At 61.6% G+C, this 461,373-nt stretch carries 394 protein-coding genes, 1 tRNA gene, 1 other RNA gene, 1 pseudogene and 1 riboswitch (2 of these 398 cut by a window edge); of the genes and pseudogenes, 182 read left to right on the top strand and 215 right to left on the bottom strand.

The window, feature by feature from the left end; translation table 11 throughout:
* Positions 1-155 carry the start of a nuclear transport factor 2 family protein gene (locus AB8A27_RS06925; RefSeq protein WP_441241277.1) on the bottom strand. 217 nt of this gene lie to the left of the window's left edge, so only the first 155 of its 372 coding nucleotides appear in the window; it begins with the start codon at positions 153-155; its stop codon lies off the left edge, out of view.
* Between the two features lie 40 nt (positions 156-195).
* On the bottom strand, positions 196-912 hold the full coding sequence (locus AB8A27_RS06920; RefSeq protein WP_441241276.1) for a DJ-1/PfpI family protein: 717 nt from the start codon (positions 910-912) through the stop codon (positions 196-198).
* A gap of 61 nt (positions 913-973) precedes the next feature.
* Between AB8A27_RS06920 and AB8A27_RS06915 the strand changes: the two genes are divergently transcribed.
* Together AB8A27_RS06915 and AB8A27_RS06910 are read left to right on the top strand one after the other, a co-directional pair.
* Complete coding sequence (locus tag AB8A27_RS06915; protein ID WP_441244847.1) at positions 974-1,978, top strand: GlxA family transcriptional regulator; 1,005 nt, start codon at positions 974-976, stop codon at positions 1,976-1,978.
* A 129-nt stretch (positions 1,979-2,107) separates the two neighbouring features.
* On the top strand, positions 2,108-2,890 hold the full coding sequence (locus tag AB8A27_RS06910) for a class II aldolase/adducin family protein (RefSeq protein ID WP_315841557.1): 783 nt from the start codon (positions 2,108-2,110) through the stop codon (positions 2,888-2,890).
* A 260-nt stretch (positions 2,891-3,150) separates the two neighbouring features.
* Here the strand turns inward: AB8A27_RS06910 and AB8A27_RS06905 are convergent, their stop codons facing one another.
* The 4 genes from AB8A27_RS06905 to AB8A27_RS06890 all read right to left on the bottom strand — a co-directional run bounded on the left by AB8A27_RS06905 (position 3,151) and on the right by AB8A27_RS06890 (position 8,212).
* Complete coding sequence (locus tag AB8A27_RS06905) at positions 3,151-3,366, bottom strand: hypothetical protein (protein ID WP_441241275.1); 216 nt, start codon at positions 3,364-3,366, stop codon at positions 3,151-3,153.
* 214 nt (positions 3,367-3,580) lie between these two features.
* A complete protein-coding gene (locus tag AB8A27_RS06900; protein ID WP_441241274.1) occupies positions 3,581-4,984 on the bottom strand; it encodes a M20/M25/M40 family metallo-hydrolase in 1,404 nt (467 codons plus the stop codon).
* Between the two features lie 12 nt (positions 4,985-4,996).
* Complete coding sequence (locus AB8A27_RS06895) at positions 4,997-6,289, bottom strand: glycosyltransferase family 87 protein (RefSeq protein ID WP_441244846.1); 1,293 nt, start codon at positions 6,287-6,289, stop codon at positions 4,997-4,999.
* Positions 6,290-6,592: 303 nt separating this feature from the next.
* Positions 6,593-8,212 carry a helicase HerA-like domain-containing protein gene (locus tag AB8A27_RS06890; RefSeq protein ID WP_441241273.1) on the bottom strand — a complete coding sequence of 540 codons (1,620 nt, stop codon included), beginning with the start codon at positions 8,210-8,212 and terminating at the stop codon, positions 6,593-6,595.
* A gap of 368 nt (positions 8,213-8,580) precedes the next feature.
* Here AB8A27_RS06890 and AB8A27_RS06885 point away from each other — a divergent pair, with 368 nt between their 5' ends.
* The 17 genes from AB8A27_RS06885 (at position 8,581) to AB8A27_RS06805 (ending at position 23,698) form a co-directional block, all read left to right on the top strand.
* Entirely contained in the window at positions 8,581-8,946 is a 366-nt protein-coding gene (locus AB8A27_RS06885) for a hypothetical protein (protein WP_092147808.1), read from the top strand.
* A gap of 73 nt (positions 8,947-9,019) precedes the next feature.
* On the top strand, positions 9,020-9,427 hold the full coding sequence (locus AB8A27_RS06880; protein WP_092147805.1) for a DUF4332 domain-containing protein: 408 nt from the start codon (positions 9,020-9,022) through the stop codon (positions 9,425-9,427).
* A gap of 214 nt (positions 9,428-9,641) precedes the next feature.
* Entirely contained in the window at positions 9,642-10,487 is an 846-nt protein-coding gene (gene folP / locus AB8A27_RS06875; RefSeq protein WP_441241272.1) for a dihydropteroate synthase, read from the top strand.
* Entirely contained in the window at positions 10,484-10,849 is a 366-nt protein-coding gene (folB, locus tag AB8A27_RS06870; RefSeq protein ID WP_441241271.1) for a dihydroneopterin aldolase, read from the top strand. Before folP ends, folB begins: the two co-directional genes overlap by 4 nt.
* 3 nt (positions 10,850-10,852) lie before the next feature.
* Positions 10,853-11,344: a 2-amino-4-hydroxy-6-hydroxymethyldihydropteridine diphosphokinase gene (gene folK / locus AB8A27_RS06865; RefSeq protein WP_441241270.1), complete on the top strand. Its 492-nt coding sequence runs from the start codon at positions 10,853-10,855 to the stop codon at positions 11,342-11,344.
* A 329-nt stretch (positions 11,345-11,673) separates the two neighbouring features.
* Entirely contained in the window at positions 11,674-13,545 is a 1,872-nt protein-coding gene (locus AB8A27_RS06860; RefSeq protein ID WP_441241269.1) for a methylmalonyl-CoA mutase family protein, read from the top strand.
* Between the two features lie 25 nt (positions 13,546-13,570).
* Entirely contained in the window at positions 13,571-14,038 is a 468-nt protein-coding gene (locus tag AB8A27_RS06855) for a GFA family protein (protein WP_092147790.1), read from the top strand.
* Positions 14,039-14,059: 21 nt separating this feature from the next.
* Positions 14,060-14,233: a hypothetical protein gene (locus tag AB8A27_RS06850; RefSeq protein WP_175500472.1), complete on the top strand. Its 174-nt coding sequence runs from the start codon at positions 14,060-14,062 to the stop codon at positions 14,231-14,233.
* Positions 14,230-16,383: a methylmalonyl-CoA mutase gene (gene scpA, locus AB8A27_RS06845; RefSeq protein ID WP_441241268.1), complete on the top strand. Its 2,154-nt coding sequence runs from the start codon at positions 14,230-14,232 to the stop codon at positions 16,381-16,383. The genes AB8A27_RS06850 and scpA overlap by 4 nt, the downstream gene beginning before the upstream one ends.
* Positions 16,384-16,418: 35 nt before the next feature.
* The gene (locus tag AB8A27_RS06840) at positions 16,419-16,736 is read left to right on the top strand and encodes a nucleotidyltransferase family protein (RefSeq protein ID WP_441241267.1); all 318 of its coding nucleotides are present in this window, start codon (positions 16,419-16,421) and stop codon (positions 16,734-16,736) included.
* Entirely contained in the window at positions 16,737-17,072 is a 336-nt protein-coding gene (locus AB8A27_RS06835) for a HepT-like ribonuclease domain-containing protein (protein ID WP_441241266.1), read from the top strand. It begins immediately after the preceding gene.
* An 8-nt stretch (positions 17,073-17,080) separates the two neighbouring features.
* On the top strand, positions 17,081-17,854 hold the full coding sequence (locus AB8A27_RS06830) for a DUF3298 domain-containing protein (protein ID WP_441241265.1): 774 nt from the start codon (positions 17,081-17,083) through the stop codon (positions 17,852-17,854).
* On the top strand, positions 17,851-18,837 hold the full coding sequence (gene meaB, locus AB8A27_RS06825) for a methylmalonyl Co-A mutase-associated GTPase MeaB (protein ID WP_441241264.1): 987 nt from the start codon (positions 17,851-17,853) through the stop codon (positions 18,835-18,837). The genes AB8A27_RS06830 and meaB overlap by 4 nt, the downstream gene beginning before the upstream one ends.
* Positions 18,838-18,964: 127 nt before the next feature.
* Positions 18,965-19,621, top strand: coding sequence for a pyroglutamyl-peptidase I family protein (locus AB8A27_RS06820; RefSeq protein WP_441241263.1), 657 nt, complete (start codon positions 18,965-18,967; stop codon positions 19,619-19,621).
* A 150-nt stretch (positions 19,622-19,771) separates the two neighbouring features.
* Complete coding sequence (locus AB8A27_RS06815; protein WP_441241262.1) at positions 19,772-21,025, top strand: multidrug effflux MFS transporter; 1,254 nt, start codon at positions 19,772-19,774, stop codon at positions 21,023-21,025.
* Between the two features lie 113 nt (positions 21,026-21,138).
* Complete coding sequence (locus AB8A27_RS06810) at positions 21,139-21,396, top strand: hypothetical protein (protein ID WP_093759161.1); 258 nt, start codon at positions 21,139-21,141, stop codon at positions 21,394-21,396.
* A gap of 931 nt (positions 21,397-22,327) precedes the next feature.
* Positions 22,328-23,698, top strand: coding sequence for a TIGR03808 family TAT-translocated repetitive protein (locus AB8A27_RS06805; protein WP_441241261.1), 1,371 nt, complete (start codon positions 22,328-22,330; stop codon positions 23,696-23,698).
* On the opposite strand, the gene AB8A27_RS06800 is transcribed toward AB8A27_RS06805, so the two are convergent.
* From AB8A27_RS06800 to AB8A27_RS06785, 4 genes are all read right to left on the bottom strand, one after another.
* Complete coding sequence (locus AB8A27_RS06800; protein WP_441241260.1) at positions 23,695-24,243, bottom strand: TIGR03809 family protein; 549 nt, start codon at positions 24,241-24,243, stop codon at positions 23,695-23,697. The two genes, AB8A27_RS06805 and AB8A27_RS06800, sit on opposite strands and share 4 nt — an antisense overlap.
* A 408-nt stretch (positions 24,244-24,651) precedes the next feature.
* On the bottom strand, positions 24,652-26,436 hold the full coding sequence (locus AB8A27_RS06795) for a S8 family serine peptidase (RefSeq protein ID WP_441241259.1): 1,785 nt from the start codon (positions 26,434-26,436) through the stop codon (positions 24,652-24,654).
* A 47-nt stretch (positions 26,437-26,483) separates the two neighbouring features.
* Positions 26,484-27,224, bottom strand: coding sequence for a hypothetical protein (locus AB8A27_RS06790; protein ID WP_441241258.1), 741 nt, complete (start codon positions 27,222-27,224; stop codon positions 26,484-26,486).
* Positions 27,221-27,790, bottom strand: coding sequence for a sigma-70 family RNA polymerase sigma factor (locus AB8A27_RS06785; protein ID WP_441241257.1), 570 nt, complete (start codon positions 27,788-27,790; stop codon positions 27,221-27,223). Before AB8A27_RS06785 ends, AB8A27_RS06790 begins: the two co-directional genes overlap by 4 nt.
* Before the next feature lie 551 nt (positions 27,791-28,341).
* Here AB8A27_RS06785 and AB8A27_RS06780 point away from each other — a divergent pair.
* From AB8A27_RS06780 to AB8A27_RS06770, 3 genes are all read left to right on the top strand, one after another.
* Positions 28,342-29,490, top strand: coding sequence for a GGDEF domain-containing protein (locus AB8A27_RS06780; RefSeq protein ID WP_441241256.1), 1,149 nt, complete (start codon positions 28,342-28,344; stop codon positions 29,488-29,490).
* Between the two features lie 69 nt (positions 29,491-29,559).
* Positions 29,560-30,672, top strand: coding sequence for a DUF2336 domain-containing protein (locus AB8A27_RS06775; protein WP_441241255.1), 1,113 nt, complete (start codon positions 29,560-29,562; stop codon positions 30,670-30,672).
* 190 nt (positions 30,673-30,862) lie between these two features.
* Entirely contained in the window at positions 30,863-31,837 is a 975-nt protein-coding gene (locus AB8A27_RS06770; RefSeq protein WP_441241254.1) for an NAD-dependent epimerase/dehydratase family protein, read from the top strand.
* Positions 31,838-31,931: 94 nt separating this feature from the next.
* Here the strand turns inward: AB8A27_RS06770 and AB8A27_RS06765 are convergent, their stop codons facing one another.
* Positions 31,932-32,570, bottom strand: a complete 639-nt coding sequence (locus tag AB8A27_RS06765; protein WP_441241253.1) for an NrsF family protein — start codon at positions 32,568-32,570, stop codon at positions 31,932-31,934.
* A 2-nt stretch (positions 32,571-32,572) separates the two neighbouring features.
* Positions 32,573-33,118, bottom strand: a complete 546-nt coding sequence (locus AB8A27_RS06760; protein WP_441241252.1) for a sigma-70 family RNA polymerase sigma factor — start codon at positions 33,116-33,118, stop codon at positions 32,573-32,575.
* 330 nt (positions 33,119-33,448) lie between these two features.
* Here AB8A27_RS06760 and AB8A27_RS06755 point away from each other — a divergent pair, with 330 nt between their 5' ends.
* Positions 33,449-34,132 (top strand): hypothetical protein, encoded by a 684-nt coding sequence (locus tag AB8A27_RS06755; protein WP_441241251.1) that lies wholly within the window; start codon positions 33,449-33,451, stop codon positions 34,130-34,132.
* A 76-nt stretch (positions 34,133-34,208) separates the two neighbouring features.
* Entirely contained in the window at positions 34,209-34,988 is a 780-nt protein-coding gene (locus AB8A27_RS06750; protein WP_441241250.1) for an enoyl-CoA hydratase, read from the top strand.
* Here the strand turns inward: AB8A27_RS06750 and AB8A27_RS06745 are convergent.
* Positions 34,985-36,835: an acetyl-CoA hydrolase/transferase C-terminal domain-containing protein gene (locus AB8A27_RS06745; protein ID WP_441241249.1), complete on the bottom strand. Its 1,851-nt coding sequence runs from the start codon at positions 36,833-36,835 to the stop codon at positions 34,985-34,987. The two genes, AB8A27_RS06750 and AB8A27_RS06745, sit on opposite strands and share 4 nt — an antisense overlap.
* 384 nt (positions 36,836-37,219) lie before the next feature.
* Here AB8A27_RS06745 and AB8A27_RS06740 point away from each other — a divergent pair, with 384 nt between their 5' ends.
* The gene (locus AB8A27_RS06740) at positions 37,220-38,581 is read left to right on the top strand and encodes a TolC family outer membrane protein (RefSeq protein WP_441241248.1); all 1,362 of its coding nucleotides are present in this window, start codon (positions 37,220-37,222) and stop codon (positions 38,579-38,581) included.
* Position 38,582: 1 nt separating this feature from the next.
* Here AB8A27_RS06740 and AB8A27_RS06735 read toward each other — a convergent pair whose 3' ends face one another.
* The 4 genes from AB8A27_RS06735 to AB8A27_RS06720 all read right to left on the bottom strand — a co-directional run bounded on the left by AB8A27_RS06735 (position 38,583) and on the right by AB8A27_RS06720 (position 47,345).
* A complete protein-coding gene (locus tag AB8A27_RS06735) occupies positions 38,583-41,147 on the bottom strand; it encodes an HWE histidine kinase domain-containing protein (RefSeq protein ID WP_441241247.1) in 2,565 nt (854 codons plus the stop codon).
* Between the two features lie 250 nt (positions 41,148-41,397).
* A complete protein-coding gene (locus AB8A27_RS06730; protein WP_441241246.1) occupies positions 41,398-44,520 on the bottom strand; it encodes an efflux RND transporter permease subunit in 3,123 nt (1,040 codons plus the stop codon).
* A 36-nt stretch (positions 44,521-44,556) separates the two neighbouring features.
* The gene (locus tag AB8A27_RS06725) at positions 44,557-45,726 is read right to left on the bottom strand and encodes an efflux RND transporter periplasmic adaptor subunit (protein WP_441241245.1); all 1,170 of its coding nucleotides are present in this window, start codon (positions 45,724-45,726) and stop codon (positions 44,557-44,559) included.
* Positions 45,727-45,947: 221 nt separating this feature from the next.
* Positions 45,948-47,345: a CoA transferase gene (locus AB8A27_RS06720; RefSeq protein ID WP_441241244.1), complete on the bottom strand. Its 1,398-nt coding sequence runs from the start codon at positions 47,343-47,345 to the stop codon at positions 45,948-45,950.
* 95 nt (positions 47,346-47,440) lie between these two features.
* Here AB8A27_RS06720 and AB8A27_RS06715 point away from each other — a divergent pair, with 95 nt between their 5' ends.
* Complete coding sequence (locus AB8A27_RS06715) at positions 47,441-47,728, top strand: hypothetical protein (RefSeq protein ID WP_441241243.1); 288 nt, start codon at positions 47,441-47,443, stop codon at positions 47,726-47,728.
* Between the two features lie 32 nt (positions 47,729-47,760).
* On the opposite strand, the gene AB8A27_RS06710 is transcribed toward AB8A27_RS06715, so the two are convergent.
* Genes AB8A27_RS06710 through AB8A27_RS06700 form a run of 3 tightly spaced genes read right to left on the bottom strand, consistent with a single transcriptional unit; the run spans position 47,761 to position 53,442 of the window.
* Entirely contained in the window at positions 47,761-51,126 is a 3,366-nt protein-coding gene (locus AB8A27_RS06710; RefSeq protein ID WP_441241242.1) for an error-prone DNA polymerase, read from the bottom strand.
* Positions 51,123-52,706 carry a Y-family DNA polymerase gene (locus AB8A27_RS06705; protein ID WP_441244845.1) on the bottom strand — a complete coding sequence of 528 codons (1,584 nt, stop codon included), beginning with the start codon at positions 52,704-52,706 and terminating at the stop codon, positions 51,123-51,125. The genes AB8A27_RS06710 and AB8A27_RS06705 overlap by 4 nt, the downstream gene beginning before the upstream one ends.
* Complete coding sequence (locus AB8A27_RS06700; RefSeq protein WP_441241241.1) at positions 52,606-53,442, bottom strand: ImuA family protein; 837 nt, start codon at positions 53,440-53,442, stop codon at positions 52,606-52,608. Before AB8A27_RS06700 ends, AB8A27_RS06705 begins: the two co-directional genes overlap by 101 nt.
* Here AB8A27_RS06700 and AB8A27_RS06695 point away from each other — a divergent pair.
* A complete protein-coding gene (locus AB8A27_RS06695; protein WP_441241240.1) occupies positions 53,420-53,677 on the top strand; it encodes a hypothetical protein in 258 nt (85 codons plus the stop codon). The genes AB8A27_RS06700 and AB8A27_RS06695 overlap by 23 nt on opposite strands.
* A gap of 3 nt (positions 53,678-53,680) precedes the next feature.
* On the opposite strand, the gene cnbZ is transcribed toward AB8A27_RS06695, so the two are convergent.
* The 12 genes from cnbZ to AB8A27_RS06635 form a co-directional block, all read right to left on the bottom strand.
* A complete protein-coding gene (cnbZ, locus tag AB8A27_RS06690) occupies positions 53,681-54,424 on the bottom strand; it encodes a 2-amino-5-chloromuconate deaminase CnbZ (RefSeq protein ID WP_441241239.1) in 744 nt (247 codons plus the stop codon).
* 142 nt (positions 54,425-54,566) lie between these two features.
* On the bottom strand, positions 54,567-57,656 hold the full coding sequence (locus AB8A27_RS06685; protein ID WP_441241238.1) for a MexW/MexI family multidrug efflux RND transporter permease subunit: 3,090 nt from the start codon (positions 57,654-57,656) through the stop codon (positions 54,567-54,569).
* Between the two features lie 117 nt (positions 57,657-57,773).
* The gene (locus AB8A27_RS06680; protein WP_441241237.1) at positions 57,774-58,970 is read right to left on the bottom strand and encodes an efflux RND transporter periplasmic adaptor subunit; all 1,197 of its coding nucleotides are present in this window, start codon (positions 58,968-58,970) and stop codon (positions 57,774-57,776) included.
* Between the two features lies 1 nt (position 58,971).
* On the bottom strand, positions 58,972-59,679 hold the full coding sequence (locus AB8A27_RS06675; protein WP_441241236.1) for a TetR/AcrR family transcriptional regulator: 708 nt from the start codon (positions 59,677-59,679) through the stop codon (positions 58,972-58,974).
* Between the two features lie 411 nt (positions 59,680-60,090).
* Positions 60,091-60,954: a sugar phosphate isomerase/epimerase family protein gene (locus AB8A27_RS06670; protein WP_441241235.1), complete on the bottom strand. Its 864-nt coding sequence runs from the start codon at positions 60,952-60,954 to the stop codon at positions 60,091-60,093.
* Position 60,955: 1 nt separating this feature from the next.
* On the bottom strand, positions 60,956-62,155 hold the full coding sequence (locus AB8A27_RS06665; protein WP_441241234.1) for a dihydrodipicolinate synthase family protein: 1,200 nt from the start codon (positions 62,153-62,155) through the stop codon (positions 60,956-60,958).
* Positions 62,156-62,163: 8 nt separating this feature from the next.
* A complete protein-coding gene (locus AB8A27_RS06660) occupies positions 62,164-63,315 on the bottom strand; it encodes a Gfo/Idh/MocA family protein (RefSeq protein WP_441241233.1) in 1,152 nt (383 codons plus the stop codon).
* Between the two features lie 2 nt (positions 63,316-63,317).
* Complete coding sequence (locus AB8A27_RS06655; RefSeq protein WP_441241232.1) at positions 63,318-64,715, bottom strand: hypothetical protein; 1,398 nt, start codon at positions 64,713-64,715, stop codon at positions 63,318-63,320.
* Between the two features lie 11 nt (positions 64,716-64,726).
* Positions 64,727-65,557: an ABC transporter ATP-binding protein gene (locus AB8A27_RS06650; RefSeq protein ID WP_441241231.1), complete on the bottom strand. Its 831-nt coding sequence runs from the start codon at positions 65,555-65,557 to the stop codon at positions 64,727-64,729.
* A 71-nt stretch (positions 65,558-65,628) separates the two neighbouring features.
* The gene (locus AB8A27_RS06645; protein WP_441241230.1) at positions 65,629-66,621 is read right to left on the bottom strand and encodes an ABC transporter substrate-binding protein; all 993 of its coding nucleotides are present in this window, start codon (positions 66,619-66,621) and stop codon (positions 65,629-65,631) included.
* 70 nt (positions 66,622-66,691) lie between these two features.
* Positions 66,692-67,423, bottom strand: a complete 732-nt coding sequence (locus AB8A27_RS06640; protein ID WP_441244844.1) for an ABC transporter permease — start codon at positions 67,421-67,423, stop codon at positions 66,692-66,694.
* Between the two features lie 194 nt (positions 67,424-67,617).
* The gene (locus tag AB8A27_RS06635; RefSeq protein ID WP_286144413.1) at positions 67,618-68,277 is read right to left on the bottom strand and encodes a TetR/AcrR family transcriptional regulator; all 660 of its coding nucleotides are present in this window, start codon (positions 68,275-68,277) and stop codon (positions 67,618-67,620) included.
* 231 nt (positions 68,278-68,508) lie between these two features.
* On the opposite strand from AB8A27_RS06635, the gene AB8A27_RS06630 reads away from it, so the two are divergent.
* Positions 68,509-69,270, top strand: coding sequence for a sulfite exporter TauE/SafE family protein (locus AB8A27_RS06630; protein ID WP_441241229.1), 762 nt, complete (start codon positions 68,509-68,511; stop codon positions 69,268-69,270).
* An 18-nt stretch (positions 69,271-69,288) separates the two neighbouring features.
* Here the strand turns inward: AB8A27_RS06630 and AB8A27_RS06625 are convergent, their stop codons facing one another.
* Complete coding sequence (locus AB8A27_RS06625; RefSeq protein WP_441241228.1) at positions 69,289-70,134, bottom strand: VOC family protein; 846 nt, start codon at positions 70,132-70,134, stop codon at positions 69,289-69,291.
* Positions 70,135-70,396: 262 nt separating this feature from the next.
* On the opposite strand from AB8A27_RS06625, the gene AB8A27_RS06620 reads away from it, so the two are divergent.
* Complete coding sequence (locus AB8A27_RS06620) at positions 70,397-71,290, top strand: sugar kinase (RefSeq protein WP_441244843.1); 894 nt, start codon at positions 70,397-70,399, stop codon at positions 71,288-71,290.
* 5 nt (positions 71,291-71,295) lie between these two features.
* The gene (locus AB8A27_RS06615; protein ID WP_441241227.1) at positions 71,296-72,207 is read left to right on the top strand and encodes a ribokinase; all 912 of its coding nucleotides are present in this window, start codon (positions 71,296-71,298) and stop codon (positions 72,205-72,207) included.
* 2 nt (positions 72,208-72,209) lie between these two features.
* Here AB8A27_RS06615 and AB8A27_RS06610 read toward each other — a convergent pair whose 3' ends face one another.
* Positions 72,210-73,916 carry an IlvD/Edd family dehydratase gene (locus AB8A27_RS06610; protein ID WP_441241226.1) on the bottom strand — a complete coding sequence of 569 codons (1,707 nt, stop codon included), beginning with the start codon at positions 73,914-73,916 and terminating at the stop codon, positions 72,210-72,212.
* An 87-nt stretch (positions 73,917-74,003) separates the two neighbouring features.
* Positions 74,004-74,822, bottom strand: a complete 819-nt coding sequence (locus tag AB8A27_RS06605) for an NAD-dependent epimerase/dehydratase family protein (protein WP_441241225.1) — start codon at positions 74,820-74,822, stop codon at positions 74,004-74,006.
* Between the two features lie 146 nt (positions 74,823-74,968).
* Here AB8A27_RS06605 and AB8A27_RS06600 point away from each other — a divergent pair, with 146 nt between their 5' ends.
* The gene (locus AB8A27_RS06600) at positions 74,969-75,931 is read left to right on the top strand and encodes an SMP-30/gluconolactonase/LRE family protein (protein WP_441241224.1); all 963 of its coding nucleotides are present in this window, start codon (positions 74,969-74,971) and stop codon (positions 75,929-75,931) included.
* Between the two features lie 4 nt (positions 75,932-75,935).
* Here AB8A27_RS06600 and AB8A27_RS06595 read toward each other — a convergent pair whose 3' ends face one another.
* The 4 genes from AB8A27_RS06595 to AB8A27_RS06580 form a co-directional block, all read right to left on the bottom strand.
* On the bottom strand, positions 75,936-77,174 hold the full coding sequence (locus AB8A27_RS06595; RefSeq protein ID WP_441241223.1) for a GGDEF domain-containing protein: 1,239 nt from the start codon (positions 77,172-77,174) through the stop codon (positions 75,936-75,938).
* Positions 77,175-77,441: 267 nt separating this feature from the next.
* Positions 77,442-78,872, bottom strand: a complete 1,431-nt coding sequence (locus AB8A27_RS06590; RefSeq protein ID WP_441241222.1) for an aldehyde dehydrogenase family protein — start codon at positions 78,870-78,872, stop codon at positions 77,442-77,444.
* A 280-nt stretch (positions 78,873-79,152) separates the two neighbouring features.
* The gene (locus tag AB8A27_RS06585; protein WP_441241221.1) at positions 79,153-80,121 is read right to left on the bottom strand and encodes a DMT family transporter; all 969 of its coding nucleotides are present in this window, start codon (positions 80,119-80,121) and stop codon (positions 79,153-79,155) included.
* 175 nt (positions 80,122-80,296) lie between these two features.
* A complete protein-coding gene (locus tag AB8A27_RS06580) occupies positions 80,297-81,217 on the bottom strand; it encodes a c-type cytochrome (RefSeq protein WP_441244842.1) in 921 nt (306 codons plus the stop codon).
* A 163-nt stretch (positions 81,218-81,380) separates the two neighbouring features.
* On the opposite strand from AB8A27_RS06580, the gene AB8A27_RS06575 reads away from it, so the two are divergent.
* Entirely contained in the window at positions 81,381-81,803 is a 423-nt protein-coding gene (locus tag AB8A27_RS06575) for a CHRD domain-containing protein (RefSeq protein ID WP_441241220.1), read from the top strand.
* 79 nt (positions 81,804-81,882) lie between these two features.
* Here the strand turns inward: AB8A27_RS06575 and AB8A27_RS06570 are convergent, their stop codons facing one another.
* The 5 genes from AB8A27_RS06570 to AB8A27_RS06550 all read right to left on the bottom strand — a co-directional run bounded on the left by AB8A27_RS06570 (position 81,883) and on the right by AB8A27_RS06550 (position 88,637).
* Positions 81,883-82,329 carry a c-type cytochrome gene (locus AB8A27_RS06570; RefSeq protein ID WP_441241219.1) on the bottom strand — a complete coding sequence of 149 codons (447 nt, stop codon included), beginning with the start codon at positions 82,327-82,329 and terminating at the stop codon, positions 81,883-81,885.
* A 92-nt stretch (positions 82,330-82,421) separates the two neighbouring features.
* Positions 82,422-84,719: a xanthine dehydrogenase family protein molybdopterin-binding subunit gene (locus AB8A27_RS06565; RefSeq protein ID WP_441241218.1), complete on the bottom strand. Its 2,298-nt coding sequence runs from the start codon at positions 84,717-84,719 to the stop codon at positions 82,422-82,424.
* Between the two features lie 101 nt (positions 84,720-84,820).
* The gene (gene murJ, locus AB8A27_RS06560) at positions 84,821-86,353 is read right to left on the bottom strand and encodes a murein biosynthesis integral membrane protein MurJ (protein ID WP_441241217.1); all 1,533 of its coding nucleotides are present in this window, start codon (positions 86,351-86,353) and stop codon (positions 84,821-84,823) included.
* 43 nt (positions 86,354-86,396) lie between these two features.
* On the bottom strand, positions 86,397-87,548 hold the full coding sequence (locus AB8A27_RS06555) for a DegT/DnrJ/EryC1/StrS family aminotransferase (RefSeq protein ID WP_441241216.1): 1,152 nt from the start codon (positions 87,546-87,548) through the stop codon (positions 86,397-86,399).
* Positions 87,549-87,626: 78 nt separating this feature from the next.
* Positions 87,627-88,637, bottom strand: a complete 1,011-nt coding sequence (locus tag AB8A27_RS06550) for a Gfo/Idh/MocA family protein (protein ID WP_441241215.1) — start codon at positions 88,635-88,637, stop codon at positions 87,627-87,629.
* A gap of 273 nt (positions 88,638-88,910) precedes the next feature.
* On the opposite strand from AB8A27_RS06550, the gene AB8A27_RS06545 reads away from it, so the two are divergent.
* Positions 88,911-89,429 carry a hypothetical protein gene (locus tag AB8A27_RS06545; protein WP_441241214.1) on the top strand — a complete coding sequence of 173 codons (519 nt, stop codon included), beginning with the start codon at positions 88,911-88,913 and terminating at the stop codon, positions 89,427-89,429.
* A gap of 119 nt (positions 89,430-89,548) precedes the next feature.
* Here the strand turns inward: AB8A27_RS06545 and AB8A27_RS06540 are convergent, their stop codons facing one another.
* From AB8A27_RS06540 to AB8A27_RS06505, 8 genes are all read right to left on the bottom strand, one after another.
* The gene (locus AB8A27_RS06540) at positions 89,549-107,938 is read right to left on the bottom strand and encodes a T1SS-143 repeat domain-containing protein (RefSeq protein WP_441241213.1); all 18,390 of its coding nucleotides are present in this window, start codon (positions 107,936-107,938) and stop codon (positions 89,549-89,551) included.
* Positions 107,939-108,558: 620 nt separating this feature from the next.
* Positions 108,559-108,903: a hypothetical protein gene (locus AB8A27_RS06535; protein ID WP_441241212.1), complete on the bottom strand. Its 345-nt coding sequence runs from the start codon at positions 108,901-108,903 to the stop codon at positions 108,559-108,561.
* A gap of 124 nt (positions 108,904-109,027) precedes the next feature.
* Positions 109,028-110,065 carry a transglutaminase-like cysteine peptidase gene (locus AB8A27_RS06530; RefSeq protein ID WP_441241211.1) on the bottom strand — a complete coding sequence of 346 codons (1,038 nt, stop codon included), beginning with the start codon at positions 110,063-110,065 and terminating at the stop codon, positions 109,028-109,030.
* A gap of 224 nt (positions 110,066-110,289) precedes the next feature.
* Positions 110,290-111,624, bottom strand: a complete 1,335-nt coding sequence (locus AB8A27_RS06525) for an HlyD family type I secretion periplasmic adaptor subunit (RefSeq protein ID WP_441241210.1) — start codon at positions 111,622-111,624, stop codon at positions 110,290-110,292.
* Entirely contained in the window at positions 111,611-113,797 is a 2,187-nt protein-coding gene (locus AB8A27_RS06520; protein WP_441241209.1) for a type I secretion system permease/ATPase, read from the bottom strand. Before AB8A27_RS06520 ends, AB8A27_RS06525 begins: the two co-directional genes overlap by 14 nt.
* A 215-nt stretch (positions 113,798-114,012) precedes the next feature.
* Entirely contained in the window at positions 114,013-115,596 is a 1,584-nt protein-coding gene (locus AB8A27_RS06515; protein WP_441241208.1) for a TolC family outer membrane protein, read from the bottom strand.
* Positions 115,597-115,987: 391 nt separating this feature from the next.
* Positions 115,988-117,400, bottom strand: a complete 1,413-nt coding sequence (locus AB8A27_RS06510) for a mannose-1-phosphate guanylyltransferase/mannose-6-phosphate isomerase (protein ID WP_441241207.1) — start codon at positions 117,398-117,400, stop codon at positions 115,988-115,990.
* 9 nt (positions 117,401-117,409) lie between these two features.
* Positions 117,410-118,408 (bottom strand): NAD-dependent epimerase, encoded by a 999-nt coding sequence (locus tag AB8A27_RS06505; RefSeq protein WP_441241206.1) that lies wholly within the window; start codon positions 118,406-118,408, stop codon positions 117,410-117,412.
* A 256-nt stretch (positions 118,409-118,664) separates the two neighbouring features.
* Between AB8A27_RS06505 and AB8A27_RS06500 the strand changes: the two genes are divergently transcribed.
* Positions 118,665-119,678: an MraY family glycosyltransferase gene (locus tag AB8A27_RS06500; protein ID WP_441241205.1), complete on the top strand. Its 1,014-nt coding sequence runs from the start codon at positions 118,665-118,667 to the stop codon at positions 119,676-119,678.
* Between the two features lie 9 nt (positions 119,679-119,687).
* Here AB8A27_RS06500 and AB8A27_RS06495 read toward each other — a convergent pair whose 3' ends face one another.
* From AB8A27_RS06495 to rfaD, 3 genes are read right to left on the bottom strand one after another with little or no spacing between them, the layout of a single operon-like run.
* A complete protein-coding gene (locus AB8A27_RS06495; RefSeq protein ID WP_441241204.1) occupies positions 119,688-121,598 on the bottom strand; it encodes an SDR family NAD(P)-dependent oxidoreductase in 1,911 nt (636 codons plus the stop codon).
* Positions 121,595-123,064: a D-glycero-beta-D-manno-heptose-7-phosphate kinase gene (gene rfaE1 / locus AB8A27_RS06490; protein ID WP_441241203.1), complete on the bottom strand. Its 1,470-nt coding sequence runs from the start codon at positions 123,062-123,064 to the stop codon at positions 121,595-121,597. Before rfaE1 ends, AB8A27_RS06495 begins: the two co-directional genes overlap by 4 nt.
* A 22-nt stretch (positions 123,065-123,086) precedes the next feature.
* A complete protein-coding gene (gene rfaD, locus AB8A27_RS06485) occupies positions 123,087-124,067 on the bottom strand; it encodes an ADP-glyceromanno-heptose 6-epimerase (protein WP_441241202.1) in 981 nt (326 codons plus the stop codon).
* A 191-nt stretch (positions 124,068-124,258) separates the two neighbouring features.
* Between rfaD and waaF the strand changes: the two genes are divergently transcribed.
* Both waaF and AB8A27_RS06475 read left to right on the top strand, forming a co-directional pair.
* Positions 124,259-125,332 carry a lipopolysaccharide heptosyltransferase II gene (gene waaF / locus AB8A27_RS06480; protein WP_441241201.1) on the top strand — a complete coding sequence of 358 codons (1,074 nt, stop codon included), beginning with the start codon at positions 124,259-124,261 and terminating at the stop codon, positions 125,330-125,332.
* Positions 125,329-125,859 carry an HAD family hydrolase gene (locus tag AB8A27_RS06475; RefSeq protein WP_441241200.1) on the top strand — a complete coding sequence of 177 codons (531 nt, stop codon included), beginning with the start codon at positions 125,329-125,331 and terminating at the stop codon, positions 125,857-125,859. Before waaF ends, AB8A27_RS06475 begins: the two co-directional genes overlap by 4 nt.
* Here the strand turns inward: AB8A27_RS06475 and AB8A27_RS06470 are convergent.
* Positions 125,841-126,899, bottom strand: coding sequence for a glycosyltransferase (locus tag AB8A27_RS06470; protein WP_441241199.1), 1,059 nt, complete (start codon positions 126,897-126,899; stop codon positions 125,841-125,843). The two genes, AB8A27_RS06475 and AB8A27_RS06470, sit on opposite strands and share 19 nt — an antisense overlap.
* A 115-nt stretch (positions 126,900-127,014) precedes the next feature.
* On the opposite strand from AB8A27_RS06470, the gene galE reads away from it, so the two are divergent.
* On the top strand, positions 127,015-128,028 hold the full coding sequence (gene galE / locus AB8A27_RS06465) for a UDP-glucose 4-epimerase GalE (protein WP_092147598.1): 1,014 nt from the start codon (positions 127,015-127,017) through the stop codon (positions 128,026-128,028).
* Between the two features lie 9 nt (positions 128,029-128,037).
* Here the strand turns inward: galE and AB8A27_RS06460 are convergent, their stop codons facing one another.
* Positions 128,038-129,003 (bottom strand): AraC family transcriptional regulator, encoded by a 966-nt coding sequence (locus AB8A27_RS06460; protein WP_441241198.1) that lies wholly within the window; start codon positions 129,001-129,003, stop codon positions 128,038-128,040.
* 347 nt (positions 129,004-129,350) lie between these two features.
* Here AB8A27_RS06460 and AB8A27_RS06455 point away from each other — a divergent pair, with 347 nt between their 5' ends.
* From AB8A27_RS06455 to AB8A27_RS06435, 5 genes are all read left to right on the top strand, one after another.
* A complete protein-coding gene (locus tag AB8A27_RS06455; protein WP_441241197.1) occupies positions 129,351-130,160 on the top strand; it encodes an outer membrane protein in 810 nt (269 codons plus the stop codon).
* A gap of 245 nt (positions 130,161-130,405) precedes the next feature.
* Positions 130,406-132,208: an ABC transporter ATP-binding protein gene (locus AB8A27_RS06450; RefSeq protein WP_441241196.1), complete on the top strand. Its 1,803-nt coding sequence runs from the start codon at positions 130,406-130,408 to the stop codon at positions 132,206-132,208.
* Positions 132,209-132,286: 78 nt separating this feature from the next.
* Positions 132,287-132,985, top strand: a complete 699-nt coding sequence (locus tag AB8A27_RS06445; protein ID WP_441241195.1) for a fumarylacetoacetate hydrolase family protein — start codon at positions 132,287-132,289, stop codon at positions 132,983-132,985.
* A 78-nt stretch (positions 132,986-133,063) separates the two neighbouring features.
* A complete protein-coding gene (locus AB8A27_RS06440; protein ID WP_441241194.1) occupies positions 133,064-134,089 on the top strand; it encodes an LLM class flavin-dependent oxidoreductase in 1,026 nt (341 codons plus the stop codon).
* Positions 134,090-134,275: 186 nt separating this feature from the next.
* Positions 134,276-135,172, top strand: a complete 897-nt coding sequence (locus AB8A27_RS06435) for a hypothetical protein (RefSeq protein ID WP_441241193.1) — start codon at positions 134,276-134,278, stop codon at positions 135,170-135,172.
* 66 nt (positions 135,173-135,238) lie between these two features.
* On the opposite strand, the gene ahcY is transcribed toward AB8A27_RS06435, so the two are convergent.
* The 3 genes from ahcY to AB8A27_RS06420 form a co-directional block, all read right to left on the bottom strand.
* Entirely contained in the window at positions 135,239-136,660 is a 1,422-nt protein-coding gene (gene ahcY, locus AB8A27_RS06430) for an adenosylhomocysteinase (protein WP_441241192.1), read from the bottom strand.
* Positions 136,661-136,802: 142 nt separating this feature from the next.
* Positions 136,803-137,996: a methionine adenosyltransferase gene (metK, locus tag AB8A27_RS06425; protein ID WP_092148219.1), complete on the bottom strand. Its 1,194-nt coding sequence runs from the start codon at positions 137,994-137,996 to the stop codon at positions 136,803-136,805.
* Positions 137,997-138,056: 60 nt separating this feature from the next.
* Positions 138,057-139,412, bottom strand: a complete 1,356-nt coding sequence (locus AB8A27_RS06420) for a hypothetical protein (protein WP_068738171.1) — start codon at positions 139,410-139,412, stop codon at positions 138,057-138,059.
* Positions 139,413-139,588: 176 nt separating this feature from the next.
* Between AB8A27_RS06420 and AB8A27_RS06415 the strand changes: the two genes are divergently transcribed.
* Positions 139,589-140,899 carry a UDP-glucose dehydrogenase family protein gene (locus AB8A27_RS06415; protein ID WP_441241191.1) on the top strand — a complete coding sequence of 437 codons (1,311 nt, stop codon included), beginning with the start codon at positions 139,589-139,591 and terminating at the stop codon, positions 140,897-140,899.
* Between the two features lie 86 nt (positions 140,900-140,985).
* On the opposite strand, the gene AB8A27_RS06410 is transcribed toward AB8A27_RS06415, so the two are convergent.
* The 6 genes from AB8A27_RS06410 to AB8A27_RS06385 form a co-directional block, all read right to left on the bottom strand.
* Complete coding sequence (locus AB8A27_RS06410; protein ID WP_441241190.1) at positions 140,986-142,104, bottom strand: cobalamin-independent methionine synthase II family protein; 1,119 nt, start codon at positions 142,102-142,104, stop codon at positions 140,986-140,988.
* A gap of 50 nt (positions 142,105-142,154) precedes the next feature.
* Complete coding sequence (locus AB8A27_RS06405; protein WP_441241189.1) at positions 142,155-142,883, bottom strand: ABC transporter ATP-binding protein; 729 nt, start codon at positions 142,881-142,883, stop codon at positions 142,155-142,157.
* Positions 142,876-143,628, bottom strand: a complete 753-nt coding sequence (locus tag AB8A27_RS06400; RefSeq protein WP_068738181.1) for an ABC transporter ATP-binding protein — start codon at positions 143,626-143,628, stop codon at positions 142,876-142,878. The genes AB8A27_RS06405 and AB8A27_RS06400 overlap by 8 nt, the downstream gene beginning before the upstream one ends.
* Positions 143,625-144,623 carry a branched-chain amino acid ABC transporter permease gene (locus AB8A27_RS06395; protein WP_441244841.1) on the bottom strand — a complete coding sequence of 333 codons (999 nt, stop codon included), beginning with the start codon at positions 144,621-144,623 and terminating at the stop codon, positions 143,625-143,627. Before AB8A27_RS06395 ends, AB8A27_RS06400 begins: the two co-directional genes overlap by 4 nt.
* 52 nt (positions 144,624-144,675) lie before the next feature.
* Positions 144,676-145,542, bottom strand: a complete 867-nt coding sequence (locus AB8A27_RS06390; RefSeq protein ID WP_441241188.1) for a branched-chain amino acid ABC transporter permease — start codon at positions 145,540-145,542, stop codon at positions 144,676-144,678.
* A gap of 191 nt (positions 145,543-145,733) precedes the next feature.
* Positions 145,734-146,903: an ABC transporter substrate-binding protein gene (locus AB8A27_RS06385; protein ID WP_441241187.1), complete on the bottom strand. Its 1,170-nt coding sequence runs from the start codon at positions 146,901-146,903 to the stop codon at positions 145,734-145,736.
* A gap of 232 nt (positions 146,904-147,135) precedes the next feature.
* On the opposite strand from AB8A27_RS06385, the gene AB8A27_RS06380 reads away from it, so the two are divergent.
* Positions 147,136-147,627 carry a MarR family winged helix-turn-helix transcriptional regulator gene (locus AB8A27_RS06380; RefSeq protein ID WP_441241186.1) on the top strand — a complete coding sequence of 164 codons (492 nt, stop codon included), beginning with the start codon at positions 147,136-147,138 and terminating at the stop codon, positions 147,625-147,627.
* A gap of 539 nt (positions 147,628-148,166) precedes the next feature.
* Here AB8A27_RS06380 and AB8A27_RS06375 read toward each other — a convergent pair.
* The 3 genes from AB8A27_RS06375 to AB8A27_RS06365 form a co-directional block, all read right to left on the bottom strand.
* A complete protein-coding gene (locus AB8A27_RS06375) occupies positions 148,167-149,603 on the bottom strand; it encodes an autotransporter outer membrane beta-barrel domain-containing protein (protein ID WP_441241185.1) in 1,437 nt (478 codons plus the stop codon).
* Positions 149,600-151,267: an autotransporter-associated beta strand repeat-containing protein gene (locus AB8A27_RS06370; protein WP_441241184.1), complete on the bottom strand. Its 1,668-nt coding sequence runs from the start codon at positions 151,265-151,267 to the stop codon at positions 149,600-149,602. Before AB8A27_RS06370 ends, AB8A27_RS06375 begins: the two co-directional genes overlap by 4 nt.
* Positions 151,268-151,438: 171 nt before the next feature.
* Positions 151,439-154,567: an autotransporter outer membrane beta-barrel domain-containing protein gene (locus tag AB8A27_RS06365; RefSeq protein WP_441241183.1), complete on the bottom strand. Its 3,129-nt coding sequence runs from the start codon at positions 154,565-154,567 to the stop codon at positions 151,439-151,441.
* Between the two features lie 295 nt (positions 154,568-154,862).
* Between AB8A27_RS06365 and AB8A27_RS06360 the strand changes: the two genes are divergently transcribed.
* Positions 154,863-155,129, top strand: coding sequence for a hypothetical protein (locus AB8A27_RS06360; RefSeq protein ID WP_441241182.1), 267 nt, complete (start codon positions 154,863-154,865; stop codon positions 155,127-155,129).
* A gap of 33 nt (positions 155,130-155,162) precedes the next feature.
* Here AB8A27_RS06360 and purU read toward each other — a convergent pair whose 3' ends face one another.
* Positions 155,163-156,023, bottom strand: a complete 861-nt coding sequence (purU, locus tag AB8A27_RS06355; RefSeq protein WP_439068159.1) for a formyltetrahydrofolate deformylase — start codon at positions 156,021-156,023, stop codon at positions 155,163-155,165.
* Positions 156,024-156,182: 159 nt separating this feature from the next.
* Here purU and AB8A27_RS06350 point away from each other — a divergent pair, with 159 nt between their 5' ends.
* The 7 genes from AB8A27_RS06350 (at position 156,183) to AB8A27_RS06320 (ending at position 164,781) form a co-directional block, all read left to right on the top strand.
* Complete coding sequence (locus tag AB8A27_RS06350; RefSeq protein ID WP_441241181.1) at positions 156,183-157,019, top strand: uroporphyrinogen-III synthase; 837 nt, start codon at positions 156,183-156,185, stop codon at positions 157,017-157,019.
* Between the two features lie 59 nt (positions 157,020-157,078).
* Complete coding sequence (locus AB8A27_RS06345) at positions 157,079-159,523, top strand: CoA transferase (RefSeq protein WP_441241180.1); 2,445 nt, start codon at positions 157,079-157,081, stop codon at positions 159,521-159,523.
* 128 nt (positions 159,524-159,651) lie between these two features.
* A complete protein-coding gene (locus tag AB8A27_RS06340; protein WP_441241179.1) occupies positions 159,652-160,884 on the top strand; it encodes a branched-chain amino acid ABC transporter substrate-binding protein in 1,233 nt (410 codons plus the stop codon).
* 198 nt (positions 160,885-161,082) lie between these two features.
* On the top strand, positions 161,083-162,030 hold the full coding sequence (locus tag AB8A27_RS06335; RefSeq protein WP_441241178.1) for a branched-chain amino acid ABC transporter permease: 948 nt from the start codon (positions 161,083-161,085) through the stop codon (positions 162,028-162,030).
* Entirely contained in the window at positions 162,027-163,340 is a 1,314-nt protein-coding gene (locus AB8A27_RS06330) for a branched-chain amino acid ABC transporter permease (protein ID WP_441241177.1), read from the top strand. Before AB8A27_RS06335 ends, AB8A27_RS06330 begins: the two co-directional genes overlap by 4 nt.
* Complete coding sequence (locus tag AB8A27_RS06325; protein WP_441241176.1) at positions 163,337-164,086, top strand: ABC transporter ATP-binding protein; 750 nt, start codon at positions 163,337-163,339, stop codon at positions 164,084-164,086. The genes AB8A27_RS06330 and AB8A27_RS06325 overlap by 4 nt, the downstream gene beginning before the upstream one ends.
* Positions 164,086-164,781 carry an ABC transporter ATP-binding protein gene (locus tag AB8A27_RS06320; protein WP_092147547.1) on the top strand — a complete coding sequence of 232 codons (696 nt, stop codon included), beginning with the start codon at positions 164,086-164,088 and terminating at the stop codon, positions 164,779-164,781. The genes AB8A27_RS06325 and AB8A27_RS06320 overlap by 1 nt, the downstream gene beginning before the upstream one ends.
* A 7-nt stretch (positions 164,782-164,788) precedes the next feature.
* Here AB8A27_RS06320 and AB8A27_RS06315 read toward each other — a convergent pair whose 3' ends face one another.
* Positions 164,789-165,463 carry a Crp/Fnr family transcriptional regulator gene (locus AB8A27_RS06315; protein ID WP_092147544.1) on the bottom strand — a complete coding sequence of 225 codons (675 nt, stop codon included), beginning with the start codon at positions 165,461-165,463 and terminating at the stop codon, positions 164,789-164,791.
* A gap of 228 nt (positions 165,464-165,691) precedes the next feature.
* Between AB8A27_RS06315 and AB8A27_RS06310 the strand changes: the two genes are divergently transcribed.
* From AB8A27_RS06310 to AB8A27_RS06285, 6 genes are all read left to right on the top strand, one after another.
* Positions 165,692-166,513: an ABC transporter ATP-binding protein gene (locus AB8A27_RS06310; protein WP_441241175.1), complete on the top strand. Its 822-nt coding sequence runs from the start codon at positions 165,692-165,694 to the stop codon at positions 166,511-166,513.
* The gene (locus tag AB8A27_RS06305) at positions 166,510-168,441 is read left to right on the top strand and encodes a long-chain fatty acid--CoA ligase (RefSeq protein WP_441241174.1); all 1,932 of its coding nucleotides are present in this window, start codon (positions 166,510-166,512) and stop codon (positions 168,439-168,441) included. Before AB8A27_RS06310 ends, AB8A27_RS06305 begins: the two co-directional genes overlap by 4 nt.
* A gap of 10 nt (positions 168,442-168,451) precedes the next feature.
* Entirely contained in the window at positions 168,452-169,345 is an 894-nt protein-coding gene (locus tag AB8A27_RS06300) for a branched-chain amino acid ABC transporter permease (protein WP_441241173.1), read from the top strand.
* A 5-nt stretch (positions 169,346-169,350) separates the two neighbouring features.
* On the top strand, positions 169,351-170,424 hold the full coding sequence (locus AB8A27_RS06295) for a branched-chain amino acid ABC transporter permease (protein ID WP_441241172.1): 1,074 nt from the start codon (positions 169,351-169,353) through the stop codon (positions 170,422-170,424).
* Between the two features lie 55 nt (positions 170,425-170,479).
* The gene (locus tag AB8A27_RS06290; protein WP_441241171.1) at positions 170,480-171,760 is read left to right on the top strand and encodes an ABC transporter substrate-binding protein; all 1,281 of its coding nucleotides are present in this window, start codon (positions 170,480-170,482) and stop codon (positions 171,758-171,760) included.
* A gap of 191 nt (positions 171,761-171,951) precedes the next feature.
* The gene (locus AB8A27_RS06285; protein WP_441241170.1) at positions 171,952-172,791 is read left to right on the top strand and encodes an ABC transporter ATP-binding protein; all 840 of its coding nucleotides are present in this window, start codon (positions 171,952-171,954) and stop codon (positions 172,789-172,791) included.
* Here AB8A27_RS06285 and AB8A27_RS06280 read toward each other — a convergent pair.
* Positions 172,788-173,414 (bottom strand): TVP38/TMEM64 family protein, encoded by a 627-nt coding sequence (locus tag AB8A27_RS06280; RefSeq protein WP_441241169.1) that lies wholly within the window; start codon positions 173,412-173,414, stop codon positions 172,788-172,790. The two genes, AB8A27_RS06285 and AB8A27_RS06280, sit on opposite strands and share 4 nt — an antisense overlap.
* Before the next feature lie 73 nt (positions 173,415-173,487).
* Between AB8A27_RS06280 and AB8A27_RS06275 the strand changes: the two genes are divergently transcribed.
* Together AB8A27_RS06275 and AB8A27_RS06270 are read left to right on the top strand one after the other, a co-directional pair.
* Positions 173,488-174,717 (top strand): phenylacetate--CoA ligase family protein, encoded by a 1,230-nt coding sequence (locus tag AB8A27_RS06275; RefSeq protein ID WP_441241168.1) that lies wholly within the window; start codon positions 173,488-173,490, stop codon positions 174,715-174,717.
* A gap of 91 nt (positions 174,718-174,808) precedes the next feature.
* On the top strand, positions 174,809-175,261 hold the full coding sequence (locus AB8A27_RS06270) for a GtrA family protein (RefSeq protein ID WP_441241167.1): 453 nt from the start codon (positions 174,809-174,811) through the stop codon (positions 175,259-175,261).
* A 13-nt stretch (positions 175,262-175,274) separates the two neighbouring features.
* Here the strand turns inward: AB8A27_RS06270 and AB8A27_RS06265 are convergent, their stop codons facing one another.
* Entirely contained in the window at positions 175,275-176,435 is a 1,161-nt protein-coding gene (locus tag AB8A27_RS06265) for an AGE family epimerase/isomerase (protein ID WP_441241166.1), read from the bottom strand.
* 182 nt (positions 176,436-176,617) lie between these two features.
* Here AB8A27_RS06265 and AB8A27_RS06260 point away from each other — a divergent pair, with 182 nt between their 5' ends.
* Positions 176,618-177,871 carry a methyltransferase domain-containing protein gene (locus tag AB8A27_RS06260; protein ID WP_441241165.1) on the top strand — a complete coding sequence of 418 codons (1,254 nt, stop codon included), beginning with the start codon at positions 176,618-176,620 and terminating at the stop codon, positions 177,869-177,871.
* 54 nt (positions 177,872-177,925) lie between these two features.
* Here AB8A27_RS06260 and AB8A27_RS06255 read toward each other — a convergent pair whose 3' ends face one another.
* Positions 177,926-179,575 carry a hypothetical protein gene (locus tag AB8A27_RS06255; protein WP_441241164.1) on the bottom strand — a complete coding sequence of 550 codons (1,650 nt, stop codon included), beginning with the start codon at positions 179,573-179,575 and terminating at the stop codon, positions 177,926-177,928.
* A gap of 94 nt (positions 179,576-179,669) precedes the next feature.
* Positions 179,670-180,659, bottom strand: coding sequence for an FkbM family methyltransferase (locus AB8A27_RS06250; RefSeq protein WP_441241163.1), 990 nt, complete (start codon positions 180,657-180,659; stop codon positions 179,670-179,672).
* Between the two features lie 293 nt (positions 180,660-180,952).
* Between AB8A27_RS06250 and AB8A27_RS06245 the strand changes: the two genes are divergently transcribed.
* The 9 genes from AB8A27_RS06245 to AB8A27_RS06205 all read left to right on the top strand — a co-directional run bounded on the left by AB8A27_RS06245 (position 180,953) and on the right by AB8A27_RS06205 (position 194,079).
* Complete coding sequence (locus AB8A27_RS06245) at positions 180,953-181,849, top strand: FkbM family methyltransferase (protein ID WP_441241162.1); 897 nt, start codon at positions 180,953-180,955, stop codon at positions 181,847-181,849.
* Between the two features lie 562 nt (positions 181,850-182,411).
* Positions 182,412-183,653, top strand: coding sequence for a class I SAM-dependent methyltransferase (locus tag AB8A27_RS06240; protein WP_441241161.1), 1,242 nt, complete (start codon positions 182,412-182,414; stop codon positions 183,651-183,653).
* 65 nt (positions 183,654-183,718) lie between these two features.
* Positions 183,719-184,702, top strand: coding sequence for a GDP-mannose 4,6-dehydratase (gene gmd, locus AB8A27_RS06235; RefSeq protein WP_441241160.1), 984 nt, complete (start codon positions 183,719-183,721; stop codon positions 184,700-184,702).
* Between the two features lie 43 nt (positions 184,703-184,745).
* On the top strand, positions 184,746-185,714 hold the full coding sequence (locus AB8A27_RS06230; RefSeq protein ID WP_441241159.1) for a GDP-mannose 4,6-dehydratase: 969 nt from the start codon (positions 184,746-184,748) through the stop codon (positions 185,712-185,714).
* Between the two features lie 411 nt (positions 185,715-186,125).
* A complete protein-coding gene (locus AB8A27_RS06225) occupies positions 186,126-189,896 on the top strand; it encodes a glycosyltransferase (RefSeq protein WP_441241158.1) in 3,771 nt (1,256 codons plus the stop codon).
* Complete coding sequence (locus tag AB8A27_RS06220) at positions 189,878-191,113, top strand: glycosyltransferase family 4 protein (RefSeq protein ID WP_441241157.1); 1,236 nt, start codon at positions 189,878-189,880, stop codon at positions 191,111-191,113. Before AB8A27_RS06225 ends, AB8A27_RS06220 begins: the two co-directional genes overlap by 19 nt.
* A gap of 135 nt (positions 191,114-191,248) precedes the next feature.
* Entirely contained in the window at positions 191,249-192,463 is a 1,215-nt protein-coding gene (locus AB8A27_RS06215) for a glycosyltransferase (protein ID WP_441241156.1), read from the top strand.
* Positions 192,464-192,486: 23 nt separating this feature from the next.
* Positions 192,487-193,305: an ABC transporter permease gene (locus AB8A27_RS06210; protein WP_441244840.1), complete on the top strand. Its 819-nt coding sequence runs from the start codon at positions 192,487-192,489 to the stop codon at positions 193,303-193,305.
* Between the two features lie 3 nt (positions 193,306-193,308).
* Positions 193,309-194,079 (top strand): ABC transporter ATP-binding protein, encoded by a 771-nt coding sequence (locus AB8A27_RS06205; RefSeq protein ID WP_441241155.1) that lies wholly within the window; start codon positions 193,309-193,311, stop codon positions 194,077-194,079.
* Position 194,080: 1 nt separating this feature from the next.
* Here AB8A27_RS06205 and AB8A27_RS06200 read toward each other — a convergent pair whose 3' ends face one another.
* From AB8A27_RS06200 to rfbF, 4 genes are read right to left on the bottom strand one after another with little or no spacing between them, the layout of a single operon-like run.
* Positions 194,081-195,013 carry a hypothetical protein gene (locus AB8A27_RS06200; RefSeq protein ID WP_441241154.1) on the bottom strand — a complete coding sequence of 311 codons (933 nt, stop codon included), beginning with the start codon at positions 195,011-195,013 and terminating at the stop codon, positions 194,081-194,083.
* The gene (locus AB8A27_RS06195; protein ID WP_441241153.1) at positions 195,010-196,254 is read right to left on the bottom strand and encodes a class I SAM-dependent methyltransferase; all 1,245 of its coding nucleotides are present in this window, start codon (positions 196,252-196,254) and stop codon (positions 195,010-195,012) included. Before AB8A27_RS06195 ends, AB8A27_RS06200 begins: the two co-directional genes overlap by 4 nt.
* Positions 196,255-196,297: 43 nt before the next feature.
* Positions 196,298-197,359, bottom strand: a complete 1,062-nt coding sequence (gene rfbG / locus AB8A27_RS06190) for a CDP-glucose 4,6-dehydratase (RefSeq protein ID WP_441241152.1) — start codon at positions 197,357-197,359, stop codon at positions 196,298-196,300.
* Positions 197,356-198,126 (bottom strand): glucose-1-phosphate cytidylyltransferase, encoded by a 771-nt coding sequence (gene rfbF / locus AB8A27_RS06185; protein WP_441241151.1) that lies wholly within the window; start codon positions 198,124-198,126, stop codon positions 197,356-197,358. The genes rfbG and rfbF overlap by 4 nt, the downstream gene beginning before the upstream one ends.
* Before the next feature lie 227 nt (positions 198,127-198,353).
* On the opposite strand from rfbF, the gene AB8A27_RS06180 reads away from it, so the two are divergent.
* From AB8A27_RS06180 to AB8A27_RS06170, 3 genes are all read left to right on the top strand, one after another.
* Positions 198,354-198,752 (top strand): GtrA family protein, encoded by a 399-nt coding sequence (locus AB8A27_RS06180; RefSeq protein WP_092147482.1) that lies wholly within the window; start codon positions 198,354-198,356, stop codon positions 198,750-198,752.
* A complete protein-coding gene (locus AB8A27_RS06175; protein WP_441241150.1) occupies positions 198,745-199,686 on the top strand; it encodes a glycosyltransferase family 2 protein in 942 nt (313 codons plus the stop codon). Before AB8A27_RS06180 ends, AB8A27_RS06175 begins: the two co-directional genes overlap by 8 nt.
* A 75-nt stretch (positions 199,687-199,761) precedes the next feature.
* Positions 199,762-201,651 carry a hypothetical protein gene (locus tag AB8A27_RS06170; protein ID WP_441241149.1) on the top strand — a complete coding sequence of 630 codons (1,890 nt, stop codon included), beginning with the start codon at positions 199,762-199,764 and terminating at the stop codon, positions 201,649-201,651.
* A gap of 14 nt (positions 201,652-201,665) precedes the next feature.
* On the opposite strand, the gene AB8A27_RS06165 is transcribed toward AB8A27_RS06170, so the two are convergent.
* On the bottom strand, positions 201,666-202,526 hold the full coding sequence (locus AB8A27_RS06165) for an NAD-dependent epimerase/dehydratase family protein (RefSeq protein ID WP_441241148.1): 861 nt from the start codon (positions 202,524-202,526) through the stop codon (positions 201,666-201,668).
* Between the two features lie 293 nt (positions 202,527-202,819).
* On the opposite strand from AB8A27_RS06165, the gene AB8A27_RS06160 reads away from it, so the two are divergent.
* From AB8A27_RS06160 to AB8A27_RS06150, 3 genes are all read left to right on the top strand, one after another.
* Positions 202,820-203,386 carry an NUDIX domain-containing protein gene (locus AB8A27_RS06160; protein ID WP_441241147.1) on the top strand — a complete coding sequence of 189 codons (567 nt, stop codon included), beginning with the start codon at positions 202,820-202,822 and terminating at the stop codon, positions 203,384-203,386.
* Positions 203,387-203,633: 247 nt separating this feature from the next.
* Complete coding sequence (locus AB8A27_RS06155) at positions 203,634-204,827, top strand: CaiB/BaiF CoA transferase family protein (protein WP_441241146.1); 1,194 nt, start codon at positions 203,634-203,636, stop codon at positions 204,825-204,827.
* A 122-nt stretch (positions 204,828-204,949) separates the two neighbouring features.
* Complete coding sequence (locus AB8A27_RS06150) at positions 204,950-205,879, top strand: glycosyltransferase family 2 protein (protein WP_441241145.1); 930 nt, start codon at positions 204,950-204,952, stop codon at positions 205,877-205,879.
* 54 nt (positions 205,880-205,933) lie between these two features.
* Here the strand turns inward: AB8A27_RS06150 and AB8A27_RS06145 are convergent, their stop codons facing one another.
* The 5 genes from AB8A27_RS06145 to AB8A27_RS06125 all read right to left on the bottom strand — a co-directional run bounded on the left by AB8A27_RS06145 (position 205,934) and on the right by AB8A27_RS06125 (position 211,861).
* Complete coding sequence (locus AB8A27_RS06145; RefSeq protein WP_441241144.1) at positions 205,934-208,396, bottom strand: beta-mannosidase; 2,463 nt, start codon at positions 208,394-208,396, stop codon at positions 205,934-205,936.
* A 75-nt stretch (positions 208,397-208,471) separates the two neighbouring features.
* A complete protein-coding gene (locus tag AB8A27_RS06140) occupies positions 208,472-209,464 on the bottom strand; it encodes a DUF1839 family protein (protein WP_441241143.1) in 993 nt (330 codons plus the stop codon).
* Between the two features lie 3 nt (positions 209,465-209,467).
* On the bottom strand, positions 209,468-210,376 hold the full coding sequence (locus tag AB8A27_RS06135) for an amino acid--[acyl-carrier-protein] ligase (protein WP_441244839.1): 909 nt from the start codon (positions 210,374-210,376) through the stop codon (positions 209,468-209,470).
* Between the two features lie 26 nt (positions 210,377-210,402).
* Complete coding sequence (locus tag AB8A27_RS06130) at positions 210,403-211,611, bottom strand: acyl-CoA dehydrogenase family protein (RefSeq protein ID WP_441241142.1); 1,209 nt, start codon at positions 211,609-211,611, stop codon at positions 210,403-210,405.
* Positions 211,612-211,615: 4 nt separating this feature from the next.
* Positions 211,616-211,861, bottom strand: coding sequence for an acyl carrier protein (locus AB8A27_RS06125; protein WP_441241141.1), 246 nt, complete (start codon positions 211,859-211,861; stop codon positions 211,616-211,618).
* A gap of 516 nt (positions 211,862-212,377) precedes the next feature.
* On the opposite strand from AB8A27_RS06125, the gene AB8A27_RS06120 reads away from it, so the two are divergent.
* Positions 212,378-214,243, top strand: a complete 1,866-nt coding sequence (locus AB8A27_RS06120; protein ID WP_441241140.1) for an alpha/beta hydrolase — start codon at positions 212,378-212,380, stop codon at positions 214,241-214,243.
* A gap of 62 nt (positions 214,244-214,305) precedes the next feature.
* Here AB8A27_RS06120 and AB8A27_RS06115 read toward each other — a convergent pair whose 3' ends face one another.
* The 5 genes from AB8A27_RS06115 to AB8A27_RS06095 all read right to left on the bottom strand — a co-directional run bounded on the left by AB8A27_RS06115 (position 214,306) and on the right by AB8A27_RS06095 (position 219,855).
* On the bottom strand, positions 214,306-215,823 hold the full coding sequence (locus tag AB8A27_RS06115; RefSeq protein WP_441241139.1) for a tripartite tricarboxylate transporter permease: 1,518 nt from the start codon (positions 215,821-215,823) through the stop codon (positions 214,306-214,308).
* 10 nt (positions 215,824-215,833) lie between these two features.
* The gene (locus AB8A27_RS06110) at positions 215,834-216,376 is read right to left on the bottom strand and encodes a tripartite tricarboxylate transporter TctB family protein (RefSeq protein ID WP_441241138.1); all 543 of its coding nucleotides are present in this window, start codon (positions 216,374-216,376) and stop codon (positions 215,834-215,836) included.
* 164 nt (positions 216,377-216,540) lie between these two features.
* Positions 216,541-217,536 (bottom strand): tripartite tricarboxylate transporter substrate binding protein, encoded by a 996-nt coding sequence (locus AB8A27_RS06105; protein ID WP_441241137.1) that lies wholly within the window; start codon positions 217,534-217,536, stop codon positions 216,541-216,543.
* A gap of 209 nt (positions 217,537-217,745) precedes the next feature.
* Positions 217,746-218,543, bottom strand: a complete 798-nt coding sequence (locus AB8A27_RS06100) for an enoyl-CoA hydratase/isomerase family protein (RefSeq protein ID WP_441241136.1) — start codon at positions 218,541-218,543, stop codon at positions 217,746-217,748.
* Positions 218,544-218,655: 112 nt separating this feature from the next.
* Positions 218,656-219,855: a pyridoxal-phosphate-dependent aminotransferase family protein gene (locus tag AB8A27_RS06095; protein WP_441241135.1), complete on the bottom strand. Its 1,200-nt coding sequence runs from the start codon at positions 219,853-219,855 to the stop codon at positions 218,656-218,658.
* A 239-nt stretch (positions 219,856-220,094) separates the two neighbouring features.
* Here AB8A27_RS06095 and AB8A27_RS06090 point away from each other — a divergent pair, with 239 nt between their 5' ends.
* From AB8A27_RS06090 to AB8A27_RS06080, 3 genes are read left to right on the top strand one after another with little or no spacing between them, the layout of a single operon-like run.
* A complete protein-coding gene (locus AB8A27_RS06090; protein WP_441241134.1) occupies positions 220,095-223,064 on the top strand; it encodes an FAD-binding and (Fe-S)-binding domain-containing protein in 2,970 nt (989 codons plus the stop codon).
* Positions 223,065-223,076: 12 nt separating this feature from the next.
* Positions 223,077-223,508 (top strand): GlcG/HbpS family heme-binding protein, encoded by a 432-nt coding sequence (locus AB8A27_RS06085; protein WP_441241133.1) that lies wholly within the window; start codon positions 223,077-223,079, stop codon positions 223,506-223,508.
* Positions 223,509-223,515: 7 nt separating this feature from the next.
* Positions 223,516-224,481 (top strand): metallophosphoesterase, encoded by a 966-nt coding sequence (locus AB8A27_RS06080; protein ID WP_441241132.1) that lies wholly within the window; start codon positions 223,516-223,518, stop codon positions 224,479-224,481.
* Between the two features lie 6 nt (positions 224,482-224,487).
* On the opposite strand, the gene AB8A27_RS06075 is transcribed toward AB8A27_RS06080, so the two are convergent.
* From AB8A27_RS06075 to AB8A27_RS06045, 7 genes are all read right to left on the bottom strand, one after another.
* Positions 224,488-225,267, bottom strand: coding sequence for an enoyl-CoA hydratase/isomerase family protein (locus AB8A27_RS06075; RefSeq protein WP_441241131.1), 780 nt, complete (start codon positions 225,265-225,267; stop codon positions 224,488-224,490).
* A 45-nt stretch (positions 225,268-225,312) separates the two neighbouring features.
* Positions 225,313-225,963 (bottom strand): glutathione S-transferase family protein, encoded by a 651-nt coding sequence (locus tag AB8A27_RS06070; RefSeq protein ID WP_441241130.1) that lies wholly within the window; start codon positions 225,961-225,963, stop codon positions 225,313-225,315.
* Between the two features lie 92 nt (positions 225,964-226,055).
* The gene (locus tag AB8A27_RS06065; RefSeq protein WP_441241129.1) at positions 226,056-227,345 is read right to left on the bottom strand and encodes an acyltransferase family protein; all 1,290 of its coding nucleotides are present in this window, start codon (positions 227,343-227,345) and stop codon (positions 226,056-226,058) included.
* A gap of 487 nt (positions 227,346-227,832) precedes the next feature.
* Positions 227,833-228,588 (bottom strand): IclR family transcriptional regulator, encoded by a 756-nt coding sequence (locus tag AB8A27_RS06060; protein ID WP_441241128.1) that lies wholly within the window; start codon positions 228,586-228,588, stop codon positions 227,833-227,835.
* Between the two features lie 83 nt (positions 228,589-228,671).
* On the bottom strand, positions 228,672-229,760 hold the full coding sequence (locus AB8A27_RS06055; protein WP_441241127.1) for an extracellular solute-binding protein: 1,089 nt from the start codon (positions 229,758-229,760) through the stop codon (positions 228,672-228,674).
* 31 nt (positions 229,761-229,791) lie between these two features.
* Positions 229,792-231,585 carry an ABC transporter permease subunit gene (locus tag AB8A27_RS06050; RefSeq protein WP_441241126.1) on the bottom strand — a complete coding sequence of 598 codons (1,794 nt, stop codon included), beginning with the start codon at positions 231,583-231,585 and terminating at the stop codon, positions 229,792-229,794.
* Positions 231,582-232,733 (bottom strand): ABC transporter ATP-binding protein, encoded by a 1,152-nt coding sequence (locus AB8A27_RS06045; protein ID WP_441241125.1) that lies wholly within the window; start codon positions 232,731-232,733, stop codon positions 231,582-231,584. The genes AB8A27_RS06050 and AB8A27_RS06045 overlap by 4 nt, the downstream gene beginning before the upstream one ends.
* A 251-nt stretch (positions 232,734-232,984) precedes the next feature.
* Between AB8A27_RS06045 and AB8A27_RS06040 the strand changes: the two genes are divergently transcribed.
* The 7 genes from AB8A27_RS06040 (at position 232,985) to AB8A27_RS06010 (ending at position 240,044) form a co-directional block, all read left to right on the top strand.
* Positions 232,985-233,791, top strand: coding sequence for a CoA transferase subunit A (locus AB8A27_RS06040; protein WP_441241124.1), 807 nt, complete (start codon positions 232,985-232,987; stop codon positions 233,789-233,791).
* The gene (locus AB8A27_RS06035; RefSeq protein WP_441241123.1) at positions 233,791-234,558 is read left to right on the top strand and encodes a CoA-transferase; all 768 of its coding nucleotides are present in this window, start codon (positions 233,791-233,793) and stop codon (positions 234,556-234,558) included. Before AB8A27_RS06040 ends, AB8A27_RS06035 begins: the two co-directional genes overlap by 1 nt.
* Before the next feature lie 33 nt (positions 234,559-234,591).
* A complete protein-coding gene (locus AB8A27_RS06030; protein ID WP_441241122.1) occupies positions 234,592-236,904 on the top strand; it encodes a molybdopterin-dependent oxidoreductase in 2,313 nt (770 codons plus the stop codon).
* Between the two features lie 15 nt (positions 236,905-236,919).
* The gene (locus AB8A27_RS06025; RefSeq protein ID WP_441241121.1) at positions 236,920-237,489 is read left to right on the top strand and encodes a peroxidase-related enzyme; all 570 of its coding nucleotides are present in this window, start codon (positions 236,920-236,922) and stop codon (positions 237,487-237,489) included.
* A gap of 77 nt (positions 237,490-237,566) precedes the next feature.
* On the top strand, positions 237,567-238,253 hold the full coding sequence (locus AB8A27_RS06020) for an L-fuculose-phosphate aldolase (RefSeq protein ID WP_441241120.1): 687 nt from the start codon (positions 237,567-237,569) through the stop codon (positions 238,251-238,253).
* Between the two features lie 33 nt (positions 238,254-238,286).
* On the top strand, positions 238,287-239,246 hold the full coding sequence (locus tag AB8A27_RS06015; protein WP_441241119.1) for a sugar kinase: 960 nt from the start codon (positions 238,287-238,289) through the stop codon (positions 239,244-239,246).
* Positions 239,247-239,297: 51 nt separating this feature from the next.
* A complete protein-coding gene (locus AB8A27_RS06010) occupies positions 239,298-240,044 on the top strand; it encodes an SDR family NAD(P)-dependent oxidoreductase (protein ID WP_441241118.1) in 747 nt (248 codons plus the stop codon).
* Between the two features lie 96 nt (positions 240,045-240,140).
* On the opposite strand, the gene AB8A27_RS06005 is transcribed toward AB8A27_RS06010, so the two are convergent.
* The 3 genes from AB8A27_RS06005 to AB8A27_RS05995 all read right to left on the bottom strand — a co-directional run bounded on the left by AB8A27_RS06005 (position 240,141) and on the right by AB8A27_RS05995 (position 244,201).
* Positions 240,141-242,333, bottom strand: coding sequence for a molybdopterin cofactor-binding domain-containing protein (locus AB8A27_RS06005; RefSeq protein ID WP_441241117.1), 2,193 nt, complete (start codon positions 242,331-242,333; stop codon positions 240,141-240,143).
* Between the two features lie 13 nt (positions 242,334-242,346).
* Complete coding sequence (locus AB8A27_RS06000) at positions 242,347-242,814, bottom strand: (2Fe-2S)-binding protein (protein ID WP_441241116.1); 468 nt, start codon at positions 242,812-242,814, stop codon at positions 242,347-242,349.
* A gap of 157 nt (positions 242,815-242,971) precedes the next feature.
* Positions 242,972-244,201, bottom strand: a complete 1,230-nt coding sequence (locus tag AB8A27_RS05995) for a (R)-mandelonitrile lyase (RefSeq protein ID WP_441241115.1) — start codon at positions 244,199-244,201, stop codon at positions 242,972-242,974.
* A 258-nt stretch (positions 244,202-244,459) separates the two neighbouring features.
* On the opposite strand from AB8A27_RS05995, the gene AB8A27_RS05990 reads away from it, so the two are divergent.
* Positions 244,460-244,876, top strand: coding sequence for a hypothetical protein (locus AB8A27_RS05990; protein WP_441241114.1), 417 nt, complete (start codon positions 244,460-244,462; stop codon positions 244,874-244,876).
* A 355-nt stretch (positions 244,877-245,231) separates the two neighbouring features.
* Positions 245,232-245,468, top strand: coding sequence for a hypothetical protein (locus AB8A27_RS05985; RefSeq protein ID WP_441241113.1), 237 nt, complete (start codon positions 245,232-245,234; stop codon positions 245,466-245,468).
* 36 nt (positions 245,469-245,504) lie between these two features.
* On the opposite strand, the gene AB8A27_RS05980 is transcribed toward AB8A27_RS05985, so the two are convergent.
* The 7 genes from AB8A27_RS05980 to AB8A27_RS05950 all read right to left on the bottom strand — a co-directional run bounded on the left by AB8A27_RS05980 (position 245,505) and on the right by AB8A27_RS05950 (position 251,993).
* Entirely contained in the window at positions 245,505-245,780 is a 276-nt protein-coding gene (locus AB8A27_RS05980) for a hypothetical protein (protein WP_441241112.1), read from the bottom strand.
* A 337-nt stretch (positions 245,781-246,117) separates the two neighbouring features.
* A tRNA-Lys gene (locus AB8A27_RS05975) sits at positions 246,118-246,193 on the bottom strand.
* A gap of 173 nt (positions 246,194-246,366) precedes the next feature.
* Positions 246,367-247,020, bottom strand: coding sequence for a Spy/CpxP family protein refolding chaperone (locus AB8A27_RS05970; RefSeq protein ID WP_441241111.1), 654 nt, complete (start codon positions 247,018-247,020; stop codon positions 246,367-246,369).
* Positions 247,021-247,138: 118 nt separating this feature from the next.
* The gene (locus tag AB8A27_RS05965; protein WP_441241110.1) at positions 247,139-248,464 is read right to left on the bottom strand and encodes a TRAP transporter large permease; all 1,326 of its coding nucleotides are present in this window, start codon (positions 248,462-248,464) and stop codon (positions 247,139-247,141) included.
* Positions 248,461-249,072 carry a TRAP transporter small permease gene (locus tag AB8A27_RS05960; RefSeq protein WP_441241109.1) on the bottom strand — a complete coding sequence of 204 codons (612 nt, stop codon included), beginning with the start codon at positions 249,070-249,072 and terminating at the stop codon, positions 248,461-248,463. Before AB8A27_RS05960 ends, AB8A27_RS05965 begins: the two co-directional genes overlap by 4 nt.
* Before the next feature lie 157 nt (positions 249,073-249,229).
* The gene (locus tag AB8A27_RS05955; RefSeq protein WP_441241108.1) at positions 249,230-250,231 is read right to left on the bottom strand and encodes a TRAP transporter substrate-binding protein; all 1,002 of its coding nucleotides are present in this window, start codon (positions 250,229-250,231) and stop codon (positions 249,230-249,232) included.
* Between the two features lie 196 nt (positions 250,232-250,427).
* Entirely contained in the window at positions 250,428-251,993 is a 1,566-nt protein-coding gene (locus AB8A27_RS05950) for a 2-isopropylmalate synthase (RefSeq protein ID WP_092147344.1), read from the bottom strand.
* Between the two features lie 500 nt (positions 251,994-252,493).
* Here AB8A27_RS05950 and AB8A27_RS05945 point away from each other — a divergent pair, with 500 nt between their 5' ends.
* Positions 252,494-253,387: a dihydrodipicolinate synthase family protein gene (locus AB8A27_RS05945; protein WP_441241107.1), complete on the top strand. Its 894-nt coding sequence runs from the start codon at positions 252,494-252,496 to the stop codon at positions 253,385-253,387.
* Between the two features lie 119 nt (positions 253,388-253,506).
* Here the strand turns inward: AB8A27_RS05945 and AB8A27_RS05940 are convergent, their stop codons facing one another.
* From AB8A27_RS05940 to AB8A27_RS05930, 3 genes are all read right to left on the bottom strand, one after another.
* Positions 253,507-254,556 (bottom strand): polyphosphate kinase 2 family protein, encoded by a 1,050-nt coding sequence (locus tag AB8A27_RS05940; protein WP_441241106.1) that lies wholly within the window; start codon positions 254,554-254,556, stop codon positions 253,507-253,509.
* 66 nt (positions 254,557-254,622) lie between these two features.
* The gene (locus AB8A27_RS05935; protein WP_441241105.1) at positions 254,623-255,330 is read right to left on the bottom strand and encodes an NUDIX hydrolase; all 708 of its coding nucleotides are present in this window, start codon (positions 255,328-255,330) and stop codon (positions 254,623-254,625) included.
* Positions 255,331-255,339: 9 nt separating this feature from the next.
* A complete protein-coding gene (locus tag AB8A27_RS05930; protein WP_441244838.1) occupies positions 255,340-256,362 on the bottom strand; it encodes an ABC transporter substrate-binding protein in 1,023 nt (340 codons plus the stop codon).
* Positions 256,363-256,540: 178 nt separating this feature from the next.
* Between AB8A27_RS05930 and AB8A27_RS05925 the strand changes: the two genes are divergently transcribed.
* Entirely contained in the window at positions 256,541-257,002 is a 462-nt protein-coding gene (locus AB8A27_RS05925) for a cupin domain-containing protein (protein ID WP_441241104.1), read from the top strand.
* Between the two features lie 177 nt (positions 257,003-257,179).
* Here the strand turns inward: AB8A27_RS05925 and AB8A27_RS05920 are convergent, their stop codons facing one another.
* Positions 257,180-257,968, bottom strand: coding sequence for an ABC transporter permease (locus AB8A27_RS05920; RefSeq protein WP_441241103.1), 789 nt, complete (start codon positions 257,966-257,968; stop codon positions 257,180-257,182).
* Positions 257,965-258,771 (bottom strand): ABC transporter ATP-binding protein, encoded by an 807-nt coding sequence (locus AB8A27_RS05915; protein WP_441244837.1) that lies wholly within the window; start codon positions 258,769-258,771, stop codon positions 257,965-257,967. Before AB8A27_RS05915 ends, AB8A27_RS05920 begins: the two co-directional genes overlap by 4 nt.
* 297 nt (positions 258,772-259,068) lie before the next feature.
* Here AB8A27_RS05915 and AB8A27_RS05910 point away from each other — a divergent pair, with 297 nt between their 5' ends.
* Together AB8A27_RS05910 and AB8A27_RS05905 are read left to right on the top strand one after the other, a co-directional pair.
* Entirely contained in the window at positions 259,069-259,875 is an 807-nt protein-coding gene (locus AB8A27_RS05910) for an ATP-binding cassette domain-containing protein (protein WP_441241102.1), read from the top strand.
* Positions 259,872-261,428 (top strand): ABC transporter permease/substrate-binding protein, encoded by a 1,557-nt coding sequence (locus tag AB8A27_RS05905; RefSeq protein ID WP_441241101.1) that lies wholly within the window; start codon positions 259,872-259,874, stop codon positions 261,426-261,428. The genes AB8A27_RS05910 and AB8A27_RS05905 overlap by 4 nt, the downstream gene beginning before the upstream one ends.
* A 4-nt stretch (positions 261,429-261,432) precedes the next feature.
* Here AB8A27_RS05905 and AB8A27_RS05900 read toward each other — a convergent pair whose 3' ends face one another.
* The 9 genes from AB8A27_RS05900 to AB8A27_RS05860 all read right to left on the bottom strand — a co-directional run bounded on the left by AB8A27_RS05900 (position 261,433) and on the right by AB8A27_RS05860 (position 271,959).
* Positions 261,433-263,178 carry a sulfatase-like hydrolase/transferase gene (locus AB8A27_RS05900; protein ID WP_441241100.1) on the bottom strand — a complete coding sequence of 582 codons (1,746 nt, stop codon included), beginning with the start codon at positions 263,176-263,178 and terminating at the stop codon, positions 261,433-261,435.
* A 300-nt stretch (positions 263,179-263,478) separates the two neighbouring features.
* Positions 263,479-264,708, bottom strand: coding sequence for an ABC transporter substrate-binding protein (locus AB8A27_RS05895; protein WP_441241099.1), 1,230 nt, complete (start codon positions 264,706-264,708; stop codon positions 263,479-263,481).
* Positions 264,709-264,879: 171 nt separating this feature from the next.
* Complete coding sequence (locus AB8A27_RS05890) at positions 264,880-265,623, bottom strand: FadR/GntR family transcriptional regulator (protein ID WP_441241098.1); 744 nt, start codon at positions 265,621-265,623, stop codon at positions 264,880-264,882.
* Between the two features lie 62 nt (positions 265,624-265,685).
* The gene (locus AB8A27_RS05885) at positions 265,686-266,543 is read right to left on the bottom strand and encodes an SDR family NAD(P)-dependent oxidoreductase (protein ID WP_441241097.1); all 858 of its coding nucleotides are present in this window, start codon (positions 266,541-266,543) and stop codon (positions 265,686-265,688) included.
* Between the two features lie 401 nt (positions 266,544-266,944).
* Positions 266,945-267,964 carry a ketol-acid reductoisomerase gene (ilvC, locus tag AB8A27_RS05880; protein WP_092147298.1) on the bottom strand — a complete coding sequence of 340 codons (1,020 nt, stop codon included), beginning with the start codon at positions 267,962-267,964 and terminating at the stop codon, positions 266,945-266,947.
* A gap of 151 nt (positions 267,965-268,115) precedes the next feature.
* Positions 268,116-268,724, bottom strand: coding sequence for a LysE family translocator (locus AB8A27_RS05875; RefSeq protein ID WP_441241096.1), 609 nt, complete (start codon positions 268,722-268,724; stop codon positions 268,116-268,118).
* The gene (locus AB8A27_RS05870) at positions 268,724-269,596 is read right to left on the bottom strand and encodes an EamA family transporter (protein WP_441241095.1); all 873 of its coding nucleotides are present in this window, start codon (positions 269,594-269,596) and stop codon (positions 268,724-268,726) included. The genes AB8A27_RS05875 and AB8A27_RS05870 overlap by 1 nt, the downstream gene beginning before the upstream one ends.
* 18 nt (positions 269,597-269,614) lie before the next feature.
* A complete protein-coding gene (gene ilvN / locus AB8A27_RS05865; protein WP_092147288.1) occupies positions 269,615-270,157 on the bottom strand; it encodes an acetolactate synthase small subunit in 543 nt (180 codons plus the stop codon).
* A gap of 23 nt (positions 270,158-270,180) precedes the next feature.
* Complete coding sequence (locus AB8A27_RS05860) at positions 270,181-271,959, bottom strand: acetolactate synthase 3 large subunit (RefSeq protein WP_441241094.1); 1,779 nt, start codon at positions 271,957-271,959, stop codon at positions 270,181-270,183.
* A 498-nt stretch (positions 271,960-272,457) separates the two neighbouring features.
* On the opposite strand from AB8A27_RS05860, the gene AB8A27_RS05855 reads away from it, so the two are divergent.
* A complete protein-coding gene (locus AB8A27_RS05855; RefSeq protein WP_441241093.1) occupies positions 272,458-272,685 on the top strand; it encodes a hypothetical protein in 228 nt (75 codons plus the stop codon).
* 55 nt (positions 272,686-272,740) lie between these two features.
* On the opposite strand, the gene miaA is transcribed toward AB8A27_RS05855, so the two are convergent.
* Positions 272,741-273,652 (bottom strand): tRNA (adenosine(37)-N6)-dimethylallyltransferase MiaA, encoded by a 912-nt coding sequence (gene miaA / locus AB8A27_RS05850; protein WP_441241092.1) that lies wholly within the window; start codon positions 273,650-273,652, stop codon positions 272,741-272,743.
* 3 nt (positions 273,653-273,655) lie between these two features.
* On the opposite strand from miaA, the gene serB reads away from it, so the two are divergent.
* Complete coding sequence (serB, locus tag AB8A27_RS05845; protein WP_441241091.1) at positions 273,656-274,546, top strand: phosphoserine phosphatase SerB; 891 nt, start codon at positions 273,656-273,658, stop codon at positions 274,544-274,546.
* Between the two features lie 1,153 nt (positions 274,547-275,699).
* On the opposite strand, the gene AB8A27_RS05840 is transcribed toward serB, so the two are convergent.
* The 11 genes from AB8A27_RS05840 to AB8A27_RS05790 form a co-directional block, all read right to left on the bottom strand.
* Positions 275,700-277,238 (bottom strand): Do family serine endopeptidase, encoded by a 1,539-nt coding sequence (locus AB8A27_RS05840; protein ID WP_441241090.1) that lies wholly within the window; start codon positions 277,236-277,238, stop codon positions 275,700-275,702.
* 198 nt (positions 277,239-277,436) lie between these two features.
* Positions 277,437-277,637: a DUF2065 domain-containing protein gene (locus AB8A27_RS05835; RefSeq protein WP_068734021.1), complete on the bottom strand. Its 201-nt coding sequence runs from the start codon at positions 277,635-277,637 to the stop codon at positions 277,437-277,439.
* Positions 277,638-277,805: 168 nt separating this feature from the next.
* The gene (gene hflC, locus AB8A27_RS05830) at positions 277,806-278,699 is read right to left on the bottom strand and encodes a protease modulator HflC (protein ID WP_441241089.1); all 894 of its coding nucleotides are present in this window, start codon (positions 278,697-278,699) and stop codon (positions 277,806-277,808) included.
* Positions 278,696-279,850: an FtsH protease activity modulator HflK gene (gene hflK, locus AB8A27_RS05825; protein ID WP_441241088.1), complete on the bottom strand. Its 1,155-nt coding sequence runs from the start codon at positions 279,848-279,850 to the stop codon at positions 278,696-278,698. The genes hflC and hflK overlap by 4 nt, the downstream gene beginning before the upstream one ends.
* 153 nt (positions 279,851-280,003) lie before the next feature.
* The gene (locus AB8A27_RS05820) at positions 280,004-280,537 is read right to left on the bottom strand and encodes a dihydrofolate reductase (RefSeq protein ID WP_441241087.1); all 534 of its coding nucleotides are present in this window, start codon (positions 280,535-280,537) and stop codon (positions 280,004-280,006) included.
* Positions 280,534-281,328 carry a thymidylate synthase gene (locus AB8A27_RS05815; RefSeq protein ID WP_441241086.1) on the bottom strand — a complete coding sequence of 265 codons (795 nt, stop codon included), beginning with the start codon at positions 281,326-281,328 and terminating at the stop codon, positions 280,534-280,536. The genes AB8A27_RS05820 and AB8A27_RS05815 overlap by 4 nt, the downstream gene beginning before the upstream one ends.
* A 167-nt stretch (positions 281,329-281,495) precedes the next feature.
* Positions 281,496-282,479, bottom strand: coding sequence for a tripartite tricarboxylate transporter substrate-binding protein (locus tag AB8A27_RS05810; protein WP_441241085.1), 984 nt, complete (start codon positions 282,477-282,479; stop codon positions 281,496-281,498).
* A gap of 139 nt (positions 282,480-282,618) precedes the next feature.
* On the bottom strand, positions 282,619-284,184 hold the full coding sequence (locus tag AB8A27_RS05805; protein WP_441241084.1) for a tripartite tricarboxylate transporter permease: 1,566 nt from the start codon (positions 284,182-284,184) through the stop codon (positions 282,619-282,621).
* Positions 284,185-284,197: 13 nt separating this feature from the next.
* Positions 284,198-284,698: a tripartite tricarboxylate transporter TctB family protein gene (locus AB8A27_RS05800; protein ID WP_089268259.1), complete on the bottom strand. Its 501-nt coding sequence runs from the start codon at positions 284,696-284,698 to the stop codon at positions 284,198-284,200.
* Between the two features lie 92 nt (positions 284,699-284,790).
* Entirely contained in the window at positions 284,791-285,327 is a 537-nt protein-coding gene (locus AB8A27_RS05795) for a chromate transporter (RefSeq protein WP_441241083.1), read from the bottom strand.
* Complete coding sequence (locus AB8A27_RS05790; protein WP_115033406.1) at positions 285,324-285,926, bottom strand: chromate transporter; 603 nt, start codon at positions 285,924-285,926, stop codon at positions 285,324-285,326. Before AB8A27_RS05790 ends, AB8A27_RS05795 begins: the two co-directional genes overlap by 4 nt.
* A 247-nt stretch (positions 285,927-286,173) precedes the next feature.
* Between AB8A27_RS05790 and AB8A27_RS05785 the strand changes: the two genes are divergently transcribed.
* The 4 genes from AB8A27_RS05785 to AB8A27_RS05770 all read left to right on the top strand — a co-directional run bounded on the left by AB8A27_RS05785 (position 286,174) and on the right by AB8A27_RS05770 (position 288,947).
* Positions 286,174-286,689, top strand: a complete 516-nt coding sequence (locus AB8A27_RS05785; RefSeq protein ID WP_092151137.1) for an SspB family protein — start codon at positions 286,174-286,176, stop codon at positions 286,687-286,689.
* A gap of 108 nt (positions 286,690-286,797) precedes the next feature.
* Entirely contained in the window at positions 286,798-288,207 is a 1,410-nt protein-coding gene (gene fumC / locus AB8A27_RS05780) for a class II fumarate hydratase (protein WP_441241082.1), read from the top strand.
* Positions 288,208-288,501: 294 nt separating this feature from the next.
* Entirely contained in the window at positions 288,502-288,690 is a 189-nt protein-coding gene (locus tag AB8A27_RS05775) for a DUF4169 family protein (protein ID WP_092151131.1), read from the top strand.
* Positions 288,687-288,947, top strand: a complete 261-nt coding sequence (locus AB8A27_RS05770; protein ID WP_092151128.1) for a ribbon-helix-helix domain-containing protein — start codon at positions 288,687-288,689, stop codon at positions 288,945-288,947. The genes AB8A27_RS05775 and AB8A27_RS05770 overlap by 4 nt, the downstream gene beginning before the upstream one ends.
* 61 nt (positions 288,948-289,008) lie before the next feature.
* Here the strand turns inward: AB8A27_RS05770 and AB8A27_RS05765 are convergent, their stop codons facing one another.
* From AB8A27_RS05765 to AB8A27_RS05755, 3 genes are all read right to left on the bottom strand, one after another.
* Positions 289,009-292,680, bottom strand: coding sequence for an AsmA family protein (locus tag AB8A27_RS05765; RefSeq protein ID WP_441241081.1), 3,672 nt, complete (start codon positions 292,678-292,680; stop codon positions 289,009-289,011).
* Between the two features lie 225 nt (positions 292,681-292,905).
* Positions 292,906-294,222: an MFS transporter gene (locus tag AB8A27_RS05760; RefSeq protein ID WP_441241080.1), complete on the bottom strand. Its 1,317-nt coding sequence runs from the start codon at positions 294,220-294,222 to the stop codon at positions 292,906-292,908.
* Between the two features lie 188 nt (positions 294,223-294,410).
* Entirely contained in the window at positions 294,411-295,826 is a 1,416-nt protein-coding gene (locus AB8A27_RS05755; protein ID WP_441241079.1) for an FAD-binding oxidoreductase, read from the bottom strand.
* An 81-nt stretch (positions 295,827-295,907) separates the two neighbouring features.
* Between AB8A27_RS05755 and AB8A27_RS05750 the strand changes: the two genes are divergently transcribed.
* Complete coding sequence (locus tag AB8A27_RS05750) at positions 295,908-296,417, top strand: thioesterase family protein (protein WP_441241078.1); 510 nt, start codon at positions 295,908-295,910, stop codon at positions 296,415-296,417.
* A gap of 3 nt (positions 296,418-296,420) precedes the next feature.
* Here AB8A27_RS05750 and AB8A27_RS05745 read toward each other — a convergent pair whose 3' ends face one another.
* Positions 296,421-296,594, bottom strand: a complete 174-nt coding sequence (locus AB8A27_RS05745; RefSeq protein ID WP_441241077.1) for a DUF1328 domain-containing protein — start codon at positions 296,592-296,594, stop codon at positions 296,421-296,423.
* A 272-nt stretch (positions 296,595-296,866) separates the two neighbouring features.
* Between AB8A27_RS05745 and AB8A27_RS05740 the strand changes: the two genes are divergently transcribed.
* The 4 genes from AB8A27_RS05740 (at position 296,867) to AB8A27_RS05725 (ending at position 301,469) form a co-directional block, all read left to right on the top strand.
* Positions 296,867-299,347 carry an ATP-dependent helicase gene (locus AB8A27_RS05740; protein WP_441241076.1) on the top strand — a complete coding sequence of 827 codons (2,481 nt, stop codon included), beginning with the start codon at positions 296,867-296,869 and terminating at the stop codon, positions 299,345-299,347.
* A 2-nt stretch (positions 299,348-299,349) separates the two neighbouring features.
* Positions 299,350-299,631 (top strand): type II toxin-antitoxin system HicB family antitoxin, encoded by a 282-nt coding sequence (locus AB8A27_RS05735; RefSeq protein WP_441241075.1) that lies wholly within the window; start codon positions 299,350-299,352, stop codon positions 299,629-299,631.
* Positions 299,632-299,785: 154 nt separating this feature from the next.
* Positions 299,786-300,706, top strand: a complete 921-nt coding sequence (locus AB8A27_RS05730) for an ABC transporter ATP-binding protein (RefSeq protein WP_115033415.1) — start codon at positions 299,786-299,788, stop codon at positions 300,704-300,706.
* A gap of 1 nt (position 300,707) precedes the next feature.
* Entirely contained in the window at positions 300,708-301,469 is a 762-nt protein-coding gene (locus tag AB8A27_RS05725; protein ID WP_441241074.1) for an ABC transporter permease, read from the top strand.
* 62 nt (positions 301,470-301,531) lie between these two features.
* Here the strand turns inward: AB8A27_RS05725 and AB8A27_RS05720 are convergent, their stop codons facing one another.
* Positions 301,532-301,858, bottom strand: a complete 327-nt coding sequence (locus AB8A27_RS05720; RefSeq protein ID WP_441241073.1) for a hypothetical protein — start codon at positions 301,856-301,858, stop codon at positions 301,532-301,534.
* A 277-nt stretch (positions 301,859-302,135) separates the two neighbouring features.
* Between AB8A27_RS05720 and AB8A27_RS05715 the strand changes: the two genes are divergently transcribed.
* Positions 302,136-302,924: a L,D-transpeptidase gene (locus tag AB8A27_RS05715; RefSeq protein WP_441241072.1), complete on the top strand. Its 789-nt coding sequence runs from the start codon at positions 302,136-302,138 to the stop codon at positions 302,922-302,924.
* Between the two features lie 4 nt (positions 302,925-302,928).
* On the opposite strand, the gene AB8A27_RS05710 is transcribed toward AB8A27_RS05715, so the two are convergent.
* Positions 302,929-305,205, bottom strand: coding sequence for a spermidine synthase (locus AB8A27_RS05710; RefSeq protein WP_441241071.1), 2,277 nt, complete (start codon positions 305,203-305,205; stop codon positions 302,929-302,931).
* A 248-nt stretch (positions 305,206-305,453) separates the two neighbouring features.
* Between AB8A27_RS05710 and AB8A27_RS05705 the strand changes: the two genes are divergently transcribed.
* Both AB8A27_RS05705 and AB8A27_RS05700 read left to right on the top strand, forming a co-directional pair.
* On the top strand, positions 305,454-307,055 hold the full coding sequence (locus tag AB8A27_RS05705; protein ID WP_441241070.1) for a phytoene desaturase family protein: 1,602 nt from the start codon (positions 305,454-305,456) through the stop codon (positions 307,053-307,055).
* 202 nt (positions 307,056-307,257) lie between these two features.
* Positions 307,258-308,148, top strand: a complete 891-nt coding sequence (locus AB8A27_RS05700) for a 50S ribosomal protein L11 methyltransferase (RefSeq protein ID WP_441241069.1) — start codon at positions 307,258-307,260, stop codon at positions 308,146-308,148.
* A 78-nt stretch (positions 308,149-308,226) separates the two neighbouring features.
* On the opposite strand, the gene AB8A27_RS05695 is transcribed toward AB8A27_RS05700, so the two are convergent.
* Entirely contained in the window at positions 308,227-308,541 is a 315-nt protein-coding gene (locus AB8A27_RS05695; protein WP_441241068.1) for a hypothetical protein, read from the bottom strand.
* Positions 308,542-308,628: 87 nt separating this feature from the next.
* Between AB8A27_RS05695 and AB8A27_RS05690 the strand changes: the two genes are divergently transcribed.
* A complete protein-coding gene (locus tag AB8A27_RS05690; protein WP_441241067.1) occupies positions 308,629-310,467 on the top strand; it encodes an aminopeptidase P family protein in 1,839 nt (612 codons plus the stop codon).
* Between the two features lie 78 nt (positions 310,468-310,545).
* Positions 310,546-311,769 (top strand): multidrug effflux MFS transporter, encoded by a 1,224-nt coding sequence (locus AB8A27_RS05685; RefSeq protein WP_441244836.1) that lies wholly within the window; start codon positions 310,546-310,548, stop codon positions 311,767-311,769.
* Between the two features lie 998 nt (positions 311,770-312,767).
* On the opposite strand, the gene ligA is transcribed toward AB8A27_RS05685, so the two are convergent.
* The 3 genes from ligA to AB8A27_RS05670 all read right to left on the bottom strand — a co-directional run bounded on the left by ligA (position 312,768) and on the right by AB8A27_RS05670 (position 317,686).
* Positions 312,768-314,918 (bottom strand): NAD-dependent DNA ligase LigA, encoded by a 2,151-nt coding sequence (gene ligA, locus AB8A27_RS05680; protein ID WP_441241066.1) that lies wholly within the window; start codon positions 314,916-314,918, stop codon positions 312,768-312,770.
* 184 nt (positions 314,919-315,102) lie between these two features.
* Positions 315,103-316,776, bottom strand: a complete 1,674-nt coding sequence (recN, locus tag AB8A27_RS05675; protein WP_441241065.1) for a DNA repair protein RecN — start codon at positions 316,774-316,776, stop codon at positions 315,103-315,105.
* A 13-nt stretch (positions 316,777-316,789) separates the two neighbouring features.
* Positions 316,790-317,686, bottom strand: coding sequence for an outer membrane protein assembly factor BamD (locus tag AB8A27_RS05670; protein ID WP_441244835.1), 897 nt, complete (start codon positions 317,684-317,686; stop codon positions 316,790-316,792).
* A gap of 319 nt (positions 317,687-318,005) precedes the next feature.
* Here AB8A27_RS05670 and AB8A27_RS05665 point away from each other — a divergent pair, with 319 nt between their 5' ends.
* On the top strand, positions 318,006-318,236 hold the full coding sequence (locus AB8A27_RS05665) for a hypothetical protein (RefSeq protein ID WP_441241064.1): 231 nt from the start codon (positions 318,006-318,008) through the stop codon (positions 318,234-318,236).
* Complete coding sequence (locus tag AB8A27_RS05660; RefSeq protein ID WP_441241063.1) at positions 318,229-318,393, top strand: hypothetical protein; 165 nt, start codon at positions 318,229-318,231, stop codon at positions 318,391-318,393. The genes AB8A27_RS05665 and AB8A27_RS05660 overlap by 8 nt, the downstream gene beginning before the upstream one ends.
* A 76-nt stretch (positions 318,394-318,469) precedes the next feature.
* On the opposite strand, the gene lpxC is transcribed toward AB8A27_RS05660, so the two are convergent.
* The 6 genes and pseudogenes from lpxC to AB8A27_RS05630 all read right to left on the bottom strand — a co-directional run bounded on the left by lpxC (position 318,470) and on the right by AB8A27_RS05630 (position 325,433).
* Positions 318,470-319,435, bottom strand: coding sequence for a UDP-3-O-acyl-N-acetylglucosamine deacetylase (gene lpxC, locus AB8A27_RS05655; RefSeq protein ID WP_441241062.1), 966 nt, complete (start codon positions 319,433-319,435; stop codon positions 318,470-318,472).
* Positions 319,436-319,779: 344 nt separating this feature from the next.
* Entirely contained in the window at positions 319,780-321,558 is a 1,779-nt protein-coding gene (gene ftsZ, locus AB8A27_RS05650; RefSeq protein ID WP_441241061.1) for a cell division protein FtsZ, read from the bottom strand.
* A 98-nt stretch (positions 321,559-321,656) separates the two neighbouring features.
* Complete coding sequence (ftsA, locus tag AB8A27_RS05645; protein WP_441241060.1) at positions 321,657-322,982, bottom strand: cell division protein FtsA; 1,326 nt, start codon at positions 322,980-322,982, stop codon at positions 321,657-321,659.
* The gene (locus tag AB8A27_RS05640; RefSeq protein ID WP_441241059.1) at positions 322,979-323,983 is read right to left on the bottom strand and encodes a cell division protein FtsQ/DivIB; all 1,005 of its coding nucleotides are present in this window, start codon (positions 323,981-323,983) and stop codon (positions 322,979-322,981) included. Before AB8A27_RS05640 ends, ftsA begins: the two co-directional genes overlap by 4 nt.
* A 118-nt stretch (positions 323,984-324,101) precedes the next feature.
* A pseudogene (locus AB8A27_RS05635) lies at positions 324,102-324,208 on the bottom strand (D-alanine--D-alanine ligase); the annotation flags it as partial.
* Positions 324,209-324,425: 217 nt separating this feature from the next.
* Positions 324,426-325,433, bottom strand: coding sequence for a D-alanine--D-alanine ligase family protein (locus tag AB8A27_RS05630; RefSeq protein WP_441241058.1), 1,008 nt, complete (start codon positions 325,431-325,433; stop codon positions 324,426-324,428).
* Between the two features lie 135 nt (positions 325,434-325,568).
* Here AB8A27_RS05630 and AB8A27_RS05625 point away from each other — a divergent pair, with 135 nt between their 5' ends.
* Positions 325,569-326,390, top strand: coding sequence for a DUF4239 domain-containing protein (locus AB8A27_RS05625; protein ID WP_441241057.1), 822 nt, complete (start codon positions 325,569-325,571; stop codon positions 326,388-326,390).
* Positions 326,391-326,459: 69 nt separating this feature from the next.
* Here the strand turns inward: AB8A27_RS05625 and murB are convergent, their stop codons facing one another.
* Entirely contained in the window at positions 326,460-327,377 is a 918-nt protein-coding gene (gene murB / locus AB8A27_RS05620) for a UDP-N-acetylmuramate dehydrogenase (protein WP_441241056.1), read from the bottom strand.
* 128 nt (positions 327,378-327,505) lie between these two features.
* Here murB and AB8A27_RS05615 point away from each other — a divergent pair, with 128 nt between their 5' ends.
* Positions 327,506-327,841, top strand: a complete 336-nt coding sequence (locus AB8A27_RS05615) for a GIY-YIG nuclease family protein (protein ID WP_441241055.1) — start codon at positions 327,506-327,508, stop codon at positions 327,839-327,841.
* Positions 327,842-327,910: 69 nt separating this feature from the next.
* On the opposite strand, the gene murC is transcribed toward AB8A27_RS05615, so the two are convergent.
* Positions 327,911-329,314: a UDP-N-acetylmuramate--L-alanine ligase gene (gene murC, locus AB8A27_RS05610; RefSeq protein ID WP_441241054.1), complete on the bottom strand. Its 1,404-nt coding sequence runs from the start codon at positions 329,312-329,314 to the stop codon at positions 327,911-327,913.
* 142 nt (positions 329,315-329,456) lie between these two features.
* Positions 329,457-330,629 carry an MFS transporter gene (locus AB8A27_RS05605; RefSeq protein ID WP_441241053.1) on the bottom strand — a complete coding sequence of 391 codons (1,173 nt, stop codon included), beginning with the start codon at positions 330,627-330,629 and terminating at the stop codon, positions 329,457-329,459.
* Between the two features lie 130 nt (positions 330,630-330,759).
* On the opposite strand from AB8A27_RS05605, the gene AB8A27_RS05600 reads away from it, so the two are divergent.
* The gene (locus AB8A27_RS05600) at positions 330,760-331,665 is read left to right on the top strand and encodes a LysR family transcriptional regulator (RefSeq protein ID WP_441241052.1); all 906 of its coding nucleotides are present in this window, start codon (positions 330,760-330,762) and stop codon (positions 331,663-331,665) included.
* A gap of 18 nt (positions 331,666-331,683) precedes the next feature.
* On the opposite strand, the gene AB8A27_RS05595 is transcribed toward AB8A27_RS05600, so the two are convergent.
* The 10 genes from AB8A27_RS05595 to rsmH all read right to left on the bottom strand — a co-directional run bounded on the left by AB8A27_RS05595 (position 331,684) and on the right by rsmH (position 344,139).
* The gene (locus AB8A27_RS05595) at positions 331,684-332,637 is read right to left on the bottom strand and encodes a phosphotransferase (protein WP_441241051.1); all 954 of its coding nucleotides are present in this window, start codon (positions 332,635-332,637) and stop codon (positions 331,684-331,686) included.
* A 389-nt stretch (positions 332,638-333,026) separates the two neighbouring features.
* Positions 333,027-334,127: an undecaprenyldiphospho-muramoylpentapeptide beta-N-acetylglucosaminyltransferase gene (murG, locus tag AB8A27_RS05590; protein WP_441241050.1), complete on the bottom strand. Its 1,101-nt coding sequence runs from the start codon at positions 334,125-334,127 to the stop codon at positions 333,027-333,029.
* Complete coding sequence (ftsW, locus tag AB8A27_RS05585; protein WP_441241049.1) at positions 334,127-335,275, bottom strand: putative lipid II flippase FtsW; 1,149 nt, start codon at positions 335,273-335,275, stop codon at positions 334,127-334,129. Before ftsW ends, murG begins: the two co-directional genes overlap by 1 nt.
* A gap of 246 nt (positions 335,276-335,521) precedes the next feature.
* Positions 335,522-336,919, bottom strand: coding sequence for a UDP-N-acetylmuramoyl-L-alanine--D-glutamate ligase (murD, locus tag AB8A27_RS05580; RefSeq protein WP_441241048.1), 1,398 nt, complete (start codon positions 336,917-336,919; stop codon positions 335,522-335,524).
* Positions 336,920-336,923: 4 nt separating this feature from the next.
* Positions 336,924-338,006, bottom strand: coding sequence for a phospho-N-acetylmuramoyl-pentapeptide-transferase (gene mraY, locus AB8A27_RS05575; RefSeq protein WP_092151048.1), 1,083 nt, complete (start codon positions 338,004-338,006; stop codon positions 336,924-336,926).
* Positions 338,007-338,016: 10 nt separating this feature from the next.
* On the bottom strand, positions 338,017-339,453 hold the full coding sequence (locus tag AB8A27_RS05570) for a UDP-N-acetylmuramoylalanyl-D-glutamyl-2,6-diaminopimelate--D-alanyl-D-alanine ligase (RefSeq protein WP_441241047.1): 1,437 nt from the start codon (positions 339,451-339,453) through the stop codon (positions 338,017-338,019).
* Entirely contained in the window at positions 339,450-340,907 is a 1,458-nt protein-coding gene (locus AB8A27_RS05565) for a UDP-N-acetylmuramoyl-L-alanyl-D-glutamate--2,6-diaminopimelate ligase (protein WP_441241046.1), read from the bottom strand. Before AB8A27_RS05565 ends, AB8A27_RS05570 begins: the two co-directional genes overlap by 4 nt.
* Before the next feature lie 93 nt (positions 340,908-341,000).
* Positions 341,001-342,764: a peptidoglycan D,D-transpeptidase FtsI family protein gene (locus AB8A27_RS05560; protein WP_441241045.1), complete on the bottom strand. Its 1,764-nt coding sequence runs from the start codon at positions 342,762-342,764 to the stop codon at positions 341,001-341,003.
* Positions 342,761-343,141 carry a cell division protein FtsL gene (gene ftsL / locus AB8A27_RS05555; RefSeq protein WP_092151039.1) on the bottom strand — a complete coding sequence of 127 codons (381 nt, stop codon included), beginning with the start codon at positions 343,139-343,141 and terminating at the stop codon, positions 342,761-342,763. Before ftsL ends, AB8A27_RS05560 begins: the two co-directional genes overlap by 4 nt.
* Before the next feature lie 2 nt (positions 343,142-343,143).
* Positions 343,144-344,139, bottom strand: coding sequence for a 16S rRNA (cytosine(1402)-N(4))-methyltransferase RsmH (rsmH, locus tag AB8A27_RS05550; RefSeq protein WP_441241044.1), 996 nt, complete (start codon positions 344,137-344,139; stop codon positions 343,144-343,146).
* 515 nt (positions 344,140-344,654) lie between these two features.
* On the opposite strand from rsmH, the gene AB8A27_RS05545 reads away from it, so the two are divergent.
* Complete coding sequence (locus AB8A27_RS05545) at positions 344,655-345,515, top strand: N-acetylmuramoyl-L-alanine amidase (RefSeq protein ID WP_441241043.1); 861 nt, start codon at positions 344,655-344,657, stop codon at positions 345,513-345,515.
* Positions 345,516-345,575: 60 nt separating this feature from the next.
* Here the strand turns inward: AB8A27_RS05545 and AB8A27_RS05540 are convergent, their stop codons facing one another.
* Positions 345,576-346,826, bottom strand: a complete 1,251-nt coding sequence (locus tag AB8A27_RS05540) for an RNA polymerase sigma factor (protein ID WP_441241042.1) — start codon at positions 346,824-346,826, stop codon at positions 345,576-345,578.
* A 5-nt stretch (positions 346,827-346,831) separates the two neighbouring features.
* Positions 346,832-347,182, bottom strand: a complete 351-nt coding sequence (locus AB8A27_RS05535) for a YciI family protein (RefSeq protein WP_441241041.1) — start codon at positions 347,180-347,182, stop codon at positions 346,832-346,834.
* 200 nt (positions 347,183-347,382) lie between these two features.
* Here AB8A27_RS05535 and rnpB point away from each other — a divergent pair.
* Positions 347,383-347,825: RNase P RNA component class A (rnpB, locus tag AB8A27_RS05530), an RNA gene on the top strand.
* Positions 347,826-347,889: 64 nt separating this feature from the next.
* Here rnpB and AB8A27_RS05525 read toward each other — a convergent pair.
* The 5 genes from AB8A27_RS05525 to AB8A27_RS05505 all read right to left on the bottom strand — a co-directional run bounded on the left by AB8A27_RS05525 (position 347,890) and on the right by AB8A27_RS05505 (position 355,398).
* Positions 347,890-349,692: an ABC transporter ATP-binding protein gene (locus AB8A27_RS05525; RefSeq protein WP_441241040.1), complete on the bottom strand. Its 1,803-nt coding sequence runs from the start codon at positions 349,690-349,692 to the stop codon at positions 347,890-347,892.
* Between the two features lie 325 nt (positions 349,693-350,017).
* Positions 350,018-351,514: an MBOAT family O-acyltransferase gene (locus tag AB8A27_RS05520; protein WP_441241039.1), complete on the bottom strand. Its 1,497-nt coding sequence runs from the start codon at positions 351,512-351,514 to the stop codon at positions 350,018-350,020.
* A gap of 6 nt (positions 351,515-351,520) precedes the next feature.
* Positions 351,521-352,420, bottom strand: coding sequence for a hypothetical protein (locus tag AB8A27_RS05515; RefSeq protein WP_441241038.1), 900 nt, complete (start codon positions 352,418-352,420; stop codon positions 351,521-351,523).
* Positions 352,421-352,560: 140 nt separating this feature from the next.
* Entirely contained in the window at positions 352,561-354,153 is a 1,593-nt protein-coding gene (locus AB8A27_RS05510; RefSeq protein WP_441241037.1) for a DHA2 family efflux MFS transporter permease subunit, read from the bottom strand.
* A 12-nt stretch (positions 354,154-354,165) separates the two neighbouring features.
* Positions 354,166-355,398 (bottom strand): HlyD family secretion protein, encoded by a 1,233-nt coding sequence (locus AB8A27_RS05505; RefSeq protein WP_441241036.1) that lies wholly within the window; start codon positions 355,396-355,398, stop codon positions 354,166-354,168.
* Positions 355,399-355,584: 186 nt separating this feature from the next.
* On the opposite strand from AB8A27_RS05505, the gene AB8A27_RS05500 reads away from it, so the two are divergent.
* Positions 355,585-356,217 carry a TetR/AcrR family transcriptional regulator gene (locus tag AB8A27_RS05500; RefSeq protein ID WP_441241035.1) on the top strand — a complete coding sequence of 211 codons (633 nt, stop codon included), beginning with the start codon at positions 355,585-355,587 and terminating at the stop codon, positions 356,215-356,217.
* 9 nt (positions 356,218-356,226) lie between these two features.
* Here the strand turns inward: AB8A27_RS05500 and AB8A27_RS05495 are convergent, their stop codons facing one another.
* A complete protein-coding gene (locus AB8A27_RS05495) occupies positions 356,227-357,468 on the bottom strand; it encodes an extensin family protein (RefSeq protein WP_441241034.1) in 1,242 nt (413 codons plus the stop codon).
* A gap of 462 nt (positions 357,469-357,930) precedes the next feature.
* Here AB8A27_RS05495 and AB8A27_RS05490 point away from each other — a divergent pair, with 462 nt between their 5' ends.
* The 5 genes from AB8A27_RS05490 to AB8A27_RS05470 all read left to right on the top strand — a co-directional run bounded on the left by AB8A27_RS05490 (position 357,931) and on the right by AB8A27_RS05470 (position 363,142).
* Positions 357,931-358,941: an ABC transporter substrate-binding protein gene (locus tag AB8A27_RS05490; protein ID WP_441241033.1), complete on the top strand. Its 1,011-nt coding sequence runs from the start codon at positions 357,931-357,933 to the stop codon at positions 358,939-358,941.
* A 2-nt stretch (positions 358,942-358,943) separates the two neighbouring features.
* Positions 358,944-359,747, top strand: a complete 804-nt coding sequence (locus AB8A27_RS05485) for an ABC transporter ATP-binding protein (RefSeq protein WP_441241032.1) — start codon at positions 358,944-358,946, stop codon at positions 359,745-359,747.
* A gap of 67 nt (positions 359,748-359,814) precedes the next feature.
* Positions 359,815-360,603 (top strand): ABC transporter permease, encoded by a 789-nt coding sequence (locus AB8A27_RS05480; RefSeq protein WP_441244834.1) that lies wholly within the window; start codon positions 359,815-359,817, stop codon positions 360,601-360,603.
* Positions 360,604-360,822: 219 nt separating this feature from the next.
* Positions 360,823-361,518, top strand: coding sequence for a L,D-transpeptidase (locus tag AB8A27_RS05475; protein ID WP_441241031.1), 696 nt, complete (start codon positions 360,823-360,825; stop codon positions 361,516-361,518).
* Between the two features lie 73 nt (positions 361,519-361,591).
* Positions 361,592-363,142 (top strand): DUF4403 family protein, encoded by a 1,551-nt coding sequence (locus AB8A27_RS05470; RefSeq protein WP_441241030.1) that lies wholly within the window; start codon positions 361,592-361,594, stop codon positions 363,140-363,142.
* Between the two features lie 104 nt (positions 363,143-363,246).
* Here AB8A27_RS05470 and AB8A27_RS05465 read toward each other — a convergent pair whose 3' ends face one another.
* The 3 genes from AB8A27_RS05465 to AB8A27_RS05455 all read right to left on the bottom strand — a co-directional run bounded on the left by AB8A27_RS05465 (position 363,247) and on the right by AB8A27_RS05455 (position 365,006).
* Positions 363,247-363,798, bottom strand: coding sequence for a PRC-barrel domain-containing protein (locus AB8A27_RS05465; protein ID WP_441241029.1), 552 nt, complete (start codon positions 363,796-363,798; stop codon positions 363,247-363,249).
* A 79-nt stretch (positions 363,799-363,877) separates the two neighbouring features.
* Positions 363,878-364,255 carry a PRC-barrel domain-containing protein gene (locus AB8A27_RS05460; protein ID WP_441241028.1) on the bottom strand — a complete coding sequence of 126 codons (378 nt, stop codon included), beginning with the start codon at positions 364,253-364,255 and terminating at the stop codon, positions 363,878-363,880.
* 157 nt (positions 364,256-364,412) lie between these two features.
* Entirely contained in the window at positions 364,413-365,006 is a 594-nt protein-coding gene (locus tag AB8A27_RS05455; RefSeq protein WP_441241027.1) for a hypothetical protein, read from the bottom strand.
* A gap of 158 nt (positions 365,007-365,164) precedes the next feature.
* Between AB8A27_RS05455 and AB8A27_RS05450 the strand changes: the two genes are divergently transcribed.
* Together AB8A27_RS05450 and AB8A27_RS05445 are read left to right on the top strand one after the other, a co-directional pair.
* Positions 365,165-365,902 carry a response regulator gene (locus tag AB8A27_RS05450; RefSeq protein ID WP_441241026.1) on the top strand — a complete coding sequence of 246 codons (738 nt, stop codon included), beginning with the start codon at positions 365,165-365,167 and terminating at the stop codon, positions 365,900-365,902.
* A gap of 4 nt (positions 365,903-365,906) precedes the next feature.
* Positions 365,907-367,235 carry an ATP-binding protein gene (locus AB8A27_RS05445; protein ID WP_441244833.1) on the top strand — a complete coding sequence of 443 codons (1,329 nt, stop codon included), beginning with the start codon at positions 365,907-365,909 and terminating at the stop codon, positions 367,233-367,235.
* A 3-nt stretch (positions 367,236-367,238) separates the two neighbouring features.
* On the opposite strand, the gene AB8A27_RS05440 is transcribed toward AB8A27_RS05445, so the two are convergent.
* A complete protein-coding gene (locus AB8A27_RS05440; protein ID WP_441241025.1) occupies positions 367,239-368,726 on the bottom strand; it encodes a hypothetical protein in 1,488 nt (495 codons plus the stop codon).
* Positions 368,727-368,944: 218 nt separating this feature from the next.
* Here AB8A27_RS05440 and AB8A27_RS05435 point away from each other — a divergent pair, with 218 nt between their 5' ends.
* The 6 genes from AB8A27_RS05435 (at position 368,945) to thiC (ending at position 374,209) form a co-directional block, all read left to right on the top strand.
* Entirely contained in the window at positions 368,945-369,451 is a 507-nt protein-coding gene (locus AB8A27_RS05435) for a transglycosylase SLT domain-containing protein (protein ID WP_441241024.1), read from the top strand.
* Between the two features lie 61 nt (positions 369,452-369,512).
* Positions 369,513-369,654, top strand: a riboswitch (TPP riboswitch).
* Positions 369,642-370,679, top strand: coding sequence for an FAD-dependent oxidoreductase (locus tag AB8A27_RS05430; protein ID WP_441241023.1), 1,038 nt, complete (start codon positions 369,642-369,644; stop codon positions 370,677-370,679). Its footprint overlaps the riboswitch before it by 13 nt.
* Positions 370,670-370,867, top strand: coding sequence for a sulfur carrier protein ThiS (gene thiS, locus AB8A27_RS05425; RefSeq protein WP_441241022.1), 198 nt, complete (start codon positions 370,670-370,672; stop codon positions 370,865-370,867). Before AB8A27_RS05430 ends, thiS begins: the two co-directional genes overlap by 10 nt.
* Before the next feature lie 6 nt (positions 370,868-370,873).
* Positions 370,874-371,656 carry a thiazole synthase gene (locus tag AB8A27_RS05420; protein WP_441241021.1) on the top strand — a complete coding sequence of 261 codons (783 nt, stop codon included), beginning with the start codon at positions 370,874-370,876 and terminating at the stop codon, positions 371,654-371,656.
* Positions 371,643-372,257, top strand: a complete 615-nt coding sequence (locus AB8A27_RS05415; RefSeq protein ID WP_441241020.1) for a thiamine phosphate synthase — start codon at positions 371,643-371,645, stop codon at positions 372,255-372,257. Before AB8A27_RS05420 ends, AB8A27_RS05415 begins: the two co-directional genes overlap by 14 nt.
* 23 nt (positions 372,258-372,280) lie before the next feature.
* Positions 372,281-374,209, top strand: coding sequence for a phosphomethylpyrimidine synthase ThiC (thiC, locus tag AB8A27_RS05410; RefSeq protein ID WP_441241019.1), 1,929 nt, complete (start codon positions 372,281-372,283; stop codon positions 374,207-374,209).
* A gap of 130 nt (positions 374,210-374,339) precedes the next feature.
* Here the strand turns inward: thiC and AB8A27_RS05405 are convergent, their stop codons facing one another.
* The gene (locus tag AB8A27_RS05405) at positions 374,340-375,605 is read right to left on the bottom strand and encodes a toll/interleukin-1 receptor domain-containing protein (RefSeq protein ID WP_441241018.1); all 1,266 of its coding nucleotides are present in this window, start codon (positions 375,603-375,605) and stop codon (positions 374,340-374,342) included.
* Between the two features lie 341 nt (positions 375,606-375,946).
* On the opposite strand from AB8A27_RS05405, the gene AB8A27_RS05400 reads away from it, so the two are divergent.
* From AB8A27_RS05400 to AB8A27_RS05380, 5 genes are all read left to right on the top strand, one after another.
* Entirely contained in the window at positions 375,947-376,159 is a 213-nt protein-coding gene (locus AB8A27_RS05400; RefSeq protein WP_441241017.1) for a hypothetical protein, read from the top strand.
* Between the two features lie 45 nt (positions 376,160-376,204).
* Positions 376,205-376,630 (top strand): YeeE/YedE family protein, encoded by a 426-nt coding sequence (locus AB8A27_RS05395; RefSeq protein WP_441241016.1) that lies wholly within the window; start codon positions 376,205-376,207, stop codon positions 376,628-376,630.
* A gap of 4 nt (positions 376,631-376,634) precedes the next feature.
* Positions 376,635-377,075, top strand: coding sequence for a DUF6691 family protein (locus tag AB8A27_RS05390; protein WP_441241015.1), 441 nt, complete (start codon positions 376,635-376,637; stop codon positions 377,073-377,075).
* A gap of 159 nt (positions 377,076-377,234) precedes the next feature.
* Positions 377,235-378,167 carry a YiiG family protein gene (locus tag AB8A27_RS05385; RefSeq protein ID WP_441241014.1) on the top strand — a complete coding sequence of 311 codons (933 nt, stop codon included), beginning with the start codon at positions 377,235-377,237 and terminating at the stop codon, positions 378,165-378,167.
* Between the two features lie 218 nt (positions 378,168-378,385).
* Positions 378,386-378,667 (top strand): helix-turn-helix domain-containing protein, encoded by a 282-nt coding sequence (locus tag AB8A27_RS05380; RefSeq protein ID WP_441241013.1) that lies wholly within the window; start codon positions 378,386-378,388, stop codon positions 378,665-378,667.
* A 7-nt stretch (positions 378,668-378,674) separates the two neighbouring features.
* On the opposite strand, the gene AB8A27_RS05375 is transcribed toward AB8A27_RS05380, so the two are convergent.
* The gene (locus AB8A27_RS05375) at positions 378,675-379,025 is read right to left on the bottom strand and encodes a hypothetical protein (protein ID WP_441241012.1); all 351 of its coding nucleotides are present in this window, start codon (positions 379,023-379,025) and stop codon (positions 378,675-378,677) included.
* 138 nt (positions 379,026-379,163) lie between these two features.
* Between AB8A27_RS05375 and AB8A27_RS05370 the strand changes: the two genes are divergently transcribed.
* Positions 379,164-379,544, top strand: coding sequence for a RidA family protein (locus AB8A27_RS05370; protein ID WP_441241011.1), 381 nt, complete (start codon positions 379,164-379,166; stop codon positions 379,542-379,544).
* A 6-nt stretch (positions 379,545-379,550) separates the two neighbouring features.
* On the opposite strand, the gene AB8A27_RS05365 is transcribed toward AB8A27_RS05370, so the two are convergent.
* A complete protein-coding gene (locus AB8A27_RS05365; protein ID WP_441241010.1) occupies positions 379,551-380,054 on the bottom strand; it encodes a DUF2380 domain-containing protein in 504 nt (167 codons plus the stop codon).
* Between the two features lie 199 nt (positions 380,055-380,253).
* Here AB8A27_RS05365 and AB8A27_RS05360 point away from each other — a divergent pair, with 199 nt between their 5' ends.
* The gene (locus tag AB8A27_RS05360) at positions 380,254-380,859 is read left to right on the top strand and encodes a collagen-like protein (protein WP_441241009.1); all 606 of its coding nucleotides are present in this window, start codon (positions 380,254-380,256) and stop codon (positions 380,857-380,859) included.
* Positions 380,860-380,910: 51 nt separating this feature from the next.
* Here AB8A27_RS05360 and AB8A27_RS05355 read toward each other — a convergent pair whose 3' ends face one another.
* The gene (locus tag AB8A27_RS05355) at positions 380,911-381,975 is read right to left on the bottom strand and encodes an alpha/beta fold hydrolase (protein WP_441244832.1); all 1,065 of its coding nucleotides are present in this window, start codon (positions 381,973-381,975) and stop codon (positions 380,911-380,913) included.
* 255 nt (positions 381,976-382,230) lie between these two features.
* On the opposite strand from AB8A27_RS05355, the gene AB8A27_RS05350 reads away from it, so the two are divergent.
* The 4 genes from AB8A27_RS05350 to AB8A27_RS05335 all read left to right on the top strand — a co-directional run bounded on the left by AB8A27_RS05350 (position 382,231) and on the right by AB8A27_RS05335 (position 384,629).
* Complete coding sequence (locus AB8A27_RS05350; protein ID WP_441241008.1) at positions 382,231-382,584, top strand: hypothetical protein; 354 nt, start codon at positions 382,231-382,233, stop codon at positions 382,582-382,584.
* Between the two features lie 146 nt (positions 382,585-382,730).
* The gene (locus AB8A27_RS05345; RefSeq protein WP_092150944.1) at positions 382,731-382,976 is read left to right on the top strand and encodes a DUF2188 domain-containing protein; all 246 of its coding nucleotides are present in this window, start codon (positions 382,731-382,733) and stop codon (positions 382,974-382,976) included.
* 337 nt (positions 382,977-383,313) lie between these two features.
* Complete coding sequence (locus AB8A27_RS05340) at positions 383,314-383,919, top strand: MSMEG_1061 family FMN-dependent PPOX-type flavoprotein (protein ID WP_092150938.1); 606 nt, start codon at positions 383,314-383,316, stop codon at positions 383,917-383,919.
* A gap of 119 nt (positions 383,920-384,038) precedes the next feature.
* A complete protein-coding gene (locus AB8A27_RS05335) occupies positions 384,039-384,629 on the top strand; it encodes a hypothetical protein (RefSeq protein ID WP_441241007.1) in 591 nt (196 codons plus the stop codon).
* 21 nt (positions 384,630-384,650) lie between these two features.
* Here AB8A27_RS05335 and bfr read toward each other — a convergent pair whose 3' ends face one another.
* Both bfr and AB8A27_RS05325 read right to left on the bottom strand, forming a co-directional pair.
* Positions 384,651-385,136 (bottom strand): bacterioferritin, encoded by a 486-nt coding sequence (gene bfr / locus AB8A27_RS05330; protein ID WP_092150935.1) that lies wholly within the window; start codon positions 385,134-385,136, stop codon positions 384,651-384,653.
* A 148-nt stretch (positions 385,137-385,284) separates the two neighbouring features.
* Positions 385,285-385,572 carry a (2Fe-2S)-binding protein gene (locus tag AB8A27_RS05325; protein WP_092150932.1) on the bottom strand — a complete coding sequence of 96 codons (288 nt, stop codon included), beginning with the start codon at positions 385,570-385,572 and terminating at the stop codon, positions 385,285-385,287.
* Between the two features lie 377 nt (positions 385,573-385,949).
* On the opposite strand from AB8A27_RS05325, the gene AB8A27_RS05320 reads away from it, so the two are divergent.
* Together AB8A27_RS05320 and AB8A27_RS05315 are read left to right on the top strand one after the other, a co-directional pair.
* Positions 385,950-386,276 carry a hypothetical protein gene (locus AB8A27_RS05320; RefSeq protein WP_441241006.1) on the top strand — a complete coding sequence of 109 codons (327 nt, stop codon included), beginning with the start codon at positions 385,950-385,952 and terminating at the stop codon, positions 386,274-386,276.
* A 257-nt stretch (positions 386,277-386,533) separates the two neighbouring features.
* Positions 386,534-386,830 (top strand): hypothetical protein, encoded by a 297-nt coding sequence (locus AB8A27_RS05315; RefSeq protein ID WP_092150925.1) that lies wholly within the window; start codon positions 386,534-386,536, stop codon positions 386,828-386,830.
* Positions 386,831-386,911: 81 nt separating this feature from the next.
* On the opposite strand, the gene AB8A27_RS05310 is transcribed toward AB8A27_RS05315, so the two are convergent.
* The 4 genes from AB8A27_RS05310 to ettA all read right to left on the bottom strand — a co-directional run bounded on the left by AB8A27_RS05310 (position 386,912) and on the right by ettA (position 391,331).
* Positions 386,912-388,147, bottom strand: a complete 1,236-nt coding sequence (locus tag AB8A27_RS05310) for a lytic murein transglycosylase (RefSeq protein ID WP_441241005.1) — start codon at positions 388,145-388,147, stop codon at positions 386,912-386,914.
* Between the two features lie 14 nt (positions 388,148-388,161).
* A complete protein-coding gene (locus tag AB8A27_RS05305; RefSeq protein ID WP_441241004.1) occupies positions 388,162-388,788 on the bottom strand; it encodes a TIGR00645 family protein in 627 nt (208 codons plus the stop codon).
* A gap of 109 nt (positions 388,789-388,897) precedes the next feature.
* Positions 388,898-389,668, bottom strand: a complete 771-nt coding sequence (gene tam / locus AB8A27_RS05300; protein WP_441241003.1) for a trans-aconitate 2-methyltransferase — start codon at positions 389,666-389,668, stop codon at positions 388,898-388,900.
* A 13-nt stretch (positions 389,669-389,681) separates the two neighbouring features.
* On the bottom strand, positions 389,682-391,331 hold the full coding sequence (ettA, locus tag AB8A27_RS05295) for an energy-dependent translational throttle protein EttA (RefSeq protein ID WP_441241002.1): 1,650 nt from the start codon (positions 391,329-391,331) through the stop codon (positions 389,682-389,684).
* Between the two features lie 231 nt (positions 391,332-391,562).
* Between ettA and AB8A27_RS05290 the strand changes: the two genes are divergently transcribed.
* Complete coding sequence (locus AB8A27_RS05290; RefSeq protein WP_441241001.1) at positions 391,563-391,769, top strand: hypothetical protein; 207 nt, start codon at positions 391,563-391,565, stop codon at positions 391,767-391,769.
* Between the two features lie 115 nt (positions 391,770-391,884).
* Entirely contained in the window at positions 391,885-392,844 is a 960-nt protein-coding gene (locus AB8A27_RS05285; protein WP_441241000.1) for a D-2-hydroxyacid dehydrogenase family protein, read from the top strand.
* A gap of 80 nt (positions 392,845-392,924) precedes the next feature.
* On the opposite strand, the gene AB8A27_RS05280 is transcribed toward AB8A27_RS05285, so the two are convergent.
* Complete coding sequence (locus AB8A27_RS05280) at positions 392,925-394,106, bottom strand: L,D-transpeptidase family protein (protein ID WP_441240999.1); 1,182 nt, start codon at positions 394,104-394,106, stop codon at positions 392,925-392,927.
* Positions 394,107-394,464: 358 nt separating this feature from the next.
* On the opposite strand from AB8A27_RS05280, the gene AB8A27_RS05275 reads away from it, so the two are divergent.
* Positions 394,465-395,253, top strand: coding sequence for a hypothetical protein (locus AB8A27_RS05275; protein ID WP_441240998.1), 789 nt, complete (start codon positions 394,465-394,467; stop codon positions 395,251-395,253).
* A gap of 12 nt (positions 395,254-395,265) precedes the next feature.
* Here AB8A27_RS05275 and sseA read toward each other — a convergent pair whose 3' ends face one another.
* The 3 genes from sseA to AB8A27_RS05260 form a co-directional block, all read right to left on the bottom strand.
* A complete protein-coding gene (gene sseA / locus AB8A27_RS05270) occupies positions 395,266-396,120 on the bottom strand; it encodes a 3-mercaptopyruvate sulfurtransferase (RefSeq protein WP_441240997.1) in 855 nt (284 codons plus the stop codon).
* Between the two features lie 141 nt (positions 396,121-396,261).
* Entirely contained in the window at positions 396,262-396,678 is a 417-nt protein-coding gene (locus tag AB8A27_RS05265) for a rhodanese-like domain-containing protein (protein WP_441240996.1), read from the bottom strand.
* On the bottom strand, positions 396,675-397,856 hold the full coding sequence (locus tag AB8A27_RS05260) for a vWA domain-containing protein (protein ID WP_441240995.1): 1,182 nt from the start codon (positions 397,854-397,856) through the stop codon (positions 396,675-396,677). The genes AB8A27_RS05265 and AB8A27_RS05260 overlap by 4 nt, the downstream gene beginning before the upstream one ends.
* Positions 397,857-398,159: 303 nt before the next feature.
* On the opposite strand from AB8A27_RS05260, the gene AB8A27_RS05255 reads away from it, so the two are divergent.
* The 6 genes from AB8A27_RS05255 to AB8A27_RS05230 all read left to right on the top strand — a co-directional run bounded on the left by AB8A27_RS05255 (position 398,160) and on the right by AB8A27_RS05230 (position 404,463).
* Positions 398,160-400,076, top strand: coding sequence for a diguanylate cyclase (locus AB8A27_RS05255; RefSeq protein WP_441240994.1), 1,917 nt, complete (start codon positions 398,160-398,162; stop codon positions 400,074-400,076).
* Positions 400,077-400,294: 218 nt separating this feature from the next.
* Complete coding sequence (locus tag AB8A27_RS05250; RefSeq protein ID WP_092150889.1) at positions 400,295-400,537, top strand: GlsB/YeaQ/YmgE family stress response membrane protein; 243 nt, start codon at positions 400,295-400,297, stop codon at positions 400,535-400,537.
* 91 nt (positions 400,538-400,628) lie between these two features.
* On the top strand, positions 400,629-401,471 hold the full coding sequence (locus AB8A27_RS05245; protein ID WP_441240993.1) for an AAA family ATPase: 843 nt from the start codon (positions 400,629-400,631) through the stop codon (positions 401,469-401,471).
* 191 nt (positions 401,472-401,662) lie between these two features.
* Complete coding sequence (locus tag AB8A27_RS05240; protein ID WP_439093984.1) at positions 401,663-402,712, top strand: aromatic ring-hydroxylating dioxygenase subunit alpha; 1,050 nt, start codon at positions 401,663-401,665, stop codon at positions 402,710-402,712.
* A 4-nt stretch (positions 402,713-402,716) separates the two neighbouring features.
* The gene (locus AB8A27_RS05235; protein ID WP_441240992.1) at positions 402,717-403,472 is read left to right on the top strand and encodes a GntR family transcriptional regulator; all 756 of its coding nucleotides are present in this window, start codon (positions 402,717-402,719) and stop codon (positions 403,470-403,472) included.
* 13 nt (positions 403,473-403,485) lie between these two features.
* Complete coding sequence (locus AB8A27_RS05230) at positions 403,486-404,463, top strand: PDR/VanB family oxidoreductase (RefSeq protein WP_441240991.1); 978 nt, start codon at positions 403,486-403,488, stop codon at positions 404,461-404,463.
* A 3-nt stretch (positions 404,464-404,466) separates the two neighbouring features.
* Here the strand turns inward: AB8A27_RS05230 and AB8A27_RS05225 are convergent, their stop codons facing one another.
* Positions 404,467-405,606, bottom strand: a complete 1,140-nt coding sequence (locus AB8A27_RS05225; protein ID WP_441240990.1) for an MFS transporter — start codon at positions 405,604-405,606, stop codon at positions 404,467-404,469.
* 202 nt (positions 405,607-405,808) lie between these two features.
* On the opposite strand from AB8A27_RS05225, the gene AB8A27_RS05220 reads away from it, so the two are divergent.
* Entirely contained in the window at positions 405,809-406,372 is a 564-nt protein-coding gene (locus AB8A27_RS05220; RefSeq protein ID WP_441244831.1) for a TetR/AcrR family transcriptional regulator, read from the top strand.
* Positions 406,373-406,501: 129 nt separating this feature from the next.
* On the opposite strand, the gene AB8A27_RS05215 is transcribed toward AB8A27_RS05220, so the two are convergent.
* Together AB8A27_RS05215 and AB8A27_RS05210 are read right to left on the bottom strand one after the other, a co-directional pair.
* Complete coding sequence (locus AB8A27_RS05215; protein ID WP_092150870.1) at positions 406,502-407,095, bottom strand: GNAT family N-acetyltransferase; 594 nt, start codon at positions 407,093-407,095, stop codon at positions 406,502-406,504.
* 15 nt (positions 407,096-407,110) lie between these two features.
* A complete protein-coding gene (locus AB8A27_RS05210) occupies positions 407,111-408,046 on the bottom strand; it encodes an SMP-30/gluconolactonase/LRE family protein (RefSeq protein WP_441240989.1) in 936 nt (311 codons plus the stop codon).
* Between the two features lie 179 nt (positions 408,047-408,225).
* On the opposite strand from AB8A27_RS05210, the gene AB8A27_RS05205 reads away from it, so the two are divergent.
* From AB8A27_RS05205 to AB8A27_RS05195, 3 genes are all read left to right on the top strand, one after another.
* Positions 408,226-409,053, top strand: a complete 828-nt coding sequence (locus AB8A27_RS05205) for an enoyl-CoA hydratase/isomerase family protein (protein WP_441240988.1) — start codon at positions 408,226-408,228, stop codon at positions 409,051-409,053.
* A gap of 170 nt (positions 409,054-409,223) precedes the next feature.
* Positions 409,224-410,450 (top strand): ABC transporter substrate-binding protein, encoded by a 1,227-nt coding sequence (locus AB8A27_RS05200; protein ID WP_092150864.1) that lies wholly within the window; start codon positions 409,224-409,226, stop codon positions 410,448-410,450.
* 198 nt (positions 410,451-410,648) lie between these two features.
* Complete coding sequence (locus AB8A27_RS05195; protein WP_441240987.1) at positions 410,649-411,842, top strand: ABC transporter substrate-binding protein; 1,194 nt, start codon at positions 410,649-410,651, stop codon at positions 411,840-411,842.
* A gap of 12 nt (positions 411,843-411,854) precedes the next feature.
* Here AB8A27_RS05195 and AB8A27_RS05190 read toward each other — a convergent pair whose 3' ends face one another.
* Positions 411,855-412,235 carry a hypothetical protein gene (locus AB8A27_RS05190; RefSeq protein WP_441240986.1) on the bottom strand — a complete coding sequence of 127 codons (381 nt, stop codon included), beginning with the start codon at positions 412,233-412,235 and terminating at the stop codon, positions 411,855-411,857.
* Between the two features lie 118 nt (positions 412,236-412,353).
* Between AB8A27_RS05190 and AB8A27_RS05185 the strand changes: the two genes are divergently transcribed.
* A complete protein-coding gene (locus AB8A27_RS05185; protein ID WP_068732192.1) occupies positions 412,354-412,563 on the top strand; it encodes a hypothetical protein in 210 nt (69 codons plus the stop codon).
* A gap of 38 nt (positions 412,564-412,601) precedes the next feature.
* Here AB8A27_RS05185 and AB8A27_RS05180 read toward each other — a convergent pair whose 3' ends face one another.
* Both AB8A27_RS05180 and AB8A27_RS05175 read right to left on the bottom strand, forming a co-directional pair.
* Complete coding sequence (locus tag AB8A27_RS05180; protein WP_441244830.1) at positions 412,602-413,741, bottom strand: hypothetical protein; 1,140 nt, start codon at positions 413,739-413,741, stop codon at positions 412,602-412,604.
* A 273-nt stretch (positions 413,742-414,014) separates the two neighbouring features.
* On the bottom strand, positions 414,015-414,668 hold the full coding sequence (locus AB8A27_RS05175) for a glutathione S-transferase family protein (protein ID WP_115033821.1): 654 nt from the start codon (positions 414,666-414,668) through the stop codon (positions 414,015-414,017).
* A 180-nt stretch (positions 414,669-414,848) separates the two neighbouring features.
* On the opposite strand from AB8A27_RS05175, the gene AB8A27_RS05170 reads away from it, so the two are divergent.
* On the top strand, positions 414,849-416,072 hold the full coding sequence (locus AB8A27_RS05170; RefSeq protein ID WP_092150851.1) for a polyhydroxyalkanoate depolymerase: 1,224 nt from the start codon (positions 414,849-414,851) through the stop codon (positions 416,070-416,072).
* A gap of 229 nt (positions 416,073-416,301) precedes the next feature.
* Here the strand turns inward: AB8A27_RS05170 and AB8A27_RS05165 are convergent, their stop codons facing one another.
* Positions 416,302-417,399 (bottom strand): helix-turn-helix transcriptional regulator, encoded by a 1,098-nt coding sequence (locus AB8A27_RS05165; RefSeq protein WP_441240985.1) that lies wholly within the window; start codon positions 417,397-417,399, stop codon positions 416,302-416,304.
* Between the two features lie 242 nt (positions 417,400-417,641).
* Positions 417,642-418,820 carry an MFS transporter gene (locus AB8A27_RS05160; protein ID WP_441240984.1) on the bottom strand — a complete coding sequence of 393 codons (1,179 nt, stop codon included), beginning with the start codon at positions 418,818-418,820 and terminating at the stop codon, positions 417,642-417,644.
* A 63-nt stretch (positions 418,821-418,883) separates the two neighbouring features.
* Here AB8A27_RS05160 and AB8A27_RS05155 point away from each other — a divergent pair, with 63 nt between their 5' ends.
* Complete coding sequence (locus tag AB8A27_RS05155; protein ID WP_441240983.1) at positions 418,884-419,684, top strand: AraC family transcriptional regulator; 801 nt, start codon at positions 418,884-418,886, stop codon at positions 419,682-419,684.
* Between the two features lie 6 nt (positions 419,685-419,690).
* Here the strand turns inward: AB8A27_RS05155 and AB8A27_RS05150 are convergent, their stop codons facing one another.
* From AB8A27_RS05150 to AB8A27_RS05135, 4 genes are all read right to left on the bottom strand, one after another.
* Positions 419,691-420,149, bottom strand: coding sequence for a RidA family protein (locus AB8A27_RS05150; protein WP_441240982.1), 459 nt, complete (start codon positions 420,147-420,149; stop codon positions 419,691-419,693).
* A gap of 32 nt (positions 420,150-420,181) precedes the next feature.
* Positions 420,182-421,849: a benzoate-CoA ligase family protein gene (locus tag AB8A27_RS05145; protein WP_441244829.1), complete on the bottom strand. Its 1,668-nt coding sequence runs from the start codon at positions 421,847-421,849 to the stop codon at positions 420,182-420,184.
* 144 nt (positions 421,850-421,993) lie between these two features.
* Positions 421,994-422,812, bottom strand: a complete 819-nt coding sequence (locus AB8A27_RS05140; RefSeq protein ID WP_441240981.1) for an alpha/beta hydrolase — start codon at positions 422,810-422,812, stop codon at positions 421,994-421,996.
* Between the two features lie 10 nt (positions 422,813-422,822).
* Positions 422,823-423,329: a MarR family winged helix-turn-helix transcriptional regulator gene (locus AB8A27_RS05135; protein WP_441240980.1), complete on the bottom strand. Its 507-nt coding sequence runs from the start codon at positions 423,327-423,329 to the stop codon at positions 422,823-422,825.
* 339 nt (positions 423,330-423,668) lie between these two features.
* Between AB8A27_RS05135 and AB8A27_RS05130 the strand changes: the two genes are divergently transcribed.
* From AB8A27_RS05130 to AB8A27_RS05105, 6 genes are all read left to right on the top strand, one after another.
* Positions 423,669-424,844 carry an ABC transporter substrate-binding protein gene (locus AB8A27_RS05130; RefSeq protein ID WP_441240979.1) on the top strand — a complete coding sequence of 392 codons (1,176 nt, stop codon included), beginning with the start codon at positions 423,669-423,671 and terminating at the stop codon, positions 424,842-424,844.
* 103 nt (positions 424,845-424,947) lie between these two features.
* Positions 424,948-425,868: a branched-chain amino acid ABC transporter permease gene (locus tag AB8A27_RS05125; protein WP_441240978.1), complete on the top strand. Its 921-nt coding sequence runs from the start codon at positions 424,948-424,950 to the stop codon at positions 425,866-425,868.
* A gap of 12 nt (positions 425,869-425,880) precedes the next feature.
* Positions 425,881-426,864 (top strand): branched-chain amino acid ABC transporter permease, encoded by a 984-nt coding sequence (locus tag AB8A27_RS05120; RefSeq protein ID WP_441240977.1) that lies wholly within the window; start codon positions 425,881-425,883, stop codon positions 426,862-426,864.
* The gene (locus AB8A27_RS05115; protein ID WP_441240976.1) at positions 426,861-427,613 is read left to right on the top strand and encodes an ABC transporter ATP-binding protein; all 753 of its coding nucleotides are present in this window, start codon (positions 426,861-426,863) and stop codon (positions 427,611-427,613) included. Before AB8A27_RS05120 ends, AB8A27_RS05115 begins: the two co-directional genes overlap by 4 nt.
* Entirely contained in the window at positions 427,613-428,311 is a 699-nt protein-coding gene (locus tag AB8A27_RS05110) for an ABC transporter ATP-binding protein (RefSeq protein WP_441240975.1), read from the top strand. Before AB8A27_RS05115 ends, AB8A27_RS05110 begins: the two co-directional genes overlap by 1 nt.
* A 60-nt stretch (positions 428,312-428,371) precedes the next feature.
* Positions 428,372-428,827, top strand: a complete 456-nt coding sequence (locus tag AB8A27_RS05105) for a cupin domain-containing protein (RefSeq protein WP_089267419.1) — start codon at positions 428,372-428,374, stop codon at positions 428,825-428,827.
* 152 nt (positions 428,828-428,979) lie between these two features.
* On the opposite strand, the gene AB8A27_RS05100 is transcribed toward AB8A27_RS05105, so the two are convergent.
* The 5 genes from AB8A27_RS05100 to AB8A27_RS05080 form a co-directional block, all read right to left on the bottom strand.
* The gene (locus tag AB8A27_RS05100; protein ID WP_441240974.1) at positions 428,980-430,230 is read right to left on the bottom strand and encodes a flavin-dependent oxidoreductase; all 1,251 of its coding nucleotides are present in this window, start codon (positions 430,228-430,230) and stop codon (positions 428,980-428,982) included.
* Positions 430,231-430,288: 58 nt separating this feature from the next.
* Positions 430,289-432,640, bottom strand: coding sequence for a bifunctional salicylyl-CoA 5-hydroxylase/oxidoreductase (locus tag AB8A27_RS05095; RefSeq protein WP_441240973.1), 2,352 nt, complete (start codon positions 432,638-432,640; stop codon positions 430,289-430,291).
* Between the two features lie 252 nt (positions 432,641-432,892).
* Entirely contained in the window at positions 432,893-433,735 is an 843-nt protein-coding gene (locus tag AB8A27_RS05090) for an enoyl-CoA hydratase family protein (RefSeq protein WP_441244828.1), read from the bottom strand.
* A 53-nt stretch (positions 433,736-433,788) separates the two neighbouring features.
* A complete protein-coding gene (locus AB8A27_RS05085) occupies positions 433,789-434,550 on the bottom strand; it encodes an SDR family NAD(P)-dependent oxidoreductase (RefSeq protein WP_441240972.1) in 762 nt (253 codons plus the stop codon).
* An 86-nt stretch (positions 434,551-434,636) separates the two neighbouring features.
* On the bottom strand, positions 434,637-435,665 hold the full coding sequence (locus tag AB8A27_RS05080) for an AraC family transcriptional regulator (RefSeq protein ID WP_441240971.1): 1,029 nt from the start codon (positions 435,663-435,665) through the stop codon (positions 434,637-434,639).
* 269 nt (positions 435,666-435,934) lie between these two features.
* On the opposite strand from AB8A27_RS05080, the gene AB8A27_RS05075 reads away from it, so the two are divergent.
* Together AB8A27_RS05075 and AB8A27_RS05070 are read left to right on the top strand one after the other, a co-directional pair.
* Complete coding sequence (locus tag AB8A27_RS05075; RefSeq protein WP_315841244.1) at positions 435,935-436,384, top strand: cupin domain-containing protein; 450 nt, start codon at positions 435,935-435,937, stop codon at positions 436,382-436,384.
* Between the two features lie 115 nt (positions 436,385-436,499).
* Complete coding sequence (locus AB8A27_RS05070; RefSeq protein ID WP_441240970.1) at positions 436,500-438,002, top strand: flavin-containing monooxygenase; 1,503 nt, start codon at positions 436,500-436,502, stop codon at positions 438,000-438,002.
* 36 nt (positions 438,003-438,038) lie between these two features.
* On the opposite strand, the gene AB8A27_RS05065 is transcribed toward AB8A27_RS05070, so the two are convergent.
* The gene (locus AB8A27_RS05065) at positions 438,039-439,211 is read right to left on the bottom strand and encodes an acyl-CoA dehydrogenase family protein (protein WP_441240969.1); all 1,173 of its coding nucleotides are present in this window, start codon (positions 439,209-439,211) and stop codon (positions 438,039-438,041) included.
* A 252-nt stretch (positions 439,212-439,463) separates the two neighbouring features.
* On the opposite strand from AB8A27_RS05065, the gene AB8A27_RS05060 reads away from it, so the two are divergent.
* Genes AB8A27_RS05060 through AB8A27_RS05040 form a run of 5 tightly spaced genes read left to right on the top strand, consistent with a single transcriptional unit; the run spans position 439,464 to position 445,183 of the window.
* The gene (locus AB8A27_RS05060) at positions 439,464-440,291 is read left to right on the top strand and encodes an alpha/beta fold hydrolase (protein WP_441240968.1); all 828 of its coding nucleotides are present in this window, start codon (positions 439,464-439,466) and stop codon (positions 440,289-440,291) included.
* The gene (locus AB8A27_RS05055) at positions 440,288-441,571 is read left to right on the top strand and encodes an acyl-CoA dehydrogenase family protein (protein WP_441240967.1); all 1,284 of its coding nucleotides are present in this window, start codon (positions 440,288-440,290) and stop codon (positions 441,569-441,571) included. The genes AB8A27_RS05060 and AB8A27_RS05055 overlap by 4 nt, the downstream gene beginning before the upstream one ends.
* 2 nt (positions 441,572-441,573) lie before the next feature.
* Positions 441,574-443,112, top strand: coding sequence for a class I adenylate-forming enzyme family protein (locus AB8A27_RS05050; protein ID WP_441240966.1), 1,539 nt, complete (start codon positions 441,574-441,576; stop codon positions 443,110-443,112).
* Entirely contained in the window at positions 443,109-444,203 is a 1,095-nt protein-coding gene (locus tag AB8A27_RS05045; protein WP_441240965.1) for an NAD/NADP octopine/nopaline dehydrogenase family protein, read from the top strand. Before AB8A27_RS05050 ends, AB8A27_RS05045 begins: the two co-directional genes overlap by 4 nt.
* Complete coding sequence (locus tag AB8A27_RS05040) at positions 444,200-445,183, top strand: 3-hydroxybutyryl-CoA dehydrogenase (protein WP_441240964.1); 984 nt, start codon at positions 444,200-444,202, stop codon at positions 445,181-445,183. Before AB8A27_RS05045 ends, AB8A27_RS05040 begins: the two co-directional genes overlap by 4 nt.
* Before the next feature lie 134 nt (positions 445,184-445,317).
* Here AB8A27_RS05040 and AB8A27_RS05035 read toward each other — a convergent pair whose 3' ends face one another.
* The 9 genes from AB8A27_RS05035 to AB8A27_RS04995 form a co-directional block, all read right to left on the bottom strand.
* Entirely contained in the window at positions 445,318-446,082 is a 765-nt protein-coding gene (locus AB8A27_RS05035; protein ID WP_441240963.1) for an ABC transporter permease, read from the bottom strand.
* 7 nt (positions 446,083-446,089) lie between these two features.
* Positions 446,090-446,887 (bottom strand): ABC transporter permease, encoded by a 798-nt coding sequence (locus AB8A27_RS05030; protein ID WP_441240962.1) that lies wholly within the window; start codon positions 446,885-446,887, stop codon positions 446,090-446,092.
* Positions 446,887-447,729: an ABC transporter ATP-binding protein gene (locus AB8A27_RS05025; protein WP_244558543.1), complete on the bottom strand. Its 843-nt coding sequence runs from the start codon at positions 447,727-447,729 to the stop codon at positions 446,887-446,889. The genes AB8A27_RS05030 and AB8A27_RS05025 overlap by 1 nt, the downstream gene beginning before the upstream one ends.
* A 198-nt stretch (positions 447,730-447,927) precedes the next feature.
* Entirely contained in the window at positions 447,928-448,185 is a 258-nt protein-coding gene (locus tag AB8A27_RS05020) for a DUF3297 family protein (protein WP_441240961.1), read from the bottom strand.
* Entirely contained in the window at positions 448,182-448,658 is a 477-nt protein-coding gene (locus AB8A27_RS05015; protein WP_441240960.1) for a glutathione peroxidase, read from the bottom strand. The genes AB8A27_RS05020 and AB8A27_RS05015 overlap by 4 nt, the downstream gene beginning before the upstream one ends.
* Before the next feature lie 12 nt (positions 448,659-448,670).
* Positions 448,671-450,074, bottom strand: coding sequence for an amidase family protein (locus tag AB8A27_RS05010; protein ID WP_441240959.1), 1,404 nt, complete (start codon positions 450,072-450,074; stop codon positions 448,671-448,673).
* Between the two features lie 782 nt (positions 450,075-450,856).
* Positions 450,857-451,309 carry a c-type cytochrome gene (locus tag AB8A27_RS05005; protein WP_441240958.1) on the bottom strand — a complete coding sequence of 151 codons (453 nt, stop codon included), beginning with the start codon at positions 451,307-451,309 and terminating at the stop codon, positions 450,857-450,859.
* A 398-nt stretch (positions 451,310-451,707) separates the two neighbouring features.
* The gene (locus AB8A27_RS05000) at positions 451,708-453,084 is read right to left on the bottom strand and encodes a PQQ-dependent sugar dehydrogenase (RefSeq protein WP_441240957.1); all 1,377 of its coding nucleotides are present in this window, start codon (positions 453,082-453,084) and stop codon (positions 451,708-451,710) included.
* A 268-nt stretch (positions 453,085-453,352) separates the two neighbouring features.
* The gene (locus tag AB8A27_RS04995) at positions 453,353-453,610 is read right to left on the bottom strand and encodes a DUF6894 family protein (RefSeq protein ID WP_441240956.1); all 258 of its coding nucleotides are present in this window, start codon (positions 453,608-453,610) and stop codon (positions 453,353-453,355) included.
* A gap of 290 nt (positions 453,611-453,900) precedes the next feature.
* Here AB8A27_RS04995 and pqqA point away from each other — a divergent pair, with 290 nt between their 5' ends.
* From pqqA to AB8A27_RS04945, 10 genes are all read left to right on the top strand, one after another.
* A complete protein-coding gene (gene pqqA, locus AB8A27_RS04990) occupies positions 453,901-453,981 on the top strand; it encodes a pyrroloquinoline quinone precursor peptide PqqA (protein ID WP_089267584.1) in 81 nt (26 codons plus the stop codon).
* 99 nt (positions 453,982-454,080) lie between these two features.
* On the top strand, positions 454,081-455,010 hold the full coding sequence (pqqB, locus tag AB8A27_RS04985; RefSeq protein ID WP_441240955.1) for a pyrroloquinoline quinone biosynthesis protein PqqB: 930 nt from the start codon (positions 454,081-454,083) through the stop codon (positions 455,008-455,010).
* Between the two features lie 35 nt (positions 455,011-455,045).
* On the top strand, positions 455,046-455,798 hold the full coding sequence (gene pqqC / locus AB8A27_RS04980; RefSeq protein WP_441244827.1) for a pyrroloquinoline-quinone synthase PqqC: 753 nt from the start codon (positions 455,046-455,048) through the stop codon (positions 455,796-455,798).
* Positions 455,799-455,807: 9 nt separating this feature from the next.
* Positions 455,808-456,128: a pyrroloquinoline quinone biosynthesis peptide chaperone PqqD gene (pqqD, locus tag AB8A27_RS04975; protein WP_441240954.1), complete on the top strand. Its 321-nt coding sequence runs from the start codon at positions 455,808-455,810 to the stop codon at positions 456,126-456,128.
* Positions 456,125-457,354, top strand: coding sequence for a pyrroloquinoline quinone biosynthesis protein PqqE (gene pqqE / locus AB8A27_RS04970; RefSeq protein ID WP_441240953.1), 1,230 nt, complete (start codon positions 456,125-456,127; stop codon positions 457,352-457,354). Before pqqD ends, pqqE begins: the two co-directional genes overlap by 4 nt.
* Positions 457,344-458,321: a prolyl aminopeptidase gene (gene pip, locus AB8A27_RS04965; RefSeq protein WP_441240952.1), complete on the top strand. Its 978-nt coding sequence runs from the start codon at positions 457,344-457,346 to the stop codon at positions 458,319-458,321. The genes pqqE and pip overlap by 11 nt, the downstream gene beginning before the upstream one ends.
* A gap of 10 nt (positions 458,322-458,331) precedes the next feature.
* Positions 458,332-459,000 carry a hypothetical protein gene (locus AB8A27_RS04960; RefSeq protein ID WP_441240951.1) on the top strand — a complete coding sequence of 223 codons (669 nt, stop codon included), beginning with the start codon at positions 458,332-458,334 and terminating at the stop codon, positions 458,998-459,000.
* A gap of 272 nt (positions 459,001-459,272) precedes the next feature.
* On the top strand, positions 459,273-459,926 hold the full coding sequence (locus tag AB8A27_RS04955) for a hypothetical protein (RefSeq protein WP_441240950.1): 654 nt from the start codon (positions 459,273-459,275) through the stop codon (positions 459,924-459,926).
* 30 nt (positions 459,927-459,956) lie between these two features.
* On the top strand, positions 459,957-460,409 hold the full coding sequence (locus tag AB8A27_RS04950) for a DsrE family protein (RefSeq protein WP_441240949.1): 453 nt from the start codon (positions 459,957-459,959) through the stop codon (positions 460,407-460,409).
* Between the two features lie 366 nt (positions 460,410-460,775).
* Positions 460,776-461,373, top strand: partial view of a bifunctional transaldolase/phosoglucose isomerase gene (locus AB8A27_RS04945; protein WP_441240948.1) — the 5' portion only. The gene runs 2,255 nt beyond the window's last position; only the first 598 of its 2,853 coding nucleotides appear in the window; its start codon is at positions 460,776-460,778; the stop codon falls past the right edge of the window.

The following is a 461,373-nucleotide window of genomic DNA, read 5'->3' as shown; positions in this document are numbered from 1 at the left end:
GCTGTCACCACCGGCCGGATCGCGGCCTTGCCCCTGAACGGCTCGGCGGCGAGCGGCGTCTTCAACACGATGTCGTCGGCCATGTGGCTGAGCATGGCCTCGAGGTCCTTGCGCTGCATCGCTTTGGTGAATGCATGGATATGCGTGAGATTCATGATCGTCTCCTGTCGATGAAGTATCAGCGGAGCGCGCCGCTTACTCCGCCGGTGTCGGCACGATGATGCCGAGCTTGGTCGCGACGCGTTGTGCGGTGGCCTCGCGCTGTGCCGTCATCGGCGCAACCGCGATCCGCGCCTGCGCCATGATCTCTGCCGGCGCCGTCTCCGGCGTACCGCTGTTGAAAGGAGGCTCCGGCGCATATTGCATGTAGAGCTGGATGCCCCTGGCGACGTCGTCGCCGCGCAGATTGGCCGCGAGACGCAGTGCGCCGTCGATACCAGCGGTGACGCCGGCTGCGAACACCCAGTCGCCATCGACCACAACGCGCTCATTGACCGGCGTCGCACCGAAATAGCGCAAGAGATGAAATGACGCCCAATGCGTGGTCGCGCGGCGTCCCATCAGCAAGCCTGCGGCGCCGCAGATCAGCGCGCCGGTGCAGACCGAGAAAATGCGCGCATGGCCGGCCTGTGCGCGGATCCAGTCGAGGACTTCCGTATCCTCCATCAGCGCCTCCTGACCGAAACCGCCGGGGACATGCAGCACATCGAGCTGCGGCGCATCCGCGATGGCGGCATCCGGCGTGATGCGGAGTCCTCTGAGGTCGCGCACGGGATCGGCGGTCTTGCCATAGATGCGATAGGTCGCGTTCGGAATCCGGGACAGGACTTCGAACGGACCGGTGAGATCGATCTGGTCGAGGCCCTCGAACAGCAGCGAGCCGATCTGGAGATGCTGGTCTGGCGGGATCATCGGTTCCTCCGGAGTTTTGTGAATGGACAAGCCGACCCTAGCCCGGCACACTCTGGCGGAAATGCCAAAGAACCCTCGTTCTCCGCCAAACACCGTTTCGACGATCCCGCGCGCCATCGACGTGCTGGCGTTCCCGATGGTACAATTGCTTGACGTCTCCGGCCCGCTGCAGGTCTTCGCCTCGGTCAACGAGATCATGCAGCGCCAGGGCAAGCCCGCGCCCTACAGACTGCGCGTGGTCGCGCGTGGCGGCCATGGCGTCACTGCCTCTGCCGGCCTCGGACTGGCGGCAAGCGATCTGCCACGGCACGCCGAGCCGATCGATACGCTGCTCATTGCCGGCGGTCCCGGCGTGCACGCTGCGGCGTCCGATCCCACTGTCGTCGCCTGGGTGCGCAAGCGCGCGGCCAAGGCGCGTCGCACTGCATCGGTCTGCACCGGCGCCTTCCTGCTCGCCGCGACCGGCGTGCTGGACGGCCGCCGTGCCGCGACCCACTGGTCCTGGTGTTCCGAACTCGCACAGCGCTTTCCCGACGTCCATGTCGAGGCCGACCCGATCTTCGTCCGCGACGGCGCGTTCTGGACGTCAGCCGGCGTGACTGCTGGGATCGATCTCGCGCTGGCGCTGGTGGAGGAAGACCTCGGCCGCAGCGTCGCGCTGATGGTGGCGCGCCATCTCGTGGTGTTTCTCAAACGCCCCGGCGGCCAATCGCAATTCAGCGCGGCATTGTCGCTGCAGACCGCGGACGACAAATTCGGCGCGCTGCATGAGTGGATCGGCAAGCATCTCGCCGACGATATTTCGCTACCCATGCTCGCCGAACAGGCCGGCATGAGCGAACGCAGTTTCAGCCGGCACTATGCCGACGCCACCGGCATCACGCCCGCCCGCGCGGTCGAGCAATTGCGCGTCGAAGCCGCGCGGCGACTGCTGTCGGAAACGAAATTGCCGGTGAAACGCATTTCGCAGCGCTGCGGCTTCGGGTCCGAGGAGACCATGCGGCGCAGCTTCCTGCGATTGCTTTCTGCTACGCCGCAGGACTATCGCGCGCGTTTCAGTTCCTGAATGTCGCGATCGGGCCTTCTGCCGCCCGGAAAGCATGACTGGCCCGCAAAGGGTCCGGCTTGCTGCTCCGCCGGCACCGGACTAGACTCGCGCTACGGAACAACCAAACATCCATCCGGGAGTTGACCTATGTCACCAGCCGAAGCCGCTCACCTGAAAGAAGTGCCGAAGCATATGAGCGAAGGCGAATGGGCGCAGCGCGTCAATCTCGCCGCGGCCTATCGCCTCGTCGCGCTCTATGGCTGGGACGATCTCATCGACACCCACATTTCCGCGCGCGTGCCCGGCCCCGAGCATCACTTCCTGATCAACCCCTACGGCCTGATCTTCGAGGAGATCACCGCATCGTCGCTGGTCAAGGTCGACCTCGACGGCAACCAGCTCTCCGAAAGCGAATACAGCATCAACCCGGCCGGTTTCACCATCCATTCGGCGATCCATGAAGTGCGCGAGGACGCCGGCTGCGTGATGCATCTCCACACGCCGGACGGCACCGCGGTTGCGTCCTGCATGGAAGGCCTGCAGCCGCTGAACCAGACCGCCCAGCTCGTGATCCCGGAACTCGCCTATCACGACTATGAAGGCGTCGCGCTCGATCACGACGAACGCCCGCGCCTGCAGAAGGATCTCGGCACCAAGAACGCGATGCTGCTGCGCAACCATGGCACGCTGACCGTCGGCCGCTCGGTCGCATCGGCCTTCGAGCGCATGTACTACCTGGAACGCGCCTGCACCATGCAGGTCCGCACCCGCATGCTCGGCCCGACCGCCTATCCGGTCGACCAGATCGTCATCGACAAAAATGCCGCACTGGTGGGCAACCCGGACAAGGCCGAGCTGCGCTCGACCAAGCTCGTCTGGCCGCCGATGCTGCGCAAGCTCGACCGCCGCGATCCGTCTTACAAGACCTGAGATTTGGTGCTATAGAGGGGTTACATACCTCTACACAGTGATTCAAAACGCCGTCCAATTCCGGGCGGCGTTTTTTCTTGGCCACAATCGTCATTCCGGGGCGTGTGCGGCGGCAGCCGCACGCGAACCCGGAATCTCAACATAGGAGTCTCCGACAGCGCCAGGTCACATCGGGATTCCGGGTTCGGTCCAGTCGCCTTCGGCGCCCGTCCCGCCCCCAGGCACACCAATTGGTGTGCCTGGGAATGACGAGCCTGGGATCACGGCCGCATGAACGCAAAATCCGTATCGGGATCGCAATTATCGGCGACGAAACGCAGCTCCGACTGCACATCCGCAGCGCTTCGTGTCTCCAGATATTTCGAGACCACCAGATTCACGAGGGAGCGGCAAACGCTATCCTGATCGACCCCGGCCGCTTGTGCTGCGGCCATGGCCGCAGAGAAATGAGACTTCGCAATTTCGGATGCGGACACAGCGTTCTCTCCCTTTTCTATCGTTCGACCACGCGAGCGCAGTGCTGCCCTTGATCTGGGTCAACGTGGCAGACTCTCTCATCGTCATTCCGGGGCAGAACCGGCGCCGCAGGCGACGGGGCTGAACCCGGAATCCCATAGTGAGTCACATAACCAGATTCCGGGTTCGCGATCGCCAAGTGGCGCTCGCGCCCCGGAATGACGAACGCGCGGCTTACTTCTTCACATCCGCCAGCGCCGCGATGATCCGCGCCCACGACCGGATGCCCTTGTGGAAGCTCTTGAGGTCGTACTTCTCGTTCGGCGAATGGATGTTGTCGTCATCGAGGCCGAAGCCGATCAGCAGCGAGTCGAGGCCAAGCGTGCGCTTGAAGTCGGCGACGATCGGAATCGATGCGCCGGAGCCGATCAACAGCGCCTGCTTGCCCCATTCGTCGGTCAGTGCATCTCGGGCAGCCGCCAGCGGCTTCATGTTCCAGTCGAGCGCAATCGCCGGCGCGTTGGAGTGGTCGAGGAACTCCGCGGTGCAATCGCCCGGCAGTTGCGACGTGACGAAAGCCCGGAACGCATCGCGGATCTTGCCGGGGTCCTGGCCCTCGACGATGCGGAACGACACTTTCGCCGAGGCATGCGAGGCGATCACCGTCTTGGAGCCCTCGCCCGTATAGCCGCCGACGATGCCGTTGATATCGCAGGTCGGGCGCGACGTGATCTGCTCGATCAGTTCGCGGCCCTTCTCGCCGGCCGGAATGGAGAGACCGATCGGCTTGAGGAAGCTCTCCGCGGTGAGACCGAGGCCCTTCCACTGCGCCAGGATGTCGGCGGGCAGATCCTTCACGCCATCATAGAAGCCGGGAATGGTGATGCGACCATTGTCGTCGTGAAGCTTGCCGAGAATATTGGTCAGCACGCGGATCGGATTGCGCGCACCGCCGCCATAGATGCCGGAATGCAGGTCGCGATTGGCCGCGGTGATCTTCACCTCTTCATAGACGAGCCCGCGCAGCGACGTCGTGATGGCCGGCGTCTCGGGGTCCCACATGCCGGTGTCGCACACCACGGCGAAATCGGCGGCGAGATCCTTCTTGTTGGCTTCGAGGAACGGCACGAAATTCTTCGAGCCGACCTCCTCCTCGCCTTCGATGCAGATGGTGAGATCGATGGGCAGCGAGCCCGTCACATTCACCCAGGCGCGGCAGGCTTCCACGAAGGTCGAGAGCTGGCCCTTGTCGTCCTGCGCGCCGCGCGCAACGATGATGTCGCGGCCATCGGCATGTTTGGTGACCACCGGCTCAAACGGCGGACGATGCCACAGGTTCAGCGGATCGACCGGCTGCACATCGTAGTGCCCGTAGAAGAGAACATGCGGCCGCTTGCCGGTGTTGCCCTTGGCGGTGGCGACGATGGCCGGATGGCCTGCGGTCGGCCGCACCTCGGCGTTGAAGCCGAGACCTTCGATCTCGCCGGCCAGATGCTTTGCCGCCGCCTTGCAGTCCTCGGCGAAAGCCGGATCGGCGGAAATCGACTGGATCCGCAACAGCGTAAACAGCCGCTCCAGAGCCTTGTCGAAATCGGCATCGACGCGATCGAGAACGGATGCAAGCTGCGTATTGGACATGAGCGAATTTCCTTAAGCGTGATGGTCCGGAACTTCGGTGGAATCTAGCAGCACCGGCGGGTGGTGCATATGCCAGATCAGGCCGCCTGCCAGCAGCGCAGTCGCCAGCAGATTGTTGCCCCAGGCTTGCAGCATGGCCGGGAAGACCGGGATCGACAGCGCCATCAGCACACCGATGATGCCGAGCAGCACCCATGTTCCGGTCCGCACATTCGGGCGGGGGTCATCGGCGGCGCGATGCATCAGCACCGTGAGCGGCAGGAACAGCCACATGAAGTAATATTGCCGCGCCAGCGGCGATGCCACCGTCATCAGGCAGAACAGCACGCCAAGTTCTTCGGCGCGTGCGCGCGGCGTGAGTTTCGATAGCGGCAGCAGCGACCAGATGAAGCCGAGGCCGATCAGGCCGGAGACGGCGAGCACGATCAGGTTCGCGGTCTTGTAGCTGACATCGATCACATTCATCGTGGCCGAGCCACGCTTGCGGTCGTCCTGGAAATAATCGATCGGCCGCACCAGGCGATGCGTCATCGCGATGATCGACTGGTTGACCCAGGACCAGTTCTGCTCGTCGCGCTGGCCGAAACCCTTCTCGGAGCTGGAGTCGACCATTTCGGTGTACCAGGTCTTCACCTCGGCAGCATTGCGCTCGAAGCCGCGAAACGGCGCCGGCACCACGTAAAGCAACAGCAGCGTGCAGATGATCATGCTGGCCGAGGCCGCCCAGTGCCGCCGCCACAATAGATAAGGTAGCACCGCCACCGGGAACACCTTGATGGCCGTCGCCAGCGCGAACATGCTGCCGCCGAGCCACGGCCGATCCTTCTGCATCCACCAGAAGCCGAGCAGCATCATCGCCAGCAGCACCAGATTGGGCTGGCCGAGATCGTACATGTCGAACACGAAGGTGATGGTTGCAAAGCCGGGCAGCGCCGCAAGCCATGCCGCCGGAATCTTCTTCGAACCGGTCATGGCATTGGACAGCTGGCTGGTGATCGCCCAGGCCGCCGAATTCAGGATCGAGAGCAAGAGATAAAGCGGGATCTTGCCGAACCAGCTCGGGAGCGCCAGCAAGACCGCCGACAGCGGCGGATAGATGAAATCCAGCGCGCCATTGGTCTTCGCTTCATAGAGCGGGGCACCATGCAGCACTTGCTGCCCGGCCCAGAACCACAGCGCATAATCCTTGGTCTTGCCCCTGCCGAAGATTTCCGGAACGAGCACATCCGCCGTCAGCAGGACGCAGGTCAGAAGAAACAGCACGTCCAGCGGCTGCCGCAAGGACGGCCACCGCAAAACCGGCATCTCGCCGTCACTTTTCGTCAAAATCTCGGTCTCGCCTGATTGGATCGGAAGTACACGCCGAGGGGGTTAGCAGATGCGCCCGGACGAGGAAACCGGGGCGAGACGTGAACACTTCGTCATCGAAAGTCAGGATGCGTGGTCGAGCCTCTCCGCGAGGTCGTCCCCGCGAAGGCGGGGACCCATACACGCTGGAGACTTGGTAAAAGCGCGGTCGTGGTGGCTATGCCGCTTTAACCACACTAACCGTGGCTATGGGTCCCCGCCTCCGCGGGGACGACGGCTGAGAGATTCACGCTTCTCGCCTTACCGCTTCAAAATCCCGCCCAGCGTGCCGCGCACGATCTCGCGGCCGATCGAACTTCCCAGCGAGCCGCCGATCTGCTTGCCGACATTGGCGACGATGCCGCCGACGACCTTGTTGGTCACGCTGCGGGTGACGCTCCGCGCAATGACCTGGCCGGTGGAGAGCCTGTTGCGGCCGGTATTGGTGCCGAAGATGGTACCGACGATCGCACCGAGCTGGCCCAGAAATCCGCCACCGCCGCCCGCCGCGTCGCCTGCATCAGCAGGCGTCGCCGCCGTGCCGGCGATGCGCTTCTGCAGCGTCTCATAGGCGGATTCGGAATCGATCGCGGTGTCGTATTTGCCCTTCACCGGGCTCGCTGCGAGGATCGCCTTGCGCTCCTCAGGCGTGATCGGCCCGATACGTGCGGTCGGCGGACGCACCATGATGCGCTCGACCATCGCAGGCGTGCCGTTGCCTTCCAGGAACGAGACGAGTGCCTCACCCTTGCCGAGTTCGGTGATGACCGTGGCCGTGTCGAGTTTCGGATTGGCACGGAAGGTCTGTGCAGCCGCCTGCACGGCCTTCTGATCGCGCGGCGTGAAAGCGCGCAAGGCATGCTGAACGCGGTTGCCGAGCTGGGCGAGTACGCGATCGGGCACATCGATCGGATTCTGGGTGACGAAATAGACGCCGACGCCCTTGGAGCGGATCAGGCGCACCACCTGTTCGATCTTGTCGAGCAGCGCCTTCGGGGCATCGTTGAATAAGAGATGCGCTTCGTCGAAGAAGAACACCAGTTTGGGCTTCGGCAGATCGCCGACCTCGGGCAATTCCTCGAACAATTCCGAAAGCAGCCACAACAGGAAGGTTGCATAGAGCCGCGGGCTCGACATCAGCTTGTCGGCAACGAGGATATTGACCATGCCGCGACCATCGCGGTCGGTTTTCAGAAAATCTTTCAGTTCCAGCGCCGGCTCGCCGAAGAATTTATCGGCGCCCTGGTTCTCCAGCACGAGCAATTGACGCTGGATGGTGCCGATTGTCGCCTTGGTGACGTTTCCGAAGCTCAAAGCCGACTTGCGGACATCGGCGAGCGGATCGACCTCGTCCTTCTTGGCGGTCATCGGCACGATGGCATCCAGCAGCGCGCGCAGATCCTTCATGTCGAGCAGCGTCAGACCGTTTTCGTCGGCGACACGGAAGGCGACATTGAGCACGCCTTCCTGCACATCGTTGAGATCGAGCAGCCGCGCCAGCAGCAGTGGCCCCATCTCCGAAATGGTCGCGCGCACCGGATGGCCCTGCTCGCCGAACACATCCCAGAACACGGTCGAGAACTGATCGGGCTGGAACGTCAGCCCCATCTCCTTGGCGCGCTGCAAGATGAAGTCCTTGCCCTCGCCGACTTCGGCTATTCCCGAGAGGTCGCCCTTGATATCGGCCGCGAAAACCGGCACGCCGGCGCGTGCAAAACCCTCCGCCATGACCTGCAGCGATACAGTTTTACCCGTTCCGGTCGCGCCCGTGACGAGACCATGGCGATTGCCGAGGGCCAGTGTCAGCCATGCCGGTTGGTCGCCCTTGCCGATGAAGATCTTGCCGTCGGTATCGCCTGACTTCAGTTCGGTGGTCGCCATCGGATCGCCTCTGTCGCGCGCATCAAGAAAAAGATTTCAAAAAAATTTGCGGCTCACCATGATCTTACCGCATCTCGGCGAGGGATTGAAACGCAAAGCGTTCCCGCCACACCTGAAACCCGTCCGTTGTTCAGAAGGACGAAACGCAAGCCATATCTTTTTGCTGTTTCCAAAGTGCGGCGCTGTCGCATCTGCGAACAATTGACCAAAATTTCACGTTTGCTCTTGCATTGGTGCAACACTCGAAGCGCGATCACACTTAATCGCACGTCGGGCGAGTTGCGTGCTTGAAATTCGAATCGCAGCGGCTCAAGATAACTTCTTCAACATAAGGGCATCGGCACTCAACCGGTGTGAGGCGGGGCATCATGGACGAATTGATCAAAGCGCTGACCGCCAAGGTCGGCATTGATGAAGCCGTGGCTGAAAAGGCTATCGGCATTATCTTGGGGTTCCTGCGCAAGGAAGCACCGGCCGCGCCGGTCAATGCACTCATCGAAAAGATTCCGGGTGCGGACGCAGCCATTGCATCGTCGGAAGGCGGTGGTGGATTGAGCAGCCTGATGGGCGGCGGCATCATGGCCCTGGGCAGCAAGCTGATGGGTCTCGGCCTCGGCATGGGCGAGATCCAGAGCGTCGCGCGCGAACTGTTCAAGTTCGGCCGCGAGAAGATCGGCGCCGATGCCATGGACGAAATCGTTGCCGGCACACCTGGCCTGAGCCAGTTCTCCTGACCGTCTGTTACGTCAGCAGCCGCGCGTAAGCGCCAGCATCTTCCTACGTCCGACCTTCATACGTCTGAGTACCATGACATATCCCATCTCCAAGATTGACGGTTTGACGGCTTTCGCCGCGACCAAACTGAAAAAGGCAGGCATCCGCACCATGGAGGGGCTGCTGGACGCCGCTCACTCTGCCAAATGCCGCAAGGAACTCGCCGCCAAGACCGGGTTCAGCGAACAGCAACTGCTCGAATGGGCGAACCTCGCCGACTATCTGCGCATCCCCGGCATGGGCAAGGCCAAGGCCGAACTGCTCCGCGCCTCCGGCGTCAACACCGTACGCGAATTGACCCACCGCAATCCCGCCCGCCTCGCTCAGGCGATGCGCGAGGCCAATGACAAGCGCAAGCTGGTCCGGGTGATGCCCTCGGAGAAGTCCGTCGGCGACCTGATCGAGAAAGCGCGCCAGCTGCCGCTGAAGATTTCGTATTGAGACCGGACGTTGACCTTTCCATTGTCGTCCCCGCGAAGGCGGGGACCCATAGCCTCCGAAGACGCGATAAGGTCACCGTCATAGCCTGCTCCGCCTCATCTTGAAGCCGGTGTGTATGGGTCCCCGCCTTCGCGGGGACGACACCTGAGATTTGGGCTTTGCCCTCATTGTCATCCACCTTGACTCCCTCCCCCCGACCGCGCAAAGCGACCGCATGATCGCGCGCCCCACCACGTCTGCTCCGACGGCCCACCCGGTGCTGGCCGCGCTGCTGGCATCGCCGGTGCCTGCGGTGATGGGCATCCTGAATGTCACCCCGGATTCCTTCTCCGATGGCGGCCAGTTCGATGCCCCCGAGCGCGCGCTGGCGCAGGCCAGGCGGATGATCGCCGAGGGCGCCGGAATCATCGACATCGGCGCCGAGTCCACGCGGCCCTATGGGTCCCGGCCGGTCACTGCCGATGAAGAATGGGCGCGGCTCGTGCCGGTGCTGGCCGACGTCGTCGCGCTCGGCACGCCGGTATCAATCGACAGCATGAAGGCGTCCGTCGTCGCGAAAGCGCTCGCTGCCGGTGTCGCCATCGCCAACGACATCTGGGGGCTGCAGCGCGATCCCGACATGGCGCGCGTCATCGCCGAGCACAGCGCGCCGGTGGTCGTCATGCATAACCGTGACGACGTCGACGGCAGCATCGATATCATTGACGACATCAAGAGCTTCTTCACGCGCTCGCTGGAGATCGCTGCCAGCGCCGGCATCCCCGCGGGCCACATCGTGCTCGACCCGGGCATCGGCTTCGGCAAGACACCCGAGCAGAGCATGATTGCGCTGGCGCGGTTCGACGAGCTGACCGGTTTCGGCCTGCCGGTGCTGATCGCCGCCTCGCGCAAGAAATTCATATCGACCGTCGTTCCGTCGGAGCCGCAGCAGCGCATCGGCGGATCGCTCGCCGCGCATCTGCTCGCGGTGCGGCACGGCGCCAGAATCGTCCGCGCCCATGACGTCGCGGAAACCGTTCAGGCCCTGCGCGTCACCGCAGCCATCGAGGAATTAAGATGACCGACATGATCTTCATCAAGGGCGTATCTGTGCATGCCCATCACGGCGTGCTCGATTACGAAGGCGTCGTCGGCCAGCGCTTCGTCATCGATCTCGAACTCGATGCCGATATCGACCTTGCCTCGCGCACCGACCGTCTCGCCGATACCGTGTCCTATGCCAATGTCGTCGCCACCGCGATCGCCGCCTTCAAGGACACCAATTACAAGCTGCTGGAGCGCGCCGCCGGTGCGGTGGCCGATGCGGTGCTCAAGGATTTTCCGCGCATCAGCTCCGTCAAGGTCACCGTGCACAAGCCGCACGCGCCGATTGCCGCGATCTTCGACGATGTCGGCGTGGTGCTGCGCAGATCGCGGGCGTAACCAATGGCCAGCGTCCTCATCGCGCTCGGCGGCAATGTCGGCGATGTCCGCATGACCTTCCGCAAGGCGATCGGCAATATCTGCGGCATGACGCAGGCCGCGCTGATCGCACGCTCGGCGGACTACAGCACGCCGCCGGTGGGCGATGTGCCGCAGGACCACTTCGTCAATGCGGCCATCGAAATCGACACCGAACTCGACCCGCACGCGCTGTTGTTCACGCTGCACAGGATCGAACACAAATTCGGTCGCAACCGCGCCGCCGAAGGCCACTGGGGGCCACGTCCGCTCGATCTCGACATGATCGCCTATGACGACGTCGTCATGGCCAAGCCGGAACTGCACCTCCCCCACCCGCGCGCGACCGAACGCGCCTTCGTGCTGGCGCCGCTGGCCGAAATCGCCCCGGACCGGGTGATATCAGGCAAGACGGTTGCCGAGCATCTGAAGGCCCTCTCAACCGATGGCATCGAGCGGCTGCCGGATCTGGATTGAGCGCAGGCCTTTCCTAACCTCTCCCCGCATTTTGCGCGGGGAGAGGTCGCCGCGCCTTCGCGGCGGGTGAGGGGCGGCGCGCCGCCCTATCGCCACGATGTCATTCGCGGATACCACCGTGCGATCCGCTCCGACCAGATTGGTTTAGCTCTGTGCCCCGCCCCTCACCCGTCGTCGCTGCGCGACGCCACCCTCTCCCCGCATTGCGGGGAGAGGGAAGAACGCGCCAATTCCGCGCATCCCATGCCCGAACAGGCATTGGCAACCCCTTCTCGGCATGGCATTTTCCGGCTCAATCACGAAGCAATGCCGGGAGTGAAGTTCTGACCATGTCGACTGCGACTGACGACCTGCGGCTGGCCGCCGATTTTGCGCCTGCGAGTTACGAGGACTGGCGCAAGCTCGTCGATGGCGTGCTGAAAGGCGCGCCGTTCGAGAAGCTGATCAGCAAGACCTATGACGGCGTCAAGATCCAGCCGATCTATCCACGCGCCCAGGATGCAGCGCCGATCGCCGGCCGCCCGGCCGCTGCGCCCTGGCAGATCATGCAGCGGATCGACCATCCGGATGCTGCGAAGTCCAACCGGCAGGCGCTGCACGATCTCGAAAACGGTGCCACCGGCCTGACGCTGGTGTTCGAAGGCGCCAATGGCGCACGCGGCTTCGGCATGGTCGCTTCGCCCGAAACCATCGAGACACTGTTCGACGGCATCTATCTCGACGCCGGCATCGGCATCGAGCTCCATGCCGGCCCGCAGTCGCGCATGGCCGTGACCTATCTGGCTGACTACATCAAGGCGAAGGGCATCGATCCCGCCACATGCGATATCCGCTTTGGCCTCGATCCCATCGGCGCCACCGCGGTGTGGGGCACGTCAGCCTATAACTGGTGGGAGATGGCGCCTGCCGTCACCGACACCATCAAGAAGCTCGCCGCGCAAGGCTTCAAGGGCCCGTTCGCCGTTGCCGACGGCCGCATCATCCACGATGCCGGCGGCTCGGAAGTGCAGGAACTGTCTTACGTCCTCGCAGTGATGGTGTCCTATCTGCGCGCGATGGAAGACCATAACATTCCGCTCGAGACAGCCCGCGGCATGATCTATGCGCGTCTCGCGGCTGACGCCGATCAGTTTCTCACCATGGCGAAATTCCGCGCGCTGCGCCTGCTGTGGGCGCGCGTCGAGGAAAGCTGCGACCTTGCGCCGAAGCCGCTGTTCATCGCTGCCGACACCGCATGGCGCATGCTCACGCAGCGCGATCCCTATGTGAACATGCTGCGCGCCACCATGGCGACCTTCGCCGCCGGTCTTGGCGGCGCCAATTCGATCTGCGTGCTGCCGCACACGCTGGTGCTCGGCCTGCCCGATGGCTTTGCGCGCCGTGTTGCGCGCAACACCCAACTGGTGCTGCTGGAAGAGTCCAATCTCGCCAAGGTCACCGATCCCGCCGCCGGCGCCGGCGGCATCGAGGCGCTGACGCGCGAACTATGCGACGCCGCATGGGCGCAGTTTCAGGACATCGAAAAAGCCGGCGGCGCCTTCCAGGCGCTTGGCAACAATGTGATCCAGCCGAAGGTCGCCGCGACACGCGCCGCGCGGCAGGCCAGCGTGGCCAAGCGCCGCGAAGTGCTCACCGGCGCCAGCGAGTTTCCCAACCTGCATGAAGCGCGCGCCAGCGTGCTGAAGGTCAAGCCGATCCCCGGCAAGCCCTATGGCAAGGACAAGATCAAGTTCAACCCGCTGGAACCGATCCGGCTGGCCTCCCCCTTCGAGGCGCTGCGCGACAAATCGGATCACCTGCTGGCGCGCAAGGGTGCCCGCCCGAAGGTGTTTCTGGCCAATCTCGGCACGCCGGCCGATTTCACGGCGCGCGCAACCTTCGCCAAGAGCTTCTTCGAGACCGGCGGCATCGAAGCCCTCGACAGCGACGGGTTCTCCGATCCGGCCGAGCTCGCAAAGGCCTGGAAGGCCTCCGGCGCCGCGCTGGTATGTATCTGCTCGTCCGACAAGCTCTATGCCGGCCAGGCAGCGCCCGCAGCAAAGGCGCTTCAAGCCGCCGGTGCGAAGCATATCTATCTGGCAGGCCGCCCCGGCGACCTCGAGACGCCCTTGCGCGACGCAGGCGTTAGGGATTTTATCATTGCCGGCGGCGATGCGCTGGCGATGCTGGTGCAGGCCCATGATTTAATAAATGCGACTTAATAAATTCGGCCTGATGGAGTAAGCCATGACGGCAACGGCGAGCAAACCCGCGCTGACCGGCGGTTGCCAATGCGGCAATATCCGCTTCGCGCTGTCGGCTGCGCCAACCCGGGTCAGCATCTGCCATTGCCGCATGTGCCAGAAGGCCACCGGCGCGCCATTCGCCTCCCTCGCCGATATCCCGCACGAGAACTTTGCGTGGACCCGCGGCAAGCCGGCGGCGTTCAAGTCATCATCGATTGCGGAACGAGACTTCTGCGCCAAATGCGGCACGCCGCTTAGCTACCGTCTCATCGGCGGCCCCAAGATCGAGATCATGACCGGCGCCTTCGACCGCCCGGACCGCGTAGTGCCGACACAGCAATTCGGCACGGAGTCACGCCTGGGCTGGGTCGGCAATGTGTCGAACCTGCCGAGCAAAACGACGATGCAGAATTACGGCCCGGAGAAATGCGCCGAAGTGTTCAGCTATCAGCATCCGGATCATGATTAGCGTGTTTCAAGGATCGCGCGCATGGCCAGTTTGCTATTCGACTTGCTGATGTGGCCGATCGAGAAGGTGCTTGAGAAAGTGTTTGACGTGGTACTCTGGCGGAAAACTGAAACGCCCCCGTCAGACGACCCGACCTACAAGAAGAACGTTCAGAGACTCATCGAACGCAATCGAGAATTCGAGAAACGACCATGACCAAGATTCCTGACTTCACCAACATCGCCTTCTCGCCCATCGCTGCCGGTGCGCCATCGCAGGGCGAGCCGTGGCTGACGCCGGAAGGCATTCTGGTGAAGCCCGGTTACGGCGAGGATGACGTCAAGGGCATCGACTTCCTCGACACCTATCCCGGCATCGCGCCTTTCCTGCGCGGCCCCTACCCGACCATGTATGTCAACCAGCCCTGGACGATCCGGCAATATGCAGGGTTCTCCACCGCGGAAGATTCCAACGCGTTCTATCGGCGCAATCTCGCCGCCGGCCAGAAGGGCCTCTCGGTCGCCTTCGATCTCGCCACCCATCGCGGCTATGACTCGGATCATCCGCGCGTATCGGGCGACGTCGGCATGGCCGGCGTGGCCATCGACTCCATCTACGACATGCGCACGCTGTTCGCCGGCATCCCGCTCGACCAGATGAGCGTGTCGATGACCATGAACGGCGCGGTGCTCCCGATCCTCGCACTCTATGTCGCCGCCGCCGAGGAACAGGGTGTGCCGCCGGAGAAGCTCACGGGCACCATTCAGAACGACATTCTGAAAGAGTTCATGGTGCGCAACACCTATATCTATCCGCCGGCGCCATCCATGCGGATCATCTCGGACATCTTCGCCTACACCTCAACGAGGATGCCCAAGTACAATTCGATTTCGATCTCCGGCTATCACATGCAGGAAGCCGGTGCGACGCAGGATCTCGAGCTGGCCTATACGCTCGCCGACGGCGTCGAATATCTCCGCGCAGGTCTTGCTGCAGGCATCGACGTCGATCGCTTCGCGCCGCGCCTGTCATTCTTCTGGGCGATTGGCATGAACTTCTTCATGGAAGTCGCCAAGATGCGCGCCGCGCGGCTGCTCTGGGCCAAGCTGCTGACGCAGTTCAATCCGAAGGACCCGAAATCGCTGTCGCTGCGCACCCATTGCCAGACTTCGGGCTGGTCGCTGACCGCGCAAGACGTCTATAACAACGTGATGCGCACCACCATCGAGGCGATGGCGGCGACGCAGGGCCACACCCAGTCGCTGCACACCAATGCGCTCGACGAGGCGCTGGCGCTGCCCACCGATTTCTCGGCCCGCATCGCCCGCAACACGCAGCTCTTTTTGCAGCAGGAAACCGGCACCAACCGGATCATCGATCCGTGGGGCGGCTCCTATTATGTCGAGCGCCTCACCCATGATCTCGCGACCAAGGCCTGGGCGCATATCCAGGAAGTGGAAGAGCTCGGCGGCATGGCCAAGGCCATCGAGGCCGGCGTGCCGAAGCTGCGCATCGAGGAAGCCTCGGCCAAGACGCAGGCGCGCATCGATGCCGGCCGGCAGGCGGTGATCGGCGTCAACAAGTACAGACCGGAGAATGAAGAAGCGCTCGACGTGCTGAAGGTGGAAAACTCCACCGTGCGCCGGCTGCAGATCGACAAATTGAAGAGGCTTCGCGGCGAGCGCAGCCAGGCCGATGTCGATGCCGCGCTGGCGGCGCTGACGCGCTCGGCAAAGGACGGCAATGGCAACCTGCTGGCGCTGGCCATCGACGCCGCGCGGGCCAAGGCTACCGTCGGCGAAATCTCGGACGCCATGGAAAAAGTGTTCGGCCGCCACCGCGCCGAGATCAAATCCATCACCGGCGTCTACAAGCGGGAAGCATCCAGCATGAACGACAATGTCGCGAAAGTTCAGGCGCTGATCGATGTCTTTGAGGATGCCGAAGGCCGCCGCCCGCGTATCCTCGTCGCGAAAATCGGTCAGGACGGCCACGACCGCGGCCAGAAGGTGATCGCGTCTGCTTTCGCAGACGTTGGTTTCGACGTCGATATCGGGCCGCTCTTCGCCACCGCCGATGAGGCCGCACGTCAGGCCGTCGAGAACGACGTGCACATTCTCGGCCTCTCCTCGCTGGCCGCCGCCCATCTCACCGCCGTGCCCGAGCTCAAGGCCGCGCTCAAGAAACAGGGCCGCGAAGACATCATGATCATCATCGGCGGCGTCGTCCCGCCGCAGGATTACGACGAGCTCTACAAGGCCGGCGCCGAGGCGATCTTCCCGCCCGGCACGGTGATCTCGGAGGCGGCCGAAGAGCTGATCCACAAGCTGAATGCACGGCTGGGGCACAGCGAGGCGGCCGAGTAGCTGCAGCGTCACGGCAAACGTGATAGGATCGCGGGATGACCGACGTGATCGACATCCCGCTAGAGACGATCCTCGCAAAGCTGCGAGCAATTGCGCCTGCCATCAAGGCGGAGGGCGTCACACGGCTGGCGGTGTTCGGCTCGCGGGCCCGCGGTGACGCACGGCCGGACAGCGATCTGGATATCGTCGTCGAGACGATCCCTCACCAGACTGGCGCGCGTGCGTTTGACGTGTTCAAGGTCATGCACATGATTGAGGATGCGACCGGTCTGACGACGCAGATATCCATGTACGATCTCCTCAAGCCTAGGATCAAGGAACGCATCGCCGACGATCTGATCGAGGTGATCTGAATGCCGCCCACCGCCGAAGACCGGCTGCAGGACATTCGCGAAGCAATCGAGGAGCTGGAGGCCTATCTGCAGGGTGTCGACTTCGATCAGTTTTCGGCAAACCGGGCCTTGCGCCTGATCACCGAGCGTTTGCTGGAGATTGTCTGCGAGGCCGCGCGGAATCTCCCCGAGCATATCAAGATGGAGGCGATCGACATCGACTGGCGCAAGATGGCAGATTTCGCCAATCGGCTACGCCACGCCTATCATTCAACTGAGACCAGAATCGTCTGGGATATCCTGCAAGATCATCTCCCTCCTCTCAAAGCCTTCGCCGAAAGCCGCATCCGCGAATGACTCTTTTTTTGTCTTACCGTCCCCTCGCCGCAGCCCTGCTGCTTGCGCTGTCCTGCGCCCAGTCCCTCGCCGCCGAGCCCACACCCGACATCCAGCTCAAGGGCAAATACACCGAGGTCGCGGTCTTCTTCGATACGGCGATCAAGTCCGATGCGCCGCTGCTGAAATATCTCACATCCGCCAGCAATGGCTGGGCTGCGAAGACGCTCAAGGAACTGGCCGAGCAGCGCAAGGACCTCCGCGATCTGCCTGCCGACATCCGCAACCGGCCATGGGAATCCGAGCGCTCCTATACGCAAAGCTCGCTGGTCGCAGGTCGCTATGTCAGCATCATTCGCGCGGACTACAACTACACCGGCGGCGCGCATCCCAATCGTGCCAACGACACGCTGCTGTGGGACAGGCAGGCCGGCAAGATGATCAGCATCCGCCCTTTCTTCGCCGAGCTCGCCGATAGTGGGCCGGCGATGACGGCGATCCGCGATGCGGTCGTCGCGGATCTGAAAGTCGAGAAGAAAAAACGCGACAACGACAATCCCGACATGAGCCTCGTCGATGCGCTGGAGCCGAAGCTGCTCAAGATCGGGCCGGTATCGCTGGCGCCATCGACATCGGCCGGCAAGAGCTCCGGCCTCAGCTTCCATTACGGCCCCTATGCGGTCGGCTCCTATGCCGAAGGCGATTACGACGCCTTCGTGCCATGGGAGAAATTGAAGCCATATCTGTCGGCCGAGGGCGGCGCGATCTTCGCCGGTGAGCGGCCGAAGGACGATGACAAGTGACGACAGCGTCCATTGACATCGATGCCCTTGCGCGCGACGTCCGCGCCGGCTCCCGTGCTGCGCTGGCGCGGGCGATCACGCTGGTGGAAAGCCGCCGTGCCGATCATCAGGCCGCCGCGCGCGAACTCGTGCAGGCGCTGCTGCCCGCCACAGGCAATGCGTTTCGCGTCGGCATCACCGGCTCGCCCGGCGTCGGCAAGTCGACCACCATCGATGTGCTCGGCATGTATCTGATCGACAAGGGCCACAAGGTCGCGGTGCTGGCGGTCGATCCGTCCTCGGCGCGCACCGGTGGATCGATCCTCGGCGACAAGACGCGGATGAACGATCTTTCCGCCCATCCAGACGCCTTCATCCGTCCCTCGCCGTCCTCGGGCACGCTCGGCGGCGTCGCGGCGAAAACGCGCGAGGCCATGTTACTGTGTGAAGCCGCCGGCTTCGACGTGGTGCTGGTGGAAACCGTCGGCATCGGCCAGTCGGAAACCGCGGTCTGCGACATGACCGACTTCTTTCTTGCGCTGATGCTGCCCGGCGGCGGCGACGAGTTGCAGGGGATCAAGAAGGGCCTGATCGAACTCGCCGACATGATCGCCATCAACAAGGCCGACGGCGACAATCTGAAGCGCGCCAATATCACCGCTGCGGATTATCGCGGCGCGCTGCATATCCTCGCGCCGCGTTCGGAGCACTGGCATCCGCCGGTGGTGACCTATTCGGCGCTGGCGAAGACGGGCATCGCCGAACTCTGGGACAAGGTCGTCGCGCATCGCACCGCCATGAACGCCTCCGGCGATTTCGCCTCCCGCCGCCGCGAGCAGCAGGTGAAATGGATGTGGACGATGCTGGAGGATCGTTTGAAGGCGCGGCTGCGCGGCGATCCCGCGATCCGCAGCAAGGTCAAGCAGACCGAACGCGACGTCGCCGATGGCCGAATGACGCCTGCCGTCGCGGCGGAAGCGATCGTCATGCTGTTGAAGGATTGAGGATGCGTAGGATGGGTAGAGCGCAGCGAAACCCATGCTGTCCGCCGCCTGCAGCTGGCTCGGCCGATGGGTTTCGCTCCGGCGCTTCGCGCCTATGCTCTACCCATCCTACAAACGGGGCGAACCGATGAGCGAAGCCCCCCGCATCCTCATCACCGGCTTCGGCCCCTTCCCCGGCGCGCCGTTCAATCCGACCCAGACGCTGGTGGCGCGGCTCGTGCGCCTGCGCCGTCCCGCTTTCGCCGACGTCACCCGCTTCGCACATATTTTCGACGTCACCTACGCGACCGTCGATCGCGAATTGCCCGAGCTGATCGCGCGCCATTGCCCGGATGCGCTGCTGATGTTCGGCCTCGCCGCGCGCACGCCCTATATCCGGATCGAGACGCGGGCGCGCAACGCGGTGTCGATGCTGTGGCCCGATGCCGGCCACACAACGGTGCGCCGCGCTTGTATCGCCCCGGGCGCCGACGCGCAGATGTTCGGCCCGCACACGGCGCGCCTGTTCCGGGCCGCCCTCGCCGGCGGCGCCGACGTGCGCCCCTCACGCGATGCCGGCCGCTATCTCTGCAATTACCTGTCCTGGCGCGGCATCGAGGCCACCCGCATGCTCGGCGGCCCTCGCCTTGCCGCCTTCGTCCATGTGCCGCTGCTGGCACAGGACACCGCCTCTCGTCGCGTGACCTCCGACGAACTCACGGATACCGGTGAAGCGATCCTGCTGGAGATGATCCGCCTGACCCGAGTCAAACTGCGTGATGCGGCCCGGAATTCCGGGGGTTGACGCCGTCGAAACGACGCTCCCGGCTATTCTCTGAACATTAATTCATAAATTGAGAATCCGCCGGTTTCCGCGACGCAGCCATGCCGAAAGTCAGCTTGTGCATCGCAGCATGAAGACCCTAATGGCGGGAGTGCTTTCAAGGACAGTTTTGTGACCGACATCAACGCCGACGCCCCCCTGGCGGTGTCATCGACCCATAGCCCAATGAAATTTGGCGAATTCGTCGTCGTGATCGCTTCGATCATGGCGCTGAATCCGCTGGCTATGGACATCATGCTGCCGGCGCTGCCGCATATCGGCGCGGCCTTCAAAGTCCCTGATGCCAACCACCTTCAGACCGTCCTCTCGGTCTTCCTGCTCGGCTTCGGCGTGGCCCAGTTCGCCATCGGCCCGCTGTCGGACCGCTACGGTCGTCGCCCAATCCTGCTCGGCGGCATGGCCGTCTATTGTGCCGCGAGCGTGCTCGCGCTGTTCGCACCGTCATTCGAAATCCTGCTGCTTGCCCGCCTGCTGCAGGGCGTCGGCACCGCGGCGACGCGCGTGATCGCGGTGTCGATCGTCCGGGACTGCTATGCCGGCGGCCGCATGGCCAGCGTCATGTCGCTGGCCATCATGGTGTTCATTTCCGTGCCGGTCATCGCCCCGTCTTTCGGCCAGGCGCTGATGATCCTCACGGAATGGCGCGGCATCTTTGTCGTGCTGATGCTGTACGGCCTGCTGACGCTGGCCTGGAGTGCCTGGCGAATGCCGGAGACGCTGCCGGTCGCCAAGCGCCGCTCGCTCGCCATTCGTGATGTGCTGTATGCCTATCGGCAAACCGTCAGCCATCGGCAGACGATCGGTTACGGCCTCGCTGCCGGCATCCTGCAGGGCGCGCTATTCGCTTTCGTGTTCACGTCGCAGCAGGTGTTCACCGAGATCTTCCATCTCGGGCCATATTTCCCGTTGGCCTTTGCGTCCATCGCTTTCGGCGTCGCTGCGGCCAGCTTCTTCAACTCGCGCGTCGTCCATCGCTTTGGCATGCGCGCACTCTCCCACGGCGCCCTGCTCGGATTTGTCACTGCTGGCGCAGCGATGCTGCTGGCGGTCGTGACGGGCTTCGTGCCGCTATGGCTGTTCATCGCGCTGTCGATGCTGATGATGTTTGCTTTCGGCCTGATGTTCTCGAATTTCACCGCACTGGCGATGGAGCCGCAGGGCCACATCGCCGGCACGGCCTCCTCGCTCTACGGGACGCTGACCACGCTGCTGGGTATCGCCATCGGCACGGTTATCGGCCAGCACTATGACGGCACTCTGCTGCCGTTCGCGACCGGGCTTTTTCTTTGCACCCTCACTGCATTCGCGGTGATCCTCGTGGTGGAAAAGGGCCGCCTGTTCAAGTCTCACAAGATGGTGAGCTGAACGCTCTCGCGACGCAGCCGGATGGCCGTCGCGCAATTTTGAAATGTCTGGGAATACGTCGGGGCGAACCCGGCGCCGCCATGAACGTTATCAATTTTTACCGGAGCAATCCGATGCCTTACGCACTGTTCTGTGACGACGCGAAGCTGAGCAAATCCTATCCGACCGAAGCCGACGTGTGGAAACTTGCCGCCGAGAGCGGCCTTGTCACCGATGTCGAAGCCAAGAATTCGAAGCCGACACCGCGCCGCGTGCTCGACAACGATTACGAGATCCGCCCCTGTCAGGCGGAGCCCGGCGAATGCCCGGAAAAGAACGAGCGCGACGCTCAGGCCGAGAAGGACTTCCAGCTCGCGCTGAAGGGACGATAACACGCGGAGTTACTTCATCCGCATGTCACTCCTCGACACACGCTCGTCATTCCGGGGCGCACGAAAGCGGCGCAGCCGCTGAAGTGCGAACCTCAGCCACTCCAATTGGAGTGGCGGGGAATCCCGGAGTGTTCTGCTCGATCGGAGACTCCCATGCTGAGATTCCGGGTTCGCGTCCGGCAAGTGCCGGCCGCGCCCCGGAATGACGAGTATGGGGCGGGTCCGCGCTGCGCCAGCACTGCCACTGGCAAGGAGACGGCTGGCCTTGGGATGGAAAGACCCCTGGACAGTGTGACGGACGACCAAATCGAAACGCGTCCGGCTCAAGTGCTTGAGGCTCCCTTCCCATCGCCTTGGGACTTTAATTCGGTGATCGGATCGTTCGCTGAGGCAAAGTGCAAGCAAGTCGAAAAAACACCGCAGGCGGAACGCTGGGCACTTGCCTGACGCTTCCGAAAGTCCTGATGCACATTACCCTTGCGGAAGACCGCATTCGCATCAGGCCCAAGGGTGCAACGGGCACCCGGCGTTCCGCACGCCCTCTCAAGGGAGGGCGGGAATGCGAAACACGACGGCGCCCCCGCGCCGCTAACAACAGGGGCGATGACGCGTGTCTGAAGAACAGTGGCTGTTTGACAGTTGAATCCGTGAATGACGTGACGCTCCGTCGTCACCCCACACTCCGCCGTCATGCCCGGCGAATGCCGGGTATCCACGCCTTGGCTACAAAGGAAGGCGTGGATGGCCGGAACAAGTCCGGCCATGACGACCGAGAGCGAAGTGACGACCGAAAACGTAGCGCAAAGCCGTCGGCAGATGAGCGCCTCATTAACCCTACCCTGCACATTCATCGCGGCCGCTCTCGCCTGGCAATGGAACACGCATCATCTTGCGTTACGCCATCAGCGGACATCCACCGGGACCTTGAACCATGGACCTGCATCGCCGCCATCTGCTGACTGCGTCCGGCGCGGGTCTCGCCGCCGGCGCATTTGCCGCATCGAGCGATGCGGCGCGCGCAGCGCCACTCACCTCGGCGCTCGGACGCGACGCCACGCAATATGGCGTGCGTGCCAATAGCCAGGACGACCAGACCCGCGCATTGCAACGCGCCATCGACGAGACCGCACGCGCGCAGGCGCCGCTCGCATTGCCGCCCGGCAACTATCGCACCGGTACACTGAAGCTCGCGCGTGGCTCGCAGATCATCGGCATGCGCGGCGCAACCACCCTCACCTTCAGCGGCGGCGCATCACTGCTCTCGGGCGAAGGCGCGGACTATGTCAGCCTCAGCGGCCTCACGCTGGACGGCAACTTCGCCAAACTGCCGCCGCGGCGCGGGCTGCTGCACATGGTGCAGGCGCGCGAGTTCCGCATCGGCGATTGCACCGTCACCAATAGCGGCGGCGCGGGCATCTGGCTGGACAACACGGCGGGCGCGATCACCGGCAATACGCTGACCAACATCGCCACCACCGCGATCGTCTCGTTCGATGCGCAGGGACTGATCGTCGCGCAGAACATCATTTCCGGCACCAGCAGCAACGGCATCGAGATATTGCGCACCGCCATCGGCGATGACGGCACGCAAGTGATCGACAATCGTATCGAGGGCATCAAGGCGGGTCCCGGCGGTTCCGGTCAGTATGGCAACGCCATCAATGCTTTTCGTGCAGGCAATGTCATCGTCTCCGGCAATCGCATCCGCAATTGCGATTACTCGGCCGTGCGCGGTAATTCGGCATCGAACATCCACATCACCGGCAACAGCGTCTCGCGCGTGCGCGAAGTCGCGCTCTATTCGGAATTCGCCTTCGAGGCCGCGGTGATCGCCAACAACACCGTCGATGGCGCGGCGCTCGGTGTCTCCGTCTGCAACTTCAACGAGGGCGGCCGCATCGCTGTCGTGCAGGGCAATATCATCCGCAACCTGCTCCCGAAACGGCCGATCGGCACAGCGCCCGACGACGATGCCGGCATCGGCATCTATATCGAGGCGGACGCCAGCGTGACGGGCAATGTCGTCGAGAACGCGCCGTCATTCGGCATGATCGCGGGCTGGGGCAAGTATCTGCGCGATGTCGCCATCACCGGCAATGTCGTGCGCAACAGCTTCATCGGCATCGGTGTATCGGTCGCGCCGGGCGCCGGCACCGCGCTTGTGAGTAACAACATGATTTCAGGCGCGCCACGCGGCGCCGTGGTCGGCCTCGATCATGCAAAACCGGTGACCCCGGACCTCACGGCGGATGGCGCACAGCGCTATCAGCAGGTTGCGGTGTCCGGCAACACGGTGCGCTAAAGCGCTGTCCGCAGCATCGGATAGCGCGCGCTGATCACCAGAGGATCGAGCGCCTTCTGCCAATCCAGATCTGCCGGCGTCACCGTCGCCTGCCGAGGCGGCGCCCGCTGCAACAGGGTTTCGATCGGGATCAGGACGGGCGCAGCCGCTTCAACCACCGGCTCGATGTCGGGCTGCAGTGGCGCAACCGCACGCGCTGCTATCGCAGGAGCTGCAATGGCGGGAAGCGTGACGGCAGGAGCTGCGACGGTAGCAGGCCGAGGCTCAGCAGCGCGCGGCGCCCGGTAGATCACCCCTTCCGAAGACAGCACGCGCCTCACGGCAGCTGTCTCGCCCTCAACCATCAACCGCCAGCGCTCAACCGCTTCCTTGGCTTCCTGAATGTTGTCGAGAAACTCGGCTTCGCTGTGAAAACGGCGCCAGCGCCCGCTCTCGAACAGTTCTGTCAGGTAGTCCAGCCGGCTCTCGGCAAGAGAGCACCAGCGCTGGGCCAGTGGCCGACCAATGCCCGCATGCGGGTAAGGAAAATTCAGGTGAGATGACATGGAAATGTCCGCAAGAGAAAAAACGGACGCAAAGCAACAAACGAATCACTCACCAATACTTGGAGAGTTTCTGTGGAAAAGTTTCCCCGGTCCAGCGCGATGTGGTCAAACCTGAATAATTGCGTTGGAAACACGTGAAAAAGCCCCGTCAAACCTTGGGTATCGCAGTCAAGCCTTGCTTGAGCCTTGCTCGACGCCAAGCCATGCACCGGCAATCTATGACCTGAAGGTTAAAATTTTTGGTTAACAAAAACGAAAGACCCGCCCGGGGGGACAACCGGGCGGGTCAAGCTATACCGGGCGCGAATGTTTGGGCGCATGCGCCGGATATGGCCTCGTTGGGGAGGGAATGCCGCTCCCACATCCATATGTCCGGTCCACCCGGCCAAACGTTCAACGATCAGGCGATTATTTTTGGGCGTCTGACGCCATCGATGGCGACGACGCCTCGATCGCACGCGTCGGCGGCGCCGGCGCGGTGACGACAACAGGCGTCACAGGCGCGGGCGCTGTGGCCACGGGTTGCTGGGCGCTCTGCACGGCCGATACCGCACTATAGGCATCCGCCGCTCCGGCGCCGAACAGATCGTCACGGCCGGGCGCACCGAGATCACGCGCGGTTGTCATCAGGATGCTGCGGATTTCGCTCGGCTGCAGTTTTGAATTGCGCTCGATCATCAATGCGGCAAGCCCGCTGATATAGGCCGCCGAGAACGAGGTACCGGACGTCATCTGGTACTTGTTATCCGGCGCGGGCAGGAAAATATCGACGCCCGGTGCAGCCACTGCGATGTGGCGGCCACGGTTCGACGCAGTGAACAGCCTGTCATACGCATCGGTGGCGCTGACGGCGATCACGCTCGGGCTTGCAGCGGGATAAAGCGGAGGCGATTTCGGCCCGGCATTGCCTGATGCTGCGACCATCACGATGCCCTTGCTGGCTGATGCCGCAATACCGCGCTCGATCAGCGGATCCTGCGGGCCGGCGAAGCTCATATTGATGACCTGGGCGCCATTCAATGCCGCATGGTTGATCCCCTTGAGGATCACGAAGGACGAACTCTCCGCACCGCCCTGCGACACAGCAAAGGCACGAATGGCAAGAATGCGCGCACGCGGCGCACTGCCCATCAGCCGCGCATGCGATACGATCGCCCCCGCAATGCCAGTGCCGTGCACATGCGCACCCTCTTTGCTGCCAAGCGCATCGAACGAACCCACGATGGCATCAGCGAGTTCAGGATGGGCGACGTCGATGCCGGAATCGATCACGGCAACTGTCACATTCGCGCCAGCCGACAGCTTGTGCGCTTCCGGCAGGCGAAGCTTCGCCACCGCATATTGCGCGGGATCGCCCTCGCCCGGCACCGGCGTTGTCACCTGATCCTGCAACACGTAGCGGAAATTGGGTTGCACAGCGCGCACGTCAGCCTCGGCGCGCATCTGGGACTCAACAGTTTCGACCGAACGATTATCGGTGATCCGGAACAGGTTGATCGTCGCGCCGATCAGCGGAAAATCCTGCGACGACAGACGCTCCAGACGCAGGCGGCGCGCCAGCGCATCGGTCTGGTCGGGCGTCAGCGCGCCATCGAGTTCGGCGATGATCTGCCGGGGGACGTAACGCGTGTTCAAGGCCGCCTGCGGACCATTGCTGCGCGATCCGCCACCGGCATTCTGACTGCGCGGCGTCGGGCCGCCGCCGCCGAGATCAGCAACGAATGGCTTCTCGTTGCATTCACCGGATGCCGCGCGATTGGCATAGGCGCAACTCGGATAGGTGTTCGGCGAATAACGCACATAGGAAATGGTCGGCAGCACGCCCACGATCTTCGGCGGCGGTGTACGCCCCGGCCGTGTGGATATGGGCGGTGTCCGGCTGGCTGTCGTCCCGATCACCGCCCCGCGCGGGCCGGTGCTGGCGATACCGACTCGACCAGCAATGGGTCCGCGGCTCGCGATACTTGGACCACGGCCGGCGATGCGGCCCGCCCCCGCAGCGATATTCGGATTGATACGCGGCGTGGTGTTCGGAGCGATCGTGGGAACGCGCGATCCGATATTGAGGCTCGGCGAGCGCATCATGCTCTGCGCGCCGGCGACCGAAAGGCCGAACGACCATGCAACGGCGAGCGAAAGCACAGCGGCCGTGCATTTCACTATCTGTCCGGAGGCGCCACGATCATGTCTCATGGAACAGGCCTCGCACGCACAATGCGGATCGGATCAACCGACGGCGCCTATTGCGCCTGAACCGCCATGCTGACGATCTTCTCGTTCTCCAGCCGGCGGATCAGCCCGGCGATCTGATCCTTGGTCATCACCCGATTGCCGAACTGCAGCCGGAACAGCCCGTCCTTGCCGCTGTCGACAATCGTACCCTGATAGCCGTCGAGCAGCGCGGTGATGTCCGACACCCGCGCAGTCGGCGCGAAACGGACGAACAGACGCGTCGGAGCTTCTACCGAGGCAGGTGCCGGTGCCGGCGCGAGCGACCGGGTGACAGTGGTCGGCGCACTCGCTGGCGACGGCGCGGCTTCATAGGACGCGGTCTGGAATGTGCGGGTGTCGCGCTGCATTAGCACGGTGCCGATCACACCGGCCTGCAGCATGATCGCGAGCGCGCCAACAGCGGCCGAAGCCGCGAGTGTCCGCGGCGAAAGCGATGCGAAAAATCCGGAGATCCGCGCCGACAGACCGACCGATGTCGATCCACTGCGCGCCGGCTCGGCGTCGATCGCAGCAAACAGCTTCTGCATCGCCCGTGACGACGGCGCACCGAGGCTCTCATTGAGGCCAATGGTCTCCGCGTATTCTTCCTGGATCACGGCATATTGCTTCGCCAATTCAGGATCACTGGCGAGCGCATCATCGACGCGGCGAGCATCACGCGCGTTGAGCGTGCCCGCGGCGTGCCAAGGCAGCAATGCCTCGATCTCGCCTGGCTCCTGGTTCGGCACCTTGTTGCTCATCGCCATCATGGCCAGCCTCGTTCAATGCCGGCTGCCTTGAGCAGATCGGCTAATTTCTTGCGCGCATAGAACAAGCGCGTCTTGACGGTGTTCTCGGGAATTCCAACAATCTCGGCCACCTCTTCCACGGACTTCTCGTGGTAGTAGACGAGATCGACGATTTCCCGATGCTCGGGCGAAAGAGATGTCAGGCACTTCCGCAACGCGTCACTGGTATCCTTTTTCTGAACCGACACTTCGGGATTATCGGACGTATCCTCGATCGCGTTGGCCGTCTCGTCGTCCAGTTCGGCGTCCTTGCGTTTGCGCAGCGCGGACAGCGCCTTGAACCTCGTAATCGCCAGCAGCCATGTGGAGACCGCGGAGCGACCCTCGAATTTGCCTGCCTGTCGCCACACGTCCAGAAACACCTCGCTGATAAGATCCTCAGCAATCTGTTCGTTCCGCACCAGCCGAAGGCCGAAGCGAAACACCCGAACATGGTGCCTGCCATAAAGCACCTGCATGGCAAGACGGTCGCCTTGCGCAATCCGGGCGATCAGAACCTCATCCGATGCCGCCTGTGTTGCACTCACTGCCCGTCTCGCAAGGTTGGTCTGAATGGGGTCGTAAGAGGTTCGATTGACAAGATAAAATCTTCTCGAATGGGCAGGAATATACCGGTCGCGGCTGCTTTAACCGCACCGAACGGGCTTTTGGGCGCCCTTTTCTTGGGCGGATCGGGTAACAGGTAGCATAGTGCTGGGGCATTTCCGACCCGAATGCCAGCGATTCACACGGCAACCTTACCAAGTCGTGGCTTCCGGAACAGCCTTGAGGCTGCGGAACCGACATTTTGCAGCCGTATCCCGAAACCTCGTAAATGGATACCGTCATTTGTCATGGCGGCCTCTCCGCCACGTCAAGTCAACTCGTCCGGGCTCCTGGTCCGCCGGGCATTTTTACTTAATTAAAAAAGCTATCGTTGCTATCTTCTGGCGTCCCCACTGCATGCGATCGCTCAACATTTTGTCGCTGAGAACAGCGCATGAGTAGCCGATTACCAGATTTGGCTCACGGCAATAGATACCAAACCTAAAGGCTTTGAGCACTAGAGTTCCGTCATCGAAACCCATCGACGGGCTCAATGACCGCAGCCGCCTCATCAGTCTTCAATCCGCTAAACGGCGACTTCGAAGCCGTCGATGGAGAGTTGCGGTCAGACATGCTGGCGCGTCGCCTGAGGCGGCGACGGCAAATGCTCGCATTGGCGGCCGCAAGTCATGCCGTCAACGTCGTGCTGCTCTTCGTCTTCCTTGCGGCAGGCACGATCGATGGCACGATCATCGCGGCCTATGCCGGCTGCGCTTCCGCCTCCGTCCTGATCTTCCTCGCGATCTCCGAGAGCGGCCTGACGGATGACTGGAGCGATCATTTCTTCGCAGCGCCATACACCGCCGTCACCTTCGCATTGCAGCTCGCCTTCATCTACCTGGCGCCCGATGTGGCCGTCGTGTTTCTCTGCGCGTTGTTTCTCGTCGCTAACGTCGTCGCTCTGCGCACCACGCCGCGCGAAGGTGTCGGCGCCTGGATGATCATGACCGGCGGCCTCGCGCTGCTGTATTTCCTCGTCGATCTGCCTCTGACGCTCCCCTCCGGCAATTCCATCGAGCGCTTTGGCACCTTGCTGACATTCTCGATGACCATCGCCCGCAGTATGTTCATTGGCATTTTCTCCAGCTCGCTACGCGACGCGCTGTTTCGGCGGCGGGTTGAACTCGAGGCCGCATACAAGCGCATCGAAGAGCTCGCAGAACTCGATGAACTGACGGGGTCGTTCAATCGCCGCTGCATCATGCGGCTGCTTGACGATGAAATCATTCGGGCACAGCGCAGCAATACGCCCTGTACCGCCGCGTTGATCGACCTCGACTGGTTCAAGCGCATTAATGACAATTTCGGGCATCCGACTGGCGATGAAGTGCTGCGGACCTTCGCCATCACGATTTTCGCCAATATCCGCAGCATCGACAAATTCGGCCGCTACGGCGGCGAGGAATTCCTTTTGGTGCTGCCGGACACGCCGCATGACAAGGCCGTGCAAATGCTCGACCGCCTGCGCGCAATCGTCGAAGCACTGGATTGGAGCGCATTTTCCGACGGTTTGACCGTAACGATTTCGGGTGGCGTTGCGACATTGGGTCCGAACGACACGCCAGACACCTTACTCGCACGCGCCGACAGCGCACTCTATGCCGCCAAGGAGCGCGGACGAAACCGAATTGCAAGCGCCTGAACGAATTTCACGAACCCTGCCCGCAACATATTCGCGGCAGGACACGATTAGAATTACGGGATTTGATTTATGTCTTCGAAGTCACCGTTATCGGCAAATTTACTCGACGAACTTGACGCCGCACTGGCCCACGGAACGGTCGCACGGCGCGTGGAAACCCTGCGCCGCGTCACGGATCTGTTCGTCAACAATGCCGTGGATTACTCCGACGCGCAGATCGCAGTGTTCGACGACGTTTTCGATTGCCTGCTGACGCATATGGAAGCGTCTGCAAGGGCCCTTCTGGCCGAGCGACTGGCACCCGTCTCTGTCGCACCGCCCCGGGTTGTCCGAACCCTTGCATTCGACGATTTGATCGAGGTCGCCGCACCCGTGCTCTCCCAGTCGGAGCAACTCGACGACCATGCGCTGATCGAGAATGCACGCACCAAAAGCCAGGACCATCTGCTGGCGATTTCGACGCGCAAGGTCCTGAGCGGCGCCCTGACGGATGTTCTCGTCGAGCGCGGCAACGACGCCGTCGTTAGCAGCACCGTTAACAATCGCGGGGCGGAGATTTCAGAGCGCGGCTACAATACCCTGCTCTCCCGTGCCGAGGGCAATGATGCGATTGCAACCTGCATTGGCCTGCGTCCCTCCATTCCGCGTCACCATTATCTAAAGCTCGTCGCCAAGGCGTCAGCATCGGTTCGGGCGAAGCTGGAAGCCGCGCGCGTTCACCACACAACCGACATATCTCTGGTGGTTCAGCAGGTCGCGCGGCGAGCCCGCACCGCGCCAGACTGCGTCAGTCAACAGACCATTATCGCCCACGGCCTCGTGCGCTCGCTGTTCGAAGACGGCAGGCTGAATGAAACCGAGGTGGCGAAATTCGCGGAAGCCGGCAAGTTTGACGAAGCTAATGCCGCGCTCGCCTGTCTGGCCAATGTACCGGTTTCGGTGGCAGAAACCATGATGGTTGAAGCCCGCAGCGAGGGCATTTTCATTCTGTGCAAGGTCGCTAATTTTTCATGGAACACCGTCAAGACCATCATCAACATGCGCGAGCAACTCGCTGGAGCGCACATGTCTGACAGCGCGACCGACCGCGAAACCTATGAGCGCCTCCGCATCTCAGCGGCGCAACAAGTCCTGCGCTTCCATCGCATGCAGCAGGCAACGTCCGACCTACCTGCCGCCTGACCTTTGTCAGTCAACATGTTTTCGCGCGGATGGCCGCAGTCTGGCCATTGCAACCGAGCGCCGCAACGCCAATTGCGCTGAGCAGCCATTCCGTCAGCAGGCATCGACTTGTCGGTGAAGGCGCTGATAGTGATGCCTCGATCACGGCGAACAACGCTGGAATGGGTTGGCATCAAGCAGGGCGGGATTCATGCGCGTCTTGATTACAGGCGCCGGTGGCTTCATCGGCAGAACGCTCACTTCTGCGCTGCTTCAAGCAGGCGCGCTCACCAATGCTGCAGGCACAAGCGAAACGATCGAGGAGCTTCTCCTTCTCGACACGCATTTACCGCCGATATCCGACCCACGTGTGAAACATCTGCCGGCCAGTATCGCGGCGCCCGATGCGCTGAGGCGGATCGCCGACTGGAAGCCGCATAGCGTGTTTCATCTCGCCGCTGTGCTGACCAGCGCCGCGGAACAGGATCCGGCGCGCGCACTGGCGGTGAATGTTTCGGCGCTGGCGGAATTGATCGACGCCATTGGCGCGAAGGATGCTCCGCCGCGCCTGATCTTTCCAAGTTCGATCGCGGTCTTCGGCGGGCTATTACCTGATCATGTCGATGACGACCACTTGCAACGTCCACAAACGTCCTATGGCACGCACAAGGCCATCGCCGAATTGATGCTGGCGGACGCCACACGTCACGGAATGGTCGATGCACGTGCGCTGCGCCTGCCGATCGTGTTGGTACATCCCGGCCCGCCAACACAGTCGGTATCCGACCGGATCGCGGGCATCGTTCGTGATGGCGTCGCCGGAAAGCCATCAATTTGCCCATTGCGTGCAGATACGAAAGTGCCGGTCGTCTCGGTCGAGACCGTTGCGCAGAATTTGATCACGCTTCACAATGCCGATCCGGCCAAGATGCGCGGCAAACGCGTGCTCAATCAGCCTGCCCTGACGATCAGCATGGACGACATCATTGAATCGATTGCACGTGTCACCAACACCACACCGAACGTGACCTATGCCCTCGATCCCGATCTCAAGAAGATCGTCGATAGCTGGCCGAAAGGTTTCATCTCCACCCGCGCGCCATCCCTCGGCGTCGTCGCTGACAAGAGTTTCGAGGATATCGTGAGCCAGTATCGCCGACGTCTTGCCGAAAAATCCGCTGCATGACCGAAACTGCAGTCGACGGCGAGCGGCCGTCCTGCGGCAGTGGCATCGGCCTGACCGGATTCATTTTTCCCGGAACGCGTGGCTCACGCTCCGCTCAATAGCGCAGTACTTTCGAACCGATAGCTGCACCCAGCGCCGCCACGACGAGGGCTGCGAGCGTGTACCAGGTGGCGACAAACAGCGGCGAGTCGTCCGCACAATGCGCGGCGTAAAACGTCGCCCCCAGCCCGGCTGACATCAATCCCGCGAGCGCACCGGCAATAGCGGGGCGTGACGGCGCGCCGTGGCGCAGCGCGATCATCGCGCCGCCAAGGATCGGCAGCGACAGCAACGTGATCGCCGCCGAACACAGCGACGAGTTTCGGCCGATAATGCGTACCATCATCGGCGCACGCTGCGGCATCGTCATTTCGACGATCAAGGCAATGATGAGAATGAACGGCGACAGCAGCAACAGCCAGATCCAGCGCCCCAACGACGCTTCGGGCCTCGATAGATGAACGCTGATCACGATCGCGGGAATAGCGAGCGCCAGGGTCACCAGAAACTTCGCATCGAAGAACGGATTGCGCATCGCCGACATGAAGTCCGGGCGAATGCCAAGCGTCACCAGCAACATCGCCGCCACGACCGGTAGCGTGACCAACAAGGCCATCGCGAGCTGTGTGCTCACGGGACGTGCCCTTTGGTCGTTGTCGGCAGCCAGCGTCTGAATCAGGCGATCGGTATCCATGGTCAATCCTTTCGCAGCTTGGCTGCGAGGCTCGCGAGCCCACGATGCAGCGCCACGCGCACGGCCCCTTCCGTCATCGACAATTTCGACGCCGTGGTCTTGATGGATGCGCTCTCCACCGCGATCAATCGCAACACGTCGCGCTGCCGCGGCGGAAGATCGGAGAGATGATTGGATATCTCGACGGTGGGCAATGTTTCAGCCGGCGGCTCGCTCGGAATCGTTTCCGCAAAATCGTCGATATTGACGAAGACGCGACGTCCGCGGCGGCGCAGCGCATCGATCAGCTTGTTGCGGGCGATCGCAAACAGCCACGGCGCGAACGGCGCGTTCGCGTCCCAAGTGTGCCGCTTCAAATGCACCGCCAGCAAAATGTCCTGCACAATGTCCTCCGCCTGATCGGGCGGCTGGCCAGCCCGTGACAGGCCCTGCCGCGCTCCGGCACGCAGCACGGGCGTAACCGACTTCAACAGGCGATGATAAGCAACGCTATCCCCTGCATTGGCCGACCGCATCAGATCGGTCCATTCGTCGTCACGTCCGCGCACGCGCGCTCCTAAAGCCAATTCGGCGGATAATTCAGTTTGTTACGCCAGCTGAGAGAAAAATCACGGAACCGTGAAGCCTCGCCTACGCCCCAACCCCAAGCCGAAGATTTCAAAGACATCCGGCTCATACCATCGAACCGTCAGAGTGACATCCGTCGCCTTGATTTCAAAGGCAGATTTTTGCTGATGCCTGTGGAGACGATGACCGCGGCTATGTTCATGCCCCGTTTTTGCCGGACTCGTCCGAAGATTCCCTTTTTTTGCCCCGGTGTGAACACCTGCGCAGTTTCCCTTGCGGCCATTGGGGGCCGGTATTTTGGGGAGATTTCCATGAACATCAGAGCCAGCGGGCGTGCGGCATTGGTCATCGCAGCCGGATTGTGGATCTGCACATCGGTACCGCTTCACGCGACCGAAAATGACACCCAGGCATCCGAGCCGGCCGCAGCGGTCGGCAGCGCCGCAGACACGTCCACCGAACCAGCAGCGAAGGCCACCAAGCACCGCAGCGCCAGGAAGAGCGAAACGAAATCGCGCAAGTCCGACCGGCAGGCAAACAAGGCGTCGAAAAAGTCGGCTGAGGAAGACACCGCCAAGACCGCAGACGCCAAGCCGGGAAGCAGCGATACCGCCATCCCATCATTGGTCGCCAATGCCAATGCGCAGTGGCCCTCTGAGACCGCGGCGACCAACACCTACAACATGTCATCGCAAGCCGGCAGCGCGCTTGGCCAAATCAGCGGCCAGCAGGAACAGCCCGCAACGACCACGCCGGATTCCGGTGCCAACAGCGCGCAGCTCGTTGCCGCCGACCAGCTCAACGACCTCGATCGTGCCATCAGCGACGACAAGCCACCGCTGACGCTCGCGAAGGCCACCATCGATACGCCGGCACCGGAAGTCGCCAGCGAGAACAGCACGACCTGGGACAAGACCTCCCTCGTCGGCAAGATCTTCATCGCTTTCGGCGGCTTGCTCACCATGGCCTCTGCCGCCCGTATGTTTATGGCTTGAACCCCATCCCCCGAGCGGGCAAATTGCGCGGGGCCGCCGATCCTGGCGGCTTCGGCAAAAATCCGCGGGATGGAACATGAGCAGCTACGAACACCTCATCGTTGAGCGCAAAGGCGCGGTCGGCATCATCACGCTGAATCGCCCGAAGATGCTCAATGCTCTCTCTTTCGGTGTGTTCGGCGAAATCAAGATCGCCATCGGCGAGCTGGAAGCCGACACCGCCGTGGGCTGCATCATCGTGACCGGCAGCGAGAAGGCATTTGCCGCCGGGGCAGATATCAAGGAGATGCAGCCAAAGAGCTTCATCGACATGTTCTCCAGCGATTTCACATCAATCGGCGGCGACCGTGTCGCCACCTGCACCAAACCCACCATTGCTGCAGTCAGCGGCTACGCGCTCGGCGGCGGCTGCGAACTCGCCATGATGTGCGACATCATGATCGCCGCAGACACCGCGAAGTTCGGCCAGCCGGAAATCACGCTTGGCACCATTCCCGGTATCGGCGGCACCCAGCGCCTCACTCGCGCCATCGGCAAATCGAAGGCGATGGACCTCTGCCTCACGGGCCGCATGATGGATGCGGCGGAAGCGGAGCGCTCCGGTCTCGTCAGTCGCGTTGTCCCGGCGGACAAGCTGATGGAAGAAGCCATCGCCATGGCGGAAAAGATCGCCGCCATGTCGCGCCCGGTGGCAACGATGGCAAAGAACGCCGTCAATCGCGCCTTCGAGACGCCGCTCACCGAAGGCCTCAAGGTCGAGCGCGATCTGTTTCACGCGACCTTCGCGCTGGAAGACCGTTCAGAAGGCATGGCCGCCTTCGTTGAGAAGCGGAAGCCGGTCAACAAGAACCGCTAGGTTAAGCCGCTGCGCGCGAGCGCGGCGGACACCAGCACACGATAGGCACGTTCGGCCCATGTGGCCGGACGATCGAGCCCGAGCCGCGCCAGCGCCGCTTCATCAGATGCGCTGGCTGTATGCGTCATGCCCTCCCAGAATAATCCAGCGAGCTTCTGAGGTGACGCCGATGCCGCGCTCAGAACCTGCAGCGCAGGGATCAGGCGCTGCTCCACGTCAGTGAAATCGCTGCCAAACGGGAACATGGGCAGCAGGCCAGCATCCCGTGCCGGCTTGAGTGCAGCGGAGATTCGCTCAGGCACGTTGTCGCGATACGCGGCGGGAATGTCATAGCTCTTGGGAAGCTTTCCAGCCGCCTTGGCTTGCCGCATCAGTTCCGGTTGAAACCGCGAGTCGGATACCTGAAGCATCGCCGCGATCACGTCGGCATCCGATTTCCCGCGCAGATCGGCGACGCCATACTCTGTCACGATAATATCGCGCAGGTGTCGCGGGATCGTGGTGTGACCATAATTCCAGCGAATGTTGGAAATCGGCTTCTTGCCCGCGCGTGTGGATTCGAGAGTCAGGATGGAGCGCGCGCCTTCCAGCGCGAAAGCCTGTGAGACGAAATTATACTGTCCACCGACGCCGCTCACGACCTGACCGCTATCGAGGCCGTCCGAGATCGCGGCGCCCATCAGCGTCGCCATCATCGTGTTGTTGACGAAGTGCGCATCAACGCGCGCGCGACGTTTGGCATCTTCGTCACCATAGAGCTCGTTGGTGAACGATACCGGCATCATCTGGATTTTCGCCAGACGCTCCGGCGTCATGTCGCGCAGCGCCTGATAGAATGCCTTCGGCCCGAGAAAGAATGCGCCATGCACGATGGTGTCATCCACCTCACGCTTCAGAATGCCGGCGTCGATCAAGCCGAGAAAGGCTTCGAACAGCATTTCGCTCACGCCATAGAGGCCACGTTCGAACGTCGCGACTTCCTTCGGAGGCGCATCAGGGGCAAGACGCTGCATCAGATGGCGAAACGCCGCATTGTCGCGGTGGCGAAAGATCAGGCCCTGCGCCAGTGCATCGCCCACTTGCCCAATGCCGATCTGCAACGTGCCACCGTCGCGCACCAGGCCCGCAGCGTGTAATCCAATCGCGTATTTGGTGTCGTTGATCGGTTCGGACGGCGGTGCAAACAGCGGAAATTCAGTCTCCGGGCTTTCGAGCACCGCGTGAAACTCATCTCCGGCGAGATCACCCTGCCCCGGCATGAATGGCAATTCCGAATTGACCTGACCGATCAACTTGAAGGAGACGCGCCCTTCGTTGCGCGCCCGCATCAGATCAAGCGTGGTGTCGGTATTGCAACTCAGACTATAGCGCGCCGCGCCGTCGACCACGCGCTTCGACACCAGTTGCGTAATGACATTGAGCCCGCGCCTGAGAAGATAGGACGACGCATGGGTATAGTTCGCTGAGATATAGTGCTGCTGCGCGTCGGCCACCCGCAACCATTTTCCGGCAAGGAAGAAGAACTCGTTGACCTGAATGTTTGGCGGGAGCTCGCCTTTGTGAAGCGCCGTTGCATAGGCCAGATCAGGATAGCCACCGAACAACCGCTCGATCACGGGATTGATGAAGCGCTTTTCCAGCTCGCTGGACGGCTTCGGCTTCTCCAGCGTCAGGGCAGAGAAGAACGTCAGCCTGATGCTGCGATCGGCCAGCGCGCGCTGATAGAGCGCGTTGATGATATGGTTGGCCTTGCCAAGCCCGAGCGGCAGCCCGACCACGAGCGTCGTCCCCACGTCGCGAATGATGTCTTCGGCGATGGCGTCGGGATCAGTGAAGATCTTGGGCATAAGCATTCCGGCAGGGCAGGATCGACAGCTCCGCAGCGCAATCGCGCAGCGAAGCCGGACAGAGTTACCACTGCGCACGGTTATTCAGAAATGTGCCCGACATGCAACACACGCGGCCATGTGAAGCGGGTTTATTCGTCGCATTCACGGAGCGCCTCCTCCACCCTAGGGTCCTGATCAATCAAGCAAATCGGGGCAGCCAAATGCCCTGTGGGGAAAGCGCAAAAGCCCGGAGGTTCTTCGCCGGATGGTTTGCCTGCAAAGGCAACGCCCTCTAAACATACCTAGACGTCAGCGGGGGCGGACGTCCGAAGATTGCTTTGGGATAATATGGTTCGTCACGGCATATTTGGCCTTGCCGCAAGGCGCGCGCTTCGGACAGGCATGGCCCTGAGCCTAACTGGCTATGGCATTTTTGCCGCGGTCGATGCCCGTGCCGAAACGGTGTCGGAAGCCCTTGCCAAAGCCTATCAGTCCAATCCGCAGCTGAACGGCGAACGGGCCCGCCAGCGCGCCACCGATGAGAACGTCCCGCAGGCGATGGCCGGCTACCGGCCGCAGGTGACAGCCACACTGAGCTATGGCCTTCAGGCCGTACGCAACCTGCTCGTAGACAACACCATCCAGGGTGCAACGCTGAAGCCATGGACCATCGGCGTCACGGTCACCCAGACGCTTTATAACGGAAACAAGACAGCCAACAGCGTCCGCGTCGCGGAATTGCAGGTCCAGTCCGGCCGGGAAGCGCTGCGCAATGTCGGTCAGGGCGTGCTGCTGGACGCGGTCGTTGCCTATACCAATGTTCTCGCCAACCAATCGTTGGTTGAAGCCCAGCGGGCCAACGTCGCCTCCCTGCGCGAAACCCTCGGCATCGCCCAGAAGCGGCTCAACGCCGGCGACGTCACGCCCACCGACACGTCGCAGGCCGAAGCACGACTGGCGCGTGGTCAGGCCGATCTCAACGCCGCTGAGGTCACTCTCGCCATCAGCCAGGCGACTTATACGCAGGTGATTGGTGCTGCACCCTCACGGCTCAGCCCGGCGGAACCAATGGATCGGCTGCTGCCGCGCAACCGCGACGATGCCGTCAATCAGGCCTTCAAGGCGCATCCCGCCGTGCTGGCAGCCGGTTACGATGTCGACGTGGCGACCACGACGATCAAGGTGGCCGAGAGCAGTCTGTTGCCTACTCTGACGCTGCAGGGCAGCGCCAGCAAATCCAGCCAGTCGGATCCGACGCTTGGCACCTTTGGCACCGACCAGGCTTCGATCGTCGGCCAGTTGAGTGCGCCGATCTATGACGGCGGCCTCGGTGCTGCGCAGACGCGCCAGGCCAAGGAACTGTCATCGGTCAGTCGCCTAGTGCTCGAACAGGTCCGCAATCAGGCCCGCACCGCAGTCGTCGGTGCATGGGTGTCAAATGAAGGCGCCAAGACCGCGGTGAGTGCCGCGGAAGCCGAAGTACGCGCTGCTGGCGTTGCCCTGCAGGGCGTACAGCGCGAGGCTCAGGGCGGTCAGCGCACCACTGTCGACGTCCTGAACTCCCAGCAGGATCTCGTGCAGGCAAAGGCACGCCTGATTGGCGCACAGCGCGACCGGGTGATCGCATCCTATTCGCTGCTCAGCGCAATCGGCAGGCTGGATGTGAAAACGCTTGGGCTGAACACGCCAGACTATCTGCCAGAAGTTCACTACCATCAGGTGCGCGACGCCTGGCACGGCCTCCGCACACCCTCGGGGCAGTAAATTATCCGGCTGAGCTCTTCTTCGCCATCGCCGTGGTTATCGCGGCGACCAGCGATGCGAGGTCATAGGGTTTGCGTACAATCGGCACGTCATCCATCAACGCCGGGATCAGGCTGGTTTCGCCATAGCCTGTGGCGAATACGAAGGGGATGCCCCTTTCGCGCAATGCCTGGGCCACCGGCACCGAACTGCCATTGCCGAGATTGACGTCGAGGATGGCCACATCGGGCCTCACGATCGTGAGCGCGTTTAGCGCCTCGTTGGCCGAAGACGCCGTCTCGACCGATGCCGCGCCCTCGTGGGTCAACATGGTCTCGACGTCCATGGCAATAAGAAGCTGGTCCTCGACCATCAACACCTTCAAGCCGCGCATCGACGCCATCGGCTTGTCGTCCTCGCGTCGGGCGCGCACGTTGCGCGCCGCTATCGGTGCAGGCCAGACAACGAAGCGCGCCGGGATGAGCAGACGTACGCGCGTGCCGGCCGGCTCATAATCGACGTCACTTTCGCCGCCGAGATCATAGGGAATGCTGCGGCTGATCAGCATCGATCCAAAGCCTGGCCGCGATGGTGGCGCAACAATCGGACCATCGCGCTCCAGCCAGTGAAGCTCGCAGTCACCGATATCCGTCCGTTTCCACCGGAGCGACAGCCGCCCCGTGCTTACGGAAAGCGCCCCATATTTGGCGGCATTGGTGGCCAGTTCGTGCAGCACGAGTGCGAGTACCGAATAGGCTCGGGCGTCGAGCAGAACATCGGGGCCGGTCATCTCGATCGCTTTCACCGTCTCGCGATACGGCGAAAATTCGGCATCGAGCAAGCCCTTCAACGCACCGCCGCCGGCCCCCCGGATGACCTGATCATGCGCAAGCGACAAGGCCTGAATACGCCCCTTCAGGGAAGCGGCATAATCCTCGATGCTGCGACCATCCTCGACCGGGTGCGAGACCAGCGATTTGATCAACGCAAGGATATTCTTGACGCGATGATTGAGCTCTTCATTCAGCATTTTCTGGCGCAGGTCAGCTTTATGCCGCTCATCCGCCAGTAATTCGTTGTGGCGAAGCACCACTTCCACCAAAGCCGAGCGCACAGCCTCGGCGGTGTCGCGCTCGTTTTGCAGCCATGGCTGGGACTGGCGCTGCACGGTCTCCTTCCAGATCGCAAAGCTCTTGCGCGGCGTCAGCCGATCACCCAATGGACCGATTTCATATGTCTTGTTGGGATCGCCTGCCCAATTCAGGGTTTGCGTAACTTCGCTGCGAAAGAACAGAAGATAGTCGCGTGGTAACTGCGACAAGGGCACGGCCAGCACGCCGGAGACGGCAGCGGCATAGTCTTCAGCAGCCGGTAATCGATCTGACAATGCGCTCGTCGCCCACACCTTGCCCTCGGCCACCGAATTGATGAAGCCCATCAGCACCGGCACTGCCGCAGCCGGCGGCGCATTACCATGAGACGTCCAGGTCTTGTTGAGGTAAAGGCCAACGCCGTCACACGGCATCAGCACGCTAAAATCGCGAATGCTTTCCTTGAGTAGGTCTCCGACATCGCCGTGATGCGAAACATTGTGCAACAGCTGGTCGAGATAGCGCCGCGCGCTTTCGCTAGCGGCCAGCTTGCGTTTTTGAAGAAGCCCGGCCAGTTGCATGGAAAAGAACTCGCCAAACATCTCTGCAGCAACACGCTTCTCCATGGATAGTGCGCGCGGTGCGTAGTGATGACAGGCAATCAGACCCCACAGCACGCCATCATGAATGATGGAAATCGACATGGACGCACCGACGCCCATATTGCGCAGATACTCGCAGTGGATCGGCGAAACACTGCGCAGATGTGCAAAGGACAGATCGAGCGGTTCACCGGATGTGTCGAATTCCGGCTCAATGGCCACGCGCTCGCCGCTCGCATCAGAGACGATACGCACCGTGTTCTGGACGTAAAGCACCCTCGCCTGCTGCGGGATATCGCCGGCCGGAAAGTGCTGTCCTAGAAAGCTCTCGAGATCGCCGCGGCGCGCCTCGCTGATCACGCGGCCGGAGCCGTCATGAGCGAATTGATAGACCATCACCCGGTCGTAGCCGAGTGCGCCGCGCAGCAGCCGCGCCGCATTGTCGAACAGCACGTCGAGATCGTTGCATTGGCCGATGCGGCCGATCAGCAAGCGCGACAACTCCAGAGGTGGCGTTGCATCGCTGGCGTCAGCCGGCTCGAATTCGATGATATTGACGCCCTTGTGCCGATGCACAGCGACGTTGAACGTGGTCTGCGAATGCGCGACCTTGAAATCGATCAGCAATCCCGGGCGCTGCTGGTTCCCCCATTTGGCGATGGCATTGCGAATGTCGTGGGCCGGACCCTCACCAATCAGAGCGTCCAGCTTGCGGCCGTTGATGTCTCCGGTACCGATCCCCAGCATCGGGCCCGCATTGACCGAATGGCGCCGGACCATCCCGACGGAGCCGTCGCAGGCGAGCAGACAGCCATAAGGCTGGATGCTGCCGGGAATGTGGATCGGCTCGCGGTCGCAATTGGTCAAGTCGACGGGGTCGGTCTTGGTGAGCATCAAAAGGTCTCTGAAAAGATACGGCGCTCGAAACCACGGCCACCAGCATGGCACGGCTGCACGTTTTGAAAAAGATCAGCAAATACAGCGTCCAAAAGCACCAACCGAAATACGCACGGGGCTGGAATAGCCCGGCGGGGAACCGGTCAACGGGCAAGTGCCAGTTTCGATCCATATCGAGCCGGGTTTTTCGGGTATGGACCATTGGGCTGCCTCAGGGGCAGCCCAAGCCGCTCCGGTTACAAACTGTTTAGCGCGCCCGGCGGGAGAAGAAGGAGATCAGCACCGGCAGGGTGATCAGGATCACCAGTGGCGCCAGCATCATGCCAGTGACCACCACGACCGCGAGCGGTTTCTGGACCTGAGACCCGATTCCCTCCGACAGCGCCGCCGGCAGCAGGCCGACGCCCGCTACGATGCAGGTCATGAGCACCGGCCGCAGTTGCAACTCACCGGTCCGGATCACAGCCTTGATGCGCTCATAGCCCTCGTCGATCAGCTGATTGTATTGCGACAGGATCAGGATGCCGTCCATGACCGCAATGCCGAACAGCGCGATGAAGCCGATTGCCGCCGATACGCTGAACGGAATACCCGTGATCAGCAGACCGAGCACGCCGCCAAAGATCGCCATCGGGATCACGCTCATGGCCAGCAGTGTATCGGCCATCGAGCCAAAGTTGAACCAAAGCAGCACGCCGATCAGAGCGAGGCTGATCGGCACCACAATGGAAAGCCGCGCGATAGCGTCCTGAAGATTGCCGAACTCACCGACCCATTCGGTCCGCGAGCCCGGCGGCAGCTGAACGAGCGCGGCGACCTTGTCCTGCGCTTCTTGAATGGCGCTGCCGAGATCGCGTTCGCGTACCGAGAACTTGATCGGCAGATAACGCTCCTGGTTCTCGCGATAGATATAGGCCGCACCCGAGACGAGATTGATCGACGCCACTTCACTTAGCGGGATCTGCGCGATCGTGCCGTTTGGACCCGGTGCGCCGATGCGCAAATTCTGGATCGCCTCAGCGCTACGGCGATATTCCGGCGCTAACCTCACCATGATCGGGAAATGCCGATCGCTACCGGGCTCATAGAGATCGCCTGCAGAGTCGCCGCCGATGGCCACCTTGATGGTGGCGTTGATATCGCCCGGCGACAATCCGTAGCGCGCGGCCTTGGCGCGGTCGACGTCGATCTGGATTGTTGGCTGCCCCAGCGATGTGAACACGGCGAGATCCGTCACGCCCTGCACCGTCGACAGCACGGTCTTGATCTCATTAGCCGTCTTGGTGAGTGCCTCCAGATCATTGCCATAGAGCTTGATCGAATTCTCACCCTTCACGCCGGACACCGCTTCGGAGACGTTGTCCTGCAGGTATTGCGAGAAGTTGAATTCAACGCCGGGGAATTTCGTCTGCAATTCCTTGAGCAAACGCGCCGTCAACGCATCCTTGTCCTGCGGCGCCGGCCATTCGGACGACGGCTTCAGGGGCGCGAAGAATTCCGCGTTGAACAGGCCAGCCGCATCGGTACCATCATCGGGACGGCCGTGCTGCGAGACGACGGATTCCACCTCGGGCTGCTGGCGGATGAGCCTGCGCATCTCGTTGACGTAAGTATTGCCTTCCTGCAGCGAGATCGTCGGCGGCAGCGTGGCGCGGATCCAGAGATTTCCCTCTTCCAGCTTCGGCAGGAATTCGAGGCCGAGGAAACGCGCCATGAAGAAAGTCACGACGACAAGACCGATCGCAATGCCCAGTACCAATTTCCGGCTGGCGACCGCCCAATTCAGCACCGGCATATAGAGGCGGTGAAGCTGGCGCATGATCCAGGTTTCAGTTTCCTCGACATGTGCGGGCAGAATGATCGCGCTCAGCGCGGGCGTGACGGTGAATGTCGCGATCAGGCCACCGGCCAGCGCATAAGCATAGGTCCGCGCCATCGGTCCAAAGATATTGCCTTCAACACCGGACAGCGTGAACAGCGGCAGGAACGCGGCGATGATGATCGCGGCGGCAAAGAAAATCGAGCGCGACACGTCAGCGGATGCGCTGAGGATGCCATGCTTCTTCATGCCCATGATGGTCTCGGGCGAGATGTGGCTACGCTCCGCTTCGGAAAGCACTGTGGTCTGGGTCAGCCGTCTGAAAATGGCCTCGACCATGATGACCGTACCATCGACGATCAGGCCGAAATCGATGGCGCCCACCGATAGCAGGTTGGCGGATTCGCCGCGTAGCACCAGAATGATGACAGCAAAAAACAAGGCGAACGGAATAGTGGCGCCGACGATCAGCGCACTGCGCAGGTTACCGAGGAACATCCACTGCAGCAGCACGATCAGCAGGATGCCGACGACCATGTTGTGCAGCACCGTATGCGTGGTGGTGTCGATCAGGTCCTTGCGGTCATAGATCCGTTCGATCCGCACGCCGGGCGGCAGAATGCCTCCGCGATTGATCTGCTGCACCAATTGTTCGACGCGCGCGATGGTCGGCGAACTCTTCTCGCCGCGGCGCATCAGCACAATGCCCTGGACGATGTCGTCGTCCTGATTCAGACCAGCAATGCCAAGACGCGGCTTCTCGCCAACCGACACAGTGGCGACGTCCTTAACCAGAACCGGATTGCCGTTGGTCTGGGAGATCATCGTATTGGAAAGGTCGTCGATCGACCGAATGAGGCCGACGCCGCGCACCACGGCCGATTGCGGGCCGATATTCACGGTGTTGCCGCCGACATTGATATTGGCATTCCCGACGGCGGTCAGCAGTTGTGGCAGCGTCAAGCCATAGGCGACGAGCTTGTTGAAGTCGACCTGGATCTCATAGGTTTTGGTCTTGCCGCCCCAACCAATGACGTCGATGACCCCTGGCACTGCACGGAAGCGGCGCTGCATGATCCAATCTTGCAGGGTCTTGAGATCAAGCACGCTGTAGTTCGGTGGTCCCACCAGACGATAACGGAAGATTTCACCCACCGCGGAGATCGGCGATATCGTCGGCTGGGCATTGCCCGGCAAGGTCCCGAGCTGCGACAACCGGTTCAGCACCTGCTGCAATGCTTCGTCATAGGTGTAGTCGAACGAAAACTGCAGTTTGACGTCCGAGAGACCGTAGAGCGAGATGGTACGGATCGTCTTGAGGTTCTTGATGCCGGCGACCTGCGCTTCGATCGGAATCGTGATGTAGCGCTCGATTTCCTCGGCAGAGAGACCGTTGCTCTGAGTCACGATATCGACCATCGGCGGGGTCGGATCGGGATAGGCTTCGATGTTCAGCTGATTGAAGGCAAACAAACCGCCGACGAATACGGCGACGAACATCGCTACCATCAGGTAGCGACGGTCGACGGCCAAGGCAACAAGACGATCCATCCAGATCGGACCTTTCAGAAGAGCCGAAGCTGGGGGTTAGCTGGCGGAGGCCGCGCGATCGATAAACAAGCTGCCCTTGGTGACGATACGTTCGCCGGCTTTCAGGTTGCCATGGACCTCGACGAGATTACCATTGGTCATGCCGGTCTTGATCGTGCGCAGCTCGATGGTCTTGTCGTCATGCGCGACCCAGACGCGGACCTGATCGCCTTCATAGATCAGCGCCGTTTTCGGCACGCCGATCGTCGGCTGGTCGCCGGGCGCATAGATGGTCACGGTGGCGAACATTTCCGGCTTCAGCAGACCATTGCTGTTGTCGAGCGTGGCGCGGACAAGCAAGCGGCGTGTTGCAGGATCGAGCGCGGTTGCGACATAGTTGATACGGCCTGTGAGCACGCGGCCAGGTAATGCCAGCACGGTAAAGCTCATCTCCTGGCCGATCTGCACGGCGGCGGCTTCCGTCTCGCGCACAAATGCAGTGAGCCAGACCGAGGACAGGTCGCCGATCACGAACACAGGGTCCGCCGCACCGGCGCTGATATACTGGCCGGGACCGATCTTGCGCTGAACCACTGTGCCCGCAAGCGGCGCATAGATGGTGGTCTCAGGATTGATGCGGCCCTTCTCCTGGAAGGCCGTGATCGCTTCTTCCGAGAGGCCGAGGATGCGCAGACGATTGCGCGCCGCTTCCAATGCCGTTTCGGCCGTGCGCTGATCGTTCAACGTCTGCAACAGCGTTGCCTGGCTCTGCTGATAGTCCTTAAGCGGTACGGCCTTGCCTTCGAACAGATCCTTGGCGCGCTTGTCCTGAATCTGCGCGAGGTCGAGCTGCGATTTCGCCTTATTGAGCGCCGTGACGGCGGCAACGAAGTCATTCTGCGCGCCAACAGTATCGGCCGCTTCAATGACGAACAGCGGCTGGCCCTTCTCGACGTGGTCGCCTGGTTTGGCGAGCAGCTTGGTGACGCGACCAGCATAAGGAGAGAATATTGGTGTCGAGCGATCTTCATCGACGGCGATCTTGCCCTCGGTGACATGCTCGGCGCGGAAGGCACGCACGGTGACCGGCTCGATGGTCAGGCTGGCCCATTCCGATGGGGAGGTCGTGTAGCGCTGCGGGTTCTTCCGGGACTGGCTAGAGACGTCGGAATGTCCCTTCGAGGGAGTCGACAGCCGCGTATAGCCGATGCCTGCGGCGATCAGCATAGCAGCAATGCAACCGCCCGCGATCAGACGCTTTCCGCTAAACAATTGAGATCGTTGATCTAAATTCGTCACTGCCAGGTCCTTGGTAGGAAACGCACTTATTCCGCGGCGATTTGTCCCATTCACGCGCTAATAGTGCGCATCTGGGCGTTCAGACAATCTAAAAACGCATGTGCGCTTACGAATCTTCGTTAAAACTTTGAAATCCTGCGAATGGGTTTTCAACTGCCGGACGGCCATACCGCTGGATGGCTGCCGAGGGGCATGGCCGGACGCGTCCACCCCGCCGGGGTTCGCGATAACACGCCTGCATGACGGACCGCCGACAACTGGCCGAATCCGGACGGCATATCCTCTGTAAAGACTTTGACCACCTCACCCTTCAGATCTTCGACCGCGAGACCTTCCGCGATCCTTCCCATATCCCACAGCCATTGGCCGGTGCGGGCAAGAGAGACCTGCACGTGCCAGCCCCCACCTTCACGCGCCTGACGTGCACGTGCGATCATGGCGCCGAACGCCATTAAGTAGCCGGTGGCGTGATCGAGCATCTGCGCCGGCAATTCCCTGGGTCCGTCGACGCCGGCCGCCTGCCCTTCGGCATGATTGAAGCCGGTCGCGCATTGGACGAGGGAGTCGAAGCCGCGGCGTCCGGCCCATGGCCCGGAACGGCCATAGGCAGAGAGCGAGACATAGACGATGCCGGGACTGACGCGGGCCGCCTCCTCCGGCGAGAAGCCGAGCCCTGCGAGCGATTGCGGACGATAGCCCTGCGAGAAGATGTCCGCCTGCGCAAGCAGCCCCCGTAACGTGTCACGCCCCTGCTCGCTCTGGAGATCCACGAAGCTCGAGAGCTTGCCGCGACCGGTATCGATGGTGAGCCACGGGATCGCCGGCAGATCGGGACTGGAGACCAGCATGACATCGGCACCATGGGCCGCGAGGGTGCGACCTGCGACAGGGCCGGCAATGACGCGCGACAGATCGAGCACGCGCAGACCGGCAAGCGGCCGGGCGCCGATCGGCCACTGCTTCGGTTCGGCATCGCCAATCCGGGTGATCTCGACGAGCGGCAGTTCAACAACGGCTTTGGCCTGCGGCAGCGCCATCCATTCGTCGCGGGATCGCATCAGCGCGACGACGCCGCCAGCCGCATAGGCTGCGGTCTCGAAGGCTTCGCCGTTCCACTGCATCAAAGCCGCCTGCACCGCTTCACGCTCCGGTGCGCATGACAGCACCTGGCAGGCAGCGTCGCGATGATGCGGGAAATTGGTATGGAGCCGGACGAATTTGTCATCGCCCGTCTTGTAGACGCCGGCGATCGCGTCCCAGGCGGGCGGCGGCGGATTACCGTCGCAGCGCAGATAACGCTCGCTGCGGCATTCGACGATCGCGTGGCGCATGTCGACAGAGACAGTCTGCGTCTGTCCGCTGCGTAGCCGCCAGATTTCGGCAGCCGCCATTCCGGCCGCAGCGATACTAACCTGAGCGGCCGCACCGACATGGAATGATGACGGTAATTGCGGCTCATTGCCGGTCAGCGTGACACGCTGGAGCGCCGCAATGTCACCGCCAGCCTGCCTCCAGAGGTCGGCGAGCACTTCACGAATACCGTACATTAACGCCCCCCTTTCCCACGCCACCAATTCAGCTCACGCTTCCAGGTGACCACATCCGTGATCGCACCGTCTTGTACAAGCATGGAGGAGAGACCATGGCCACCATCGATCCATTGACAGCCGGTGCCGTGGTGCTGGCCACGGCTGCCACCGACGCGGTCTATGTGATGTTCACCTCTGCGGTGGTGGCCCGTCGGCGCATACCTGCGGCCACCTGGAGCAGCGTCTGGTATGTACTCTCGTCCTATGCCGTCATCAGCTATACCGAAAACTGGATGTATGTGGGTTTTGCCGCCGTCGGTTCATGGATCGGCGCCTATGCCACTATTACTTTCCTGCACCGGCCACCCGGCGGACCGCCAGTCGGTGCAGCACCTGAATAGGTAATAGCGGCTGAATGGTTTCTGAACGACGCCTAGTGGAAATCCCGCGAGCGCGGCAGGATCCGGACATTGCGCGGATGGCGAATGCGCTGCGCCGGATTGTCGGGATACTCGCGGCGATCGTCATTGACCGGCTCGGGACCCGACAGCATTTGTCGCGGCGGCCCGAGCGCATCATTGGCAAGATGTTTCAGATCGTCCGAACGATCAACGAGCCGTTCGGCAACCAGATGCACGACCTTGTCCGGGCTGCTCTGGATCGTCCCCTCGACCAGAATGAGCCTGGAACCCATGACCTCCCTGCGAAACTGCTCCATCACCTTCGGCCAGACGACGATATTGGCGATACCGGTCTCGTCCTCCAGCGTCATGAAGACAACGCCCTTGGAGCTACCCGGCCTCTGCCGCACCAGTACGACGCCGGCACAGCGCACCCGCCGTTTGTCATTGGCATCTGAGACGCTCGCGCAGGTCACCACTTTCTCGCGCGTGAAATTCGCCCGCAGAAACTCCATCGGATGGCCTTTCAGCGACAGCCTGATGGTTTGATAATCGGCAACTACCTGTTCGGGCAACGGCATCTCAGGCAGAGGCTTCGCATTCTCGTCCGGCTGCTCGCGCGCGGTCGCAACTTCGAACAACGGCAACGGCACATCATCGGGCAGTCGCCTCACCGCCCATAATGCCGCACGGCGATCGAGCCCGATCGATCGAAACGCATCGGCATCGGCCAGCATGATCAGCGCGCGCTTCGGCAAAGCCGTATCGCGTGCGAAATCTTCCAGCGAGGTGAAGGGGCGTCGTTCTCGCGCAGCAACGATGCGTTCGCCCCAATCGTCCGGCCGCGGCCGCGGCTTCTCATGGCTCAGTCTCAGCCTGTCCTCATCGGCATCGACATATTTGAAACCGTCGATCTGGCGAAAACCAAGGCGAAGCGCGCAATATCTCCCGGATCGCTCTTCGAGCGTATTGTGTGCATGACTGAAGGATACGTCGATCTCACGCACCTCGACGCCATTTTCACGTGCATCGCGCACGATCTGCGACGGCGCGTAAAATCCCATAGGCTGCGAATTCAGTAGCCCGCAACAGAACACATCTGGATGATAATGTTTCAGCCATGACGAGACATAGACCAATTGCGCAAAACTCGCCGCATGGCTCTCGGGGAAACCGTAGCTGCCAAAGCCCTTGATCTGGTCGAAACAACTCACGGCGAAGGCCTTGTCGTAACCACGGTCGATCATCTTGCCGACCATCTTCTCTTCGAATGTATGCATGGTGCCGACATTACGAAACGTCGCCATGGCACGCCGCAACCCGTTAGCCTCCTCCGGAGTAAAGTGCGCCGCCTCAATGGCGATGCGCATGGCCTGCTCCTGGAACAGCGGAACGCCCAGAGTTTTGTGTAGGACTTTTTTGAGTTCGTTCTTGTTGCCGCCTTTCGGATACGGATACTCGATCTCGTCGGGGTTCATCGCCCGGCGTTTCAGATAGGGGTGCACCATGTTGCCCTGGATCGGCCCAGGTCGGACAATGGCGACTTCGATGACGAGGTCGTAGAACGTTTTCGGCTTCAGCCGCGGCAGCATATTCATCTGGGCGCGGCTTTCGACCTGGAACACGCCGAGGGATTCACCGCGCTGGAGCATCTCAAAAACTGGCTTGGCATCCTTGTCTTCAGCCTTGATGTCCTTAAGTTCGTAACGCCTCCCCTTATGGTGAAAGATCAATTCGAAGCACCGGCGGATGCAGGTCAGCATGCCCAAAGCGAGCACATCGACCTTCATCATCTTCATCGTGTCGACGTCGTCCTTGTCCCATTCGATGAAGGTACGGTCGTCCATCGCCGCATTGCCGATCGGCACATAGGTGTCGAGCCGGTCCTGCGTCAGTACATAGCCGCCGACATGCTGTGACAGATGGCGCGGAAATTCGATCAGCTCGGTGGCAAGCTCGACCGCGCGCATGATCATCGGATTGGATGGATCAAGCCCCGCCTGCCGCACCTGCATCTCGTTGAGGCCCTTGCCCCAACTGCCCCAGACGGTGTCGGCCAATGCCGAGGTGACGTCCTCGGTCAACCCCAGCACCTTGCCGACATCGCGGATCGCCGAACGCGGCCGGTAGTGAATGACGGTAGCGATGATCGCAGCGCGGTGGCGACCATAACGCCGATAGACATATTGCATCACCTCCTCGCGCCGGACGTGTTCGAAATCGACGTCGATATCCGGCGGCTCCAGGCGTTCCTTGGAGATGAAGCGCTCGAATAGAAGCTCGACCTCGGCGGGGTTCACCGAGGTGATATCGAGCATATAGCAAACCGCTGAATTGGCCGCCGAGCCCCTACCCTGACACAGAATGTTCTGACTGCGCGCGTAGCGGACGATATCGTGTACCGTCAGGAAGTAATGCGCGTAACCAAGCTCGGCGATGAGCGCGAGCTCCTTATTCAGAGTGGCAATCAACTTCGGATCTTCCGTCTTAGGAAAATGCCGTTTCATTCCTTCCCAAGTCATGTCTTCGAGATGCTGCTGCGCCGTTTTGCCGGGCGGCACAGGCTCATCTGGATATTGATATTGAAGCTGATCAAGAGAAAATGTGATGCGATCGGCGAAACGGATGGTTTCACGGATCGCACCGGGATAATCGCGAAACAGCCGGATCATATCTGCAGCCGGCTTCAAATGCCGTTCGGCATTCACCTCGAGCTTGCGGCCGATCTTGTCGATGGTCGTCTTCTCGCGGATGCAGGTCAGAACATCCTGCAACGGCCGTTGGCCGTCATGGTGATACAAGACATCATTAGTCGCCAGCAGCGGCACACGGACCGTTCCTGCAATACGTTCGAGTCGCGCAAGGCGCCGCTTGTCGTCGCCGCGATGCAGGAAACTAGCGGCGAGCCACACATTGCCAGGACATGCGTTGATCAAACGATCAAGCGTTTTGAGCGCCGTGACCTCATCGAAACGATGCGGCAGGGAAACAATGCAGAGTTGCCCCTCTACAAAAGTGATGAGATCGGCAAGCGTGAGATGGCAGTCGCCTTTATCCGCCTCGAGCTTTCCACGGCTGAGCAACTGACACAGCCGCCCATAGGCGTCGCGATCCCGGGGATAGATGATAATGTCGGGCGTGCCATCCATGAAGACGAGACGCGCACCAATCAGCAGACGCGGAGGATGTAAGACTTTTTTGTTTCCCAATTCACTATAGGCGCGCACCACGCCGGCCAGCGTGTTGTGATCAGAAATGCCGATAATGGGCAGGCCAATCTCGCTCGCCTGATGCACATAGCTTTGCGGATGCGAGCCGCCGTGCAGAAACGAAAAATTGGTGGTGATGCCGATCTCGGCATAGGCCGGCGCCGACGGTTTGACTGCGTGCCCGCTCATGCGAACAGCCCGTGCACGAACCATTTTGGCGGCACCGGCATTCCTTCGTCGTCGGTGAATTCGTTGTATAACCCATCGCGAAAGATCCAGAGCCGCTGCCCAATATCGTCCTCGACGCGGAAATAATCGCGCGTTGGTCTAGCCTCCTGCGAACACCACCATTCCATGGCGATGCGCTCCGGGCCTTCGGCCCGGCGCACGATGTGGTTTGTCCGTCGCCATATGAAGGAATGCGGCGGCTTGTCGGGAAATTCAGCGAGCGCCACCTCGATCGGCTCGGGCCGCTCGAACAGGCGTAGCGGTCGCAGCGGCGGTTCGTCGGCGATGCGTAGCGGCCACGGCGCCAGAGAGGCTTCGATCAGGTTCCGTTGTGCCGGCATCGGGTTCGCTTCGCGCTCCGGAATATGCGTATCGACAGGCAGATGCACGAGCACACGGCGCGGGCCGATCCGCGCCGAGAGACGATCCACCAGACCGATCACCTCGTCATTGTCCTGCGCATGCGCGTCCAGATCGCTCTGCTGCTGCACCACGATCTCGGTGTGGCTTGCCGACAGCCGGATCATGTCGAACCCGAAACCGGGATCTAGCGGATCGGCGATGGCATCCAGGCGCTCGCGGAACAAGCGATCGATGACCTCGCTCCGGTTCACCGCCTGCCCGGTCTGCGCGGCGATCACGCGCACGACGCCGTCGGTGCGGAAGAAGGATGCTTCCAGGTGGCGGGCACCTTTGCCTTGCTTGTCCATCGCCGCGATCAGCATGCGGGCCAGCACATTCAGCGTCGCGGCAATGACGGCATCGGTCGCCACCGGCTCGGGAAACCGTTTCTCGACAATGTAATCCGGCAGCGGCTTTCGCGGTGAGATCGGCGCATCGGCCTGTCCCAGCGCTTGCTCCAGCAATGCCGTGAAACCCGCGCCAAACCGCGCGGTGATTTCATGGCACGCACGGCCTGCGACATCGCCGATGATTTTCAGACCTGCACGCCGCAATCCGCGTATGATCGCATCATCCGCACCGAGCGCATAAAGCGGCAGCGGCATGACGGCCTTGGCTTCGTCGCCTGCCACGACGATGCGGCCATGCTTGTAGCGGCTCAATGTACGGGCACAGACCGACGTGCCGGCGATCGCCGCGCTGACGACAAAATCTTGCCGATCGAGCGTTGCGCAGAGCTGCTTCATCAATGCCGCCTCGCCGCCAAAGAGATGTGCGCAGCCGGTGATATCGAGAAACAAGCCATGCGGCGGATCGAGCGCAACCAGCGGCGTAAAGCGATCGCACCAGTCGGCGATGGCGTTCAGCAGTTCGGCATCGGCGACGGGATCGGCATCGCAGACATCGATATCGGGACAGACGGCGCGGGCATTGGCGAGCGGCAGGCCTATCTCGAGGCCGAGCTTCGCGGCAGCATCGTTCAGCGCCGTGATCTGCCAGGCATTGCTCTCCTTGGTGACGACGATGACAGGTTTGTCGTCATGCACTTCGTGCAACGCGCCGCTTCGGGCGCGCTGGCGCTTGATGCGGTCGGTCGGCAGGCGCGGCAGCCACAGGCTGAGAATACGCCTTGTCTGCAACAGACCTGTTGCCTGCACCAGATTTGGCTTCACGGAAAAGGCACTCATCACATTTCCATTCCATGATCCATCGGCCGGTCTGGCCGTGGCGGTTGCGAACTAGTTGCGTGTCGAGGATGGGCGCTCCCCAGGCCTCCCATGGTGCCGTTGGCGGCGAACGCGCGGCCTGCACCACCCAGCGCGTCTCGGCGGTGCTTACTGCCGGCAGCGCCGAGGTGCGCAGCATCACGCAGCTCACGCCGGAGGTTTGTGCGGCGAGCGTATATTTGCGGCTGGCGACAAGATCGAACTGGCGCACCTCGCCCCACAGATCGAGCACCACGGCGCCGAGCGCATCGCAGGCCAGGCCATCTGCGCCGACACGCAGCGCCATCTCGGCATCCGCCGCCTGCACCAGCACGATGCGGCGCGGATCGAGACCGAGTTCGGCCAGGCCCGTCATCGCCAGTGCGCCTGCTTCGCGTGCGACAAAATCCTGTCGCACCCAGAGCAGCGGCTTTCCCTTTGTCAGGCGCTGGGCAATGCCGGCAACGAAACCCGTTGCCGCGCCGACCTGCCGCGTCTCCAGGGCGAACACTTCGTGCAGCGTACCGCGCACGAGCCCACCTTGCAGCGTGGCGTCGGCCTCAGCATGACCAAGCGCCACGCGATCGAGGCAAGCGATATCCGCATGCGCCTCGATCCGTTCGATGCTGCCGCGCAGACGCGCAAGCATGTCCGTGCGTACGCCGGTCATGCGCCGCTCCTCAAAATCACTGCCGACAAAGGTTTTGAATGAACCTGCTGCCGGGCAGCTTGTTCATGTTATGTTCTATATAACGCCAAGAGGTGAGGATGAGTCAATCGGGATCGCGACCCCAATTTTCACGCCGGTATTGGATGAGGACGCCAAGGCCCGCGAATACATGCATGTCGTCGATGACCTGCGCATGGTCACCCAGTATCCGAGTGAGGCAGCGCGCGCTGCCTGACGGTCAGATCACGAATTCACGCATCACACGCCGCGTATCCATCTCGAATTCGAGATCGACAACCGGCGGCCGCGCGAAATGCCAGGTCATGCCTTGCCGTGAGGCACCGCGCCTGACCAGTTCATCGGCCACCACGGGATGGAAATCCTGCACCGTGTAGATCTGCGTCGCAGTCGTGTCCTTCCACGAGAATCCGAATTCGCCCAGACGCTCTTCCATATTGCTCATGGTCATCCGCGTTTTCTCCCGGAATGCATCCGGCGAGGTCTCGCGATAGCGCGTGATGCGCTCCGGATATGTTCCAGGTCCACCGCGCGCTTCAGCGCCACCCGCAATCACGAAAGTCGGCTTGGCACCGAGCGACGGCCGCGTGAACGAGAAGGCGTAAAATGACGGTTCGCTCGGCGGATCGATCTCGAGGCAGACATTGCTGCGTGCGACGGGATTGTTGGTGCCGTCGAAGATGCCCCACTCGGCGAGCGTCTTGACGTAATGCTCGTTGAACTTCCGGAAACCGGCTTCGTCAACCACTGCGGGCGAGCGCAGTTCGCAGGCGCAGAACGATGTCAGCGGGCGATCGGCCGCGAGAATGTAATCGGCAATGCGCGCAAACCCGTCGGCCAATGGCAGCCATCTATCGAAACGAACGCGCTCGATCTCGAAATCCGCATTGGCGGCAACGCCGCTGGAATACTGAAACACTGCGGGAATATAGCGATAATTGCCGGCCGGAAAATCACGCGTCATGGGGTGGGTCCTGTGGGCGCCAATCTTGTGGGGAGCAAGCGGGCCGCCAAAAGATAATGGCGGATCGCATGAAACGATCCGCCATCCAACCTCAAACCTTGTGGCCCCGCAAGCTCAGCTTCGCAAGGCCGCGTCCGTGCAATTAGGCCGTCCGCGTATGCTCCAGATCGAAATCCGCGATCTGCTTGGCACGTTCCGTTTCCTTGCCGGCGCGGTGATCGGTGGCGATGGCCACATAGACCGCGGGCAGCACGAACAGCGTGAACAGCGTGCCGATCATCATGCCCGAGACGACCACGAGGCCGATCGAGAAGCGGCTCGCAGCACCAGCACCCGCCGCGGTGAGCAACGGCAGCAAGCCGGTGACCATCGCCGCCGTGGTCATCAGGATCGGACGCAGACGCACGCGGGCGGCCATCTCGATGGCCGAGCGACGATCGAGACCTTCCTTGAGCTGCAGTTCGTTGGCGAACTCCACCATCAGGATGCCGTGCTTCGAAATCAGACCGACCAGTGTCAGCAAGCCGACCTGGGTGTAGATGTTGATCGTCGCCACGCCGAAGAACAGCGGGATCAACGCGCCCAGGATCGCCATCGGCACAGTAATCATGATCACAAGCGGATCGCGCAGACTTTCGAACTGTGCTGCCAGCACCAGGAAGATGATGATCAGCGCGAAGCCGAACGCCACTGCCAGCTGATTGCCTTCCTGCACATACTGCCGGGAATCCGCGAGATAATCGTGGTTAAATCCCGAGGGCAGTTGCTTGGCCGCGCCTTCGAGGAAGTCGACCGCCTGCCCCACCGTCACGCCGGGCATCGGCACCGCCTGGAAGGTCGCCGAATTCAGCTGGTTGTAGTGCGACAGCGCATTCGGGTTGGTGCCGGTTTCCACCTTCACCAACGTCGACAACGGCACCTGCTGGCCCGTCGTCGTCGGCACGTAGTAGTTCGCCAGCGAATCCTGCGAAATGCGCATGCCGCGCGGCACCTGCGGGATCACCTGATAGGAGCGCCCCTCTAGATTGAAGCGGTTGGTGTAGTTACCGCCGAGCAGCGTTGCCAGCGTGTTGCCGATGCTCGACATCGTAATGCCGAGGTCGTTGGCCTTGGAGCGATCGATGGAAACGCGCACCACCGGCTGATTGAAATCGAGATCGCTGTCGCTGACGATGAACAGGCCGCTCTTGCGCGCGGTGTCCTTCAACTTGACCATCTCCTCATAGACCGACTGGAAACCGTTGGTCGAGCTGATCACCATCTGGATCGGCAGACCGCCGGGACCGCCCGGCAGCGCCGGAAGGTTGAATGCGAAGGCGTTGACACCTTCGATCTTGCTGAGTTCGGCCTGCACCAGCGGCTTCAGCTGCGTGGACGAACGCTTGCGTTCGTCCCACGGCTTCAACAGCATGCCGGCGATACCGTTGCTCGGACCGTTGGTGCCGTTGATGATGAAGCGCAGATCGGTTTCCGGGAACTTCTTGAACACCTCGTCCATGCGATCGCCATAGAAATCCGCGTAGTCGATATTGGCGTATTTCGGCGCCTTGGTCACAGCGAACAGAATGCCCTGATCTTCCTCGGGCGCCAGTTCCTTCGACGTATTCACATACATGAAGCCGACGAGGCCCAGGATGACGACGGCAAACATGGCCGTGATGGGGCGATAGTCCAGCGAGCGGTCGAGCTGCCGGCCATACCAGCGCGTGGTGGCGCCGAACACTCTGTCCACCTTCTTGGCGAACCAGCCCGGCTCTTCCTGCTTCAACAGCACCGAGCACATCATCGGCGACAGTGTCAGCGCGATAACGCCGGACACGATCACCGAGCCCGCAAGCGTGAAGGCGAATTCGCGGAACAGCGCACCGGTCAGACCGCCGATGAAGCCGATCGGCGCATACACCGCCGCCAGCGTGATGGTCATGGAGATGACCGGGCCAACGATCTCGCGCGCGCCTTCCAGCGACGCCTGCACCGGCGATTTGCCCTCTTCCAGATGGCGGTGGATGTTCTCCACCACCACGATGGCGTCGTCGACCACGAGGCCGATGGCGAGCACCATTGCCAGCAGGGTCAGCAGGTTGATGCTGAAGCCCATGATGAGCATGAGACTGCAGACGCCAACCAGCGACAGCGGAATCGTCACCACCGGGATGATGACCGAGCGGAACGAGGCCAGGAACAGGAAGATCACCACGATCACGATGCCGACGGCTTCGATCAGCGTGTGCTCGACTTCCTCGATCGACGACGTGATGAACTTGGTGGAGTCGTAAGCGACCTTCATCTTCAGCGATGGCGGCAGGTTACGCTCGAGTTCGGGGAACAGCGCGCGCACGCCCTTGACGATGTTGAGCGGATTGCCGAGCGGCGTCGCCTGCACGCCGATGAAGATCGCGCGCTCACCACTAAACGCCACGCTCGCGTCGGTACTCTGCGCCGCAAGTTCGATGGTGGCGATATCCTCCATACGGACGAAGCCGCCGTCCTTGGCTTTCACCGTCATGCGCTTGAATTGCTCGACGTTCTGCAGGTCGGTATTCGCCGTCACATTGGAGACGATGTAATAGCCCTTGGTCTGACCGGCTGCGGCCTGGAAGTTGTTGGCGCGGATCGCCGCCGAGACATCGTCCGGAGATACACCGCGGCCCTGCATGCGGAGCGGATCGAGCCACAGGCGCATGGCGAAGGTCTGACCGCCGAGGATTTCGGCCGATGCCACGCCGTCCACCGTCGACAGGATCGGCTGCACCGCGCGCGTCAGGTAGTCGGAGATCGCCGAGCCGGACAGTTCCTCGCTGGAAAAGCCGAGATACATAACGGCCGTCGTCGAACCCGTGGACTTCAGAATGACCGGGTCATTCGCTTCGCGCGGGATCAGATATTTGACCGAATTGACCTTCGACAGCACTTCGGTGAGCGCGGCATTGGGATCGACGTTGAGCTTGATATAGACCGAGATCAGGCTCTGGCCCTGCGTCGACGCCGACGTCATGTAGTCGATGCCTTCAGCAGCTGCGACGGCCTGCTCGATCGGCGTGGTGATAAAGCCCTGCATCAGATCCGGCGACGCGCCGGGATATACCGTGGTGACGGTGATCACGGTGTTCGACAGTTTCGGATACTGACGGATCGGCAGACTGGTTGCGGCCTTGAAGCCGATCAGCAGGATCAGCAGGCTGACGACCAGCGCCAGTACCGGGCGCTTGATGAAGATATCCGTGAAGACCATTGCGGTCGCTCCGTCATCGGCATCATCCGCCGGCCATCACAGGCCGCACGACGATGCGAGAAAATTCATTCAGATGAACCGGGACGGACCGCATGTCGCGGCCCGTCCATCGGGGTCTCAGTTCAGCGGCGCCTTCGCCGGAATCTGCGGCAATGGATCGGTCGAGATCGACACCAGCGCGCCGGACTGCAACTTGAGCTGCCCAACCGCCACGACGCGGTCGCCGGCCTTCAGGCCCTGCGTGATCACCGCACGGCCATCGATGCGGTCGCCAGTACGCACGAAGGTGCGCACCGCCGAGAGCTCGGTCTTGCCATCGTCGGTCTTCTTCTCGGTGATCAGGTAAACCGAGTCACCATAGAGCGTGTAGTCGACTGCGGTTTCCGGCACGGTGATGACAGCCGGCTTGTTCGGCAGCACGACTGTCGTGGTCGCGAACATGCCCGGCTTCAGAATGCCTTCCGGATTCTGCAGCGTCGCCTGGACGCGAATGTTACGCGTATCCGCGCTGATCTGCGGCTCGATCGTGGTGATCTTGCCCTCGAACTTGCGGCCCGGATAGGCGTCCACCGAAATGCGCACAACCTGACCGACCTGCAGCTTGCCGGAGTCTTTTTCCGTGACCGTGAAGTTGTTGTAGACGGCGGACAGATCGGTGAGCGACACGATCTGCGTGCCGGCCGTCAGGTACTGGCCGACTTCGACCCGACGCGTGCCAAGCACACCGTCGAACGGCGCGCGCACCTGCTTCTGCGAAATCACCGCTTCAGTCTTGGCGATGCTGGCCTGTGCCTGATCATACACCGCCTGCGTGGTGTCGACGGTGGCCTGCGGGCCAACCTGACGCTCGGCGAGCTGCTTGGCGCGGTCGAGATTGATGCGTGCCACGGTGGCAGCCGCCTTGAAGTTGGCGAGGTCGCCCTGATCCGGTCCGTCGAACAGTTGCACCAGCGGCTGGCCGGCCTTGACGGTCGCGCCCGCGGTGAACTGGATGTCGGTAATGCGGCCGTTGACGTCAGAGGTGACGTTGACCTGATGCACGGCGGCGAGATCGCCAACGGCGCTGATCAGGTTGGGCACAACTTCGGACTTCGCATCCGCAACACTCACCACACTCGGCGGCGGCTTCATGGTGGCGAAGAACTGCTTGATCATGTGGGCGCGGAACGCGTTGAAGCCCACCAGGCCGCCCACCAGGATCGCCAGCAGGATGCCGACGATGATGAACCAACGCACCATCCGCGGACGCGGACGGGGCTTCTCGACAGTCGTGCGCGGCGCCGTGCTGCTGCTGGGTTCGGTCGTGAGTGTCATGTCATGCGCTTTCTGTCGTAGTCGCTGGCATCAGGTACGCCGGAAGCTCGCGATCGATATACGTCGCGATCGCCGTGTCTTTCAGTCCGATACCGCGGAGAATAAACTCACAAAGTTGCCGCTCGTTGTCGGCGGTGCTGGCATAAGGCAAACAGGGAACCGAGGGAAGGCGCGATAATGCCGCCATCATCGCGGTATGATGCGCGAACCAGAAAAGACCCATCGGCTCTTTTCCGATCCGGACCGCGTCGCCCGTCCGGACAGCGTGTTCAAGTGACGCCGTAAAGGTCGGGCCGATCAGTTCACCGATCTTGTCAAACAGCAGCCGGGCGAATTCGCCGTCCTGCAACTGGCTGATGACCATCAGCCGCAGGCGCTGCGCCTCTTCATGATCGGGATCTGGATCGCGCGGAATGTCGAGGAAGTGCCCGACCATGCCGCGAATCAAAATCACCAGCGTCTCGGTCGACGGCGGCAGACCGAGCAGCTTGTTCAGTCCGGGATCGGCTTCGCATTCTTCAGCCAGGATCTCGGCATAGAGCGCCGACTTGGTCGGGAAGTGCTTGAACAGCAGGCCTTCCGAAATCGACGCGGCTGCCGCCACGCTCTTGGTCGTGGTGCCTGCAAATCCATTGCGCGCAAAGCATCGCTTTGCCGCGCTCAGGATCAGCTCGCGCCTGAGATCATGGGTCATTCGAAGTGTGCTCATAGCGTCGTGAGTAAGCACTCACCTCTATTCGTGTCAAGAAAATGGTGCGTTGCATCCGGAGAATGACTGCAGGTGGTATCTGGCCGCCACAGTGTTGCATTCTCGCGACGCCAATGCGCCCGAGCGATGGGTTCCCACAAGATGAGGGGTGGCAGCGCGCCGTGAACCGCAAAGGGTGGTTTCTGTCGCGATCCGCTCACCCGAGCGCCGGTAAGCTGCAACCGCGCAACGCCTCAGGGCGCCACACCGCAGACAAGTTTACGCAGTCTGCCACTGCTATGGGCAATTTCTGTCCCAGGGGCCGCGCTTCCTGGGACGTGGCGCCAGCAGGTTTCCCCGCTTTTGCCTGTCCCAGTCCAGCCGTTTCCGGCGGAGCCACGCGTGGGCCCGGAATGACGCGCGTGGGTTTGTCTACACCACCGTCTTGTGGCGCTCGATGCAGGTCGTCAGCACCTCATCCATCGACTTGCTCCACCAGTTCTCCGAAAATATCTCGATCTCGGAGTAACCGGCGAAGCCTTGCGCTTCAACGGAGGCGCGCGCCGCTTTGATGTCGATGACGCCGTCGCCCATCATGCCGCGGTCGTTGAGGATGTCCTTGGTGGGCACCAGCCAGTCGCAGACATGAAACGCGAGCAGACGGTCCTTCCCTGCCCGCGCGATCTGCGCATGCATCTCCGGATCCCACCAGATGTGATAGACGTCGAGGGCGACACCGAGCATGCCAGTGCGGTTAGGATCAAGACGATCGCAGATGTCGAGCGCCTGTTCGGTGGTGTTTACGCAGGCGCGGTCGGCCGCGTAAGCGGGATGCAACGGCTCGATGGCCAGCGGCATCTTCGCCTGCCTGGCGTATTCCATCATCTCGGCGATGCCATCATCGACCTGCGCGCGCGCATTGATGATGTTCTTCGAGGGCGCGGAGCCCGGCCGCGAATATTGCGGCAACCCGCCGACCACGAGCACGATGCACGGCGACCCCAATGCCACCGCTTCATCGACGCAGCGGCGATTGTCGTCGCGCTCCTGCTGGCGGTGCGCGTTGTCGGCAACGAACATGCCGCCGCGGCAATAGCCGGACAGTTCGAGATCGTGATCCCTGACCGCCTTCACGGCCTTGTCGAGGCCGACATGGGCGACCTGATCGCGCCATGGCGAGACGCCGCGGATCTTGTGACGCGCGCAGGCCTCCGTGATGGCGACGAAGTCGCCCTGCTTGCGGACTGTTGCCGTATTCAGCGACAGCCAGCGATGATCATTCGAGAAGTCACGCATGTCAGGCTTCGATCCCGCGTGTGGCCATGATCGCCTTCATGCGCTGCGTCGCCAGTTCGGGATTGGCGAGCAGGCCCGCCTTGTCGGCGAGACGGAACAGTTCGGCGAGGTGCTGGGTCGAGCGCGTGCTTTCCTGGCCGCCGATCATAGTGAAGTGGTCCTGATGGCCGTTGAGATAGGCCATGAACACGATCCCGGTTTTGTAGAACCGCGTCGGCGCCTTGAAGATGTGACGCGACAGCGGCACCGTGGGACCGAGCACATCGTGGAAGCCGGCCTCGTCGCCCGCCGCGAGACGCGACAATGCATAGGACGCGGCAGGTGCGATGGCATCGAAGATGCCGAGCAGCGCATGCGAGAAGCCCTTGTCGTCGCCGGCAATCAGTTCGGCATAGTTGAAGTCGTCGCCGGTATACATCTTGACTTTGGGATCAAGACGACGACGCATGTCGATCTCGCGCTGCGCGTCGAGCAGCGACACCTTGACGCCGTCGACCTTGGCAGCATTGCGGTTGATGACGTCGACCGCGATGTCCATGGCCGTATCGAGGCTCGACGTGCCCCAGTAGTTCGCTAATGCCGGATCGAACATGTCGCCGAGCCAGTGGATGATCACCGGCTGCTTCGACTGCGACAGGATACGGTCATAGACGCGGCCATAGTCGTCGGCGCTCTTGCCGAGTTTGGCCAAAGCGCGCGACGCCATCATGATGATACGGCCGCCAACCTTCTCGATGGCTTCGAACTGCTGTTCGTAGGCCTTGATCACGTCGTCGATGGACTTCGCATCTTCCACCGCGAGGTGATCGGTGCCCGCACCCGAGAACACCAGCGCGCCGCGCGGCTTGGCCGCCGCGACGGAGCGCGTGATGAGTTCGAGCGAGGTCGGCCAGTCCATGCCCATGCCGCGCTGCGCGGTGTCCATCGCTTCCGCGACGCCGAGACCGAGGTCCCAGACATGTTCACGGAACGCGATGGTGCGGTCCCAATCGATGGTCTGATTGAGCCACGGGTCGCATTCCGCCAGCGGATCGGCAACGATATGCGCCGCCGAGAAGGCAATACGGTTCAGCGTGCCGTCCAGCTTGACCGGGAACGTACGCGACGCCGCGAGACGATAGGTCTCGATCGAACGATCGGCCTTCGGCAGCTTCAGCGACAGCGTTGAGCCGGCAGACGTGGGCATGACTGGCTTGTTCATGACGAACCTCAGACCTTGAGTGTGGGAACGTCGATCCAGCGACGCTCCTTCCAGCTTTCCAGCGCGCATTCGACGAGCTGCACGCCCTTGGCGCCTTCGAGCAGCGTGTACTTGTAGGGTGCATCCTCGCAGACGTGACGGATGAACATTTCCCACTGCTCCTTGAAGCCGTTGTCATAGACGGCGTTGTCCGGAACCTTCTGCCAGTCGGCATAGAAGTCGTGGGTGCGCTTCTCGTCGGGGTTCCAGATCGGGCGCGGCGTCGCCTGACGGGCCTGGATCATGCATTCGGTGAGACCGGCAACGGCCGAACCGTGGGTACCGTCGACCTGGAAGGTCACGAGATCATCGCGATAAACGCGCGTGGCCCAGGACATGTTCATGTGGGCGATGACGCCGCCCTTCAGCTTGAAGGTCGCATAGGCGGAGTCGTCGGCAGTTGCCGTGTACTTCTTGCCCTGCTCGTCCCAGCGCGCCGGAATGTCGGTGGTGCCCAAGCACGTCAGGCTCTCGACTTCGCCGAACAGGTTGTCGAGCACGTAACGCCAGTGGCAGACCATGTCGAGGATCATGCCGCCGCCATCTTCGGCGCGGTAGTTCCAGGATGGGCGCTGCGCTTCCTGCCAGTCGCCCTCGAACACCCAGTAGCCGAACTCGCCGCGCACCGAGAGCATCTTGCCGAAGAAACCGCTGTCGCGCAGCATCGCCAGCTTCTTCAGGCCGGGCAGAAACAGCTTGTCCTGCACCGTGCCGTGCTTGAGGCCTTTTGCGTTCGCCTTCTTGATGACGTCGAGCGCCGCTTCCAGATTGGTCGCGATCGGCTTCTCGCAATAGATGTGCTTGCCCGCCTCGATGGCGCGGTTGAGCAGACCCGGACGCGCCTGCGTGGTGGCGGCGTCGAAGAAGATGGTGTCGTTCTTGTCGGCGAATGCCTTGTCGAGATCGGTGGTCCAGCGCTCGATGCCATGTTTCTTGGCAAGTCCCTCGATCTTCTCGGCGTTGCGGCCGACCAGGATCGGATCCGGCATCATGCGGTCGCCGTTCTTCAGCGTCACGCCGCCCTGCGCACGGATCGCAACGATCGAGCGCACGAGATGCTGGTTCAGACCCATACGGCCAGTGATGCCGTTCATGATGATGCCGAGGCGGTGGACAGCCATAGTCAGGACTCCTGGAGGACTTTAGTTTGGGGGACTTCAAGCGGCGACAGCGCCGTCCAGTCCGGATGTGCGCCGGATGCGAATCCGGCAGAGGTCAGTGATCCCGTGAGGAGATCGCCGTCGTGGATCTGCAGCCGGACGATATCGCCGTCGCGGCTGTAGAGATCGGGATGGGCGTCAAGGAAGGCTTCGGCCTCTGCATCCGGCGCTGTGCCGAAGCCATCGACGTAATGATGGCCGTTGCGTTCGGCATGGGTGACGCCGATCAGCGCGCCGAGCGCGAGATCCTGCTGTACGCCAAGGCCGGCCTGGCAGGTGAGATCCTCGCCGGTGATGAAATGATCGACACCCTGCGCGCTCCACGCCGCAGCGCGGGTCGCATTCGCAATCGACTTGTAGAAGCCCTTGCAGGATTTCGAGGAAATGCCGCGATAGCCCAGCGCCCTGGCGGCGGGGAATGCGTCCCAGCTATCGTCGGCCTCGTCGATGATGAAATTGCGCGACGACAAATTGCCGAGCGGCGACTCGCGCGTGATGTCGCGCGGCATCGGCTGTTCGATATAAAGCAGCTTCGCGGCGATGGGTGATAGCGCAGCGTCGTTGTCCAGGCGATCGACCAGCGCGCCAAGCGCCTTGAGATCGGCATATTGCTCGTTGGCGTCGAGCGAGACCTGATAATCGTAAGGCAGTGTGGTCAGTGCCTGACCAATGCGCGTTAGCCGTGCCGCATCCGCTTCCGGATTGCCGTTCATCTTGAGCTTGAAGTAGCGTGCGCCGCTGTTCTCTCTGGAGTCAGCGACACCGCCCTCGCCTTCGATCACATCATCGAGGCCGACGGTGTGGCGCAAGGCGACGCGCGGCAGACGCTCACGGCTCGCGAGGAAAGTCGCGATGTCGTCAGCACCGAGATCGGGCGCCAGACGCGCGGTGAGTCCGGCGACATTGGCGCTCATGCCGGTGAAGAAGTCAGCACCCAGCCCGCGCAACAGCGCATCCAGCACGGCCTTGTCGATCTCGGCCGGACCAAAGCTTGCAGCCAGCGGAGGAATGTCCAGTTCGGCGCAGGCCTTCATCTGGTCGCCGATGCAGGCGGCATGCAAACCAAAAGCCGAAATGAAACCAGACTGCGCGCGATAGAACTCTTTCGCGATGACCAGCGACTGACGCAGTTCGTTCACGGTATCGTCGATAGCGAGATGCGGCCGCTTGTCGAACCACTTCGGTACCATCAACTCGGCGGAGGCGCCGACGAACACGCCCCTGCCCTCGACCTCGAGTTCGACACGCACGAAAGCCTGCGGCGCGGCGTTGACCGTCACGGCGCCAAAGCGAAACGACCGCACGAACGCCACGTGGCGTTCGAACAGCGTAATGTCTCGCAAGGCGATCCGTGGCGACATGGAAATGGGCCTTAATCCAGCGCGCTGTTGGTCATGAAGTGCTTGCGGATGCGCGCGACCAGATCGGTGAAGATCGGGTTCGACATCGCATCGAGCGTGCGTTCGCGGCCAAGCGGCACATCATAGATCGCAGCGATGCCGCCGGGGCGCTCGGTCATGACCAGCACCTTGTCGGCGAGGAACACCGCTTCGGGAATCGAGTGGGTGATGAGGAGAATTGTCTTGCCGGTGGTGCGCTGGATGCGCGACAGCTCGACATTCATCTTCTCGCGCGTCATGGCGTCGAGCGCGCCGAACGGCTCGTCCATCATCATGATCTTGGGATCGTGCACCAGCGCACGACAGATCGAGGCGCGCTGCTGCATACCGCCGGACAACTGCCACGGCAGCTTCTTCTCGAAGCCTTCGAGGCCGACCATCTTCAGAAGCTCTTTCGCGCGTGGGATATATTTCTCGCGCGACAGGTTCTTCATGTCGATCGGCATCAACACGTTATTCAGAATGTTCCGCCACGGCAGCAGCAGCGCGTTCTGGAACACGATGCCGACATCGCCATGGGGCTCGGTGACCTTGTTGCCGTCGACGTGGATCTCACCAGTCGTCGGCGCAAGAAGGCCCGAGATCAGTTTGAGCAGTGTGGACTTGCCGCAGCCGCTTGGACCGACCACGACGAAGAACTCGCCGTCATTGATGTGGAAGTCCAGGGGACGCAGCGACTGCACCTGGCCGTCGCCGGTCCCATAGGTCTTGGAGACGCCGGAGAGATTGATCCCCGACGCCTTCGATGGTGCGGACTGCTCGGATACGACGCGAAGATGCGCACTCGGTTGATCGACGCTCATGGTCCTCATCGCTGCAGTCATTAAGGCTAGTCCTGTTGGTTTCGTCAGTTCGGTCGAGATAGCCGGGCCGGTTACTTCGGCAGATACTCGTTGGTGTAGAAAGCCTTCGGATTGTCCTTGGCCTTGGCTTCCAGACCGCCGTATTCGACCATCAGCTCCACCGAGTCCTTCATGTTCTGGTCGGTGACCTGGAACGGGCGCTTACCTTTGGTTTCCGGCGTGGTGTAGAGCGGGATGGTGAGTTCGAAGCCCTGGGTCAGGGTATCAATCTTGCCGCCCTTCGGATTGGCATCGAGGATCGACTGCGCAGCAGCCTTCGGCTCCTTCGACGCAGCTTCAACGGCCTTGGTGGTGGCCGACATGAAACGCTTCACGAGATCAGGATTGGCCTTCACGTAGTCGGTGTTGGCGATGATGCCCGACGACACAAGATGAATGCCGTAATCGGCGAACTTGATCGGATACACTTCCTTGCCAGTGGCGTCCTTGATCTTCATGGACTGGTCCATGACATAACCGAGCAGCAGGTCCGCCTGGCCGTTAATGACGGCATTCAGCTTGGTCTGTCCGTCGCCGGCGACGGTCTTGAAATCGGATTCCTTGAGGCCGGCCTTCTTGAGGAACAGCGGCCAGATCTGGGTCATCGAATCCGCAGGCGTGATCGCCACGGTCTTGCCCTTGATGTCGTCCGGCTTCTTGATGTTCTTGTCGACGAAGCCCATCGCGGACATCGGCGAGGTCTGCAGCAACACGCCGGTGGCGATCACCGGAGCGCCCTTCACGGCGGCGCGCATCATGGTGGGAACGTCGACATAGCCGAAATTCACGCTCTTGGCGGCGACGGCCTGGGTAGTGGCAGCCGAACCGCGGCCTTCCTGGATCTCGAGATCGATGCCTTCGGCTTCATAGATGCCCTTGGCCTTGCCGTAATAGAACGGCGAATGCTCACCATAGACGTACCAGTTGAGCATCAGCGTCACCTTGTCGGCAGCAGCAGCCGGCGTGGCGAATGCGACAACCGCAGTGAGCGCGGCGGTGGAAACAGCGGTAACCCATCTCAGCATGTTTAGCCTCCCATTGAAGCAGGTGAAGGCGGCCCGTTAACCGGACCGCTTTTGGAGTTTGCGCGCCCGATCAGGACGCGATGAAGACATCCGCGCGCTGGCTGACGTGCCAGGGAATTGCAAAACGTTCGATACGATCGACAAGCCAGAACAGAATGACACCAAGCAGTGCGAGGATCACGAGGGCCGCAAACATCGTCGGCAGGTCGAAGGTGCCGATCGAGCGCTGCAGCACATAACCGATGCCGGAATTGGAGCCGACGAATTCACCGACCACAGCGCCGACGACAGCGAGCGTGACGGAGACCTTGAGACCGGAGAAGATCGCCGGCAGCGCGTGCGGCAGGTTCACCGCGCAAAATACGCGCAAGCGGCTGCCCTTCATGGCGCGGGCAAGATCGACCATATCGGGATCGACCGACTTGAACCCCTGCACCGCCGACACGACGACGGGAAAGAAACCGAGCAGGAAAGCAGCGATGATCTTCGGCACGATGCCGAAGCCGAACCACACCACGAACAAGGGCGCGATGGCGACTTTGGGAATCGACTGCGAGAACACCAGCAGCGGATAGACATAGCTCTCGACGGTCCTGGAGCCGGCGATCAGCATGGCGATGGGAATGCCGAACACGGCCGATGCGAGAAAGCCGAGTAGCGTAGCGTAAGTCGTGGGCCATGACTGCGCGAGCAGTTCGGGCCAGTCGGTGTAAAGCACCTTCACGACGTCGCCGGGCGCAGGGATCTGATAGGCGGGAATGCCGAAGATACGGATCGCCAGATCCCAGCCGACCACGATCATCACCAGCAACAGGAATGGGCGCAGCCATGAGGCGTTCAGCAGCTTCGATACACTGCCGGGTGCTTTCTTCTCACTCACGCGTCTCGTCTCCCAGATACCGGCTTCGCGGTCGCATTTAACTCGTTGGATAAATACACCGCATGGCTTCGCCATTGTCAATTGGCCGCTTAACTAGCGAAAATTATGAAATGATTTCAGGCGCTTTGGCGGGCCGGCGTGTGGACAACCGTCGCGGGCGGCAGCTGGAATTCGGCCACGGACCGGCCGGTGAGCGCTGCCAGGACCAGCGCCACCATATGGGCCAGCCGCTCGTCCCTCGCCTCTTTCGCGAGGAGATCCCTGCCGAAGATCACGCTGAGCGTGGCGTTGTTGCCGATATAGAAAAAGCTCAGCGCAGCGATGGAAATGTAGAGCTGCACCGGATCCATCGCGACCTTGAAATCGCCCGTTGCCACGCCGCGCAGAACCACCGTGCGGATCATCTCCACGAAGGGCGAATGCATCGACTTCACCTTGGTGGAGCGCTTGATGTGCTTCGCGCGCTCCAGATTCTCGGTGTTGAGCAGCGCGAGGAATTCCGGATTGCGGATAAAGTAGTTCCAGGTGAAGGCGATCAGGCTCTCGATAGCTTCCGGCGGATCGAGATGTTCGAGATCAAGCGTACGCTCTTCGGCACGGATCTGCTCATAGGCACCTTCGAGTACCGCAAGATAGAGATCGTCCTTCTTGCCGACATGGTAGTACAGCATGCGCTTGTTGGCGCCGGCCTGTGCAGCGATGCGATCGACGCGCGCACCGGCAAGACCTCGGCTAGCGAATTCCTTCTTGGCAGCCTCGAGAATGCGCAGACGCATCCCTTCCGGGTCGCGCTGCCACTTCAATGCTTTCTTCGGCGCTTTTTTAGTTGTTTTTGCCAAACCAGTATCCCGTCGCTCAGCGGAATGACGCAACAGCCGCAAGTCTATCGCGTGTAGCATGCGTTTGCGCGCTTGAGAACAAAGCATGTTCTGGGCCATATGTGCAAACGGGCATCGCCTTTTGCGGGTGCCGTCGCTATCACTGCCCTGCCCCAACCGGACCTGCCTGTGCCTGCGATCATCACCGACCCACTCTTCTACGCCGTCGCCATTCCGGCGGTGATTTTCCTCGGTCTCTCAAAAGGCGGCTTCTCCGGCGTCGGCATTGCCGCCACGCCGCTGCTGGCGCTGTATCTGCCGCCGCTCGAGGCGGCCGCCTTGCTGCTGCCAGTGCTGATCACGCAGGACCTGATCTCGATCTATGTCTATCGCCGCGAATGGGACGCCTCGAATCTGAAGATCATGCTGCCCGGCGCGGTCGCCGGCATGACGCTGGCGTGGCTGCTCGCCTCCTATATTTCCGACAATGCCGTTCGTATCACCGTCGGGCTGATTGGCCTCATCTTCGTGATCGACGTCTGGCGCAAGCGCGCCAGGATCGAACCAACCCGCATGGGTCCGGCCGGTGGCGTATTCTGGGGCGCGGTATCGGGCTTCACATCCTTCATGACCCAGGCCGGCGGCCCGCCATTTCAGGTTTATGTGCTGCCGCAGCGGCTGCCGAAGCTGGTGCTGGTCGGAACCACCACGATCTTCTTCGCCGTCGTCAATGCGCTGAAGATCGTGCCCTACTTCGCGCTCGGCCAATTCCACGCCGGCAATTTCGCGACATCGGTGGCACTGCTGCCGATGGCCATCATCGCGAACTTCATGGGCATCTGGTTGGTGAAACACACGCCCACCAAGCTGTTCTACAACATCGCCTATGCGCTGCTGTTCGTGATCTCGCTCGTGCTGCTGTGGCAGGGCACGTCGCATATCTGGCGATAGACGGCGAGCTCCTGCCCCTCACAAGTCCTTCCCGGTCCGCTCGATCAGCAGCGTCGGGATTCCCAGCGTGCCGTCGCGCAGGCTGACGACGCGGGTGCCGGGCTTGCGGCCGGCGCGGACCTCGGACACGTTCACATGGGCAGCGAGAAGACGTTCGCGCGCCGCATCGATATCGGCGACGCGCCAGGTCATGCCCCACAGCACATCGTGATGGACATCGCCGTCGTCATGCGGGCGCTGCACCACTTCGACGATCAGGTCGCCGCAGCGGAAAAACATCAGGTGCCCCCAATCGGGATTGGAGCGATCCAGCGCCAGGTCGAGGCCGAGCCGTGCGCCATAGAGTGCGGCGGCACGTTCGGGATCGTGGGTCGACACCACGATATGGTCGAGGCCGATGATCGGACTGTCGCTGGTACTGGTCGAGACTTCACGTTCGCCATTCAGCTCAAGGAAAAACTGGCGGACGCCGCGGGTGTGATCGGTCGCCGCACGGGTGCGTTTCCAGGACAAGAGCGCGCCGGTGTCGCGGTCCCGGCTCTCGACTTCAGTTATGGGCTCGGGCTTCAAGGCAACGCGATCGAGGCGGCGGTGCATCTTCGCAATGTCGGCGGTGGCGAAACAGATACTGGCAAGTGACCCGCCGGTTTCCGGAAGCACGGCACGGATGCGGTCAGCCGCGGCGCCCTCGCCGTGCGGCGCCATCAATTCGACGGACATATTGGCGAGGGTGAAGATCGCCGTCTCCGCCCCGTCGGTCTTGCTGCGCCAAGCCGGCTTGCGCGCGAACAGCGTCTGATAGGTCGCAATCCCCGCTTCCAGATGTTCCAGCAGAATGACGACGTGATCCAGCCCGGTGATCATCACGCTCTCCCTTGCGAGTCTTCTGCGCCCAGTATGGCAGCTTTTCCGCACCGGGTGCTCAAAAGGACGCAGCCCGCACCGCCGATCTGCCCCAGTGTGGCCACGACACCGTCCCAGACGGAGATCCGGCGCAACTGTTTTGGCAGCGCACAATTTCGATGGCAAGCGGCTCGCAACCGCTGTTAAGCTGCGTCATGGCCATGCCGGAGGCCGCACCGCCATCAACCATGCGCGCTATCGCTTCTCAGAGACGGACGGATTCATGCAGGCTCTCTTCATCGGACAGACCTATATCGACGTCACCTTCATCACCGACCACATGCCGACCGGCGACGAGAAGCACGTCGCCTCCGACTATGCGGTGTCGTTCGGCGGCAATGCGGTCACCGCTGCCTTCTGCTGTGCCAAGCTGGGCATCGTGCCCGATCTGATCGCCACCGTCGCCAATGACTGGCTCGGCCGCATGTTCATGGACATGGCGGCGAAATACGCCATCGAGATTCATCCGCGCAAGGTGGCGAGTTCGTCGCTGTCCTTCATCATGCCGAAGGACGGCAAGCGCGCCATCGTGCGCTGCCGCGACGACGAGCATATCCATCCGTTCCCGCTGCTCAATCTCGGCGCCTGCCGCGCGCTCCATATCGATGGCCATCAGCCCGATGCGGCGATCCACTATGCGAAGCTGTGCCGCGAAGCCGGCATTCTCACCTCACTCGACGGCGGCGGCTTGCGCACCAACACCCATGAACTGCTGGAATTCATCGATGTCGCCATCGTCGCCGAACGTCTCTGCGAGCAGATGGACCTGACGCCGGAGAAGATGCTCGACTATCTCAAAAGCCGCGGCTGCCGCGTCGGCGGCGTCACGCTCGGCGAGAAGGGCCTGCTCTGGTATGACGAGGCCGGCACTGTGCACACGCTCCCCGCATTGCCGATCCCGCGCGACAAGGTGATCGACACCAACGGCGCCGGCGATGTGTTCCACGGCGCTTACGTCTATTCGTACCTCGCCAATCCCGGCCATAGCTGGGCTGAGCATTTCAAATTCGCGCGGGCCGCATCGACCTTCAAGATCCAGCGACTTGGCAATGAAGCGGGACTACCGACATTGGCTGACATCGCGGCGGTGCGTGAGGAATATCGGGCGCAGGTGTGACCACCATGGGCCGGATTGTCGTCGCCGGCAGCATCAATATGGACGTGGTCGCGACCGCCGACCGCCATCCGGCGATCGGCGAGACCGTGACTGGCCGCGAGGTGTTGTATTTTCCCGGCGGCAAGGGCGCGAACCAGGCCGTTGCTGCAGCGAAACTTGGTGCTGCGACCATGCTGATCGGCAGTACCGGCGCGGATGCCTTCGGGCGTGACACCAGGGCATTTCTGGCCATGCAAGGCGTCGATCTCGCTCACGTCCGCGAGATCAGTGGCGTTAGTACCGGAACGGCGATCATCACCGTGGCAAATGCCGACAACACCATTGTTGTCGTTCCCGGCGCCAATGCGTTGGTGAGCGCGGCCGATGCCGCCGCGCCCGCATTCCGGCAGGGCGATGTTGCCGTCAGCCAGTTTGAAATTCCGCTGCCGACCATCACGGTTTTCTTCACGCGGGCGCGCGCATCCGGTGCAACGACGATTCTCAATCCGGCACCGGCGATGCCGATCGACCGCGAGCTCATGGCTCTGGTCGATGTCCTGATCCTCAATGAAAGCGAACTCGGCCTGCTCGCAGGTGTCGAACTGCATGAAACAGATCCCGATGCGCGATTTGTCGATGCCGCTTCGACACTGCAGACTGGTCATCGGCCGAACATCTGCGTCACGCTGGGCAGGCGCGGCGTGATCGCGCTGGTCGATGGAGATGTACATTTGGCGGCTGGCCGCCCCGTGAAAGCCATCGACACCACCGGTGCCGGCGACTGTTTCGTGGGCGCTGTTGCCGCGCAGCTTGCGGATGGACACTCACTGCAGAGCGCCATTGGCTATGCCAATGTCGCCGCCTCGCTTTGCGTGCAGCGGATGGGCGCCGGGCCATCGATGCCGACAGCGCAAGAAGTGTCAGCGGCGACTGGCTAGCGTTAGTCCTTCCCCTCCGCACGCATGAAGTCGAAGTCGCAGCCCTCGTCCGCCTGTGTGATCGTGCCGTAGAACAGATGCGCATAGCCGCGCTTCGCCCAGTCCGGCGTTTTCGCCCGTGGAAGCGCAGCTTGGCGCTTCGCAAGCTCGGCATCGTCGACCAACAGATCGATCGACCGCTTCGCCACATCCAGCCGGATCATGTCGCCGTTCTTCACCAGCGCCAGCGGACCGCCCACGGCGCTTTCCGGCGTGATATGCAGAACGATGGTGCCGAACGCCGTGCCGCTCATGCGCGCGTCAGAGATGCGCACCATGTCCTTCACGCCTGATCGCGCCAGCTTCATCGGGATCGGCAGATAGCCCGCCTCCGGCATGCCCGGCGCGCCCCTCGGACCGGCATTACGCAGCACCAGCACGTCATCAGCATTGACGTCGAGATCGGGACTGTCGACGCGGTTGGTCATGTCCTCGACGGACTCGAACACGACGGCGCGGCCGGTGTGTTGCATCAGTTTCGGCGACGCGGCGGAATGCTTGATGACGGCGCTGCGCGGCGCCAGATTACCGTGCAGGATCGCCAGCCCGCCTTCGCGCTTGATCGGGTCGTCCTTCGAGCGGATCACGTCCTGACCCGGCACCTCTTCGGCATTCGCCACGATCTCGCGCAGCGTCTCGCCGGTGACAGATTTTGCGTCGAGATCGATGAGATCGCCGAGCTGCGCCATCAGTTTCGGCACGCCGCCGGCGTGATGGAAGTGCTCCATATAGTGATCACCTGACGGCTTCAGATCGACAAGCACCGGCACGTCGCGGCCGAGTTCATCGAAAGCGGCAAGATCAATCCGGTTCGGCGTGCGGTTGGCCATCGCGGTGAGATGAATGAGTCCATTGGTCGAACCGCCAATCGCCTGCAGCACGACCTGGGCATTGCGGAACGAGCCCGGCGTCAGGAATTCGCTCGGCTTCGGCCCCTTGTTTTTGGCGAGCGTCGCGGCAACCTTGCCGCTCGCTTCGGCCGACCGAAAACGCTCCGCATGCGGCGCCGGAATTGTCGCGCTCATGGGCAGCGACAGGCCCATGGCCTCGGTGATGCAGGCCATGGTGGAGGCCGTGCCCATCACCATGCAGGTGCCGACCGACGGCGCGAGACGCGCATTGACGTCGTCAATCTCCTGCTGGTCGATCTCGCCCGCACGGAACTTGCCCCACATGCGCCGGCAGTCGGTGCAGGCGCCCAGCACCTCGCCCTTGTGATGACCAACAACCATCGGGCCGACAGGGATCACCACCGTCGGCAGATCGACCGACAGCGCCGCCATGATCTGCGCCGGCAGCGTCTTGTCGCAGCCGCCGATCACAACCACCGCATCCATCGGCTGCGCCTTGATCATCTCCTCGGTATCCATCGCCATCAGATTGCGCAGATACATCGAGGTCGGATGGGCGAAGCTTTCGCCGATCGAGATGGTCGGAAACACCATCGGCAGCGCGCCGGCCAGCATCACGCCGCGCTTTACGGCCTCGATGATCTGCGGCGAATTGCCGTGACAGGGATTGTAATCGCTATGGGTGTTGGTGATGCCGACGATGGGCCGGTCCAGCGCATCGTCGGAATAGCCCATGGCCTTGATGAAGGCCTTGCGCAGGAACAGCGAAAAGCCAGCATCGCCGTAACTCGTGAGCCCCTTGCGCAATCCGTCGGCCATGTCGCGTTCCCATTCCAAGCTTGTTTTGAATGCTTCTTATGAAGCCGCCAAAATTCTTGTCAATGCGCGGGACGGACTGGCTGGGCCCTATTTCGGCTCCCAGACCTTGCTGAAATCGCCAGCGAATTCGGCGCTGCAAAATGCGCCGCCCTGATAGAAATCGCCGACCGCATCGGGCTTCATCTTCGCCTGTTCCGCCATTGCGTGCTCGCGGTAATCCTCGGCCTTGCCGGTCGGGCGATAGCCGAGCTCATAGGCGCGGGAATTGTCCCACCAGGCGCGCTCGTTATAGGAAGCGCCATACAGCACCTCGAAATGGATCGCAGGATGTTCGAGCCCGATCTGGCAGAGCTGCACCAGATCCTCGGGTTTCAGCCAGATCGACAGCCGGCGCTGGTCCAGCGGCCTGTCGCCGAAGTTGCCGATGCGCAGACACGTTACTGACAGCCCGTATTTGTCGGCATAGAGCGAGCCCACCGCTTCGCCGAACACCTTGCTGACACCGTAGCGGCTGTCCGGCCGCACCGTGACATCCGGCGGGATCTTGCTGTGCCGCGGATAGAAGCCGACCGCGTGGTTCGATGACGCGAAGATAATGCGCTTGACGCCCTTCTTGCGCGCGGCCTCGAACAGATTGTAGCCACCGATGATATTGGCCTGCAGGATAGTGTCCCATGGACCCTCCACCGAAAAGCCGCCGAAATGCAGGATGCCGTCGACACCTTCGCAGATCGCCTCCACCGCGGCGAGATCGGCGAGATCGGCCTGTTTGAAGTTCTCGGTTGGCTTGAGATTTGGCGGCGTGGTGAGATCGCTCAACACGAGGTCCGGATAGATCGACGGCAGCAATTCCCGCAAACGCGTACCGATTCCGCCTGATGCGCCCGTCATCAAGATCTTTGGCATTCCGTCCCTCGCGATGTTGTCAGTTGTCAGACAAGTATGGCGCGGCAGCGGCGTAACGGCAAGGCGGCGTAACCGGCATTGCTTGCCGCCTGTCCTCCCCAATGTTAGCAAACGTATCCGAGGAAACGATAACGAACGAGACAACAATGTCCGATGCAACGACCTCCCCCGGCTGGCGTCCCGCCACCTATTATCCCGATCCCGCCATCCACGCCCTCGACCCCCGCTTCGAAAAATACTGGATCAAGCTCGGCGCCATCGAACGCATCGCCACCGGCATGCGTTGGGCCGAAGGGCCGGTATGGTTTGGCGATGGGCGCTATCTGTTGTGCTCCGACATTCCCAACAACCGCATTATCAAATGGGAAGAGGAAACCGGCGCGATCAGTGACTTCCGCAAGCCATCGAATTACGGCAATGGCAACACGCGGGATCGCCAGGGACGCCTGATCACCTGCGAACACGGCCGCCGCATCACCCGCACCGAATATGACGGTACGATCACGGTGCTGATGGACAATTTCGAAGGCAAGAAGCTGAACTCGCCGAATGACGTTGTAGTGAAGTCCGACGGTTCGATCTGGTTCACCGATCCGCCGTTCGGCCTGATGAGCGACTATGAGGGCAACAAGGCGCCGTCCGAGATCGGCCAGAACATCTATCGCATCGATGGCGATACGTTGAAGTCCACCATCGTCGCTGATGATGTGCTCGGCCCGAACGGACTGTGTTTTTCGCCCGACGAGAAGCTGCTCTATGTCGTGGAATCCCGCGGCGTGCCGAACCGCAAGATTCTCGCTTACGACGTTGTCGCCGACGGCAAGGCGCTGAAGAACAAGCGCGTACTGATCGATGCGGGCCCGGGCACGCCCGACGGCATGCGCTGCGATATCGACGGCAATCTGTGGTGTGGCTGGGGTATGGGCAAGCCGGAGCTCGACGGCGTCTTCGTCTTTGCGCCTGACGGCGAACAGATCGGCCGCATCGCCCTGCCCGAACGCTGTGCCAATGTTTGTTTCGGCGGCGTGAAACGCAACCGGCTGTTCATGGCGTCGAGCCAGTCGATCTATGCGGTCTATGTGAACACGCAGGGTGCGCTGGGAGGGTGATCGATCAGGCGATCTGTTGCAGCGTCTGCCCTGACGCCACACCGTCCCGGACGCAATTGCGGCCGCTTTGCTTGGCCAGGTACAAAGCACTGTCGGCCGCCTCGACCAGCATGCGCGGCTGAATGTTCGCGTTGGCTACAGCGATGCCGACGCCAATACTCACGGTCAGCCCTCTGGCGGCGTTTGGCAAAGCACGGCAGTCCATGTTTTCAACGGCATGTCGCACCCGTTCGGCGATCTTCAGCGCATCGATGCGGGTCGTCGCGGGCAGGATGAGCGCGAATTCCTCGCCGCCGTAACGCGCCGTGAAATCGTCGGCGCGCTCCACGCCCCGGATCGCAGCCGCCACGAGCTTCAGGCATTCGTCGCCGATCAGATGTCCGAAATCATCATTGAAGCGCTTGAAATGATCGACATCGATCAACAGCAGCGCCAGCGGCACGGCGCACATGGGCTGATCCTGCAAACTCTGTTTCAGCTTTTGATCGAAATCCCGCCGGTTGCTGACGCCGGTCAGACCATCGGTCAGCGCAAATGTCGACAGCCGGGCATTCATGACTGCAAGGTCTGAATTGTAACGCGTCACCTGGCCGAGCAATGCGCGGTGATCATAATCGGCCTTCAGCATTCTCGTGCGCAGCGTAAACAGCTCGGAAACGAAGCCGACTTGATAGCAGAGATAGAGAAGCGCCAGCGGAATGGCGACCGTAACGCCAAAAAACGTTGCCGTGACGCTGATCATGGCCAGCACGATGCTGATATGGAGGATCACCACCCCCGGCATGGCATAGGCGCGCGCGCTAGCCCCCTGGATCGGAGCGCAAATCAACGCGAAGACAGCAAACCTGGTCGCCCCTTCGGTGGTGTAAAGCAGAATCGACAGGCTTGAGCCCCAGCCCAGAGCTGCGATGAAGCTTGAGGTCGCAAACAGGCGGACCCAATCGGAAACCCGCGCGTCCAGCCCGCGCCGGTGATAGCGGCGGACGAAAACAAGGCGAAGGCCAAACGTTCCGATAACGATGACGGCGGCCGGTACGGAGGCAAAAGACCCGTAGACGTACCAGTTATGCCACGCGATGAGCGCGATGGCCGTCGCAGTCAATGCATGCGCGAGCGGACTGAAGAGCCCTTCCAGCATTTCCCATGCTTGCTCTTTCGTCGCATAATCGGATCCGATCAGTCCTGCCGTCGAGGCCAGCATGCGCCGTAGCGAAGCAATACGCGCGCGCAGATCCTCCATCATTTGTGTTCCGGCCAACGACGTCACCTTCGGCTTGGTGCAAGACGACTTTCGACCGGATCATGCCCGCGATATCTAACGGACTGGTGTATTTGGCGACGTCGATACCTGTATTCTCAATGAAGGGTTAAATCGCAGGCCAACCGAGCCGTTCGCGGTCCCGCTGCCGGCACCACATCTGCCTTTTCGCTGGTCGTCGAAACAAAGACGCCGGAGCATTGCTGCCCCGGCGTCTGTCAGTCACGAAGCTGTTGCTTCGAATGCGCGGTCTTAAGCCGCGGTGTAGCCGGCGATCGCCTTGACCTCGAGGAAGTCCTCGAGACCGTGCTTGCCCCATTCGCGGCCGTTGCCGGACTGCTTGTAGCCGCCGAACGGCGCGGTGCGGTCGTTCGGAGCGCCCTGCAGGTTGACGTTGCCGGCGCGGATACGGCGACCGAACTTGCGGGCGTTCTCGACGGTGTCAGCCGAGACATAGCCAGCGAGGCCATAGGGCGTGTCGTTGGCGATGCGGAGCGCATCGGCTTCGTCCTTGGATCCCATGATCACGAGCACCGGCCCGAAGATTTCCTCGCGCGCGATGGTCATGTTCTCGGTGACGTCAGCGAAGATCGTCGGACGCACATAGAAGCCCTTGTTGACGCCTTCCGGCAGGCCGGGGCCACCGGCGACCAGCGTGGCGCCTTCCTCGATGCCCTTCTGGATCAGGCCCTGGATCTTGTCCCACTGGCCACGATTGACCACCGGACCGATGACGGTGCCGTCGGCACGCGGATCGCCGGCCTTGGTCTTGTCGGCCTGCGCCTTCGCAATGGCGGCGATTTCCTTCATCTTCGCCTGCGGCACGATCATGCGGCTCGGCGCGTTGCACGACTGTCCGGAGTTGTTGAACATGTGCGCGACGCCGCCGGTGACGGCCTTCACGAAGTCAGCGCCGTCGAGGATCACGTTCGGCGACTTGCCGCCGAGTTCCTGGCTGACGCGCTTCACGGTGTTCGCGGCGCGTTTGGCAACGTCGATGCCGGCGCGGGTTGAACCCGTGAAGGAGATCATGTCGATGTCCGGATGCTCGCTCATGGCGACGCCAACATCGGGACCAAGACCGTTCACAAGGTTGAACACGCCCTTCGGCACGCCCGCTTCGTGGAGGATTTCCGCGAAGATCAGCGCCGAGGTCGGAGTGTATTCGGACGGCTTGAGCAGCATGGTGCAGCCGGCGGCGAGCGCGGGCGCGACCTTGCAGGCGATCTGGTTCAGCGGCCAGTTCCACGGGGTGATCATACCGACGACGCCGACCGGCTCCTTCGTGATCATCGCAGCGTTGTGCGGCTCGTCGAACTGATAGGTCTTCAGCACGTCCAGGGTGGCGACGAGGTGCCCGAGGCCGGCACCGGCCTGCAGCCGCTCAGCCATCGGCAGCGGAGCGCCCATCTCGTCGGAGACCGACGCGCCGATATCCGACATGCGGGTCTTGTAGACCGCGATGATCTTTTCCAGCAGCGCGATGCGCTCTTCACGGGTGGTCTGGGAGAACGTCTCGAAAGCGCGCTTGGCAGCGGCGACAGCCTTGTCGACGTCGGCCTTGGAGCCCAGCGCAATGTCATACATCGCTTCTTCGGTCGCCGGATTGACGACGGGGGTGGTCTTCTTGACGACGGGATCGACCCAGGCGCCATCGATGTAGAATTGCAGGCGGTTGACCATTGGTAACCTCTTTGATTTCGGGAACGTCTGTCGTCGGAAAACGCTGTGCAGCCGGGTCTATCTGGGAAGAAACGATACGTCCGGCAAGCATCCTTGCGCAGCCATTTCGCCTCATGAGCCCGTCATGCACGGGATGCCGCGTGAAAGCAGCAAATGCATATAAATCCAGCTGCGTGGCGGGAGCAAGGCCTCGTGATTTGCGTGCGTTCTAAAATCGAAACGTCGCAACTTGCCAGCGAAACGCGGTGTGCATTGCAGCAAAATTGACCGAAAATCAGCGCTACTTTGTGCGGATGGCGACGGGCGCATCCGGATCGGCTTCATCATCGGCCATGGTGGAGATCGGCGACATGGGTGTGTCGCGCAGCCGCTTCAGGCCGAGATGGCGTTCGCGCAGGATGACGAAAATGCCTGCGCCCGCGACAATCACCGCGCCACCGACCACGTAAGGCGTCGGCACCTCGCCGAACATCCAGAAGCCAAGCAGGAAGGCCCACAGCATCGCCGTGTAGTCGAACGGCGCCAGGAAGGACGCCGGCGCGTAGCGATAGCTCTCGGTGAACAGCATCTGGCCGAGGCCGCCGGAAATCCCGATGCCGACCAATAACGTCAGTTCGAAACTCGTCGGCCAGCGCCAGCCGAATGGCGCCGTGAGCAGTGATGCTCCCATCACGATCAGCGTCATGAAGATGACGATCGCGGATGAGGACTCCGTTGCGGTCAGCCGGCGGATCTGGATGGTCGCACCGCCCGACGAGAAGGCGTTCAGCAACGCCAGCGACAGACCGATGATCATCGACGTGGTCAGCGCCGCGTGGTCGTGGAAATACGGCGACAGCATCAGGATCACCCCGGAAAAGCCGATCGCCACCGCCGACCAGCGATAGGCGTGCACCTGCTCCTTCAGGAAGATCGCGGCGAAGACCACCGTGATCAGCGGCGCGATGAAGGCGATGGCGGTCACATCCGCGATCGGCAGCCGCGCCAGCGCGCCGAAGGTGCAGAAGGTGCCGATCACGCTGAACGAACCGCGCACCAGATGCGCGGAGACACGGTTGGTGCGCAGCGCACCCCGCAACTGACCGCGCCAGCCGAAAAACAGCATGATCGGGATCAGCGCAAACAACCCGCGGGCGAACACGATTTCGCCGAGTGGCACCTCACTGCCGAGATAGCGGCCCTGGGCGCCCATGATGGCAAACGCCATGGTGCTGGCAATCTTCAGCGACACGGCTTTGAGGATATTCATGAGATCGGGGGAAACGGGATCGTGGAAACCGGGATCAGGGGGAATCGCCCGGCGGCGGAATGTTGCACCACACAATCACGTGAGCAGCCCCGCGAAAACCACCGATGCGACATGGCTTTTCGGGTTTCCATGCACGGCTGCACCCGCGCCACAACCCAACCTTGCGCGGGCGGCTTTAACCCTTTTTAGCGGGCTTTGGCGGCCCCTCTACCGGGGGCAGCGACTTCAGATAGAGCGCGATCGCCGAGCGATCCTCGGCGCTCAACTGGGAGGTATTGCGGATCACGCGGCCCATGGAGCCACCGGCGGTGTCGCCGTCCGGGGTCTGCCCGGTTTCGAGGAAATAGGCGATGTCCTTCTCACTCCAGTCGCCGAGGCGCTTCTGGGTGATGTTGGGCACCCAGCCGTCTCCGTCAGGATTCGGACCTCCGGCAAAGCGCTGTGCCGTTACAATGCCGCCCAGCGCGTTGCGCGGGCTGTGGCACTCGGCACAGTGGCCCAGCGCATTGACCAGATAGCTGCCACGATTCCACTGCGGTGACTTCGACGCATCCGCCACGAACGGCTTGCCATCAAGAAACAGCAATTTCCAGACACCGAGGTTGCGGCGGACGTTAAATGGAAATGGCACCGCATGATCCGGCGCCTTGCTCGCCACTTGTGGCAGTGTCTTCAGATAGGCAAACAGGTCGCGCGCGTCCTCCACCTTCATGTGCTGATAGGACGTGTATGGAAAGGCCGGAAAGTAGTGCGAGCCGTTCGGCGAAGTGCCTTTCAGCAGTGCCGTAACGAAATCAGCTTCACTCCAGCGGCCGATACCGGCGGCAGGATCAGGCGAGATGTTCGGTACATAGAACGTACCGAACGGTGATGTCAGCGGCAGCCCGCCACCGAGCTTGAGCCGATCCTGCTGCGCCGGCGTCGCATGGCATGACGAGCAGCCACCGGCATTGAAGACCACCGCGCCATTGCCGGGATTGGGCGTGTGCGGCGGGAGCGTGCTCGCAGCCACCGTCGCTGGAATCGTTAGCCACCAGAACACGCCAAGGCCGATGACGACCGCGACAAGTGCGAGAATGAAAAGCCGTTTCAGCACACGCATGTCCAATCGGTATCCTGGTCAAACTTCAGTAGATGCAGCGCGTCGAACGGCCGCTGCCGGAACGAAATCGTGATCCATCCCTTAAGCCTTCGAGGAATGAATTGGCGTCTCGGATGTTTCCAACCGTGACGACCTCGCCACCATCAGGGAGAAAATCATGTCACCCCGTTCGATCATGCTCGCATCCCTCGCGTTTGGCGCCAGCATCGCCCTCGCCGGCCCTGCTTTCGCCGACAAGATGAAGGCGACCCTCGACAGCGCATCCGAAGTGCCCGCCAATACCAGCCCCGGCAAGGGCACCGCCGATATCGACTTCGATCCCGCCACCAAGAAGCTGACCTGGAAGCTGACCTATTCCGGCCTTACGGGTCCTGCGACCATGGCGCATTTCCACGGCCCCGCCGAACCCGGCAAGAATGCCGGCGTGGCCGTACCGATCACACCGGCCACCAGTGGCAGCGAAGGCAGCGCCACGCTGACCGACGCACAGGCCGCCGACCTGATGGCCGGCAAGTACTATGTCAACGTCCACACCGAAGCGCACAAGGGCGGCGAGATCCGCGGACAGGTGACGAAGTAACATTCGTGCCGACTGCGATTTAAGAACAAGGGCGAGCGCCGCGGCGTTCGCCCTTTTCTTTTGCGAGGCGCGGTCGACCTTAGACCTTCAGACGAAACGTCTCGTGGCAGCCGCCGCATGCCTTGCCGATGCCGCCGACATTCGCCTTAAGGCTGTCGAGGTCCTTGATCTTGGCCTTGGCATCGGTGACGGCCTTGGCGAAGGTGACGATGTGGGCATCGAAACCTGCCTTGTCTTCCCAGACCTTCGGCGACGTCGAATAGTCACCTTCAGCTTTCAGGCCCTTGGTGCTGTCCGGAAATAGCGTCGGCAGCTTTTTGGCGGTGTCGTCCAACACGGTCAGCGCGGCCTCGACCGCGGCCTGATCATAGGGCTTGTCGCCCTTGGCCATCGCGCTGAGCGTGCCGCCAAGAGCACGACCATTGGACTTCATCAGCGTCTGGCGTTCCTTGACGATCTCCTGCTGGGCCGAGACCGCCCCCACACCCAACAGCAAAGCTCCGACAACGAGAAGCGCACGTTTCATCAACCAATACCCCTGTTTGGAATTCGATTAGGACTAGTTTGCAACATGTAGATGAACCCCACCACCATCGGGCTATTCCCGGCGGTGGCGCTCTACAGCCTGTGGAGCCGTTCGTGCTCGCGGATCGCCATCCACACCCGCTCCGGAGTTGCGGGCATGTCGATGTGCTCGATTTTGTATTCGCGATGGAGGCCATCGATGATGGCGTTCATCACGGCCGGACAGGAGCCGATGGCGCCGGCCTCGCCCGCACCCTTCACCCCTAGCGGATTGGTCGTGCACGGGATGTTGTGGGTCTCGAACGAGAATGCCGCACCGTCGGCCGCGCGCGGCAATGCGTAATCCATGAAGGTGCCGGTGACGAGCTGACCATCCTTGGGATCATAGACTGCCTGCTCCATCAGCGCCTGGCCGATGCCCTGCATGGTGCCGCCATGAACCTGGCCGGCCAGCAGCAACGGGTTCAGCGTGACGCCGAAATCGTCGACGATGACGTAATTGACAATGGCGATCTTGCCGGTCGCCGGATCGATCTCGACCTCGACCAAATGGGTGCCGTTGGGGAAGGTGCCGTCGGCGCTGCTAAAGGTTTCCGACGCATTGAGCTTCGACGGATCGGCCTTCTTCGCGAGATCTGCGAATGACACCGAACGGTCGGTACCGGCGATCTTCACCACGCCGCCAACGATCTCGAGGTCAGCCGCGCTGGTTTCCAGCACATCCGCCGCGAGCTCCTTGAGGTTGATACCGAGCTGCCTGGTGGCGCGCTGCACGCTGACGCCGCCGGTCGGGATCGAGGCAGAGCCGCCGGTACCGAGGCCGGTCGCCACCTTCGCGGTATCGCCCTGGACGATGTGAACGCGGTCCGGTGTCACGCCGAACTGTTCGGCGACAATCTGGGCATAGGCTGTGTGGTGGCCCTGCCCGGTCGACTGCGTGCCGATCAGGATGGTGATGTCGCCATCAGTGCCAACAGCAACATTGGCGGTCTCGTCACCCATGGTGCCGCAGACTTCCACATAGGTGGCCATGCCGATACCGCGAACCAGGCCCTCTTTCTTCGCGGCCTTGGCGCGCTTTGGAAACTCCTTCCAGCCCGCGACATCCATCGCGCGCTTCATATGCGCGGTGAAATCACCGGAGTCGTACACCTTGCCGGTCGCGGTCTTGTACGGCATCGCCTTTGGCGGAATGAAATTCTTGCGGCGGATCGCATCGGGGGACATGCCGAGCTTGCGCGCGCATTGATCGACAAGACGCTCGACCACATAGGCCGCTTCGGGACGGCCCGCGCCGCGATAGGCATCCACCGGCACTGAATTCGTGAACACCGTGCGGACCCGGCAATGGAAGGCCTGGATGTCGTACAGCCCCGGCAGCATGCCGGCGCCGCCATGCGGGATATACGGCCCGAAGGTCGACAGATACGCGCCCATATCGGCCATCAAGTCGACATCCATGGCGAGAAACTTGCCGTCCTCGCTAAGCGCCATGCGTGCATGAGTGACGTTGTCACGGCCCTGCGCGTCGCCAAGGAAGTGATCGGTGCGGTCCGCCGCCCACTTCACATTCTTGCCAAGCTTCTTGGCGGCAAAGGCCACCAGCGCATATTCGCGATAGGGAAACAGCCGCGTGCCGAAACCGCCACCGACATCGGGGCAGATCACGCGCATCTTGTCCTTCGGCATCTTCAGCACGTTGTCGCAGAGGATGTCGCGCAGACGATGGCTGCCCTGGCTGCCGATGGTCAGCGTCATGTAATCGCGCTTGGCATCGTATTCGCAAATCGCCGCGCGCGTCTCCATGTAGTTGATGATGACGCGCGGATTTACGATCTTCACTTCGGCGACGACTGGCGCCTTGGCGAACACCGCATCGACCGCCTTCTTGTCGCCGATCGGCACATCGAACAGGATGTTGCCGGGATGCTTGGCCCACACTTGCGGCGCGCCCTTGGCGACGGCATTGACCAGACCGTTCACAGACGGCAGCGGCTTCCAGTCGACCTCGATCGCCTCAATCGCATCGCGCGCTTGCGCAACAGTCTCCGCAACGACGAAGGCCACGGCGTCGCCGACATGGCGAACTTCCCCAGCGGCGAGGATCGGATAATCCGGCCCGGTGAAAGGATGATCCTCAAGATTGAACAGGCACGGCAGACCGCCAAGGTCCTTGGTGTCCTCTGACGTCAGAATCGCAGCGACACCTGGAAGCGTGCGCGCCTTGCTGACATCGACGGTGAAATTGGCATGGGCGTGCGGTGAGCGCAGCACAAGGGCATGCAACGCGGCGGGCGCATGATCGTCGGTATAGCGGCCACGGCCACGAATGAGGGCGTCGTCTTCCTTACGCAGGACACTCTGTCCGACGCCGAATTTGATGGGGGCCATTGGTCCTCCGACTGCAATTTAGAAACAATCTACACAGCAAAGGGAGGACGGCAAGTGGGCGGTGCAATATCGCTACGCGACATGAGACACGTTCGCGCGAGTTAGCGGGGGCGCACCAGATTGCGAAGCCAGCTCCTGCCAAACAGCGCCAGAATCGATACGCAATAGACAACCAAAGTCACGATGATGAGAACGCCCAGCGTCGCTTCGTCGCGGAGGCTGGTAAGGCCCGCAAACTGCTCCGCCGCAAGACGCGCGGCGCCCCACAGCACCGCCGCGAGGACCACGCCGGTCAGAGCGAATTTGCCCAGCGCCAGCAGAAATGCGCTGTCAAATTCGAGATAGCCTGCGCGCATGGCAAAGAAGATGACCAGCAACAGATTGATCCAGGCGCCCGCCGCGGTGCCAAGCGCGAGGCCGATCTGCGCCAGAGGCCCCATCAGCAGAAGCTTCAGCGCGACGTTGACTGCGATGCCGGTGAGCGCGGCAATCATCGGCGTCGTGGTGTCCTTGCGGGCATTGAAGGTTGCTACCGCGCTGCGGATCATCACGAAGGGGATAAGCGCTACGGCATAGGCGGCGAGCGTCGCCGCAGCGACCGCAGCATCGGCCTTGGTGAAGGCCCCGCGGGCAAACATCGCGCGCATGATGACGTCGGGCACCACGAGAAATGCAGCGACGAAGGGCAGCGAGAACAGCAGTGTGAACAGGAAGGCGCGGCGCTGCGCGCCCATGGCGCCGACGTGATCGTCTGCCGCCATCCGCCGTGACATTTCCGGCAAAAGCACCGTGCCGATGGCGATGCCGATCACCCCGATGGGTAACTGGTTGAGACGGTCGGCATAATACAGCGCCGATAGCGCGCCGACCGGCAGGAAGGTCGCGATGATGGTGTCGGCAAACAATGCGACCTGCGTGCCCATGGAGCCCAGCGTCGCCGGGCCGAGCGCGCGGAAGAAGCCGCGCACGTCCTCGTCGAGGCGCAGCGGCGCGAAACGCGGTAACCCGCCATGGCGCTGCAAGTCACCGGCGAGAAGCAGATATTGCAGCACGCCGGAGATCAGCACGCCCCAGGCAGCGGCATGACCCGCGCTCGGAAAAAAGGTGGCGAGCGCCAGGGTGGCCATCATCGAGATATTGAGGAAGATCGAGGCCGCCGCGGCACTGGCGAACCGCTGCATCACGTTCAGCATGCCGCCATAGAGCGTGACCAGCGTGATCAGCAGCAGATAGGGAAAGGTGATGCGTGTCAGCTCGATGGCAAGATGGCGCTGGACGGGGTCGTCAGTGAAGCCCGGCGCGAGAATGCTCATGGCCTGTGGCATAAACAGGATGGCCAGGATGAGCAGCACGACCTGCGATGCAAACAGCAGCGTGAAAATGCGGTCGGCGAACAGATGCGCCGATTGCGGGCCGCCCTTCCCCGTCACATGGGCATAGGCCGGCACGAAGGCGGCATTGAACGCCCCTTCGGCGAAAATAGCGCGAAAATGATTGGGCAGTCGCAGCGCCACGAAGAAGGCATCGGCCACCGGTCCTGCGCCAAGGATCGCCGCAAGCATGATGTCGCGCGCGAAGCCAGTGATCCGCGAGAGCAGCGTATATCCGCCGACAGTGAAAATGCGTCCCAGCATCAGCCGCTTCTACAGCATGAAGCGGCTGTGCAAAACGGCCAAATCAGGTCGCAAGCGCGTCGCGCACAGCCTGGATGACACGATCCTGGGTGGCTTCGTCGAGATAGGCATGAACCGGCAGACTGATGACATCGGCCGACAGCGCCTCGCAGACCGGCAGGCCGCCATCGACGACCGGATAATCCTTATAGGCCGTCTGCATATGCATCGACTTCGCGTAATAGATCGCTGATGGAATGCCCTGCGCCTTCAGCGCGTTGGCAAACGCGTCGCGGTCAGTGCCCTTGGGCAGTCGGATCGTGTAGCAGGCCCAGATCGACGTGTTGCCTTCGGCGACTCGTGGCACGGTGACGAGATTACCGAGACTGCGGGCGTAGCGGTCGGCTACTTTGTTGCGGGCGGCCACTTCGTCGTCGAAGATCTTCAGCTTTTCCAGCAGCACCGCAGCCTGGATCGTGTCGAGGCGGCCGGTGATGCCCAAACGGACATTGTCGTATTTGTCGGAGCCCTGGCCGTGGATGCGGATGCTACGCAGGTCCTCGGCGAGCTGGTCGTCATCGGTGAAGATCGCGCCGCCGTCGCCGAAGCAGCCGAGCGGCTTGGCCGGGAAGAAGCTGGTGGTGGTGGCGAGCGCCGAGGTGCCGATACGCTTGCCTTTATAAGTGGCACCGAATGCCTGCGCGGCATCTTCCAGCACGAACAGGCCCTCAGCCTCCGCAATCGCCGTGATCGCGTCGAGATCGGCGGGCTGGCCGAACAGATCGACCGGGATGATTGCCCGGGGCTTGAGGCCGGCCTTCCTGGCCGCGGCAATGCCGCGCTTCACAGACTCTGGGCTGATATTGAAAGTGACTTCGTCGACTTCGACAAACACGGGCGACGCGCCGACCAGCGCCACAGCCTCGCCGGTGGCGCAGAAGGTGAAGGACGGGCACAGCACCGCATCGCCGGGGCCGACTTTCTTCGCCATCAGCACCATCATCAGCGCGTCTGTGCCGCTGGCGCAGCTGATGACATGCTTGGCGCCGCAATAATTGGCGAGCTCAGCCTCGAGCTTGGCGACTTCGGGCCCGTTGATGAACTGGCAGTGATTGAGCACGCGGGTGACCGCCTCGTCGATCGACGACCCCAACCGTTGGCGCTGGGCGCCAAGATCGATGAAGGGAACAGGGTCGATGCGCGTGTGCTGGTTCATGATGCTGGGCCTGCAGAAAGTCGTGTTGAGGTCTGGATAGTGGACGCCGGCGCATGCATGCGCCGGGTCGCGCTTGCGTTAGCCAACTACCTTGCGGGGTGCCGGACGCGTCGCTGTGGCTGTGCGCGTCTTCGGCGCTTCAAGGCACTGGATGGCGATTTCGAGCGAGGCGACGCCCTCTTCGCCAGTCACGGCCGGCACGCCGCCGGTCCGCACCGCATCGAGAAACGCCAGGAGTTCGGCGCGCAGCGGCTCGTCCTGCCCGACGGGCAGATGGCGCATCGAATAGCTGCCATCGGTCTGGAAGCCGAAACATTCGGTGACCTGCCGTGTCAGCAGATCGCCCATCACATATTTGCCGCGCGTCGCCACCGTGACGGTGCGCGCCTTGAACGGTGTCAGCCAGTTGGTGTTGATATGGGCGAGCACGCCGGATGCCGTGCGGAACTGCAGCAGCGCGATGTCCTCGCGCTCGGCGATGGCGGAGGCAAGCTGCGGCTGCACCTCGACGATGTCGCTCTCGGTGAACCAGCAGATCAGGTCGATGTCATGCACGGCGAGATCGATGACAACGCCGACATTGGACATGCGCGGCGGAAACGGGCCAACGCGCGTAATGCCGATGGAGAGAATGTCCTCACCCTCGATCGCCTTCTTGATGGTGGCGACCGCCGGATTGAAACGCTCGACATGGCCGATCATCAGCGTGACCTTGGCCTTGCGCGCAGCCTCGACGATCTCGCGTCCCTCTTCCACGGTCGATGCCACCGGCTTCTCGACCAGGACATGGATACCCCGGGCGATGCAGGCCAGCGCAACTTCATGATGCAGGTGAGTCGGTGCTGCAATGGTCACCGCATCGACGCCGGCGGCCAGCAACCCGTCCAGATCGGCAAAGGTCTTGCAGCCGATCAGTTTCTCGGCGCGGGTGCGATGTTCGAGCATGGGATCGACGATGCCGACCATTTCGATGCCCGGCAGCCCGGCCAGCACACGGCCATGATTGGTGCCCATGACACCTGCGCCCACCACGCCGACACGCAGCGTGCGAGCAGCATCCTTCGCTGCGGAACTTTCTTTCGACACCATCAACAAACCTCAGAATTCTTAAAGGCGCGCACGCGGCGATTCACCATACCGGCGCCGGGAGTCTCCTAGCATGCCCGCCACAGATGTGGCGATTGCCCTGCAAAAGCTACCCAAACACGTTTTGATTCAAAGAATTACACCCTGCGGCCGGTTCGGACCGAATCGATCCATGAGGCTCTGGATTGCTTGTGATCGATTGATATTGCAGCGCTTTTACGGCATCCTCAATGCGGGCGGATCGTCTCGATCGCGTGCCGACATCAGAGTGATTCCATGTTTCGCCGACATGCCATCGCGACCGGTCTTGCCGCGTCGCTAGCAATCGCCAGTTCCAGCCACGCAACCTCCGCGTTTGCGCAAACACCGCCTCCCGCAGCCGCTACACCGCAAGCACCGCCCCCCACGCCCGATACCCCGAAGGTCGTCGAACGCAATGTGCGCGGACCATCGGCGCGCAATTTCCAGGTCGGCGTCTATCTGAATGTGCAGCCCGACTGCACCTCGGGCACCCTGCCCGCCCTGCGCATGGTGACCCCGCCCGCGAACGGCACCATCAGCATCAAGCGCGGCAAGGTCAGCGCCACCAATTACAAGCAGTGCCTCGCGCTCGAAGTGCCGGGCTTCATCGCCTTCTATCAATCGAAGGCCGATTTCGTCGGCAGCGATGAAGTGACCATCGAGGTGAAGTATCCGGCGGGCCGCACCGAAGTGCAGCGGATCAGGATCGATGTGGGCGGGACCGGCGGTATGGTGCCGGCATTGCCGAAGGCGCCGCAGGGACAGAAGATCTAGGACGACGGGTTACGGCGTCCCGCAAGGTCCGTCGGCCTAAAACAGAAAGCCCCCGATCTTCGGGGGCTTTCTTTTTTCTGCGTCGAGAGGACGGCCAGACCACCGGCCCAGCCGACGTCTTACGCAGTCATCGTATGATCGGTGTTCTTGAACACCATGTTCACGATGTCTGCATTACTGGTGCCGTAGCCGACCAGTGTCGCGACATCATGCGATGTGCCCGAGAAATTGCCGGTTCCGGTCGTGTCGACCTGCACGACAACGTTATTCCCGCTTTGCGCCAGATGAACGTAGCTATTGATGTTCGATCCATCCGCCTGCACGCCGGCAATGCTATCGAGCAAGCCCGATATGTCGATCTTGTCGCCTTCAGCATTGCTGAAATCGAGGATCGAATCGAGGTTAGCCGCACCAATGTGACCCGCGCCGAACTTGAACGTGTCGGCTCCCGAGCCGCCCCGCAAGACGTCGTTACCAAGTCCGCCCATCAAGATATCGTCTCCGGCTCCGCCCTGGATCAGATCGTTGCCGGCACCGCCTGACAGTGTGTCGTTCTGGCTGCCGCCGAAGATCAGATCCTTGGCACTGCCACCAGTGATAACGTTGGAGGTGCCATCCTCGCCCGCGATGAAGTTGTTTACCGATGTCGCAGAAAGGTCGACGGTACGGGCACCACCGGCATTGTTCGGGTCCAGATTGCTAATGGCGTAGGAAGCGGTACCAAGATCGTAGCCGTAGACCGAGCCGCCATCGAATGCGATCGATTCGACCGAATTGGCTCCCGACGCACCGCCGTCGAAATGGTTCACCACCGTGACCTGCTGTCCATTGTACTGGATCACCAGATCGCCGTGGCTGTTGCCATTGTTGTTGTCGGTTGCAGTGAGCATCGACATCGCGGCACCACGGGTCGCGATGAAGATTGCATCGGTTCCGCTGGTATCCGTAATCGTATCGGTGCCGTCAGTCATGCCGAAAGCGTAGACGTCATTACCGGTGCCGGCGCCCAGCGTGTCGTTGCCCTTGCCGCCAACGATCAGATTATTGCCGTTGCCGCCGGCGAGGATATCGCCCTGGTCACCGCCAAAGATCAGATCATTGCCACTGCCGCCGGTGATCTTGTTCGCCGTATCGATTTCGCCGGAGATGAAGTTATTGCCCGACGCAATCGATATGGTTCGGTAGCCACCGACTTCGAATGGATCCGCCGCGACACCGGTCGGGATCGCGTAGTCATTACTTCCGAGGGCATAGCCGTACACCGACCCGCCGTCGAAGTTGATGGCCTCGACCTCGTACCCGTTCATGAAGAAATGATTCTGAACGGTGATCTGCTGGCCATTATACTGGATCACCAGATCTCCGAGACTGCTGGTGGCATTGTTGTCGTAGGCGAACAGGCCAGACATCGCCGCACCGCCGGTCTTGATGACGATGCGATCGGTGCCGGTGAATTCGCTAATGGTATCGTTGCCGTCGGTCAGGCCAAACACGTAGGTGTCATTTCCTGACCAGCCACCAAGCGTATCATTCCCGAGGCCGCCAACAATCAGATCGTTGCCCGAGCCGCCGGTGATGGTGTCGCTGCCACCATTGCCGAACAACAGGTTGTTGCCCGTGCCATTGATGGTGCTGATGGTGTCGTTGCCTTCAGTGCCGGCGATGATGAGGTTCAAGCCGCTGTTGGACGTCAGCCCCGACAACAACGTGTAGGCGCCGCCACTTGACGTCCCTGCCAATGTATAGCCGGCGTAGGAGCCGCCATTCTGGAAGTGGAATGTCTCGAAGAACTGATTGCTGTTTCCGTACTGATTGAGCAGCGTCGCGTATCCGGTACCGCCACTGGCGGACCAGCCAACCTCCAGATTGTTGTCGCTGCGCAGGAAGTTCAGGTTCGTATAGGTCGTGGCCCCGCTCGTGGTGATGCGGAAGATGTCACCGCTTCCGCCACTCTCGCTGTATGAGCCAAATCCCGAATTCAGTGCCGCCGCCGTCACGGTGGTGCCACCGCTGCTCGAAGTTGCTGCGTCGAACTGATCCGCCCCGATAGCCAAAGTCATCGTCCGCGACGTGGCATCAGTCATGCCGCTGCTGTCGGTGACCTTGAAGGCGAACGTTCCATTGGTGCTGTTGCCGCTCCGGAGGTCGTCAGCAGGCGCAAAAGACAGCATGCCGGCAAGAATATCGGCCGCGGAGATGACCTGATTGTTGGTCACCTGGGAGGTGCCGTACAACAGCTTGCCGTTGGTGATCGATATCGAGCTGATCTTGACGCTCGCCATCGCGTCGCCGTCGGCATCGCTGTAGCCGAAGTCGCTCAGCGTCAGGACGCGCGTCACGTCTTCGGTAATAGCGAGTGTACCTGTTTGGCCCGTCGGCGCGACCGGCTCGTTGGTGCCGTTGATCGTGATTGTCACCTGCTGGGACGTGGTGCCACCCTGGCCGTCATCGATCGTGACCGTATAGGTCTCGGTCAAGGTCTGGCCTGCGTTCAGGAACTGGATCGCGCTGTCGGCGATGCTGTGCTTCCAAGCAACCGATCCCTGTCCGGTCCCCGCGCTGTCCGTCGCGTTCAGCGTCAGCGAACTGGCGTTCGTCAATGCGTCGATCTGGGCCTGCGACAGCGAGCCACCCGACCATGTGAACGTCGGCCCGCTTGCCGCCACAGTGTGGGTGTCACCTAAGTCGGCGTCGGTGTAGGTGATCGTTCCCGCGTTCGTTTCGATCCCCGCGACGATGTGCTTGGTTCCCGCCTGGACCGAGACTTCATCAATATCGGCGCCGTTTACGCCCGTGGTGGCGAAGGACAACACGGTCGATGTCGACGTCGCAGTGAACGTCACCGAATATTCCGTCCAACTCGAGACGACGTTGCTCGTTGTCCAGACCGGTGTTCCGTTGATGTTGACGCTGAACGGCGTGCCGTAATTGTGCAGGAAGAAGTCGATCGTATAGGTCGTTCCGATCTGCGTCGTGATGGTCTGGCTGAGCGTCGTGTTTTGATCGAGGTAAGCCGCATCAACGCTACCGTTCGCGCCGCTGCCATTGATGTGCACTTGCCCTGCGCCACTGACGGTCCACGGCGTCAGCACGGGATTAAAGATGTCGGGCAGTTCGAAAGTTGGATTCTGGACAAGATTGACGACACCGATCGAGGCGTCCTCGGTCACGGAGCCGGTCTGTGCCGACGAGGTGATGACCGGCGCCGCGTCGACATGCTTGGCAACCGTCACCGTCACGTCCTGCGTATCGAACCCGCCGTGACCGTCGCTGATCTTGATGGTGTAGGTCTGATTGGCAGTGCTGCTGGTCATCGCCTGAAGATCGGTGTCGCTGGCGTAGAAGGTCCACTTGACCTGATGAGTCACGTCATCGACCGTCGGCACGAAAGTGCCGATATAGTTGCTGCCCACCGGCGTCGACACCGTCACCGAATGGGTATCGGCGGCATCCAGGTCGGTGAAAGCGATCGTTCCCGACGTGGATTCGTAATGTGCAGCCGGCGTCAGCGAAACCGCATCGAACCGCCAGGAATCGAATGTTGCGGGATTGTTGTTCGGATCATCGACACCGAACTGAAGGGTGTCGTGTCCTGTTCCCGTGACCGTGGCGGTGAAGGTGTGATAGCTGCCTGAAGCTTGAGCCGTCGCAACGGCCAGGACCTGAACGCCATTCCAGTTTACATAGACGTGGGCACCCGGGGTCAGCGACACCGAAAGCACCTGGAACGACAAGGTGTATTGGAGGCCCGGAAGCGTATCGACGACCTGCGTCAATTGCGTCTTGATGCCTGTGGCCTGGCCGAACGAATTGGCGGTGAAGTTCCCCGAGCCATCAGCCGGGAAGTTCGACGAGAAGCTCGCTCCACCTTCCTGGCTTGCGACAGTCCATCCCGTCCCCCCGGACTCGAAGCTGCCGTTGACCAGCGCGCTGGCCGGCAAAGCATGCACCTGCCCCGTCACCGTGCCACCGTAAGTGCCGTTGACGAGATCTGGCGCATGATTTGCGCTGGCCACCGTGACGCTGACCGTATCGGAGGCTGCCGAGTAATGCGTCGTGCCGCCATTGCTCGTGGTGTCGACCTTCCCGCCCTCGCCGGCGAGGGCGTCCCATCCACGGAAGGTCAGTTCGTCGGCAGTGCCCGTGTAGCCTGCAGCCGGCTTGAAGTAGACGCGCGCCGTGGAGGTCAGCAGTAGGGACTGAGTGTCCGATACCGCGCCGACCGCAACCCAACTGCTGCCCCCGTTGAGCGAATAATACCAGGTACCATGGGTATTGCCCGCACCGGTGACGGCAATGCCGCTGCCCGTGCCGTCAACGTCGCTGTAGTTGCCGATTCCGATCAGAGCGGACACGAGGCTGCCGACGGCGCCCGACGGCACTCCTGCTCCCTCACCGACACTCATGAAAGGCGTCTTGCTCGCATCCAGCACCGGCGCGTCATTGACGCCGGTCACCGTCACATCGAGCGACTGATTGGCCAGATCGGTCGGCTGATCGCCGTGCAGCGTATAGCCAACGCTGACCACGAGCTGCGCGGCCGTCGGCAGCTTGTTCCAGTCATCGCCGATCAGCTTGACCTGAATGCCACCCGTGGTCCAGGTGACTTCAACGTCACTGGCATCGATCTGATATCCGCTGCCGCCATACACGGTGACCGTGCCGAGCGTCACGTTGTTCGGGGCACCGCTGTCAGGATCCAGCGTGGCGTTACCATTGCCGAGAACATCGAACACCTTCGAACCAGCATCTTCCGTCATTGAGCTGGAGACGTAGTTGAGGTGCGGAACATCGTTCACGCCAGTGATGTTCATCGTCAACGTGCTGGTCGTGCTCGCGCCGTGTGAATCAACCACCGTATAGGTGAAGACATCCGTGGCATGCGCGCCCGCAGCCAGCGACTGCGCAGCGCTGTTGTTGGGCGAATACTGGAACGTACCGTCGGCCTTGATCGTGAGACTGCCGTAGGTGCCGGCAATCACGGTCGGGCTGGACAGATCACTGCTGACGGCGACTGCGGTGCCCGAAGTGCCTGCCAGGATAGCCGATACATTGAGGGTATCACCGCTATCGACATCGCTGTCGTTGCCGAGAACGCCGGTCGCATAGGTCGTTGCCGATACGGTGGCATCCTCATTCACGGCAACACTATTTGCGACAGCGACCGGCGCATCGTTGGTACCCGCGAAGACAATATTATAGCTCACAGTACTCGACGTCGCCATTCCGTCGCTGACCGCCATGTTGAAAGTGACGGTCAGATTCTGGCCTGCTGCGAGGAAGTCGAGATTGACTGCGCCCGGCGCGGTCAGTTCCCAATTGACCACCTTGTTGCCGTTCGCATCCGTGGTGACGTCGGTGAAAGCAAACTTTCCAGTGATCAGCGCGGCCGTGATGGCGTCTTGCTGAGCGGTTGTCAGCGAACCGCTGCTCACGGAGATGGCCGTGCCGACGAGTTGTCCGATCGGCGGGCCGCCATCCGGATCGGAAACTGCCATGTTCCCAATGTATTTTACTGGGGGATACATCGCAGCATCCTCTCCAGCGCCTGCACCGGAGGTATAGCCCACGATCACCGGAGCGTCGTTCACCGGGGTGACGTTGATGTGGATGGTATCGGTGTCGGTCAGGGTGCCGCCCGAACCACTATGGCCGAGGTCGGAGGTGGTGACCGTGAGGTCGACGCCGCCATTGTGGTTGAGCGCGTCCTGGTAGACGACGCCGTTGTTCTGGGCCAGCGCGGCATTGATGTCGGCCTGGCTGCCCGAAAGCGTGACCGATCCCGTGCCGTTATTGGTGACGGTGACGCCCGATCCGCCCAGCACGGTGATCGTGCCGCTGGTGACCGACAGAGTCGTCGTCATCGTCGAACTGCCGGCATCGCTGTCGCTGATCGACAGACCGGTGATGGCGAGCGGGGTATCCTCGTTCACCGTGAGAGAGCCGGCAGGCAGCGTGTTGACCGGCGCGTCGTTGACGCCCAGCACCGTGAAGGTGAAGGTGCCCGGAACCGGCGTCGAGCCATCCTGGTTGCCGTCCTCGACAGCGACCTGGAAGGTCGTCGGCGCATCGTCCGACCCGTCATGGGTGAACTTGATCAGGCCGGCGGCAAGCTCGGCGGCCGTGAACGACGTCGCCGGAGCGCCGCCATTCGTGATGACGCCGTGCTGCACGTTGGACACACGGAACACGACCTCGCTCGAGGTGTTGTCCGGATCGGTATAACCGAGTTCGCTTGCAGTGAGAACGTGAGTGCCACCCTCGACCACATTGGCCGACAGCGTGCCGCCGAGAACCGGCGGATCGTTCATCGGGGCGATATGAACTGTCCCCGTATGCGAGATGCTGCTGTCGAGACCGTCATTGACGACGACCGTGACAGTCCGATCGCCCGTGCTCGGTGCATCGCCCGTATACTGATAGACGACGCCGCGCAGAATGGTCTGATAGGTCGCCGTCGACGCGTCGCCGGTGATGGTCAGAACGCCGGTCGCGGCATCGTAGCTATAGGTCAGACCGGCTGCTGTCAGGGCATTGGTTGCAGTCATATTCAATGACAGACCTTCGAGGCCGAGCCCGTCGGGCTGGCTGGTCAAGGTCACCTTCATGGAATGCATCGTCGAGGAATCGACATCGGTGATCGTGGCGCTGTTGAAGATCCACTGCGCCATCTGCTCGACGGCGCCGACCGAGACATCGTTGCCGGCGGTGGCTGGACCGCTCAGATCGACGACCGGCGCGTCATTGGCGCCCTTGATGGTGATCGTGACCGGAATGGTGTCGGTTGCACCGAACTCATCCGTCACCGTCGCCGTGAAGGTCTCGACCTTCGTCTCGCCTTCCGCAAGCTTGTCCGCCTCACCGCTCTGGTTCAGCGTGTAGGTCCAGGCACCGCTCGCGCTGATCGTGAACGTGCCAAAGGCCGTCGTCGTCGTGCCCGACCAGGTCAGTACTGCACCGTGATCGACATCCGTCGCCGCCAGCTGACCGGCCGCGACCGGCACCAGACCATGCTGCTGGTCCCAGGCCAGCGACGTATTCGTATCGGTCTCGTAGCCGCCGTAGATCGGACGCGACAGCAGATCTGAAAGGCCGGCGTTCGATAGCAGGTTGACGATATCTGCATAGACACCAGGAACCGGGTTCGGATTCGACCCCTGACCTGCGCCCAGCAGCTTATCGATCAGCGACGGGCCATGCAGGTTACCCAGCAGGTTGTCGTGCAGGCTCTGCAGACGATCCGCGATGCCGTCACTATCGCCATCAGCAACATACTTCGCGATGACATCCAGCAGCGGCTTGCCGCCTGCCTCGAGATACTTGGCATATTCGACACCGAGCCGGGCCGACATCTCGTTCAGCAGATTGTTGTAGTAGCTGCCGTTGTCGTCGATGTAGTCCCAGACCGTGGCAATCGCGTCCGCAAGGCTCGCCTGCGGACCGATGGCTGCCTGAACCTGCGTCAGAAGGGTCGCCATATTGACGCCGCTGACGAGATGCGTCTGCAGGAACGTATCGACATTGACGTTCGGTTCGAAGTGGAAGTTCGCGGCCTGATCAGCCCCGACTGCATCGAGATCGCCGTTCTCGAACACGATGGCCGAAGCCGACGAAGTCGTGATCACCGGCGAGTCGTTGGTGCCGACCAGCGTGACGGTGATCTCGCGCGAGGTGGTGCTGCCATGACCATCGGCGACCGTGATCGTGAACTTCTCGATCTTGGTTTCGCCTTGCGCCAGCGGATTCAGGTCGGCATCGGTGACGTGATACTGCCAGTTAACGAAGCCTGCACCGTCGTTCACCGTCTCTTCCGAGACGACTGCGGTGAGATGCCCAAGATAACCGGCGGCCTGCGGCGTCACGGTCAGCGTATGGGTATCGCCCTGGTCGTCATAGATCCAGAAGCCGCCACCGTTGAGACCGCCATATCCGGGAGGTGCATCGAATTCGACGCGATCAGTCGAAGAGCCGGCGCGCGGATCGGTCTCCGCATATTCGGTCATCGTCCCTGCATCAGGGAAGCCTTCCGACGTCCTCACGGCATCGTTCGTGCCGTGGATCGTGAACTGATAGATTCCGGTCTTGGTATCGCCATCCGAGTCCGTGACCGTGAACGGCACCGACAGGGTTGCGATCTCGCCTTCGCTCAGGCCGTTGAAGCCCCAGCCCGGATTGACCGTCACCTTGCCGGTGACCGGGTCGTAGGACATCGACGGCACGCCGATCAGGGTGCCGGTCGGGGTGGAAATGGTGGCATGGACGGTGTCGAACGCCACCGAGCCCGGGCCATCGGCACCGAAGCGGTAGTTGGTCCCGCTGACCAGCGACACGACGGACGAGCCATCCTCGCCGATATCCGCGTGGAAGAGCGGCAGCGACGTCGACGACGCCTGAACCAGGCTGACATTCGCCAGATAGGTGCCGGTGTTGTCCGATGCGTTGCCGACTTCCTTGAAGGTGACGGTATTCGGACCGCCCGCCGCGATGAGGTCGAGCGTCTGGATGGCCATGGTCGAGCCCGGCGCATAGGTGCCGACGAGCTGCCCGTTCCAATAGACCTGGAGTCCTGAGGACGACGGATCGTAGGTGCCGATTTCGAAGCTCAGCGTATAGTGCTGGCCGACCGTCAGACCGGTCAGGGTCTGGGAGATTGCGATGTTGCCCGGCGTTGCACCGAGGTCGACCATCGGCTCGCCATTCGACGTCACAACCCCGAAATAGCCGCTTGGGACGCGCTCGAGCTGAACACCCGTCTGGCCGGGTACCGTGCCGGAGATCTTCCAGCCGGTCGCTTCGGTCGCCCAGGCGCCGTACGACGCGTCGTGCCAGGCGCTGCCGCCCGAGAAATCGCCATTGCTGAGCAGATTGACCTGCGTCGCGTTGCCAATGATCACCGGCACGTCGTCGCCGACCACCACGCTGAGCGAGCCGTCCACGTAATCGCCGTCACCGTCGGTCACGCGATAGGTGAGATTGAAGGTCTCACCGAGTTCGCCGGCGCCGTCCGGATGATGGACGGCTGCGAGCTGCTGCACCTGATATTCGCCGGTGGTCGGATTGAGGGTGACCGTGAAGACCTTCACGTTCACGCTGTTCTGCAGCTGGTAGATTTCGAAAACGTTGCCGTTGACAACGCTTGAGAACCCGCCGTTCGGCAAGGTCGCGCTGACCCAGGACAGATGGCCGTTGCTGTCTGCACCGTAGTTGAAGCTGAGCGTACCCGACGCGGTCGCCGTATCGCCGGCCTCGGGATTGCCGTTGACCAGCGCATCGTCCTGGACGTCCGCGCGCTGAACCGTCGTCGCCGGAATGGTCGGGACCGAATCCGTCACGTTGACGTGGATCGTCTGATCCACATAGTCGCCGTCCCCGTCGGTCACGCGGATCGTGAAGGCCAGATCCATCGTGTTCGAATTGGGGGCGTGATCGAGATTCTGGAATAGCGTGAAGATATAGGTCGGATTCGAGGGCGAGCTGAGCGCCACGATGAAGACGGGATTGTCGACCGTGTCGCCAAACTTGAAGGCGACGAGCTGCTTCTCGCCATATTCGGTTGTGCGCAGCACGTAGTTGAGCCCCACGCCATCCGAGGACAGGCTGGCCGGATGCTGCGGCGTGCCGTTGCCGTACGTCGCAAAGTCCATATGCGCGCCGATCTTGTCCGCGCCGATGCTGACTTTCAGGCTGCCATAAGCGACCTGCACCAGGGGCGTATTGGTCTCGTCGACGGTTCCAACCACCGCGGAGCTGACGATCACGGGAGCATCGTCGGTGATGGTCACAGTGAGCTGGTCGTGCAGCGCAACGGTATCACCGTCGCCATCGCGCACAGTCACCGCCGAAGACAGATCGAGCGCAAGCGCATCTGTTCCGCCGGTAGCGACGATATCCTGATGACCCGAATTCACCGTCGTCTGCCCGTTCGGGGCACTCGGTCCGGTCAGTTCGAAATGCGCGTTGGGCGGCGTCGAGATTTGTCCAACGTTGATAAAGATCGTCGTGTTTGCAGCAATCGACAGCGGATAATCGGTGCCGCCGCCAGTGCTATGCAGAACCCAGTTGACGGCCGTGTTTCCGCTGTTCGTGACGCTGATGATGACATCGCCGTCCGGCAAGCGGCCTTCAAAAGCACGAGGATTGCCGTTGATCGCCGCGACCGCATAGATTTCGCCGGGCTGGTCAATCGCCGCGACCGGGATCGAGGCATTATCGATCACGTAATTCGCAACGTGATCGATCTGCCCCTTGAGCGTGAACGTATAAGCGCCGGTCGTCGCATCGACCGCGAAGGTGAAGATCTGGTTCGTACCAGCCCAGGCGATCAGCGTGTTGCCAACCACCGTATAGGTCAGCGCAACGCCGCCCGAGGTCAGCGACGTCAGCGATGCGGACAGATTCGTGGTCTCAACCACAAAGCTACCGGCCGAATCCGCGCCCATTGAAACGAGCGAGGACAGATTCCCGACGAGGATCGAATCGTCGGTACCCGCGTCACCATTCTTGTTGTCGGCGTTTCCGGCCTGAGTGCCCGTCGACAGATCGCCGGTAGCGGTGCTCAGTTCGTTTTCATAGACCGCACCGGTCAGCACGGCAGCGGTCGCCACCGGCGCGTCGTCATCGACGGTGACCGTGAAATGTCCATTCGCCTTGTCACCGTCACCGTCCTTGGCAGTAAAGTTGAAGGTGAAGGTGAGATCGTCCTCCTGGCCCGCGATCGGATGATCGAGGTTTGCGACCTGCGTGAAGGTGTAGGAACCGTTCGCCGAGGCGCTCGACAGAACGGCCGAGAACACGACGCGCGGGTCGGTCAGCGACGTCGGCGCGGTGGCGCCGGTGTAGCCGACAAGGGTCACGGCATCGATCATCGCATAATGAACGGCCTGACCGTTCGACGTCAGCGACGCGGTCACGTCGTGGCCGTTGGCGTCCTTGACGACGAGGTTGGCCAGTCCGTTCGAGTGGTCTGTGAAGGTGACGGCGGCATCGAGCACGACCGGGCCGCTGGCGGTGTTCTGCGTGACGACCAGATTGTCGGCCATCACGTAACCGCTGAAGCCGCTACCGGTATAGATTTCGAGCCTGTCGATCAGCACGTTCGCAAACGGCGTTCCCGTGGCATCGAAATGCGTAGGCGTGCCAGAGGTGAGCGCTGCCACATTGGCCACGCTCAACGTGTAGGTCGCGACGAGATTGTTGTTGGAATCGTAGCCCTTCAGGATGACGGTCGGCGTCGTTGCAGCGCCCGACAGTCCGAGATCGATCGCATCCAGCTTGAACGGCAAGCTGTCATTGGCATTGATGATGATCGGATTGTTGAGACCGCCGAACACGATGCCCGAGGCGGACGGATGATTGACCGTGCCCTGGGTGACGATCAGATCTGCGGTCAGCGTGCTGGTGCCACTGAACGTAAATGTCTGCGTCGAGGTGCCGCCGGTGACGGTCGCAGCCTTGCCGTCGGCGCCAAAGGCGATCGCCAGCGAACCGGATGTGGAACGCGTGCCGTTGTCGCCCTGGGCTGCCGTCAGATCGCCCGGATAGCCGTCATTCTTGTTGCCGCCCGCCAGATTTCCTTCATCGACGAAGCCGGCCACGGCGGTCCCGAGAACGACGGTGTCATCATTGACATTGACGGTCAGCGAACCGGTCGCCGTATCGCCATCGCCGTCGGTGACGGTGATGTTGAAGGTCAGCGCCTTGTTCTCTTCCGTCGCGCTGTTGGTGGGATGGACGACCGGTGCGTTGACGGTGACGCTGTAGGAACCGTCGGCATTGATGACAAGCACGGCGGCCGAGCCGTAATGCGCGCTGGTTGCCGTCCAGGTGGTGACACCATTGGCGCCCACCACCGGCGAGCCCCAGGTCGCGGTCTCGGTCTGCGCGAAACCGTTGGCGTCCTTGTAGATGACGCCGAAGGTTGCCGACGTCATCGCAATCGATTTCACGCCGTCTGCGCCTGCAGTGAACAGGCTGCCGGCAGCGCCGGAGACCGTCTTGACGTCCGTGGAGACATCGCCAGTCACCGTTGCGGTGTTGGCTGGGAACAGCGTCTGCGCTTCGTCGTCGAGCGTCGTCGCAGCCGTCACGGTGCCCTTCGACACCGGTGTGTCGTCATTGACCTTGACCGTCAGCGAGCCGGTGGCCGGGTCGTTGTCGGCGTCCGTCACGGTGTAGTTGAAGGTCAGCGACAGATCTTCTTCCGTGGTCCCGGCCGTCGGATGCACCAATGGCTTGAACGTCGTGAATGTGTAGGAACCGTTCGAACCGATCGCCAGCGTGGCCACCGTGAGGCCGCTGACCGACCCCACTGCGGTCCAGGTGGTGACACCATTGGAAACGCTCGGCGATCCCCAGGAGACGGATTCCTGCAGCGCAAAGCCGTTGGCATCCTTGTAGATCGCGCTGAAGGACGTGGTCGCATTTAGCACCACGCTCTTGAAGCCGTCCGCGCCGGCCGAGAACAGCGCACTGGCTGCGCCGGTTGCCGAGGTGGCATCGGTGACATCGCCGGTGCCGCCGGCATTGCCGCCGAGGAATGAATCGTCGTCCAGCGTCTTCGACGCGGTGATCGCACCTGTCGTGACCGGCGCGTCGTCATTGACGGTGACCGTGAAGGTCGATGACGCGGTGACATCGCCGTCGGAATCCGTGGCCCGATAGCCGAAGCTGAGGCTGATATCGTTCTCGTTGTTACCCGCCGGGTGATCGAGATGCTTGAGCAGGTTGAACGTGTAGCTGCCCGCGCCGAGATCGCTGAGCGAGACCGTGAACACCTGGCTGCCGGCCGAGGGCGGCGTCGAGCCATTTGGCGGGTTGTTGCCGGTATAGCCATAGACCGTATCGCCGACGACCCACAGCTTGACCTGCACGCCATCGACGGTCAGCAAACCGGCGCTGGACGATGCATTCTGGCCATTGGTGATGCCGGTGAACGCAACCGAACGATCGGCCGAGCCGGAATTGTTGTCGTCCGCTCCCCAGGAGATGGCAAGCGATCCAGTCGCCGACGTCGCAGCGCCCGGCAGATCGCCGGTGGCGGGCTGGGTGTTGCCGCCCATCAGCCCATCTTCATCGACCGAGACCGCTTCCGCCGTTCCGATGGACGGCCGGCCGTTATCATCGTTGATCGTAACCGTGAAGCTGCTGCTGTCGGTGTCGCCGTCCGCATCTGTAGCGACAAAGCCAAGCTGCAGTGACAGCGCACTGCCCTGCCCCGATCCCACGTGATCGATATTATCCAGCAGCTCGAATGTGTAGGTGCCGTTGCCCGAATCGGACAGCGTGATGTGGAACACCTTGCGATCGTTGAGCGTCAGCTGGCCGCCATTGTCGTTGGCGATGCCCCAGATCTCCGTATCGGAGACCCGCAGGAACTGAACGGTCACACCGTTTGACTTCAGCACGGGACTTCCGGAGCCCGTGGTGTGCACGCTGTCGCCGGTGTCGATGGATGAAGAGAACGCGACCGAACGGTTTGCAGTGCCGCTGTTGTTGTCGTCCGCCCCCCAATTGATGTTGAGCGACTTGTTCAACGAAGTCTGGGTCACGAATGTCTCGGACCCGGCCGCTCCGGTCGTGTCTTCCGTCAGGGTCGAGGCAACCGGCGCGCCGATTTCCGGCACGTCGTCGCGGATGGTCACCGTGAAGACGCTGCTGCTGGTATCGCCATCACCATCCGTCGCGGTGTAGCTGAAGGTCAGGTTGACGATATTGGCGCCGCTGCCGGCCGGGTGATCGAGATTGCCCAGCAGCTTGAACGTATACGAGCCGTCATTGGCATCGCTGAGCGTCACTTCGAAAATACGCGTGCCGCTCGCCAGGTTGGCGCCGATGTAACCGACTAGCGTCTTGCCGTCGAAGGCGTACTGAACCGTCTGGCCGTCCGAGCGGAGCGTCAGATTCTGGCCAAAGCTGTTCTCGGCGTCGACATTGTCTGCCGCCGAGCTGAAACGGAAGCCCACGGCGCGATCGCCGAGCCCGCCACCGCTGGTCGGATTCGCGTCGTCCGACCCCCATGAGATGTTGAGATCACCGGTCGCGGTCAGACCCGATGCGTTCGGCGAAGTGCCGTTCGAGAGGTCGTTTTCGTTGATGGTCCGGCTGTCGCCGGTATGCGCCTCAGGCGCATCATCGACGATAGTGACAGCGAAAGAGGCCGTCGCAGAGTCGCCGTCGGAGTCGGTCGCCTTGATGCCGAAGGACAGAGTCATGCTGTCGTCGTTCGGACCGGACGCAGCGTGATCGATATTGTCGAACAGCGTGAACTTGTAGCTGCCATCGCTGCTATCGGACAGTTCGATGGTGAAGACCGTGCGGCTGCCGGCCTTTGCGGTCAGCACCGTGCCATCGGCGGAGATCGAATAGACGATCGCGGTGCCGTCCGAGGTCAGACCAGTGGCGCCGGCTGCGGTCGTGAAGATGACCGAGCGGTTGTTCGTGGTGCCCGAATTATTGTTGTCGGCGCCCCAGTTGATGTTGAGATCGCCGAGCTGAACGGTCGAGTTCGGCGCATCCGGGAATGTCGTGTCATAGAACGTGGTCGGGAGACTGTCTTCACGAACGGATTCCGACTCCGTGTTGCCGATCGTCGGCACGTCATCCTTGACCGTGACGCTGAATACGCTGCTGCTCTTGTCGCCGTCCGAGTCAGTCGCCGTATAGTCGAACGTGAAGGTCAGCGTGTTCTGGCCATCTGCGGTCGGATGATCGACATGTCCGAGCAGTGTGAAGGTGTACGAGCCGGTATTGTCATCGTCGAGCGAGACGACGAACACACGGTTGAAGAACGGGTTGTTGCCGGTATAGGCGACGAGCTCCCCACCAATAATAGCATAGTGGACGGCTGCTCCGTCGGATGTCAGGTTCACCAGATTATTATTGGCATCGCGCACCGCGACATTGTCCGCAGCGGTCGTGTGCTCGAACGACACCGAACGGTTGGCGATATTCCCACCATCGTGATCGTCGGAGTTCCAATCGATGTTCAGCCGGCCGCCGACCTGCAGGTCGAAGAGGTTCGGCGACGTCCCGCTCAAGAGGTCGTCTTCGTCCACGCCGCGCGTATCGCCCACGCCTGCCACCGGCACATCGTCGGTCACATGCACAGTGAAGCTGGCAGGCGCCGTGGTGTCGCCATCGCTGTCGGTCGCGGTGAAGCCGAAGGTCAGCGCCAGGTCATTCTTGTCATTGCCTGAGGCGTGATCGAGATTGTCGAGCAGCTTGAACGTATAGGTGCCGTTGGCCGTATCAGACAGCTGAACGGTGAAGACCGTCGTGCCGCCTGCCTTGGCCGTCAGCAACTGGCCGTTATCCGACAGGCTGAAGGTCAGCGACGTGCCGTTCGAGGTCAGATGCAGCGCGTTCAGGCTCGTCAGCGTCGCGGCAGTGAAGGCCACCGAGCGATCGTTCGCTCCCGGTCCCGACACCTGGTTGTTGTCATCCGAATTCCAGTCCACGGCGAGTGAGCCGGTTGCGGTCGCGGAGATGAAGGCATTCGACGACGAGGCGCTGGTGCTCTCAACGACGGTCGCCGTTTCCGGGGAGCCGATGCTCGGCACGTCGTCGGTGACAGTCACCGTGAACGACGACGGCGACGTGGTATCGCCATCGCTGTCGGTCGCCGTGAACGAGAAGGTCAGCGGCAGGCTGGCGCCGTTCGCGCCGGTGTGATCCAGGTTGTCGAGCAGATTGAAAGTATAGGTGCCGTTGCCAGTGTCGGAGAGCTTCACGGTGAACACCGTGCGCGCGCCGGCAGTCGCCGTCAGCAAGGTGCCGTCTTCGGACAGTGTGTAGACGATGGACACGCCGTTCGAGGTCAGTCCCGACGGTGCCGAGCTGGTAGTGAAGGCGACGCTGCGATCATTCGTGCCGCCTGCGTTGGCATCGTCGGAATTCCAGTCAACATTGAGCGAGATGCCGTTCAAGGCCTTCGCGATAAATGCGTTGGAGCTCTCGGTCGACGTGCTTTCGAAGAGGGTCTGGCCGGCGATTTCGCCGGTCGACGGCACGTCGTCGGTGACATTGACCGTGAAAGACGAATTGACCGGGTCGCCGTCGGCATCCGTCGCCGTGAAGTTGAAACCAAGCGCGATCGACGCGCCATTGTTTCCGACGTGATCGATATTATCCAGCAGTTTGAATGTGTAGGTGCCGCTATCGACGTCCGACAGCTTTACGGTGAAAATCACGCGGTCACCTGCCGCGGCGGTCAACAGCGTTCCGTTTTCGGATAGCGTATAGGTAATGGTCTCACCATTGGAGGTGAGCCCGGACGGTGCTGCAGCGGTCGTGAAAGCGACCTTCCGGTCGATCGACGCGCCGTTGTTGTTCACATCGTCGGCGCCCCAATTGATATTCAGCGAAACATTATCGAGCGAGGTCGAGACAAAATCATTCGTCTGGCCGTTCTGCGTCTGCTCGGACAGAGTCCGAGTCTCGATTCCACCTGCCGTCGGCACATCGTCGGTAATGTTGACCGTGAAATTCGCGGGAGCCGTCGAGTCGCCATCGCTATCGGTTGCAATGAAACCGAATGTCAGCGCCTGACTGCTTCCAGAACTGCCCCGATGGTCCAGATTGTCCAGCAAGGTGAAGTCGTAGCTGCCATTTCCGCTGTCGGACAACTGCACGGTAAAGATCGTGCGCGCGCTATGGCCTTCAGTGGCCGCAGTCGTCGCCGTCAGCAAAGTGCCATCCGCGGAGATCGTGTAGATGATCGTCGCACCATCGGAGGTCAGGCCGAGGCTTTCGAGAGCGGTTTGTGTCGCTGGGGTGAATATGACCGAGCGATCATGTGCGCCGCCAGCGGCAGTCGGATTCTGATTGTCGGAACGCCAATCGATGTGTAGCGACACGTTGCCCGTGTCTTTCGGCGTAAATGAACCGCCGACCACCAGCAAGGAGGGCATCTCCTCGCCGCCTTCGCTCGGCGGCATTTGGCCGTTACCTTCGCTCAGGGTGCTGTCGTCGGCCGGGGCGGTCACGACCGTCACCGTATCCGTGATTACCGCATGCAGCGTGCCGTTGACCGTATCGCCATCACTGTCTGTCGCCGTGAAATTGAAAGCCAGGTCGATCGTCTGGAACGTGGTCGTGCCCTGATCGTGATCGAGCGAACGATATTGGGTAACGACGTAGCTGCCGCTATTGCTGGCGTCGGACAGCGTCACAACGAAGACAATATTGCTGGAAACCTCGCCGCTCGGGAGCGTCGTCGGAGCCGTATCGCCAGTGTAACCGACAAGCGCGGTCCCGTTTTCCAGCAATACGTAATGAACCGTCTCGCCATGTGACGTCAGCGTGCCGATCGCCGTCGTGCCGTCGCCTGTGGCCGTCACCTGCGTATTGGCAAACACGACCGAACGATCACCCGTTCCGCCGGTGGTTGGGGAAACGCCGCCATCAACATGATCGTTGTAGCGGTCGGCGCCCCAGGAGATTCCCAGCGAGCCCGTCTGCGTCGCCGGATTGCCGGACAGCGGATCCGTCAGCGCGGCGTCCGCAGGCGTGCCGATAACCGGCGTATCGTCATTGATGCCAATCGAGATCGTTACGGGCGCGGTGTCACCGCTGCCGTCCGTGGCGATCACATTGATCGAGAGATTGATCGTATCTTCGGTGCCATGAATCGGATGATCGAGCGGGCGCAGCAGCGTGAAGGTGTAGCTGCCCTGCAGCGACGACGCGTCGAGCGACACCGTGAAGACCTGATTGGCAGCCACGGTGAAATCGCCGCCGACATAGCCGATCATCACCGGCTGACCGTTCACGGTGGTGAATGCAAGTTGCACCGCCTGGCCGTCCGAGGTCAGGCCCGCCAGCGTCGGTTGATTAAGCGAGAACGCGAAACTGCGGTTCACAAAATCGGTGCCGAAATCAACGTTCAACGATCCCGTGACCGACGTAGCGATGCCACCGGAATCGCCCGCACCACCGGGATTGCCTTCCGCAAAGCCGTCTTCGTTCAGCGTGACGGCCGTCACGCCGCCGGGAATCGGCGACGGGTTAGGCGTTCCATCGTCCAGATTGTCGAAGCCGCTGCCACCGTCCTCGCCCGCCAGCAGACCGAGGCGCGCACCCGAAGCACCAAGCGCCTGAACGGATGCATCACCGAAATTCGCACCGCCCGTCGGGCCAGTTGCTCCGCCGGCTGCAGGCAGAACGGACTGATCGGTGGTGATCGGAAATGTTTGCGCGAACTGCTCGCCTGTCAGCGTGCGATCCGAACCCATGTCGAAAGCGAGATCGGTGAGCGGCTTGCCCATCGAGTCGAACACCGGATCGACGGTCACCGTCGACTGGTTGTCGAAGAGGATGATCAGCTTTTCGCCGACCTTCACGAAGGTCAGCTTCTCGCTCGCGATGTCAGCAAAATCGAGTTTCGTATTGCCGTCGAGATGGACTGAAACGGCTTGCCCGTTCTGCGGCTTCTCGAGCTTCAGGTTCTTCGGAGACGGCGTCGTCTGCGTGGTGGAACCGGCGAGTTGAGCGAGCAATACGGGAGCGTTCATGACTACAACCTCAAGCTGATCGGACCGAAAAACGTCCAAGTCGTGCGAGGGTTAAAATATTCTTAAGAACGCATAGACGTCAATGAATACCTGTCAAATTTGAAGCGTTTCCGTTGCATTGGTTAAGTTCAAAAATGAAACATCGCATTAATAAATGTAAATCGTTCGAAAGTAATACTACGTTTACACAGTCTATTTTTGGGAATGCCCGCAAAAATCCACAGATATGGGCGTATCTATTGTAGAACTAAAAAAATATACGGAAAAACGACTTATTTTATACTTGGAGAAACGGCTTCTCATATCGCACCGAACAACGAAATCAGCTCACAACCACCAGCACCCGCGCCAATATTAGACGAGCGTCAGCATTTGCTTTCGCGAGCCGATATCGACAGCCGCGCGAACCGCCGCTTCACGGCCGCCCGTCGCGTGCAAATTCCGAAATGGGACAGTTGCTGGAAGCGCATTCTTGTCACCGCCATATGGCAGGACACCATTCGCAGTTGCGCATCCCGCGATTCGAGATCGCGGACTTGCTCTCGAAGAGTAGACCAGCATCAGCAAGCTGCGCAGATACGCAGCTCACTATCGCTGGAGTCTGGTGATAGGATAAAAGTCTATATGCGGGTCACGACGCACGCGACCGGGCTATACTTGGCCCGATACAGAAGCGCGCGTTCACGAATGCCATCCAGCCACACGCCATGGCCTGCATAGCGATAGCCCTGACCCATCGGGATCAGGCGAACAGGCATTGCACGGTGCGGGGTCAGGTACAGATGGCCGGTGACGATATCACCAGGAAAGGTCACCCGGCCGGAGGTCAGCTTGTAGACTGCCCCATCCTGGCAATCGATGGAGAAAGCGGCGCCCGGAAGCAGGCCTTCGGCATGCGAGACAGTTGTACCGGAGGCCATTCCGGCAGCCACCAACAAACCCAACAGCGTGTGCTTGAAGCGCATCTCAATCCCCTCGTCGACCTCACCCTGGCGCATTAAGAGCCCAAGACGCACGGAAGTACAAGATCGCGAAGCGCATAAAACGCCGATATCAGGCCGATTGTCGGCGTTGTGTTGTCGAACTATCTCAGAGCGCCAGCGGCAAGGAAGAGCCGCCGCCGAAGCCGTCGACCTCGGCCGCGGGCAACATGTCGGTCTCGCTCTCATGATGCGGACGCGCGGCATAGGGTGCGGCGAACAGGCTGACACCTGTGTGGTCGATAGCGAAAAGCGGCATGAAATGCGGCAGATCGCGCGTTTCCGAAAGTCGGGAGTAGCGATTGTCGAGAACCAGCCAGCGGCCATCGACCCGGACTGTCAGCACCGCATGATCCTGGCGAACGGCCATGTCACGCACCAGCATCATCTTGATGTCGGCTTCCGGCACACCCGTTGCGACGAGCATGGCGAATTTGGCGATCGCATAATCTTCGCAGTCGCCAATTCCCGCGGACAGCGTCTCGAGCGGCGAACTCCACAGATCGGCGACGCCGTGCTGCTGATAGTCTCCGACATAACGGATCGCAGTGTTGACGTCGCGATTGATCGCCTCGACACGTGTGCGCAGACCCAACTCGGCGGCGGAACGCGTGACGGTCACGAATTTGCGCGCACCAGCGGCGCAGTTCTCGCTGTCGGCCTTGCAGTCCTCGATCGATTTCAAGTCGGCGCGCATACGTGCTTCGACACCGCGCCACTTCGTCCACAACAGCCCTTCGGGCGCGCGGAAAGTGAACAGGCCGAACGGCTCCTCGCTGGTCGCAGGCAGAACCGCGGTCGGAGACGGTGCATCGCTGATCACCTTGGCGTCGGATCCCTGCGACGCATCCAAGGATGCAATTTCTATATTGCCGGGCTTCGGGCGGTTCTCGCTGTCGCGCTTGGCCATCACCTGGTTGATTGTGAAGAACCGGACCGGCGGCGCGGTCATGCCCACGATCGGCGTGTCCATCACGGGGCGCTCAAGCACCGTCTTCTTCGCGCGTGACTTTGCGAATGCCCCATCGCAAGCGCTGACGCTTACGACACCGGCGAGCACGAACCCCAGCGCACGCGGGAATGCCCGCGCCTGATCGATACGCAACATGACTGACGCCCCGTTGTCCGGAGCATCGGCCGACGTCATTGCGTCGATCCCCGTCCGGATCTTGTGGCATCAGGGATAAATCGGGGGCTGCTTCAGGCTGGTTAAAACACGTCAACCTGTGCGGGTATGTCGTTGAACGCGCTCAATCGGCTACCAACGCATTCGCTCGAATTTTATCGAACCATGCGTTTTAAGAGTTCGTTGACTCTCACGGGCTGGGGCAAGGTAACATACGGAGCACCAACGACGCTCCGTAGCATCCATCAGCGCTCGCGGAACGCCTCGTCACGCAGCATGCGCGCAGGCTTCACGAGATAATCCAGCACCGACTTCTTGCCGGTCAGGATTTCCACCGTCGCCACCATGCCGGGAATGATCGGCAGCGGCTGCTCGGCCGTGCCGAGATGGTTCTTTTCGGTACGAACCATGACGCGGTAAAACGTCTCGCCGCGCTCATTCTTGTCGCCCTTCTCGTCGGTGATCGTATCGGCGCTGATCCGTTCGACCCGGCCGTGAAGCGATCCATAGACCGAAGAGTCGTAGGCGCTGAGCTTGACGACTGCCTCATGGTCCGGACGGATGAAGGCGATATCCTGCGGACGAATGCGGCCCTCGACCAGCAGCGTATCCTCAAGTGGCACGATCTCCATCACGCTAGCGCCAGGCGCCACGACCGCACCAATCGTTGTGACGTTGAGCTTGTTGACGATGCCGTAGACTGGCGAGCGCAGTTCGGTTCGTCGAACGCGGTCCTGTGCCGACTTGATGTTCTCATCGAGGACCGCGAGATCGCCGCGCGATTTCGCGAGGTCATCTTCCGCCGTCGAGCGAAATGCCGTGGTGATGTTCAAAAGCCGCGACTGTGCTTCCTTTACGGCGGCCTCAGTCTTGACGATGGTCGCTTGCACCACCGCGAGCTGGCCACGCATGTCGGTGGCCTGGCGGTCGGACCGCAGCATCTCGATCTCGGGAACGACCTTCTGCTCATAGAGTCGGCGCGTCAGCAAGGTTTCGCGGGTCAGCAGCGTCAGCGTCTCGGAGAAGCGGGTTTCGGACGCACGGAGCTCGTCGATTTCCTTTTTCTTCTGCCACTCCTGCTGGGCAATCACGTCTATGTCCTGCGCAAGCTTGCGCATATGGGCGTCAAATACGCTGCGTTCAGTCTGCACCGCACGCGGTGCAAGTTTCGTGAGATCTTCGGGAAACTCGACGCCAGTCTTGCCGAAGGTCTCTGCTTCCAGTCGGATCACGCGGGCAGCCATGGCACTGCGCCGCTCACGGATTTCGCCGAACTGCGCCGCGAAATTGGTATCTTCGATACGCGCCAGCGGCTGATCTTTTCTGACGATGGCGCCTTCCTGAATCAGCAATTCGCTGATGATGCCGCCTTCGAGTGATTGCACCACCTGGGTCTGACGCGACGGCACCACCTTGCCGTTGCCGCGCTTCACTTCATCCAGCACGGCGAAGTGTGCCCACAGGAGGAACACGACGAGCAGACCTGTGACGGTCATCAACAGCATCCGCGACGTACGCGGCGTGCGCATTTCCATGGCCGCGCGAACGTCGTTCGAAAATGCGAAATCAGACTGCGACATTGACCGGCCTCCCCGCGGCTTGAGGAGCCTGCGGCTGCGGGCGCAAGCGTGTCAGGATTTGATCGGCGGGACCGTCGGCGACGATCTTGCCGTTGTCGAACACGAGAATGCGATCGACCAGCGACAACAGTGACGGACGATGCGTCGAGACAATGATCGACATCTCGCCCTTGGCGAGCGTCTTGAGGCGTTCGAGGAACTCACCTTCGCTGCGCACGTCGAAATGCGCCGTGGGCTCATCGAGGAACAACACGCGCGGCTTGCGGATCAGCACACGCGCAAGACCGATCGCCTGCTTCTGGCCGCCCGACAGGCTGCGCCCGCCCTCGGCGATCATCATGTCGTAGCCCTGCGGATGGCCGGCGATAAAGGTCTCGACACCGGACAGCCGTGCGGCGGCGAGCACTTCCTCGTCCGTCGCATCGGTGCGGCCCAGCGTGATGTTGTCACGCAGCTTGCCGTAGAACAGATCGGTGTCCTGCAACACGAAACCGATACCGGCACGCAAATCCGCCGGATCGTATTGTCTGATATCGATACCGTCGATCAGGATGCTGCCTTCGCTCGGCGGATAGAATGCGGTTGCGAGGCGCCCTACCGTGGTCTTGCCCGAGCCGACGCGGCCAATGATGCCGATCTTCTCGCCAGGCTTCACATGGAACGAGATGCCGTCGAGCGCTTTGGCGGGGCTGTTCGGATAGGAAAAGCTGACATTGCGGAATTCGATGCTGCCCTTGGTGATCTCGCGGGCGACGAAGATCTTTTCCGGTGGCCGCTCGCGCTCCGTCGCCATCAGGCGGTCGATCGAACGCAGGGCCGACATGGTCTGCGTCGCACGCGTCATCACCGAGGCGATGCCGGCGATCGGTCCGAGAATGCGGCCCGACAGCATGTTGGCGGCGACGAGCGCACCGACCGACAGCTTGCCATCGAGAATGAGGAATACGCCGACCACGACCAGCAGCAGGCTGCAGAGTTGCGTCGCCACGCTCGCCGAGGTCATCGCAAGCGACGACCAGAACTGGACGCCTTCGCTGGAGCGCGCTGTTGCGGCGACCGAGCGCTCCCACACTGTCTGCACCCGCCCCTCGCCCGCAACCGCGCGGACGGTCTCGATGCCGCTCAGCGACTCGATGAGGATGCCGTGGCGCGCAGCCGACTCCGCCTGCAGGCGCTTCATCGCACGATCGAGCGGCCGCTGGATCAGCAGGCCGACAATGATCATCACAGGCAGCATCGCGAGCGGGATCCAGGCGAGTGGTCCAGCGATCACGAACAGCACCGCGATGAAGATGATCGCGAATATCATATCTGTTGCCGTCACAACGGTGCCAGACGTGAAGAATTCGCGCACCGAGTCGAAATCGCGCATCTGGTTGGCGAGGATGCCGACCGAGGGCGGACGTTTGTCCATCTTCAGCGCCATCACATGCTCGAAGATGTTCGAGGCAAGCACGACGTCGATCTTCTTGCCGGTCATGTCGATGATGCGGCTGCGGACAACCTTGAGCAGGAAGTCGAAGGCGATGGCCAGCGCGAGGCCGATACCTAGCGCGACCAGCGACGGGATCGCTCCATTCGGAATGACGCGATCATAAACGCTCATGGTGAACAGCGGCGCGGCCAGCGCCAGCATGTTGACGATGAAGGCCGCGATGGCGACATGGCTGTAATTCGAACCGAACCGGCTGACGACAGACCAGAACCAGTGCGACTTCGGCAGATCGCCAGCTGCAATTGCGCGGGGATCGCTGACTGACGCCGGCCGGACGAAATAGACGAAGCCGGCATATTTCTCTTCGACGGCTTCGATGCGCTCCATCGCGACCGCACCGTCACCCGCCGGATTGGCCAACGTGACACGGCCGCTTGCCAGATCGATGCCGCGCAGGATACGCGTCGAACCATCGTGAAACAGAAGCACGGCGGGCAAAACCAGCGCGGGGATATCCTTGAGCGGTCGCTCGTTCAATTCGGCTTCGAGACCTGCTCGCTGCGCGGCGCGCTCATACAGTGCCGTTGTCAGCGCACCGCGCTCAACCGGCAGACCGGCCAGCAATGCACTTCGGCTGACAGCACGGCCGTGATGCGCAGCGAGATAAAGCAGACTGTCGGTTAGCGGATCGGCATGAAGATGCTCGACCTCCGCTACGGGCGCGGCCGGCAGGTCCATTGCAATATCGAACTTGGGTGAGGGAATGTTCAATGCAGCCTCGGAAATTCCAGGCGCCTTGTATGACCCGTACGGGGTCTACTGGCCTTACAAAATATGACTTGCCAGCTTTACAGGCGATCTTTGCAAAGCGCCTGCACTATTTCGCGGTTCAGACGAATTGCTGAACTTACGGTAAACCCTACCGCGGATTGTAAAACTGCGTACTTAACTGGTTAACGGCGCCCTGCAGAAGCGTCGGCCGACACGCTGCCCTGCCCGACCTGGCCCGACGTCATAAACAATGCGTTGGCGTTCGACAGATCTTGCGAGAACCAACGATCACCGAACAGCACGGGTTTCGGTTCCAGCGCCGGTGCGAAAGGCGAGTTCCAGGTCTGGAAGGGCAGAACCGTGTTGAGCGGCTCGGATCCCGGCTCCGGCGCCGTCAGCAGGATCGGTGGCAGGCGATACGGGATCAGGCCGGTTGCACGGCTCTCGATCGGCTCAGACTCCGGGGGCTTGCCGGTTTTCAGATAGGACAGCAGCTGCCCCATGGCCGCGAGCAACTGGTAGTCAGCGAACACCGTGACGCCACGTGCCGACACCAGCGAGACGTTAGCGTTGAAGTACTGGTTCTGCGAATTGAGCAGATCGATCAGCGTGCGCTGACCGAGCTCATATTCCTTGTTGTAGGCCACGAAGGTGCGACGGGCGGCTTCAACTTCACGCACCAGCGCTGCTGCACGTTCCGTCGTGATCGTGCGCGCAGCCCATGCCTTGTCGAGCGACTCCAGCGCATCACGCTGCAGGCGTGCATGGCGCTGCTGCTGCTCGATCATGCGTTCGCCGGCTTCGGCGCGCTTCCATGCATCCTGGCCGCCGCGGAAGATATCCCAGCTGACAACGACCTTGCCGCTGACTTCGTCGCGATTGCCTGGATAGGTGATCGAATCCTTGCCACGCAGCGCGCGGCCTTCCAGGGCCACATTTGGCACGAATGCACCTGCGGTCGAGTCGAAGGCTTTCTTGGCCGCTTCGACATCCGCACCAGCGGCGCGGATCGTCGGATTATATTTGAAGGCAACGTCAAGCGACTCGTTCTTGGTTGCCGGCATATCCGGCAAGCGACCAGGGAAGCGTACGTTGAACGGCTCAAGGCCGACGGTCTTGCGATACTTGGCACGTGCGTAATCGAGGCTGAGGCGGAAATCCGCGACCACAGCTTCCGCCGCAGCCACCCGCTCTTCCGCCTGCTGGGTATCGCCCTCACCCGCACGACCGCCAGCGAAACGCGCACGGACGTTAGCGCGCAGTTCCAGATGAACCTTGAGATTTTGCTCGGCGAGCGCAACCAGCCGCAGATAGCGCGTCACATCGACATAGGCTTCAGCAGCATCGAGCGCGATCAGTTCGGTCCGTTCAAGCACCCGGAACGCAGCAGCGTCGACGCGCGCAGCCTGACGCCAGATGTCGTTGATCGACGCAAAACCGTCGAATACCAGCTGGCGCACCGTTACGGACGCCTCGCTGCCGTTGACATAGGAGCCATTGCCGGCCGGCGCAGGAACGATCGCCCGGTTCAACATCTCGGGGCCGGTATTCGCCTGCAGCCTGATCTGAGGCAGCAAAGTACCCTGGCTCTGGCGAAGTTCCGCTTCGGTGGCACGGCGATTGGCGGACGCCTCGCCGACACCAGGATTCGTCTTTACCGCCTGATTGATGGCGTCAAGAATGAAAAATGGCTCTGCTGCATGAGCGAGCTGGCCGCTCGATCCTAGCAATACAACTACAAGGAAAATCTTTGCGATCTGCTTCATGGATTGAGCGCTAACAAGAAACGGTACTTGCCGCAATCCGAAAGCCACATTTTAGATCGAAAACTGACTCATTGTTGCAAGAATGCATTACCTCGTCCGGCGGCGGGACCATCCGCACATCCGTCATGGCCCTGTCATTTTCGCCCCTGTTTTCAGATATTTATCAATACCTAACAACAGGTTAACACGTTTTCGTGAAGAGCGGGAACCGACCCTAGGGCCGATGAATGCGCGCTGGGCGGCCAGAGCGCGTCCAATTGTGGCAAACGTCGCTATTTCGTAAAATGGAAAAAGATACGACGCAAATGACCGTACGGCATGCTGTCAGCAAAACACTCCGCCAAAATACACCCTCTGGATGTATTGATTCGAGTGTGACGTGTAACGGCAGCTAGCTCCGTTTGTAGTCATCTTCGATGCGAATGATGTCGTCCTCGCCAAGATAGCTGCCCGTCTGCACCTCGATCAGCTCAAGCGGAATTTTACCAGGGTTTTCCAGACGGTGCGTGGCACCGAGCGGGATGTAGATCGACTCGTTCTCATGGACGGTCTTGATCTGGTCGTTGATCGTCACCTTCGCGGTACCACGCACAACGATCCAGTGTTCGGAGCGATGGTGGTGCATCTGGAGCGACAGTCGCTCGCCTGCTTTCACCACGAGACGTTTCACCTGATAGCGCTCGCCATCCTCAAGGGCCTGCACAGATCCCCATGGGCGATGGACCTTGAGATGATCCTCGGTGACCCGCGGCGCGGTGACCTTCAGCTTCGCAACCAGTCGCTTGAGATTGTTGGCATCCTTCTGGCGAGAGACCAGCACGGCGTCGTGCGTTGCCACCACCACGAGATCGTCGACGCCCTCCAGCGCCACCACCGGACCATCGCTGGCCACGTTGCAGTTGCGCGAGTCCTCGAACACCGCCACGCCCTGCGCAGCATTGCCCTGCGCATCCTTGTTGGACAGTTCCCACACTGCAAGCCACGAGCCGACATCCGACCAGCCGCAGGACACCGGCACCACGGCGGCCTTCGTCGTCTTTTCCATCACGGCATAGTCGACAGAGATCGATTTTGCCTTCCCGAAAGCATCCGCATCGAGCGTGAAGAAGCCGAGATCGCGGCCAGCCTTCATTACAGCGCTGGTGATGGTCTCGACACTATCGGCGTCGACACCACGATATTCATCGAGCAGCATGCCCGCTCGAAACATGAAGTTGCCACTGTTCCAGAGATAGCCCGCATCAATATAACCAGTTGCCGTCTCCAGGTCCGGCTTCTCGACGAATTTGGCGACGCTCTTCACCTTGTCAGAAAGCGACTGGCCCGGTGAAATATAACCGTATTCAGTGGCCGGACGCTCCGGCTGCACGCCAAACGTCACGATATGGCCGGCATCGGCAACCACCAGCCCAGCCCGGCACGCCGCGACGAAAGCCGGCACGTCGCGCACCACGTGATCGGCGGCAAGCGCAAGCACGACGGCGTCCTCATCCCGAGCCTGTGCAAAAGCAGCGCCGGCGGCAATGGCCGGGCCTGAATCGCGCCGCGCCGGCTCGAGCAGGATGTCCGCATCGAGCCCGATCTCGGCGAGTTGTTCGCGCACCATGAACCGATAGGCGGCACTCGTGATGACAATGGGACGATCGAACAAGCCAGCATCGGATACGCGAATAACTGTGTCCTGAAAGGTCGAGCGTGGCCCGAACAATGGCAAAAACTGCTTCGGGCGCCCCTCGCGCGAGGACGGCCACAGGCGCGTACCGGCACCGCCACACATGATCAGGGGAATAATGCGCTTGCTCATCAGTCGCTCTCAACCCTTCGCGTTCAGATTACCGTAGTGGCTGCGATACCACGTCACGAATTGCCGAATCCCCTCCTCGATTGAGGTATCCGGTTTGAAGCCGACATCACGCATCAGATCGTCCACGTCGGCAAAAGTCTCAGGCACATCGCCCGGCTGCATCGGCAGCATCGTCTTGATGGCTTCCAGCCCCAGTTCTTTCTCAAGAACCGAGACCACATGCAAAAGGTCCTCCGGCTTGTGGTTACCAACGTTGTAGATTCGCGCTGGCGCCTCGTCCTCGCTCCCCGTCGGCACGTGATCAATCAGCCGCCCGATAGCACCGACAACATCGTCCACAAAAGTAAAGTCTCGCCGCATGTTACCGTGGTTAAACAGCTTGATCGGCTGCTTGTCGAGGATCGCCTTGGTAAACAGGAAGATCGCCATATCCGGCCGGCCCCATGGACCGTAGACGGTGAAAAACCGTAGTCCTGTTGTCGGCAGGCGATAGAGATGGCTGTAGGAATGCGCCATCAATTCGTTGGCCTTCTTCGTCGCGGCATAGAGGCTGATTGGATTATCCACCCTGTCGCTGACGGAGAACGGCTTCTTCTTGTTGGCGCCATAAACCGAGGATGACGACGCATAAAGCAGATGCGCACAGCCGTTGTGCCGGCATCCTTCGAGGATATTGAGAAAGCCTTCGAGATTGGCATCGGCATAGCTGTGCGGCTGCTCGATGGAATAGCGCACACCTGCCTGCGCAGCGAGATGAATGACAACTGGGAATTTGTATTCGCTGAACAGCGCCGAGATCGCAGGACGATCTGCCAGATTCGCCCTCACAAAGGTAAAGCGGGGTTGGCCCTCCAGCAGCTTCAGCCGCGCCTCCTTCAGCGCCGGATCGTAATAGCTGTTGACGCTATCGAGGCCAACGACCGTTCGGCCTTCGGCCAACAGTTGCCGCACCACATGGAAACCGATGAAGCCCGCAGCACCGGTGACAAGAATGGGTTGTTCAGACATCGTGTCCCCAGACATTCGCTAGGAATCGCCACGTTGCATGACGATCCGTGTCGCATTCCATTAGCCATCCAGGCGATGATGCTGCAACACTTCGGTATCGCAGCACCCGATTGCGTCAGAAGCACGGCCTTGATCGCTAGCTATACCGTGAAAACAGGATAAGAAGAGCCGCCGTGCATAACTCCGAACACTTTGTCCCATTGCGACCCAAATCTTCCCTGCAACGCATGTCATTCCTGCGCCCAATGTCATCCCTATGTCGTCATTCGAACTGATTACAACCTTCGTCGCTCTGGTTGTGGCCGCCGTTCTGTCCGCGGCTTGCATCAAGGCCATTCATCCGCTGCTGATCCGCTACGCAATGGCGCGACCGAATGCCCGATCGTCCCATAAGGTACCGACACCGCAAGGCGCCGGTATCGCGGTGATATCAGTCACACTGCTGCTAGCCGGGCTTTCGATTGCGGTTCTCCCCGTTTCAGCGACACCGGCACTGTGGGTGCTGTTTGGTGCAACAATTCTGATTGCCACCATTGGCGCTATTGATGATCTGCGTCCGATTTCCGTGACGCCGCGACTGCTGCTGCAAGCCGCCAGTATTGCCGCGGTCCTGTATGCCCTGCCCCCAACACTGCAGATCGCACCAGACCTGCCTCTCTGGATCGAACGCGGCTTGTTGCTGCTGGCCGCACTCTGGTTCGTCAATCTCGTGAATTTCATGGATGGGCTCGACTGGATCACAGTGGCCGAGGTGATTCCGATCACCGCGGCGCTGGTGCTGATTGGCTTCTCCGGGCAACTGCCATTATCGACGGCACTCATCGCCGCTGCACTTTGCGGCGCCACACTCGGCTTCGCGCCTTTCAATCGGCCGGTTGCAAAGATGTTTCTGGGCGACGTCGGCAGCCTCCCTATCGGGCTCTTGCTGGCCTGGTGCTTCCTGCAACTGGCCTATGCGCATCATCTGGCTGCCGCCATCCTGCTGCCGCTCTATTACCTTGCCGATGCGACCATCACCCTGCTCCGGCGGCTGGCAAAACGCGAGCCCGTATGGCTGGCGCATCGCTCGCACTTCTATCAGCGTGCGACGGACAATGGCTTCACCGTGATCGAGGTGGTGCGAACGGTGTTCGTGCTCAATATCGGCCTGGCCGCGCTCGCTGGCGTCTCGATCTATTGTCGCTCGGCTATCGCCGACGTTGCCTTGCTTGCGCTGGGCGGTGCCGCTGTCGCCCTGGTATTGCGGGCCTTCTCGACACCGCGCCGCTGACGCAGTCTTTTACTGCACCAGCGCGCGATATTCCGGCACCGCATCCTTCAGTGTTGCCACAGCGACTTCGTGCTCGTCCGCATCAATAGCTTTCCGTAAGATCGCAAGCCAGCTATTCAGCGTCTCCAGCGGCAATTCGTTCGGGCGCGCGGCAACAATGCCGGCGATACCGATCTCACTGGTCGGCTCCTGCTCGGCGAACAGGATCTCGTTGAGCCGCTCGCCCGGTCGAACACCGGTGAACACGATATCGATATCGTAGCCGGGCTGAAGACCGGAAAGCCGGATCATGCGGTCGGCGAGATCGACGATCTTCACCGGCTGCCCCATGCTGAGCACATAAACCGATGCATCGGCGTGCTGCGCATTCATCGCATGGGTTGCCGCGGTGACGACCAGATCGCATGCCTCGCGGATGGTCATGAAGTAGCGCACCATATCGGGATGCGTCACCGTCACCGGCCCGCCGGCTTCGATTTGCGCCTTGAACTTCGGCACGACGGACCCATTCGACGCCAGCACATTGCCGAAGCGCACCGAGATCAGCCGCATGGGCGATTTGGCGGCCTTGCCGCTGATGGCGTCGCCATCGAGCGCCTGGCAATACATCTCGGCGAAACGCTTGGTCAGTCCCAGCATCGACACCGGCTCGATGGCCTTGTCGGTCGATATCATCACCATTGCATCCGCGCCCGATGCGAGCGCCGCATCGGCGACGTTCACGGAGCCGAAGATGTTGGTTTTGACGCCCTCGCCCCAGTCGCGCTCCAAGATCGGGACATGTTTCAGCGCCGCAGCATGAAACACCGCATCCGGCTTGAAGGTGATCATCAGCTGATGAATGCGCTCGCGATCCCTGACATCGGCGATGCGGCCTTCGATCACCGCGCTGGAGACCTTGGCCGCCAGCTTTTCCATAGCCGCATGAAGCGCCGGCTCTGAATTCTCGATAATGAGCAGCCGCGCCGCACCGAAAGTGATGACGCGGTCGCAGATCTCGTAACCAATCGAGCCGCCACCGCCGGTCACTACCACCGCCTTGCCGCGCACGAAATTTTCCAGCCGGGCATAGTCGATCCTGACGCTCGGCCGCAACAACAGATCTTCAACCGCCACGGGCGCCAGTTGCGGCGTGTCGCGGCTTTCTTCCAGCGACGGAATCCGGCTGACCGTCAGCCCGAGCTTACGCGCGCGCATCAATATCGATTCGGGCAGCGCCTCCGCTTCAAACGCCGATGGCGTCATCACGACCCGTTCGATCGGGCGTTGCCGCGTGCTGAAGTCTTCAACGACATTGCCGAGATCGTCGATGCCGCCGAGGACCGGCACCCCTCGGATCGCCTGCCCACGATCGGACATCGCCGGCGACAAGATACCAACCGGCCACATACGTTTGACGGCACCACTCTCGATGCCGCGCAAGAACACCTCGGCATCGGCCGCACGGCCAATCAGCAGGGCCGGCGACGCATCCATCGCGCGAGCCTGATTGCGCGTTCGCGTATAGCGGAAATAGCGGTAGGCCAGTCGCGATCCACTGAGAAAGAAGATCTCGATGAACCAGTAGATGATGATCGTTGTCTTGCCGAGAAAGAACGTGCCGTACACGTTCGGCGCCAGGAAGATGTAGTCGAGCACCAGAAGCGCGCCCGTCAGCACCGTGGATGCCTTGATGATGTTCAGCAGGTCGGGCAGCGAGATAAAGCGCCACTTCGTCGTGGTCAGATTGAAGACGTAGCAGACGAAAAAGCTGAACACCACGAAGTACGGCAGGATCCTCAGCAACAGGGGGAGCCGATCCCACAGGTTCTCACCATCGAAACGCAACACGAAACTCAGAACAACCGCAGCTGCCGTGACGATGGCGTCATGGATGGCAATCATCCAGTTGCGCGCGGTAAACTGTGTGATGCGTGTCATGACTGTCCGCTGCGCGCGCGCTCGACCAGCGATGTCGTGCTGTGGCCTTGCAGGATATCGATCAGGATCACCTCTCCGCCGTTGGCGGCGACGACCTCATGGCCGACCACCTGCTCTCGCGTGTAATCGCCGCCCTTGACCAGCGTCGCCGGCGCGATCTGCGTAATCAGGTTCAGTGGGGTATCCTCTTCGAAAATCACGACCAGATCGACCGCCTCCAGCGCCGCAAGCACCTCGGCACGGGCGCGTTCGTCCTGCACCGGGCGCCCTTCGCCCTTCAGCCGTTTCACAGAGGCATCGCTGTTGAGGCCGACGATCAGGCGATCACAGGTCGCGCGCGCTGCCGTCAGAACCTTGACATGGCCAGGATGCAGGATGTCGAAACAACCATTGGTAAAGCCGATCCGCAACTGCTGCTTGCGCCAATCCGCGAGATGCGCGTCGAGCTCAGTCGATGCCACGATTTTCTCTTCGGCGGCCAGAAACGCATGCGGCAAAATCCGGCGGCGCAGTTCTGACGGCGTCACCACCGCCGTTCCCTGCTTGCTGACCGCAACTGCGGCAGCAGCAGTCGCGGCCCTCAATGCCGCTTCCCAGTCAGCCCCGGCCGCCAGCGCCACAGCCAGCATCGCCGCTACCGTGTCACCGGCACCCGAGACATCCCGCACCTTGACCGGCAGCGCCGGAACATGGATGGCCTCGCCGTCGCGCGGCACCAACGTCATGCCATGCTCGCTTTGGGTGACCAGCATCGCGGCGCAATCCGCCAGGATCATCGCTTCCTGCGCCGCCGTCGCGATGTTGATGTCGCTGTCCGCACGGCTGCGCGTCGCTTCGGCAAATTCCTTGCGGTTCGGCGTCAATAGCGTCGCACCACGATAAATCGCGAGATTGGCGCTCTTCGGATCAACGATGACACGTTTGCCGAGCGCCTTCGCCGCATCGATAACGTTTCGGATCACCCGCGCGGTCAACACGCCCTTGGCATAATCGGACAGCAGCACGATATCGGCGCGCGCGATCTGCGGCAGGATCGTATCGATCAACTGTTTTTCGATGCCGGCAGACGCTGGTGCCGCCAATTCCCAATCGGCCCGCAGCATATGTGTCGAGAAATGCTCGGACACGAAGCGCACCTTGCGCGTCGTCGGGCGCGATGAATCCACGACCAGCAATGCTTCGATCAGAGATTCCTGCGCGAGCGCATTCTTGAGCGTTACGCCGGCATCGTCCTCACCGACCAGACCGACAAAGATACATTTCGCGCCAAGGGCGGCAATATTGCGCGCCACATTGCCGGCGCCACCGATATTAATCTCGCTGCGCTGGACTGCGATCACCGGCGCAGGCGCTTCCGGCGAAATTCGCGACACCTCGCCATAGACGAATTCGTCGAGCATCAGATCGCCGACGCAGAGCACCGTCTGGTCGGCAATCGCATGCGACAGGGTGTCGAAATCAAACATCAAACCGGTACCTGTTGCGCCGTTAGCGGAAGCGATCGGGCTGGTCGAGGAAGCCCTTCACATAGTGCGAGACCGCATCTTCCAATGTTGTAAAACCACCATTGTAACCGGCGCCGCGCAGCCGATCGACTTCACTTTGCGTGAAGTACTGATAGCTGCCGCGAATCTGTTCGGGCATGTCGATATAATCGATGTTCGGCCTGGTGCCGAGCGCAGTGTAGGCGGCCAGCATCAGGTCCTTGAAGCTGCGCGCGGTTCCCGTGCCGACATTGAAGATGCCGCTGACATTCGGCGACGCCAGCAGCCACATCATCACGCGCACCACATCCTCGACATAGATGAAGTCGCGGCGCTGATCGCCATCGGCAATGCCGTCGCGATGCGACTTGAACAGCTGGATGCCGCGGCCGGCCTTGATATCGTCGAAGCGCCGCGTCAGCACGCTCATCATCGAGCCCTTGTGGTATTCGTTCGGCCCGAACACGTTGAAGAACTTCAGACCGGCCCATTGCGGCGGCATCTTCTCGCCGCGGCCAACGCGCTCGGCGACCGCGAGGTCGAACAGGTGCTTGCTCCAACCATAGAGATTCATCGGCCGCAGCTTCTTCAGCTCGGGTACAGTCTGCTCATCGCGAAAGCCCTGCGCGCCGTCGCCATAGGTCGAGGCCGACGATGCATAGATCAGCGGCGTCGCATTGGCCGTGCACCAGTCCAAAAGGCGCAACGACAGCCGGAAGTTCGTCTCTATGACCAGGTCGCCGTCGGTCGCAGTGGTCTCCGAAATCGCCCCTAGATGGATGATCGCGTCGAGCTTGCGGCCTTTCAGCCAGTCCATCAGCTCGACTGGCGGCACCACATCCGCAAGTTGCCGCTTGGCGAGATTACGCCATTTCCCATCATGACCGAGCACATCGCAGACGGCCACATCTGCGCGGCCGGCGTCATTCAGCGCGGCCACGACGTTCGATCCGATAAAACCGGCTCCTCCGGTCACAAGCAGCATGAAGTCCCCGATCTCATGATTGACCCACCTTTGCCTCAACCCTGCCCCACAGGCAACTTGGGCAGTGGGGTGTCATAAAGACCGTGGGGACATATTTGGAAGCAACCCAAATAGCTTTACCTGCCGGATTGGAGCGGGTACCGACGTGAGCCGGATATGGCCCGCGGCAGAACAGCGAAGTCCTTGAAAGAATGAATGTAAATTCCCCATACCAGGGAGTGATGGTCGATCCGGACGATACCCGGCCGATCCTGATCGTGCCCTATATGTGGATCGGTGATTTTGTCCGGGGACATACGGTCGTCCGGGTGCTGAAAGAGCGCTGGCCGAACCGGCCGGTCGATTTGCTGGTGACCAAACTGGTCGCCCCGCTCGTCGACTACATGCCGGGCGTCCGTTCAGGCATCGTATGGGACCTGCCGCGCGGCAGCCTCGCCCTCTCGAAACAATGGGAGTTGGCTGCCGTCCTGCGGGCCCGGAACTACGGCACGGCTTTGATCATGCCGCGGACCTGGAAATCGGCGCTGGCCCCTGCTCTGGCCGGTATCCCGGAACGGATCGGATTCGTCGGCGAAGTTCGCTTCGGTCTGATCAACCAGTGGCGCTGGGGCGAAAAGAAGCTGCCGCGCATGATCGACAAGAAATGCGCGCTGGCGCTGCCAGACGGCACGCCGCTGCCGCCGGAATGGCCGGTGCCGGACTTTCGGGTGCCGGCTGACGAGATTGCGCGCTGGCGGCAGGTCAATGGGCTGGGAACCGGCCCGGCCGTGGCGCTCGGTCCTGGCTCCGTCGGTTCCTCCAAACGCTGGACCTATTATGCCGAGGCCGCAAAACTGCTGGTCGCGCGCGGGCTGGACGTCTGGATCATCGGCGGCCCCGGCGAGAAGGACCTCGCCAATGAGATCATTGCAGCCGCAGGTCCCCGCGCTCGCGATCTGACTACCAACGACCTGCGCAATGGCGTGATAGGCATGGCCGCCGCCAATGTCGCCGTGGCCAATGATTCCGGCCTGATGCATATCGCTGCGGCTGTCGGCACGCCGACCATCGGCATTTTCGGACCGACCAGCCCGCAGTTATGGGGACCGCTCAATCCGCTGGCGGCCACCGTACAGACGAAGACCATCGTTCCGTGCCAGCCGTGCCACAAACCGGTCTGCACCATGAACAACCACGCCTGCATGCGCGACATCCCGGCCGACGATGTCGCCAAGATTATTCAGAGCGTGATGGCCGAGGCGTCCAACAGAAGCGCGCAAATATGATGACCAGGCAAACAAAGCCCGCAGCGTTTCTGGATCGCGACGGCGTCATCAATTACGACGACGGCTATATGGGCACATCCGATCGCATCCGCTGGATGCCGAACGCAGCCAAGGCCATTCGCCGGCTCAATGATGCCGGCTATTTCGTCTTCCTGTTTTCCAACCAGTCCGGCGTTGCACGCGGTTATTTCACCGAAGACGAAGTCGACACGCTGTTCAAGTGGATGCGTTCCGAACTCGCCGCACAAGGCGCCCACATTGATGACGTCCGCTATTGCCCGCACCATCCGGCCGGATCGGTTGCGGGCTATCTGGAAGATCATCACTGGCGCAAGCCGAGCCCCGGCATGATCCTCGATCTGATGCAGCACTGGCCTGTGCAACGCAAAGGCAGTTTTGCCATCGGCGACCGCGATACGGATATCGAAGCGGCCAAGGCCGCGCATCTGCCCGGCTTCCTGTTTGCCGGCGGCGACCTGGACGCGTTCGTTGCGGATATCCTGCAGGGTCAGAGCAGCCTGCGATAAACCTCGGCAATTTCCCGCGCTTCCGCATCGAGGCTGAACTTGTCGAGCACACGCTGGCGCGCACGCGTGCCCATGGCTGCAGCGGCATCGGGATCGCGCATCAGCGGCTCCAATGCCAGCGCAAGTGCCGCCGCATCACCGGTCGGCACAAGCTTCCCGGTCACGCCCTCCTCGACCGCGATCTCCGCGGCGCCCGCACGCGTTGCGACCAGCGCGGCCCCCACCGACATCGCCTCGATCAGCGTCAGACCGAAGCCTTCATTGCGCGAGGTGAAGGCGTATATCGTAAGGCGTCGATACCATCGTTCGACCTCTTCGATCGGCAACTCGCCGGTGATGACGATGCGCGACTGCAGACCGGCGTCAGCGATCTTCTTCTTGAGCTCATTGACGAAGCCGATCTGGTCCGGCGTGATCGCGCCGACAATGACGGCGGTGAAATCAGGATAGCGCGGCAACAGCTCGCACATCGCATCGACGAACAGGTCAGTGCCCTTCTGCGCCCGCACACGGCCGAAGCATCCGATCGCATAACGCCCCGGCAAATTCGCTTCTGCAAAGGCCGCTGCACGATCGAGGGGTGGCGCATAGCGATCGGTATCGACACCATGCGTGACCACAGTGGCGGATCGCTTCAGATACGACGCAGAAATGTCACTGGTAGCGATAATGGCATCCATCCGGTTGATCAGCCAGCGCGTGATCCACGTATGATGGCGCTGCGCAGCCGAGGTGAAGAGGAGCTTCAGCGGCCATCCGAGGGCCTTCAGCACGACACCGGCAATCATCTCGTTGTTGCGTCGTGCGTGCCAGATCACTGGCTTGCGGCGCAACCACAATTTCATGAGATCGCGGATGTCCATGCGCGCAATGCCGGCGGGCGCGTCGGACCCGAGCCATGCCGCGTCGAACATATTCGCAAGCTTTGGAGCAACCATGCGGTTGGTCGCTGTCACGCCGGAGTAGCGCCAGTGCAGATTCGTGACGATCAGCTGCAATTTATCGGCCGTTTTGCCCGCAATCGGCACAGGTGACTCCATTTCGCCCGATTTCCTATACGCAACATTAAGCATAGTGGCCAGTTGCCGGCCGTCGAAACCCACTCTTCACCCCCGACGCGATAGCGTTCCCAAAACGGGAGAGTGAGTAAATCCAATGACCGTCCTTGTCACCGGCGGCGCCGGTTATATCGGAAGTCACATGGTCCACGCGCTGGTCGAAGCCGGCGAGAGCGTGGTTGTGATCGACAACCTGTCGACGGGCTTTTCCACCTATCTCCCCGAGGGCGTTCCGCTGTTCATCGGAGATGTCGCTGATGAAAACCTCGTTGAAGGCGTCATCAATGCCCATGGCATCGATGCCATCATCCATTTCGCCGGCTCTGTCGTCGTGCCAGAATCGATGCGCGACCCGCTCTCCTATTACCGCAACAACACGACGACGACGCGCAACCTGCTCAATGCAGCGGTGAAGTGCGGCGTCAAGAAATTCATCTTCTCGTCGACTGCCGCGGTCTACGGCAATCCCGATTTCACGCCGGTAGCCGAAGATGCCGCTACACGGCCGCTGTCACCTTACGGCTCATCGAAGCTGATGACCGAAATCATGCTGCATGACATCGCGCCGGCCTATGGCATGGAGTTCGTCGTGCTGCGTTACTTCAACGTCGCCGGCGCCGATCCGCAGGGCCGCACTGGTCTTGCCACCATGGGCGCAACGCATCTGCTCAAGATCGCCGTCGAGGCCGCGACCGGCCAGCGCAGCAAGATTGATGTGTTCGGAACCGATTACCCGACGCCCGACGGAAGCTGCATCCGAGACTTCATCCATGTCAGCGATCTCGTCCAGGCGCACCGCGCTGCACTAAGCTATCTCCGCGAAGGCGGCGCATCCACGACCCTCAATTGTGGCTATGGCCGCGGCTATTCGGTGCTGGAAACCATCGAAGCCGTGCGACGCGCATCGGGCCGCAACTTCGCGGTTCAATACGCGCCGCGCCGCGACGGCGACATCATGACCATGATCGCCGATACGTCCCGGATCCGCGCCACGCTGAACTGGACGCCGCAATATGACGATCTCGAAACCATCGCCCAGCATGCGCTGGCCTGGGAAGAGAAGCTTGCCCGCGAGCGCCATGGCATTGAATTATTGGCCAAGTCAGCCTGATCGGCCGGATCATCGCCGGCTTTGCGTCGGCGTCTCGCCGAAACGACGGCGGAAGCGCTGGTTGAAATAGGAAATCTCGCTGAAGCCGCTCGTCAGGGCGATCTCGCTGATCTTCAACCTGTCGCCCTGTTCGCTTGTCAGCATCTGCATCGCATGCTGAAGCCGACGCTCCAGCAGCCGTTCGGTGAAGCTCAATCCCGTGTCCTGCAGCAGATCCTGAACGTAGCGCGGCGACAAATTCAGCCGCTGCGCGATCGTCCCGACCGAAAAATCGGGATCGGTGAAATTGCGATCGATCTCCGTGATGATTTCCTGCGCTCGCGACGCGCGCAGACCGCGCATCGACGCAAGTTGTGCAGTGTCACCGCGGGCACCTAGCGCGAGCGCTGTCAGATCCAGCAATGTCGTGCTGATATGACTATCGAGCTCCACATCATGCGGATCGCGCAGCAGATCGACCGAGATTTCGATGTAGCGCCGCAAATGAGCCACGGCTGCGCGCCGTTCGTCGAGCGGCTGGATCAGGAGGTCGTCCACATTGCCAATGAGCGGCAACAGACGCTCTCTACTGACGGTGAGTGTTGTCGACGAGAAATCCGCATCCGATTGTAAATCGGCCGGCCGTCCGTTAGTGCCAAGAAATGCGCGGTCAGACGGCAAGGCCGTCTCACGCCCGACCTGATCGACGACCAGCGTTCCCTCACCCCGATGAAACATCAGACAGAAGTCGTCATCAGGCCCGCGTGCGATCGCTGTCTTCGAACGGCGGATGCGGCGGATGGTGCCGCCGAAACGGCTGACGCTGACGCCTGCATAGTCGGCCCAATGCACGAAAGCCGAGAAAGGCTGCTCCTCTGCGCGGGAAATGTCCACGCAGCACGTGATTGCTTCCATGCTCTCGCACCATAGTGCGAATTTCTGCTGGTCATTAAGTCCGGGATCGAAGTCGTTCGAGACAAAACTGGCCTGATGCATGCTGCCACACTCACTTCCACAGCAACTGTAGTAACGCCAGACGATCAGATCACGGACAAAGTTTCGACAGTACGAGACCGCGCCTCATTGCCGCACGGGTCAGTGCGCATATGTACTGTTGCGAACTCGCCACATCGCTCCGAAGTTTAATGGTGATGCGCGAGAGCTAAAGTTCGTTACGCGCATGAACAAGACCCCTCGATCAGTCCTGTCATTGTGAGAACAAGGGTCGCGAGTCCCGGCATCGTATTCGTGATGTGCAGCTCGTCGACGCTTTACATGCGATCGCTCATGACGGCGATGCATCGGACATCACCTGCCATGGGCAGACATCGAAGGGCCTGACAATGAAAAGACTCATCCTTTGCGCCGCACTTTGTATCGGCGCGACCGTTCCCGCCGCTGCTGCCGATCTGCCTTATCCCGTGAAGGCCCCGGTTGCCCCCGTGCCGGTGTTCTCCTGGACCGGCTTCTATGTCGGCGCCAATGTCGGTTTCGGCGGCGACAAGTTCGACTATCCGTTCCAGGCCACCCAGCGGCAGTTGCAGGCGGAGGCACCCGCGCTCGTTGCCAGCACCAACGGCAATTTCAGCCTGACCTCGAGCGGTTTCTTCGGCGGTGGACAGGCTGGCTACAACTATCAATACAACGGCGGCTTCGTCCTCGGCATCGAGACCGATTTCCAGTGGTCCGGCATCAAGGGCCGCTTCGAGGGCAATCAGACGCTGAACAATAACGGCGTGATCACGTCCGCGGCATTCGGCACCGGCTCCGAAGTCGAATGGTTCGGCACGATTCGCGGCCGACTAGGCTACGCATGGGACCGCGTGTTCCTGTACGGCACCGGCGGCGGCGCCTATGGCCGGGTCAACACCAACGGGAACTTTACCCTGACCGGCCCGAATGGTGTGCTCGGCCAGGTTGCGGCGGTATCGGCCGGCCAGACACAGTGGGGCTGGACCGCCGGCGCGGGTCTCGAATACGCATTCACCCCGCAGTGGTCGTTCAAGACTGAATATCTCTATGTGGATCTTGGCCGGAGCACGCTGTTCTCCACTGCCGTCAACGACGTCGCCAATGGCTTCTCCTCCAACTCCAGCATCTCGGTCGATACCAGGTTCCACACCATGAAAGCAGGCGTGAATTACCGGTTCTGATCGGGTTACATCTCGCCAAGCGAAAGCACGGCGCGCCCCGTCGCGTGCCGTGCTTCCGAGAGATTCCGGGACGAAATCGGCCCTAAACCGGCGGCGTCCGCCGCCGGGCCAACGGGTTAACAAAGTCTTGGCAAGCCCGATTTTGGCTTGAAAAACCGCGATTTAACGGGCAATCAGGCGGCTGTTTCGCAAGCTGACCCTGACGCCTCGGCAAATCCCTGCCCGGCGCCGTCGCTGGACCGCGGATGGCCAAGATTACTCGCAAAGTCACTGACGATCCGTACGGCGCCTGGGCGCTGATCCGCCGCCTCGTCGCCGAACAGGCGGTCACTTATTGGCGACGCTACCTTCTAGCCTTCCTGCTGATGGCCGTCTCCGCCGCGACCACCGCCGGCGCCGCCTACATGCTTGGCGAGGTCATCAACCAGGCCTATGTCGACAAGAGCATCGAGCGGATCGCACTGTTCTCGGGCTTCGTGGTTCTGATCTTCCTGGTCAAGGGCGCCTCGACCTACGGCCATACCGTTATCCTGTCGAAGATCTCCAACGCCATCGTCGCCAACAACCAGCGCCGGCTGTTCGCCAAGCTGATGAACGAGAGCATCGGCTTCTTCTCGGAGCGGCATTCGTCGGAATTCCTGCAGCGGCTCACCGCAGGCGCCAATTCGGTGACGCAGGTGCTCAACCTGCTGATTAACGCCGTCGGCCGCGATCTCTTGTCACTGATCGCGCTGGTCGGCGTGATGGTGATGCAGGACCCCTATATGGCGCTGTTCGGCTTCCTGGTCGCGCCGCCCGCCATGCTGGTGCTGCGCAAGCTGGTCCGCCGCATCAAGGGCCTTGCCCGCAACCAGTTCACCGGCACCACCGAAATTCTGGAAGTGATGCAGGAATCGCTGCAGGGCATCCGTACGGTGAAGGCCTTCACGCTCGAACAGACCATGCAGCAACGCATGGAAGCGAGCATCACGGCTGTCGAGCAGAACGCCAACAAGATGGCGCGCGTCTCCAGCCGCTCCAGCCCGCTGATGGAAACCCTCGGCGGTTTCGCCATCGCCGCATCGCTGATGTATGGCGGCTATCGCGTGGTGGCGATGGGTGCGACGCCCGGCCAGTTCTTCTCCTTCGTCACAGCCTTCCTGCTGGCCTATGAGCCTGCGAAGCGGCTGGCGCGACTGAACATCGATCTCAACAGTCAGATCATCGGCGCGCATACATTGCTGGAGATCGTGGACAGCCCGGCTTCCGAGCCGAATGACGACCACAAGCCTGCGCTCAAACTGACTGATGCGCGCGTCGAACTGCATGACGTCACGTTCCGCTATCGCCCGGGCGAGACGGTGCTCAACCGCATGAGCTTTGTTGCCGAACCCGGCAAGGTGACCGCGCTGGTTGGCCCCTCCGGCGGCGGCAAGTCCACGGTGCTGGCACTACTGCTGCGGCTGTATGAAGTCAGCGAAGGCGACATCACTATCGACGGCCAGTCGATCGGCCAGGTCTCCCGTCGCTCACTGCGCGGCCAGACCGCCTATGTCGGACAGGATGTCTATCTGTTCCGCGGCACCATCCGCGAGAACATCGCCTTCGGCAAACCGGGCGCCACAGAAGATGAGATCGTCGCGGCAGCCAAGGCCGCCTGCGCGCATGATTTCATCCTGGGCTTCCCGCTGGGCTACGACACGCCCGTTGGCGAGCACGGCGCGCAACTGTCAGGCGGCCAACGCCAGCGCATCGCCATTGCGCGCGCGCTGGTGAAGAACGCGCCGGTGATCCTGCTGGATGAGGCCACTGCAGCGCTGGATTCCGAATCCGAAAAGTCGGTGCAGGAAGCCATCGAGCATCTCTGCCAGAACCGCACCACCATCGTCATCGCGCACCGCCTGCACACCATCATGCATGCTGACGCCATTCTGGTGGTCGAAGGCGGCGAGATCGTCGAGCGCGGGCGCCACGACGACCTGCTGCGCCGTGGCGGGCGCTACGCCTCGTTCTTCCGCTTGCAACATCGTGATGCCTCGCCGCTGGCACCGCTCGATGCGTCGGCGTAAGACTTGCTTCTGTTTTCTGCCGCGCAAGCGCGGCATCCGTTTTGATCCCCGCCTTCACAACCAGCCCGAGAGCCGTCCATGACCGCATCGTTCGTTATCGCCCCTCCGCCGCAGGCCGCCATCGCCGTTCAGGACGAGACTTCGAAATTTCCGGTGCGCCGCGTCTGGTGCGTGGGCCGCAACTATCTCGAGCACATCCGTGAACTCGGCAATGACGAGCGCAACCCTCCCTTCTTCTTCGCCAAGCACGCTGACATGATCGTGCCCGATGGCAGCGAGATTCCCTACCCGACGCTCACCAAGGACATGCAGCACGAGGTCGAGCTCCTCGTGGCACTGAAGAGCGGCGGCCTGAACATCTCGCCGGAAAAGGCGCTCGACCACGTCTGGGGCTATGGCGTCAGTGTCGACCTGACCCGCCGCGATCTGCAGACCATCTCGCGCAAGAAGGAACAGCCCTGGGAGATCGGCAAGTCGTTCGACATGTCGGCGCCCACCGGCGCACTCGTCCCGGCATCCAAGGTCGGCCATCCCTCCAAGGGCAAGATCTGGCTTTCGGTGAACGGCACGGAACGTCAGAAGGGCGACCTGTCCGAGATGATCTGGAACATCGCCGAGATCATCTCGAAGCTTTCGCTGCAGGTCGAACTCGGCGCGGGCGACGTGATCCTGACCGGCACCCCCGCCGGCGTCGCGGCGCTGCAGCCGGGCGACAAGGTCGAGTGCGGCGTCGACGGCATCGGCACCTTGAAGTTCGCGATCAGCGAACCCAAGTAACGCTCGCACAGCTTGATTTGCAAAGGCCGCGCATCATGCGCGGCCTTTGTCGTTTCAGCACTCGTCAGGATGCATCACATGAAGCTCGAACTCGGCCTCGATACCTTTGGTGACGTCACGCGCGGAGCCGATGGCGAAATGCTGTCGCATGCCCAGGTGACCCGCAACGTCATCGATGAGGCGGTCCTCGCAGATCAGCTTGGCGTCGACTTTTTCGGCGTTGGCGAGCATCACCGCGAAGACTTCGCGGTATCGGCCCCCGAGGTGGTGCTCGCCGCCATCGCGGCGCGCACCAAACGGATCCACCTCGGATCGGCCGTGACGGTGCTGAGTTCGGACGATCCGATCCGCGTGTTCCAGCGCTTTGCCACCGTGGATGCTGCTTCGCACGGCCGTGCGGAAGTCATCCTCGGCCGCGGCTCATTCACGGAATCCTTCCCACTGTTTGGATTCAAGCTCGATCAGTACGAGACGCTGTTCGAGGACAAGCTCGATCTGTTCGCAGCACTGGCATCCGAACCGGAAGTGACCTGGAGCGGCACGACCCGCCCGCCGCTCACCAATCAGCGCGTCTATCCGCCGATCGAGGCCGGCAGGCTGATGACCTGGATTGGCGTTGGTGGCAGCCCTGAATCAGTCGTTCGGGCGGTGCGCTATGACATGCCTCTGATGCTGGCGATTATCGGCGGCGAGCCTGAGCGATTCAAACCTTATGTCGATCTCTATCATCGCGCCTATGCGCAGATTGAACAGCCGGTGAAGCCGATCGGCGTGCACTCGCCGGGTTATGTTGCCGCGACCGACGAGCAGGCGCGCGAAGAGCTGTGGCCGCATTTCAAGGCGGGCCGCGATCGTATCGGCAAAGAGCGCGGCTGGCCGCCGATGCAGCGTAGCGACTACGATCGGGAAGCCGATTACGGCTCGCTCTATGTCGGATCGCCGCAAACCGTGGCGAAGAAGATTGCGAAGACTGCGAAGACGCTCGCCCTCTCGCGCTTCAATATGAAATACAGCGCCGGGACCCTACCGCATGAGAAGCTGATGGGCTGCATCGACCTGTATGGGCGCGAAGTCATTCCGATGGTGCGGGAGATGCTGGGCTGAGGCTGCCGCCATCCGCCGTCTGTCGAAGTGTGCTCGCACCCGTCTTGCATCGTCGTGCCATTCAGGCGCGTCGATGCGGAGCGATATCAGGAACGGCAAGCCTGACGTGTTGCCAAAACGCAAGGCGCGCATTACACATATAAACAACTTTAAGTTTATTGTATTTGCGGGTCAAGGAGGCGTCCGATGGGCACCAAGTTGAGCTTTGCCTTTTGCTGCGCAGTTCTGACCATGACCGGCGGCAACGCCTCCGCTGCTGACATGCTGGTCAGGACCCCTCTAGATGCGCGTGCGTGGATCAATCCTATTCTCATCGCGAATACGCAGGTCGGCCTTGGCATTGTCGGGCATCGCGTCGACTACAACGAGACGACGCCCCAAGTTCCGCGCTTCAGCAGCGAGAAAGGCTGGCTGCCGGGTCTGCAACTTGGCGTATCGGCCATGGCCCCAATCGGCGCGGTGACCAATATCTACTTCATGGGCGTATTCACCTGGATCGCGGGAAAAACAGAATACGGCGCGTCAGGCGGTCCCGTAACCAAGGATTTCAGTGGCGCCGATATCAAAAACCTGGATCTTCGGTTCGGCAAAGGTTTCGATGTCGCTGCTGATTGGATGGTTACGCCCTATCTCGGCGCCGGCTATCGCGGATGGGAACGCAATCTAGGCAACGGCAACAGTCCTTCCGGATATCGCGAACTCTATGAGCACGGTTATGTCGGTGGCGGGTTGCTGGTTCAATGGGCCGCGAGCGACAGGATCGTTTTGTCCGCCTCCGGCTTGATCGGAACAACGCTTGCCCCGAAAATGACGACGTCGTTCAACGGCGGCGCGCCGATCAATCCACTGACCTATGATCTGGGCAGCTCGACCATGTATATGGCCGGACTCTCGGCAGATTACGCCATTACGCGCGAATGGCACGCAAATGTGGGTATCGACTTTCTCAACTTCCGATATGGCGCATCCGCCGTGGCATTCGACGGCTCGCTGGAGCCAGACAGCCGGACATCGAACTGGACCATCAAGGCGGGCTTTGGCTACAGCCTCTTCAAACCAGCCGTGATCGCAGCAAACAACTGACGATCGAACCAACAAAAAGCCCCGGATTGCTCCGGGGCTTTTCTCGTTCAATTCGTCACGCCGAACTCAGTAGCGGTAGTGGTCCGCCTTGAACGGGCCTTCCTGCTTCACGCCGATATAGTCGGCCTGGTCCTTGCGCAGCTTCGTGAGGTTCACGCCGATCTTCGAGAGATGCAGCATGGCGACCTTCTCGTCGAGCGACTTCGGCAGCACGTAGACTTCCTTCTTGAACTTGCCGTCCTTGTTGTTGGCGTAAAGCTCGATCTGCGCCAGCGTCTGGTTGGTGAAGGACGCCGACATCACGAAGGACGGGTGGCCCATCGCATTGCCGAGATTCACAAGGCGGCCTTCCGACAGCAGGATCATGCGCTTACCATCGGCGAAAGTGATTTCGTCGACCTGCGGCTTGATGTTGTCCCACTTCAGGTTCTTCAGCGCGCCAACCTGAATCTCGTTGTCGAAATGGCCGATGTTGCAGACGATGGCACGATCCTTCATCGCGCGCATGTGCTCGATGGTGATGATGTCCTTGTTGCCGGTCGCGGTGACGAAGATGTCGGCGCGTGGCGCGGCGTCTTCCATGGTCACGACTTCATAGCCTTCCATCGCCGCTTGCAGCGCGCAGATCGGATCAACTTCGGAGACCATCACGCGGCAGCCGGCCTGGCGCAGCGACGCCGCCGAGCCCTTGCCGACATCGCCGAAGCCGGCGACCATGGCGATCTTGCCCGACATCATGACGTCGGTGCCGCGGCGGATGCCGTCCACCAGCGATTCACGGCAACCATAGAGATTGTCGAACTTCGACTTGGTCACGGAGTCGTTGACGTTGATCGCGGGCCACAGCAGCGTGCCGGCCTTCTGCATGTCGTACAGACGATGCACGCCCGTGGTGGTTTCTTCCGAGACGCCCTTGATGCTCTCGGCGATCGCCTTGAAGTAGCCCTTCGGCTTTTCTTTGAGCTGCTTCTTCAGCAGTGCGAAGAACACTTCCTCTTCTTCCGAACCCGGCTTGTCCAGGAACGCCGTGTCGCCGTTCTCGGCGCGCAGGCCAAGATGGACGTACATGGTGGCGTCGCCGCCGTCATCGAGGATCATGTTCGGGTGACCGCCGCCATGCCAGTCGAACAGCTTTGCGGTGTAGTCCCAGTATTCGGTGAGGGTTTCGCCCTTGATGGCGAACACCGGAATGCCGGCAGCGGCGATCGCGGCTGCAGCGTGATCCTGGGTCGAATAGATGTTGCACGAGACCCAGCGGATGTCGGCGCCGAGCGCCTTCAGCGTCTCGATCAGCACGCCAGTCTGAATGGTCATGTGCAGCGAGCCGGCGATGCGCGCGCCCTTCAGCGGCTGCTTCGGGCCGTATTCCTCGCGGGTGGCCATCAGGCCCGGCATTTCGGTCTCGGCGAGCGAGAGTTCCTTGCGGCCGAAATCGGCGAGCGAGATGTCCTTGACGATGTAGTCGGTGAAACCGTTGGGGGCGGTCATGTTTGAATCCTTGATGAGAGAGTCATTCCGGCGCGCTCGCGCCTTCGCGAGTGAACCCGGAATCTCGATGTGATAGTCACTTCTGGGTTCCGGGTTCGCATGCGCGAAGATGCGCATACGCCCCGGAACGACGAATTTGTGGTTAGACGTTGCGCTTCAGCGCATCGACGAGGTCGGTCTTCTCCCAGGAGAAGCCGCCGTCTGCATCCGGCGTGCGGCCGAAATGACCATAGGCCGACGTGCGGGCGTAGATCGGCTTGTTGAGGTCGAGATGCTTGCGGATGCCGCGCGGCGTCAGATCCATCGCAGCAGCAACGGCCTTCTCGATGGCATCGTCAGCGACCTTGCCGGTGCCGTGGGTGTCGACATAGATCGACAGCGGGCGCGCCACGCCGATGGCGTAAGCGAGCTGCAACGTCGCCTTGTCGGCGAGACCAGCGGCAACGATGTTCTTGGCGACGTAACGCGCAGCGTAAGCAGCCGAACGGTCCACCTTGGTGGAATCCTTGCCCGAGAATGCGCCGCCGCCATGCGGGGCTGCGCCGCCGTAGGTGTCCACGATGATCTTGCGGCCGGTGAGACCTGCGTCGCCATCGGGACCGCCGATGAAGAACTTGCCGGTCGGATTGATGTGCCAAATCGTCTTGTCGGTGATCCAGCCGTCCGGCAGCGCCTTGCGGACGTAGGGCTCAACGCGCTCGCGCACCTGGTTCGAGGTCATGTCCTCGACGAGGTGCTGATGCGAGACGACGATTTCACGCACGCCAACCGGCTTGCCGTTTTCGTACTGCACGGTGACCTGGCTCTTGGAGTCCGGGCCGAGGACCTTTTCGGTGCCGGCATGACGGGCTTCCGAGATCAGGCGCAGGATCTTGTGCGCGTAGAAGATCGGCGCCGGCATCAGCTCGGGCGTCTCATTGGTGGCGTAACCGAACATGATGCCCTGGTCACCAGCGCCTTCTTCGGCATTGGTCGGCTGCTTAGCATCGACGCCCTGTGCGATGTCGGCCGACTGCGGATGCAGCAGGATCTCGATGTCGCAGTTCTTCCAATGGAAGCCGTCCTGCTCGTAGCCGATATCCTTGATGGCGTTGCGGACAACGGCCTCGATGTGATCGTTGGTGACGGTGGACGGACCGCGAGTCTCGCCGGCGATCACGACCTTGTTGGTGGTGGCGAGGGTTTCGCAGGCGGCGCGGATGTCCCAGGGATCGATGCCCGCCTTCGGGCCTTCGCGGAAGAACAGATCGACGATCTCGTCGGAGATACGGTCGCAGACCTTGTCGGGATGGCCTTCGGAAACCGATTCACTGGTGAAGAGATAAGACGCGCGCATCAACTGGTCCTCTAGGTTGCGCCGGAGCCCGGCAGCCTTCGTCAAATTGTTCCGGAAATGTCAGTCGCGACGCCGCGAGATGACGTAGGATTCGTCGTAAAACCAGAGACCGTTGTGCTTGCGCAGAACCTCTCGGGTGGCATCCAGGTAACGGCCGCTCTGGGTCACTTCCGTCAAACGGTCATCCTCGATTTGAGCCACGTAGACCGCCGCGTTCCATGCTGCAAAAGCCGTCGATGTTCCGATCGATCCGGTCACCTCGTTCGGCAGCGCCTCCATGGCGTAGCGAAAGATCGACCGCTGGTCGGAATAGGCATTGAAGTTCAGATCGCGGCCGGCTGAGCCCAGCTCATATTTCACCGCCCGCAATAGCTCATGCCGGCTCACGGCGAAAGGATTTTCTTTGGGCCAGACGGCTTGGACGATCTCCATACCGGGGTCCTGCCCATGCGAATGGATACCGATCAGTCGCCCACCAGCCCGCAGCGCCCGGGCCAGCGGCGCCATGATCCGTTTGGCTCGAAACTGCACCGAAGACTTCGCCCGATAAGGCTGGGAGGCGATAATCAGGTCGAAATTGGCCTCCGTGCGCCCTGCCCGGGGGATAATCGAATCCAGCAGGAACCGGTGATCCTCGCGATAAACCACCAGCGCCACAGGCCGTTCATAGGTCGGCATGCCGGATCTGGGGTTGATGCTGGCCCGCCAGTTGTCCTCAAGAAAAGCTCCAAGTCCGGCGATCTGGTCGGCGAATTCGCCGGACGAGGCGCCGCGCAGGGGAACCTCGTGCCAGATCATGGCGGCTGCAGCGGCCGGCGATGCCGGGGTCAGCGTGGGCGCCTCGGCATAATGCATGTTGGTCAGCACGAAGACCGTGGCCGGATGCTCAAACAGCCGATCCGGCACCTTGTCCAGTGTCAGCCGGACGTCCTCAAGGCTGAGCTCCTTGCCGGCGATATAGAACGGCATATGCGGAAAACGGCCGTGCATCGAGCGCATCACCCGCGCCAGCACAGTGCCGTCACCGACGCCCGCATCGAACACCCGCAGCGCTGGCGGACGCGGATGGATGCTGGCCAATTCGAGCCCGACGCGGTCGGCGATCACCCGTTTTTCCGAGCAGGTATGGACGAACAGCAGGTATTTCTGCCGGTTCTCGAAGAAGCGGAAATTGCTGCGCGGATCGCGACGCTCGATCGGCGGTTCCAGCCCGCGCGGCGGCGGCACGCCCTCCGGCATCGACTGGGCGATGAAGGCCTGGATCCGCTCCAGCGTGTCGATGGTAATGCGCTTGCCCTCGCGCAGGCGGTTGACCAGCTTGCCATCGTTGACGGCCCGGCGACCGAAGGTCGACTCCGCCATCTCCGCCTGGCGGCAGAAATCGGAGATGATTCCGAGGATTTGATCGTTCTTCATGTGTGGAGATGTGACCGAAAGTGGGCAGAATTATCTTTGGCCCACTCTTTAGCACGGTCTGCCCACAGATGAAATGCCCCTTCGATCTGTCCTGTCGTGTGAAAGTCGCGCGCTTCTGCTAGGATTATGGCAACTTCAAATTCTCATCTTCCGACCCCTCAAAACGGGCTTTCTCCATGCGCATTGCGATGATCGGCACCGGTTACGTCGGCCTTGTGTCCGGCGCCTGCTTCGCTGATTTCGGCCACCATGTGACCTGCGTGGACAAGGACAGCAGCAAAATTGACGCCCTGCTGCGGGGCGAAATCCCGATCTTCGAGCCCGGCCTCGACGCGCTGGTGGCCAGCAACGTGAAAAGCGGCCGACTCGGCTTCAGTCTTGACCTCAGCGAAGCGGTGAAGGCCGCCGACGCTGTGTTCATCGCGGTCGGCACCCCGTCCCGCCGCGGCGATGGCCACGCCGATCTCAGCTACGTCCACGCTGCCGCACGCGAGATCGCCGCCAACCTGCGCGACTTCACCGTGGTGATCACAAAGTCGACCGTGCCTGTTGGCACCGGCGACGACGTGGAACGCATCATCAGGGAAGCCAATCCGGACGCTGATGTCGCCGTGGCGTCAAACCCGGAGTTCCTGCGCGAGGGCGCCGCGATCCGCGACTTCAAGCATCCCGACCGGATCGTCGTCGGCACCGAGGATGATCGCGCGCAAAAGGTCATCGCCGAGATCTATCGCCCGCTTTACCTCAATCAGGCGCCGATCATGTATACGGGCCGGCGCACGGCCGAGCTGATCAAATACGCTGCCAATGCGTTTCTCGCGACCAAGATCACATTCATCAACGAAATCGCTGATCTCGCCGAGCGGACTGGCGCGGATGTGCAGGACGTCGCGCGTGGCATCGGGCTCGACAACCGCATCGGTGCGAAGTTCCTGCATGCTGGTCCCGGCTTCGGTGGCTCGTGTTTTCCAAAGGATACCCGCGCACTGGTCAAGACCGGCCAGGACTATGAAGCACCGCTGCGGATCGTCGAGGCGGTCCTCACGGTCAACGATAACCGCAAGCGCGCCATGGCCCGCAAAGTCCAGCACGCGCTCGGCGGCAATCTGCGCGGCAAGACCGTCGGCGTGCTCGGATTGACGTTCAAGCCGAATACCGACGACATGCGCGAGGCGCCGTCGATCCCCTTGATCACCGCGCTTCAGGATCTCGGCGCGACGGTGCAGGCCTATGATCCCGTCGGCATGGAACAGGCCAAACACGAACTGCCAGATATCACCTATTGCGAAGATGCCTATGCCTGCGCCACCGGGGCCGACGCGCTGGTGATCGTGACCGAGTGGGAGCAATTCCGTGCGCTCGATCTCACGCAACTGAAGCAGAAAATGAAGCAGCCGGTCATTGTCGACCTGCGCAATATCTATCGTTCAGAAGAGATGCTGAAAGCCGGCTTTACCTATGAAAGCGTGGGGCGCGGCAAGACCTGAGCGTTCATCGCCAGGAGACTGAAATGCAAATGCCCGGCAAAGAGCCGGGCATTTTTGTTGGCGAGCCGTAGATCAGACAGCGGGAGTTACTTGCCCCAAAGCTCGTTCGCGACATCGACAGCGAGCTTCAGCTTGGCCCACTGCTCGTCTTCACTGAGGATATTGCCTTCCTCGGTGGAAGCGAAGCCGCATTGCGGCGACACGGCCAGTTGCTCAAGCGGCGCGAATTTCGAAGCCTCCAGCAGGCGTGCCTTGATGTCTTCCTTCTTCTCGAGCTCACCGAACTTCGAGGTAATGACACCGACCACGACGACCTTGTTGCCCTTCGGCAGGAAGCGGAGCGGCTCAAAGCCGCCAGCACGATCCGAATCGTATTCGAGGAAGTAGCCGTCATAGTTGGTTTCGGCGAGCAGCGTTTCAGCCACCGGCTCGTAGCCGCCCGACGAAATCCAGGTGGAGCGGAAGTTGCCGCGGCAGACATGCGTGGTGATCACCATGTCCGCAGGACGCTCTGCGATCGCGTAATTGATGATGCGCGAATAGACCTGCTGCAGATTGTCGGCATCCTCGCCGCGCGCACGGACCTTGTTCAGCTCATCTTCCGAGCAGAGATAGGCCCAGACCGTGTCGTCGAACTGCAGGTAGCGGCAGCCGGCGTCGTAGAACGCCTTGACCGCCTTGCGATAGGTTTTGGCGAGATCCTCGAAGAATACTTCGATATCCGGATAGACTTCCTTCGAGATCGCCTTGCGACCGCCGCGGAAATGCAGAACTGCCGGCGACGGGATGGTCATCTTCGCGGTGACGCCGGCGGTGTCGCAATGCTTCTTCAGGAACTTGAAGTGCGCCAGCATCGGATGATCGTCGGGGAAATCCACCTTGCCGATCACGCGCACCGAGTCGTGACGGGTCTCGACGCCGGTGAACTGGATGCCGGTGTCCGGGTGATAGAGCTCGCAGCCCGTCAGTTTGGCGAGGAAGTCGAAGTGCCACCACGAACGACGGAACTCGCCGTCGGTGGCGAGCTTGAGACCGGTCGAGGCCTGGCGATGCACAACCTTCTCGATCTCGATATCTTCGACCTTGCGCAGATCGTCGGCCGAAATCTCGCCCTTCTCCAGTTTAGCGCGTGCTTCCTTGATCGATGCTGGCCGCAACAGGCTGCCGACTTCGTCGGCACGGAACGGGGCTTTGGTTCTCTGCATAGTCGTTACTCCAGGATGCTCGGTTTGCAGATCAGCCGGGTGTGCCGGCCTTAGTGTTTGTTCTTGCTGCCGGCTGCACCGGCAACGCCGAGGAAATGCTCCAGCACGGCGGGATCGGATTTCAACGCTGCACTCGTTGCATCATGCACGACGGTACCGCGTTCCAATATCACGACACGATCGGCGAGCCCGAGTATTTTCTGTGCATTCTGTTCCACGATGATGGAACAGATGCCGCCGGCACGTGTGATCTTGCCAAGCGCTGCCAGCAATTCATCGACGATAATCGGCGCAAGGCCTTCGGTCGGCTCATCCAGCAACAGAACCTGCGGATTGAGCGTCAGCGCACGACCAATCGCCAGCATCTGCTGTTCGCCGCCGGAGAGCTGATTGCCGAAGTTGTTCTTGCGCTCCTCGAGCCGCGGAAACATCTCGTAGATCTTCTTGACTGTCCACGGGCCAGGCTGCGCCACCGCAGTCATGTTTTCTTCCACGGTGAGAGAGCGGAAGATATTGCGTTCCTGCGGCACCCAACCAATGCCGGCCCGCGCACGCTGGTCCGGCCGCAGCGACGTGATGTCCTTCCCACCGAGCTTCAACGTGCCGCTGAAGCGGCGGGTGACGCCGACGATGGAATTGATCAGCGTGGTCTTGCCGGTGCCGTTGCGCCCGAGCAGCGCCAGCACCTGGCTCTCGCCGAGCTGCAGCGTCATCTTCGGAATGACCACGGCTTCGCCATAGCCCGCGCGCAGGTCATTGATGTCGAGAAGGTCAGACATCGGCGCCCTCGCCCAGATACACGGCCTTGACGCGCGGATCGCGCGCCACTTCGTCCGGCGGGCCTTCCACGAGCATGGCGCCCGCGACCAGCACAGAGATGCGATCGGCAAAGGAAAATACCAGATCCATGTCGTGCTCGATCAGCAGCACAGTGACGTCGCGCGGCAGGCTGGCGACGGCAGAGAGAATATCGTGGCGCTCGCTTTCCGGCACACCGGCAGCCGGCTCGTCGAGCAGCAGCACACGCGGCTTGGTGGCGATGGCGACGGCGATCTCAAGAAGGCGCTGCTTGCCATAGGGCAATGTCGCGGTCGGCTCGTTCATGACGTCGAGTAGATGAAAGCGCGCGAGGTTTTCGGCGATTTCGTCATTGACGTCGCTGCGCGTTCCCATCCGGCGCCACCAGTCGCTGCCATGGCCGAGATGTTCGGACACGGCGAGACCGACCGTCTCCAGTGGCGTCATGTCGGGATAGAGCTGATTGATCTGGAAGGTCCGCGACAGCCCGCGCAGCACGCGCTTGTGCACCGGCAGGCCGGTGATGTCGTTGCCCTCGAGCAGAATGCGGCCGGAATTCGGCTTGAGCACACCGGTCAACAGATTGATCACGGTGGTCTTGCCGGCGCCGTTCGGACCGATCAGCGCATGGCGCGCACCTGCCTCGATCTTCAGCGACAGGTCACGCGTGACCCGCAGCCCACCGAAGGATTTTTCGAGATTGACAGTTTCCAGCGCGATGGTCATGGCGCCTTACCTTCCGACGCGACGGCCGGCGTTTTGGCACGGCGGAACTTGCTGGCAATCAGGCGCGGCAGAAACATTGCCCAGCGATGCATGCGATCACGACCGATCAGCACGATGACCACCAGCACGGCGCCGATCCAGAACTGCCAGTATTGCGGCGTGATCGTCGAGAACAGTTCCTGCAGCAATTTGAAGATCACCGCACCGATCAACCCGCCATAGAGATAGCCGGTCCCGCCGATGATCAGGACCAGCATCAGGTCGGCCGAGCGATCGAAGGCAAAACCGTCGAGCGAGGCGAGCGCCGTCGTTTGCGTCGAGAGTGCACCGGCGACGCCCGCATAGAAGGCGGCGATGGTGTAGATCGCGATCAGCCGGCGATTGACGGGAATGCCGATGGCCGAGGCACGCAGCGGATTGTTGCGGATCGCTCGCAGCGACAGACCGAATGGCGAATGCACGATGCGGCGCGCCAGCAGGAACAGGACGAACAGCACGCAGAGGCAATAGATGAAGCCGACCTTACCGAAGATGTCGAAGGAGAATTGGCCGAGAATTGGCGCCATCTCGATGCCCTGGAGGCCATCGGAACCGCCGGTGATATTTGAAAAGCGGTTGGCAAGTTCGCGCAGCAACAGCGCAATGCCGAGCGTCACCATCAGCCGCGTCAGATCTGAACCGCGCATGACGAGAAAGCTCGTCACGAAGCCAAGCGCCATCGCAGCAAGGCCAGCCACGACCAGGGCGATCACCGGTTCGGTGACGATGCCGTGCAATGCGAGCAACCCCGCCGCATAGCCGCCGAAGCCGAAGAACGCGGCATGGCCGAGCGAGACGATGCCGGCATAGCCGAGGATGAGATCGAGCGACAACGCGAACAGTGCGAGCCAGGCGATTTCTGTCAGGATCAGGTAGCGGTTCGGGAACAGCAGAATGCAGCCTGCGGCGGCGAGCCAGAACACGACCTCGGGCCAGCGCCATTGCGCGCGCGCCATGGCGAATTGGCCGACTTCCGGATGAGTGGTGCTGTTTGCTGTCATGACGCCCTCACCGCGCCGCCGTACGGCCAAACAGGCCGTTCGGGCGCCAGATCAGGATCACGATCATCATGGTGTAGATCACGAAGGCGCCAAGCTTCGGCACGTAATATTTGCCGGCGACATCGCCGATGCCCAGCAGCAGCGAGGCCAGGAACGGCCCGGTGATGCTCGACGAACCGCCGACCGTCACCACGATCAGGAAGTAGATCATGAACTTCAGCGGGAAATACGGATCGAGGCCGAGTATCTCGGCGCCAAGCGCTCCGCCCAGGCCGGCGAGCCCGCAACCGAACGCAAAAGTCAGCGCGAAGACCTGCGGTACGTTGATGCCGAGGCCCGACGCGGCGCGCGGATCATCGACCGCGGCGCGCAACCGGCTACCGAAGCGGGTCTTGGACAGGATCATCTGCAGCGCGATGGTGAGCAGCCCGCAGATAACGATGATCATCAGGCGATAGCGCCCGACGCCAAGGCCGAACAGATTGATCTGCCCCTGCAGGTAATCCGGCAGGTGGATGAAGGTCTGCGCCGAGCCCATGAAGTAGTCCATCGCGGTCACCGACATGAAGACGAGACCGATGGTGAACAGCACCTGATCGAGATGACTGCGCGTATAAAGATGACGATACAATGATCGCTCCAGCACCGCGCCAATCGCAGCGCTCACCACGAAAGCAATTGGCAAGGCCGCGAAGAAAGGCAATCCGGAACGATTGACCAGGATGGCGCAGGCATAGCCGCCCGCCATCGCAAAAGCGCCATGGGCGAGATTGACGAAGTTCATCAACCCCAGCGTCACCGCCAGCCCGCACGCCAGCACGAACAGCAACATGCCGTAGGCGACGCCGTCGAACAGAATGGTGAGAAGGGTCATGGGACGGTGCGAACTTTCTTTCTTTTCCCTCCCCCTTGCGGGGAGGGTGGCCGGCCATCAGGCCGGTCGGGTGGGTGGTGCCGCATCAAGAGCGGCGCGTGGGGCGCCCCCACCCTACCCCTCCCCGGGCAAGTGCGGGGGGAGGGAAATTATCGATGACGGAGCTTACTACACTTCGGAAAAAGTGTCGCTTACTTCTTGGTCTTGCCGGGATCCTTCACGGCGTCGAAGGTCGCGAATTCGACATTGTAGAGTTCGCCGTCCACCTTCTCGACCTTGCGGATATAGATGTTCTGCACGATGTCGCGGGTATCCGGATCAATCGAGATCGGGCCGCGCGGGCTCTCCCACTTGGCACCCTTCATCGCTGCGATCAGGCTGTCGCCGTCGGCCTTGCCGCCGGTCTTCTTCAGCGCTTCATAGACGAGATGGATGCCGTCCCAGCCGCCAACCGCCATGAAGCCCGGACGCGTGTTGTAGGCCTTCTTGTAGGCCGCAACGAACTCCTTGTTCATCGCCGAGGGATGCGCTGCCGAATAAAGATGCGCGGTCACGGCGCCGAGCGCTGCATCGCCCATGTTGTTCAGCAGGTCATCGTCCATCACGTCGCCGGGTCCGATCACCTTGATGCCGGACTTGTCGAGGCCACGCTCGGCATACTGCTTCATGAAGTTACCGCCCTGCCCGGCGGGCACGAACACGAACACAGCGTCGGGCTTTGAGTCCTTCATGCGCTGCAGGAACGGCGCGAAATCGGGATTGGCCAGCGGCACCTTGACCTCTTCGACGATCTCGCCGCCGCCGGCGACGAAGTGTTCCTTGAAGAATTGCAGCGCATCGTTGCCCGGCGCGTAGTCGGAGGTCAGCGTCGCGACTTTCTTGATACCGTTCTTGGCGGCCCAGTCGCCGATGATGGTGGAGGACTGCGCCAGCGTGAACGAGGTGCGCACGATATAGGGCGAGCGCTCGGTGATGATCGAGGTACCTGCGGCCATCACGATTTCCGGCACCTTGGCCTGGGTCGCGAGCGGCGCTGCAGCCAGCGCAGCCGGCGTCACGCCGAAGCCGGCGATGATGTTGACCTTGTCGTTGACGATCAGTTCCTGCGCGAGGCGCTTGGTATTATCGGGCAGCGCCGCGTCGTCCTTAAGGATGACCTCGACCTTCTTGCCGGCAACGGTATCGCCGTTCTTCTGCTGATAGAGCTTGATGGCGTTGTTGATCTGCTGGCCGGTCGAAGCCTGGCCGCCGGTCATCGGTACGATCAGGCCGATCTTGACGGTCTCCTGCGCCTGCGCGAAAGCGCTGATCGACAGCACGCTGACGGCGGTCACGGTCGCGGAAATAAAATTCCTCAGCATCAATTCCTCCTCTGTACGTGATGTCGGCTCTTTACGGCCGCGAAGTCATAGTCCCCATACGTCATCGCCCGCGATAACGGAGCCATGTTGACCTGTCAACGGCTGGGTTGACAACACAACGCGGTCTGTTGAACTGCGTAATTCCGACGCATCGTGACATGCTGCTAAAGTCTAGCCAAGCAGCCACGGGTCGCTCGGTTTCCGTTCATTTCAGATTGCAGATCGTATCAAGATGACAAAGCCGGTGATCAATCATGGACGATATGTACCGGCGCTCATCAATTTCCTGGGCAACAAGCTCGCTGCCGGCGCCTCGAGCGCCTATCGCCGCGAATTCGGCGTCGGCGTCACCGAGTGGCGAATCCTGTCGAAACTCGCCAGCGAAGACGCGTGCACCGCACAAGAGATTTGCCAGTATTTCGACCTCGACAAGGGGCTGGTCAGCCGCACGCTTAAATCGCTGGTGGACAATGGCAGCGTAACGGTCAGCGACCTGACCGGCGACAACAGACGCGTCGTCATCCTGACCAAATCCGGCCGCGCATTGCATGACCGGATCATCGAACTGGCGCTCGACCGCGAAAAGGTGCTGCTGGATTGCCTCGATGAGAAGGAAGTCGAAGCGCTGATCGACATGCTTGGCCGCCTGCTGGCACAGGCACCGGCGGTCAATGCGGTACAGGTTCGCAAACCCGCTGCATCGAAGCGCAAGACCACGGCGTGAGACGACCTGGCTGGATGCGCCCTACTGCGTGCGGCCACGCGCCGTCCTTGCCCGCGCCTGTGCGCGTGAGTGGCAGTCCCGGTGGCCTCCCTCAAAATGAGGGAGATGAAGCGCCGAAAGGCGCGACTTCAGTGAGTGCCGCAGCATAGTGTCCGGATCGCCGGACATCAGAGGCCGCGGAAACGCCTTTCGACGCTCCATCGTGGCGATTTCTGTCCCCGGGACCGTTCTTCCGGGCAAAGGCGCAGACCTCCGCAGTCCGCTTATCCCGACGGTTTCCCGCCGTTCACCAATGCCACGTCCAGCCAGCATGAGTGGCAGACCCCCGTAGTGGGGCCGGACGGTGACCCAGGGCCTCCCGAGTGCGTGAGGAAACGTCTTCCTCCCGCCCGCAGGCGCCACATCCCGCCCCGCGCCAGTCGGCGTCCCGGTAACGCTCCCTCAAGTGGAGCGGGATGGAGAGGAATATATACTGGACTGGAAAAGCGTCAAGGATTATTTTCAGGATTGTCGTCGGCCGGTAATCCGCCCGACGCCTGCTACCACGCGTAGCGCACCACGCCCTTGCCGGCATAGCTGCGCGTGACATCGGAGAACTCGCCCTCGAATGTCGCGCCGACGCTGATCCCGCTGACGAAGCGCAACTCGGCCTCCGCCGTGGTGAGCGCGGCATTGGCAGCCGGCGATGCGCCGCCCACCACGAAGCTGGCGCCGGGCAATGCCTGAAAGGTCGCCGTGGCCGAGCGGTCGGTGTTGAAGTCGTGCGCCCAGGCGGCCCGACCGCGCAAGGTAAGGATCGCATCGCTGATCGCAAACGACTTGTCGCTGCGCAGGCCGAGTTCGCTGCGCGGCGCGGTGATGCCCTTGGCAGCATAGGCCAGCGCAAACGTCGTCGGCCCCGACAGAGTGGTCTCGGCATAGGCCGGCAGGTCGAGATAGATCACCTGCGCCGCGGCATAGGGCGTGAGCCCGATGCCGCCGAGCCACGGCATCACGGTACGATGGCCAGCCTCGAGCCGTGCCGAAAAGCTATTGGTGGTGAAGTTGGCGCGCAACTGGTCTATGCCGGCCACGGCCACCATGCGATCGGTGGTGACGTCCTGCCAGCCATAGGCCGCCGCCGCCGTGACATAGGCCGAGCCGATGGTGTGGCGCACGAAGCCGCCGAGCTGGAACAGGTCGGAGCGGCCCGAGCCGCCGCCCTCGACGCTGAAGCTGGTGGCGCCGCCGGACAGCGCAAAGCCGGCGACGGTCTGTGGCGACAGATGATAGTCGGCACCGACCGCCACGCCGCCGATCCGGCTGGTGGACGTGTTCGAGCCGGCCGATGCATTGCCGTCGGTGGTCTGGGTGCCGCCGAAGCCCGCGGCCCACACGTTCCAGAACGGCCGAAATGCGGGCACGATTGGCGCCGCCTTGGTGATCATCGCGAAGGCATCGCGGGCGGAGCTTCTGCCGCTGGCCGCGTAAGAGCCCGTTGCGTCGCCCTCCGCGTAAGGCACCGCCGACGACGCGTTGCCACCGCGGCCGGGAATGGTCGGATCGGACATCGCGCCGAGAAACTGCGTCGCCGCGTTGAGCCCCGCCTGATGCGTCGCGGTCGGCGTCTCGCCGGAAATCTGCGTCAGCGCGGCGCTGAGATGGCTGCCGCTCAGGGTCAGCACCGCGTCGAAGCGCGCTGGCCGCGCCCCACCCTGGTACAAGTAGCTGTCATGTGCGGCGACCAGCGCCGCGTGATTCCGCGACAGGATCACATCGCTGGCGAAGCCACCGGTGATCGTCAGCGTCACGTCGGTGGCACTGTAGCTGAGACTGCTGGTGAAGGCGGCCGACGCGCTGACGCCGGTAAACGTGCCATTCAGCGCGGCCGCATGCAGAATGGGCTGGATAATCGTCCAGTGTTGCCATCCCGACGCCGCAGCAATCTTCACTGTGCCGCCGAGAAACGCCGTGCCCGACACATTGACGGAGGTCACGCCATTCGGGTTGACCTGCACGAGATAGGTGGAGCCGGGCTGAAAGCCGACGGCAGCGTGGCTGGAAAGCCCGGCAGGTAGAGCAGGCCCGGCTTGAACGTGCCGCCATCTTCGACCTGCAACTTGCCCACCGTGCCGGTGCCCTGCAGCACACCGCCGCTGAGCACCGAGACCTGGCTCGAAGCAGCGATCGAACCGTCGACCTGCAGGATACCGCTTTGGACCTGCGTCAGATTGCTGTAGCTGCTGGTGCCCGACAGGATCAGCATCCCCGGGCCGGTCTTGATGATGCCGCCGGGCGACAGGCCGTCGGCGATCGCGCCGGTGATGCGGGCATCCTGTTGGGTGGCGATGGACGCCATGCCGGCGACGCGGATCGCATTGTCGATGCTCAGTCCGGGCGCCGTCATATTCAGCGTACCGCCGGCCTGGAGCGTCAGGGCGCCGGTGCCGATGGACTGCGAATTGTTGATCGCCAGCGTACTGCCCGACGTCACGGTCGTGCCGCCGCTATAGGTGTTGATACCCTGGAGCGCGACCGTCGTGCCGGCGGCCGTGCTGATCGCGACAGCACCGCTGCCGGTGATCGCATTGGTATAGGTCCAGCTCGCACCGGTCTGCGCCAGTGTCATCAGCCCGGAGGCGATGACGAGATTGCCGGTGAGCGTCGCCGCACCCAACATGGTCAGCGCATTGCTGCCGCCGGTGAAGACGATGGCGTTGCCGAGGCCGCCATTGTTGCCGCCGCGGCCCGACGCGATGACGCCGCTGTTGACGATGGTTAGATCGGCGCCGGTGACGCCGGCGCCGCCGAGCCCGGCGCTGCCCAGATATCCCTGCGAATTGACCTGATTTTGCCCGGCCACGCCGCCGGTGCCGCCCTGGATCGTGCCACCGTTGAGCAGGGTTGCGCCGCCCGTGGTGAAGGCGATGCCGGCGCCGCCGTCACCGCCACGCCCGCCCAGGCCGATGGCGGGGAGATTGGCGTCCGCGGGAAGCTGTCCGCCCGCACCGCCAGCGCCGCCCGTGCCACCGGTCAGGAATGCCGCGCCGGTGAGGGTGATCACACTGGCGCCGGTGACCGACACGGCGTTCCCGCCCGCACCGCCACCGCCTCCGCCGCCGCCACTGCCATTGCCGCTGCCATTGCCACCGGCACCGCCATTGCCGCCGTTGCCAGCGGCGATGATGGAATTGAGCGACGACGGCCCGGCGATGGTCTGTCCATTGGCGCCGCCATTGCCGCCACCACCGCCGCCACCGCCGCAGGAAGGACCCGCCGCGTTTGCACCGGCCGCGCCGGAGCTGCCGCCACTCGCAGCGGGCGTGCTGCCGCCCGTGCCGCCGGCTCCGCCACCCGCGCCGCCGCCACCGCCGCCGCCTGCGTTGCACGGGCCGCTAGAACTCCCGGCACCGCCAGCCGCGCCATCGCTGCCGCCGGCGCCGCCGACGGTCAACGGCGCGGGAAGAGTCGATCCCGCCGCCGCGCTGTTGCCGCCGGCTCCGCCGTCGGCCAGCGCCGATGCCGTGCCGAGCAACATCGCGGCGAGTGCGACGAACGAAAGCTTCGGCTTGAGGTGATGGCGAGTGCCGTACAGCGATGCCTGCAAGGCAACGCTCGTGCGCGTCGTGTCGCCGCGCACCATCACCTGCAAATTTTTCAAGTCGCTGTCCCCGGCCCGGATGTCCACGCCTGCTGGCATCAGCCGAGCGACGAATCACGGACAGCCTATCGCAACCGAAGGTGGTTCGGGTGGTTAGTTACCGATATCCCGGCTATCATGAAGTAGCAGGTTGTAGGGCTCATTGGGCGAAGCCGTAATCCGCCCTACTCGTCACCACTGATAACGCACCACGCCCTTGCCGGCATAGCTGCGCGTCACATCAGAGAACTCGCCTTCGAATGTCGCGGCCACCGAGAGGCCGCTGATGAAACTCATCTCGGCCGAGGCCGTGGTCAGCGCCGCATTGCGTGCCGGCGCTGCGCCGTTCACCGTAAAACTCGCGCCGGGCAACGATTGGAAAGTCGCGGCCACGCTGCGATCGCTGTTGAAGTCATGCGCCCATGCCGCACGGCCACGCAGCGTCAGGATCGCATCGCTGACGGCGAAGGACTTGTCAGAGCGCAGGCCGAGTTCACTACGGGTCGAGGTCACTGTCTTTCCGGCATAGTTCAGCGCAAAGGTGCTGGCGCCGCCATTGACGGTTTCCGTATAGGACGGCAGGTCGAATGCGATCACCTGCGCGGCGACATAGGGCGTCACGCCGACGCCACCGAGCCATGAACTCACGTAACGGTTGCCGCCTTCGATACGCGCCGAATAGGAATTCGCGTTGAATTGCGCATGCAGGCGATCAAGGCCGGCGACGGTCACGATGCGATCGGTGGTGATGTCCTGCCACCCATAGGCGGCCGCGGCGGTGATATAGGCAGACGACATGCTGTGGCGCACGAAGGCGCCAGCCTGGAACATGTCGGAATGGCCAGAGCCGCCATTCACGACGCTGAAATTCGTGCCGCCGCCCGCAAGCGAGAAACCGGCGATGGTGGTCGGCGACAACAGCACATCGGCGCCAACAGCGGTGCCGCCGATGCTGCTGCGCGCGGTGTTCGATCCCGTCGTCGCATTGCCGTCGGTGGTCTGCGAGCCGCCGAAGCCCGACGCCCAGACGCTCCAGCGCGTCTCGAACGGCGGCGCCTTGGTGAACATCGCAAAGGCGTCGGCAGGCTTACGCGCCTCCGCATATCCCATCGCGCCCGGCGCATCGAATCCCCTGCCCGCACTGAACGGATCGGTCATCAAGCCCATGAACTGCGTCATGGCGTTGAATGTCGTCTGCTGCGATCCCGTCGCGGTCTCCCCCGAGGTCTGTGTCAGCGCGTTGCGCAGCGCATCGCCGGTGAGCGCAAACAGCGCATTGAACTGGTCCGGCATCGTGCCGCCGCTCACCAGCGCGTTGTCGATGGCGGTTGCGACACCTTTCTGATTGCGGCCGGCACTGTCCGGCACGTTCGGGCTGAGCAGACCGGGATCGAGGGTCAGCAGCACCGCGTTGCTCACATAGCTCAGCCGCGCATTGCGCGCGAAGCTGTTGAGCAGGGTTGTCGTGTCGAAGCTGCCGCTGAGCGCACCAGCATTGAGGATCGTATAGGTGGTTGTCGTGGCGAGGCGCGCCAGCGGATCGACTGCGAGTTTGCCGGCAAGCGTAGCCGTGCCTGTGACGATCGTCTTGTCGGATGATGCTCCGGAGATCTGCACCAGATAGGTCGATGCCGCCGTCATCGTCAGGCTGCCGCTGACGGTGAGCGTGCCGATCGAATTGCCCGGCGCCAGCGTGCCGCCATTGATCAGCGTGTCGCCGACAAAACCGTTGCCGCCGAGCGTGCCGCCTGAATTCACCGTGGTCAGCGACGACGGTGCGATCGAACCGTTGACGCTGAGCTTGCCGGCATTGACAATGGTCTCGCCGGTATAGGTGTTGAGCCCGGTGAGGATGGTGTTGCCTTGACCGGCCTGGATCAGTTTGCCGGTGCCGAGGCTGTCGCTGATGACGCCGGCGAATGTGTAGGTGTTGGAGCGGTTGAAGATCAGCGTGCCCCCATTATCGACATCGCCGATGATGGAGCCGGTGGTGCCGCCATTGCCGAGCTGCAGCGTGACGCAGTCGCAGATGGTGGTGCCGCCGGTATAGGTGTTGGTGCCCGTGAAGATCGCAGTGCCCGTGCTGCCGAAGCCGCCGATCCAGACTTCGACCTTCCCGGCCGCGCCGTCCTTGATCGTGCCGGCGAAGGTGGATGTCGTGCTGTCCATCGCGGTGACCAGCCGGGCATCGCCCGCCGTCGTCGTCACCGTGCCGGCGCCCGAAAGCGAGCCGATGGCGGCGAACAGGCTGCCATTGAGATCGAGGGTCGCGCCGGCCGCGATATCGTGACGGCTGTTCATGCTTGGCATGCCCGCGGACGGCGACAGTTGCAGCGTGCCGGCCTCGATTGAGGTGACGCCGCTATAGTCGTTGGTGCCGGACAGCAGCAGCGTGCCGGCGCCGCGCTTGATCAAGCCGCCAGCGCCGGTGAGGTCCTGGGTGAGTTCGAATGTGTTGGCGGCATTGGCGATGTCGAAGCCGCCGCCACCCGCGCCCCAATTGATGGTGCGTGCGGTCGAATTGAATGTCGTGCCGGTGATTTGGAGGACACCGCCATTGAAGGTCAGCGCACCCGCTGCACCACCGAGGTTGGCATCCTGCGCGACGCTGATGGTGCCGCCGGCGAAGGTGGTGCCGCCGGTGTAGGTGTTAATCCCGGACAGGATCATCGTGCCGGTGCCGGTTTTGACCAGCGAGCCGCCGGTGCCGCCGTCGGCTATGACGCCGGTGACGTTGGTCGAGAGGTTGTTGCCGCCGACCGTCAGTTCGTTCTGGCCCAGCCTAAAAGTGCCGCCGCCGTTGATCGAGCCGGCGCTGAGCTTGTTGTCGCTATTGGGGCCGGTCGATCCGCCGAAATCCGTGGTGCCCGCCGCGCCATTGGTGATGGCCGCGTTGCCGGCCGTGCTGGTATTGATGAATTGCAGTTGGAAGTTGTTGGCGATGGAAGCACTGCCGGCCGTGCTGGAGTTGGCGAAAGTCATGACGCTGTTGTTGGTGATGTCGACTGAGCCGCCATTGACGACGATGCCGGCGCCGGCGAAAAAGAGACTGCTGCCGACGGTGAAGCTGTAAGCCGAAGCACCGGCATTGAAGGTCCAGCCGCCGAGGGTCGTAGAGGCCGAAAATGACAGCGCGGCGACGCCGGACGTACCGAAGAACGCGGTGCCGGTCGGCACCACGGCCGGGCCCCAGTTCGCTGCTGTGTTGAAGTCGCCCGAACCAGGCGCGGTCAGCCAGGTTGCGTCCTGCGCTGCCACCGGCAGCGTCGTCAGGACCAGCGCCGTTGCGGCGACAAGGTGGGCGAGCCAGCAGCACGCCACTCGTTGCTTCAAAACCCGCATCGCTACCCGCCACCCATTGCAATTCAACGCAGAGAGCGCGGTGAGTTGATGCACTCGAATCAATTATGGCATGATGCTACCGCGTAGTCGCCTCATTATTTCTCACCGCAAGCGACTGGAGGAGCTGGTCGGCTTTTGGCAGCGAGATTGCCGGCGCACTGAGGCCGCCGAGCCACACTCAGTAACATTTGATCATGGATTTGCCGTCAATTCTCGGCAAATGACGGCGCAAAGCCGTTACACTTCGCAGACCGCCTCAAACGATGTTATCGCCATGTCAGTATCCCGCCGCGTCCCCGCTTTTGTTTGCTTCGTGTTGCTGTCCTGCAGCCTTGGCGGTTGTGGCTCCATCAGTTCGTTCATGGCCGGCGGCATGGCCGATCTGATCCCGGCATGGGCTGGCGGATTGCCAGCCGATGCGCCGCCGCGTCCGGGCTCTCCCGAATACGACGCCTATGCGAAGCGGCATGAGCAGCAGCAATCCGGCGCCATGACGGGGCCTGACCCCGCCACATCGCCCTCCGCAGAGGCTGTTCGCTGATCGCGCCATCGTCCGGCGCCGCGACGGCGTCGCTCAGTTCATGAAAACGACGGTCTTCTTGCCGTTGAGGATCACGCGATCCTCGAGGTGATAGCGCACGGCGCGCGCCAGCACGCGGCGCTCGATGTCACGGCCCTTGGCCACCAGTTCTTCCGGCGTGTCGCGGTGGCTAATGCGCTCGACATCCTGATCGATGATCGGACCTTCGTCGAGATCGCTGGTCACGTAATGCGCGGTCGCGCCGATCAGCTTGACGCCGCGCGCGTGGGCCTGGTGATAGGGCCGCGCGCCCTTGAAGCCCGGCAGGAACGAATGGTGGATGTTGATGCACTTGCCGGAGAGTTTCGCCGACATCTCGTCGGACAGGATCTGCATGTAACGCGCCAGCACCACGAGCTCGGTCTCGGTCGTGCCGACCAGATCCCAGATCGCCTGCTCCTGCTCGCGCTTGGTCTCCTTGGTGATCGGCATGTGGTGGAACGGGATGTCGCCGAAATCGAGATCCTTGAAGGCGTCGCGCGGATGGTTCGAGACGATCGCGGTCGGGATCATGTCGAGATCGCCGGTACGCCAGCGATACAGGATATCGACGAGGCAGTGATCGGACTTCGACACCAGCAGCATGACGCGGCGACGGGTCGCCCGGTCCCGCATCTGCCAGTCCATCTTGAAGCGCTCGGCAATGGCCCCGAAGCCGGTCTTCAGCGCCGCCAGCTCGACATTCACATCCGCGGCATTGAATACGACGCGCATGAAGAAGTGGCCGGTCTCGACATCGTTGAACTGCTGGGCATCGAGAATGTTCTGGCCATTTTGGGCCAGGAAGGTCGATACCGCGGAAACGATGCCAGGGCGGTCTGGGCAGGACAGGGTCAGGACGAATTGATGGGACATGGCTTATAAGAACCTGGGGCGAGCTGATCAGCTTCAAGTGAAGCGGAAATTGGAGCCCTGCTCTATCATCCGAAGCAAGCTTGCGCCAATCCAATTGCGCGCTGCAATATGGACGTCATTGCCAGCGAATTAACGTGCGAAAACAGGCAGAAAACAGAGATGGCTGACAAGCTCAACGGTTACCGCATCCTGATCCTGGAGACCCGCGAGGAAGCGCAGTTCTCCCGCCTGCTGACCGAACAGGGCGCGGATGTGCTGCAATGTCCGATGTTCACCATCGAGGACACGCCAGACCCTGCTCCGGTCGAGGCCTGGATTGGCCGCTTCATCGCGAACCCCTTCGACGACCTCGTTTTGATGACCGGCGAAGGGCTGCGCCGGATCATGAAAATCGTGCGCCAACGCGGCATCGAAAAAGAGTTCGTCGCCGCAGTCGGCAAATCCCGCAAGTTTGCCCGCGGCCCAAAGCCCGGGCGCGCCTTGCGTGAGATCGGACTCGAAGCCGATGTTACGACCGAGAAGCCGACCTCCGAAGGCATCGCCGAGATGCTGTCGCGGCTCGATCTCAAGGGTCATCGCCTGGGCCTGCAGCTCTATCCCGAGAAGGATCACAGCGTTCTGATATCAGCGATCACCTCCTGCGGTGCCGAGGTCGATACCGTGCTGCCTTACGTCTACGATTCCAAGGCAGCCGAAACCAACATCCTCTCGGCCATCGACGAGATGGAAGCAGACCGCGTCGATGCGATCGCGCTCACCAGTTCAGGTCAGGTTCGCCGTCTCGTCGATGCTGCGAAGGCACACGGCCGCGACGACCAATTGCGCAGTGCACTTGCGAAAACTCCGATCGCATCGGTTGGTCCGGTCGTGTCTGACGAATTGAGATCATACGGCCTCGAGGCAGATATCACTCCGGCGAATGATGCGTTCTTCATGAAACCGCTGATCTCTGCGATGTCGATCGCACTCGGCAAATCTGCAGCGCGCGCCGAATGACTTGACGCCCGCACGCATCTCGACATGATGCCCCGACCAATAAAAATGATCGGGCGGAAATGCCAAACTTGCCACTATCGGAATTGCGTGTCGTGGAAATCGGATCCGGCGATACGCTGGATTACTGCGGCAAACTGTTTTCCGATTTCGGCGCTGAGGTCATCAAGATCGAGCCATCAGGCGGCGATCCTGCGCGGACCTATTCGCCGCTCGTCGATGTCGGCAATGGCCGCCGCGAGAGCGGATATTTCGCCTGGCTGAATACCAACAAGCGCAGTGTCATCGCCGATCTCGACAAGCCTGATGATGTCGCACGCGTTCGTGAGTTGCTGACGACATGCGATCTGCTGCTCGATGCACGTGCCCCGTCGGAGATTCCCAAGTCGCTCTTGACGCATGACGACCTGTGCAAGGAACAACCTGGTCTCGCCATCACCGCGATTTCATGGTTCGGCGAACACGGGCTCTACAGCAACTATGAGGCAACGGACTCCGTCTGTCGCAGTCTCGCGGGCAGCGTGAAACTGGTCGGGGCGCAGGAAGGCCCGCCGGTGCTGCCGCGCGACGGACAGATCGCCGTCATGGCCGGCCTCACCGCTTTCATTCCGACGCTGGCCGGCATGTATGATCGCAAGACCGGCGCGCGGCGCTTTGCCGTCAGCGCACATGAGGCGATGCTGCAGATCAGCGAATTCGATACCGGCCTCGCACTGGAGGTCGGGTTCACACGGCCCCGCATGGCCCTCAATCGCTTCGGCCGCGGCTATCCCGTCGGCAATTTTCCGACCAAAGATGGCTGGCTGGGCATCACCGTCGTGACACCGGCGCAATGGGCCGCATTCTGCGTGATGCTCGGCCTTCCCGAATTGGAAACCGAACCGCAATTCAACGACGGCCTCGCACGCACCAATAATTCCAAGGCGCTGTTCGATATCTTCCAACCCATCCTGATGCACAAGAGCGCCAACGAATGGTTCGAGATGGGCATCGCGCTGCGCCTTCCGCTCGCTGTCGTGCCGGACATGGAGACGCTGCTGAAGCAGCAATACTATCGCGATCGCGGCGCCTTCGCGAAAGTCGAGATTGGCACCGCATCATTCGATGCGCCGGTGCTGCCGCAGACACTCACCGGCTCGCGGCCGAGGCCGAATGGCCGCGCGCCATTTGCCGGCGATGACACAATCGACGCCCTGCCCGCGCATCGACGCGTCGCGGCACGGCAAGCAACGCCGGATGATCCGCAGCCGCTGAAAGGCTTGCGCATTATCGATCTCACCATGGGTTGGGCCGGTCCATCGGCAACACGGCAGATGGGCGATCTCGGCGCCGACGTCATCAAGGTCGAGTCCTGTCAGTATCCCGACTGGTTTCGCGGCACCGATCCACGCGGGCCGTATTTTCCGGAACGCACCTACGAGAAGATCTACTGGTTTCAGCAGATGAACCGCAACAAGCGCGGCATCACGCTGGATCTCACCAATCCCCGCGGCAAGGAGCTGCTGAAGCAATTGCTCGCCGGTGCCGATGCGGTGATCGACAACTATGCTGCCGATGTACTGCCGCGCATGGGTCTCGATGCGGCAGCGATGCACAAGATCAATCCACGTCTCGTCGTCGTGACCATGCCGGCCTTCGGCATGACCGGCCCATGGAGCGGCGTGCGCGCCTATGGCTCGACGCTGGAACAGGCATCCGGCCTTCCTTCCGTCACCGGCCGCGAGGGCGATCCGCCGACCATGCTGCATGCCGCGCTCGGCGATCCCTTCGGTGGCGTCAGTGCTGCGGCGGCATTGATGCTCGGCTTCATGCATCAGAAGAACACCGGCCAGGGGCAGCACATCGATCTCAGCGCCACCGAGGCCCTGCTGCCGCTGGTCGCCCCCTCTGTCATCGAACAATCTGCCACCGGAAAATCCGGCCCACGCATCGGCAACCGGCATCCGCGCTTCGTGCCGAATGGCTGCTTCCCGTGTCTCGGCGAAGACCAGTGGATCACCATTGCCGTACGCAGCGACGAGGAATGGCAGGCGCTGTGCAAGGTGATGCATCGCAACGACCTGGCTGAAGATGTCGCACTTGCCACCACCGAGGGACGCCGCGCCGAAGAGGACCGTATCGAGGTCGCGGTCCGGCATTGGACGACGACCGTGCGGCCTGACCTCGCGATGGTGACGCTGCAGGACGCCGGTGTGCCTGCCGGTACTGCGCGACTGCCGCTGGACCTGGCCGGCGATCCGCACCTGCTCGCGGTCGGCCACTGGCAGCCGGTGACCAAGGTATTTATGGGCGCGCATCTGCTGCCCTCCGTTGCCTATCGCGAAGGCAGTGCAAAATTGCCCTACCCCATCGAGCGTCTGGCGCCGACGCTCGGCCAGCACAATGAGGAAGTCCTGTGCGACATCCTGGGCCTCAGCGCAGCCGAAATCGACGAATTGCGCGCTGCGGAAATCATCGGCGACACGGCAATATCCAAGAAAGCGAAAGCTGCGCCCAAGCCTAATTGATAGTGCAAGTGAGGCTTGCAGCTTCTACTGCCTTGGCTCACACTCCCGACCTAAGGCCAGCGGCGGATGGATCAAAAGATTCGGCGTCGCGAAAACGGTCAGCACAAATGCTTCCAGGGAGAAACACCATGCGCAAACTAGCCCTCATTGCGTCCATTGCGCTGCCGTTGCTCGGCAGCACGGCGATGGCGCAGGAGACTGTGAAGATCGGTTACATCGATCCACTGTCCGGCGGCGGCGCCAGCGTCGGCGAAGTCGGCCTCAAGACCTTCCAGTTTCTCGCAGACGAATTGAACGCCAAGGGCGGCATTCTCGGCAAGAAGGTCGAGATTGTGCCTTTGGACAACAAGACCAATCCGCAGGAAAGCCTGATCCAGGCGCAGAAAGCGATCGATGGCGGCATCCGCTACATCACCCAGGGCAACGGCTCGTCGGTCGCCGGCGCGCTGTCGGACTTCGTCACCAAGTTCAACGAACGCAATCCCGGCAAGGAAGTTCTGTACTTCAACTATGCCGCGGTCGATCCGGTGCTGACCAACGACAAATGCAGCTTCTGGCATTTCCGCTGGGACGCGAATTCCGACATCAAGATGGAAGCGCTCACCAACTACATGAAGGGCGTTCCCAGCATCAAGAAGCTGTACCTGATCAATCAGGACTACTCGTTCGGTGAATCCGTCCGCACGACGGCGCGCGCGATGCTGAAGACCAAGCGTCCGGACATCGAGATCGTCGGCGACGAAAAGCATCCGCTGCTCAAGATCACCGACTTCGCGCCGTATATCGCCAAGATCAAGGCGTCGGGCGCCGACACGGTCATCACCGGCAACTGGGGCCAGGACTTCGCGCTGCTGCTGAAGGCGGCGGCCGACGCCGGGCTGAAGGTGAATTGGTTTACCTACTATGCCGGTGGCACCGGTGGTCCAACGGCAGTGAAGCAGGCTGGCCTGAACCATCAGGTATTCCAGGTCGCCGAAGGCATCCCGAATCTGGGCCACGCCTCGGCCGACGTGTTCGAAAAGGCGCTGCGCGCGAAATATGACTTCAGCCTGTTCTATCCGCGCGCTGTGAACGAGATGCGCATGTTCGCCGCGGCTGCCGAGAAGGCCAAGTCGCTCGATCCGGCGAAGGTGGCCGCAGCCCTCGAAGGCATGGAGTTCGAAGTGTTCGACGGCGGCAAGGGAACGATGCGCAAGGACGACCATCAGTTCTTCCAGCCGATGTATATCGCCTCGTTCGGCGAGCGCACCGACAAGGAGCCGTTCGACGAAGAAAAGACCGGCTGGGGCTGGAAGCTGGCCGCCAAGATCGACACGCCGCAGACGGTGCTGCCGACAACCTGCAAGATGGAACGGCCGTAAGGCGGACGCCTCAGCTATGGGTGTGACAACGGAGCCCACCACAAACTCCGTCATGCCCGGGCTCGTCCCGGGCATCCACGCCTCCCTTGCTTGCGTCCAAGACGTAGATGGCCGGGACATCTAGCGAAGCTCGCTTCGCGCTGCCCGGCCATGACGGCGTTTTACTTCTGACTGACCGTTCACATACCGAGGTCATTCGTGCTTGAACTGATCGTCATCTCCACGCTCAACGGCGTCCTCTACGGCATGCTGCTGTTCCTGATGGCCTCCGGCCTGACGGTGATTTTCAGCATGCTTGGCGTACTGAACTTCGCCCATGCCAGTTTCTACATGCTCGGCGCGTTCTTCGGCTTTCAGATCAGCCGCTGGTTCGGTTTCTGGCCAGCGCTGATCATCGCACCGCTGCTGGCCGGTGCACTCGGCGCAGCCGTCGAGCGCTACGGCCTGCGGCACGTCCACAAGAACGGCCATGTCGCAGAACTGCTGTTCACCTTCGGCCTTGCCTTTGCGATTGAAGAGATCGTGCAGATCATCTGGGGCAAGAGCCCGGTCGATTTCCGCGTACCGCCGCTACTCGACTTCCCCGCCTTCACGCTGTTCTCGACAAACTATCCGGCCTTCAAGATCTTCATGTTGGTCATCTCCATCGTAATCTTCATCGGATTGCTGGTGGTGCTGAAGCGCACGCGCATCGGCCTGATCGTGCAGGCGGCGCTGACCCATCCGCATATGGTCGGCCATCTCGGGCACAATGTCGGTCGCATCTTCATGCTGGTGTTCGGCGTCGGAACAGCGCTGGCCGCCGTGGCCGGCGTGATCGCAGGTCCGGCGCTGGTGACGCAATCAAACATGGCCGGTCTGCTCGGACCGATCCTGTTCGTGGTCGTCGTGGTCGGCGGCCTCGGCTCGCTGCCCGGCGCCTTCATTGCCTCACTGCTGATCGGCTTGGTGCAAACCTTCGCCGTCTCGATGAACGGCTCGCTGGCCGGCGCCTTCGGCCCGCTCAGCCCGGACTACGCCACCACATGGCTGTCCGACATCTGGAACGTCACCGTCGCCCAGATCGCACCGATCATGCCCTATGTGCTGCTGGTGCTGATCCTGATCTTCCGCCCGATGGGCCTCCTGGGAACACGCGACACATGAGCGACGCCATCGCCAAAATTCCGGCCACCATCGCGCCGCCCCGCCCCGCCGCCTCCGACCGGCTGAAATTCTACGGCATCTGGATCGCGGTAGTGCTGATCCTCCTGCTGCTGCCGAAACTGTTTTCGTCGGGCGGATCGCTGACCACCTTCAGCCTGATCGGCATTTCGATCATCTTCTCGCTGTCCTACAACATCCTGCTCGGACAGACCGGCATGCTGTCGTTCGGCCACGCGGTCTATTATGGCCTCGGCGGCTTTCTGGCGATCCACGCCATCAACATCATCGCCAAGAACAAGTTTGCGATCCCGCTGCCGCTGGTACCGCTCGTCGGCGGTGTGGCCGGACTGATCTTCGCCATGCTGCTCGGCTGGGTGTCGACGCGACGCTCCGGCACGGCCTTTGCGATGATCTCGCTTGGCGTCGCCGAACTCGTCGCATCCTCCGCGCTGATTCTACGCACTTTCTTCGGCGGTGAAGCCGGCGTCTCTGCCAACCGCACCAAGGTCCTGCGTCTGTTCGACTGGAGCTTCGGCCCGCAGATCCAGATCTACTATCTCGTCGCGGCGTGGACATTGATCGCCGTCATCGCCATGTACGCGCTCACCCGCACCCCATTGGGGCGCATGTGCAACGCAGTCCGCGACAATCCGGAACGCGTCCAATTCGTCGGCTACGACCCGCATATCATCCGCTACATCGCCTTCTGCTTCTCCGGCCTGTTCGCAGGGATTGCCGGCGCACTGGCCGCAATCAATTTTGAGATCGCCAATTCGGCCTATCTCGGCGCCGTACAATCCGGCACCGTGTTGTTCGCCACCTATATCGGCGGTGTCGGCTTCTTCATCGGCCCGATCGTCGGCGCGATCTTCGTGACGCTGCTGTCATTGGGACTCAGCGATCTCACGCAGGTCTGGCAGCTCTATTTCGGCCTGATTTTCATCGCCGTGGTGATGTTCGCGCCCGGCGGTATCACCGGCCTGTTGATGATGCATCGTCCGCTGCTGAAGGCCGGCACGCTCGGCCAGGTGCTGCCAAGCTATCTCGTTGCCTTCATACCGACGCTGGCAATGATCACCGGCCTGATGCTGGGGATCGAGACCATCGTGCACTTCACCGTCAATCCCGGCGAAGACTCACATATCAAGGCGTTCGGGATCCCGTTCGATGCGGCGAACCCTGCGATCTGGGTCGTTGCGGCTGTGCTTCTGATTGGCGGCTTCATGATCGCGCGCAGGACATGGGCACGCGTCGCGGCAAGCTGGGACGACGCCCTCACCACAGCGCGCGAGAAGGGAGTGGCCGCATGAGCACCGCCATTGAACTGCGCGGCGTCGAAAAGACCTTCGGCATCACCTCCGTGATCCGCAACGTCAACCTGACGGTCGCGCAAGGCGAACGCCACGCGCTGATCGGCCCCAACGGCGCCGGCAAGTCGACGCTGTTCAATCTGATATCAGGCTATATGAAACCATCAGTCGGCAGCATCCTGCTGCGCGATCATGTGATCTCCGGCCTGCCGCCTTTCCAGATCAATCGCCGCGGGCTGTCGCGCAGCTTTCAGGTCACCAACGTCTTCGCCAAGATGAGCGTGTGGGAGAACCTGCGCTGCGCCGTGCTGTGGGCCACCGGGCATCGTTACGCGTTCTGGAAGAATGTCGACAACCTGCCCGAGGTGCGCGACCGCACCGCGCAGATCCTGCAGGATATCAATCTCGTGTCGCGCCGGGACGTCCCCGCGGGTCTGTTGACCTATGCCGAACAGCGCGCGCTTGAAATCGGCATCACCATTGCCGGCGGCGCCGACGTCATTCTGCTGGACGAGCCCACCGCCGGCATGAGCCATGCCGAAACAGAACGCGCCGTGGCGCTGATCCGACGTCTCACTGAAGGACGCACGCTTTTGATCGTAGAACACGATATGAGCGTGGTATTCGGCCTCGCCGACCGCATCTCGGTTCTCGTTTACGGCCAGATCATCGCCTCGGGCACGCCGGAGGAAATCCGCGGCAATCCGAAGGTCAAGGAAGCCTATCTCGGCGAGGAGGCTGCCTGATGCTGCAAGTTCAGGACCTGCACGCCTATTACGGCAAGAGCCACATCCTGCAGGGCGTCGACCTGCATATCGATGGCGGCGAAGTGGTCAGCCTGCTCGGCCGCAACGGCGTCGGGCGTTCGACCACCGTGAAGGCCATCATGGGTGAAGTGCCGCCGCACGGCACGATCACCTTCAAGGGCACCAATATCGCCGGCCTGCCGAGCTTCAAGATCGCGCATCTCGGCCTCGGCTACGTGCCGGAGCATCGCGACATCTTCCCGGGCCTCACGGTGCGGCAGAACCTGATGCTGGGGATCAAGGATCCGCGTCATCCCGGCAAGTGGAAGCTCGATGACATGCTCGGCATGTTCCCGAACCTTGCCGCCCGCGCGGACACTGCGGCCGGCGTGCTGTCCGGCGGCGAGAAGCAGATGTTGACGATCTGCCGCACGCTGATGGGCGATCCTGAACTGGTGATGATCGACGAGCCGACCGAAGGCCTCGCGCCGATCATCGTGCAGCAGGTTGGCGATCTCATCGCCGAGATCGCGCGCCGCGGCGTCGCGATCCTGCTGGTCGAGCAGAAACTGTCGATCGCGCTGCGCATCTCGCACCGGGTCTATGTGATGGGCCACGGCCGTATCGTGTTCGAAGGCACGCCCGCCGAACTCAAGGCCAATGACGCCGTGCGCAGGGAATGGCTGGAAGTCTGAGCATCGCCTAATCGCCGTAGCTGCCCAGCTTTTCGAGATCGACCACTGTGACGCCGCCATATTCCAGGCGGAGCAGGCCCTCCTTCTCCAGAGTCTGCAGACACTGGTTGGCCTTCTGCCTCGAAATGCCGGTGATGGCGCCGAGCTCTTCCTGGGTGATCTCCAGGTGGCGGGTCGCGTCGCGATAGAGGATCGGGTTGAACAGCGAGGCAATGCAGCGCGCGAGACGCCCGGTGGCATCGAGCCTGCGGCCATATTCAGTCAGCGCGATGAACTGACCGAGCCGTTCGTTCAACAGCGAGACCAGGAAGCGGTTGAAGCCGACACTGTTCTCGAACAGCCACATAAATGCCGGACGTTCCATGAAGGCCAGCTTGGAGTCGCGTAGCGGGACAATATCGTAACGTCGCGGTTCGTTCTTCAGCACGCTACCCTCGCCGAACCAAGCGCCCGCCGTCAGGCCGGTGATGCTGACCTCCTTGCCGCTGCGTGAGATGGTGCCGATCTTCGCCAGGCCGCTCACCACGCCGGTCCAGTATTCGAACTGGTCACCGCGCATGCAGACGAATTCATTCGCCTTGAACGATTTCTCGACGATGCCCGCGCGCGCGACCTCGATCTCCTTCTCGTTCAGGTCCCGCGCCCAGGCCGCGATACGCTTGAGATGATCTGCAGCAATCATAGGGTCTGGCTTCACTTCGAATGTTGCGACGCAAAAGAACGCCCGCGCGACAAATTGGCAGGCAGATTGTCCGCCGCGAGACATTTCAGGATACCGATTTGACGTAGGGAAGACCATCACGAAAGGTCATTAGTAGAATGGCTTAGCGTGACCGGGCGATGTAGGCTCGGAACCGTTCGAGGGACATGGATAAAGAGCGCGTCAAGCGCCGTATCTGGGAGGACGCGAGTGACGGTTGCTTTGGACGTACGCGCGGTGTCGCTGCGCTTTGGTGGCGTTCGCGCGCTCACCGATGTGAGTTTTGCCGTCAATGACGGCGAGCTGTTTTCGATCATCGGGCCGAACGGCGCCGGCAAGACCTCCATCGTCAACTGCATCTCGGGCCGCTATCGCCCCACCGAAGGCCAGCTGTTTTATCACGGCAAGGACATCACCGGCCTCAACCCGAATGCCCGTCCGGGCCTCGGCATCGGCCGCACCTTTCAGAACCTCGCGCTGTTCCACCATATGAGCGTGCTCGACAATATCATGGTCGGCCGCCATCACCTCCTCAAGAACAACTTCCTCACCGGTTCGCTGTACTGGCTGACCGGCGCGCGCAAGGAAGAGCTCGAACACCGCCGCAAGGTCGAGGAGATCATCGACTTCCTCGATTTGCAGAGCGTGCGCAAGGCCACCGCCGGCACCCTTCCCTATGGTCTGCGCAAGCGCGTCGAGCTCGCCCGCGCCATGGCACTGGAGCCGAACCTCATCCTCCTCGACGAGCCGATGGCCGGCATGAACTTCGAGGAGAAGGAGGACATGGCGCGCTACATCGTCGATCTCAACGAGGAATACGGGATGACGGTGATGATGATCGAACACGACATGGGCGTCGTGATGGACATCTCCCATCGCGTGATGGTGCTGGATTTCGGCCGCAAGATCGCCGAGGGCGATCCGGCTGCCGTGCTCGCGGATCCGCACGTCAAGCGTGCCTATCTCGGTGAAGAAGACGAAGCCCTCGTCGATCCTGACGACATGCCTGTCGCTGCGGAGAGTGCCGCATGATGGACTACGCCGGACGCGTCAAACAGGCCGATACCTATCCAAAGCTGCTGCGCCTCAACGCCAGGGAGCATGGCAGCGAGATCGCATTGCGCGAGAAGGATTTCGGCCTGTGGCGTGAATTCACCTGGAACGACTACCACGCCCGGGTGAAGGATTTCACGCTCGGCATGGTCGAGCTCGGTATAGCCCGCGGCGACGTCATCGGCATTATCGGCGACAACCGGCCCGACTGGGTCGCTGCCGAGATCGCCGCCCATGCCATCGGCGGGATGAGCCTTGGCCTCTATCGTGACGTGCTGGATGAGGAAGCCGCCTATCTCGTCAATTACGGCGAAGCCAGGATCGTGTTCGCCGAGGATGAAGAACAGGTCGACAAGCTGCTGACCCTCGCCGACCGCGTGCCTGCCCTGAAGCATATCGTCTACAGCGACCCGCGCGGCATGCGGAAATACGACGACCCGCGCCTGCTGGAAGCCGACAAGCTCGCCCAGATGGGCCGCGACCGCGCCACACGAGAACCCGGGCTCTACGATCAACTGGTCGATGCGACGAAGGGCGAGGATGTGGCGATCCTCTGCACCACGTCAGGCACCACATCGAACCCGAAGCTTGCGATGCTCGCCGCGGGCCGCGTGCTCGGCCATTGCGCCGTGTATCTGTCCTTCGATCCCAAGGGACCGGATGACGAATATGTGTCGGTGCTGCCGCTGCCCTGGATCATGGAACAGGTCTATGCGCTCGGCAAAGGCCTCCTGAGCCGGATGAAGGTCAACTTCGTCGAGCAGGCCGATACCATGATGAACGATTTTCGCGAGATCGCACCCACCTTCGTGCTGTTCGCGCCGCGCGTCTGGGAAGGCATCGCCGCCGATGTCCGTGCGCGTGTGATGGATTCATCGCCGCTGAAACAGAGCCTGTATGAGCTCGGGATGAAGTCCGGCCTGTCCGCACTCGCGCAAGGCAAACGTTCGGCCGTGGCCAATACGCTGTTGTTCCGTGCCCTGCGCGATCGACTTGGCTTCACGCGGCTGCGCTCGGCCGCCACCGGTGGTGCGGCACTGGGCCCCGATACATTCAAATTCTTCCGCGCCATGGGTGTGCCGCTGCGCACGCTCTATGGCCAGACCGAAACACTCGGCGCCTTCACGCTGCATCCGCCGGACGCCGTCGACCCCGACACCACCGGCATCGCCATGGGCAGCGGCATCGAAATCGAAGTCCGCGATCCCGATGTGCAGGGCGTCGGCGAGATCGTGGTGAGGCACCCCAACATGTTCCTCGGCTATTACAAATCGCCCGAAGCCTCCGCTGCCGACCTGCGCGACGGCTGGATGCATTCCGGCGACGCCGGCTATTTTAATGACGCCAAGCAGCTCGTGGTCATCGACCGCATCAAGGATCTCGCGCAGACTGCACGCGGCGAGCGCTTCTCGCCGCAATATATCGAGAACAAGCTGAAGTTCTCGCCTTATATCGCCGAGACCGTGGTGCTCGGCGACAATCGCGACGCGCTCGCGGCGATGATCTGCATCCGCTTCTCGATCATCTCGAAATGGGCCGAGAAGAACCGCATCTCGTTCACGACCTATACCGACCTCTCCTCGCGCCCGGAGGTCTACGAGATGATCCGCAAGGAAGTCGAGACGGTCAATTCCACGCTGCCGCCGGCGCAGCGCATCGCCAAGTTCCTGCTGCTCTACAAGGAGCTCGACGCCGACGACGGTGAGTTGACCCGCACCCGCAAAGTCCGCCGCAGCGTCATCAACGAGAAATATGCCGATATCATCGACGGCATCTACGGCGGCGCGCGGGACATCCCCGTCGACACCACGATTCGCTTCCAGGACGGCACTTCCCAGCGCATCCGCACGAGACTGGTCGTGGTGGACATGGCGCGGGATGCAGCGCACGCACAAGCCGCCGAATGAGATCGACAGCATGAACACGCAGTTCCTCCTCCAGCTTCTCGTCAACGGCCTCGTGGTCGGCACGCTGTATGGCGTGGTCGCGATGTCGTTCGTGCTGATCTACAAGGCGACGCAGGTCGTCAACTTCGCTCAGGGCGAATTGCTGCTGATCGGCGCCTGGGTGTGCTGGTCGCTGCTGACCAAATACCAGGTGCCGTTCTGGCTGGGCATGCCGATGACCCTGGTGTTCATGTTCGCCTTCGGCATCCTCGTGCAGGTCGTGATCCTGCGGCCGCTGATCGGCGAGCCGATCATCTCGGTGATCATGGTGACCATCGCGCTGTCCGCCGTGTTCCAGGCGGCGCTGAAGTGGATCTATGGCGTCAACCCGCAGCCGTTCCCGCGCGTCTTCACCAGCCAGTCGGTGACGATAGGTAGCCTACAGATCCAGACCGTCTATGTGATGAGCCTCGTCGTATCGGTCGCAATGATGATCGGCATGGCGTGGTTCTTCAAGGTCTCGAAATGGGGCCTTGCGATGCGCGCCACCGCGTTCAATCAGCAGGTGGCGCAATCGCTCGGCATCTCCGTCAAGACGGTCTTCGCCATGGCCTGGGCGATCTCGGCGATGGTCTCCGCCGTCGCCGGCGTGGTGGTCGCCGTGGTCAATGGCGTGTCATCGGGCCTATCGATCTACGGCATCAAGGTGTTTCCGGCGGTCATCCTCGGCGGTCTCGACAGTATCGGCGGCGCGGTGGTCGGCGGCATCATCATCGGGCTTCTGGAGAACTTCGCGCAGTTCATCGACAGCGAATATCTGCACTGGGGCAATCTCTATGAAGTGGCGCCGTTCTACGTCCTCATCATCATTCTCATGATCAAGCCTTACGGCCTGTTCGGCACCAAAGACATCGAGCGGGTGTAAGCATCATGGCCAGTCCCTCCCTCATCCCAGCCGGCGACTTCCGCACCAGCTATGCGGTCGACACCACAATCTTTCCGACCACCACCAGCCGTAACGCCGCGATCCTCGGCGTGGTGCTGATCTGCTTCGCGCCGCAACTGCTCAGCGAATACTGGCTCAGCCAGCTGATCACGATCGGCATCTACGGCATCGCGGCGCTGGGGCTCAACATCCTGGTCGGCTTTACCGGCCAGATCTCCATCGGCCACGCCGCGTTCTTCCTGTTCGGCGCTTTCACCTCGGCCTATATCTCCAACCACTATCCGATCCCGGTGTTTTTCTCGATTCCCATCGCCGGCGTGGTAACGGCCATCGTCGGACTCATTTTCGGCCTGCCGGCGGCGCGGTTGAAGGGGCTGTACCTCGTCATCGCCACGCTGGCCGCGCAATACATTCTGCTCGACTTCTTCTCCCGCGCCGACTGGTTCAGCGGCGGCTCGGTGCCGGCAACGGCGAAATCGTTCTCGATCTTCAACTATACGCTGCGCGGCGACCGGCAGTATTTCTATGTGGTGCTGGCCTATGTGGTGGCGAGCTATCTGCTGGTTACCAACCTGATGCGCTCGCGCGACGGCCGCGCGCTGGTGGCTGTGCGTGATCACTATCTCTCGGCCGAGATCATGGGCATCAATCTCACCAAATATCGCACGCTGTCCTTCGGCCTCGCGGCGTTCTTCGCCGGCATCGCCGGCGCGCTGTACGCGCATAACCAGCTCGTGGTCTCCAACGAAGGTTTCGGCATCGAGCGCTCGATCCTGTTCCTGGCCATGGTTATCATCGGCGGTACCGGCTCCATCATGGGCACGCTGATGGGCACGGCCTTCGTTGTGCTGGTGCCGGAAGCGATGGAATGGATCAGCATGGAGCTGAAGGGCGGCGTCATCGACAAGGCGCTGGCGCTCAACAACAACCTGACCTTTCTGCGCGAGATCGCCATCGGCGTCATCATCATCGCGTTTCTGGTGTTCGAGCCCGACGGGCTCGCGCATCGCTGGCGGCAGATCAAGACCTACTGGAAACTCTACCCGTTCTCGCATTGAGAACGGGACGGACTAGACGAAACGACAAAACATAAAAACCAACGGGAGAATGCTCATGACGATGAAATCATTTCTAACGTCCGCATCCATTGCCCTTCTCATCGCGGGCGCGTCCGCCAGCGCGCAGGCGCAGATCGCCGTCGGCCATCTCGCCGATTACTCGGGTGGCACGTCTGACGTCGGCACACCCTATGGCCAGGGCGTGGTCGACACCTATGCCTGGGTCAACAAGAACGGCGGCATCGGCGGCAAGCAGGTCACGCTCGACTCCAACGACTATGGCTATCAGGTGCCGCGCGCCATCGCGCTGTACAAGAAGTGGTCCGGCGCCGACAAGGTTGCAGCGATCATGGGCTGGGGCACGGCGGATACCGAAGCGCTCACCGGCTTCCTCGCGCAGGACAAGATCCCGGATATCTCGGGCTCCTACTCGGCGGCACTGACCGACCCGACCGGTGCCGGCGGCAAGGCCAAGCCCGCGCCCTACAATTTCTTCTATGGCCCGTCCTATTCGGATGCACTGCGTGCCGAGCTGACCTGGGCAGCGGAAGACTGGAAGTCCAAGGGCAAGTCGGGCAAGCCGAAATATGTCCATATGGGCGCGAACCATCCCTACCCCAACGCGCCGAAAGCTGCGGGTGAAGCGCTCGCTGCCGAACTCGGCTTCGAGGTGCTGCCGCCGCTAGTCTTCGCACTCACGCCCGGCGATTACTCTGCGCAGTGCCTCAGCCTGAAGAGCGCCGGCGCGAACTATGCTTATCTCGGCAACACCGCAGCTTCGAACATCTCGGTGATGAAGGCCTGCAAGGCAGCCGGCGTCGACGTGCAGTTCATGAGCAATGTGTGGGGCATGGACGAGAATGCCGCGAAGGCTGCGGGCGATGCCGCCGACGGCGTGATCTTCCCGCTACGCACGGCGGTGGGCTGGGGCGGCAACGCGCCGGGCATGAAGACGGTGCAGGAGATTTCCAAGATCTCCGACCCGTCGGGCAAGATCTATCGCCCGGTGCATTACATCGCAGCGGTCTGCACCTCGCTCTACATGAAGGAAGCGCTGGACTGGGCCGCGAAGAATGGCGGCGCCACCGGTGAGAACGTCGCCAAGGGCTTCTACCAGAAGAAGGACTGGGTGCCGGCGGGCATGGAAGGCGTCTGCAATCCCTCGACCTGGACCGACAAGGATCACCGCCCGACCACCAAGGTCGATCTGTATCGCTCGAAGGTCTCCGGTTCGACTGACGGCGATCTCAACGACCTGATGGCCAAGGGCACGATCAAGCTCGAGAAGGTGAAGACCGTGGAACTGCCGCGCAAGCCGGAATGGCATGGGTGGTAGTTCTTACCTTCTCCCCGCTTGCGGGGAGAAGGTGGCGCGGACGTAGTCCGCGTCGGATGAGGGGAGCCTCAGCAGGCTCGGAGCTAATGGAGAGTCCCCTCACCCGCCCCGGCTTCGCTGCGCTACGCCGGGTCGACCTCTCCCCGCAGGCGGGGAGAGGTTAGCACCAGCCGATCTCAGGAGCGTCATTGATGCAGACAGCTATCGACACCAGCGCGCAAGTTTCAACAGCGCTCGCCACCGCCCCCCTCCTCGACGTCCGTAACATCGAGGTCGTCTATGACGACGTGATCCTCGTACTGCGCGGCCTCAGCATGGAAGTGCCGAAGGGCGCGATCGTCGCGCTGCTCGGCGCCAATGGCGCCGGCAAGTCGACCACATTGAAGGCGATCTCCGGCCTTCTCAAAACCGAAGACGGCGAAGTTACGCGCGGCGAGATCCTGTTCGATGGCGCGCGGATTGACGGCATCGATCCCGACAAGATTGTCCGTCGCGGCATCTTCCAGGTGATGGAAGGCCGCCGCATCGTGTCCGACATGACCTCGCTGGAGAACCTGCGGCTCGGCGCCTTCACGCGGCGTGACAACGAGGTCGCCTCCGATATCGACATGGTGTTCGACTATTTCCCGCGCCTGAAGGAGCGCACCGGCCTCGCCGGCTATCTCTCCGGCGGCGAGCAGCAGATGCTGGCGATCGGGCGTGCGCTGATGGCGCGACCGAAGATGATCCTGATGGACGAACCCTCCATGGGCCTGTCGCCACTGCTGGTGAAAGAGGTGTTCGCCATCATCAAGAAGATCAACCGCGATCTTGGCGTCACCATCCTGCTGGTCGAACAGAATGCCCGCGCGGCACTCTCAGTCGCCAGCCATGGCTACATCATGGAACAGGGCAAGGTGGTGCTCGACGGTACAGCCGACGAGCTCCGCGACAACGAGGACGTGAAGGAGTTCTATCTCGGCGGCGGCGGTGACCAGCGCAAGAGCTTCAAGAATCTGAAGAGCTTCAAGCGACGCAAGCGATGGCTTTAGCTGCTGGCAGCCTCTGCCGCCATGACGCCGGTCTTGCACGCAAGGATCGCGCGAATGCGGCGCGACACCAGCAACAGGATGACAAGCACAATGACCAGGGCCATGGCAATCAGCACGCGGTTGAGCGGCATTGGTCCATCATCGAGCAACAACGCCCGTCCGGACGCACCGAGATACACGTAAAGCACGATCTGCGGCAGCGTGAACAGGAAAGTGACCAGGGCAAACGGGAGCAGTCCGATATTCGTCAAACCGAACAGATAATTTTGCACCGAATTGGGCAATGGTCCGCCGAACCGCATCAGTGCGACGATGCGCCAGCCCTCGTCATCGACGGCCTGGGCAATGAGGCGCCAGGCCGCGCGTTTCTCGGCCTGCCGTTCCACCCAACCGCGCAGAACGGAGCGCGCCAGCATGAAGGCCAGAACGGATGCAGCCGCGGCGACTGGAACAATGACGACGAGAGAGCGCAAGCCGAATGCAGCACCGGCGCCGAGCACGATGAATGTTCGCGGAACCGGCAAAAACGAAGAGGCAACCACCAATGCGGCGAGCACGACGGCAGCAGGAAGATCGAGTTGGCCGAAGCTTTCGAGCCATTGGACGATAGGTTCTGACAACATGATTTCCCACTAGCACGGCGCCACAGGCTACCGGAACAACCGCGACGACGCCAAACCACCAGGACACACCCAGATGCGCCACTTCGACACACTCGAAAATTGCGATCCGTCGCAGCGCCAGGCCAATCTGTTTTCGCGCCTGCCGGATGTGCTGCGCCACGCGATGCAGGCGCCTGCTTATGCGGAGCATCTCAAGGGCATAGATCCCGCCGCCATTATCAACCGCGCGGCGCTGGCGCAATTGCCGGTGCTGCGCAAATCCGACCTGCCGGCCCTGCACAAGGCCAGCCCACCGTTCGGAGGTTTCGTGTCAGGCGCGACCGGCTCGTTCGGCCGGTTGTTCACCTCGCCGGGGCCCATTTTCGAGCCGGAGTCGAAACAGGCGGATCCCTGGCGCGGCGCGCGGGCGCTCTATGCTGCAGGTTTCCGCGCGGGCGACGTGGTGCTGAATACTTTCAGCTATCACCTGACCCCCGGCGGCTTCATCTTCGACGGTGCCGCGCGGGCGCTCGGCTGCGCAGTGATCCCCGCCGGCCCCGGGAATACCGAACAACAGCTCGAGCTGATCGAGACCTATCGTCCAGCCGCCTATAGCGGCACCCCCGATTTCCTGAAGATCCTGCTCGATGCCGGCAAGGCCGCCCAGCGCGACACGTCATCGATCAAGCGCGCCATGGTGTCCGGCGCAACCTTCCCGCCATCGTTGCAAGCCGAAATCGCCTCCCGCGGTGTCGACGCCTATCAGGCCTTCGCCACAGCCGATCTGGGCTTCATCGCCTATGAGAGCACCGCCCGCGATGGCCTGATCGTCAACGAGGACCTGATCCTGGAAATCGTGACCCCCGGAACCGGCGAGCCCGTGGCCGAGGGCGATGTCGGCGAGATCGTGGTGACGTCGCTGGATCCGCACCACCCGTGGATCAGGCTGGCTCTGGGCGACCTGACGGCTGCTCTGCCCGGCCCCAGCGCCTGCGGCCGGAGCAATATGCGCATCCGGGGCTGGATGGGCCGCGCCGACCAGGCCACCAAGGTCAAGGGCATGTTCGTGCGACCCGAACAGGTCGCCGAAATCGGCAAGCGGCACCCGGAACTCGGCCGGCTACGGCTTGTCGTGTCCAGAGACGGTGAAAATGACGCCATGGTGCTGAAAGCTGAAGCGGCGGCCCAGGACAAGCCCGGCCTGCAGGAGGCCGTCACAGCCACGCTCAGGGCCGTCAGCAAGCTCGGTGGGGCCGTCGAGCTGGTGGCGCCGGCCTCGCTGCCCAATGACGGCAAGATCATCGCGGACGAGCGCGGGAACTGACCGCGCAGGACCGCCGCGGCGCATCATAAAAAGCCGGACTTCCCCGGACGATCCTGCTATGCAGCCGCCCAGATCGAGGGTGCCTGCTGCCGTGAGACTGATTTTACCACAAATTGTCGAGACCTGGCTGTCGCGCCCCACGGTGTCGAAGATCATCAGCTTCGGCGTGATCGGTCTCGGCAACACCGTCATCGATCTCGGTGTCTTCACCCTCGCCTATCAGGTGCTGAAGCTGCCGCTGGTGCCCGCCAATGTCATAGCCTGGCTGGTGGCCGTATCGTGTTCCTACGTGATGAACACCATGATCACGTTCCGCGCCGAATCCGGCCGCGTATTGCGGCGGAAGGATTATCTCAGCTTCGTCGCTTCGGGCGTGCTCGGCGTGATCGCGACGACCACGACGCTGGTGCTGCTGTCGCACTTCATGCCGGTCTATGCCGCCAAGCTTCTGGCCATTTTGGTCAGCTTCATCGTGAATTTCACGATGTCGCATTTCGTGGTGTTTCGGACCAAGCCGACGGATCCGAACGAAGTCATCCGCTAGATCGCACAGGCCGTCAGGCGCCGAGCACCCGCTCGGCTTCAGCGATCGCGCATAGAATATGATAGAAGGATGACGCCGGGATCGCATCCACCAGCGAGCGTCCCTCACCGTCGAACTGATCGTACCAGCCGCCTTTGACGGGATGCTGCAGATAATATTTGTCGAGCCGCATCAGCGCCGCGCGTGCCTCGTCGGCCGCGCCCTCGACGCCTGTCTCCGCCTGCGCGACAAAGGCCTTGATGATCTCGGTCTGCGGCCAGCAGCGCCGTGTGGCCTTGACGATATTGCCCTGGGCGTCGCCTTCGTCCACCAGGCAGCCAGTGGCATCGCGATAGCGCAGCGCGGATTCGAGCAACGCAGCACGCTGCTTGCCGGTCGGGCAGCCGGTGATGCGCTCGAAGCCCTTGAGCAGCCAGACCCATTCGGCCTGATGGCCGGGCTCGACGCTGACCGGCTCGATCCGCGACCAGTCCTGTTCGAAGTATTCGCCGAGCACGCCCTTTTTGGCATCGAACAGGTTCGACGTGAACAGACCGAACAGATCGCCGGCCCGCGCCTGGAACGCCAGATCATGGGTCGCGTCAAAGGCAGCGATGAAGGCCTCCAGCAGATGCATCTGCGGATTCTGCCGACGCGGCATCGATGCCGGAACGCCCTCGAGATAACCGCCATCTGGCGAACGCAACTGCGTATCGATGAACTGCATCAATTCGTCGATCTCGGCGCGCACCTTTGCATCGCGATCCAGCTGATAGACCGTCGCCAGTGCCAGCAGAACGAAAGCGTGGTCATAGGTGTCACGCAGCGGGTTCAGCACCGAACCATCAGGCGCGAGAATATGCACGAAGCCCGGCTTGCCATCCGGCGCCTTCGCCTTCGCGAGCATATAATCGAGCCCTTTGCGCGCGATCTCGGCGCCCTGCGGATACCAGCCGAGCTGCGCAGCCTTGGCGAAACAATAGATCTGGCGCGCCTGGACACGGACGCGGCGGGGGGCGGAGGTGTCGGGTGTGCCATGCGCATCGAGCTTTTCGATAAAGCCGCCAGCTCGGGAATCCCACCCTTCGGAGGACCACAACGGCAGAGCGTAAGTAACTATCTGGGACTTCAACGTTTCAACGATACCGTGTAGGTGAGTGCGTGTCTCTCCTGCGGTGCTGCCAGCATCAGCCATTTCGATCCCAGGCCTTTCCAGATGAACTCGAATAAACCCGCTCGAAGTGAACGGGCCATTGACCTCATGCATCTATTTCGTGTCAACGTCGTGGCTTCGCTCAAACTATCAGCCCTGCTCCAGAGATAAAAGACACCTTCAGGAAGCTGCCCCTCACTTTGGACCCACACGGTAATAACCCCATGAGCTTGATCTTTCGTCTCCAGGCCGTCGCACGCACCATCCGTCTCAAAATATTACGGCTGGCGAAGGCCAAGCTCATCGCGCTCCGCGATCGTATCGATGCTTTTGTGGCCGCAAAAAGCAGCAGTTCGGGAAAGCCGCCTGTCAATACCAAGCTTCCGGATATCAATTACACGCTGCACGACTCGCGCTCTGCGAGACTTCGGCAGTTGCCGCAGTTCTCAGGAACGATGTTGAGTGCCGGATGCGCCGGACGATGGTACTTCGACTGGATTGAAGCGCGGACCGGCCATCAGGGTCGGCATATCGGCATTGAATTCTATAGCCCGAAGCCAGCAGACCTGCCGGCCAATGTCGAGTGGATCGCAAACACCGCCGGCGATATGAATGCAGTGGCGAACGCGACCTGTGACGTTGTGTTTTCCGGAGAGAATCTTGAACATCTATGGCCGCAGGATGTGGTCGGGTTCTTCCTGGAAAGTCATCGCGTTCTGAAACAGGGAGGACTTTTGATTGTCGACAGTCCCAACCGCCTCATCACGGAGCCGCTCGTATGGAGTCATCCGGAGCACACCGTTGAGGTGACACCGGCGGAAGCCCGCAGACTCGCAGAACTGGCCGGTTTCGAGGTGACCACGGTTAAGGGCATATGGCTTTGTCGCGATCCCCGAACTGGCCGGATGCTGCCGCTTGATCCGGCAATCGTGGATCCGGATTTCACCTATGCTGAACGCCTGCTAACGGCCGAGAACGATCCCGACAATTCGTTCATCTGGTGGCTTGAGGCACGCAAGGCCTCGGAGCCGCGCCCGACAGAACTCAGGGCCGAGATGGATCGGATTTTCGCCGCTGCATGGCCGGAACGTCAGCGCAGATATCTGTCTCTCGCAGGCGACCGCGTGCAAGTTGGCGATCAGGAGGCCATCCACTGCCCCGCCGGTACCAGCGGCGTGATGGTCTATGGCCCTTATATGCCTTTGGAGAGCGGCGACTACACTGCATCGTTTCATCTCCGGGTGTCTGACCCGACAGACTCCGGCAACGCCGTCCGATGCGACATTCTGGGAGACCAGGGACGCGTCATCGTGGCGCAAGACTATTCAGGCCAGGATATTCAAGCTGCGGCGGGTCAGGTAAGCCTCGCCTTCACTCTGAAGGATCTCGAATTCGGCATTCAGGCGCGCTGCATTTCGCGCGGAAGGATCAAGGTGGAATGCGATTTGCCCATACGCTTCTCACGCGCGTCCAGTTGAAAGTATTTACCCGAATACGGCAAACTCTGAAGGATGTCGCGGCGGCGCGAGAGACTATCTCGCGTCCCGCCACACCACAGCAAATTCTCCTTCGGTCACCACTCGCTGCGTGCCGAGATATTTAACGCCAGGCAACACAAGCGCCCACTTGATACCGTCCGACAGGTTTGTGTCATCGAACCGATCGTGAGATGGCGCAAACCGACCCTGGCTAAGCGACTTCAGATAGAACAAAGCCCGGGCGAGCTCATCCGCCTTCGACTCCCGGCCAAACACAACACCGTCGGATCGGCCGATCAGTTGGCCCAACTGGCTCGTCGGAGGCGCATTGAGGAACGCTGCATCGAATGGCTTCCGGGCCAGAGTCAGAGGCGCAGCAAGGACGAATGCGCAGGTCGTCGCCAATGCGGACAACACGAACACGGCACATGAGATCGCAACAAGCCGCCGTGCACTCGCGTAAAACCAGCCATAGATCGCGAGCCCTGCCTGTAGCCCGATGAAGACAATCGAAACCGGCAGCAAATAGCGCCCACCCCACAAAGCGAGATCGGGGAAATCGACCGGGCCGACCTCGTAGAACAGCAGGATCGCCGCGCCGCATAGCGGCGACGCGATCAAAAATGCCATTGGCCATATCTTCGCGGAGATGGGCGCCGCTGGATTGCGATACAGCGCAACCACTCCGATCAGCAAAAAAAGTGGGAACGCATACAGATAATAGCGACCGTGCAGGCGCGTAATCCGCTCGGTCGCCGGCGCAATCTGGTAGACGCCCTGCGAGAAATAAACAGTCATGGCGAGCATCACCAAAAGAAGACATACAGCGAATAGGCTGAACTGCCCCATCGCGCCAGACCGATCGCGCCACCAGACGACAACGGGCACGATCACGAGCGGTCCCAGCAACGTCGCGAGCGCCGCACTATGGCCAGTCATGTTGATCAGCACTGCCAAAATATCGATGCGTGTTTGCATCGTTCCGGCGTAAGACCCACCCGAGAGCGACCAGACGGGATGTCCCGTAAGCAAATAGCCAACACCGGCATGCACGAAGAGGAACAGGCCAAACTGCACGACGGCGGCCAAGACGCCTCGGAGATTCAACTGTCTCAACGCAAGAAACAGCGACAGCGCAACCGCCAATGCAACCGCGTGCGGCTTGACCAGCGCCAGCAAGCCGAGCACGACACCGCCGGCAATCGCGGCGGCAAACGGAGACCAGTCCAGCGCACGCCAGATCACCCACAGTGCGAACCAGAACCCGAAAAAATACATCGGTTCCGGCATCACATATCGCGCGAACGATGCGATCGGCATTGCGATGACGAAGCAAGCGAACAACAGCGCCGCCGTCCCCGTCATAAAGCGCTTCGCGATCAGATAGGCCGGCGCCGCCGCCGCCGCGATAAAGATGGCGTTCAGCGCCTTGATCCACAAATGAAGATTTTCGCGCGGCAGGAATGAATAGAGCCAAAAGTAGAGGTAGGCCGGATACTCCATCACGGCTCCCCATTTCTGGTAATTTGCCGGCGATGTCCCAAAGATGATGGGCAAGAAATAGCCGGCCTCGTCGCCGAACACGAAAGCGGACGACGTCGCCCGGGCGCTCAGGAACAGGACACAACACCATGCGCTGGCGGCCAAGGCCAACAGGGCTGAACTAGCAATTCTCATCAAAACGCCCCAGGCAGCAACGCGCACAACGGCAGTCGCGAACCCTATAACATCCCCGGGCCGTTTCCAGGATGTTACGAGCCTGAGACAGGGCTACGAATCCAACCACCGCCGGAAGCAACTATCTTGCGAACAGCCGTGACAAAAGGGATTTCGGACCAGGCTCCGTGAGCGCCTGAGGAGCGGCCTGCGGCGATAATGGCTGCGGAGCTAGTCTGAGCGCCTGCTGTGCCTCTGCCAGATCGTAAATCGGGTTACGAAAAATTCCGTTGGAGTATCGGTTGAAGCTGAGTTTCGGTGCATTCCAAGCCAGCGGCTCAGCTCCGAAATAGGCTGCAATCAACCCATCACCGCTAAAGCTCTCATGGACATCGTGCTCAGCCAGTATCTGTCCGCCGAAGTCTTTCAGCATCGAAAGACATTTTTGATGCGTTAGGGCATCGCCACTGATCTGGTAGGCATGCGTCGAGAATATCCCAAATCTGATCTGCCGCGCCTTAAATAGTGCCTCGCAAGACGCGATGACGGAGGTCTCTGCGCCCTGCGTATCGCAATGCAAAATATCCAACACGCCGATTTCTCGGCTGGCAAGGATATCAGCTACGGCGAACTCGGGAATCTCCAGCGTACCTGATGTCTCAGTCGGAAAAGGCTGCGGGCCGGCAGAGACGGCACCGACGCTGCCTTGGATAAATTCAATGCGGGCGGCTCCATTGAGCGATGCGTTTGCACGACCTACCGCCAGATGGGACGGATCTGGCTCGAGGACGATGGCACGACGTTCTTCAAATCCGCGGAGAAACCAGAGGGAATAGTAGGACCAGAACCCTCCCAACTCGACCATGGTCGCAGCCGGACCGACATGTCGCAGGACCTCGTGAAAAACAACCTCTTCCTGAGGCTCATGATGTCCTTCGAGTCGTTCGATGATCTCCGACATCCAGCCACCATGGTAGCCGCCCGAAATCACGCGCAGGCCATTATGCATCAACTGATACTGTGTGCCCGCCTCTTCAAATAATTTCCCCGCACCACCAACTTTGGGTATAGACGCGCAATCGGCGCAACTCACCGTGAGCTCTATTCGAAAGCGATTTGGATCTTGGTTCATTCAGAACAGTATCGTGGCGCATACGGCTCGGCAACTCGACGAGTTACGTTTTGACCGTTTCAAAGATTTCATGCTAGAAAATCAAAAACAGAACCGGCTGCGAGCCACGCGTCGGAGATTTAGCCCATCATTTGAGGCTTCGCAGTTTTCGCTCACAGATCCGAGCCAAGACGCCAAGCCTAGAAACTCTTAGACACACCCACATTGTCACCAGTAAAGCACTGACCTCGATGGCAGTGCTACATGTCGTAACGGCCTTAACTGATCTCTACCTTGCAATAAGGACTTTGGCTTTGGAGCTCGTTTCATACGCTCAATTTCTGGAGGACATCCGTCTTCATCGTGCTCTCAAAGATGTTGAGAATGGCTTCTATATCGACGTCGGTGCGAACCACCCGCTCGATCACTCTGTCACCAAACTTTTCTACGAAAAGGGTTGGAACGGGATCAACATCGAACCAAGTCCGAGCTGGTTCGACGAGTTGGTCAAAGACCGCCCGCGCGATATCAATCTGAAACTTGCCGCGTCGTCCGCAGCGGGCGAGGCCACTTTTCACGATATTGCTGGAACAGGCTTGTCGACGCTTGTGGACAAATTCGCCGAGCGTGGCGCCGCAGCAGGCTATCCCGGTACGACGATACGTGTTGAAACACGACGGCTTGCAGATATCTGCGATCAGTATGTGCGCGGCGACATTCATTTCCTGAAGATAGATGTCGAAGGCGCCGAAAAATCAGTCATAGACGGCAGCGATTTCGCAAAGTATCGGCCATGGATCGTTCTGATTGAAGCGACCGAGCCAATGACAACGACTGCCAATCATTTCGATTGGGAGCCGACACTCATAGCTAACGGATATCTCTTTGCAGGATACGACCGGGTAAACAGGTATTACGTCTCGCGCGAACACTCCGAGCTTTTGCCCATTCTGCAAATTCCTGCCGACCAATACACTCTAAGAGAAGCTCAGCTGCAGAAAGAGCAACTTATTCAAGAAAAAGGGCAGCTCATCCAAGAAAACGCGGCGCTTAAAGAGCAGCGTCAAAACCAGCAAGAAACAAGCGCTGAACTGCAGAAGGAATTGTATGCTCTTAGAGGCGAGCTTATTGCGATAACAAACAGCTCACTTTGGAAAGCAACACGCCCGCTGCGCGCTCTTGGTACAGTTCTCAAAGGCAAGAGATGGTAACCAGACTGGCCGCAGGCGCTCACTAAACTTGCGTCAGCCGGACACGATCTGCGTGCCTTCGCAAAACCGCAAGATAGCTGCAACTCAGACATCGCTTTTGCCTGCCGACCACAAACATCGCAGTTATTTCACAGTCGGCGAGATGGTCTCTGGGATTTCAACGCGTAACGCTAAGCGATCGGCGGATCGACTTATGCGCTTCGAAAAGCGAGCCCAGAGACCATAAGCCCAAAGCATTCGTCATACGCCGAACGGACCAACCCAACCGAGAATATTACTCAATAAAAACAATACGATGCTCTCTATTCTCAAAATACACGCCCGTTTTTCGTTGCGGGACGCGGCCTTCCTTTATCATCCGGAACTCTAGTACGCTGCGGAAGCACCAAAAAATGGGCAACTGACGAGCGGCGCTTTTCAGCCGCAACGGCCTAAAGCCCCCTTTTCCCACCCGCAGACATTGCCTAAAAGCCCCCCCGCGGAGTAGACCTTGGCAACAAGGGCACATAAAACTGTCGTAACTTCGGGCTAGACGCCCCCTGTTATCTCGACAAGGAAGCAAATGAACAACGTTGGATATCGCCGAATCGATCGCTGCCGATTGAGTGGCAGCACGAATCTCGTTTCGGTCCTGAATCTCGGATCGCAACAGCTCACCGGCGTCTTCCCGAAGAATCGCGACACCGAGATCACCAACGGCCCGCTGGAGCTGCTGTGGTGTCCGGATAGCGGGCTGCTACAGCTGGCGCACTCCTACGACGCCAACGAAATGTACGGCGATAACTACGGCTACCGGTCCGGTCTCAATCAGTCGATGGTTGAACATCTGACGCGCAAAATTCGCGCGCTGGAACGGCGGGCCGATCTCAAGCCCGGCATGGCCGTCCTCGACATCGGCTCGAATGACAGCACCTCGCTGCGTGCCTATGAAACCTCGAATCTGACCCGGATCGGCATCGACCCCACCGGGGCCAAGTTCAAGCAATACTATCCCGACGATGTTACCCTGGTTCCCGATTTCTTCACCGCCGAGAACTACCGCAAGTCGACCGACAAGCCGGCCCAGATCGTGACATCGATCGCGATGTTCTACGATCTTGAAGACCCCGTTTCGTTCGCACGGCAAATCGAGGAAATTCTGGCGCCGGACGGCCTGTGGCATTTCGAGCAGAGCTACATGCCGTCAATGCTGCGGACGTGTTCCTACGACACGATCTGCCACGAGCATATTGAGTACTACTCGCTCACGGCCGTCGAAACCATTGTCAAGGCCGCGGGAATGAAGGTCGTCGATGTCCAGATGAATGCTGTCAACGGCGGCAGTTTCGCGGTCACCGCTGCGAAGCAGAGCAGCAAGGTGGCGGTCAACCGCGCGGTGATCGACTGGATGCTTCAGCAGGAGGACCGCATGGGCCTCAAGACGCCGAAGCCGTTCCGCGATTTTGAAGAACGCGTTTATCGCCATCGCGAAGACCTCATGCGCCTGCTCGATGGATTGATTGCAGACGGAAAGAAGATCGTGGGCTATGGCGCCTCGACCAAGGGCAACGTGCTTCTGCAGTTCTGCGGGATCACCGAGAAACACCTGATGGCTATCGCCGAGGTCAATCCCGACAAGTATGGCGCGTTCACGCCCGGCACGAAAATTCCAATCGTGTCGGAAGCTGATGCCAAGGCCATGAAGCCCGACTACATGCTGGTGCTCCCATGGCACTTCAAGGAAGGAATCCTGCGGCGTGAGAAAGAGTATCTCGACAAGGGCGGCAAGCTGATCATTCCGCTGCCTGAGATCGAGATCATCTAAGCCGCCGTTCCTGACGGCATTCCGCGTTCACAGATACCGCCGGCATTTTCGAATTGAGCAAAAACATGAAGCGCGCACTTATCACTGGCATCACTGGACAGGACGGCGCGTATCTGTCGCAATTCCTGCTGTCGAAGGGCTATGAAGTCCACGGAATCGTGCGACGCAGTGCGTCGGCGGACGTGATCAATTCACGTCTCGTCTGGATCGGTGTCGCGGACAAGGTTCACATTCACGACGGCAACCTGACGGACCTCGCAAGCCTGATCCGCATCGCCCAGGACGTGAAACCGGACGAAATCTACAATCTCGGCGCTCAGTCCTTCGTCAAGTCGTCGTGGCAGCAGCCATATCTGACGGGTCTGGTCACCGGCCTTGGTGCCACCAACATGCTGGAAGCCGCCCGGATCGTTTGCCCGGAAGCCCGCTTCTACCAAGCGTCGTCGTCGGAAATGTACGGCTTGATCCAGGAGCGCATCCAGTCCGAGACGACGCCGTTCTATCCGCGTTCGCCTTATGCGGCGGCGAAGCTTTACGCCCACTGGATGACGGTCAATTATCGCGAAAGCTTCGGGATGCATGCGTCCAGCGGCATCCTGTTCAATCATGAGTCACCGCTGCGCGGCATCGAATTCGTGACGCGCAAGATCACGGACGGTGTGGCGCGCATCAAGCTTGGCATGCAGAAATCAATCTCGCTCGGCAATCTCAGCGCAATGCGCGACTGGGGTCACGCGCGTGATTATGTCAGAGCAATGTGGTTGATGCTGCAGCAGGACGCTGCCGATGACTATGTGATCGCGACCGGGCGCACAGCTTCCGTGAAAGAATTCTGCGATCTGGCTTTCAACCACGTCGGTCTCGTGGCCCAGGATCATATCGTCGTCGATCCGCGCTTCATGCGCCCTGCAGAAGTCGACATTCTCCATGGCAACGCAGACAAGGCAAAGAACAAGCTGGGTTGGTCATGCGAAACCCAGCTCGAACAGCTGGTCGCCGAAATGGTGGATGCGGATATCACGCGCCTCAAGAAGCGGGAGCATCTCTAATCATCCGACCGACCAGCGGCGCTCCGACTCGTGAAGATTTGACATGAAAGTTCTCGTTACGGGTGGAACCGGGTTTGTCGGCGGACATCTGATCGGTTCGCTCAGGCAGGAATTTGGAACCGACGTCGACATCTGCCTGACATCGAAGTCCGGCGAAACGTCATTGTCGGATTTGCCCGTCGTACCGCTGGATGTCACCGACGAAGCCGCGGTGATGTCAGCGATTGCGCGCTTCCGCCCCGACCATATCATCCACCTGGCCGGTCTTGCGGCGGTCCCCGCGGCGAGCGCACAGGCGAATGTTGCCTGGCAGGTTCACGTGTTCGGAACGCTGAACCTCGCAAACGCGATCCTGCGTCATGCACCCGAATGCACGCTCGTATTTATCGGCTCCGGTCAGGTCTACGGGTCCACGGCACGGCTTGGACTGCCGCTGACCGAGCAAGCCCTGCTCGCTCCTACCAACGACTATGCCGTCACCAAGGCTGCGGCGGATCTCGCGCTCGGTGCCATGGCAGAGCGCGGTCTGCGATGTGTCCGAATGCGGCCCTTCAATCATACCGGGCCGGGTCAAAGCGAGGAGTTCGTCATTCCGAGCTTTGCCATGCAGATAGCGCGGATCGAATCCAACCAGCAGCCGCCGGTTATCCATGTCGGAAATCTGGACGCGGAACGCGATTTTCTCGACGTACGTGACGTCACCACGGCCTATGCATGCGTTGTCGCTCGCTCGGAGGCGCTTTCTCACGGGATGATCTTGAACATCGCATCAGGCATTCCGCGCCGGGTCGGCGATGTCCTCGATCGCCTCATTCAGATCAGCGGAACGAAAATCGCCATTGAACAGGACAGTTCCCGGCTGCGGGCCGTGGATACACCCCGCTTTGTCGGCGACGCGGCTCGTGCCCGAGATGTTCTGGGCTGGCACCCTCGTTTTGAGTTTGATGAAACTCTGAGGCAAATCCTGGAACACGCGCGCAAGACCGTCACCGCGACGTCCGACAAGCCGTAGTACATAGCGGTTGCCACGCGCGATCCGAAAACAGCATAATAGAACAGTTATAGTGTGGGCCAGAATCAACGTCGGTCTGGCGTCCTGTCGTTGGCGCATGTCGATATCTTTGGTTGAATTGGAGCAAGATGCCTTTGGCTCATCGACTAAACTTGGGAGGTATTCTGCGTCGGTGCGCCCAAGCGGCACGATCGCGTGCGCCCGGGCTCTTTGGATATATCGCGTCAAACCGAATTCTTCGCGGGGTCTATCGTCGTCTGGCACATCCGGGGCTGTACCGTTCCGCTGTCTATGCCGGCCAAGCCGGTCCGGTCCCCGCACCAGCCGTCGATGAAACGACTGAAGCGTACAAAGCCATGATGATTTGCCTGAACCGAGAAACAGCCATCTGGAACCCGGGAAAGCGGATTGATGCGTGAAATCGATATTCGATCGATCCGCATTGCGTTGGACCTGCAGGCTTGCCAGACGGCGGGCTCCGCCCACCGTGGCGTCGGCCGATATTCGCGTTCTCTGTTCCTCGAAATGGTCCGCCAGGCTGGGCATCGCGAGTTTCTAGGGCTTGCGGCTCCGCATCTGCCATTCGCAGTGTCATGGCCGGAAGTTCCCGAAGAGCGAATGATCCGCCCACCGGTCCTGCCTGAGCTGGCGGGGCGACGCAGCTTCGAGGGTGGAGAACAGGACTCACTCGATGCTGCCCTCTATGCAAGCATCGTCGCCTCAGCCCTGCCGGACATCGTTCACGTCTCACATCTGTTCGAAGGATATAGCGACAGGGTTGCTATCCCTTTTATCAAGAACCGCCCGATCGGTCAGGTGTTCTCGGCGACGCTTTATGACCTCATACCGATGCGGTTCAGCGATTACTATTTCCGGGATAAGCGGTTTCAAGCCTGGTACATGCAGCGCGTGCAATTGCTGCGGCATGCTGACCTGCTTCTTGCTATTTCGGAATCGAGTCGTCAGGACGCGATCGATTTGCTAGGGCTCGATCCGTCCAGAGTTGTCACGATCTACGGCGGCATCTCCGACCACTTCCAGCCGGTCGTCGATGCGACAACTGTCCGCGCGCAACTCGTGGCGCGTTACCAGATTTCACGGCCGCGGTTCATTCTCTACACTGGCGGCGACGATCATCGAAAGAATCTGCAGGGAGCAATCAACGGCTATGCCGAGCTGCCGGCCGAAACGCGAGCTAACACACAGCTCGTGATCGTCTGTGCGCTGACGCCCGACCGCAAGCTGGCTCTGGAAGCTGCTGCAAAACAGGCAGGCCTCGCCAGCGACGACATCCTGTTCCTGGGGTATCTCCCCGAGGAAGATCTGGTCGGCCTCTATTCGACCTGCGACCTGTTCGTGTTCCCATCGCTTTACGAAGGGCTTGGCCTGCCGGTTCTCGAAGCCATGGCTTGTGGTGCTCCGGTCATCGGCGGCAACAATTCCAGCATCAAGGAACTGATCGACCGTTCCGATGCGTTGTTCGATTCCAGCAAGCCGGCTGCCACCGCCGAGGCCATGCATCGTGTCCTCAGCACGCCCGGCCTTGCTGCAGATCTGCGTCAGTACGGCCCCAAGCGGGCGGCCCGCTTCAATTGGCCGTCTGCTGCCAGCCAGGCGATCGAGGCCTTCGACGAGGCCGTTCGCCGCAAACGGCACTCCGGTATTTCGACCGCCGCCGCCGGCTGGCTGAAGCGCGATCGTCTTGCGGTCTTGACGCCACTGCCCCCGGCCCGCTCCGGGATCGCGGATTACAATGCGCAGTTCCTGCCATTTCTGGCCGAGCATTTCGATGTCGATGTCTACATTGTAGGCGACAACGTTACCGGGTCAGAACTCAATGCAGCATTCCGCATTTTCGATGCTGCCGACTTCGCAGCCAACGCCAAGGCATATGACGCGATCCTCTACGAGTTCGGGAATTCGGAATTCCATGCGCATATGCTGCCGCTGCTGCAGGAATTTCCCGGTATCGTCGGTTTGCATGACGCTTATCTCAGCGGCCTGTTTGCTTACCTCGACTACCATCTGGGTGAAACGAACCGATATCCGCACGAAATGCTCGAAGCCCATGGCGGAGTCGCGCGGAAGGCGTTCGCACCGATCGCCAAGAATCCCGATCCAGTCGGCGAGACCGTCGTCAATCTGCCCTGCACGAAAAGCGTCTTAAACCAAGCGATCGGCGTCATTTCTCACTCGCCATTCAATCTGGAGGTTGCCCGCCAGTTTTATCCGGAGGGTTGCCGGGCCCCTTACCGCACCATTCCGCAAATGGTGATCGTTCCGGAAGCCTGGAGTCCAGCGCGCCGCGACGCAGAACGCGCAAAGCTCGGCTTTGCGCCCAACGATGTCGTCATCGCAACATTCGGCCACGTGGCCTGGACGAAATGTGGCGATCGTCTGCTGGACGCCGTGCTGGATTCGGCCCTCGCTGATGAGGCCAGATGTCATTTGGTGTTCGTGGGAGAATTGGCGAAGGATCACTTCGGATTTGATCTTGGCGATCGGATCAAGAAGTCCAGACTGGGCGAACGCATCAAGGTCACCGGCTTTGTCTCCGACGAGGACTATGCGACGTATATGCGCATCGTCGATATCGCGGTGCAACTCCGCACCAAGAGCCGTGGCGGCACGCCGAAAGGCGTCCTCGATTGCCTGGCCTATGGCGTGCCGGTGATCGTGAATGAAGAAGCGAGTTACCGCGACTATCCGGACAACGTGGTTGTCAAACTCAGCGCAGATCCGGACGCCGCCGAAATCGCGCAGAGCCTTCTGACGCTTCGTCAGTTGCCGGAGCAACGCAGAGAACTTGCCGGTAGAGCCCTGGATTATGTCCGCACTCATCACAACCCTCGTCAGTGCGCGCAGGAATACGCGGCCGCGATCAATGAATTTGTGAGCCGTAGTGCGGCAGCCAGGATCGAGGGGCTTGCGACCGAGATCGGCCCTTATCTGGCGGCCACTCCTCAACCGGCGCGCGCGGCAGCTTCCGTCGCAAATTTCGCCAGCGCCTTTAAGGCGCCGGGGTTCCTTCGCCCTCGCTTGCTGATTGACGTCAGCCATATCGCAAAAGGCGATCATGGCACCGGCATTCCGCGCGTCGTCAGAGAGACACTGCGCGCCGCATATCTGCGCGGGCGCAACGATTTCGACGTGGTCGCTTTTCAACGCGAGGGCAACGAGATCTTCCCGGCGACGTCATGGCTCGAACAGCAGGGATTGACCCTGCCGTTCGAAGGGTCTCCCGCCATCCGAAAACCCATCACATTCAGGTCCGGAGACCGTTTGCTGATGCTGGATTCGTCGTGGGCCGAATACGATCAGTTTGCAGAGATTTTTCAGCGGGCCCGCGCTGCGCATGTCCCCATCACGACGGCGATCTATGATCTGCTGCCCATTACGCTGCCGCCAACCGACGTCGTCAGCGGTGGCAAGATCTGGTTCGAGGGATGGGTACGCAGTGCGATTGCGGCAAGCAACAATCTGCTTTGCATATCGCGCACGATTGCCGACGAGCTCATCGCGTATATGACGCAGCACGATCTCGGAGCCCCGGGTCTGCAGGTCGGCTATTGGCATCTCGGGTCATTGCCGCCGCTCTCGCCCGATCAGGCGAACTCGGATTCGACGCTGAACGCCGCTCTGCCCTACGCGCTCATGGTCGGGACGATCGAGCCTCGCAAAAACCACGAACTTGCCCTCAACACATTCGAACGTCTCTGGCAAAAAGGTTCGAAACTGTCGCTCGCGATCGCTGGTCGCAAGGGCTGGCTTCTCGAAGAATTCATGAACCGGCTGCGCAGCCATCCTGCGCTTGGCACGACTCTGTTTCTTTTCGAGGATTTCGACGACACCCAGATCGCCGAACTCTATCGCAAGGCATCGGTATTTCTCTTCCTGAGCAAGGGCGAAGGGTTCGGTCTGCCGCTCGTTGAAAGTGCAAGTTACGGCACACCGATTATCTGCTCCGATATCGCGGTGTTCCGCGAGATCGCCGACGGACACGCAACCTTCGTAAAGACTGAAGATCCGAACGCACTTGCACAGGATATCGAGCAGTGGCTAGCCGCATCTGCGGCCAAAACATCTCCTTGTTCGACCGGCATGAAGCGCCTGACATGGGAGCAAAGTACGGAAGCGTTGATCGAGGTCGTTGTGAAGAATAATTGGTACTGGAAAAAGTGACTCCAATATCGGTCGGCTTCGAAACGGACATCCTGCGCGGCTCGATGACCGGGATCGGCAACTACTGTTTTCATCTGGTGAAAGCCCTGTTGGAACAGAAGGCAGCGCTCGAATTCTACGAATTCTCGCATATGGCATGCCGCCCTTTCGGCCCGGAAGATCTCGCGCGGATCGAGCAGATGCAGGGCAAGCATGCCGACAGCCGGAAGCTGTCGCTGCGCGCGTCGCTCACCCGCAAGGCCTCGCTCGCCTTGCGGGCGAAACTGGCGCAGGCGCCGACTGCTCGCCGCCTCTATCGCGAGTTTCAAGCCATCCGGTTTCAGCGAATTCCCCAGAATGTATCCCTCGACGTCTTCCACGCCTTTCGCTACGTGCCGTTCGCCGACCTGAACGTTCCGGTGCTTCCTGTCGTCTACGACCTCTCTTTTGTTCGATATCCCGACGCACATCCCAAAGACCGCCTTCGCCAATTGGAAAAGCTGCCAAAGGTCGTGGAACGCGCCGCGGTCGTGCATACCATCTCTGAATTCAGCAAAGCCGAGATCGTGGATGTCTATGGGTGCGCGCCGGACAAGATCGTTGTCGCACCACCCGCTGCCAGCAGCATCTTTCGGCCGCTGGGACAGGCCGTGACCGAGCAGGCGCTCGCCAGGTTTGACGTGTCCTACAAGGCCTATTTCCTGGCCGTAGGCACGCTGGAGCCCCGCAAGAACCTTCGGACGCTGATCATGGCCTACGCCCAGTTGACTCCCGCTGAACGCCGCCGAATGCCGCTGGCAATTGTTGGCAACAGTGGTTGGGGGCAGCTCGAATTGCCACCGGAAACCGCAAACCTGGTAAGCGAAGGCAGCCTGCGTTTCCTCGGATCGGTCTCGGACACCGAACTGCGCGCGCTGTATGAGGGAGCCGTAGCCCTGTTGTTTCCATCGATTTACGAGGGCTTCGGTATGCCGGTCGTCGAGGCCCTCGCCTGCGGCACCGAGGTCGTCCACGGTGAAAATACATGCATGGACGAGATTACCCGCGGCCACGCCATTACCGTCGCCGCGACCGACGTTCACGCCTGGATCGCCCCGATGCGCCGACTGATGGACGAGTCCGCGAAGGATGACCAACGCGCGCAAGAGCGAATCGCACTGGCGAGCGCTTTCAGTTGGCGCGGGAGCGCCGAAATCGTCACGAAAGCCTATGAATTAACCGCTGAATCAATGGCTTAAGAATATCCACGCGACATTCTCCCTTGGCCTGAAACGGTCATATCCAGCGACAATAAATGACTTTACTTAGGGCCGGCGCCGGCCCAATACCCCGCTTCAGGGACAGGTAGATCGTGCGCGGACGTCGGTAACCCGATGGCCACCGATCTTGTCATTCGATTTCCGAGGTTTCTCCGCGCCATGAGCGCCGCACTGAAAGTCCTGCACAGCTATAAGGTCTACCGGCCCGACGTGGACGGCGGGATCCCGTTCGCAATGGCGACCCTGAGCAGACCATCGCCTGCGGGCACGCAGAACGAGATTCTCGTCGCGCGACTGCTCGGCATGGCCCGGGAATTCGAGCTCGATGGCGTGCCAGTACGTGCAGTGGCGTCATTGGGCAATCTGTTCTCGACACCGATTGCCCCCGGTTACCCTTTCACCTTGATGGATCGCGTCAAATCCAATGACATTCTGGTCCATCATGCGCCCTTCCCCATCGTGGACGTCACGGTTCCGTATCTGCCCCGCGAAAAGCCGCTGATCGTTTTCTGGCACGCTGACATCGTCGGCAGGGCGTTGCTGAAGAAACTGTTGTCGCCCTCGATTGTCAGGACGCTGGCGCGCGCGGACAAGATCGTCGTCGCCGACCAATCCACGATTGACGGTTCGCCGTTTCTGCCTGCGTTTGCGGATAAATGTGCAATCGTACCGTACGGAATCGATATCGATTACTGGGCGACCTGCACGGCGGAAGAACAGGCAGAGGCGGAACGTCTCCGTCAGAAGTACCCGCGCATGATCATCGCGACCGGCCGTCTCGTACCTTACAAGGGCTTCGACGTCCTTCTGGAAGCACTCCGCCACATTGACGGGCATGTCGTGTTCATCGGTGAAGGGCCGCTTCGCGAGGATCTGCAGAAGGTCGCGAACGAAACCGGTGTCGCAGAGCGTGTGACATTCGCCGGCCGCGTAAGTCCAGGCCAGATCAAAGCCTATCTCCACGCGGCAAAGGTATTCGCCTTTCCATCGGTGACGCGCGCAGAAGCCTTCGGCATCGTCCAGCTCGAAGCGATGGCGGCCGGCTTGCCGATCGTGAATACGTCGCTCACAACGGCGGTCCCGCATATCGCGCGGCACAACCAGGAAGCCCTGACGGTGAAACCGCAGGATTCCCGGGGGCTTGCCGAGGCCATCAGCCGTATTCTGGATGACTCAGCCCTCGCTCAAAGGCTGAGCGAAGCCGGCAAGGCGCGTGCGCGATCGGAATACAGTCAGGAAAGATATGTTTCGCGGATGGAAGAGGTCTACGAGGATGTTCTTCGTCAGAAGCCGCGTAACACCATGCAGGACAAGACCGGATGCCCGTAACCGATAATGTCGAGTTGGCCACGATGCAGAAGCAACCTGTTATTCGCGGGCACAACAAATCCTGGGGCCGCGCCTGGCTGGATATCAGGACGGGCCTTACGCTTTGGCCGCTATGGGGGCGCCTCGGCTGGAACGACATCCTGCAGCGTTATCGCCGCTCGGCGCTGGGCCCGCTGTGGCTGACGGCAAGCATGGCAATCATGGTCGTTTCTCTCGGCATCCTTTATGCGGAACTATTCAAGACGCCGATCAACGACTTTCTGCCATTTCTCTGCGTCGGACTTCTCATCTGGAATCTGATGTCCACCTTTCTGATGGAAGGCGGAACACTGTTCACGGGCTCGGAATCCTACATCAAGCAAGTCCGGCTGCCGTACACCGTCTATGTTTTCAGATCGTGCTGGAGCAAGCTGATCATCTTCTTCCATAACTTTCTGATTTACTTCGGCGTCATTTGGTACTTCGGCATCTGGCCGGGCGCGACCGCGCTGCTGGCCATTCCGGGCCTCGCTATTCTCCTCCTCAACGGCGCGCTGACAAGTCTTACCCTCGGCATGATCTCGGCACGCTTCCGGGACATTCCGCAGCTCGTCAACTCCGTCGTGCAGATTGTGTTCTTCGTAACTCCCATCATGTGGAAGCCGGAACTTCTTCAGCATCGGACGTATATTGCGGACGCCAACCCGTTCTTTCACCTGGTCGAGATCATCCGCGGGCCTCTGCTTGGCAGCGTACCGGATCCGAAACATTATCTGGCCGCTTTCATCATCACCCTGCTCAACCTCGTCGTTGCCGGCTTGTTCTTTGCCCGCTTCCGCTCTCGCATTTCGTACTGGGTCTGATTCATGACCAATCAATCGACCGTAACCGAGCTTGTCCTTCAAGACGTCAGCGTCTCGTTTCCGATCTATCACGGCGGCTCCCGCTCGCTGAAGAAAAGCCTGATGTTTCGCGGATCCGGTGGCCATCTCGCAACCGACGCCAACCACCGCATCACGGTCGAGGCGCTGCGCAACATTTCGATGAACATTCAGGCTGGCGACCGGGTTGCATTGATTGGCTCGAATGGCGCCGGCAAGACCACGCTGCTGCGCGTCATGGCCGGCATCTATGAGCCGGTCTCGGGGACCGTCACGAGCCGGGGGCGCATCTCCCCGATGTTCGATATCGGACTCGGCATCGACCAGGAAATCAGCGGGTACGAGAATATCCGCCTGCGCGGACTGATCCTCGGGCTGCGTCCGGACGAGATCGAAGAGCGGATGCAGGACATCATCGATTTCACCGAGCTTGGTGATTATCTCGATATTCCTGTGCGCACCTATTCATCGGGCATGATGACCCGCCTCACCTTCGCCGTGGCAACCTGCTTCGCTCCCGAAATCCTCTTGATGGATGAGTGGATCATGGCGGGCGATGCTGGCTTTATTTCCAAAGCCGAGCATCGCATCCAGCGTTTCGTGGAAAAAGCGAGCATCATGGTGCTTGCTTCGCACAGCCAGGCGATCTGCCGCCGGTTCTGTAACCGCGGTATCTGGATGGAAACCGGCCAGGTGCGCGCCATCGGTCCGATCGACGAGATTCTCGACCAGTACGCCGCCCATACCGGTCAATAATTCAGGCGAGTGAGAAGATCGAGCGAGCCTCGATGTTCTGCCACAGCAACAGAACATCGTCGTACCAGGCCGGGCCTCCGCTGCCAGGGTGAAGCAGAGGGTTGATTAGCCCTTGTAGCAGACCTACGCGACTATCGAGCGCATTCGGCGTCGCCATGCGGGCGTCGTCCCCGAACGGATCACGATTGCCGAACAGGCGCTTCTGTGGACCGCGCAGCGACTGAGCCTGAACCACGAACTCCGTGACGTCCGATCTGCAATCGACGACGAGCCGACAGTCCGGCAGACCCTTGCCCGCGACCGTGGCGGTCCATCGCATGATTTCCTGTTCACTTGGCCCGAACGAGTGGCTTTCGGCGACCTCCCGATAGCCGAGTTCGGCAAGTACTGCGATCAGTTGAATGCCATAGAAGCGGATCGCGCCGCCGCCTTCGGGATGCGATCTTTTCCAGTTCGGCAGATCGTGCCGGTAGTGGTGCGCCATGAACTGCCAGTCGACCGCGAGCAAGCCGCCCTGACCTTGAGCGACGAACTCGCGAACGTCTGCCGCCCACGGCGTTCCGCAAAACGTGTAGCCGATGCGAAACGACTTTCCACAGTCACGCAACAGCTTCTGCAATCGCAGGGCTTCGTCGGGCGTCTGCGCCAATGGCTTTTCAAGCATGAGCCTTGCAAGCTGAGGCTGCGTAACGCAACGCGGAAGCCACGCCGCCTGATCGCCGGGCCGCAGTGCGACAACAACGCCATCGGCACGCGCCAATGCCACCGTCTCGTCGGTCGCCCATTCGATGTGCCCGGAAAATCGCGCCAGCTCCGTGCGCGCCTGAAAGCGCTCACGATATCGCTCTGGAAGAACGACACGCTGACCGCAACCGATCAACGCCGGAAGATAGCCGTAGAGCCCGAACCCGGATCCGAAGATCGCGAAGGTCACCGTCGCTCCAGAAAATCTTCCGGCGCAATGATATCTATGATTGGACCGTTAAAGCCGCGCTGGCGCAGGTATCCCTTGATCTCATCTGCGATATGCCAGGCCAGATTCAGCAGCGGAGCATCGCCAATCAGCGCCGGCGTGAATTCGTCGTCCGAGCGAATGGGAATCCGTGTGCCCGGAATGTAGTGTCCAATCTTGGCGGAGGACGGCTTCTCATAGGCAGCCGAAATATGATCGGTCGACAGATTGAGCATCTTCACCGGAATCGCGGCACGTCCGGGAAATGCCTTGACGGCAAGCGGCCCGTGCTTGGCAACCTCTGCCTGAATCTGCGCGTATTTGTTGTCTTTCCAGATGGCAACCTGTGCCGCCAGCTTCGTCAGTCCGTCGCCGAATCCGCTTTCCAGGCTGTCGATCTCCGCAAGCTTCTCGCGAACGGCCGCATCGCCCGATGCTGCTCGGAGAAACACGCGAACATTGCCGCCATAACGCTTGGGAAATTCGGCCAGCACGATTTCCATGCCAAGCGACTTTGCGATGTGAACGAAAGAAGTCAGACTGTAGGTGCGCGGATGCTCATGATAAAATGTATCGAACTGATTTCGTTCGAGGATCGCGCCGAGATAATGGTTCTCAATAACGATCAGCGTTTTGTCATGCGCAGCGATTTTCAGCGCGCGGATCACGCCCTTCAGATCTTCGATATGGGCAAAGACGTTCGTGAACGTGATGACGTCCGGCTTGCCGTTCTTGCGCACGAACTGATCCGCAACTTCTTCGGAGAAGAAATCATTGATGACAACGTGCCCGCGCTCCGCGGCATCGGCGGCAGCACCGGTCGGTTCGATGCCGAATGTCTTGGCGCCTTTTTCTGCGAAAAAGGACAGCAGACTGCCGTCATTACAACCGATATCGAGTACTTTCTTGTCCGATAGATTTCCCAACGTCACTTCACAGGCAGCGACCAGATCCTTCATACCGTTCAGCACGTCCATCGTATGACGCGAGCGATAGTGATAGGTGGCTGGAAACAGCTCTCGTTTCGGAATCTGAAAGCGCTGGTGCGCGGTACGGCACGAGCTGCAGTACAGAATATCGATCGGATATTCCTTGCAGACATAACCATTACCAACAGGGACGAGATCATCGCACATCGGGTGCAGGCCAAGATCGATGGCGGGGCTCAGGTCCGAGCTGCCGCACACTTCACATGACTTAATCTCAACGATGGAACCCAGCACCCTTAATCTCCTGCATGTCGTTTTGAGGCAACCGTCAAATCTGTCAGCGGCCGCCGATTGTCTCGTTGATCTGGCGAAGGGTCAGCGCGCGCATATCCGCGCGCTCATGAAATGCACGATACCATTCCGACGACAGTTGCAGCGCGCGATCAAATTCGATGACCGGGCGCCATTCAAGTCGCGCACGCGCCTTGCTGCAATCCAGCTTCAGATACGCGGCTTCGTGCGGATTGTCACCCTTGTCCAGATCCCATCGGGCATCCGCCCCCCAATGCGCCGCGAGTTGCCGCACGAGGGTCGAGACGGGGACCTCGCTGTCCTCATGTGGGCCGAAGTTCCAGCCTTCGGCAAATTGACGCCCCCCCTGAACCAGACGTTGAGCCAGCGTCAGGTAACCAATCACCGGATCCATGACGTGCTGCCACGGGCGCACCGCGTCCGGATTCCGGATCCGAACCACCTGCCCCGCCATGAATGACCGCATGATATCCGGCACGAGCCGGTCGCGAGCCCAGTCGCCGCCGCCGATCACGTTGCCGGCGCGTGCGCTCGCCACAAGCGCCGACGATCCATCGTGGAAGAAACTACGCTGATAGGCTGCCGTGACGATCTCGGCGCATCCCTTGCTGCTGCTATAGGGATCGTATCCGCCCATGGCATCCGTTTCATTGTACCCCCGCAGCGTGCCAGTGTTCTCGTAACACTTGTCACTGGTCACCACCACGATGGCACGGACTTCTGGAACCGAGCGGGCCGCCTCAAGAAGATGCACTGTACCCATGACATTGGTTGCATAGGTCTCGACCGGCTCATCGTAAGACAGGCGCACCAGCGATTGTGCCGCCATATGGATCACGATTTCCGGCTTCGCCGTCCGTAGCGAATCGCGCAGGAGCGGAAGGTCGCGCACATCGCCGATCTGGTGTTCCACATCGCTCTGCACACCAGCGACGTTGAACAGATCCTTTTCGTTCTCCGGCGGCAATGCAAAACCGGACACTTGCGCGCCAAGCGAGCGCAGCAGCAGTGTCATCCACGCACCCTTGAAGCCCGTATGCCCCGTCAGAAAGACGCGGCGGTTGCGCCAGAAGTCCGGATCGATCACCAAACTCTCCACTCGGCTTTCCCGCCGGTCCACTGCGACTCGAGGAACGTGCGGTCGCGAATGGTATCCATCGGATGCCAGAAGCCATGGTGGACGTAAGCGCGCAACTCATCAGTCCGCGCCAACGTTTCCATCGGCTCCCCTTCCCAGACCGTACTATCGCCCGCGATCAGTTTGCCGACGCTCGGTGAGAGCAGAAAGAAGCCTCCATTAATCCAGCCGCCGTCGTCAGCCGGCTTTTCCTGGAAACTCTTGACGTGATCACCCTCGATCGAAATCGCGCCGAAACGCTTGGCGGGACGCACCGCCGCCACCGTGGCCTGCTTGCCGTGAGACCTGTGAAAAGCCAATTCGGCCGCCAGATCGATATTGGCGACACCGTCGCCATACGTCATCGCAAATACTTCTTCATCGCCGACATAGGGCAGCACTCTCTTCAGGCGCCCACCGGTCATCGTCTCGTCGCCCGTGTCCACGAGCGTCACGCGCCAGGGCTCCGCTGTCTCGCGATGAACTTCCATGCGATTTTCGGCCAGGTGAAAGGTCACATCGGTCATGTGCAGGAAATAGTTAGCAAAATATTCCTTGACGACGTATCCCTTGTACCCAAGGCAGACGATGAAGTCGTTGAAGCCAAAGTGGCTGTAGATCTTCATGATGTGCCAGAGAATCGGCCTTGCTCCGACTTCCACCATCGGCTTCGGCCGCACGCTGGTTTCCTCAGCCAGGCGCGTGCCGAGGCCCCCTGCAAGGATGACAACTTTCATCGGACTACTTTCGAAAATGCTAGATAAATCGGGCTTTTAGGTTCAAGTAACTGCACGTTTCCAAGCGTTTTTGTCAACTGCAGCTTGGCCGCCTATTGTCGCTTGAATTCGGCCAATCCCTCCCATACAGAGTGGATCGCAGAATAGAACGGCAGCTCAGGCAGGAAAACGCGTTTCCTGTCGAACGACGGCTAAAATAACCCCGTGTTGACGACTGGCTACATCCAATGATCCCTGCCGACCGCAGACGGACGGCTGGTCAATTTGCCCGTTTCCTGATCGTCGGTCTGTTGAATACCGCATTCGGCTATCTGGTCTATGCCGTGGGGATATTCGCGGGACTTGCTCCGGAGCTGGCGCTGTTTGTAACCGTCGTCATCGCCGTCGGATTCAACTATATGACGACGGGCCGCCTTGTCTTTCGCGGCAATGGCGGCGGCAAGAACTTTCTCAAATTTGCGCTCGCTTACCTCGTCATCTATGGATTTAACGTCCTCCTGCTACGCACTGTGCTTGCCTGGGGCATTCATCCGCTGGTCGCACAGGCCCTCGTTTTGCCGCCTGTCGTGATCGGCACATTTTTAGTTCTTAAGCTATTCGTGTTTCGGAGTTCGCCAAGTGCGTAAAACGATCAGCCTCGTGACACCATGCTTCAACGAAGAGGACGGGATCGCCGAGTGCTATCAGGCTATCAAGGACCTGTTTGCGCGCGAGCTGCCTGGTTACGATCGCGAGCACATATTTTGCGACAATGCATCGAGCGACCGCACGGTCGAGATCCTGAAGGCGATTGCAGCAGAGGATCCATCGGTCAAAATCATCGTCAATTCCCGCAACTTCGGCATTCTGCGCAATACCTATAACGGAGTCCTCAGCACGACTGGCGACGCCATCGTATTGTTCGTGCCGGCCGACCTCCAGGATCCCCCAGAACTGATCACCACCTTTGTCAAACACTGGGAAGCCGGCAACGAGGTTGTGTTCGGAATTAGAGCCGAACGCGAAGAACCCATCTTGCTGCGTACAGCGCGGCATTTTTACTATCAGTTCATCAGCCGCATGTCCTACGTGACCTATCCGGCAGATGTTGGCGACTATCAACTCGTCGACCGCAAAGTCCTGGACGCCATGAAGCGCTTTGAGGATGTGCAGCCCTTCATGCGCATGATGCCGTTCGACGCAGGCTTCCGATCGGTAGGCATTCCCTACAAGTGGCAGCCCCGCAAGCACGGAATTTCGCGAAACCGGCTCTGGCAGCTTGTCGATCAGGGCCTGAACGGGATCATCAGCTTCAGCAGCGCGCCGCTGCGTATCGCTTTTTTTGCAGGCTTCGGAATCGCGTTCCTGAGTTTCGTCTACGCCTTTACTCTGCTTGTCTTAAAGCTGCTCGGCTTTGACCTTGGTCCTCAGGGAACACCGACAATTGTCATCGCGATCTTTTTCTTCGGCGGCGTTCAGATGCTGTTCCTCGGCCTGCTTGGCGAATACATCGTCGCGATCTTCAATCAGGTCAGGCGCCGCCCGATGGTCATCGAACGCGAGCGCGTCAATTTCGAGTAGTACAACGCCGCTCCGCGGCGCCCCCTCGCCTCCGAGAAACCCACCTTCGGTACACTCGAACCTGTAACAGGACTGATGCTCGCTTCGATGCAAGATACCCGTCAGCGGATAGCCGCAGTTCACGCGCGTCTGATACAGGCATTGTATTTCGTCGGCATCGATGGTCTCGCCATTGCGCTTTTGCTGGCCTGTCTGTGCCTACGATTGTGGGGCATGGGACCCATGCATACCGACGACGCTGCTTGGGCGTTGCATGCGCATCAGCCTGCCTCGGATCCGATCGGAGACTGGGCGCGAAGCCAAGGGCGGGTGTGGGCCTTTCCTATCGGAAACATGATGCTCCGCGCCCTGTTTTGGGTAGGCACTCCCTTGGAGAGCATCCTGAAACTAGGCAGCTTTGTCATTTTCTTCGTCAGTTTTTACGGAGTTGTATCAGCCTACTGGGGCCGTCGGACGGCCGGTTTTGCGGCCTGCCTCTTTTTGGGTCTGCTGGCGCTGCGCTGGGAAGGCTCAGCACTAACCGCGTATCCGCTTCTGGTGTGGCCTTCCGCAACCCTCTGCGCCTTCGCGATATTGGCGGGGCGTCGCTACTATCTTTCAGCCTCGAGAGCCGCACTCGCATCCAGCGCCCTGTTCTTGTTTGCGGCACTATTCAACAATGAAGGAGTGGTCCTACTCTTCTGTCTTCTGTTCGTTTTCAGCGTCGTGGGTAATCTCGCTGTCGAGAAATCGATCGCGAACTTCAAAGTCAGCGACTTCACGCGTGGCCGCTCGCGCGACCTAGTCCTCGTCAGCATCGTCGTTCCGGCCCTGTACGCGTTGCTGGCGGTCGGATGGATGATTGCACATCCGTCCAAGTATAACGGACATTCGCTCGCCCCATTTGATGCCGCCAACATTACCACGACGCTGCTGAATTTCTCGCTCAGTGGCTCGGTCCTTTACGATCTCGTTATTCCCTACAAAGTCCTGTATGCGGACGCCCTGACGGGTGCGGGTACCGCGATCGTCTACGACATCTATCTTTACGTAAACGAATTGGCCGCCTATCCGGGCACGATCCTCGTCGGGATCATGACAGCCTACGCAGCATTCATCACACTACGACGAATGCCTGGACAGGGCGTAACAGTCTGGAGGTTCATCCCGCTCATCCTGATCGGAGGCATGATCACGTTCTTGCCAATTCTGCCCGTTGCGATGACCCAGAAATATCAGACTTGGTGCCTTGAATACGGCATCAACTCATACGTCATGACAATTCTGTCGCACTTCGGCGTCAGCATGATGCTTGCCGGCATCCTCATGCCGTTCGTGCACCTGCGCGGCCTTGGAATTGTCATCGCGCTCCTGCTGGCAATCATATTGGGTGCCTTTGCTGCCGTCGGCAGCAGAATGAACGATGCCGTTGCAGCGGATATGCGTCCGGAGGCAGGCCGCTGGCGTATCCTTGCATTGGCCCTCAAGACGATCGATGCTACAGGTCAGACCTCCCCGGTCATTTTTGCGCCAAGGTTCGGAAGCGGATCTTGGTTCACAGTCGTTCCCCCTGACTACTGGACGGCTTACGTCAAAGCTAAATACAAGCGCCCGGTCCAGATTTATACAAAGCCGTCCGAAATCGCCGCCTCAAGCGAGAACATTGCCTCGCTCGACTACCAGCTTCTGGATAACGAGCGACGCTTCGTTTTCTCTATCGCGCACATAACGGGGGACACAGGCAATCGACATATCGACAGCATATCCGTGACCATCGAACGGATGGATCCGTCGGTGCTTGCCAATTATGTGCTGTCATATCGGGACCAGGACGGCATGCTCGTGCAGAAAAGACTGGTCGATGTGCCAGCGCTATCGGACCCCCGCATTCGCTTGACGTCCAATATCAATGCCCGGCTGAATACGGTGCGTGTCACGAAGGGGTCAATCCTGGCTGATTCAACGATCCCGGAAAAATCCAACTAAGGGAGCGCAACCGTCTACGGAAGCCCGAATGCCCGCTCAAACTGCGGATGAAAGCTGCGCGGGCTCCAGCCAAAATCCCTGATCGCGGGCGCGGCATCGAACACCATGTCCTTCGCCATGCGCTCGCCCATCGCCGCATTGGCATTCGGCAATAGCGGCGCCGCCAGCGCAAATGCAGCCCTCCACAGCACGGGCGGCACCGTAACGATACGCCGGCGCTTGCCGAGTCCGTCGAAGATGCGGCCGACCATCTCGCGATAACTGATCGCATCCGGCCCCGGCAGAGCATAGATCTTGTCGCGGGCCGCCTCGCTGGATGCGGCGTTCAGCGCGCCGATCGCAAGATCTTCAGCGTGAACCGGTTGGCGTAATCCGGCTCCCCGTCCCGCAAGCGGCATCACCCCGACCTTTTGAATCAGCCGCGCCAATCGCGAGACATTGGCATCACGCCCCTCGTCATAGATCATCGTCGGCCGGAGCACAGTCCAGCCGACACCCATGCGGGTGCACAGATCGATCGTCTGTTGCTCGCCCTCGGCCAGCCGCTGCAAGCCTTCGCGCTCGGCCGGAATGTCGGAATTGAGCTTGGTCACGATGCTGGTCGATGTAAACAGGACGACCCGCTGCAATTCGTCGCTGAACAGACTGGGGAGCGCTTTCGCGAGCAAAAGCGAATGTGCCGTACAATAAACGGTGGTGATGCGCGGCAGTTGCAGGGATTCGGGACGGGCCAGGTCGCCCTGAACCCACCGGACCGCTCGTTCGTCCGCCGGCGGCGATCGCGATATGGCGATGGGATGTTCGCCAGCCACGATCAACTTCGAAACAATGTGGCCACCGACGATGCCGGAGCCGCCCAACACAATGCTCTGCATTCCAAAATCCGATCCAACGCGCATAATATCAGCGCCACGACAAGAAGGCCGCGCCTGCGGAACGCCACCGGAACGGTCAAAGGCAAGTAATCATTTGACGGGTGACGTACGCGCCGCCGCAAGTGACTAGCACCAAACCGGGAAGCGCTCCACACGGACATACATTCGCCGTGGCGACACATCGACCCGACGTGCCCGTCACGGCGCGCAGCCACGGATAGGCGACAGCCCGGGCAATAAATGCGACAGACATTCCTGGGACAGTCGAAGGATAAACGATGAAGAACAGCATAGTGGACGTGCGGATCGTCGTAGATGGATGGATGAAGGTGTTTCTGGCAGACGTGAAATCTGCGACAGGCCAGTTGTTCACACGACACATCGAGCATCACGGCGATGCGGTCGCGGTTCTCCCCTATGATGACGAACGCCGGGTCGCTCTTGTCATCAGCCAGTTCCGGACACCGGTCGAGCATGTATCGCCAGGGGCCGACAATGTTATCGAGCCAATTGCCGGGGTGAACGACGATGGCGATGCCGAGGCCTGTGCCCGGCGCGAAGCAATGGAAGAGGCAGGCGTTCGCCTCGGAACGCTGGAGATGGTTGCGAATTGCTGGTCCATGCTGGCCGTTTCGACTGAACGACTTGTATTGTATCTGGCGCCGTACCGCGCCGCCGACCGGGTCGCGTCCGGCGGCGGCCTCGCCCACGAGAACGAGGACATCGACGTCGACGAGATATCGCTCGCGACGCTTGCCGACCACGTCCGGACAGCGTCAACCGTCGACATGAAATTGCTGGCGCTCGTGCAAGCCTTGCAGATCAGGCGCCCGGATCTTTTCACACCCAAGCCCGCGTGAAGGCCCCTCAGCCGGCATGGCGATGGCGCAGGACACTCAGCGAGTTGTCTGGCTGCGCGTTGCCCGCACGCGACTGCGCGAGTTCGCCCCCCAATTGCAACCGGACGTGACAGCCCGGTTACATCGATTTTTGCGCGGGATGGCGGGGATGCACGCCCCGATCGCGACGGCGGGGCATGACAAGCCCGCCGGTTTGCGCGAAAGGTAGTGTTTCGGCCGAACCTTGCGTCATTCCGGAGCCCTCTGAATGCCCTTCCCGCGCGCCTCCTCTGCCCTCTCCCGCTTTACCGTGCTCGACCTCACCCGGATCCGTTCCGGCCCGACAGCGGTACGCCAGTTCGCGGATTGGGGCGCCAATGTCATCAAGATCGATGCGCTGAGCGACGACGCGGGTTCTGAGCAGCCCGGCGGCCCCCGCCAGGGCTCGGACTTCCAGAATTTGCACCGCAACAAGCGGGCCATGACCCTGAACCTGAAGGATCCGCGCGGCCTTGCCGTGTTCAAGCGGCTCGTTGAAAAGGCCGATGTGGTGGTCGAGAATTTTCGTCCGGATGTTAAGGCCCGGCTCGGCATCGATTATGAGAGCCTGAAGGCGTTCAATCCCGGCATTGTCTATGCCAGCATTTCCGGCTTCGGCCAGGACGGCCCCTATCACAAGCGGCCGGGCTTCGATCAAATCGCCCAGGGCATGGGCGGCCTGATGTCCATTACAGGCGCGCCCGGCGAGGGCCCGATGCGGGTCGGTATCCCCGTGGCCGACCTCACCGCCGGGCTTTTCTGCGCGCTGGGCGTCCTTACGGCGCTGCTGGAGCGCGACGTCTCCGGCCAGGGCCAGTGGGTCCAGACCTCGCTGCTGCAGGCCCAGATCTTCATGCTGGATTTCCAGGCCTCGCGCTGGCTGATGGAAGGCGAAGTCCCGCAACAGGCTGGCAACAACCACCCGACCAGCATCCCCACCGGCGTGTTCAAGACCTCCGACGGCTACATCAACATCGCCACCACCGGCGGCAAGATCTGGGAGCGCTGCGCGCAAGCCATCGGCGCCCCGGAATTGATCACCCATCCCGACTATGCCACCGGCCCTGCCCGCTCGAAGAACCGCGACGCCCTCAACGCCGCGATCAGCGCCTGCACCGAAAAACGCACCACCGAGGAATGGGTCAACGATCTCAATGCCGCCGGCGTGCCCTGCGGTCCGATCTACTCCGTCGACCAGATGTTCGCCGATGCGCAGGTCAGGCATCTGGGCCTCGCGCAGGACGTTCCCAACGACCAGAACCGCAAGATCACGCTGGTCGCTCAGCCCTTCACGCTGTCACGTACGCCGAGCCACATGGCCGCCCGGCCACCGGAAGTCGGCGAGCAGACCGAGGAGCTACTCGCCGAATTTGGCTTCGGTGCCGACGAGATCGCCGAATTGCGACGAGGCAAGGTGGTCTGAGGCCGCGAACCGTCAAATACCGTGAAAATTAACGCCATAGGCTGCATTAATCGGGAGCACATCTTCGTCCGGGTGCAGTCGATCGGAGATCGTGCTGCGCCTCGAACCCGCCGGAAAGCTCCATGACCGCAACGCCCCGCGTCGCTATCCTGATCCCCTGCTTCAATGAAGAGGTCGCAGTCGCAACAGTCGTGAACGATTTCCGGAAGGCGCTGCCGGCCGCCGCGATTTATGTCTACGACAACAACTCGACAGATCGCACGCGCGAAGTCGCGTCGCAGGCGGGCGCGATTGTTCGCAGCGAGCATCGCCAGGGCAAGGGTCATGTCGTCCGCCGCATGTTCGGTGACGTCGATGCCGATGTCTACGTTCTCGTCGATGGCGATGCGACCTACGACGCGACATCCGCACCAGCCATGATCGAAGCGCTGTTAAACGATCGCCTCGACATGGTCGTGGGCCGTCGCATTGAGCAACAGGTTGCTGCCTATCGCCTTGGCCACCGTACCGGCAACTCCCTGCTCACCGGCTTTCTGTCAATGACGTTCGGTCAGAACTTCAAGGATGTGCTGTCAGGCTATCGCATATTCTCGCGGCGCTTCGTCAAATCCTTCCCGGTGCTGTCCGATGGTTTCGAGATCGAGACAGAACTAAGCGTTCATGCGCTGCAGCTTGCGCTGCCGGTCACTGAAATCGAGACGCCGTATTTCGCGCGGCCGCAAGGCTCCACCAGCAAGCTCAACACGTGGAGAGATGGCTTCCGGATCCTCGGCACCATCATGAAGCTCTACCGTTCGGAAAAGCCGCTGCGCTTCTTCGGCACAATCGGCCTATTTTTCGGCATCGTCTCCATCGGCCTCGCGATTCCCGTCACCGTCACCTATCTGGAAACGGGGTTGGTGCCTCGGCTGCCCACCGCCGTGCTCTCGACTGGTCTGATGATCGTCGGCGTGCTCTCATTTTCGTCGGGCCTCGTGCTCGACACTGTCACCCGCGGACGCCGCGAGATCAAGCTCCTCGCATATCTGGCGCAGCCATCATTACCGGATTAAGCCTACGTCCAGTCAAACGCGGCGGCGCGGTGTGTCGCCCCCCTGATCGTCCCTTCAGTAGTTGACGTCGCCGCTTCCGCCCAGCACCGAGACTCGCCCTGCAGGGCGCATGTGTTTGCCCGCTTGGTACGACGGTGTGAAGCAAACGACTTTTTTACGTCCGGGTACGAGATGGAAGTAATTGTCGTCGGGCACAAAGTTGTCGTCCGCGATCTCGACGAATCGCGTTGTTGCGTCCGTCTGGAGCTCCAGGAAGAAGCCGCTTCGATCTTCGCCAAGCACCGCATTGATGGCATGATTGGATTCGACCGCGGGAATCCCAATAAAATGGAAAGCCTCGACAGGCTGACCTGCGGTTGGCATCTCGAACGTCGCATGAACCACATCATGCGCGGCCGGTCCAAACCGATAACAGTGACCCGCGTCGAAGAAGCGATCGAACAGGTCGAACGCCCCGATGGAAAGCCCTGCATGGGCCGCGAGCGTCACGTCACGGGCCGCTTCGATCACCGGTATCGTGCCGTCTTTCAGGCAACGCAAAACGAGCCTGCCGGTGACGGCGTGTGGCGTGTCGTTGACGAGGTGCAGGTAAAGCCCATTGGTGCCCTCGTCCGTGATCGACAGTCGCAGCGGCAAGGAAGCCCGCCGAAGGGCGTAGACCGCAGACTTGGGTCGCCCGTCGGAATCCACCAGACCCCAGCCGGCACCGGGCCACAGGTCGCGCCACAGCCATAGCAGTGCGCCCGCTGTCGCGGACGCCGGACGGCGCCATTCATCGATGGTGCGTTCGATCACCTCGGCGACGATCGCTCGCGACAATTGGCGCCAGCGCATGGAATCGCTGTGGCGCAGGCTGCGGCCGTCTTCGTTCCAAAGTGCCGTTAGATAATACTCGCGGACGTCCTCGAAATCCCAGGATGCACCGCCGTCGCGGGGTACACGCCCTAGCCAACGGACCGGATCAGCGCTCGGATCGAGTTGACAGGATTCAAATTGGCGATCGTCCGGCAGGTTAGCAAAAGCCAGGCATTCGGATGCAAAGCGGACATTGGCTCGGCGTGCGTCGTCGAGTGGCCGCATATAGGCACCGACGCCGTAGTAGTGCGATGGCCCCGCTTCCGACACGAACGGAAGCGCTCCTCCTGACGGCGAACCTGGCGCATAGACGGCGTCCGACCATTGCGCAAGAATCTCGGGGATCACCCTCTCGGCGAGCGGTGTGTCGCGCATCTGGCGCGGCAACCCCATCATCGCTGCCTGCTGTCCAACTTCACTCCCGCCGCACATAACGGCCAAAGACGGCGACGCGCTCAGTCGGCGCAGGAGCGTCGTGATCTCGCTGCGGATAGTGTCTGCGAATGCGGTATCCGATGGATAATCAAAATTGGCCATCATCGCGTCCTGCCAGACGAGAATGCCCATCTCATCGCAAGCACGATGGAATTCAGGCGTCTCGTACAGCATCGTGCCGCTAAGGCGCAGCATGTTCAGGCCGGCGCTTTGCACCAGGCGAAGCTCTCGGATGTAGTCGGCATCAGACGCCTGCAGACTGACGATATCGATCGGGGTCCAGCACGCGCCGCGGCAGAAGATCCTCACACCGTTCACAAGGATCGCAAATCCGTGCCCATCCGATCCCCGGTCGAGCTCGATTTTGCGAAAGCCCGTCTGGCCGAGATCGACATGGACCTCGCCGATTTGGATGTCGACCGCATGGAGCGTCGGCGTGCCATGCGTGTGCGGCCACCATGGCGCAACATCGGGAATACGCAGCATCCCTCGCCAGGTCGTTTCCCGATCGGACCGGATGAGCCGTGCGCTCACTCCGGCACATCGGAGGACCGGAATCGCGTCCGCCGGTACGCCTTCCAAATCCAGCGAGATGGAAAGCACACCATCAGCTTGCTCCAGCTGCGCGCGCAGATCGACATTGCGGGCCACGATCGGCCCCTCCTCGATCAGGAGGACCTGGCGATACGGGCCAACGACCTCTACTGGCGGACACCAGCCGGGCATATGACCGATCAGCGTTGTGCGCAGGAACCGCAGCCGCGGCTCCTCGATCATCATGGTCTTCCAGCGTGCCCGGGGGCCTTTGGCTTCCGCCAGCACTTTGCGGAGGCTCCTGAAGGCGATATGGACCCAATGCTCACCGTCGAGAACGATCTCGGCCTCATATGGCTCGAACATCGAGCTGCTGGTCAGGATGGGCCTGTCGTCGAAGAAGACCTCAGCGAATGTCGCGAGCCCCTCAAACCGCAACTTGCGCTTGCCCTGCCCTCTGATGCGGAGTCGGTACCATACGTCTTTTTCGTGCAGCGGCTGAGGGCTATCGAAACTCCATTGACCGAGGGCGCGCAGCGCGCCGGCGGCCGTCCCAGGGACAATGGCGGGCAACCAGACGGCTTCACTCAGCGCGCTCGGCTCCAGCCAGGCCTGAGGCGCCGACAACGCCAGTTCCCAGCCGCTGTCGAGCGACTGCACCTGTCGTTCCGTTATGGAGCGGATGGCGGTCATGGCAATAAATGAGCCGAAAACGTCATGGCGAGATCATGCCATGATGAGGCGCCGGCATGGGTGATCGTGCTGCGATCACAGGGCGGCGCCACGAGTAACAAAATCGTTCGCGAGACCATCGAGGACGATGTCGTAATCGGCCGCGAGCTGGCGGATGACATCCGTCACATCAGGAACCTTGCCTCGTGCTGATGCGCGGGCGAACTGAAACTGCATGACCTTGGCGCCGCTGGCAATCGCTTCCGCGGCCAACCTGGCGCGTTCTGGTACCGGGTGCCCCCGCTCTTGCAACCACGCCAAATAGGACGCGAGCAGTTCAAAATTGGCGCCGGCCTGGCGCAATGTGCTGAACGCGTAAGTGTGAAACCACTCGGCTGGACGTTCCATCAATCGAGCGATGTCGACACCAATCACCTCGCCCCATGCCGTGAACGGATTCTGCGCCGGACGACGACGCAGATGGTGCGCCAGCAGCATGCGCGACATTTCCACTTGCTCGCGCGCAGACGGGACCGGACCAAACTTGATAAATTCGACATAGGGGAACAGCGGCAGTCCCTTGTCATGCGCCGGCCGCAATAGCGCGTCGAAATCCTCGCCTTCCAGGCGGAAGTATCCGGCATTGTGAAAGTAATCGAGGCGGCGGTTGGCCGAATCCAGAACGTTGACGCCGATTGTCGTTTTGCTGTGGCTATGGCGATAGGTGATGCCCCGGGTATCCGGCAAATAGTAGGAATCGACCTCGATCAGCGGCAGACGCCCCCGTGCCAACTGTACGCGCGCGTGATCTTCCAATTGATCGAAGATCGCGAGCTCCAGGACCTCCACGCCGTATAGCAACGCAAGATCGGCGGACGGAACCTTGAAAAATGTGAACTGGTCGCCTTCGTAATCTTGTGCGACCGTGAAAGCCAGCGCGGCGCGAGGATCATGTCCGCGCTGGGCCAGCACTTCGATCAGCAGATCGACATAGCAGTTCGTCTCGGGCCAATTCCGCGCGGCATCGTGCAGTCCATGCCGCGTGTAAGTTGCGGGATCCAGTCCCTCGATGGCGCAAACGGATTGCAAGGCCTAGCCCCACAACACGCGGCGGACGTCTGCAGGCCATGCTTCAACCTTGGTGCCGTGGTGACGGAACAGGGCCAGCGCCGTCCGCTCCAGGCCGAAGCCGACGCAGGCCGAATGCGCGACCTCGCCGTTCGCGAAATGCATGCCCCACAGGCTGCCGAAATGGTTCTGGTGATAGTTGAAAGACAGACAGGCCGTCGGATTTTCATCGCTCGCGACCGGGATCAGCAATTCAAACTTCAGCCCCTGGTCACGCTGGCTCGACGCCAGAACACGGCCGGTGCGCCCGAAGAACGGATCGTTGGCCAGATCGATAACGCAAGGCAAGCCCAACGAGGCGATGAGTTTTTCGCCGCGCTCGAGCCACGTGGCCCGGAAAGACGTCACTTCGTCGGCAGTTCCGATACGGACGAATTCGCGCATCCGGAACAGCTGCATCCGCCCCGGATCTTTCGAAGGTTCATGACGGAAACAGTATGACTTGAGATCGAATAGCCGCCCTCCCTCCGGCACCGGCCCCGCTGCCGCGACGGTGGGATATAGCGGGTAACAGGCAGCCGGCGTCAGGGCGACTTCCGTCGCGTCCTGCATCTCGGTCCAGTCTTCGCCCCGCTCGATCATCCCGACAAGCTTGGCATGGTCGGTATTGTCACCCATGAACGAATGGACGCAGCCTGCCAATTGCGGAAAGCTCTTCAGGTACCCTGCTTTCTCGAGATTCTTGCGTGGCATGCCCGGGGGAAAATGAATCCGCGTGGCCTGATCGCCAACTGCTATTTTCGTCACCGCGTCTTCGAACCGATCGATGACATCTTCGAACACACCGGCGCGGCCATAGAGGCCATCGACGCCAGTCTTGATCAGGATCGATTCGTCGAACAGAGCGTTGAGAAATGCTTCCGGACTTTGCATGGGTTTAGCAGGCGCGTTCATCACTATCACTCCAGACCTGAATCAAACCGGCTCGCGACCACCAATCCAGCGGTATTGGCGAGGATACGGTCGTTCGCCACCATCAGCGGCGCCGACAACACGTCTCTGAGATGGCGGCTGACAGAAAATGGTCCATCGTTGCGATAACCGGCGATGCCAGTCACCATCAACGCTTCACGCACGACATCGACGGCCATGGTCGAGGCCATGACCTTAAGATTGTTCATCTCGATCGCGAAATTGATCGAGCTGAGATCATCTTCGTTACGTTTCGCCGTCTCGAATCGTTCGATATGCGCAACGAGCGTCGACTTGAAGGTCTGTAATTTTGCGGTGGCCTCGGCCAGTCGAACGGCGCCTGGCAGCGGCCCTGCGAAATCGGACGGCATGCGGCGCGCTGTTGCGCGAACCGAGGCATGCGCGCGCGACAGGGCATTGGTCGCGATCCCAAACCAGACGCTAGCCCACAATACATGCGCGGTGGCTAACATGGATTGCACTGCTATCTCGTGAAATGGCTTTGGAAAGATCTGATCGACCCCGGCCGTTGCCGTCAGCAAGAAACCCTCGGAGCACGTGGCGCGCATGCCCAGCGTATCCCACTCACCGGTGCGTTCCAGTTGATAGTCGCCACGACGCAGTGCAATCAGGACCTGGTCGGAGCCGACCGACGTCGGACTGCGACGTGCGGTCGCCATGATGATGTCAGCCTCCATGGCGTATGACAGGACGCTTGCCTGCTTGGTCAGCGAAACCTGGTCGCCCGCGGTTTCTATCGCGCAGTTCGAGATCCGCAGATCGCCGCCGATGCCAGCCTCTGTGGTCGACGACGCGATCAACAACTGCTCCGCGGCCACATCGCGCATCAGGGCACGATGATAGTCCGTTTGCATGCCATGCGCGACCAGGCTTGAAAGCTTGATCTGATGCATCGCGTAAATCATGCCGCTCGCACCGCATGCACCCGCGAGAATAGCGCAAAGATCAGCGATCTTGCGTAATCCTAATTCCTGGCCACCAAGGCCTTTGGGCACCATCAAGCCGAGCATGCCGTTCCGGCGAAGAGCTTCAAATGTCTGCGCTGGAAACGTCGCGGTTCGGTCCGCAAGAACGGCGTTTGGCGCGGCAACGTCGCTGGCAATCCGCTGCATCGCGTCACGCCAGGATGCGATTTCGGGGACGTTAATATCTTGCTTCACCGCGCCCGTGATCATGACGTCAGACTTTCTGACCGACGAGCTGATCGACAGCAGAAACCAATCCACCAAGCGTCGCGAATGTCTTGCGAGTCAGCAGACTGTTGGGAAATTCGATATCGAATTCTTCCTCGATTGCCATCATCAGCTGAACAGAGCCGAAAGATGTCATGCCCGCATCGAACAGATTGTCCTGATCGGACAGGCCATCAACCGGAACGGGGAGAAGATTCATTGATCCGACAATGGCGCGGACACGATCACGCATAACTTTTCCTCCACAATTATATGAAGCCCACCGCTTCGCCAAAGACTGGGAGCGGCGTTAGAGCAAATCGAGCGATATCAGCTAAATGTCGAGAAAATCGTAAAAAGTCTCAAATGCAACAGATCGATCCGGCACCAAGCTTAACAAAATGAGGATGCAAATGCGCAAAATTGACGCCTTGGTCGATTTGCTGCGAGTTAGTGCAGTTGCGATTCTGTGCGCAGCCACACAAGCCACTGTGGCCCGAGGATGGGACCTACAAATCGTCCGACGGAGGCCTAATGATTGACGAAAGGTTATCGAAACGACGACATTTGTCTCTGATCGGTTAGCGAACGGCTAAACGCGCAGCGCTGAACATACATTAATAATAGAAAGTGATATTAGATGACAGTTTCGTCACCCGTGAGTTAAGGCATGGACGTCATCCAGGGCTGATTGCTGATAACTAAAACAATCAAATGCCAGCCAATTCGACGAACGAATTTTTTAGACGAACGGCGATGCTTCCAGATCATGACTTCCCGATATGGCATACCGGTAACGTTTGACACTTTCGGCGGCTTCTATCATGCAGGCCGCATTCATCAGCAAGGTCGCAAGGCGGTGCTGTTGCTAGCGCCGATCGGGTACGAAGAATTCTGTACCCGTGCCACATGGCGCGCTTTGGCCGAGAGCATTGCTGCAGCAGGCCATGCCTGCCTCAGATTCGATTATCCCGGCACTGCAGATGCCATCGATCCGGTTGGCGACGCCGAAGGCATCAACGACTGGCTCGTTGCTGCCCGTCAGTGCATTGCATTCCTGCGAGAACACAATCCCGGAATCGAACTCGTTCTGGTCGGACAGGGCTTTGGCGCGAGTCTGGCCGCTCAACTCGGACCCGAAGCGCCCGGCGTCACAGCAACGGTCTTGATGGCGCCATTAGTAAAAGGCCGCACCTATCTTCGTGAACTTCAAGCCTGGTCGCGCATGTTGACCGAGCGGATCGGTATCGGGCCGGACCCTCTCGACGACAACCAGTATCGCGTCGCGGGCATTTCACTGGCAAGCAGCCGCGTCGCGGCGATCAAAGCCATCGATCTCACGCGAGCTACTCAGCCCCCTGCCAACAAAGTCCTTTTGGTCGAGCGCGGTCAATTGTCTCGCGACAGCTCGATCGGCAACCACTTCAAGACGCTCGGAGCCGATGTTTCCTACATCGACTACACGGGTTACGAAACGATCCTTGCAGATCCGACTCTGGCTGAACCACAGCTCGGGACGCTGACACGCATCGTGTCATGGATCCACGATCTCGCGCATCTTCCGACGGCAGACGTCAATTCTTCTGCCAAGGCGCTTGAGCCAGCGCGGCCAATCGCTGGTCCTCACTATCAGGAATTACCAACTCGATTCGGTCCAGACGAGCGGCTCTTCGGCATCCTCTGTCAGCCGCTCGGCCGAAGGCCTTCAGCTATCGCGATCCTCGCTAATTCCGGGCGCGATTATCACATCGGCTGGGGTCGCACGACGGTAGAACAGGCGCGCTCCCTCGCTCAGCGCGGTGTCGCTTCGTTTAGATTCGACGCAGGCGGCATCGGCGACAGTCCGGCTTCGGCAAGCGCCCCGGCCGAAGTCATCTATTCGGATGAGCAGATTGCTGACGTCGGTCATGCAATCGACTATGTTGAGAAGCTCGATGCCGGCCCTATCGCTCTGGTCGGACGCTGCAGTGGCGCCTACACCGCCTTCCAAACAGCTGTGCAAGACGAGCGCATTCGAAAAGTTGTCGTCATCAACAATATGCGCTTTGTTTGGGACCCCCGGGAGACTGTCGCAGAAGCGCTGCTATCGGCCCATCGAACCATCGGTGGTTCGATATCGATGCTTTTCAGCAAACGCAACCTGAGACGACTGCTGTCAGGCAATTTGCGTGTCAAAGCTGCGGCCATCCGTGTCTCGACACGCCTCATTCGAATGATGTCACCGAAACCTGTCCAAATCCCGGCGGGCGCCCCCGGCCTGAACCTCTTTAAAGAAGGTCATCGCCGTTTCCGAATTCTCGAAAATCGTGGCGTTCGCCTAGCGATGATATTTTCGGAAGGAGATCACGGGCTGGGCGAATTCCGCACCTATATGGGAAGAAAAGGTGCCCGGCTGCGCGACTACCCGAACGCGTCGATGTCAATCATCCCGGATGCCGACCACAATTTCACGCATTTGGGTCCGCGTGCGCGACTGACGGACGCGTTGTGCGACGTGCTCGTGCCACCTTCGTCGCCGCCAGGCCCGCTGATAGCATCGCCAGACTTGGCAGTTTGCCCTGAGACCGAAGCGACGTTGTTAGCCCCTCTCGACGGCTTCGCGGTGCCTCCACTGCTACCAGCAAGCGTCGAATGACCGGAGCGGTTCTGGCGAATATCCGGTCCGTTACGACCTAGATCACGCAGGCAGCACAAGCATTAGGACGTTTGAGCAGCCGGCTTCAGCATCCGCCCCACCCCGCTGAACACTTTGTCGATCACCGGCCAGAACAGCAGCGTGATCGCCAGCGTGGTGATGGTGCCGACGAGACCGTTGGACCAGAACACACCGACGCTGCCGCCAGAGCCGATCATGGCGAGACGGAACGCGTCTTCGGCGCGGCTGCCGAGCACCAGCGCCAGCGTGAACGGCGCCAAGGGAATGCCGATCTTCTTGAACACATATCCGACCACGCCGAAGCCGAGCATCAGCCAGATATCGAACATCGCATTCTGGATCGCATAGGCGCCGATGGCGCAGGAGACCACGATCATCGGCGCCACCGCCGCGAACGGCACGCGCAGGATGGAGGCGAAGATCGGCACCGTGGTCAGCACGATGACGAGACCGACCACATTGCCGAGATACATCGAGGCGATCAGGCCCCAGACGAAGTCCTTGTGTTCGACGAACAGCAGCGGGCCTGGATTGAGGCCCCACACCATCAGGCCACCGAGCAAAATCGCCGCAGTGCCCGAACCGGGAATGCCCAGTGCCAGCATCGGCAGCAGCGCCGCGGTGCCCGATGCATGCGCTGCGGTTTCCGGCGCGAAAACGCCTTCGATCCGGCCCTTGCCGAAGCTCTCGGAGTCCTTGGAGAAGCGCTTGGCGAGATTGTAGCCCATGAAGGACGCCGCAATGGCACCGCCCGGCGTGATCCCGAGCCAGCAGCCGATGACGGACGAGCGCAGCAGGGTCACCCAGTAACGCGGCAGATCCATCCAGACCTTCAGCACCGTACGCAGGCTGATCTTGGCGGCGTGGCCGCGCAGCGCGAGGCGTTCTTCCATGGTGAGTAGGATTTCGCTGATGCCAAACAGGCCGATCACCGCGACGAGGAAGTTGATGCCGCGCAGGAGATTGTCCGAGCCGAAGGTCATGCGCAGATTGCCCGACACCGTGTCCATACCGATGCCGGCGATCAGCAGCCCCAGTGCCATCGAAATGACGGTCTTGTGCTTGGCCTCGCGGCCGAGACCGACGAAAGAGCAGAAGGTCAGAAGATAGACCGCAAAGAATTCCGGCGGGCCGAATTTCAGCGCGAAGGATGAGATCATCGGCGCCAGAAACGTGATCAGCATCACCGCCACCAGCGAGCCGATAAAGGACGACGTAAACGCCGCCGTCAGCGCTTCCGCCGCCTTGCCTTGCTGCGCCATCGGATAGCCGTCAAAGGTCGTGGCCACCGACCACGCCTCGCCGGGAATATTGAACAGGATCGAGGTGATGGCGCCGCCGAACAGCGCGCCCCAATAGATGCAGGACAACATCACGATGGCAGAGGTCGGATCCATGGTGAAGGTGAGCGGCAGCAGGATGGCGACGCCATTGGGCCCGCCGAGGCCCGGCAACACGCCGACAAAGATGCCGAGCACGAGACCAACGACCATCAGCGAGATGATCTTCCAGGTCATCAGCACGGCGAAGCCGTGCATCAACAGTCCGAAGGCTTCCATATCTTAAGTCCTAGCGACCGAGGGCCGATTCGATCGGCCCCTTCGGCATGATGACGTCGAAGGCGACATCGAAGGTGACGAACATGATCGCCGTGAACACGAAGGCGGTGAGCAACGACTTCCACAGCGCGATCTTGCCGACCATGCGCATGAAGCCCGCGATCAGCACGAAACTTGCGACATAGATGCCGAGGAATTGCGTTGCGAGGCAGAACAGCGCGGTGGGAATGAACACCAGCGCCACGCGACGCAACTGTGCGCGGGTAACGAAAGTATCGGAACCGCCACTGCGGGCGAAGAACGTCGCGATCAGTCCGTAGAGGCTGGCGCCGCCGAGAATGACCGAGAGATAGAACGGAAAGTAGCCGGGCTGAGGCCCGGTGGAATCCCAGGCAATACCGGTACGCCAGTTGTCGAAGCCGAGCGCGACGGCCAGCGCCAGCAGCACCAGCGAGACGATGATCTCGATGGTGCGCGTGCTGACCACCGACGGGGAGTCATCCTCAGGCGCGGTGGGATCTTCGACGATGATTTCGAGGTCGGTATTGGACATGGTTACGGCTTCTACAGATGGAGAAAGGATGCATGCTCGCGCGTCAAAGAAACTCGTCATCACCCGCGAAAGCGGGTGATCCAGTATGCGGTGCTGTCAGCAGCCTTCTCGATGTCGGCGTTTACTGGATGCCCCGCTTTCGCGGGGCATGACAGTCGTTGGGTTTACTTCGCGACAAACCCCGCTTCGGTCATCAGCGACTTGTTGAGCGCATCGTCCTCCTCGAGGAATTTGACCATCTCAGGCCCCTTCAGGAAGATCGGCTTCAGCGCCTGCTTCTCCATGTAGTCCTTGTATTCCGGAGTCTTGGTCACCTTCTCGAACAGGTCCACATAGAAAGCCTGCTGTTCGGGTGTCACCTTGCCGGGCAGGAACATGGCGCGCAGCATCAGATACTGCACGTCGAGCCCCTCCTCCTTGCAGGTCGGGATGTCGTTCCACGACTGCGTCTCGGTGACCTTGGTCTTGTAGGAGATGCGCTCCTTGTCAAATACGCAGAGCGCTCGCACCTGACCGGCGCGCCAGACTTCGAGATTTTCGGAGGGGTTGTTGACGTTGGCTTCGGTGTGGTTGCCGACAAGCTGTGTCGCCGCCTCGCCCCCCGACTTGTAGGGCAGATAGGAGAACTTGGCGCCGGTCTGCTTTTCCATGAACACCGTCAGCACATGGTCTTCACGCTTGGAGCCAGTGCCGCCCATCTTGAACGGCGAGGACGCGGCCTTCGCGGCCGCGATGAATTCCTTCACCGTCTTGGCGCCTGACGCATTGTCCCACAGAACGAACTGATCCATCGCAACGACGGAAACCGGCGTCAGGTCGCGCCAGTTGAACGGGATCTTGGCGGACAGCGGCAGCATGTAGATCAGCGAATAGGCGATCAGCACCTTGTTGGCGTCGCCTTCGCTGGACTTCATATAGATCAGCGCTTCGGCGCCGGATGCCCCGCCCTTCAGCGACACCACCACCGGGGCCTTCATCAGATTGTTCTTCTGGATCGCGGCCTGCATCATGCGTGCCATCTGGTCGGAGGCGCCGCCGGCGCCCGCTGCAACCACGATTTCGACGGGTTTGGTAGGTTCCCAGGCTTTCGCAGACGAGAGGATGGGCGCGCTGGCGAGCACGGCCGCGAGCGCAGCTGTAGCCCGAATCGACTTGGACATTGGTTTCTTCCCTGTAGACGCGGACGTTGGCTGCCCGCTACTTTTCGTTGGTTCTATTGTGCGGGGTATTGACCGTGACTTCAAGCATGTCCCGCGCATGCGAAGGCCGACTTTGGTCAGGGGGCGGGGCCCCCCTTTTGCTCTTCACGGCATAGCCGGGCGGCGACATAAGAAATCGCCGCCCCTGTTCTTAAACTTGTCTGTTATTGTTATTTGCCCTGCCAGTTGGGCTTGCGCTTGTTCAGGAAGGCATCCATGCCCTCGCGGAAGTCCTCGCTCATATAGGCCTTGAGCACGAGGTCCTTGCCCTCTTCGCGAGTCAAGGTCGGGCGCAGCCGGCGGACGGCCTCCTTGGTCACTTCGAGGGTGATCGGGGCATGGCTGGCGACCAGTTGCGCGAGTTCCAGTGCGCGGCGCTGCAGCGTCTCGACATCGGGCACGATCTCGTTGATCAGGCCGAGCGCCAGCGCTTCCTCAGCTTCGATCAGGCGCGCAGTGAAGATCATGTCCTTGGTGCGTGCCGGTCCGACCAGCGCCATCACGCGGCTGATATTGGACATCGACAGGCAGTTGCCGAGGGTGCGGGCGATGGGGAACCCCATACGCGTGGCCGCCGTGCCGATGCGCAGGTCGCAGCAGGCGGCGATGCCGGCACCGCCGCCGGTACAGGCGCCCGCGATGGCGGCGATGGTCGGCACCCGGCAGGTTTCGAGCGCAGTCAGCACGCGGTCGATCCGCGCTTCATAGTCGAGCGCATCCTGCGCCGTCTTGAATTCGCGGAATTGCGAGATGTCGGTGCCCGAGGCGAAGGCCTTATCGCCGGCGCCGGTCAGGATGATCGCCTTGATCGAGCGGTCCTCATTGGCCGCCTGGCAGATCTCCGCCATCCGCTCATACATCGAGAACAGCATCGCATTGCGCGCCTGCGGGCGGTTGAACGTAATCTTCGCGATCCCGTTCTCGACGGAATAGAGCAGGTCTTCAGAAGCAGGCATGGGCGCGTTCATGTTGATTCTTCCTCTGGTGCAGAATTTTACTGCAACATATTGAAAAGGCTGGAGCGATTATGCTCCAGCCTCCAGTAGATTGTTAGGCCTCAAAGACGGGAATTCGCTGGCCTCAAGCCACCGCCGCCTTGGTCATCGGCACCACGCTTTTGCCGGTCAGCACATCCATCGCTGCCATCACGCCGCCGGCACGGTGCGGGACCTTGGCGAGTTCGAGACCCATCTCGACGCCGGCCAGCGTGCCCATCAGCATCAGGTCGTTGAAGTGGCCGATATGGCCGATGCGGAAGATCTTGCCCTTCCACTTGTTGAGGCCGGTGCCGAGCGACATGTCGAAATTGTCGAGCACCACCTTGCGGAAGCTGTCGGCGTCATGCCCGTCCGGCATCAGCACGGCGGTCAAAGCCGGCGAGTGATCATGGGACTCGATCGAGACCGTCTCGAGACCCCAGGCTTTCACGGCCGCGCGGGCGGCGGCGCCGTGACGCTTGTGGCGGGCGAACACATTATCGAGCCCCTCTTCCTCCAGCATCGCCACGCCTTCCTTCAGCGCGTAGAGCAAATTGGTCGCGGGCGTGTAGGGCCAGGAGCCGAGCTTGTTGGCGGCGATGATCTCCTGCCAGTCCCAATAGGACCGGAACGAACTGTTGGCCTTGGATGCTGCCAGCGCCTTCTCGGACACGGCGTTGAAGCCGAGGCCCGGCGGCAACATCAGGCCCTTCTGCGAGCCGGCCACCGAGACATCGATGCCCCAGGCGTCATGTTCATATTCCAGCGAGCCGAGGCCGGACACGGTGTCGACCATCAGCAGCGCCGGATGCTTCACGCGGTCCATGACCTTGCGGACGTCCTGCGGATGCGTGACGCAACCGGTCGAGGTCTCGTTATGGACGATCATCACGGCCTTGATGGCGTGCGACTTGTCGGCAGCGAGACGCTTCTCGATCTCGGCGAGGTCGGCGCCATGGCGCCAGTCGCCCGGCACGAAGTCGATGTCGAGCTTGAACTTCTCGGCGAGACCCCGCCACAGCGTGGCGAACTGGCCGGTCTCGGCCATCAGCACCTTGTCGCCCGGCGACAGCGTGTTGACGATAGCGGCTTCCCAGGCGCCCGTGCCCGAGGAGGGATAAATGAGAACCGGCTGCTTGGTCCGGAATACACGCTGCATCGCAGCAATGACATGGAGACCGAGTTCGGCGAATTCGGGACCGCGATGGTCCAGCGTGGGCATATCCATCGCCCGCAGCACCCGGTCGGGTACGTTGGTCGGGCCAGGAATCTGCAGGAAATGCCTTCCGGTATGCACGGTCATGTCTCGTCCTTCCCAGATCGATTTTTTGGAGCCGATTTGATTGAAGCGCCCGGATAGCACCTTTCAGAGGGCTTGTCCCGTTTCTGGTATACCAGAGCGCCGAAGAAAAACGTGGGGCAGCCATGAGGATTTCTTATCCCTCCGGTATCTCCTCGTCATCGCCGGAGCGCGGCACCTCCGGGTTGCCAAGCCGGAATCCGGATGCAAGACAGGACGATAGAGGGGCAAGGCGGTAATCCATGGCGAAGGCGGCAATCATTCGGAGCACGGCTGCGGACAGCGCGCTGGCGGCCAGGCTGTCGCGGGAAGTCTCCGGCGACGTCTTCTTCGACCCGTTCAATCGCGGCCGTTATGCCACCGATGCCTCGTTCTACCAGATCGTACCGTTCGGCGTCGTCGTGCCGCGCACCATCGACGAGGCGCTGCGCGCGCTGGCGATCTGCCGCGACGATGGCCGTATCGTCACTCCGCGCGGCGGCGGCACCTCGCAATGCGGACAGACCGTCAATGACGGCATCGTCATCGACCTCTCCAAACATCTCAACAAGCTCATCTCGCTCGACGTCGAGAACCGCACCTGCATCGTCGAGCCCGGCATCGTGCTGGACGATCTCAACCGGCAACTAAAGAAACACGGGCTGTGGTTTCCGGTCGATGTCTCCACCGCTTCGCGCGCCACCATCGGCGGCATGGCCGGCAACAATTCCTGCGGCGGCCGTTCGCTGCGCTATGGCACCATGCGCGACAACACGATTGCGATGGACGCCGCACTGGCCGATGGCAACCTGCTGCATTTCGGCGAAGTGAATTCCGGGGACGATGCGCCTGCCCTGTTTCGCGACATGCTGGCGCTCGGCGAACGCGAAGCGACCGAGATCGCGGAGCGTTTCCCGCAGGTGCAGCGCCGCGTCGGCGGTTACAATCTCGATGCGCTCACACCGCGCAACACCGCCAACAACCTGGCGCATCTCCTCGTGGGCTCCGAAGGCACCCTCGCCTTCACCACACAGGTCGAACTCAAGCTGTGGCCGCTGATCGGCAACAAGGCGCTCGGCGTCTGTCACTTCGGCAGCTTCTATGAAGCGATGGATGCGACCCAGCATCTGGTCAAGCTCAAGCCGATCGCCGTCGAACTGGTCGACCGCACCATGATCGCCCTCGGCCGCGACATCGCGATGTTCCAGCCGATCATCAAGAGCGCCGTGCGCGGCGATCCCGATGCGCTGCTGATCGTCGAATTCGCCGAAGCGGATCAGGCTGCCAATGCCGCCAAGCTGAAAGAGCTCGGCGAACTCATGGGCGACCTCGGCTTTGGCTGGAACAACCCGACGCGCAAATGGGGCGGCGTCGTCGATGTCACCGAGCCTGCGCTGCAGACCGGTATCGCTGAGTTCCGCGCGGCCGGCCTCAATGTCATGATGTCGATGAAACAGGACGGCAAGCCAGTCTCCTTCATCGAGGACTGCGCGGTGCCGCTACCGCATCTGGCCGACTATACCGAACGCCTGTCCGCGATCTTCAGGAAGCACGACACGACGGGCACCATGTACGCACACGCCTCCGAAGGCTGCCTGCATGTGCGCCCGGTGCTGAACCTGAAGCTCGACAAGGACGTCAAGGCGATGCGCGCCATCGCCGAAGAAGCATTCGCGATGGTCCGGGAATATAAGGGCTCGCATTCCGGCGAGCACGGCGATGGACTCGTGCGTTCGGAATTCCACGCCGAAATGTTCGGCCAGCGGATCATCAGCGACTTTGCCGAAGTGAAGAAGCGCTTCGATCCGCAAAACATCTTCAATCCCGGCAAGATCGTCGATCCCCCCAAGATGGATGATCGTTTGCTGTTTCGTTACCCACCAGATTATCGCGTCGGCGAACTCAAGACTGCGCTCGACTGGTCAGCCTGGCCCGGCGCCGGAGGCGGTTTCCAGGGCGCCATCGAGATGTGCAACAACAATGGCACATGCCGGAAGCTGGAGGGCGGCGTGATGTGCCCGTCCTATCGTGCGACCCGCAACGAAAAGGACGTCACCCGCGGCCGCGCCAACACGCTACGGCTGGCAATCTCCGGCCAGCTCGGCCCGGATGCGCTGACCTCGGATGCCATGGCCGACACGATGAAACTCTGCGTGTCGTGCAAGGCGTGCCGCCATGAATGCCCGACCGGCGTCGATATGGCGAAGATGAAGATCGAGGTTCTGGCCGCCCGTGCCGCGAAGCACGGCCTCACGCTACGCGATCGCCTTGTCGGCTATCTGCCGCGCTATGCTGCATTGGCAGCACGCGCAGCGCCGCTGGCGAATTTGCGCAACAAGAGCCCGCTGCTGCGCAGCCTTCTGGAACGCTATGCCGGGATCAGCGCCAAACGTAGCCTGCCGGAATGGCGCAGCGACGTGTTTCACAGGGATGCCGAAGCCGTCGGCCCCGCCGATGGCCGCGAGATCGTGCTGTTCGCCGACACCTTCAACCGCGCTTATGAGCGCGAGAATCTCGACGACGCGCTGCGCGTGCTTATCGCCGGTGGCTATCGCGTGCATCTGCCAAAGCCGGTGGATCGCAGCAGCCGCGCACTGTGCTGCGGCCGCACGTTCCTCTCGGCCGGCCTTGTCGATCAGGCCCGCGCCGAGCTTGATCGCCTTGTCGCCACCTATGCACCCTTCGCGGCGCGCGGCGTCCCCATCGTCGGTCTCGAGCCGAGCTGCCTGCTGACGCTGCGCGATGAACTATTGTCCTTGCGATCGGACGATACGGCAAAGACGGTCAGCGCCCATGCCATGTTGTTCGAGGAATTCCTGGTGCGCGAGGCCGAGGCCGGCCGCCTGCAATTGCCGCTCAAACCTATCGCACCGAAGGCGATGGTCCACGGCCACTGCCACCAGAAATCCTTTGGTGCGTTCAAGCCGGTCGAACAGGCCTTGCGCCTGATCCCGGACCTGAAGGTCGAGACCATCGAATCCAGTTGCTGCGGCATGGCGGGCGCATTCGGCTATGGCGCCGACACCTATGATGTCTCGATCCAGATGGCCGAGGCGTCCTTGCTACCCGCCGTGCGCAAGGCTGACGCCAATACGCTCATCGTCGCCGACGGCACATCCTGCCGGCACCAGATCGCTGACGGCGCTGCGCGCCATGCGCTGCACGTCGCGCGCGTCTTGGCCATGAGCCTCGACAGCACTTCCACAAACGCCCATTCTTCTACGCTCAACTAGGAAACAACCGACATGGCCGACCTCACCCTCGACACAGCCCGCAAGATCCTCGATGGCGCCCTCGCCAAGGTGATCGAGATGAAGTTCAAGCCCATGGTCATCACCGTGCTCGACGCCCGCGGCTGCGTAAAGGCCACCATCGCGCAGGACGGCACCAGCCTGATGCGGGGCGAAGTCGCCCACGGCAAGGCCTATGGCGCATTGGCCATGGGGCTCGGCTCGCGGGCGTTGTTCAAGCGTGCCGAGGAACAGCCGTTCTTCATCGATGCGGTGAACACCATGGCGCGCGGCGCGCTGATCCCGGTGCCGGGCGGCGTCCTCATTCATGACGCATCGGGCAGCCTGCTCGGCGCCATCGGCATCTCCGGCGATACATCCGACAATGACGAGATCGCAGCCGTCGCCGGCATCGAGGCGGCCGGCCTCAAGGCCTCGACCGGCTAGAACGGCATTGTCCCGACCACCGCATCTTCCGATCGACGACAGCGCGCTCCGCCCGCTGGTCGACCGTATCGGGGATGCGCATGTCAAGGCACGGCTGGAGATCGAGACCCATCGCGATCACCAGCTGTTCGGCCAGGGCCGCCTGTTCTTCAATCTGGAGAACTGGCTCACCGCACCGCCGATCGTCCGCACCGCGCTGCAACTCACCGGCCTCTATGGCCGCGCCCGCCGCGAGGCCAACCGCGTGCTGGTCCGCGAGAATGTCGTCGCCTCACCGCGCCTGCCCGCCGCGTTCGACGGCTTCACGATCCTGCATATCAGCGATCTCCATGTCGATCTCAGCGAGGACGCGCTGCGCCACCTGATCTCCTTCGTCGGCGATCTCGATTACGACATCTGCGTGCTGACCGGCGATTATCGCGGCAAGACCTATGGGCCGTATCAGCGTGCCACCGAAGGCGTGGGTGAGCTACGTGCGAGGTTGCGCGATCCCGTCTATGGCGTTCTCGGCAATCACGACAGCATCCGCATGACGCCAGCGCTGGAAGCGATAGGCATCCGCATGATGTTCAACGAATGCGAGACGATCGCTCGCGGCGACGAGAGAATCTATCTCGCCGGCGTCGACGATCCGCATTTCTATCTTGCCGACGATATCCCCAAAGTCGCATCGCAGATTCCAAAGGACGCCTTCTCGATCCTGCTGTCGCACACGCCGGAGACCTATGCCGAGGCGGCCGAGCACGATTTCGATCTCATGCTGAGCGGCCATACCCATGGCGGCCAGCTTTGCCTGCCCGGCGGCTACGCCATCAAGCTGGAGGCCGTGCTGCCGCGCCATATGGGCAACGGCGCGTGGCGCCATGAAGGCATGGCCGGCTACACCTCCGTCGGCGTCGGCACCAGCCTGCTCCCGGTGCGACTGAACTGCCCGCCGGAAGTGACGCTGCACCGGCTGACACGTACGGCGTGAAGCGCCCTATTTGCCTGGCCACACCGGCTTACGCTTCTCGCCGAAAGCCTTGAGCCCTTCTTTTGCATCCTCGGTCATCGACAGGATCGCGATCTGGCTTTCGGTATAGGCAATGCTTTCGTCGAACGACATCGCGGCGATGGCGCGCATGGCATATTTGCCGCGGCGGATCGCTGTCGGCGATTTGTCGGTGATGCGCGCAATCAGCCAGTCGACCTTGCTGTCGAGTTCGGCCGCCGGCACCACGTGATTGAGCAGGCCAGCGCCAAGCGCCGCCTGCGCGTCGAACGGCTCCCCGGTGATGCACCATTCGTTGATCAGACGGCACGGCGCGATGGACTGCAGCAGTGCCAGCACCTGCATCGGAAACACGCCGACCTTCACCTCGGGCAGACCGAAGACCGCATTATCCGCAGCCACCGCCATGTCGGTCATGCACAGCAGCCCCATCCCGCCGGCCATGCAGGTGCCATTGACGCGCGCGATCGCGGGCTTCGTGGCGTTTTGCGACAGCCGCATGAGATCGGCGAGATCGCCATTCGGCTTGGAGAAATCCATCGAGAATGCCGCGCCCGCATTCGCCAGATCGGCGCCGGCGCAAAACGCCTTCTCGCCCGCGCCGGTCAGCACGATGACACGGACATCTGCGTCCGCATGAGCATTGCGATAGCCACTGGTGATGCCGGCAATCACATCGGCATTCATGGCATTGCGCTTCTCCGGCCGGTTGATGGTGATCCAGAGTGCGGCGCCCTTCTTCTCGAGGATTACGCTGTCATTCGCCATCGGTTATGCTCGCTCTGTTAGATCGGATGCTGCAGGTATAGCGGCTCAGGCGCGGCGCGCCAAACCCTGCTCGTCTCCGGCGCGATTTTCGGAGTCTACCGCGCGCTTGTATCCATCGCGCTGCTGCAATCGGGCCCAATAGGCTGTCACCGCCGGACCAAATTGCGATGCCAGCCCGAGGCGCTCCGCGAGCAGAAGCGCATAGCCAACCGAAATATCGGCAGCCGTAAATCGGCCGGCGCAGATGTGTTCATTGGCGGCTGTGATGGTCTCGATGATGCGCAGGCGGCCGAGAAACCACTTCGAATAATCCGCCACCACCTGCGGATTGCGGCGTTCCTCCGGCTCCAGCTCCGAATAGCGCAGCACCAAAGTCTGCGGAAAAGTGAGCGTGGCCTCGCCGAAATGCAGCCAGTTCAGGAACGCGCCGAAATCCGGTTCGTCGACGCCGACGGCCAGCGGCGTCGGCCCATATTTGGTGACCAGATACTGCGCGATCGCCGCCGATTCGGTCATCCGCGTTTCGCCATCGAGCATCAAGGGAATCGTGCCGAGCGGATTGATACCGAGATATTCTTTCGCAAAGACGCGCGGCGGGAACGGCAGCATTTTCAGCTCATAGGGCAGTCCAAGCTCCTCAAGCGCCCAGAGCGGGCGGAACGAACGCGCGCGGGCGCAGTGGTAGAGCGTGATCATCGGGCGAGACCTCCAGGCAGGCACGGACTAACGCCGTACTGCCAGCCAATGAGAAGCAGCCGCGAGGCTTCGTCAAGACGGTGCTGCCGGCATTATTTCGCCTGACTGCGACGAACTCCTGGCCAGATCGTCATCAGCCGCGGGGACTCATCGGCCGGTCTGGCACCATTCTCGGAGGAGAGAAACGCTGCGCGGGCAAACCCGGCAGGCAGGCGGCCCTGGGTGACGTTTGCTCCCTTTGTGCTGACCGACTCCACCGGCCTGGTGCCGCTGAAATTCTGTTTCAGCTTAGCCACTGGATTTTCCAAGAGATAGTAAGACAGGATCGACAGACCAAGCGTGATGCCGAAAGCCAGCGCGACCTGGAGAATCGGCATCTTGGTGCCATGGGTCGCAGCGTCGTTGAGGCCGAGATAGAACAATACCGGCAGGTGGAACACATACATCGCGTAAGACAGATGGCCGAGCCCGCGGAACAGAGACAGCGACAGGATCGCCGTCATCACACGCTTGATAACGCCGTGATCGAACACCAGCGTCGCGACGAAGGACACGCTCACCATCGAATAGGCGATCAACGCAAGGGTCCAGTAGACTGGTTGCGAGGTGATGATGCCGAGGTCGCGCCCCTTGCGATCGATCACGAGGATCACCAGTGCTGCGACCACCAGCGCAGCACAGCGCCAGCCACGCAGCGGCCGGTTGTCGAATTCGCGCAGCGCCAGCCAGCCACCGAGCGACAGCGACAGCATGCGGGTGAACAGCGACATATAGACGACGTCACCCGCCTCGCGCGGCTCGTGATTGATGAGCAGCAGCGCCATCAACAAACCGCTCGCCACCGCCAGCAACGGGATCACCCGCCCGGTCACAAGACCAAGCCAGCCCGGCGCCACGATGAGGATCAGCAGCGGCCAGAAGAAATAGAACTGCTCCTCCACCGACAGTGACCAGGTGTGTTCCATCGGGTTCGGTAGCGCATGCAGTGGATGATAGAAATTGAAGGTGTAGGTCAGGAGGCTCAGCGTGTCGGCCGGACTGAATCTGAAGATGAAGTAGCAGGCGAAAACCGTGAGGTAATAGACCGGGAAGATGCGCAGCGCCCGGCGCATATAGAAATCCTTGAAGGAGATGCGGCCGGTCTTCGCCCGCTCGCGCAGCAGCAAACGCGTGATGAAAAAACCGGAGATCACGAAGAAGATGTCGAGCGCAATGTATCCAACGCGTGACAGCTGATTGACATACCAGATCGCGTTATAGGCGCTGCTTTCCAGCACCTGCGGGCAATGGGTGAACACCACGACCACCACGCCAATTCCCCGAAAGCCATCGAACGCCGGAAATTTCTCCAGCCGCCTGGCGACGCCTGCATTCTCCGACATTGCGATCTCCCTGTTTGAACCGGGGATAGCAACGGCGCGAAGAGCGAGAGTGAAGGCGATTTACATGTCTACCGCTTCAAGCGAATTGTTCTGGCTTAACGTGAATGCCCGCTTTTGCGGGAGTGTTAGGGTTAACGCCCTCTGCTTGCCACACCGAGGACAATCTTCTCTGAGACTCCAGCGCTGCTTACGATCCGTTAAGCATCGGGGGACAGGCTGGGAACGATCGAAATTGACTCAACTTGTATCGTCAAGTGTGGGGACAGCAGATGAACAGGGCTCAGCATCTCAGAGAACAAGCGATCCGCGCCGAACGATTGGCAAGAACCATTATGGATGCCGTCACAGTCACGCGACTGGTCGAAGCATCGCATGCTTACCGGCAGGAAGCCGATCGCCTTGAGCAATACGAGGCCAGCGATCAGGCGACAACGACGAGGATGCCTCACTAACGCGGCGGGAGGCATCGGAATGACCGATACCGTGTTCACACCGCACGAACATGGCCGAGTGCCAGGCCGATGGTGCGCGCCGCCTCCATCACGTGAACAGCGTATTCCTTGATCTGCTTTCGTTTGACCCGGATGTCCGGGCCAGACATGCCGATGGCTCCGACGAGTTCACCGGAGCGTCCGACGATGGCGCAAGCGCAGGCGGCGATGCCTTCCCGCCATTCGCCGTGCAGCACTGACGAATAGCCTTGCGCCCGTGCCGCATGGATGTCTTCGCGCAACTCCTCGATGGTCGTTCGCGTCGTATCCGTATAGCGCCTGAGATGCGGGCGAAAATTCTCCAGATACTCGTCTGGCATTTGCGCAAGCATCGCCTTCCCGGTTGCCATGGTGAATGCGGGCGCACGCATACCGACGCTGGTATGCGCGCGGATATGATGCGCGCTTTCAATCTTGTCCACATAGACAACGTCGGTGCCTTCGAGCACCGACAGATGAACGGTCTCTCCGGTAACTTCGGCCAGCGCCATCATCGCCGGGCGCGCGATACGGATGAGATCCATGCGCTGAATGACGTGGTTGCCGAGCACCCATAGCTTGGTTGTGAGCTCATAGGTGCTGTGCGGCGGAATCTGGCGAACGTAGCCCTGCGACTGCAGCGTCGCCAACAGTCGATGCACATTGCTCTTGGTAAACTTCAGCTGATTGGCGAGATCGGTGACCCCGCGCGGCTGCTCACTCATCGCGAGCGCCTCGAGGAGCTTCAATCCCTTGATAAATGCCTTATCCATCCAAGCAGCCGATATGGGGTAGTTCTCTGTTGCGAACAGACCGGCGGCCCTGGGCCGCCGGTCTCATTGTTGTATGGCGCGATTTACTGGGCAAGCAGTGCGTTCAGCTTTTCCTGCGCATATTCTTCATTGGTCGAATTGCCCGCGGGCGATGTCGCCCCCCAGAAGTCCGGGCTCCATTCGATCGCCTTGGAGACGTTCTCGGGATTGTTCGCCCAATAGCGCGCGATGTTCTTGTCCGTCGCCGCATCGAACACGACCTTCGAAGGAAGCGCGACCGGGAAAGTGGAGGTCAGCTGGGCGGCGCGTTTGGGGTCGAGACGCCAGGACAGCAGCTTGAGCGCGTTATCATAGTTCGGCGCGCCCTTCGGGATCGAGAAGAAATCGTAATAGACGAAGCCCTGATTGAAGGTGAGATCAATCGGAGCACCTTCCAGCGCCAGTTTGCTCATCGAGCCCGTATAGGCCTGGCACATATCGGCTTCGCCATCGAGGATCAGCTGCGGCGGCTGCGCGGCGGTGGTCCACCATTTGACGATGTGCGGCTTGATCTCCTTGATCTTCTTGAGCGCCCGCTCCATGTCGATCGGATACAGCTTGTCCTTGGCGACTCCGTCGGCCATCAGCGCGGCCTCGAAGGTGAAGCGCGGCCAGGCTGGCATGCAGCGGCGCCCCGGAAACTTCTTCACGTCCCAGAAGTCGGCCCAGTTCTGCGGCGCCTTGTCGCCCTTGAACTTGTCCTTGTTGTAGACGAGGCCGACGCCGATCACCTGCAGCGCGACGCCCTTCTTGCGCTTCAGGTTGTCCGGCATCGCCGCCAGGGTCTTCTGCGCGGATTCCGACAGCTTGGAATAGTCGATGTCCGCCAGGCAGCAGTCGCCGAGCAGCTTGGTCTCCTGATCGAAGATGAAGGTCAGATCCCACTGCGCCTTGCCGGCTTCGGCCTGCGCCTTGATGCGCGGACCGCTGCGCGCTTCCTGCACGGTGACAACCTTGATGCCGGTTTCCTTCTCAAACGGATCGTACATCACCTTGCGCAGCGCATCGCCGTAACCGCCGCCCGGATCCTGCATGATGACGACATTGCTCTGGGCAACGGCCAGACCCGTCCCCATGGCGATGAATGCCGCCGAAGCCAAGGCCGGCAGCCTGAAGCGTTTCATTCCCAGCATAGTATGTTTCCTCCTGTTTGATCGTTTGTCATCAGGTCGCTTTTTGCGACGTTGCGAGCACTGGCCGGGCGAGGAACAGTCCTCCCACGACCAGCAGCACTTCGAGCGTGGACACGACAGCCAGCACCGGGTTGAGCCGGTAATTGATGTCGCCCCACAGCATCAACGGAAGCGTTTTCAACTGCGCGCTCGACAGGAACAGGGTCAGCACCAGTTCGTCGAACGAATGCAGGAACGCAAAGAAGGTCGCGGCCGCCAGACCCGGCGCAATGGCCGGCAGCGTCACCAGCCGCAGCACCGTGAGCGACGATGCGCCATGGACCGAAGCGGCCTGTTCGAGCCGCTTGTCCACGCCCTGTAGCGCCGCCGCCAGGATCACCACCACGATCGGCAAACCACCGATGGCATGGGCCGCCGCAAGGCCGAACACCGAACCGACCAGATCGAACTTCAGGAACAGCGTGTAGAGCGACAGGCCGAGGACCACCGGTGGCACGATGATCGGGCTGACTAGCAGCAGCATGATCGCGGATTTGCCGCGCACATTGCCCCTGACGATGCCCAGCGCCGCACATGTGCCGAGACCGACCGCGATGATAGCTGAGACAGTCGCGATCAGCGCAGATGTCCAGAACGCGCGCATCCAGTTGCTGTCGGAAAAGAACTGCTCGTACCAGCGCAGTGAGAAGCCCGGTGGCGGAAAGGTCAGATAGCTGGCGCTGCTGAACGAGATGATCATCACCACGACGATCGGCAGGATCAGAACCGCGACCACGAGTCCCCCCAACAGCCGCACCGTCCAGGTGCCGCAACTGGCCGGCAGCATGCCGAACAACCGCAATAACGGCCAGCCGATCATGTCTGCGAATTTGCTGCCGAAGCTGTTACGCGGCAGGCCGGACATAGCCGCCGGCGCGGCATGCGTCGCCGCCGTCTCGGTAAGCTTGCGGCCGCCCCAGATGAATTCGAGGCCGAGGAAGCGACCAGCGATGGCGACGACTGCCAGCGTGATCAGCAGCAGCACGACGCCCAGCGCCTGCAGGAATCCTTCGGATGTCACCGAGTCCGCCTGCTGCGTGATATGCATGGCGAACATCTGGTCGCCCGGGCCGCCGAGCAACGTCGGAGTGATGAAGAAGCCGATCGCGGCGACGAAGACGAGCAGGAAACCGGCACCGATACCGGGCAGCGTCAGCGGCAACAGCACGCGCCAGAAGATGGCGAGCGGACCCGCGCCGCTCGCCAATCCCGCCCGCGTCAGCGCAGGATCAAGCCGCGATACGCTCGAATAGATGGTCAGCACCATCAGCGGCAGCAGCACCGCTGTCATGCCGAGCAGCACGGTGCCGCGATGAAACAGCAGCTGAACCGGCTCGCTCAGAATACCGATCGACACCAGGAACTTGTTGACCGGACCGTTGCGGCCGAGCAGCACCATCCAGGCATAGGTGCGGATCAGGATCGCGATGAAGTATGGCAACACGATCGCGGTGGCGATCAGCGCGCGGGTGATGCCGCGGCTGCGATGGATCAGCAGTGCGGTGGGATAGCCGAACAGCAGGCACAGGAATGCGACCGTGACCGAGATCTGCATGGTCCGGACCAGCGATTCCCAATAGAGCGGCACCGCAAAGACGCGCTGGAAATAGGTCAGCCAGCTTGGCCCGCTGATGCTGATGCGAATGAGATCGAGCAGCGGCAGCAGATAGATGAACGACAGGAAGGCGACCGCGGGCAACAGCAGCAGCGCGGGGTTCTTGAGCTTTATGGCCAGGCTGGAACTCGCCTGATGCCGCGGCTCATCGGACAGCGAGATCGTCGTCATGTCAGCACCCAGCAGTCTTCCGGACCCCAGCTCACATGCAGGCGATCGCCGATATCGGGCAGCGGCCGCCTGGCGGTGTCGGAGCAGCGGATCAACAGCGTGTCGCCGCCTTCCATCTGCGCCTCGATGCGCAGGATCTCGCCGAGGAAGATCGCCGACGTCACGACCACCGGCGTCGAGCTTGCGGTCGGCTCATTGGCAATCGCGATGCGTTCGGGCCGCACCAGCACGGTGACGCGACCGACATCGATGGCGTCGCGGCTCTCAGCATCGAACACATAGCCGGCGCGGTTCTTCAGCGTCACGGTGGTACCGCGCTTCTGCATGATCTCGGCTTCGATGAGGTTGCTCTCGCCGACGAACGACGCCACGAAACGATTGGACGGGTGGCGATAGATGTCGAGCGGGCGGCCGATCTGTACGATCTTGCCGGCGTCCAGCACGGCGATGCGATCGCTCATGGTGAGCGCTTCGCCCTGATCATGCGTCACGAACAGGATCGTGCTGCCGATGGTCTGATGCAGATCGCGGATCTCGATCTGGATCGATTCGCGCAGCCGGCGATCGAGCGCGCTGAGCGGCTCGTCCATCAGCACGACCTTCGGCCGCATCACGATGGCGCGCGCAATGGCGACGCGCTGCTGCTGTCCGCCGGACATTTCCGACGGCGATTTCTTCGCATGATCCGACAGGCGCATGATGTCCAGCGTCTCGGCGACGCGCCGCTCGGTGGTGGCGCGATCGACGCCGGCCATACGCAACGGGAACGTCACATTCTGCGACACCGTCATGTTGGGAAACAGCGCATAGCTCTGGAACACCATGCCGAATCCGCGCTTATGTGTGGGCACGTTATGCACCGGCCTGCCGTCCACGAGAATCTCGCCGCCGTCGAGGCTCTGGAAACCGGCCAGCAGGTTCAGCAATGTGGTCTTGCCGCTGCCGGACGGGCCGAGCAGCGTAATGAATTCGCCGGGTTCGATATCGAGATTGATGCGATTGACGGCGTGGAACTGGCCGTATCGTTTCTCGGCATCGCGAACTGCAATGCGCGAACCGATGACCTGACGCTCGCTTGCGCCGCCCGACTGCGATGCCGGAACACCCGCGGCGGAATCTCCCACGCGCAGCGCCAATGGCTCAGCCATCATCAACCTCCCTTGGTCGTTCTATATTATGAAACGTTATTCCAATTATTGTTGGCTGAGTGCTAAGCCTTGTCAAGAGAACGGACGTTGCGAAGACAAGCGCACACCAACCGAAATTCCCTCCCGTAAGCATTGATGCTGTGAGCAAAGCAGTTTCCCGCTCAGACCGATTGACAGGCGGATGAACTCGCGACTAATTTTATTTAGAACTATGTTCTACAATATAGAACAATAAAGTCGGGAGGCGAATTGTGGTAAGCGATCTTCGCGCGTTGGCGAAGTATGTGGAGCCGGGAGTCCGGCTGGCGCTGCCGGTGGATTATGCCGGCGTCTCGATGGCGATGACGCGCCCGATCATGGAGCGCAACACGCGCAATCTCGATCTCGTCTGCGTGCCGACCGGTGGCCTTCAGGTGGACCAGCTCGTCGGCGCCGGTCTGGTTCGGTCGGTCGAGACCAGCGCCGTATCGCTCGGCGAAGCCGGCGGCGCGCCGCGCTTCAACGCAGCCGTCAAGGATGGCGCGATCGCATTGAAGGATGCCACCTGCCCCGCTATCCATGCCGGCCTGATGGCCGCGCAGAAAGGCAGCCCATTCATGCCAATGCGCGGATTGATCGGCAGCGACCTGCTCCGTCACCGCAACGACTGGCACGTCATCGACAATCCGCTGGCAGATGGCGGCGATCCCATCGTGCTCATCCCCGCGATCAAACCCGACATCACGATCTTCCACGCACCGATGGCCGATCGATTCGGCAATGTGTGGATCGGGCGACGCCGCGAACTCGCCGCGATGGCCTATGCATCGGCCACCACGCTTGTCACTGTCGAGCGCATCGTGGAGGAAAGCCTGCTCGCCAACGAGATGAGCGCGGCGGGCGTGTTGCCGGCGCTCTATGTCACCGAAATCGCCGTGGCGCCGAAGGGCGCATGGCCCTACGGCCTGTGGGGCGAGTATCCGACCGATACCGCCGAGATCCTGCGCTATGCGCGCGCCGCGCGCAGCGCCGAGGGTTTTGCCGACTACATGACGAATGCGCAGATGGAGCCCGCATGATGAGTGAGGTTCACCCGCGCGAGATCCTGATCTGCACCATCGCCAAACTGCTCGACGGCGTCCGGCATGTCGCTGTCGGTGCGTCCTCACCGATCCCCGCGGCCGGCGCCATGCTGCTGCGAGCGCTGAAGCAGCAGGCCGGCGAGAAAGGTCCGCGTATCTCGATCCTCGGATCGGTGGAGCACAATTTCTTCACCAACGGCTCGGCCGAACTGTTCGATTGCGCCGGCCAGGGCCGCATCGATGCGTTCTTCCTCGGAGGCGGCCAGATCGACGGCCGCGGCAATATCAATCTGGTGGGCACCGGCGACTATCCGCAGACGCCGGTACGATGGCCCGGCTCGTTCGGATCGGCCTATCTGTATTACGTCGTGCCGCGCGTGATCTTGTTTCGCGAGGAGCACACGCCGCGCGCTCTGGTCGAGAAGGTGGATTTCATCAGCACGCCCGGCGTCAGCGACGATGGCATCTACCGCAGCGGCGGCCCGATCGCGCTGTTGACCAGCAAGGCGCTGTTCCGCTTCGACAAGACGCGTCCGGGCTTCGACCTGCAGAGCATCCATCCCGGACACGACCTCGCAGGTATCAAGGACGCCACCGGCTTCCAGTTCGCCCATGAAAGCCAGCCGGAACAGACCGCGCTGCCGGATCCGCGGACGCTGGCTTTGCTGCGCGGGCGTGTTTACGACGAGGTCGCCGAAACCTATCCGGACTTCGCCGCGCAGATGCGGCGCGAGATCGAACGGCCGCTGTCCCATGCATCCTGACAGGACCGGTGAGCAACGACACGGAGACGATGCGTGAGTGAGATCAAGCGAATCCCGCATTGCAGCCACTGGGGCGCCTATACGCTGCTCGTGCAGGACGAACAGATCGTAGGCGTCGAGCCGTTCGCCCATGATCCCGCCCCCTCGTCGATCATCCATTCGGTGCCGGAATGGGCCAATCCCGAACGCCGCATTCTGCGCCCCATGGTGCGCTCCGGCTGGCTCGACAAGCGCGAGCGCAGCGATCGGCGCAAGCGCGGCGCGGAGAAGTTCGTGCCCGTCAGCTGGGATGAGGCGACCACGCTGGTGGCCGACGAAATCCGCCGCGTCTCCAGCACCCATGGCAATGCGTCGATCTTCGCGGGCTCCTATGGCTGGACCAATTCGGGCCGCCTGCATCACGCGTCGTCCTTGCTCAAGCGCATGCTCAATCTGGTCGGCGGCTTCACCCGGCATGTGGATACATATTCCATTGCTGCCGGCCCGGTGATCCTGCGCCATACGCTGGGAAGTTCGGATGCTTGCGACGGCCGGGCCAATACGCTCGACACCATCGCTGCACACACCGAGACGCTGGTGGTGTTCGGCGCACTGTCGCCGCGCACCGCGCAGACCGAAGCCGGCGGCATCGGCGCCCACCGCCTCGAATCCTATCTCAGGAAAATCGCCGCGCGCGGCATCCGCGTCGTTCACGTCTCGCCGCTGAAGGACGATATGCCGGATTGGGTCGATGCCGAATGGTGGCCGATCCGCCCGAACACTGATACCGCGCTGATGCTGGGCCTCGCCGGCGAGATCGTGAAGGCAGGCCGGCACGATCGGGATTTCCTTGATCGCTGCACCAGCGGCGCCGAGCAACTGCTCGGCTATCTCGATGGCTCGTCCGATGGCGTCCGCAAGGATGCAGCCTGGGCCGCCGAGATCTGCGGGCTCGATGCCGAGGGCATCCGCCAGCTGGCGCGGCGCCTCGTCGATACCCGCAGCATGCTGACCGTGAGCTGGAGCCTGCAGCGCGCGCATCATGGCGAACAGCCGTTCTGGGCAGCGCTCGGCCTCGCCTCCATCGTCGGCCAGATCGGTTTGCCCGGCGGCGGTGTCGGCTACGGCTACGCCTCGCTCGGCGGCGTCGGCTCGCCCTTCAATCTCGGCAAGTCACCGGCCATTTCGCAACTGACGCGCCCGATCGACAGTTTCATCCCGGTGGCGCGCATCAGCGACATGCTGCTCAATCACGGCGCGAGTTTCACCTATGAGGGCGAGACGCGAACCTATCCAGACACAAGGCTGGTCTACTGGGCCGGCGGCAATCCCTATCATCATCATCAGGATCTCAACCGGCTGTCCGAAGCCTGGACGCGGCCCGAGACCATCATCGTCCAGGATCCGATGTTCACCGCGACGGCGCAGCGCGCCGATATCGTGCTGCCGGCGACCACATCAATCGAACGCAACGACCTCGCCGGCAACAGGCGCTCCGACTTCATTATCGCGATGAAGCAGGCCATCAAGCCGGTCGGAGACTCGCTGCCCGACTTCGAGATTTTCGACCGCATCGCCGGCAAGCTCGGCGTTGCCGATCGCTTCAACGAAGGCCGCGACGAATTGGGCTGGGTGCGCTATCTCTATGAGGAGAGCCGCAAGGACGCCGCCGAGCGGCTCGGCTTCGACATGCCCGATTTCGAGACATTCTGGCAGGACGGCTACGCACGCTGTCCGGTGCGCGACGACCATACTTTCCTGGCCGATTTCCGCATCGATCCCGAGGCGCATGCGCTCAAGACCGAAAGCGGCAAGATCGTGCTCGGCAGCGAGACCCTCGCCCGGCTCGGTTATGCCGATTGTCCGTCGCATCCGGCCTGGGTCGAGCCCGCCGAATGGCTCGGCAACGGCAGCGATGCCTCCGACTTGCATATGATCTCGCATCAGCCGGCCGGCCGGTTGCACAGCCAGATCGAAACCGGCGTCGCCAGCGTGGCCAACAAGCGCAACGGCCGCGAGCAGGCCCGGCTGCATCCCGACGACGCCGCGGCGCGCGGCATCAGCGACGGACAGACCATCCGCATCTGGAATGCACGCGGTGCCTGTCTCGCCACCGCCGATGTCACCGACAGCGTGCGCTCCGGCGTACTGGTGCTGCCGACCGGCGCCTGGTTCACCCCGCGCGCTGAGACTGGTCTCGAAGTCGCCGGCAATCCGAACGTGCTGACGCTCGACATCGGCACTTCGCAATTCGGCCAGGGCTGCTCGGCGCATACATGCCTGGTCCGCGCCGAACCCCATATTGCAGATCAACGCGACGCTTTTGAAGAATACCAGGACAGACTGGTTGCACTCGCGACCGCCTGAGAGGAAACAGAGATCATGACCAAGCCCGCCATCAGCCGCTTCCCCGTTCCCGAAATCTCCAGCCTGCCGGAGGACATCCGCACGCGCATCCTTGCGGTGCAGGAAAAGTCCGGCTTCGTGCCCAACGTGTTCCTGACGCTGGCGCATCGGCCGGACGAGTTCCGCGCCTTCTTCGCCTATCATGATGCGCTGATGGACAAGCCAGGCCCGATCACCAAGGCCGAGCGCGAGATGATCGTGGTGGCCACCAGCAATGCCAACCAGTGCCAGTATTGCGTGGTGGCGCATGGCGCCATCCTGCGGATCCGCGCCAAGAACCCGCTGATTGCCGACCAGATCGCGGTGAACTACCGCAAGGCCGACATCACGCCGCGACAGCGCGCGATGCTCGATTTCGCCATGAAGGTCTCGATGCAGGCTTACGAGGTTGGCGATGCCGATATCGAGACGCTGGCAGGCCATGGCTTCACGGAGGACGACGTCTGGGATATCGCTGCCATTGCCGCCTTCTTCGGCATGTCGAACCGGTTGGCGAATGTCACCAGCATGCGGCCGAACGACGAGTTTTTCGCCATGGGGCGCTGATACGCCTCGCACCGGATAGAGCGATCACCCGCAGCGGCCGGTAAGAGCCGCAGCGACGACTTTCGAGGAAACAAGCCATGACGCATCCAAGAGCCGCAGACGTCGCAACCCGGCAGGCGATCATCGATGCCTGCCGCGAAATGTCGGCCGCCGGCATCAATCAGGGCACGTCCGGCAATATCAGCGTCCGCACCGAGGACGGCATCCTGCTGACGCCGTCCGGCGTTCCCTATGACACGATGCGGCCGGAAGACATCGTCGCGATGAAGTGGGACGGCTCATGGACGGCACCGGCAGGCCGCGTGCCCTCGACGGAGTGGCGTTTTCACCTCGACATCCTCAAGGCCAAGCCGGAAACGAATGCCGTCGTGCACGCGCATCCGATCTTCTGCACGATCATCGCGATCATGAACCGCACCATTCCCGCGATCCATTACATGATCGCGGCGGCCGGCGGCAACGACATCCCCTGCGCACCCTATGCCCAGTATGGCACGGCGGAATTATCACAAGCGGCACTGGAGGCGCTGCGCTATCGCCGCGCCTGCCTGCTCGCTCATCACGGGCTGATCGCCATCGGCCCCAATCTGCGCAAGGCGATGTGGCTTGCGGTGGAGGTCGAGGTACTCGCCAAGCAGTATCACGGCTGCCTGCAACTCGGCACGCCGCCGCTGCTGCCGGATGCCGAGATCGACAGCATCCTGAAGCGATGGGGACAATACGGCCTGCGCGACAGCGACGGCACGCCGAAGACCTCGACCTAACAAACCAGCACCAACAATTGCGAGACTTGCCATATGGCCCATCCCCACGACGTCAGCGTCTGCGGCACCTACATCCTGGACATCCTCGGCGTCCCCGTCACTGAAATCCCGGCCGGCGGCGGCCGCGCGCTGATCGATGAAATCAAGCTCACGGTCGCCGGCACCGCGGGTGGCACCGTGGTGCCCTGCGCGCGCCTCGGACTGAAGGCGCTCGCGGTCGGCGCGGTCGGCGACGACGAGAAGGCCGACTGGGTGCTGAATGCGATGGAGCGCGAGGGCATCGATATTTCGGTGATGGAGCGGATGCCCGGCGCGCCGACCTCAGCCACCATCCTGCCGATCCGCCCCGACGGCTCGCGGCCGGTGCTGCATGCGCGCGGCGCCTCGGCACGCTGGAAGATTTCGCCCGAAGCGCAGAAAGCTGCCTGCAAGAGCAAGGTGCTGCATCTCGGCGGCGTCGGCTCGCTGTTGGCAATGGACGGCGAGCCGACGATCTCGCTGCTGCGCGGCGCCAAAGCGGCCGGCTGCATCACCACCGTCGATCTCATCCAGGCACGCAGCGAGACGCTGGCACTGGTCGAACCGCTGATGCCCTATACGGACTTCTTCATGCCGAGTATCGACGAGACCCACGCGCTGGTCGGCACCGACGACCCCGCGGCCTGCGCGCAATATTTCATCGGCAAGGGCGCCGGTGCCTGCGCGATCTCGCTCGGCGAACACGGCTCTTTCGTCATGACGCGCGACGGGCGGCAGTTCACGGTCCCGGCTTTCGAGGTGACGGTGCGCGATACCTCGGGCTGCGGCGATTCCTATACCGGCGGCTTCATCGCCGGCCTCGTGCGCGACTGGGACCTGCTGGACTGCGCAAAACTCGCCACAGCTACCGCTGCCACCGTCGCGACAGGCCTCGGCTCCGGCGCCAATCTCGTGTCCTTCGATGAGACGGTGAAGGCGATGAACACGCTGCCCGTCCGCGGTGCACGCGCCTGATCCGCTGAACGACAGCCTTTACTGAATCAGAAACGTCTCGAGGAAAATCCCATGACCAGACATGCCATTGTGACCGGCGCGAGCCGCGGCATCGGACGGGCTATCGCCCTTGGCCTCGCCCAGCGCGGCTACAATCTCGCTCTCACCGATATCGCTGCGCAGGAAAGCACGCTGCTGGAGACCGTCGCTGAAGTGAAGAAGATTGGCGGCAAGTGCATTCCGATTCTGGCCGATGTCAGCAAGCTCGAGGATTGCCAGCGCTCGGTTGCGGAAGCGGTCGCGGGTCTCGGTCACGTCGATGTTCTCGTCAACAATGCCGGCATCCTGCGTCTCGCGACCATCGACGAGACCACGCCCGAACACTGGGACCAGACCTTCGCCGTGAACGTCCGCGGCGTGTTCCAGATGACCCAGGCAATGGTGGTGCATATGAAGGAGCGCAAATACGGACGCATCGTCAACATTGCCTCGCTGGCTGCACGCACCGGCGGCCCCGGCCAGTCGCACTATGCCGCGTCGAAATCTGCTGTGGTCGGCTTCACGCGGGTGTCGTCGATGGAATTCGGTGGCCACGGGATCACGGTGAATGCCGTATGCCCCGGCATCATCCTCACCGAGATGGGCCGCAACAACCTGCGCGATCCCGAGCGCGTCACCTATTTCGAGAAGATCACCGACCTGCACCGGCTCGGCGAGCCGGAAGACGTCGTCGGCCCCGTCGCATTCTTCGCTTCGGATGATTCCGCCTTCGTGACGGGCCAGGCCCTCAACGTGGATGGCGGTATCTTCTACAGCTGAGCGATCTCAATTCGAAATCGAAGCCTGGCAGCGCACGCACCACGCTGCCGGGCTTCGACCTCGACGATCCTGATATTCGACGACCAGCCGCCCCTTTCAGCTCGTTCCCAGGTCGATATTCTTGAGCGGCAGATTCCGGACCCGCTTGCCGGTGGCTGCGAAGACGGCATTCAGCACTGCGGGTGCGGCGACCGCGATCGTCGGCTCGCCGACGCCGCCCCAGAAGCCACCTGACGGCACCGTGATCACTTTCACCTCCGGCATCTCGTCGAGCCGCATCACGTTGTAGCTGTCGAAGTTCTCCTGCTCGATCCGGCCGCCCTTCACGGTGCACTCGCCATACAGCATCGCGGAGAGACCATAGACAAAAGAGCCTGCGATCTGCGCCTCGATCTGCTGCGGATTGACGACGTGGCCGGGATCCGTGGCGGCAACGATCCGGTGGATCCTGAGGCGCCCCTTGGTCACCGAGACCTCCGCCGCGGCGGCGACATAGCTGCCAAAACCCATCACCTGGGCGAGGCCGCGATAGATGCCGGCCGCCGGCTTGCTGTCCCAGCCGATGCCCTTCGCCGCCGCTTCCAGCACTGCGAGATGCTTCGGGTGATTGGCCATCAGCTTGCGCCGGAACGCGAGCGGATCCTGGCCGGTCGCATGGGCCAGTTCATCGACGAAACATTCGAGATAGACGGCGTTCTGGTTCAGGTTCACCCCGCGCCAGGCGCCCGGCCGTACATGCGGATTGTACATCGCATGATCGATCAGGAGATTCGGGAATGTGTAGCCGATCGCCATTTCGGCACCGCCCGGCATCAGGCCCTGAAAGGCGATGGGATCGCCATTCGCCGTCATGACCGACGGGCGCATATAGGCCATGATCGACTGGCCGGAGATGCGCATATGAAGCGCTTCGATATTCCCCGCCTGATCGAGCGCCGCGCGCATGCGGCACTGGGTGACCGGGTGGAAGCGGCCCTGCACCATGTCTTCCTCGCGCGTCCACATCATCTTCACGGGCACATCGGGGATCTGCTTGGCGATCAGCACAGCCATCCGCACATAGTCGGTGACGAGACGTCGGCCGAAGCTGCCGCCGATCCGCATCGGATGAACCACGCAGGACTCGATCGGCAGGCCGGACGCAGCAGCCACGGCTTCGAGCGCCGCCTCGGCGACCTGGGTGGGCCCCCACATCTCGCAGCGTTCGGGCGTCCAGCGGATGGTAGCCGACATCACCTCCATCGGAGCGTGGTTCTGGTACGGGAAGCTGTAATCCGCCTCGATGATGCGGCTTGCCTTGGCAAGCACGACTTTCGCATCGCCCGTCTTGTTGCCGACAAAGTTCGTCTCGGCGGCAAGCCCTTCGCGCAACTTCGCGGCGATCGTCTCGCTCGAAACCTTCGCATTGTCTCCTTCGTCCCAAACCACCGGCAATGCGTCGAGAGCCGTTTTGGCGCGCCAGAATGTATCGGCGACCACGGCGACGGTTTCATCGTCGACGCGCAGCACATGCTTCACGCCACGCATCTTGGATACCGCGGCAGCATCAAAGCTCTTCAGCTTGCCACCATGCACGGGACACGCCTTCGGGATGGCGACGAGCATGCCGGGCATCCGGATGTCCATGCCGTAAACCAGCGAACCGTTCAGCTTGTCGCGCGTGTCCAGCCGCTTCAGCGGATGTCCGGCGATGGTCCATGTCTTGGGATCCTTGAGCTGGACCTGCGCGGGTGGCGCGATCTTGTTCGCCGCGGCGGCGACAGCCCCATAGGTCGTGCTGCGCTTGCTTGCCGCATGGGTAATGATGCCCTTGGCAACAGTGCATTCCTCGGGCTTGACGCCCCAGCCCTGCGCCGCAGCCTGGACCAGCATCGAACGGGCGGCGGCGCCGGCCGTGCGCACATATTCCTGCGAGCCGCGGATCGCGCGCGAGCCGCCAGTGGACATGTCGCGCCAGATTTTGCCGCGCTTCAGATTCTCGTTCGGCGACACCAGATCGAAGCCGACCTTGCTCCAGTCGCATTCGAGTTCTTCCGCAACGAGTTGCGCGAGACCCGTCAGCGAGCCCTGCCCCATTTCGGCGCGCGCGATGCGGATCTGGATGCTGTCATCAGGATGGATCACCACCCAGGCATTGACCTCGGCAGTCGCCCCTTGCGCAGCTGCGCTCATGCGCGGCGGGATCGTGAAGCCAAGTACGAAGGAGGCAGCGGCGGCACCGGCGAGGAAACCACGGCGCGAGACGCTGTTGGGCGCAACATCGCCGCGGGAAAGAGTTTTCGTATTCATTGTCACGATCTCCTCAGCCCTTGTTCGCAGCCATGCGCTGCGCTGCGAGTTGCACGCCGGCCAGCACCCTCGGATAGGTGCCGCAACGGCAGATGTTCGAGATTTCCGAGCGGATATCGTCCTCGCTGGGCTTCGCATTCTGTGCGAGCAGCGATGACACCGCCATGATCATGCCGACCTGGCAGTAGCCGCATTGCGCGACATCGAGTTCGGCCCACATCTCCTGCACCGGATGCGGCTTGTCCGCACCGAGGCCTTCGATGGTGACGATCTTCTGATCCGCGGTCACCGCGCTCACAGGCAGCGCGCAGGAGCGCGTCGCGACGCCATCGACATGCAGCGTGCATGCGCCGCACTGGCCAACCCCGCATCCATATTTCGTTCCGGTGAGACCGACATGGTCGCGGATCACCCACAAAAGGGGCGTGTCCTCTTCGACATCCACGTCGAGGAACTTGCCATTGATGTTGAGTCTGGCCATTCGGGTCTCCCGATCGGTTTCAATATTGCGATTGCTAATTGGGCGGGGTCAGGGTCTGGAGATAGCTCACGATAGTGGCGCGGTTCTGCTGGCTTGGCACCGCGGAAGTCACGATCGCTACACTGATCAACAGGAAACCGCACTTCACCATTGCGTATTACGGTTTCATTTTCGGTTGACCGGCGCCGTGATGCATCCGGTATTGCTCATCGGTCACCTTCTCGAGCCAGTCGACCGACTTTCCGTCCTGAGCCTCGGCAATTGCGATATGGCTCATCCCCGACGATGCCGAGGCGCCGTGCCAGTGCTTGACGCCCGGAGGGATCCAGACCACGTCGCCCGCACTCATGGCCTGGATGTTGCCGCCTTCATGTTGAACGAGCCCGGCGCCGGTGACGACGATCAGCGTCTGCCCCAATGGATGCGTGTGCCAAGCCGTGTGGGCACCCGGCTCGAAGGTCACGATGCCGCCGCTGATGCGCGCAGGAGCTGCGCGCTGGAAACGCGAGCTGACGCGCACCTTGCCAGTGAAATTTTCGGGCGCGCCGACGCTGTCCGGCTGCGAACCGCTTCGGAGAATCTCGACCTCACCCGCGGCCTTCCTGGCTGGCGCCGGAGATTGGACGGCCTCGAACGCCGCTTTCGCGAGAGGCACCGCCGACATGGCCTTCGGCCAGCCCGCATAGAATGCCAGATGCGTGATGGTTTCCGAGATTTCGGTTCTCGTCAGCCCATTATCGATGCCTCGCGACAGATGGAACGGCAGTTGCGCTGCTTCGCCTGTCGCGATCAGCGAGGAGATCGTCACCAGACTGCGGTCGCGCGGCGACAGATCGGGTCGTCGCCACAGGTCACCGAACAGGACATCGTTGGTATAGGTCGCGAGTCCGGGGATGACAGTGCCAACCGCGCGGTCCACCGACGCCGCGCGCCGGGCTTCGCTCTCGGCGTCCAGCCTGATCCGCTCGCCTGCAGCAGCGACGAGGCCGGATTGAGCAATCCCGCGCTTGTCGAACACATCCTTCGCGACGGTGACCGCCGATATGGCATTCGGCCAGCCCGAATAGAATGCCAGATGCGTGATGGTCGCGGTGAGCTCGCCGGGCTTCACGCCGTTGTCCAAGGCACGATTGAGATGCCCCGTGAGTTGCGCGGTCTTTCCGCCGGCGATCAGGGCGGCCACCGTGACGACGCTGCGATCGCGGTGCGACAGGCCGGGACGTTCCCATACCTGGCCGAACAGCAGTTTCTCGGTATAGTCGGCGAGTTCGGGCGTGATGTGTCTGACATCGGCCGGGGCTTTGACTGCGGCCGTCTGCCGTTCCTGGGCGACGGCGTCTCCGACCATCGTCGACAGTGCCGTTGCCAATATCGCGGTCATCTTCATCCGTGGTTCTCGTCAGGTGGGCCAGAGCAAGACTCGGTCCTGCACCGGTCAGTGTAACGAGGCCCGCCGGCAACGATTAGGTCGCGTCCACGGCATGGACTTATGTCTCCGGCTCATGAATTCCGCGCCGGATTGTCACAGCATTCCGCTGACGATCGCGATCGCCTATGCCGGATGCTTTTTTTGCCTCGCGCTGCAACCAACGAGGTTCACGAACGTTGCAACATTTGCTGGGCGGCCGTCCATAGGAGCGCATCCATGTGTGATTACAGCCTGCACGCGGTCGCTAACCGTCCCGCGGAGGTGGCGGATAGGTTGGTATCGGCAAGATTTCCTTCGACGACAACTAAAGGCTTCGCAAGCTGCGACGATCCACACGTTGCGGTATGCCTTCGCCCCGGCACCGAAATCGCGTTTGAAGAAAACGTCCGAGTCGATGGGTGGTTTTTTCGCCGTCATGTGAACGATCGACTGGCCCGTTTTCGTCAGATCAATGCGGGCCGCGACCAGCACCACGACGCGCTGGAATTCTCAAATGGCAGGATTGTTCTCGTCACAGACCTGAGGCCCGGGCAGAAGGCAGTCGTGGTGCAATTACCGGTCAGTCAGGCGGCCCAGAAAACCAGGACCCCTGCGCCTGCAGCGACGCCGCGAGTCGCCCGGACCACTCCCTGACGCGCCGTGTCGCCAGTAGGTAGAAGAGACCCGCCGGCGCCACTCGGCGGGTTTCATTTCATCGGTAAGGCTTTCATCGGTAAGGCTTGGGCTATTGCTCGACGTCGCGCGGCATACCGCCGACCGAAGACCGTCCTCCCCCGCCCGATACCCTCGGGCGCTTTTTCTTCGATTCCGTTGAACCTTTTAGCCAAATCCTTCGTACCAATTTGCACTGGGGATTTGAGGGCCCAGTGTTGAGCCAACGTCGCCGGGGCGATCATACTCCGCTCAGGGCGGCGTTGCGCGTGCAGTCCCCACGCGCCCTCACCTGCGGGCTTTTGCTGGGCGCACGACATCGTGCTAGAATAGCGGCATGACGCAAACAAAGGCATGGCAGTCCAAACTGCTCGACGAACCCAGGATCGGCTTTGTTGAAGAGCACGGTTCGCGCGAAGGCAATGCAGCGCGCGCCATGACCGTCGAGCGCCGGCACAAACCGACGGCATCCCCTCGGGTGGCGACGAAACCGGATCCCCTGGCGAAGATCCTGAACGAACCGCGCGTGGGCTTTGAGACGATCCATCGATCCGCCTCAAGGTCGCCCAAATAAAGGAGCCGCCCACTGAGGCGGCTCACGACGACTAGCCTAGAGCTTCGCTTGGACCGTCCAGAATGACGCCTCCTTGTCGGACAGGTCATTGTGGATAGTGCTGTCGCTGGGAGCGTGTCGACGCAGCCGCCAGGCCTCCGAATTGATCTCCATTTCGAGCTCGTTATGCGAAGCCGAGATCACCTTACCGGACACCCGGCTCTTGTTTGGGTATTCGAGCGCAAGCGTTTCCCCCGGCGCGACCGATTTGGCGACGACAGAAATCACGGTGCCGGTTCTGATGTCTCTCTCATTGATGTAGGCGCTGAGCATCGGCAAACTCCCATTTGCTACTTGGTAACCGGACCTGAATGCAAAGCGCGCCGCACTACGGCACCGAGAATGCTGTTTCTTCAGATATAGGAACGTGCACGCATCCCGGCGGTTCCATCTGGCCGCCTCCCGCAGAGAGCTTGGGGCCAATATAGAAATTCGGTCTGCGTTTGCGCTCGGGTTTGCAAAGACAGGGGTCTTACCGAGACCTCGCGACCGTCCGGATGGCCCGTAGCCTCCGAAAGAGCAAAGGCGAGCGACCAGTCAGAATGACGGACGATGTCCGGTCAGAACGACCAACCACCGAAATTCTAACAGACTGATTTGTTGAGATTTTTGGTGGGCGCACTAGGGCTCGAACCTAGGACCCGGTGATTAAGAGTCACCTGCTCTACCAACTGAGCTATGCGCCCGGATCCAGATCCGGATATCCCCGCGGGGACGGCGTCGTTTAGCAAAGCGATCCCGGGATGTCCAGCGACGCTGTCACAAAAATTGCACCGATTTTCGCAATCGCAAAAATGCGAAAAAGCCGCTGAAATTCAGCGGCTTCCTCGCTATTCGGGCAGTGGAAAACTGCCCCGTATCAGAGCCGCTCGGCGCCCGGCGCGGGGTTGCGCTCGAATCTGTCGCCGCGGCCGCCGGGACCGCGATCGTCGTCATCGCCAAAATGCGAGCGATCGAAGCCGGGAGGGCCGAATCCCTCGCCTTCGAAGCTGCCGCGCTCGAGGCCGGGACGCGGGCCGCGGTGACGCCAGCCGCCCTCGCCGCCGCCGAAGCCGCGATCCATATGGGTCAGCACCGTCAGGCGGCGTTTCTGGCCGTCATCGAGGGTCTTGTAGAGCGGGTCGGCCGCGTCGGCGATCTTCTTCAACGCTGCGGCCGTGGTGGCCATGTCGCCGGCGCGCTGCTGCAGGCGGGCGACCGGATTGTCCGGCGTGTCAGTCCGCTTCGCGTCGTCGTCGCGGTTCTTGCGCTCTTCCATGCGTGCATTGGCGCGGTCGATGCGCAGCTTGGCGAAATCGCGCACCGCGCTCTCCACCGCCGGCCACATCTTCTCCTGATCCGGCGTCAGCTTGAGCCCCGCTTTCACCGCGGCGATGCGCGCATCCACAAATGCGGCGCGGTCTTCCGGATTCATCCGGACGTGATGATGCATCCACGGACGGTGCTGGGCATAGACCGCGGTTGACCCGGCGATCACGGCAACAGCGGCACCGGCGAGCAAGATCTTCTTCATGGCAACCTCCTTTGGAAAGTCACCTGAAGATGATCCTGCACCGCCGGACCTTCAACTTACGCTTTGGCCATGTGGTGTCGCGATATGTTGTCGAAATATTTCCTGCGCCGCGATTTCGTCACAGCATCCCGAGCATGCGCGGCAGCCATAGCGAAATCTCCGGGATGAAGGTCACCGCAACCAAGAACATCAGCATGGTCAGCAGCCACGGCCACACCGCGATGGTGAGTTCGGTGATGCCCATCTTGGCGATGCCCGAGGCGACATAGAGATTGAGGCCGACCGGCGGATGGCACATGCCGACCTCCATATTGACCACCATCAGGATGCCGAGATGTACCGGATGTATGCCGAGCTTGACGGCGATCGGAAACAGGATCGGCGCGGTGATGAGGACGATGGACGACGCCTCCATCACATTACCGGCGACCAGCAGAAGGATATTGACGAAGATCAGGAACGTCCACCAGTTGACGCCCATATCGACGATCCAGGCGGTGAGCTGCTGCGGGATCTGTTCCGACGTCATCAGGAACGAGAACAGCACCGCATTGGTGATGATGTAGAGGATCATCGCGCTCATGCTGGCCGAGCCGAGTAGCACCCGCGGCACGTCTTTCAGGCCCATGTCCTTGTAGACGAACACCGCGATGATGAAGGCATAAACGGCGCTGACCGCCGCGGCTTCCGTCGGGGTGAACCACCCGCGATAGATACCGCCGAGCACGAGGAAGATCAGCAGCAGGCCCCAGATGCACTCACGAAAGGCCTTGAAGCGCTCACCCCATGACGCCCGCGGCAGCCGCGGATAGTCGAACTTCCAGGCGCGATACACCGTGGTGGCGCCGAGCAGCGTCGCCAGCATCAGGCCGGGAACAACACCGGCGATAAACAACTGGCCGACGGACGCCGAGGTGACGCGCGCGCCATCGGGGCCGAGCGCGACGCTGCCGCCGGTCGCCACCGCATAGATCACCATCACGATCGAAGGCGGGATCAGGATGCCCAATGCGCCCGACGTCGTGATGACGCCGGCGCCGAACCGCTTCGGAAAGCCCTGAGCGACCATGGCGGGCAGCAGAATCGAGCCGATCGCAATCACGGTCGCCGGTGACGAGCCGGAGATCGCCGCGAACAGCGCGCAGGCCATCACGCCGGCGAGACCTAGACCGCCATACCAGTGCCCGACCATCGAGGTCGCGAAATTGATCATGCGTCTGGCGACGCCGCCATGGGTCAGGAAGTTGCCGGCGAGAATGAAGAACGGGATCGCCATGATCTCGAAATTCTCGATCCCGGTGAACAGTTTCAGCGCCACCGCCTCGATCGGCACCTGGGTCAGGAAGAACAGGAAGGTCAGCACAGTCAGGCCGAGCGCAATCGAGATCGGCATGCCGGTGAGCATCAGCGCAATGAGCAGCGCGAAGATGATGAGCGTGGTCATCGGGCGCCCTCCGGCGTCGGACCAACCGCCGTATCGACCTCGATGCCCTCCACATGGGTGTGATCATGATGCGGCAGATCGTCGAAGCGGAAATAGCTGTAGGCGACCTGCAGGAAGCGGAAGCACATCAGATAGGAACCAAGCGGAATGCAGAGATAGACGATCCAGCTCGGCAGCTCGAGATCCGGCGATGTCTGATCGGTCTGCGACAGACCCATCACGAAGCTCGCGCCCATGGTGCCGATGATACCGGTGAACAGTGCGCCGCACAGAAGGCCGAACAGGATGGTGCCCTTGCGCCATTTCGGCGGCAGTTGCAGCACGAGCACGTCCACGCCGACATGGATGCCGGTACGCACGCCGTAAGCCGCGCCGAACTTCGCCATCCACACGAACATGTAGATGCAAAGTTCCTGCGCCCAGGACAGATGGATGCCGGCGAGAAACTTATAGGCCGCCATCGCGCCGGGCAGATTGCGATACGTCACCACGAAATCGGTGGTGTAGCGATGCGCCACGGCGACAAAGATCACCACCGTCGCGGCGCCGATCAGCGTCGCGATCAGGGTTTCCTCGAGACGATCGAGGATGCGTAACAAGAACCGCACCGAATATGTCCCCTTCCCCTGGCCGCCTGGCGGCGGCCTCATGGTGAGGAGCGCGCCTCCTGGTGCGCCTCTCGAACCATGAATATCGTTCACTCACCCTTCGAGACGCGGTCCAGGCGGGCCGCTCCTCAGGGTGAGGTCTCGGCTACGCTGCGCCTCAATTGGTCTTGGCGTTGGCTTCTTTCTGGAACGCCGCGATCAGATCCTTGCCGACGCGCGAGGCCATGTCCGCGGTCACCGGCTCCATCGCCTTCATCCATTCGGCGCGCTCTTCCGGCTTCAGCTCGTAGAAGGTGGTGGTACCAGCCTTCTTCATGGCGACGATGGCGTCGTCGTTTTCCTTCTGCGACAGGCTGTTGGCATAAGCCGTGGCTTCGTCCATCGCCTTCTCGACCTGCGGCTTCACATCGGCCGGCAGGCCGTCCCAGAACTTCTTGTTCACGATCACCGCGTAGCCGATATAGCCGTGGTTCGAGATCGTCATATGCTTCTGCACTTCATGCATCTTCTGCGTATAGACGTTACTCGGGGTGTTCTCGTTGCCATCGACAACGCCGGTCTGCATCGCCTGATACACTTCCGAGAAGGCCAGCACCTGCGGGATCGCGCCGAGTGCGCGCATTTCGGCTTCCAGCACCTTCGACGACTGGATGCGCATCTTCATGCCCTGGAAGTCGGCGACCTTATGCATCGGCTTGTTCGAGGTCATGATCTTGAAGCCGTTGTCCCAGTAAGCGAGACCCTTGATGCCCTTGGGCTCGAGCTTCGCCAGCAGACCCTTGCCGATCGGCCCGGTGGTGATGCGATTGAGCGCCGCCTTGTCCGGCAGGATGTAGGGCAGGTCGAACACCTCGAATTCCTTGACGCCGAGCGGGCCGAACTTGGCGAGAGACGGCGCCAGCATCTGCACGGCGCCGAGCTGCAGCGCCTCGACCTCTTCCTTGTCCTTGTAGAGCTGCGAGTTCGGATAGACCTCAACCTTCACCTTGCCATTGGTGTATTTCTCGGCGAGTTCCTTGAACTTGTCCGCGCCCTGCCCCTTCGGCGTGTTCGGCGCAACGACGTGGCTGAATTTGATGACGATGGGCGATTGAGCCGAGGCCGGACCGGCCAGCGCGAGCGCTGCGATCGACGCAGCGGCCAAAATAAAGTTGCGCATGATGTTCTCCCTGTTGGTCGCGCGGAGCTGTTCTAAAAAGTCGCTACGCTTGGATGTCACAGGGAGCTTTATCGTCATCAGCGATCAAACGCCATCGCTCCCTTCGCAGGGGTTGCGGCAAAAGCTTTGCCGCAATGCAAAAACGCGGCGTCTTGCGACGCCGCGTTTCGTTGCGCGTATAGGTTTTGGGAAGCGATCAGCTCGCGGCGGCCACCGGCGCCGGCATGTCGCGATCACGCTTCATGACGATCTTGTTCAGCGCGCCGAGATAGGCCTTGGCCGAAGCGACCAGCGTATCCGGATCGGCGGCGCGCGAGGTCATGGAGCGGCCTTCATGGGCCAGACGCACCGACACTTCCGCCTGCGCGTCGGTGCCTTCGGTGACGGCGTGGACCTGATACAGTTCCAGCTTCGCCACATGCGGCACCAGCGCCTTGATGCAGTTGAACACCGCATCCACCGGCCCATTTCCTTCGGCCTCCTCGATCTTCACCACGCCGTCGATGTTCAGCTTCATCGTCGCGCGCTGCGGACCGTGGGTGCCGGCGATCACCGTCAGCGACACCAGCTTGATGCGATCATGGGCGGCGGTCATTTCCTGATCGACCAGCGCTTCCAGATCCTCGTCGTAGATGTCCTTCTTGCGGTCGGCCAGGGCCTTGAAGCGCACGAATGCATCTTCCAGCTGGTTCTGGCCCAGCTTGTAGCCCATCTCCTCCAGCTTGTGGATGAAGGCATGGCGGCCGGAATGCTTGCCCATCACCAGCGAGGTCTGCTTCACGCCGACCGTTTCCGGCAGCATGATCTCGTAGGTCTGCGCGTTCTTCAGCATGCCGTCCTGATGAATGCCGCTCTCATGCGCGAAGGCGTTACGGCCGACGATCGCCTTGTTGTACTGGACCGGGAACGAGGTCGCGGCCGAGACTTCCTTCGACGCGCGCATCAGCATGGTGGTGTCGATATTGTTCCAGTAGGGCAGCTTGTCGTTGCGCACCTTCATCGCCATCACGACTTCTTCCAGCGCAGCATTGCCGGCGCGTTCGCCGATGCCGTTGATGGTGCATTCGATCTGACGCGCACCGCCGCGCACGCCGGCCATGGAATTGGCGACAGCCATGCCGAGGTCGTTGTGGCAGTGAACCGAGAACACCGCCTTGTCGGAATTCGGCACGTTCTCGCGCACGCGCTTGAACAGGTCGTAATATTCCTCAGGCACCGAATAGCCGACGGTGTCGGGAATGTTGATGGTGGTGGCGCCAGCCTTGATGGCGGATTCGACGCAGCGGCACAGGAAGTCGAATTCGGTGCGGGTGCCGTCTTCCGACGACCATTCGACGTCATCGGTGTGGTTGCGCGCGCGCGTCACCGACGAGATCACCAGATCATGGACCGCGTCCGGCTCCAGTTGCAGCTTGTACTTCATGTGCACCGGCGAGGTGGACAGGAAAGTATGGATGCGGCCGCGCTTGGCCGGACGGATCGCCTCGGCGCAGCGGTCGATATCCTTCTGGCCGGCGCGCGACAGACCGCAGATCACCGAGTTCTTCGAGCGCTTGGCGATCTCGTTGACGGCCTCGAAGTCACCATCGGAGGCGATCGGGAAACCGGCCTCGATGACGTCGACGCCCATGGCGTCCAGCATCGCGGCGATTTCGAGTTTCTCCTCGAAGGTCATGGTGGCGCCGGGGCACTGCTCGCCGTCGCGCAAGGTGGTGTCGAAAATGATGACGCGGTCCTTGTCGGACGGGGTGGTGGTGGTCATGGGATCTTCCTTAAGTCGGGGCGCTACCGTCTGGGCGCCAGAGAGGGCTGGTGATTCTGAATCTCATGATCCCCTGAGTACCCAGGCCGGATGGCCCAGACGGCGCTCAGGGGCAGATAAGCAGAAGCAGCCCGCCAAGAAGGAGGTTCGAACGCAGCGCAGCCGGAATCGCGTCAGGACCAGCGGCAACAGCCACTCCCCCGGAAACTCCAACCATGTCGCTGCGAATCAGCATTGCCACACCTTCAGGCCCACATCCTCGGCCAAAACCAGTCTCAAGGAAAACCCTTGATGGTTCGTTGCCGACGAGGGCCTGCGGTCGTTCTAGACGACAAATGCAGGACCCTGCAACGGCTAAGAGGGTCAGGAAGACTGACCTAAATCCTCCCGGGAGTCGCTCGGGCGCGCGGCCGACTGGCCCAGCCAGAACAGCGGAACTGGACGTTTTCCCGACCACCCTTTTTGCCCTAAGACCGAACGGCAATTGCGAGGACAGGACAATGACTTTCGCTAGGGGATTATCCGCCTTCCCGATCACCCCCATGAATGCGACGGGACGCGTCGATACCCCTGCGCTGCGGCGGCTGGTAGCGCCGCTGGCGGCCGCCAAGGTCGATTCCATCGGATTGCTGGGCTCGACCGGATCGTATCCGTTTCTCAGCCGTGACGAGCGCCGGCGTGCCACCGAAGCCGCCATCGCGGAGGTGAACGGCCGCGTCCCCGTGCTGGTCGGTATCGGCGCGCTACGTACCGATGAGACGATCGAACTCGCCCGCGATGCCAAGGCGGCAGGCGCTGCCGCAGGCCTGCTGGCGCCGGTGTCCTACACGCCGCTCACCGAGAACGAGGTGTTCGAACACTTCAAGGTGGTCGCCGAAACGAGCAAACTGCCGATCGTGATCTACGACAATTTCGCCACCACGCATTTCAAATTCACGCCCGATCTTGTCGGCCGCATCGCACGTATTCCCGGCGTCGTCGCGGTGAAAGGCACCTCCCCCGAAGCCAGCCTCGCCGCAGATCACCTGAAGCAAATGCGGGCCGCCGTGCCATCAGGCTTTTCGGTCGGCTATGCCGGTGACTGGAATTCGATGGAGACACTGCTGGCCGGCGGCGATGCCTGGTACTGCGTGGCGGCGGGCCTGTTTCCAAGGAGTTGTCTCGCCATCACCCGCGCGGCGCAGGCCGGCAATGCCGACGAAGCGCGCCGCCTCAACAACGCGATGCAGCCGCTCTGGGATCTGTTCAAGCAGTTTTCCAGCCTGCGCGTGATGTATGCGGCTGCGGAGCAGATGGGGATCACCGATGCGCAGCCACCGCGCCCGCTGCTGCCGCTGCCGGATGCGGCGCAGGACAAGGTGGCGAAGGTGTTGAAGGAATTGAAGTTGAGTTAGGCGATCGACAGCGCCCCACACTCTACGTCGTCCCCGCGAAGGCGGGGACCCATACACGCTGGAGAGATAGTGAAAACGCGGTTGCCGCGACTTCGCCGCTTCGAAATAAATGACGGAGGTTATGGGTCCCCGCCTTCGCGGGGACGACGTGGAGAGGTCCGCCTGGACGCTGTGGAGAGGATAACCTTCTTCGCCGCTTTCTTCTTCGCAACCTTCTTCTTGGCCACCTTCTTCTTAGCGACCTTTTTCACCACGTCCTCGCGCTCCCGCGGCGGTCCTTCCTTCTCCAGCGCCTCGCGGATCAGCGTAAAGTCCTTCTTCGCCTCGCCGTCCACGATCGGGAAGTGCAGGTCCAGCTTCTCCAGCGCGTTGACGATGGCCGAGCCGATCACCACACGCGAAAACCATTTGCGATCCGCCGGCACCACATGCCACGGCGCCTCCGCGCAGGACGTATTCTTGATCAGGTCCTCATAGGCCTCCTGATACTTGTCCCACAGCGCGCGCTCAGCGATATCAGCCGTCGAGAACTTCCAGTTCTTCGCAGGTTCCTCCAGACGATCGAGGAAACGTTCGCGCTGCTCTTCCTTGGAGACGTTGAGAAAGAACTTCAGCACCACGGTGCCGTTGCGCGTCAGATATTTCTCAAACGCGGTGATGTCCTCGAAGCGCTCGCGCCAGATATCCTTCGTCACCAGCTCCGCCGGGATCTTCTGCTTGCCGAGGATATCCGGATGCACGCGCACCACCAGACATTCTTCATAGTAGGAGCGATTGAAGATGCCGATGCGACCGCGCTGCGGCAGCGCGATAGTGTGGCGCCACATGAAATCGTGATCGAGTTCGTTCGATGACGGCGTCTTGAACGCATGCACCTCGCAGCCCTGCGGATTGATGCCGTCGAACACGCTTTCGATGGCGCTGTCCTTGCCAGCAGCATCCATGCCCTGGAAGATCAGCAGCAGCGACCAACGGTCCTGCGCATAGAGCTTTTCCTGTAGTTCCTGCAGCCGGCGGCGGTTGGCCTCGATGATCTTCTTGCCGGTCTCCTTGTGCAGCCCGCCGCTGGCATCGGTGTCATGCGCCTTGAGATGAAAAGCCTTCGACCCATCAACCCGATACGGCTCGATATAGGACTTCAACGCAGACACAACTGGCTTGGCAGACATGAGATCGGCAACTCCGGGACACGGGAAAGCCAAGCGTAGCGTGCCGATCCCGGCAACACCAGTAGATCAGGTCGCAGGCATCAGCTGCGCTGTCATAAACGCCGTCACAAACAGCGGCATCGTCGGGGTGAAGTCGGCTTCGCTGCGCACCAGATGAATTCCGCTGAGCTCCGGAGCAGCCTGACCGGCAAGATTGGCTTCGATGGTGCTCCGCAGCGCATCACCCGGCTGATCCGCATCGAGGAGACGCATCATCGCCACCGAGAAGTCCGTCACGACGCAGGACCAGACAGCGTCGGCCCGATAATCGGCTTCTGTGAGGCCGAGCTCTTCCTCGACCTCACGGGTCACACTGCCAGCAATATCGACCACGTCACCGCGCAGGTCATCCAGATCAGGCGTGCCCGCCGCAAAATAGATGCGTCCGGCATTGGATGTATGCTGCCCCATCTCGCCGAGCACGAAGGCGCCGTCGCTGGCACGCAGCGCGCCCATGCCAAAGCCGTTGAACACGTCCGGATCGGGACAGCGCCAATCCCGCCACGCCAGAAAGCTTGCAAAATCGGTCTCGAAATATTCCGCCCGAAACCGATCGCCGGTGAACTGCGCATTGCGCGCCAGCAACACGCGCCCATTGAACAGTTGCGGCTTCTCGGCACGCTTGCCGGCGAAGTGCGCATCGATCTCGTCCCTTCGCTCACGCGCGAACGGCCACTGCCAATCGCTGCGCGTGAGGTCGAGTTGCGTGACGCGGTGAATGACCGGCGTCGTCATTGCGTATCTCTACTTCGCATTCGTCCCCATCGTCCTGGTAAACTGCTCGACATATTTGTTCGTATAGGTCTTGCTGACATCGATATTGGCCTTGGCCACCTCCGGCGAGCCCTCGCTGAACACGGCGAGCACGGCCGCGGCGCCCTTCGGATCCATCAGTCCCGTTTCCGAATACATCGGGATCGTGTTCTTCAGCGCCGCGAGATAGAGCTCCTTGTCCTTGCCGACGATGCCTTCCGGCATCTTCGCCATGATCTCTTCCGGCGTATGGCTGTGGATCCATTTCAGCGTGTTCATGATCGCGTTGGTCAGTCCCTGCACTTCCTTCTCGTGGCCCTTCACCCAGGCCGTCGTCGAATACAGCGCGCCGCCGGGATATTCGCCGGAGAACACGGCCATCGTGTCCTTCTGCGTGCGGGTATCGCTGAGAATCGTGAGGTCTTTGTGGCTACCCTGCAGCACGGTAACGGCAGGATCGAGCATCACGGCGGCTTCGATCTGGCCCTGCTCCATCGCCGCCACTGCCGTCGCGCCGAGGCCGACGCCAATCACCGCCGTGCCGGCCGGATCGAGGCCGTTCTTCTTGAGCTGATACTTCAGAAAGAAGTCCGTTGACGAGCCCGGCGCGCTGACGCCGACTTTCTTGCCGGCGAGATCCTTGATCGAATTGATCTTGCCCGTGTGTTTCGGCGACACCACCAGCACGAGGCCGGGATAGCGGTCATAGACCACGAAGCTCTGCAGCTCCTGCTTCTTGGCGGCGAGGTTCACGCAATGATCGAAATAGCCGGACACCACATCGGCGCTGCCGCCGAGCACGGCTTTCAACGCATCGGAGCCGCCCTTGAGATCGACCAGTTCGACGGCGAGCCCCGCTTTCTCATATTCGCCGAGCTGCTTGGCCAGCACGGTCGGCAGATAGCACAGGCAGGCCCCACCGCCGACCGCGATGGTCACCTTGGTTTGCGCTGCAGCGGGATGAACGAGAAACAGCGACAGCAGACCAGCGAAGACCAAACGGCTTGAAAACAAACGGTTCGGGAATAAACGGCTCAAGCTGGTTTTTATGTTTTTTGTCATTGTTTCCTCCGCTGCGATCGGGCGCGGAGGATAGATGAGCCTCTGCCGGATGGAAAGCCGGCACTGGTCAACACACCCGGCGCGACATAGCATCCGCGCGACAAATCATTGTCATCAAGGGGGAACGTTCATGAATCGCATCACCGCGACACTCTCGATCACAGCCGCTTTCGCCGCCGGCTGCCTGATCACGCATATGCTGCCCGAAGGCATCACGCCGGCGCAGGCCGCGGAAAACATCACCGCCCAGGTCCTGCATGTCCCCGAACTCGTCGGTGACGCACTCGGCCCGGCATCGCCCACCGGCTTCCGCTCCAAGATGTTCATGGCCGCCGACGGTGCGACCATCTCGGTACAGGACGGCAATGTGGTGAAGCACATGCATCCCAACACCAACGAGATCCAGTATATCCTGGAAGGCACCGGCACGGTGTGGCTCGGCGACAAGGAAGTTCAGGTCAAGGCCGGCGATCTCATCATCATCCCGAAGGGCACGCCCCATGGCGGCACCAAGCCGGACGGCAAGGCCTTCCGCGCCATCGCCATCAAGACCCCGCCGCAGGCACCGGACGACACCAAGCCGCTGCCGTAAGTAGCGACGCTCTTGCTTAACCTCTCCCCGCTTGCGGGGAGAGGTCGGATCACGAGCGGCGGCACGTGATCCGGGTGAGGGGGAGCCAGTGTTTCACTCGCTAGCTCCCCCTCACCCGTCGCAACGAGCTTCGCTCGCTGCGCCACCCTCTCCCCGCAAGCGGGGCGAGGGAATCTCTCAGCTCCGCCCGTCACTCACCACCGGCTTCCACACCAACAGACGTTTCTCGACAATCGACACCAGCACGTCGATCACGATGACAAAGGCCGACAGCACGAACATGCCTGCGAACACGCCGGCGACATCGAACGTGCCCTCCGCCTGCTGGATGACATAGCCCAGCCCAGCCGCCGAGCCGAGATATTCGCCGACCACCGCACCGACCACGGCAAATCCCACCGCCGTGTGCAGCGACGAAAACATCCATGACAGTGCCGATGGCCAGAATACGTGGCGCATCAATTGCCGCTCGCTCATGCCGAGCATGCGGCCATTGGCGAGCACCGTGGGCGAGACTTCCTTGACGCCCTGATAGACGTTGAAGAACACGATGAAGAACACCAGCGTGACGCCGAGCGCCACTTTCGACCAGATGCCGAGCCCCAGCCACAACGCGAAGATCGGCGCCAGCACGACGCGCGGCAGCGCATTGGCCATTTTCACATAGGGATCGAAGATGGCGGCAAGCCGCGGCTGGCGCGCGAACCAGAAGCCGATCAGCACGCCCAGCGTGGAGCCGATCACGAATGCCAGCACGGACTCCAGCAGCGTGATGCCGAGATGCTTCCAGATGATGCCCGACGCGAACCAGCTGACAATCTGGCTGCCGACATCAATCGGGTTGGAGAAGAAAAACGGCGGCAGCAGGATGCGGCCGAACATCGGTATGGTCGTGAGCACATGCCACATCACGATGACCACGACGGCGACGAGCACCTGACACAGCAACAGCACAGGACGCGTCATGACGCGGCTCCCACGCCGGCGGACTGCGCATAGCCCTTCATCACTTCGTCCTTCAGCACGCTCCAGATCTCGCGATGAAGCGTGTGAAATTCCTTGTCGAGCCGCACGTCGAAAATATCGCGCGGCCGCGGCAGCGGCACTTTCCAGTCGCCGATGATGCGCGAGCCGGGCCCCGCCGACATGATGACCACGCGATCGGCCAGCGCGATGGCCTCTTCGAGATCGTGGGTCACGAACAGCACCGCCTTGCGATCCCTGCTCCACAGATCCAGCAACAGGTTGCCCATCACCTGCCGGGTCTGCGCATCGAGCGGCCCGAACGGCTCATCCATCAGCAGGATCTTCGGATTGCGGATCAGCACCTGTGCAAGACCGACGCGCTTGCGCTGACCGCCGGACAGCATATGCGGATAGCGCCCGGCAAACGCACCGAGACCGACCGAGGTCAACCAGTCCTGCGCCCGCGCCAGCGCCGCGTCGCGCGCCATGCCGGCGATCTCCAGCCCGATGGCGACATTGTCGAGGGCGGTCTTCCATGGAAACAGCGCATCGGCCTGAAACAGGTAGCCCGCCTGTGCGTTCAGTCCGCCCAGCGGCTGACCGAAGATCCGGACAGTACCGGAGGCTGGCGCCAGCAGCCCGGCAGCGACATTCAGCAGAGTGGATTTCCCGCAGCCGGTCGGTCCGACAATGGCGACGAACTCGCCATCCGCGACCCGCAATGTCGCCTTCTCCACCGCCGTATAGATGCGATTGTCGGCAACGCCGAATGCCACCGTCGCGTCGTCAAGCGCCACCGCCATCGATGCCGCGGCCCCACCTGCCTGCACGCGCGTTCCCCAAGGTGTTTTTGTTCGTGCACAGGCTTAGCGCTGCGGGGCAGAGAATTCAACGGCGGGCCGGGTTGGTAGGGCAAATGCTGCATGATAGCTTTGGTCGATGGCCTATCATTTGTCGTCCCCGCCTAGCATGCCGAAGGCATGCACGGGGCGGGGACCCATAGACTCAGGAGCTTTAACTTTGCGCTGTGGGAGCGACCCGTCTCCAATTATCGCTTCGGAGTTTATGGGTCCCCGCCTTCGCGGGGACGACAGCAGCGCATGACGTCCTCTCCCCTCATCCGCTTCTCCCACATCAGCAAGAGCTTCGACGGCGGACGTATCCGGGCCGTCGACGACGTCTCGCTCGACGTGGCCGAAGGTGAGTTCCTCGCGATCGTGGGGGGCTCCGGCTCCGGCAAGACCACCTTGATGCGGCTGACCAACCGGTTGATCGCGCCGGACGCGGGACACATCACCATCGCGGGCGCGGACGTCGCGCAGGTCGATCCCATCACCCTGCGCCGGCGCATCGGCTATGTGTTCCAGAGCGGCGGGCTGTTTCCGCATATGAGCATCGCCGACAATATCGGCATCACGCCCAGGCTGCTGGGTACGCCCGCCAAGGAGATCGCCACACGCGTCGATGAATTGCTCGACCTCGTGCGCCTTGACCGCACGCAGCATCGCGATCGCTTCCCGCACGAACTCTCCGGCGGCCAGCGCCAGCGCGTCGGTGTCGCGCGTGCGCTGGCTGCGAAGCCACGCATCGTGCTGATGGATGAGCCGTTCGGCGCGCTCGATCCGCTGACCCGCGATGCGCTGGGCGATGACTATCGCGCGCTGCATCGCAAGCTCAAGCTCACCACGATCATGATCACCCATGACATGACGGAAGCGATCCTGCTCGCCGATCGTGTTGCGGTGATGCGCTCCGGCAGACTGCTCGCAGAGGGCACGCCCACTGCGTTGTCCGAAAGCACCGATCCCTATGTCGGCGAGCTGCTGGGCACACCGCGCCGGCAGGCGGAACGACTTCAGGTCCTGCTGCCGAAAGACGGTGCAACACCGCAGGACGGCGCGGCATGAACCTGTTCAGCGATCCACGCTGGAGCGACGCGCTCGGCCACCTGCCGGATTATCTCGGCAGCCATGTCCGTGTCAGCCTCGCCGCGCTGGCGCTCGGCCTCATCATCAGCCTGCCGCTCGCGATCATCGCGCGACATCGGCCGGTGCTGCGCGGCGCGCTGCTCGGCATCGCCAGCATCGTGCAGACGGTGCCCGGCCTCGCATTGCTGGCACTGTTCTATCCGCTGCTGCTCGCGCTCGCGGCGCTGTCGCTGCAATATCTGGGCGTCGGTTTCTCGGCCTTCGGATTCCTGCCGGCCGTGCTGGCGCTGGCGCTGTATTCGATGCTGCCGGTGCTGCGCAACACCATCACCGGGCTGAACGGCGTCGATCCCGCATTGACCGAGGCCGCCCAAGGCGTCGGCATGACGCCGCGGCAGTCGCTGACCATGGTCGAACTGCCGCTGGCGCTCCCCGTCATCATGGCCGGCATCCGCACCTCGGCCGTGTGGGTGATCGGCACGGCGACGCTGTCGACGCCGATCGGCCAGACCAGCCTCGGCAACTACATTTTCGCGGGCCTGCAGACACAGAACTGGGTGCTGGTGATCTTCGGCTGCGTCGCCGCCGCCGTGCTTGCACTGGCCGTCGATCAATTACTGGCGCTGATCGAAACCGGCATCCGCCTGCGCAGCCGCATCCGCACGACCATCGGCGTGCTCGGTATCGCGGCGCTGGTGATCGTCACGCTTGCGCCGTCCTTCGCCCGCTCCGGCACACGTATCGTGGTCGGCGCCAAGACCTTCACCGAACAATATGTGCTGGCCGCGCTGATGTCACAGCGGCTGCAGGCCGCTGGCCTGCCCGCCACCACGCGGCAGGGTCTCGGCTCCAGCGTGATCTATGATGCCCTGGCCGCGGGCGATATCGACGTTTACATCGACTATTCCGGCACGCTGTGGGCCAACCAGTTTCATCGCAGCGAGATCCTGCCGCGTGAACAACTGCTCACCGAGCTGAAGGCGACACTCGCGAAAGCGAACATCACTCTGTTCGGCGAACTCGGCTTTGCCAATGCCTATGCGCTGGTGATGCCGCGCGCAAAGGCGCAGGCGCTGGGGATCAGGACCGCGGCCGATCTCGCTGCACTAAGCGGCAATATGACCATCGCCGGCGACTACGAATTCTTCTCGCGGCCGGAATGGGCGGGGCTGAAGACAGCCTATGGCCTTTCGTTCAAGGCCCAGCGCACCATGCAACCGGACTTCATGTATGCCGCCGTCGCCTCCGGCGAGGTCGACGTCATCGCCGGCTACACCAGCGACGGGCTGATCGCGAAATACGATCTCGTGGTGCTGGACGATCCCAGACACGCGATCCCGCCCTATGACGCGATCATGCTGCTCGCACCGAAGCGCGCGAGCGACGACAAGCTCCGCAGCGCGTTGCAGCCGCTGCTAGGAAAGATCGATTTGCCGTTGATGCGGGAGGCCAATCTGCGCGCCGCGGGGAATGATGCGACGAGTTCGCCGGAGAGCGTGGCGAAGTGGATGTGGGAAAGGATCGGGAAGTAGAGCGCTACAAATCCTTGATCAGCCCCGCATCGATCAGCCAGCGATTAAACCGGCTCGCCTCGTCGCCGTCCTTGCAGCCATAGAATACGCCCTTGCAGCGAAGCATGATCTTCTTCTGCTCGACGAAGGACGGATCGAGCGGCACGCGCGCGGCCTCCTGCACCATGAGGGGCAGATAGGCAGCATCCAGTGTCGGCAGCGCCGACGACAGTTCGGGGCGATAGTTCAGCGCATCGATGGCATAATAGGTCGTGTAGTAACGGATATCATGGGTCATGATCCGGTTGGCGCGCTTCGGCTGCGCCAGATCCGGCTCCATCAGCTTCTGCGCGATTGCCGGCTGGTGATCGCCGAACCGCACCAGCAGGAACGGCTCGGTCGGGTGATCCTTCTGGAGCTGCGCCACGAAAGCCTTGTAGTCCGCAGCCGTCATCGCCTGACGGCGGATATATTCGTCCACCTCCGCCGCATTGCCCGGCGCCTGCCAATCGGTGGGCGTCAGGTCGTCGCGATAGGTCGTGGTCCACGGGAAATGATTGGCGGTGAGATAGACCAGCACGAAGACCGGCTGGTCGGTCTTGCTCTCACGCGCAATGAGATCCCTCGCCTGATCGAAATAGAACCGGTCGGGCTGCATGTCCTCGCTGACGCCCATCGCCGCCATGTCGATGAAGCCGTCGATGCCGGCGCCCTGCTGGAAGCTGCGCGCGCTGAGGAAATTGCCGTAGGTCGGATACAGCGAGAACGTCTTGTAGCCGCAGCGCTGCAGCGCCTGCGGCAGGCCACGAGAGATCTTTCCGGCGGCAATGCGTGTCACATAGAATTTCAGCGCACCGAAGGAGCGCGCCGACAGTCCGGTGAAGATGTTGAATTCGGTGTACCAGGTCGGCCCGCCGCTGGATTCGGTGATCAGCGCGCGCTGCTGGCCATCGGCAGATTTGAAATAATCATGATAGCCCGCAGGCACCTTCACGCCGGGTGCCGCAGACACGTCGAAAGACGACTCGTCGAGCACCATCACGATATTCGGCCGCTTCACGCCCGGTTCGCAGGTGGTCATGGGCGACGCCTGCGCAGAGCTCACGAGGCTCTTGGAGTCCGCCTCGATCCAGCCGGTCGCGGTCAGATGCGAGACGGAGACCACGCCCGAACGCGCCAGATTGGAAATATGATTGACGCCCTGGAACGGCTCCCATGGCTTTTCGGGATTAGCCGCCGACAGGCCGACAATCCCCACTATGCAGGCGCCCGCACAGGCCATAGCAGTGCGGCGGCGCAGGCGGAACGGATCGGCGCGCCAGATCAGCCAGAGGATCGGCAACGCGACGGCGGTGGCGATGAGGAGCCAGGTGCGCAGTTGCGGGAAGATCGAATGCAGGAAGGAGATCGTATCGCGATCGATGATCAGGAAATCGAGAAAGGTCAGCGTGAGCTGCGTGATGCCGAACTTGAACTGCGACAGCACGATCAGCGCCGTGACCAGCAGCAGCGACAGCACCGCGCTGACACCCGGCCGCTTCAACAGCGCGAGGAACAGGAAATTGAGCAAGGCCCAGGTGAGCAGCGCCAGCGTCATGGCGAACGGGCCATATTCGACCGAGGCCAGCACATAGATCGCAAGCACATGAATCCCGGCGATCAGCGCCGTGCGCAGCGGCCAGTGCCGAACATATTGCCAAGCGACCGCCAACCGCTCCTTGAAGCGGCGGCCGGCTTGCGCCGGAGAGACTGAGATCGAGGGCGGCAGCATGGCTTGCCTGCGAACACCCGGCAAGAAAACTGCCCTGTCTGGCAACAGCCAGCCGGCTCACACCCGCGACCGGACCCTGCGGAATGTCATAAAAACGTAATACAATCGTCATGAACAGACAATGAACCTTTCGACGCAGGCGGCGCCGGTCCGGGCGCCGCCTGCTCCAGAAACAGGTTCTTCTCGTAGGATGGGTAGAGCGCAGGCGCCCTGCGCCGGAGCGAAACCCATCCGCGGATTCAGTGGCAAGGTGATGGGTTTCGCTGCGCTCTACCCATCCTACGACCCTGGATACGGAGCCTACCGCACTGCGGTCGGCGTCTCGCCCTTGATGATCTCGCCGAAGCGCTGCCAGCGTTCGCCCTTGAAGCTCATCATCTGAAACTGGTCGATGGGCGAGAAGTCGGTCGGGCTGGTGTTGACGGTCACCCCCGGCAGCAGCCCGTCGAGCTGCACGTTCTTGAGGTTGGCGGCCTGTTTCATCAGGTTCTCGTGGGTGAGATCGTCGCCGCACTGCTTCAGCGCCTCGACCATGGTCTGGGCGATGCTGTAGCCGGAGAGAACCGTACTCTCCATCGCCTTGCCTTCCGGAATGTACTTCTCGACATAGGCGTAGAACTTCTGCATGCCCGGATCGTCCTTCCATTGCGGATCGGTGGGATCCTTGGCAAAGGTCGCGGAGACGACGTCCTGCGCATTATCGAGGCCGGCCGGACGCAACACGCTGCCCAGCGACGAACTCGCATTCGGCACGATGTGCAGCGGCTTCCAGCCGAGCTCGGCAACCTTCTTGATCGATTGCGCGGCGAACTTGCCGGTGGCGAAGGAGAACATCGTGTCGACGCCTGCCGCCTTCAGCTTGACGATGTGCGAGTCGACGGTCGGCTCGGAGACCTCATAGCTCGTCTCCATCACGATCATTGTTGAAGCCTTGTCACCAAGGCCTTCCTTCAATCCCTTCACATAGTCCTTGCCGAAATCGTCGTTCTGATAGAACACGCCGATTTTCGCATCGGGCTTCTCCTTCAGGAGATACTTCGCATAAGCCGCCGCCTCGGCGTGATAGCTCGGCAGCCAGCCCATGGTCCATGGAAACTGCTTCGGATCGTTCCAGCGGGTGGCGCCGGTCGCGAGAAACAGTTGCGGCGTCTTCTTGGCATTGACGTATTTCTGAATGGCCGCATTCGCGGCGGTACCGACATTGCCGACGATCGCCATCACCTCGTCGCTCTCGACCAGCTTGCGTGTCTGCTCCACGGTCTTCGGCGGCGAATAGGCGTCGTCATAGGAGATGAAGGTGATCTTGCGGCCGTTGATGCCGCCCTCGTCATTGATCTTCTTGAAATAGGCGCCGTAGGCCTTACCGAGAATGCCATAGGCCGAAGCCGGGCCGCTATAGGGCACGGTGTTGCCGATCTTGATTTCGGTGTCGCTGGCGCCCGGGCCATATGTCTTCTGCGCCAGTGCCGGGCTCGCTGCCATAGCCATCGCGGCTGCGAACGCAGCTATGGACGTGGTCGTGATACGCATCTTCTGTCCTTCTTTTTGCGTTTCCACTGTTACGGTCGTTGCCGTATGCGATCGGAGCCTTCCCGTTGGTCGGGATTTGTCGGCAGGCCCGTTGATTTTTCAGAGCATGATCTCTCGACAAACGAATTCGTTTGTCGGCGAAAACCGGTATCCACTTTTCAGGATCATGCTCTAGGTCTGTTTGTCCGGAGCCCCCGCGTCTTGCGCCACCGCCGCAGCCTCGTTCAGCGCCCAGATGTCGGCAGCGGCCGTGTGCACATGGCTGTGCACGAGCGCGGTTGCCGCAGCCTCATCGCGCGCCTCGATGGCGGCGAAGAACGCGCGGTGATCGTCGAGCGAGCGCTGGCGCAGCGCCGCGGATTCGAAATAGCGCCGGCGTCCGCGCGTGCTCATCAGCATCAGCGGGGTGATCGTGCGCACAAGAATGCGGTTCTGGCTCGCAGCCGCGACAGCGAGATGGAATTCGACATCCTCGTCGGCCATGTTGCGGCCATTGGCGGCCAGCGCCGCATAGGTGTCGAGCAAACCGTGCAGCTTCGCGAGATCGGCCTCCGTACGGCGCTGGCAGGCCAGCCGGAACGCCTGCTCCTCGCAGATGATGCGCGCCTCGATGGCATCGCGGGTGAGCTGCGCATCGAAGGTGACGCCGAGATCGGCCTGCAGCACCAGCGCGTCGAGGCCGCCCTCATCCGGCGTATTGCGCAGGAAGATGCCGGACTTCGCCTTGCGCTCGGTAATGCGCATGGCGTCCAGCACTGCCAGCGCCTCGCGGACGGAGCTGCGGGTGACGCCGAACCGATCCGACAGATTGCGCTCCGACGGCAGCCGGTCGCCTTTGGCGAGCCGGTGGTGCCGGACATATTCAAGCGTTTTCCGAACGGCGTCGGAGGTTTCGGTGCTGACTGCGGTAAGCATGGGCTGACCCTACCAATCTGGTAGGACCAGATCAAGGCCACCATACTGGCCCCACCTGCGGCTCAACCGCGCGGGCGAGGCCCCAGTCCAAGTTGCCCGGCGATGACCCGATCGGCCCAGCGTCTTGGCAGCAGCCCGGCGATGAACGTCTGGACCGGCTCCGGCGACGTCACGACGCGCGCCTTGGGGCGCAAGGCGGTGAGTGCCTGGTGAACCAGTTCAGCGATCTTTTCCGGCGCCAGCCCTGACCGACCAAGCTTGAGCATCATCGTGCGCAGCTTCTGCAGCGGCGGCAGGAATGGCGACGCGCTGAAGCGGGCCATGTCGATCGCCTCCGCCTTGTCCCAGATCGGGGTGCGTACGGGCCCCGGCGCGATCACCAGCACGTCGATGCCGAACAGCATGAATTCACGGCGCAGGCATTCGGCCAGTCCTTCCAGCGCGAATTTCGAGGCGGTGTAGGGGGACAGCATGGGATTGCCAAACTGACCTGACAACGAACTCATCATCACGATGCGCCCCGGAGGTCCTTTCATCACGGGATCGGCACCGAGCAATGGTGCGAAAGCCTTGATGGCAATCACCGGACCGACCACGTTGACGTCGAGCTGCTGGCGGAATTCAACCACCGACACGTCGAGCAACGCACCGGACACGGCCACGCCTGCATTATTGACGAGGCCTGCAAGCGTTTCACCGTTGAGTGCCGCACGGACCTGATTGGCAGCTGCGAACACCGCAACCGCATCGGTCACATCGAAGAGCAGCGGGATGAAGTTTTCACCGAACTCCGCCTCCAGTCGCTCCGCATCCGATTGCTTGCGCACGCTGCCGAAAACGCGAAATCCCCGGTCGAGCAGAAACTTGGCCGTGGCGTGCCCGATTCCGGTGGAAGCGCCGGTGATGACGATGGATCGCATGGGACATCTCCAAAGAAGCGACTGATTGATAGCACTGGGATCATGGCAGTGAGAAAACCATGCGCGCATCCGGAAGGCGCGAGCGCGCATCTCCATGGCCCGACGCATGCGCTCCCGCCTCATGGCACGGGATGTTGCACTGGCCGGTGAGATAAAGGTTTGCCGGAGACAAATACAAGTTGCGTCACGATGTCTTGTAATCATCGCGATTGCGCGTGACGCAGCTGCTGCTTTTGCGGCAAGGCGCAAGATGCTTTACTTACCGAGCAGTCGCTAGCCAAGTTCGTCGAATGATCGACGGGTGCCTGTTCAGACGTCGTCGGTCGCGCCTGGCAGTATCTGCAAACTACAACGGGACCGCGTTGCCGCGGTCCCGTTGGTAGCTGCGTCTGAAGAGGCGCTTAGTTCTTGGTCTTGTCGACCAGTGCCTTTTCCTTGATCCACGGCATCATGTCGCGGAGCTTGCTGCCCACTTCCTCGATCGGATGGGCGTTGTTGCGCTGGCGGGTCGCCTTGAACGAGGCCTGATTGACCTTGTTTTCCAGCATCCAGTCGCGGGCGAACTTGCCGGACTGGATGTCGGTCAGCACGCGCTTCATCTCGGCCTTGGTCTCGGCGGTGACGATGCGCGGACCGGTGACGTATTCGCCGTATTCCGCGGTGTTCGAGATCGAGTAGTTCATGTTGGCGATGCCGCCTTCATAGATCAGGTCGACGATCAGCTTCAGTTCGTGCAGGCACTCGAAGTAAGCCATTTCCGGCGCGTAGCCGGCTTCCACCAGCGTCTCGAAGCCGGCGCGGATCAGTTCGACGGTGCCGCCGCAGAGAACAGCCTGCTCGCCGAACAGGTCGGTTTCGCACTCTTCCTTGAACGAGGTCTCGATGATGCCGGCGCGGCCTCCGCCCACTGCGGAAGCGTAGCTCAGGCCGAGGTCATGGGCGTTGCCCGAGACGTCCTTGTGAACCGCGATCAGGCAGGGCACGCCGCCGCCGCGCTGATATTCCGAACGCACGGTGTGGCCAGGGCCCTTCGGCGCGATCATCAGCACGTCGAGGTCTTCGCGCGGATCGAGCAGGTTGAAGTGCACGTTGAGGCCATGTGCGAAGACGAGCGCAGCGCCCTTCTTCATGTTGTCATGCATGTGATCGCGATAGATGTCGCCCTGCAATTCGTCGGGGGTGAGCATCATCATCAGGTCGGCCCACTTGGCGGCCTCGGCGACTTCCATCACCTTGAAGCCTGCGCCTTCGGCCTTCTTCGCCGAAGCCGAGCCCTTGCGGAGCGCGATCACGACGTCCTTGACGCCGCTGTCCTTCAGGTTCAGCGCATGGGCATGGCCCTGGCTGCCGTAGCCGACGATGCAGACCTTCTTGCCCTTGATCAGGTTCAGGTCGGCGTCGCGATCATAATAAACTCGCATGGGGTCGTTCCTCTCTTCGGCAACTTTATTTCAAGCGCCCGGTCGAATGGTCACTGCCGGCTGGCAAATGACCGTGAATTGCCGCCGGTTTCTAGGGCGACGGATGCCGCGAGACAAGCCCGCGACGGTGATTTTGCTGGCGAATTTGTGCTCATATCTCGGCCAGCACGGGATACAGCGAAGCGAGCAATAAAATTGCCATCGTGACATTGAAGATGCGGACGGCGCGCGGCGATTTGACCAGCGATTGCAGCGCGGTGCCGGACAGCGCCCAGGCGATGGTGGAAAGCGAGCCCATCACGAAGGACAGCATGACCTGCACGACCACGTTCCAGGGATAGCTGGCGACGGCCGCATAGGCCGTGATGGTGCCGATGGCCATGACCCAGCCCTTGACGTTGACCCACTGAAACAACGCCGCGCCAAGGAAGGTCATGGGCTTGCGCCGCTCGACCTCGCCCGGATCGGGCGGGCCCGACAGGCCAATGGCGACGGCGAGATAGACCAGATAGGCCGCGCCGGCATATTTCAGGATCGTCTGCAGCATCGGGATCGACGTGAAGACCGCCCCGAGCCCGAGGCCGGTGACGGCGATCATGAAGGCAAAGCCGAAGGTCACGCCGGCCATGTGCGGGATCGTGCGGCGGAAGCCGAAATTCAGACCGGAGGCGAGCAACATGATGTTGTTCGGCCCCGGCGTGAAGAACATCACCACGGCGAAGACGACGAAAGCCCAGAGCAGATGCGGCGACAGTTCCATCACGCCACCTCGACCATCGCGGGTGGGCGCTTCGACAGCAGCATCACCGCGATGCCCAGCACGACGACGATCATCCCCGCGAGACGCAGCGGTCCGAATGTTTCACCGAACGTGACGCTCGACGCGGCCGCGCCGATAAACGGCACCAGCAGAGCGAACGGCACGACCTGCGCCGCGGAATAGTCGCGCAGCAACCGACCCCAGATCCAGTAACCCAGCGTGGTGCCAACCAGCGCGAGAAACAGCACACAGGCGAAGGCCTTCAGCGATACATGCGTCAGCGACTGCCATGTCGTGCTCGCGCCATCGACACTGAACAGCACGATCAGCAACGGCAACAGCGCAACGAGGCTGATCCAGGCAAACAGGTCGAGCATCGGCACACCCTGCGCACGCCGCAACAGCAGATTGGAAAAGGCAAAGCTCACCGGCGCGGTCATCAGCACCATGAAGGGGAACACGCTGAAATCATAGCCGACCGTGAAGCAGATCATCAGCAGCCCGCCCATGGCGATGACAATGCCCACGACCTGCTGCAGCGTCGGCAATTCCCGCAGAAACAGCGCGGCGGCCCCCACCGTGAACAGCGCCTGGCTCTGCACGATCACCGAGGTCAGCCCCGCCGGCACGCCATGCGCCATGCCATAGGTCTGCGCCAGAAATTGCGCCACCAGCAGCCAGCTGGTGGCGACGATCAGCAGCCATGACATTTTCGGCTTCGGCAGGAACAGGCACGGCAGTGCCGTGATGCCGAAGCGGATTGTCGTGAGCAGCGTCGACGACATCTCGTCGACCGCCATCCGGGTCAGCACGAAGCCGACGCCCCAGATCACGGCCACGGCTATGGCCAGTGCGATGTCGAGAGGTTTCATGACTGCGATGCGCGGAGGCTACATCCCCTCCGGTCCGCGGCTGATCGCAGCGACGCCGGTGCGCGAGATCTCGACGAGACCAAGCGGCCGCATCAGGTCAATGAACTGGTTGATCTTGCCGGTATTGCCGGTGATCTCGAACACGAAGCTCTCGATGGTCGCATCGATCACACGGGCGCGGAACGCTTCGGCGAGGCGCAGCGCCTCGACGCGATGCTCGCCGGTGCCGCGCAGCTTGACCATGGCAAGCTCACGTTCGATGGAGCGGCCGGTCAGCGTCATGTCGACGACGCGATGCACCGGGATCATGCGATCGAGCTGATGCTTGATCTGCGTGATCACCATCGGCGTGCCCGTGGTAACGATGGTGATGCGCGAGACATGCTTGTGCGCCTCGGTCTCCGACACCGTGAGACTTTCGATGTTGTAACCGCGGCCCGAAAAAAGACCGATGACGCGCGCGAGCACGCCGGGCTCGTTGGCGACGAGCACCGTCAGCGTATGCGTCTCGTTGGGATCGTGACGCTCTTCCATGAAATAGGCGGAGGCAGGCTGTTCCATTGTCGTTGTCTTTCCAGAACTTATCAAACCAGCGCTTTACCGCCGGCGAAGGCCGCAGCCGTGGCTTCGTCATTCGCTTCCAGCGGCAGCAGCATTTCGTTATGGGCCTTGCCCGAGGGGATCATCGGGAAGCAGTTCTCGAGCGCCGCGACGCGGCAGTCGAACAGCACCGGCTTCTTCACCTTGATCATCTCCTGCAGCGCGCCGTCGAGATCGCCGGGCTTGCTGCACTGAAGACCCACGCCGCCATAGGCTTCCGCCAGCTTGACGAAATCAGGCAACGCTTCCGAATAGGAATGCGACAGACGGTTGCCATGCAGCAGCTGCTGCCACTGCCGCACCATGCCCATATACTGGTTGTTGAGAATGAAGATCTTGATCGGCAGTTCATGCTGAACCGCGGCCGACATTTCCTGCATCGTCATCTGCACCGAGGCATCGCCCGCGATGTCGATCACCAGCGAGTCGGGATGTGCGACCTGCACGCCCAAAGCCGCCGGCAGGCCATAACCCATGGTGCCGAGACCACCCGACGTCATCCAGCGATGCGGCTCATCGAAGCCGAAGAATTGCGCAGCCCACATCTGATGCTGGCCGACTTCTGTCGTGATGTAGGTGTCGTGACCACGCGTGGCCTCGAACAGCCGCTGGATCGCATATTGCGGCAGGATCACATCGTTGTTGGTCTTGTAGGCCAGCGAATTGCGCGCGCGCCAGACCGCGATGGTCTTCCACCAATCCTTGGTGTCCGGCTTCTTCGCCTCGGATTTGAACACCTGCAGGATGTCGCCGAGCACATTGCCGCAATCGCCGATGATCGGGATATCGACGCGGATGTTCTTGTTGATCGACGACGGATCGATGTCGATGTGGATCTTCTTCGAATTCGGCGAGAACGCATCGGTGCGGCCGGTGATACGGTCGTCGAAGCGCGCGCCGACGCACAGCATGACATCGCAATCATGCATCGCCATGTTGGCCTCATAAGTGCCGTGCATGCCCAGCATGCCCAGCCAGTTCGAGCCGGACGCCGGATAGGCGCCGAGGCCCATCAGCGTGGACGTGATGGGGAAACCAGTGACCTCGACCAGCTCGCGCAGCAGCTTCGACGCCGCGAGGCCCGAATTGATGACACCGCCGCCCGTATAGATGATCGGCTTCTTGGCACCCGCCAGCATCGACACCGCCTTGCGGATCGCGTTGGCATCGCCCTTCACGCGCGGCGCGTAGGAGATATGGACGTCCGACTTGCGCGGCGGATGATAGGTACCGGTGGCGAACTGCACATCCTTCGGCACGTCGACGACGACCGGACCCGGACGGCCGGTGGTGGCGACGTAGAAGGCTTCATGCAGCACCTTGGCGAGATCGTTGACGTCGCGGACCAGCCAGTTGTGCTTGGTGCAGGGCCGCGTGATGCCGACAGTGTCGCATTCCTGAAACGCGTCATTGCCAATGAGATGCGTCGGGACCTGCCCGGTGATGCAGACCAGCGGGATTGAATCCATCAGCGCATCGGCCAGCGGCGTCACCATATTGGTGGCGCCGGGACCCGAGGTTACCAGCACGACGCCCGGCAGGCCGGTGGAGCGCGCATAGCCCTCGGCGGCGTGGCCTGCGCCCTGTTCGTGGCGGACCAGAATATGCTCCACTTCAGACTGCTGGTAGATCTCGTCATAGATCGGAAGCACGGCACCGCCGGGATAGCCGAAGATGTGCTTGACGCCATGATCAGCAAGCGCGCGCACGATCATCGCGGCGCCGGTCATCTGATTGGGATCGTGAGGCTTGCTGTCACTCATGGTTCGCTCCGGATGCGCCCTGCGGCGCGCTTGGTCTGGACGTCAGGGTCGTTGTGGGTCGCACGTTGTTTTGTTCAGGCAATAAAAAAGGGCCCGTTCAGGACCCTGTGCACACCGCTCGGTTCGTGGGTAGCCGTCAGCTACCCCCGGCGGTGCGCCAGGGTACCACGATAATAAGAAGGTTTGTAACTTTATTGCGCACGATCTCGGTCCGACTTCTCAAAACTTGCGCGGAACATACCCACCAAACCGGGGATGTCAAGGGAAGTTGCTGTGATCGCGCCTGAATCGAAGCCTAACCGGGTCTTTCGCATTCGGCGAGCGGAAAAATCGGGCGGGCAGATATGCGCCCGCCGCCTGATCCCGGCGAGGCTGCTCCCGCCTGTCCGCCCGTGCCCCACACCACGCCTATGCAAAGCCAGCCGGGGCGCTCTGGAATTCCTATGACCGGCCGCGCATCTCCCCAGATAAGGGCGACGTCTTCAAGGGAATAGAGCCATGACAACGAAACGTCTTCTGCTATCCGCATCGCTGGCATTTGCAGTCATCTCCAGCCCGGCTTTTGCCGGTACGACGATTTCGGACCAGCGCTACTGGCCCGACGAGGCCCATGCGGCCGCGATGAGCGCCGCCGCGCTGCCTCAGAACGCGTTCGACTCCGCCGCGGCGCCGCAACGGACCGAACAGTCCCATCGTTATGAGGGCGGACCGCGATCCATCTACTGACGACATCCGGGGCACAGGTGCCGCGGGACGGGCGGCCCTCCGGATATCACTCTGCTCATTCGAGCCGGGCCCTCGCCTGCTCCGGAGTCATCCATTCAAACTCCGGCAGTTGATGCCGAAACCAGGTGAACTGCCGCTTGGCATAGTGCCTGGTATCGGCGCGGCCGATCTCGGCCGCCTCCTCACGCGAAAGCTCGCCGCGGATATGCCGGATCAGCGCCGGCACGCCATGCGCCTTCATCGCGGGCAGCAATGGATCGAGACTGCGTTCTGCCAATGCAGCGACCTCGTCCAGCGCGCCCTCATTCAGCATGCGCTCGAAGCGCGTATCGATGCGCGCATAGAGCTCGTCGCGTTCCGGCGCGAGAAACAGCGCAGTGACGCCCTCGGGCGGCAACAGCGGCGGCAGGCCCTCGCTGTGCCAGTCGGTGAGCGAACGACCGGTCGCCTCCACGACTTCCAGCGCACGGGCAATGCGCGTGCGATCGCGCAGGTTCAGCCGTGCGGCGGAGACCGGATCGACCAGCGCAAGCTGCGCATGCAGTGCCTCCGGCCCGTCCCGTTCCAGCCGTGCGCGCACGTCGTCGCGCACCTTGGCGGCGACAGGTGGCACCGCGGAGAGCCCGCGGGTCAGCGCCTTGAAATACAGACCGGAGCCGCCGATGAAGATCGGCAGTTTCCCTTGGGCACGGACCTCGGCGAGCACGCGCGCCGCCTCCTCCACCCACGCCCCGGCCGAGAAGTTCACGGCAGCATCCACAGTCCCGTAGAGCCGGTGCGGCGCCAGCGCCTCCTCTTCGCGCGTTGGCCGCGCCGTGAGCACGCGCAGATCGCGATAGACCTGCATACTGTCGGTATTGATCACCACGCCGTCCCGCGCGCGGGCCACGGCCAGCGCCAGCGCCGACTTGCCGCTGGCGGTCGGCCCTGCGATAAGCAGCGCTCTGTTGTCCGGACTGGAACTCACGTCATGTCTCTCGTTGCGACCCTGATCTGCAACCCCGCCGATCCCGCTCTCGATAGCACGGTGGTCGACGGTCTGCGCGCGCTTCTGCCGGGCGACACCGAGATGCACTGGCTGAGCGACGGCGTCGCCGCCGATATCCTGTTCACCAGCGACCACAATATGCTCGCGCTCGGCGATCGCCTGCGCGCCGCCCGTGGCGACATGCCGATCGACGTGGTGGTGCAGCCTGTTGCGGACCGGCGCAAGAAGCTTTTTCTCGCCGACATGGACTCCACCATGATCGGCCAGGAATGTATCGACGAGCTCGCCGATTTCGCCGGCCTCAAGGCCCATGTGGCTGCCATCACCGAACGCGCCATGCGCGGCGAGATCGAATTCGAGCCCGCGCTGCGCGAACGCGTGGCACTCCTGAAAGACCTAAAAGTCGGCGTCGTCGACGAGGTCCTGGCCTCGCGCATCACCCTGACGCCCGGCGGCCGCGAGCTGGTGCAGACCATGCGCGCAAATGGCGCCTATACCTGCCTCGTCTCCGGTGGCTTCACGCTGTTCACAGCCAAGGTCGCCGAACTCGTCGGCTTCCAGGAAAACCGCGCCAACGTGTTGCATGTTGCTGATGGCAAGCTGACGGGCACCGTCGCCGAACCAATTCTGGGCAAGGCCGCGAAACTCGCGACGCTCGTTGAGCTGCGCGAGTCCTTCGATTTCGACAATCTCGACACCCTGGCCGTCGGCGATGGCGCCAACGATCTGGCGATGATCCAGGAGGCCGGCCTCGGCGTCGCCTATCACGCCAAACCGGCAGTGGCTGCGGCGGCAGCGGCGCGCATCGACCACGGCGATCTCACCGCGCTGCTCTATGCGCAGGGCTATAAGCGCGCAGAGTTTGTGAGCTGAGGCCCGCCCTACGCTCGTCATTCCCCGGCAAACCAATTGGTTTGCCTGAGGGCGCACGAAAGCGGCGCAGCCGCTGAAGTGCGAACCCGGAATCCCGGAATGTTTGGCACTGACTAGAGACTCCCATGCTGAGATTCCGGGTTCACGTGCGCGAAGGCGCGCCCGCGCCCCGGAATGACAGTGTGGGCCATGCTGACCTCTCCGCGTCGTCCCCGCCTAGCACGCCGGAGGCGTGCGCGGGGCGGGGACCCACAACCACGGTCAGCGTGATTGAAGCGGCAGAGCCACAACGACAACGCTCTCACCAGTTCTCCAGCGTGTATGGGTCCCCGCCTGCGCGGGGACGACAGTGGAGAGATTTGGGATCAAATATTTTTTCCTATTCTTCGTTGACAATATCCCCACAAGGACTATTGTCCCCTCCGTCCTGCCCCACCGAGAGGGGCGATCGCGATCGTCACGTTCGCGGGGTGGGATGCGGTGGACGCCGGAGATGCGGCGTTACGCGGTTCACGGGGGACGTCTGTCTTCGGGCAGGACGGATCTGCGCCAGCACTGCCACTGGCAAGGACACGGCCGACCTTGAGATGGAAAGAGCCCTGGACAGTGTGACGGACGACCAAGTCAAAATGCGTTCGGCCCAAGTGCTTGAGGCTCCCTTCCCATCGCCTTGGGACTTTAATTCGGTGATCGGATCGTTCGCTGAGGCAAAGTGCAAGCAACCGAAAAAACACCGCAGGCGGAACGCTGGGCACTTGCCTGACGCTTCCGAAAGTCCTGATGCACATTACCCTTGCGGAAGACCGCATTCGCATCAGGCCCAAGGGTGCAACGGGCACCCGGCGTTCCGCACGCCCTCTTTCAGGAGGGTGGGAATGCGAAAGACGACGGCGCCCCCGCGCCGCAAACAACAGGGGCGATGACGCATGTCTGAAGGGAAGTGGCTGTTTGACAGTTGAATCAGCGAATGACGTGACGCGCGCACGCCCAAACCAAACGCCGTCATGCCCGGCGAATGCCGGGTATCCACGCCTTGGCGACATCCACAGCAAGGCGTGGATGGCCGGAACAAGTCCGGCCATGACGTGGGAAAAGCTGGTGATGCCCTCCCCGCTACGCGGCTACACCGCCCGGAAGAGGGAGAAGAACCGCCTTACTGCACGCTCAGCGCAACGAAGCGCAGCTCGCCTTCGGCATTCGACACCAGCAGCAGCACCGACTTCTTGCCGTCCTTCTTCAAGGCATCGACGCGCTTCTTGACGTCGGCGGCATTGGTGACCGCTTCCTGCGCGACCTCGACGATGACGTCGCCGGCAGCAAGGCGCTTCTCGGCGGCGTCGGAGCCGGCATCGACGCCGGTCACGATGACGCCCTTCACGCTGTCCTTGATCTTGTACTTGGTGCGCAGATCCTTGCTGAGACCCGTGAGGTCGAGGCCCAGCGCCTTCTGCGTCGCCGGCTTCTCGACTTCCGGCGCTGCCTTCAGCGAAGCCTGCACCGGCTTGTCATCCTCGAGGCGACCGAGGGTGACCTTCTTGGTCTCCTCCTTGCCCTTGCGGATGATCAGCACGTCCACGGCCTTGCCGACGGCGGTGCCGGCAACGATGCGCGACAGATCCTTCGGCTCCTTGACGTCGCGGCCGTCGAACTTGATCACCACGTCGCCGGGCTCAAGGCCGGCAGGCTTGGCCGGGCCCTTGTCGTCGACGCCGGCGATCAGCGCGCCGCGCGCCGGCTTGATGTTCAGGCTTTCTGCGATCTCGTCGGTGACCGGCTGGATGCGCACGCCGAGCCAGCCGCGGCGGACTTCCTTGTATTCGCGCAGCTGCTCGATCACGCCGACCACGGTCTTCGACGGCACGGCGAAGCCGAGGCCGATGGAGCCGCCGGTGGGCGAGATGATCAGCGTGTTCACGCCGACCACTTCACCCTCGAGGTTGAACAGCGGGCCGCCGGAATTGCCGCGATTGATCGAGGCATCGGTCTGGATGTAGCTGTCATAGGGGCTGTTGTTGCTGATCTCACGGTTACGCGCCGAGACGATGCCCGCAGTAACGCTGCCGCCGAGCGAGAACGGATTGCCGATCGCGATCACCCATTCGCCAAGCCGCAGCTTTTCGCTGTCGCCGAACTTGACGGCCACCACCGGCTTCACCGGGGTGAATTTGAGCACCGCCAGATCGGTCTTCTTGTCGACGCCGATCAGCTCGGCCTTGATCTTGGTGCCGTCATTCATGATGACGTTGATCTCATCGGCGCCGTCGATGACGTGATTGTTGGTGACCACGACACCGGACGTGTCGATGATGAAACCGGAGCCCAGCGAATTGGTCTTGCGCGGCTGCAGGCCGCCATTCTTGTCGCCACCGGGACGGCCGCCGCGGTTCTTGAAGAAGTCGTCGAAGAACTCCTCGAACGGCGAGCCGGGCGGCAGTTGCGGCATGGCACCCCGGCCACCGCCCTCCCCCTTGTCGCTGTTCTTCGCCTCGACGGTCGAGGTGGTCGAGATATTGACCACGGAATCGATCACCTTCTCGGCAACGTCAGCGATGCCATCCGGCCCGCGGGCCGAGGCCGGCGCGGAAAATGTGGCGACCGCGGCGCCAAGGCAAAGCGCCGTCAGCAGCGGACGCAGGCCGCTATATGACGCACGGCGCGAAACGGGGCTCAAAGAAGGACGAGCGATGGACATGTCGGAAACGTCTCCAAAAGAGAGTCGGCAAATTTCACTGAGAGTGCGCCCGAAGGGCGACATCGCGCAAGCCTTCGCGCGGGCCATCCGGCAGGCCCATCTGGGACGTGGATTGCGGCGGAATGCAGACGTAAGCGTGCACGATCGCGTTGATCGGGAAGAGCTTTTTCGGCCGCCCCAGGGAGACCACGAACGGCGCTAGCGCCGGATCGCCCAAATCAGGATCAGGCCGCCCACCGCCGAGACCAGGCCGGCGATGCGCAGGATATTGTCAGGGCTTTGCAGCGCGCTTTTCATCGCGCGGCGCATCCATCCGGGAAACGCCAGGAAAAGGATGCCTTCGAAGACGAACAGGATTCCGATGCCGATGAGGAAGTCGGCAAACGCTATGGACCTCATCTGACGTCAACTCCCGAACCTTCGCACCCTGGCCGCAGTTTCTTGGCAGTTTTCTTGGCGCTTTTCTGAAAACAAATGAGGCGCACCGCAAGCGGTACGCCTCATCCTTAGATCAGAGTGGCAGCGAACGCAAAACAGGTATCTGCGTAAGCTTAACCAGCGACGCCGTTATTGCGCCTTCGCCGCGGCGGGCTTGCCCGACGGATTGGCGAAGAACTTGAAGAACTCCGAATCCGGCCGCAGAAGGAAGCGGGTGTCATTGCTCTTCAACCCGTTCTCATAGGCGGTCATCGAGCGATAGAACGCGAAGAAGTCCGCATCCTTGCCATAGGCTTCGGCGAACAGACGGTTGCGCTCGCCGTCGCCGGCACCGCGGGTCTGTTCAGCGGTGGAGTTGGCATCGGCGATGATCACGGTCGCTTCACGATCGGCCTTGGAGCGAATCTCCTGCGCCTTCTGGCCGCCCTGCGCGCGGAATTCAGCAGCTTCCCGCTGACGTTCCGTCTGCATCCGCTGATAAACCGCCTGGCTGTTGGCTTCCGGCAGATCGGCGCGGCGGATACGAACGTCGACGACGGAGATGCCGTAACCATCGGCTTCCTTGTCGAGCTGCTCGCGGATCTTGTTCATCAGGTTCTCGCGCTCGTCGCGCACGATCTGGATGAAGGTGACCTCGCCGAGCACACGACGCATCGCGGCGTTGAGCAGCGTGGTCAACTGGATGTTCGCCGCCTGGATCGACCCGATGCTCTGGTAGAAGCGCAACGCGTTCTTGATCTTGTAGCGGGCGAAGGCATCGACCACCAAACGACGCTGGTCGTTGGCAATGACTTCCTGGGCCGGGTTCTCCAGATCGAGAATACGCTTGTCGATCGAAATCACGCTATCGATGAACGGGATCTTGAAGTTCAGACCCGGTTCGGTGACCACGCGGACGGGCTCGCCGAGCCGCACCACGAGGGCCTGTTCAGTCTGGCGCACCGTATAGATCGAGCCGAAGCCCACGATGACCAGCACCAGCACTACAATCAGTGCAACGATACCTGAAATGCCGGTTTTCATCGGGTGCTCCCGCTCTGCTGAGGCTGACCAGATGGCGCCGGAGGCTGACGCCGTGGCGTCAGTTCATTCAAGGGAAGATAAGGCACGACGCCTTGCGAAGCGCCGGCGCCCTGACCGCCGTCATAGACCAGCTTCTCGGCACCGCCGAGGATCCGCTCCATGGTTTCGAGATAGATACGCTGACGGGTCACGTCCGGCGCCTTCTTGTACTCGTCATAGACCTTCAGGAAGCGCGCGCTCTGACCCTTGGCTTCGGCGATCGCCTGTTCTCGATAGCCTTCGGCAACCTGCAGAATCTGCGCGGCGCGACCGCGCGCATCTGGAACAACGCGGTTGGTATAGGTCTGGGCTTCGTTCTGCAGACGCTGGGCGTCGGCCTGCGCCGCCTGCACGTCACGGAACGCATCGATCACCTGTGCCGGCGGATCGACCTTCTGCAACTGCACCTGCTGGATCAGCACGCCGGCGCCATAGCCGTCGAGCGTCTTCTGCATCAGTTCCTGCACCTGGGTTTCGGTGGTGGTGCGTGCGCCGGTGAGGATCGGCTGAATATTGGCGCGGCCAACGACTTCACGCATCACGCTTTCGGCGACCGCTTTCACGGTGCCTTCGGGGTTTTGGATGTTGAACAGGAAGTTGCCGACACCGTCGGGCTTGATACGCCACAGCACGGTGAAGTCGACATCGACGATGTTCTCGTCGCCGGTGAGCATCAGGCTCTCTTCCGGCACATCCCGGATGGTGCGGCCACGGCGACCGGTGTCTTCCAGGATCGACATGCCGACCGACAGCGTCGACACGCGCAGCGCCTTCGGCAACAGCACGGTCTCGATCGGATAAGGCAGATGATAGTTCAGACCGGGCTGCACGGTGCGGACATGCTTGCCGAAGCGCAGCACGACACCGAGCTCTTCGGACTGCACGCGGAAGAAACCGGACAGCCCCCAGATCACGAGCGCCACGGCGAGCACGAGCGCGATGCCCATGCCGCTGACAAAGCCGCCGGGCAGCATCGACTGCAGACGGTCCTGCCCCTTGCGCAGCAGATCCTCAAGATCAGGCGGCCTCGGTCCGGACGATTGCGGACCAGAACCCCACGGTCCCTTCGGACCAGAGCCCCATGGGCCTCCGCCTTGATTCTTCCACGGCATTCAACACTCTCCTCTGCGCGGCCGGACATACCGGTCTCGCCACGTCTGCATGGCTTTATAGGGGACGACCCCAGCTCTTACAACGCGGGGTTCTTGACCGCAGGAGCTATGCCGGAGGTCGCAAAAGTCAATGTTAACGGGCGGAAAACGCGGTTAACGGGGCGCTCTCCGGCAATATGTCACATAGGAGAAATCGACGCTGTCCTCGCCCGCCGCCGCGTTCCTGACGCGCGCAACTTCTTCCCACACAGTGAGATCGACGGGCGGCATAAAGGTATCACCCGTCGGCTGCGCATGAACTTCGGTGACTTCAAGACGGTCAGCGATCCCCATCCATTGAGCATAGATCTCGGCGCCGCCGATCACCGCAATCTCAGTGACCAAACGCCGCAGCGCATCGCCGGTCGCTACCGCTCGTGCATCGGCGAGCGATGTGGTGACCGCGGCTCCTGCGGCCTGATAACCGGCATCGCGGGTGATGACGATATTGGTTCGTCCCGGCAGCGGCCTAGGAAGCGACTCGAACGTCTTGCGCCCCATGACGATCGGCTTGCCGATTGTCATCGCCTTGAGGCGCTGCATGTCGGACTTGAGGCGCCATGGAATGGCATTGCCCTGCCCGATCACGCCGTTCTCGGCGACGGCATAGACGAGGACGATCTGAGGGACAGCCGTTGTTGCCGTCAAACCGCGACCTCGGCCTTGATGTGCGGATGCGGATCGTAGCCTTCGAGGGTGAAGTCCTCGTAGCGGAACGCGAAGATGTCCTTCACGTCCGGATTGATCTTCATCACCGGCAGCGCGCGCGTCGGCCGCGTGAGCTGCAGTCGCGCCTGCTCCAGATGATTGGAGTAGAGATGCGTGTCGCCGAGGGTATGGACGAAGTCGCCAGGCTTGAGACCCGTGACCTGCGCGATCATCATCGTCAGCAGTGCATAGGAGGCGATGTTGAACGGCACGCCGAGGAAGACGTCGGCCGAGCGCTGATAGAGCTGGCACGACAGCTTGCCGTTCACGACATAGAATTGGAAAAGACAATGACACGGCGGCAGTGCCATCTGATCGATCTCGGCCGGGTTCCAGGCCGAAACGATCAGGCGGCGCGAGTCGGGGTTGCGCTTGATCATATCAATGACATTGGCGATCTGGTCGATGCTGCGTCCCTCGGGCGCCGGCCACGAGCGCCACTGCGATCCATAGACCGGACCGAGATCGCCATTGGCGTCTGCCCATTCGTCCCAGATCGAGACGCCGTGGTCTTTGAGATATTTGATGTTGGTATCGCCCGCGAGGAACCAGAGCAGCTCGTGAATGATCGCTTTCAGCGACAGCTTCTTGGTGGTCAGTACGGGAAAACCATCGCTGAGCTTGAAGCGCATCTGATGGCCGAACACCGACAGCGTGCCTGTGCCGGTGCGGTCGTGCTTCTCGGCGCCGTCGCTCAGGATTCGCTCTAGCAGGTCGTGATACTGGTTCATGGTCGATCTTGCGGGCTTGTGAGCGGGCGAACTTATCGCCTCGGCCGGTTGTCGGACACGCCGATTCCCGGATTATACCCGGAAAAGTGTATGCCTGCGCCGCAAACGACAAGGGCCGGATTCGTGAGAATCCAGCCCCTGGAATCAACCGGTTAGCCGGTTCCCGATCACATCGCCGGCTTCAAAACCGCCGACCACTTCTCGACTTCGCTCTTCACCAGCGAGCCGAGCGCAGCCTGGGTGCGGGCTTCCGGCTTCGGAATGTCCGAGCCGAGATCGAGTAGACGCTTCTTGACGTTCTCGTCGTCCAGCGCCTTGGCGGCCGCCGCGTTCAGCTTGGCGGTGATCGCGGCAGGCGTGCCCTTGGGCGCGAAGATCGCGTTCCAGGCCGAGGCCTGATACTTCGGCAGACCGGCTTCGGTCGTGGTCGGGACGTCCGGCAGCGACGGGTTACGATCAGGCGTCGCGATGGCATAGGCCTTGATGGTGCCGCCCTTGATCTGCGGAACCGCGTTGACGATCTGGTCGCACATATAATCGACCTGACCACCGACCAGCGCGTTCATCGCGGGACCGGTGCCGTTGAACGGCACACCGGTCGGCTTGATATCCAGAACCGAGCTCAGCAATTCGCAGGACGAATAGGACACCGAACCGACGCCAGCATGGGCCATATTCAGCTTGTCGCTGTTGGCCTTTACATAGGTGACGAATTCCTTGAGATTCTTCGGCGCGAAATCCTTCTTCGACAGGATCAGGATCGGCGTGCCGGCGAGCAGCGCGACGGGCTCGAAATCCTTCTCGGGGTGATAAGCGAGTTTCGGATAGAGTGGTACCGCCGCGGCATGGGTGCCCATGTGGCCGGTGATGATCGTGTAGCCATCATTGGCCGCGCGCGCTGCACGTGTCGCGCCGGTCGTGCCGCCAGCACCGACGACGTTCTCGATGATGATCTGCTGGCCAAGCGTCTTCGACATATCGGCAGCGACAATGCGCGCGATCACGTCGGTTGGACCACCGGCCGCGAACGGCACGATCATGGTGATGTTGCGGGTCGGGTATTCCTGCGCCTGAACAGCAGTTGCCAGTGCGCCAAAGCCGGCGACCGCCGCCAGGCCACTGATCGCAACTCTGCGATTGAACAGCTTCATTTGATTTCCTCCGAGAATAATTTTTGCCGCGAAATGCCGACAGTCGCGGGACTGAATACAAGCAAAGGCCCGAAGTCTATTCGACTTCGGGCCGTGGCGTAACGACGCAGATACGTGGAGTGGTATGTGGAGAGCTTTGTCAGCTCTCGGATTCGACGAAGACCTCGTCGCGTTTCTTTCGCAATGCGGGAAGCACAGCGAGAACCAGAAGGAACGCCGAGATTGCCATCAAAGTAGCGGACAACGGACGGGTGAAAAACACCGTCGCATCACCGCGCGAGATCAGCAGTGCACGACGCAGATTCTCTTCCATCAGCGGGCCGAGCACCATGCCGAGCAGCAGCGGCGCCGGCTCGAAGTCATGCTTGATCAGCCAGTAGCCGAGCAGACCGAATACGCCCGCGAGTACCACGTCCATCGGTGCGTTGTTCACCGAATAGATGCCGATGCTGCAGAACACCACGATCGACGGGAACATCAGGCGATACGGCACGCGGAGCAGCCGGACCCAGATGCCGACCATCGGCAGGTTGATGACGAGCAGCATGAGGTTGCCGACCCACATCGAGGCGATCATGCCCCAGACGAGTTCCGGCTGCTTCTGCATCACCTGCGGACCCGGCACGATGCCATGAATGGTCATCGCGCCGACCATCAGCGCCATCACCGCGTTCGGCGGAATGCCGAGGGTGAGCAGCGGGATGAACGAGGTTTGCGCTGCAGCGTTGTTGGCGCTTTCCGGTGCCGCAACGCCTTCGATCGCTCCACGACCGAAACGCTTCGGATCCTTCGACAGCTTCTTCTCAAGCGTATAGGCCGCGAAGGATGCGATGACCGCACCGCCGCCCGGCAGAATGCCGAGAATGGAGCCGAGCACCGTGCCGCGCAGAATTGCGGGCGTGGAGTCCTTCAGGTCCTTCCGGGTCGGCATCAGGCCCGTAACCTTTTGCTGCACGAGCTGGCGATCTTCCTCGCCGCCTGCATCCAGGTTGCGGATGATTTCCGCAAAGCCGAACAGACCCATAGCGACCGTGGCAAAGCCCAGGCCGTCAGCGAGTTCAGGGATGTTGAATGACATACGCGACGCGCCGGTTTCAATGTCGGAACCGACCATGGACAGCAGCAGACCGAACACGATCATTGCGATCGCCTTCAGCACCGAACCCTTGGCGAGCACCACGGCAAAGATCAGGCCGAGCACCATCAGCGAGAAGTATTCTGCTGGACCAAACGCAAGCGCGAGCTTGGTGAGGGGCGCGCCGAGCACAGCGATAAGGACCGTCGCAACGCAACCCGCAAAGAACGAGCCGATTGCTGCAATCGCGAGCGCCGGACCGGCACGGCCCTGCTTCGCCATCTGGAAGCCGTCGAGCGCAGTCACGACCGAACCTGCTTCACCCGGAATATTGACCAGGATCGACGTGGTCGAACCGCCATATTGCGCGCCGTAATAGATGCCGGCGAGCATGATCAGCGCGCCGACCGGCGGCAGACCGAACGTGATCGGCAGCAACATCGCCACGGTGGCAATGGTACCGATGCCCGGCAGCACACCGACGAGCGTACCGACCAGCGCACCGATCAGACAGAGCAGAATATTGATCGGAAGCGGGATCGACATTCCGCCGAGGAACGCCGGCGTCCACTGCACGAACTGGAAGACGGTGCTGAAGCCAAGACCGAGATTCGAAAAAAGATCACCCATGACGCCCTCGTTCTTAGCGGATCAGAAATGTCGGCCACATCTGCAACGGCAGACCAAGCGCGTACGGGAACAGCAGGGCGCAGAAGCCCGTGAGGCAGGCGCCAACGATGATCGTTTCTTTCCAGCGCGTCTCGGGCGTGCCGAGCGCAGCAATCAGAAAACTCGACATCGCCGCGAAGATCATGCCCATCGGACGAATGCCGACCGCGAAAACCAGAATGGCCAGCGCCACGAAAAACGGACCGCGCCAGTGGAACTTGGAGAGCCCGGGCCCTTCTGTGAAAATGCCGACGACGGTCACGGCTGCGCCAAGACCCAGCAGCAGAATGCCGAACATCCGCGGCGCGGTGCCTGCGCCGAACGAGAAGCCATGCATGCCCTGCAGATCGCTGGATGCCCACAGAGCAAACGCAGCAATCGCCACCAAAGCAAGGCCGCCGATAAAGTCTTGAGGGCCTTTGACCCAGCTCGGTAAGATGGATTTCTCCGGCGCATGGCTCGGCGCATCACTCATTGGTACGTTCCCCTGTCACGAGCTTGTAGCCCAAACAACATCGTTCGGAGACCGCCCAACGGCTCCGTGGTCCAGCTTGCTAGCGATTTTCGTCAGAGAATGCCAGCGAAACCAAGAAGCCCCCCGGCAACTAACAACCATAGCGGGTTAAGCCGCGTGGCAAACGCCAAAACGGCGGCACTCCCCGTTACCAGAAACGCCGTCCAGGTCGTGTCGGAAGCGAACAGCAGAACCAGCCCGCTCGCGCTCATAAGGCCTATCGATAAAGGCACCAGCGCTGCCTGTACGATTCCCGGCCATTGTGCGTGGCCCGATCGCGCCAGCAATTGGCTGACATAATAAGCAAATACAGCTGTCGGTCCGCACATGGCCAGCGTTGCGACCAATGCGCCCATGATGCCAGCGACCTGATAGCCGATCAGCGTCACAATGAGAACGTTCGGCCCCGGTGACAGCTGCGAGATCGCAAACACATCCGCGAACTGCTTGTCGGACAGCCAGTGATTGACATCGACCGCGAGCCGATGAATTTCGGGAATGGCCGAATTGGCGCCGCCCACGGCAAAAAGCGACATCAGCCCGAACGACCAGGCCAGCGTGACAAGCGATCCGGGGCTGCTGTCGTTCATGCTGCCGCTCGCCGTCGCATCAACATGGTCAGGCCGATACTGATGGGAATCGAGACCAGGAGGACTGTTGGTAACGGCCATCGCATGACGCCGACCGCGACGAAAACGGCGATCAGGAGCGCAAGGCTGACCGGCTCACGCTTCTTCAGAAGTGGCAGCATCATTCGGAAGATCACCGCGAACAGCAATCCGACGGCAGCGCATGAAACGCCGGCGAGTGTGCGCCGCAGCGCCTCAATATCTCCAAAGCGTGCATACAGGATCGCCAGAATAGTCACGATGATCACAGGCGGCCCGAGCAATCCCGCAAAGGCTGCAATGGCGCCAGGCACACCTCGAAATCGCGATCCAAATACAACCGATAGATTGACGATATTCGGCCCGGGCAAGAAGTGGCAAAGCGCAAAAGTCTCGTTGAATTCCTCGGGCGTCATCCAGCGATGCTGCTCGACGATCGCCCGGCGCGCCCAGACCAGAACGCCACCGAAACCGGCCAGGGACATCTTCGCAAAGGCAACGAATAGCGTCAGCAGTCCCGGCGGCGATGCCGACGCGAGTTCCGCAGCGGAGGCGTCAGCCTGTGGTGAACCTGGGCGCATGGTCCAGAACTAGGGCCATCCGCCTATCGGGCCAATCAATTTTTGCCTGTTTCCACGCCAATCGGCGGTTGAAATGACAGCCCGGCTGTATCGCGTCCAATTTGCGTCATATATAGAGGGCGCCATCTTTTCCGGCTGCTGACCTCGGGTCAAGACCGGGATAGAGTGGTTCGTGACGCGAGTCGGACTCCGGCCTCGCCTTCACTCCATATATGGCCATGACCAAGACAAGCGACGGGACCGACCGATGGCAACCGATCATATTCGATACGATGTGCTGGCGCGCGACGCCCTCCGTGGCGTGTTGCGGCGCGTGCTGATCGACGCTGCCGAGCATGGCCTGCCGGGCGAGCACCACTTCTTTATCACCTTCGTTTCAACGGCCGACGGCGTCAAACTCTCGCCGCGCCTGCTGGCCCAGTATCCAGAGGAAATGACGGTGATCCTGCAGCATCAGTTCTGGGATCTCGCGGTCACCGAAGATCGCTTCGAGGTTGGCCTGTCCTTTAATGGCATCCCCGAGCGCCTCGTCGTGCCGTTCAACGCCATCAAGAGCTTCTACGACCCCTCCGTGCAATTCGGCCTGCAGTTCGAAACAGAAACCGCTGTAGAGACCCCGGCTGCCGGCGCGACATCCGCGGCCAGCGCGGCGTCTGCTCTCGCCGCCCCTCCAGCTCCGCCCGCGCCTGTTTCAGAGGAAGAACCGCCGAAATCGGGCGAAGGTGCAGAAGTCGTCCGTTTAGACCGCTTCCGGAAAAAATAATCGCAAGACGTTGTAAAGTGCCGGGGCCGCGTTCGCGCGGCCCCATTCTTATGCGCCGCAGCCACCAACAGTCTCTGCAGGGAGCGCGGCATCGCAAGGACCGTATCCATGGCCAAATCCTCGAAGACCTCCGCCACCCGCACCGAAACCGACAGCTTCGGTCCGATCGAGGTTGCAGCGGATCGCTATTGGGGAGCGCAAACGGAACGGTCGCGACAGAATTTCAAGATCGGTCACGATCGCATGCCGATGCCGATCATTCGCGCGCTCGGCATCGTCAAACTGGCAGCGGCCGAAACCAATCGCGAACTCAAACTGCTCGAGCCCAAGCTTGCAAAAGCCATTGTGAGCGCAGCACGCGAAGTCATCGACGGGAAACTGGACGACCACTTCCCGCTGGTCGTCTGGCAGACCGGCTCCGGCACGCAGACCAACATGAATCTCAACGAGGTCATTGCCAATCGTGCGAATGAGCTTCTTGGCGGTGAACGCGGCGCCAAGAAGCCAGTGCACCCCAATGACCATGTCAACATGAGTCAGTCGTCCAACGATTCGTTTCCGACTGCGATGCACATCGCGGCAGCGCAGGGTATTATGGAGTACCTCGTCCCCGCACTAAGCGAACTACATGCTGCGTTGCGCAAGAAGGAAAAAGCCTTCGCAAAGATCGTGAAGATCGGACGCACACATACACAAGACGCGACGCCGCTCACGCTCGGGCAGGAGTTTTCAGGCTATGCGGCGCAGATCGAAAGCGGCATCAAACGCTTGCGAAGCGTAGTGAAGGATCTCTACCCGCTCGCCCAGGGCGGAACTGCAGTCGGGACCGGCCTCAACTCCAAGCCTCGTTTCGCGAAGTTGTTCGCGAAGCATGCAGAAACAATTACCAAGCTCCCTTTCATCACTGCACCGAACAAATTCGAAGCGCTCGCATCAAACGACGCCTATGTGTTTGCACACGGAGCGATCAACTCGATCGCAACAAGTCTATTTAAGATTGCAAATGATATCCGGCTGCTCGGATCCGGCCCCCGCTCCGGACTCGGCGAATTGATACTTCCGGAGAACGAGCCTGGCTCATCCATCATGCCTGGAAAGGTAAATCCGACACAATGTGAAGCAATGACAATGGTATGCTGCCAGGTATTCGGCAACCACACGGCAATTACGGTGGCCGGCAGCCAAGGGCACTTCGAACTCAACGTCTACAAGCCGGTGATGGCCCATTGCATGATGCAGTCCATCCAATTGATTGCCGACGTTGCGCGATCCTTCACAGAGCATTGCATCAACGGAATTCGCGCCGATGAAAAACGAATTCATGAGTTGATGGAACGATCACTGATGCTCGTGACTGCACTCGCACCGAAAATCGGTTACGATAACGCAGCGAAGGTTGCTAAGGTTGCTCACGCGAACGGAACGACATTGAAGGAGGAAGCGCTGCGGCTTGGTTTTGTTAGTGCAGCTGAGTTCGATCTTCTTGTTCAGCCGATCAAAATGATACATCCTAGGTAAGCAAGAATATTTGCTCACAGCTTGTTGAGAATATCCCCAGAAGGAAATAGTTATAATTCATATCTGCTAAATGGTTAGAATGGTCGCATATCAGACGCGTTTTTCCTTGTGAACAGCAGAAGGTGATCTGGTTACGCTTCGTAGATGACTTCATTTTTCTGCGGAGCTTGTTTGGAACTACGGAGAATATTTTAGGATGGATATCGAAACCGCATTCACCTTCGTCTCGTGCAACTACTGGATGGTGAAGACGACGTTTCCCGCCCCATCATTTTTTTAAAGACAGGAGCGATCATGGGTGACCTGATCAATCTCAATCGCTTCAAGAAGCGCACTGCACGAGAGGAATCGGCAAAACAGGCCGATATAAACCGTGCGCGTTTCGGACGGACTAAATCAGAACGAACATTGCAGGAGCAACGCACAGTCCGTGCGAACACCCTGCTGGATCAGCACCACATCGATGGCGAGGACGCATCATGAAATCGCCCGTAGTTAAGAGATCGATCGTTGTTGCGGGTCACAAGACCAGCGTGAGCCTCGAAGAGGCGTTCTGGAACGGCATGAAGGAGATTTCGAATCTTCGCGACATGACGCTTTCAGAGCTGGTCGGTGAGATCGACACAAACCGTCAGCAGGGCAATTTGTCATCCGCGATTCGGCTATTCGTGCTCGACTACTTCCGGACACGTGCCGTTCCGCAACAGCGGATGCCGGACCACAACAACCTCTCTGCTTGAACACTGCCGGCCATCAGCGAATCGCTTCACTGTTGGTCGGGTTTGCTCACTAAGCTCATTGTCAGAACGTCGGCCGTGCTGAATTCACAACCGGCGGCGTGAGCACGAGTGGAGGCGCTGGCCTCGGTCTTGGCGTGCGCGCAGCGCCGGGGGCTGGACGAATTTCAATGGGTGCAGGCAACGGCGCAACCTGCTGACTTGCGACCGGCGGTGTCGCTGGACGAGGCGTAGCAGCCTTCGGTGCAGAACGGCGCGGATCGCGACCGGGAAGAAGCACATCGGAGGGCGCGGAGGCCGTCGGTGGATCGCTCGCGGGTACCTGCGTGTCAACGGGCAGCGAGGCGGACGGCGGAGGAACGGCAACGGGCACAGCCGTCGGTGGCAGTTCACCGCGTTCAAGCGAATCAAGCCGGCGCGTCTCGCGATCGATTGCGCGCACTGCCAGCCAGGACGATAACGCCGCCACATCAAGCGTGCGATCGAGCTTGTCAGGCGTTCCCACCGCGAAGATCTGAACTTCTGGCCGGACACTCGACGTCCCCGCGCTTGTGCCGGTCAATGTTGCGCGCATATCCACCTGGTCGGCAACGATGTCGTACCCCCCCGATACAATGGCCCGCCCTCCTTCACCTTCGAGCGTCGTCGCACCAACGCGCAGGCGGCTATCCTTGATACTGAACGGGACCTGCACCGAAGTTACGGACAATGCACCGGCGCTGATCGCAGTATCGACGATCTGATGCAACGTGGCGTCATTCGTGGCCTGCCCGGAATCGCTGGCGCGAATCGCAATGTCGAAGGCACGTGGGTCGAGGCCATTGATGCGCCCCCCATCGATTGTCAGCAATCCACTGCCGGACAATGCGCCTTCCAGAGCCGAAGCACTGCGCCCCTGACTGGCCAGCGTCATCCGCAGCGATGTTTTGCCTGCGGGCGTTGTCAGGGAACGATAGCGCAAGTCAGCGCCGTCGATCCCGGAGAATTGCACGCGAGCGCCAAGCGCATATCCGGTGATCGACGGCTTGAGATCGACATCAGCCGTGATCTCGCTGCCGCCGACGGCCCCCTTGATCGTATCGATCGTCAGGGCCTGGCCATCGCTCTTCACAGTGCCACTGACGGGGCGTAATTCAATGCCGCCCGGCAGTGTTCCGCGCAGCGCCTGAAAGGCCAACTGCCCGCGCCATCCCTGCAGCACGCCACGTCCGAGCGGATCCGTGGCGTCGCGACCTCTGGTGCCTATAGCAAGGCCGAAGGCCGGCCCGAGTTCGATCGCATCTATGCCGATCTGACCATCGACGGCCTTCTCGGCCCCAAGCGTCAGTGCAATACGGCCGCGCACGCGTGAACCGGCCAGCGTGCTGTCGATATCTTCCAACGTAACTTTGTCGCCGTTCAATGTGAGCCGCGATGACAGGCTGACATTCTGCGCGGCCGCATCCGATGGTTTGAGAGCGACCAGCGGCGCCAGATTGGCGCGACGTATCGCAAGCGCCAGCGATGCTTTGGGTGCTCCCGCCCAAGGTTCGGCACTGCCCTGAACATCGGCATCGACATCCGCACCGGACAGCTTTGCCGTGACGTGCAGCGGTGCGCGCCATTGCCCTTTTGCCGATCCTTCGAAGTTCACAATGGCGTCGCTTGCAGCGATCGCATTACTCAGACCCAGCAATGCGAGAAGTTGTCCGCCCTGCCCGGCCAATTTGGACTCAAGTGCCACATCGCTGCGCGACAGCTCATTGAGGTCGACGCCGCGCATCGCCGCTACAGGAGGCGATGCGGTCAGCGTCGTCGTCCCCTTCACCTGCGGCGCATCGATATCGAACACAGCGCGCGCATTTGTGCGATCGGCGCGTTGTTGGTCCTTTGTCAGATCGAGCGACAGTTTGACGCGAACCGCGCCGGGCACTGCAGCCATGGAGTTAAGCCTCGACGCAACAGATGGCGCCAGCGGCGTGAGCATGTTGCTGATCTGGCTCATCGATGCGGATGTGGCGTTGAGTGTCAGCTTGCCCGTGGCCTCCATACGATCGAACGAAGCGCGGCCATCGAGCATCAGGCCGGAGACTTCACCAACTCTGAAGCGATCAACCGAAATCATCTTCGGGCTGTAGGCCAGTTGCGCCACGAACGGGCGCATCTCCTGCCCGGCTGACACAGCACGCCCGATATCAAGTGACACCTGCCCTGCATCTGGCCACTCGACCTGCGGCTCGCCAAGCGACCGGATCAAAGCCACCATTGCGTCGAGATCGAGCCGGTCGGCCTTCAGGTCGGCATCGAAGCGGGAGCCGCCAGCGGCCGAGGGATACGAATATGCAGCACGACCTTCGACCGTACCGCCGTCGATCTCCGCCTTGAGCGCCTCGATGGCCAAGCGACTGGACACCGAAGTGATATTGCCGCGAATGCGCAACGGCTTCTGATTGCGCAAGCCAATGTCTGTTCGGCCCTTGAGCCACCCAGCGAGCGCGTCCGGATCGGACGACTCGACCGCGATGGCTCCCTTGAAGCCATCCGATGCACCAGGCTGTGCCGCGCCGCCACTCAATATAACGCGGGTCGCGCCCGGCGCACGAAACTCGAGACGATCGACCGTCCATGTTGCCGCATCACTGCGCAGGTCAGCGCCGATATTCTGCACGGGCTTTCCACCGAGCATGATCTGCTCCACGCCAATCTCGATCTGCGTCGCCAAGGGCGCAGCGGGTACGCTTGCCAGCAATTTGCGGAGCGCCGGCAATGGCGTCCCAGCATCGCTGGATGCAGTGCCCTTCGAGAGCAGACGATCCGCATCAAGCTGCTTGGCCGATAACACGGCATGCAACAGCGGTGACGCGCCAAAGCGCATGTCTGCAACACCGGCAAATCTGAGTGCGGTCTCTTCAGCGCCATAACTGGCTTCCAGCGCTTCGAACTGAGCAGCCGCTGGATCGGCCTTGATCTTGGCAAACACGCGCCAAGGCGTCGGCATTTGATCGTCGGCGCCTTTGGCTTTCACACCGGGGGGGCTTGCGAGCGTCAACGCACCGTCAAAGCGTGGCGTACGATTGTCAAAATTCAGTACGCCATCGAGGTCGACGGACCACGGCTTTTCGCCGGGGTCGACCGTGAAGCGAACGCGTGTGCCGCTACCGTCACTCGTTTGTCCCGATGATACACGGAACGGATAGCGTGCGCCGCCCAACAGAAAATTTCCGTCCCCGCGCATGGCGCCGGCCGCCAATGAGCGGACATCGCCGCTGAAGGCGACGTCGTAGAGTTCGAGCGTGCTCTTGCTCGCAGCATCGTGGAGTGCGACGCGGCCGGTGACGTTCAACCGGTCTATCGCCAGCGCGCCAAGATTGAATGGCCCGGTGGACGCCGGAAGATCGATACGCCCCTGCGCATTGAGGCCGAGATCGACCGCAGCGCCGCCGATGGTGAGTTCGGTCGCGCGCCATTCGCCGCGCATCAACGAACTCAGGCTGAATTCCACGTCGAGATTGTCTGCCCGGATCTTGCCGAGATCATTGGGGCTGCCCACCGTGATCGACTGCAGCCGCAGCGAGGGCGCCGGCAGCAACCGCGCGTCCAGCCCGCCACTCACCCGAACAGGTATTCCAACCACGCGCGAAGCCTCAGCCTCGAGTTGCGGGCGAAACTGATTCCAGTCGATGAAATAGGGCCCGACCAGAGCAGCAACCAGCGCCAGGATGAATGCAATCGCCAGGCCGAGCAGTGTTGTCTGCACCGATTCTCCCCTCGAGCGCTCCAGCGGAATATCCACCCACCTGCCAGGCAAAGCGCATTGCAGCACACCACCGAGCACAACACCTTACAGGCGTTGCACGGTCACGCCGAAATACGCGGGAACGCATCTATTTATAGAACCAACTGTGGCGAAGTCACAGCACGCAATACATGGCCCGATCAGCCATCCCTCGCCATCCGCTTGCGGCAAATCGCCCGGCTGCGATCAAATCGAAGCGCCCTGCTCCAGCGGTTTTACGGCGCCATGGGCACGGTGCAAACGTCCCGCCACCGCCCTCACCTTGCCCGGCGACGCCATCCAGACCGCAAAGGTCGCCAGAGCGCTGACTGCAATTCCCAAGGCAAATGCCGGCGTATAGGTGCCGAAATGGTCGTGCAGAATGCCCGTCACCAGAGGGCCGGCAGCGCCGCCGGCCAGCGCAGCCAGCATCAGCGTGCCGAAAATGCTGCCGAAATGCTCGCCCTGGAAAATCTCGGCAACCACGGCGCCCATGATGGACGTCACGCCATAGCCTAGAAGGCCCTGCGAGATCACCATGAGATAGACGAGCGCCAGACTCGGCACGAATTCCAGCGCAATTAGGGACGCAAAGCAGATTGCGAAACCGACACCGCTGACCGTCCAGATCCATTCGCGGCCGATGCGATCGGACAGATGGCCCAGAAATATCTGGCCGGGCACGCCGAACAGACTGACCATACCGAGCGCCCAAGCGGCGACACCCGGCGTGAAGCCGATATCGAGCAGATACTTGGTTTGATGGACCTGAACAGCGTACCAGGCATACAGCCCGCCGAACAGACCGAGTGCCAGCCACCAGAACCGCGCCGTTCGCACAGCGCGCGCCAGCGTCCAGTCGATACTGGCCCAGACCGGATCAACCACGTTGGATATATGCTTCGCAGACGAGGTCGGCGCCGGATCGCCATCCGGCAAGAGCCCCATATCCTGCGGGCGCTTGCGCAGCAGCAGATTGATCGGCACGAGCACGACCAGCACCACGAGCCCCACCGCTGTGCAGGCCGTACGCCAACCGGTCTGCTCGATCATCAGTTGCACCCAAGGGAGGATCGTCACCGACCCGATGCCAACGCCGGCAAATGCAAGGCCGACCGCAAGACCGCGCTTGCGGCTGAACCAATTCGGCAGAAACAGCGATTGTCCGGAATAGCCGAGACAAACGCTGCCTGCGCCGACCAGAACGCCGATGGTTACGTACAAATGCCACGGCTGCGTCGTCAGCGGCGCCAGCAACAGGCCAGCAGCCATCAGCACGGTGCCAAGTTCCATGACGGCTCGCGGGCCGCCGCGGTCCATCAGTCTGCCCATCAGCGGGCTCATGATCGCGGAAATCAGGAAGCCGAATGAAAAGGCACCGGCGGTGACGCCACGGTCCCAGCCGAACTCCTGGAGAATTGGCGGGAAGAACAGCGAGAACGATGTCCGCGCATTGACCCCGATGGCCATGGAAACGAACGTGACGGCGACGATGACCCAACCATAGAAAAACGGTAGCCGCATCGGGTGATGCCTTTTTATTGGACGCATTCTGCGTCAAAGCTCTGATCGCATCTTCCGTAACCGAAAAACGCAATCCATGCTGGTATATAATTATATCTACAACTTTAAACTTTTTAAGAATAGTTAAGCATTGCCACTGCTGCCGAGTTTTCCGTCCCATTCGGCCTGACCGGATAGGGCAACCCGCGTCACGCCTGCGGCAGGATTTTCCCCGGATTGAAGATATTGTCGGGATCGAGTGCCTTCTTGAGCGCCCGCATGGCGTCGAGCGCCTCATTGCCCAGTTCGGCCTGCATGTATTTTTGCTTGCCCTGCCCGATGCCATGTTCACCCGTGCAGGTGCCTCCCATCGCCTGCGCCCGTTGAGCGAGACGATGCATGAAGTCCTCCGCGCGGGCGACCTCGTTGGCATCGTTACGATCGCAGAGCATCGAGCAATGAAAGTTGCCGTCGCCGACATGACCGACGATCGGCGCCAACAGGCCGAGTCGCGCGAGATCCTCTTCCGTCGCTGTGACGCACTCGGCAAGCTTGGAAATCGGCACGCAGACATCGGTGGCCGCGACATCGGAGCCCGGCCGCAGGCTCTTCACCGACCAATAGGCATCGTGCCGGGCCTGCCAGAGCTTGGTGCGATCTTCCGGCTTCGTCGTCCACGAGAAATCGCCGCCGCCGCATTCCAGCGCGATGTCGCGGAAGTTTCGCGACTGCTCGGCGACCTCGGCCTCGCTGCCATGGAATTCCAGCAGCAACAACGGCGTCTCGGGCAGCGTCAGTTTCGAATAGGAATTGCAGGCGCGGACCTGTGCCTCGTTCATCAGTTCGATGCGGGCAACGGGAATGCCGGTCTGGATCGCCAGAATAGTTGCCTGACAGGCGCCGGCCACAGTGGCGAATGAGCACGATGCTGCCGCAATGGTCTCGGGAATACCACGCAGCTTGATCGTGAGCTCGCTGATGATGCCCAGCGTGCCCTCGGCGCCGACGAACAGATGCGTCAGGTCATAGCCAGCCGAAGACTTCTTCGCGCGGGTGCCGGTCTTGATGATCTCACCATCGGCGCGGACGACCTTGAGCGCGAGCACATTGTCGCGCATCGTCCCGTAACGCACCGCGTTGGTGCCCGAGGCGCGCGTCGACGCCATGCCACCAAGCGACGCATCGGCGCCGGGATCGATCGGGAAGAACAGGCCCTGATCGCGCAGGTTTTCGTTGAGCGCCTTGCGCGTGACACCGGGCTGAATCACGCAGTCGAGGTCTTCGCTGTGCACTTCGAGAATGTTGTTCATGTCGCGCATGTCGATGCAGATGCCACCGGCCGGCGCATTGACCTGGCCTTCCAGCGACGTGCCGGTGCCGAATGCGATCACGGGCACTTTGTTCGCTGCACAAATCCGGACCACGTCCTGGATATCTGCGGTTTCCTGCGCGAACACGACGCCATCTGGCGGCTGGTTGGCAAGCCAGGTCGTGGTATGGCCATGCTGCTCGCGAACCGCCTGCGACGTGACCAGTCGATTGCCAAAACGCGCCGTCAGCGCTTCAAGCGCCGTGGCCAGGGCCTTCGGCTCCGGTCGTTTCAAATTGTTCGCAATGGTAGCCACAGCAGTCCCTCCGACGCCGCGGGACCGTGGCAAAGGTTGTATAACGGGTCAAGAGACGTGAGAGCAGGACAGGAATTACCGATGACTGAGCCAACCGACGATCTGCTGCAGCAACCCGTCCCCTTCCGGGCGCATGTCATGCAGATCGAACCGCGATGGATCGACTATAACGGCCATCTCAACATGGCCTATTACAACGTGCTGTTCGACCGGGCGATCGACGATCTCTGGCTCAAGATCGGGATCGGCCCCGAATATATGAAGGCGCGCAACAACTCTACCTTCACGGCCGAATGCCATGTTCGCTATGTGAGGGAGATCCATCTTGGTGATCCGGCGCAGGTCTCGATTCTGGTTGTCGCCGCCGACGACAAGCGCATTCATACGTTCAAGGAATTGCGCCACGCCACCGAGGGATGGCTGTCGGCGACGTCGGAGAACATGACGCTCCACATGGACATGACGGCCCGGAAAGTCGCGCCGTTTCCGCCTGACATCAGCGCCCGCATACAGGCGCTGGCGAATGCGCACCGCACCGTAGAACGTCCCCAGGGCATCGGCCGATCGATCGCGATGCCCTCGAAGACGTAATCGCTAGACGCGCGTGCGACCGCGGACCAGGCCGACGACGGCCGAGATGACGAACAGGACAATGGCAATGAAGAAAATCGCCTTGGCGATTTCAATGGAGGCGCCGGCAACACCGCCGAAGCCGAGAACACCGGCGATCAAAGCAATAACAAGAAACGTAACGACCCAGCTAAACATGGCACGAACCTCAGTTTTCGGTGTTTGACGCGACATCTGCCGTCGCGCTTGATGCTGAACCAAGCCGGGGCAGGAACGAAAGTTCCCGACCCGCATGCCGGCCTGCATCAACGAAATGAGAGCGTCCAGGCGTGCCGGGCCGCACATAACATGGGGCCATGCGGGGATAAGTCTGTCGCCAGAGGGCCGTTGCTCCTATATGCCCTCCTATCCTGCTAAGAAGTCTCCCCTTTAAGGCCCCACGGTGCCAACGTGGGCGGAATACGATTCGCATGAGTGACGCACGCAAAATGCCCGCCAACGATCTCCCTGCCTACCAGCCGGCAGCAGGCGGCATTGGCGCGCGTGCGCGCGCCGCTGCGGCGCCAGCGGCACAGTATCTGAACGGACTCAATCCCGAGCAGCGCGATGCTGTCGAGACCCTCGACGGCCCCGTCCTCGTGCTCGCTGGCGCCGGCACCGGCAAAACCAAGGTTCTGACCTCGCGGATCGCGCACATCCTCAGCATGGGCCGTGCCCGGCCGGGCGAAATCCTGTCGGTGACCTTCACCAACAAGGCCGCCCGCGAGATGAAGCACCGGCTTGGGATCATGCTCGGCCAGGCGGTCGAGGGCATGCCCTGGCTCGGCACTTTCCACTCGATCGGCGGCCGCATCCTGCGCACCCACGCCGAACTGGTGCAGCTGAAATCCAACTTCACGGTGCTCGACACCGACGACCAGATCCGGCTGCTCAAGCAGCTCCTGCAGGCTGATAATATCGACGACAAGCGCTGGCCGGCGCGGATGCTGGCAAACCTGATCGACGGCTGGAAGAACCGCGGGCTGACACCATCGCAGGTACCGTCAGGCGAAGCCGCCGTGTTCGGCAATGGCAAGGGCGGCAAGCTCTATGCCGCCTATCAGGATCGGTTGAAGACCCTCAACGCTGCTGACTTCGGCGATCTATTGCTCGAATGCATCAGGCTGTTCCGCGAACATCCGGATGTACTGAAGCAGTATCAGCAGCGCTTCAAATATATCCTCGTTGACGAATATCAGGACACCAACGTCGCGCAGTATCTATGGCTGCGGCTGCTGTCGCAGGCGCCGGGGCAACGTCTGCTGCCGGAAGCGGACGCGCCATCCGCAGATAACAAATCGGCTTTGCCGCTCAAAAACATCTGCTGCGTCGGCGACGACGACCAGTCGATCTATGGCTGGCGCGGCGCCGAGGTCGACAACATCCTGCGCTTCGAGCATGATTTTCCCGGTGCCAAGGTCGTCCGGCTGGAGCGCAACTATCGCTCGACCGGCCATATCCTCGCCGCTGCATCGCATCTGATTGCGCATAACGAAGGCCGCCTCGGCAAGACGCTGCGTACCGAAGATGTCGATGGCGAGAAGGTCACCGTCACCGGCTCGTGGGATTCCGAGGAAGAAGCCCGCGCGATCGGCGAGGAGATCGAGCAGTTGCAACGCGAGGGCAACAAGCTCAACGACATCGCCATCCTGGTGCGCGCCTCGTTCCAGATGCGCGAGTTTGAAGACCGCTTCGTCACGCTCGGCCTGCCCTATCGGGTCATTGGCGGCCCGCGCTTCTACGAGCGCGCCGAGATCCGCGACGCGCTGGCCTATCTGCGCGTGATCAATTCGCCGGCCGACGATCTCGCCTTCGAGCGCATTGTAAATGTGCCCAAGCGCGGCCTCGGCGATGCCACCGTGCAGATGCTGCATGACCATGCCCGCCGGCGCCGCATTCCGCTGTCCGAGGCTGCACGTCAGGTCGTCGAGACCGACGAGATGAAGCCGAAGGCGCGCGGCAGCCTCCGCGACCTGATGATGAGCTTCGAGCGCTGGCGCAAGCAAAGCGAAGTGATGCCGCATACCGAACTCGCCGAAGTCGTGCTCGACGAGAGCGGCTACACCGATATGTGGCAGAAGGATCGTTCTGCTGACGCCGCCGGCCGCCTCGAGAACCTCAAGGAACTCGTGCGCTCGATGGAAGAGTTCGAGAACCTGCAAGGCTTCCTCGAACACATCTCGCTGGTGATGGATCGCGAAGGCGGCGCCGACGAGGATGCCGTGTCGGTGATGACACTGCATTCCGCCAAGGGCCTCGAATTCGACAACGTGTTCCTGCCTGGCTGGGAAGAAGGCCTGTTTCCGCATCAGCGCGCGCTCGACGATCAGGGCCGCGCCGGGCTGGAAGAAGAACGCCGCCTCGCCCATGTCGGCATCACCCGCGCACGCCGCCGCGCCAAGCTCTATTTCGCCACCAACCGGCGCATTCATGGCACCTGGAATACGACGATGCCGTCGCGCTTCCTCGATGAATTGCCGGCGGCCAATGTCGAGATCACGGAATCGAAGGGCGGTTCGGGCTGGGGCGGCGCAGGCGGCTACGGCGCATCGCGCTTCGACAATGTGGAATCCTTCGGCTCGAGCTACTCAACGCCGGGCTGGCAGCGCGCGCAGGCCAACCGCTCGCGCGGCGGGGCACAGGGCGGCAGCGGCTTCAGCGAAGGCCAGTCGCCATTCGGCGGCGGATCATTTGGTGGCTCCTCGTCGCGCAATAAACGGCCGATGACCATCGAAGGCGAGTTGATCGCGAAATCCACTGGCACAGAGTCGGACTTCACGCTGCAGGATCGCGTCTTCCACCAGAAATTCGGCTACGGCAATGTGACCAAGATCGACGGCAACAAGCTCACCATCGTCTTCGAAAAGGCCGGTGAGAAGAAGGTCGTCGACAGCTTCGTGGAACGCGTCTGACAATGCCGGTCTACATCGCGCTCATTCAGAAGGATGCCAGCGGCACCTTCAACGTCTCGTTCCCCGATTTCCCCGGCGTCGTCACCGCGGGCGACAGCCTGGATGAGGCCATCGCGGAAGCGGAAGAGACGCTGGAATATGCCGCGGAGGATTGGCGCAATCCGGACGGATCGACGGGCCTGCCAACGCCGCGCACCATCGAGCAATTAAGCAACGACCCCACATTTGCCGATGCAGCTGACGGTGGCACCATTGTCGAGATCGACTATGAGGCCGCGGAATAGCCATGAAATCGCCTGTTCCGCGATTGCGCTTGCGCATCTTCATTCCTATGTACGCACCCCGCGCCCGACAAAGCCGTTTCGGCTGTGCCGTTCGTGCGTCCCGGTATGACCGCCCGGTCCTCTGCCTTCCCCTTTTCGAACGATCATATCGCCGATGTCCCCCATCATTTCCGTTTCCAACCTGACCAAGAGCTATGCCTCGGGCTTCACGGCCCTGAAGGGTATCGACCTCGACATCAACCGCGGCGAGATCTTCGCGCTGCTGGGGCCGAACGGCGCCGGCAAGACGACGATGATCAGCATCATCTGCGGCATCGCCAATGCCACCTCCGGCAAGGTCACGGTCGATGGCCACGACATCGCCCGGGACTATCGCGCCGCGCGGTCGCTGATCGGACTGGTCCCGCAGGAGCTGCATACCGACGCCTTCGAATCGGTTTGGGCCACGGTCAGTTTCAGCCGCGGTCTGTTCGGCAAGCCGAAGAACCCGGCGCTGATCGAGAAAATCCTGAAAGACCTCTCGCTGTGGGACAAGAAGGATAACAAGATCATCACACTGTCCGGCGGCATGAAGCGCCGCGTGATGATCGCCAAGGCGCTGTCGCACGAACCGCAGATCCTGTTTCTCGATGAGCCCACTGCCGGCGTCGACGTCGAACTCCGCAAGGGCATGTGGGAAGTCGTGCGCACGCTGCGCGCTGCCGGCGTCACCGTCATCCTCACCACGCATTACATCGATGAAGCCGAAGAGATGGCCGACCGCATCGGCGTCATCAACAAGGGCGAGATCATCCTGATCGAGGAAAAGACCAAGCTGATGCAGCAGCTCGGCAAGAAGCAGCTCAAGCTGCATCTGCAAGGGAAAGTCAGTGAAATTCCTGCCAGCCTGGCTCCCTACAATCTCGAACTTGCAGCGGACGGCCATCAGTTGATCTACAGCTATGACACCAAGAGCGAGCGCACCGGGATCACAAGCCTGCTCGGTGACCTCCGTGAATCCGGCATCCGCTTCTCCGATCTCGACACGACGCAAAGTTCGCTCGAAGACATCTTTGTCAGCCTGGTGAGGAAGTAACATGAACCTCAGGGCAGTCCGCGCGATCTACCTGTTCGAAATGGCACGCACCTGGCGTACCATCCTGCAGAGCATCGTCTCGCCGGTGATCTCCACCTCGCTGTATTTCGTGGTGTTCGGCGCTGCGATCGGCTCGCGTATCACCTCCATCGAGGGCGTCAGCTACGGCACCTTCATCGTGCCCGGCCTGGTGATGCTCTCGGTACTCACGCAGAGCATTTCCAATGCCTCGTTCGGCATCTACTTCCCAAAATTCACCGGTACGATCTATGAATTGCTGTCGGCGCCGGTGTCCTATGTGGAAGTTGTTCTTGGCTATGTCGGCGCCGCCGCGACCAAATCGATCCTGCTGGGCCTGATCATTCTGGCCACTGCCGGACTGTTCGTGCCACTGCACATCCTGCACCCGTGGTGGATGCTGACCTTCCTGGTGCTGACGGCGATGACGTTCAGCCTGTTTGGCTTCATCATCGGAATCTGGGCCGACGGCTTCGAGAAACTGCAGGCGATCCCGCTGCTGGTGGTGACGCCGCTGACCTTCCTGGGCGGTAGCTTCTACTCCGTCAGCATGCTGCCGTCGGGCTGGCGGACCGTCACGCTGCTCAATCCGGTCGTGTATCTGATCAGCGGCTTTCGCTGGAGCTTCTACGAGATCTCCGACGTCAGCGTCGGCTGGAGTATTGGTGTGACCTGCATGTTCCTGGTGATCTGCATGTTCGCGGTCTGGTGGATCTTCAAGACCGGCTACAAGCTGAAGAACTGAGCACGCCAAAAACAAAACGGCCCGGCGCGAATCGGGCCGTTTTTATTTAAATCGAGATCGGCTTAGCGATAGCAGCGGAAGCGATGGTGACGGTCGTAATAGCCACGGCAACGACGTCCACCGCCCTCGGGAATGCCAAGCACGCCCTTGACGCCGCCCACGGCCGCGCCGACGCCGAGGCCAACTGCGCCACCGACCACACCGCCGACCGGACCGGCAGCCCGATTGCCGTCACGGTAGCCCTGGTTGGCACCCTGCTCGCCGCCGCGGATGACGCCCTGCGCCTGCGCGAAGTGTGGCATGGCGACGAGAGCGAGCACCCCGGCTGCCAGTGCCAGACGGGTCTTCATGGATGAACTGATTGGCAATACGGCGGTCTTTACGGACATATTGAATTCCTTCTGGACGGCGACAATGCGCCGCTTGTGATTGTGAAAGGGCAACGCCCGACATAGGAACCGGTTCCATCTGCTTCGCTTAGAAGCTTCCTATCGCGCACCAAGGGGGTGGAGGAAGCCGTCTTTCGGCCCGGCCGTGGCCTTGGTGCCGCCTAGCCCAACATTAAGGATGCACGAAACTGTCACTGGAAACCCGAACGCCCGGTATGCATATTGGGTCAGGGACGGCAGGCGGTACAACAGGTTACGGCCCGGAGGCCAAGGTAAGATGCGTTCGTTTTATATGACCCTCGCGGGTCTCGCCGTTTTCGCCGCCACCAGCACTGCGCAGGCCAAGATTGCCATCACCGTCGACAAGGATGCCCAGCAGCTGACCGTCGTTCAGGACGGCGTCGAGAAATATCGCTGGCCGGTGTCGTCGGGTATTCCGTCCTATGAGACCCCGAATGGCAGCTTCCAGACATTCCGCATGGAGGAGGATCACTTCTCCAAGGAATTCGACGACGCACCGATGCCTCATGCCATCTTCTTCACCAGGAAGGGCCACGCCATTCACGGCACCGATTCTGTGAACCGCCTGGGCTCGCCGGCTTCTCATGGCTGCGTGCGACTGTCGCGCGAGAATGCCGCGACCCTGTACGCGATGGTGAAAGCCGATGGCGTGCTCAACACCACCGTCACGCTGACTGGCTCCTCACAGGTTGCCCTCGCCCGTAACCCGCGCCCGGCGAAGCCATCTGCCGTTGCACGCCGCGATATCGCTCCTGCCTCACCGTCCTATGACGCCGCCGGCAATCCCATGGATCTCACGCCGCAGGCCGTGGTGCCGGGCCGCCGCGTCGCGCGTCAGGTACAGCCGGCGGATGACGATCGTTACATCTATCCGGCCGATGGCAATGACGGTCAGCGTTATCCGGCCCCTCCCGGCTATCGCCGTATGACCGAAGCCGAGACCCAGCAGTATTACGCCAATCGTGGCTATTACAGCCGGCAGTACCCGCCGCAGGCCTACGCGCCGCGGCCGTATCAGCCACGCGGCTTCTTCGGCGATTACTGAGGGGTTAGTTGTCCCCGTCCCGCAGCCGGCGCCACACGGCGCCGAGCACGTTGGAATAATCGTCGGTCCAGACCCGCTGATCGTCGTTCGCCTCGGTCAAGGCCCATTGCGATGACGTCGCGATGGAGCCGACATCGGCGGCGTCATGGGCCGAGATGACAACGTTGGTCGAGAAGATATATTCGTTGTCGCGGCCGGAATCCTCCGAATACACCCAGCTCTTCATGTCATTGGCGTCGGCGATGCCGACGACGACGCTGGCGAGTTCGAGATGCCGGTTCGACACATGCATGACGACGGCGCCCTGCGGGGCGAGCTTTTCCTTGTAGATCTCCATCGCCTCCTCGGTCGCCAGATGGATCGGGATCGCGTCCGACGAATAGGCATCGACAATGATGAGATCGTAGACGCCGTCAGGCTCTTTCGCGAAAGTCAGCCGCGCATCGCCGATGACCGGTTTGACGTCGGGTTCGCACTTCTGGATGTAGCTGAAATATTTGGGATCCCTGGCAGTATCGACCATCGACTGGTCGATCTCGAAAAACTTCCAGTCCTCGCCCGGCGCTGACGCGCAGGTCAACGAGCCCGAACCGAGGCCGATCACCGCCACGCGAAGCGGTGCCCCCTTGCGGGCGCGCACCGCCGTGATCGCCTGCCCGATTCCGCCGTCCTTGTAATAATAGGAAATCGGCTCCGGCCGTCCGGTCACTGGCGTACCATCGTCGTTGAGATACTTTTCGGCGCCGTGAATGGTCGTGCCATGCATCAGCACGTGATACTGGCCGTTCGGCGTCACCACGATCTTGTGCACCCCGAAGAAGCTGCGCACGGTTTCGACCCGGCCATCATCTGCCGGGTAGAAACGGATCAGCGCCAGCGCAAGGACGGTGATGGCAACGAGCTTGAGCCGATCAGCCCGCAGCAGGGTCGCCGCGATCATGCCGACGACGGCAACGGTGCTGACCACATAGACGCGCTGGGTATCGATCCAGGTAAACAGCTTGCCAGTCGTGTAGCTCGGCACGATCAGTGCAATAGCGGCGACGGCCAGCGCGATCCAGTACCAGCGCGCCCAGCCAGAATAGCGTTCCGGCAATGCCGGCCGGCACAGCACGGCCAGCGCAATGAGGATCGGATATTCGGCGATCCACGAGAATGTAAATGGCGCGATCAGGCCGGCAAACAGACCGCCGACCATGCCGCCGAACGACAATGCAACATAGTAGCCTGTGAGATACCGGGCCGCCGGACGCTGCCGAGCCAGTTCACCATGGCACGCCATGGCGATGATGAAAAAGCACAGCAGATGACCGCCGAGGGTCAGCAGCAGATTCTGTTCGCCCCCGATCGCGAGCAGCACGATCACGCCTGCAATCGCCAGCGGCTGCAACATCAGTATCCACCTGTGTGGAAGCAATGGCCGCGACTGGAACACCAGCACCCAGGTCAGCAGATAGAGCGACAGCGGCAGCACCCAGAGCAGTGGTGCCGCAGCAACATCCGTCGAGATATGGGCGGTGACTGCGATCAACAGGCCGGATGGGACAGCCGCGAGGAAGATCCAGCGGGCACGCAGCGCCCAAGTCGGCGCCGGTGCGTCGACGACGTCAGCCCCCGGCGCAGCAACGGCAACCACCGGCGACTTCAACAACAACGCTCCGCATCCGGCGATCAGCAGAATCAGCAGGCCATAACCGGACGTCCAGATCAGGTTCTGTGTCCGCAGCGAGAACATCGGCTCCAGCAGCACAGGATAGGACAGCAGCGCGAGGAAACTTCCGATATTCGAAGAGGCATAGAGGAAGTACGGATCGTGACCGTTGGGATGGCCGGTGCGTACGAACCAGGCCTGCAGCAGCGGATTATTCGCTGCGAGCGCAAAGAATGGCAGGCCGATCGACACAGCGAACAGGCCGAGCAGCCAGAACGCATAACCACTTTCGGGTGGCGTGCCCCAGCTGGATGCGATGGATAGCGGCAGCGTCAGCAGCGCAACGATCAGCAGCAGGAGATGAACGACCACCGGCACTAGCCGGCTGCGCAATTGCATCAGGTAATGGGCATAGGCGTAGCCGCCGAGCAGCAGCGACTGGAAGAACACCATCGCCACCGACCACACCGCCGGCGAACCGCCGAGCCGCGGCAGCACCATCTTGGTGAACAGGGGCTGCACCGAGAACAACAGCAGCGCGCTGGTGAAGATCGCTGCGGTATAAACCACCAGAAGAAGCCGATTGCGGGAGGCCGAGTTTGGGGCGGCGACAGGCTGCGACGAACTCATGAAGGCTCCAGCATATTGCGTGGCAAAAAGGCGAGAATCCCGCCGGTAACCGGCGGGCGGGAATGGAGCATATGGCACCGTTTCGGGCAATGCGCGCTAACTATGGAACCACAATCGTGATGGGCGGCCTTGTGCCGCGCGCGCGCCTCTTCGATAAAGAGGGCCCTATTTTCGTGTGACGCGTTTTCTTATGCGAACCGGTCGCCGCCTCGCGCGAAAACGCTCTAGCAGGCTTTGTTGAAGCGGACATGTCAGACACCGACGTTTTGATCATCGGCGCCGGCCATAACGGCCTCACTTGCGCGGCCTATCTCGCCATGAGCGGATTACGCGTGAAGGTGGTCGAACGGCGTTCCGTGGTTGGCGGCGCCGCGGTGACGCAGGAGTTTCACCCCGGCTTCCGCAATTCGGTCGCGGCCTACACCGTCAGCCTGCTCAACCCGCAGATCGCTTCCGATCTGAAGCTGGCCGAACACGGCCTGCGGATCGTCGAGCGCAAGGCGCAGAATTTCATTCCCGCCCCGGACGGCAGCTATCTCCTCACAGGCGAAGGCCGCACACAACAGTCGGTTGCCAAGCTCAACGCGCGCGATGCCGAGCGGATCGGTGCGTTCTCGCATGAGCTCGAAGTCATCGCCGATGTGCTCAGGGACTTCGTACTGCGTTCGCCGCCGAACATCGTGCAAGGCTTCGGTCTCAGCGCGATCAGCGAAGCCATCAATGCGCTCGGCACCGCCAGGATTCTCAACGCACTGACCATCGAGCAGCAGCGCGTCTTGCTCGATCTGTTCACCTGCTCCGCCGGCGAAATGCTTGACGACGTTTTCGAGCATGATCTGGTCAAGGCGCTGTTTGGCTTCGATGCCGTGGTCGGCAACTATGCGAGCCCCTATGCCGCCGGCTCGGCTTACGTGATGCTGCATCACGCCTTTGGCGAGGTGAACGGCAAGAAAGGCGTCTGGGGTCATGCCATCGGCGGCATGGGCGCGATCACGCAGGCCATGGCCGCTGCGGCACGCTCGCACGGCGTACAGATCGAACTCGACAACGGCGTGCGCGAAGTGCTCGTAGAGAACGACAAGGTCGTCGGCGTTATCCTCGACAATGGCGAGAGCGTCCGCGCGAAATATGTTGCCTCCAACGTCAATCCGAAGCTGCTGTATACACGGCTGATGCCAGCGGATGCGCTACCGAAGCCGTTCCTCGATCGCATCCGCAACTGGCGCAACGGCTCCGGCACATTCCGCATGAATGTCGCGCTGAACGCCCTGCCCTCATTCACCGCGCTGCCCGGCAACGGCGATCATCTCTCCGCCGGCATCATCATCGCGCCGAGTCTCGACTACATGGATCGCGCCTGGCTCGATGCGAAGCAGCACGGCTGGAGCCGGAAGCCCATCGTCGAGGTGCTGATCCCCTCGACGCTGGATGACAGCCTCAGCCCGCCGGGCCAGCACGTCGCCAGTTTGTTTTGCCAGCATGTTGCGCCGACACTCCCGAACGGCGCATCGTGGGATGACCATCGCAACGAAGTCGCAGACCTGATGATCAAGACCGTCGACGACTACGCGCCCGGCTTTGCCGCCAGCGTGATCGGCCGGCAGGCGCTGTCGCCACTCGATCTCGAACGCGACTTCGGCCTGCTCGGCGGCGACATCTTCCACGGCGCGCTCAGCCTGAACCAGTTGTTCTCGGCGCGGCCGATGCTCGGCCATGCGGATTACCGCGGACCGCTGAAGGGCCTCTATCACTGCGGCTCGGGCGCGCATCCCGGCGGCGGCGTGACCGGCGCGCCCGGCCACAATGCGGCCAAGGCGATCCTCAGGGACCACCGGGCGCTGTTCGGCTGAGAACATCCTGTGGATAAGCCTGTGCACAAGCTGTGGATGCATCCTGAACAAGCCTGTGCGGAAGCTCGGGAGAACGGCGGTATAATCGGCTCATAACCCTGTGCGCAACCGCTGTATCGCCCCTGTATCCCCGCAGGTATAAACCCTGTACCAAGCGCGCATTAGCTTGTGCAGACCCTGTTCACGACGCCACCGGACCCCGATGACCGCTCCCCAAGGAACCAGCCGCGCCACCTTTGCCGTCGGCGACGAATTCAGCGCCAAGCGCATCGTCGACCTCCTCACCGAGAGTTTCGAGGAAGGCCAGGCCGCAATCGCTGCATTCGAGAGCCCCGAGGGCCGCTGGGACGTCACCGTTCATTTCGCGGACCCGCCGGACGAGGCGTCGATCCGCGACCTCGTCAGCCTCGCCTCGGACGACACCGTCGCGGCGAGCATCGTGTTCGACAGCATCGAGGCCAAGGACTGGGTCAAGGAGAGCCTCGAAGGCCTCGTTCCCGTGCGTGCCGGGCGTTTCATCGTTCACGGCAGCCACGACCGCGACAAGGTGCGCCCCAATCAGCTGGGCATCGAGATCGAAGCCGCGCTCGCTTTCGGCACCGGCCATCACGGCACCACGCGCGGCTGCCTCGTCTATCTCGATTACGTGCTGCGCGCGAAGGCGCCGAAACGGATGCTCGATCTGGGTACCGGCACAGGCGTGCTGGCCATCGCCGCTGCGAAGGCGACCAAGCGCCGCGTGCTGGCGACCGATATCGACCCGATGTCTGTGAAGGTGGCGCGCGAGAATATGCGGCTCAACGGCGTCGGCAATCTCGTCGATACTGTTTGCGCAACGGGCTTTTCCTCGCCGGCCTTTGGCGATCGCGCTCCGTTCGACCTGATCCTCGCGAATATTCTGGCCAATCCGCTGCGCGCGATGTCGACCGACATGAGCCGGCATCTCACGCGCAATGGAATGGTGATCCTGTCGGGCCTGTTGCCGCATCAGGCGACGAGCGTGATCGTCGCCTATCGCGCCCGCGGGCTGGTGCTGCGTAAGCATCAGATCATCGAAGGCTGGAGCAGCCTGCTGATGCAGCGCGCAGACTGATACGCCACTCTGTCATCGTTATTTTCCGAACTCCGGAATAACGACGGGCTATCTGGCCAAAGCTGACGGGCGGGTTTGCTACTTCGGAGGCGGCACGTCGCGGCGACGAAGCACTGCATTTTCCAGTCGCTCGGCGCGCGTCACGCGGGCTTCGACGAAACGGCCCAGAATCTGGATGATGCCGCTGCGATGTGGCTGATTGGGCGGGACTTGAGTTGATTGAAGCTGGGTCGGCTGGGAATGGCCATGCGTGGCCGGTGGCGAAATTTTCTCGAACGTAAAAGCAGGCATTGTGTATCCCCTCTTCGTTGAGTTGAGACACTCTGGATGGCCAAGCATCGCGCCGACAACACAAGCCGGGTGAAATTGTTCCATCCGGTTGAACACAACCATCAGATTTCAAGCATAACTTGTGCCAGATCTGCGCAACCCTGCCCCTCGATTGCAGGCCTGACAGCGCACCCATAGGATGATCCCGCGATGTTCGAAGCCCATTTCCAGACGTTTGAAGAGCCCGAAAGCGGCGTGGCGCTGACTGCGCGGCTGGCCGCGTTTCGCGAGGAATTGCTGCGCCGGAAACTGACAGGCTTCGTGATTCCCCGCGCCGATCAGCAGCAGAACGAATATGTACCGCCCTCCGACGAGCGCCTCGCCTGGCTCACCGGCTTTACCGGCTCGGCCGGCATGGCCGTGGTGCTGCTGCAGGAGGCCGCTGTCTTCGTCGATGGCCGCTATACGCTTCAGGCGGCCAAACAAGTCGATGTGAATGCGTGGAGCATCCAGTCGCTGGTCGAGCCGCCGCCGGAGAGCTGGCTCGCCGACCAGCTGAAGCCCGAAGATCGCCTCGGATTTGACCCATGGCTGCACACTTCTGCGGCAGCCGAACGGCTGGCGGCCGCCTGCGCCAAGGCCGGCGCCGAACTCGTCGCGGTCGACAGCAATCCACTCGACCAGGTCTGGACCGAGCGCCCGGCGCCGCCGCTCGGCGCAGTATCGATCCATGGCCTCGAATTCGCTGGCGTCTCCGAGGCCGACAAGCTTGCCCAGATCCGCGCCGAGATGGAGCGCCTGCGCGTCGATGCGCTGGTGCTGTCGGATTCCCATGCGGTCGCCTGGACCTTCAACATCCGTGGCGCGGATGTCTCGCATACGCCGTTGCCGCTGTCCTATGCGCTGGTGCCGAAACACGGCCGGCCGCAGGTGTTCATCGATCACCGCAAGCTCTCCAACAGCGCGCGCAACCATCTGGAAGTCTCGGCCGATGTGCAGGAGTCGGATGCGCTGACATCGGCGCTGAGCGATCTCGCCGCCTCCGGTGCTTCGATCGCACTCGACAATGCCACCGCCGCCGATGCACTGAGCCGGCTGATCACAGCCGCGGGCGGCAAGCCCGTTCGCGGTGCCGATCCCGTCGCACTGCTCAAGGCCGTGAAGAATCCCGTCGAGATCAAAGGCACGCAGACCGCGCATCGCCGCGACGCTGTGGCACTGGCGCGCTTTCTCGCCTGGATCGACCGCGAGGCACCGAAAGGCAAGCTCACTGAAATCGACACCGTCGAGGCGCTGGAGACTTTCCGTCGCCAGACCGGCGCGCTGAAGGATGTCTCGTTTCCCACGATCGCCGGCACCGGGCCGAACGGCGCCATCGTGCATTACCGCGTCACCCGCAAGACCAACCGCCGCATCGCGCCGGGCGATCTGCTGCTGATCGATTCCGGCGCGCAATATGAAGACGGCACCACCGACGTCACCCGCACCATTGCGATTGGTGAGCCGACCGACGAGATGCGCGACCGCTTCACCCGCGTGCTGCGCGGCCATATCGCCATTGCGCGCGCGGCATTTCCTGATGGCACCACCGGCGCACAGCTCGATACGCTGGCGCGGCAGTTCCTCTGGCATGCCGGGCTCGATTTCGCCCATGGCACCGGACACGGCGTCGGCAGCTATCTGTCGGTCCATGAAGGCCCGGCGCGGATCTCCAAGCTCGGCACCACGCCGCTCAAGCGCGGCATGATCCTCTCCAACGAGCCCGGCTACTACAAGACCGACGGTTTCGGCATTCGCATCGAGAATCTCGAACTGGTGGTCGAGGCCCATATCGAGGGCGCCGAGCAGCCGATGAATGAGTTCGAGACGCTGACGCTGGCGCCGATCGATCGCCGGTTGATCAATGTCCATCGCATCAGCAAGCGCGAGCTGAAATGGATCAACGACTATCACGCCCGCGTCCGCCGCGAGGTGATGCCGCTGCTTGACGATGAAGCAACACGGGTCTGGCTCGAAGCGGCGACAGAACCGCTGGTTCAGCCGCAATAGCGAGAGAACAGCCACCACGTGAATTACAGCCCGCCTCTTCCCAAAGTCGACGCCGTCGACCTCTCCACATCGCGGGTGATGCTGCTGTTGCTGGTGGTGATGACCGGCATCGCGCCGATCTCGCTCTATATGCTGGTGCCGGCGCTGCCCGAACTCGCCCGCACCTTCGGCGCCGACATCTCCATCGCGCAGATGACCGTGTCGCTCTATATGGTCGGCCTCGCCTTCTCGCAGCTCATCATGGGGCCATTGTCCGATAAATTCGGCCGAAGACCTGTGCTACTTGCCGGTCTCGGCCTGATGGTGATCGCCGGTATCGGCTCGAGCTTCGCATTCACGCTGCCGCAACTGATCGCGGCGCGGTTCTTCCAGGCGCTCGGCGGCGCGACGGGCATGGTGATGAGCCGCGCCATCATCAGGGATCTCTATCCGCGCGAGCGTGTCGGCGCGATGATCAGCCTCGTCATCGCCGTGATGATGATCGCGCAGATGCTGAGCCCGCTGGCCGGTGGTCTCCTGGAAACCGGCTTCGGCTGGCGCGCGATCTTCTATGTGGTCACCGCATCCTCTGTTGTCGTCACGCTGGCGATCGCATTTTTCCTGCCGGAAACGAGGCGGCGTGCGGCCAGTGACGTGAGCGGCGGCGGCTTCATCGCCGACTCCAAAGTGCTGCTGCGCAGCCGGACTTTCATCGGCTATCTCCTCTGTTACGTCGTGGCCTCCTGGATCATCTTCACCTTTGCCGGCGGCGGCCCCTATGTGGTGGTCACGCAGATGGGCCGGACATCGGCCGAATATGGCGCATGGTTCGCGACGTCGGGTCTCGCCTATCTCGTCGGCAATCTCGCCTGCGTGCGCTTCGCGCCGCGCCGGACCATCGAACAACTGATCTGGTTCGGCCTCGCGCTGCAATTCGGGGGTGCGCTGCTCAATGTGGTCTGGGGCCTCACCGGGCTGAACCAGAATCCGGCCTGGCTGTTCCTCACCCATATGATCGTGATGTTCGGCAATGCCTTCGTGATGTCGAACGGCGCCGCGGGTGCGCTGAGCATGCGGCCGCAGGCCGCAGGCACGGCGTCGGGCATGATGGGCTTCCTGCAGATGGGCCTGGGCTCGCTGTGTTCGCAATTCGGCGCCTGGCTCGGCGGCCATTTCGCGACGCCGGTGCCGCTCAATATTGCACTCGTGGTGCTGTCCTGCGGCTGCGCCGCCGCGATGATCTTCCTGGTCCCACGTCGCAAGACCGTGGTGACGGAAGAACTGATCGAGCAGGCCGAAGGCGAAGAGAGCGGGTTGTTGTAGCCGGGCTTTTCTCTCCACGTCATGGCCGGATGGCGCGGAGCGAGCTTCGCGATGCTCTCAGGTCCATCACCGCGTCATGGCCGGGCTTGTCCCGGCCATCCACGTCTTCCTTCGTATGTGGCCAAGGCGTGGATACCCGGCATTCGCCGGGCATGACGGCGTTTTGTTTTGGTGCGTGCGTCACGCGATTTCCGATTCAACTGTCAAACAGCCACTGCTCTCCAGACATGCGTCATCGCCCCTGTTGTTAGCGGCGCGGGGGCGCCGTCGTCTGTGCATTCCCACCCTCCTGAAAGAGGGCGTGCGGAACGCCGGGTGCCCGTTGCACCCTTGGGCCTGATGCGAATGCGGTCTTCCGCAAGTGAGAGTGCATCAGGACTTTCGGAATCACGAGCAAGTGCCCAGCGTTCCGCCTGCGGTGTTTTTTCGACTTGCTTGCACTTTGCCTCAGCGAACGATCCGATCACCGAATTAAAGTCCCAAGGCGATGGGAAGGGAGCCTCAAGCACTTGGGCCGGACGCATTTCGATTTGGTCGTCCGTCACACTGTCCAGGGATCTTTCCGTCTCAAGGCCGGCCGTGTCCTTGCCAGTGGCAGTGCTGGCGCAGATCCGTCCTGCCCGAAGACAGACGTCACCCATGAACCGCGTAACGCCGCATCTCCGGCGTCCACCGCATCCCACCCCGCGAACGTGACGATCGCGCTCGCCCCTCTCGGTGGGGCAGGACGACCGGGAATATAAACCTTACAGGTGTATTGTCAACGGGAGATAGGAAAAAATGTTTATATCTCTCTCAGCTGTCGTCCCCGCGCAGGCGGGGACCCATAACCTCCGAGCAGGAAGTTGAGACAGTGGCGTCGCGACTAAAACGCTTCCGCTATCTCCTCGGTGTGTATGGATCCCCGCCTGCGCGAGGATGACAACGGAGAGGTCATCGCGCCCTCACCCTCAGATGCGCCCATTGATGCGCCCCGGAATGTCAGAGCCCAACCGCCCCTACCCCCCGATCAGCGCCAGCCACTCATCTTCCGTGAGCACTGCAACGCCGAGCTCGCGTGCCTTGGTGAGTTTCGAACCGGCGTCCTCGCCGGCCACCACATAGTCGGTCTTCTTCGAGACCGAGCCCGCGACCTTGGCGCCGAGACGTTCCGCACCGGCCTTCGCTTCGTCGCGCGTGAACTTGGTCAGCGAACCCGTGAACACCACGGTCTTGCCGGCGACCGGCGTATCGGTCTTGGCCTGTGCGACATCGAGCACCTCGATCTCGCCGAGCAGCTCATCGAGCGCCTTCACATTGCGCTTCTCGACGAAGAACTCGACCACCGCATCGGCCACGATCTCGCCGACACCGTCGATGCTGTTGAGATCCGCATAGGCCTCTGACGTATTGCCTTCCGCACCCTGCCCCGCAGCAGCCGCGAGCATCGCCTCGCGAAACCCAGCGAACGAACCGTAATGCCGCGCCAGCAGCTTGGCATTTCCCTCACCGATGTGGCGGATGCCGAGGGCGAAGATCAGGCGATTGAGTTCGATCTTGCGTCTGATGTCGATGGCCGCAAAGAGATTACGCACCGAGGTCTCGCCATAGCCCTCGCGGTCGCGCAGCTTCTTGTTGGCGCGCTCGTCGCGCTTTTGCAGCGTGAAGATATCGACGGGATGCATGATGATCCCCTCGTCGTAAAATTCCTGGATCTGCTTGTCGCCGAGGCCATCGATGTCGAAGGCCAGCCGCGAGACGAAATGCTTGAGCTTCTCGACCGCCTGCGCCGGACAGACCAGCGCGCCGGTGCAACGCGTGACGACTTCGTCATTCTCGCGGATCGCATGGCTGCCGCAGACCGGACATTTGGTGGGAAACTCATACGGCTTTGCGCTCTTCGGGCGCTTGTCGAGGACGACATTGACGACCTGCGGGATGACGTCGCCGGCACGCTGCACGATCACCGTGTCGCCTTCGCGGATATCGACGCCGTCGCGCAGCGGCTGGCCGTCATTGCCGATGCCTTTGATATAATCCGCATTGTGCAGCGTGGCGTTCGACACCACGACGCCGCCGACGGTGATCGGCGTCAGCCGCGCCACGGGCGTCAATGCGCCAGTGCGGCCGACCTGAATGTCGATTTTCTCCAGCACCGTGGTCGCCTGTTCGGCCGCGAATTTATGCGCGATGGCCCAGCGCGGCGCGCGGCCGGCGAAACCGAGCCGTGCCTGCCAATCGATACGGTCGACCTTGTAGACGACACCGTCGATATCGTAACCGAGCTTGGCGCGGACCTCGCCGATGCGGCGATAGAAGGCGAGCGCATCGTCGACGCTCTTGCACAACGTGATCTCGGGATTGACGGTGAAACCGGCCTTGTCCAGCCACGCGATCATCGCGTGCTGGGTCGGCTCCGCCATCGGATAGTCCGACATCTCGCCCCAGGCATAGGCGAAGAATTTCAGCGGCCGCGATGCGGTGATCGCCACGTCCTTCTGGCGCAATGAACCGGCGGCGGAATTGCGGGGATTGGCGAAGACGGTGTCTCCGGCCTCTTCCTGCTTCTTGTTGAGCGCGAGGAAGTCGCTCTTCAGCATATAGACTTCGCCGCGCAATTCGCAGGCCGCCGGGATGTGCTTGCCCTTCAGCGTCGCTGGAATGTCCTTGATGGTGCGGACATTGGCGGTGACGTCCTCGCCAGTCGCGCCATCGCCGCGGGTTGCGGCGCGGATCAACTCGCCATTCTCGTAGCGCAGCGACAGCGACAGTCCGTCGATCTTCGGCTCGGCAACGATGGCGGGGATTTCGTCGAGCTTGAGGAAGCGCTGGATGCGGGTCACGAATTCGGTGACTTCCTCGTCGCTGAATGCATTGCCCAATGAGAGCATCGGCACGGCGTGCTGAACCTTGGCGAAGCCGCGCGCGGGCGCAGCCCCCACCGTCTGCGTCGGCGACGCGCCGGTGACGAGATCGGGAAACTTCGCCTCGATTTGTTCGACCCGGCGCCGCAGCGCGTCATACTCCGCATCCGACACCGTCGGCGCGTCATCCTGATAATAGCGCCTGTTATGCGCCTCCATCTCCAGCGACAGCCGCATCAGCTCGATCTTGGCCTTGGGCTTCGTGAGCGTGGAGATGTCGGGGGGAGTTTTGGGTGTCTTGGCCATCGCCAATGAATACGATGAAGAGCTGCGGGAGAAAAGCCGCGACAACATCTCAGGTGTCGTCCCCGCGAAGGCGGGGACCCATACACGCTAGCGGATTGTTTAAGCGCTGTGGAGGCGACCAGTTCCTTTTAGGACGGCGGAGGTTATGGGTCCCCGCCTTCGCGGGGACGACGAGAGCTTGGCTCTACGCCGCGCCCTTGAGCAACCGCTCCGCTGCGGCCCGCGCTTCGGCGGTGATCTCCGCGCCGGCGAGCATGCGCGCGATTTCCTCGCGGCGGTGATCCTCGGCCAGCGTGTTAACGCGGGTGGCGACGCGCTTGCCCTTGTCGAGGGCGTCCTTGGAGATCAGCAGATGCTGGTCGGCGCGGGCGGCGACCTGCGGGGCATGGGTCACGGCCATCACCTGCACCTTGCCGGCCAGGCGGCCGAGCCGCGCGCCGATGGCGTCGGCCACCGCGCCACCGACACCGGTGTCGATTTCGTCGAACACCAAAGTGGGTGCCGAGCCCTTGTCGGACAGCACCACTTTCAGCGCCAGCAGGAAGCGCGAGAGTTCGCCGCCGGAGGCGACCTTCATCATCGGACCCGGGCGGGTGCCGGGATTGGTCTGCACCCAGAACTCGACGCGGTCGATGCCCTGTGGGCCGGGCGTGGCCGCATCGCTGTCGACCTGGGTGATGAACTTCGCACGCTCCAGCTTCAGCGGGCCGAGCTCGGCGATGACAGCCTTGTTGAGCTTCTCGGCGGACTTGATGCGCGCGGCCGAGAGCTTCGCCGCGGCAGCCGCGTATTTGCTGTCCGCCTCCGCGGCAGCCTTTTCCAGCTTGCCGAGCTGTCCCGCGCCGGCATCGATGGTGGCGACATCGGCAAAGTATTTCGCGGCCAGCGCAGCGAGGCCGTCGACCGGCGTCGAATATTTCCGCGCGGCGCCGCGCAGCGCGAACAGCCGTTCCTCGATGCGCTCGAGTTCGGCAGGATCAAAATCGGCGGCGATCAGCGCGGCAGTGAGATGCTGATCGGCTTCTTCCAGCGCGTTGATGGCGACGTCGATCGCCTTCACCGCGGGCTCGACCAGCGACGGAGACGAACCGGCGCGGCGCTCCAGCCGGCGCACGGCGGCAGCCAGCGACGAGATCGGTGCATGCGGTCCCGACACGGCTTCCTGAGCCTCGCGCAAATCCGCCGCGATCTTCTCGCCCTGCATCATGCCGGTGCGGCGTTCGGCAAGCTTGGTCTCCTCGCCATCCTTCGGGTTGAGCTTCTTCAGCTCATCCGCGGCATGGCGCAGATAATCGGCGTCGCGGGCAGCGCGCTCCATATTGGCGCGATGGGTCTCCAGCGCCGCATAGGCGGTCTTGCGGGTCTCCCAGAGCGTCTCCAGCGCGGTGACGTCCTTTTCCAGCCCGGCAAAGGCATCGAGCAGTCGGCGATGGGTGGCCGCGTCCACGAGGGCGCGCTCGTCATGCTGGCCATGGATTTCGACCAAAGCCGCGCCGACCGCCTTCATGGTCTGCACCGAGATCGCCTGATCGTTGATGAAGGCACGGGTCCGGCCGTCGGCGAGCTGCACGCGGCGCAGAATCATCTCGCCCGAATCGTCGTCGAAACCGTTGTCCTTGAGAATCGCCAGCGCCGGATGGCCCTTGGCGAGATCGAACACAGCCGTGACCTGGCCCTGTTCGACGCCGTGGCGCACGAGGCCGGCATCGCCGCGGCCGCCGAGGGCCAGCGCGAAAGCATCGAGAAGAATGGATTTGCCGGCGCCGGTTTCACCGGTCAGCACTGCAAGGCCGCGGGAAAACTCGATATCGAGCCGTTCGATCAGGACAATGTCACGGATCGACAGACGGGCCAGCATGGGAGGTCAGTTCCTAACCGAGGCCAAATCGCTTGAAGGCCTTGCTCAGGTAAGACCCCTTGTTCTCGCTCGGCTCGAGACCGCCCGACTTTACAAGATTGTAGGCGTCTTTGTACCACTTGCTGTCAGGAAAGTTGTGGCCAAGCACGGCGGCGGCGGTCTGTGCCTCGCCGACCACGCCGATCGCCATATAGGCCTCGGTCAGGCGCATCAGGGCTTCCTCGACGTGACGCGTGGTCTGATACTGCGTGACGACGGTCTTGAAGCGGTTGATGGCGCCGGTGTAGTTGCGCTTTTCGAGATTGTAGCGGCCGATTTCCATTTCCTTGCCGGCGATCTGGTCGCGTGCGCCTTCCAGCTTCTTCTTCGCTGACGTCGCATATTCCGAGGTCGGATATTTGCGGACCACTTCCTCGAGCGCAGCCATCGCCTTTTCGGTACGGCCCTGATCGCGCGAGATGTCCGGGATCTGGTCGTAATGCGAGGCGGCGATCAGATACTGCGCATAGGCCGCATCCGGGCTGCCGGGATGCAGCGTCACATAGCGCGTCGCCGAGCCAATGCAGGTGTCGTAATCGGCCGATTCGTAAGCCGCATAGGCCGACATCAGCAGCGACTTGCGCGCCCATTCCGAATACGGATGCTGACGATCGACTTCCTCGAATTTCTTCGCGGCGGCCTTCGGATCCTTGTTCTGGTTCATGAGGTACAAGCCCTCATTGTAGAGCTTGTCGGCGGGCTCCTCGACGAAGGTGTCGTCCTTGGCGCCGAACTTGTCCCAGATCGCGCCGGTGCCGCAGCCGCTCAGCGGCACGGCCAGCACGATGAGGCCCGCAGCGAGCCGCGCCTGGCGGCCGAAACGGGTGAACAGAGAACCACTGGATTCGAGCGTAATGCGCTGTGCCGACATATATCTGAGACCTGACGCCTTCATGCGGTGTCTGCGCGGTACGCGCACAATCACGGACCAACCGGATACGCGCCCGCTGCTTCGCTTGGCGACCGCGTGCTCTATCTACCCGAATGACATCCGTTAACCAACCGGATACGGAGCCATTTCGCCCGGATTAAGGCGAAAGTGGCGGTTGTACAGATGGTTATGGTTACCGGGGGTGTCCCGGCAACAAATGACATTCGCTTCAGCAATACGGCAAACACCTGAACTCTCGCCAAACGGGTAATTCGTGATCTAGTTTACCTCTGGAAGAACATCCACAGGCGCCTGATCTATGAGCGTGGTCAAAAACGAAACCCTCAAGCTGATCGCCAACTGGTGCAACGCGGCATCGGTGACGTTGGGAGGCACCGGTGTTCTGGTTCCAATTCTTTCAAGATACTATCGGATCGGCCCGGAGTTGCAGGACACCGAATCGATCTGGGGCCTCGTTATCCTTTGCGGAGGGCTCTCGCTGAGCCTACATTTGCTGGGGCAACTGTTTCTCGGAGGACTCGATGAGTAGCTCTGACATACTGCCATACGCTGCGCCGGTCCTGTTTGCTGCGATGGTCGCGATCACATCGTGGCTCAGCTACCGCCGGATCATGCGCAAATATCCCGCATCCAAGACGGCCCCTCTGCCCGCAAAAGGGCTCAAGGCATCGCCGCAGCACAAATAGTCGAACCCGGGCATTCCCCTGGTTCGCTACGCCAGCGCGCGTACAGTTTTTGATTTAACTCAGTGAAGCGCTTGCTTCAGGAAACGTCCGGGCCGAAAGCCGGCGCGATCATGCCGCCAAGCATGCCCGAGGTGACATCGGCGGTGGCGCGGCCGCGGCGGGCCGGAATGGCGTCGGCTTCGACGATCTTCCAGGCGGAACGGTCAGCCATCAGGGCGCAGAGCACGGCATTGTTGAGCTTGTGGCCGCCGCGCACCGAGCGGTAGGCGCCGAGGATCGGCAGGCCGGCCAGCGCGAGATCGCCGACGGCGTCCAGCACCTTGTGGCGGGCGCATTCATCGCTGTAGCGCAGGCCTTCGGTGTTGAGCAGCTTGTCATCGTCGAACACGACGGAATTCTCGAAGGACGCGCCTAGCGCGAAACCGGCGCTCCAGAGGCGGGCCACGTCGTTCATGCAACCGAAGGTACGTGCACGGGCGATATCGCGGCGGAAGGATTCGGGATTGAGATCGAGCACGTAGCTCTGGCGGCCAATCATCGGATTGGCGAAGCTGATTTCGACTTCGGCGCGGAACCCAGCAGCGTGGGGGCGGATTTCGCCGAAGGAGTCACCGATGGCAACCTGCACCGGTTTGAGAACCTGAATGAAGCGGCGGCGGGCGCCCTGCTCCACGATGCCGGCCTGATCGATGGCGGCGACGAAGGCGGCTGCGGAGCCGTCCATGATCGGCACTTCCGGTCCATCGACTTCGATCGTGGCGTTGTCGATGCCCATGCCGCGCAGCGCAGCGAGAACATGTTCGGCGGTGGAAACGATCGGGCCTTCACGATCACCGAGCACGGTGGCAAATTCGGTGGCGATGACGGATTTGGCGGAGGCCTGGATTTCGCGATCAGCACCTTCAAGACCGGTGCGAACAAAAATATAACCTGCATCGACGGGCGCAGGTCCAAGCGTGAGGCTGACAGGCTTTCCGGAATGGACGCCTACACCGGTAACGGTGGCTTGCGATCCAAGCGTGGTCTGTCGGCTGAAAGTCATATGGTACCCACCCAAGTAACCTCTCATCATGAGAGGGACCCTCTTGATCGACCTCACGGCCTTCCAAGTCCCCGAGTCGCAGTCACATTAACCCTTGCCACAAAGTGCGCCAACTCACGCTTTCTAACCGATTGTTACCCTATCTCTGCCGCATTCTGGCCGGCGGTTAACCAAGGTTTCTAGCGGCCAGCGCACCGCCGCGCCATCCAAACAGTGACGCACGCTTAAATTAACAAATTACCATCAATAGGTTAACGCGGTTTGGCGGCTTTTGCGCCATGCCTACAAAAAAGCCCCGGTCTGATGACCGGGGCTTTCTCAACCGTCACGATTGTTACAAGCGATCAGCTCGTCTGGCGGCGCAGGAAGGCCGGGATATCCAAATGATCGTCGCCCTGTGGCGCCGGCGCAACAGGTGCCGGACGCCCGTGGGAATCAAGACCCTGCGGCGCCGGACGGCGGGCGTATTCGGACACCGGAGGCTCGTTGCCCATCTGCTGGGCGACGCTGCGCTGTGGCTTACGCTCGGGCAGCGGCGGCATCGGAGCCATCGGCGGGGCCGACGGGCGACCGGAGACCGGGGCTTCCGTTTCCTCGTCGCGGCGGCCGAGACCGACATTGGCCAGGCGCTGCAACAGCGACAAGCGCTGCTTCTGCGGTTCGTCTTCCGAATCGCCGCGGGCCTGACGGATCTCGTTCTGGGCCGGCATCGGCAGTTCCTCGAATTTCGGCATCCGCGGAGCGCGCATCGGGGCGCGTTCAGCCGACGGCGGAATGAACTGCTCGGGAAGCGGCGCCTCGACCGGGGCTTCCTGACGCGGAGCTTCCGGGAACAGCGAGGGCTTCTGTGCGATCGGGCGCACGGTCACATCGCCATATTGCTGCGGTGCGGCCGGAGCAGCGGCTTCCGGAGCCACAGCAGCGGCGATGGCGGCGAGCGCGGCACGCTCGTGGTTGGTCGCCGGCGCGCGGGGCGCGGCAGCGGGCGCCGGAGCGCCGGCAGCCTTGGCAGCCGCTGCGGCAGCGAGACGCTGGTTGTCGGCGCGGAGACGCGCGGTCAGATCGGCCAGGCGTGCATCCGGAGCGCCGTTGCCAGCGGGAGCTGCCACGGCCGAAGTCACGGTGGTGACCGGAGCCGAGGAATTGCGGGCCAGTGCAGCCTGCTCGATGCCGGTGGCGACGACCGACACGCGGATCACACCGTCGAGGCTCTCGTCGAAGGTGGCGCCGACGATGATGTTGGCGTCGGCATCGACTTCCTCGCGGATACGGGTCGCGGCTTCGTCGACTTCGAACAGGGTCAGGTCCTTGCCGCCGGTGATCGAGATCAGCAGGCCGCGGGCGCCCTTCATCGAGCTATCGTCGATCAGCGGATTGGCGATCGCAGCTTCCGCCGCGGTCAGCGCGCGCTTCTCACCGGTGGCTTCGCCGGTGCCCATCATCGCCTTGCCCATCTCCTTCATGACTGCGCGCACGTCGGCGAAGTCGAGGTTGATGAGGCCTTCCTTGACCATCAGGTCGGTGATGCAGGCAACGCCCGAGTAGAGAACCTGGTCGGCCATCGCGAAGGCGTCGGCGAAGGTGGTCTTCTCGTTGGCAACCCGGAACAGATTCTGGTTCGGGATGATCAGGAGGGTGTCGACGACCTTGTGCAGCTCGGCAATGCCGGTTTCGGCCGTGCGCATGCGGCGCTGGCCTTCGAAGTGGAACGGCTTGGTGATCACGCCGACGGTGAGGATGCCCATGTCGCGCGCGGTCTTGGCGATGACAGGTGCTGCACCGGTGCCGGTGCCGCCGCCCATGCCGGCGGTGACGAACACCATGTTGGCACCCGTGAGGTGATCACGGATCTCGTCGATCACTTCCTGGGCTGCGGCCGCGCCGACATCCGGCTGCGAACCGGCGCCGAGGCCCTGGGTGACCTGCGTGCCCATCTGCACGATGCGCTGGGCCTTCGACATGGTCAGGGCCTGCGCGTCGGTGTTGGCGACGACGAAATCGACGCCCTGCAAACCGGCGGTGATCATGTTGTTGACGGCGTTGCCGCCAGCGCCACCGACACCGAACACGGTAATACGGGGCTTCAGCTCGCTGATATCAGGAACGTTGAGATTGATGGTCATGAGGTTGCCTCTCGATTACGCGCGCGTTGTGTGGTCGTGCCAGCAGCCGGTGGCTGATGGCGTCGGATATGAAAAGAACATTGGCCGGAAAAATTTCATCAGAAGCCCTCGCGAAGCCATCGTCCGACCTTTCCGAAATAACCGTCACTGGTCCCTGTCTTGAGCTGCCGCGTATGCCGCGGTTCGACATGTTCAAGATGAGCGAATTGCGGATAGACCAAGAGACCTGACGGCACCGCGAACGAAGCGCTCTTGGCTTCGTTGGGCAGCCGGCCGAAACCGAGTGGTCGTGCAATGCGAACGGACCGTCCGAGAATCTGGCTGCCGAGTTCGGCAAGGCCCGTGAGCTGCGACGCGCCGCCTGACAGCACCACGCGTGCGCGCGGTTCTGCAGCGAAGGGCGAATCCGCCAGCCGGTCCCTGACCATCTCAAAAATCTCCTCGGCACGCTGACGCACGATGTTCGCTATCGTGGCGCGGGATACGACCTGCGGAAAATCGCGATCGTTATCACCAGCCGTCGGCACGTTCATCAGTTCGCGCGCATCGGAGCCACCCGTCAGCACCGTGCCATATAACGTCTTGATTCGCTCGGCATCCGCGATGCAAGCACCGAGTCCGCGCGCAAGATCCATGGTGATATGTTGCCCGCCGACCGCAAATCCCGACGCATGCACGAAGCGTCCGCCGGAATAGGTCGCGATCGTTGTCGTACCCGCGCCCATCTCGACGACGGCAGCGCCGAGATCGGTCTCGTCATCGGTGAGAACAGAGAGACCTGCGACATAAGGTGCCGCAGCCATGGCTTCGACATTGAGATGGCAGCGCTCGACGACCAGCATCAGGTTGCGCGCGACCGTGGCGTCCGCAGTGACGACATTCATATCGACGCCGAACTGCGAGGCGACCATGCCCTTGGGATCGCGAATGCCCTTCACGCCATCGAGCGAGTAGCCGACCGGCAATGCATGGAGCACCGTGCGGCCCGGCGGCGTCGCGTGGCGCATGCCGGTCGAGGTGACACGTGCGATATCGGAGACTGCGACGGCGCCGCCCTTGATATCGGCTGACGCTTCAATCAGTTGGCCCTGCAGGCGACCGGCCGACACCGACAGCAGCACGGATTCGACGCGAACCTTGGCCATACGTTCGGCCAGCGCCACTGCCTGACGGACGGCCTGCTCGGCCTCGCCCATATCGACGATCGCACCCGACTTCACGCCGCGCGACTGGATCTGGCTGTAGCCGATCAGCTCGACCGCATGGCTGCGGCCGCGCAGGGCTTCGTTCGGCGCGGATGGGCGCAGACGCGCGATCATGCAGGCGATCTTGCTGGTGCCGACGTCCAGCGACGCCACCAGCGCGGTGCGGTTGGCCGCCATCTGACGCGTCTTCGGCGCCTGGTTGCGATCGAGACCGGTCATGCCGCGCCAGCCTTCTTCTTGGACTTGTCTTGTGCCTTGAACAGATCTTCGCGCGCCTTCGCAGCGTCTTCCGACAGCCGTACGGTCAGCCGATCCGACAGCCGCATGTCGATGGCGACGATGTCGCGCGAGAACAGGCGGTCTTCCTTGTCGAGCTTGCTCAGCATCGCCAGCGCATTGCCGACGTCGTTTTCCGGAAGGCGAATGTCGAGGCCATCCTTCAGGCGGAGATTCCAGCGGCGCTCGCCGACGAAGATCGCCGCCTTGGTGACCGAGCGGACCTGCGGGTAACGGTCGAGCAGCGCCAGGAAATCCTTGGCGCGGCTGTCTGCGCCCTTGCCCACCACCAGCGGCAGCGACATGAAGCGGCGCGACACGTAGTTTTCGAGAACGGCTCCGTCATCGGAGATCACCGAGAGACGACCGTCCTCCTGCCACAGCGCGAACGCGGTGCGCTCGGTGACATCGATCTGCAGGCGATCCGGATACAGCTTCAGCACATTGGCGTCAGCGATCCACGGATTGGCCTTGAGCTTGTCGCGGACAACCGCAGCATCGAGGAAAAACAGCGACGAGCGACCATTGACGCCGCCAATGGCCAGGATCTCGTCCTGGGTCAGCTGCTTGCGCCCGTTGAGAATGACGGAAGCAATGCGGAAGCCCGCGGCGTTCGCCGCAGCATTGCGCGTATCCTGGAAAGCGGCGACGACTTCATCGACATGGCCGCCCTTGACCACGCCGAACGCAACGCTGCCGGCCAGCATCAACACGGTTGCGGCAATGCCGACGCGGCGCGGCACGTGGCGCTCAAGCGTTGCGATGAAGCGGTTGGTGCTCTGTTCGCGAATGACAGGCTTGGCGGCCCGGAAACGGGCCCAGAAGCGGGCGAGCGGGCTCAGCTGCTCTCGCAGCAGAATGCCTGCCCCAAGGGCAGCCATTTTCAGATCAGCTTGGGGCCTCAAGGGTCGCACCGACCGAGAGAGGCGTCCTCCACCATCCATACCACGAGCTCGTCACAGGTTACGTCCGCATTGGCGCGGGACTTAAGGCGCGAGTGACGTCTCGGTCCTGCCGGAATGGATTCAAGCCTTTGAAAAAGACCGTTTTTCCATCGATACGCGTCGTCACGGAATCCCCGCAAAGCTCACGCCTCGGCAGCCAAGCGCAACACGCGCCGCCAGCGTTAACCTTCGGCCTTCCTGGTAAACAAAGTGTAAAGGGGATGCGCGCAGGGCGCGATTTGATACGGCTGTGGAAGACTTTAGCCGAGGTGTGGCGCGCGGGCCTGATGGAACTGCGGCGCCTTTATGGCCGGCATCGCCGGGTTGCCGGAATTAACGCGCACGTAGGATGGGTAGAGCGCAGGCGCGCCGCGCCTAAGCGAAACCCATCAATGCTTGTGACGGGATGATGGGTTTCGCTTCGCTCTACCCATCCTACGGCTTACGTCACGCGCCTAACCGCCAGATCAATCTGGCCATTCAGAAAATCCACGAACGAGATCCCCTGCGCGTTCAGCGCCTTGGGATAGAGCGAGGCTTTGGTCAGACCCGGGAGCGTGTTGGTCTCGAGATAGATTGGGCCTTTGGCCGACACGATGAAGTCCGACCGCGAATAGCCGCGGCACGACATCGCCCGATGCGCCTTGACCGCGAAATCCATGATCGCTGCCGCAACCTCCGGCGTGAAACGCCCGGGGCAGATCTCCTGCGTCGACTTGGCGAGATACTTCGCCTCGTAATCGAAACCGCCATCGGCCGGGATGATCTCGATCGGCGGCAATGCGATCAGCGAGCCATCGGCCTGTTCGAGCACGGCGCAGGTGGCCTCGACACCGGCAACGAACGGCTCGATGACATAGTCCTCGGTCTTCGCAGCGTTGCGCACAGCAACGAGATCCTGCTTCGCATTGACGAATATCAGGCCGTAGCTGGAGCCATCACGCGCGGGCTTGGCGATCAGCTTGCCGTATTCGGCGAGTGCCGCTTCCATGTCGTTCAATGCGACGCCCGCCGCGATGGGCACGCCTGCGAGTGCTGCGAAACGCTTGGCGCCGACCTTGTCGAATGACAGATTGGATGATGCCGAGCCGGAACCTGTGAACGGAATGCCGCGCAGCTCGCACATCACCTGCAGCTCACCATTCTCCGCAGCGCCGCCATGCATGCCGAGTACAAGCACACGGTTCTCGGCTTGCGCCTTGTCGAGCGCCTGCGTCAGCACGCCGATGCTCTTGCCGCCGGGCTTGAAAGGATCCTCGAAAGGCCGCGCATGCGCGAGCAGCGCCGTACCCGACGTCTCGTAGACGCGGTCATCGGCATCCCAGAACCACAGATCAGCATCGGGCAGCGCGCTATGCAGCGCCTGTGCTGACGCCACCGACACCAGACGCTCCTTGTTCAGGCCACCGAACATGATGGTGATCCGCTGAGGTCTCGCCTGCTCTGTCATCGTGTCGTCTCCGAACCCATCCGCGAATCGCGCCGCTGCCGACAAGGCAATAGCATCACGTCATACGAGTCATATAATGCCCTGTCAGGGCCCGTTGCGCGAGCCCGGCCTGCAGTCCAATGGAATTGACGCCTGATGATCAGAGCCTGGCTCGAACTGAACACTTTCGGCACCTTCGCGACATTGGCGCTGCTGTATTACGGGGCAGCGGTGGTGCTTGTGGGGCTGACCTCAATGCCCTGGCTGGCGAGGCGACTGAAACCGTTCGACGGCGTGGTCGCGCCGTTCTTCTCGTCGGTGGCGATCCTGTTCGGTCTGTTGACCGGCTTTCTCGCCAACGATGTCGGCGACCGCAACCGCCAGGCGGTGCGTGCCGTACAGACCGAAGCCGGCGAACTCCGCAACGTCCATGCGTTGAGCGTGGCATCGGCATCCGACATGGCCGCAATCCGAATCGCGCTGAAGGCTTTCATCGCATCGGAAGTGAACGAAGAGTGGCCGGCGATGCTCAATGGCGAACGATCGCCGCGCACGCGCGCGGCCTATGACGACCTGCTGCGCGAGATCAGCGATCCCACGATCACGCGCGATGCGAGCGGCACGGTCCACGCCGCTCTGCTGGCTGCAACCGTCCGCGCCGGCACCGCGCGCAACGACCGGCTGAGCCTGTCGACCGATCACACCAATGATCTGAAATGGACGTCGGTGCTGTTGCTGGGACTGATCACGCAGCTCGCATTGTGCCTCGTGCATCTCGGAAAACCGCGCGCGATGCTGCTGGCATTGTCGGTGTTCGGCAGCGGCGCCATTGTCGCGCTCGGCCTGATCGCGCTGCAGGAACATCCGTTCGAAGGCGCATTCCGGGTATCGCCGGCGCCGCTGGAACGATTGCTGACGCTCAGCGACAGCGGACCGAATTCGGCATTGCCCGCGCTGCCGACACCACCCGGCAAATAATTCTCGCGGATGCAACAGGCTGTCGTTCAAGGGGTGCGCGCTGACGCTGCGCTCGCCCCGGAATGACAGCTAAACGTTTCCGATCCGCTTGATTTCCCAATGCAGGTCGATGCCCGACTGCGCCAGCACACGCGCACGCACGGTCTCGCCGAGTGTTTCGATATCGCTCGCCGTGGCATCGCCGGTATTGATCAGGAAATTGCAGTGCATCTCCGACACCTGCGCGCCGCCGACGCGCAGGCCGCGGCAGCCTGCGGCATCGACCAGCTTCCAGGCGGAATGTCCCGGCGGGTTCTTGAACGTCGAGCCGCCGGTCTTTTCGCGGATCGGCTGCGCCGTCTCGCGATGCGTCTGCACGTCTTCCATTCGCGCGCGGATCGCGGCGGAATCGGCGATCGTTCCGCGAAACTTTGCCGACGTGAAAATGATCGACGGTGAGACGCCGGAATTGCGATAGACGAATTGCATGCCGGCATTGTCGAACACATGCTTCGTGCCATCGCGGCCGATGCCTGTGGCCTCGATCAGCACATCCTTGGTCTCGTCGCCATTGGCCCCGGCATTCATCCGCAGCGCACCGCCGATGGAGCCGGGAATGCCGAAATAGAATTCGAGCCCGCCGATACCAGCCGCTGCTGCCGTCTCCGCCACGCGCTTGTCGAGTGCGGCGGTACCGGCACTGACGATATCGCCTTCGGCCGATGTTGCGCCGAAGCCGCGCGGGCTCAGCCGAATGACGACGCCTGCAATGCCACCATCGCGCACGATGAGATTGGAGCCGACGCCGACGACGGTGACGGGAATGTCACCGGGCAGCTTCAACAGGAAGTAAGCGAGATCGTCCTCATCGGCCGGCGTGAACAACACCTGCGCGGGACCACCGACGCGAAACCATGTCAGCGGCGCGAGGGATTCATTCGCAAGCAGACGCCCGCGGAGCTTCGGCATCGCGGATGTGAGATCGGGGGTGATGTCGGGGAAGGTCATGGTGTTGCTGCAAAAACAAAAGGCGTGGATGGCCGGGACAAGCCCGGCCATGACGGGGGAGAGACTAGCGTGCTATCATAACTGCTTAGCCTGACGAAATTCTGGTAGGATGCAATCATAACTCCGTCATGGCCGGGCTTGTCCCGGCCATCCACGTCTTGCGGGCTCTCACCATGGCAGGCGGTTACGTGTACTTCATGACCAACCGGCCGAACGGCATCCTGTATGTCGGCGTCACAAGCGACCTCGTACGCCGTGTCTACGAACACCGCAGCGGTTTCGTCGACGGATTCACCAGGCAACACGGCTTGAAGCGGCTGGTGTATTTCGAGCGCTTCGAAGACATTCGTGACGCCATCCAGCGCGAGCACAATATCAAGCACTGGCCGCGGGCATGGAAGGTGCGACGGGTCATGATCGACAATCCGAACTGGGACGATCTTTATCCGATCATCACGCAGTGAAGACGTGGATGGCCGGGACAAGCCCGGCCATGACGGTCTCTCCTGCTGCGTGTGGCTCGCCAACAATCCCTACCCCAGCGCCTTCAATTCGCCCGGCAGCGCATAGGCCCATTGCGTGATGTTGCCCGCACCGAGGCAGACGACCGTGTCGCCTGACTTCGCGACGCCCGCGACGAGCCCGGCCAGCGCTGCCGACTCCTGCAGCGGGATCACCTCGCGATGGCCGTGGGCGCGCAGGCCGAGCACGAAATTGTCGCGGTCGATGCCCTCGATCGGCGCTTCGCCGGCGGCGTAGACATCGGCAACGATCACGGTGTCGGCGTCGTTGAAGCAGGTGCAGAATTCCTCGAACAGCGATTGCAGGCGCGTGTAGCGATGCGGCTGCACCACGGCGATCACCTTGCCTGCGGTGCTTTCGCGCGCGGCGCGCAGCACGGCGGAAATTTCCACGGGGTGATGACCGTAATCGTCGATGATGGTGACGCCGTTCCATTCGCCGGTCTTGGTGAAGCGGCGCTTGACGCCGCCGAAGCCGGCAATGGCCTTGCGAATGGCCTCATCGGACATGCCGAGTTCATGCGCGACGGCAATCGCAGCCGTGGCATTGAGTGCGTTGTGACGACCCGGCATCGGCAGCAACAGGTTGTCGATCTCATGCGAGGTGCCGGCCTTGCGATCGCGGAACGCGACCTTGAAGCTTGAGCCGCCATTGGCGGGCTTCAGATCGACGAGGCGTGCATCGGCCTGCGGGTTCTGTCCGTAGGTGATGATGCGGCGATCCTCGATCTTGCCGACGATGCTCTGCACCACGGGGTGATCGATGCACATCACGGCGAAGCCGTAGAACGGCACATTCTCGACGAAGCTGCGGAACGCGTCCTGCACGGCATCGAAGGTCTTGAAGTGATCGAGATGTTCGGGGTCCACATTGGTGACAATGGCGACATCCGCCGGCAGCTTCAGGAAGGTGCCATCGCTCTCGTCGGCTTCGACGACCATCCACTCGCCAGCGCCGAGCCGCGCATTGGTGCCATAGGCATTGATGATGCCGCCATTGATGACGGTGGGATCGAGCTCGCCGGCATCGAGCAGCGCAGCAACCATCGAGGTCGTCGTGGTCTTGCCATGGGTGCCGGCTATGGCGACGCAGCTCTTCAACCGCATCAGCTCGGCGAGCATCTCGGCGCGGCGCACGACCGGAATGCGCTGCGCGCGCGCGGCCATCAATTCGGGATTGTCGCGCTTGATCGCGGTGGAGACCACGAGCACGTCGGCGCCCGACACGTTATCGGCCTTGTGGCCGACATGAATGGTGATGCCTTTTTCACGCAGACGGTTGACGTTCGCGCTTTCGGAGGCGTCCGAGCCCTGCACGGTGTAGCCGAGATTGCACAGCACCTCGGCGATGCCGCTCATGCCGATGCCGCCGATACCGACAAAGTGAATGGGTCCGATCTCGCGCGGCAGTCTCATGGGGATTCTCGTCTCTCGCCACGCCCGGCGCAGCGCCGGGCAGATGACTCCTTCAAACAGACGCAGATGGCCGGGACAAGCCCGGCCATGACGAAAAAGACGGAAATTTGGCTTGCGGATCAGCCGAATCCGCCGTGTGCGCCTACTCCGCCGGAGCTGGAACCGGCGCTTGTGCGCGATCCGCGCGATTGGCAATGAGCGCCACCACGACCCCGGCCAGCGGCGCCAGCGCGGCGACCCATGGCACCGCATTCAGGCCGCCATGGGCGATCACCGCACCACCCAGCCAGGCGCCGATCGCATTGCCGAGATTGAACGCGGCGATGTTGAAGCTCGATGCGAGACTCTGGCCGGCGCCCTGGGCCTGGCGCAGCACCGCCATCTGTAGCGGCGAGGCTGTCGCGAAGGCCGTGGCACCAAGCAGCGCGATCGCGATGATGACAGCGACCTGATGATGCGCAGCGAAGGAGATCAGCGCGAGCGTCACGGCGAGAGCGAGGAGGCTTCCGAACACGCTCCCCGCCGGCCAGCGATCGGCAAGACGTCCACCGGCGAGATTGCCGACGATGGCGCCGGCGCCGAACACCAGCAGGATCGGCGACACGGCAGCATCGGAAAAGCCGGAAATCTTCGTCAGGATTGGCGCGACATAGGTGAACAGCGCGAAAATGCCGATCCAGCCCAGAATTGTCGTGAGCAGGCCGAGCAGCACCTGGGGCCGCGCCAGCACTGCGAGATCCTCGGACAGCTTGCTGTGTTCTTCCGGTGCTTTCACCGGCGGGACCAGCAGCGCCACTGCAGCCATCGCAACCATTCCCACCAGCGTCACCGCGTAGAAGGTCGCGCGCCAGCCATAGCCCTGCCCGAGCCACGTGCCGAACGGCACACCGAGAATGGTCGCCACCGTCAGGCCCGCGAACATGATGGAGATCGCCGATGCCTTCTTGTTCTCGGGCACAAGACTCGTCGCCACCACGGAGCCCACACCGAAGAACGTGCCATGCGCGAAAGCCGTGAGCACGCGCGCCGCCATCAGGCTCCAATAGTCCGGCGCCACAGCGCAAGCGAGATTGCCCAGCGTGAAGATGCCCATCAGCACCAGCAGCACGGTTTTGCGCGGCCATCGATTGGTCGCGATGGTCATGATCGGGGCGCCGAGCACGACACCCAGCGCATAGCCGGAAATCAGCAGGCCCGCGGCCGGGATCGACACGCCGAGGTCACCGCCGACCTCGATCAGGAGACCCATGATGACGAATTCGGTGACGCCGATTCCGAAGGCGCCGGCGGTAAGCGCGTAGAGTGCGAGGGGCATGATCCTATCCCGTGGGTGAAACGGGCCAGATGCCCGACAACGGGAGATGTGGACCTCCTGGAATTGATGAGATAGACATGCCGAAGGCACAATATTTGTGAATTGAATTCACTCAATAGATTGAAGCCAGATGTCGCGACTGGACGTCAACCGCTCCGGCGAGATGGAAGTGTTTACCCGCGTGGTCGAGCTCGGCGGTTTTTCGACCGCGGCGCGGGCCTTCCGGATGACCCCCTCTGCCGTGAGCAAACTGGTGGCGCGACTGGAAGCGCGGCTCGGCGTGCGGCTCATCAACCGCTCGACGCGCAAGCTTCAGCTCACGCCGGAAGGCAGCGCTTTCTACGAGCGCGCCCTGCGCATTCTCGACGAGATCAGCGCGGCCGAACGCGAGGCCGCGATTGGCGCAACACCAAGCGGGTTGCTGCGCGTCAATACCAGCGTGCCCTTCGGCCTGCGTCTCCTGCTGCCGCTACTGCCCGATTTCGCCAAGCGCTATCCCGACGTGAAGGTCGAAGTCGTTCTGACGGATCTCGTGGTCGACCTTCTCGAAGAGCGCGCCGATGTCGCCATTCGCGTCGGCCCGATGCGCGAGTCACGTTTGCTGGCGCGCAAGCTCGGCGAGAGCCGGATGGTCGTGGTCGCCTCGCCCGGCTATCTCAAGGAGCGCGGCACGCCGAAGACACCTGACGATCTCGCCGATCATAACCTGCTGCGTTTCGGCTTTGCCAAATGGGAGAACGGCTGGCCATTCAAGCAACGCAACGGCGAGACAATCGCCGTGATGCCATCAGGCAATGCGCTCGTCAGCGACGGCGAAGCCATGCAGCACCTCGCCGTCGCCGGCATGGGCCTTGCGCGGCTCGCACGCTTTCATGTCGAGGCCGACATCGCAGCGGGACGGCTAGTGCCGGTGCTCGAAGCGTTCAATCCCGGCGATATTGAGCCGATCCACGCCGTATTCGTCGGCCATGGCGGACAGTTGCCGGCACGCGTGCGGGCGTTTCTGGATTATCTGGTGGAGAGGGTGAGGTTGTAGCGTTTCAACACCTCGTCGTCATGCCTCCGCTGCCCCCATCAACTGAAACGCGCTAATCGGCGGAGGCAGACCCGGCGGTTTTTCGCCCGTGAAAAATGCGGCGAGATACATCTTTCCAAGCAGATGCCTGGTCTCCAACGCATCGGGCGCCAGCCGCCCGTCACGCAAGGCCTGCTGCAATTCCGCAAGTGTAGGTGCCGAGAGGTCTGTGTCCGGCACCAAGTGCGACGCGGTCGCTACAGCGCTGAACTGGACGCCCGCATAAAACAGACGGGTAAACGCGCGCATCAGTTCGAGTCGATCGCGCAGGCTGCGATCGGGCGGGTGACCAAGCCATGCCTGCAAAAGCACCTCTTCGAGTTCAGGTGACGGCGCAAAGTTATCGAGCATGGTCGCCATGTCGACGACCGGGTCGTTGCAATAGGCCGACTCCCAATCGACCAGCCACAGACGCTCGCCATCGAACAGAAGATTGCGAGGCAGGATATCGTTGTGGCTGGAAACCGCCTCGTCGCCATTCCACGTATAGGCGTTGCGAAGGTCTGCCAAACGCTGCGTGTGGGCATCGAGCACGCCGGGCGCAAACAGATTTGTGCGGCAGACATGGGCCCATAGCCGGGCGGTGATATCTGGATAATCGACGAAGCGCCCGAACCTCGGCGTCGCTTGCAAGCGCCGCAGCATCTTTCCCAGAGCTTGCGCCAAAGCATGGGGACCGCCGGGATAGGACTGCAAGGGCTGTTCGACGATGAAGTCCATCACCGCCACGCGGGCGACCTCGTCCACATGATAGAGCCGCGGCGCGATCCCTGCCTCTGCGGCGATACGCATCGACGTATATTGGTGCGGATTGCGCAGCGGACTGGCAAGGCCCTCCATCCGCAACACGTAGCGTCGGCCGCCAGCATCCACGCGGTAGACGAACGCGCCTGAGACGCCACCCGGAACGGGTTTGATGGCGTCGATCGTCACGCGACCTAACGCGGTAGCGATGGCCGAATGCGCGGTGTCGCGTTGGGGCTCCGGGATTTTCTCCAGTTGATTGCTGTGCACTGCCCTCGCCCCGGTGTCTTACTTGCAGGCAACTTGTAGCAGGCCAACCGCTGTTCGCTAAGTGATGTCATTGCACGCGGTGTTCGTCGGCCATGGCGGACGGTTGCCTGCGCGGGTAAGGGCGTTTCTGGCTTATCTGGTGGAGACGGAGAGGCTATAGCCTCTCCGGTGTCGTCCCCGCGAAGGCGGGGACCCATAACCACGGTCGGTGTACTTAGAACGGCAGAACCATAACGACGGAATGCTAGTTATATTTCCAGCGTGTATGGGTCCCCGCCTTCGCGGGGACGACAACCGAGAGAACTCACTTAAATCTTCGCGACCTTGGCGACGAGATCCGCCAGCCGATCCGCTGCATCGAGCCGGCCGACCTTGCGTGCACCAGATGCCATTGCAGTCAGTTGCGCCGGCTCGCCGGCCAGTGCCGAGATTTCCGCTGCCAGACGATCCGGCGTGAAATCAGCCTGTGCAATGCGGAGTGCACCGCCCGCATCCGCCAGCACACCGGCATTGGCGAACTGGTCCTGATCCAGCGCGCCGGGCAGCGGCACCAGGATGGACGGACGGCCGATGGCCCCGAGTTCGGCGACGGTGCCGGCGCCGGAGCGCGAGATCACCAGTTGGCTTGAGGCGAGACGCGCAGGGAGATCGCTGAAGAATGGCGCGAGCTCGGCCTTGATCTTGAGCTTGTCATAGACCGCACGCACGCGGCTCATGTCTTCGTCGCGGACCTGCTGTGTGAGGATGAGACGATCCCACAGCGCGGGCTCGAGACGTTCGATCGCGGGTGGCACGATATCGGCCATGATGCGCGCGCCTTGGCTGCCGCCGACGACGAGCAGGCGCAGCGGCCCGGTGGGATCGGGCGCGACATAGGGTACGGCGGCGGCGGCGAGGATCGCCGGGCGCATCGGCGTGCCCGTGGTGGTGGTCTTCTTCGACAATTCGGGATCGCGGTCGAGCACGCCGGGCAGCGATGTGGCGATCGCGCTGACCTTGCCGGACAGCATGCGATTGGCGCGGCCCATCACGGCGTTGGAATCGTGGATCAGGCTGGGAATGCCGAACAGACGCGCAGCGAATAGCGGCGGCACTGTCGGATAGCCGCCGAAACCGATCACCGCTGCTGGCTTCAGGCTGCGCATGAGATTCAGCGCCATCGCGGTGCCGGCGGCAAGCATGATGGCGGTGCGCGCCAGCGCTATCGGATTGCGGCCGCGCAGCGTCTCGCTCGGCACCACATCGATCATCTCGCGCGAAAACAGCCCGCTATATTTCAGCGCCCGCGGATCGGTGACCAGACGCACGCGCAAGCCCCGCTTCATCAGCACGACGCCGAGCGCTTCCGCCGGAAACAGATGTCCGCCAGTGCCGCCCGCCGCGAGCAATATGAGGGGCGCGGTACTCATCACGCGTAAGTGCGCGCGACGTGGGCGTCGATCGCCTCGACTTCAGTGCGCGGACGCATCCGGGTCAAAGCGAGCAGCATGCCAACGCTGTAAGCCAGCGAGATCATCGACGAACCACCATAGGAGATAAAGGGCAGCGTCATGCCTTTAGCCGGGATCAGATGCAGATTGACCGCCATGTTGATCGCTGCCTGTACGCCAAACAGGATGGCGAGGCCGGAGGCCGCGAAGCGCGAGAACAGGTCTTCGGTCGCATAAGCGCGCGACATCGCGCGGATCACGATGAAGGCAAACAGGCTGAGCACTGCGAGACACAGCAGGATGCCGAACTCCTCGGCGCCCACGGCAAAGACGAAGTCGGTGTGGCTGTCCGGCAGGCTGCGCTTGGCGATGCCCTCGCCCGGCCCGAGGCCGAACCAGCCGCCATTCGAAAACGCTTCCATCGCGGTATCGACCTGGAACGTATCGCCCGAGGCGGGATCCATGAAGCGTTTGATACGGCCGGCGACGTGCGGCACCAGGAAGTAAGCCATCAATAGCCCGCCTGCCGCAGTCGCGCCGAGGCCGAACACCCAGACCATGCGCATGCCGGCAATGAAGAACAGCGACCCCCAGGCCATCAGGATCAGCATGGTCTGACCGAAGTCAGGCTGCATCACCAGCAGCGACACCAGCATCATCAGCAGCACGATGGCCATCGAGGTTGCGGGCATCTCCGGCTTGCGCGCGGATTCCGAGAACAGCCAGGCGGCGATCACGACGAAAGCCGGCTTGGCGGATTCCGACGCCTGGATGTTGATGCCGAGAATGGTGATCCAGCGCTTGGCGCCCTTCACTTCCGGCCCGATCAGCAAGGTCGCGACGATCAGCATCATCGAGAGCGCGAACACGACGAGCGCCGAACGGCGGATCTGCCGCGGCGACATGAAGGACACGCCGATCAGCACGACGACCGACGGCACCATGAACAGGATGTGCCGGTTGAAGAAGTGGAACGGATCGAGCCCGATGCGGGTCGCAACCGGCGGCGACGCCGCCAGCGACAGGATCACCCCCGCCAGCATCAGCGCGATGATCGCCGCCAGCAGCAGGCGGTCCACGGTCCACCACCATTCGCTGAGCGGTGTGCGTTGTTCGCGAGAGATCATGGGCGCGTCCTGCGGGTCGATGAACTCCTATCGATGGGCCATCGTGGTTGCCAGAGGGTTAAGAGATTGTGAAAAATTGTGGAGAATGGGGCGGGCGCCCGATCTCTCTCCACGTCATGGCCGGGCTTGTCCCGGCCATCCACGTCTTGGATACCAGCCCTGGGAAGACGTGGATGCCCGGGACGTCAAGCGAAGCCGCGCTTCGCGCTTTGCCCGGGCATGACGGAGTTTGTTGTGACGGGAGAGCTAAACCGCCCTCACCCCATCCAGCGCCAGCACCAGTTCCCGGAACCGGTCGCCGCGGATCTCGAAATTGCGGAACTGGTCGAAGGACGCGCAGGCGGGTGACAGCAGCACCACCGGCTCCGCGAGGCCCGCTTCCGCGGCGTCGCGCGCGGCATTGGCCACCGCGACATCCAGCGTCACGCTGATCTCATAGGGCACCTTGCCGTCCAGCGTCTGCGCAAAGTCGTTCGCGGCTTCGCCGATCAGATAGGCGCCGCGGATGCGCGGGAAGAATTCGGCGAGCGAGGTGATGCCGCCCTCCTTTTGTTTGCCGCCGGCGATCCAGAAAATGTGGTTGAAGGACGACAGCGCCTTGGCGGCGGCGTCGGCATTGGTGCCCTTGGAGTCGTTGACGAACAGCGTGGCGCCTTGGCGACCGACCTGCTCCATGCGATGGGCGAGGCCGGGGAACGAGCGCAGTCCCTTTTGCAGCACGGCTGGACTGACGCCCAGCGCCAGTGCCGCCGCCGAGGCGCAGGCGGCGTTTTGCGCATTGTGCAGACCGCGCAGCGAGCCGATGCCGGCGATATCGACGAGATCGCTCTGCGCACCGCCGGCATTACGGACGATGCTGCTGCCGCGGATGGTGAGGCCATTGGCCAGCGGATGTTCGACGGAGACGCGGACCACACGCTTGCCGGATTGCTCGATGCGATCGGCCGCCTTGCTGCACCAGTCGTCATCGACGCCGACGATGGCCGTTCCGCTCGCCTGCACGCTGGCGACGAGACGCTCCTTCACCGCAGCGTAATGCGCCAGCGTGCCGTGGCGATCGATGTGATCAGGCGTGACATTGAGCAGGATGCCGACGGAGGGATCGAGCGAGGGCGTGAGATCGATCTGGTAGGACGACATCTCGATCACATGAACGCGGCCAGCGCGCGGCGGCTCCAGCGACAGGATCGCGGTGCCGATATTGCCGCCCATCTGCGTATCGAAGCCGGCCTCGCGCATCAGATGCGCGATGAGTGCCGTGGTCGTGGATTTGCCGTTGGTGCCGGTGATGGCGATGAACGGCGCATCGGGCGCGTGCAGCTTGCGTTCGCGGCAGAACAGTTCGATGTCGCCGATCACCTCGACGCCTGCTGCCTTCGCAGCAACCACCGTCCAGTGCGGCGTGGGGTGCGTCAGCGGCACGCCGGGCGTCAGGATCAATGCAGCGAAACTACCCCATGCGACCGTGCGCAAGTCAGCGGTGATGAATCCGGCCTGCGTGGCTTCGACCATCTTGTCGATCGAGTCATCGCAGGCGATGACTTCCGCACCACCCGCCTGCAGCGCGTGGCACGACGCGAGGCCTGACCCGCCGAGGCCGAACACGGCGACTGTCTTGCCAGCGAAGGATGTGACGGGGATCACGCGGTCACCGCAGCTTGAGCGTGGAGAGGCCGACAAGCGCCAGCATCACCGAGATGATCCAGAAGCGGATGACGATCTGCGGTTCGGTCCAACCCTTCTGCTCGAAATGGTGATGGATCGGCGCCATACGGAACACGCGCTTGCCGGTGAGCTTAAAGGACGTGACCTGCACGATGACTGACACCGCTTCGAGCACGAACAGGCCGCCGATGACAGCGAGCACGATCTCGTGCTTCACAGCCACCGCGATCGAGCCGAGCATGCCGCCCAGCGCCAGCGAACCGGTGTCGCCCATGAAGATCGAGGCCGGCGGCGCATTGAACCAGAGGAAGCCGAGGCCTGCGCCCAGCACCGCGCCGCACAGCACCGCGAGTTCGCCGGTGCCCGCGACGTAGTTGATCTGCAGGTAATCCGAGAACACCGCATTGCCGGCGAGATAGGCGATCATGCCGAACGAGGCGGAGGCGATCATGACAGGCACGATGGCGAGACCGTCGAGACCATCGGTGAGGTTCACAGCATTGCCGGCGCCGACGACGATGAAGGCGCCGAACAGCACGAAGAACCAGCCGAAATTCACGATCACGTCCTTGAGGAACGGGATCACCAGCGATGAGGACAGCGGATCGCGGCCGAGCTTGACGAAAGCGAAACAGGCGGCAGCGGCGATGATGAACTCGATCATAAGGCGCGTACGACCGGCGAAGCCCTTGTGGCTCTGCTTGGTCACTTTCAGATAGTCGTCATAGAAACCGACGAAGCCGAAGCCGAGCGTGACGGCGAGGACGATCCAGACATAGGGATTGCGCGGATTGGCCCAGAGCAGCGTGGAGACCACGAGGCCGGACAGGATCATCAGCCCGCCCATAGTCGGCGTGCCCACCTTGACCAGATGCGACTGCGGGCCGTCGGTGCGGATCGGCTGGCCCTTACCCTGGCGCAGGCGCAGATTGTCGATGATCCAGGGTCCGAACAGGAACACGAACAGTGCGCCGGTGACCACCGCGCCGCCGGTGCGGAAGGTGATGTAGCGGAACACGTTGAACACCGGGACGGTGCCCGCAAAATCGATCAGCCAGTAGAACATTCAGTCCGCCCTATACCGCGGCGTCGTCGAGCGCGGCGTTGCCGGGAAAGCGCTTTTCGAGCGCGGAGACAATCGGTTTCATCTTCGAGCCGAGCGAGCCCTTGACCATGATGGCGTCACCGGCACGGATCGCGGAAAGCACCTGCGATTCGAGCGCCGCCGCATCCCCGGCATAGCCGCCCCGCTTGCCCGTGGAAAGGGCGTCCCAAAGGTTGCGCATCAAGGGACCACAGCAAAATACCAGATCGATGCCATTGGACTGGACCGCATCCAGCAGCCCGGCATGAAGTTTCGCGCCATCGGGGCCGAGTTCGAGCATGTCGCCGAGCACCGCGATGCGGCGGCCCTTTGGCCCGATGGCCGCTGCGCCGAGCACGTTGATGGCCGCCGCCATCGAGGCGGGATTGGCGTTGTAGCTCTCGTCGATCAGTGTCGCCTCGCCGCCTGCGACTTCCAGGATATGGCGAACGCCGCGGCCCACAGCAGGCACGACCTGCGACAGGGTCAGCGCCGCATGCGCGAGATCAGCCCCCATCAGCGACGCCGCGGCCAGCACCGCCAGCGAGTTCATCGCCATGTGGCGGCCGGGCATGCCGAGCTTGTAGGTGACATCGTGACCGAGAACGTTCGCATGCACGGCCGAACAGGTCGGATGCAGTGAGACGTCGAGCAAACGCGCCTCGGCCTTCTTGTCGGCGCCGAACGAGACGATGCGCGAGACACCGGCCTTCTTGGCGCTCTTCTGTAGCCGCGCGAATTGCGAGTTGTCGCGATTGAGGATCGCGACGCCATCGGGTTCGAGCCCGGAAAAGATTTCGGCCTTGGCGTCGGCGATGGCTTCAACACCGGCGAAGAATTCCAGATGCACCGGCTCGACGGTGGTGATGACGGCGTAATGCGGCCGCACCATCTTCACCAACGTCTCGATTTCTCCGGCATGGTTCATGCCGATCTCGAAGATCGCAAAACGCACATCGGCCGGGCAGCGCGCCAGCGTCAGCGGCACGCCCCAGTGATTGTTGAACGACGCGACCGAGGCATGAGTTTTGCCCTGCGCTTCCAACACGCGGCGCAGCGCTTCCTTCGTCGAGGTCTTGCCGACCGAACCGGTGATCGCAATCACCGGCGCCTTGAGGCGTGCACGCGAGGCGATGCCGAGTTCGACAAGACCTGCGAGGACATCCTCAACGACGAGTAGGCGCGCATCGGCGGGAAACTTGTCGCGCTGCGCGGATTCGACAACAGCGAGGGCCGCGCCGGCTTTCAGCGCAGCCTCGACAAAGGCGTGGCCGTCATGCACATCGCCCTTGATGGCGAAGTAAGCCTCGCCCGGCTTGATGGTGCGGGTATCGATGGAGATGCCGGTGATGCCTTCCGGCAGCGCGCCCTGGGTCGTGGCGTGCATCGCCTCGACCATCGCGGCCGATGTCCAAAGAAACTCGCTCATGCAGTCCTCTTGGCAAGCGCCGCTGCGGCGGCCTCGTGATCGCTGAAAGGCAGCGTGCGGGTACCGACGATCTGTCCCGTCTCATGACCCTTGCCGGCGATCAGCAGGGCATCTCCGGGCTGCAGACCTTCGACAGCCACGCGAATGGCTTCGGCGCGGTCGCCGATTTCGACGGCGCCCTTCGCAGCCGCCATGATGGCAGCGCGGATGGCTGCCGGATTCTCGCTGCGCGGATTGTCATCGGTGACGATCACGCGGTCGGCATTCTCGCTGGCGATCTCGCCCATCAGTGGCCGCTTGCCGGCGTCGCGGTCGCCGCCGGCGCCGAACACCACGACGAGTTTGCGCTTCGCATAGGGACGGAGCGCCTGCAGCGCCTTCGCCAGCGCATCGGGCTTGTGGGCGTAATCGACAAATACCGGCGCGCCATTATGCGCACCGACCTGCTCGAGACGCCCCTTGGCGCCTTCGAGATGTTCGAGCGCGGCGAAGGTCGCATCGACATCGCCGCCGGTACCGATCACCAGACCGGCCGCGACCAGCGCGTTCTCGATCTGGAATTCGCCGACCAGCGGCAGTCTGATCTGATGGCTCTTGCCGCGATGCTCAAGTGTGAGTTTCTGCGCGAAGCCCTCGACCACGGCGTCGACAAGGCGAATGCCCTCACCTGTGCCGTCGCCCTTGCGACCGACTTTCATCAAACGCAAGTGGCGCGACTGTGCGGCATGGATGACTTGCGGCGAATGCTCATGATCGGCCGCGATCACGGCGACGCCACCATCCACGACCAGATTGAGGAACAGCCGCAGCTTGGCACTGAGATAATGCGCGACGTCCGGATGGTAATCCATGTGGTCGCGCGACAGATTGGTAAAGCCGGCGGCAGAGACGCGCACGCCGTCGAGCCTGAACTGATCGAGGCCGTGCGACGATGCTTCGAGCGCGAGATGCGTCACGCCTTCGCCGGTGATCTCGTCGATCTGCTGGTGCAGCGAGATCGGATCCGGCGTGGTCAGCGAGCCATAGACCGTGCGCTTCGGCGAGACGAGACCGATGGTGCCGATGCTGGCGGAGGCATATCCAAGACGGCCCCAGATTTCGCGCGCAAAGGATGCGACCGACGTCTTGCCTGATGTCCCGGTGACGGCGGCAACAACCGCAGGCTGACGCGGATAGAATTTCGACGCCGCCAGAGCCAGTGCAAGGCGCGGATTGGGCGTGCTCACAAAAGGTACGGACAGACTATCGGGCTTGTGGGCGCCGGCGACCGCGACGGCACCTGACGCCAGCGCCTGCGCGATGAATCGCGAACCGTCGGTCTTCGCGCCTGACAGTGCGAAGAACAGATCGCCCGGTTTGACTGCGCGGCTGTCCACAGCAAGTCCGGTGACGGTGAGGTCCCTTGCGGATGGCTCCATCACGGCATCAGGGTTGAACAAATCGCGTAGTTTCATGCTGCTCCGGGCAGGCCAGATCGAGTGACAAATCGGGTTCCGCAACGCCACGCAAACCGCATTTTGCACCGGCTGTAAAGCGCAGATGCGGCGTTACTGAGTCACCTTGGATGTCGCAAGAATAAGGCGGTCGGACGGCGCCAGATCGAAGCGAGGCTCCAGACCGAGCAGCGGCGCGATACGGGCGATCACATTGCCGCCCGTCGGCACCGCATTCCAGCCCGAGGTGATGAAACCGTGGGTTTCCGGCAGCGCCTTCGGCTCGTCCAGCATCACCAGAACCTGGAATTGCGGATTGTCCATGGGCAGCACAGCGGTAAAGGAATTCAACACCTGCTTCTTCGAATAGCGGCCGTTGACGACCTTCTCGGCCGTGCCGGTCTTGCCGCCGAGATAATAGCCCTTGGCCTTGGCTTCCGCCTGCCGCGCCGAGCCGGTTTCGGCATTCAGGCGCATCATGTAGCGCACCTTGTCGCTGGTCTCTTTCTTGACGACGCGCTTGGCGATGGCCTGTGCTTCTTCCTCGGTGCGTTTCAGGAAGGTCGGCGGAATGAGCAGACCGCCATTGATCATCGCATTGACGCCCATCACCGCCTGCAACGGCGCCACGGCCATGCCATGACCAAACGCAATCGTGATGGTGTTGAGTTCGCCCCAGCGCTTCGGCACGATCGGCATCGCGCTCTCGGGCAATTCGGTACGCAGGCGGTCGAGCTGACCGACCTTCTTCAGGAACGCCTTGTGCGCCTCGACGCCCTGCCCGAGCGCGATCTTCGCGGCGCCGACATTGGACGAGAATGTAAACACTTCGGCGAGCGAGATCGGACGCGGCACCGGATGGGTGTCGTGGATCTTGAACTTGCCATAGCTGAGCGGATAGCGCGCGTCATACATCGTGTTGAGATTGGCCTTGCCCGAGTCCAGCGCCATCGCCAGCGTCAGGGTCTTGAAGGTCGAGCCCATTTCATAGACGCCCGTGGTCAGGCGGTTGATGCGATCGGGATCGTGCGCTTCCTTGGGATTGTTCGGATCGAAGTCAGGCAGCGAGACCATGGCGACGATCTCGCCGGTCTTCACGTTTGACACCAGACCCGATGCGGCCTTGGCGCTGTATTTCGCCTTGGCCTTCAGCAGTTCGTCACGCAGCGCGTGCTCGACGCGCAGATCGACGGCGAGCTCGACCGGCTTCTGCAGGCGATCGGAAGCAAAGCCCGCGCGATGCAGATCGGCAAGGCCGTTGCTGTCGAGCCATTTCTCGATGCCGGCGATGCCCTGGTTGTCGATATTGGTCAGACCGATCAGATGCGAGACCGCCGCGCCGGAGGGATAGACGCGTTTGTTCTCGCGCAGGAAGCCGATGCCGGGAATGCCCAGGCGATGAATGTCGCGCTGCTGCTGCGGCGTGATCTCGCGCTTCAGCCAGGCAAAGCCCTTTTTGCTCATGATCCGCTCGCGCACTTCTGCGCCATCGAGATCGGGCAATGCGCCGGTGAGCAATTCGACCGCTTCGTCCTTGTCGATGATGCGGCGTGGCTCGGAGAACAGCGACGGTGACTTCACGTCGGTCGCCAGGATCGCGCCGTTGCGGTCGACGATATCGGGACGTGCGGTAGCGATGGCGTCACGCGTGGCGCGACGTTCGGCATGGGTGTCGCCATTGACGGCGAACATGACGAGGCGCACGGCGATGATGCCGTACACACCGCCGAAGGCGATCATCGCAAGGCCGACGCGCGCGCGCGCTTTCGCCGCGCGATCGACATTGCGCCCGTAGAGCAGACTGCGGATCAGGCGCTGGCGCCAGGGCTCCGGCGGCCGTTCGATTGGTTTGTTCGGGTCGAGCGGTTGACCTGTCACTGCGGATCCTCCGGCGCCGGCAGCGAACCGGTCACGATATCCGGATCGATGGTGTGGATCATCGCGCCGATCGGATCGGGCTCACCCGGCTTGGCGAAATTCGGCGGCCGATCCGGCAGGTTCTTCAACGTGTCGAATTGCTGCGCCGTCATCGGCTGCAATTTGAGATGTCGCTCGGCCAGGCCCTGCAGCCGCATCGGCGCGTCGAGCTTGGCCCATTCCGCACGCAACCCGGCGATGGCGTCGCGCTGCTCGCGAATATCGGCGTGCAGGCGCAGCACTGCCTCGGTGCGCACCGTGGATTCCATCTTGATGCGATAGACATAGGCGGCGGCGAAGACGAGCACGGCGATGACGAGAAGGTGGATGATCCGCATGGTCAGCCTCCCCTCATCACGGAAGCGAGCGTCGGCCAGCCCGGCAACGGACCAGCGTCCTGTGCCGGCGCATCGGTGCGTTCGGCGCCGCGCAGCTTCGCAGAGCGCGCGCGCGGATTGGCCTTGAGTTCTTCATCGCCCGCAATGATCGGACGCTTGTTGACGAGCGAGAAACGCGGCTTCGATTGGGCGACCTCCGGCAGATGCCGCGATCCGCCGCCGGTCTTGCTGCGCTCGGTCATGAAATTCTTGACGATGCGGTCTTCCAGCGAATGGAACGAGACCACCGACAGCCGGCCGCCCGGCTTCAGCACGCGCTCGGCAGCGGCGAGCGCGGTGTGGAGTTCATCGAGCTCCGCATTGACGAAGATGCGCAGCGCCTGGAACGTGCGCGTCGCCGGATGGATTTCGCCGGGCTTGGCCCACACGACTTTCTGCACGATATCGACGAGTTGCTTCGTCGTCTCGATCGGCGCTTCCTTGCGTGCCGCGACGATCGCACGGGCAACAGAGCGGGAGTGCCGCTCCTCGCCGAAGATGTAGATGATATTGGCGAGATCGGCCTCGGAGGCTTTCGCCACCACATCAGCCGCGGTCGGACCATGCTGGCTCATGCGCATGTCGAGCGGGCCGTCGAAGCGGAACGAGAAACCGCGGTCGGCCTGATCGAGCTGCATCGACGACACGCCGACATCCATCACAACGCCGTCAACCAGTGGCGCGCCTTGCGCAGCACACACGTCGGCGAGATTGGAGAAACGATCCTCGACCAGCGTGAGACGACCGCCAGATGCGTCGACGAGATCGAAACCGCCGGCAATCGCCGTCCGGTCGCGATCGATGGCGATGACGCGGGTTCCTTCCGTCGCGAGGATCGCGCGGGAGTAACCGCCGGCGCCGAACGTGGCATCGACATAAATACCACCGGCGCGCGGGTTCAGCATGGCGACGGCTTCAACGCCGAGAACGGAGATATGTCTTGTATCGGGCGTACTCATGCGCGCGCCCACCGGAGCCACGCAGACGGCGCGTTCCATTCCTTCGCATCGAGGCGCAAAATCAAACTGGACACGAACAGGCCCATGTCGCCTCAACTGTCGGCGCGACGCCCGGCTTTTCCGACCGAAAAGCCCGATCGCCGCGCGATTGCGGGTTCCATTCGACGCGCCGCCCGCGTTTTGCGCAGGAAAGGCCTGATGTCCGCATGGATTCTTCGGGATGGCCATGGGGATCTGAACGTCAAAATGGAACTTTGGCCGCCCTTTTCAGGTTGGCTCTTCACCACTCAGTAACGGCACTTAGCGTTAAGAAAGCGTTGATGGGTTGGCGAGCAGTCGATCAATTACAAGTGGCGGTTTCATCGTAGTGCTGATGCCTTGAGCCCACAGTGAATAAAAATGGGGCAAAAGTGTCATGCAGTCGTTGCATAGCATGGCGCCAATCGAGGATAGTACAGAGCGCGGCGGCACAACCGATATGTGCTGCCATTCTCGTGACTGATCTGAGTTTTCTGATGGCATCATCTTCGTCCGCGCCCGCTGGATCCGACTCCAAGCGTCAACGCGCCCTCCCGATCCCCAAGGGCGCCGCGGACATGCCGACCTTTACCCCGGATTCATCCGTCGTTTCCGATGTGATCCCGTCGCCGAATTTCGGTGAGCGTAACAAGGGCCTCGTGCCCGACATGATCGTGCTGCACTATACCGGCATGCCCGATCCTGAAGGCGCGATCACGCGCCTGTGTACCGCGGGCACCGATGTCTCGACGCATTACATTGTGCTCGAAGATGGTCGCATCGTGCAGACGGTGCCGGAAGCGAAGCGGGCCTGGCACGCCGGTGTCGCTTTCTGGGCCGGCGAGGAGGACATCAATTCCTGCTCGATCGGCATCGAGATCATCAATCGCGGTCATGACTGGGGCTATCCGGATTTTCCGAGCCGGCAGATCGCCGCCGTCACCGCGCTGTGCCGCGGCATCATGCTGCGTCATGACCTGCAGCCGCATCGCGTGCTTGGCCATTCCGACGTCTCGCCCTCGCGCAAGAAGGATCCCGGCGAGAAATTCCCGTGGCACTCGCTCGCCAATTCCGGCGTCGGCCACTGGGTGATGCCAGCGCCAATCGTGCGCGGCGAAACCATGAAACTCGGCACTGCAGGCGACGACGTGCTGGCGCTGCAACATGCCCTGGCGCGCTATGGCTACGGCATCGAGACCGATGGCCAGTACAATGCCCCGACCATGGAAGTGGTCACCGCCTTCCAGCGCCATTTCCGTCCCGAGCGCGTCGACGGTCTCGTGGATCACTCGACGCTCACGACGCTGCAGGCCTTGCTCGCAAGCCTGCCGGCGGAGACGACGACCGCCGCGCGCTAGAGGTTTTGTTTTGACGCGTTTTCTTGACGCGAACCGGTGCCCGCTTCGCTCGAAAACGCTTTAGTCCTCCTGCCGATCCAATTCAGCCAGCCGGCGCGCGTAGAGCCGGCGCAGCGGTGCGAGTTGTGTGGCTGCACTGGCCCGATGATACGCATCGCGCGCGGCATCGCGCCGGCCGAGACGGCGCAGCAGATCGGCGCGCACCGCCGGCAGCAGATCGTAGTCGCCGAGTCCGCCTCGTGCCTCCAGTGCATCGATCAGATTCAACGCACGCAGCGGACCATCGACCATCGCCACTGCCGCGGCATGATTGAGTTCGATCACCGGCGACGGCCTGATCCGCAACAGGACTTCGTACAGCCCGGCGATCTGCGGCCAGTCGGTGGCTTGATAGCTTGACGCCCGCGCATGCAGTGCCGCGATCGCAGCCTGCACCGCATAGAATTCAGGGCGCCCTGGCAGACGCAAAGCTTCTTCGACAAGCGCCAGCCCTTCGAGAATTTGCTGCCGGTCCCACAGCCCGCGATCCTGCTCCTCCAGCAAGATAATGTCACCGGCGGCGGTCTGCCGCCCGGCACGGCGCGCATCGTGCAGCAACATCAGCGCCAGCAGTCCCTTGATTTCACCGCGCTGCGGCATCAGCGCATCAAGCAAACGAGCTAGCCGGATTGCTTCCCGCGCCAGGTCTGGCCGCATCAGGTCGTCACCTGACGTGGCGACGTAGCCTTCGGTGAAAACCAGATAGATCACGGCCAACACGCCGCGCAGGCGCTGTTCGAGCGCATCTCGCACAGGCACTTCATAGGGAATTCCGGCGATGCGGATCTTCTGTTTGGCTCGGACCAGCCGTTGCGCCATGGCGTCTTCGCCGATCAGAAACGCCCGTGCCACCTGAGCGGTACTCAATCCACAGACGGTCCGCAGCGTCAGCGCCACCTGAACCTCGAGCGCGAAAGCCGGATGGCAGCAGATGAAGATCAGCCGTAGCATGTCGTCGTCGAGAATGGCGGCGTCACAGTGATCGTCATTTGCGCTCGCGTTCAACAACAGCTCGTGCGTCACCTGTTCCTGCTTGCTGCGAAACGATACCAGACGCCTGACACGGTCGATCGCCTTGTTGCGGCCGACATTGACAAGCCACGCACGCGGATTGGCTGGCGGCTCCGCGGCTGGCCATCTTTCAAGCGCAACCGCGAAGGCATCCTGCAACGCATCCTCGGCCAAATCGAAATCGCCGACGAGGCGGATCAGCGTCGCCAGCGCGCGACCCGCCTCGTTGCGAAAGATCTTGTCGATTTCGGCGGGTGTCATGGGTGTCAGTTATAGACCCAGATCGGCCGCACCTCGATCGAACCGACCCGCGCGCCGGGAATCCGCGCCGCGATCGCCAGTGCGGCATCGAGATCCTTCGCGTCGATCAGATAGTAGCCAGCGAGCTGTTCGCGCGTTTCAGCGAACGGACCATCGGTGGTGAGCATCTTGCCGTTGCGCACCTGCACCGTGGTCGCTGTGGTCGTCGGCTGCAGCCGGTCGCCTGCCTTGAAATTGCCGCTCTGGACGATGGACTGGGTGAACGCGCCATATTCCTCGAGCATTTTCTTGCCTGTGGCGGCGTCCATTTTCGCGTATTCGGCTTCGTTCTGGTAGATCATCAGCAGATACTGCATGGTGTTGTCTCCTCTTGAGCGGCGCCATTCGCCGTGACATGGGCATGATCGGGTCCAGAAACTGGTTTCTACTTTCCGGGATCATGCGGTCAGTCGAACGAACCGGCAGCAGAACGACATCTTCAAGATAATTTATTTTGACGGCTTGCGCCGCCGGTCAGTGCTTGACGTCGGCGCCGGCAACCCCCATGGCTTCCTGGTCAGTCGGCTGGACGGCCGCTCCCGCTACGGTCGAAAGGCTGCGGGAGAGGAAAGTCCGGGCTCCATCGACATACGGTGCCGGATAACGTCCGGCGGGGGTGACCCCAGGGAAAGTGCCACAGAGAACGAACCGCCTCGCCTCCCTCCGCAAGGAGCTGGCGCGGTAAGGGTGAAAAGGTGCGGTAAGAGCGCACCGCGTATCCGGCAACGGAAACGGCATGGCAAACCACACCGGGAGCAAAACCGAATAGGGACGGCAACGCAGTCAGTTCGCTCCGGCGAAAGCCTTCGGCGATAACACTGCAGGGTGATGTCTCGCTCGCTGTCCGGGTAGGTTGCTTGAGGCCATAGGCAACTATGGTCCCAGAGGAATGGCCGTCACGTATCGCCGGTGCAAATCGGCGATGCCCTACAGAACCCGGCTTACAGGCCGGCTGATATCTTTCTGAACAACGAGGGGCCCGGCGCAACACGCCGGGCCCCTCGCCAGTTTTAGCACCGTCGGATCAACCCGCCGCACTGGTGCGATCGAGATCGAGCACCTGACGCTCGAACAGACCGCGATAGATGCCACCCGGCCGTGCTGTGAGCGTGGCATGGGTGCCCTCTTCCGCGATGTGCCCGTGATCGAACACCAGGATGCGATCGAGGCTGCGCACCGTCGACAGGCGATGCGCGATGACGATCGAGGTGCGGCCTTTCATCAGCCGCTCCATCGCTTCCTGGATCAGCGCCTCCGACTCTGAATCCAGGCTCGATGTCGCCTCGTCCAGAATCAGCACCGGTGCATCGGCCAGGAATGCACGCGCCAGCGCGACACGCTGCCGCTCGCCGCCCGACAGTTTCACACCGCGCTCACCGACCAGCGTGCCGTAACCTTTCGGCAGCCGGGTGATGAAGTCATGCGCATTCGCCAGCCGCGCCGCCTGTTCAATCGCCGCCATGCTGGCGCCGGGCCGTCCATAGGCGATGTTGTCGGCCAGCGAACGGTGAAACAGGATCGGATCCTGCTGCACGATCGCAATCCGGCTGCGCAGCGACTCCTGCGTGACCTCGGCGATGTTCTGATCGTCGATCATGATGCGACCACTCGAGACATCGTAGAGCCGCTGGATCAGCTTGACGAAGGTCGTCTTGCCGGAGCCCGAACGCCCGACCAGACCGACGCGTTCGCCGGCGCGGATGTCGACCGACAGCCCGTCATAGAGCGGCGTGGCATGACCGCCATAATGGAACGTCACGTCATCGAACAAGATGCGGCCGCCCATGATGGCAATCGGCTTGGCGTCGGGTGCATCGGCAATGCCGAGCGCGACATCATGGATGGCAACAAGCTCCTCCATGTCGTTCACCGAACGCTGCAGGTTGTTGATGTGCATGCCGACATCGCGCAGATAACCGTGGATGACGACATAGCTCGTCAGCACATAGGTGACATCGCCCGCCGTCGCCTGACCTTGCAGCCACAGCCACAAGGCGCCACCAATCACCGCCGTGCGCACGCACAGCAGCACCGCGAGCTGCACCGTGCTGGTGGTGTTGTAGCGAAACCATGTCCGTGCCACGCGCACGCGCCAGCGGCCGACGACCTGCCCCAGCCGCTCGTCCTCGCGGCTTTCCGCGCCGAAGGATTTCACCACGGCGTTGCATGTCAGCGCATCGGCCAGCGTGCCGCCGACCTTGGTGTCCCATGCATTCGACACGCGCGCCGCCGGCGCGATGTAGCGCGTGGAGAACCACACGGTCATCGCGATATAGGCGACCGTGCCGACGGCGATGACGCCGCCCAGCGCCGGCCAATGCCAGCCGAGCAGCAGCATCGAGCCAAGCAACACCACCAGCGACGGCAGCAGCGCCATCAGCAGCGTGTCATTGAGCAGATCGACCGCCCACATGCCGCGCGTGACCTTGCGCACCGTGGAGCCCGCAAAGCTGTTGGCGTGCCAGTCGGTCGAAAAACGCTGCACGCGCGCGAAAGCCTCGCGCGACAGATCCGACATGATGCGCAGCGTGAACGGAACGATGGCGTGGATGCCGAGCAGCCGCAGCAGCATCGACGACGCACCGAGTGCGACGATGGCGCCGAACGCCATGAACGCCGCCTGCCGCGCCGCCGGGTCTGTTCCGCCTTTGGTGACGGCATCGACCAGCTGGCCCGAGAACAGCGGCATGAACAGATCGGCCACCGTTGCGCCGAGCAAACCGACAGCAACTGTCACCGCGCGCCCGGGCTGCCGGAACCAGTGCCGGATCACGAAAGGGATCACCACGCGGATGGCAGCGGCGCGGTCCTTCGATTTCAGAGTCATGACTTCATCCGGCAGCGCCCCTGCGCAGACCGGCTCCATGGTTTGACGCGCAACGGCCAGGCCGAGCGCGAGCGTCCTAAAAGTACAGAAACGGGAAAGATCAGGATGATCGGGACATCAGGCCCGACCGGCAGAGGCGGAACCGGGGCTCAATGAACCCGCATAAACCCGCATGCGCGCACCGAACCGAGAATTCCGGAGAGCAGATCAATCGACTTCATGCAGACTCTCCCTCGGGTTCGAGCAATGGAAGTTAGTTTTATAGATGTGCCGCCGGCTTTTGGCAACATGATGGCGAGCACGCTGCGGCGCCGCGAAAGCGCCCTTAGAACTGGAAATACAAGAACTCAAGCCGCTGCCACATACCGAATAGCGCGATTGTGAAAGCGATTGCCACGAGGAGTGCCCATAGGGCATTCGGACGCCACCGCACCAAAGCCGATGGCTCGGGTGCGCGCCTGTATTCACGATAGCCAAAAATTTGCGGCACATTGGGCATGGCAAGGGCCACGACCATCGCCATGCCAAGGATGATGCTTCCCGCCAGCCAGAGCTGGCCCGCGCCGAGCAGAATCGGCAAATCCATCACGCGCAAAACGCCTGGGGATACATAGGCATGAGCCTGGTCACCCTGCCCAGACAGACCGCGCAGCATCTGCCACGCCCCCGCGACGGTCCCCGCGCGGAAAAACACCCAGGCGATGACGACCGCCACGAATGTCACTGCCCAACCAGCTATCCTTGCCAGCGATAGTGCGCCGTCCTGCTTCACATCACGACCACCGCGCCAGAGGTGATTGATGCACAAATACAGCCCGTGCAATCCACCCCACACCACGAAGTTCCAACCAGCGCCGTGCCACAGGCCACCAAGCAGCATCGTCAGCAGTAGATTGATATAGCGCCTGATCTCACCGAGACGATTGCCTCCCAGCGGGATGTAAAGATAGTCGCGTAGGAAACGCGACAGCGTGATGTGCCAGCGCCGCCAGAACTCGATGATCGAAGTAGCGCGGTAGGGCGAGCGGAAATTCACCGGCAAACGGATGCCGAACAAAAGGCCGAGGCCAAGCGCCATGTCCGAATATCCGGAGAAATCGAAATAGATCTGGAGCGTATAACTGAGTGTCGCGAGCCATGCCCATGCCGTCGTCACACTGCCGCCGGCATCGACATGCGCGAACACCGGCGACACAAACTGCGCGAGATTGTCAGCGATCACGACCTTCTTGAACAGGCCCGCCACGAAGATCGCAAGACCGCGCGCAGCCATCGACGCCGTGCGCGTGCTGCCAGCTCGCCTGAACTGAGGAATCATCTCGGCGTGATGGACCAGCGGACCGGCGATCAGATGCGGGAAAAACGAGACGAACAGCGTATAGCTGACGATATCGCGCTCGACCTTGGCGCCGCGCATCACGTCGACCAGATAGGCGATTTGCTGAAAGGTGAAGAACGAGATGCCGAGTGGCAGAACGATATTGGTCAGTGGCATCGGCACGCCGCTTAGCGCCCCGACCGTGTCAAGCAGAAACCCGGCATATTTGAAGTAACAGAGCGTTGCGAGATTCAATGCAACACCGAGCATTCCCAAAGAGCGGCAATACCGAGGATCGGCCATCAGCAAGCCGAGACAGAAATTGCAGCAGATTGAGGTGAGAAACAGTAGAAGATAGATCGGTTTCCAGGCGCCGTAGAAGAACAGCGAGGCGCCAGCGAGCACCAGAACGCCTGCGCGTGGCGAGTGGCGCCGCGCTGCCGCGAAGGCCAGCAACACTGCAGGCAGAAACTGAAACAGGAACGTGAACGAACTGAACTGCATGCGCGGTTAAAACTTCAATCGCGACATGAGATAGCGGGTATAGATAGGGATGCCCAATACATTGATATGCTGTTCGTCAGCAAAGTGTTGCAGCTCAAGTCCCGGCACAAGATGAATTTCGTGGACTTCGTATCCACATTGTTGGCCAGCGTCTCTGATTAATGCTGCATTTGCCTCGTCCTTCGCTTTCCAGGAAGGCTCCTTGCTTCGATCATACTTAGGTGCCCAAGGTGGCAACACGACCGTGAGTTTTCGTGTCCGTATTGCCAATTCGCATAGCGCAAAAATTTCATGACGCGCTTTGACCCCCGAAATATTCCAATTTCTGTAGTGCTGATGGCTGCTGATATCATTAGGCCAAGAATAATTAGGTTGGACAGGAAGCCTCTCGAGACCGTAGTCAGGGGGCTTCGGACCGTAGACCGCAATCTTGCGATCTGCTGCAAAACGCGATCTGAACGCTTCTCGAATATAATGGATCAATGTTCCCACTCGCATAGGCAGGAACATCGTCATTTGCTCACCAACCGACATGCGCGCTGCGACATCCGGAGGGAAAATTGCGGCGTTTGCTATGCCATCGTTGGAAATCAACGCGGTGACACTGAGAACAACGTGGGCGCCTGAGAAAACCTCCGGCCGCGCATGTGCGGCGGCAAGAAAAGCCAGCGGCTCTCCGGCCAAATACGCGATGTTAACGACGCGCCCTTCCGGCAAGCCCATAACCTGAGCGGCTAGCATCGGGTCAGCCTGAAACGCCATCCGACTGTCTCCAGCGAAAATCAGTGTTGGGTTGCCGTCCAGAAGGGAGAGCTTTGACGCAAGCGCTGCAGGAATATCAACGTGAGTACGATTAGCAACGTGTAGCAATAGACCGAGCCCGACAAGCCACGTGATGGTCGTCACGGCAACGGTTGCAGCGACCCAAAGCGCAGCGCGCTTGTGCGCTTTCTTCCAAATAGATTCGGCGGGAATTGAAATTTCTGGACACATCCAGAAACAAAAGCACAACCTCTGCGATTAAAGCAAGATGCACCAATCAATGATCAGTGCCCGCCGCCGCCCGCATTGGCGGGATTGCTGGGCTTGTTCAGCAGCATCACCATCAGGCTGAGACCGACATAGAACACCGACAGCATGAAGAACGCATCGCCGAAGCCCATCACCACGGCCTGGCGGTGGACGATCTGCGACAGCTGCTTCATCGCCATGCGCGAGGCATCGCCCATGCCCTGGAATTTCTGGGTGAACATGTTGAGCGTCTCGACCGCCTTGGCGTTGCCCCAGGTGACCTTGTCGTGCAGCCGCGTGATATGGAAATCGGTACGGTGGTCGAGCACGGTGTTGATCATCGCGAGCCCGAGTGCGCCGCCAAGGTTGCGCGTGAGATTGAACAGGCCCGAGGCGTTCTTCAGCATCTGCGGCGACAGCGTGCCGAGCGCGATGTTGTTGATCGGCACCATGGCCAGCATCATGCCCATGCCGCGCAGGATCTGCGGCAGCAGCAATTCATAGAAATCGAAATCGCGCGTGATCCAGGTCATCTGCCAGGTGCCCGCGGCGAACAGCACGAGGCCGGTGGCGATCAGGATGCGCAAATCGACCTTGGTCATCAGGCGGCCGACGATGGGCGCCATCAGGAACATGGCGATGCCGGAGACGAACATGGTCTCGCCGATCATCATCGCGCTATAGCCGCGGACTTCGGCGAGATAACGCGGATAGATGTAGGTCAGGCCGTACAGACCGATGCCGATGCAGAAGGAGAAGGTCGAGCCGAGCGCAAAGTTGCGATTGGTAAAGGCGCGCAGGTCGACGATCGGCTCCCTTGCCGTCAGCACGCGCCAGAAGAAAGCGACCGCCGAAAACGCACAGATCACGGCGAAGGTCGCGATGGATTCGTCCGCGAACCAGTCGTTGCGCGGCCCCTCCTCCAGCACATATTCGAGCGAGCCGAGGAAGCCGGCCATGAAGCCGAGGCCCCACCAGTCGAAGTGATCGAGCAGTTCGAAATGCGGCTCGTCGAAATCCACCAGCGCGAGCACGCCGATGGTGATGCCGATGCCCGGCACCACATTGATGAAGAACAGCCAGTGCCACGACATCACGTCGGTGATATAGCCGCCCACCGTCGGGCCGATGGTCGGCGCCAGCGTGGCGACAAGGCCGATGATCGGCGCGACGATGTGGAATTTGGAGCGCGGGAAGACCGTATAGGCCGAGGCGAACACGGTCGGGATCATGCCGGCGCCAAGGAAGCCCTGGATCGCGCGCCACAGGATCATCTGCTCGATGGATGAGGTGAAGCCGCACATCAGGCTGGCGAAGGTGAAGCCCGCTGCAGAGATCGCGAACAGCAAACGCGTGCCGAACGCGCGCGACAGGAAGCCGGATAGCGGGATCGCGATCACCTCCGCGATCAGATAGGCGGTCTGCACCCACGAGACTTCATTGGAGGATGCGGACAGGCCGGCCTGGATTTCCGACAGCGAAGCCGAAACGATCTGGATGTCCAGGATCGACATGAACATGCCGAACACCATGATCAGGAATGCGAACAGGCGCTTCGGCGCAATCCGGTCCGCATCCACCGGCGCGGCCGGCGGTGTTCCTGACAGGGTTGTCGATGCTGACGACATCAGCGTGATCCGTTACTGCGCAGGCGTAGCACCCGGCTTGGTGTTGACACGGACATAGACCGACATGCCGGCGCGCAGGATATGCTGCTTCGCGATATCCGCCGGCACGCGGACGCGCACGGGCACGCGCTGCACGATCTTGGTGAAGTTGCCGGTTGCGTTGTCGGGCGGCAGCAGCGTGAACACCGAGCCGGCGGCAGGCGCGAGGCTCTCCACCGTGCCCTCGATGGCGCGGCTGCTATCGGCATCGAGCTCGATCGAGACCGGCTGGCCGGGCTTCAGGCGACGCAGTTGCGTCTCCTTGAAGTTGGCGTCGATATAGACGTCGTTGAGCGGCACGACATTGCCGAGACGCTGGCCCATGCTCACGAAATCGCCGGTCGAGACCAGACGGTTCGAGAAGATGCCATCCACCGGCGACTTCACGGTGGTGAAATCGAGGTCGCGCTCGGCCTTGTCCAGTGCGCTCTGCAATTCGGCGAGTTGCGCGCGGGCTTCGTTCTGCTGTGCCCTGGTGACTTCGACGGCGCTCTTGGCGGAATCGACCGAAGCCTTCGCAGCCTTAACGGCAGCCGAGGTCTGGTCGCGGTTCGATTGCGAGGTCTCATAGACCGAACGCGAGGCGAAGCCTTGCTTGCTCAGCGTTTCCTGACGGTCGAATTCGAGCGAGGCGCGATTGGCCGCGGCATCGGCGGACGCGAGTTGCGCCTGCGCCTGTTCCACAGCGCTTTCCTGTGCGCCAACCTGACGGCCGATGCGGTCGATGGTCGCCTTCTGGGTTTCGATCTTGCGCTTGGCGGCATCGACCGCGATCCGGTAGTCGCCGTCGTCGATCCTGAAGATCACGTCACCGGCCTTCACCAGCACGTTGTCGCCGGGCAGGATCTGCGCGATATGGCCGGAGACGCGCGCGCCGAGCGTGGTGTTGTTGGCGCGCACATAGGCGTCGTCGGTCGAGACGATGAAGCGTCCGACCAGATAATAGTTCACGCCATAATAGATGGCCGCAGCGGCGAGCAATGCGCCAACGCCGAGCAACACCCTTTTCTTCTTGCCGGACTTCGGCGCAGCGGTTTGCGCGGCAGCTGGCGGCGCTGCGGCCGCGGGCTGTTCAGGCGCGGGGGCATCCGCGGGACCGCGGGCAGCAGGCTCCTCGGCGACAGGCGACACGACGCGCACCGGCGCGCTGTCAGCCTCGCCTTCCGGGCGAATGATACGGGCAGCCTGGTCGCGTGGTCCGGCCATTCCGGCCTCCTCAAGCATGTAAATGCGGAGACCTGCCGACAGGCCGGGCCCCCGCTTGCTGTGACAATATGTAAATTGACCGAACGGTTCGGTCAAGATACGGTTTGACCAGTTCATCACGATTTAGCGTTATTCCAGTTTCATCCCGGGGCGGTCCCCCGCTGATTCATCGAACAGGCTGAATGAATGGTTGCCTCCCACCCTGCCCCCCTCCCGCCGGTCGGCGAGGAAGACAGCGCCAAACGCCGCCAGATTCTCGACGGCGCGCGAAAAGTCTTTCTGGATCTGGGCTTTGACGGCGCCAGCATGGGCGAGATCGCGCGTGCCGCCGGCGTCTCCAAGGGGACGCTTTATGTCTATTTCACCGACAAGAGCGCGCTGTTCGAGTCGATCGTCGAGCAGGAGAAGCTCGAACAGGGCAAGGCCGTCTTCAATCTCGATCCGGAACGCGATGCGGTGACCACGCTCGGCGAGTTCGGCCGGGCCTATATTCAGTTGCTGTGCCGCCCCGGCGGCGGCTCGGCGATCCGCACCGTCATGGCGATCGCGGAGCGCATGCCCGATGTCGGCAAGCGCTTTTACGAAGCGGTGCTGGCGCATGCGATCCGGCAAGTCGCCGGCTATCTCGATGCGCGCGTTAAAGCCAGGGAACTGAAAATCGAGGATACGGAACTGGCAGCGGCGCAGTTCATGATGTCGTGCCAGGCGACGCTGTTTCAGCCCTTCATCTTCCAGGCCAAACCGACGCCGACGCCCGCGGAGATCGACAAGGTTGTCGACAGCGCGGTGCGGATGTTCCTCGCCGCCTACCGCATCTGACACCCAAGCCTATTCGTTCTCGTAGAAGTCCTCGTCGTCAGGCGATTTGCGCGTGGACTTCTTGGCCGTGCGACCGATCGAGCCGGTCACGCCGCCATAGTCATTGTTGCGGCTGGCATAGGGATTGCGGCTCTGCGCCCGCGCGGCGATCTCCTCGCCCGACACGGCAGCCGGCTGGCAGATCACCGGGCGCTTCGGCCGGCGCATCAGATCCACGTGGATGTGATCGTAGTGATAGACGTTGGAGCCCGGCGCCAGCACGGTATTGAAGACCTGGCACGCGCCGCCCTGGATGTCGCGCAGGAAGCCCTGCTCTTCCGGCATGCCCTTCCAGCCTGCCTTCACCGAGACGCTGCGGCCATCGGCGAGGATGAAGGCGGAGATATCGAGCGCGTTACCGAATGCATGTTCCGAGATATGCGCGCGCGAATTGCCGTTCATGCCGCGGCACGAATAAGCGGAGATCTGCTTGATCTCGGCGACGCGGACGCCGAACCAGCGCATCGCTGCCGGCTGCACGGACTCCGCAAGCCACTTGTCGAGCGCCGAGACAATCGGACAGGCCAGCGTCGCCACCGGCTTCACGGCGACCGGGCCGACTGAGCCCGTAACATTGCCGGGCCCCGGACCAAGGCGTTGCGGCGCATAATCCTGCGGCGGCTGGCTCTGCTGCACACCTGAACTATAGCGGCCGTAAGGCGCACGCGGCTGCGACTGCTGTGCCGGCATCGCCTGCGGCGAGCCTTCCGGCGGCAATTCGATTTCGTCTTCATTATCCGGCGGCACGCCAGGCGCGTTCAGCGAGATCGGTCCGTTATTGGCAGCGCCGCCGTAAGACGAACCGCCATAGGACGGCTGCTGCGGCGCGGCTTGCGGATAGGAATTCGGATAGCTGCTCGCAGGACGCGCCATGGTCTGTGGCTGCTGCTGGACCGGCCAACGCGGCTGGCCTGCGCCGCCGATGCCGCCGGGCGGCCGCAAACTTTCATCGGCAAAACCGTAGCTGCTGCTGGCCTCGCCGAGCGCCGCCACCTTCAAGGGAAATTCAGCGCCGCAGACACCGGGCCCGGAAATCGGGTTGATCCGAACCAGATCAGCGCCTTCTTTCACCGTGCCGGATTTGAGACATGCGACTTCTGCCTCGGCACGCCATGGCTCACGTTCCTGGGTCTGAAACAGACCGCGTCCGCAACCCGCAAGCGATACAAGGACGACGGAGCCGACGAGATACAAACGAACTCTGCGCGTCATTCGCGCAAGGTGGTCGAAATGTTTTAAAGACTCTTCAACGCATTGAATTCACGTTTGATTTACCATGTTGCCGACGCCCGTACTGCTGACAACGATTGATCGACTTCATTCTCTTTTCTGCGGGAACGGATCGCCGGCCTTCGCGTTACTCCGCGCGACAACGTCAAAGGGAGGGTTCCCATGACCATGTCCGGTCAACTGAGCGTTGTGATCGCCTATGCGGCAATCGCCTTCGTCGGCGCTATCGTATTGGGCGTGCTGTAGAGACCCAACCCCATGAAGCTTTCGCACGGCGTCCGCTCCCCCGAGCGGGCGCTTTTTGCTGGTGTGACCTGCCAATAGCCAATTGACAGTTTGACGCAGGCCGGGGCCTGATGCCCCCGTTGCGAGCGCTTGCGCATCGCGCCGGGACGACGCCCCGCGCAGTAGACCAGCGCCGAATTTAGAAGTCAGGAAACGCCTATGCGCAAATTCTTCGCCGCAGCCATTGCGGCTGTATCACTCGCCGCTGCACTTGCAGCCCCCGCTGCGGCGCAAACCCCGATCAAGATCATGGTTGGCGGTATCGACAAGCAGATCTATCTGCCGGCGAAACTCGCGGCGCAGCTCGGCTTCTTCAAGGAACAGGGGCTCGACGTCGAACTTTTCAACTCCACCTCCGGCTCGCAGGCAGCGACCGCGCTGCTCGCCCGTGAAGTGCAAGGCGTGGTCGGCTTCTACGATCACACCATCGACCTGCAGTCCAAGGGCAAGTTCATCACCTCGGTGGTGCAATTCGCCGTCGCGCCTGGCGAAGTCGTGCTGGTGAAGACTGCCGATGCGGAGAAACTAAAGGATCCCGCCAACTGGAAGGGCCAGGCGCTCGGCGTCACCGGCCTCGGCTCTGCCACCGACTTCCTGACCCGCGCGCTCGCCGCCAAGGCCGGACTGAAGATGCAGGACTACACGCTGGTGCCGGTCGGCGCCGGCGACACGTTCCTGGCTTCGATGCAGCAGGGCAAGATCGTCTCCGGCATGACCACGGAGCCGACGGTGGCCCGCGCGGTGAAGAACGGCACGGCAAAAGTCGGCATCGACCTGCGGACGCCGGAAAGCACCCGCGCCGCGCTCGGCGGCGATTATCCGGCCGCGTGTCTCTATATGGACCGCGCATGGATGGAAGCGAACAAGGAGACGGCACAGAAGGTCGTCAATGCCTTCGTGAAGACCTTGAAGTGGATGAACAGCCACTCGCCGGAGGAAATCGCCGCGCAGATGCCGAAGGACTATTATGCCGGCGAACTCGACCTCTATGTGCAGGGCCTGAAGGAAGGCAAGCCGCAATATTCCGTGGATGGCATGATGCCGGCGGGCGCACCGGAATCGGTGCTGAGCGTGCTGAACAGCTTCTCGCCGAACCTCAAGGGCAAGACCATCGATCTGACCAAGACCTACACCACGGATTTCGTGGTCAAAGCCAACGCGACGAACTGAGCATGACGGCAATTGCATCGCCCTCCGCCGTCGCGCTGAAGAACGTCGCCCGCCGCTTCGTCACGCCTTCGGGCGACGTTCTCTCCGCGCTGGAGGATTTCGACCTCACCATCGCGCCCGGTGAATTCATGGCCGTGGTGGGCCCGACCGGCTGCGGCAAGTCGACGACGCTCGGGCTGATCGCCGGCCTCGCCCGCCCGCAAGGCGGCGAGGTCACATTGTTCGACGCGCCGGTCACCGGCGTCGATCGCCGCGTCGGCTTCGTGTTTCAGCAGGACGCGGTGTTCCCGTGGCGCGATGTGCTCGGCAATGTCATGGCCGGACCGCTGTTTCGCGGCGTGGCGAAAGACAAGGCGGAGGCCGAAGCGCGCGACTGGATCACGCGTGTTGGCCTCAAGGGCTTCGAACATCATCATCCGCATCAGCTCTCCGGCGGCATGCGCAAGCGCGTGGCGCTGGCGCAGACCTTCATCAACAATCCCCAGGTGCTCCTGATGGACGAGCCGTTCTCCGCGCTTGACGTGCAGACCAGGGAATTGATGCAGGAAGAACTGCTGCAGCTGTGGGCACAGGCAAAATCCGCGGTGCTGTTCGTGACGCATGATCTCGACGAGGCGATCCTGCTCGCCGATCGCGTCGCCGTGCTGACCACGCGCCCGGCGCGGGTGAAATCGGTGCACACGATCGACCTGCCGCGTCCGCGCGATGTGGCGACGCTGCGCTACGACGAACGTTTCATCGCGATTGCGCGAAAGATCTCCGACGACCTGCGCGAGGAAGTGTTGCGCGCGCGAGCGGGACACTAAAATGACCGAAACAACCGTCTCCGCCCCCCTCGCCGCCGACGGCCGTATCGAAACCGCGGTGCAGCGCATGCGCCGCCATCAGCGCCTCGTGCTGGCGCTGCGCCTTGCCGTTCTCGTTGTCCTGATCGGCGGCTGGGAATTCGGCGTCCGTCTCGGCGTGATCGATCCGTTCTTCTTCGGCCAGCCATCCGGCATCGTCACCAAGCTGATCGACTGGACCGAAAACGGCACCTCGATCGGGCCGCTATGGTTACAGATCTGGGTGACGATCTATGAGGCCGGCGCCGGCTTCCTGATCGGCTCCGCCATGGGCATCCTGTGCGGCATCGCGCTGGGACGTAACCAGCTCCTGTCAGACGTGTTCTCGATCTACATCAAGGTCGCGAATTCAATTCCGCGTGTCGTGCTCGGCTCGATCTTCATCGTGGCCCTCGGCCTCGGCGCGGCCTCGAAGATCGCACTGGCCGTCGTGATGGTGTTCTTCGTGGTGTTCGCCAACGCCTTCCAGGGCGTGCGCGAAGCCGACAAGAACCTGATCGCCAATGCGCGCATCCTTGGCGCCAGCAACTGGCAGATGACCCGCGCCGTGGTGCTGCCCTCGGCGCTGTCCTGGATTCTCGCCAGCCTCCATGTGTCGTTCGGCTTCGCGCTGGTCGGCGCCATCGTCGGCGAATTCCTCGGCGCGCGCGAAGGCATGGGCCTGCTGATCGCGACCGCACAAGGCTCGTTCGATTCCAACGGCGTGTTCGCCGCGATGATCGTCATTGCGATTGTGGCGCTGCTGGCCGAATGGATTTTGACCATGATCGAGAACCGGCTGCTGACCTGGCGCCCGGATACCACCGTTAACGAGTGACCACTGAAGCCCGGCGCGCTTGATTCAAATCAGCGCGCCGGCAGTCATTCCCCGGTGCAACAATGTTGCCCCTATCCCCCCGCGACGACACATTTCTCCGCCGCGACGAAACCGTTTTGCAGAATTGACGCAAATTTCCTGAAACCGCCGCTGGGTACATCTCCCGCCAACGAAGCGCCGAACGGGCGCTCATTCACAGGCGCTCAAACGGAGATTCCCATGATCACCCTCGCTTCCTTCGAACGAAAAATTCGCCGTGCCGCCGTCGCCATCGGCGCGCTCATCGCCGGCGCATTCTCTTTCACGCATTCAGCCGTTGCAGCGCCGCTACCGCTGTTTCCGTTTTTCATGACACCGCCGATGCAGGTCGAACCCTCGCCCTATATGCAGTCTCCGCAGGTGGAAGACGAACGCCCGGCCATCGAACAGCCCGCGCGCTTCAAGCGGCAGATCGTCAACTATCCGACCCGTGAAGCCCCCGGCACGATCATCGTCGATACGCCCAACACCTATCTCTATTACGTGCTCGGGAATGGCCAGGCGATCCGCTATGGCATCGGCGTCGGCCGCGATGGTTTCACCTGGTCCGGCGTACAGACCGTGACCCGCAAGGCCGAATGGCCGGCGTGGACTCCGCCCGCTGAAATGATCGCACGCCAGCCTTATCTGCCGCGCCACATGGCCGGCGGCCCCGGCAACCCGCTCGGCGCGCGCGCCATGTATCTCGGCGGCACCATCTATCGCATCCACGGCACCAATATGCCGGAGACCATCGGCACGCAGGTATCGTCCGGCTGCATCCGCCTCACCAATCAGGACGTATCTGATCTGTATTCCCGCGTCACTGTCGGCACCAAGGTCATCGTGTTGCCGATGGACCGCCGTGCAGACAGCGCAAGTGGCAAACGCGGCTAATCTGAGGCGCGGCTCCTAACTGGCGCGCATGACCCTGGCATTGTAATGTCCCCGCGTTTCGAGCGGGGACATTATGCGTCTTAAACCCATACTGATCGGTGCCGTGCTGGTCGCCGTCTTTTTCATGGTCGCACTCAAGGTGATGGACTATGTGGCGCCGCGCGGCACTGGCTCGGCGCCAGTGCTGGTCGAATTGCCGCCGCTGCCGGCCTCACCCGCTCGCAGCTCCAGCATCGTCGCGCCGATCGCCATTGCACTCACCGCGATCCGCGATGCCGCCGACCGCGGCGCGCCGCGCAGCTTCAACGGCACGGCTGACAATCCTGTGCAGCAATTGCTGCAGGATGCCGATATCAAGTGGACGGCCGCACGCGGTCCGATCGCAGCGACCGGCGCGCAGGACACGCTGACCATGTCCGCGCCCCTGACCGGCGCGCTCAATGTCACCGGCGCCATCTCGACCAATGTGCGCGATGCGCTGGGCGGCGCGCTCGGCAACCTGCTCGGCGGCAATGTGGCCAAGCAGCTTGGCAACATCAACATCAAGAACGTCAATGCCAATGCGGAAATCCGCGGCAATGTGGTGGTCTCGGCGCAGCCGCGGCTGACCCCGAACTGGCGGATCGACCCGAACCTGGCCGCTCAGGTGACACTCGGTGATACCAATGTCGCGGTCGCCGGCGCACGCATCAATGTGCCGGCGCAGGTCAAGCCGATGATCGACAATGCGGTCAACGAGCAGATCATCGCCTTGCAGCAACGCCTGCGCAACGATCCCGCCTTCGAGCAGAGTGCCCGGCGTGAATGGGCCAAACTCTGCCGGTCGATCCCGCTGCAAGGGGCGAGCGCATTGCAGAACCTGTACATCGAATTGAAGCCGACGCGTGCCGTCGCCGCCCAGCCACGCGTCGATGCCAGCAATATGACGCTGACAATCGGCGTCGAGGCCGAAACACGCGTGACCTCAACGCAGACGCAGCCGAATTGTCCGTTCCCTGCTACACTCGCCATCGTGCCGCCCGGCCCCGGCAAACTCAACATCGGTGTGCCCGTGGACATGCCTTTCACTGAGCTGAACAAGATCATCGAGGCGCAGCTAGCCGGCAAGACATTCCCCGAAGACAATTCCGGCGCGGTCGCAGTGACGGTGAAGAAGGCAACGGTCTCAGCCTCCGGCGACCGCCTGCTCATCTCATTGCTGGTGAATGCCAAGGAGAAGCAGAGCTGGTTCGGCCTTGGCGGCGAAGCGACCGTCCATGTCTGGGGCAAGCCTGCGCTCGATCAGGCTGCACAGACGCTGCGCTTCACCGATCTGGAACTTGCCGTTGAATCTGAAGCGGCCTTCGGCCTGCTTGGCGCGGCAGCCCGTGCGGCCATGCCATTGCTACAGAAGACGCTGGCCGAACGTGCGACCATCGATCTGAAGCCCTTTGCCTCGAACGCGCAAAAGAAGATCGCCGCCGTCATCGCGGATTTTCAGAAGAACGAAAACGGCATCCGCGTCGGCGCCGAGATCAGCAGCCTTCGCCTTGGCGGGATCGCTTTCGATTCCAAAACGCTCCGGGTGATCGCGGAGGCCGACGGCGCCATCAATGTGAATGTAACGGCATTGCCGGGGCTGTAGATTAACTCGATTGACGCGCAGCGAAGAGCGCACCCGAAGAACGGGCGCGCCCCTGGCTTACTGGTCTCTAGCCCGCGTTATCGCGACGCGACGCCAAAACGACCTCAGGTCGCATATTTGAACTCAGGCATCGCCTTCAATTGATCCTTGCTGGCGCCGCTCAGCACAGCATGGTCAGGGTACCAGGGATTCGCCTTGGCGGGCGTAGCGGCTGCCGGTGCAGCACCCGTGGTGGCAGCGCCCGTGGTCATGCCGCTTGGGGTCGAGGTCGACTTCATGCCCGACGAACCGCCGGTTGAGGACGCCGCTGTGGCGACCGGCTCATTCACGAATTTGATCTTGTCAAAAGGCACGGCGATCAGGCGTTCGCCGACACCGAGGAAACCACCAACGCCGATCACGACCGCCTTGATGTTCCCCTGTTTGTCGGTCAAGAGATCGTTGATCGAACCGAGGCTCTCATTGGCTTCGTTATACACGCTGAGACCGACCACCTTCGATGTGCGCCAATTGCCATTGAACGTCGCATCAGATGCAGCGACCGGCGCAGCCGCCGGGGTTGTTGTTGTCGTCGTTGCACTCGGGCTCTGCGCGAGTGCTGCGGTTGCCAACAGCGCCGAACCAACGATGCCAGCCGTCATGTATTTCTTGAACATCTGTTCCTCCTGTCGTTGTGGGTCGTCCAAAACCAACGCGGAGGTACAATGACTGTTCCGGTTCCACCTAAATTGGTCGTTAGAATTCGCCCCAATAAGGTGCGACGCCGTAGTGGCGATGCAGCGCTTCTTCCTGCGACCTGTCGCCCCAGTCGAATTCGCGCTTCTCGGTGAATGCCGGCGCGCTGCGTAATTCCTCTTCACTGATATCAAGTTGATACGCATCAAGCTTGCGATCAAAGGTCAATCGGGCCCAAGGCAGTGGCAGCAGGTTCGAACCAAGGCCGAGAAAGCCGCCGAAGCTGAGGATGGCGTAGGACACTTTGCCGCTGATCTTGTCGATCATCAGCCGCTCGATATGGCCGATGCGTTCGCCGTTCGGACGCCGCACGGCTGTTCCCTCGATCCGGTCGCTTGCAATCAGGCTATGCGACTTCGTCATGACGTCGGGAGCCATTGTCGCCTCCATAAATCAATTGAAGGGGTAACAATTCCCGGACGTGTTCCTTGTTCCGGCAATAGCGCGAAAGTGACGTGCACAAAAGAAACCACCACCTTTCCCTTGCGGGAAAGATGGTGGCGTCAGCCTGGTCGTAAGCGTCGCGGTAGTAATATCAGGTCTGGTAGTCGATCAGCAGCGCGGTGAAGGACGCCTTGCTGCTGGATGCCGTCGTGCTGGTTCCGCTTGCGCTATAGGCACTTGAGGACGAAGCCTCCAGCGATTGCTTCAGCGAGTCCAGGAACTGCTTCATGATATCGGAGATGCTGGTCGTACTGTCCGTATCATCGGTGCTGTCGGTGCTATCAGCGCTATCCGACGGCGGAGGACCGCCGGGAGGTGGACCGCCGGCACCGCGAGCGCCGCCTGCCCCACCCGGGCCGCCATCGGCGAAGGCAGACTCGAAGACGCCCTTCAACTCAGTGGCCTGGTCGGAGGTCAGCTTGCCGCTGGAAACCTGGGCACTGATGAGATCGTCGATCTTCGATTTCATATCGTCCGGCGAGGACCGGCTGCCGCGGCTTTGGCTCGAACGGTCAGCCTGCAGCGACGCATCGATATCGGTTAAAGCAGAGGACAGCGCATCCTGATCGCCGCTGCTGATCTTTCCGGAGGAAAGCTCGGCCTGCAGCTCCTGCTGCAGTTTTTGAAGGGGGGACTGGTAGGAACTGCTGGACGCAGCCGAGATAGAGGTCATGATCTGCTCCAAGGTGCTTGCTTAGTGCTCGCAACTTGCGGTTAACCTTCTTAACGAGGTCTTGTTATCGCCTTGCTGACATGTTGCGGTTTGTTGCACCTCCGAGACCAGCAACAGTCCGAAACAAAAAACTTCTGCAGCCCGCGCCGATCCCGGCCAAAAGAGTTCGCATGGCAAACGTACCGAACATCCTGGTCGTAGAAGACGACCGCGAAACCCGTACGCTGATCGCAAAGTATCTGCGTACCAATTCCTGCAACGTCACCACCGCCGCCGACGGGCGCGAGATGGAAAAGGTGATGGCCGACACCCGCGTCGACCTCCTGATCCTCGACGTGATGCTGCCCGGCGAAGACGGCCTCAGCCTGTGCCGCAAGGTCCGCGCCGAGTCGCAATTGCCGATCATCATGCTAACGGCGCGCGGCGAGGACGTGGACCGCATCCTCGGCCTCGAAATGGGCGCCGACGATTATCTGCCAAAACCCTTCAATCCGCGCGAACTGCTCGCACGCATCAATGCGGTGCTCCGACGACAGGCCACGGCGCTCAATGCCAGCGCCACGCCGAACGCAACGGCAATGTCATTTGCCGGCTGGCAGATCGACGTCCGGCTCCGTGAACTGCGCAATCCTGAAGGCGCGCGCGTTGCCATGACATCGGCTGAATTCGACCTGCTGCGCGCCTTCGTCGAGCGCGCCGGCCGCGTTCTGTCCCGCGACAGCCTGCTCGACCTGACGCAAGGCCGCAGCGCCGGATCGTTCGAACGCAGCATCGACGTGCTGGTCAGCCGGATCCGTCGCAAGATCGAGGTCGACCCGCAGGACGCGCAAATGATCAAGACCGTGCGCTCGGGCGGCTACATGTTCACGCCGACCGTGGAAGCGGTCGCGACGGCGACGACCAACTAGTTTCATCAGGATGTTCAGCGTCCTCAATCTGCGTCGGATCAGCGGCCAGATCACCGCCCTGGTGGTGATGTCGATCGTGGCTATCCACATCGTTCTCTCGCTGCTGTTCACGCTGATGCGACCGGACCCGAATGATCAGCAGCGGGATCGTGGCCATGGCGAGTTGATCGCGATCGTTCGCTTGCTGAAGACGACGCCGATCGCCGATCGCCCGGAGCTTCTGGTCAATCTGAAAAACGCCTTTCCCAAATTCGACATCCGGCCAATTCCTCGGGATGCAACGATCACGACCGACGATGGCCCCGACTATCCGCGTCACAGCTTACGCTGGCTGCTTGGTTCCGACGCGCGACTGCTGACAATCGATGGTGCGCCGGACAGGATCGGGATCACCCTCCCGGACGGCGAAATGTTCTCCTTCAATAGCCTGCCGGAGCGGCGACCAGGCTTCTTTCTGGGGGGGCCCTGGGTTCTGACGTTTCTGTTCGTGGTGATCAGCCTGACGCTTCTGGGCCTGTGGGCGGCCCGCATGTTGTCCGCGCCGCTTTCGGCCTTTGCCAAGGCAGCGGAAGAGTTCAGCCTGAACGGCTCGGCGGAGCCTCTTCCGGAACGCGGTCCCGAAGAGATTCGCTCCGTGGCACGCGCGCTGAACCGGATGCGCGAGCGCATCGGCACATTGATCGACGACCGCACCAAGATGCTGGCCGCGATCAGCCACGACCTGCGCACGCCGATCACCCGACTGCGGCTGCGCTCGGAATTCATCGAGGACGACGGCCATCGCCGTCACATGCTGCGCGACCTCGACCAGATGCGCTCGATGCTGGAAGCGGTGCTATCGTTCCTGCGCAATGACCGCCGGCTGGAAGAGATGACGCTGACGGATATCGCCACAACCCTGCAGCTGATCGCCGACCAGTTTGCCGATATTGGCCATATGGTGACCTATCAGGGCCCATCCCATGCCATGGCGATGGCAAGACCCGACGATCTGCATCGCGCAGTGACCAACCTGGTCGAGAACGCCGTAAAGTTCGGCTCGGAAGCGAATATCTCTCTGACGATGTCCGAGGGCGGCGCCGTCATCGACGTCGCCGATGACGGTCCCGGCATTTCGGACGCACAAAAGAACGCGATGCTGCAGCCCTTCGTGCGCGGCGACGACGCCCGCAACATGGATCATGAAGCTGCCGGCTTCGGCCTCGGCCTGTCGATCGCCCGCGCCGTAACGCTGGCCCATGGCGGGGAATTGACACTGCTGGATCGTCAGCCGCGGGGCCTGATCGTCCGCATCACGCTGCCGGCACGCGATACGGACAGAGCCGCAGCGTAGCGCTCAATTCGCCTTCACCGCGGGCGCGATGCTGTGGACCGCACCCAGCTTGCGCAGATGGATCGTGGCGATGTCATCGCTATAGACCTTCTCCCAGCCTTCCACGCGATCGAGCAGCTTGGTCGCCGCGCTCTGGGTTCGCAGCAAGGTCGCTTCGATGTCGTAGTCCTTCAGCAGCCGGAACAGATTGTCAGGTTCGATCAGGCCGCTGGCATTGTTGTGGTCGACCATCAGCTTCGTCCCGAACAATTCGGTACGGCCATCGATGAAGGTCGGCACGCCACGCGCGATCAGATAGCCGCCGAAGTCGTAATCGTTGAAAACACGGCTGAGATTGAGTTTCCGAAGTTCAGTCACGGCCTTTGCGGGCGCAGCAGCGTCTCGCGGCATGTAGCGCTGTATGGACGCCAATACGAATGTCCCGGCGATCAGACAGATCGCGATCCCCGCGAACAGCAGATGCCGCGGCGGCGATACATGATCGGCCTCTGGCCGCTGCGGTCCACCTATCTGCAAGCCAAGCGGCGTCGCCAGGACCAGCGGCGCCAGCAGCGCCAATACCTCGGCATTGCGCACATGGCTGAGAGCCATGAACACGAAGCCGATCACCAGCACGACGCGCATCGGCGGCAGCGTGATGCCGCGCCATAGCGCCAGCGCGAACGCCACCAGCACGGTCAGTTCCAGAGGCCCGGCATGATCGAAATTCGCAGGCCGCCATTCGCCGATCAGCGCGAGCGCTTCACCGAGATTGAGAATGCGACGCGACGCCAGCAGCGAGTCCCAGCCATAGGGCGTCACGCAACTTGCAGCGAGTGCGGCGATGCCGAACACAACCCAGCGCAGCAGCAGCGCGCGCTGCATCGCCTTCGGTGCATGCCAGATCGCGTCGATGCCGATTGGACCGATCAGCGCCAATCCGAGAATGAAGCCGCCGTGGAGGTTGGCCCATAGCGCCATCAGCGGCAGCAGCCAGAAGGATGGTGCGCTCTTGCGATCCATCGCATTCACGAGACCGGCGACCCAGGCCACCATCACCGGCATCGCCAGCAGATGCGGCCGCGCTACCAGATGTCCCGCCATCAGCGCCAGCGCCGTGGCAACCAGTACCAGCGTTGCCGTAGTCGGCAGCCGTTTGTCGAGAAACCGTGTCAGCATCGCGATGGTCACGGCAACAGCGCCCGCGCCAAGCACCACGGGGCCGGTCCAGCCGGCCACACCATAGACCAGCGCATAGATCACCTGCGCCAGCCACTGCGTGGAGATCCATGGCTGGCCTCGCATCGTGAAGGAATAGATGTCGGTCTGCGGCACCGCGTGGTGATCGAGAATCCACTGCCCTATTGCGATCTGCCAATAGGTGTCGGGATCATTGAGCAGCGCCTTGCCCGCCGCCAGCAGCAGCGCATAGACCGCGATTCCCGCCCAAAGCGGGAGCAGCCCGTGCATCGTCTTGCGGGTTACGACGGGATGGGTGGCGGACATCGTCATGCTCGGCATGCCCCTGGAAAACCGCAAGAAAAGCGCTGGAATACCGCAGCAAACCACGACAGGGCATAATTTGGGGTAAATATCGGGCGGAACTGGCGAATCTGGCCTACAGAAAGACTCAATTCGAGCCCTAATCCCGGATAATTGAATCGGATGGTTTAGGCCGTCTGAAAGACTGCCTCCGCTACTGGCGGAGAACGAAGTTTTCGAGACCATTCATGAAACGTATTTCTCTGTACCTGGCGACGATTCTGACTGTTGCCGCGCTTCCGCAACTGGCATCCGCGCAGCAGCGCGCCGACTATGACGCCATGGTTGCCACCCATGCTCAAGCCAATGGCGTGCCTGAAGCGCTGGTACATCGCGTGATCGTGCGCGAGAGCAAGTATCACCCCAATCTGATTGGCCGCGGCGGCACCATCGGCCTGATGCAGATCAAGCTCGCGACCGCGCGCGGCGTTGGCTACACCGGCACCGCCGAAGGCCTCCGCGATCCCAACACCAATCTCACTTACGCGGTGAAATATCTCGCTGGTGCCTACCGTGCGGCGAATGGCAATCACAACCGCGCAGTGTCCTACTATGCCGGTGGCTACTACTATGCCGCCAAACGCCAGCGCCGTGAAATTTCCGCACCGCCGCATCAGCCGATCTTCGCCAAGGATGCCGAGCGCCTGCACCTGCAGAACGCGGCCGATGCCAACGCGCAGGCTCCGAAGCCGTAATTGTGCGTGATCCGGTGATTCCCGGGGCGCGTTGACACGCCCACTCATAAGTTTACATTAGAGTCGTTCCGAGGGGGGCTCCGACGAGGAGCTGAGATACCGCAAGCTTGCACTCTTCATCCTGAAGAGACGCGCGAGACCGCGGTGACCCTTTGAACCTGATCCGGGTCATGCCGGCGAAGGGACAGGGATGTTTCAGACTACGCAATCTCCGCGCGGGGACTCTCCCGTGGCGGATCAATCGATATCAATCATTGGCGCTGGCATTGCCGGCGCATGGCAGGCGTTGATGCTGGCCAAGGCCGGTCACGCCGTCACGCTCTATGAGCGCGACAATGCCGAGATGCGCGAATCCACCACACATTGGGGCGGCGGCATGCTGGCGCCGTGGTGCGAGGCCGAAGTCTCCGAGCCCGTGGTGTCACGATTGGGCCTGCGCGCGCTCGATTTGTGGCGCGAGGAATTGCCCGATACGCCGTTCAACGGCTCGCTGGTGATCGCGCATGCGCGCGACCGCGCCGATTTCGAGCGCTTTGCGAAAATGACCTCCGGCCATACGCGGCTCGATGCGGCTGGCATCGCCGAGATCGAGCCTTCGCTCGAAGGCCGGTTTCGCGACGGGCTGTTTTATCCCGGCGAAGGCCATGTGGAGCCGCGGCTCGTTCTGCCCGAACTGCATCGGCGCATCACCGAAGCCGGCGGCGTCATCAAATACAATTGCGAGGCGAAGGCCGAAGACCTCGATGGTCTGGTGATCGACTGCCGCGGCCTTTATGCGCGCGAGCAGGACGAGGCCTCGAAGCTGCGCGGCGTCAAGGGCGAGATCATCATCATCGAGACCGATGAGGTGCAACTGTCGCGCCCGATCCGCCTGATGCATCCGCGCTGGCCGCTTTATGTGATCCCGCGCGCGAACAACCGCTTCATGCTCGGCGCGACGTCGATCGAGAACGAAGGCTCGGGCGTCAGCGTTCGCTCGGCGCTGGAGCTGCTCGGCGCCGCCTATGCTGTGCATCCGGCCTTTGCCGAAGCGCGCATCCTTGAATTCGGTTCGGGCCTGCGCCCGGCTTTCCCTGACAACCTGCCGCGGATTGCGATCGAGAAGAACACGATCGCGGTGAACGGCCTCTATCGCCACGGCTTCCTGCTGGCGCCTGCGCTGGCGGAGCTGACGCTCAACTACATCGAGCGTGGCATGATCGACAACGAGGTGATGCAATGCAAGTGATCGTCAATGGCGAGCACCGCGAGATCGAGGCGTCGCATGTCGACGCACTGCTGCAGGAACTGGACTACGAAGGCACGCATTGCGCCATCGCTGTGAATTTCGACGTCGTGCCGCGCAGCGCCTGGGCGCAGACGCCGCTGAAACCCGGCGACGAGATCGAAATCATCACGCCACGGCAGGGAGGCTAATTCCCGATGGTGAGTTTTTACGGCAAGGAATTCCAATCCCGCCTGCTGATCGGCTCGGCGCTGTACCCATCGCCCGCGATCATGCAGGACGCGATCCGTGCGTCCGGTGCCGGCATCGTTACCGTCTCGCTGCGGCGCGAATCTGCCGGCGGCAAGACTGGTGATGCGTTCTGGTCATTGATCCGCGAGCTCGACGTCACCGTGCTGCCGAATACTGCGGGCTGCCGCAGCGTGCGCGAAGCGGTGACCACGGCGAAGCTCGCACGCGAATTGTTCGGCACCTCCTGGATCAAACTCGAAGTGATCGCGGACAATGACACACTGCAGCCAGATGTGATCGGCCTCGTCGAAGCCGCCGATATCCTGATCAAGGACGGTTTCGAGGTGTTCCCCTATTGCACCGAGGACTTGAGCGTTGCGATGCGCCTCGTCGATGCCGGCTGCAAGGTGGTGATGCCATGGGCCGCGCCGATCGGCTCGGCGCGCGGCATCATCAATCGCGACGCGCTGAAGCTGCTGCGCGACCGCCTGCCCGATATCACGCTGGTGGTCGATGCCGGTTTAGGGGCGCCATCGCATGCGGCCGAAGCGCTCGAACTCGGCTACGACGCCGTGCTGCTCAACACCGCGGTCGCCAAGGCCGCCGATCCCGTCGCCATGGCCAATGCCTTCCGCCTCGCCGTCGAGGCCGGCCGCACCGGCTTCGAGGCGGGACTGATGGGCGCGCGCGATTTCGCTTCTCCTTCCACTCCAGTCATCGGGACACCGTTCTGGCATGCCGTATCCTGACCGTTTCTATCCCGTCGTCGACAGCGTTGCCTGGGTCAAGCGCCTTACCGCGCTGGGCGTCGGCACCGTGCAACTGCGCGCCAAGGATCTCGATGACGCGGCTGCGACGACACTGTTTCGCGAGGCCTTGGCTGTCACCAGCGGCACTAACACCAAGCTGGTCGTGAACGATTACTGGCGCGTCGCCATCGACCTCAAGGCGCAGCATCTGCATCTCGGCCAGGAAGACCTTGCTGACGCCGATGTCGCGGCCATCAAGAAGGCCGGCATCACGCTCGGCCTGTCGACGCATGACGAGGAAGAACTTGAAACCGCATTGCGCGCCAAGCCGGATTACGTCGCGCTCGGGCCGATCTTCTTCACGACGCTGAAGTCCATGCGCTTCTCGCCGCAGGGCATTCCGAAGATTTCGGTCTGGAAGAGGCGCGTCGGCGACATTCCGCTGGTCGCCATCGGCGGCATCAAGTTCGAACACGCCGCCGAGATTTTCGCCGCCGGCGCCGACTCCATCGCCGTCGTCAGCGACGTCACCCAGAATTCCGATCCGGATGCCCGCGTGCGGCAATGGCTCGGCCTTTCCGCACAACAAATAGCCCAATAGCCAATCCCAACGGAGGATCGTCCATGAACATCCGCTCCAATCCCGACACCACCCTGCCCGCTGTCACCACAGGCAGCCTGCCGTCGTCGAAAAAATTCTACGCGATCCCGGACGCGGCGCCCGACCTGCGCGTGCCTTTGCGCGAGATCATTTTGTCGGAAGGCGCCGGCGAGCCGAACCTGCCGGTCTACGACACCTCAGGCCCCTATACCGATCCGAACGTGCTGATCGACGTCAATAACGGCCTCGCACGTACGCGCCTCGACTGGGTCAAGGAGCGCGGCGGCGTCGAGGAATATGAGGGGCGCGCGATCAAGCCGGAAGACAACGGCAATGTCGGCGCAGCCCATGCCGCGAAATCGTTCAAGGCCTATCACAAGCCGCTGCGCGGCGTCGGTGATCACATGATCACCCAGTATGAATTCGCCCGCGCCGGCATCATCACCAAAGAAATGATCTACGTCGCCGAGCGCGAGAATCTCGGCCGCAAGCAGCAGCTCGAGCGCGCCGAAGCCGCGCGCGCCGACGGCGAATCCTTCGGCGCCGAAGTGCCGCTGTTCATCACGCCGGAATTCGTGCGCTCGGAGATCGCCCGCGGCCGCGCGATCATCCCCTGCAACATCAACCACGCCGAGTTGGAGCCGATGATCATCGGCCGCAACTTCCTCACCAAGATCAACGCCAATATCGGCAACTCCGCCGTGACCTCATCGGTCGAGGAGGAAGTCGACAAAATGGTGTGGGCGATCCGCTGGGGCGCCGACACCGTGATGGACCTCTCCACGGGCCGCAACATCCACACCACCCGCGAATGGATCCTGCGCAATGCACCGATCCCGATCGGCACCGTGCCGATCTATCAGGCATTGGAAAAGTGCGACGGCGATCCGGTCAAGCTGACCTGGGAGCTCTACAAGGACACGCTGATCGAGCAGTGCGAACAGGGCGTGGACTACTTCACCATCCATGCCGGCGTGCGCCTGCAATATATCCACCTCACCGCCAACCGCGTCACCGGCATCGTCTCGCGCGGCGGCTCGATCATGGCCAAGTGGTGCCTCGCGCATCACAAGGAGAGCTTCCTCTACACCCACTTCGACGAGATCTGCGATCTCATGCGCAAGTATGACGTCTCGTTCTCGCTCGGCGACGGGTTGCGCCCCGGCTCGATCGCGGATGCCAACGACCGCGCGCAATTCGCCGAACTGGAGACACTCGGCGAACTCACCAAGGTGGCATGGGCGAAGGGCTGCCAGGTGATGATCGAAGGCCCCGGCCATGTGCCGCTGCACAAGATCAAGATCAACATGGATAAGCAGCTCAAGGAATGCGGCGAAGCGCCGTTCTACACCTTGGGGCCGCTGACCACCGACATTGCTCCGGGCTACGACCACATCACCTCGGGCATCGGCGCCGCCATGATCGGCTGGTTCGGCTGTTCGATGCTTTGTTATGTGACGCCGAAGGAGCATCTCGGCCTGCCCAACCGCGACGACGTGAAAGTGGGCGTGATCACCTACAAGATCTCGGCGCATGCCTCGGATCTCGCTAAGGGCCACCCCGCCGCGCAGCTCCGCGACGACGCGCTGTCACGCGCGCGCTTCGACTTCCGTTGGCAGGACCAGTTCAATCTCGGCCTGGACCCGGAAACCGCCGTCGCCTATCACGACGAGACGCTGCCGAAGGAAGCCCACAAGGTCGCGCATTTCTGCTCGATGTGCGGACCGAAATTCTGCTCGATGAAGATCACGCAGGATGTCCGCGACTATGCGGCGACGCTCGGCGACAATGAGAAGGCCGCGCTCTCGCTCGGCGGCAAGGCGTCCATGGGCATGTCGATGTCAGGCGTGATCGAGGACGGCATGGCCAGCATGAGCCAGAAGTTCAAGGACATGGGCGAGCAGGTCTATGTCCAGGCGCAGGCAGTGAAGGATAGTAACAAGGCGCTGTAGGAAATAGAAAAGGCGGCATTGTCCAATCACAACGCCGCCTTTTCCTCTATTCGAAAACAACTAAACCAAACCGCCTCTCCCACTCGCTTAAGCATCAAGTATAGTGACAATTATTCTCCTTAGCCTCGAATCAATCCGAGCAATCTCCATAACAACAACCACCTTTGAGAGTGATCACTGCCGCAATCAGAAATTCGAGCTGATCGCTCGAATTATCATATGAGATTTCGACAATAGGCCGAGGAAAGGCCACCTTGTCGTTCCGACGACTAAATTCATTTAATGTTTCACGCCCGTAAAATATTGCATGGCCCCCGGTTCGTTTATCCCTCCCAATCAGAGCGCCTGCCTCCGCCAAAATCTTCCTGACCTCCTCGTGCTGCAGCTCAAAGATATCGACCTTTACGAGCGCGTTCGCTTTGGCCATCACACTAAGCTCGTCAATTCGTAGCTTGACCAAGACTTCGCTAGGAACTCCATGGGTCACGCTTGACTTTTTGTTCGAAAGCTTCATTTCCTCTTCGTCGGTCGCGAGCATATTTTCGGAGCTAATGGAGTATCGCTCTACTTCTTTCCCTTCGATGGGGGACAGACTCGATGCTCTTTTAAAAATTTCATCGGAAACCCCTTCCAATCTTCCGAAATTGACAAATCGCAGCACTTCCTCATAGATATTTTTTCGAACCGACTTTGGCTTGCCGTAGCTGTGCTCGAGATAGATTGAGGCTATACGTTCCCAGATCGCAACTTCAGTCTCCGGCGTAGTATCCCGCCGAAATCCATCAACCCAAGCGGCCATAGACGTTGGCTTCACCTCCAGAAGCGCGGCACGGATCAATCTAATTCTGGAAGTAAGCTCGGACGATAGTTTGGCATGCCGAAGCGGAGCCAATTTTATTGCGTTAATGTCTACATCTGCAGCTCGCCCAGAGCGTGATATTTCCATTACGGCAAGGCGCTGATTCACCCGCGAAAATAACTCCGGCTTGACTATCTCAATAATCTTAAATGCGACCGCCTCGATCGAACTCTTATCTGCCATCAAAGAGAATTTATCAGCAAGTGTTGGACTAAACTTTATCACGTCCTTCTTCGAAATATTGAGCCACACAGGCACAATCGACTTCCGCCCATTTATTTCTTTGGCGACAAGGCCACTCAACTCATATTCTGTCCAACGCTTTTTGAGAAACGCTTCGGACAACACGACTACGCCGAACTTGCTGCGAGAGAGCCCTTTATCTATGGAGCGCGAGAGGCTATCTCCGACCTTCAATGAGAACTCATCGTACCAAATCTCAACTCCTGCATTTTTCAAGAATTCAGCTAACGGCCGGACAAACGTCTCCTTGTCTTCGCTCGCATGACTTATGAATGCATCGAAACGCTTTGGCATTGCCCCTCTTTCTATTCAGCATAGCCGCAATCCGGGAGATCAACGGCGCATTTGAAATTATACTTCGAAGATCGAACGGAAAACATAGTCCCGATCGGCGAGGTAACATTTCAATTTTCTTCATTGTGCTCACACATCGTCCTTTTTCCTCTCTCCTGACACAACATATAAAGGGCATAGCCAATATCGTAACAACGGCATAACGCCATGCACGCCACTCACTGGCTGCGCCTACCCCTCTCCCCTATCTTCGCCGCCGTTACGAAGCATGCCTCGGCGTTGGAGACCTGATCCATGATTTCTTTCGCGCATTCGTTGTTGCTGCCGGTGCGGCAGTGGCTTTGACATCCATCAGCAGCGAGCGCGCCGCTGCGCAATCCTCCACCGCCACCGCCACCGCCACCGAAAAGCTCAACGCCTGTGTCGGCTGCGTCAGCAGTCTCTCGGAACGCGCACTTGACACGCGGACGCGCCAGTTCAGCTGGGCGCCGAAATCCGGCGCACCCGACACGGAACGGATCTACGGGCTCTACAAGATCTCCGCAGCAGTGTGATAACATCATCACTGAACGACGACACAATCCGCGGAGGCCAGAATCATGCATCACCTCACGCCTCTTTCTGGTCTTCTCGGCGGCGCGCTGATCGGGCTCGCTGCCTCCATGCTGATGCTGCTGACCGGACGCATCGCCGGGATCAGCGGCATTTTCGGGGGGCTACTCCAGCCCGGTGCCGGCGATCGCGGCTGGCGCATCGCCTTCGTCGCCGGACTTCTGGCGGCGCCCCTGCTCGCTTCGCTTTCGGGCATACCATTGCCAGCACCGGCGATGCCGGCGAGCCTGATCGTCATCGTTATTGCCGGGCTTCTGGTCGGTTTCGGCAGCCGCATGGGCGGCGGCTGCACATCCGGCCATGGCGTATGCGGTATCGCACGCCTGTCAGCACGTTCAATCGTCGCCACAGCGATCTTCATGGCCGCAGCGATCGCCACGGTCGCCGTCGTGCGTCACGGTATCGGAGGCTGATGCAATGCCACTTGTTTTCGTCAGCTTTGCTTGCGGCCTCGTGTTCGGCATCGGTCTCCTGATCTCGGGCATGACGGACACCGGGAAAGTACTCGGCTTCCTCGATATCTTCGGGGCGTGGGACGCGACGCTGGCTTTCGTGATGGCCGGCGCCGTCGCGGTCACCGGTCTTGGCTTCGCACTGGCGCGGCGGCGCGGCGCACCTGTCCTTGCCGCAACGAACCTGTGGCCGACACGCAAGGACGTCGACACGCCACTCGTCGTCGGGGCCACGCTGTTCGGGATCGGCTGGGGCCTCGTAGGACTCTGTCCTGGCCCCGCGCTGGTCAATCTCGCGGGGCTCGGCCTTCCGGTGATTGTGTTCGTTGTCGCAATGGCGGTGGGCATGCTCGGTCACGATGCATGGAGCACACGCACGCTCATGCGACAGACCGAGAAAGCGTAGATCGGGTAACGGCCTGAACCAATCGTAACCTTGAAAGCGACCAATGCTGTACCCGCGGCATGGCACTATGGGCGGCGATCACTGGCTGTGCTCGCACCACTCCCCTATCCTCACCGACATCACAAGGCATGCCATCTCAATGTGCTGGAGACCTGATCGATGATTTCTTTTCGCGCATTCACTGCAGCCGCCGGCGCGGCATTCGTCATGATCTCGGCAGGTACCACCCCCGCCTCTGCGCAATCCTCCATCGCCACCGAAAAGCTCAACGCCTATGTCGGCTGCGTCAATGACCTATCGGAACGCGCACTGGACTCGCGGACGCGCTACTTCAGCTGGGCGCCCAAATCCGGCCCGACCGGCAAGGAGCGGATCATCTACGGGGTCTACAAGATCTCCGGCAGTGCGGACTGCAAGAAGAATGTCGAAGCGGCCAATGCGATGGAGCCGCATGATGCGGCGCTGGAGGCCGCGGCATCAGCGTATGCGAGCACGGCGAGCGCGCTGGAGCCGCTGCTGAAGGAAGCGGACGAATATTACACGCAGGAGAATTACAAGGACGACAGGATGGCCAAGGGCCGGGCGCTGCATCCGCGCCTCGTCGCCGCCTGGGATGCATTCGCAGCCGCCGACAAGACCCTGCGTACCGCGACCGAAGCGATCAACGACAGGCGCAAGGTGGAAGAGCTCGCCGCCATCGAGGCCAGGGAGGGCCGCAAGGCGCGCTATTATGTCGAGGCGGTGATGATCGATGCGCAGCGCCTGTTCCGCGCGCAGGACACCGACAGGCTCGATATCGAGGCGATCACCAAAGCGCTCGCAGCCTATGAGGCCACCGTGAAATCCCTCGAAGAAGCGGCCAGCGCCGACGCCGACGCAAAGGTCGGGTCGATGTATATCAGCAGCGCAAAGTCGGTGCTCGTCACCGGCAAGCAGTTGATGCGCCGCATCCGCGACAAGGTGCCCTACTCCACCGGCGACAAGATGATGATCAATGCCAATAGCGGCTGGATGGTCGAGGGCTCGCCGCAGCGGCTCTTGCGGGACTATAACCACCTGATCGACGCCTATAACCGGGGCTCCAGGATCTAGTGCGCGTCCTGCGCGCTTATCGAAATGCCGGGTTCAAGGCGCCGAAGCTGACAAAACGATTTTTTGTTGTAAAGCTCCGGCGGTACATCCAATGGTACCCACGCATTAACCCTTCGTTAACCAATCGCGCCCACCCTGCCGCAACGTAACGGCTGGGGCTGTTCGTTCTCGATGTTGTTGCTTCGCGCGACGAGGCAGGCGTTGATCGGGAGATACCGATGTCAGACCAGTTCCTTCACGATTGCCTCGATGACCCGCGCGACGACGCTTCCAGGGCATCCGATTTGCTCGCGCCTGCATCTGACCCCAGCGAGGTCGTGACGATGCTGATCGGCGCGACCGTTCATGAGGTCGAACGCGAACTGATGCTGCAGACACTGGCGCGTTGCGACGGTAACCGCACCCACGCCGCCCGCGTGCTCGGCGTCTCCGTCCGGACCATGCGCAACAAGATCAGGCAGTATTCGGCCGATGGCGTCGACGTGCCGGCGCATGGATAGCTGATGGCTATCGCAGGAGCGCGCTGGTATCCAGCACCCATGTGGAGCCCTGCAACCGGCCTTCGGTCTGCATCTCGACATCGACCAGATGCGCCTTCGGCTCAAAGCCGCGGATTTTGACAGTGAGCGGCCTGGCGAATTGCCATGCCTCGCGCGCCCGCAGCAGGCCGTCCTGATACGACGCCAGCGCTTTTGAAGCGCCGCCCTTCTTCAGTGCCTGCCATCGCGCCAGCTTCGCGCGATCCCCGAACCAGATCGAATCCGGTTTCACCTGCATGGATGCGCCGGGGCGTATCTCGCCGGCATGCGCTGCGCTCATGAAGGCCAACAAAGCCAGCAGCGCCAGAACTGATTTCATATGTCGTCGCCCGTCGCCCTGATGAGAGCGTAAGTCGCCGCGGATCCCGTTCCGGTTCGACAGGGCTCGGCAATTCGCGGGCGCACCTTGCGTAGACCTGCTACGCTGGCCCGTCACACATGAGCGCGAGGCCTGATCATGCCCATCCAGCACTTCCCGCCCCCTCCCGGAATCAAGGCGCCGCCGCTGTCCTATGCGGCGCGGGTCGGCGATCTCCTGTTCGTCTCCGGCATTCCCGGCTTCGACGCCGATGGTCAATTGCCGCAACAATTCGAGGCGCAGTTCGGATTTGTGGTGCGCACGATCAAACGGGTGCTGAAGGATGCCGGCACCGACATCTCGCACCTCGTCAAGGTCAACGTTCTGCTGACGCGCGCGTCCGACGTGGCTCCGATGAATGCTCTGTATGCCGAAGCCTTCGGACCACCGCCGTATCCGGCGCGCACCACTTGCGTGGTTCAGGCGCTGCCCAATCCGGCGATGCTGATCGAGATCGAGTGTGTGGCTTCGCTACCGTGAGGGCGCTCATCGGCCGGCCATCGCATCCTTCACCGTCTCGCTGACGAAATCGGCGGCACGGCGGAACGCTGTGTCGGTATCGCCGCGAAAGGTGACGGCGCGGCGCATCACCAGTTGCTCGCGCTCGACATCGAACAACTGCACCTCGCCCCATTGCACCAGCGTACTCATCTTGCGGATGCCGCCATAGACCAGGTAACGCGCACCGTCGCGGCGCGCTGCGGCGACGAGATCGTCGGGCGCCATGCTGACGGCCGTGCAGGCGGGCTGCGGACAGGCCGGGCGCACCACGCGGTAGTCGCGCTGCGCCAGCCCGTCGCGCAGGAGTGCAGCGAAGATGGTCATGCGCTCGCGATGCTGCGCGGACTGGTCGGCCTCCTCGCCTGAGGTGTCGCTATAATCGAAATCGGCCACCGCGACAGCGAGCTGCCCGGCAGCCGCTGCCGGCGCAGGTGTCCCCAGCAACGCCGCAGCGCCGCACAGCAACCACAGGATCCGCCCTCTCCGCATGTTCTCCTCCCTGATCGTCTGTTCGCCGCCACGCCAAACTGCCGCGAATACCCGCAGGTCAAGCGACAGCCGATGCTAGTCCGCATGTGGTGAAGCGCAACGGGCAATGTCTGTGGTGGCATGGCGGCAGCGGTGAATTGAAGCCGTCATCCATCCCCTGTTAAAAGCGGCCGGACAGAATCAATACGGAGTGTGAGGCGTGGCAAAAGATACGATCAGCCAAACCGGATTGCGCGGCCCCCGCGGCGAGCCGGGGCTTCCCGGACCGCAGGGCCATCCCGGACGGCCGGGGCCGGAAGGTGCGCAGGGCAAGCCGGGCGCGGCCGGCAAGGCCGGCGCCAATGGCAAGCCGGGACCGCAGGGCAAGCGCGGCGAAACCGGGTTGCAGGGCAAGGCTGGCATCAACGGAAAGGCTGGCGCCGACGGCAAGCCGGGTCCGATCGGACCGCAGGGCAAGGCCGGGCCGCAGGGACCACGGGGTGAACAGGGCCTTCAGGGCAAGCCCGGTGTGCAGGGTGAAGCCGGGCCGCGCGGCGAGCAAGGTCCTCCCGGCACGCTGCCGACCCTCGAGCAGATCATGCCGTGGCTGCACATGGTGTTCGATGCCTGGGAAGACCACCGCCAGATGCGCGCACGCGAAGCGCAGGAGCGCGAGGAAGCCCTGCGGCTCGAGCAGCAGCAGGAAGTTGTCGAGCGCGTCGCTGCGCTGATCGAAGCCGACACTGCTGCAACCGACGAACCGGCCGACGACAATGACGGCGAGAAGAAAAAGAAGAAGCGCAAACACAAGAACAAGGACGACTGACGCGTCGTCGTTGAAGCGGCACGGACATGGTCCGTGCCGTCCTGCCCTCGCCTACATGGTCCGCTGCGGCGCGGTCTGCAGCAACTCTTGCAGTTGCTGCTTGTAGAATTTCGCACCACCCGTGGTGAGATGACCGCGGGTCTCGGTGCTTGCAGGAATCAGCAGCAGTTTCGCATTTTTGATCCGCTTCAGCGCGGCATCCATCAATCCGGTCTCCGGCGGATTGCGCTCGTCATCAGCAGCGTTGATCGCGAGCACGACGGACGCGATCTTTTCCAGGCCTGCCGATGGATTGTAGTCGCGCGACGATTCCCACTGATAGATGAAATCATTTGCATCGGCGACAAACGGCGCCTTGAGCCGGTCATCGACATTCCTGTCGGCAGTCTCGCCAGTCGGCGCCAGCATCTGATAGGCCAGCGTGCCGCCGGCTGTCGCGACGCCATACATCACGCTGGCATATTTGATCATGCCAGGCTGCGATGTGTAGTGGCCGGCCTTGTAATCCGGATCGGCGCGCACGGTCTCGATCATCATGCGCCGCATCATCCAATTGCGCGCACTCATCTCGGTCGGTTGCGACGCCATCGGCACCAGGATGTCCATTACATCAGGATATTTGGTGCCCCAGATCCAGGCATGCATGCCGCCCATGGAGTTGCCGATCACCATCCGCACATGCTTGATGCCGAGCCCTTCAATCAGAAGCCGGTGCTGGGCATCGACCATATCGTCGTAATTGTATTTCGGAAATGCGGTTTTCATTCCGTCAGAGGGTTTCGACGATTTGCCGTGGCCGAGCGCATCGGGAATGATGATGTAGTATTTTGTGGCATCGAGCGGCTGGCCCGCGCCGAACATCTCGCCCGCAAAAGCAGGCGTCAACATGTTGAGCGCCGAACCGCCGGTGCCATGCAGCACCAGCACCGGCTGGCCGCTCGGCTCACCCACCGTCGTGTAATGCAGCTTCAACTCCGGCATCACATGGCCGGTGTGAAACTTGAAATCCTTCGCGATCCAATCGCCCTGCTTTGGCGCAGGATAATCGGCGGCGAACGCCGTAACGGCAGCAAGCGAAGCACATGTCACAACGGCAGCAGCGCATAATGCGCGCATCGAACGGCTGGGCATCGTCATCCTCCCCGGCGCAGCCATTTGATCGGGCTGCTTGGTACAAATGCTAGCACGGCGGCACGGGCCAGGAGACCATCGGATCGATACTGCAGCGCAGCGATCCCCAGTTCGTCGCTCCGGGCATATTTTTTGGGCAGGCATGACAGCCATAGCTCGGGCTTAATCGTCGCAAGAATCCGAGTCGTCCCGTGCGGCACCCGGCGTCCGCGCGTGATGCAAAACCGATGTGAGGTTCGCATGCGGGGATTGATGCAGATTGCGCTGCTGGCAGCGCTCACCGTGATGGCGACGACCGCTCACGCCATCGATCGCGGACAGTTCAACGATGTACCCGACGATATCCGGGCCTGGTTCAAGAGCGTCATCAGTCCCAATGGCGTGCCGTGCTGCGATATCTCGGACGGTCATCGCACCGAATATGACGTCCGCAACGGCGCCTATTGGGTGCCGATTGAGGGCGTATGGATGGAGGTGCCGACACGTGCCGTGATCCGCGATCGCGGTAATCCGGTCGGCGAGGCCGTGGTGTGGTACGTGCATCACCGCGGCGTGGTCATCATCAGCTGTTTCGTTCCGGCTGACGCCGTGTGATCACGATCACGAAACGGTGCCAGGGTGCGGCCTTGCAATCCGCAGGCAATCGGGCCCTAGTTGAGGCATTCTGTGCGCGGTGCGTCAGGTCACTCTGGCCACGCCCTCGCCTCGCCACGGGCACTACAGGATAAAGAGAGACCGATATGACGGAAGTGACCTATGTGATCGTCGAGCATGATGGCGGTTGGGCCTACAAGGTTGGCGCCGTCTTCTCCGAGCCGTATGCGACGCACGCTCTCGCCACCGCAGCCGCCAAACGCGCCGCTGCCGAGCAGAGGGTACCGGGACGCACCGAGGTGATTTCCTATGAGGACGAAAAAGGACAGTGGCACGAGGAAACCGCCTCGGGCAGCGATCGTCCCAATACCCACATCATCGATAAGGCCTGATCGCGAAGACAGGTGAGTGATCCAACTGACATCAACGCATCCAACGGCGCCGGCATTGCCGCATCTCGCCGTGCCGGAGAAGTTGTTGCTGATCACGCTCGCCTGCCCTTCGCGCGTGAACTCGTCATCGCCACCGGCATCTTTGAAGATGTCATCCTCTGGCCCTGGCGATACAAAGACGCCGCGACCTCATCGCGAACGGGCCAAATCGGCAAACAACATACGCTACAGAGTCATGTGGTGACTCCGGCGTCGGTTGCGGTGCTGCCTGCGCGACTGTTCCGCAATGCGCCACCATGCTAGTTTTGCATGATCAGATCATATCGGGAGGGCAGACGTGACTGACGTCGCAGCAGACGAACTCCGCACCATTTATCCAACACCGCATCCGCGCGTGATCGCCAAGGCGCGACCGACGCTCGACATGCATTCCAGCAAATTCATCTCGCTGTCCCCGTTCTGCGTGCTGGCCTCCTCGGGCCCCGACGGCACCGTCGACGCCTCACCGCGCGGTGGCGGCGTCGGCTTCGTTCGGATTGCCTCGCCGACCGAGCTGCAGATGCCGGATCGTCCTGGCAACAACCGCATCGATACGTTTCAGAATCTGATGGCAGGCAGCGGCCATGTGCAGCTGATCTTCTTCGTTCCGGGCATCGACGACACCTTACGTGTCAGTGGCGTCGCCAAGCTGATTAAGGACCCGGAACTGATGGCGTCGATGGAAGAATTCGGCAAGCTCCCGCGCGCGGTGCTGAGCATCACAGTGACCGAAGCCTATTTCCATTGCGGCAAGGCGCTGATGCGTTCGAAGCTGTGGTCGCCCGAAGTACAGGTGAAGCGCTCGGTGATGCCAAGCATCTCCGAGATGGTGCATGATCAGACCAAGCTTGGTGAGCCGATGACGCAGGAACAGATCGACGTCGCCTATCGCCAGCAACTGTAGTTGCAGGATCCGCCATCCGATCAAAGGATCCGGGCCACAAGGCCGCCAGCGGCCCGCAACAACCGCCGTTGAAACATTCATCTTAAGGTTGTATAATGGCAACGCTTGGGGAGAGCGTTGTGCGTGGCGTTGCGTTGATCCAGCTGATGACGGTCGCGAGCCTCATCCTTGGCGGCTGCATACGCGATCCATTCGTGACGGAACTGGGCGAAACCTCTGCAGGCGAATGGCTGATCCCGCACCAGATCGACCGCATTACCGGGGCCGAGCTACCGAGCGCCTATGTCTTTGCCGAAGCGTCAAACAGCAATTTGGATTTTCCGCGCGTCTCGTCATTGCTGCTGACATGCATCGATGGTGCGCCACTGATCCGCTTCGCCTTTGATTTCAAGATCGGCAGCAGCCGCAACACTGTGCTGGGCTATCGATTCGATGGAAAGCCTGGTCACGACGACGTCGGCTCGCGGGTTGTGCGGGGAAATCAGATCATCGTCATTGAAGACAGGGCAGAGATCGCAACCTTCGTGGGCGAGCTTGCCGGTTCGAAGACGTTGTATGTCCGGATCAGGTCGATCAACGGGGGCCGAACGGCCGTCGAATATCCGCTGGAGGGATCCGCTGCGGCGATCCGCTCGGCATTCTCGAAATGCGACATGCCTAAACCGCCCCTGCCGGAACAGGGGCGGACGACATTGTCCGGCGTCTATTGAGACGCCGCAGAGAATGCGGGCTTAGAACTCGCTCTCGAGGCCGCCCATGTGCTTCTGGGTGTAGAGATCGATGCCGATCCGCTCGATCAGATCGAGCTGGGTTTCGAGGAAGTCGATGTGACCTTCCTCGTCCTTCATCAGTTGCTCGAACAGATCGCGCGAGACGTAATCCTTGACGCCGTGGCAATAGGTGGCCGCTTCTTCATAAAGCGTGCGGGCGCCGATTTCGGCCGCCAGATCGCATTCGATGATTTCCTTGACCGTCTGGCCGATGCGCAACGGATCGAGAACCTGCATGTTCGGGAAGCCGTCCAGGAAGAGAATGCGGTCGGTAAAACGATCCGCGTGATTCATCTCTTCAATGGATTCCTTGCGCCACATCTTGGCCATGTCGACCAAGCCCCAGTGATTCAGGAGCCGGAAGTGCAGCCAATACTGGCTGATCGCTGTGAGCTCACTGCGCAGGCCCTTATTGAGGAATTCGATGACCTTCGGGTCGCCCTTCATGATGTTCTCCTGTCTGCCGAACCCGTCCGAAACAGGCCCCATCTAAACTTAGAATCTTTCTAAGTCAGATTCAGCACCAGAACAACCCCCTTTGCCTAATTCGGCAAGGAGCGTGGAAAAGCAGGGAAGCTGTTGAATTTATAAGTGCTTAGGCTGCCGCTTCGATCGAGGCAATATCCGCCAGTTCGACATGCGCATGCGTCTCGGTGTGAGACTGCCCATGGGCCGCCGTATGCGGGCAGCCGGCACAGCAGGACTTGGCACAGGCACCCAGCGCCTCGTCCATGATCTTCTTGATCGTCCGTACGCACCGACCGCACTGAGCGCTGCAACCGAGGCATCCATAGACCTGCCCCGGCGTACGCGGCGGACGCGCTCCGGCAACGGCACTACGGACATCATGGTCGGAAAAGACGTTGCAGGAACAAACGATCATGAGATGAAGGCGAACTCGCAGGTCAGGACTCCTCTTGGATATGTAAGAGGCCGACGCGATGCAAAAGGAAAACACCGATTTTGAAGCTATTCCAAACTACTGATCCCATGGGAGAAATTGGAACGAATCTAAAATACGTCCAGGCCTCGCAAACGCCGCGACCAGAAGGCGGCTAGCCGCTAAATGCCCCTATCCGGCAACCGTCTGTAACGCGGCATGTCCTGGGGAGGGTCAAGGACCTCGGTCCCGAATGGCTTTAAGATCAAGATGTAACCTAGATCGCGCGGTCCCGTTCATTGATCATTCAAGTGAAGTATGAAACTTTTCGCGGCAGGCAGCGCTATTTGTGAGCGAAGCCGATTGAGAAAGGGAATGCCATGAAGAAAACTCTGATGGCCATTGCCGCTGTTGCCACCCTGGCCGTTTCCGCCATGGCCCCTACATCGGCGAGCGCGCAGCACTGGCACGGACATGGCGGCGGTGGCGCGGTGGCTGCAGGTCTGATTGGCGGCGCCCTGCTTGGCGGCGCGATCGCTGCCGGTTCGGGATACTATGGTCCCGGCTATTACGGTTCTGGCTACGGCTATTACGGCCGCCCCGCCTATGTGGCTGGCCCGGGCTATTACGGCGACTGCTTCTGGCAACGTCAGCGTTTCTGGGACGGCTATGGCTGGCGCATTCGCCGCGTCCGCGTGTGCGGATGAGATCGTACGATCTCCGGGATCATGTGATCGCCGAGATCACTCTGATCTCTTTTCACGCATCGGAAACCTACGACATTTCCAGTGCGTGATGCTTGCAATGGCCCGAAAAAACCGCTTTTTCGGGCCACTGACTGGCTAACGTTTACATCGAATTGACGGTTGGGCGCTTTTCTAAGTGAGACCGCCGATTCGAAGCGCAGCGTGAGTAAACCTTTTAACCGCGCGTCGCTTGCGACGCCCTTCTGGAGAGACCTGAGATGAAGAAGACGATTTCCGCCTTGCTCGCCGCCGCGACGGTTGCCGGTTCGCTGGTTGCTGTTGCGCCTGCCGCAAAGGCCGATGGTGGCCGCATCGCCGCTGGCGTTGCCGGTGGCCTGATCGGTGGCGCTCTCCTCGGTGGCGCCATTGCAGCCAGCCGTCCGGCTCCGGCCTATGGCTACGGCTACGCCCCCGCTCCGGTGTATGTCGAACCGGCCTGCCGCATTGTCCGTCAGCGCGTCTGGGACGAATATCGCGGCATCTGGCGTTCGCGCCCGGTCGAGGTTTGCGACTAATCGCAACGACCTCGCGATCCAAAATTCGAAAGCCCGGCCTCGCGGCCGGGCTTTTTCATTTGCGAGTGTTTTTATCGGTGTCTATCGCGCGTTCATCGCACGCAGCACGGCCTCGCTCGGCCAGCAATCGAGCTTGAGGCCCGCGGATTTCTGGAACGCACCGAGCGCCGCACGGGTCTTCATACCGGCTTTGCCATCGAGCTTGTCGCTATAGAGGCCGAGCGACGTCAGATGGCGCTGCATCGCCTCCACATCGGTGCTGCGCAATTGCTTCGTCGCGGACCATGGCGTCGCGAATGGCTGACTATTGGCAATGCGATCGGCGACATGGCCGACAAACAGCACATAGAGGTCGGAGAAATTGTACTCCTTGATCACGAAGTAGTTCTTCGTGGTCAGGAAGGCCGGCCCATAGATGCCTTCGGGCTGCAGCAGCGAGGCAGGCTGCGCCTGTTCGGCGCTACCGAGCTTCTCGCCGCGCACCGGCACAAAACCCGCGCGGATCCATTCCCCGATCGGCTTTGTCACCTCCGGCACGCCCATGGTGCAGTCGGCATTGGCTGGCGCACGCACTTCATAGGCCCAGCGCAGACCGCGCTGCCAGCCTTTGTTGACGAGTTGCTGCGCGGCCGACGCGAGTGCGTCCGGCACCGACTTCCAGATATCCACGCGGCCATCGCCGTCAAAATCGACACCGTGCTTTTCGAGCTCGGACGGCAGGAATTGGGTAAGACCTGTCGCGCCGCCCCAGGACACACGCAGATCCTGACGCGAGACCACGCCGCTCTCGATCAGTTTCAGCGCCGCTATGAACTCGCCGCGATACTGCTCCTTGCGCCGCCCGACATAGGCCTGCGTCGCCAGCGTACGAATGCCGTCGTAAGGCAGGCGGTGACGGCCGTAGTCGGTCTCACGTCCCCAGATCGCCAGGATGATGGTGCCCGGCACGCCGGTCTGCTGCTCGATGGTCTGCAACGTCTTGCGATGCTGCTCATAGAGGCGCCGCCCCTCACCCGCGAGCCTGATGATGCTGGCTTCCTTCAGATAGTCGGCGGGCACCTGCACGAATTCCGCCTGCGACGGCGCACCGGTGGCGGGACGGCCCGGCAGGATGAGATCGGGCAGCTTGTAGTCAGGCTCCAGCCCGCGCGTGACCTCATCGAAGGTCTTGCGCGAGACGCCTGCCTTTTGTGCTTCGGGCCAGAGCGAGGCGATGAAGCTCGTGAAGTTTCCGTCCGCAGCAGCGAGGGATGGAACCGGCTTGGTCAGCAGGCACAGGACAACGACGAATGAAAACGATCGCAGCAGTGTCCCCATGCCGGGCCTCACCATCAATGCGCGTGGCCTCGATGGCCCTGCTTGCCGTGACCATTCTCTGCCGGATGCGGAGTAATTCCGTTCGAGAGCTTGTCCACATAGGCGATGCCGACGGCCGAGAGAATGAACACGATGTGGATGATGGTCTGCCACATCACGCCGGTTTCGGTGTAGTTCGTCGTCCGCGCGCTGGTGCTGCCGAGATTGCCGGCCTCGATGAAGGTGCGCAGCAGATGAATCGACGAGATGCCGATGATCGCCATCGCCAGCTTGATCTTCAGCACGCTGGCATTGACGTGGCTGAGCCATTCCGGCTCGTCCGGGTGGCCGTTCAGGTTGAGCCGCGATACGAAGGTCTCGTAGCCACCGACGATCACCATCACCAGCAGGTTTGAGATCATCACCACGTCGATCAGGCCGAGCACGACCAGCATGATCTGCTGCTCGCTGAAGTCGAACGAGTGCGCGATCAGATGCCAGAGCTCTTTCAGAAACAGCACGACATAAACGCACTGCGCCACGATCAGGCCGAGATAGAGCGGCAACTGCAGCCAGCGCGAACCAAAGATCAGCGCCGGAATCGGTTGCATCGCGCGGCCTTTTCCCAGGGGCGGCAATGGCGTTTCGGGCGTCATGGACATATCGGGGGCTCGCTATGGGTCGAATCGGACTGTGGTGAAAGCGCCGACCTTATAGCGGCGCGTGCTGGGCACGAAGATGTCGTGCATGCGCGGCAACTGGCCGCATCAGCTATTTGACAGCGACGATGAAGATCCGCGGGAACTTCAGCAGCACCTTGCCATCCGCCTGCGGCAGATAGCTGGCGGCGATGCGGGCGGTATATTCAGCGAGGTAAGCCTTACGCTCCGGCGGCTCCAGCGGATCGACGAAGGGACGCAGACCAGTGCCCTTCACCCATTCCACGATGGCGGTGGCATCGGCGAGTGCGTGATTATAGACCGTGTGCCAGATCTCGATCCGCGAGCACAGCGGCTGCAATGCATCGTAATATGCACCGGGTTTCGGCAACGAGTCGCGCAGCTCTGCGGCCTTCGAGAGCTGCTTGCGCCATGGCTCGAGATAGGCAACTTCGCGCATCAGAATGTGCGAGGGTTCGTCGAGATTGTCCGGCATTTGCACGGCCAGCACGCCGCCAGGCGGCAAGGCACCGACCAGACGCTTCAGCTGCTTGATGTGATCCGGCACCCACTGAAACACAGCATTGGCAAACAGCACTTCGGTGCCGGCCGGCGCTACCCAATGGGCGATATTGGCTTCGATGAAGGTCTGCGCGGGCAGACGTTCCCGCGCCTGCCGCAGCATATCGGCCGATGTATCGACACCGATGACCGATGCCTCGGGCCAGCGATTGACCAGAAGCTCCGTCGAGTTGCCGGGACCGCAGCCGATGTCGACGACCTTGCGGGCATCAACGAGTGGAATCTGCGCGAGCAGATCCCGTGCCGGCCTGGTTCGCTCGTCCTCAAACTTCAGATACTGCTGCGCGCTCCAGTCGGCCATTTGAGAGTTCTCCTCAGCGCGTCAGTTTCTTGTATTTCACGCGATGCGGGATGATCGAATCCTGCCCGAGACGACGCATCTTGTCCTTCTCGTAGTCCTGGAAGTTGCCTTCAAACCATTCGACATGGCTGTCACCTTCGAAAGCGAGCATATGCGTCGCGATACGGTCGAGGAACCAGCGGTCATGGCTGATGATCACGGCGCAACCGGCGAAGTCTTCCAGCGCCTCTTCCAGAGCACGCAGCGTGTCGACGTCGAGGTCGTTGGTCGGTTCGTCGAGCAGCAGGACGTTGGCGCCGGACTTCAGCATCTTGGCGAGATGCACGCGGTTGCGTTCACCGCCTGACAGTGAGCCGACCTTCTTCTGCTGGTCGCCGCCCTTGAAGTTGAACGACGAGCAGTAGCCGCGCGAATTGACTTCCTTCTTGCCGAGCAGGATCAGTTCGTTATTGCCCGAGATTTCTTCCCAGACGGTCTTCTTGCCATCGAGCGCATCGCGCGACTGGTCGACATAACCGAGATGAACGGTCTCACCGACGGTGATCGTGCCGCTATCGGGCTTCTCCTGGCCGGTGATCATCTTGAACAATGTGGTCTTGCCGGCGCCGTTGGCGCCGATGACACCGACGATACCGCCGGGCGGCAGCTTGAAGGTCAGATTATCGATCAGCACGCGATCGCCATAGGCCTTGGTGAGCCCTTCGAAATCGACGACGTTGTCGCCGAGACGCTCGGCCACCGGAATGGTGATCTGCGCGGTCTGGGTCTGCTTCTCGCTGGCTTTCTTGAGCAGCTCTTCATAGCGCTGGTAGCGCGCCTTCGACTTGGCCTGACGGGCCTTGGGCGACGAGGCGATCCATTCCTGCTCGCGTTCCAGCGTCTTCTGATGCGCGGCGTCCTCGCGGCCTTCCTGCGCCAAACGCTTCTGCTTCTGCACCAGCCAGGACGAGTAGTTGCCCTCATAAGGAATGCCACGACCGCGATCGAGCTCGAGAATCCAGGACGTCACGTTGTCGAGGAAGTAGCGGTCATGGGTCACGATCAGGATCGCGCCAGGATAGTTGCGCAGATGGCCTTCCAGCCATGACACGGATTCGGCGTCGAGATGGTTGGTCGGTTCGTCGAGCAGCAGCAGTTCGGGTGCATCGAGCAGCAGCTTGCACAGCGCGACGCGGCGGCGTTCACCACCGGAGAGCTTGGTGACGTCGGCATCGTCAGGCGGACAACGCAGCGCGTCCATCGCCTGATCGACCTTGCTGTCAAGATCCCAGAGGCCCTGGGCCTCGATCTCGTCCTGCAGCTTGGTCATCTCGTCGGCGGTCTCTTCCGAATAGTTCATCGCCAGCTCGTTGTAGCGATCGAGAATCGCCTTCTGCTTGGCGACGCCAAGCATGACGTTCTCGCGCACGGTCAGAGCGGCGTCGAGCTGCGGTTCCTGTTCGAGATAGCCGACGCGCGCACCCTGCGCGACCCACGCTTCGCCGGTGTATTCCTTGTCGAGGCCGGCCATGATCTTGAGCAGCGTCGACTTACCGGCGCCGTTGACACCGAGCACGCCGATCTTGGCGTCCGGGTAGAACGACAAATGGACGTTATCCAGCACCTTGCGGGTCGGATAGGCCTTGGTCAGACCCTGCATGAAGTAGACGAATTGGCGAGCCATCGTGATCCTTGAAAACCGCAGCTAGCGTGGAAAATGGGTTGTGGCTGATGTAGCGGCGTGGCCCCGAAAGGGCAACCGGGGTTCTTAAGGATTTGGTAACTCTGCACTTCTTCGAGGCAGCCATTGTGACAATTAAAACCGCTTTTTAACGACTTCCGCCAAGAGTGCTGGCAGGGCGATCAATCATGCCCCTCGCGACTGAAGTCGCGGGCAGACAGGCGGAGCCTCGTCATGGCAACCACGACATCAGTCCCCTCTCCAGCCGCCGCCGAAACCCGCGCGGCACGCCCAGGCCTCCTCCACGAAATCCGGACGTTCTGGCAGCTGTTCTTCGTCGCTGCCTTCGATCCTTACCGGCCCGAGCAGCACTATATGCGCGGTCCCGGCCCTGCCTGTCGCGCCAAAGACTCATCCAAGCCGGCCTCGCCGTCACATTAAGCTGATCGAACTGCTGCCGACGATACAGGCGCTTGCGCATGCCCGCGAGGCGCGCAATGTGTCCACCCCCTGACGGCCTCAACAGCCGTCATCATCACACCGGATGGACGATCCCATGACGCGGCTGCGCTGTGCAATTCTCGACGACTACCAGAACGTGGCGCTGAAACTCGGCGACTGGCGTGCGCTTGATGATCGCATCGAGGTCACGGTGTTTGACAAGCCGTTCGCGTCGGCAGACGAGGCAGCCACGGCGCTGAAGGATTTCGAGATCATCTGCGCCATGCGCGAGCGGACGCCGTTTCCGCGCGCAGTGTTCGAGGCGCTGCCGAAACTGAAGCTCCTGATCACGTCAGGCATGCGCAATGCCGCCATCGATTTTGAAGCTGCCAAGGCGCATGACGTCACCGTCTGCGGTACCGCGATGGTGGGTAATCCGACGGCCGGTCTCACTATCGGCCTGATGCTGGAACTGACCCGCAAGATCGGCTTTGAAAACGCGCGCATGAAGGCGGGCATGCCCTGGCAGGTCACGATCGGCGAGGACATCGAAGGCAAGACACTGGGGATCATCGGCCTCGGCAAGCTCGGCAGTCAGGTCGCTGGCATCGGCCGCGCGCTGGGCATGAAGACCATTGCCTGGAGCACCAATCTGACGCCCGAGGCCTGCGAAAAGGCCGGCGTGACCTACGCGACCAAGGAAGAACTGTTCGCCCAGGCCGACATCATTACGATCCACCTCGTCTTGAGTGATCGCTCGCGCGGATTGGTGTCACGGGCGGATCTCGCACGGATGAAACCAACCGCCTATCTCATCAACACAGCACGTGGCCCGATCGTGGATGAAGTCGCCCTGCTCGAGACCTTGCAGGCCGGGAAAATTGCCGGTGCCGGCATCGACACCTATTCCCACGAACCGCTGCCGCTCGACAGCCCGCTGCGCAAGCTCGACAATGTCGTGATCACGCCGCATCTCGGCTACGTCACTGCTGAGAATTACAAACGCATCTATGCAGAGATGATCGAGGGCATCGGTGGCTGGTTGAATGGCGCACCGGTTCGCAAGCTCAACTGACGCACGCTTTCATAGCGCAAAAGAAAACGGGCGCTGTGTGATCACACAGCGCCCGTTTTCCTGAAATCAGCTGAAAGAAATCAGCGAATGCTCACCGGAGCCGGTAGCGGCTGAACCGATGTCGGCTGGGTGCCGGGCAGCGGCGCTGGAGCAGCGCTGGCACTCGGGCCGGGCACCGGCTGCGCAGAGGCGGTCGTTGCCGGAGCCTTGCCCGGCATCACCACCACGCGGGTGCCGACCTTGACGCGCTCGAACAGATCCGAGACGTCGTCGTTCAGCATGCCGAAACAGCCAGAAGACACCGATTTGCCAATGGTCGAGGGCTGGTTGGTACCGTGGATACGATACACGGTGGAGCCGAGATACATCGCGCGGGCGCCGAGCGGATTGCCTTCGCCGCCAGCCATGAAGCGCGGCAGATAGGGCTGACGCTCGATCATCTCGGTCGGCGGATGCCAATCCGGCCACTCCGCCTTGCGGGTGATCTTCTGGACACCGTTCCATGTGAAGCCGTCGCGGCCGACGCGGACGCCATAGCGCATCGCCCGGTTGTTACCGAGCACATAGTACAAATAGTAGTTCGGCGTATCGACGACGATGGTGCCCGCGGGCTCCTTGGTGACGAAACTTACTTCCTGCCGGCGAAACTGCGGCGGCAACTGCGCAGGACCGGTTTCCGGCTGATCTTCCGGAGGCAGCGAGGCAACCATCACCGAGGCGCCATTGGCACCACGACCCGGATCCTGGCCTTGAAGGAAGCCGGTCACAGGAGCGCCTTGACCGCCCATCCCTTCCGGGGGACGCATTGCGCCATCGCCATTGCCGCGGTTCGAATAGACCACCGGCGGCGCCATCGGGCGACCATAGCGCGGATCATCGGGCGACATCACCGGGCCCTGCGGCATGGCGCGATCGGAATAGACCGGGGCAGCACCGGCAGGACGGCCGTAGCGCGGATCATCCGGAGACATCACCGGGCCCTGAGGCGCAATACCGGGCGCGGACAGACCCGTCATCGGCCGGCCGCCGCGCGAGGGCGGAGCGTCATCTTCGTCGAGTGCATCGAAATCCGGCATGGCATCCAGTGCGCGATCGGCGCGCGAATTGGCCGGATAGCCGCCCGGAGGATAGTTCGGATCGGCCGGGATCGAATAGCCGCTTGGCGTGCCCACGGGATAGCCCTGCGCCACCGCAAGCGAATGACCCGCGACGCTGCCGAGTGCCACGGTCGCCAATGTCGTCAAAACACGCTTGATCATCATTGCCCTTGTATAAGCTCAAGCAAAAACCGGAACATGCCGTCAGATCGCGCAGGATAGCGGCGCATTCAAGACAATTCCGGAAAAAAGCTTCCCATTTCGGTCATATTCGCGAGATCGCACGCCGGCGTGGCTATCTTGCCTCACCCCCGTTGAAATCACGGCCCGGAAACCTGCCAATTGTTGTGCATCCCACTTTTTAACAAACGGTTCCTGAGGCTGTGCGTTATCCTCAAATGGACGTGATTCGCGACGCTTTGGCGGCAGCCGATGTCGCAGTACGGATCACTTCCAGTGTTGTCACCGCGTTCCCATCGTTCGAAAGCCTTCCACGATCTGTCCGAAGGCGGAACTGCCATTCATGCTTCCGGGTTTCCGATTTCTGTTCGCAGCCGTCCTGCTCACAGTGTCGCTGGTCGTCTTCGGCCTCGGTGCCGCAGCCCTGCTGCGTTCTGCTCATCAGGAATTCGCGACCATTCCGACCAGACATGCGCCGCCGCAGACCGTCTTTGCCCAGCAGCCCGTCGAAGCTCCGCCGACATTGGCCATGCTGCGCGTCGAGGCACCAGCCCCTGAGACTGCCGCGCCGTCGGTGGCCCCCGTGACAGCGGCAGCCGAACCAGCGCCTGTCATCACCGCCCCCGCAGACACTGAAAACCCAGCTAAAGCCGAGACCGTCGCAGCCCTGTCGACACAGACTGCACCATCAATCGAGACGCCCGCCCCGGTGGCGGCGACGCCGAAGCCTGAAGTTGCAGCGAAGTCGGAAGCGACGCAGATCGAAGAGCGGGAGCCTCTAACGACGGTTGCCGTTGCACCAGCGACCTCCGTCGAACCAGTTGCTGCCCCTCCTCCCGAACCTGCCGCCGTTCCAGCACCCGCCGCCGCAGAGGTTACAGCAGGGCCACAGCCGACAGCGACGCTCACCGATGACGACGCAAAATTGTCTTCGACGAAAATTGCGATGCTGGGCGGACCGCCCATCAATACCGAGTTGGTTCCACTGCCGAAAGCCAAGCCTGCTGCAGAGCCCGCCAAGAAGATCGTGAAGAAGCGCATCGTCGTCAAAAAGCGACGCGTAGCCTCGAGGCCTGTGGCCGCCGCTCCACAACAGCCGACCGACCCGTTCGGATTGCCGGTCGCGCGCTGACCTTGATCCCGGTTACGCCGGGCCGGTCGCGACGGGCGGACCGTCGGGCTGCCCCCATTCCGACCACGAGCCGTCATAGAGCGCTGAACCGCGCACGCCGAGACGATAAAGCGCCAGCGTCAGCACTGCGGCCGAAACGCCGGAACCGCATGTGGTGACAATGGGACTTCCGAGATCGAGTCCGGTGCCGGCAAAGGCTTTGCGCAACTCTTCGAGTGGCTTCATCGTGCCGGTCGCAGCATCGAACAAAAGGTTGTAAGGCAGGTTGCGGCTGGCGGGGATGTGACCGGAGCGAATACCCGCGCGCGGTTCAGGGACACTTCCCTCGAAACGATTGGCGGCACGCGCATCGATCAATTGCTCTTTGCGCGAATCCAGATTGGCAACCACCTGCGCCTTGCTGCGGACGTACGACTTGTCGAGCGTGGCGCTGAAAGTGCCAGGCTTCGGTGACGGCTTTCCGGTTTCCGTCGCGCGGCCTTCGGCCTTCCACTTCTTCAACCCGCCATCGAGCACCTTCACATTGGCATGGCCGTAAGAGAGGAACATCCACCACGCCCGCGGCGCCGCGACCCAGCCACCTGCATCATAGGCGACGACCGTATCATCGGAGGAAATGCCGAGCGCGGCGATGTCGCGCGCGAACTGGTCAGCATCCGGATACATATGCGGCAGATCGACGGAATGATCGGACACTGCATCGACATCGAAGAACACCGCACCAGGAATGTGTGCCGCCAGATAATCATCGACCGGCAACGGCAGCACGCCTGGCATCTTGAACGAGGCGTCGATGACCTTGACCTTGGGATCGCCGAGATGAGCGGCAAGCCATTCGGTGGAGACGAGAGGATCGGTGCTGGTCATGAGATGTGTCCCGTTGATTTCTCTCGGCCGTCATTGCGAGGAGCCCTTGCGACGAAGCAATCCAGTCTTTCTTTGTGGCCCTCTGGATTGCCGCGTCGCTTCGCTCCTCGCAATGACGGCGTATGAATTTGACGACGTCGACTAGACTTTCGACGCCTTCGGCTCGACCTTCTCGACCGCGCCGCCCGCATTGCGCCAGGCGGTGAAGCCACCGCCCAGATGCGCCACCGGCTTCAGGCCCATATCGGCCGCGGTCTTGGCCGCCAGCGCCGAACGCCAGCCGCTGGCGCAATGGAAGATGAATTTCTTGTCTTCCTGGAAGACCGGCTTGCCATAGGGACTTTCCGGATCGATCCAGAATTCCAGCATGCCACGGGTGCAGGAGAACGAGCCCGGGATCCTGCCTTCGCGTTCGATCTCGCGGGGATCGCGGATATCGACGATCACGACGTCGGAGCTCTGCGCAGCTTTCATCACATCTTCGACGCTCATCGTCTCGATCTGCTTGTTGGCTTCGTCGAGCAGCGCCTTGTAGCCGCGGGTAATCGTTTGGGTCATGCTTTTCGCACCAGTTCCTTCATTGCACCTTCGAGACCTTCAATCGTCAGCGGATACATCCGTTCCGAGAACAGCCGCCGAATGATGGTCGTGGACTCCGAGTAATCCCAGTGCCGCTTGGCGACAGGATTGAGCCACACCGCGTTTGGATAGGTCTGGGTGATGCGCTCCAGCCAGACCGAGCCGGATTCTTCGTTCACATGCTCGACCGAACCGCCGGGCACCATGATCTCGTAAGGCGACATCGAGGCGTCGCCGACGAACACCACCTTGTAGTCGTGGGCGTATTTGTGCAGCACGTCCCAGGTCGGCGTGCGGTCAGTGAAACGGCGTTTGTTCTGCTTCCACACGCCCTCATAGAGGCAGTTGTGGAAGTAGAAATACTCCATGTGCTTGAATTCGCTTTTCGCGGCCGAAAACAGTTCCTCGACCTGCTCGATATGCGAATCCATGGATCCGCCGATATCGAAGAACACAAGCACCTTGACCGCGTTGCGCCGTTCCGGCCGCATATGAACGTCGAGATAACCGTGATTGGCGGTCTCGCGGATGGTGGTGTCGAGATCGAGCTCATCCGGCGCACCGGTGCGGGCAAACTTGCGCAGACGGCGCAGCGCCACTTTGATATTGCGGATTCCAAGTTCGACATTGCCGTCGAGATCCTTGAACTCGCGCTTATCCCAGACCTTCACCGCGCGCCGGTGGCGGCTCTTTTCCTGGCCGATGCGGATGCCTTCGGGATTGTAGCCTTCGGCGCCGAACGGTGATGTCCCGGCGGTGCCGATCCATTTGTTCCCGCCCTGATGGCGTTCCTTCTGCTCCTCAAGGCGCTTCCGCAGGGTTTCCATGAGCTTGTCCCAGCCCATGGCCTCGATCTGCTTCTTCTCTTCCTCGGTCAGATATTTCTCGGCGAGTTTCTTCAGCCACTCGGCAGGAATCTCCGCCTTCTCCATGGCGTCAAGCAGGCTCTCAAGCCCTTTGAAGACCGTGCCGAACACCCGATCGAACTTGTCGAGATTGCGCTCGTCCTTCACCAACGCGGCGCGGGACAGATAATAGAAATTCTCCACCGACTGATCAGCGAGGTCGGCGTCGAGCGCCTCCATCAACGTGAGATACTCGCGCAAGGTCACCGGGACCTGCGCATCGCGCAACGATGTGAAGAATTGCAAGAACATGATTGACAGATTGCCCGACCACCCGCGCCCGTCAAGGGCCGGATGTAGTAGAACCCTACACAGCTCCGTGGCTCGCCATCGCAGCGCACGCCCGAAATAAGCGAGATTTGTCAGCAAACCGGGACGAATTCCGCTCCACGGCATGGTGAAGCAATCGTTTGTCAGATTGCAGGTATTTGTTTCAACAATTCCGGCGTCAGTAACCACGCAGCGCGGTGTCCCGCCATCGGCGGGCATTCTTAGCTATCGTGAAAGCAACGACGGCCATCGTGATGGCCTGTTTTGCAGTCAACGTCGAATCGAATGACCGTGCCCACGACACCGACCAGCAGTTCGCCGAGCCGGCTCTCCGCGCCGGGCGTGATCGTCACGCTGTTCGTGCTGGCGATGAGCGCGTGCGTGCTCGGGCTTGTCGTCTGGAAGGCGCTCGATGCCCGCCAAACCGTGCTGGCACAAAGCGAGACCGACACTCGAAACCTCGCACATTCGCTGGTCGAACATGCTTCGCACACGATACAGGCCGTTGATGTCGCCATGAGCGGGATGGCGGATCTGCTGAAGTACCAAAACCCGCAGCCGGATCGCTTCAATACGTTTCTGGCCAATACGGCAAATGCACTGCCGCAGCTGCGCGAACTCGGCGTATTCGATACGCTCGGCAACTGGCGCTATTCCTCATTGCCGGAAACGCCAACGCACAATAATTCCGATCGCGACTATTTCATCTATCATCGCGACCACGCCGACTCCAGTATCAGGGTCAATACCCCCATCACGTCGCGGCTAACCGGCCGTCCGTCAATCATCCTGTCGAAGCGAATCTCCGGCCCCGATGGCAGCTTCAAAGGTGTGCTGACGGGTGCGATCGACACCCGGTATTTCGGCGATTTCTACAAGACATTCCAGATCGGCGAGAGCGGCGGCATCAGCCTGATCCGAAGCGACGGCACGCTGCTGATTCACTGGCCATCGATGGAAGTCGGGAAGGACCTCTCCGGAACTCAACTCATTCAGACCCGTCTGAAACAGAGTCTGGCAGGCTTCTACAAGATCGATTCGCCGTTTGACGGTATCGCCAAATATTTCAGCTACGAGCAAACCACCCAGTATCCGCTGATCGTCACAGTCGCCATTCCCGAGGATCAGGTGCTGGCGACATGGAAGAGCAATCTGCTATCCGACGTTATCGTTGCTTCGGTCCTGCTCTGCACGGTGATCCTGCTCGCCGCACTGCTATCGACCCAGTTTCGCTTCCGCCTCAACATGGAAAACGCGCTTCGCGAGCGCGAATCCCGCTATCGGCTGCTCGCCGACAACATCGCTGATGTGATCATTCTGCTCGATCGTTTCGGAAACATCGTCTTTGTCTCGCATTCGGTCGAGCTCGTTTTGGGACATAGTCCAAAAGATCTGCTCGGGCGCTCCTGCTTCGAATTGGTGCATCCGGATGATATCGAAGCTGTGAAAGCGGCCAGCGCGCAACTGAAAGATCTCACAGCGAACCGCACGGTAATTTTTCGGACTTATCGTGACGACCAGTCACTCGCTTGGGTGGAGGTTAACTTCAAACTGGCCACCCGCGAGATCGATCGCGACAAGGTCGAAATCGTAGGCGTGCTGCGCGACGTCACCTTGCGCAAGAGCATGCAGGACGAGCTGACGGCGCTGAATTCCAAACTCGCCGAACTCGCAACCACGGACGGACTGACGGGACTGGCAAACCGGCGCACCTTCGACAGCTTTCTGCACCGTGCCTATGAGCAACATGAACAGATGTCGATGCTGTTGATCGACGTCGACAACTTCAAGGGCTACAATGATAGCAACGGCCACCAGGCCGGCGACGACTGCCTGAAACGCGTCGCAGCCGTCATTGCCGATGCCACGATCAATACGCCGGCATTGTCAGCACGCTACGGTGGCGAGGAATTTGCCATCGTTTTGCCGGACGTATCCGAAGCCGATGCCATCACAATCGCGGAAGCCCTGCGTCTTCGGGTCAGGGCACTGGAGATTCCAAATATGGCATCAAGCCGTAGCCACCTGTCGATCAGTGTCGGCGTTGCCAGCCGGAACAGCCAAACCTCAAACGAAGCCGTCCTGGTCGGCGAGGCCGATCTGGCGCTTTACGAGGCCAAACGACGTGGCCGCGATTCCGTGGTCGCCAATTCGGCGCTGCAACGCGAATATTTCAGCGCGGGCTTTTCGCACAACGGCTGATCCGCCAATTGCCGCCAGGTCGCCCGGCCCTTCCCCACCATGATATGTTCTTCGTCATCGCAAAAGGTCCCGCAAAGTGCCCGGAATGGTGGCTGGACCTGACCAATAATTCAATTAAACTTCGCCCGGAAACGTGCCGGCAGGTCCAAATCGGCCAGCGGCTTAACATCATAACGGGGATGGCGCGGCACCCAGTGTCGCCCGCGAAGGATTGATCCATGGGAATTCTCGCAGCATTGCTGATTGGTGCCATTGCCGGCTGGTTGGCCGGGTTGATCGTTCGTGGCGCCGGCTTCGGCCTGCTCGGTAATATCGTGATCGGCATCATCGGCGCACTGGTCGCCGGCTGGCTGCTGCCGCGCCTGGGTGTGAGCCTTGGCGTCGGGGCGATCCGCGACATCGTCAACGCCACCATCGGCGCGGTGATCGTGCTCGTCATCCTGTCGCTGATCCGGCGCTGACGTCGCCTCCCCTCACTCTGCGATCGCCTACCGCGATTTCCATCATTTTCGGCGGCGCGCGTCCGCGCGACAAGAACAAGGCAAAGTCTCCATGAAGTTTACTGGCACTGAAAACTACGTCGCGACCGACGATCTCAAGGTTGCGGTCAATGCCGCCATCGTGCTCGAACGCCCACTGCTGGTGAAGGGCGAGCCCGGCACCGGAAAGACCGTATTGGCCGAAGAAGTCGCCAAGGCGCTGGGCTCACCGCTGCTGACCTGGCACATCAAGTCGACCACAAAGGCACAGCAGGGCCTGTACGAATATGATGCCGTCTCGCGCCTGCGCGACAGCCAGCTCGGCGATCCCCGCGTCTCGGACATCGGCAACTACATCAAGCGCGGCAAGCTGTGGGAAGCTTTCACCCACGCTGAACGACCGGTGCTGCTGATCGACGAAATCGACAAGGCTGATATCGAATTCCCGAACGATCTTCTGCTCGAACTCGACCGCATGGAATTCCATGTTTACGAGACCGGCGAGACCATCAAGGCGTCAAAGCGCCCGATCGTGATGATCACATCGAACAACGAGAAGGAATTGCCCGACGCGTTCCTGCGTCGTTGCTTCTTCCACTACATCAAGTTCCCCGACATCGACACCATGAACCAGATCGTCGAGGTCCACTTCCCCGGCATCAAACATCGCCTCGTCGCTGAAGCGATGCGTATTTTCTTCGAGGTGCGCGACGTGCCCGGCCTCAAGAAGAAGCCATCGACGTCGGAACTGCTCGACTGGCTGAAGCTGCTGGTCAATGAGGACATGTCGCCGGAGATGCTGCGGGAGCGCGACCCGCGCAAGCTGATCCCGCCGCTGCATGGCGCGCTGTTGAAGAACGAGCAGGACGTGCACCTGTTCGAGCGGCTGGCGTTTTTGAACAGGCGGGAAGTCTGATCCACCGTCGAGGTATACAGCCTTCACGGAAAACCGCCCTTACGGGCGGTTTTTTAATACCTATTCCGCAAATATTAACCGATTTCAGTATACATAAATCGGTTCTCGTCCCCAGTTTATTGGAGTATCGTCCCTTCAACTGCCGCTCCTGTATACAGACAGGACTCAAGAACTGCGCATGGAGGAACACGATGCCCGCTTCATTCCCGCTGAACGCCTGGTACGCCGCCGCCTGGGATGCCGACATCAAGCACCAGCTTTTCCCGCGCACGATCTGCGGCAAGCATGTGGTGATCTACCGACGCTCCGATGGCGGCGTCAGCGCGCTGGAGGATGCCTGCTGGCACCGATTGGTGCCGCTCTCCAAGGGACGCCTCGAGGGCGACACGGTCGTCTGCGGCTATCACGGCCTGAAATACAACGCGCAGGGCCGCTGCACTTTCATGCCCTCGCAGGAGACCATCAATCCCTCGGCCTGCGTGCGCTCCTATCCCGTGGTCGAACGGCATCGCTTCATCTGGCTGTGGATGGGCGACCCGGCGCTGGCCGATCCCGCTTTGGTGCCCGACATGCACTGGAATGACGATCCGGAATGGGCCGGCGACGGCAAGACGATTCATGCGAAGTGCGACTACCGCCTCGTGGTCGACAACCTGATGGATCTCACCCACGAAACCTTCGTGCACGGCTCCAGCATCGGCCAGGACGACGTCGCTGAATCTCCTTTCGATGTCACCCATGGCGACAAGACCGTGACCGTGACGCGCTGGATGAAGGGCATCGAGGCGCCACCATTCTGGGCCGCGCAGTTGCAGAAGCCCGGCCCCGTCGATCGCTGGCAGATCATTCACTTCCAGGCGCCGAGCACGGTGAATATCGATGTCGGCGTGGCACCCGCCGGCACCGGCGCGCCGGAAGGCGATCGCTCGCAGGGCGTCAACGGCTTCGTGCTCAACACCATGACACCGGAAACCGAAACCACCTGCCACTATTTCTGGGCCTTTGTGCGCAACCACCGCATCACCGAGCAGAAGATCACCACGGAAATCCGCGAAGGCGTGTCCGGCATCTTCCGCGAGGACGAGATCATTCTCGAAGCGCAGCAGAAGGCGATGAACGAGAACCCCGATCGCGTGTTCTACAACCTCAACATCGATGCCGGCGCCATGTGGTGCCGGCGGGTGATCGACCGCATGGTGGCGAAGGAAACTACGCCGCCCAAGATGCAGGCTGCGGAGTGAGACCATGAGCGAACGCGATACCGAGCGCTCCATCTCACAGACCGTCCGTGCGCAGCTGGCACTGCGCGACATGATCCTGTCCGGCACGCTGCGCCCGGGCGAACGCATCAGCGAATTGCAGGCTGTCGATCTCACCGGCGTCTCGCGCACCCCGGTGCGCCTCGCACTGGTGCGGCTGGAGGATGAAGGCCTGCTGCAGGCGATCCCGTCCGGTGGCTTCATGGTGAAGGCGTTTTCCGAGCGCGACATTCTCGACTCCATCGAACTGCGCGGTACGCTGGAAGGCCTCGCTGCCCGCTTCGCTGCCGAGCGCGGCGCCAGCGCCCGCAATCTCGAGCCACTGAAGGAATGTCTGTCCGATCTGGATCAGCTTGTGCGGCAGGATCCGATCTCGGTCGAAGCCTTCTCGGCCTATGTGACGATGAATGCGCGTTTCCATGCGCTGCTGACCGACCTTTCCGGCAGCGCGCCGGTGATCCGGCAGATCGATCGTGTTTCGGCGATGCCCTTCGCCTCGCCGAGCGCCTTCGTGATGGCGCAATCGGCACTGCCGGAAGCGCACAACATTCTTCTCATCGCGCAGGAGCATCACCGCATCGTCGTCGATGCCATCGAAAATCGCGAAGGCGCGCGCGCCGAGGCGATCATGCGCGAACACGCGCGGCTCGCCGTGCGCAATCTGCGGCTGGCACTGCGCAACCGCACGCATCTCGATTTGCTGCCTGCGCTGGCACTGCTGACCTCGACGCCGGCGGATTGACGGAGACCTTATCATGCGTTTTGCAGAACACTGGATGGGATGCCGCGTCGAGGCCACGCGCAATGTGGCGCCGAATATCCGCGAGATCACGCTGAAGCCGGACACACCGCTGCCGTCCTACCCTCTCGGCAGCCACATCAATGTCAGCCTCCTGATCGATGGCCAGCCACAGACGCGGTCCTATTCGCTGGTGGGAGAACGCCGCAACGAGTTGCTGCGCATCGCTGTGCGGCTGGCACCGGATAGCCGCGGCGGCTCCAAAGCAATGTGGGCACTGCAGACCGGCGCGCGGCTGGAAATCTCCAGCCCGTCATCGCTCTACGACATCGACTGGAATCGCGGGACATACTGCCTGATCGCCGGCGGCATCGGCATTACGCCGATCACCGGCATTGCCGCAGCGCTCCACAGCAAAGCCATCGATCTGCAACTGCACTATGCCGTGAAGGCCCGCAGCGAAGCCGCCTATCTCGATGAATTATCGACGCTGCTCGGCGATCGCCTGACGGTTCACTCCAGCCATGAAGGCGCGCGACTGGATTTCGCCGCGACCTTTGCCGCCTTGCCTCCGGATGCCATCGTCATCCTCTGCGGCCCGATGCGCATGCTGGAAGCAGCCCGGCGCGAATGGAACGCCGCCGGGCGCGCGCCCGCTGATCTGCGCTATGAAACATTCGGCTCCAGCGGTCTCCTGCCAACCACAGAATTTCGCGTCCGGCTGAAGGACAGCGGTGCCGAGATCGTGGTGCCGCAAAGCCGCTCGATGCTGGCAGCGCTCAACGACGCCGGCTTCGAGGTGATGTCTGACTGCGAACGCGGCGAATGCGGGGTCTGCGCTATCGACGTTCTTGCCGTCGATGGCGAAATCGATCATCGCGACGTATTCTTCAGCGATCATCAGAAGCGCGGCAACACGAAGATCTGTCCCTGCGTCTCGCGCGTCGTCGGCACGGTGACGGTGGATACGCTGTACCAGCCGGACGCTGCCTGACCGTCAGCGTTCACTGCGCAGCGACGCGATCATCGAGATGATGGCGAGCAGGATCACCACCGCGCCATAGACATAGGCCACGACGGCCAGTCCGGCATATGGCACAGCCACGCCTGCAGCGAGTGCAGGCAGGCTGAAGGCCAGATAGGACAACACATAGAACGCCGCCAGCAAACCGGCGCGCTGATGCGCTTCGGCCGTCGGCAGTAACGTGCTCAGCGAGCCAGCGAAGGAAGCACCGAAGCCAAATCCGGCGATCACCGAACCGGCGAACAGGATCGCGACGCTGTGCTGCCAGATGCCGAGCAGCGAGACGAGGACGCCCAGCGACAGTACGGCGGTGCCAATCATCAGCAACCGCCGTGCCGGAAGCTGTCGGAGCGCGGCAACAGTGAGCGCTGCCGACAACATCAGCGTGGCAACAACAACACCACCGACCCATGGCGCGGAGACGCCCATCGTTGTCGCCACCACCGTGGGCATCAAGGACAGAGAGAAGCCGCCCAACGCCCAGGTGGCGACAGTGGCCGGCGCAACGCGCAGCAGCGCGGCGCGCGATTGCGCGGGCACGCGCACATGCGGTCGCAGCGAGGCCAACGCACCCGATTTACGCGAGACGGTCTCCGGCATCACGAACAGCAGGACAATCATCACGGCCGTCAGCGCGAACAGAACCTCATAGACCAGATGCAGCGGATCGGGCGCGAAGGTGACGAGCGCCGCCGCGCCAAGCGCGCCGACCATCAGGCCAAGAAACGCCGTGACGCTGTTGAGCAAGGGTCCGCGCTTGCGATCGGTATCGAGGATCGCAGCGCCCAATGCTGTTGTCGCCGTGCCGACGCACAGCCCCTGCACGGCACGCGCAAGGATCAATTGCCCGACATCGCTGGCATAGGAGAACAGCACCATCGCAATGGCATTGATCAGCAGGCCACCGAGAATGACCGGACGGCGTCCGACATAATCGGACAGACCGCCGACGGTCAGCAGCGCGGCCAGCAGGCTGATCGCATAGACCGCGAACACCAGCGTGATCATCAGCGGCGAGAGGTGCATCGATTGCTGGTAGAGCCGGTACAGCGGCGTCACCGCGCTGCTGCTGGCCGCGACCAGTGCCGCCCCGACGAAACTGAATGCCGTCATGGCCGACGGCTTCAACACCCAACCGGCCCTACTGGGTGACGCTTGAGCATTGGAAACACACGTCTTTTCGAGGCTGCCTTGCATAGCTCGTTCCTAAAAGCTAAATAATTGCATTAGGCATCTAGGTTGCCCGAGACCTTAATGCAAATATTTTGCGTTAAGAATCTCATTTTTGCACATGGCAGGACTGCCGGAGAGCGAAGTGACGGTGAAGGAACGGGTCCGGATTGGTGGACGCAGCGCGCGTATTCAGAACGCCGTGCATGATGCTGTCCGCAAACTGGGCGCTCTTTCCACCCGAAACCAGATCACGGTGCCGCAGATTGCGGCCGAGGCCGGCGTCACGCCCTCCACCATCTATCGCCGCTGGGGTGACCTGCAATCGCTGCTCGCCGACGTCGCCGTGGCGCGGCTGCGGCCGATCGGGGAGCCCGACGACACCGGCGCCATCGAATCTGACCTGCGGGCCTTCATCGAGCAATATGCGGAGGAAATGTCATCTCCGGTCGGCCGCGCGCTCCTGCGGGACGGCACATTGGAGGCAGCTGAGGGCCAGTCCTGCGTTTGCTGCAGTTTCACCAATGACCATCTTACGACCCTCAACAAGCGGGCCAAGGCGCGCGGTGAAACACCGTTCGACATCAATGAAGTCATCGATCATGTTGTCGCGCCTATCGTCTATCGCATCCTGATCAGCCAAGAGCCGCCGACGCCGGACTATTGCCGGAAATTGATCGACCGGATTTATCCGCCTGCAGGAGCGTGACGCTTTATCCCTCATGGTGAGGAGCGCGCTGCTTGCGCGCGTCTCGAACCATGAGCTGTTCATCAGATCTCCATCCTTCGAGACGCGGCCGAGAGGCCGCTCCTCAGGATGAGGACGGAGTGCAGGTCACTACCGCGGCTTCTCGTCCAGCTGATAGGTCAGATGCGCCTTCACCGTCGGCCATTCGCCGGGCAAGATACTGTAGACAACCGTGTCGCGCAGCGTGCCATTCGGCGCAATCTGGTGATTGCGCAGGATGCCGTCCTGCTTGGCGCCGAGCCGCTCGATGGCGCGACGGGACTGGTGATTGAAGAAATGCGTGCGGAACTCCACCGCGATGCAATCCAGCTTCTCGAATGCATGCCCGAGCAACAGCAGCTTGCACTGTGTGTTCAGCGCAGTGCGCTGGACCCATTTGCCATACCAGGTCGAACCGATCTCAACCCGGCGATTGGCGGCATCGACGTTCATATAGGTCGTCATGCCGGCGATCTTGCCGTCGGCATCCTTCACCGTGAATGGCAGCATTGCGCCTGACGCCTGCAATGAAAGCCGACGCTCGATCTCGGCGCTCATTTTTTCGGGCGTCGGGATGGCTGTGTACCAGATCTTCGAGAGGTCGCCTGACTTGGCGGCCTCGATCAGGCCATCGCAGTGTTCCTTGGCGAGAGGTTCAAGCCGGGCGTGAGGTCCACTGAGCGTAACGGGTTCAAGCCACGGCATCGATAATCCTTCGTGCTACTTGTTGAGAAAATTCAGCGGCAGGCCACCGCGCGGCCAGTCCATCGCGATCAGCTCGCCCTTGCCTGACAGCGTGATATAGGCCGTCTTCAGCTCGGGGCCGCCGAATGCGATATTTGTGGTGACGCGGTCGCCAGTGGGTATCTGTTCCACCAATTTTCCATCCGGCGCAATCACCGAGATGCATCCGCTGACCAGCGTTGCGACGCAGACATTGCCGGAGGCTTCGACCGCGAGAGAATCGAACATCTGGTAACCGCCAAGACCCGCGATAGGTCGCCCGCGCTCGCCGCGATAGATCACATCAACCGGCTTCACCTCACCGGGCGCACCGATGTCATAGGCCCACAGGCGTCCGGTCGGGGTCTCGGCGATATACATGGTCTTCTCGTCGGGCGAGAGGCCGATACCGTTGGCTGGCAGCACGCCGATCACCTGCTCGGTGATCTCCGTCATGCCGGGCTTGATGTAATAAGCGCCGCCGACATCCATGTCGCGGGCGCGACGCTTGCCGAGCTCGCTGAACCACAGCCCGCCCTGCTTGTCGAAGACGAGATCGTTCGGGCCTTTGAGGTTGTGCTCGCCGCATTTGGTGAACAGGGTCTCGATCTTGCCGGTGGTGAGGTCGACCCGCTGGATCGAGCCGCCGATATATTCATGCGGCTCCGGCGCATGCGGCATCAGCATGCCGCGCGACGGCACCCAGCTGAACCCGCCATTGTTGGTGATGTACATCTTGCCGTCAGGGCCGAGCGCTGCGCCGTTCGGGCCACCCGGGATTTTCGCGACCACTTCCTTGCGGCCATCGGGCCAGACTCGCGTCAGCTGCTGCGCGCGGATCTCGACCAGGACGACAGACCCGTCAGGCATCACCACCGGGCCTTCGGGGAATGCGAGATCGGTGGCAAGGACGCGGATGTTGGGGCTGGACATGGAAACTCCCTGACATTTTCTTGGTTTGTTATCGCACCTTGGGCGGGTGACGCAGCGTGGCCGAAGTAGAGCAAACATGTCCGCCGCTGCCAAGCCGCGCAAATGCATGGCCACTTGCGTGGAATTTCCATTCGGCTTTAGCTGCGACCAACGAAAACACTAAAGCCCAGGGAAGCCCGATGCCGATCAACACCGCAGTTGCACCTGAAACCGATGACGAAGTGCTCTACTCTGTCGCCGATGGCATCGCGACCGTCAGGCTCAATCGCCCGCAACGGTTGAACACGATCTCCCGCGAGATGCTCTCGCAGCTCAGCGAGATGTTTCTGAAAGCCGATGCCGATCCCGACGTGCGCGTGATCATCCTGACGGCCACCGGCCGCGCCTTCTGTGCCGGACTCGACATGGCCAGCGCCACCAAGGGCACTGGTATCGGCTCCGCCAATGACGCCAACAACAGCCGTACCACGCTCGATCTCAAGACTGCGCCTCCGATCGTGATGTTCAACATGGAGAAGCCGACAATCTGCGCCATGAATGGCGCCGCTGCCGGCTATGGCATGGACGTCGCGCTCGGCTGCGACATCCGCATCATGGCGGAAAGCGCGAAGTTCGCCGCGGCCTTCGTCAAGCGCGGCGTGGTGCCAGAATCCGGCGGCACCTGGTTTCTGCCGCGCATGATCGGCTGGGCGAAGGCCGCCGAGCTGATCTTCACCGGCCGCACTTTGTCAGCGCGCGAGAGTCTGGAGATGGGGCTCACCAATGAGATGGTTGATGATGCCGAATTGATGACACGCGCCAATGCCGTCGCTGCCGAGATTGCCGCCAATGCACCGCTCGCAGTTCAGGCGGCCAAGCGCATGATGCGTTCGGGTCTGTCGGAGAGTTTTGGCGACCACGTCCATCACGTGTTCCTGCAGTTGCTGCCACTGTTTCGCACAGCGGATTTTCGCGAGGGCATGGCGTCGTTTCTCGAGAAGCGTCCGGCCAAATTCACCGGCAACTGAGCGCAACGCACAAACATCGATGCAGCGTTGTGCGCCGCGTCACGCTTTGCTGACTGAGTCAGCTTTCCAACTTCAGGGCTTGGTGCATACTCCCGCATTCGAGCCGCATCACAAAAACCTGCGTAGACGGGCCGATGCGGTTGATCGAACCACAGGGAGGACACTTGACCATGCAGCATGACTGGAAGGTTCTGCGAGCGACTTTGCTCGCCAGCGTTGTCGTCGCACTTACGTCCACTGCAAGCCACGCCCAGAAGAAATACGACACCGGTGCCACCGATACCGAGATCAAGATCGGCAACATCATGCCGTATAGCGGCCCGGCTTCCTCCTATGCGACTATCGGAAAGACCGAGGCCGCCTATTTCAAGATGATCAACGAGAAGGGCGGCATCAATGGCCGCAAGATCAACTTCATCAGCTATGACGACGGTTACAGCCCACCGAAGACGGTGGAGCAAGCGCGCAAGCTGGTCGAGAATGACGAAGTTCTGTTCATCATGAACCCGCTGGGCACGCCGGGAAACACGGCGATCCAGAAGTACATGAACACCAAGAAGGTGCCGCAGCTGTTCGTCTCGACGGGCGCCGCGAAATGGGCCGATCCGAAGAACTTCCCATGGACCATGGGCTGGCAGCCGAGCTACCAGGCCGAGGCACGCATCTACGCGCAATACATCATGACGAATCATCCCGGCAAGAAAGTCGGCGTGCTCTATGCCAATGACGACTTCGGAAAGGACTACATCATCGGACTGCGTGAGGGCTTTGGCGACAAGGCCAAGGACTACATCGTCTCTGAGGTGCCCTACGAGACGGCCTCACCGACGGTGGATTCCCAGATCGTGCAGATCAAGGCGGCCAATCCGGATGTCTTCATCAACATCGCCACGCCAAAATTCGCTGCCCAGGCGATCAAGAAGGTCGGCGAAATGGGCTGGAAGCCCGTTCACATCGTCACCAATGTCTCGGCATCTGTCGGCAGCGTCATGAAGCCGGCCGGCTATGCCAACTCGCAAGATGTGCTGAGCGCGGCCTATATGAAGGATCCGAAGGATCCGACATGGAAGAACGATCCCGGCATGCTGGAATGGTCGGCCTTCATGGACAAATACTATCCCGAAGGCGACAAGGAAGACGGCGCCACCGTGTTCGGCTACGGCGTGTCGCAGGGCATCGTCCAGGTGCTCAAGCAATGCGGCGATGACCTCACCCGCGAAAATATCATGAAGCAGGCGGCGAGCCTGAACATGGAGATCGGCATCTATCTGCCGGGTACCAAGATCAAGACCAGCCCGACCGACTTCAGCCCGCTGGAGCAGTTGCAGATGCAGCGCTTCAAGGGGGAAAGCTGGGAGCTGTTCGGTCCGCTGATGTCCGGCGAGAAGAACTCGTAAGCGATACGCTCCGGCGTCCCCTCTCCTGAGCCAGAGGGGACGCACGCGTTCTTAGCCACGCGCTCTCGTTGCTGGCCCCCTCTCCTCAATCGTGCATACTCGACGCAAGCTGCAGCGATTGGTGGTCTATCCAGATAGACCGCACTGCGGAAATAAGTAACGTCAGAGGAAACGATGTTCAGGACATTGCCTCGCGGGATGACTCTCGCACTCTCCGCGCTCATGTTCGGCTCGCTCGCTACGCCATCTCACGCGCAGAAGAAATACGATCCGGGCGCCAGTGATACCGAGATCAAAGTGGGCAACATCATGCCCTATAGCGGGCCGGCATCCTCTTATGCCTCGATCGGAAAATCCGAAGCGGCCTATTTCAGGATGTTGAACGATCAGGGTGGCATCAACGGCCGCAAGATCAATTTCATCAGCTATGACGATGCCTACTCGCCTCCGAAGACGGTGGAACAGGCGCGCAAGCTGGTCGAGAGCGACGAAGTGTTACTGCTGTTCAATCCGCTGGGGACGGCGACCAATTCCGCGATCCAGAAATACATGAACATCAAGAAGGTGCCGCATCTCTTCGTATCGTCCGGCGCCTCGAAATGGGCCGACCCAAAGCACTTCCCGTGGACCATGGGCTGGTCGCCCAGCTACCACAATGAAGGGCGCATCTGGGCCGCGTGGATCCTGAAGAACCATCCCGATGCCAGGATCGGCGTGCTGTTCCAGAACGACGACATGGGAAAGGATTATTTCAGAGGCGTGCGTGAGGGGCTCGGCGACAAGGCCGACAAGATGATCGCGGTGCAGGCGAGCTTCGAGACCAGCTCGCCCACGGTGGATTCACAGATCGTCCAGATCAGGACCGCCAATCCCGATGTATTCCTCAATATCGCCTCGCCCAAATTCGCCGCGCAGGCGATCAAGAAGGTGGCGGAGCTGAACTGGAAGCCGGTGCAGATGCTGGTGAATGTCTCGCAGTCGGTCGGTTCTGTGATCAAGCCCGCCGGCTTCGACAATGCGCAGGGCGTGATCAGCGCGGCCTATATGAAAGACCCCACCGATCCGCAGTGGAAGGATGATCCGACCATCAAGGAATGGCTCGCCTTCATGGACAAATACTATCCCGACGGCGACAAGAACGACATCTACACGCTGTACGGCTTCGGCATTGCGCGGACGCTGGCGCATATCCTGGAACGTTGCGGCGACACGCTCACGCGGGAAAATGTGATGAAGCAGGCCACCAGCCTCGATTACGAGGTCGGCATCTTCCTGCCCGGTACCCGCGTCAAGACCAGCCCCACCGATTACAGCCCGCTGCAGCAATTGCAGATGATGCGTTTCAAGGGCGAACGCTGGGAACTGTTCGGACCCGTGCTGAGCAGCGAGTAGGACGGGACCGCCCTACTTCGCCGCATCCTTGGCTGGCGCTGGCACATCCTTGGCCGCCGGCGCGTCTTTTGCGGCAGCCGGAGCGTCCTTCGCAGCCGGCGCCGGCTTCTTCTGCGCCGCCTGCAACTCCTCCACCATCTTCCGCAGAGCGGCAACTGTCGCCTTCAGCTCTTCGATCTGCCTATTGGCCGCATCCAGCCGCTGTTGCTGATCCAGCCGCAGCTTGCCCAGCGTCTGCTGCAGGAAATTGACGTTGCTTTGCAGGCAGCTGGTGCGGCGCTCCATGGTTTTTTCGACCGTGCAGATCTCGATTCCCGGCACATCCTGCGCCTGCGCCTTGGCGGCGCCCAAAATGGTCAGCAAAGTCATCGCAAGGATTGTTCGGCCGCGCATCGTTTTCCCCATCATGTCCGTCATGCCGCCAAGACCAAGCGGTGCTGGCGCCCGGCTGTCAACCAGGTGTGATGGGAACGAAGAAGATGTCCGGCCGTTCCTTGGACCGGAGCACCTCATGGCGACGCGTGAACGACGGCTGGCCGAATTCGATGGCCAGGGCGATCCTGAGCCTGATCAGGCGGTGCAAGTGTTATGCGAAGACCACAGCGGCACCTATCAACTGCCCTTCCCTTGCGTCTTCACAGATGGCGAATGGCGCAATGCCGAGACGGGCAGCATGGTTGAGGCACGCGTAGTCGGATGGCGACTGCCACGTACAGCGTGATGGCCGTGTGCCTGCTTTAGGGCTCCCGGACGACGGGTTTACTCGTACAGATACCCGACCGGCTTTCCTTCGGTCCGCAAGGGGCGAATATCTTTCTGTGTGATGATCTTGGCCGCCAGGCCATCGATTTCGTCACGTTGCGTCGGCGTCCAGCTTCGAAGCTGCTCCATGCCTTTCAGCAGCCCAAGCCGGAGGACCTGCGTATTTTCGCCCATACCGATGAGGCTGGTCGAATTCTTGCCCGCGGTCACGACATCACCGGCCGCTAGTTCGAACGTCTTTCCCGCACTATCCCTGAATTCAGCCGTACCGCGAATGACGCGATAGATGACAACCTCTCCCTTCGCGAAAGAGGCGGTATCCACGGCTGCCGAGGAACTCTTCGGCAAAAGCGACTTGCCATGCGGATCGGTTGCGATGATGTGACCGGTGACAAGATGGCCACTCGGAATCTCGATTCCGATGTCGCGCACGTAAACGGGCATGGTCGATTTGACGACACTGCCAGTCAGCGGCTTGAAGAGTGCATCCAGCGCCAGCGGATCCTGAAGCCAAAAGCCCGCATCGCCCGGGCGATCATGCAGCGCGTGGGTCCAGGCCACACGAGGCGTCTCGGCTTCGTTGATCTGGTCCGGACCGACGATTGTCGGGTTCGGGAAGGTCGTCGGATCGGTCACGAAGGCTTCGAGAAACTTGCCGGAGTAGCCCATGGATAACGCATCGGGCACCACCGTCTGCGGCGTCTTCAGGTTCTCCTCGGTGGACAGACCTGACCAAGTATAAAACAGCTGGCGATGCACGATCGCGCTTTGCAGCATTACTGCGCCTGGACCGACATAGTACACACGGCCATCATAGTCGAAGGTGAACATCCCCGACGTGACCAGCACGAGTTGGAATCCACCCGGTGGAAGGTGAAGATGGAAATCGGTAGGGCCGGTGTCTTCACGATAGATCGGCAGATTGGTCGCGACTTCATGGAGCAGGAAAGTTTCGTTATTGGCGTGAAAGCCTTCATTCGCGCGGCTATAAAGTGCCTGCGGGCGATAGGTCGCCTCGTATGTCGTATCCTTGTGGCGATCGATCGCGACGAAATCCCCATGATTCAAGCGGAGAGGATCGCCGTTCGGGTGCTTAAGCCCAGGCCATTTGAGATCGATCGCAGCATGTACATTCATGGGATCCTCCAACGTATTCAAAACACCCGGGGACCGAACTGTGATTGGCGTGCAATCGATCGGCAGCCAACGCAATGCGGCTCGCGAGAAATTGCTGCTATGCGAAAATCGCGCCAGCTGACGTCAAAGGCGTTTTGATACCAATCGCGCTCGTTGGCAGGTGATCTGGCGGCCAAACCGCCGCCAATCCCCGGCGAGCGCTACAATTTCTGGATACAAGTTGAGCAGGCCCTGCCTGATCCGTGAGCCGGCGTAGCGTTGCCGAACTATCAATCAGTACTCGACCTCGAGCTCTTCGATGTCGGCAGGCTCCTGCTTTGCTGCAGCAATCCATTCCTGCATTTCTGGCAGGTTCATGACCGTGCTGGCATAGGCTGATAGCTGCGGATCGAGCTTGACGTCGTAGGTCACGAAGCGCGTCACCACCGGCGCATACATGGCGTCGGCCATGCTGCGGGTGCCGAACAGGAACGGTCCGCCCGACTTCGACAGGCACTCACGCCAGATCGTGCAGATGCGATCGATGTCGGCTTGCGCCCGCGACCAGACCTTGAAGTTGGGAAAATGCCCCTTGATGTTGACCGGCAGCGATGCCCGCAAGGTCGTAAAGCCGGAATGAATTTCACCGCAAATCGAGCGGCAATGCGCCCGTTGGATGCGGTCCGCCGGCAGCAGCATTGCTTCCGGCATGATCTCGTTGAGATATTCGGCGATGGCCAGCGTATCCCAGACCACCGCCCCCTCGTGGCGCAGGCAGGGCACCAGGATCGACGAGGACAGCAACAGGATCTCGGCCCTGGCAGAGGCATCGTCCGGCGCTGTAACGACTTCGTCGAACTCAAGACCCGAGAATTTTGTCAGCAGCCACCCTCGCAATGACCACGACGAATAGTTCTTGCTGCTGATGGTGAGTGTCGCGTTGGCCATGACTTATCCCCTTACGCCCGAACCCAAGGCAGCCCATCAGCCCTCGGGGTAACCGGGTCCCGGCTGCCCGTTGCTTGTGCTGCTTTAATTTTGTTCAGCAAACCACGTGCCAGTTTTCCAGACGAATTGACTCTTCTCTGGCTTCAATATTGCATAGCAACGAAGCAGGGATAGCTCCGGATGATGTCAATGATGTATCAGGCCTACCAGAATCACATGGATCTGACAGCACCTTGGCGCACCGGTGCGTCTGCCGCATTGAAATACCTCAATCTCGTCCCGGCCGGCACGTCCGAAAAACTGTTCGGCCGCCTTGCGGCTGCGCTTGAGCTGATCTCGCGCTCCGCCCTCACCTATCATCGGCCCGAATTTGACATCGGCAAGGTGATGGTCGGTAACGACGAGCATGAGGTGACGGAAGAAGTCACTTTCAAGACGCCGTTCGGATCGCTGCTACACTTCAAGAAAGAGAATGCGCCGGAGCAACCGCGCATGCTGCTGGTGGCGCCGATGTCCGGCCACTTCGCGACGCTGCTGCGCGGCACCGTGAAGACCCTGCTGCAGGATCATGACGTCTATATCACAGACTGGCACAATCCGCGCGACATACCGCTCAATCAGGGCAAGTTCGGCCTCGACGAATATACCGAGCACCTGATCACATTCATGAATGAGCTTGGACCGCGTTCGCACATGGTCGCGATCTGCCAGCCGTCCGTGTCGGCGCTAGCCGCGGCAGCTATCATGTCGGAAGACAATCACCCCGCGCGCCCGGCAAGCCTGACGCTGATGGCGGGCCCGATCGATACGCGCATTCAGCCGACCAAGGTCAACGAGTTCGCCAAGAGCAAGTCGTTGAAGTGGTTCGAAGACAACATGATCAACTACGTGCCGTTCCAGTGCAAAGGCGCGTTCCGGCAGGTCTATCCCGGCTTCATTCAGCTGACTGCATTCGTCTCGATGAATCTCGAGCGGCACATCAAGTCGCATGTCGATCTCGCCAATCATCTCGCCAAGGGCGAGACCGAGAAGGCGGAGGTCATCAAGACGTTCTACGACGAATATTTCGCCGTGATGGATCTGCCCGGAGAGTTCTATATCGATACCATCCGCGACGTATTCCAGGAGCACCTGTTGCCGCAGGGCAAGCTAACCTACAAGGGCCGGACCGTGAACTGCGCCTCGATCAAGCGCATGGGGCTGATGACGGTCGAGGGCGAGAAGGATGATATCTGCTCGATCGGCCAGACTTTGGCAGCCCAGGATCTGTGCACCGGCGTGCGGGCCTACCGCAAAGTCCATCACATGCAGGCCGGCGTCGGCCATTACGGTGTCTTCAGCGGACGCCGCTGGAACAACGAGATCTACCCGCTGTTACGTGATTTTGTTCACGTGAATTCCTGAAACCCTGCGTTGTATACAAATAGTCGGGCGCTTCACCCAAATTGGTGAAGCGAATGTCGCAGGAATAACCTACGTCGATACCGGGGAATCGTTTAGCGGCCGCGTCAGCAGCATGACAGCGGTTTCTTATTACCGCTTCGGCGGACCGTGTATTGACGACTGCACGATTTTTCACCGGGCATACTACGGATCAAGGCCGGCCATCGTGCCGGCCTTTTTCGTGGATTTTTCAGGCGTCCCGGTCCGGGATCAATTGAACTCGCGGCTGGCCCAGAAGCCGAACCAGATCCACCTGCCGATCGACGCCAGTTTTCAAGAAAACGGATTTCAGCTGGGTCCGCACGGTATTCAAGCTGACGCTCTGCATTTTCGAGATGGAGTCGACCGAGTTGCCATCGATCAGAAGGCTGGTGATCCGCGCTTCGGCCGGCGTCAAATCGAACAGAGCCTGCAGAAGTTCCGGACCCGGGCTGCGCTGCTGGGTGATCGGCGTCAGGAACAGGATCGAGACAGCGCCCGCGAAAACATCGAGGCCAGCCAGACGGAGCGGCAGCACATGCGCGATCAAAGGCGGGCTCTCGTCGACGCCTGCAATGGGAATGGATCGGCCCGTCTTGGCCAGAGATACGGGCTTGGCGAGCGCCTCCAGGAACAGCGTGTTGGCGGTCGGAGAGCTGAATTGCACCTGATCCTGCGCGCCCACACTAACCGTAGCCGTGCTGGCAAGGAAACCGGGATTGGTTGCCACCACCCGTCCCGTCTGCGTTAGCGCCGCAGCGGGCAGCCCGATCATCTCCAGCGTTGCGACAGCAGTGCGTGCGCGTTCGAAACCGAGGCGCCCGGCCAACACGGCAGCTCGCGCCAGATGCGGGCGAAGCTGGTCGAATTGCTCCGCAATTGCCCGAGGAACCGGCCCCTTCGCAAATGCCTTCTCAACCGACAGGACAAGCATGTCTCCTGACGGCGATCTGATCGAAGTGCCAACGCACCAACCGAGCCCCCCGGGCCGCAGCAAATCCCGATAAAAGCTCTCATTATCGAGCTCTTCCAGCGTGAAGCGGTCGAGATCGGTCAAAAACCGCGGCTCCGTGTTCGGGATCAATCGCTGAGCGCGCGGGTTGTTGTGAGCGAAGGGCCCCTTCGTCCAGCGATCAATTCGTTCGCGAATCTTTTCCGACGACATCCAGCGAGGCGTGCCCGGCGCCACCGCAAAGATCAGCGAACCTTCCGCGTCGGCAATCTCCGCAAGCCGGTCGAACACCTGTGGCCAACGCTCCGGCACAATCCCGGCTTCATAAATTTCATCGACGAGCGCTTCAAAGTCCACGGACGTATCCAGCAAAACGGTTCACGGCGGCTCGCGTCTCGGTCATCACGGTCAGAAAGCAGCGCCCCATCACGCAACACCGCAGACACCAGACTATTCCCGAGGCCATTCGGAAATCTGTGGTCGCGATGCTGATGTGCGCGAAATGCCACTTTCGCCAACCGCCGTTCGGGAGGCGAATGGCGTTGTCTCCGCCTAACTAGACCGGTCCCGTGCTGCTCGCCAGTGTAAAGCGAGAAGTTTTACGCCACAGGCGTTTTTGCTGGCGGCAACTCCCGCGGCAAAATCAATGCGGCGACGATCACCAGTGCCGACAAGGCGGCAAAGGCGTGCAACATCATGATGAAGCCACCCTGCTCGTACAACCAAGCGACAAGCCCGACCGAGGCTCCCGCTGCGGTGAAGCCAACGAAATAACGCACGGCATAGGCGCGTGACCGCCATTCCTCGCTTGTATACTTGCCGACGATCGCCTCATTGACGGTGATCTGCCCGAACAGACCAATGATGATTCCGATCGCGACGATGATCAGTGAGACATTCGATTGCGACGCGGCGAAATACAGGAACGGCGCAAGCACCAGCGACAACGGAACGCTCACTGCCTTCAGCGAGTGCTTATCGATCAGCTTGCCGATGTTGTACTGAGTTGCCGCGCCGAAGACGTAAACGCAGGCGGCAATGATGCCGAGCAATGCCGGGCTGTTCGTCATGTCGGACAGACGCTCAGCAAACAGTTTTGGCAGTGCGACGGTGATGGCGTTGAACACGGTGGAGATCGCGACCACCGTGACCAACAGCGCAAGGATCACACGCCACATGTCGGACTTCGCGACGCGCGCTTGCGCCGCGGCCTGTTTGAATCCCGAGCGATCTTCATGCGCGACCTCACGCATGAAGACGACACCAACTGCAATAGTGACGAGACCCGGAATGATGAAGGCCCAGCGCCAGCCGAGGAACTGACCGAGCACGCCGGTGATCAGTGCGGAAGATGCCACGCCGAAATTGCCGAACACGCCATTGATGCCCATCGCACTGCCGAGCTTGTCGGCATAGGAGACGATCATCGCGGTACCAACCGGATGATAGATCGACGCGAACAGGCCGACCGAGAACAGCGCCGCGCCGAGCTGCAGCGGCGTCTGCACCAGACCGACAGCCATCATCGACAGGCCGATGCCATAGAAGAAAATCACCATCATGTGGCGACGGCTCCAGCGGTCCCCGAGCCAGCCGGTCACCAGCGAGCCGGCCCCAAATGCCATGAAGCCCGGCGTCGCATAGGGCAGCAACTCCGTATAGGTCTTGCCCATGGCCGGGCCCATTACGAGCACCGCCGCCGCAAAGATCAGCATCGCATAGTGGTCGATGAAATGGGCGACATTAACGAGGGTGATGACCCGGCTGGGGACGTTCATGAATCGATTCCTTGGCAACCTTGGAATGCCGTTATATGAGCTTGCTCTAACGGGATGTTGCCAATGAATGTCGCCGAACCGCCAATCCTGGACTTGTCCGAACGCCGGCGCTCGGCGATCGACGGCGTCCACATCCTGGCGACGCGCTATCGCAAGGGCATCCGGCTGGACACCCATGCCCATCGCGAGGCGCAACTTGTGTTCGCCGCCGCGGGCACGATGCAGGTCACGACTCCAAAGGGCCGTTGGCTGGTGCCACCGGACCGCGCCGTCTGGGTGCCGGCCCACCTACCCCATGCCATCGACGTGCTGGCCGACATCGAGATGCGTTCGCTGTATTTCAACGTCGATTGGCTGGCGCCGGATCGACGCAATGGCGATCTCGCAGCGGAGTTCGTGGTTCGCGTCTCGCGCCTGTTGCACGAGTCGATCCTGGCGCTATTCGATGGGCGCGATGACGTCGCGCGCAATCAGCTATTGATCGAGATTGCGATGCTCGAACTGCATCAGGCAGGCGATCCCGCGACGTTCATGCCGCTGCCGCAAGAGCCGCGCTGCCGACGCGCGGCAGAGCTGGTGCTGGCCGATCCGACACAGACTTACGAGATCGAAACATTGGCGCGTGCCGTTGGCACGTCTGCACGCACATTATCGCGGCTGTTTTCGGCCGAGACGCAATTGAGCTTCAAGAGCTGGTGTCAACGCGCGCGGATCGCAGAAGCGATCGAACGACTGTCGGTGAACCGCAACGCATCGGTGAAACAGCTTGCTGCCGATCTCGGCTATGCCAGTTTCTCGGCGTTTTCGCACGCATTCCGGCAGGTGACGGGCAAGAGCCCGACAGAGTTTATCGAGGCCAAGTAGCGCCGCTTAACGCGGCACTACCGCAGTCGCCTCGATCTCGACGCGCGCAGCGAGTTCGACCAGACGCACGACCTGCACCAGCGCCATGGCCGGATAATGTGCACCGAATATCTCGCGATAGGCCTGACCGAGCGCTTTCAGATTGCCGAGGTATTCTTCCATATCGACGACGTACCAGGTCAGCCGCACGAGATGCTCGGGCTTGGCGCCACCTTCGGCAAGAATGTCGGAAATATTCTGCAGCGCCTGACGAACCTGCGAAACGAAATCAGGCTTCAGCTTCTCCTCGGCATCCCAGCCGATCACGCCGCCGGTGACGACAATGCGGCCATCGGCCGTCATGCCGTTGGCATAGCCCTTGGGCATCGGCCATCCGCTCGGCTGCAGCACACGCACGCCCGATGGCGAGCTATCTGCCTTCGCGCTTGGCACTACCGTCAATGTCGGCCCCTTTGGTGCAGTCACCGGGCAATACTCCTCAAATCAATCTGTCGATGTCACGCTGCGGCGACGGATGCAGTCTCCGCAGCCAACTTACGCAGCGCAAAGCGCTGCAGCTTGCCAGTCTGTGTCTTCGGCAACTGCTGCACAAACTCGATCGCACGGGGATATTTGAACGGTGCGATCTCGCGTTTCACGTGATTCTGCAACTCGCTCACCAGCGCATCGCTGCCAACAACGCCCGGCGCAAGAACGACATAGGCCTTCACGATCATGCCGCGATCAGCATCCGGGCAACCGACGACACCCGCCTCGACGACGGCTTCGTGCGTCAGCAGGGCGGCTTCGACATCCGGCCCGGCGATATTGTAACCGGACGAGACGATCATGTCGTCGGAGCGGGACTGGTACCAGAAGTAACCGTCTTCATCCATCACGAACGTGTCGCCGGTCAGGTTCCAGCCGTTCTGGACATATTTGGTCTGGCGCGGATCGGACATGTACTTGCAGCCGGTCGGGCCCCGCACCGCAAGACGGCCCATGGTCCCGGGCGGCACATCATTGCCGTTGTCATCGACGATCTTGGCCTCATAGCCCGGCACTGGCTTCCCGGTGGAGCCGGGCCGGATTTCTTCTTCAATGGCGCAGATGAAGATGTGAAGCATCTCGGTGCCGCCGATGCCGTCCATCAGCTTGATGCCAGTGGCCTTCAGCCATGCATCGTATGTGCCCTTGGGCAGCGTCTCGCCAGCCGACACGCATTTGCGCAGCGACGACAGATCGTATTTCTCGATCTTGCCGAGAATGGCGCGATAGGCCGTCGGCGCCGTGAAGCAGACCGTGACCTTGTGCTTGGCGATCTCCAGCGGGAGGTCGTCCGGCCCGGCCTTTTCCGGCACGACGAAGGATGCGCCGATATGCAGGGGGAACAGCACGCCGCCGAAACCGAAGGTGAAAGCGAGCGGTGCCGAGCCGATGAATCGATCATCCGGCGAAGCACGCAGCACATTACGGGCGAAGCCGTCGCACACCGCGAGCATATCGCGGTGAAAATGCATGGTGCCCTTGGGATCGCCCGTTGTACCCGAGGTGAAGGCGATCAGGCAGATGTCGTCGGACGCCGTATCGATCGCCTTGAATTCGGGGCTGGCATCGGCAATCAGCGCTTCCAACGAGTCATCCTTGCCGGTGCCCCAGTAGACGACGCGCTTCATCTCCGGAGCGCTGATGACAGCCTTGTCGAGTTCATCGGACAGCTTGCCATCGCACAAAGCGAGCGAGATCTTGGCCTTCTGGATCGGATAGATCAATTCCTTGGCGCGCAGCAATGGCATCGTGGCAACGCAGACGCCACCGGCCTTGATGATGGCGAGATAGGTCGCAACCATCATCGGATTGTTGGCGGAGCGCAACAGCACGCGGCCACCAGGAACGAGGCCAAGCTTGCTCACCAGCACATTGCTGATCTTGTTCACGAGCTCATAGAGCTCACGATAAGTGTAGCTCTCGTTCGGACCAAACATGCAGGGTGCGTCGCCCCGCCCCTCTTCCACCCAGCGGTCGAGAAACGGTACCACGCAGTTGATGCGATCAGGATAGTGAAACTCGGGGCGCGTGAAGGTGAATTCCGGCAACTGGTCGGCGGGCGGCATGTTGTCCCACGCGAACGTATCGATATGCGCCGTATAAGGCTTTGTCAGCTGCGTATCAGCGGCCATCGCAATGCTCCTGTCACGTCAGATGCCCGGCAACGTCATCCAAATATCATTTTAGACTTAAAACAGTTTTCCGCAACTGCGGAGTCTTGCGGCACGCCGAAATTTTCGGCGACGGACGTCGATTTGCGCAGATTGTTTAGGCAAGTCAGCCTAAAGCGTGGCCAGAGCCTTCAACCGCAACACCATGGCGGACTGCGGATCCGCTAGCGGTGCGACAGCGGTAAAATGATTGGCGCCAGGAAGCGCCTCGAAACGCGTGGGAATATGGGCACTCCAGGCGTCGACGATGCCTTGGCTCTGCCGCAAATATTCGCCCCCCTCATCACCACCGACCACCGCATCGAGAGACCCGCACGAAGGCGCTGGCCAGAACAACGGGCTGACTTCACGGGCGCCGGCATCGTCCAAGTGCAATGCACTGTTGATGGATGTCGGTACCAGCGGCCGCAGATCGAACAGGCCGGAGATCGCATAAGCGCCGACAATCAGGTCCTGCGGCAGCGCGGGATCGAGCGCGCGCCAATCTGTCGCCAGCATGCAGGCGGCGAGATGACCGCCGGCCGAATGGCCCGACACAACGAGCCGCCGGTCGAGCTTCGCCAGTTCGCGGGTCGCCGCACGCATCTGCACAATGATATCACCGACCGAGACGTTCGGGCATAAATCATAGCTGGGGACCGCCACGCTGATGCCATGACTATTCAGCCCGCGCGCCAGATGGCTGAAGAAGGAGCTGTCCAGCGCCTGCCAGTAACCACCATGAATGAAGACGACGATCGGCCCTTCATCCCTGGCTGGAAAGTAATCGATGCTGTGGCGTGCACCTTCATCATAGCGAATGACACGCTTGCCTTGGACAATCTCGCGATAGGCCTTGGCATCCTGTGCCCAGCCGGCAATCAGCGCAGCGCTTTCCGGAACCTTTGCGCGATTATTGTATTCGGCTTCGAGGTCGATCACTGCACTCACCGCGTCGCGTTTACGGCGCTTTGCCGTTTGCCGCCCGTTGCGCAGCCTTCTGCGCAGAAGCCTTGGTCTTGGCGAGCAGCCGCATCAATTCGCGAACATCCTTCGGCGCCAGATCCGTAAAGATTTCGGCGATCCAGGTCTCGTGTTCTTCGGCCATCTTGCGGAACTCCGCGCGGCCCAGTTTGGTAAGCCGTATCACCTGCACCCGGCGATCGGTGTCAGAGGTGCGGCGATCAACATGGCCGGATTCCACGAGGCGCTCGACCAGGCCGGTCACGTTGCCATTCGAGACCATCATGCGCTTCGAGACATCCGACAGGGTCATACCGTCGGGCACCTTGTCGAGCTGGGCCATCAGGTCGAAACGTGGGAGCGTCACATCGAAGCGCTCGCGCAAGCGGCTGCGGACTTCACCCTCGATCAATGTCGTACAGGTCAGGAGCCGGAGCCACAGGCGCAGCTCATCGCCGTGATCATCGGGAAGTTCGACGGCCTTGGTCTCGGAATCGAGAATCATGATGCAATCTTACCTGCTTGGAGCTCCCGCGGCGGCCGCGAGACCGGCAATCCACAATCTCGTACCGCCCCATACCGATCCTTTGACCTTCAAGGAATTTCCGTCCGACCGCAAGCCAAAACGCCGCAGCCTTGACCGCCGGCGATTTTGAATATTTCTTTAAGGTTCAAATAAATTGGCCTGCGGTTTGCATAGCATATTCGACTGATTTCTGACGCCTGGAAGTCACTTACATTGCTTGCGGCTGCACCCGTGGTGAGCATAATCTAGGCAAAAGAACAGAATTCTGGGTTGGCACGTTTTTCGGCTGCCTGTCGCGGCCGAGTGGAGGAGAAGTTAATGAAGCAGTCTCTCAAATTGGCCGGTTTGGCCGCCCTGATGATGAGCGTTTCGGCCATCCCGGCCGTGGCTCAGGAAAAGATCAAGGTCGGCGTGATCGTGTCGCTGTCGGGTGCCGGTGCCGTGCTCGGACAGCAGGCCCGCGACGGCTTCAACCTCGCCGTCAAGGATCTCGGCGGCAAGATGGGCGGCAAGGACGTCGAAGTCATCGTCGTCGATGACGAACTCAAGCCCGACGTCGCCGTCACCAAGGTCAAGGGTCTGCTGGAGCGCGACAAGGTCGACTTCGTAGTCGGCCCGATCTTCTCCAACATCCTGGGCGCGATCCATAAGCCGGTGACCGAGAACAAGACCTTCCTGATCTCGCCGAATGCCGGCCCGTCGAGCTACGCCGGCAAGGAGTGCAATCCGTACTTCTATGTGACGTCGTATCAGAACGACCAGATCCACCAGATCCTCGGTAACGTTGCCCAGAAGCGCGGCTACAAGAAGATCTATCTGATGACCCCGAACTATCAGGCCGGCAAGGACTTCGTCGCCGGCGTGAAGATGGACTTCAAGGGTGAGATCGTCGAAGAGTCTTTCATCCCGCTCGGCACGCTCGACTTCCAGGCCGAGCTCTCGAAGATTGCATCGATGAAGCCTGATGCCGTGCTCACCTTCATGCCGGGCGGCATGGGTGTGAACCTCGTCAAGCAGTACAAGCAGGCCGGCCTGCTCGACCGCATTCCGTTCCTGTCGACCTTCACCGTCGATGAATCGACGCTGCCGGCTCAGCAGGATGCGGCGATCGGCATGTTCGGTGGCTCCAACTGGGCGCCCAATCTCGACAATGCCGCGAACAAGAAGTTCGTCGCGGAATACGAGAAGGCCTACAACAGCGTGCCCGCGACCTATGCCTTCCAGGCCTATGACGCCGCCCTGCTGATCAACAGCGCCGTCACGGCCGTGAAGGGCGACATGTCCGACAAGACGAAGGTGATCGCGGCGCTGAAGAAAGCCGACTTCCCATCGATCCGCGGCAGCTTCAAGCTCAGCAACAACGGCTATCCGGTACAGGACTTCTACCTGACCAAGGTCGCCAAGCGGGCTGATGGCAAGTTCCAGACCGAGATCGTCGAGAAGGTTTTCAGCAACTACGCCGATCGTTACGCCAAGGACTGCGCCGCGCAGTAATTGTCATAGCCATCACACGTCACCGGGCCGTCGCCGCGAAGGCGGGACGGCCCGGAGCTTTATCGGCCCGCAGTCTGTCTCCGTATAGAAACCAAGTTATCTGATGACCCTCACGCTTGCTCTCGTCCAGATCCTGAACGGCCTGCAGTTCGGATTGATCCTATTCCTGATCGCCGCCGGTCTGACGCTGGTGTTCGGCGTCATGGACTTCATCAATCTTGCACATGGCGTGCAGTATATGGTCGGCGCCTATTTCGTCGCAGCCTTCACCGCCATGACCGGGGGCTTTTTCACCGGGCTTGCGCTGGCGCTGCCTGCTGCACTGATATTCGGATTGCTGCTCGAGCTGCTGATCTTCCGGCATCTGTATGATCGCGATCATCTCGATCAGGTGCTGGCGACCTTCGGCGTCATCATCTTCCTCAATCAGGCTGTCAAATTCGTCTGGGGCGCTGCGCCGCTGAACGTGCCGATTCCGGATGCGTTGTCGGGCGCAATCGAAATCACCGACGGCCTGCTCTATCCGGTCTGGCGCCTCATCATCATTGCCGTGGGCCTCCTTGTAGGCCTCGCGCTCTATCTCGTCGTTAACAAGACCAAGCTCGGCATGCTGGTCCGTGCCGGCGCCAGCAACGCGCCGATGGTCTCCGCGCTCGGCGTCAATATCCGCCTGCTGTTCACTATCGTGTTCGGCGTCGGCGCGATGCTGGCCGGCTTCGCAGGCGCCATGATTGCACCGATCCTCTCGGTCGAACCCGGTATGGGCGACAATGTGCTGATCCTCGCTTTCGTGGTCATTGTGATCGGCGGCATCGGCTCGATCCGCGGCGCCTTCATCGCAGCGCTTCTGATCGGCCTCGTGGATACGCTCGGCCGCTTCTTTGCACCGACCTTGCTGCGCGCGTTGCTCGACCCTTCCGCGGCCAGCCAGACCGGCCGCGCCATCGCGCCGATGCTGATCTACATCCTGATGGCTGCCGTGCTGTTCTTCCGGCCATCCGGCCTGTTCCCGGCCAAGAAGTAACGGGAGCGCAGCATGAACAATCTCGTCAATCTCGACACCGCCCCGGCCCTCGCGACGCCGACCAGCGCCAGGCGCACGCGGATCCTGCCGGTGATCATCTTTGCAGCTTTCGCGCTGGTGCCGTTGGCACTGCTGCTCGGACCGCAGAGCTATGTCCTTGCGGTCGTGACCCGCATCATGATCCTGGCGCTCGGCGCCATGTCACTCGATCTCCTGATCGGCTATGGCGCGATGATATCGTTCGGCCACGCCGCATTCGTCGGTCTCGGTGCCTATAGCGTCGCCATTCTGGCCAGCCACGGCATTACCGATGGCTTTGTCCAGCTCGCCGTTGCGCTGGCGACGTCGCTGATATTTGCGCTTTTTACCGGCGCGATTTCGCTGCGCACAAAGGGCGTTTACTTCATCATGATCACGCTGGCCTTCGGCCAGATGCTGTTCTTCCTGACCACCTCGCTCGCCGCCTATGGCGGTGACGACGGGCTGACGCTGGCATCGCGCAGCATGTTCTTCGGATCGAAGTTCCTGAAGAACGACGTGGCGATGTATTATGTCGCCTTCGGTGTGCTGCTCGGCGCCTACCTCCTGCTCCGCGCTATCGTCGCGTCCCGCTTCGGTCGGGTGCTACGCGGCATTCGCGAGAATCCCGTACGTATGGAAGCGATCGGCTTTGCGCCGTATCGTTATCAGCTCACTGCCTACGTCATTGCCGGCATGATTGCCGGCGTGTCGGGCTTTCTGCTTGCCAACCAGACCGAATTCGTCAGCCCGGCCTATACGGCCTGGCAGCGCTCCGGCGACCTGATCTTCGTACTGGTGCTCGGCGGCCTCGGCTCGCTGCATGGCGCAATCATCGGCGCCGCCGTGTTCAGCCTGCTGGCAGATATCCTGTCGCATTACACGGAGAACTGGGCACTGATCTTCGGACCCATCCTCATTCTCGTCGTGCTCTATGCCCGCGGCGGCATCACCGGACTGTTCGGGAGCAAATCATGAGCAGCGCTCCGCTTCAGCTGCAGAACATCTGCAAGAACTACGGTGCCCTGCGCGTCACCGACGACGTATCGCTGAATATCGAGGCCGGCGAATTGCACGCCATCATTGGTCCCAACGGAGCCGGCAAAACCACGCTGATCCACCAGATCTCCGGTCATGCGCAATCGGACTCCGGCCGTATCATCTTCGACGGCCAGGACGTGTCGCGGTTGCCGATGGCGGAGCGCGCGCGGATGGGCCTGGTGCGCTCGTTCCAGATCACTTCGATCCTGCCGCGTTTCTCGGCGCTGGAGAATGTCGCCATCGCCGTTCAGGCGCGCAGCGGCTCGAGCTTCAGTTTCTTCGGCAATGCGTCGAAGGAACCAGCGCTGAACGACACCGCCATGACACTTCTGTCGCGCTTCGGCCTCGCCGCTCGCGCAAGCGTGCCAGCCGGCCAGATGTCGCATGGCGAGAAACGCCAGCTCGAAATCGCCATTGCGCTGGCAGCGAAGCCGAAGCTGCTGCTGCTCGACGAACCGCTCGCCGGCACCAGCCACGATGAATCGCAGCGACTGATCAACACGCTCCAGGAGCTGCGCAAGGAGCTTCCCATCGTGCTGATCGAGCACGACATGGACGCCGTCTTCGCACTGGCTGACCGCGTCTCGGTCCTGGTTTATGGCCGCATCATCGCGTCCGGCTCGCCGCAGAGCATTCGTGACAATGCGGAAGTCCGCGCTGCCTATCTCGGCGAGGAGGCCGCCTGATGCTCTCAGTCTCAAATCTCCAGGCGGCTTACGGCGCGGCCAAGGTGTTGTTCGATATCTCGCTCACCATCAATGCCGGTGAAGTCGTTACCCTGCTCGGCCGTAACGGCATGGGCAAGACGACCACCATCAACGCCATCATGGGCCTGATTCATCCGACTGGTGGCAAGGTCACCTTCGACGATAAGCCGATGGCCGGGCTCCCGTCCTATCGTATCGCCCAGGCGGGCATCGGCCTAGTGCCAGAGGGCCGTCAGATCTTTCCGACGCTGACCGTCGAGGAAAACCTGGTCGCCACCGCCGCCGTGCGGCATCCGCCGGCACGCTGGACGCTGGACAAGATCTACGAGCTGTTTCCGCGCCTCAAGGAACGTCGCAGCAATCTAGGCACGCAGTTGTCGGGCGGCGAGCAGCAGATGCTGGCCGTTGGTCGCGCGCTGATGACCAATCCGAAGCTGCTCATTCTCGATGAAGCCACCGAAGGCCTCGCTCCGCTTATTCGTCTCGAAATCTGGAATTGCCTGAAGAAGCTCAAGGCCGAGCGTCAGTCCATTCTGGTGATCGACAAGAATGTCGATGCACTCGCCGGCTTTGCCGATCGTCATGTGGTGATCGAAAAAGGCCGTGTGGTGTGGACCGGCACGTCCGAACAACTGAAGAGCGACTCCACCGTGAAGGACCGTTTCCTCCACGTTTGATCAACTGTTTTCGAGTACCACCCGACGCGTCGTAATGCGTGACCCAAGGAAGGACCAACCATGAAAACCGAGATCGCCGGCATCACCCGCGCAAATGAAGGCATGCAGGGCATCACCTGGAACATCCTCGGCCAGACCTATGTGCCGAAGAACTGCACCGAAGATTCGTTCTCGTGGCACGCCACCTTCCCGCCCGGCACCTTCGTGCCGCCGCACATCCATCCCGACCAGGATGAGTATCTCTACATCCTCGAAGGCAAGCTCGACTTCTTCCTCGGCGGCTCCGAAACTTCGGCCACGCCGGGCGATCTTGTGCGGCTGCAGCGCGGAATTCCGCACGGCATCTTCAACAAGTCCGATCAGAACGCCAAGGTGCTGTTCTGGGTCTCGCCAAGCCGCCGGCTCTATGACCTGTTCTGGGCGATCCACAACATGAAAGAGCAGAAGCCCGAGGACGTGGTGGCGCTCGCCGCCGAATACAACATCCACTTCCTGCCGCCGCCTCCCGGCGCGTAAGAGGCGGCTCTTCGTTCAGGCCACATACCATCATCGACGTCATGGCCGGGCTTGTCCCGGCCATCTACGTCTTAAGCTGCGCCCAAAACGTGGATGCCCGGGACAAGCCCGGGCATGACGAAAGCTAAATTCTCGATTTGCAGCAAGCTAGATCAGCCGTTCACCACCGCCAGCCCGGGCTGCGCTGCGAACCCTGCCTTGTGCGCATAGCCCTTCACGATTGCTTCGCGCTGCGCGTAGCTCAACACGTTCTCGACATTGTCGAAGCCATCCGGCGCGATCTGCTCCACGGCATCGATGACGCCTTCCGGGCCACCGCGACGGTTGGAGCGCACGATCTCCGCGGTCATCGGCAGGCGCTTACGCTCATAGGCCATCAGCGCCTGGCGCGGGTGTTCAGCATGAGCCAGCGAGTCAGCCAACGCACGCGCGTCGAGGATCGCCTGGGAGGCACCGTTCGAGCCGACCGGATACATCGGATGCGCGGCGTCGCCGAGCAGCGTGACGCGGCCGCCCGACCAATATGGCAGCGGGTCGCGGTCGCAGCAGGGATATTCCCAGAATTCCGGGGTCGCCGTGATCAGCGCCGGTACATCGATATGAGGCACATTGAAACGCGCCACATGCGGCATCAATTCGTCGCGCTTGCCGGGACGTGACCAGTCCTCGCGGCGCGGCGGCAGCGTACCACCCTCGCCGGTCTTCACCAGCACGGCCCAGTTGGTCAGCCGGTTGCCCGCAGTCTCACCTTCGGCAATCGGATAGACCACGACCTTGGCGTGGAGACCGCCAGCGACGATCATCGAATTGCCCGTCAGGAAAGCCGGCCAGTCGCGCGCACCGCGCCACAGCATCAGACCATTCCAGACCGGATGTCCTTCGTTCGGGAATAGCGTACTGCGCACCTTCGAATGGATGCCGTCGGCGCCGATCAGGATATCGCCGCGCGCGGTCTCGACATGATTGTTGTTGCGATCGAAGAAATAAGCCGTAACGCCGCCTTCGTCCTGCGTGAAGTGACCCAGTCGACGACCGGTGTGGATCGCCTCCGCGCCGAGCCGCTCTTCGACCGCGCGATGGATCGCGGTCTGCAGACGGCCGCGATGAATCGAGAATTGCGGCACGTCGTGACCGGCGCCGAAACCGCGCTTCTCGCGCCAGACTTCCTGACCGTGGCGGTTGAGATAATGCAATTCATCGGTGCGGATTGCGACCGCGTCGAGCCGATCGAGCAGACCAAGGCCGGCGAGTTCGCGGATCGCATGCGGCAGCGTATTGATGCCGACGCCGAGTTCGCGGATGGTGTCAGCCTGTTCGTAGAGCTCGCAATTAATGCCCCGCGCCCGCAGCATCAAGGCGGTCGTCAGGCCGCCAACGCCGCCGCCCACGATGATTGCTTTCATCAGCTCAACTCCACTTTACGCAACGCCCAGAATTTAACCGCTAAACTCGCATGCCCAGTCATTCAGCTGCAAGTGGCTTTGCCGCCTCCGCACGCATCTCGGCGCGGGTCTTCGGCTTAGCCTTAATTTTCAGGTCTTCGAAATCTTGCTTGTCCCTGACGCTGTTGCGGAAAATCTGCTCCTTACCGGGCATATATTGGGGCGGGCAATAGGCGTCCTTTGCACCATACCAGGCAGCCGCCTTGATGGTGAAGGACGGGTCGGTCAGGTGCGGACGGCCAAGTGCGACGAGATCGGCGCGGCCGGCGGCCAGGATCGTATTGATTTGATCCGCAGACGTGATGTTGCCGACGCACATGGTAGCAACGCGGGCCTCGTTACGGACCTGATCGGAGAACGGCGTCTGGAACATGCGGCCGTAGATCGGCCGCGATTCCTTCACCGTCTGCCCCGTCGAGATGTCGGCGAGATCGACACCGGCTTCGGCGAAGGCGCGGGCGATTTCCACGGCATCGTCGCCAGTGTTGCCGCCCTCGGCCCAGTCGGTCGCCGAGAAACGCACCGACATCGGCTTGTGCGCCGGCCACGCTTCACGCATTGCCGTGAATACTTCGAGCGGGAAGCGCAGACGGTTCTCAAGGGAGCCACCATATTCATCGGTGCGCTTGTTGGTGAGCGGCGACAGGAAGCTCGCCAGCAGATAGCCGTGCGCTGTATGCATCTCGAGCATGTCGAAGCCACAGCGCTCGCCGCGGATCGTGGCGGCCACGAACTCTGCCTTGACGCGGTCCATACCGGTGCGATCGATTTCCGAGGGTACCTTACTGTCCGGGTAGTAGGCCAGCGGCGACGCCGAGACGATGTCCCATGCGCCATCGACGAGCGGGCGGTCCATGCCGTCCCACATCAGCTTGGTCGCCCCCTTGCGGCCGGCATGGCCGAGCTGCAGACAGATCTTCGCAGCCGACGTGCTGTGCACGAAATCGACGATGCGCTTCCACTGCGCTTCCTGCTCGTCGGTCCACAGACCGGCGCAGCCGGGCGTGATGCGCGCGTCGCGGCCGACGCAGACCATTTCGGTGAAGACGAGACCGGCGCCGCCAATGGCACGCGAGCCGTAATGCACCAGATGGAAATCGTTCGGCACGCCCTCTTCCGCCGAATACATGCACATCGGCGACACCACGGCGCGATTGGCAAGCACCATATCCCGCATCTTGAACGGCTGGAACATCGGCACTTCCGGCTTGTCGACATCGACGTCGAAGCCCTGTGCCTGCACCTTCTGCGCAAACGACTTGTCGACTTCCTTGACGAAGTCCGGCGCGCGCAGCGTCAGGTTATCGTAGGTGATCGCCTTGGCGCGGGTCATGACACCGAAGGCGAACTGCACGGGGTCGAAATCCCAGAAGCGATCCACGTGTTCGAACCAGACCAGCGAGACGTCGGCCGAGTGCTGGATCTTCTCGGTTTCTTCGCGGCGGCCGTGCTCGTAGTCGTGCAATCCGGCCTCGACAGTAGGCGCTTTCGCCATTGCATCATGCAATGCGATGGCATCTTCCATAGCCAGCTTGGTGCCCGAACCGATGGAGAAATGCGCGGTCGCCTTGGCGTCGCCAAGCAGCACCATGTTGTCCTTGACCCAGCGCTTGTTGCGGATCATCGGAAAGTTGCGCCACATCGAACGGTTGATCAACAGCTTGTGGTCGCCGAGGAAATCCCTGAAAATATCGTGCATCCGATCGGCGGAGTCCTGCTCACCAAGACCTTCGAGGCCGGCGCGCTTGAAGGTCTCCGGATCGGTCTCGAAGATCCAGGTCGAGCGGCCTGCTTCGTATTGGTAAGCATGGGCAATGAACGGCCCCCACTCGGTCTCCTGGAACAGGAAGGTGAAGGCATCGAGCGGCTTGGTGGAGCCCATCCAGGTGAACTTGTTCGAACGCAAGTCGACTTCGGGCGCGAAGTGCTCGATATACTTGTTACGGAAGTGGCTATTGATACCGTCCGCCAGCACGATCAAATCGGCATCGGCGAAACGTGCTTCGTCGGTGATATCGATTTCGAACAGCAGATGGACGCCGAGTTCGCGAGCACGGTCCTGCAGGATCATCAGCAGCGTGCGACGCGAACAGCCGCAGAAGCCGTTACCGCCGACACGGTGGACAGTGCCGCGGAAGTGCACGGCGATATCGTCCCAGTAAGCGAATTCCTGGGTGATACGCTGATAGCTCGGGAGGTCGTATTTCTCAAAATTGTCGAGGGTAGCGTCAGAGAAAACCACACCAAAGCCGAAGGTGTCGTCAGGACGGTTGCGCTCATAGACCGTGATCTCTGCCTGCGGCCGCTGCTTCTTCAGCAGGATCGCAGAATAGAGGCCCGCCGGCCCGCCACCGATAATCGCGATCTTCATGACAGCCTCCGCAGTCGAGCTTGGATGGAGATATTTTAAACCTAAAACAATTCCTTGCAAGCCTGACAAACCGGCAATTCGCCAGCTTTGATGCACATCAAACTATCACCGGTGGACCAATCCGATCGGTACATCGGCTGTCGGCCTACACGCCGACATGGCCGGGCTCGTCCCGGCCATCCACGTCTTCTTTCGTTCGCTGCCAAGGCGTGGATGCCCGGGACAAGCCCGGGCATGACGGCGCTTGTATTTTCAGTTCCCCTCGAACTTCGGCTTCGCCTTGTTCGCGAAGGCATGAAACGCCCGGGCGAAATCTTCGGTGGTCATGCACAGCGCCTGCGCCACCGCCTCCGCCTCGATCGCCTCCTCCACCGACATGGCCCACTCCATCGACAGCATGCGCTTGGTCATGGTGTTGGCATAAGTCGGGCCTTCGGAGATCTGCTTCGCCAGCGTCTGCGCCTGGCTCAGCACGTCCGCCGGCGCAACAATGCGGCTGAAGAAACCCCAGCGCTCGCCCTCCTCGGCCGTCATGAAGCGGCCGGTATAAAGCAGCTCGGACGCCCGCGACTGGCCGATAATGCGCGGCAGGATCGCGCAGGCGCCCATGTCGCAACCGGCGAGACCAACCTTGTTGAACAGGAAGCCGACCTTGGCGCCGGTGGCCGCCAGCCGCATGTCTGACGCCATCGCCATGATCGCACCTGCGCCAGCGCAGATGCCTTCTACCGCCGCCACGATCGGCTGCGGGCACGCGCGCATCGCCTTGACCAGATCGCCGGTCATGCGCGTGAAGGCGGTGAGATCCTTGGTGTTCATTTCGATCAGCGGGCCGATGATCTCGAACACGTCGCCACCCGACGAGAAATTGCCGCCGGCACCGGTGACGACCACAACCTTGACGTCATCATCCATCGCACAGGCGCGGAAGAAATCGGTCAGTTCACGGTAGCTCTGGAAGGTCAGCGGATTTTTGCGCTCCGGCCTGTTCAGCGTCACCGTCGCGATACCATCGGCCACCGCCAGCAGGAAATGCTCAGGCTTGAACTCGGCCAGCGGCAGCGTGACGGGATTGGCGACCTTGTTCTTGACCATCACAGACATGTTGGCTCCCAGTAATTCGTTCGGTTCTTGTTGTTGCGTATCGATCAGACTTCGCCGCCGGCGACCGCGATGCTCTGTCCGGTAATGGAGCTCGCGCCCGCGCCGCACAACCACAACACAGCATCGGCGACTTCGCCGGGCGTCACCAGACGGCCCTGCGGATTGTGCTTCGCCAATTCGGCAACAGCTTGTTCCCGCGTACGGCCGGTCTTGCTCATGATATTGTCGATGCTGCCTTCGAGCAGATCGGTTTCGGTAAAGCCTGGGCACACCGCATTCACAGTGACACCGCTTTTCGCGACTTCCAGCGCGACCGAGCGCACGAGACCAACAACGGCGTGCTTCGCAGCGCTGTAGGCGCTCACATAACCATAGCCCTTGAGGCCAGCCGTCGAAGCAACAGCAATGATGCGGCCACTCTTGCGCTTGACCATATCCGGCAGCACAGCCTGCGTCGCATAAACGACGCCCATGAAATTAACATCCATCATGCGCTGGAACAGTGCTGCATCCGATTTCACGAATGGCGCAGACTCCGCAGCGCCCGCATTCGCCACCAGAATATCGATCGGCTGGCGTTTCGCGGCATCCGCAATCACGGCATTCAGCGCGGTCTGATCGGACACATCGGCGGCAACAGCATAATGCGCGTCGCCCGCCGCAACGACCTCGTTCAGCACGGTGAGATTACGCCCCATGATGGTCACGGTCGCGCCGGCCCGCACGAGCGAGGCTGCGATGGCGCGGCCGATGCCGCGGCCGCCGCCGGTCACCAGAGCGTGGGAGGAGCGAGACAGTCCGGACATGCGTCACCTTCCGCAGGCTCTCCATGAGCCTGCCTGGATATTATTTTAGACTTCAAGCTTTTGCAAGAAAGCGGCAGGTCATGCTGCTAGCGGCTGCGGCGGAGCGTATCCGACGGGCTCTCGCCGTAACGGGCACGGTAGAAGCTGGCCATCCGGCTCGGATGGGTAAAGCCAAGATCGAAAGCCATATCAATGACCCGCTCGCCCGGCACGGCGCGCAGCAACCTTGCATTCAAATGCGTCAGCCGGATATCGAGCAGCGCGTCCGAAATCGACATGCCGAAATGCTTCTGGAAGCCGAGCTGCAGCGAACGTATCCCGATGCCGGCTGCGCGCGCGAGCCGATCGAGATCGAGCGGCTCGGTGGCATGAGCCTCAAGATAGTCCCGTGCCTTTCTCAACACTGACGGTAACGGACCAAGGCGCGCCAGGGAACGGTCAATGGTGTCGGTGAGCGTATGCCGCTGACCGGTCAGCAACAGTCCAATCACGGAGTCACGCAGGGTCGCCGCCATCAGGGGCGAGAGCTGCTGCCCGGGCCCGCGATGCTCCGCGAGATCAACGAGGTATTCGATCTGGGACCGGATCGCGAGACCGAATGGCGTGTTCAGATCGACCTGCGGATCGAACTCGACTACGGCACCAGATTTCCCTGCCAGCGCCGCCGCGCGCTCCTCGACGAGCCGTCGTTCAACGAGCAGGATCAGCTTGGCGCAATCGTCCTGCCAGACCATCTTTGTCGGCATCGTCGGCGACAGCAAGGACGCGGAACGCCCTGCTGACACCTCGACCGTACGGCCGCCGGTATTGATCCGGGCGCCGCCATGAAGCGGTACCTGCAGCAGAAAAAAGCGATCGAGGCAGCCGGGATCGATCGACACCGAGCCACCATAGGAGACGTAATTCACGGAGAATCCATCGAACGCCGCGCAATTGTGGAGCGCGTGAAAATCCGGCCAGGAGCGCTGCAAGGAGTCCAGTGCATGCGGGCAGAAGATGCGCCCGATCGAATCGGCAGCCTCGTCGATATCCGTCGTGAACACGCGAGAGAATGCCGCAAGCCTTGCGGCGCGGGCCGGATGGGCATTCCTCGTTACGGCTGCGTCCAACACCATGGTCCGATCGCCTGCGTTATTTGAAGTCTAGACTATCCATGTCGCATCACGCCGCATAGTCGGCGCCCCGCCGCAAATATTGCCGTGCTGCACAACGAATGCGCAGGCCAGCGTCTTCCAAAGATGAGTGTGCAGCGCAGCGTACCCACACCTTTCGCCTGCGCCGGTAATTATTTCGTCGTTTGGATAGCGGATTCGTTCAACGGCTAGAGACCGGCCCTGAGGTCACGCAGCATCCTTGCAGACGTGAAACCCAAGGGAGCAGCACCATGGCGGCACTTGAAAAAGGCATCACCCAGAACGGCACCGGGTATGGCGGCACCACGTGGAATATTCTCGGGCAGGTCTATTTCCCGAAAGCCGTAACCGACTCCACCTTTGCCTTCGAGACCAACAGCGATCCCGGCCAGTTCGTGCCGGTGCATATCCATCCGACCCAGGAAGAGTTCATCCTGGTGCAGGAGGGTATTCTCGACCTCAAGCTCGACGGCCAGTGGGTCCGCGCCCATGCCGGTGATCTGGTCCGCCTGCCGCGCGGCATTCCGCATGGCTATTTCAACAAATCGGACAAGCCGGCCCGAGCGCTGTTCTGGGTGTCGCCGACGCAGAAGCTCGAAGCGCTGTTCAAGCAGTTGCACAATATGAGCGACATCGAAGCCATCGTGCGGGTCTCCGCCGAGCATGAAGTGAACTTCCTGCCACCGGAAGCCAACGACTAGACCTCGACAACCGAGCTTCACTTTTACGCACGCGGTCGTTCCGCGCAGACACTCGTCTGCGCGCGTGAGCTTGCACGCCCTCGATCAGCTGCTGCATTCAAACAGGAGACAAGCCATGGTCAAACAGAAGAATGTTTGCGTCATCGGCGCCGGCATCGCCGGCCTTGCCGCCGCCAAATCCTTCACGGCACGCGGGCACAAGGTCACGGTGCTGGAACGTAGTGGCGATCTCGGCGGCGTCTGGGAGCCCGCGCGATCCTATCCGGAAGTGCAGACCCAGAGTCCCAAGGAGCTCTATCGTTTCACAGACAAGCCGATGCCAGCCAGCTATCCGGAATGGCCGAAGGGACCGCAAGTCCATGCCTATCTCACCGACTATGCACGCGACTACAATCTGATCCCGCTGATGCGTTTCAACACAGCCGTCGTGAGCATGAAACGCCGCGACGATGGTCTGCCCGGCTGGACGCTTGAGACACGCGATGCGACTGGCAACACCGCGCAGGAAACATTCGATTTCGTCGCGGTCTGCACCGGACAATTCAACGAGCGTAAGGAACTGCATCATCACGGCGAAGACGTGTTCAAGGCCGCCGGCGGCGTCATCCTGCATTCGGCGGAGCACACGGATTCATCTATCGTCAAAGGCAAGAAGGTCGTGGTGCTCGGCGGCTCGAAATCGGCCACTGACATCGCCGTGCATTCGGTCAATGCCGGCGCCAGCGCCGTGACCTTCGTCTATCGCGAGCCAGTCTGGCGCATTCCCTATTTCATCGGCGGCCTGATCAACTTCAAGCGCATCCTCTATATCCGCGCGCAGGAGGAAATGTTTCGGGGCTGGGGCCTGACTGCACTCTCGCGGCTCAATCACGCTATCGCCAAGCCATTCATCTGGGCCAACTGGCGCGGGCTGGAGGCCATGCTGAAGACCCAGCTGAAGCTGAAGAAATGCGACATGGTGCCAGAAGGACGCATCGAGGACGGCATCAACTGCTCGGTGCCGATCGCTACGCCGAATTTCTTTCCGATGGTCGCCGATCGACGCATCAAGGCGGTTCGCGGCACCTTCGATCATTATGACGGCAAGACCATCGTGATGTCAGGCGGCCAGCGCGTCGAAGCTGACATTGCTGTGCTGGCTATCGGCTTCACGCTCGGCGTGCCGTTCCTGCCGCAGCACTATCGCGACAAGCTCATCCAGGATGACGGGCAGTATCGGCTGTATCGCGTCATCGCCAATCCGGATTTGCCGGACATGGGCTTTGTCGGCTTCAATTCCAGCTTCTGCTCGGTGCTGACGGCGGAAATGGCCGCCAACTGGCTGGTGCGCTATGCCGACGGCAAGCTGGCGAAACAGCCGACCGCCGCTCAGATGCATGCGGATATGGACAAGATGCTGCATTTCAAGCGCGTCGAGCGGCCCGCGGCCGGTGTCTATGGCGGACTATGCGTGGCGCCCTATCATTTCAAGCATTTCGACGAACTGCTCGACGACATGGGCGCCACCAGCAAACGGCGCGGCGCGCTGGTGGAGAAATTCACACCGCCGGATGCCGACGCCTATGCACGCTTTCTCGCATCGGCGCCGAACTACAGAGCGGAAGCGACAGCCGCGTGAAGTGTCAGGCGAGCCGTGATCGGCTCGCCTTTTCGCTCAATTGGTCTGCGCCGCCTTGATGAGCTCGCGACCAATGATCACCTTCTGCACTTCGGTTGCGCCTTCATAGATGCGCAGTGCACGGATCTCGCGATAGAGCTCCTCGACCTTGACGCCGGACTGCACACCAAGACCGCCGAAGATCTGCACGGCGCGGTCAATGACAGTCTGCGCCGCTTCGGTCGCATACATCTTGGCCATGGCGGCTTCGCGCGTGATGCGCGCTGCGCCTTGGTCCTTGGTCCAGGCCGAACGATAGACCAGCAGCGCCGACGCATCGATCGAGGTCGCCATCTCGGCAAGGCCCGCTTGCGTGAGCTGAAGATCACCGAGCGTATGGCCAAACATCTTTCGTGTGACCGAGCGATGCAGCGCCTCGTCGAGCGCACGACGAGCCAGGCCGAGCGCAGCCGCACCGACGGTCGAGCGAAACACATCGAGCGTCGCCATTGCGACCTTGAAGCCTTCGCCGTCCTTGCCGATGCGGTTCACCAGAGGCACGCGGCAATCCTCGAACTTCAGCGTTGCCAGCGGATGCGGCGCGATCACGTCGATGCGATCCGCAATGGTGAAGCCAGGCGTATCGGCATCGACGACGAAAGCGCTGATGCCGCGTGCGCCGGTTTCACCGGTGCGCAGGAACACAACATACTGATCGGCGATGCCGCCATTGGAGATCCAGGTCTTGAGACCGTTGATGCGCACATGATCCGGACCATCGGGCACCGCCGTCGTGGTCATCGCCGCAACGTCGGAGCCGGCGTCGGGCTCCGACAATGCGAAGGCGGCAATGGCCTCGCCGCTTCCGACGCGGGGCAGATAGCGCGACTTCAGGGCCTCCGAACCGAACAGGCTGATCGGACCCGTACCCAATCCCTGCATCGCAAAGGCGAAGTCGGCGAGACCAGTCTCATAGGCCAGCGTTTCGCGGATCAGACACAGCGATCGCACATCGAAGGTGGGGTACATTCCGCCATGGCTCGCCGGCACTGCAGCGCGCAGCCAGCCTCCATCACCAAGCGCCTTCACCAGACGCTTGCAGGAGCCATCGACGTCATGATGATCGACCAGACCGGGCAATGTCGCCTTGGCCCAGCGCGAAAGGCCCGTGGCCAGTTCGCGATGATGGTCCTCGAAAAACGGCCAGGACAAAAATGACTGATCGGACATGGCTCCCTCCCTGGATGCGTCGGCAATCGACATTGTTTTAAACCTAAAGAAATTTCGGACAAGGGCGATTGCCGGACACCACACCATTGCCAAGCCCGCGATGCATGATCCCTCGATTGGAGGCGTGACCAGCGAAACCGGCCGTGCCTCCGGATAAGGCAATCCGCAACCCTTTAAGTCTAAAACTATCGCTTTTCATATATCTCGGACATGCTAGGATCATCCTTGTCCGACAGCACAGGAGGCTTATGCGTGCCAAATTCTGCAGCCCTGACGACGAAGGACGGCCGCTTCGGCTTTGAAGCCAAAGGCTCCCCCACAGCGACGCCGCTGGTGTTTCTGCACGGAATCGGCGGTGCCGGCCGCGGCTGGCGTAACCAGCTCGAGGCGTTCGGCGACCGCTACTACGCCATCGGCTGGGACTCGCCAGGCTATGGCGGTTCAAAGCAGCTTGAGACCCCCAGCATTCCCGCCTTCGCCGAAGCCCTGAAGGATTTCCTCGGGCAGATCGGCGCCAGGAAGCCTGTACTGGTCGGCCACTCCATCGGCGGCATGATCGTGCAGCAACTGCTGACGACGGACCCTCACCTTCCCGGCGCCGTGGTATTGGCGCAGACCACCTCCGCCTTCGGCAGCTCCGATGGCGAGTGGCAGAAGAATTTCATCGACGCCCGGCTCGGTCCGCTCGACCGCGGCGAGACCATGGTGTCGATGGCCCCGAAGCTGGTTGCAGGCCTGATCGGCGACGATCCCGATCCTGCCGGCATTGCACTGGCGCAGGACTGCATGGCGTCCGTAAAGCCCGACACCTATCGCGCCTCGATGAAGGCGATGATCGGCTTCGACCTGCGCAAGAACATCGCAGATATCAAAATACCGACTTTAATCCTATCTGGATCAAAAGACAACAACGCGCCCGCGAAAACAATGGCCAAGATGGCCGGTCTCGTGCCCGGCGCGACTTACGTCGAGCTCGAAGGCGTAGGTCATCTCGCCAGCTTCGAGCGCCCGCATGAATTCAACGAAGTGCTCGCCGACTTTCTGAAGACGAGCCACAACCTCTCGGGGTCCTCCTCATGAACGCGCCTGCCAGTAAAGCCGATCTCGACGGTATCGTCCTCGACAAGCCGATGTTCGATCCCAAGGCCTATCGTCTCGATGACGAGCAGGCCGGGCTGATCACCAAGGCGCGCGAGCTGGCGCAGGCGAATTTTGCACCGCGTGCGGCGAAGTGGGATCGGGAAGCGATTTTCCCGATGGAAAACTACAAGGACATGCACAAGGCCGGCCTGCTCGGCATTTCGATCCCGAAGGCCAATGGCGGTTCGGGTGCGAACTACCAGACCTACTCTCTCGCCGCAGCCGAGATCGGCCGCTATTGCGGCGCGACCGCGCTGACCTGGAACATGCATGTCTGTTCGACCCTGTGGTCCGGCCCGCTCGCCGATGACCTCGACATGGACGAGCAGATGCGCGCCGATCACGAGCGCCGCCGCGCCGTGCATTACAAGCGCATCCTCGAAGACGGCGCGATCTATGCGCAACCCTTCTCCGAAGGCGGCGCAGCAGCCGCTGGCGGTGTCGCATTCGGCACCGAGGCCAAGCCGGTCGAAGGCGGCTGGATCGTCAACGGCAAGAAGATCTTTGCCTCGCTGTCGGGCTCCGCCGACTATTACGGCGTGCTCTGCACCGAGACCGTCGAAGGCGAAAAGGCGTCGCGCCGCAACACGCTGTATCTGGCAATCTCCGCCAAGTCCGAAGGCGTCTCGGTCGTCGGCGACTGGGATCCGCTCGGCATGCGCGGCACCGTCTCGCGCACACTGATCTTCAAGGATGTGTTCGTGCCGGAAGACTCGGCGCTGATGCCGCGCGGCGTCTATTTCCAGGCCGCGATGCGCTGGCCGCACATGTTCATGACGCTGTCGCCAACTTATGTCGGTCTGGCTCAGGCCTCCTACGATTTCACCGTGAAATATCTGCGCGGCGAAATCCCCGGCATGCCGCCGGTCAAGCGTCGCATGTATCCGACCAAGCAGATCGCCGTGGCGCAGATGCAGGTCAAGCTGGAGCAGATCAAGAACACCTGGTTCCAGGCTGTAACTGAAGCCTGTGCCAATCCGAGCAAGGAACAGGTGCTGCGCGCCTACGCCTCCCAATACACCGTGATGGAAGGCGCCAACGAGCTTGCCGCACTGGCGATCCGCACCTGCGGCGGCCAGTCGATGCTGAAATCGCTGCCGCTGGAGCGCATCTATCGCGACAGCCGCTGCGGCGCGCTGATGCTGCCCTGGACCGCCGAACTCTGCCTCGACCGTATCGGTCGCGAGGCACTTTACGAGGCCGGCGAGAAAGACGAGTAATCGTGGACCTCTCCAGCCTCATCGCCCGCAATGCCGCGTTCACGCCGGACAAGCCCGCGATTCATTTCGAGGGCAAGACATTCAGCTATGCCGCCTTCAACGCGCGGATCGAGGCAACTGCGAAGGCGCTGAAGACGGAATGCGGCGTCGGTCGCGGCGATCGCGTCGCGATCCTGAGCATGAACCGGCCCGACTATCTGGTTCTGCTCTATGCCTGCGCCCGCCTCGGCGCGATCATGGTGCCGCTGAACTGGCGCCTCGCGGTCGCCGAGCAATTGTTCATCCTGTCCGATGCTTCGGTAAAGGTGCTGGTGCTTGAGGAGAGCTTTGCAGCGATCCTGCCGTCGCTTGCGAAGGACTTACCGGATACGCGCGTGATCGCGCTCGATTTCACGCCACCCGCACCGGGCCAGACATTCGACGATCTGCTGACGCGTGCATCCGGCGACGGCCGCAATCCGCATACCGATCTCTCCTGCCCGCTGCTGATCGTTTACACGTCGGGCACTACAGGCCGCCCGAAAGGCGCGGTGCTACGTCAGGAAGCACTGCTGTGGAACGGCGTGATGAGCCAGCACATGCATGGCATCACCTCCGACGATCACGTCCTGACCGTGCTGCCGTTCTTCCATGTCGGCGGCCTCAACATCCAGACCACGCCTGCGCTGCATCATGGCGCCACCGTCACGATCCATGCGCGCTTCACGCCGGATTCCACGCTGGCTGCAATCGCGCAGGAGCGACCGAGCCTGACCGTCTGGGTGCCCGCGCTCATCCAGGCGATGAACGAGCATCCCGGCTGGGCCGCGACCGACGTGTCCTGTCTGAAAGCCGTATCCACCGGCTCCAGCATCGTGCCACCGCATCTGATCGAACGCCTGACGGCGCGCGGCATTCCGGTGCTGCAGGTCTATGGCTCCACCGAGACCTGCCCGATCGCGGTTTATACACGGCTCGGCGGCGACCTGTCGCGGACGGGATCGACGGGCTTGCCCGGCCTGTGCTGCGAGGCCATGATCATCGATGACAACGGCAATGAACTTCCCGCCAAGGCCACCGGCGAGATCGCCGTGCGCGGTCCCAACGTGTTCTACGAATATTGGGGCAATGAGGCCGCGACGCGCGAGGCACTGCATGACGGCTGGTATCGCACCGGCGATATCGGTACACGCGACGAAGACGGTTACTTCTGGGTCCACGACCGCAAGAAAAACATGATCATTTCCGGCGGCGAGAACGTCTATCCCGCCGAGGTCGAGCGCGTGCTGCTCGAACATCCCGATGTCGCCGATTGCGGCGTCGTCGGCGTGCCCGATCCGAAATGGCAGGAAGTGCCCGTTGCCTATGTCCTGTTGCGGCCGAATTGCAGCGTGACGGCTGAGGCGCTGAAGGCCCATGTTCTCACGCAGCTGGCGCGCTACAAGCAGCCGCGCGACATCGTGTTCGTCACCGACCTGCCGCGCACCGCGCTCGGCAAGGTGCAGCATTTCAAATTGAAGCAGGTTCAGGCGGCAACGCCGAGCGACGGAGAGACCAATTGAAGATCGCAGTATTGGGTGGCGGCAACGGTTCGTTCGCAGCCGCCGGTGATTTCGCGCTGCAGGGCCATGACGTCCGCCTGTGGCGTCGCGACGCCGAAGCTGTGGCCGAACACAACAAGGCCGGCTCGCGCATCAAGATCAAGAATGCGCAGGGCACACACGATACGCAGCTGACGCTGGTCACGACGGATATCGCCGAAGCCATCAGGGACGTCGAACTGATCCTGTGCCCGGCGCCTGCCTTTGCGCAGCCTGATATCGCCAAACGGATCGCGCCTCACCTCAAGGACGGCCAGGTGGTCTATCTGCCGCCCGCAACCTTCGGCTCGATGATCTTCGCCAAGGCTGCGCATGATGCCGGTAACACCGCCAAGGTCGCTTTCGCCGAGACCGGCACACTGCCCTGGCTCGCGCGCAAGCATGGTCCGTTCGAAGTCGCCATCACCATCCGCGCCAAGCGCCTGCCGACTGGCGTATTCCCGCTGTCGATGTCCGACCATGCCTGTAAGGTGATCGACAAGGCCTTCCCCGGCGTGATCGAGCCGTGCGGCGATGCGCTGTCCGGTGCGCTGATGAATGCGGGCCCGATCATTCATCCACCGCTGATCGTGATGAATGCCGGACCTCTGGAGCATTTCCCGACCTGGGACATTCACAAGGAAGGCACGCAGCCGGCGATCCGCCGCGTCACGGACCAGTTAGATGCCGAACGGATCGCGATCCGCGAGGCCTTCGGTTACGGCCCGTCGCATTTCCCGCTGGTCCAGCACTACGCCAAGGAAGGCGAGGAATGGATGTATGGCCGCGGCTCGCATGATCGGCTCACCGATAGCGGCGACTGGCGCGAGCACATCGTGCTCACCGAGCACCGCTACATGCGCGAGGACCTGCGCACCGGCCTGTCGTTCTTCCTGTCCTGTGCCCAGCTCGCCAGCGTCGAGACGCCGCTGGTCAAGGCCTTCCTTGCCATCGGCGGCGCGATCTGCGGCGAGAACTTCCTCGAAGGCGGCCGCACGCTTGAAAGCCTTGGCTTCGGCGCTCTCAACAAGGCCGGGCTGCTGAAGCTGCTGCGCGAAGGCTTTGCCGCATGAGCTCCCGTGCCGCTATCGCATGTCTCGGCGCAGGCCGCATGGGCCGCGGCATCGCCGTCGCCTTCGCCTATGCCGGCCACAATGTCGCGATCGTCGACTTCAAGGCGCGCGAGGCGGACAAGTTCAAGGCGCTAGAAGCTGAAGCCATTGGCGAGGTCCGCAAGACCTTTGCCAGCATGGCGCGTTTCGGCCTGCTGAAAGAGGCCGACATCGAGACGCTGGTGTCGCGCGTCAGCGTCGTTCCCGAAGCAGATGCGGGCATTGCGCTCAGCGGTTCGGCGATCATTTTCGAGGGCGTGCCGGAAGTGCTCGACCAGAAGCGGGATGCGCTGGCGCGCGCGTCGAAGCTCGCAGGCCCCTCGCCGATCATCGCATCCACGACCTCAACCATTCTGGTCGACGACATTTCGAGCGCGGTCGAGCATCCCGAGCGCTTTCTCAATGCCCACTGGCTCAACCCCGCCTATCTCGTGCCGCTGGTCGAAGTCTCGCCGGGCGCGAAGACCGATCCGGCGATCACCGCACGCGTCAAGGAACTGCTCGAAGGCATCGGCAAGGTGCCGGTCGTCTGTTCGGCATCGCCCGGCTATATCGTGCCGCGCATCCAGGCGCTGGCCATGAACGAAGCCGCGCGCATGGTCGAGGAAGGCGTCGCCTCGCCGGAAGATTTGGACAAAGCGATCAAATACGGTTTCGGCTTCCGCTTCGCGGTGCTGGGCCTGCTCGAATTCATCGACTGGGGCGGCGGCGACATTCTCTACTACGCCAGCAAGTATCTCACTGACGCGCTCAGCAACGATCGTTACGCAGCGCCTGAGATCATCGGCCGCAACATGGCCGAAGGCAAGATTGGATTGCGCACCGGCGAGGGCTTCCTCAATTACGAAGGCCTTGATGTCGAAGCCTATCGCGAGGGGCGCCTATCGGCCTTCGTGGATTTACTGAAGCATTTCCAGTTGCAGAAGCCGCCGGTGCTTTGAGGTCATGCCTCATTGTTAAAACACCGTCATGGCCGGGCTTGTCCCGGCCATCCACGACTTGCTTCGTTTGCAGCCAAAGACGTGGATGCCCGGGACAAGCCCGGGCATGACGAGTTTCAACTATTCGCAGTGAACTACACTTCCGGAAATCCCCGCAGCAGATAACTGCGCAGCCAGTGCAGCAGGCTATTCAGGATCAGACCGAGCATCGAGATCATGATCAGGGGCACGAACATGTCCACGGTCTGGAACGTCCGCGCGGCCTGCACCAGCATGTGGCCAAGGCCGTCGGTCGATGTGATCATCTCCGCAAGGAACACCACGATGCAAGAGATCACGAGGCCGATGCGGCAGCCGGTCAGGATCGACGGCATGGCTGCCGGCAGCACGACCTTGAACAGGATCTGCCAGCGCGGCGTGCCCGCGGCCATGGCCGACCAGATCAGCTTCTGCTCGACCATCGACGCACCGTAATAGGTCGAGAGCAGGATCGGGAACAGCGCATCCGCGGTCACCAGCGTGATCTTGGAGGCATGGTCGAAGCCGAGGATCAGCAGCAGCGCCGGATAGAGCGCAATCTTCGGGATCGGCGCCAGCACGCGCACCAGCGGCTTGACGACCGCGTTAACCGCCGGGCTCACCGCAGCGGCGAGACCGATGAACACGCCGACGACCACGGCAATGCCGAAGCCGGCGAACAGCCGGATCAATGTCGCGGCGATATCGTGCAGAAATTCGCCGTTGAAGAAGTCCTTCGCCAGCTTGCCGAACACGGCCCCCGGCGGCGGCAGCAAGGTCGTCGGCGCGAAGCCGAACGAGATCAGCGACTGCCAGAGCGCCAGAAACAGCACGATCGGCGTGATGCCCAGCAGAACCGAATTGATGCGTTCCTGGTTCATGTCGCGCTCACGTGAAGCTGAGAGGCATGTCGTCGCGCGGCTGCGACCAGCGCACCAGCGACAGGCGGAGCTTCTCGAAGGCCGCATCGAAGATGATACCCATGGCGCCGATGATCAGGATCATCGCGAACACCGTGTCGTATTGCGCCATGTCGAGCGAGTTGAACAGGATATTGCCGGCACCGGACTGACGCGCGATCATCTCGGACGTGATCATGGTGATCAGCGCCAGTACGAGACCCGTGCGGCAGCCCGTGAGAATTTCAGGTAGCGCCGCGGGCAGCACGATGCGGAACATGCGCATTGGCGCGGACATGCCCATCGCCGCACCGGACCACAGCATCTTTTCTTCGACAGCTTTGGAGCCCTGGAAGGCGTGATAGATGATCGGCAGGCTGACGCCGAGGAAGATGACAAGAATCTTGGAGACGTCGCCAACGCCCATCCACAGCATGATGATGGGCATCAGCGCTGCTTTTGGCACCGGATAGATGATCATCATCAGCGGATTGAAGAAGGCTGCGACAGCCTTAATGCGCCCCATCAGCAAACCGAGCGGGATCGCAAACATCACTGCGAGCACGAGGCCGATGGTCATACGGCGGATGGAATCGAGAATGTTCAGCAGCGATCCCTTGTCCCCGAGGATCGAGGGAATGGCCTTGATCGACTCCAGTGCCGTCGGGAAGCTTTCGGTATCCAGCCGCAGCGAGGCAATCTGCCAGACACACAGCAACCCGATACAGGCGAAGACTGGCGAAAGTGTCTTGAGCACCCCGCGCACGGTTATCGCAGATCGGCCCATCACAGATGGTCCTTGCCGTCGTCGATCATCTTCTCGATATCGACGATGTATTTCTGGAAACGTGCGTCGAGCAGCAGATCGGCACGTTTGCGCGGCCGCGGCAGATCGATATCGACGATCTCCTTGATGCTGCCCGGCGAGCGCGACATCACGATCACCTTGTCGGAGAGATAGACGGCCTCTTCGACCGAGTGCGTGACGAACAACACCGTCTTGCGCTGCGTATCCCAGATGTCGAGCAGATCGTTCTGCAGCCGTGTGCGGGTATGCGCATCGAGCGCGCCGAACGGCTCGTCCATCAGCAGCACGGCAGGATCGTAGGCCAGCGTGCGCGCAATCGCGACGCGCTGCTTCATGCCGCCGGAGAGTTCTTTCGGATAGAAATTCTCATAGCCCTTGAGGCCGACCATCTCGAGCAGCTTGCGGCCGCGCGTTTCAGCTTCAGCCTTCTTCATGCCCTGCTGGCGCATGCCATACATGACATTGCCGAGCACGTTCTTCCACGGGAACAGCGCGAATTCCTGAAACACCGGACCGCGATCGGGACCCGGTCCCGTGATCGCCTTGCCCTTCACCTTGGCGACGCCATCAGTCGGCTGCACGAAGCCACCGACGATATAGAGCAAGGTCGACTTGCCGCAGCCTGATGGTCCGAGGATCGAGACGAAGGCACCGTCTTCAATGGTGAGGTTGATATCCGACAGCGCCAGATGGCTTTGTTTGCCGGAGGTCTGGAAGCGCTGCGAGACGTGATCGATTTCGATCATGGCTGAAGCGGGTTTGCGACCGGAAACCGGTTCCGACTCGGCGTGAGCGTCCGAACGTAGCGACACCACCTGCATTCCCGGTCCTTCATTTGCCATGCACGCATTGCAATCACGACGGCCCGACTGTGTCCATCATGCTGACGGACGCAGCGTAGCCGGAAACTGCAATTACTTTAAGCTTCAAATTTATGCGGGCAACGCCTTTTTGCTAGTCAGCCCCTGCTGCGAACAGGTCAGTTTCCCGCAGCAGGGCTTTCGGCGCTTTTGGTGCGTCTATTCGCGGAAATACGGCTCCACCGGGCCCGACAGCTTGATCAGCAGCGGATTGCCATACCGGTCCTTTGCTGCACCTGCGGGCACCCGGATCCAGCCCTCACTGACGCAATATTCCTCGACATTGGTCTTCTCGGCGCCCTTGAAGCGGATGCCGACATCGCGCTGCAGCACTTCGGCGTTGTAGAACGGGCTTCGCGGATCGGTGGACAGGCGATCAGGCAACTGATCGGCTGATGCGTTGGTGTTGTCGGTCATAGCAGCGCCTCGATTTTCTCTCGCAGTGATTCAGGTTTGGCGGTCGGCGCAAAACGCTCGACAACCCGTCCGGAACGGTCGATCAGGAATTTGGTAAAATTCCATTTGATCCCCGAACCCAGCAATCCGGACTTTTCAGATTTCAGGTAATTATACAATGGATGGGCGTGGGCACCATTCACGTCGATCTTCTCAAACAATGGGAAGGTGACGTGGTAATTGGCCTCGCAGAAACTTGCGATCGCTTTGGCATCGCCGGGCTCCTGCGCGCCGAACTGGTTGCAGGGAAAGCCCAGCACGGAAAATCCGCGCGGCGCAAAATCCTGCTGCAGTTTCTCCAGCCCCGCATATTGCGGCGTGAATCCGCAGGCGCTGGCGGTATTGACGATCAGCAGCACCTTTCCTTCGAACTGCTTCAGCGCGACCGGTTCACCGGACAGCGCGTTTGCAGAGAAATCGGAGATGCCGGTCATCGCTGAGCCCTCCTAGATGACGATAGGATCGCAAGGCATCGGCGGCGTGCCGCCGGCCTCGATGGCTTCGCCGGCCAGCAGACACAGATCCTCGCGGTAGCGGCCGGCGACCACCTGCACGCCGGTCGGTGCACGGCCGACAAGGCCCGTGGCAACGCTCAGCGCCGGCAGGCCCATGAAGGGAATGCCAATTTGCGGCATCTGCGCGGCCCAGACGCGATCGAAGCCTTCCTGGCCCTGCAAATCGAGATTATCCGGGAATGGCAGTTCGCCGGACATCGGCATCAGCACCACGGCGTAAGTCTGCAGGAACAGCTCCCAGTCGCGCACGAAGGTGGAGCGGCGCACCAGCGCCCGTGACAACCCGCCGTTGTCGAAGTCCTTGAGCTTGTCCTTCTGTCCGCGCAGACAGACGAGTGCAGCAGGATCGCCCTCGCGTTCGGCCGCATCCAGCATGCCCTGATAGCCGTCGCCGAACCAGATCTGCGTCTGCAGGGCGGCGGCCTCGCGCAGCGGCGGCGTGTTCCCGACTTCCTCGACGATCCACCCTGCCCGCTCCAGCCGCTTGCCGGCATCGCGCACGGCGGCCTCCACGTCGGCCGTGATGGCAAGACCATCAGGGCGAAGGCACATGGCGGCGCGCTTCTCGCGCACTGGTCCTTCGAGCGGCGCCGGCACCCACCAGGGATCGCGCGCGTCCGGCTGCGACATCGCGGCAAGGCCGAGACGGACATCGTTGATGGTGCGCGCGAGCGGGCCGGACACCGCGGTGATCTGGCCGGAGATGATGCGCTCGGGCAGCGCCTGATTATAGGCGGCGATGCGACCGACTGTCGGGCGCAGACCGTGCACGCCGCAGGCATAGGCGGGATAGCGGATCGAGCCTGCGATATCCGTGCCGTGCGCAATGTGTCCGATGCCGGCTGCGACCGCGCTGCCGGCGCCGCCTGACGATCCGCCTGGCGTCAGCGAGGGATCGCGCGGGTTCTTGGTGTCGCCATAGAGCTGGTTGGTGGTGAACCAGCGATAGGAAAATGCCGGGCAATTGGTGCGGCCGATGATGACCGCGCCGGCCTTCAGCAGATTGTCGATCACCGGGCTGTTGGTCGTGGCGATGATACCGTTCTGGATCTTCACGCCGTTCGAGGTCGGATAGGTCGCGTAGTCGATGTTCACCTTGACCGTGACGGGCACGCCGCCAAGCGGGCCGACGTCGTCGCCGCGCTTGATCGCCGCATCGACCGCATCCGCGCGCGCCAACGCCTCTTCGGGACGATGATCGACCACGGCATTGAGCGCCGGGTTCACCGCATCGAGCCGCGCGAGATTTGCAACCGCAGCCTCACACGCCGAGACCTTGCGGCTGCGAATCAATGCGGAGAGATCAGTTGCCGACAAACGCCAGAGATCGTTCATAGAATGCTCCATTGCTTGTCGCTTGTTAACGCAGGCGGCCGGAGATTGCCAATCGGACAAACGCTCGCGATCCCGCGGCGCCGAAGCGTCCGAGTTTTGCGCATTCCTTCCCGCCCTCCTGTGAGAGGGCGTGCGGAACGCCGGGTGCCCGTTGCACCCTTGGGCCTGATGCGAATGCGGTCTTCCGCAAGGGTAATGTGCATCAGGACTTTCGGAAGCGTCAGGCAAGTGCCCAGCGTTCCGCCTGCGGTGTTTTTTCGACTTGCTTGCACTTTGCCTCAGCGAACGATCCGATCACCGAATTAAAGTCCCAAGGCGATGGGAAGGGAGCCTCAAGCACTTGGGCCGGACGCATTTCGATTTGGTCGTCCGTCACACTGTCCAGGGGTCTTTCCATCCCAGGGTCGGCCGTCTCCTTGCCAGTGGCAGTGCTGGCGCAGATCCGTCCTGCCCAAGGGCAGACGTCACCCGTGAACCGCGTAACGCCGCATCTCCGGCGTCCACCGCACCCTGCCCCGCGAACGTGACGATCGCGATCGCCCCTCTCGGTGGGGCAGGACGAAGTGGAATATAATCAGGAAGGGGATATTGTCAACGGCATATAGGAAAAAATGTTTAGCCAGAACCTCTCTGCTGTCGTCCCCGCGCAGGCGGGGACCCATACACGCTGCGAGAACGGTTGAAGCTAGATCGCCGTAACTCTGCCGTTCTAACCACACTGACCGTGACTATGGATCCCCGCCTGCGCGGGGATGACAACGGAGAGTGTAGTGTGAACTCCCCTATTTCACCCTTGCGAGAAAATAAGCCAGCTCAACGATCTGAGCCTCCGTGATCGGCTGCATCACATCGGCCATGGTCGCGTCATAGCCGTGGCGGGAGTTGTCCTTGTATTCGCGCATGGTCTTGGCGAGATAGTCCTCCCGCTGATTGGCAATGCGCGGGATGTTGTCGCGGCCGGAGAAATCCGCGTTGTGGCAGCTATCGCAGCGGAATTGCGAGGTCAGCGCCTTCGCCGCCTGCATGCGCGCGGGATCGCCCGCTTCGAGCGCGACAGGCTTCGGCAACGTGGCCAGATAATCCGAGAACAGGCGCAGGTCGTCGTCGGTGAGCTCCCTGGCCATGTCGTTCATCGGCTCGGCGACACGGAGCTTCTCGCGAAACATGTAGAGCTGGATCAGCGCATAGGCCGGTTGCTGCGCACCGAGTGACGGCGTCTTGTCGGTTTCGGACACCCCCTTCTCGCCGTGGCAGGCAAGGCACGGCGCGGCACGCTCGGTGATGGATTCGGCTGCGTGGAGGGAGGATGCGGAAATGATGAGGAGAGCAAAAACAAACGCAGCCCGTCGTCCCCGCGAAGGCGGGGACCCATAACCACCGAAAACAGAAAGTAAACTGCGGAGAAGTCCAAATCTCATTTTGAAGGCCGGAGGCTATGGGTCCCCGCCTTCGCGGGGACGACATTGGAGTTTTACTCGTCATTCCGGGGCGCGCTGAAGCGACACCGTCGCGTAAGCGCTAACCCGGAATCTCGACATGGATGAACACTTCCAGATTCCCCGCCACACCAACTGGAGTGGCTGGGGTTCACGCGCGTGAAGATGCGCGCGTGCCCCGGAATGACAGTGTGTGGCTACTTCGCCCCCGCCACCTTCTGCTTGCCATAGGTGATGCGATAGATCGCGCCGTTCCAGTCGTCGGAAACCAGCAGCGATCCGTCCTTCATCTGCAGCACGTCGACGGGGCGGCCGACATATTTGTTGTCCTCGATGAAGCCCGTGAGGAACGGCTCGACGGATTTCACCGTGCCGTCCTTGTTGAGCTTCGCGACAACGACGTCACCGCCGAGCTTCTGCGTCTTGTTCCAGGAGCCGTGGCGCGCGATGAAGATCGCGTCCTTGTAGGCCGCCGGGAACATCTTGCCGGTGTAGAAGCGCATACCCAGTGCCGCCGTATGCGCACCGAGCAGGCCGACAGGCGCGGTGTAGTCGGCGCAGGACTTGCCCCAGCCGAATTCCGGGTCAAGAATATTGCCCTGCAGACAGTAAGGCGCGCCAAAATCTTCACCCGCCTTGGTGACGCGGTTGAGCTCGTCCTCCGGCACCGCCTCCGACACCCAGTCGCGGCCGTTGTCGGTGAAGTACATCTGCTTGGTGGTCGGATTCCAGTCGAAGCCGACCGTGTTGCGGACGCCCTTCACATAGATTTCGGCACCGGTGCCATCGAGATTCATGCGGCGGATCTGGCCATGGGCCTCGTCATGCAGCACGTTATTGCCAGGCTGGCCGACAGGCACATAGAGCTTGTTGTCAGGGCCGATGCCGATGAACTTCCAGCCATGGGCTTCGTCCTTCGGCAGGTTGTCGTAAATCATCACCGGCTTCGGCGGATTTTCGAGATTGTCTTCCACCTTCTCGATCTTCGAGATCTTCGACAGTTCGGCGATGTAGAGCGTGCCATCCTTGAAGGCGAGACCGTTCGGGCGATAGAGGCCGGAAGCCAGCACCTTCACCTGGCGCTTGCCGTCATTGTTGATGACCGCATAGACCTTGTCGACAAGACGGGAGCCAACAAAGACCGTGCCCTTGTCGCCCTCGCGCATCGAGCGCGCATTGGCCATGCCAGCCGCATAAACCTCGATGTTAAAGCCCGCGGGCACCTTCAGCTTCGCGGTCGGCAGCTTGTCGGCGGCGGAGGGAATCGGCGGCGGCGCGACGGGCGCGAGCTTGGCTGCGGCAGCGCCATCGGGACGGCCGATCAGCGGCGAGCCGGGCGGCAGCGCAGGCGCAGCGGCAACGGCTGGTGCTGCGGGCGCCGGAGCGGCCGCCTGCGGGGCGGCCGGTGCCGGTGCAGGAGCCGCTGCGGGAGCAGCAGGTGCGGCACTTGGAGCAGCCGCAGGAGCCGGTGTTGCAGGTGATGTATCGGATTGCTGGGCAAACGCGCCGCTAGTAAAGACACCGATGAACGCACCGGCCAGCAAGGCCCGGCGTGCGGACGTATAGACACTCATGGATCTCTCCCCTTTTTACGGAAGCCTTCTCTGCTTGCAGCACATGAGATGCGCTGCCCCCGAGGCTTTCCGGATCGCACTGTTGGATATTTTTGCGTCGCTGCGCAATCAAAACATCACGCGCGAGCAAGCCTGTGCGGATTCCCGCAATAAGTTGTAGGATGGGTAGAGCGAAGGCGCCGAGCGCCGGAGTTAAACCCATCGACCGAAAGCGCCGTCATGATGGGTTTCGCGAAGACGCTCTACCCATCCTACGCCTGAGACCTTTTCAATGCCGCGTCGCGGACTCATCGGTGGCATCGAGCAGTGCTTCGGTAAACGGAAATTCGAGCACGATCTCGCCGTCCTTGTCCGTCACTTCCAGCACGGCATTGAGCAGGTCGCTCGGCGTCCCCTCGGAGCGCAACAATTGCAGGATCATCGACCGCGCCACTTCCCAGGCGTGATCGGGATCGCGCAGTTCCTCGCCTTCCGGATCGACCACCAGCTCGTCATTGATGCGGGTGTTGAAGAAATAGAGCGGCATGGCAATTCTCTCGGCACTGGGCTTGGCGCGGGCGCAGACGACCTCAAACGACGCGAATATCCCGGAACATGCGGCGGGCTGGGTACGAATCGATGCCTTTGAATCGAAGGCCTTCGCTATCTAGGAAACGTTCTCGCCTTTGCAATGTTGCACCGCAATCGATTGTGCGACGCACGCGGACTTTACCCCTGCCACCTCACATTGTGATGACGAAGTTCTTGGCGAACCTTTAAGCAGGTAATAGAGTTGTGGTTATGCAGTACCTGACTGCAGTGAAGCGGGAGAGAGATATGGCCTGGAAAGCACCGAAGATTGTCGAAGTTGCAGTCGGCATGGAAATCAACATGTACGCCTGCGCGGCGCGCAAGTAAGACTTGAGCTCAAGCTAGGTTTTGGGGGCGCCTTCGTCGACGACGGGCGCCCCGCGTCTTTTTACGAGGCGCGAACGGGCCGGGATTCAGGGCGATCTCATGTTGCGTGTTGTCGTTCTTGGAGCCGCGGCCGGCGGCGGTGTTCCGCAATGGAATTGCGGATGCCGTATTTGTCGTGCGGCGCGCAGCGAACGACCTGAGCTGCGCAGCGGCCAGGCTTCCATCGCGGTGACGGCCGACAATGCCAACTGGTTTCTGATCAATGCCTCGCCCGATCTGCGGCAGCAGGCGACCGATACACCTCAGCTTCATCCCCATCCCGACCATGTCAGACATTCGCCCATTGCGGGCGTGATCCTCACCAATGGCGAAGTCGATGCGGTGGCCGGGCTCTTGTCGATGCGCGAGGGTTCGCCATTTACAATCTATGCGCACCAGCGTGTGCTGGCGATCCTGAAAGCCAACAGCATCTTCAACGTGCTCTCGGACAAGAACGTGCGGCGCGAAGCCATCGACATCGATACATCTTTCGAACCGAAGCTGCAGGATGGCGCGCCGTCCGGCCTGGAGGTGCTTCCCTTCACAGTGCCCGGCAAAAGCGCGTGGTATCTCGAAGGTCAGGCGCATCCGGCCGGCGAAGATGGCGACGGCGATACGCTGGGACTACGGATTGCCGAGAAGGCCACCGGCAAATATTTCTATTTTATCGCCGCCTGTGCGCGTGCGACGCCCGAACTGAAGGCGCGCATCTCGGGCGCACCGCTGGTGTTCTTCGACGGCACCGTCTGGCGCGACGACGAGTTGATCGCGGCGGGACTGGGCCAGAAGACCGGCCAGAGCATGGGGCATCTGTCGATGTCCGGCGCGGATGGCGCCATCAGTGAACTGGCCGATGCCGGGATCGCCAGAAAGTTCTTTCTGCACATCAACAATTCGAACCCGGCGCTGCTGCATGATTCCACCGAGCGCGCCGCATTGACCACCGCCGGCTGGCAAATCCCCGGCAATGGCATGGAGATCACGCTGTGAACGCCCCGAGCGCAAACACGATCGGCGACAACGCCATTTCCGCCTATTCGATTTCAGCCGCCGTCCCGCTGGACAATGCCGCGCAACTCGAAGAGACGCTGCGCCATATCGGCGCGACGCGCTATCACTCGCTGCATCCGTTTCACAAGCTGCTGCATGGCGGCAAGCTCAACAAGGGCCAGGTGCAGGCTTGGGCGCTGAACCGCTATTATTACCAGAGCACGATCCCCATGAAGGACGCGGTCGTGATCTCGCGCTTCCGCGACCGTGCGACACGGCTCGAATGGCGGCACCGCATCGAGGATCACGACGGTGATACCGGCGCAGAAGGCGGTATCGAGCGCTGGCTGAAACTGACCGAAGGTCTCGGCCTCGACTCAGCCTATGTGGAATCCACCGAGGGCATCCTGCCGGCGACTCGTTTCGCAGTGGAGGCCTATGTGCATTTCGTGCGCGACAGATCGCCGCTCGAGGCTATCGCCTCGTCGCTGACGGAACTGTTTGCACCGAACCTGCATGAAGAGCGCATCTCTGGCATGCTGAAGCATTATGACTTCGTCAATCCGGACATCATGAGCTATTTCAGCCGCCGCCTGACCCAGGCGCCGCGCGATGCCGGCTTTGCGCTGGATTACGTCAAGCAGCACGCCACCTCGCCGGCCGAACGCCGCGCGGTCGCCAATGCGCTGATCTTCAAGACCAATGTGTTGTGGGTGCAGCTCGATGCGCTGTATCATGCCTATGTGGACGGCCACATCCCGCCGGGCGCGTTCGTCCCGGCCAAATAGAGGCAGATGATGACGGAGCTGCGCAGCAGTCGTCGGATGAGTGTCAGCGAGGCCAGCAAACCGGTCTTGCCGCGCCACGCCAGGCTGAAGTTCGACGAAACGCGCCAACGCTGGGTGATCCTCGCGCCGGAGCGCGTGCTGGCGCCCGACGATATCGCCGTCGAAATCCTGCAGCTCTGCGATGGCGACCGCAGCGTCGCCGATATCATCGATCTCCTGGTGGCCAAATACGCCGCACCGCGCGACGACATTGGCGCCGATGTCATCGCCATGCTGCAGGACCTCGCCGACAAGGGCTTTCTCACGCAAGCGCGGGAGAAGACGTCATGAGTGTCTTAGGTTCAGATTCTGCCCTCACCGACGCCAGTCCCGTCTTCAGCGATCCTGCCGACAGTCTCGCGATCATGGAGCGCACGCGCTCGACCGCTGAGACCTTCGGCATTCCCCTCGCCGTGCTGGCCGAACTCACCCATCGCTGCCCGCTGCAATGTCCATATTGCTCCAATCCTGTGGAGCTCGACCGCGGCAGCACCGAGCTGACCACCGATGAATGGAAGAAGGTGCTGTCAGAGCTTGCCGAAATCGGCGTGCTGCAGATCCACTTCTCCGGCGGCGAGCCGACCGCGCGCAAGGATATCGTCGAGCTGGTGCAGCATGCGACGGATGTGGGCCTGTATTCCAACCTCATCACTTCGGCCGTGCTGCTGACGCGAGACAAACTTTCCGCACTCGCCGATGCCGGGCTATGCCATGTGCAGATCAGCTTCCAGGGCAATGAGCCCGTGGTGGCCGACCGTGTCGGCGGGTATCGCAATGGCCACGCGAAGAAGCTCGAAGTCGCCAGATGGACGCGCGAACTCGATCTTCCGCTGACGGTGAATGCGGTGATGCACCGGCAGAACCTGCATCAGCTCAGCGACATCATTCAGATGGCTGTCGATCTCGATGCCGACCGGCTGGAAGTCGCCAATGTGCAGTATTACGGCTGGGCACTGAAGAACCGCGCCGCTTTGATGCCGACCATCGATCAGATCGACGAGACCAGCCGCATCGTCGATGACGCGCAGCTGCGCCTGAAAGGCATTCTCGATATCGACTATGTGGTGCCGGACTATTACGCGCTGCGGCCGAAGAAGTGCATGGGCGGCTGGGGCCGGCAGTTCTTCAACATCTCGCCGGCCGGCAAGATTCTGCCCTGCCATGCGGCGGAGACCATCACCGGGATGGAATTCGAATCCGTGCGCTCCAATCATTCGATCGCCTGGATCTGGCAGAACTCCGAAGCCTTCAACCGCTATCGCGGCACCGGCTGGATGCCCGAGCCGTGCCGAAGCTGCGAGTTCAAGGAAGTGGATTTCGGCGGTTGCCGCTGCCAGGCCTTCGCGCTGACCGGCGATGCCGGCAACACCGACCCCGCCTGCACGCTGTCGCCCCGGCACGAGGAGATATTCAAACTGGCCGAGACGGAATCCACTGAGGGCCGCGACCGCTTCATCTATCGCAACTTCAACGGCGGCACGCTGGAGCCGGACGCGGATCACGTTCATGGCCGCTGACGTCCCCGCCCCGGTCAAAGCGGACCTGTTTGCGCCGCTGACCTCGGAACATCTCGATGTCGGCGACGGCCATGCAATCCATGTAGAGAGCGTTGGCCGCAGGGATGGCATCCCCGCAGTCTATCTGCATGGCGGCCCCGGCTCCGGCTGCCAGCCCGATCACCGCAGGCTGTTCGATCCGCAGCGTTTTCATGCCGTGCTGTTCGACCAGCGCGGCGCCGGCCGCAGCAAGCCCAAAGGCCTGCGCGAGGCGAATACGCTGCCGCATCTGATCGCCGATATGGAAACGATCCGCCAGACATTCGGCTTCGACAAATGGCTCGTGGTCGGCGGCTCTTGGGGGGCAACGCTGGCGCTCGCCTATGCGCAGGCCCATCCGGATCGCGTGACCGGCATCGTGCTGCGCGCAACGTTTCTCGGCACGCGGGAAGAATTGCATGATGTCTTCAACACCATGCTGCCGCGGCATTATCCCGGCCTGCATGGAGATTTCCTGAGCGTCCTTCCCGAAGCCGAGCGCGCCGATCCGCTGCCGAACTTCTATCGCCGCATTCTCGATGCCGATCCGGCCGTGCATGTCCCGGCGATCCGCGCCTGGGGCGGCACGGAAGCCATCCTGTCGGAAATCGCGCCGAAACGCACGCGGCTCGACCGTGCCGAACTCGGCAATACGACGCGGATGATGCCGGCGACACCGGCGATGGAAGCGCATTACTTCAAGCACGACTGCTTCATGCGGCCGCAGCAGCTCATGGAAGACGCCGGCAAACTCAACGGCATTCCCGGCGTCATCATTCAGGGCCGTTACGACTTTCTCTGCCCGCCCGCGACATCGCACGCTTTGGCCAGACGCTGGACCGATGCGGAAGTGCGCATCGTTGAAGGCGCCGGTCACAACCTGTATGACCCCGGCATGCGCGATGCGGTGATGAAGGCCATCGCCGATGTGGCGTCGAAATTGAAATAGGACTTCTGGAATGCCGATCGCCGGAACTGGAATGCTGATGACGTCGATGGATATCGATGCGGAGCATGAGCAGGAATTCAACCAGTGGTACGACCGCGAGCATCTTGCCGAGCGCGTCGCCATCGAGGGGTTTGTCGAGGCGAGACGTTATGTGGCCGTGAACGCCCGGCCGAAATATCTCGGCCTGTATTCGACCAGGACATTCGACGTGCTGGACAGCGACGCCTATCGCACGGCGCTGGCGAACCAGACGAAGTGGTCGCTGACCAATATCGGCCGTTTCCAGAACATGCTGCGTTCGGTGGCGCGGATCACCGTCAGCCGCGGTCAAGGCCGTGGCGCAGCGCTGGGGCTGGTGCGCATCCGGCCACCCGCCGATGGCGCTGACAAACTGCGCAGCGCCATCGAGGCGCAGCTCGATCCGGGCGATCTGCACGGCATCATTTCGATGCATCTGATGGAGAGCGATCCCCGACTGTCGAAGCCGCTCACCGACGATCCCGCTGCGCCTAATCCTGCGGCGCGCGATTGGTATGTCATAATCGACGGCACCGATGTGGATGCGGTGGCTGCGACCATGAAGGGACGCTTCAATGCGGCCATCACAGCGGCCTCGGCTGAGCTGATTTCCGAGGGGACCTACCGGCTGATGTGGGATCTGGCGAAGGCGGATTTTTAGGCGTTCACGTCAAGAATGCGCGCCGTAATCTCAACGGGTCATCCCCGCGAAGGCGGGGATCCATAACCACGGTCGATGTGGTTGAAACGGCAGAGCCACGACGATGGTGGTTTTACCAATTCTCCGGAGGCTATGGATCCCCGCCTTCGCGGGGATGACCCCACTATGGATCGATGCCGAGTAATAGGGCGTCGATCCCCGATTGAACGCATACCGCGCCTCACACGACCAAGGTGAAATGGCCCTTTCGGGCCTCACCTTGTGAGACGTCCATGATCCGCATCCTGTCCATGCCGGCTTTCGCCGCTTCGCTTCTGATCTCGGCCATCGCCGGCGGCACGGCACGCGCAGAGGACGAGCCAAAGAAGGCGTCGGCAGCCCAGGCCCAGGCTTTCGACACCACGCTGGTTGGCAGCACGGCCGGCAAGGTGAAGACCTTTGCGTGTTTTATCAGGCGCTACGACGCCGATCATCTCGCCGCCCACCCGAAGCAAACGGTCAGTGCCATGAAGCTGCTGGTCACGGTGGATATGCCGTCGACAGAGCAGACCTATAATCACGAATTCAGGCTCGGCGTGAAATTTCGCCACCGCAAGGGCGACTTCCAATCCGCCGGCTCCTGCAACCATGCGATCGTCAAAGACGCTGGCGATGAAGTCCGGCTCTCCTGCCCCATCGATTGCGAAGGCGGCGGCATCGAGATCGGTATCGCGGCAAGTCGCAGACCACAGGACAAGGCTGCGGCGATGGTTCGGCTGGAGGCCGTGCGCATCTGGGATAACGACAGCAAGGCCGAAGAGGAAACTGCCGACTATCTCAAGGCCGGCGCCGACGATAAGGCGTTTCGACTCGAGCGCACGAGTCTGAAGGACTGCGGGTCGCTGGTCAGCGATGACGACGAACGCATAGCGATGCTCGGCAAGTAGACTGCGGATGCAACAGGACAGGAGCGAGCCATGAACCGGCGCAACCTCTTGTGGACCGCCCTGTCGTCGGTCGGCGCGGGACTGCTGGCCTCGCGGGCGACTGCGGCCACGACGCACGAGGCCCCTGCGTCCAGGCTGAAGGTCGTCTATCATCTCGCCGATGCCGACCGGGTGAATTTCGCCCTCGGCAATATCCAGAACCACTTCGATGGCGTGGGCGGCCCCGACAACGTTACCATCGCGCTGGTCGTGCTCGGCCCGGCGCTGCGCGCCTTTGCCCTGACCCAGGCCAATCCCGATATCACCGGCCGGGTGGCCAGGTTCTCGAAGGCCGGCCTGCAGATGGCCGCCTGCGGCAACACCATGAAGGCGCAGGATGTGACGCTGGATGGCCTGCAGCCGGGCTTCACCATTGCCGACAGAGGCGGTGTGGTCCGGATCGCGGAGCTGCAGTCGCAAGGGTATCTCTATATTCGGCCGTGACACGTCATCAAAACCGTTATTCACCGTCATGCCCGGGCTTGTCCCGGGCATCCACGTCTTGGCTACGCGATAGAAAGGCGTGGATGGCCGGGACAAGCCCGGCCATGACGCGGAGAGGTTAGCGATCCGCATCTCGCACGCACCGTGGTCGCCTGCGCGCCCCGCACAAATCCGACGCACAAAATTTACACAATCGTCATTTCACGCACCGGGTTCGCCGAACACGGAATTGCGATCCGGCTCCCGCATTCAAAATGGAACCGTTCGGCTTGCCACGCGTAGGGGTTTGGGGCGATCATTGGAACCGGGCCGCGGCACGTTCGCGGGCGATCGGCCTTTTGATAATTGCGAACAGAACAAGGCATCATGAATCCCGTCAAAGCACTCGAATCCCATGGTCAGGCCGTCTGGCTGGACTTCCTCGCCCGCGGCTTCGTCGCCAAAGGCGACCTGAAGAAGCTGATCGACACCGACGCCGTGAAAGGCGTGACGTCGAACCCGGCGATCTTCGAGAAGGCGATCGGAAGTTCAGACGAATATGATGCCCCGATTGCCGAGGCGCTGAAGTCGGGCGACAAATCGCCTGCCGACCTGTTCGAGCACATCGCGGTCGAGGATATCCAGCACGCTGCCGATGTGCTGAAGCCGGTCTATAACAAGATGAAGGGCGATGACGGTTTCGTCAGCCTCGAAGTCTCGCCCTATCTCGCCAATGACACCAAGGGCACGATCACCGAGGCGGAGCGCCTGTGGGCGAGCGTCAAGCGCCCGAACCTGATGGTGAAGGTACCGGCGACGCCGGAGGGGCTGCCCGCGATCCAGCAACTGATCGGCGAAGGCATCAGCATCAATGTGACGCTGCTGTTCGCGCAGAAGACCTATGTCGAGGTCGCCGAGGCCTATCTGAACGGCCTCGAAAAGTATGTCGCGGGCGGCGGCGATCCGTCCCATGTGGCGAGTGTCG

Source organism: Tardiphaga sp. 768_D3_N2_1, assembly GCF_052076105.1.
Classification (GTDB): domain Bacteria; phylum Pseudomonadota; class Alphaproteobacteria; order Rhizobiales; family Xanthobacteraceae; genus Tardiphaga.
This window is presented reverse-complemented; position numbering and strand designations above follow the sequence as displayed.

What these genes read in the sequence shown, in the direction of transcription:
- AB8A27_RS06920 (WP_441241276.1), bottom strand. Translation starts at nt 912, where the DNA reads ATGATCCCGCCAGACCAGCATCTCCAGATCGGCTCGCTGCTGTTCGAG.
- AB8A27_RS06915 (WP_441244847.1), top strand. Translation starts at nt 974, where the DNA reads ATGCCAAAGAACCCTCGTTCTCCGCCAAACACCGTTTCGACGATCCCG.
- AB8A27_RS06910 (WP_315841557.1), top strand. Translation starts at nt 2,108, where the DNA reads ATGTCACCAGCCGAAGCCGCTCACCTGAAAGAAGTGCCGAAGCATATG.
- AB8A27_RS06900 (WP_441241274.1), bottom strand. Translation starts at nt 4,984, where the DNA reads ATGTCCAATACGCAGCTTGCATCCGTTCTCGATCGCGTCGATGCCGAT.
- AB8A27_RS06895 (WP_441244846.1), bottom strand. Translation starts at nt 6,289, where the DNA reads ATGCCGGTTTTGCGGTGGCCGTCCTTGCGGCAGCCGCTGGACGTGCTG.
- AB8A27_RS06890 (WP_441241273.1), bottom strand. Translation starts at nt 8,212, where the DNA reads ATGGCGACCACCGAACTGAAGTCAGGCGATACCGACGGCAAGATCTTC.
- AB8A27_RS06885 (WP_092147808.1), top strand. Translation starts at nt 8,581, where the DNA reads ATGGACGAATTGATCAAAGCGCTGACCGCCAAGGTCGGCATTGATGAA.
- AB8A27_RS06880 (WP_092147805.1), top strand. Translation starts at nt 9,020, where the DNA reads ATGACATATCCCATCTCCAAGATTGACGGTTTGACGGCTTTCGCCGCG.
- folP (WP_441241272.1), top strand. Translation starts at nt 9,642, where the DNA reads ATGATCGCGCGCCCCACCACGTCTGCTCCGACGGCCCACCCGGTGCTG.
- folB (WP_441241271.1), top strand. Translation starts at nt 10,484, where the DNA reads ATGACCGACATGATCTTCATCAAGGGCGTATCTGTGCATGCCCATCAC.
- folK (WP_441241270.1), top strand. Translation starts at nt 10,853, where the DNA reads ATGGCCAGCGTCCTCATCGCGCTCGGCGGCAATGTCGGCGATGTCCGC.
- AB8A27_RS06860 (WP_441241269.1), top strand. Translation starts at nt 11,674, where the DNA reads ATGTCGACTGCGACTGACGACCTGCGGCTGGCCGCCGATTTTGCGCCT.
- AB8A27_RS06855 (WP_092147790.1), top strand. Translation starts at nt 13,571, where the DNA reads ATGACGGCAACGGCGAGCAAACCCGCGCTGACCGGCGGTTGCCAATGC.
- AB8A27_RS06850 (WP_175500472.1), top strand. Translation starts at nt 14,060, where the DNA reads ATGGCCAGTTTGCTATTCGACTTGCTGATGTGGCCGATCGAGAAGGTG.
- scpA (WP_441241268.1), top strand. Translation starts at nt 14,230, where the DNA reads ATGACCAAGATTCCTGACTTCACCAACATCGCCTTCTCGCCCATCGCT.
- AB8A27_RS06840 (WP_441241267.1), top strand. Translation starts at nt 16,419, where the DNA reads ATGACCGACGTGATCGACATCCCGCTAGAGACGATCCTCGCAAAGCTG.
- AB8A27_RS06835 (WP_441241266.1), top strand. Translation starts at nt 16,737, where the DNA reads ATGCCGCCCACCGCCGAAGACCGGCTGCAGGACATTCGCGAAGCAATC.
- AB8A27_RS06820 (WP_441241263.1), top strand. Translation starts at nt 18,965, where the DNA reads ATGAGCGAAGCCCCCCGCATCCTCATCACCGGCTTCGGCCCCTTCCCC.
- AB8A27_RS06810 (WP_093759161.1), top strand. Translation starts at nt 21,139, where the DNA reads ATGCCTTACGCACTGTTCTGTGACGACGCGAAGCTGAGCAAATCCTAT.
- AB8A27_RS06805 (WP_441241261.1), top strand. Translation starts at nt 22,328, where the DNA reads ATGGACCTGCATCGCCGCCATCTGCTGACTGCGTCCGGCGCGGGTCTC.
- AB8A27_RS06800 (WP_441241260.1), bottom strand. Translation starts at nt 24,243, where the DNA reads ATGTCATCTCACCTGAATTTTCCTTACCCGCATGCGGGCATTGGTCGG.
- AB8A27_RS06795 (WP_441241259.1), bottom strand. Translation starts at nt 26,436, where the DNA reads ATGAGACATGATCGTGGCGCCTCCGGACAGATAGTGAAATGCACGGCC.
- AB8A27_RS06790 (WP_441241258.1), bottom strand. Translation starts at nt 27,224, where the DNA reads ATGATGGCGATGAGCAACAAGGTGCCGAACCAGGAGCCAGGCGAGATC.
- AB8A27_RS06780 (WP_441241256.1), top strand. Translation starts at nt 28,342, where the DNA reads ATGACCGCAGCCGCCTCATCAGTCTTCAATCCGCTAAACGGCGACTTC.
- AB8A27_RS06775 (WP_441241255.1), top strand. Translation starts at nt 29,560, where the DNA reads ATGTCTTCGAAGTCACCGTTATCGGCAAATTTACTCGACGAACTTGAC.
- AB8A27_RS06770 (WP_441241254.1), top strand. Translation starts at nt 30,863, where the DNA reads ATGCGCGTCTTGATTACAGGCGCCGGTGGCTTCATCGGCAGAACGCTC.
- AB8A27_RS06765 (WP_441241253.1), bottom strand. Translation starts at nt 32,570, where the DNA reads ATGGATACCGATCGCCTGATTCAGACGCTGGCTGCCGACAACGACCAA.
- AB8A27_RS06755 (WP_441241251.1), top strand. Translation starts at nt 33,449, where the DNA reads ATGAACATCAGAGCCAGCGGGCGTGCGGCATTGGTCATCGCAGCCGGA.
- AB8A27_RS06750 (WP_441241250.1), top strand. Translation starts at nt 34,209, where the DNA reads ATGAGCAGCTACGAACACCTCATCGTTGAGCGCAAAGGCGCGGTCGGC.
- AB8A27_RS06745 (WP_441241249.1), bottom strand. Translation starts at nt 36,835, where the DNA reads ATGCCCAAGATCTTCACTGATCCCGACGCCATCGCCGAAGACATCATT.
- AB8A27_RS06740 (WP_441241248.1), top strand. Translation starts at nt 37,220, where the DNA reads ATGGCCCTGAGCCTAACTGGCTATGGCATTTTTGCCGCGGTCGATGCC.
- AB8A27_RS06735 (WP_441241247.1), bottom strand. Translation starts at nt 41,147, where the DNA reads ATGCTCACCAAGACCGACCCCGTCGACTTGACCAATTGCGACCGCGAG.
- AB8A27_RS06730 (WP_441241246.1), bottom strand. Translation starts at nt 44,520, where the DNA reads ATGGATCGTCTTGTTGCCTTGGCCGTCGACCGTCGCTACCTGATGGTA.
- AB8A27_RS06725 (WP_441241245.1), bottom strand. Translation starts at nt 45,726, where the DNA reads ATGCTGATCGCCGCAGGCATCGGCTATACGCGGCTGTCGACTCCCTCG.
- AB8A27_RS06720 (WP_441241244.1), bottom strand. Translation starts at nt 47,345, where the DNA reads ATGTACGGTATTCGTGAAGTGCTCGCCGACCTCTGGAGGCAGGCTGGC.
- AB8A27_RS06715 (WP_441241243.1), top strand. Translation starts at nt 47,441, where the DNA reads ATGGCCACCATCGATCCATTGACAGCCGGTGCCGTGGTGCTGGCCACG.
- AB8A27_RS06710 (WP_441241242.1), bottom strand. Translation starts at nt 51,126, where the DNA reads ATGAGCGGGCACGCAGTCAAACCGTCGGCGCCGGCCTATGCCGAGATC.
- AB8A27_RS06695 (WP_441241240.1), top strand. Translation starts at nt 53,420, where the DNA reads ATGTCCGTGCGTACGCCGGTCATGCGCCGCTCCTCAAAATCACTGCCG.
- AB8A27_RS06700 (WP_441241241.1), bottom strand. Translation starts at nt 53,442, where the DNA reads ATGACCGGCGTACGCACGGACATGCTTGCGCGTCTGCGCGGCAGCATC.
- cnbZ (WP_441241239.1), bottom strand. Translation starts at nt 54,424, where the DNA reads ATGACGCGTGATTTTCCGGCCGGCAATTATCGCTATATTCCCGCAGTG.
- AB8A27_RS06685 (WP_441241238.1), bottom strand. Translation starts at nt 57,656, where the DNA reads ATGGTCTTCACGGATATCTTCATCAAGCGCCCGGTACTGGCGCTGGTC.
- AB8A27_RS06680 (WP_441241237.1), bottom strand. Translation starts at nt 58,970, where the DNA reads ATGACACTCACGACCGAACCCAGCAGCAGCACGGCGCCGCGCACGACT.
- AB8A27_RS06675 (WP_441241236.1), bottom strand. Translation starts at nt 59,679, where the DNA reads ATGAGCACACTTCGAATGACCCATGATCTCAGGCGCGAGCTGATCCTG.
- AB8A27_RS06670 (WP_441241235.1), bottom strand. Translation starts at nt 60,954, where the DNA reads ATGCGTGACTTCTCGAATGATCATCGCTGGCTGTCGCTGAATACGGCA.
- AB8A27_RS06665 (WP_441241234.1), bottom strand. Translation starts at nt 62,155, where the DNA reads ATGAACAAGCCAGTCATGCCCACGTCTGCCGGCTCAACGCTGTCGCTG.
- AB8A27_RS06660 (WP_441241233.1), bottom strand. Translation starts at nt 63,315, where the DNA reads ATGGCTGTCCACCGCCTCGGCATCATCATGAACGGCATCACTGGCCGT.
- AB8A27_RS06655 (WP_441241232.1), bottom strand. Translation starts at nt 64,715, where the DNA reads ATGTCGCCACGGATCGCCTTGCGAGACATTACGCTGTTCGAACGCCAC.
- AB8A27_RS06650 (WP_441241231.1), bottom strand. Translation starts at nt 65,557, where the DNA reads ATGAGCGTCGATCAACCGAGTGCGCATCTTCGCGTCGTATCCGAGCAG.
- AB8A27_RS06645 (WP_441241230.1), bottom strand. Translation starts at nt 66,621, where the DNA reads ATGCTGAGATGGGTTACCGCTGTTTCCACCGCCGCGCTCACTGCGGTT.
- AB8A27_RS06640 (WP_441244844.1), bottom strand. Translation starts at nt 67,423, where the DNA reads ATGATCGTGGTCGGCTGGGATCTGGCGATCCGTATCTTCGGCATTCCC.
- AB8A27_RS06635 (WP_286144413.1), bottom strand. Translation starts at nt 68,277, where the DNA reads ATGCGTCTGCGCATTCTCGAGGCTGCCAAGAAGGAATTCGCTAGCCGA.
- AB8A27_RS06625 (WP_441241228.1), bottom strand. Translation starts at nt 70,134, where the DNA reads ATGATCACCGGGCTGGATCACGTCGTCATTCTGCTGGAACATCTGGAA.
- AB8A27_RS06620 (WP_441244843.1), top strand. Translation starts at nt 70,397, where the DNA reads ATGCAGGCTCTCTTCATCGGACAGACCTATATCGACGTCACCTTCATC.
- AB8A27_RS06615 (WP_441241227.1), top strand. Translation starts at nt 71,296, where the DNA reads ATGGGCCGGATTGTCGTCGCCGGCAGCATCAATATGGACGTGGTCGCG.
- AB8A27_RS06610 (WP_441241226.1), bottom strand. Translation starts at nt 73,916, where the DNA reads ATGGCCGACGGATTGCGCAAGGGGCTCACGAGTTACGGCGATGCTGGC.
- AB8A27_RS06605 (WP_441241225.1), bottom strand. Translation starts at nt 74,822, where the DNA reads ATGCCAAAGATCTTGATGACGGGCGCATCAGGCGGAATCGGTACGCGT.
- AB8A27_RS06600 (WP_441241224.1), top strand. Translation starts at nt 74,969, where the DNA reads ATGTCCGATGCAACGACCTCCCCCGGCTGGCGTCCCGCCACCTATTAT.
- AB8A27_RS06595 (WP_441241223.1), bottom strand. Translation starts at nt 77,174, where the DNA reads ATGATGGAGGATCTGCGCGCGCGTATTGCTTCGCTACGGCGCATGCTG.
- AB8A27_RS06590 (WP_441241222.1), bottom strand. Translation starts at nt 78,872, where the DNA reads ATGGTCAACCGCCTGCAATTCTACATCGATGGCGCCTGGGTCGATCCC.
- AB8A27_RS06585 (WP_441241221.1), bottom strand. Translation starts at nt 80,121, where the DNA reads ATGAATATCCTCAAAGCCGTGTCGCTGAAGATTGCCAGCACCATGGCG.
- AB8A27_RS06575 (WP_441241220.1), top strand. Translation starts at nt 81,381, where the DNA reads ATGTCACCCCGTTCGATCATGCTCGCATCCCTCGCGTTTGGCGCCAGC.
- AB8A27_RS06570 (WP_441241219.1), bottom strand. Translation starts at nt 82,329, where the DNA reads ATGAAACGTGCGCTTCTCGTTGTCGGAGCTTTGCTGTTGGGTGTGGGG.
- AB8A27_RS06565 (WP_441241218.1), bottom strand. Translation starts at nt 84,719, where the DNA reads ATGGCCCCCATCAAATTCGGCGTCGGACAGAGTGTCCTGCGTAAGGAA.
- murJ (WP_441241217.1), bottom strand. Translation starts at nt 86,353, where the DNA reads ATGCTGGGACGCATTTTCACTGTCGGCGGATATACGCTGCTCTCGCGG.
- AB8A27_RS06555 (WP_441241216.1), bottom strand. Translation starts at nt 87,548, where the DNA reads ATGAACCAGCACACGCGCATCGACCCTGTTCCCTTCATCGATCTTGGC.
- AB8A27_RS06550 (WP_441241215.1), bottom strand. Translation starts at nt 88,637, where the DNA reads ATGGTGTCGAAAGAAAGTTCCGCAGCGAAGGATGCTGCTCGCACGCTG.
- AB8A27_RS06545 (WP_441241214.1), top strand. Translation starts at nt 88,911, where the DNA reads ATGTTTCGCCGACATGCCATCGCGACCGGTCTTGCCGCGTCGCTAGCA.
- AB8A27_RS06540 (WP_441241213.1), bottom strand. Translation starts at nt 107,938, where the DNA reads ATGAACGCTCCCGTATTGCTCGCTCAACTCGCCGGTTCCACCACGCAG.
- AB8A27_RS06535 (WP_441241212.1), bottom strand. Translation starts at nt 108,903, where the DNA reads ATGCGCTTCAAGCACACGCTGTTGGGTTTGTTGGTGGCTGCCGGAATG.
- AB8A27_RS06530 (WP_441241211.1), bottom strand. Translation starts at nt 110,065, where the DNA reads ATGACGTCGGCCGATGCTCCGGACAACGGGGCGTCAGTCATGTTGCGT.
- AB8A27_RS06525 (WP_441241210.1), bottom strand. Translation starts at nt 111,624, where the DNA reads ATGTCGCAGTCTGATTTCGCATTTTCGAACGACGTTCGCGCGGCCATG.
- AB8A27_RS06520 (WP_441241209.1), bottom strand. Translation starts at nt 113,797, where the DNA reads ATGGACCTGCCGGCCGCGCCCGTAGCGGAGGTCGAGCATCTTCATGCC.
- AB8A27_RS06515 (WP_441241208.1), bottom strand. Translation starts at nt 115,596, where the DNA reads ATGAAGCAGATCGCAAAGATTTTCCTTGTAGTTGTATTGCTAGGATCG.
- AB8A27_RS06510 (WP_441241207.1), bottom strand. Translation starts at nt 117,400, where the DNA reads ATGAGCAAGCGCATTATTCCCCTGATCATGTGTGGCGGTGCCGGTACG.
- AB8A27_RS06505 (WP_441241206.1), bottom strand. Translation starts at nt 118,408, where the DNA reads ATGTCTGAACAACCCATTCTTGTCACCGGTGCTGCGGGCTTCATCGGT.
- AB8A27_RS06500 (WP_441241205.1), top strand. Translation starts at nt 118,665, where the DNA reads ATGTCGTCATTCGAACTGATTACAACCTTCGTCGCTCTGGTTGTGGCC.
- AB8A27_RS06495 (WP_441241204.1), bottom strand. Translation starts at nt 121,598, where the DNA reads ATGACACGCATCACACAGTTTACCGCGCGCAACTGGATGATTGCCATC.
- rfaE1 (WP_441241203.1), bottom strand. Translation starts at nt 123,064, where the DNA reads ATGTTTGATTTCGACACCCTGTCGCATGCGATTGCCGACCAGACGGTG.
- rfaD (WP_441241202.1), bottom strand. Translation starts at nt 124,067, where the DNA reads ATGCTGCTTGTGACCGGAGGAGCCGGTTTTATCGGATCGAACGTCGTG.
- waaF (WP_441241201.1), top strand. Translation starts at nt 124,259, where the DNA reads ATGAATGTAAATTCCCCATACCAGGGAGTGATGGTCGATCCGGACGAT.
- AB8A27_RS06475 (WP_441241200.1), top strand. Translation starts at nt 125,329, where the DNA reads ATGATGACCAGGCAAACAAAGCCCGCAGCGTTTCTGGATCGCGACGGC.
- AB8A27_RS06470 (WP_441241199.1), bottom strand. Translation starts at nt 126,899, where the DNA reads ATGGAGTCACCTGTGCCGATTGCGGGCAAAACGGCCGATAAATTGCAG.
- galE (WP_092147598.1), top strand. Translation starts at nt 127,015, where the DNA reads ATGACCGTCCTTGTCACCGGCGGCGCCGGTTATATCGGAAGTCACATG.
- AB8A27_RS06460 (WP_441241198.1), bottom strand. Translation starts at nt 129,003, where the DNA reads ATGCATCAGGCCAGTTTTGTCTCGAACGACTTCGATCCCGGACTTAAT.
- AB8A27_RS06455 (WP_441241197.1), top strand. Translation starts at nt 129,351, where the DNA reads ATGAAAAGACTCATCCTTTGCGCCGCACTTTGTATCGGCGCGACCGTT.
- AB8A27_RS06450 (WP_441241196.1), top strand. Translation starts at nt 130,406, where the DNA reads ATGGCCAAGATTACTCGCAAAGTCACTGACGATCCGTACGGCGCCTGG.
- AB8A27_RS06445 (WP_441241195.1), top strand. Translation starts at nt 132,287, where the DNA reads ATGACCGCATCGTTCGTTATCGCCCCTCCGCCGCAGGCCGCCATCGCC.
- AB8A27_RS06440 (WP_441241194.1), top strand. Translation starts at nt 133,064, where the DNA reads ATGAAGCTCGAACTCGGCCTCGATACCTTTGGTGACGTCACGCGCGGA.
- AB8A27_RS06435 (WP_441241193.1), top strand. Translation starts at nt 134,276, where the DNA reads ATGGGCACCAAGTTGAGCTTTGCCTTTTGCTGCGCAGTTCTGACCATG.
- ahcY (WP_441241192.1), bottom strand. Translation starts at nt 136,660, where the DNA reads ATGACCGCCCCCAACGGTTTCACCGACTACATCGTCAAGGACATCTCG.
- metK (WP_092148219.1), bottom strand. Translation starts at nt 137,996, where the DNA reads ATGCGCGCGTCTTATCTCTTCACCAGTGAATCGGTTTCCGAAGGCCAT.
- AB8A27_RS06420 (WP_068738171.1), bottom strand. Translation starts at nt 139,412, where the DNA reads ATGAAGAACGATCAAATCCTCGGAATCATCTCCGATTTCTGCCGCCAG.
- AB8A27_RS06415 (WP_441241191.1), top strand. Translation starts at nt 139,589, where the DNA reads ATGCGCATTGCGATGATCGGCACCGGTTACGTCGGCCTTGTGTCCGGC.
- AB8A27_RS06410 (WP_441241190.1), bottom strand. Translation starts at nt 142,104, where the DNA reads ATGCAGAGAACCAAAGCCCCGTTCCGTGCCGACGAAGTCGGCAGCCTG.
- AB8A27_RS06405 (WP_441241189.1), bottom strand. Translation starts at nt 142,883, where the DNA reads ATGTCTGACCTTCTCGACATCAATGACCTGCGCGCGGGCTATGGCGAA.
- AB8A27_RS06400 (WP_068738181.1), bottom strand. Translation starts at nt 143,628, where the DNA reads ATGACCATCGCGCTGGAAACTGTCAATCTCGAAAAATCCTTCGGTGGG.
- AB8A27_RS06395 (WP_441244841.1), bottom strand. Translation starts at nt 144,623, where the DNA reads ATGGCGCGCGCGCAATGGCGCTGGCCCGAGGTCGTGTTCTGGCTCGCC.
- AB8A27_RS06390 (WP_441241188.1), bottom strand. Translation starts at nt 145,542, where the DNA reads ATGACCCTTCTCACCATTCTGTTCGACGGCGTCGCCTACGGCATGTTG.
- AB8A27_RS06385 (WP_441241187.1), bottom strand. Translation starts at nt 146,903, where the DNA reads ATGCTGAGGAATTTTATTTCCGCGACCGTGACCGCCGTCAGCGTGCTG.
- AB8A27_RS06380 (WP_441241186.1), top strand. Translation starts at nt 147,136, where the DNA reads ATGACAAAGCCGGTGATCAATCATGGACGATATGTACCGGCGCTCATC.
- AB8A27_RS06360 (WP_441241182.1), top strand. Translation starts at nt 154,863, where the DNA reads ATGTCAGTATCCCGCCGCGTCCCCGCTTTTGTTTGCTTCGTGTTGCTG.
- purU (WP_439068159.1), bottom strand. Translation starts at nt 156,023, where the DNA reads ATGTCCCATCAATTCGTCCTGACCCTGTCCTGCCCAGACCGCCCTGGC.
- AB8A27_RS06350 (WP_441241181.1), top strand. Translation starts at nt 156,183, where the DNA reads ATGGCTGACAAGCTCAACGGTTACCGCATCCTGATCCTGGAGACCCGC.
- AB8A27_RS06345 (WP_441241180.1), top strand. Translation starts at nt 157,079, where the DNA reads ATGCCAAACTTGCCACTATCGGAATTGCGTGTCGTGGAAATCGGATCC.
- AB8A27_RS06340 (WP_441241179.1), top strand. Translation starts at nt 159,652, where the DNA reads ATGCGCAAACTAGCCCTCATTGCGTCCATTGCGCTGCCGTTGCTCGGC.
- AB8A27_RS06330 (WP_441241177.1), top strand. Translation starts at nt 162,027, where the DNA reads ATGAGCGACGCCATCGCCAAAATTCCGGCCACCATCGCGCCGCCCCGC.
- AB8A27_RS06325 (WP_441241176.1), top strand. Translation starts at nt 163,337, where the DNA reads ATGAGCACCGCCATTGAACTGCGCGGCGTCGAAAAGACCTTCGGCATC.
- AB8A27_RS06320 (WP_092147547.1), top strand. Translation starts at nt 164,086, where the DNA reads ATGCTGCAAGTTCAGGACCTGCACGCCTATTACGGCAAGAGCCACATC.
- AB8A27_RS06315 (WP_092147544.1), bottom strand. Translation starts at nt 165,463, where the DNA reads ATGATTGCTGCAGATCATCTCAAGCGTATCGCGGCCTGGGCGCGGGAC.
- AB8A27_RS06305 (WP_441241174.1), top strand. Translation starts at nt 166,510, where the DNA reads ATGATGGACTACGCCGGACGCGTCAAACAGGCCGATACCTATCCAAAG.
- AB8A27_RS06300 (WP_441241173.1), top strand. Translation starts at nt 168,452, where the DNA reads ATGAACACGCAGTTCCTCCTCCAGCTTCTCGTCAACGGCCTCGTGGTC.
- AB8A27_RS06295 (WP_441241172.1), top strand. Translation starts at nt 169,351, where the DNA reads ATGGCCAGTCCCTCCCTCATCCCAGCCGGCGACTTCCGCACCAGCTAT.
- AB8A27_RS06290 (WP_441241171.1), top strand. Translation starts at nt 170,480, where the DNA reads ATGACGATGAAATCATTTCTAACGTCCGCATCCATTGCCCTTCTCATC.
- AB8A27_RS06285 (WP_441241170.1), top strand. Translation starts at nt 171,952, where the DNA reads ATGCAGACAGCTATCGACACCAGCGCGCAAGTTTCAACAGCGCTCGCC.
- AB8A27_RS06280 (WP_441241169.1), bottom strand. Translation starts at nt 173,414, where the DNA reads ATGTTGTCAGAACCTATCGTCCAATGGCTCGAAAGCTTCGGCCAACTC.
- AB8A27_RS06275 (WP_441241168.1), top strand. Translation starts at nt 173,488, where the DNA reads ATGCGCCACTTCGACACACTCGAAAATTGCGATCCGTCGCAGCGCCAG.
- AB8A27_RS06265 (WP_441241166.1), bottom strand. Translation starts at nt 176,435, where the DNA reads ATGGCTGATGCTGGCAGCACCGCAGGAGAGACACGCACTCACCTACAC.
- AB8A27_RS06260 (WP_441241165.1), top strand. Translation starts at nt 176,618, where the DNA reads ATGAGCTTGATCTTTCGTCTCCAGGCCGTCGCACGCACCATCCGTCTC.
- AB8A27_RS06250 (WP_441241163.1), bottom strand. Translation starts at nt 180,659, where the DNA reads ATGAACCAAGATCCAAATCGCTTTCGAATAGAGCTCACGGTGAGTTGC.
- AB8A27_RS06240 (WP_441241161.1), top strand. Translation starts at nt 182,412, where the DNA reads ATGAACAACGTTGGATATCGCCGAATCGATCGCTGCCGATTGAGTGGC.
- gmd (WP_441241160.1), top strand. Translation starts at nt 183,719, where the DNA reads ATGAAGCGCGCACTTATCACTGGCATCACTGGACAGGACGGCGCGTAT.
- AB8A27_RS06230 (WP_441241159.1), top strand. Translation starts at nt 184,746, where the DNA reads ATGAAAGTTCTCGTTACGGGTGGAACCGGGTTTGTCGGCGGACATCTG.
- AB8A27_RS06225 (WP_441241158.1), top strand. Translation starts at nt 186,126, where the DNA reads ATGCGTGAAATCGATATTCGATCGATCCGCATTGCGTTGGACCTGCAG.
- AB8A27_RS06215 (WP_441241156.1), top strand. Translation starts at nt 191,249, where the DNA reads ATGGCCACCGATCTTGTCATTCGATTTCCGAGGTTTCTCCGCGCCATG.
- AB8A27_RS06210 (WP_441244840.1), top strand. Translation starts at nt 192,487, where the DNA reads ATGCAGAAGCAACCTGTTATTCGCGGGCACAACAAATCCTGGGGCCGC.
- AB8A27_RS06205 (WP_441241155.1), top strand. Translation starts at nt 193,309, where the DNA reads ATGACCAATCAATCGACCGTAACCGAGCTTGTCCTTCAAGACGTCAGC.
- rfbF (WP_441241151.1), bottom strand. Translation starts at nt 198,126, where the DNA reads ATGAAAGTTGTCATCCTTGCAGGGGGCCTCGGCACGCGCCTGGCTGAG.
- AB8A27_RS06180 (WP_092147482.1), top strand. Translation starts at nt 198,354, where the DNA reads ATGATCCCTGCCGACCGCAGACGGACGGCTGGTCAATTTGCCCGTTTC.
- AB8A27_RS06170 (WP_441241149.1), top strand. Translation starts at nt 199,762, where the DNA reads ATGCTCGCTTCGATGCAAGATACCCGTCAGCGGATAGCCGCAGTTCAC.
- AB8A27_RS06165 (WP_441241148.1), bottom strand. Translation starts at nt 202,526, where the DNA reads ATGCAGAGCATTGTGTTGGGCGGCTCCGGCATCGTCGGTGGCCACATT.
- AB8A27_RS06155 (WP_441241146.1), top strand. Translation starts at nt 203,634, where the DNA reads ATGCCCTTCCCGCGCGCCTCCTCTGCCCTCTCCCGCTTTACCGTGCTC.
- AB8A27_RS06150 (WP_441241145.1), top strand. Translation starts at nt 204,950, where the DNA reads ATGACCGCAACGCCCCGCGTCGCTATCCTGATCCCCTGCTTCAATGAA.
- AB8A27_RS06145 (WP_441241144.1), bottom strand. Translation starts at nt 208,396, where the DNA reads ATGACCGCCATCCGCTCCATAACGGAACGACAGGTGCAGTCGCTCGAC.
- AB8A27_RS06135 (WP_441244839.1), bottom strand. Translation starts at nt 210,376, where the DNA reads ATGCAAAGTCCGGAAGCATTTCTCAACGCTCTGTTCGACGAATCGATC.
- AB8A27_RS06130 (WP_441241142.1), bottom strand. Translation starts at nt 211,611, where the DNA reads ATGATCACGGGCGCGGTGAAGCAAGATATTAACGTCCCCGAAATCGCA.
- AB8A27_RS06125 (WP_441241141.1), bottom strand. Translation starts at nt 211,861, where the DNA reads ATGCGTGATCGTGTCCGCGCCATTGTCGGATCAATGAATCTTCTCCCC.
- AB8A27_RS06120 (WP_441241140.1), top strand. Translation starts at nt 212,378, where the DNA reads ATGACTTCCCGATATGGCATACCGGTAACGTTTGACACTTTCGGCGGC.
- AB8A27_RS06115 (WP_441241139.1), bottom strand. Translation starts at nt 215,823, where the DNA reads ATGGAAGCCTTCGGACTGTTGATGCACGGCTTCGCCGTGCTGATGACC.
- AB8A27_RS06110 (WP_441241138.1), bottom strand. Translation starts at nt 216,376, where the DNA reads ATGTCCAATACCGACCTCGAAATCATCGTCGAAGATCCCACCGCGCCT.
- AB8A27_RS06105 (WP_441241137.1), bottom strand. Translation starts at nt 217,536, where the DNA reads ATGTCCAAGTCGATTCGGGCTACAGCTGCGCTCGCGGCCGTGCTCGCC.
- AB8A27_RS06100 (WP_441241136.1), bottom strand. Translation starts at nt 218,543, where the DNA reads ATGAACGCGCCCATGCCTGCTTCTGAAGACCTGCTCTATTCCGTCGAG.
- AB8A27_RS06095 (WP_441241135.1), bottom strand. Translation starts at nt 219,855, where the DNA reads ATGACCGTGCATACCGGAAGGCATTTCCTGCAGATTCCTGGCCCGACC.
- AB8A27_RS06090 (WP_441241134.1), top strand. Translation starts at nt 220,095, where the DNA reads ATGGCGAAGGCGGCAATCATTCGGAGCACGGCTGCGGACAGCGCGCTG.
- AB8A27_RS06085 (WP_441241133.1), top strand. Translation starts at nt 223,077, where the DNA reads ATGGCCGACCTCACCCTCGACACAGCCCGCAAGATCCTCGATGGCGCC.
- AB8A27_RS06075 (WP_441241131.1), bottom strand. Translation starts at nt 225,267, where the DNA reads ATGGCGAATGACAGCGTAATCCTCGAGAAGAAGGGCGCCGCACTCTGG.
- AB8A27_RS06070 (WP_441241130.1), bottom strand. Translation starts at nt 225,963, where the DNA reads ATGATCACGCTCTACCACTGCGCCCGCGCGCGTTCGTTCCGCCCGCTC.
- AB8A27_RS06065 (WP_441241129.1), bottom strand. Translation starts at nt 227,345, where the DNA reads ATGTCGGAGAATGCAGGCGTCGCCAGGCGGCTGGAGAAATTTCCGGCG.
- AB8A27_RS06060 (WP_441241128.1), bottom strand. Translation starts at nt 228,588, where the DNA reads ATGGATAAGGCATTTATCAAGGGATTGAAGCTCCTCGAGGCGCTCGCG.
- AB8A27_RS06055 (WP_441241127.1), bottom strand. Translation starts at nt 229,760, where the DNA reads ATGCTGGGAATGAAACGCTTCAGGCTGCCGGCCTTGGCTTCGGCGGCA.
- AB8A27_RS06050 (WP_441241126.1), bottom strand. Translation starts at nt 231,585, where the DNA reads ATGACGACGATCTCGCTGTCCGATGAGCCGCGGCATCAGGCGAGTTCC.
- AB8A27_RS06045 (WP_441241125.1), bottom strand. Translation starts at nt 232,733, where the DNA reads ATGGCTGAGCCATTGGCGCTGCGCGTGGGAGATTCCGCCGCGGGTGTT.
- AB8A27_RS06035 (WP_441241123.1), top strand. Translation starts at nt 233,791, where the DNA reads ATGAGTGAGGTTCACCCGCGCGAGATCCTGATCTGCACCATCGCCAAA.
- AB8A27_RS06025 (WP_441241121.1), top strand. Translation starts at nt 236,920, where the DNA reads ATGACCAAGCCCGCCATCAGCCGCTTCCCCGTTCCCGAAATCTCCAGC.
- AB8A27_RS06020 (WP_441241120.1), top strand. Translation starts at nt 237,567, where the DNA reads ATGACGCATCCAAGAGCCGCAGACGTCGCAACCCGGCAGGCGATCATC.
- AB8A27_RS06015 (WP_441241119.1), top strand. Translation starts at nt 238,287, where the DNA reads ATGGCCCATCCCCACGACGTCAGCGTCTGCGGCACCTACATCCTGGAC.
- AB8A27_RS06010 (WP_441241118.1), top strand. Translation starts at nt 239,298, where the DNA reads ATGACCAGACATGCCATTGTGACCGGCGCGAGCCGCGGCATCGGACGG.
- AB8A27_RS06005 (WP_441241117.1), bottom strand. Translation starts at nt 242,333, where the DNA reads ATGAATACGAAAACTCTTTCCCGCGGCGATGTTGCGCCCAACAGCGTC.
- AB8A27_RS06000 (WP_441241116.1), bottom strand. Translation starts at nt 242,814, where the DNA reads ATGGCCAGACTCAACATCAATGGCAAGTTCCTCGACGTGGATGTCGAA.
- AB8A27_RS05995 (WP_441241115.1), bottom strand. Translation starts at nt 244,201, where the DNA reads ATGAAGATGACCGCGATATTGGCAACGGCACTGTCGACGATGGTCGGA.
- AB8A27_RS05990 (WP_441241114.1), top strand. Translation starts at nt 244,460, where the DNA reads ATGTGTGATTACAGCCTGCACGCGGTCGCTAACCGTCCCGCGGAGGTG.
- AB8A27_RS05985 (WP_441241113.1), top strand. Translation starts at nt 245,232, where the DNA reads ATGACGCAAACAAAGGCATGGCAGTCCAAACTGCTCGACGAACCCAGG.
- AB8A27_RS05980 (WP_441241112.1), bottom strand. Translation starts at nt 245,780, where the DNA reads ATGCTCAGCGCCTACATCAATGAGAGAGACATCAGAACCGGCACCGTG.
- AB8A27_RS05970 (WP_441241111.1), bottom strand. Translation starts at nt 247,020, where the DNA reads ATGAAGAAGATCTTGCTCGCCGGTGCCGCTGTTGCCGTGATCGCCGGG.
- AB8A27_RS05965 (WP_441241110.1), bottom strand. Translation starts at nt 248,464, where the DNA reads ATGACCACGCTCATCATCTTCGCGCTGCTCATTGCGCTGATGCTCACC.
- AB8A27_RS05955 (WP_441241108.1), bottom strand. Translation starts at nt 250,231, where the DNA reads ATGCGCAACTTTATTTTGGCCGCTGCGTCGATCGCAGCGCTCGCGCTG.
- AB8A27_RS05950 (WP_092147344.1), bottom strand. Translation starts at nt 251,993, where the DNA reads ATGACCACCACCACCCCGTCCGACAAGGACCGCGTCATCATTTTCGAC.
- AB8A27_RS05945 (WP_441241107.1), top strand. Translation starts at nt 252,494, where the DNA reads ATGACTTTCGCTAGGGGATTATCCGCCTTCCCGATCACCCCCATGAAT.
- AB8A27_RS05940 (WP_441241106.1), bottom strand. Translation starts at nt 254,556, where the DNA reads ATGTCTGCCAAGCCAGTTGTGTCTGCGTTGAAGTCCTATATCGAGCCG.
- AB8A27_RS05935 (WP_441241105.1), bottom strand. Translation starts at nt 255,330, where the DNA reads ATGACGACGCCGGTCATTCACCGCGTCACGCAACTCGACCTCACGCGC.
- AB8A27_RS05925 (WP_441241104.1), top strand. Translation starts at nt 256,541, where the DNA reads ATGAATCGCATCACCGCGACACTCTCGATCACAGCCGCTTTCGCCGCC.
- AB8A27_RS05920 (WP_441241103.1), bottom strand. Translation starts at nt 257,968, where the DNA reads ATGACGCGTCCTGTGCTGTTGCTGTGTCAGGTGCTCGTCGCCGTCGTG.
- AB8A27_RS05915 (WP_441244837.1), bottom strand. Translation starts at nt 258,771, where the DNA reads ATGGCGGTGGCGCTTGACGACGCGACGGTGGCATTCGGCGTTGCCGAC.
- AB8A27_RS05910 (WP_441241102.1), top strand. Translation starts at nt 259,069, where the DNA reads ATGACGTCCTCTCCCCTCATCCGCTTCTCCCACATCAGCAAGAGCTTC.
- AB8A27_RS05905 (WP_441241101.1), top strand. Translation starts at nt 259,872, where the DNA reads ATGAACCTGTTCAGCGATCCACGCTGGAGCGACGCGCTCGGCCACCTG.
- AB8A27_RS05900 (WP_441241100.1), bottom strand. Translation starts at nt 263,178, where the DNA reads ATGCTGCCGCCCTCGATCTCAGTCTCTCCGGCGCAAGCCGGCCGCCGC.
- AB8A27_RS05895 (WP_441241099.1), bottom strand. Translation starts at nt 264,708, where the DNA reads ATGCGTATCACGACCACGTCCATAGCTGCGTTCGCAGCCGCGATGGCT.
- AB8A27_RS05890 (WP_441241098.1), bottom strand. Translation starts at nt 265,623, where the DNA reads ATGCTTACCGCAGTCAGCACCGAAACCTCCGACGCCGTTCGGAAAACG.
- AB8A27_RS05885 (WP_441241097.1), bottom strand. Translation starts at nt 266,543, where the DNA reads ATGCGATCCATCGTCATCACCGGCGCTTCCACCGGAATCGGGCACGCC.
- ilvC (WP_092147298.1), bottom strand. Translation starts at nt 267,964, where the DNA reads ATGCGAGTTTATTATGATCGCGACGCCGACCTGAACCTGATCAAGGGC.
- AB8A27_RS05875 (WP_441241096.1), bottom strand. Translation starts at nt 268,724, where the DNA reads ATGGAACTGTCGCCGCATCTGCTCTGGGCTTTCGTCGTCTTCGCCGTG.
- AB8A27_RS05870 (WP_441241095.1), bottom strand. Translation starts at nt 269,596, where the DNA reads ATGAAACCTCTCGACATCGCACTGGCCATAGCCGTGGCCGTGATCTGG.
- ilvN (WP_092147288.1), bottom strand. Translation starts at nt 270,157, where the DNA reads ATGGAACAGCCTGCCTCCGCCTATTTCATGGAAGAGCGTCACGATCCC.
- AB8A27_RS05860 (WP_441241094.1), bottom strand. Translation starts at nt 271,959, where the DNA reads ATGAGTGACAGCAAGCCTCACGATCCCAATCAGATGACCGGCGCCGCG.
- AB8A27_RS05855 (WP_441241093.1), top strand. Translation starts at nt 272,458, where the DNA reads ATGACAACGAAACGTCTTCTGCTATCCGCATCGCTGGCATTTGCAGTC.
- serB (WP_441241091.1), top strand. Translation starts at nt 273,656, where the DNA reads ATGTCTCTCGTTGCGACCCTGATCTGCAACCCCGCCGATCCCGCTCTC.
- AB8A27_RS05840 (WP_441241090.1), bottom strand. Translation starts at nt 277,238, where the DNA reads ATGTCCATCGCTCGTCCTTCTTTGAGCCCCGTTTCGCGCCGTGCGTCA.
- AB8A27_RS05835 (WP_068734021.1), bottom strand. Translation starts at nt 277,637, where the DNA reads ATGAGGTCCATAGCGTTTGCCGACTTCCTCATCGGCATCGGAATCCTG.
- hflC (WP_441241089.1), bottom strand. Translation starts at nt 278,699, where the DNA reads ATGAAAACCGGCATTTCAGGTATCGTTGCACTGATTGTAGTGCTGGTG.
- hflK (WP_441241088.1), bottom strand. Translation starts at nt 279,850, where the DNA reads ATGCCGTGGAAGAATCAAGGCGGAGGCCCATGGGGCTCTGGTCCGAAG.
- AB8A27_RS05815 (WP_441241086.1), bottom strand. Translation starts at nt 281,328, where the DNA reads ATGAACCAGTATCACGACCTGCTAGAGCGAATCCTGAGCGACGGCGCC.
- AB8A27_RS05810 (WP_441241085.1), bottom strand. Translation starts at nt 282,479, where the DNA reads ATGAAGCTGTTCAATCGCAGAGTTGCGATCAGTGGCCTGGCGGCGGTC.
- AB8A27_RS05805 (WP_441241084.1), bottom strand. Translation starts at nt 284,184, where the DNA reads ATGGGTGATCTTTTTTCGAATCTCGGTCTTGGCTTCAGCACCGTCTTC.
- AB8A27_RS05800 (WP_089268259.1), bottom strand. Translation starts at nt 284,698, where the DNA reads ATGAGTGATGCGCCGAGCCATGCGCCGGAGAAATCCATCTTACCGAGC.
- AB8A27_RS05795 (WP_441241083.1), bottom strand. Translation starts at nt 285,327, where the DNA reads ATGAACGACAGCAGCCCCGGATCGCTTGTCACGCTGGCCTGGTCGTTC.
- AB8A27_RS05790 (WP_115033406.1), bottom strand. Translation starts at nt 285,926, where the DNA reads ATGCGCCCAGGTTCACCACAGGCTGACGCCTCCGCTGCGGAACTCGCG.
- AB8A27_RS05785 (WP_092151137.1), top strand. Translation starts at nt 286,174, where the DNA reads ATGGCAACCGATCATATTCGATACGATGTGCTGGCGCGCGACGCCCTC.
- fumC (WP_441241082.1), top strand. Translation starts at nt 286,798, where the DNA reads ATGGCCAAATCCTCGAAGACCTCCGCCACCCGCACCGAAACCGACAGC.
- AB8A27_RS05775 (WP_092151131.1), top strand. Translation starts at nt 288,502, where the DNA reads ATGGGTGACCTGATCAATCTCAATCGCTTCAAGAAGCGCACTGCACGA.
- AB8A27_RS05770 (WP_092151128.1), top strand. Translation starts at nt 288,687, where the DNA reads ATGAAATCGCCCGTAGTTAAGAGATCGATCGTTGTTGCGGGTCACAAG.
- AB8A27_RS05760 (WP_441241080.1), bottom strand. Translation starts at nt 294,222, where the DNA reads ATGCGGCTACCGTTTTTCTATGGTTGGGTCATCGTCGCCGTCACGTTC.
- AB8A27_RS05750 (WP_441241078.1), top strand. Translation starts at nt 295,908, where the DNA reads ATGACTGAGCCAACCGACGATCTGCTGCAGCAACCCGTCCCCTTCCGG.
- AB8A27_RS05745 (WP_441241077.1), bottom strand. Translation starts at nt 296,594, where the DNA reads ATGTTTAGCTGGGTCGTTACGTTTCTTGTTATTGCTTTGATCGCCGGT.
- AB8A27_RS05740 (WP_441241076.1), top strand. Translation starts at nt 296,867, where the DNA reads ATGAGTGACGCACGCAAAATGCCCGCCAACGATCTCCCTGCCTACCAG.
- AB8A27_RS05735 (WP_441241075.1), top strand. Translation starts at nt 299,350, where the DNA reads ATGCCGGTCTACATCGCGCTCATTCAGAAGGATGCCAGCGGCACCTTC.
- AB8A27_RS05730 (WP_115033415.1), top strand. Translation starts at nt 299,786, where the DNA reads ATGTCCCCCATCATTTCCGTTTCCAACCTGACCAAGAGCTATGCCTCG.
- AB8A27_RS05725 (WP_441241074.1), top strand. Translation starts at nt 300,708, where the DNA reads ATGAACCTCAGGGCAGTCCGCGCGATCTACCTGTTCGAAATGGCACGC.
- AB8A27_RS05720 (WP_441241073.1), bottom strand. Translation starts at nt 301,858, where the DNA reads ATGTCCGTAAAGACCGCCGTATTGCCAATCAGTTCATCCATGAAGACC.
- AB8A27_RS05715 (WP_441241072.1), top strand. Translation starts at nt 302,136, where the DNA reads ATGCGTTCGTTTTATATGACCCTCGCGGGTCTCGCCGTTTTCGCCGCC.
- AB8A27_RS05710 (WP_441241071.1), bottom strand. Translation starts at nt 305,205, where the DNA reads ATGAGTTCGTCGCAGCCTGTCGCCGCCCCAAACTCGGCCTCCCGCAAT.
- AB8A27_RS05705 (WP_441241070.1), top strand. Translation starts at nt 305,454, where the DNA reads ATGTCAGACACCGACGTTTTGATCATCGGCGCCGGCCATAACGGCCTC.
- AB8A27_RS05700 (WP_441241069.1), top strand. Translation starts at nt 307,258, where the DNA reads ATGACCGCTCCCCAAGGAACCAGCCGCGCCACCTTTGCCGTCGGCGAC.
- AB8A27_RS05695 (WP_441241068.1), bottom strand. Translation starts at nt 308,541, where the DNA reads ATGGTTGTGTTCAACCGGATGGAACAATTTCACCCGGCTTGTGTTGTC.
- AB8A27_RS05690 (WP_441241067.1), top strand. Translation starts at nt 308,629, where the DNA reads ATGTTCGAAGCCCATTTCCAGACGTTTGAAGAGCCCGAAAGCGGCGTG.
- AB8A27_RS05685 (WP_441244836.1), top strand. Translation starts at nt 310,546, where the DNA reads ATGCTGCTGTTGCTGGTGGTGATGACCGGCATCGCGCCGATCTCGCTC.
- ligA (WP_441241066.1), bottom strand. Translation starts at nt 314,918, where the DNA reads ATGGCCAAGACACCCAAAACTCCCCCCGACATCTCCACGCTCACGAAG.
- recN (WP_441241065.1), bottom strand. Translation starts at nt 316,776, where the DNA reads ATGCTGGCCCGTCTGTCGATCCGTGACATTGTCCTGATCGAACGGCTC.
- AB8A27_RS05670 (WP_441244835.1), bottom strand. Translation starts at nt 317,686, where the DNA reads ATGTCGGCACAGCGCATTACGCTCGAATCCAGTGGTTCTCTGTTCACC.
- AB8A27_RS05665 (WP_441241064.1), top strand. Translation starts at nt 318,006, where the DNA reads ATGAGCGTGGTCAAAAACGAAACCCTCAAGCTGATCGCCAACTGGTGC.
- AB8A27_RS05660 (WP_441241063.1), top strand. Translation starts at nt 318,229, where the DNA reads ATGAGTAGCTCTGACATACTGCCATACGCTGCGCCGGTCCTGTTTGCT.
- lpxC (WP_441241062.1), bottom strand. Translation starts at nt 319,435, where the DNA reads ATGACTTTCAGCCGACAGACCACGCTTGGATCGCAAGCCACCGTTACC.
- ftsZ (WP_441241061.1), bottom strand. Translation starts at nt 321,558, where the DNA reads ATGACCATCAATCTCAACGTTCCTGATATCAGCGAGCTGAAGCCCCGT.
- ftsA (WP_441241060.1), bottom strand. Translation starts at nt 322,982, where the DNA reads ATGACCGGTCTCGATCGCAACCAGGCGCCGAAGACGCGTCAGATGGCG.
- AB8A27_RS05640 (WP_441241059.1), bottom strand. Translation starts at nt 323,983, where the DNA reads ATGGATGGTGGAGGACGCCTCTCTCGGTCGGTGCGACCCTTGAGGCCC.
- AB8A27_RS05630 (WP_441241058.1), bottom strand. Translation starts at nt 325,433, where the DNA reads ATGACAGAGCAGGCGAGACCTCAGCGGATCACCATCATGTTCGGTGGC.
- AB8A27_RS05625 (WP_441241057.1), top strand. Translation starts at nt 325,569, where the DNA reads ATGATCAGAGCCTGGCTCGAACTGAACACTTTCGGCACCTTCGCGACA.
- murB (WP_441241056.1), bottom strand. Translation starts at nt 327,377, where the DNA reads ATGACCTTCCCCGACATCACCCCCGATCTCACATCCGCGATGCCGAAG.
- AB8A27_RS05615 (WP_441241055.1), top strand. Translation starts at nt 327,506, where the DNA reads ATGGCCGGGCTTGTCCCGGCCATCCACGTCTTGCGGGCTCTCACCATG.
- murC (WP_441241054.1), bottom strand. Translation starts at nt 329,314, where the DNA reads ATGAGACTGCCGCGCGAGATCGGACCCATTCACTTTGTCGGTATCGGC.
- AB8A27_RS05605 (WP_441241053.1), bottom strand. Translation starts at nt 330,629, where the DNA reads ATGCCCCTCGCACTCTACGCGCTTACCGCCGGCGCCTTCGGAATCGGC.
- AB8A27_RS05600 (WP_441241052.1), top strand. Translation starts at nt 330,760, where the DNA reads ATGTCGCGACTGGACGTCAACCGCTCCGGCGAGATGGAAGTGTTTACC.
- murG (WP_441241050.1), bottom strand. Translation starts at nt 334,127, where the DNA reads ATGAGTACCGCGCCCCTCATATTGCTCGCGGCGGGCGGCACTGGCGGA.
- ftsW (WP_441241049.1), bottom strand. Translation starts at nt 335,275, where the DNA reads ATGATCTCTCGCGAACAACGCACACCGCTCAGCGAATGGTGGTGGACC.
- mraY (WP_092151048.1), bottom strand. Translation starts at nt 338,006, where the DNA reads ATGTTCTACTGGCTGATCGATTTTGCGGGCACCGTCCCGGTGTTCAAC.
- AB8A27_RS05570 (WP_441241047.1), bottom strand. Translation starts at nt 339,453, where the DNA reads ATGAGCGAGTTTCTTTGGACATCGGCCGCGATGGTCGAGGCGATGCAC.
- AB8A27_RS05565 (WP_441241046.1), bottom strand. Translation starts at nt 340,907, where the DNA reads ATGAAACTACGCGATTTGTTCAACCCTGATGCCGTGATGGAGCCATCC.
- ftsL (WP_092151039.1), bottom strand. Translation starts at nt 343,141, where the DNA reads ATGCGGATCATCCACCTTCTCGTCATCGCCGTGCTCGTCTTCGCCGCC.
- rsmH (WP_441241044.1), bottom strand. Translation starts at nt 344,139, where the DNA reads ATGAGTACGCCCGATACAAGACATATCTCCGTTCTCGGCGTTGAAGCC.
- AB8A27_RS05545 (WP_441241043.1), top strand. Translation starts at nt 344,655, where the DNA reads ATGGCATCATCTTCGTCCGCGCCCGCTGGATCCGACTCCAAGCGTCAA.
- AB8A27_RS05540 (WP_441241042.1), bottom strand. Translation starts at nt 346,826, where the DNA reads ATGACACCCGCCGAAATCGACAAGATCTTTCGCAACGAGGCGGGTCGC.
- AB8A27_RS05535 (WP_441241041.1), bottom strand. Translation starts at nt 347,182, where the DNA reads ATGCAGTATCTGCTGATGATCTACCAGAACGAAGCCGAATACGCGAAA.
- AB8A27_RS05525 (WP_441241040.1), bottom strand. Translation starts at nt 349,692, where the DNA reads ATGACTCTGAAATCGAAGGACCGCGCCGCTGCCATCCGCGTGGTGATC.
- AB8A27_RS05520 (WP_441241039.1), bottom strand. Translation starts at nt 351,514, where the DNA reads ATGCAGTTCAGTTCGTTCACGTTCCTGTTTCAGTTTCTGCCTGCAGTG.
- AB8A27_RS05510 (WP_441241037.1), bottom strand. Translation starts at nt 354,153, where the DNA reads ATGTCGTCAGCATCGACAACCCTGTCAGGAACACCGCCGGCCGCGCCG.
- AB8A27_RS05505 (WP_441241036.1), bottom strand. Translation starts at nt 355,398, where the DNA reads ATGGCCGGACCACGCGACCAGGCTGCCCGTATCATTCGCCCGGAAGGC.
- AB8A27_RS05500 (WP_441241035.1), top strand. Translation starts at nt 355,585, where the DNA reads ATGGTTGCCTCCCACCCTGCCCCCCTCCCGCCGGTCGGCGAGGAAGAC.
- AB8A27_RS05495 (WP_441241034.1), bottom strand. Translation starts at nt 357,468, where the DNA reads ATGACGCGCAGAGTTCGTTTGTATCTCGTCGGCTCCGTCGTCCTTGTA.
- AB8A27_RS05490 (WP_441241033.1), top strand. Translation starts at nt 357,931, where the DNA reads ATGCGCAAATTCTTCGCCGCAGCCATTGCGGCTGTATCACTCGCCGCT.
- AB8A27_RS05485 (WP_441241032.1), top strand. Translation starts at nt 358,944, where the DNA reads ATGACGGCAATTGCATCGCCCTCCGCCGTCGCGCTGAAGAACGTCGCC.
- AB8A27_RS05480 (WP_441244834.1), top strand. Translation starts at nt 359,815, where the DNA reads ATGCGCCGCCATCAGCGCCTCGTGCTGGCGCTGCGCCTTGCCGTTCTC.
- AB8A27_RS05475 (WP_441241031.1), top strand. Translation starts at nt 360,823, where the DNA reads ATGATCACCCTCGCTTCCTTCGAACGAAAAATTCGCCGTGCCGCCGTC.
- AB8A27_RS05470 (WP_441241030.1), top strand. Translation starts at nt 361,592, where the DNA reads ATGCGTCTTAAACCCATACTGATCGGTGCCGTGCTGGTCGCCGTCTTT.
- AB8A27_RS05465 (WP_441241029.1), bottom strand. Translation starts at nt 363,798, where the DNA reads ATGTTCAAGAAATACATGACGGCTGGCATCGTTGGTTCGGCGCTGTTG.
- AB8A27_RS05460 (WP_441241028.1), bottom strand. Translation starts at nt 364,255, where the DNA reads ATGGCTCCCGACGTCATGACGAAGTCGCATAGCCTGATTGCAAGCGAC.
- AB8A27_RS05450 (WP_441241026.1), top strand. Translation starts at nt 365,165, where the DNA reads ATGGCAAACGTACCGAACATCCTGGTCGTAGAAGACGACCGCGAAACC.
- AB8A27_RS05440 (WP_441241025.1), bottom strand. Translation starts at nt 368,726, where the DNA reads ATGACGATGTCCGCCACCCATCCCGTCGTAACCCGCAAGACGATGCAC.
- AB8A27_RS05435 (WP_441241024.1), top strand. Translation starts at nt 368,945, where the DNA reads ATGAAACGTATTTCTCTGTACCTGGCGACGATTCTGACTGTTGCCGCG.
- AB8A27_RS05430 (WP_441241023.1), top strand. Translation starts at nt 369,642, where the DNA reads ATGTTTCAGACTACGCAATCTCCGCGCGGGGACTCTCCCGTGGCGGAT.
- thiS (WP_441241022.1), top strand. Translation starts at nt 370,670, where the DNA reads ATGCAAGTGATCGTCAATGGCGAGCACCGCGAGATCGAGGCGTCGCAT.
- AB8A27_RS05420 (WP_441241021.1), top strand. Translation starts at nt 370,874, where the DNA reads ATGGTGAGTTTTTACGGCAAGGAATTCCAATCCCGCCTGCTGATCGGC.
- AB8A27_RS05415 (WP_441241020.1), top strand. Translation starts at nt 371,643, where the DNA reads ATGCCGTATCCTGACCGTTTCTATCCCGTCGTCGACAGCGTTGCCTGG.
- thiC (WP_441241019.1), top strand. Translation starts at nt 372,281, where the DNA reads ATGAACATCCGCTCCAATCCCGACACCACCCTGCCCGCTGTCACCACA.
- AB8A27_RS05405 (WP_441241018.1), bottom strand. Translation starts at nt 375,605, where the DNA reads ATGCCAAAGCGTTTCGATGCATTCATAAGTCATGCGAGCGAAGACAAG.
- AB8A27_RS05395 (WP_441241016.1), top strand. Translation starts at nt 376,205, where the DNA reads ATGCATCACCTCACGCCTCTTTCTGGTCTTCTCGGCGGCGCGCTGATC.
- AB8A27_RS05390 (WP_441241015.1), top strand. Translation starts at nt 376,635, where the DNA reads ATGCCACTTGTTTTCGTCAGCTTTGCTTGCGGCCTCGTGTTCGGCATC.
- AB8A27_RS05385 (WP_441241014.1), top strand. Translation starts at nt 377,235, where the DNA reads ATGATTTCTTTTCGCGCATTCACTGCAGCCGCCGGCGCGGCATTCGTC.
- AB8A27_RS05380 (WP_441241013.1), top strand. Translation starts at nt 378,386, where the DNA reads ATGTCAGACCAGTTCCTTCACGATTGCCTCGATGACCCGCGCGACGAC.
- AB8A27_RS05375 (WP_441241012.1), bottom strand. Translation starts at nt 379,025, where the DNA reads ATGAAATCAGTTCTGGCGCTGCTGGCTTTGTTGGCCTTCATGAGCGCA.
- AB8A27_RS05370 (WP_441241011.1), top strand. Translation starts at nt 379,164, where the DNA reads ATGCCCATCCAGCACTTCCCGCCCCCTCCCGGAATCAAGGCGCCGCCG.
- AB8A27_RS05365 (WP_441241010.1), bottom strand. Translation starts at nt 380,054, where the DNA reads ATGCGGAGAGGGCGGATCCTGTGGTTGCTGTGCGGCGCTGCGGCGTTG.
- AB8A27_RS05355 (WP_441244832.1), bottom strand. Translation starts at nt 381,975, where the DNA reads ATGCGCGCATTATGCGCTGCTGCCGTTGTGACATGTGCTTCGCTTGCT.
- AB8A27_RS05350 (WP_441241008.1), top strand. Translation starts at nt 382,231, where the DNA reads ATGCGGGGATTGATGCAGATTGCGCTGCTGGCAGCGCTCACCGTGATG.
- AB8A27_RS05345 (WP_092150944.1), top strand. Translation starts at nt 382,731, where the DNA reads ATGACGGAAGTGACCTATGTGATCGTCGAGCATGATGGCGGTTGGGCC.
- bfr (WP_092150935.1), bottom strand. Translation starts at nt 385,136, where the DNA reads ATGAAGGGCGACCCGAAGGTCATCGAATTCCTCAATAAGGGCCTGCGC.
- AB8A27_RS05325 (WP_092150932.1), bottom strand. Translation starts at nt 385,572, where the DNA reads ATGATCGTTTGTTCCTGCAACGTCTTTTCCGACCATGATGTCCGTAGT.
- AB8A27_RS05320 (WP_441241006.1), top strand. Translation starts at nt 385,950, where the DNA reads ATGAAGAAAACTCTGATGGCCATTGCCGCTGTTGCCACCCTGGCCGTT.
- AB8A27_RS05315 (WP_092150925.1), top strand. Translation starts at nt 386,534, where the DNA reads ATGAAGAAGACGATTTCCGCCTTGCTCGCCGCCGCGACGGTTGCCGGT.
- AB8A27_RS05310 (WP_441241005.1), bottom strand. Translation starts at nt 388,147, where the DNA reads ATGGGGACACTGCTGCGATCGTTTTCATTCGTCGTTGTCCTGTGCCTG.
- AB8A27_RS05305 (WP_441241004.1), bottom strand. Translation starts at nt 388,788, where the DNA reads ATGTCCATGACGCCCGAAACGCCATTGCCGCCCCTGGGAAAAGGCCGC.
- tam (WP_441241003.1), bottom strand. Translation starts at nt 389,668, where the DNA reads ATGGCCGACTGGAGCGCGCAGCAGTATCTGAAGTTTGAGGACGAGCGA.
- ettA (WP_441241002.1), bottom strand. Translation starts at nt 391,331, where the DNA reads ATGGCTCGCCAATTCGTCTACTTCATGCAGGGTCTGACCAAGGCCTAT.
- AB8A27_RS05290 (WP_441241001.1), top strand. Translation starts at nt 391,563, where the DNA reads ATGGCAACCACGACATCAGTCCCCTCTCCAGCCGCCGCCGAAACCCGC.
- AB8A27_RS05285 (WP_441241000.1), top strand. Translation starts at nt 391,885, where the DNA reads ATGACGCGGCTGCGCTGTGCAATTCTCGACGACTACCAGAACGTGGCG.
- AB8A27_RS05280 (WP_441240999.1), bottom strand. Translation starts at nt 394,106, where the DNA reads ATGATGATCAAGCGTGTTTTGACGACATTGGCGACCGTGGCACTCGGC.
- AB8A27_RS05275 (WP_441240998.1), top strand. Translation starts at nt 394,465, where the DNA reads ATGCTTCCGGGTTTCCGATTTCTGTTCGCAGCCGTCCTGCTCACAGTG.
- sseA (WP_441240997.1), bottom strand. Translation starts at nt 396,120, where the DNA reads ATGACCAGCACCGATCCTCTCGTCTCCACCGAATGGCTTGCCGCTCAT.
- AB8A27_RS05265 (WP_441240996.1), bottom strand. Translation starts at nt 396,678, where the DNA reads ATGACCCAAACGATTACCCGCGGCTACAAGGCGCTGCTCGACGAAGCC.
- AB8A27_RS05260 (WP_441240995.1), bottom strand. Translation starts at nt 397,856, where the DNA reads ATGTTCTTGCAATTCTTCACATCGTTGCGCGATGCGCAGGTCCCGGTG.
- AB8A27_RS05255 (WP_441240994.1), top strand. Translation starts at nt 398,160, where the DNA reads ATGACCGTGCCCACGACACCGACCAGCAGTTCGCCGAGCCGGCTCTCC.
- AB8A27_RS05250 (WP_092150889.1), top strand. Translation starts at nt 400,295, where the DNA reads ATGGGAATTCTCGCAGCATTGCTGATTGGTGCCATTGCCGGCTGGTTG.
- AB8A27_RS05245 (WP_441240993.1), top strand. Translation starts at nt 400,629, where the DNA reads ATGAAGTTTACTGGCACTGAAAACTACGTCGCGACCGACGATCTCAAG.
- AB8A27_RS05240 (WP_439093984.1), top strand. Translation starts at nt 401,663, where the DNA reads ATGCCCGCTTCATTCCCGCTGAACGCCTGGTACGCCGCCGCCTGGGAT.
- AB8A27_RS05235 (WP_441240992.1), top strand. Translation starts at nt 402,717, where the DNA reads ATGAGCGAACGCGATACCGAGCGCTCCATCTCACAGACCGTCCGTGCG.
- AB8A27_RS05230 (WP_441240991.1), top strand. Translation starts at nt 403,486, where the DNA reads ATGCGTTTTGCAGAACACTGGATGGGATGCCGCGTCGAGGCCACGCGC.
- AB8A27_RS05225 (WP_441240990.1), bottom strand. Translation starts at nt 405,606, where the DNA reads ATGACGGCATTCAGTTTCGTCGGGGCGGCACTGGTCGCGGCCAGCAGC.
- AB8A27_RS05215 (WP_092150870.1), bottom strand. Translation starts at nt 407,095, where the DNA reads ATGCCGTGGCTTGAACCCGTTACGCTCAGTGGACCTCACGCCCGGCTT.
- AB8A27_RS05210 (WP_441240989.1), bottom strand. Translation starts at nt 408,046, where the DNA reads ATGTCCAGCCCCAACATCCGCGTCCTTGCCACCGATCTCGCATTCCCC.
- AB8A27_RS05205 (WP_441240988.1), top strand. Translation starts at nt 408,226, where the DNA reads ATGCCGATCAACACCGCAGTTGCACCTGAAACCGATGACGAAGTGCTC.
- AB8A27_RS05200 (WP_092150864.1), top strand. Translation starts at nt 409,224, where the DNA reads ATGCAGCATGACTGGAAGGTTCTGCGAGCGACTTTGCTCGCCAGCGTT.
- AB8A27_RS05195 (WP_441240987.1), top strand. Translation starts at nt 410,649, where the DNA reads ATGACTCTCGCACTCTCCGCGCTCATGTTCGGCTCGCTCGCTACGCCA.
- AB8A27_RS05190 (WP_441240986.1), bottom strand. Translation starts at nt 412,235, where the DNA reads ATGCGCGGCCGAACAATCCTTGCGATGACTTTGCTGACCATTTTGGGC.
- AB8A27_RS05185 (WP_068732192.1), top strand. Translation starts at nt 412,354, where the DNA reads ATGGCGACGCGTGAACGACGGCTGGCCGAATTCGATGGCCAGGGCGAT.
- AB8A27_RS05180 (WP_441244830.1), bottom strand. Translation starts at nt 413,741, where the DNA reads ATGAATGTACATGCTGCGATCGATCTCAAATGGCCTGGGCTTAAGCAC.
- AB8A27_RS05175 (WP_115033821.1), bottom strand. Translation starts at nt 414,668, where the DNA reads ATGGCCAACGCGACACTCACCATCAGCAGCAAGAACTATTCGTCGTGG.
- AB8A27_RS05170 (WP_092150851.1), top strand. Translation starts at nt 414,849, where the DNA reads ATGATGTCAATGATGTATCAGGCCTACCAGAATCACATGGATCTGACA.
- AB8A27_RS05160 (WP_441240984.1), bottom strand. Translation starts at nt 418,820, where the DNA reads ATGAACGTCCCCAGCCGGGTCATCACCCTCGTTAATGTCGCCCATTTC.
- AB8A27_RS05155 (WP_441240983.1), top strand. Translation starts at nt 418,884, where the DNA reads ATGAATGTCGCCGAACCGCCAATCCTGGACTTGTCCGAACGCCGGCGC.
- AB8A27_RS05135 (WP_441240980.1), bottom strand. Translation starts at nt 423,329, where the DNA reads ATGATTCTCGATTCCGAGACCAAGGCCGTCGAACTTCCCGATGATCAC.
- AB8A27_RS05130 (WP_441240979.1), top strand. Translation starts at nt 423,669, where the DNA reads ATGAAGCAGTCTCTCAAATTGGCCGGTTTGGCCGCCCTGATGATGAGC.
- AB8A27_RS05125 (WP_441240978.1), top strand. Translation starts at nt 424,948, where the DNA reads ATGACCCTCACGCTTGCTCTCGTCCAGATCCTGAACGGCCTGCAGTTC.
- AB8A27_RS05120 (WP_441240977.1), top strand. Translation starts at nt 425,881, where the DNA reads ATGAACAATCTCGTCAATCTCGACACCGCCCCGGCCCTCGCGACGCCG.
- AB8A27_RS05115 (WP_441240976.1), top strand. Translation starts at nt 426,861, where the DNA reads ATGAGCAGCGCTCCGCTTCAGCTGCAGAACATCTGCAAGAACTACGGT.
- AB8A27_RS05110 (WP_441240975.1), top strand. Translation starts at nt 427,613, where the DNA reads ATGCTCTCAGTCTCAAATCTCCAGGCGGCTTACGGCGCGGCCAAGGTG.
- AB8A27_RS05105 (WP_089267419.1), top strand. Translation starts at nt 428,372, where the DNA reads ATGAAAACCGAGATCGCCGGCATCACCCGCGCAAATGAAGGCATGCAG.
- AB8A27_RS05100 (WP_441240974.1), bottom strand. Translation starts at nt 430,230, where the DNA reads ATGAAAGCAATCATCGTGGGCGGCGGCGTTGGCGGCCTGACGACCGCC.
- AB8A27_RS05095 (WP_441240973.1), bottom strand. Translation starts at nt 432,640, where the DNA reads ATGAAGATCGCGATTATCGGTGGCGGGCCGGCGGGCCTCTATTCTGCG.
- AB8A27_RS05090 (WP_441244828.1), bottom strand. Translation starts at nt 433,735, where the DNA reads ATGGTCAAGAACAAGGTCGCCAATCCCGTCACGCTGCCGCTGGCCGAG.
- AB8A27_RS05085 (WP_441240972.1), bottom strand. Translation starts at nt 434,550, where the DNA reads ATGTCCGGACTGTCTCGCTCCTCCCACGCTCTGGTGACCGGCGGCGGC.
- AB8A27_RS05080 (WP_441240971.1), bottom strand. Translation starts at nt 435,665, where the DNA reads ATGGTGTTGGACGCAGCCGTAACGAGGAATGCCCATCCGGCCCGCGCC.
- AB8A27_RS05075 (WP_315841244.1), top strand. Translation starts at nt 435,935, where the DNA reads ATGGCGGCACTTGAAAAAGGCATCACCCAGAACGGCACCGGGTATGGC.
- AB8A27_RS05070 (WP_441240970.1), top strand. Translation starts at nt 436,500, where the DNA reads ATGGTCAAACAGAAGAATGTTTGCGTCATCGGCGCCGGCATCGCCGGC.
- AB8A27_RS05065 (WP_441240969.1), bottom strand. Translation starts at nt 439,211, where the DNA reads ATGTCCGATCAGTCATTTTTGTCCTGGCCGTTTTTCGAGGACCATCAT.
- AB8A27_RS05055 (WP_441240967.1), top strand. Translation starts at nt 440,288, where the DNA reads ATGAACGCGCCTGCCAGTAAAGCCGATCTCGACGGTATCGTCCTCGAC.
- AB8A27_RS05040 (WP_441240964.1), top strand. Translation starts at nt 444,200, where the DNA reads ATGAGCTCCCGTGCCGCTATCGCATGTCTCGGCGCAGGCCGCATGGGC.
- AB8A27_RS05035 (WP_441240963.1), bottom strand. Translation starts at nt 446,082, where the DNA reads ATGAACCAGGAACGCATCAATTCGGTTCTGCTGGGCATCACGCCGATC.
- AB8A27_RS05030 (WP_441240962.1), bottom strand. Translation starts at nt 446,887, where the DNA reads ATGGGCCGATCTGCGATAACCGTGCGCGGGGTGCTCAAGACACTTTCG.
- AB8A27_RS05025 (WP_244558543.1), bottom strand. Translation starts at nt 447,729, where the DNA reads ATGCAGGTGGTGTCGCTACGTTCGGACGCTCACGCCGAGTCGGAACCG.
- AB8A27_RS05020 (WP_441240961.1), bottom strand. Translation starts at nt 448,185, where the DNA reads ATGACCGACAACACCAACGCATCAGCCGATCAGTTGCCTGATCGCCTG.
- AB8A27_RS05015 (WP_441240960.1), bottom strand. Translation starts at nt 448,658, where the DNA reads ATGACCGGCATCTCCGATTTCTCTGCAAACGCGCTGTCCGGTGAACCG.
- AB8A27_RS05010 (WP_441240959.1), bottom strand. Translation starts at nt 450,074, where the DNA reads ATGAACGATCTCTGGCGTTTGTCGGCAACTGATCTCTCCGCATTGATT.
- AB8A27_RS05000 (WP_441240957.1), bottom strand. Translation starts at nt 453,084, where the DNA reads ATGAGTGTCTATACGTCCGCACGCCGGGCCTTGCTGGCCGGTGCGTTC.
- AB8A27_RS04995 (WP_441240956.1), bottom strand. Translation starts at nt 453,610, where the DNA reads ATGCCGCTCTATTTCTTCAACACCCGCATCAATGACGAGCTGGTGGTC.
- pqqA (WP_089267584.1), top strand. Translation starts at nt 453,901, where the DNA reads ATGGCCTGGAAAGCACCGAAGATTGTCGAAGTTGCAGTCGGCATGGAA.
- pqqB (WP_441240955.1), top strand. Translation starts at nt 454,081, where the DNA reads ATGTTGCGTGTTGTCGTTCTTGGAGCCGCGGCCGGCGGCGGTGTTCCG.
- pqqD (WP_441240954.1), top strand. Translation starts at nt 455,808, where the DNA reads ATGACGGAGCTGCGCAGCAGTCGTCGGATGAGTGTCAGCGAGGCCAGC.
- pqqE (WP_441240953.1), top strand. Translation starts at nt 456,125, where the DNA reads ATGAGTGTCTTAGGTTCAGATTCTGCCCTCACCGACGCCAGTCCCGTC.
- pip (WP_441240952.1), top strand. Translation starts at nt 457,344, where the DNA reads ATGGCCGCTGACGTCCCCGCCCCGGTCAAAGCGGACCTGTTTGCGCCG.
- AB8A27_RS04960 (WP_441240951.1), top strand. Translation starts at nt 458,332, where the DNA reads ATGCCGATCGCCGGAACTGGAATGCTGATGACGTCGATGGATATCGAT.
- AB8A27_RS04955 (WP_441240950.1), top strand. Translation starts at nt 459,273, where the DNA reads ATGATCCGCATCCTGTCCATGCCGGCTTTCGCCGCTTCGCTTCTGATC.
- AB8A27_RS04950 (WP_441240949.1), top strand. Translation starts at nt 459,957, where the DNA reads ATGAACCGGCGCAACCTCTTGTGGACCGCCCTGTCGTCGGTCGGCGCG.